The organism is Acinetobacter sp. CS-2, assembly GCF_016599715.1.
In the GTDB taxonomy this organism is placed as follows: Bacteria; Pseudomonadota; Gammaproteobacteria; order Pseudomonadales; family Moraxellaceae; genus Acinetobacter.
The window spans coordinates 2,642,049-3,103,421 of sequence record NZ_CP067019.1; the positions used below are offsets into that span (position 1 = coordinate 2,642,049).

432 protein-coding genes, 19 tRNA genes, 3 rRNA genes and 16 pseudogenes (2 of these 470 running past the window's edge) are annotated in these 461,373 nt (G+C 42.2%); 164 read left to right on the top strand and 306 right to left on the bottom strand.

Annotated elements, in window-relative coordinates; genetic code table 11:
* The 6 genes in view from JFY49_RS12945 to JFY49_RS12970 are tightly spaced (at most 35 nt apart) and all read right to left on the bottom strand, a layout consistent with a single transcriptional unit that may run on beyond the window.
* Positions 1 to 503, bottom strand: the 5' portion of a protein-coding gene (locus JFY49_RS12945; RefSeq protein WP_180042856.1) for a glycosyltransferase family 2 protein. 415 nt of this gene lie to the left of the window's left edge; 503 of the gene's 918 nt are visible here — the first part of the coding sequence; the start codon lies at positions 501 to 503; its stop codon lies off the left edge, out of view.
* Between the two features lies 1 nt (position 504).
* A complete protein-coding gene (locus tag JFY49_RS12950; RefSeq protein WP_200223150.1) occupies positions 505 to 1,074 on the bottom strand; it encodes an acyltransferase in 570 nt (189 codons plus the stop codon).
* 1 nt (position 1,075) lies between these two features.
* Positions 1,076 to 2,173 carry a DegT/DnrJ/EryC1/StrS family aminotransferase gene (locus JFY49_RS12955; RefSeq protein WP_200223151.1) on the bottom strand — a complete coding sequence of 366 codons (1,098 nt, stop codon included), beginning with the start codon at positions 2,171 to 2,173 and terminating at the stop codon, positions 1,076 to 1,078.
* 3 nt (positions 2,174 to 2,176) lie between these two features.
* Complete coding sequence (gene rfbA / locus JFY49_RS12960; RefSeq protein ID WP_200223152.1) at positions 2,177 to 3,055, bottom strand: glucose-1-phosphate thymidylyltransferase RfbA; 879 nt, start codon at positions 3,053 to 3,055, stop codon at positions 2,177 to 2,179.
* The gene (gene rfbB / locus JFY49_RS12965) at positions 3,055 to 4,113 is read right to left on the bottom strand and encodes a dTDP-glucose 4,6-dehydratase (RefSeq protein WP_200223153.1); all 1,059 of its coding nucleotides are present in this window, start codon (positions 4,111 to 4,113) and stop codon (positions 3,055 to 3,057) included. Before rfbB ends, rfbA begins: the two co-directional genes overlap by 1 nt.
* A gap of 35 nt (positions 4,114 to 4,148) precedes the next feature.
* Complete coding sequence (locus JFY49_RS12970) at positions 4,149 to 5,213, bottom strand: glycosyltransferase family 4 protein (protein ID WP_200223154.1); 1,065 nt, start codon at positions 5,211 to 5,213, stop codon at positions 4,149 to 4,151.
* A 185-nt stretch (positions 5,214 to 5,398) separates the two neighbouring features.
* On the opposite strand from JFY49_RS12970, the gene JFY49_RS12975 reads away from it, so the two are divergent.
* Both JFY49_RS12975 and JFY49_RS12980 read left to right on the top strand, forming a co-directional pair.
* Complete coding sequence (locus tag JFY49_RS12975) at positions 5,399 to 6,367, top strand: ELM1/GtrOC1 family putative glycosyltransferase (protein ID WP_200223155.1); 969 nt, start codon at positions 5,399 to 5,401, stop codon at positions 6,365 to 6,367.
* Between the two features lies 1 nt (position 6,368).
* Complete coding sequence (locus tag JFY49_RS12980) at positions 6,369 to 7,301, top strand: glycosyltransferase family 2 protein (RefSeq protein ID WP_200223156.1); 933 nt, start codon at positions 6,369 to 6,371, stop codon at positions 7,299 to 7,301.
* Here JFY49_RS12980 and JFY49_RS12985 read toward each other — a convergent pair whose 3' ends face one another.
* The 6 genes from JFY49_RS12985 to tnpA (JFY49_RS13010) form a co-directional block, all read right to left on the bottom strand.
* Complete coding sequence (locus JFY49_RS12985; RefSeq protein ID WP_200223157.1) at positions 7,302 to 8,108, bottom strand: polysaccharide deacetylase family protein; 807 nt, start codon at positions 8,106 to 8,108, stop codon at positions 7,302 to 7,304.
* A 13-nt stretch (positions 8,109 to 8,121) separates the two neighbouring features.
* Positions 8,122 to 9,012: an ELM1/GtrOC1 family putative glycosyltransferase gene (locus tag JFY49_RS12990; RefSeq protein ID WP_200223158.1), complete on the bottom strand. Its 891-nt coding sequence runs from the start codon at positions 9,010 to 9,012 to the stop codon at positions 8,122 to 8,124.
* A 39-nt stretch (positions 9,013 to 9,051) separates the two neighbouring features.
* Positions 9,052 to 10,119: an RNA-guided endonuclease InsQ/TnpB family protein gene (locus JFY49_RS12995; RefSeq protein ID WP_200223159.1), complete on the bottom strand. Its 1,068-nt coding sequence runs from the start codon at positions 10,117 to 10,119 to the stop codon at positions 9,052 to 9,054.
* A gap of 165 nt (positions 10,120 to 10,284) precedes the next feature.
* Positions 10,285 to 11,211, bottom strand: coding sequence for a branched-chain amino acid transaminase (locus tag JFY49_RS13000; protein WP_166171246.1), 927 nt, complete (start codon positions 11,209 to 11,211; stop codon positions 10,285 to 10,287).
* A gap of 18 nt (positions 11,212 to 11,229) precedes the next feature.
* A complete protein-coding gene (glnE, locus tag JFY49_RS13005) occupies positions 11,230 to 13,989 on the bottom strand; it encodes a bifunctional [glutamate--ammonia ligase]-adenylyl-L-tyrosine phosphorylase/[glutamate--ammonia-ligase] adenylyltransferase (protein ID WP_200223160.1) in 2,760 nt (919 codons plus the stop codon).
* A gap of 135 nt (positions 13,990 to 14,124) precedes the next feature.
* Positions 14,125 to 14,523: an IS200/IS605 family transposase gene (tnpA, locus tag JFY49_RS13010; protein WP_180082749.1), complete on the bottom strand. Its 399-nt coding sequence runs from the start codon at positions 14,521 to 14,523 to the stop codon at positions 14,125 to 14,127.
* Positions 14,524 to 14,582: 59 nt separating this feature from the next.
* On the opposite strand from tnpA (JFY49_RS13010), the gene JFY49_RS13015 reads away from it, so the two are divergent.
* Positions 14,583 to 15,887, top strand: a complete 1,305-nt coding sequence (locus JFY49_RS13015) for an RNA-guided endonuclease InsQ/TnpB family protein (RefSeq protein WP_200223161.1) — start codon at positions 14,583 to 14,585, stop codon at positions 15,885 to 15,887.
* A gap of 69 nt (positions 15,888 to 15,956) precedes the next feature.
* On the opposite strand, the gene JFY49_RS13020 is transcribed toward JFY49_RS13015, so the two are convergent.
* A complete protein-coding gene (locus JFY49_RS13020; protein ID WP_200223162.1) occupies positions 15,957 to 17,231 on the bottom strand; it encodes a sensor histidine kinase in 1,275 nt (424 codons plus the stop codon).
* Between the two features lie 196 nt (positions 17,232 to 17,427).
* Entirely contained in the window at positions 17,428 to 18,129 is a 702-nt protein-coding gene (locus tag JFY49_RS13025; RefSeq protein WP_001223318.1) for an IS1-like element ISPa14 family transposase, read from the bottom strand.
* A 1,065-nt stretch (positions 18,130 to 19,194) separates the two neighbouring features.
* Here JFY49_RS13025 and JFY49_RS13030 point away from each other — a divergent pair.
* On the top strand, positions 19,195 to 21,426 hold the full coding sequence (locus JFY49_RS13030) for an NADP-dependent isocitrate dehydrogenase (protein WP_180082751.1): 2,232 nt from the start codon (positions 19,195 to 19,197) through the stop codon (positions 21,424 to 21,426).
* Positions 21,427 to 21,632: 206 nt separating this feature from the next.
* On the opposite strand, the gene JFY49_RS13035 is transcribed toward JFY49_RS13030, so the two are convergent.
* The 3 genes from JFY49_RS13035 to JFY49_RS13045 form a co-directional block, all read right to left on the bottom strand.
* On the bottom strand, positions 21,633 to 22,028 hold the full coding sequence (locus JFY49_RS13035) for a putative phage abortive infection protein (protein ID WP_200223164.1): 396 nt from the start codon (positions 22,026 to 22,028) through the stop codon (positions 21,633 to 21,635).
* A 57-nt stretch (positions 22,029 to 22,085) separates the two neighbouring features.
* Positions 22,086 to 22,364: a hypothetical protein gene (locus JFY49_RS13040; RefSeq protein WP_180174413.1), complete on the bottom strand. Its 279-nt coding sequence runs from the start codon at positions 22,362 to 22,364 to the stop codon at positions 22,086 to 22,088.
* A 144-nt stretch (positions 22,365 to 22,508) separates the two neighbouring features.
* Positions 22,509 to 22,595, bottom strand: a tRNA-Leu gene (locus tag JFY49_RS13045).
* A 194-nt stretch (positions 22,596 to 22,789) separates the two neighbouring features.
* On the opposite strand from JFY49_RS13045, the gene queA reads away from it, so the two are divergent.
* From queA to secF, 7 genes are all read left to right on the top strand, one after another.
* Positions 22,790 to 23,827, top strand: coding sequence for a tRNA preQ1(34) S-adenosylmethionine ribosyltransferase-isomerase QueA (gene queA, locus JFY49_RS13050; protein WP_180174414.1), 1,038 nt, complete (start codon positions 22,790 to 22,792; stop codon positions 23,825 to 23,827).
* 26 nt (positions 23,828 to 23,853) lie between these two features.
* On the top strand, positions 23,854 to 24,882 hold the full coding sequence (locus JFY49_RS13055; protein ID WP_180174415.1) for a hypothetical protein: 1,029 nt from the start codon (positions 23,854 to 23,856) through the stop codon (positions 24,880 to 24,882).
* Between the two features lie 29 nt (positions 24,883 to 24,911).
* Positions 24,912 to 25,478, top strand: a complete 567-nt coding sequence (locus JFY49_RS13060) for a LemA family protein (RefSeq protein ID WP_086195835.1) — start codon at positions 24,912 to 24,914, stop codon at positions 25,476 to 25,478.
* Positions 25,479 to 25,726: 248 nt separating this feature from the next.
* Complete coding sequence (gene tgt, locus JFY49_RS13065) at positions 25,727 to 26,857, top strand: tRNA guanosine(34) transglycosylase Tgt (protein ID WP_180042750.1); 1,131 nt, start codon at positions 25,727 to 25,729, stop codon at positions 26,855 to 26,857.
* Between the two features lie 105 nt (positions 26,858 to 26,962).
* Entirely contained in the window at positions 26,963 to 27,292 is a 330-nt protein-coding gene (gene yajC / locus JFY49_RS13070) for a preprotein translocase subunit YajC (protein ID WP_086195837.1), read from the top strand.
* A 51-nt stretch (positions 27,293 to 27,343) separates the two neighbouring features.
* A complete protein-coding gene (gene secD / locus JFY49_RS13075) occupies positions 27,344 to 29,245 on the top strand; it encodes a protein translocase subunit SecD (RefSeq protein ID WP_200223165.1) in 1,902 nt (633 codons plus the stop codon).
* A 10-nt stretch (positions 29,246 to 29,255) separates the two neighbouring features.
* The gene (gene secF / locus JFY49_RS13080) at positions 29,256 to 30,224 is read left to right on the top strand and encodes a protein translocase subunit SecF (RefSeq protein ID WP_180174417.1); all 969 of its coding nucleotides are present in this window, start codon (positions 29,256 to 29,258) and stop codon (positions 30,222 to 30,224) included.
* 119 nt (positions 30,225 to 30,343) lie between these two features.
* On the opposite strand, the gene JFY49_RS13085 is transcribed toward secF, so the two are convergent.
* From JFY49_RS13085 to cysM, 23 genes are all read right to left on the bottom strand, one after another.
* On the bottom strand, positions 30,344 to 30,778 hold the full coding sequence (locus JFY49_RS13085; protein WP_180174418.1) for an excinuclease: 435 nt from the start codon (positions 30,776 to 30,778) through the stop codon (positions 30,344 to 30,346).
* Between the two features lie 20 nt (positions 30,779 to 30,798).
* On the bottom strand, positions 30,799 to 32,019 hold the full coding sequence (locus tag JFY49_RS13090) for a beta-ketoacyl-ACP synthase (RefSeq protein WP_180174419.1): 1,221 nt from the start codon (positions 32,017 to 32,019) through the stop codon (positions 30,799 to 30,801).
* Positions 32,019 to 32,744, bottom strand: a complete 726-nt coding sequence (locus JFY49_RS13095) for a 3-ketoacyl-ACP reductase FabG2 (RefSeq protein WP_086195841.1) — start codon at positions 32,742 to 32,744, stop codon at positions 32,019 to 32,021. The genes JFY49_RS13090 and JFY49_RS13095 overlap by 1 nt, the downstream gene beginning before the upstream one ends.
* On the bottom strand, positions 32,741 to 33,178 hold the full coding sequence (locus JFY49_RS13100) for a 3-hydroxylacyl-ACP dehydratase (protein WP_180174420.1): 438 nt from the start codon (positions 33,176 to 33,178) through the stop codon (positions 32,741 to 32,743). Before JFY49_RS13100 ends, JFY49_RS13095 begins: the two co-directional genes overlap by 4 nt.
* Entirely contained in the window at positions 33,175 to 34,371 is a 1,197-nt protein-coding gene (locus JFY49_RS13105; RefSeq protein ID WP_180174421.1) for a beta-ketoacyl-[acyl-carrier-protein] synthase family protein, read from the bottom strand. The genes JFY49_RS13100 and JFY49_RS13105 overlap by 4 nt, the downstream gene beginning before the upstream one ends.
* A gap of 11 nt (positions 34,372 to 34,382) precedes the next feature.
* Positions 34,383 to 34,946 carry a DUF3261 domain-containing protein gene (locus JFY49_RS13110; protein WP_180174422.1) on the bottom strand — a complete coding sequence of 188 codons (564 nt, stop codon included), beginning with the start codon at positions 34,944 to 34,946 and terminating at the stop codon, positions 34,383 to 34,385.
* Between the two features lies 1 nt (position 34,947).
* The gene (locus JFY49_RS13115) at positions 34,948 to 36,246 is read right to left on the bottom strand and encodes an NAD(P)/FAD-dependent oxidoreductase (RefSeq protein ID WP_200223166.1); all 1,299 of its coding nucleotides are present in this window, start codon (positions 36,244 to 36,246) and stop codon (positions 34,948 to 34,950) included.
* Between the two features lie 19 nt (positions 36,247 to 36,265).
* Entirely contained in the window at positions 36,266 to 38,590 is a 2,325-nt protein-coding gene (locus JFY49_RS13120; RefSeq protein ID WP_200223167.1) for an MMPL family transporter, read from the bottom strand.
* Positions 38,565 to 39,212, bottom strand: coding sequence for a LolA family protein (locus JFY49_RS13125; protein WP_086195847.1), 648 nt, complete (start codon positions 39,210 to 39,212; stop codon positions 38,565 to 38,567). Before JFY49_RS13125 ends, JFY49_RS13120 begins: the two co-directional genes overlap by 26 nt.
* A 6-nt stretch (positions 39,213 to 39,218) precedes the next feature.
* The gene (locus JFY49_RS13130) at positions 39,219 to 39,638 is read right to left on the bottom strand and encodes an acyl-CoA thioesterase (protein ID WP_086195848.1); all 420 of its coding nucleotides are present in this window, start codon (positions 39,636 to 39,638) and stop codon (positions 39,219 to 39,221) included.
* A 19-nt stretch (positions 39,639 to 39,657) separates the two neighbouring features.
* Positions 39,658 to 41,190 (bottom strand): HAL/PAL/TAL family ammonia-lyase, encoded by a 1,533-nt coding sequence (locus JFY49_RS13135; protein WP_200223168.1) that lies wholly within the window; start codon positions 41,188 to 41,190, stop codon positions 39,658 to 39,660.
* Entirely contained in the window at positions 41,190 to 42,068 is an 879-nt protein-coding gene (locus JFY49_RS13140; protein WP_227609617.1) for an acyltransferase, read from the bottom strand. The genes JFY49_RS13135 and JFY49_RS13140 overlap by 1 nt, the downstream gene beginning before the upstream one ends.
* 55 nt (positions 42,069 to 42,123) lie before the next feature.
* Positions 42,124 to 42,858 carry a glycosyltransferase family 2 protein gene (locus JFY49_RS13145; RefSeq protein ID WP_200223169.1) on the bottom strand — a complete coding sequence of 245 codons (735 nt, stop codon included), beginning with the start codon at positions 42,856 to 42,858 and terminating at the stop codon, positions 42,124 to 42,126.
* Positions 42,859 to 42,870: 12 nt separating this feature from the next.
* Complete coding sequence (locus JFY49_RS13150; RefSeq protein WP_200223170.1) at positions 42,871 to 44,541, bottom strand: AMP-binding protein; 1,671 nt, start codon at positions 44,539 to 44,541, stop codon at positions 42,871 to 42,873.
* 12 nt (positions 44,542 to 44,553) lie between these two features.
* Positions 44,554 to 45,108, bottom strand: a complete 555-nt coding sequence (locus tag JFY49_RS13155) for a septation protein IspZ (protein WP_180174428.1) — start codon at positions 45,106 to 45,108, stop codon at positions 44,554 to 44,556.
* Positions 45,105 to 45,353, bottom strand: coding sequence for an acyl carrier protein (locus tag JFY49_RS13160; protein WP_166171369.1), 249 nt, complete (start codon positions 45,351 to 45,353; stop codon positions 45,105 to 45,107). Before JFY49_RS13160 ends, JFY49_RS13155 begins: the two co-directional genes overlap by 4 nt.
* Before the next feature lie 9 nt (positions 45,354 to 45,362).
* A complete protein-coding gene (locus tag JFY49_RS13165) occupies positions 45,363 to 45,623 on the bottom strand; it encodes a phosphopantetheine-binding protein (RefSeq protein WP_086195854.1) in 261 nt (86 codons plus the stop codon).
* Entirely contained in the window at positions 45,620 to 46,429 is an 810-nt protein-coding gene (locus JFY49_RS13170) for a lysophospholipid acyltransferase family protein (protein WP_373423493.1), read from the bottom strand. Before JFY49_RS13170 ends, JFY49_RS13165 begins: the two co-directional genes overlap by 4 nt.
* Positions 46,414 to 47,052: a beta-ketoacyl synthase chain length factor gene (locus JFY49_RS13175; protein ID WP_200223171.1), complete on the bottom strand. Its 639-nt coding sequence runs from the start codon at positions 47,050 to 47,052 to the stop codon at positions 46,414 to 46,416. Before JFY49_RS13175 ends, JFY49_RS13170 begins: the two co-directional genes overlap by 16 nt.
* Before the next feature lie 233 nt (positions 47,053 to 47,285).
* Positions 47,286 to 49,592: a RelA/SpoT family protein gene (locus JFY49_RS13180; RefSeq protein WP_200223172.1), complete on the bottom strand. Its 2,307-nt coding sequence runs from the start codon at positions 49,590 to 49,592 to the stop codon at positions 47,286 to 47,288.
* 29 nt (positions 49,593 to 49,621) lie between these two features.
* The gene (rlmD, locus tag JFY49_RS13185) at positions 49,622 to 51,013 is read right to left on the bottom strand and encodes a 23S rRNA (uracil(1939)-C(5))-methyltransferase RlmD (RefSeq protein ID WP_200223174.1); all 1,392 of its coding nucleotides are present in this window, start codon (positions 51,011 to 51,013) and stop codon (positions 49,622 to 49,624) included.
* A gap of 6 nt (positions 51,014 to 51,019) precedes the next feature.
* Positions 51,020 to 51,841: a 3'-5' exonuclease gene (locus JFY49_RS13190; RefSeq protein WP_180042773.1), complete on the bottom strand. Its 822-nt coding sequence runs from the start codon at positions 51,839 to 51,841 to the stop codon at positions 51,020 to 51,022.
* A gap of 19 nt (positions 51,842 to 51,860) precedes the next feature.
* Complete coding sequence (gene cysM / locus JFY49_RS13195; RefSeq protein ID WP_086195860.1) at positions 51,861 to 52,781, bottom strand: cysteine synthase CysM; 921 nt, start codon at positions 52,779 to 52,781, stop codon at positions 51,861 to 51,863.
* A gap of 153 nt (positions 52,782 to 52,934) precedes the next feature.
* Between cysM and JFY49_RS13200 the strand changes: the two genes are divergently transcribed.
* The 7 genes from JFY49_RS13200 to JFY49_RS13230 all read left to right on the top strand — a co-directional run bounded on the left by JFY49_RS13200 (position 52,935) and on the right by JFY49_RS13230 (position 59,858).
* Positions 52,935 to 55,745 (top strand): ATP-binding protein, encoded by a 2,811-nt coding sequence (locus tag JFY49_RS13200; protein WP_200223175.1) that lies wholly within the window; start codon positions 52,935 to 52,937, stop codon positions 55,743 to 55,745.
* A gap of 128 nt (positions 55,746 to 55,873) precedes the next feature.
* A complete protein-coding gene (locus tag JFY49_RS13205; RefSeq protein WP_166171383.1) occupies positions 55,874 to 56,662 on the top strand; it encodes a crotonase/enoyl-CoA hydratase family protein in 789 nt (262 codons plus the stop codon).
* Positions 56,663 to 56,698: 36 nt separating this feature from the next.
* Entirely contained in the window at positions 56,699 to 57,565 is an 867-nt protein-coding gene (locus JFY49_RS13210) for an NAD(P)-dependent oxidoreductase (protein WP_200223176.1), read from the top strand.
* A 36-nt stretch (positions 57,566 to 57,601) separates the two neighbouring features.
* Entirely contained in the window at positions 57,602 to 58,396 is a 795-nt protein-coding gene (locus JFY49_RS13215) for a hydroxypyruvate isomerase family protein (protein ID WP_200223177.1), read from the top strand.
* 77 nt (positions 58,397 to 58,473) lie between these two features.
* Positions 58,474 to 58,875 (top strand): ribosome silencing factor, encoded by a 402-nt coding sequence (rsfS, locus tag JFY49_RS13220; protein ID WP_166171389.1) that lies wholly within the window; start codon positions 58,474 to 58,476, stop codon positions 58,873 to 58,875.
* Between the two features lie 144 nt (positions 58,876 to 59,019).
* Positions 59,020 to 59,325, top strand: a complete 306-nt coding sequence (locus tag JFY49_RS13225; protein WP_004779997.1) for an IS630 transposase-related protein — start codon at positions 59,020 to 59,022, stop codon at positions 59,323 to 59,325.
* A gap of 44 nt (positions 59,326 to 59,369) precedes the next feature.
* Positions 59,370 to 59,858, top strand: a complete 489-nt coding sequence (locus tag JFY49_RS13230; protein ID WP_004779999.1) for a transposase — start codon at positions 59,370 to 59,372, stop codon at positions 59,856 to 59,858.
* On the opposite strand, the gene JFY49_RS13235 is transcribed toward JFY49_RS13230, so the two are convergent.
* The 5 genes from JFY49_RS13235 to JFY49_RS13255 all read right to left on the bottom strand — a co-directional run bounded on the left by JFY49_RS13235 (position 59,855) and on the right by JFY49_RS13255 (position 65,113).
* Positions 59,855 to 60,469 (bottom strand): hypothetical protein, encoded by a 615-nt coding sequence (locus JFY49_RS13235; RefSeq protein ID WP_200223178.1) that lies wholly within the window; start codon positions 60,467 to 60,469, stop codon positions 59,855 to 59,857. The genes JFY49_RS13230 and JFY49_RS13235 overlap by 4 nt on opposite strands.
* Before the next feature lie 21 nt (positions 60,470 to 60,490).
* On the bottom strand, positions 60,491 to 61,825 hold the full coding sequence (locus JFY49_RS13240) for an ammonium transporter (RefSeq protein ID WP_166171393.1): 1,335 nt from the start codon (positions 61,823 to 61,825) through the stop codon (positions 60,491 to 60,493).
* A 370-nt stretch (positions 61,826 to 62,195) separates the two neighbouring features.
* Entirely contained in the window at positions 62,196 to 63,650 is a 1,455-nt protein-coding gene (locus JFY49_RS13245) for an NAD(P)(+) transhydrogenase (Re/Si-specific) subunit beta (RefSeq protein WP_086195868.1), read from the bottom strand.
* Positions 63,651 to 63,653: 3 nt separating this feature from the next.
* Complete coding sequence (locus JFY49_RS13250; RefSeq protein WP_086195869.1) at positions 63,654 to 63,974, bottom strand: proton-translocating transhydrogenase family protein; 321 nt, start codon at positions 63,972 to 63,974, stop codon at positions 63,654 to 63,656.
* An 11-nt stretch (positions 63,975 to 63,985) separates the two neighbouring features.
* Positions 63,986 to 65,113 carry a Re/Si-specific NAD(P)(+) transhydrogenase subunit alpha gene (locus JFY49_RS13255; RefSeq protein WP_166171395.1) on the bottom strand — a complete coding sequence of 376 codons (1,128 nt, stop codon included), beginning with the start codon at positions 65,111 to 65,113 and terminating at the stop codon, positions 63,986 to 63,988.
* 973 nt (positions 65,114 to 66,086) lie between these two features.
* Between JFY49_RS13255 and JFY49_RS13260 the strand changes: the two genes are divergently transcribed.
* Together JFY49_RS13260 and JFY49_RS13265 are read left to right on the top strand one after the other, a co-directional pair.
* Positions 66,087 to 67,013, top strand: coding sequence for a DMT family transporter (locus JFY49_RS13260; protein ID WP_200223179.1), 927 nt, complete (start codon positions 66,087 to 66,089; stop codon positions 67,011 to 67,013).
* A gap of 189 nt (positions 67,014 to 67,202) precedes the next feature.
* Positions 67,203 to 67,994: pseudogene (locus JFY49_RS13265) on the top strand (MFS transporter); the annotation flags it as partial.
* 40 nt (positions 67,995 to 68,034) lie between these two features.
* On the opposite strand, the gene tnpC (JFY49_RS13270) reads toward JFY49_RS13265, so the two are convergent.
* From tnpC (JFY49_RS13270) to tnpA (JFY49_RS13280), 3 genes are all read right to left on the bottom strand, one after another.
* A complete protein-coding gene (gene tnpC / locus JFY49_RS13270) occupies positions 68,035 to 69,702 on the bottom strand; it encodes an IS66 family transposase (protein ID WP_200223180.1) in 1,668 nt (555 codons plus the stop codon).
* Between the two features lie 74 nt (positions 69,703 to 69,776).
* The gene (gene tnpB / locus JFY49_RS13275) at positions 69,777 to 70,112 is read right to left on the bottom strand and encodes an IS66 family insertion sequence element accessory protein TnpB (protein WP_004828548.1); all 336 of its coding nucleotides are present in this window, start codon (positions 70,110 to 70,112) and stop codon (positions 69,777 to 69,779) included.
* Positions 70,109 to 70,492, bottom strand: coding sequence for an IS66-like element accessory protein TnpA (gene tnpA, locus JFY49_RS13280; RefSeq protein ID WP_200223181.1), 384 nt, complete (start codon positions 70,490 to 70,492; stop codon positions 70,109 to 70,111). The genes tnpB (JFY49_RS13275) and tnpA (JFY49_RS13280) overlap by 4 nt, the downstream gene beginning before the upstream one ends.
* Positions 70,493 to 70,583: 91 nt before the next feature.
* Here tnpA (JFY49_RS13280) and JFY49_RS13285 point away from each other — a divergent pair.
* A pseudogene (locus JFY49_RS13285) lies at positions 70,584 to 70,982 on the top strand (MFS transporter); the annotation flags it as partial.
* Positions 70,983 to 71,034: 52 nt separating this feature from the next.
* Here the strand turns inward: JFY49_RS13285 and JFY49_RS13290 are convergent.
* From JFY49_RS13290 to JFY49_RS13365, 15 genes and pseudogenes are all read right to left on the bottom strand, one after another.
* Positions 71,035 to 71,679 carry a HEPN domain-containing protein gene (locus JFY49_RS13290; RefSeq protein ID WP_166171401.1) on the bottom strand — a complete coding sequence of 215 codons (645 nt, stop codon included), beginning with the start codon at positions 71,677 to 71,679 and terminating at the stop codon, positions 71,035 to 71,037.
* A gap of 565 nt (positions 71,680 to 72,244) precedes the next feature.
* Positions 72,245 to 72,862 carry a DUF805 domain-containing protein gene (locus tag JFY49_RS13295; protein WP_200223182.1) on the bottom strand — a complete coding sequence of 206 codons (618 nt, stop codon included), beginning with the start codon at positions 72,860 to 72,862 and terminating at the stop codon, positions 72,245 to 72,247.
* A 214-nt stretch (positions 72,863 to 73,076) separates the two neighbouring features.
* Positions 73,077 to 76,181 (bottom strand): type I restriction endonuclease subunit R, encoded by a 3,105-nt coding sequence (locus tag JFY49_RS13300; protein WP_200223183.1) that lies wholly within the window; start codon positions 76,179 to 76,181, stop codon positions 73,077 to 73,079.
* A gap of 184 nt (positions 76,182 to 76,365) precedes the next feature.
* Positions 76,366 to 76,866, bottom strand: a complete 501-nt coding sequence (locus tag JFY49_RS13305; RefSeq protein ID WP_071210087.1) for a hypothetical protein — start codon at positions 76,864 to 76,866, stop codon at positions 76,366 to 76,368.
* Positions 76,863 to 77,573, bottom strand: a complete 711-nt coding sequence (locus JFY49_RS13310) for a DUF3800 domain-containing protein (RefSeq protein WP_071210086.1) — start codon at positions 77,571 to 77,573, stop codon at positions 76,863 to 76,865. Before JFY49_RS13310 ends, JFY49_RS13305 begins: the two co-directional genes overlap by 4 nt.
* Before the next feature lie 2 nt (positions 77,574 to 77,575).
* Positions 77,576 to 78,880 carry a restriction endonuclease subunit S gene (locus JFY49_RS13315; protein ID WP_071210085.1) on the bottom strand — a complete coding sequence of 435 codons (1,305 nt, stop codon included), beginning with the start codon at positions 78,878 to 78,880 and terminating at the stop codon, positions 77,576 to 77,578.
* Positions 78,877 to 80,280: a helix-turn-helix domain-containing protein gene (locus tag JFY49_RS13320; protein ID WP_200223184.1), complete on the bottom strand. Its 1,404-nt coding sequence runs from the start codon at positions 80,278 to 80,280 to the stop codon at positions 78,877 to 78,879. Before JFY49_RS13320 ends, JFY49_RS13315 begins: the two co-directional genes overlap by 4 nt.
* On the bottom strand, positions 80,270 to 82,000 hold the full coding sequence (locus JFY49_RS13325; protein WP_200223185.1) for a type I restriction-modification system subunit M: 1,731 nt from the start codon (positions 81,998 to 82,000) through the stop codon (positions 80,270 to 80,272). Before JFY49_RS13325 ends, JFY49_RS13320 begins: the two co-directional genes overlap by 11 nt.
* Before the next feature lie 353 nt (positions 82,001 to 82,353).
* Positions 82,354 to 83,137: pseudogene (locus tag JFY49_RS17575) on the bottom strand (hydrolase or metal-binding protein); the annotation flags it as partial.
* A 194-nt stretch (positions 83,138 to 83,331) separates the two neighbouring features.
* Positions 83,332 to 84,390, bottom strand: coding sequence for a YqaJ viral recombinase family protein (locus JFY49_RS13340; RefSeq protein ID WP_200223187.1), 1,059 nt, complete (start codon positions 84,388 to 84,390; stop codon positions 83,332 to 83,334).
* Positions 84,391 to 84,577: 187 nt separating this feature from the next.
* Positions 84,578 to 85,612 (bottom strand): DUF932 domain-containing protein, encoded by a 1,035-nt coding sequence (locus JFY49_RS13345; RefSeq protein WP_200223188.1) that lies wholly within the window; start codon positions 85,610 to 85,612, stop codon positions 84,578 to 84,580.
* Positions 85,613 to 85,634: 22 nt separating this feature from the next.
* Entirely contained in the window at positions 85,635 to 85,913 is a 279-nt protein-coding gene (locus tag JFY49_RS13350) for a hypothetical protein (protein WP_200223190.1), read from the bottom strand.
* Positions 85,914 to 86,016: 103 nt separating this feature from the next.
* Positions 86,017 to 86,991: an inovirus-type Gp2 protein gene (locus JFY49_RS13355; protein WP_200223191.1), complete on the bottom strand. Its 975-nt coding sequence runs from the start codon at positions 86,989 to 86,991 to the stop codon at positions 86,017 to 86,019.
* Positions 86,992 to 87,271: 280 nt separating this feature from the next.
* Positions 87,272 to 89,821, bottom strand: a complete 2,550-nt coding sequence (locus JFY49_RS13360; protein WP_200223192.1) for a hypothetical protein — start codon at positions 89,819 to 89,821, stop codon at positions 87,272 to 87,274.
* Between the two features lie 256 nt (positions 89,822 to 90,077).
* The gene (locus JFY49_RS13365; RefSeq protein ID WP_200223193.1) at positions 90,078 to 91,241 is read right to left on the bottom strand and encodes a hypothetical protein; all 1,164 of its coding nucleotides are present in this window, start codon (positions 91,239 to 91,241) and stop codon (positions 90,078 to 90,080) included.
* Positions 91,242 to 91,378: 137 nt separating this feature from the next.
* On the opposite strand from JFY49_RS13365, the gene JFY49_RS13370 reads away from it, so the two are divergent.
* Positions 91,379 to 91,675: a pyocin activator PrtN family protein gene (locus JFY49_RS13370; protein WP_200223194.1), complete on the top strand. Its 297-nt coding sequence runs from the start codon at positions 91,379 to 91,381 to the stop codon at positions 91,673 to 91,675.
* Here JFY49_RS13370 and xerC read toward each other — a convergent pair.
* Positions 91,644 to 92,777, bottom strand: a complete 1,134-nt coding sequence (gene xerC, locus JFY49_RS13375; RefSeq protein WP_200223195.1) for a tyrosine recombinase XerC — start codon at positions 92,775 to 92,777, stop codon at positions 91,644 to 91,646. The two genes, JFY49_RS13370 and xerC, sit on opposite strands and share 32 nt — an antisense overlap.
* A gap of 131 nt (positions 92,778 to 92,908) precedes the next feature.
* On the opposite strand from xerC, the gene dusA reads away from it, so the two are divergent.
* Positions 92,909 to 93,940: a tRNA dihydrouridine(20/20a) synthase DusA gene (dusA, locus tag JFY49_RS13380; RefSeq protein WP_200223196.1), complete on the top strand. Its 1,032-nt coding sequence runs from the start codon at positions 92,909 to 92,911 to the stop codon at positions 93,938 to 93,940.
* A gap of 184 nt (positions 93,941 to 94,124) precedes the next feature.
* Here dusA and JFY49_RS13385 read toward each other — a convergent pair whose 3' ends face one another.
* Positions 94,125 to 94,502: a cytochrome b562 gene (locus JFY49_RS13385; protein ID WP_200223198.1), complete on the bottom strand. Its 378-nt coding sequence runs from the start codon at positions 94,500 to 94,502 to the stop codon at positions 94,125 to 94,127.
* A gap of 155 nt (positions 94,503 to 94,657) precedes the next feature.
* The gene (gene coaBC, locus JFY49_RS13390; protein ID WP_200223199.1) at positions 94,658 to 95,923 is read right to left on the bottom strand and encodes a bifunctional phosphopantothenoylcysteine decarboxylase/phosphopantothenate--cysteine ligase CoaBC; all 1,266 of its coding nucleotides are present in this window, start codon (positions 95,921 to 95,923) and stop codon (positions 94,658 to 94,660) included.
* A gap of 112 nt (positions 95,924 to 96,035) precedes the next feature.
* Here coaBC and radC point away from each other — a divergent pair, with 112 nt between their 5' ends.
* Complete coding sequence (gene radC / locus JFY49_RS13395) at positions 96,036 to 96,719, top strand: RadC family protein (protein WP_180175011.1); 684 nt, start codon at positions 96,036 to 96,038, stop codon at positions 96,717 to 96,719.
* 82 nt (positions 96,720 to 96,801) lie between these two features.
* The gene (locus JFY49_RS13400; RefSeq protein WP_086195896.1) at positions 96,802 to 97,713 is read left to right on the top strand and encodes a bestrophin family protein; all 912 of its coding nucleotides are present in this window, start codon (positions 96,802 to 96,804) and stop codon (positions 97,711 to 97,713) included.
* 119 nt (positions 97,714 to 97,832) lie between these two features.
* Here JFY49_RS13400 and JFY49_RS13405 read toward each other — a convergent pair whose 3' ends face one another.
* Positions 97,833 to 98,684 carry a PHP domain-containing protein gene (locus JFY49_RS13405; RefSeq protein WP_180080787.1) on the bottom strand — a complete coding sequence of 284 codons (852 nt, stop codon included), beginning with the start codon at positions 98,682 to 98,684 and terminating at the stop codon, positions 97,833 to 97,835.
* Positions 98,685 to 98,729: 45 nt separating this feature from the next.
* Here JFY49_RS13405 and JFY49_RS13410 point away from each other — a divergent pair, with 45 nt between their 5' ends.
* The 4 genes from JFY49_RS13410 to mnmC are packed head-to-tail and all read left to right on the top strand — an operon-like array spanning position 98,730 to position 102,139.
* Positions 98,730 to 99,344: an inner membrane-spanning protein YciB gene (locus JFY49_RS13410; RefSeq protein ID WP_086195898.1), complete on the top strand. Its 615-nt coding sequence runs from the start codon at positions 98,730 to 98,732 to the stop codon at positions 99,342 to 99,344.
* A 26-nt stretch (positions 99,345 to 99,370) separates the two neighbouring features.
* Positions 99,371 to 99,673, top strand: coding sequence for a YciI family protein (locus JFY49_RS13415; RefSeq protein WP_180080765.1), 303 nt, complete (start codon positions 99,371 to 99,373; stop codon positions 99,671 to 99,673).
* Between the two features lie 4 nt (positions 99,674 to 99,677).
* Positions 99,678 to 100,184 (top strand): hypothetical protein, encoded by a 507-nt coding sequence (locus JFY49_RS13420; RefSeq protein WP_180044335.1) that lies wholly within the window; start codon positions 99,678 to 99,680, stop codon positions 100,182 to 100,184.
* Positions 100,185 to 100,240: 56 nt separating this feature from the next.
* Positions 100,241 to 102,139 carry an FAD-dependent 5-carboxymethylaminomethyl-2-thiouridine(34) oxidoreductase MnmC gene (mnmC, locus tag JFY49_RS13425; RefSeq protein WP_200223200.1) on the top strand — a complete coding sequence of 633 codons (1,899 nt, stop codon included), beginning with the start codon at positions 100,241 to 100,243 and terminating at the stop codon, positions 102,137 to 102,139.
* Between the two features lie 163 nt (positions 102,140 to 102,302).
* Here the strand turns inward: mnmC and JFY49_RS13430 are convergent, their stop codons facing one another.
* Positions 102,303 to 102,617, bottom strand: a complete 315-nt coding sequence (locus tag JFY49_RS13430; RefSeq protein WP_166171421.1) for a rhodanese-like domain-containing protein — start codon at positions 102,615 to 102,617, stop codon at positions 102,303 to 102,305.
* Positions 102,618 to 102,709: 92 nt separating this feature from the next.
* On the opposite strand from JFY49_RS13430, the gene JFY49_RS13435 reads away from it, so the two are divergent.
* Together JFY49_RS13435 and JFY49_RS13440 are read left to right on the top strand one after the other, a co-directional pair.
* Positions 102,710 to 103,198 (top strand): YajQ family cyclic di-GMP-binding protein, encoded by a 489-nt coding sequence (locus JFY49_RS13435; RefSeq protein ID WP_086195903.1) that lies wholly within the window; start codon positions 102,710 to 102,712, stop codon positions 103,196 to 103,198.
* A gap of 32 nt (positions 103,199 to 103,230) precedes the next feature.
* Entirely contained in the window at positions 103,231 to 103,731 is a 501-nt protein-coding gene (locus JFY49_RS13440; RefSeq protein WP_180080769.1) for a DUF4442 domain-containing protein, read from the top strand.
* Positions 103,732 to 103,851: 120 nt separating this feature from the next.
* Here the strand turns inward: JFY49_RS13440 and JFY49_RS13445 are convergent, their stop codons facing one another.
* Genes JFY49_RS13445 through JFY49_RS13455 form a run of 3 tightly spaced genes read right to left on the bottom strand, consistent with a single transcriptional unit; the run spans position 103,852 to position 105,613 of the window.
* Entirely contained in the window at positions 103,852 to 104,223 is a 372-nt protein-coding gene (locus JFY49_RS13445) for an acyl-CoA thioesterase (protein WP_240921688.1), read from the bottom strand.
* Between the two features lie 55 nt (positions 104,224 to 104,278).
* On the bottom strand, positions 104,279 to 104,716 hold the full coding sequence (gene trxC / locus JFY49_RS13450) for a thioredoxin TrxC (protein WP_180080771.1): 438 nt from the start codon (positions 104,714 to 104,716) through the stop codon (positions 104,279 to 104,281).
* On the bottom strand, positions 104,717 to 105,613 hold the full coding sequence (locus JFY49_RS13455; protein WP_180080773.1) for an alpha/beta hydrolase: 897 nt from the start codon (positions 105,611 to 105,613) through the stop codon (positions 104,717 to 104,719). It abuts the gene before it with no gap.
* Between the two features lie 125 nt (positions 105,614 to 105,738).
* On the opposite strand from JFY49_RS13455, the gene JFY49_RS13460 reads away from it, so the two are divergent.
* Positions 105,739 to 106,074: a TIGR01244 family sulfur transferase gene (locus JFY49_RS13460; protein WP_086195908.1), complete on the top strand. Its 336-nt coding sequence runs from the start codon at positions 105,739 to 105,741 to the stop codon at positions 106,072 to 106,074.
* A 573-nt stretch (positions 106,075 to 106,647) separates the two neighbouring features.
* Here the strand turns inward: JFY49_RS13460 and JFY49_RS13465 are convergent.
* A protein-coding gene (locus JFY49_RS13465; protein ID WP_180082508.1) for an IS5-like element ISAba37 family transposase occupies positions 106,648 to 107,449 on the bottom strand; the annotation gives its coding sequence in 2 pieces (ribosomal slippage) (positions 106,648 to 107,184 and positions 107,186 to 107,449; 801 coding nt in all).
* 114 nt (positions 107,450 to 107,563) lie between these two features.
* On the opposite strand from JFY49_RS13465, the gene JFY49_RS13470 reads away from it, so the two are divergent.
* The 5 genes from JFY49_RS13470 (at position 107,564) to JFY49_RS13490 (ending at position 112,854) form a co-directional block, all read left to right on the top strand.
* Entirely contained in the window at positions 107,564 to 108,754 is a 1,191-nt protein-coding gene (locus JFY49_RS13470; protein ID WP_200223201.1) for a hypothetical protein, read from the top strand.
* A gap of 80 nt (positions 108,755 to 108,834) precedes the next feature.
* Complete coding sequence (locus JFY49_RS13475) at positions 108,835 to 110,214, top strand: dihydrolipoyl dehydrogenase (protein ID WP_200223202.1); 1,380 nt, start codon at positions 108,835 to 108,837, stop codon at positions 110,212 to 110,214.
* A gap of 203 nt (positions 110,215 to 110,417) precedes the next feature.
* Entirely contained in the window at positions 110,418 to 110,801 is a 384-nt protein-coding gene (locus JFY49_RS13480; RefSeq protein ID WP_200223203.1) for a transposase, read from the top strand.
* Positions 110,798 to 111,133, top strand: a complete 336-nt coding sequence (tnpB, locus tag JFY49_RS13485) for an IS66 family insertion sequence element accessory protein TnpB (protein ID WP_000618091.1) — start codon at positions 110,798 to 110,800, stop codon at positions 111,131 to 111,133. Before JFY49_RS13480 ends, tnpB (JFY49_RS13485) begins: the two co-directional genes overlap by 4 nt.
* Positions 111,134 to 111,207: 74 nt before the next feature.
* On the top strand, positions 111,208 to 112,854 hold the full coding sequence (locus JFY49_RS13490; RefSeq protein WP_001094417.1) for an IS66-like element ISAba16 family transposase: 1,647 nt from the start codon (positions 111,208 to 111,210) through the stop codon (positions 112,852 to 112,854).
* Positions 112,855 to 112,944: 90 nt separating this feature from the next.
* On the opposite strand, the gene rrf is transcribed toward JFY49_RS13490, so the two are convergent.
* The 8 genes from rrf to JFY49_RS13530 form a co-directional block, all read right to left on the bottom strand.
* Positions 112,945 to 113,059 (bottom strand): 5S ribosomal RNA (gene rrf, locus JFY49_RS13495).
* 177 nt (positions 113,060 to 113,236) lie between these two features.
* Positions 113,237 to 116,129, bottom strand: a 23S ribosomal RNA gene (locus tag JFY49_RS13500).
* A gap of 399 nt (positions 116,130 to 116,528) precedes the next feature.
* Positions 116,529 to 116,604, bottom strand: a tRNA-Ala gene (locus JFY49_RS13505).
* 38 nt (positions 116,605 to 116,642) lie between these two features.
* Positions 116,643 to 116,719 (bottom strand) — tRNA-Ile (locus JFY49_RS13510).
* Positions 116,720 to 116,780: 61 nt separating this feature from the next.
* Positions 116,781 to 118,318, bottom strand: a 16S ribosomal RNA gene (locus JFY49_RS13515).
* Together the 16S, 23S and 5S rRNA genes with 2 tRNA genes alongside form the textbook arrangement of a ribosomal RNA operon.
* A 441-nt stretch (positions 118,319 to 118,759) precedes the next feature.
* Entirely contained in the window at positions 118,760 to 119,833 is a 1,074-nt protein-coding gene (locus tag JFY49_RS13520; protein ID WP_180082177.1) for a DUF6670 family protein, read from the bottom strand.
* 39 nt (positions 119,834 to 119,872) lie between these two features.
* Positions 119,873 to 120,700, bottom strand: a complete 828-nt coding sequence (gene pssA, locus JFY49_RS13525) for a CDP-diacylglycerol--serine O-phosphatidyltransferase (RefSeq protein ID WP_200223205.1) — start codon at positions 120,698 to 120,700, stop codon at positions 119,873 to 119,875.
* A 45-nt stretch (positions 120,701 to 120,745) separates the two neighbouring features.
* On the bottom strand, positions 120,746 to 121,603 hold the full coding sequence (locus JFY49_RS13530; RefSeq protein ID WP_166168771.1) for a 23S rRNA (adenine(2030)-N(6))-methyltransferase RlmJ: 858 nt from the start codon (positions 121,601 to 121,603) through the stop codon (positions 120,746 to 120,748).
* A gap of 116 nt (positions 121,604 to 121,719) precedes the next feature.
* Between JFY49_RS13530 and JFY49_RS13535 the strand changes: the two genes are divergently transcribed.
* Together JFY49_RS13535 and JFY49_RS13540 are read left to right on the top strand one after the other, a co-directional pair.
* Complete coding sequence (locus tag JFY49_RS13535; protein WP_180042047.1) at positions 121,720 to 122,322, top strand: 2OG-Fe(II) oxygenase; 603 nt, start codon at positions 121,720 to 121,722, stop codon at positions 122,320 to 122,322.
* A 74-nt stretch (positions 122,323 to 122,396) separates the two neighbouring features.
* A complete protein-coding gene (locus JFY49_RS13540) occupies positions 122,397 to 122,924 on the top strand; it encodes a hypothetical protein (RefSeq protein ID WP_180042049.1) in 528 nt (175 codons plus the stop codon).
* 111 nt (positions 122,925 to 123,035) lie between these two features.
* Here the strand turns inward: JFY49_RS13540 and JFY49_RS13545 are convergent, their stop codons facing one another.
* From JFY49_RS13545 to JFY49_RS13590, 10 genes and pseudogenes are all read right to left on the bottom strand, one after another.
* Positions 123,036 to 123,296: a DUF2789 family protein gene (locus JFY49_RS13545; RefSeq protein WP_180082180.1), complete on the bottom strand. Its 261-nt coding sequence runs from the start codon at positions 123,294 to 123,296 to the stop codon at positions 123,036 to 123,038.
* A gap of 105 nt (positions 123,297 to 123,401) precedes the next feature.
* Positions 123,402 to 123,662, bottom strand: a complete 261-nt coding sequence (locus tag JFY49_RS13550) for a DUF2789 family protein (protein ID WP_180175028.1) — start codon at positions 123,660 to 123,662, stop codon at positions 123,402 to 123,404.
* 165 nt (positions 123,663 to 123,827) lie between these two features.
* Positions 123,828 to 124,814 (bottom strand): malate dehydrogenase, encoded by a 987-nt coding sequence (locus tag JFY49_RS13555; protein ID WP_200223206.1) that lies wholly within the window; start codon positions 124,812 to 124,814, stop codon positions 123,828 to 123,830.
* A gap of 200 nt (positions 124,815 to 125,014) precedes the next feature.
* Positions 125,015 to 125,515 (bottom strand): annotated as a pseudogene (locus tag JFY49_RS13560) (IS982 family transposase); the annotation flags it as partial.
* 28 nt (positions 125,516 to 125,543) lie between these two features.
* Positions 125,544 to 127,148, bottom strand: a complete 1,605-nt coding sequence (tnpC, locus tag JFY49_RS13565) for an IS66 family transposase (RefSeq protein WP_200222996.1) — start codon at positions 127,146 to 127,148, stop codon at positions 125,544 to 125,546.
* A 74-nt stretch (positions 127,149 to 127,222) separates the two neighbouring features.
* The gene (tnpB, locus tag JFY49_RS13570) at positions 127,223 to 127,558 is read right to left on the bottom strand and encodes an IS66 family insertion sequence element accessory protein TnpB (RefSeq protein WP_162689812.1); all 336 of its coding nucleotides are present in this window, start codon (positions 127,556 to 127,558) and stop codon (positions 127,223 to 127,225) included.
* Entirely contained in the window at positions 127,555 to 127,938 is a 384-nt protein-coding gene (tnpA, locus tag JFY49_RS13575) for an IS66-like element accessory protein TnpA (RefSeq protein WP_200223207.1), read from the bottom strand. Before tnpA (JFY49_RS13575) ends, tnpB (JFY49_RS13570) begins: the two co-directional genes overlap by 4 nt.
* Positions 127,939 to 128,026: 88 nt before the next feature.
* Positions 128,027 to 128,416 (bottom strand): annotated as a pseudogene (locus JFY49_RS13580) (IS982 family transposase); the annotation flags it as partial.
* A 67-nt stretch (positions 128,417 to 128,483) separates the two neighbouring features.
* Positions 128,484 to 129,149 (bottom strand): ribonuclease I, encoded by a 666-nt coding sequence (locus JFY49_RS13585; protein WP_200224878.1) that lies wholly within the window; start codon positions 129,147 to 129,149, stop codon positions 128,484 to 128,486.
* A 32-nt stretch (positions 129,150 to 129,181) separates the two neighbouring features.
* Positions 129,182 to 131,155, bottom strand: a complete 1,974-nt coding sequence (locus JFY49_RS13590) for a lytic transglycosylase domain-containing protein (protein ID WP_200223208.1) — start codon at positions 131,153 to 131,155, stop codon at positions 129,182 to 129,184.
* A 354-nt stretch (positions 131,156 to 131,509) separates the two neighbouring features.
* On the opposite strand from JFY49_RS13590, the gene miaB reads away from it, so the two are divergent.
* The 4 genes from miaB to JFY49_RS13610 all read left to right on the top strand — a co-directional run bounded on the left by miaB (position 131,510) and on the right by JFY49_RS13610 (position 135,097).
* Positions 131,510 to 132,964, top strand: coding sequence for a tRNA (N6-isopentenyl adenosine(37)-C2)-methylthiotransferase MiaB (miaB, locus tag JFY49_RS13595; RefSeq protein WP_166168761.1), 1,455 nt, complete (start codon positions 131,510 to 131,512; stop codon positions 132,962 to 132,964).
* A 39-nt stretch (positions 132,965 to 133,003) separates the two neighbouring features.
* A complete protein-coding gene (locus JFY49_RS13600; protein WP_200223209.1) occupies positions 133,004 to 134,080 on the top strand; it encodes a PhoH family protein in 1,077 nt (358 codons plus the stop codon).
* A 19-nt stretch (positions 134,081 to 134,099) separates the two neighbouring features.
* Positions 134,100 to 134,582 (top strand): rRNA maturation RNase YbeY, encoded by a 483-nt coding sequence (gene ybeY / locus JFY49_RS13605; protein ID WP_200223210.1) that lies wholly within the window; start codon positions 134,100 to 134,102, stop codon positions 134,580 to 134,582.
* Positions 134,583 to 134,698: 116 nt separating this feature from the next.
* Positions 134,699 to 135,097, top strand: coding sequence for a hypothetical protein (locus tag JFY49_RS13610; protein WP_200223211.1), 399 nt, complete (start codon positions 134,699 to 134,701; stop codon positions 135,095 to 135,097).
* A 57-nt stretch (positions 135,098 to 135,154) separates the two neighbouring features.
* On the opposite strand, the gene JFY49_RS13615 is transcribed toward JFY49_RS13610, so the two are convergent.
* On the bottom strand, positions 135,155 to 136,033 hold the full coding sequence (locus JFY49_RS13615) for an energy transducer TonB (protein ID WP_200223213.1): 879 nt from the start codon (positions 136,031 to 136,033) through the stop codon (positions 135,155 to 135,157).
* A 239-nt stretch (positions 136,034 to 136,272) separates the two neighbouring features.
* On the opposite strand from JFY49_RS13615, the gene JFY49_RS13620 reads away from it, so the two are divergent.
* The 3 genes from JFY49_RS13620 (at position 136,273) to JFY49_RS13630 (ending at position 138,498) form a co-directional block, all read left to right on the top strand.
* Complete coding sequence (locus JFY49_RS13620; RefSeq protein WP_166168753.1) at positions 136,273 to 136,953, top strand: hypothetical protein; 681 nt, start codon at positions 136,273 to 136,275, stop codon at positions 136,951 to 136,953.
* A gap of 164 nt (positions 136,954 to 137,117) precedes the next feature.
* Positions 137,118 to 137,831 (top strand): DUF3108 domain-containing protein, encoded by a 714-nt coding sequence (locus tag JFY49_RS13625; protein ID WP_200223214.1) that lies wholly within the window; start codon positions 137,118 to 137,120, stop codon positions 137,829 to 137,831.
* Positions 137,832 to 137,922: 91 nt separating this feature from the next.
* A complete protein-coding gene (locus tag JFY49_RS13630) occupies positions 137,923 to 138,498 on the top strand; it encodes a xanthine phosphoribosyltransferase (RefSeq protein ID WP_086195739.1) in 576 nt (191 codons plus the stop codon).
* 397 nt (positions 138,499 to 138,895) lie between these two features.
* On the opposite strand, the gene JFY49_RS13635 is transcribed toward JFY49_RS13630, so the two are convergent.
* From JFY49_RS13635 to JFY49_RS13645, 3 genes are all read right to left on the bottom strand, one after another.
* On the bottom strand, positions 138,896 to 139,507 hold the full coding sequence (locus JFY49_RS13635) for a hypothetical protein (protein ID WP_200223215.1): 612 nt from the start codon (positions 139,505 to 139,507) through the stop codon (positions 138,896 to 138,898).
* A 116-nt stretch (positions 139,508 to 139,623) separates the two neighbouring features.
* Complete coding sequence (locus tag JFY49_RS13640; protein ID WP_200223216.1) at positions 139,624 to 140,769, bottom strand: CsgG/HfaB family protein; 1,146 nt, start codon at positions 140,767 to 140,769, stop codon at positions 139,624 to 139,626.
* Complete coding sequence (locus JFY49_RS13645; protein ID WP_086195913.1) at positions 140,763 to 141,143, bottom strand: hypothetical protein; 381 nt, start codon at positions 141,141 to 141,143, stop codon at positions 140,763 to 140,765. The genes JFY49_RS13640 and JFY49_RS13645 overlap by 7 nt, the downstream gene beginning before the upstream one ends.
* A gap of 1,067 nt (positions 141,144 to 142,210) precedes the next feature.
* Here JFY49_RS13645 and JFY49_RS13650 point away from each other — a divergent pair.
* Positions 142,211 to 142,570: a hypothetical protein gene (locus JFY49_RS13650; protein WP_086195743.1), complete on the top strand. Its 360-nt coding sequence runs from the start codon at positions 142,211 to 142,213 to the stop codon at positions 142,568 to 142,570.
* Between the two features lie 109 nt (positions 142,571 to 142,679).
* Here the strand turns inward: JFY49_RS13650 and wrbA are convergent, their stop codons facing one another.
* Complete coding sequence (gene wrbA / locus JFY49_RS13655) at positions 142,680 to 143,276, bottom strand: NAD(P)H:quinone oxidoreductase (protein WP_200223217.1); 597 nt, start codon at positions 143,274 to 143,276, stop codon at positions 142,680 to 142,682.
* 114 nt (positions 143,277 to 143,390) lie between these two features.
* Here wrbA and JFY49_RS13660 point away from each other — a divergent pair, with 114 nt between their 5' ends.
* Complete coding sequence (locus JFY49_RS13660; protein WP_200223218.1) at positions 143,391 to 144,638, top strand: YihY family inner membrane protein; 1,248 nt, start codon at positions 143,391 to 143,393, stop codon at positions 144,636 to 144,638.
* A gap of 459 nt (positions 144,639 to 145,097) precedes the next feature.
* Here the strand turns inward: JFY49_RS13660 and JFY49_RS13665 are convergent, their stop codons facing one another.
* From JFY49_RS13665 to JFY49_RS13690, 6 genes are all read right to left on the bottom strand, one after another.
* Positions 145,098 to 145,736: a fumarylacetoacetate hydrolase family protein gene (locus JFY49_RS13665; RefSeq protein ID WP_200223219.1), complete on the bottom strand. Its 639-nt coding sequence runs from the start codon at positions 145,734 to 145,736 to the stop codon at positions 145,098 to 145,100.
* A 38-nt stretch (positions 145,737 to 145,774) separates the two neighbouring features.
* The gene (locus tag JFY49_RS13670) at positions 145,775 to 146,272 is read right to left on the bottom strand and encodes a YcxB family protein (protein WP_200223221.1); all 498 of its coding nucleotides are present in this window, start codon (positions 146,270 to 146,272) and stop codon (positions 145,775 to 145,777) included.
* Between the two features lie 390 nt (positions 146,273 to 146,662).
* Positions 146,663 to 146,739: transfer RNA gene (locus JFY49_RS13675), tRNA-Arg, on the bottom strand.
* A 361-nt stretch (positions 146,740 to 147,100) separates the two neighbouring features.
* A tRNA-Arg gene (locus JFY49_RS13680) sits at positions 147,101 to 147,177 on the bottom strand.
* 49 nt (positions 147,178 to 147,226) lie between these two features.
* Positions 147,227 to 147,303: transfer RNA gene (locus tag JFY49_RS13685), tRNA-Arg, on the bottom strand.
* A 15-nt stretch (positions 147,304 to 147,318) separates the two neighbouring features.
* Positions 147,319 to 147,410: transfer RNA gene (locus tag JFY49_RS13690), tRNA-Ser, on the bottom strand.
* Between the two features lie 264 nt (positions 147,411 to 147,674).
* On the opposite strand from JFY49_RS13690, the gene rnr reads away from it, so the two are divergent.
* The 5 genes from rnr (at position 147,675) to JFY49_RS13715 (ending at position 153,884) form a co-directional block, all read left to right on the top strand.
* Positions 147,675 to 150,095 (top strand): ribonuclease R, encoded by a 2,421-nt coding sequence (rnr, locus tag JFY49_RS13695; RefSeq protein ID WP_200224880.1) that lies wholly within the window; start codon positions 147,675 to 147,677, stop codon positions 150,093 to 150,095.
* Between the two features lie 148 nt (positions 150,096 to 150,243).
* A complete protein-coding gene (locus tag JFY49_RS13700) occupies positions 150,244 to 152,283 on the top strand; it encodes a M3 family metallopeptidase (protein ID WP_200223222.1) in 2,040 nt (679 codons plus the stop codon).
* A gap of 41 nt (positions 152,284 to 152,324) precedes the next feature.
* Positions 152,325 to 152,534 carry a YheV family putative zinc ribbon protein gene (locus JFY49_RS13705; protein ID WP_171263178.1) on the top strand — a complete coding sequence of 70 codons (210 nt, stop codon included), beginning with the start codon at positions 152,325 to 152,327 and terminating at the stop codon, positions 152,532 to 152,534.
* 13 nt (positions 152,535 to 152,547) lie between these two features.
* Positions 152,548 to 152,955, top strand: coding sequence for a hypothetical protein (locus JFY49_RS13710; protein WP_180042089.1), 408 nt, complete (start codon positions 152,548 to 152,550; stop codon positions 152,953 to 152,955).
* 56 nt (positions 152,956 to 153,011) lie between these two features.
* Positions 153,012 to 153,884, top strand: coding sequence for a DMT family transporter (locus JFY49_RS13715; RefSeq protein ID WP_200223223.1), 873 nt, complete (start codon positions 153,012 to 153,014; stop codon positions 153,882 to 153,884).
* A 64-nt stretch (positions 153,885 to 153,948) separates the two neighbouring features.
* On the opposite strand, the gene JFY49_RS13720 is transcribed toward JFY49_RS13715, so the two are convergent.
* From JFY49_RS13720 to JFY49_RS13740, 5 genes are all read right to left on the bottom strand, one after another.
* On the bottom strand, positions 153,949 to 156,147 hold the full coding sequence (locus tag JFY49_RS13720; RefSeq protein WP_200223224.1) for a TRAP transporter large permease subunit: 2,199 nt from the start codon (positions 156,145 to 156,147) through the stop codon (positions 153,949 to 153,951).
* 184 nt (positions 156,148 to 156,331) lie between these two features.
* Positions 156,332 to 156,901 (bottom strand): rhombosortase, encoded by a 570-nt coding sequence (gene rrtA / locus JFY49_RS13725; RefSeq protein ID WP_086195754.1) that lies wholly within the window; start codon positions 156,899 to 156,901, stop codon positions 156,332 to 156,334.
* A 90-nt stretch (positions 156,902 to 156,991) separates the two neighbouring features.
* On the bottom strand, positions 156,992 to 158,047 hold the full coding sequence (locus JFY49_RS13730; protein WP_200223225.1) for a hypothetical protein: 1,056 nt from the start codon (positions 158,045 to 158,047) through the stop codon (positions 156,992 to 156,994).
* A gap of 516 nt (positions 158,048 to 158,563) precedes the next feature.
* Entirely contained in the window at positions 158,564 to 158,950 is a 387-nt protein-coding gene (locus tag JFY49_RS13735; RefSeq protein WP_200223226.1) for a hypothetical protein, read from the bottom strand.
* A complete protein-coding gene (locus JFY49_RS13740; RefSeq protein ID WP_086195757.1) occupies positions 158,943 to 159,200 on the bottom strand; it encodes a succinate dehydrogenase assembly factor 2 in 258 nt (85 codons plus the stop codon). Before JFY49_RS13740 ends, JFY49_RS13735 begins: the two co-directional genes overlap by 8 nt.
* A gap of 189 nt (positions 159,201 to 159,389) precedes the next feature.
* Here JFY49_RS13740 and JFY49_RS13745 point away from each other — a divergent pair, with 189 nt between their 5' ends.
* On the top strand, positions 159,390 to 160,562 hold the full coding sequence (locus JFY49_RS13745; protein WP_200223228.1) for an acyl-CoA dehydrogenase family protein: 1,173 nt from the start codon (positions 159,390 to 159,392) through the stop codon (positions 160,560 to 160,562).
* 149 nt (positions 160,563 to 160,711) lie between these two features.
* On the opposite strand, the gene JFY49_RS13750 is transcribed toward JFY49_RS13745, so the two are convergent.
* The gene (locus tag JFY49_RS13750) at positions 160,712 to 162,208 is read right to left on the bottom strand and encodes a flavin-containing monooxygenase (RefSeq protein ID WP_200223229.1); all 1,497 of its coding nucleotides are present in this window, start codon (positions 162,206 to 162,208) and stop codon (positions 160,712 to 160,714) included.
* Positions 162,209 to 162,406: 198 nt separating this feature from the next.
* Here JFY49_RS13750 and tnpA (JFY49_RS13755) point away from each other — a divergent pair, with 198 nt between their 5' ends.
* The 3 genes from tnpA (JFY49_RS13755) to tnpC (JFY49_RS13765) all read left to right on the top strand — a co-directional run bounded on the left by tnpA (JFY49_RS13755) (position 162,407) and on the right by tnpC (JFY49_RS13765) (position 164,864).
* A complete protein-coding gene (gene tnpA, locus JFY49_RS13755) occupies positions 162,407 to 162,790 on the top strand; it encodes an IS66-like element accessory protein TnpA (protein WP_200223181.1) in 384 nt (127 codons plus the stop codon).
* Positions 162,787 to 163,122, top strand: a complete 336-nt coding sequence (gene tnpB / locus JFY49_RS13760) for an IS66 family insertion sequence element accessory protein TnpB (protein WP_004828548.1) — start codon at positions 162,787 to 162,789, stop codon at positions 163,120 to 163,122. Before tnpA (JFY49_RS13755) ends, tnpB (JFY49_RS13760) begins: the two co-directional genes overlap by 4 nt.
* A gap of 74 nt (positions 163,123 to 163,196) precedes the next feature.
* Positions 163,197 to 164,864, top strand: a complete 1,668-nt coding sequence (gene tnpC, locus JFY49_RS13765) for an IS66 family transposase (RefSeq protein ID WP_200223180.1) — start codon at positions 163,197 to 163,199, stop codon at positions 164,862 to 164,864.
* A gap of 130 nt (positions 164,865 to 164,994) precedes the next feature.
* Here tnpC (JFY49_RS13765) and rplQ read toward each other — a convergent pair whose 3' ends face one another.
* From rplQ to JFY49_RS13910, 29 genes and pseudogenes are all read right to left on the bottom strand, one after another.
* A complete protein-coding gene (gene rplQ / locus JFY49_RS13770; RefSeq protein WP_004281488.1) occupies positions 164,995 to 165,360 on the bottom strand; it encodes a 50S ribosomal protein L17 in 366 nt (121 codons plus the stop codon).
* Positions 165,361 to 165,378: 18 nt separating this feature from the next.
* Positions 165,379 to 166,386, bottom strand: a complete 1,008-nt coding sequence (locus JFY49_RS13775) for a DNA-directed RNA polymerase subunit alpha (RefSeq protein ID WP_004869497.1) — start codon at positions 166,384 to 166,386, stop codon at positions 165,379 to 165,381.
* 17 nt (positions 166,387 to 166,403) lie between these two features.
* Positions 166,404 to 167,030, bottom strand: a complete 627-nt coding sequence (gene rpsD / locus JFY49_RS13780) for a 30S ribosomal protein S4 (protein ID WP_086195760.1) — start codon at positions 167,028 to 167,030, stop codon at positions 166,404 to 166,406.
* Between the two features lie 12 nt (positions 167,031 to 167,042).
* Positions 167,043 to 167,429 (bottom strand): 30S ribosomal protein S11, encoded by a 387-nt coding sequence (gene rpsK, locus JFY49_RS13785; protein ID WP_001040166.1) that lies wholly within the window; start codon positions 167,427 to 167,429, stop codon positions 167,043 to 167,045.
* Positions 167,430 to 167,448: 19 nt separating this feature from the next.
* On the bottom strand, positions 167,449 to 167,805 hold the full coding sequence (rpsM, locus tag JFY49_RS13790; protein ID WP_086174447.1) for a 30S ribosomal protein S13: 357 nt from the start codon (positions 167,803 to 167,805) through the stop codon (positions 167,449 to 167,451).
* A 106-nt stretch (positions 167,806 to 167,911) separates the two neighbouring features.
* The gene (gene rpmJ / locus JFY49_RS13795; protein WP_000867907.1) at positions 167,912 to 168,028 is read right to left on the bottom strand and encodes a 50S ribosomal protein L36; all 117 of its coding nucleotides are present in this window, start codon (positions 168,026 to 168,028) and stop codon (positions 167,912 to 167,914) included.
* A gap of 19 nt (positions 168,029 to 168,047) precedes the next feature.
* The gene (gene secY / locus JFY49_RS13800) at positions 168,048 to 169,367 is read right to left on the bottom strand and encodes a preprotein translocase subunit SecY (RefSeq protein ID WP_171263179.1); all 1,320 of its coding nucleotides are present in this window, start codon (positions 169,365 to 169,367) and stop codon (positions 168,048 to 168,050) included.
* 45 nt (positions 169,368 to 169,412) lie between these two features.
* A complete protein-coding gene (gene rplO, locus JFY49_RS13805; RefSeq protein WP_086195762.1) occupies positions 169,413 to 169,853 on the bottom strand; it encodes a 50S ribosomal protein L15 in 441 nt (146 codons plus the stop codon).
* Between the two features lie 3 nt (positions 169,854 to 169,856).
* On the bottom strand, positions 169,857 to 170,033 hold the full coding sequence (gene rpmD / locus JFY49_RS13810) for a 50S ribosomal protein L30 (protein ID WP_067762901.1): 177 nt from the start codon (positions 170,031 to 170,033) through the stop codon (positions 169,857 to 169,859).
* A gap of 6 nt (positions 170,034 to 170,039) precedes the next feature.
* Positions 170,040 to 170,537: a 30S ribosomal protein S5 gene (gene rpsE, locus JFY49_RS13815; protein ID WP_086195763.1), complete on the bottom strand. Its 498-nt coding sequence runs from the start codon at positions 170,535 to 170,537 to the stop codon at positions 170,040 to 170,042.
* Between the two features lie 2 nt (positions 170,538 to 170,539).
* The gene (gene rplR, locus JFY49_RS13820) at positions 170,540 to 170,890 is read right to left on the bottom strand and encodes a 50S ribosomal protein L18 (RefSeq protein WP_086195764.1); all 351 of its coding nucleotides are present in this window, start codon (positions 170,888 to 170,890) and stop codon (positions 170,540 to 170,542) included.
* A gap of 14 nt (positions 170,891 to 170,904) precedes the next feature.
* Complete coding sequence (gene rplF / locus JFY49_RS13825; protein WP_086195765.1) at positions 170,905 to 171,438, bottom strand: 50S ribosomal protein L6; 534 nt, start codon at positions 171,436 to 171,438, stop codon at positions 170,905 to 170,907.
* Positions 171,439 to 171,451: 13 nt separating this feature from the next.
* Positions 171,452 to 171,847, bottom strand: coding sequence for a 30S ribosomal protein S8 (rpsH, locus tag JFY49_RS13830; RefSeq protein ID WP_086195766.1), 396 nt, complete (start codon positions 171,845 to 171,847; stop codon positions 171,452 to 171,454).
* 12 nt (positions 171,848 to 171,859) lie between these two features.
* On the bottom strand, positions 171,860 to 172,165 hold the full coding sequence (rpsN, locus tag JFY49_RS13835; RefSeq protein ID WP_086174452.1) for a 30S ribosomal protein S14: 306 nt from the start codon (positions 172,163 to 172,165) through the stop codon (positions 171,860 to 171,862).
* A gap of 9 nt (positions 172,166 to 172,174) precedes the next feature.
* A complete protein-coding gene (gene rplE, locus JFY49_RS13840; protein ID WP_086195767.1) occupies positions 172,175 to 172,711 on the bottom strand; it encodes a 50S ribosomal protein L5 in 537 nt (178 codons plus the stop codon).
* 16 nt (positions 172,712 to 172,727) lie between these two features.
* A complete protein-coding gene (gene rplX / locus JFY49_RS13845; protein WP_086195768.1) occupies positions 172,728 to 173,045 on the bottom strand; it encodes a 50S ribosomal protein L24 in 318 nt (105 codons plus the stop codon).
* A 9-nt stretch (positions 173,046 to 173,054) separates the two neighbouring features.
* Positions 173,055 to 173,423, bottom strand: a complete 369-nt coding sequence (gene rplN / locus JFY49_RS13850) for a 50S ribosomal protein L14 (protein WP_004657680.1) — start codon at positions 173,421 to 173,423, stop codon at positions 173,055 to 173,057.
* Between the two features lie 91 nt (positions 173,424 to 173,514).
* Positions 173,515 to 173,772: a 30S ribosomal protein S17 gene (gene rpsQ / locus JFY49_RS13855; protein ID WP_086195769.1), complete on the bottom strand. Its 258-nt coding sequence runs from the start codon at positions 173,770 to 173,772 to the stop codon at positions 173,515 to 173,517.
* Positions 173,769 to 173,966: a 50S ribosomal protein L29 gene (gene rpmC / locus JFY49_RS13860; protein ID WP_004650482.1), complete on the bottom strand. Its 198-nt coding sequence runs from the start codon at positions 173,964 to 173,966 to the stop codon at positions 173,769 to 173,771. The genes rpsQ and rpmC overlap by 4 nt, the downstream gene beginning before the upstream one ends.
* Positions 173,966 to 174,379, bottom strand: a complete 414-nt coding sequence (rplP, locus tag JFY49_RS13865; protein WP_067669331.1) for a 50S ribosomal protein L16 — start codon at positions 174,377 to 174,379, stop codon at positions 173,966 to 173,968. Before rplP ends, rpmC begins: the two co-directional genes overlap by 1 nt.
* Positions 174,319 to 175,135, bottom strand: a pseudogene (gene rpsC, locus JFY49_RS13870) (30S ribosomal protein S3). The gene rplP and the pseudogene rpsC overlap by 61 nt, the downstream one beginning before the upstream one ends.
* A 1-nt stretch (position 175,136) precedes the next feature.
* Complete coding sequence (gene rplV / locus JFY49_RS13875) at positions 175,137 to 175,466, bottom strand: 50S ribosomal protein L22 (RefSeq protein ID WP_086195771.1); 330 nt, start codon at positions 175,464 to 175,466, stop codon at positions 175,137 to 175,139.
* Between the two features lie 9 nt (positions 175,467 to 175,475).
* Positions 175,476 to 175,751: a 30S ribosomal protein S19 gene (gene rpsS / locus JFY49_RS13880; RefSeq protein ID WP_004869548.1), complete on the bottom strand. Its 276-nt coding sequence runs from the start codon at positions 175,749 to 175,751 to the stop codon at positions 175,476 to 175,478.
* 19 nt (positions 175,752 to 175,770) lie between these two features.
* Positions 175,771 to 176,595: a 50S ribosomal protein L2 gene (rplB, locus tag JFY49_RS13885; protein ID WP_086195772.1), complete on the bottom strand. Its 825-nt coding sequence runs from the start codon at positions 176,593 to 176,595 to the stop codon at positions 175,771 to 175,773.
* A gap of 11 nt (positions 176,596 to 176,606) precedes the next feature.
* Positions 176,607 to 176,927, bottom strand: a complete 321-nt coding sequence (gene rplW / locus JFY49_RS13890) for a 50S ribosomal protein L23 (RefSeq protein WP_086195773.1) — start codon at positions 176,925 to 176,927, stop codon at positions 176,607 to 176,609.
* Positions 176,924 to 177,526, bottom strand: a complete 603-nt coding sequence (rplD, locus tag JFY49_RS13895; RefSeq protein ID WP_086195774.1) for a 50S ribosomal protein L4 — start codon at positions 177,524 to 177,526, stop codon at positions 176,924 to 176,926. Before rplD ends, rplW begins: the two co-directional genes overlap by 4 nt.
* A gap of 11 nt (positions 177,527 to 177,537) precedes the next feature.
* Entirely contained in the window at positions 177,538 to 178,176 is a 639-nt protein-coding gene (gene rplC, locus JFY49_RS13900; RefSeq protein WP_086195775.1) for a 50S ribosomal protein L3, read from the bottom strand.
* A 59-nt stretch (positions 178,177 to 178,235) separates the two neighbouring features.
* Positions 178,236 to 178,547, bottom strand: a complete 312-nt coding sequence (gene rpsJ / locus JFY49_RS13905) for a 30S ribosomal protein S10 (RefSeq protein ID WP_000070912.1) — start codon at positions 178,545 to 178,547, stop codon at positions 178,236 to 178,238.
* Positions 178,548 to 178,817: 270 nt separating this feature from the next.
* Positions 178,818 to 179,555: a type 1 glutamine amidotransferase gene (locus JFY49_RS13910; protein ID WP_180042108.1), complete on the bottom strand. Its 738-nt coding sequence runs from the start codon at positions 179,553 to 179,555 to the stop codon at positions 178,818 to 178,820.
* Between the two features lie 159 nt (positions 179,556 to 179,714).
* Here JFY49_RS13910 and JFY49_RS13915 point away from each other — a divergent pair, with 159 nt between their 5' ends.
* The 5 genes from JFY49_RS13915 (at position 179,715) to JFY49_RS13935 (ending at position 185,110) form a co-directional block, all read left to right on the top strand.
* Complete coding sequence (locus tag JFY49_RS13915) at positions 179,715 to 180,920, top strand: PLP-dependent transferase (protein WP_200223230.1); 1,206 nt, start codon at positions 179,715 to 179,717, stop codon at positions 180,918 to 180,920.
* A gap of 743 nt (positions 180,921 to 181,663) precedes the next feature.
* Positions 181,664 to 182,872 (top strand): NO-inducible flavohemoprotein, encoded by a 1,209-nt coding sequence (hmpA, locus tag JFY49_RS13920; RefSeq protein ID WP_200223231.1) that lies wholly within the window; start codon positions 181,664 to 181,666, stop codon positions 182,870 to 182,872.
* Positions 182,873 to 182,960: 88 nt separating this feature from the next.
* Entirely contained in the window at positions 182,961 to 183,404 is a 444-nt protein-coding gene (locus JFY49_RS13925) for an RrF2 family transcriptional regulator (protein ID WP_131273038.1), read from the top strand.
* Between the two features lie 80 nt (positions 183,405 to 183,484).
* Entirely contained in the window at positions 183,485 to 184,348 is an 864-nt protein-coding gene (yihA, locus tag JFY49_RS13930; RefSeq protein ID WP_200223232.1) for a ribosome biogenesis GTP-binding protein YihA/YsxC, read from the top strand.
* Between the two features lie 342 nt (positions 184,349 to 184,690).
* Positions 184,691 to 185,110, top strand: a complete 420-nt coding sequence (locus tag JFY49_RS13935) for a VOC family protein (protein ID WP_166168709.1) — start codon at positions 184,691 to 184,693, stop codon at positions 185,108 to 185,110.
* Here the strand turns inward: JFY49_RS13935 and JFY49_RS13940 are convergent.
* Both JFY49_RS13940 and JFY49_RS13945 read right to left on the bottom strand, forming a co-directional pair.
* Entirely contained in the window at positions 185,107 to 186,342 is a 1,236-nt protein-coding gene (locus tag JFY49_RS13940; RefSeq protein WP_200223233.1) for a dicarboxylate/amino acid:cation symporter, read from the bottom strand. The two genes, JFY49_RS13935 and JFY49_RS13940, sit on opposite strands and share 4 nt — an antisense overlap.
* A 389-nt stretch (positions 186,343 to 186,731) precedes the next feature.
* A complete protein-coding gene (locus tag JFY49_RS13945) occupies positions 186,732 to 187,604 on the bottom strand; it encodes an acyl-CoA thioesterase (RefSeq protein ID WP_086195783.1) in 873 nt (290 codons plus the stop codon).
* Between the two features lie 292 nt (positions 187,605 to 187,896).
* Here JFY49_RS13945 and plsB point away from each other — a divergent pair, with 292 nt between their 5' ends.
* Positions 187,897 to 190,473 carry a glycerol-3-phosphate 1-O-acyltransferase PlsB gene (gene plsB / locus JFY49_RS13950; RefSeq protein ID WP_166168703.1) on the top strand — a complete coding sequence of 859 codons (2,577 nt, stop codon included), beginning with the start codon at positions 187,897 to 187,899 and terminating at the stop codon, positions 190,471 to 190,473.
* A 49-nt stretch (positions 190,474 to 190,522) separates the two neighbouring features.
* On the opposite strand, the gene JFY49_RS13955 is transcribed toward plsB, so the two are convergent.
* Both JFY49_RS13955 and JFY49_RS13960 read right to left on the bottom strand, forming a co-directional pair.
* Positions 190,523 to 191,749: a transposase gene (locus JFY49_RS13955; protein WP_180174931.1), complete on the bottom strand. Its 1,227-nt coding sequence runs from the start codon at positions 191,747 to 191,749 to the stop codon at positions 190,523 to 190,525.
* A gap of 270 nt (positions 191,750 to 192,019) precedes the next feature.
* Positions 192,020 to 192,826, bottom strand: a complete 807-nt coding sequence (locus JFY49_RS13960; RefSeq protein WP_200223234.1) for an NAD-dependent epimerase/dehydratase family protein — start codon at positions 192,824 to 192,826, stop codon at positions 192,020 to 192,022.
* 35 nt (positions 192,827 to 192,861) lie between these two features.
* On the opposite strand from JFY49_RS13960, the gene recG reads away from it, so the two are divergent.
* Complete coding sequence (gene recG, locus JFY49_RS13965; protein ID WP_200223235.1) at positions 192,862 to 194,907, top strand: ATP-dependent DNA helicase RecG; 2,046 nt, start codon at positions 192,862 to 192,864, stop codon at positions 194,905 to 194,907.
* Between the two features lie 134 nt (positions 194,908 to 195,041).
* Positions 195,042 to 195,674, top strand: coding sequence for a ComF family protein (locus JFY49_RS13970; protein ID WP_166168697.1), 633 nt, complete (start codon positions 195,042 to 195,044; stop codon positions 195,672 to 195,674).
* Positions 195,675 to 195,756: 82 nt separating this feature from the next.
* Here JFY49_RS13970 and JFY49_RS13975 read toward each other — a convergent pair whose 3' ends face one another.
* Both JFY49_RS13975 and JFY49_RS13980 read right to left on the bottom strand, forming a co-directional pair.
* Positions 195,757 to 196,164 (bottom strand): NUDIX hydrolase, encoded by a 408-nt coding sequence (locus tag JFY49_RS13975; protein WP_180080504.1) that lies wholly within the window; start codon positions 196,162 to 196,164, stop codon positions 195,757 to 195,759.
* Positions 196,161 to 196,760 (bottom strand): TIGR00730 family Rossman fold protein, encoded by a 600-nt coding sequence (locus JFY49_RS13980; RefSeq protein ID WP_200223236.1) that lies wholly within the window; start codon positions 196,758 to 196,760, stop codon positions 196,161 to 196,163. The genes JFY49_RS13975 and JFY49_RS13980 overlap by 4 nt, the downstream gene beginning before the upstream one ends.
* A 149-nt stretch (positions 196,761 to 196,909) precedes the next feature.
* Between JFY49_RS13980 and JFY49_RS13985 the strand changes: the two genes are divergently transcribed.
* Positions 196,910 to 197,923, top strand: coding sequence for a CorA family divalent cation transporter (locus JFY49_RS13985; protein WP_086195789.1), 1,014 nt, complete (start codon positions 196,910 to 196,912; stop codon positions 197,921 to 197,923).
* Between the two features lie 243 nt (positions 197,924 to 198,166).
* Here the strand turns inward: JFY49_RS13985 and JFY49_RS13990 are convergent, their stop codons facing one another.
* From JFY49_RS13990 to dxs, 8 genes are all read right to left on the bottom strand, one after another.
* Positions 198,167 to 198,457: a lipid asymmetry maintenance protein MlaB gene (locus tag JFY49_RS13990; RefSeq protein WP_086195790.1), complete on the bottom strand. Its 291-nt coding sequence runs from the start codon at positions 198,455 to 198,457 to the stop codon at positions 198,167 to 198,169.
* Between the two features lie 16 nt (positions 198,458 to 198,473).
* Positions 198,474 to 199,100: a phospholipid-binding protein MlaC gene (locus JFY49_RS13995; RefSeq protein ID WP_200223237.1), complete on the bottom strand. Its 627-nt coding sequence runs from the start codon at positions 199,098 to 199,100 to the stop codon at positions 198,474 to 198,476.
* Positions 199,101 to 199,118: 18 nt separating this feature from the next.
* Positions 199,119 to 199,790 (bottom strand): outer membrane lipid asymmetry maintenance protein MlaD, encoded by a 672-nt coding sequence (locus tag JFY49_RS14000; protein WP_200223238.1) that lies wholly within the window; start codon positions 199,788 to 199,790, stop codon positions 199,119 to 199,121.
* Positions 199,790 to 200,569: a lipid asymmetry maintenance ABC transporter permease subunit MlaE gene (gene mlaE / locus JFY49_RS14005; RefSeq protein WP_166168689.1), complete on the bottom strand. Its 780-nt coding sequence runs from the start codon at positions 200,567 to 200,569 to the stop codon at positions 199,790 to 199,792. Before mlaE ends, JFY49_RS14000 begins: the two co-directional genes overlap by 1 nt.
* Positions 200,566 to 201,384, bottom strand: a complete 819-nt coding sequence (locus tag JFY49_RS14010; protein WP_086195794.1) for an ABC transporter ATP-binding protein — start codon at positions 201,382 to 201,384, stop codon at positions 200,566 to 200,568. The genes mlaE and JFY49_RS14010 overlap by 4 nt, the downstream gene beginning before the upstream one ends.
* Before the next feature lie 388 nt (positions 201,385 to 201,772).
* A complete protein-coding gene (locus tag JFY49_RS14015; RefSeq protein WP_180042132.1) occupies positions 201,773 to 203,635 on the bottom strand; it encodes a DEAD/DEAH box helicase in 1,863 nt (620 codons plus the stop codon).
* Positions 203,636 to 204,175: 540 nt separating this feature from the next.
* Positions 204,176 to 205,006 carry an inositol monophosphatase family protein gene (locus JFY49_RS14020; protein ID WP_166168685.1) on the bottom strand — a complete coding sequence of 277 codons (831 nt, stop codon included), beginning with the start codon at positions 205,004 to 205,006 and terminating at the stop codon, positions 204,176 to 204,178.
* 116 nt (positions 205,007 to 205,122) lie between these two features.
* Positions 205,123 to 207,030 (bottom strand): 1-deoxy-D-xylulose-5-phosphate synthase, encoded by a 1,908-nt coding sequence (gene dxs / locus JFY49_RS14025; protein WP_180080510.1) that lies wholly within the window; start codon positions 207,028 to 207,030, stop codon positions 205,123 to 205,125.
* 310 nt (positions 207,031 to 207,340) lie between these two features.
* On the opposite strand from dxs, the gene ribA reads away from it, so the two are divergent.
* Positions 207,341 to 207,943, top strand: a complete 603-nt coding sequence (gene ribA, locus JFY49_RS14030) for a GTP cyclohydrolase II (RefSeq protein ID WP_166168681.1) — start codon at positions 207,341 to 207,343, stop codon at positions 207,941 to 207,943.
* A 104-nt stretch (positions 207,944 to 208,047) separates the two neighbouring features.
* Here ribA and hemN read toward each other — a convergent pair whose 3' ends face one another.
* A complete protein-coding gene (hemN, locus tag JFY49_RS14035) occupies positions 208,048 to 209,412 on the bottom strand; it encodes an oxygen-independent coproporphyrinogen III oxidase (RefSeq protein WP_166168679.1) in 1,365 nt (454 codons plus the stop codon).
* 273 nt (positions 209,413 to 209,685) lie between these two features.
* Here hemN and hemF point away from each other — a divergent pair, with 273 nt between their 5' ends.
* From hemF to aroE, 3 genes are all read left to right on the top strand, one after another.
* Entirely contained in the window at positions 209,686 to 210,630 is a 945-nt protein-coding gene (gene hemF, locus JFY49_RS14040; RefSeq protein WP_086195800.1) for an oxygen-dependent coproporphyrinogen oxidase, read from the top strand.
* Positions 210,631 to 210,910: 280 nt separating this feature from the next.
* A complete protein-coding gene (locus JFY49_RS14045; protein ID WP_086195801.1) occupies positions 210,911 to 211,117 on the top strand; it encodes a hypothetical protein in 207 nt (68 codons plus the stop codon).
* Positions 211,118 to 211,250: 133 nt separating this feature from the next.
* Positions 211,251 to 212,039 carry a shikimate dehydrogenase gene (gene aroE / locus JFY49_RS14050; RefSeq protein WP_200223239.1) on the top strand — a complete coding sequence of 263 codons (789 nt, stop codon included), beginning with the start codon at positions 211,251 to 211,253 and terminating at the stop codon, positions 212,037 to 212,039.
* Between the two features lie 59 nt (positions 212,040 to 212,098).
* Here aroE and JFY49_RS14055 read toward each other — a convergent pair whose 3' ends face one another.
* Entirely contained in the window at positions 212,099 to 214,372 is a 2,274-nt protein-coding gene (locus JFY49_RS14055) for a hypothetical protein (RefSeq protein WP_200223240.1), read from the bottom strand.
* A gap of 97 nt (positions 214,373 to 214,469) precedes the next feature.
* On the bottom strand, positions 214,470 to 215,333 hold the full coding sequence (locus JFY49_RS14060; protein WP_200223145.1) for an IS982 family transposase: 864 nt from the start codon (positions 215,331 to 215,333) through the stop codon (positions 214,470 to 214,472).
* 343 nt (positions 215,334 to 215,676) lie between these two features.
* Here JFY49_RS14060 and JFY49_RS14065 point away from each other — a divergent pair, with 343 nt between their 5' ends.
* Both JFY49_RS14065 and JFY49_RS14070 read left to right on the top strand, forming a co-directional pair.
* Positions 215,677 to 217,500: an acyl-CoA dehydrogenase C-terminal domain-containing protein gene (locus JFY49_RS14065; protein ID WP_180080523.1), complete on the top strand. Its 1,824-nt coding sequence runs from the start codon at positions 215,677 to 215,679 to the stop codon at positions 217,498 to 217,500.
* Between the two features lie 1,023 nt (positions 217,501 to 218,523).
* Positions 218,524 to 218,733 carry a cold-shock protein gene (locus JFY49_RS14070; protein WP_086195804.1) on the top strand — a complete coding sequence of 70 codons (210 nt, stop codon included), beginning with the start codon at positions 218,524 to 218,526 and terminating at the stop codon, positions 218,731 to 218,733.
* A 180-nt stretch (positions 218,734 to 218,913) separates the two neighbouring features.
* On the opposite strand, the gene hemW is transcribed toward JFY49_RS14070, so the two are convergent.
* Positions 218,914 to 220,068 (bottom strand): radical SAM family heme chaperone HemW, encoded by a 1,155-nt coding sequence (gene hemW, locus JFY49_RS14075; protein WP_200223243.1) that lies wholly within the window; start codon positions 220,066 to 220,068, stop codon positions 218,914 to 218,916.
* Between the two features lie 127 nt (positions 220,069 to 220,195).
* Between hemW and JFY49_RS14080 the strand changes: the two genes are divergently transcribed.
* The 4 genes from JFY49_RS14080 to JFY49_RS14095 all read left to right on the top strand — a co-directional run bounded on the left by JFY49_RS14080 (position 220,196) and on the right by JFY49_RS14095 (position 223,934).
* Positions 220,196 to 220,657 (top strand): DMT family transporter, encoded by a 462-nt coding sequence (locus JFY49_RS14080; RefSeq protein WP_180080539.1) that lies wholly within the window; start codon positions 220,196 to 220,198, stop codon positions 220,655 to 220,657.
* Positions 220,658 to 220,693: 36 nt separating this feature from the next.
* Entirely contained in the window at positions 220,694 to 222,049 is a 1,356-nt protein-coding gene (locus JFY49_RS14085; RefSeq protein ID WP_320159616.1) for an MATE family efflux transporter, read from the top strand.
* A 224-nt stretch (positions 222,050 to 222,273) separates the two neighbouring features.
* Entirely contained in the window at positions 222,274 to 223,572 is a 1,299-nt protein-coding gene (locus tag JFY49_RS14090) for an ABC1 kinase family protein (RefSeq protein WP_200223244.1), read from the top strand.
* A 107-nt stretch (positions 223,573 to 223,679) separates the two neighbouring features.
* Entirely contained in the window at positions 223,680 to 223,934 is a 255-nt protein-coding gene (locus JFY49_RS14095) for a type B 50S ribosomal protein L31 (RefSeq protein ID WP_166168663.1), read from the top strand.
* A 108-nt stretch (positions 223,935 to 224,042) separates the two neighbouring features.
* Here the strand turns inward: JFY49_RS14095 and crcB are convergent, their stop codons facing one another.
* Positions 224,043 to 224,423 carry a fluoride efflux transporter CrcB gene (crcB, locus tag JFY49_RS14100; protein WP_200223245.1) on the bottom strand — a complete coding sequence of 127 codons (381 nt, stop codon included), beginning with the start codon at positions 224,421 to 224,423 and terminating at the stop codon, positions 224,043 to 224,045.
* A gap of 154 nt (positions 224,424 to 224,577) precedes the next feature.
* On the opposite strand from crcB, the gene JFY49_RS14105 reads away from it, so the two are divergent.
* Positions 224,578 to 224,910 carry a HopJ type III effector protein gene (locus JFY49_RS14105; RefSeq protein WP_200223246.1) on the top strand — a complete coding sequence of 111 codons (333 nt, stop codon included), beginning with the start codon at positions 224,578 to 224,580 and terminating at the stop codon, positions 224,908 to 224,910.
* Positions 224,911 to 224,940: 30 nt separating this feature from the next.
* On the opposite strand, the pseudogene JFY49_RS14110 reads toward JFY49_RS14105, so the two are convergent.
* The 4 genes and pseudogenes from JFY49_RS14110 to JFY49_RS14125 all read right to left on the bottom strand — a co-directional run.
* A pseudogene (locus tag JFY49_RS14110) lies at positions 224,941 to 225,639 on the bottom strand (IS982 family transposase); the annotation flags it as partial.
* 59 nt (positions 225,640 to 225,698) lie between these two features.
* A protein-coding gene (locus JFY49_RS14115; protein WP_223155595.1) for an IS3-like element ISAba14 family transposase occupies positions 225,699 to 226,831 on the bottom strand; the annotation gives its coding sequence in 2 pieces (ribosomal slippage) (positions 225,699 to 226,579 and positions 226,579 to 226,831; 1,134 coding nt in all).
* A gap of 87 nt (positions 226,832 to 226,918) precedes the next feature.
* Positions 226,919 to 227,089, bottom strand: a pseudogene (locus JFY49_RS14120) (IS982 family transposase); the annotation flags it as partial.
* 191 nt (positions 227,090 to 227,280) lie between these two features.
* Positions 227,281 to 227,625 carry a protease inhibitor I42 family protein gene (locus JFY49_RS14125; RefSeq protein ID WP_227609472.1) on the bottom strand — a complete coding sequence of 115 codons (345 nt, stop codon included), beginning with the start codon at positions 227,623 to 227,625 and terminating at the stop codon, positions 227,281 to 227,283.
* 132 nt (positions 227,626 to 227,757) lie between these two features.
* Here JFY49_RS14125 and JFY49_RS14130 point away from each other — a divergent pair.
* Positions 227,758 to 228,848, top strand: a protein-coding gene (locus JFY49_RS14130; RefSeq protein WP_107010211.1) for an IS4-like element ISAba33 family transposase whose coding sequence is annotated in 2 segments (ribosomal slippage) — positions 227,758 to 228,298 and positions 228,298 to 228,848 — 1,092 coding nt in all. Because the reading frame shifts where the segments join, the coding sequence is not laid out codon by codon here.
* A 67-nt stretch (positions 228,849 to 228,915) separates the two neighbouring features.
* On the opposite strand, the gene JFY49_RS14135 is transcribed toward JFY49_RS14130, so the two are convergent.
* A complete protein-coding gene (locus JFY49_RS14135; RefSeq protein WP_200223249.1) occupies positions 228,916 to 229,476 on the bottom strand; it encodes a hypothetical protein in 561 nt (186 codons plus the stop codon).
* Positions 229,477 to 229,630: 154 nt separating this feature from the next.
* The gene (locus JFY49_RS14140; RefSeq protein ID WP_200223250.1) at positions 229,631 to 230,935 is read right to left on the bottom strand and encodes an RNA-guided endonuclease InsQ/TnpB family protein; all 1,305 of its coding nucleotides are present in this window, start codon (positions 230,933 to 230,935) and stop codon (positions 229,631 to 229,633) included.
* Positions 230,936 to 230,994: 59 nt separating this feature from the next.
* On the opposite strand from JFY49_RS14140, the gene tnpA (JFY49_RS14145) reads away from it, so the two are divergent.
* Together tnpA (JFY49_RS14145) and JFY49_RS14150 are read left to right on the top strand one after the other, a co-directional pair.
* The gene (gene tnpA / locus JFY49_RS14145; protein ID WP_200223251.1) at positions 230,995 to 231,393 is read left to right on the top strand and encodes an IS200/IS605 family transposase; all 399 of its coding nucleotides are present in this window, start codon (positions 230,995 to 230,997) and stop codon (positions 231,391 to 231,393) included.
* Positions 231,394 to 231,541: 148 nt separating this feature from the next.
* A complete protein-coding gene (locus tag JFY49_RS14150) occupies positions 231,542 to 232,165 on the top strand; it encodes a class I SAM-dependent methyltransferase (protein ID WP_200223252.1) in 624 nt (207 codons plus the stop codon).
* A 37-nt stretch (positions 232,166 to 232,202) separates the two neighbouring features.
* On the opposite strand, the gene JFY49_RS14155 is transcribed toward JFY49_RS14150, so the two are convergent.
* On the bottom strand, positions 232,203 to 232,670 hold the full coding sequence (locus JFY49_RS14155; RefSeq protein ID WP_092820151.1) for a Holliday junction resolvase-like protein: 468 nt from the start codon (positions 232,668 to 232,670) through the stop codon (positions 232,203 to 232,205).
* 119 nt (positions 232,671 to 232,789) lie between these two features.
* Between JFY49_RS14155 and JFY49_RS14160 the strand changes: the two genes are divergently transcribed.
* From JFY49_RS14160 to JFY49_RS14175, 4 genes are all read left to right on the top strand, one after another.
* Positions 232,790 to 233,434, top strand: coding sequence for a ParA family protein (locus JFY49_RS14160; protein ID WP_086195815.1), 645 nt, complete (start codon positions 232,790 to 232,792; stop codon positions 233,432 to 233,434).
* 131 nt (positions 233,435 to 233,565) lie between these two features.
* Positions 233,566 to 234,693: an AI-2E family transporter gene (locus JFY49_RS14165; protein ID WP_227609474.1), complete on the top strand. Its 1,128-nt coding sequence runs from the start codon at positions 233,566 to 233,568 to the stop codon at positions 234,691 to 234,693.
* A gap of 116 nt (positions 234,694 to 234,809) precedes the next feature.
* Positions 234,810 to 235,358: a superoxide dismutase family protein gene (gene sodC / locus JFY49_RS14170; protein ID WP_200223253.1), complete on the top strand. Its 549-nt coding sequence runs from the start codon at positions 234,810 to 234,812 to the stop codon at positions 235,356 to 235,358.
* 297 nt (positions 235,359 to 235,655) lie between these two features.
* Positions 235,656 to 235,961: a DUF3817 domain-containing protein gene (locus tag JFY49_RS14175; protein ID WP_200224882.1), complete on the top strand. Its 306-nt coding sequence runs from the start codon at positions 235,656 to 235,658 to the stop codon at positions 235,959 to 235,961.
* Between the two features lie 148 nt (positions 235,962 to 236,109).
* Here JFY49_RS14175 and JFY49_RS14180 read toward each other — a convergent pair whose 3' ends face one another.
* From JFY49_RS14180 to JFY49_RS14195, 4 genes are all read right to left on the bottom strand, one after another.
* A complete protein-coding gene (locus JFY49_RS14180) occupies positions 236,110 to 237,339 on the bottom strand; it encodes an MFS transporter (protein WP_200223254.1) in 1,230 nt (409 codons plus the stop codon).
* A gap of 251 nt (positions 237,340 to 237,590) precedes the next feature.
* Complete coding sequence (locus JFY49_RS14185; RefSeq protein ID WP_200223255.1) at positions 237,591 to 238,970, bottom strand: AbiH family protein; 1,380 nt, start codon at positions 238,968 to 238,970, stop codon at positions 237,591 to 237,593.
* Positions 238,971 to 239,064: 94 nt separating this feature from the next.
* Positions 239,065 to 239,445 (bottom strand): hypothetical protein, encoded by a 381-nt coding sequence (locus JFY49_RS14190; RefSeq protein ID WP_200223257.1) that lies wholly within the window; start codon positions 239,443 to 239,445, stop codon positions 239,065 to 239,067.
* A 111-nt stretch (positions 239,446 to 239,556) separates the two neighbouring features.
* A complete protein-coding gene (locus JFY49_RS14195; RefSeq protein WP_086195822.1) occupies positions 239,557 to 240,966 on the bottom strand; it encodes an FAD-binding oxidoreductase in 1,410 nt (469 codons plus the stop codon).
* 355 nt (positions 240,967 to 241,321) lie between these two features.
* On the opposite strand from JFY49_RS14195, the gene serA reads away from it, so the two are divergent.
* Positions 241,322 to 242,554: a phosphoglycerate dehydrogenase gene (gene serA, locus JFY49_RS14200; RefSeq protein WP_086195823.1), complete on the top strand. Its 1,233-nt coding sequence runs from the start codon at positions 241,322 to 241,324 to the stop codon at positions 242,552 to 242,554.
* 387 nt (positions 242,555 to 242,941) lie between these two features.
* Positions 242,942 to 243,808, top strand: coding sequence for an EamA family transporter (locus JFY49_RS14205; RefSeq protein ID WP_166168782.1), 867 nt, complete (start codon positions 242,942 to 242,944; stop codon positions 243,806 to 243,808).
* A 351-nt stretch (positions 243,809 to 244,159) separates the two neighbouring features.
* Here JFY49_RS14205 and JFY49_RS14210 read toward each other — a convergent pair whose 3' ends face one another.
* The 3 genes from JFY49_RS14210 to truB all read right to left on the bottom strand — a co-directional run bounded on the left by JFY49_RS14210 (position 244,160) and on the right by truB (position 246,435).
* On the bottom strand, positions 244,160 to 244,627 hold the full coding sequence (locus tag JFY49_RS14210) for a hemerythrin domain-containing protein (RefSeq protein ID WP_200223259.1): 468 nt from the start codon (positions 244,625 to 244,627) through the stop codon (positions 244,160 to 244,162).
* A 115-nt stretch (positions 244,628 to 244,742) separates the two neighbouring features.
* Positions 244,743 to 245,510 carry a sulfite exporter TauE/SafE family protein gene (locus JFY49_RS14215; RefSeq protein WP_180174748.1) on the bottom strand — a complete coding sequence of 256 codons (768 nt, stop codon included), beginning with the start codon at positions 245,508 to 245,510 and terminating at the stop codon, positions 244,743 to 244,745.
* 16 nt (positions 245,511 to 245,526) lie between these two features.
* Positions 245,527 to 246,435: a tRNA pseudouridine(55) synthase TruB gene (gene truB / locus JFY49_RS14220; RefSeq protein WP_200223260.1), complete on the bottom strand. Its 909-nt coding sequence runs from the start codon at positions 246,433 to 246,435 to the stop codon at positions 245,527 to 245,529.
* A 149-nt stretch (positions 246,436 to 246,584) separates the two neighbouring features.
* Here truB and JFY49_RS14225 point away from each other — a divergent pair, with 149 nt between their 5' ends.
* The 3 genes from JFY49_RS14225 (at position 246,585) to JFY49_RS14235 (ending at position 249,826) form a co-directional block, all read left to right on the top strand.
* Entirely contained in the window at positions 246,585 to 247,616 is a 1,032-nt protein-coding gene (locus JFY49_RS14225) for a lipase secretion chaperone (RefSeq protein WP_200223261.1), read from the top strand.
* A gap of 89 nt (positions 247,617 to 247,705) precedes the next feature.
* On the top strand, positions 247,706 to 248,689 hold the full coding sequence (locus JFY49_RS14230) for an esterase/lipase family protein (RefSeq protein ID WP_200223262.1): 984 nt from the start codon (positions 247,706 to 247,708) through the stop codon (positions 248,687 to 248,689).
* A 171-nt stretch (positions 248,690 to 248,860) separates the two neighbouring features.
* A complete protein-coding gene (locus JFY49_RS14235) occupies positions 248,861 to 249,826 on the top strand; it encodes an esterase/lipase family protein (protein WP_200223263.1) in 966 nt (321 codons plus the stop codon).
* A gap of 67 nt (positions 249,827 to 249,893) precedes the next feature.
* Here JFY49_RS14235 and rplS read toward each other — a convergent pair whose 3' ends face one another.
* The 14 genes and pseudogenes from rplS to ispH form a co-directional block, all read right to left on the bottom strand.
* Entirely contained in the window at positions 249,894 to 250,268 is a 375-nt protein-coding gene (gene rplS, locus JFY49_RS14240) for a 50S ribosomal protein L19 (RefSeq protein ID WP_086197174.1), read from the bottom strand.
* Positions 250,269 to 250,437: 169 nt separating this feature from the next.
* Entirely contained in the window at positions 250,438 to 251,187 is a 750-nt protein-coding gene (gene trmD / locus JFY49_RS14245; RefSeq protein WP_200223264.1) for a tRNA (guanosine(37)-N1)-methyltransferase TrmD, read from the bottom strand.
* Between the two features lie 42 nt (positions 251,188 to 251,229).
* A complete protein-coding gene (gene rimM / locus JFY49_RS14250; RefSeq protein ID WP_166168629.1) occupies positions 251,230 to 251,778 on the bottom strand; it encodes a ribosome maturation factor RimM in 549 nt (182 codons plus the stop codon).
* Positions 251,779 to 251,803: 25 nt separating this feature from the next.
* The gene (rpsP, locus tag JFY49_RS14255; RefSeq protein WP_086197177.1) at positions 251,804 to 252,061 is read right to left on the bottom strand and encodes a 30S ribosomal protein S16; all 258 of its coding nucleotides are present in this window, start codon (positions 252,059 to 252,061) and stop codon (positions 251,804 to 251,806) included.
* A gap of 143 nt (positions 252,062 to 252,204) precedes the next feature.
* Positions 252,205 to 252,630, bottom strand: coding sequence for a type IV pilin protein (locus JFY49_RS14260; protein WP_166168628.1), 426 nt, complete (start codon positions 252,628 to 252,630; stop codon positions 252,205 to 252,207).
* Positions 252,630 to 253,223, bottom strand: a complete 594-nt coding sequence (locus JFY49_RS14265; protein WP_200223265.1) for a type IV pilin protein — start codon at positions 253,221 to 253,223, stop codon at positions 252,630 to 252,632. The genes JFY49_RS14260 and JFY49_RS14265 overlap by 1 nt, the downstream gene beginning before the upstream one ends.
* Positions 253,224 to 253,231: 8 nt before the next feature.
* Positions 253,232 to 257,293, bottom strand: a complete 4,062-nt coding sequence (locus JFY49_RS14270) for a pilus assembly protein (protein ID WP_200223266.1) — start codon at positions 257,291 to 257,293, stop codon at positions 253,232 to 253,234.
* 17 nt (positions 257,294 to 257,310) lie between these two features.
* Entirely contained in the window at positions 257,311 to 257,997 is a 687-nt protein-coding gene (locus JFY49_RS14275) for a pilus assembly protein PilX (RefSeq protein ID WP_166168626.1), read from the bottom strand.
* Positions 257,994 to 258,647 (bottom strand): annotated as a pseudogene (locus JFY49_RS14280) (PilW family protein); the annotation flags it as partial. The pseudogene JFY49_RS14280 and the gene JFY49_RS14275, both read right to left, overlap by 4 nt.
* Positions 258,648 to 258,663: 16 nt before the next feature.
* Entirely contained in the window at positions 258,664 to 259,692 is a 1,029-nt protein-coding gene (locus JFY49_RS14285; RefSeq protein WP_200223267.1) for a transposase, read from the bottom strand.
* A 55-nt stretch (positions 259,693 to 259,747) separates the two neighbouring features.
* Positions 259,748 to 260,092 (bottom strand): annotated as a pseudogene (locus tag JFY49_RS14290) (PilW family protein); the annotation flags it as partial.
* On the bottom strand, positions 260,082 to 260,567 hold the full coding sequence (gene pilV / locus JFY49_RS14295; RefSeq protein ID WP_200223268.1) for a type IV pilus modification protein PilV: 486 nt from the start codon (positions 260,565 to 260,567) through the stop codon (positions 260,082 to 260,084). The gene pilV and the pseudogene JFY49_RS14290, both read right to left, overlap by 11 nt.
* Before the next feature lie 19 nt (positions 260,568 to 260,586).
* Positions 260,587 to 261,018 (bottom strand): Tfp pilus assembly protein FimT/FimU, encoded by a 432-nt coding sequence (locus JFY49_RS14300; protein ID WP_166168623.1) that lies wholly within the window; start codon positions 261,016 to 261,018, stop codon positions 260,587 to 260,589.
* Positions 261,019 to 261,183: 165 nt separating this feature from the next.
* Complete coding sequence (gene ispH, locus JFY49_RS14305; protein ID WP_200223269.1) at positions 261,184 to 262,134, bottom strand: 4-hydroxy-3-methylbut-2-enyl diphosphate reductase; 951 nt, start codon at positions 262,132 to 262,134, stop codon at positions 261,184 to 261,186.
* A 134-nt stretch (positions 262,135 to 262,268) separates the two neighbouring features.
* On the opposite strand from ispH, the gene gmk reads away from it, so the two are divergent.
* The 6 genes from gmk (at position 262,269) to bfr (ending at position 267,163) form a co-directional block, all read left to right on the top strand.
* A complete protein-coding gene (gene gmk / locus JFY49_RS14310) occupies positions 262,269 to 262,892 on the top strand; it encodes a guanylate kinase (protein WP_086197186.1) in 624 nt (207 codons plus the stop codon).
* Between the two features lie 76 nt (positions 262,893 to 262,968).
* Complete coding sequence (rpoZ, locus tag JFY49_RS14315) at positions 262,969 to 263,250, top strand: DNA-directed RNA polymerase subunit omega (protein ID WP_004896248.1); 282 nt, start codon at positions 262,969 to 262,971, stop codon at positions 263,248 to 263,250.
* A 219-nt stretch (positions 263,251 to 263,469) separates the two neighbouring features.
* The gene (locus tag JFY49_RS14320) at positions 263,470 to 265,575 is read left to right on the top strand and encodes a RelA/SpoT family protein (protein ID WP_200223270.1); all 2,106 of its coding nucleotides are present in this window, start codon (positions 263,470 to 263,472) and stop codon (positions 265,573 to 265,575) included.
* Positions 265,576 to 265,644: 69 nt separating this feature from the next.
* On the top strand, positions 265,645 to 266,028 hold the full coding sequence (locus JFY49_RS14325) for a RidA family protein (protein WP_092820181.1): 384 nt from the start codon (positions 265,645 to 265,647) through the stop codon (positions 266,026 to 266,028).
* A 222-nt stretch (positions 266,029 to 266,250) separates the two neighbouring features.
* Positions 266,251 to 266,445: a bacterioferritin-associated ferredoxin gene (locus tag JFY49_RS14330; RefSeq protein ID WP_086174534.1), complete on the top strand. Its 195-nt coding sequence runs from the start codon at positions 266,251 to 266,253 to the stop codon at positions 266,443 to 266,445.
* A gap of 253 nt (positions 266,446 to 266,698) precedes the next feature.
* A complete protein-coding gene (bfr, locus tag JFY49_RS14335) occupies positions 266,699 to 267,163 on the top strand; it encodes a heteropolymeric bacterioferritin subunit Bfr (RefSeq protein WP_092820182.1) in 465 nt (154 codons plus the stop codon).
* Positions 267,164 to 267,224: 61 nt separating this feature from the next.
* Here the strand turns inward: bfr and JFY49_RS14340 are convergent, their stop codons facing one another.
* The 4 genes from JFY49_RS14340 to JFY49_RS14355 form a co-directional block, all read right to left on the bottom strand.
* Positions 267,225 to 268,859 carry a PglL family O-oligosaccharyltransferase gene (locus JFY49_RS14340; RefSeq protein WP_200223271.1) on the bottom strand — a complete coding sequence of 545 codons (1,635 nt, stop codon included), beginning with the start codon at positions 268,857 to 268,859 and terminating at the stop codon, positions 267,225 to 267,227.
* A 175-nt stretch (positions 268,860 to 269,034) separates the two neighbouring features.
* Positions 269,035 to 269,253 (bottom strand): hypothetical protein, encoded by a 219-nt coding sequence (locus tag JFY49_RS14345; protein ID WP_227609476.1) that lies wholly within the window; start codon positions 269,251 to 269,253, stop codon positions 269,035 to 269,037.
* A 72-nt stretch (positions 269,254 to 269,325) separates the two neighbouring features.
* Positions 269,326 to 270,148, bottom strand: a protein-coding gene (locus tag JFY49_RS14350; RefSeq protein ID WP_107010335.1) for an IS5 family transposase whose coding sequence is annotated in 2 segments (ribosomal slippage) — positions 269,326 to 269,766 and positions 269,768 to 270,148 — 822 coding nt in all. Because the reading frame shifts where the segments join, the coding sequence is not laid out codon by codon here.
* A gap of 39 nt (positions 270,149 to 270,187) precedes the next feature.
* Positions 270,188 to 271,498: an O-antigen ligase family protein gene (locus tag JFY49_RS14355; protein ID WP_200223274.1), complete on the bottom strand. Its 1,311-nt coding sequence runs from the start codon at positions 271,496 to 271,498 to the stop codon at positions 270,188 to 270,190.
* Here JFY49_RS14355 and JFY49_RS14360 point away from each other — a divergent pair.
* Complete coding sequence (locus JFY49_RS14360; protein ID WP_200223275.1) at positions 271,497 to 271,679, top strand: hypothetical protein; 183 nt, start codon at positions 271,497 to 271,499, stop codon at positions 271,677 to 271,679. The two genes, JFY49_RS14355 and JFY49_RS14360, sit on opposite strands and share 2 nt — an antisense overlap.
* A 112-nt stretch (positions 271,680 to 271,791) precedes the next feature.
* Here JFY49_RS14360 and JFY49_RS14365 read toward each other — a convergent pair whose 3' ends face one another.
* From JFY49_RS14365 to JFY49_RS14450, 18 genes are all read right to left on the bottom strand, one after another.
* Positions 271,792 to 272,238, bottom strand: coding sequence for a pilin (locus JFY49_RS14365; protein WP_200223276.1), 447 nt, complete (start codon positions 272,236 to 272,238; stop codon positions 271,792 to 271,794).
* A 50-nt stretch (positions 272,239 to 272,288) separates the two neighbouring features.
* Positions 272,289 to 273,379, bottom strand: a protein-coding gene (locus JFY49_RS14370; protein WP_107010211.1) for an IS4-like element ISAba33 family transposase whose coding sequence is annotated in 2 segments (ribosomal slippage) — positions 272,289 to 272,839 and positions 272,839 to 273,379 — 1,092 coding nt in all. Because the reading frame shifts where the segments join, the coding sequence is not laid out codon by codon here.
* Between the two features lie 246 nt (positions 273,380 to 273,625).
* Entirely contained in the window at positions 273,626 to 274,186 is a 561-nt protein-coding gene (locus tag JFY49_RS14375; RefSeq protein WP_200223277.1) for a TPM domain-containing protein, read from the bottom strand.
* A complete protein-coding gene (locus JFY49_RS14380) occupies positions 274,180 to 275,232 on the bottom strand; it encodes a TPM domain-containing protein (protein ID WP_200223278.1) in 1,053 nt (350 codons plus the stop codon). The genes JFY49_RS14375 and JFY49_RS14380 overlap by 7 nt, the downstream gene beginning before the upstream one ends.
* 30 nt (positions 275,233 to 275,262) lie before the next feature.
* On the bottom strand, positions 275,263 to 275,853 hold the full coding sequence (locus tag JFY49_RS14385) for a LemA family protein (protein ID WP_200223279.1): 591 nt from the start codon (positions 275,851 to 275,853) through the stop codon (positions 275,263 to 275,265).
* A 166-nt stretch (positions 275,854 to 276,019) separates the two neighbouring features.
* Positions 276,020 to 276,904 (bottom strand): metal-dependent hydrolase, encoded by an 885-nt coding sequence (locus JFY49_RS14390; protein ID WP_200223280.1) that lies wholly within the window; start codon positions 276,902 to 276,904, stop codon positions 276,020 to 276,022.
* A 227-nt stretch (positions 276,905 to 277,131) separates the two neighbouring features.
* Entirely contained in the window at positions 277,132 to 278,553 is a 1,422-nt protein-coding gene (locus JFY49_RS14395; protein WP_200223281.1) for an FAD-dependent oxidoreductase, read from the bottom strand.
* Positions 278,554 to 278,626: 73 nt separating this feature from the next.
* Positions 278,627 to 283,102: a glutamate synthase large subunit gene (gene gltB, locus JFY49_RS14400; protein WP_200224883.1), complete on the bottom strand. Its 4,476-nt coding sequence runs from the start codon at positions 283,100 to 283,102 to the stop codon at positions 278,627 to 278,629.
* Between the two features lie 453 nt (positions 283,103 to 283,555).
* On the bottom strand, positions 283,556 to 284,401 hold the full coding sequence (locus tag JFY49_RS14405; protein WP_200223282.1) for a hypothetical protein: 846 nt from the start codon (positions 284,399 to 284,401) through the stop codon (positions 283,556 to 283,558).
* Between the two features lie 3 nt (positions 284,402 to 284,404).
* Positions 284,405 to 285,490 carry a 3-dehydroquinate synthase gene (gene aroB, locus JFY49_RS14410; RefSeq protein WP_200223283.1) on the bottom strand — a complete coding sequence of 362 codons (1,086 nt, stop codon included), beginning with the start codon at positions 285,488 to 285,490 and terminating at the stop codon, positions 284,405 to 284,407.
* Between the two features lie 17 nt (positions 285,491 to 285,507).
* Positions 285,508 to 286,056 (bottom strand): shikimate kinase AroK, encoded by a 549-nt coding sequence (gene aroK / locus JFY49_RS14415; protein WP_166168596.1) that lies wholly within the window; start codon positions 286,054 to 286,056, stop codon positions 285,508 to 285,510.
* A gap of 36 nt (positions 286,057 to 286,092) precedes the next feature.
* Entirely contained in the window at positions 286,093 to 288,204 is a 2,112-nt protein-coding gene (gene pilQ, locus JFY49_RS14420) for a type IV pilus secretin PilQ family protein (RefSeq protein WP_200223284.1), read from the bottom strand.
* A gap of 62 nt (positions 288,205 to 288,266) precedes the next feature.
* Positions 288,267 to 288,794, bottom strand: a complete 528-nt coding sequence (locus JFY49_RS14425) for a pilus assembly protein PilP (RefSeq protein ID WP_086197205.1) — start codon at positions 288,792 to 288,794, stop codon at positions 288,267 to 288,269.
* A 2-nt stretch (positions 288,795 to 288,796) separates the two neighbouring features.
* Positions 288,797 to 289,531, bottom strand: a complete 735-nt coding sequence (locus JFY49_RS14430) for a type 4a pilus biogenesis protein PilO (protein ID WP_200223285.1) — start codon at positions 289,529 to 289,531, stop codon at positions 288,797 to 288,799.
* Positions 289,528 to 290,181, bottom strand: coding sequence for a PilN domain-containing protein (locus tag JFY49_RS14435; protein ID WP_166168585.1), 654 nt, complete (start codon positions 290,179 to 290,181; stop codon positions 289,528 to 289,530). Before JFY49_RS14435 ends, JFY49_RS14430 begins: the two co-directional genes overlap by 4 nt.
* On the bottom strand, positions 290,181 to 291,209 hold the full coding sequence (locus JFY49_RS14440; RefSeq protein ID WP_227609478.1) for a pilus assembly protein PilM: 1,029 nt from the start codon (positions 291,207 to 291,209) through the stop codon (positions 290,181 to 290,183). The genes JFY49_RS14435 and JFY49_RS14440 overlap by 1 nt, the downstream gene beginning before the upstream one ends.
* Positions 291,210 to 291,211: 2 nt before the next feature.
* The gene (locus tag JFY49_RS14445; RefSeq protein ID WP_200223286.1) at positions 291,212 to 292,240 is read right to left on the bottom strand and encodes a transposase; all 1,029 of its coding nucleotides are present in this window, start codon (positions 292,238 to 292,240) and stop codon (positions 291,212 to 291,214) included.
* 27 nt (positions 292,241 to 292,267) lie between these two features.
* Positions 292,268 to 293,296: a transposase gene (locus JFY49_RS14450; protein ID WP_200223267.1), complete on the bottom strand. Its 1,029-nt coding sequence runs from the start codon at positions 293,294 to 293,296 to the stop codon at positions 292,268 to 292,270.
* A gap of 323 nt (positions 293,297 to 293,619) precedes the next feature.
* Here JFY49_RS14450 and ponA point away from each other — a divergent pair, with 323 nt between their 5' ends.
* Positions 293,620 to 296,148, top strand: coding sequence for a penicillin-binding protein PBP1a (ponA, locus tag JFY49_RS14455; protein WP_200223288.1), 2,529 nt, complete (start codon positions 293,620 to 293,622; stop codon positions 296,146 to 296,148).
* 53 nt (positions 296,149 to 296,201) lie between these two features.
* Here ponA and JFY49_RS14460 read toward each other — a convergent pair whose 3' ends face one another.
* From JFY49_RS14460 to JFY49_RS14540, 17 genes and pseudogenes are all read right to left on the bottom strand, one after another.
* Positions 296,202 to 297,005 carry a putative RNA methyltransferase gene (locus JFY49_RS14460; protein WP_200223289.1) on the bottom strand — a complete coding sequence of 268 codons (804 nt, stop codon included), beginning with the start codon at positions 297,003 to 297,005 and terminating at the stop codon, positions 296,202 to 296,204.
* A gap of 81 nt (positions 297,006 to 297,086) precedes the next feature.
* A complete protein-coding gene (gene mraY, locus JFY49_RS14465) occupies positions 297,087 to 298,205 on the bottom strand; it encodes a phospho-N-acetylmuramoyl-pentapeptide-transferase (RefSeq protein WP_166168573.1) in 1,119 nt (372 codons plus the stop codon).
* Positions 298,206 to 299,615 (bottom strand): UDP-N-acetylmuramoyl-tripeptide--D-alanyl-D-alanine ligase, encoded by a 1,410-nt coding sequence (locus tag JFY49_RS14470; RefSeq protein ID WP_200223290.1) that lies wholly within the window; start codon positions 299,613 to 299,615, stop codon positions 298,206 to 298,208.
* Positions 299,616 to 299,627: 12 nt separating this feature from the next.
* Positions 299,628 to 301,121, bottom strand: coding sequence for a UDP-N-acetylmuramoyl-L-alanyl-D-glutamate--2,6-diaminopimelate ligase (locus JFY49_RS14475; RefSeq protein ID WP_200223291.1), 1,494 nt, complete (start codon positions 301,119 to 301,121; stop codon positions 299,628 to 299,630).
* A 10-nt stretch (positions 301,122 to 301,131) separates the two neighbouring features.
* Positions 301,132 to 302,958, bottom strand: a complete 1,827-nt coding sequence (ftsI, locus tag JFY49_RS14480; RefSeq protein WP_200223292.1) for a penicillin-binding protein PBP3 — start codon at positions 302,956 to 302,958, stop codon at positions 301,132 to 301,134.
* A 14-nt stretch (positions 302,959 to 302,972) separates the two neighbouring features.
* Positions 302,973 to 303,305 carry a cell division protein FtsL gene (gene ftsL / locus JFY49_RS14485; protein ID WP_166168561.1) on the bottom strand — a complete coding sequence of 111 codons (333 nt, stop codon included), beginning with the start codon at positions 303,303 to 303,305 and terminating at the stop codon, positions 302,973 to 302,975.
* Complete coding sequence (rsmH, locus tag JFY49_RS14490; RefSeq protein ID WP_200223293.1) at positions 303,305 to 304,228, bottom strand: 16S rRNA (cytosine(1402)-N(4))-methyltransferase RsmH; 924 nt, start codon at positions 304,226 to 304,228, stop codon at positions 303,305 to 303,307. Before rsmH ends, ftsL begins: the two co-directional genes overlap by 1 nt.
* Before the next feature lie 244 nt (positions 304,229 to 304,472).
* Complete coding sequence (tnpC, locus tag JFY49_RS14495) at positions 304,473 to 306,098, bottom strand: IS66 family transposase (protein ID WP_200223296.1); 1,626 nt, start codon at positions 306,096 to 306,098, stop codon at positions 304,473 to 304,475.
* Between the two features lie 74 nt (positions 306,099 to 306,172).
* Complete coding sequence (gene tnpB / locus JFY49_RS14500; RefSeq protein ID WP_000618091.1) at positions 306,173 to 306,508, bottom strand: IS66 family insertion sequence element accessory protein TnpB; 336 nt, start codon at positions 306,506 to 306,508, stop codon at positions 306,173 to 306,175.
* A pseudogene (locus tag JFY49_RS14505) lies at positions 306,505 to 306,747 on the bottom strand (IS66 family insertion sequence element accessory protein TnpB); the annotation flags it as partial. The gene tnpB (JFY49_RS14500) and the pseudogene JFY49_RS14505, both read right to left, overlap by 4 nt.
* 21 nt (positions 306,748 to 306,768) lie before the next feature.
* Positions 306,769 to 307,284, bottom strand: coding sequence for an IS630 family transposase (locus JFY49_RS14510; protein ID WP_227609481.1), 516 nt, complete (start codon positions 307,282 to 307,284; stop codon positions 306,769 to 306,771).
* A 26-nt stretch (positions 307,285 to 307,310) separates the two neighbouring features.
* A complete protein-coding gene (locus JFY49_RS14515) occupies positions 307,311 to 307,808 on the bottom strand; it encodes a helix-turn-helix domain-containing protein (RefSeq protein WP_200223297.1) in 498 nt (165 codons plus the stop codon).
* Positions 307,809 to 307,840: 32 nt separating this feature from the next.
* Positions 307,841 to 307,984 (bottom strand): annotated as a pseudogene (locus JFY49_RS14520) (transposase); the annotation flags it as partial.
* Between the two features lie 192 nt (positions 307,985 to 308,176).
* The gene (locus JFY49_RS14525) at positions 308,177 to 309,196 is read right to left on the bottom strand and encodes a sulfate ABC transporter substrate-binding protein (protein WP_200223298.1); all 1,020 of its coding nucleotides are present in this window, start codon (positions 309,194 to 309,196) and stop codon (positions 308,177 to 308,179) included.
* A 239-nt stretch (positions 309,197 to 309,435) separates the two neighbouring features.
* Positions 309,436 to 310,322, bottom strand: a pseudogene (locus JFY49_RS14530) (sulfate ABC transporter substrate-binding protein); the annotation flags it as partial.
* 18 nt (positions 310,323 to 310,340) lie between these two features.
* Positions 310,341 to 311,408 (bottom strand): RNA-guided endonuclease InsQ/TnpB family protein, encoded by a 1,068-nt coding sequence (locus JFY49_RS14535; protein ID WP_200223299.1) that lies wholly within the window; start codon positions 311,406 to 311,408, stop codon positions 310,341 to 310,343.
* 117 nt (positions 311,409 to 311,525) lie between these two features.
* A pseudogene (locus JFY49_RS14540) lies at positions 311,526 to 311,639 on the bottom strand (sulfate ABC transporter substrate-binding protein); the annotation flags it as partial.
* Positions 311,640 to 311,986: 347 nt separating this feature from the next.
* Between JFY49_RS14540 and JFY49_RS14545 the strand changes: the two are divergent.
* The 5 genes from JFY49_RS14545 (at position 311,987) to JFY49_RS14565 (ending at position 314,673) form a co-directional block, all read left to right on the top strand.
* Positions 311,987 to 312,289 (top strand): hypothetical protein, encoded by a 303-nt coding sequence (locus JFY49_RS14545; protein ID WP_200223300.1) that lies wholly within the window; start codon positions 311,987 to 311,989, stop codon positions 312,287 to 312,289.
* A 129-nt stretch (positions 312,290 to 312,418) separates the two neighbouring features.
* Positions 312,419 to 313,927: a glutamate--tRNA ligase gene (gltX, locus tag JFY49_RS14550; protein ID WP_200223301.1), complete on the top strand. Its 1,509-nt coding sequence runs from the start codon at positions 312,419 to 312,421 to the stop codon at positions 313,925 to 313,927.
* Between the two features lie 57 nt (positions 313,928 to 313,984).
* Positions 313,985 to 314,060, top strand: a tRNA-Ala gene (locus JFY49_RS14555).
* A gap of 29 nt (positions 314,061 to 314,089) precedes the next feature.
* Positions 314,090 to 314,165, top strand: a tRNA-Glu gene (locus JFY49_RS14560).
* A 166-nt stretch (positions 314,166 to 314,331) separates the two neighbouring features.
* Entirely contained in the window at positions 314,332 to 314,673 is a 342-nt protein-coding gene (locus JFY49_RS14565) for a hypothetical protein (protein WP_200223303.1), read from the top strand.
* A gap of 24 nt (positions 314,674 to 314,697) precedes the next feature.
* Here the strand turns inward: JFY49_RS14565 and JFY49_RS14570 are convergent, their stop codons facing one another.
* Complete coding sequence (locus tag JFY49_RS14570) at positions 314,698 to 315,654, bottom strand: cation diffusion facilitator family transporter (RefSeq protein ID WP_200223304.1); 957 nt, start codon at positions 315,652 to 315,654, stop codon at positions 314,698 to 314,700.
* Between the two features lie 398 nt (positions 315,655 to 316,052).
* Between JFY49_RS14570 and JFY49_RS14575 the strand changes: the two genes are divergently transcribed.
* Positions 316,053 to 316,472, top strand: coding sequence for a tetratricopeptide repeat protein (locus tag JFY49_RS14575; RefSeq protein WP_180174530.1), 420 nt, complete (start codon positions 316,053 to 316,055; stop codon positions 316,470 to 316,472).
* 48 nt (positions 316,473 to 316,520) lie between these two features.
* Here JFY49_RS14575 and ettA read toward each other — a convergent pair whose 3' ends face one another.
* Positions 316,521 to 318,182 (bottom strand): energy-dependent translational throttle protein EttA, encoded by a 1,662-nt coding sequence (gene ettA / locus JFY49_RS14580; protein ID WP_200223305.1) that lies wholly within the window; start codon positions 318,180 to 318,182, stop codon positions 316,521 to 316,523.
* Between the two features lie 324 nt (positions 318,183 to 318,506).
* Between ettA and JFY49_RS14585 the strand changes: the two genes are divergently transcribed.
* The 3 genes from JFY49_RS14585 to JFY49_RS14595 all read left to right on the top strand — a co-directional run bounded on the left by JFY49_RS14585 (position 318,507) and on the right by JFY49_RS14595 (position 321,379).
* On the top strand, positions 318,507 to 319,784 hold the full coding sequence (locus tag JFY49_RS14585; RefSeq protein WP_200223306.1) for an O-acetylhomoserine aminocarboxypropyltransferase/cysteine synthase family protein: 1,278 nt from the start codon (positions 318,507 to 318,509) through the stop codon (positions 319,782 to 319,784).
* A gap of 310 nt (positions 319,785 to 320,094) precedes the next feature.
* Entirely contained in the window at positions 320,095 to 320,982 is an 888-nt protein-coding gene (locus tag JFY49_RS14590; protein WP_086197226.1) for an SDR family NAD(P)-dependent oxidoreductase, read from the top strand.
* A gap of 79 nt (positions 320,983 to 321,061) precedes the next feature.
* The gene (locus JFY49_RS14595; protein WP_166168537.1) at positions 321,062 to 321,379 is read left to right on the top strand and encodes a hypothetical protein; all 318 of its coding nucleotides are present in this window, start codon (positions 321,062 to 321,064) and stop codon (positions 321,377 to 321,379) included.
* 52 nt (positions 321,380 to 321,431) lie between these two features.
* Here the strand turns inward: JFY49_RS14595 and JFY49_RS14600 are convergent, their stop codons facing one another.
* Positions 321,432 to 323,792, bottom strand: a complete 2,361-nt coding sequence (locus JFY49_RS14600) for a Tex family protein (protein WP_200223307.1) — start codon at positions 323,790 to 323,792, stop codon at positions 321,432 to 321,434.
* 335 nt (positions 323,793 to 324,127) lie between these two features.
* Between JFY49_RS14600 and ompR the strand changes: the two genes are divergently transcribed.
* The 3 genes from ompR to JFY49_RS14615 all read left to right on the top strand — a co-directional run bounded on the left by ompR (position 324,128) and on the right by JFY49_RS14615 (position 328,336).
* Positions 324,128 to 324,892 (top strand): two-component system response regulator OmpR, encoded by a 765-nt coding sequence (gene ompR, locus JFY49_RS14605; protein WP_180082271.1) that lies wholly within the window; start codon positions 324,128 to 324,130, stop codon positions 324,890 to 324,892.
* Positions 324,893 to 325,152: 260 nt separating this feature from the next.
* Positions 325,153 to 326,613, top strand: a complete 1,461-nt coding sequence (locus JFY49_RS14610; protein ID WP_086197230.1) for an ATP-binding protein — start codon at positions 325,153 to 325,155, stop codon at positions 326,611 to 326,613.
* A 205-nt stretch (positions 326,614 to 326,818) separates the two neighbouring features.
* Entirely contained in the window at positions 326,819 to 328,336 is a 1,518-nt protein-coding gene (locus JFY49_RS14615) for an acetyl-CoA hydrolase/transferase family protein (RefSeq protein ID WP_086197231.1), read from the top strand.
* A 95-nt stretch (positions 328,337 to 328,431) separates the two neighbouring features.
* Here the strand turns inward: JFY49_RS14615 and JFY49_RS14620 are convergent, their stop codons facing one another.
* Positions 328,432 to 329,181 carry a hypothetical protein gene (locus JFY49_RS14620; protein WP_200223308.1) on the bottom strand — a complete coding sequence of 250 codons (750 nt, stop codon included), beginning with the start codon at positions 329,179 to 329,181 and terminating at the stop codon, positions 328,432 to 328,434.
* 218 nt (positions 329,182 to 329,399) lie between these two features.
* Entirely contained in the window at positions 329,400 to 330,659 is a 1,260-nt protein-coding gene (locus JFY49_RS14625) for an OmpP1/FadL family transporter (RefSeq protein ID WP_200223310.1), read from the bottom strand.
* Positions 330,660 to 330,905: 246 nt separating this feature from the next.
* Here JFY49_RS14625 and JFY49_RS14630 point away from each other — a divergent pair, with 246 nt between their 5' ends.
* Entirely contained in the window at positions 330,906 to 331,607 is a 702-nt protein-coding gene (locus JFY49_RS14630) for a DsbA family oxidoreductase (RefSeq protein WP_180043474.1), read from the top strand.
* Positions 331,608 to 331,691: 84 nt separating this feature from the next.
* Here JFY49_RS14630 and JFY49_RS14635 read toward each other — a convergent pair whose 3' ends face one another.
* Positions 331,692 to 331,892 (bottom strand): dodecin family protein, encoded by a 201-nt coding sequence (locus JFY49_RS14635; RefSeq protein ID WP_086197235.1) that lies wholly within the window; start codon positions 331,890 to 331,892, stop codon positions 331,692 to 331,694.
* Between the two features lie 241 nt (positions 331,893 to 332,133).
* Between JFY49_RS14635 and JFY49_RS14640 the strand changes: the two genes are divergently transcribed.
* From JFY49_RS14640 to JFY49_RS14660, 5 genes are all read left to right on the top strand, one after another.
* On the top strand, positions 332,134 to 332,349 hold the full coding sequence (locus tag JFY49_RS14640; RefSeq protein WP_200223311.1) for a hypothetical protein: 216 nt from the start codon (positions 332,134 to 332,136) through the stop codon (positions 332,347 to 332,349).
* A gap of 242 nt (positions 332,350 to 332,591) precedes the next feature.
* On the top strand, positions 332,592 to 332,777 hold the full coding sequence (locus JFY49_RS14645; RefSeq protein ID WP_200223312.1) for a hypothetical protein: 186 nt from the start codon (positions 332,592 to 332,594) through the stop codon (positions 332,775 to 332,777).
* A 339-nt stretch (positions 332,778 to 333,116) separates the two neighbouring features.
* On the top strand, positions 333,117 to 333,296 hold the full coding sequence (locus JFY49_RS14650) for a hypothetical protein (RefSeq protein ID WP_200223313.1): 180 nt from the start codon (positions 333,117 to 333,119) through the stop codon (positions 333,294 to 333,296).
* Positions 333,297 to 333,311: 15 nt separating this feature from the next.
* Positions 333,312 to 334,799: a hypothetical protein gene (locus tag JFY49_RS14655; protein WP_200223314.1), complete on the top strand. Its 1,488-nt coding sequence runs from the start codon at positions 333,312 to 333,314 to the stop codon at positions 334,797 to 334,799.
* Positions 334,800 to 334,884: 85 nt separating this feature from the next.
* Positions 334,885 to 336,003: a hypothetical protein gene (locus JFY49_RS14660; RefSeq protein WP_180082280.1), complete on the top strand. Its 1,119-nt coding sequence runs from the start codon at positions 334,885 to 334,887 to the stop codon at positions 336,001 to 336,003.
* A gap of 93 nt (positions 336,004 to 336,096) precedes the next feature.
* On the opposite strand, the gene htpG is transcribed toward JFY49_RS14660, so the two are convergent.
* The 5 genes from htpG to JFY49_RS14685 form a co-directional block, all read right to left on the bottom strand.
* Entirely contained in the window at positions 336,097 to 338,016 is a 1,920-nt protein-coding gene (htpG, locus tag JFY49_RS14665; protein WP_200223315.1) for a molecular chaperone HtpG, read from the bottom strand.
* A gap of 93 nt (positions 338,017 to 338,109) precedes the next feature.
* The gene (locus tag JFY49_RS14670) at positions 338,110 to 338,454 is read right to left on the bottom strand and encodes a lysozyme inhibitor LprI family protein (protein ID WP_166168501.1); all 345 of its coding nucleotides are present in this window, start codon (positions 338,452 to 338,454) and stop codon (positions 338,110 to 338,112) included.
* 183 nt (positions 338,455 to 338,637) lie between these two features.
* Positions 338,638 to 339,252 (bottom strand): OmpW/AlkL family protein, encoded by a 615-nt coding sequence (locus JFY49_RS14675; protein ID WP_200223317.1) that lies wholly within the window; start codon positions 339,250 to 339,252, stop codon positions 338,638 to 338,640.
* Positions 339,253 to 339,552: 300 nt separating this feature from the next.
* The gene (locus JFY49_RS14680; RefSeq protein ID WP_180043488.1) at positions 339,553 to 340,965 is read right to left on the bottom strand and encodes a Na+/H+ antiporter family protein; all 1,413 of its coding nucleotides are present in this window, start codon (positions 340,963 to 340,965) and stop codon (positions 339,553 to 339,555) included.
* A gap of 129 nt (positions 340,966 to 341,094) precedes the next feature.
* Positions 341,095 to 341,964 (bottom strand): alpha/beta fold hydrolase, encoded by an 870-nt coding sequence (locus JFY49_RS14685; protein WP_180043490.1) that lies wholly within the window; start codon positions 341,962 to 341,964, stop codon positions 341,095 to 341,097.
* 119 nt (positions 341,965 to 342,083) lie between these two features.
* On the opposite strand from JFY49_RS14685, the gene JFY49_RS14690 reads away from it, so the two are divergent.
* Entirely contained in the window at positions 342,084 to 342,569 is a 486-nt protein-coding gene (locus JFY49_RS14690; RefSeq protein WP_180043493.1) for a PaaI family thioesterase, read from the top strand.
* Positions 342,570 to 342,619: 50 nt separating this feature from the next.
* On the opposite strand, the gene JFY49_RS14695 is transcribed toward JFY49_RS14690, so the two are convergent.
* Entirely contained in the window at positions 342,620 to 342,979 is a 360-nt protein-coding gene (locus JFY49_RS14695; RefSeq protein ID WP_086197247.1) for a DNA transfer protein p32, read from the bottom strand.
* A gap of 303 nt (positions 342,980 to 343,282) precedes the next feature.
* Between JFY49_RS14695 and JFY49_RS14700 the strand changes: the two genes are divergently transcribed.
* Positions 343,283 to 344,149 (top strand): alpha/beta hydrolase, encoded by an 867-nt coding sequence (locus tag JFY49_RS14700; RefSeq protein WP_166168486.1) that lies wholly within the window; start codon positions 343,283 to 343,285, stop codon positions 344,147 to 344,149.
* A 158-nt stretch (positions 344,150 to 344,307) separates the two neighbouring features.
* Here the strand turns inward: JFY49_RS14700 and rpoC are convergent, their stop codons facing one another.
* The 28 genes from rpoC to JFY49_RS14840 all read right to left on the bottom strand — a co-directional run bounded on the left by rpoC (position 344,308) and on the right by JFY49_RS14840 (position 372,482).
* A complete protein-coding gene (gene rpoC / locus JFY49_RS14705; protein WP_086197249.1) occupies positions 344,308 to 348,498 on the bottom strand; it encodes a DNA-directed RNA polymerase subunit beta' in 4,191 nt (1,396 codons plus the stop codon).
* Between the two features lie 147 nt (positions 348,499 to 348,645).
* Positions 348,646 to 352,734 carry a DNA-directed RNA polymerase subunit beta gene (gene rpoB / locus JFY49_RS14710; protein WP_086197250.1) on the bottom strand — a complete coding sequence of 1,363 codons (4,089 nt, stop codon included), beginning with the start codon at positions 352,732 to 352,734 and terminating at the stop codon, positions 348,646 to 348,648.
* A gap of 304 nt (positions 352,735 to 353,038) precedes the next feature.
* A complete protein-coding gene (gene rplL / locus JFY49_RS14715; protein ID WP_086197252.1) occupies positions 353,039 to 353,407 on the bottom strand; it encodes a 50S ribosomal protein L7/L12 in 369 nt (122 codons plus the stop codon).
* 48 nt (positions 353,408 to 353,455) lie between these two features.
* Positions 353,456 to 353,962 (bottom strand): 50S ribosomal protein L10, encoded by a 507-nt coding sequence (gene rplJ, locus JFY49_RS14720; protein ID WP_086197253.1) that lies wholly within the window; start codon positions 353,960 to 353,962, stop codon positions 353,456 to 353,458.
* A gap of 327 nt (positions 353,963 to 354,289) precedes the next feature.
* The gene (rplA, locus tag JFY49_RS14725) at positions 354,290 to 354,985 is read right to left on the bottom strand and encodes a 50S ribosomal protein L1 (protein WP_166168483.1); all 696 of its coding nucleotides are present in this window, start codon (positions 354,983 to 354,985) and stop codon (positions 354,290 to 354,292) included.
* Positions 354,986 to 354,988: 3 nt separating this feature from the next.
* Positions 354,989 to 355,417, bottom strand: a complete 429-nt coding sequence (rplK, locus tag JFY49_RS14730) for a 50S ribosomal protein L11 (protein WP_034587972.1) — start codon at positions 355,415 to 355,417, stop codon at positions 354,989 to 354,991.
* 118 nt (positions 355,418 to 355,535) lie between these two features.
* Positions 355,536 to 356,069 carry a transcription termination/antitermination protein NusG gene (nusG, locus tag JFY49_RS14735; protein WP_086197255.1) on the bottom strand — a complete coding sequence of 178 codons (534 nt, stop codon included), beginning with the start codon at positions 356,067 to 356,069 and terminating at the stop codon, positions 355,536 to 355,538.
* A 7-nt stretch (positions 356,070 to 356,076) separates the two neighbouring features.
* On the bottom strand, positions 356,077 to 356,517 hold the full coding sequence (gene secE, locus JFY49_RS14740; RefSeq protein WP_086197256.1) for a preprotein translocase subunit SecE: 441 nt from the start codon (positions 356,515 to 356,517) through the stop codon (positions 356,077 to 356,079).
* 73 nt (positions 356,518 to 356,590) lie between these two features.
* A tRNA-Trp gene (locus tag JFY49_RS14745) sits at positions 356,591 to 356,666 on the bottom strand.
* Positions 356,667 to 356,722: 56 nt separating this feature from the next.
* Positions 356,723 to 357,913 carry an elongation factor Tu gene (tuf, locus tag JFY49_RS14750; protein ID WP_086196440.1) on the bottom strand — a complete coding sequence of 397 codons (1,191 nt, stop codon included), beginning with the start codon at positions 357,911 to 357,913 and terminating at the stop codon, positions 356,723 to 356,725.
* Positions 357,914 to 358,060: 147 nt separating this feature from the next.
* Positions 358,061 to 358,135: transfer RNA gene (locus tag JFY49_RS14755), tRNA-Thr, on the bottom strand.
* A gap of 15 nt (positions 358,136 to 358,150) precedes the next feature.
* Positions 358,151 to 358,226 (bottom strand) — tRNA-Gly (locus JFY49_RS14760).
* 38 nt (positions 358,227 to 358,264) lie between these two features.
* Positions 358,265 to 358,348 (bottom strand) — tRNA-Tyr (locus tag JFY49_RS14765).
* 54 nt (positions 358,349 to 358,402) lie between these two features.
* Positions 358,403 to 358,478, bottom strand: a tRNA-Thr gene (locus JFY49_RS14770).
* 98 nt (positions 358,479 to 358,576) lie between these two features.
* Entirely contained in the window at positions 358,577 to 360,070 is a 1,494-nt protein-coding gene (gene trpE, locus JFY49_RS14775; RefSeq protein ID WP_166170661.1) for an anthranilate synthase component I, read from the bottom strand.
* Positions 360,071 to 360,184: 114 nt separating this feature from the next.
* Complete coding sequence (locus tag JFY49_RS14780; protein ID WP_180042022.1) at positions 360,185 to 360,856, bottom strand: phosphoglycolate phosphatase; 672 nt, start codon at positions 360,854 to 360,856, stop codon at positions 360,185 to 360,187.
* 85 nt (positions 360,857 to 360,941) lie between these two features.
* Positions 360,942 to 361,625: an FHA domain-containing protein gene (locus tag JFY49_RS14785; protein ID WP_180174538.1), complete on the bottom strand. Its 684-nt coding sequence runs from the start codon at positions 361,623 to 361,625 to the stop codon at positions 360,942 to 360,944.
* Between the two features lie 69 nt (positions 361,626 to 361,694).
* Complete coding sequence (gene gspD, locus JFY49_RS14790; protein WP_180174539.1) at positions 361,695 to 363,956, bottom strand: type II secretion system secretin GspD; 2,262 nt, start codon at positions 363,954 to 363,956, stop codon at positions 361,695 to 361,697.
* A 43-nt stretch (positions 363,957 to 363,999) separates the two neighbouring features.
* Positions 364,000 to 364,842 carry a type II secretion system protein N gene (locus JFY49_RS14795; protein WP_180042016.1) on the bottom strand — a complete coding sequence of 281 codons (843 nt, stop codon included), beginning with the start codon at positions 364,840 to 364,842 and terminating at the stop codon, positions 364,000 to 364,002.
* A 2-nt stretch (positions 364,843 to 364,844) separates the two neighbouring features.
* Positions 364,845 to 365,588 carry a type II secretion system protein N gene (gene gspN, locus JFY49_RS14800; RefSeq protein WP_180042014.1) on the bottom strand — a complete coding sequence of 248 codons (744 nt, stop codon included), beginning with the start codon at positions 365,586 to 365,588 and terminating at the stop codon, positions 364,845 to 364,847.
* A gap of 184 nt (positions 365,589 to 365,772) precedes the next feature.
* Positions 365,773 to 366,099: an H-NS family nucleoid-associated regulatory protein gene (locus JFY49_RS14805; protein WP_086196446.1), complete on the bottom strand. Its 327-nt coding sequence runs from the start codon at positions 366,097 to 366,099 to the stop codon at positions 365,773 to 365,775.
* 139 nt (positions 366,100 to 366,238) lie between these two features.
* Complete coding sequence (locus JFY49_RS14810; protein WP_086196447.1) at positions 366,239 to 366,673, bottom strand: acyl-CoA thioesterase; 435 nt, start codon at positions 366,671 to 366,673, stop codon at positions 366,239 to 366,241.
* An 11-nt stretch (positions 366,674 to 366,684) separates the two neighbouring features.
* The gene (locus JFY49_RS14815; protein WP_166170672.1) at positions 366,685 to 367,878 is read right to left on the bottom strand and encodes a heme biosynthesis protein HemY; all 1,194 of its coding nucleotides are present in this window, start codon (positions 367,876 to 367,878) and stop codon (positions 366,685 to 366,687) included.
* A 7-nt stretch (positions 367,879 to 367,885) separates the two neighbouring features.
* Positions 367,886 to 368,728 (bottom strand): hypothetical protein, encoded by an 843-nt coding sequence (locus JFY49_RS14820; RefSeq protein WP_166170674.1) that lies wholly within the window; start codon positions 368,726 to 368,728, stop codon positions 367,886 to 367,888.
* Positions 368,725 to 369,504, bottom strand: coding sequence for a uroporphyrinogen-III synthase (locus tag JFY49_RS14825; protein WP_166170675.1), 780 nt, complete (start codon positions 369,502 to 369,504; stop codon positions 368,725 to 368,727). The genes JFY49_RS14820 and JFY49_RS14825 overlap by 4 nt, the downstream gene beginning before the upstream one ends.
* A gap of 1 nt (position 369,505) precedes the next feature.
* Positions 369,506 to 370,423, bottom strand: a complete 918-nt coding sequence (hemC, locus tag JFY49_RS14830) for a hydroxymethylbilane synthase (protein WP_200223318.1) — start codon at positions 370,421 to 370,423, stop codon at positions 369,506 to 369,508.
* 107 nt (positions 370,424 to 370,530) lie between these two features.
* Positions 370,531 to 371,271 carry a LytR/AlgR family response regulator transcription factor gene (locus JFY49_RS14835; protein ID WP_200223319.1) on the bottom strand — a complete coding sequence of 247 codons (741 nt, stop codon included), beginning with the start codon at positions 371,269 to 371,271 and terminating at the stop codon, positions 370,531 to 370,533.
* 53 nt (positions 371,272 to 371,324) lie between these two features.
* Positions 371,325 to 372,482: a sensor histidine kinase gene (locus tag JFY49_RS14840; protein ID WP_200223320.1), complete on the bottom strand. Its 1,158-nt coding sequence runs from the start codon at positions 372,480 to 372,482 to the stop codon at positions 371,325 to 371,327.
* On the opposite strand from JFY49_RS14840, the gene argH reads away from it, so the two are divergent.
* Positions 372,473 to 373,903 carry an argininosuccinate lyase gene (gene argH / locus JFY49_RS14845; RefSeq protein ID WP_200223321.1) on the top strand — a complete coding sequence of 477 codons (1,431 nt, stop codon included), beginning with the start codon at positions 372,473 to 372,475 and terminating at the stop codon, positions 373,901 to 373,903. The two genes, JFY49_RS14840 and argH, sit on opposite strands and share 10 nt — an antisense overlap.
* Positions 373,904 to 373,914: 11 nt before the next feature.
* Positions 373,915 to 374,187, top strand: a complete 273-nt coding sequence (locus JFY49_RS14850) for an oxidative damage protection protein (RefSeq protein WP_086196454.1) — start codon at positions 373,915 to 373,917, stop codon at positions 374,185 to 374,187.
* Positions 374,188 to 374,827: 640 nt separating this feature from the next.
* On the opposite strand, the gene pgsA is transcribed toward JFY49_RS14850, so the two are convergent.
* From pgsA to uvrC, 3 genes are all read right to left on the bottom strand, one after another.
* The gene (pgsA, locus tag JFY49_RS14855) at positions 374,828 to 375,415 is read right to left on the bottom strand and encodes a CDP-diacylglycerol--glycerol-3-phosphate 3-phosphatidyltransferase (RefSeq protein WP_166170679.1); all 588 of its coding nucleotides are present in this window, start codon (positions 375,413 to 375,415) and stop codon (positions 374,828 to 374,830) included.
* A gap of 108 nt (positions 375,416 to 375,523) precedes the next feature.
* Positions 375,524 to 376,318 carry an acyl-CoA thioesterase gene (locus tag JFY49_RS14860; RefSeq protein ID WP_166170680.1) on the bottom strand — a complete coding sequence of 265 codons (795 nt, stop codon included), beginning with the start codon at positions 376,316 to 376,318 and terminating at the stop codon, positions 375,524 to 375,526.
* Between the two features lie 109 nt (positions 376,319 to 376,427).
* Positions 376,428 to 378,227, bottom strand: coding sequence for an excinuclease ABC subunit UvrC (uvrC, locus tag JFY49_RS14865; RefSeq protein WP_166170681.1), 1,800 nt, complete (start codon positions 378,225 to 378,227; stop codon positions 376,428 to 376,430).
* A gap of 189 nt (positions 378,228 to 378,416) precedes the next feature.
* Here uvrC and JFY49_RS14870 point away from each other — a divergent pair, with 189 nt between their 5' ends.
* The 4 genes from JFY49_RS14870 to JFY49_RS14885 all read left to right on the top strand — a co-directional run bounded on the left by JFY49_RS14870 (position 378,417) and on the right by JFY49_RS14885 (position 385,089).
* Entirely contained in the window at positions 378,417 to 379,466 is a 1,050-nt protein-coding gene (locus tag JFY49_RS14870) for an AAA family ATPase (RefSeq protein WP_166170682.1), read from the top strand.
* A 439-nt stretch (positions 379,467 to 379,905) separates the two neighbouring features.
* Complete coding sequence (fadB, locus tag JFY49_RS14875; RefSeq protein WP_166170683.1) at positions 379,906 to 382,059, top strand: fatty acid oxidation complex subunit alpha FadB; 2,154 nt, start codon at positions 379,906 to 379,908, stop codon at positions 382,057 to 382,059.
* A 12-nt stretch (positions 382,060 to 382,071) separates the two neighbouring features.
* Positions 382,072 to 383,244: an acetyl-CoA C-acyltransferase FadA gene (gene fadA / locus JFY49_RS14880; RefSeq protein ID WP_166170684.1), complete on the top strand. Its 1,173-nt coding sequence runs from the start codon at positions 382,072 to 382,074 to the stop codon at positions 383,242 to 383,244.
* Between the two features lie 126 nt (positions 383,245 to 383,370).
* Entirely contained in the window at positions 383,371 to 385,089 is a 1,719-nt protein-coding gene (locus JFY49_RS14885; protein ID WP_200223322.1) for an AIPR family protein, read from the top strand.
* A 135-nt stretch (positions 385,090 to 385,224) separates the two neighbouring features.
* Here the strand turns inward: JFY49_RS14885 and tehB are convergent, their stop codons facing one another.
* Together tehB and JFY49_RS14895 are read right to left on the bottom strand one after the other, a co-directional pair.
* Positions 385,225 to 386,100, bottom strand: coding sequence for an SAM-dependent methyltransferase TehB (gene tehB, locus JFY49_RS14890; protein WP_166170686.1), 876 nt, complete (start codon positions 386,098 to 386,100; stop codon positions 385,225 to 385,227).
* A gap of 203 nt (positions 386,101 to 386,303) precedes the next feature.
* Positions 386,304 to 386,576, bottom strand: coding sequence for a hypothetical protein (locus JFY49_RS14895; protein WP_086197715.1), 273 nt, complete (start codon positions 386,574 to 386,576; stop codon positions 386,304 to 386,306).
* Between the two features lie 397 nt (positions 386,577 to 386,973).
* Between JFY49_RS14895 and JFY49_RS14900 the strand changes: the two genes are divergently transcribed.
* Complete coding sequence (locus JFY49_RS14900; protein ID WP_166170687.1) at positions 386,974 to 387,582, top strand: hypothetical protein; 609 nt, start codon at positions 386,974 to 386,976, stop codon at positions 387,580 to 387,582.
* 94 nt (positions 387,583 to 387,676) lie between these two features.
* On the opposite strand, the gene JFY49_RS14905 is transcribed toward JFY49_RS14900, so the two are convergent.
* From JFY49_RS14905 to JFY49_RS14935, 7 genes are all read right to left on the bottom strand, one after another.
* Entirely contained in the window at positions 387,677 to 388,207 is a 531-nt protein-coding gene (locus JFY49_RS14905) for a hypothetical protein (protein WP_180041987.1), read from the bottom strand.
* Positions 388,208 to 388,478: 271 nt separating this feature from the next.
* The gene (locus tag JFY49_RS14910; protein WP_200223324.1) at positions 388,479 to 389,213 is read right to left on the bottom strand and encodes a class I SAM-dependent methyltransferase; all 735 of its coding nucleotides are present in this window, start codon (positions 389,211 to 389,213) and stop codon (positions 388,479 to 388,481) included.
* Positions 389,214 to 389,600: 387 nt separating this feature from the next.
* On the bottom strand, positions 389,601 to 390,629 hold the full coding sequence (locus JFY49_RS14915; RefSeq protein ID WP_200223267.1) for a transposase: 1,029 nt from the start codon (positions 390,627 to 390,629) through the stop codon (positions 389,601 to 389,603).
* A 39-nt stretch (positions 390,630 to 390,668) separates the two neighbouring features.
* Complete coding sequence (locus JFY49_RS14920; protein ID WP_227609483.1) at positions 390,669 to 391,145, bottom strand: hypothetical protein; 477 nt, start codon at positions 391,143 to 391,145, stop codon at positions 390,669 to 390,671.
* Positions 391,146 to 391,476: 331 nt separating this feature from the next.
* Positions 391,477 to 391,552 (bottom strand) — tRNA-Phe (locus tag JFY49_RS14925).
* Between the two features lie 135 nt (positions 391,553 to 391,687).
* Positions 391,688 to 391,763, bottom strand: a tRNA-Phe gene (locus JFY49_RS14930).
* A gap of 195 nt (positions 391,764 to 391,958) precedes the next feature.
* On the bottom strand, positions 391,959 to 392,336 hold the full coding sequence (locus JFY49_RS14935; protein ID WP_166170689.1) for a GNAT family N-acetyltransferase: 378 nt from the start codon (positions 392,334 to 392,336) through the stop codon (positions 391,959 to 391,961).
* 88 nt (positions 392,337 to 392,424) lie between these two features.
* Here JFY49_RS14935 and hisB point away from each other — a divergent pair, with 88 nt between their 5' ends.
* The 5 genes from hisB to JFY49_RS14960 all read left to right on the top strand — a co-directional run bounded on the left by hisB (position 392,425) and on the right by JFY49_RS14960 (position 396,198).
* The gene (hisB, locus tag JFY49_RS14940) at positions 392,425 to 393,018 is read left to right on the top strand and encodes an imidazoleglycerol-phosphate dehydratase HisB (protein ID WP_086197720.1); all 594 of its coding nucleotides are present in this window, start codon (positions 392,425 to 392,427) and stop codon (positions 393,016 to 393,018) included.
* Complete coding sequence (gene hisH / locus JFY49_RS14945) at positions 393,018 to 393,635, top strand: imidazole glycerol phosphate synthase subunit HisH (RefSeq protein ID WP_166170690.1); 618 nt, start codon at positions 393,018 to 393,020, stop codon at positions 393,633 to 393,635. The genes hisB and hisH overlap by 1 nt, the downstream gene beginning before the upstream one ends.
* A gap of 105 nt (positions 393,636 to 393,740) precedes the next feature.
* Complete coding sequence (locus tag JFY49_RS14950) at positions 393,741 to 394,418, top strand: 3'-5' exonuclease (RefSeq protein WP_166170691.1); 678 nt, start codon at positions 393,741 to 393,743, stop codon at positions 394,416 to 394,418.
* Between the two features lie 67 nt (positions 394,419 to 394,485).
* Entirely contained in the window at positions 394,486 to 395,217 is a 732-nt protein-coding gene (gene hisA / locus JFY49_RS14955; protein ID WP_086197722.1) for a 1-(5-phosphoribosyl)-5-[(5-phosphoribosylamino)methylideneamino]imidazole-4-carboxamide isomerase, read from the top strand.
* A 78-nt stretch (positions 395,218 to 395,295) separates the two neighbouring features.
* Positions 395,296 to 396,198: a DMT family transporter gene (locus JFY49_RS14960; RefSeq protein WP_166170692.1), complete on the top strand. Its 903-nt coding sequence runs from the start codon at positions 395,296 to 395,298 to the stop codon at positions 396,196 to 396,198.
* A 184-nt stretch (positions 396,199 to 396,382) separates the two neighbouring features.
* Here the strand turns inward: JFY49_RS14960 and JFY49_RS14965 are convergent, their stop codons facing one another.
* Both JFY49_RS14965 and JFY49_RS14970 read right to left on the bottom strand, forming a co-directional pair.
* On the bottom strand, positions 396,383 to 397,795 hold the full coding sequence (locus JFY49_RS14965; protein ID WP_166170694.1) for an NAD(P)/FAD-dependent oxidoreductase: 1,413 nt from the start codon (positions 397,793 to 397,795) through the stop codon (positions 396,383 to 396,385).
* A gap of 47 nt (positions 397,796 to 397,842) precedes the next feature.
* Positions 397,843 to 399,174, bottom strand: a complete 1,332-nt coding sequence (locus JFY49_RS14970) for an APC family permease (protein WP_180041985.1) — start codon at positions 399,172 to 399,174, stop codon at positions 397,843 to 397,845.
* A 96-nt stretch (positions 399,175 to 399,270) separates the two neighbouring features.
* On the opposite strand from JFY49_RS14970, the gene JFY49_RS14975 reads away from it, so the two are divergent.
* Positions 399,271 to 399,630, top strand: coding sequence for a helix-turn-helix domain-containing protein (locus JFY49_RS14975; RefSeq protein ID WP_166170698.1), 360 nt, complete (start codon positions 399,271 to 399,273; stop codon positions 399,628 to 399,630).
* Between the two features lie 309 nt (positions 399,631 to 399,939).
* Here JFY49_RS14975 and JFY49_RS14980 read toward each other — a convergent pair whose 3' ends face one another.
* The 3 genes from JFY49_RS14980 to JFY49_RS14990 are packed head-to-tail and all read right to left on the bottom strand — an operon-like array spanning position 399,940 to position 401,952.
* Entirely contained in the window at positions 399,940 to 400,332 is a 393-nt protein-coding gene (locus tag JFY49_RS14980) for a DUF4870 family protein (RefSeq protein WP_166170700.1), read from the bottom strand.
* 31 nt (positions 400,333 to 400,363) lie between these two features.
* Complete coding sequence (locus JFY49_RS14985; RefSeq protein WP_086197727.1) at positions 400,364 to 400,987, bottom strand: DUF1294 domain-containing protein; 624 nt, start codon at positions 400,985 to 400,987, stop codon at positions 400,364 to 400,366.
* A gap of 14 nt (positions 400,988 to 401,001) precedes the next feature.
* Positions 401,002 to 401,952, bottom strand: coding sequence for a homoserine kinase (locus JFY49_RS14990; protein ID WP_166170702.1), 951 nt, complete (start codon positions 401,950 to 401,952; stop codon positions 401,002 to 401,004).
* A 110-nt stretch (positions 401,953 to 402,062) separates the two neighbouring features.
* Here JFY49_RS14990 and hisF point away from each other — a divergent pair, with 110 nt between their 5' ends.
* On the top strand, positions 402,063 to 402,824 hold the full coding sequence (gene hisF / locus JFY49_RS14995; protein ID WP_320159621.1) for an imidazole glycerol phosphate synthase subunit HisF: 762 nt from the start codon (positions 402,063 to 402,065) through the stop codon (positions 402,822 to 402,824).
* Positions 402,825 to 403,200: 376 nt separating this feature from the next.
* Here the strand turns inward: hisF and JFY49_RS15000 are convergent, their stop codons facing one another.
* Positions 403,201 to 403,797 carry a sterol desaturase family protein gene (locus JFY49_RS15000; RefSeq protein ID WP_166170706.1) on the bottom strand — a complete coding sequence of 199 codons (597 nt, stop codon included), beginning with the start codon at positions 403,795 to 403,797 and terminating at the stop codon, positions 403,201 to 403,203.
* A gap of 105 nt (positions 403,798 to 403,902) precedes the next feature.
* Here JFY49_RS15000 and JFY49_RS15005 point away from each other — a divergent pair, with 105 nt between their 5' ends.
* Complete coding sequence (locus JFY49_RS15005; protein ID WP_200223327.1) at positions 403,903 to 404,904, top strand: AraC family transcriptional regulator; 1,002 nt, start codon at positions 403,903 to 403,905, stop codon at positions 404,902 to 404,904.
* A 154-nt stretch (positions 404,905 to 405,058) separates the two neighbouring features.
* Here JFY49_RS15005 and JFY49_RS15010 read toward each other — a convergent pair whose 3' ends face one another.
* Positions 405,059 to 405,304 (bottom strand): hypothetical protein, encoded by a 246-nt coding sequence (locus JFY49_RS15010; RefSeq protein ID WP_166170710.1) that lies wholly within the window; start codon positions 405,302 to 405,304, stop codon positions 405,059 to 405,061.
* 69 nt (positions 405,305 to 405,373) lie between these two features.
* The gene (locus tag JFY49_RS15015; protein ID WP_166170712.1) at positions 405,374 to 406,483 is read right to left on the bottom strand and encodes a DNA/RNA non-specific endonuclease; all 1,110 of its coding nucleotides are present in this window, start codon (positions 406,481 to 406,483) and stop codon (positions 405,374 to 405,376) included.
* Positions 406,484 to 406,738: 255 nt separating this feature from the next.
* Between JFY49_RS15015 and JFY49_RS15020 the strand changes: the two genes are divergently transcribed.
* Complete coding sequence (locus JFY49_RS15020) at positions 406,739 to 407,440, top strand: hypothetical protein (RefSeq protein ID WP_166170714.1); 702 nt, start codon at positions 406,739 to 406,741, stop codon at positions 407,438 to 407,440.
* Between the two features lie 86 nt (positions 407,441 to 407,526).
* Here the strand turns inward: JFY49_RS15020 and JFY49_RS15025 are convergent, their stop codons facing one another.
* On the bottom strand, positions 407,527 to 409,404 hold the full coding sequence (locus tag JFY49_RS15025) for a potassium transporter Kup (protein WP_166170716.1): 1,878 nt from the start codon (positions 409,402 to 409,404) through the stop codon (positions 407,527 to 407,529).
* Between the two features lie 121 nt (positions 409,405 to 409,525).
* On the opposite strand from JFY49_RS15025, the gene JFY49_RS15030 reads away from it, so the two are divergent.
* From JFY49_RS15030 to JFY49_RS15080, 11 genes and pseudogenes are all read left to right on the top strand, one after another.
* Positions 409,526 to 409,616: transfer RNA gene (locus JFY49_RS15030), tRNA-Ser, on the top strand.
* Between the two features lie 210 nt (positions 409,617 to 409,826).
* On the top strand, positions 409,827 to 411,116 hold the full coding sequence (locus JFY49_RS15035) for a tyrosine-type recombinase/integrase (RefSeq protein ID WP_200223328.1): 1,290 nt from the start codon (positions 409,827 to 409,829) through the stop codon (positions 411,114 to 411,116).
* 101 nt (positions 411,117 to 411,217) lie between these two features.
* Positions 411,218 to 412,105 carry a DUF6387 family protein gene (locus tag JFY49_RS15040; protein WP_200223329.1) on the top strand — a complete coding sequence of 296 codons (888 nt, stop codon included), beginning with the start codon at positions 411,218 to 411,220 and terminating at the stop codon, positions 412,103 to 412,105.
* An 81-nt stretch (positions 412,106 to 412,186) separates the two neighbouring features.
* Complete coding sequence (locus JFY49_RS15045; RefSeq protein WP_200223330.1) at positions 412,187 to 412,474, top strand: helix-turn-helix transcriptional regulator; 288 nt, start codon at positions 412,187 to 412,189, stop codon at positions 412,472 to 412,474.
* Positions 412,475 to 412,476: 2 nt separating this feature from the next.
* A complete protein-coding gene (locus tag JFY49_RS15050) occupies positions 412,477 to 412,746 on the top strand; it encodes a hypothetical protein (RefSeq protein WP_227609485.1) in 270 nt (89 codons plus the stop codon).
* Between the two features lie 112 nt (positions 412,747 to 412,858).
* Positions 412,859 to 413,074 (top strand): helix-turn-helix domain-containing protein, encoded by a 216-nt coding sequence (locus JFY49_RS15055; RefSeq protein ID WP_200223331.1) that lies wholly within the window; start codon positions 412,859 to 412,861, stop codon positions 413,072 to 413,074.
* The gene (locus JFY49_RS15060) at positions 413,071 to 413,421 is read left to right on the top strand and encodes a hypothetical protein (protein ID WP_200223332.1); all 351 of its coding nucleotides are present in this window, start codon (positions 413,071 to 413,073) and stop codon (positions 413,419 to 413,421) included. Before JFY49_RS15055 ends, JFY49_RS15060 begins: the two co-directional genes overlap by 4 nt.
* 76 nt (positions 413,422 to 413,497) lie before the next feature.
* The gene (locus JFY49_RS15065) at positions 413,498 to 415,609 is read left to right on the top strand and encodes a DUF3987 domain-containing protein (RefSeq protein ID WP_200223333.1); all 2,112 of its coding nucleotides are present in this window, start codon (positions 413,498 to 413,500) and stop codon (positions 415,607 to 415,609) included.
* Between the two features lie 252 nt (positions 415,610 to 415,861).
* A pseudogene (locus JFY49_RS15070) lies at positions 415,862 to 416,054 on the top strand (single-stranded DNA-binding protein); the annotation flags it as partial.
* A gap of 187 nt (positions 416,055 to 416,241) precedes the next feature.
* Complete coding sequence (locus JFY49_RS15075) at positions 416,242 to 416,571, top strand: hypothetical protein (protein WP_200223334.1); 330 nt, start codon at positions 416,242 to 416,244, stop codon at positions 416,569 to 416,571.
* 334 nt (positions 416,572 to 416,905) lie between these two features.
* On the top strand, positions 416,906 to 421,846 hold the full coding sequence (locus JFY49_RS15080) for a DEAD/DEAH box helicase (RefSeq protein WP_200223335.1): 4,941 nt from the start codon (positions 416,906 to 416,908) through the stop codon (positions 421,844 to 421,846).
* A gap of 97 nt (positions 421,847 to 421,943) precedes the next feature.
* On the opposite strand, the gene JFY49_RS15085 is transcribed toward JFY49_RS15080, so the two are convergent.
* Complete coding sequence (locus JFY49_RS15085) at positions 421,944 to 422,219, bottom strand: hypothetical protein (protein ID WP_200223336.1); 276 nt, start codon at positions 422,217 to 422,219, stop codon at positions 421,944 to 421,946.
* 1,144 nt (positions 422,220 to 423,363) lie between these two features.
* Here JFY49_RS15085 and JFY49_RS15095 point away from each other — a divergent pair.
* The 9 genes from JFY49_RS15095 to JFY49_RS15135 all read left to right on the top strand — a co-directional run bounded on the left by JFY49_RS15095 (position 423,364) and on the right by JFY49_RS15135 (position 431,745).
* Positions 423,364 to 424,569, top strand: a complete 1,206-nt coding sequence (locus JFY49_RS15095) for a tyrosine-type recombinase/integrase (RefSeq protein WP_200224887.1) — start codon at positions 423,364 to 423,366, stop codon at positions 424,567 to 424,569.
* Positions 424,570 to 424,719: 150 nt separating this feature from the next.
* Positions 424,720 to 425,790, top strand: coding sequence for a hypothetical protein (locus JFY49_RS17770; RefSeq protein WP_200223339.1), 1,071 nt, complete (start codon positions 424,720 to 424,722; stop codon positions 425,788 to 425,790).
* Between the two features lie 185 nt (positions 425,791 to 425,975).
* The gene (locus JFY49_RS15105) at positions 425,976 to 426,269 is read left to right on the top strand and encodes a helix-turn-helix transcriptional regulator (protein WP_200223340.1); all 294 of its coding nucleotides are present in this window, start codon (positions 425,976 to 425,978) and stop codon (positions 426,267 to 426,269) included.
* On the top strand, positions 426,266 to 426,820 hold the full coding sequence (locus JFY49_RS15110; RefSeq protein ID WP_200224888.1) for a Rha family transcriptional regulator: 555 nt from the start codon (positions 426,266 to 426,268) through the stop codon (positions 426,818 to 426,820). Before JFY49_RS15105 ends, JFY49_RS15110 begins: the two co-directional genes overlap by 4 nt.
* 301 nt (positions 426,821 to 427,121) lie before the next feature.
* The gene (locus JFY49_RS15115) at positions 427,122 to 427,676 is read left to right on the top strand and encodes a hypothetical protein (RefSeq protein WP_200223341.1); all 555 of its coding nucleotides are present in this window, start codon (positions 427,122 to 427,124) and stop codon (positions 427,674 to 427,676) included.
* Between the two features lie 149 nt (positions 427,677 to 427,825).
* Positions 427,826 to 428,650, top strand: a complete 825-nt coding sequence (locus tag JFY49_RS15120; protein ID WP_200223342.1) for a helix-turn-helix domain-containing protein — start codon at positions 427,826 to 427,828, stop codon at positions 428,648 to 428,650.
* Entirely contained in the window at positions 428,647 to 430,020 is a 1,374-nt protein-coding gene (gene dnaB / locus JFY49_RS15125; protein ID WP_200223343.1) for a replicative DNA helicase, read from the top strand. Before JFY49_RS15120 ends, dnaB begins: the two co-directional genes overlap by 4 nt.
* Before the next feature lie 2 nt (positions 430,021 to 430,022).
* On the top strand, positions 430,023 to 430,394 hold the full coding sequence (locus JFY49_RS15130; protein WP_200223344.1) for a hypothetical protein: 372 nt from the start codon (positions 430,023 to 430,025) through the stop codon (positions 430,392 to 430,394).
* Between the two features lie 322 nt (positions 430,395 to 430,716).
* The gene (locus JFY49_RS15135) at positions 430,717 to 431,745 is read left to right on the top strand and encodes a transposase (protein ID WP_200223124.1); all 1,029 of its coding nucleotides are present in this window, start codon (positions 430,717 to 430,719) and stop codon (positions 431,743 to 431,745) included.
* On the opposite strand, the gene JFY49_RS15140 is transcribed toward JFY49_RS15135, so the two are convergent.
* The 8 genes from JFY49_RS15140 to JFY49_RS15175 all read right to left on the bottom strand — a co-directional run bounded on the left by JFY49_RS15140 (position 431,736) and on the right by JFY49_RS15175 (position 438,579).
* A complete protein-coding gene (locus tag JFY49_RS15140) occupies positions 431,736 to 432,311 on the bottom strand; it encodes a hypothetical protein (RefSeq protein WP_227609490.1) in 576 nt (191 codons plus the stop codon). The two genes, JFY49_RS15135 and JFY49_RS15140, sit on opposite strands and share 10 nt — an antisense overlap.
* Before the next feature lie 27 nt (positions 432,312 to 432,338).
* Positions 432,339 to 432,719 (bottom strand): hypothetical protein, encoded by a 381-nt coding sequence (locus JFY49_RS15145; RefSeq protein ID WP_200224889.1) that lies wholly within the window; start codon positions 432,717 to 432,719, stop codon positions 432,339 to 432,341.
* Between the two features lie 80 nt (positions 432,720 to 432,799).
* Positions 432,800 to 433,375 carry a hypothetical protein gene (locus JFY49_RS15150; protein WP_180110425.1) on the bottom strand — a complete coding sequence of 192 codons (576 nt, stop codon included), beginning with the start codon at positions 433,373 to 433,375 and terminating at the stop codon, positions 432,800 to 432,802.
* A gap of 79 nt (positions 433,376 to 433,454) precedes the next feature.
* Positions 433,455 to 435,989 (bottom strand): hypothetical protein, encoded by a 2,535-nt coding sequence (locus JFY49_RS15155; RefSeq protein WP_200224891.1) that lies wholly within the window; start codon positions 435,987 to 435,989, stop codon positions 433,455 to 433,457.
* A 144-nt stretch (positions 435,990 to 436,133) separates the two neighbouring features.
* Entirely contained in the window at positions 436,134 to 436,628 is a 495-nt protein-coding gene (locus JFY49_RS15160; RefSeq protein WP_200223346.1) for a hypothetical protein, read from the bottom strand.
* A 3-nt stretch (positions 436,629 to 436,631) separates the two neighbouring features.
* Positions 436,632 to 436,934: a hypothetical protein gene (locus tag JFY49_RS15165; protein ID WP_200223347.1), complete on the bottom strand. Its 303-nt coding sequence runs from the start codon at positions 436,932 to 436,934 to the stop codon at positions 436,632 to 436,634.
* A gap of 1,265 nt (positions 436,935 to 438,199) precedes the next feature.
* The gene (locus JFY49_RS15170; RefSeq protein WP_227609492.1) at positions 438,200 to 438,394 is read right to left on the bottom strand and encodes a hypothetical protein; all 195 of its coding nucleotides are present in this window, start codon (positions 438,392 to 438,394) and stop codon (positions 438,200 to 438,202) included.
* Positions 438,395 to 438,502: 108 nt separating this feature from the next.
* Positions 438,503 to 438,579, bottom strand: a tRNA-Met gene (locus JFY49_RS15175).
* 345 nt (positions 438,580 to 438,924) lie between these two features.
* Here JFY49_RS15175 and JFY49_RS15180 point away from each other — a divergent pair.
* The 4 genes from JFY49_RS15180 (at position 438,925) to JFY49_RS15195 (ending at position 441,243) form a co-directional block, all read left to right on the top strand.
* Complete coding sequence (locus tag JFY49_RS15180; protein WP_200223349.1) at positions 438,925 to 439,269, top strand: hypothetical protein; 345 nt, start codon at positions 438,925 to 438,927, stop codon at positions 439,267 to 439,269.
* Between the two features lie 275 nt (positions 439,270 to 439,544).
* Positions 439,545 to 440,807, top strand: coding sequence for an exodeoxyribonuclease VII large subunit (gene xseA / locus JFY49_RS15185; RefSeq protein WP_200223350.1), 1,263 nt, complete (start codon positions 439,545 to 439,547; stop codon positions 440,805 to 440,807).
* Positions 440,800 to 440,994, top strand: coding sequence for an exodeoxyribonuclease VII small subunit (gene xseB, locus JFY49_RS15190; protein ID WP_200223351.1), 195 nt, complete (start codon positions 440,800 to 440,802; stop codon positions 440,992 to 440,994). Before xseA ends, xseB begins: the two co-directional genes overlap by 8 nt.
* A 21-nt stretch (positions 440,995 to 441,015) precedes the next feature.
* The gene (locus tag JFY49_RS15195; protein WP_200223352.1) at positions 441,016 to 441,243 is read left to right on the top strand and encodes a hypothetical protein; all 228 of its coding nucleotides are present in this window, start codon (positions 441,016 to 441,018) and stop codon (positions 441,241 to 441,243) included.
* Positions 441,244 to 441,563: 320 nt separating this feature from the next.
* On the opposite strand, the gene JFY49_RS15200 is transcribed toward JFY49_RS15195, so the two are convergent.
* The 3 genes from JFY49_RS15200 to JFY49_RS17670 form a co-directional block, all read right to left on the bottom strand.
* Positions 441,564 to 441,821, bottom strand: coding sequence for a hypothetical protein (locus tag JFY49_RS15200; protein WP_166170750.1), 258 nt, complete (start codon positions 441,819 to 441,821; stop codon positions 441,564 to 441,566).
* A gap of 129 nt (positions 441,822 to 441,950) precedes the next feature.
* Positions 441,951 to 442,103 carry a hypothetical protein gene (locus JFY49_RS15205; protein ID WP_166170752.1) on the bottom strand — a complete coding sequence of 51 codons (153 nt, stop codon included), beginning with the start codon at positions 442,101 to 442,103 and terminating at the stop codon, positions 441,951 to 441,953.
* A gap of 66 nt (positions 442,104 to 442,169) precedes the next feature.
* Positions 442,170 to 442,304 carry a hypothetical protein gene (locus JFY49_RS17670; RefSeq protein ID WP_257230586.1) on the bottom strand — a complete coding sequence of 45 codons (135 nt, stop codon included), beginning with the start codon at positions 442,302 to 442,304 and terminating at the stop codon, positions 442,170 to 442,172.
* Between the two features lie 183 nt (positions 442,305 to 442,487).
* Here JFY49_RS17670 and JFY49_RS15210 point away from each other — a divergent pair, with 183 nt between their 5' ends.
* Positions 442,488 to 442,715, top strand: a complete 228-nt coding sequence (locus tag JFY49_RS15210; RefSeq protein WP_166170754.1) for a hypothetical protein — start codon at positions 442,488 to 442,490, stop codon at positions 442,713 to 442,715.
* Positions 442,716 to 442,854: 139 nt separating this feature from the next.
* Positions 442,855 to 442,930: transfer RNA gene (locus tag JFY49_RS15215), tRNA-Thr, on the top strand.
* 79 nt (positions 442,931 to 443,009) lie between these two features.
* Here the strand turns inward: JFY49_RS15215 and JFY49_RS15220 are convergent.
* From JFY49_RS15220 to JFY49_RS15250, 7 genes are all read right to left on the bottom strand, one after another.
* Complete coding sequence (locus tag JFY49_RS15220) at positions 443,010 to 443,843, bottom strand: SAM-dependent methyltransferase (protein ID WP_166170756.1); 834 nt, start codon at positions 443,841 to 443,843, stop codon at positions 443,010 to 443,012.
* A 3-nt stretch (positions 443,844 to 443,846) separates the two neighbouring features.
* Entirely contained in the window at positions 443,847 to 445,145 is a 1,299-nt protein-coding gene (locus JFY49_RS15225) for an FAD-dependent oxidoreductase (RefSeq protein WP_166170758.1), read from the bottom strand.
* Positions 445,146 to 445,571: 426 nt separating this feature from the next.
* Positions 445,572 to 446,447 carry a pirin family protein gene (locus tag JFY49_RS15230; protein ID WP_166170759.1) on the bottom strand — a complete coding sequence of 292 codons (876 nt, stop codon included), beginning with the start codon at positions 446,445 to 446,447 and terminating at the stop codon, positions 445,572 to 445,574.
* 268 nt (positions 446,448 to 446,715) lie between these two features.
* Positions 446,716 to 447,279, bottom strand: a complete 564-nt coding sequence (gene ahpC / locus JFY49_RS15235; protein ID WP_166170761.1) for an alkyl hydroperoxide reductase subunit C — start codon at positions 447,277 to 447,279, stop codon at positions 446,716 to 446,718.
* A gap of 215 nt (positions 447,280 to 447,494) precedes the next feature.
* The gene (ssb, locus tag JFY49_RS15240; RefSeq protein WP_166170763.1) at positions 447,495 to 448,091 is read right to left on the bottom strand and encodes a single-stranded DNA-binding protein; all 597 of its coding nucleotides are present in this window, start codon (positions 448,089 to 448,091) and stop codon (positions 447,495 to 447,497) included.
* A gap of 51 nt (positions 448,092 to 448,142) precedes the next feature.
* Positions 448,143 to 449,507 (bottom strand): MFS transporter, encoded by a 1,365-nt coding sequence (locus JFY49_RS15245; RefSeq protein ID WP_166170765.1) that lies wholly within the window; start codon positions 449,505 to 449,507, stop codon positions 448,143 to 448,145.
* 147 nt (positions 449,508 to 449,654) lie between these two features.
* Positions 449,655 to 450,740 carry a DUF475 domain-containing protein gene (locus JFY49_RS15250; RefSeq protein ID WP_200224892.1) on the bottom strand — a complete coding sequence of 362 codons (1,086 nt, stop codon included), beginning with the start codon at positions 450,738 to 450,740 and terminating at the stop codon, positions 449,655 to 449,657.
* 240 nt (positions 450,741 to 450,980) lie between these two features.
* Between JFY49_RS15250 and tenA the strand changes: the two genes are divergently transcribed.
* A complete protein-coding gene (gene tenA, locus JFY49_RS15255; RefSeq protein ID WP_166170769.1) occupies positions 450,981 to 451,652 on the top strand; it encodes a thiaminase II in 672 nt (223 codons plus the stop codon).
* A 251-nt stretch (positions 451,653 to 451,903) separates the two neighbouring features.
* On the opposite strand, the pseudogene JFY49_RS15260 reads toward tenA, so the two are convergent.
* Positions 451,904 to 452,243: pseudogene (locus tag JFY49_RS15260) on the bottom strand (GlpM family protein).
* Between the two features lie 64 nt (positions 452,244 to 452,307).
* Positions 452,308 to 452,661 (bottom strand): DUF1304 domain-containing protein, encoded by a 354-nt coding sequence (locus tag JFY49_RS15265; protein ID WP_166170792.1) that lies wholly within the window; start codon positions 452,659 to 452,661, stop codon positions 452,308 to 452,310.
* A gap of 246 nt (positions 452,662 to 452,907) precedes the next feature.
* Here JFY49_RS15265 and uvrA point away from each other — a divergent pair, with 246 nt between their 5' ends.
* Genes uvrA through JFY49_RS15280 form a run of 3 tightly spaced genes read left to right on the top strand, consistent with a single transcriptional unit; the run spans position 452,908 to position 456,718 of the window.
* Positions 452,908 to 455,739, top strand: coding sequence for an excinuclease ABC subunit UvrA (gene uvrA / locus JFY49_RS15270; RefSeq protein WP_166170771.1), 2,832 nt, complete (start codon positions 452,908 to 452,910; stop codon positions 455,737 to 455,739).
* A gap of 54 nt (positions 455,740 to 455,793) precedes the next feature.
* Positions 455,794 to 456,294, top strand: coding sequence for a hypothetical protein (locus JFY49_RS15275; RefSeq protein WP_166170773.1), 501 nt, complete (start codon positions 455,794 to 455,796; stop codon positions 456,292 to 456,294).
* A complete protein-coding gene (locus tag JFY49_RS15280; RefSeq protein WP_166170774.1) occupies positions 456,284 to 456,718 on the top strand; it encodes a hypothetical protein in 435 nt (144 codons plus the stop codon). The genes JFY49_RS15275 and JFY49_RS15280 overlap by 11 nt, the downstream gene beginning before the upstream one ends.
* Before the next feature lie 31 nt (positions 456,719 to 456,749).
* Here the strand turns inward: JFY49_RS15280 and JFY49_RS15285 are convergent, their stop codons facing one another.
* Positions 456,750 to 458,453, bottom strand: coding sequence for a GGDEF domain-containing protein (locus JFY49_RS15285; protein ID WP_166170776.1), 1,704 nt, complete (start codon positions 458,451 to 458,453; stop codon positions 456,750 to 456,752).
* A 1,387-nt stretch (positions 458,454 to 459,840) separates the two neighbouring features.
* Here JFY49_RS15285 and omp33-36 point away from each other — a divergent pair.
* Positions 459,841 to 460,716, top strand: coding sequence for a porin Omp33-36 (gene omp33-36, locus JFY49_RS15290; RefSeq protein WP_086196505.1), 876 nt, complete (start codon positions 459,841 to 459,843; stop codon positions 460,714 to 460,716).
* A 48-nt stretch (positions 460,717 to 460,764) separates the two neighbouring features.
* Here omp33-36 and JFY49_RS15295 read toward each other — a convergent pair whose 3' ends face one another.
* Positions 460,765 to 461,373, bottom strand: partial view of an ion channel gene (locus JFY49_RS15295; protein ID WP_200223353.1) — the 3' portion only. The gene runs 87 nt beyond the window's last position; the window shows 609 of its 696 coding nt (coding positions 88–696); its start codon lies off the right edge, out of view — the gene reads right to left on this strand; it ends in the stop codon at positions 460,765 to 460,767.

Genomic DNA, 461,373 nt, shown 5'->3' on the forward strand with positions numbered 1-461,373 from the left:
AACATAAAATCATTTCGGAACATTTTTGATGAATGTGCAAAAAAAGGTAAATTTAGATATAAATAATCTAAATCGAATTTACCCTTTTGATGGGTCCATTCTCGCACCTTATTTCCTTCAGCATCAATATATCGCATATCATGAGTACAGATGACACAATCTGAATTGGATTCCATGACATCAAATTGCCGTTGCAATTTATTCGGAAGAGCCAAGTCATCCCCATCGAGATGATAAATGTATTTACCTTTCGCTTTTCTATATACCGCCTTAAGATTTTCTAAAGGGCCAATATTTTTTTCATGAAAAACTGGAACTATAATATCGGGATATTTTAGTAAAAAATCTTCTATTATTTTTCTAGTTGAATCAGTAGAGCAATCATCTCCAATAATAACTTCGTACTGAAAATTTGTATTTTGATTTAGAATACTTTGTAAAGTCTGCTCTACAAATCTTTCTTGATTATAGGTAACAATACAGACTGAAACCAATATATTCATACTAAATAGATTCCTCATTTTTTAGTTTTATTTCTAACTCAAGTAAATCTTTTTTTCTCTCTTTAATTCGTTTTACAGGAGTCCCAATATAAATACCAAACTCTGAACAATTTTTATTTACTAAACTTAATGCACCAACAGCGACACCTATTTCTAAAGTCACACCAGGCAAAATCACACTTCCAGATCCAACAATTACATGCTTTCCAATTATTACATCTGAACTCGTCACATTTGTGTATTGACTAGGCACCATAGGATTCGTCATAAACTGACCACTATAATCATCATTACTACTATAGACCGAAACCCGAGATGAAAGTCCTGCAAAATCTTGAACTGAAATTTTCCCAGCCCCAATGAGACTCACACCAATCGCAAGATGGACATACTCACCAATTTCTATACCACCATCCCCGGCAGATAGTACTGAAAAATCATCTATACGAGTATTGCTACCAATACTAATATTTTTACAATTATAATAAGAGGCCTTATCTGAAAGTAAGCAATTTTCACCTATGTAACGAAAGCCCATGGCTTTAATTTGATCTTCTGTTAAAAAAGCCATCTTAATTATCCTTAATTAAATCAATAATTTTTTGCACTGACTCCATGCAAAGATTTGGATATAGTGGTAAGCAAAGCACTTGCTCTGATAAGCGTTTCGCTTCAGGGGTGTCTGATTGATATTCTTTATAAACAGTCAAATCAGTCATTATCGGATAAAAATATTTTCTTGCAAAAATATTATGGCGCTTCAATTTTTCAAATAACGCATCACGACTGAGTGGATATGATTCAGAAATAACGATGGGGAAATAAGAGTAATTATCTTTTTCTAAATCTATACGTTCTATACAACGTATACCTTTTGTATCTATGAATGAACTACGATAAATATGGTCTACCTTTTGACGCGCTGCTAATGTGCCATCTATATTCTTTAATTGCAATAAACCAAGTGCAGCATGTACTTCGCTCAATTTCCCATTCAAAGAAATATCATCTATTGTACTTTCATTCACAATCCCGAAATTTTTTAAACGATCTATACGCTGTTTCATTTCAGCGCTATGGCAAACGATTGCTCCCCCCTCAAAAGTATTAAATACTTTTGTAGTATGAAAGCTCATTACACTTAAATCACCATATTTTAATAAGCTTTTACCCTGATGTATTACACCAAAGGCATGGGCTGCATCATAAATTAGTTTAAGATTATTCTGATTGGCAATATCTTGTAATTTCTCTACATCACAAGGAATCCCATAACAATGTACCGGTAAAATCGCGACTGTCTTATCTGTAATTGCCATTTCAACTTTTATCGGGTCAATATTAGATGTTTGCGGATCAATATCAACAAAGACTGGCGTAAGTTTATTCCAAACTATCGAATGAGCCGTAGCAACAAAAGTATATGGTGTCGTAATCACTTCACCTTGTTCAAGTCCAAGTGCCTGTAGTGCTGTTACTAATGCAATCGTTCCATTATTAAATAATGAAATATAATCAACACCAAGATATTCACAAAGTTCTTTTTCCAACTGCTGATGCAACGGCCCACAGTTGGTTAAAATTTTATTATTCCAAATCTGCTCTAAATAAGGAATCAATTCCTCAAGCTCAGGTAAAACAGGTTGCGTTACATAAATTGGCTGAGTCATTTTTTAGTTTTCCACTAAAGAAATCAAATATTGCCCATAGTCATTTTTACTCATGCTTTGACCAATTTCTAAAACTTGTCCTTTGCTCAGCCAACCATTATTCAAAGCAATTTCTTCTAGACAAGCCACTTTGTAACCTTGACGCTTTTCAATGGTTTCTACAAATTGAGCAGCCTCCAGTAAGCTAGAATGTGTCCCTGTATCCAACCATGCAAAACCACGTCCAAGCAACTCTACATTTAAATCACCACGCTCTAAATACATCTGGTTTACAGTTGTAATTTCTAACTCACCACGTTCAGAAGGTTTAACCTGTTTTGCAATTTGAATCACATCATTATCGTAAAAATATAATCCTGTTACAGCAAAGTGTGATTTTGGATCTTTCGGTTTTTCTTCTAAAGATACCGCACGTTTTTGCTCATCAAACTCAACTACCCCAAAACGTTCTGGATCTTTCACTTGATAGCCAAATACAGTCGTACCTTTTTGACGTGACACAGCCTGACGCAACATTGGGGTAAAACCTTGACCGTAAAAAATATTGTCGCCAAGCACTAAGCAAACATTACTATCCCCAATAAAGCTTTCACCAATTATAAATGCTTGTGCTAAACCGTCTGGACTAGGTTGGACTGCATATTCAATCTGAATACCAAACTGAGAACCATCACCTAATAATCGTTTAAATCCATCAATATCGTCAGGAGTACTAATGATTAATACTTCACGAATACCCGCAAGCATGAGTACCGAAAGTGGATAATACACCATCGGCTTATCATAAATTGGGAGTAACTGTTTAGATACACCTTTAGTAATAGGGTATAAACGTGTACCCGAACCGCCTGCTAAAATAATACCCTTTGTTGTATTTGACATTATAAAGTTACACCTAATCGTTCACGTTGGTAACTGCCATCTTGCACACGACGACACCATTCCAAATTATTTAAATACCATTCAACAGTTTTACGGATACCGGTTTCAAAAGTTTCAGTTGGCGACCAACCTAACTCATTCTTGATTTTCGCTGCATCAATGGCATAACGTAAGTCATGCCCAGGACGATCTTTAACAAAAGTAATCAATGATTCATACGATTGACCACTACTTTGTGGTTTCAATTCATCCAAGATTTTGCAAATGGTTTTCACCACTTCAATGTTCTGCTTTTCGTTATGCCCACCAATATTATAGGTTTCACCCACTACTCCCTCAGTCACCACTTTATACAAAGCACGAGCATGATCTTCTACAAATAACCAGTCCCGAATTTGCTGACCATTACCGTATACAGGTAATGGCTTTGCATCTAGCGCATTTAAAATGACTAATGGAATCAGCTTTTCTGGAAAGTGGTAAGGACCATAATTATTGGAACAATTGGTCACAAGCACAGGTAAGCCATAAGTTCGATACCAAGCACGAACCAAATGATCAGAACTGGCTTTAGATGCTGAATATGGAGAACTTGGGGCGTATGAAGTTGTTTCTGTAAATAGATCGGTTGTCCCTTCTAAATCACCATAAACTTCATCAGTTGAAATATGATGGAAACGAAAGTGCTGTTTAGCTTCTGGTCCAAGATTCACCCAGTACTTTCGAGCAGCCTCAAGTAAAGTATAAGTACCAACAATATTGGTTTGAATAAAAGCTGCCGGACCATCAATTGAACGGTCCACATGTGATTCAGCTGCCAGATGCATAATTGCATCCGGTTGAAATGCTTCAATTGCTTTCGTGATTTGATCGGTTTCGCAAATATCCATTTGTTTAAACTGATATTTTGGACTTTGATCAATTTCTTTTAATGATTCTAGGTTACCAGCATAAGTCAATTTATCTATATTTAAAACTTCATGATCTGTATGTTTTATCAGATGTCGAATTACAGCTGAACCTATAAACCCTGCACCACCTGTAACTAATATTTTCATAACAAACTCAATACACCCAGATCAGAAAGACATTATTAATTAAGTACGGAATAAAGAAAATTATTCAATTTATCCGCAACTCTGCAGAATTGATATTCATTTTCAGCATCTTGGTATCCTGATCGTGCAATTTTACAAATTTGCTCAGGATGTTCAATGAAAAAAGTAAGATTATCAACCAAGTCTGTTATATCTCCACACTTTGCCATCAAACCATTTTCACCTTGTCGAATAATCTGCTGAACACTAATATGATCACTCGCAACCACTGGTTTCCCCCAGGCAAAAGCATCTAATATGGCTAAAGGTTGGGTATCATTCATGGTAGGGACAAGTGCAATATTGATATCGTTGTAAAATTTTCGTTTATCTTCACCACCAATCCAGCCTAAAAACTTAACTTCATTTTCTAAATTTAAATCTTTAACTTGCTGAATTAAAGTAGCTTTCTGCTCACCTTCCCCGGCAATCAGCAGCTTCACTTTATATCCTTGTTGCTTGAGTTGCTGTACCGCAGAAATTGCTAAATGTGTACCTTTATATTCAACCAAACGCGTCATAATGCCTAAGACAACTGGTTCACTCAGCATTTCAGAAAAAGAGGGCTGACTCTCAGGTAAGTGAATTAAATTTGAAATAATAGCCTGTGGTTTTTTAGTTAAATCTATACTTTTCTTTTTTGCCGCTACTGCAACACATTGCCCCACATAAGGGGTAATATGAATAAATCCATCTGCTCTCAGCGTTCTTTTCACATTATGACTGTGATTCATTGCAATCACAGGGCATTTGATTCGTGCAAAAAATATTGCATTTTTAAACAAATAAACTGCACGTCCACTGTGGGCAATCACAACATCTGGACGATAAGTACGCAACCACAAAGCCAGCTTTACTGCTGCTAGCAAATCATAAAACCCTGAACTGTTCAGACAAAATTTTGGATAATTTTCAGATTTTAAATTCTTATTTTCCTCACCATATACCAAGACACCCTCATGCCCTTTACTGGCTAAGGCATCAAAAGTATTGAGCATCGCTTGCCAACGACCACCCGAAGCATCGCCATATACAGTATGAATAATTTTTAATTTTTTCAAGAACAAGAGCCTATAAAGTAAATTTTACCAATTGTTTATTGGATCAACATTCTAATATTTTCAGTCTGGAGAAACCATCGTCTCTTTAAAAATAATTCCTTGCATATTCGCTTTACTTCAAGTCTCTGACAAGATTATAGAATTTTGTTACCATACAAAGTAGATAGAGCAAACGTTCAAATATGATGAAAAGCAAACCTAGTCTCGCAGTTCTCCTTATTCACGACCAACGGGCTGGACACTTAAACCCCAGTCTTGGCGTATATGACTGCCTAGAAACAGCTTATACAACAACCTTAGATAAAGTCGAAACTCCAAGCATAAAAAAATGGCAAATAAGCATATTGAAAAAGCTCAGTTGGTATCCTCCTTTATTTGATTTTTGCTCAACCATTTTTTTCAAAAAATTTCAGTCAAAGCAAAATATTGACTGTATTATTTGTTCAGGCATGCCAAATTTGCTCTATAGCATTTTTGTCAGTCGCAGATTAAAAGTTCCATTGTTTTACGCAGGTGATTTACGCAAAGTAAATGGACAACTGGTGAACTGTACAATTACAGCACTAGAACAAAATACTGCGTCGGACCAAGTTGTGCTTGCCACCCCACCAGTTAAAAAAGACTTTATTAATCTGCAACAGGATCAACTTGATCAAACCACTGCCTTGCTGATTTTAGGTGGTCCGACAGATGAGCATCCTTTTACATATGACGATTTTGAAAAAATCATCGATAAATTTATTGCATTTTGTACTCAAAATCAGCTGAAGGGGCTCATCACCAATTCACGCCGCACACCGAATTTAGATCGCTATTTTCAAAAGACCAAAATCCCTGAAAATATTCAATTGCATTTAGTTCAAACAAAAAATGCTTTATCTTTAGTTCAGCTTATTAAACAGGCCACTTATATTTTTGTCACAGAAGATAGTACATCTATGCTGGCTGAAACTATTCAAAGTGGTCGCTTCATCTGCTCAATTTATAATTCCAAGTCTATTTTAGAACCTTTAAATCAGAAATATCTTCAACATAAACTGATGCAACGACAAAATTTAGCAGCGGACTTTCAACATCCTGATTGTAAAAACACCCAAGCCTTGGATTTAACTAGACCTATTGTTCAGGCTTTTAAACGTAATTTAGGATATTAAAATGATTTCAGTCGTCCTCACTCACTACAATAAGGGTTTATTACTCAATAGAACGATCGATTCATTGCAACCCGAAGATGAAAATTTACATGAAATTATCGTGGTAGATGACTGTTCTACAGACCCAGAATGGCCAACTAATTATCAATACTTATTAGCCAATTATCCCAAAGTTAAAATTATCCAGAATACGGACAATAAAGGTCCTGCGGTTCGCCTAAATCAAGGTGCATTTGCTGCAACTGGTGATTACCTATTTTTCATGGACTCTGACGATATCCTGGCCCCAAATCGCTTAAATATGTTTTTACATGAGATGCAAAAACAGCAGGCAGATTTATGCTATGCAGAAAAAGTAAAGATTCACGATTTAAATGAAATTCAAAAACATACTATTGGAACCTGGGAATCTAGCACGACTCCTCTAAGCTATGTACTCGAAAATAATATTATGCAAATGTGTGTCATGTGTACACGTGAATTATTTTTAAAGTCTAAAGGCTGTAATGAAAATATATTTATTCAAGATGAATCGCTCGCCCTAAATTTAGCCAAATATTCTCAAAAAATTATTTCTAGCAATTTACATAGTGTTTTTGTTCTTTTAGATGAAACGGAAACCAAATCGGTTCGTGGAGAAAATCGTTTATCGCGCCACTTAGAGCAACAACACCACGATATGTTCTTTACAATTGATGACTTTATTCAGGATTATCCTGACATAAATGAACAAGATAAAAAGCTATTAACCAAAAAAGCACTTTCAACATACTGGAAAAGTATTCGTCACACCCCAAAGAAAAACTTTTCTGATTTTCTGATTTATTTAGCTGCGCGGATTAATCCTATTCAAACCTGGAATAAACATCACCAAAAGCTTACTACATATTTTAATCAATTAGATCATGTGCGTAAGATTAACAAAAGAGCGTAATTACGCTCTTTTGCCTAATTTCATTCGCAATTTCACCGCAAACAATGAATCCTTACCGCTGATTTTAATTCGCTGCAACTGCATAAAATCGGGCTGCTCTAAATCTATACCTTCTTTTGTGGTCACTGCATTGTGATAGCCTGCCTTTCGGACTAGCGCCACATCACGTGTAGAATAAATTCCAAAGGGATAAGCAAAGCTCGTCACTTCCTGCTGGATTAAGTTTTCCAATACCTGCTTGGATTGGGTTAATTCTACCAAACACTCTTCATCACTTAGTTTCGCCAAATTGGCATGGGTCATGGTATGTGAACCAATTTCGACCACGCCTGAATCTGCTAACAACTTTACTTGCTCATCATTCAACTTAGGCTCACGCGCCAGTTCACCACTATTATGATGCGCTTTTTTATAGGTTGACCAATCTCGATCATGTCGGTCTACCACTACATAAATGGTCGCTTTAGCCTGATACTTTTCTAATATTGGATAAGCATTTTCCAGATTATCCAGATAACCATCATCAAAGGTAATTGCCACGGTTTTTTCAGGGTGTCTACCCCAATTTTGTTGTAATTCCTGCATAGTCACAAAATGAAAGCCTTCTGCTTTCATCCATGCTACCTGCTTTTCGAATTCCGCCGGTTTTACTCGTAATTTATTAAACTTGGCACCATCAATATGGTCCCTGACCATGTGATACATTAAAACCCGAGGGCGTTTCCAGTCTACCGCTGGTTTCCACCATGCATATTGATAACTAAACGCCATGAATAAGACCAACAGGAGAATAAAAATATAAATCACAAGAGCAACCTGATTATTGTGCTAAAAGATATGTTGCCACACGCTCTGCTTCTTTAAAAGCATGAGGTTCAGGTAATGCTTGAATTGAATTACTATCAGAAACCAAATGAGATTGAATGATGTGATCAATCGATTGGGTAATCCGATCTTCTTTTAATCGATCAATCCCAATCACTCCCACCTTACAACCGGCTGTTAAAGCCTCGAAAATCATGGAAACACTATCTTCCGTGACCCAAACTGCGGCTGCCTGCTGCATTTCCTCAAAGATCCAGCCTTGCGGCGTATCCTCAACCGGAAAAATCTGTAACTGGCGGGCATAGACCTGTACAGATAAATGTTGAAGAAATTCTTTGGGCGTACGACGTGAAGTAGTCAGAATAATTTTACCGTCACGATGATTTTCTACGATCTGCTGAATTGCTGACAAAACTTTTGCTTCATTCCATTGATGGCGTTTGGAAGAACCACCTAAAGCTATCAAGATCTGACTGGCTTGATGGCGCTGCTCATTGACAATCGGGTTTAAAGCCCCTTGGGTAGTGATAACATGTTTTGATTCAGGCACACCATCATGTTCAGGAATGATGGCATAATCAAACCAACTGAAAGGAAAATTCGGCTTCATTAAAATAACCGTTTTTGCCTGAGGATATACTTTACCCAGTAGCAGAACCCGTGACTGGGTATGGCTGCCCACTCCCAAAATATAATCCGGCTGCTTTTCAAACAGTGCCAATTGATGACTCAACATGCCTTTTAAAAGCGTGAAAATTGGCAATTGCTGAATGGCGATTTCCTGAAAAGTTACTTCGCTATTGCTTATACGCTGCATGGCTTTATACAAACCGACTGCTTGCGAACGGTGTCCAGCTTTAGCATCACTAACGTAGACAATATGCATGTTTATTGTTTCCTTTTACACCATTAAGCATTGACATCCTCACCCACCTAAAAGGAGGGTGATTCCTACTGCTAGACGCTTATGCCCAAGCGCAAGTATGTTCTTAGCGGAATTTAAATCACGATGATTTATACTTCCGCACTCACATTCCCATACTCTTATTCGCAAATCTGTTCTACCTTGTGGACTGCTAGAGGTGATCTCACCACAGCACGAACAAATTTGGGTTGTGAACCTCTCACTAACTTCCTCAAACAATACCCCTGCGTTCTCGCATTTATACTTGAGTATTGTTTTGAGTGCTGAAAATCCTGTGTCCAAAACAGATTTCGCCATCTTGGTTTTCACCAGCTTTTTCGCACTTAAGTCACCTACAACAATCAGTGCATTTTCTTTCACAAGCAGAGTGCTTGCCTTATGCAAATGATCTTTACGACAGTTTGCAATCTTGGCATGTAATGCACGAACACGTTTTTTATTCCTTGCTCGTTGAGCTATACCTAATTTCTTTTCATATTTTTGATAGAATTTAGGATTTGAAATCACAGTACCATCTGAGCAGGTGGCTATATCTTTTAAGCCCAAATCAATGCCAATTGCTTTGGTGGCTGTAGGTTTCTCAGCTTTAGTGCTATCCACAACAAGACACACATACCACCGCCCACGACTATCCTCAACAAATGAGCCTGTTCTAACGCTGTATTTGCGTATACCGTAGCTATCCCACAGTTTGAATTGATGCTTGCCATATTGCACATATCCATCAGCATATTTAATCGCTACTTTTTTAAAGGGTATCCAACCAAGTGAACGCCTTGCTGACTTTTTGTTACTCACACGCCATTTTAATTTTGCTTTTCTAAACTGTTCTCTTTTACCAGCATATTCTTCTCTGATTGCATCCACCGTTTGACTATGCAAACCACACAATTTTGAAGTCCCTTTTGTGTATTTAGCCATATCAAATGCTGAGAAAAAGTCACCTGTTCTTTTCAGGTGTTTGAAACTTAAATCATTCACATAATTCCAAACAAAGTTAACCTCAGATGCTAATTGGTCTAGCACCTTGCAATGTTTGTCTTTTATGCGTAATTTAAGTGTTTTCATGAGCTTATATTAGCTCATGTTAAATTAAAGGTGTTGAGTTTTAAAAAACTCAACGACATTTCATGTCGTGTCGCATATATTTCTGCCCTGAAGGACAGAGTTTTACGCTCCATTTGATAAAAAAGGCGAAACTTTCGTTCCGCCTCCTCATCTTAACCAATCAACTTATTTTACGTAAGTTAACCAGTGTGCATATTTAGGATCTTTACCCTGAACTGCATCAAAGAATGCTTTCTGGATTTTTGTTGTAATTGGACCACGACAGCCTTCGCCAATGATACGGTCATCATATTCACGGATTGGAGTCACTTCAGCTGCAGTACCAGTGAAGAATGCTTCATCACCGATATAGAATTCATCACGGGTAATACGACGTTCAAATACTTCAATGCCCAAGTCTTTGGCAATGGTAATGATAGTTTGACGGGTAATACCGTCTAAAGCACCGCCAGCGATATCCGGTGTATGCAATGCACCATCTTTTACCAGGAATACGTTTTCGCCAGAACCTTGGCATACATAACCTTGCGGGTCCATCAACATTGCTTCATCATAACCCGAATGTGCCACTTCTTGGTGTGCAAGAATAGACAAGGTATAGTTACCGGAAGCCTTTGCCTTACACATGGTCACGTTTGGATGGTGATGGGTAAATGATGAAGTTTTAACGCGAATACCTTTCGCCATCGCTTCTTCACCCAGATAAGCACCCCAACCCCATGCTGCCACAGTGGCATGAATAGTATTATCCGTTGCAGCAATACCGAGTTTTTCCGAACCGATAAAGATAATTGGACGCAAATAGCATGAAGCTAATTTATTTTCACGTACTACATCAATTTGAGCCTGCTCAAGTGCTGCATGATCAAATGGAACCTTCATTTGATAGATTTTTGCAGAGTTAAGCAAACGCTTGGTATGATCTTGGAGACGGAAAATCGCGGTACCATTTGGTGTTTCATAAGCACGGACACCCTCAAAGACACCCATACTGTAGTGTAATGTATGAGTTAGGACGTGGATTTTCGCCTCACGCCAGTCAACCATTTGTCCATCTTGCCAGATAAAACCATCACGATCAGCCAAATTCATGGCACACACTCCAAATTTTTATACACAGTCATTTCTATCCAACGCAAAAGTTGCAGTTGGATCAATTAATCTTTGCCATAACTTGCAAACGACCTCTCGGGTATCGTACCAGTCGTCAGCTGCAACTTGCATGGATTGATTTGCAAGGGCTAAACGGTGGCTCTCGGCTCGTTCACGGAGATAAGCTTGAATCAATGCTGTCGCATCGGCGCTGGATAAGCGATCCGTTTTTGCGGCATCCTCAAGGATTCGTACGTTGTCGGAGTAATGGGCGAGATCAGGATTCGACCCACTCCATGCTAATACCGCATACTGTGCCATAAATTCGATATCAACGATACCACCTGCATCCTGTTTTAAGTGAAAAATCCCATCTTTTTGCTGCTCTTTGGAAGAGCCCAAATGGTCTTTCATTTTTTGACGCATTTTCAGCACTTCTGCTCGAACATTCGCCTCATCCCGTGGCTGGGTCAAAATGCGGCAGCGTAAATCTTCAAACTTTTCTCGCAGGGAAGCTTCACCGGCAATGGATCGGGCACGAACCAGCGCCTGATGCTCCCACACCCAGGCACTTTTTAATTGATATTGTTCAAAGGCTTTGAGGCTGGTCACCAACAGTCCCGCCTCACCCGATGGACGTAAACGGGTATCAATTTCATAGACCCGCCCATCTAAGGTTTGTGTGGTCATCAGCGACATGAATTTCTGTGCCACGCGTATAGCAAACTCAAAACCGCTAATAGGTTTAATACCATCGGTATCACCCTGTTCACTCATATAATGAATAAATACCAGATCCAAATCCGAGCCATAACCCAGTTCAATGCCACCTAGTTTGCCATAGCCTGCGACCGCGAATGCCATATGATCGAGTGAACAGCGCTGCCCCTCTACATCTAAAGGATAGCCATGCTTTTTAGCAGTAATTTGATAAGCCAGATTTAATGTCGCATTAACGGATACTTCTGCGATATCGGTTAATGCATCGGAGACTTTCATCAATGGACTTTCCGCCAGCACATCACTGGCTGCCACAGCCAATACATTAGATTTCTTGAATAAACGCAGCACGCGCATCTGATCTTCAACCTGATCAATCTCAATGCGCAACAGTTGCTGGCGCAGTGAATCTTCCAGATCCTTGCGTTTCGGCAATTCAAAATCCATTGATAAAAATTCGTCCAGCAGTACCGGATAATGGGTCAGTTCCTCACAAATCCATGGACTCACCGTGGCCATTTTCACCAGACGCTGCAGCGCACCCTTACTTTCAATCAACATTACCAGATACACGGTACGGCGCAGGACCGATTCGACCAAAGGCATCAAACGTAACAGTGCCACTTGTGGTTTATCAGACTGCAAAATCGCTTCAATCAGGTGTGGCCAAAACGTCTTTAAACGCTGTACGGCTTTGGCTGGCAATTTTTTCAGCGCATGCCCATTCCAGAATTCATGCACCAGATTTTTGGCATCTTCATCCAGCACTTCATTCAGCTGTTTCTCTAATTGAGTAAAGCTTTCAATTAACGGATCAGGTTCTTTTTCTTTAATCAAATGCTCAAACTGGTAGATGACCTTGGCGCGTTTTTGATTCAGTATCTCTAAAAATTGCTCCCAACTGTCAAAACCCAGCGTTTCAATCATGCGATTTCTTAAATCAGGTTCATTGGGCAAGGACTGGGTCTGCTGGTCATTGAGTGCCTGAATGGCATGTTCAATCCGGCGCAGGAACAGATAGGCATCTTCCAGTTCAAGTACGGCATTGTGTTCAAGAAGCCCCACTTCACCCAAATGATGCAGGCTGACCAGACACTGGCGATCCTGCAATTCAAGTTTTGAGCCACCATAAATCAATTGAAACACTTGAACGATGAATTCGACTTCACGAATTCCCCCTGCTCCAAGCTTGATATCATCTTCGATATTACGGCGTTGTACTTCGCGTTCAATCATCGCCTTCATTTCACGCATGGCTTCAAAGGCGGTGTAATCGACATATTTACGAAACACAAAAGGACGGGTCATCTCCAATAATTCATCACCTTCTGTTCCACCGGTGACTATGCGGGCTTTAATCCAGGCATAGCGCTCCCACTCACGGCCATGCTGGCTTAAATATTTTTCCAGGGCCACATGGCTAATCGCCAAAGCTGAACCATCCCCCCAGGGACGTAGGCGCATATCGACACGGAACACAAAACCGTCTGCGCTAATATGATCAAGCAGATAAATCAGCTTTTGCCCCCACAAAATACAAAACTGCTGTACATCAATACATTTGCGACCATTAGTTTCGCCCTGTTCATCAAAAGCAAAAATAAGATCAATATCACTTGAAAGGTTAAGCTCTTGTGCCCCGAGCTTGCCCATGGCTACCACGATTAAATCCTGCACCTCACCACCGTAGCCGATAGGCTCACCATGCTTGGCCACCAATGGAGCACGGGCAAAATTTTTAGCCGCGCAAATAGCAGCATCGGCAAAATCGGAAAGCTCGCGTGTCAGGGTTATCACATCCGTCAACCGGTTGGCGTCCTGCCAAATCCAGCGGAACATCAAGCGCGCACGAAGCACACGAATGGCATGCATCCAAGTGCTTTCATCTGTAATCTGCTCTAGCGTGTCATGAACAATGTTCTGGATTTGAATGGTGGTTAAAGGAAGGAGAAATTGATCAATTGCATAATCTTGTTCTAATAGAGCACTGTGTTTTCCCAACACCTGTTCTGCATATTGGCTCGCACGCAATGTGTTGTGCAATTGTTCCGCATTCATCTTAAAACCTTCAGCCTGATTTTTTTCTAGTTATAGCAGCTGAAAAGAAATAGTGGAAAAGAAAAATTGATTTTCTATCTTAAAGTGAAATTCACCTCCACCCGACAGTCAGGGTAGAGGTGAATTTCACAGATTTTAACCTTGTTGGTTTTGAATGTACTTTTTAATAATATCCAAAGGCGCACCACCACACGACCCTGCAAAGTAAGATCGTGACCATAAAACAGGCTTGGCATAGCTACCACGTAAATCTAAAAATTCATTCCTCATTTTTCTGCTTGTTACGGATTTTAAATTATTAACTAATTTACTGAGTTGAACTGTCGGTGGGTACTGAATAAGCATGTGAACATGATCTGCTTCACCATTACACTCTTTTAATTCTGCATCAAATTCTTTACATATCTCAGATACACACTCAATAAAATATTTATGGTGTAACTCACCTAAAATTTTCTTCCTGTACTTTGTAATAAATACCAAGTGTACGTGTAAATTAAAGACTGAATTGCGGTTTTTATATATTTCTGTCATTGATCGGGTGTTTATTTGGTGATAGTGTTATACATATATTACTACATGCACACTCATTGATGAAAATCAACAAAGCATACAAATTTAGGCTTGAGCCTAATGCGGAACAGGAGCTTGTTTTAAACAAGTTGCTTGGCTCTGCACGTTTTGTTTGGAATCAGGTTTTAGCCATTTCATTTGAAATGCTTGCCAAGAATGAACGCATCACCAAGGATAACCTGGTTAAGAAAATACCCGATCTCAGAAAAAAACCTGAATATGCTTTTTTAGAACACAGCTCAAATGGCGTTTCACTTCAACAAAAAGTTCGTGATCTTGGTGATGCTTGGGCTAGGTTTTTCAACCAAAAAGAACAAGCCAAATTAAAGCAAAAACCATTTAAAGCCAAAAAACCAAGATTCTTTAAGTTGACCGATGGTACTGAGCTTCAACTTAGACCACTTATGCCGCGATTCAAAAAGAAATCTGATGGTTATGATTCAATTCGTATTGTTCAATTTGATAGATATTGTTGGGTCAAAGGTAATCAAGTTAAGTTACCCAATGATATTGGTGTTGTGAAATTCAGAAAATCACAAGATATTCTTGGCACAATCAAAAATGTCACAATCTCAAAGCATGTTGGTAAGTGGTACATATCTTTTGGTGTTGAAAGCACAGTAGAAGCACCAATCCATCCATCAAAATCAGCGATTGGCATTGATTTAGGCGTTAAAAAGTTACTTACAACATCCAATGGTGATGTATTTAAACCAATCAATAGTTTTAAAGCCAATCAAGTCAAGTTGGCTAGACTTCAACGCAAGTTGAGAAAGAAAACCAAATTTAGTCAAAATTGGAAAAAACTAAACTTAAAGATCAATAAATTACACCATCATATTGCCAATATTCGGCATGACTACTTGCATAAAGTCACGACAACGCTCAGCAAAAACCACGCAATGATCGTAGTTGAGGACTTAAAAGTAGCCAATATGTCGAAGTCAGCAAAAGGTACAATCGAGAACAAAGGAACGAATGTAAAAGTTAAGTCAGGCTTGAACAAGTCAATCCTGGATCAAGGTTGGTCGATGCTTGTCGATATGTTGGATTACAAGCAACAATGGCGAGGTGGTTTACTCGTTAAAGTTGATCCTAGATATACAAGTCAGACTTGTAGCTCATGTGGTCACGTTGCAAAAGAAAACAGGCTCACTCAGGCAAACTTTAATTGTGTCGAGTGTGGCTTTAGCGAGAATGCGGATATTAATGCTTCTCGTAACATTTTGGCGGTAGGACATACCGTTTTGTCTGTGGAGGGTGGATGCGGTAAAGGTCGCCCTGTGAAGCAGAAAGCAAGTGAAATCCGTAAGGAAGTCACCTAAGAGCTTTTGCTTTTAGAATCCCTGAGAAACGAGTTTCGCAAGGAGCTAGTCGAAAGTGGAGGGAGTATGTCAAACTTTTACTTTTTCAATTTTAGGCTGTTCCTGGGCTAAAGCCTGATGGGCACTGGTAGCTGCCGGTAAAATCACGTTAAATGTCGTGCCTTCACCTTCTGTAGAATCTACAAAAATTTGCCCATGGTTCAAATCAATAAAACGCTTACACAAGACCAGGCCCAGACCGGTACCTTTTTCTCCTGCAGTCCCTTTAATACTGACCGTAACCGACTGCTGGAACAGCTGATCCATTTGCGCCCGACTCATCCCCAGACCGGTATCCCGTACATAAATATGCACCCCTGTTTCGGACTCATTTGCATGAATGATGACGCGCCCCGTACCATCGGTCAGGGTGAATTTCAAAGCATTCGAAACTAGGTTCTGTATCACTGAAGTAATCATGTTGATATCGGCATAGACCTTGATGCCTTCCTCAATCTGGTCAATTAACTGAATATTTTTCTTTACCGCCAAACTATGTAATACGTCACAAACAATCTTGCTTGACTGTTTTAATTCAAAATTAATGGGATGATAAATGAAACGTCCGCCTTCAGCCATTGCCCAGTTCAGCAGGCTTTCCAGCAGGTTATAAGTCGATTGTGCCGTATCATACAAATATTCAGCAATATTCTGTATGCTGGATTCATCCAGTGTTTCACGCTCTTGCGCCAGCACTTCTGAAAAGCCGAGCAAACCATGAAATGGGGCTCTCAGGTCATGGGCAATAATCTGGAAAAACTTGGTTTTACTGAAATTGAGCGCCGCTTGCTGCTCATACATTTCCTTCAGTTCAGCATGATCTGCCTTCAGTTCAATCATATGGATCAGACTGTTGGTCAAGTCACTGACATTGGTAATACTTTCAGGATGAAACGGTTTTTTCTGCTGATCAAAAAAAAGCGCCTGACCAATTGAAGTACCGTTACTTAAACGCAAATCAAAAGCCAGATAACGCTTGGCCTCTACGCCGAATTGACTCATATGCTGCACCAGATTCGGATATTGGCTATGCTGATGATCAATGAAATTACGCCCTTCAAAATAATGGCTTAAACCGGTTTCATCAGGCGAGCAAAAGGCCTTAAAACCATGCTTGGAGGAATACCAGATATAAGGCTCATGATGAAAAGCCAGTACCGCCTGTTCAGCACCAAGCATGTTGCGGGAAAACCTTAAAAAACGCTCAAGCTGATTCGTTGCTGTAAAAACGCCTAACAATAGTGAGATTTTACATGCACTAAGCTGCTCAGTTTCCGAGCCTATTTCAAGCAACTGCATTTTCATATTTGATTCATCCAATCACTATTATTTGTTGTTTTAAAGAAATAATTATCATGTTTCATCTTATTAACAAAGTTTCATATTGAAGACAATGAATAAAGACAAACAGTGACAATTTATACCCAATATTGACTCTAGTTTTCACCTTGGCATCAAAAGCATACCGCAATTCGGTGGTGTTTCAAAAAGTATGCTGACATTAAATGAAGCCATTATTGATGTAAAAAAAGGTTAAGTCGAAAGCTTTAAAATGGTTTTCAATCTTTTTTGAAAAATTACAACTCCTTCTAAAACCGCGCCTAATTCGATGCCTTATTTTGCAATTATTACCTTCAATACCTACAGTAAAAAATTTACCAATACTTTGCTTGCAGTTTTTAAAAGCAGTTATGAAACTGTCCCAATGATCACTTGCAATTCGGGTGTAGTGAATACCTAATTGTTTAAGCTTTGTCTTCAATCGTTGAACTGTAGCTAAGTCTCTTTTACCCCAAACATAAGCAACAATCTCACCTGTTTCTCGATGGTAGGCGTAAATAAGCCATTGTTTATTATTTTTATTTCCCACAAAAGTCCAAAACTCATCAACTTCAAGAGACTCATAATGACTTTGTTTAGGCTGAATTTGGTAGGTCGATTCGGTTAAAGTACGTAAAACTTTACCGATACTGATTCGCTCAACTTCAGCGATATCTCGTATACCACTACCTCTGACCATCAACTGTAATATTTTTCGAGTAATGCCTGAATTACATCCTAGATAGCTCAGAGCATGGTCACCAATAAACTGACGTTTACAGTCTTTGCACTGATAGTTTTGTTTCCCATCTACTTTGATGCCATTTTTCTTTATACTGTCACTGAGGCAGGTTGGACATTTGATTTCTAGAGTTATTCGCATTTCTCTATTTTATCAAAATTCAACCTGCTTTGTTTCAGCATACTTTTTGAAACACCACCCGCAATTCTATTCAAACAATAAAAAACCAATCTATTATTAATCACTTATATTGTTTGAATATATATCCCGAGGGTCGGACTCGAAGCGAAAATCTAAAGCTATCCTTAATCAACATTTGACTACAATAGCATGGTTTCCAGTTTTCATCGGGACAGTCCGATGATTAAGTGTTTAGCTCATCATCCATTTGTTAAACACGGCACAATTGATCAGCTCATCATTCAATTGTTCAGGCATACTCTATGTTACAGAAATCATCGTAGAGCAAATTGCCATATTTCTTGCGCAAAAATTGAAAAATCATCTTTTTTAGCCTTGCTGTTTTTTTGAGTCTCCCTCTTAACGCATTTCCTGTTTCTCTAGGACTGTCCTGTTCAAATACTGCTGCTCAGAACAGCTATTCATTTATTTAACTTCTTCTTTTACATCAGATCTGCAACCCATTTTCGATGACAGTAATGATTATGATTGTTGCCAGCACACTTTTCAGCGCAGTCATGAATAACAATAATAAATGCTTATCTCCCCCAAATAATTGTCCAATCAATCTAAGAAAAATTTACCTCTTCTTCCCCGCTAGATAATTTATTTCCATGATACCCAACATGTCCTAAGTAATTAGTTTATAAATCGGCAAAAAATCGCTCGCCGGTTTTTTTTATGCAGGAGGCATTCATACAAATAAGTTATTGATAATAATAAATTATATAACTTATTAAGCAAGATTCTCTACTTATATGACCAAATACGGGGAGTTGCCACATGAGAGACCGGAAGCCTCACCCCGATTCGAAAAATAACTAAATTTCACGTAGAATAGGGGGATTGGTGAACAACACTGATGTATACAAATTTTCAGCCAAAGACCAATATGCAAGATATTGCTGTTCGGCTGAGGTGCAAATAAGCGCCAATACTTTTAATGTTTTATTTAAGCAAACCGGTTCGCAGAACTGAGCCAAAAGCTCGGTACTGACAAACTCAATCTAAAGCAAGGGGCTATATATGGCTGGTGGAAAGTCAAAAATCATTTACACATTGACCGACGAGGCGCCACTATTGGCGACCTACTCCCTGCTGCCGATCATTGAAACCTTTACCAAGCCAGCTGGTGTAGAGATTGTTAAAAAAGACATCTCTGTAGCCGTACGTGTGCTTGCAGAATTTACGGACTTCCTCAGCGATGAGCAAAAAGTACCGAATACCCTGGCAGAGCTTGGCAATCTCACACAAGACCCAGACACTAATATCATTAAACTCCCAAATATTAGTGCGTCAGTTGGCCAGTTGATAGCTTGTATCAAGGAACTTCAATCGAAAGGCTACGCTCTTCCTGACTATCCGGAAAACCCGGTGACTGAGGAAGAAAAAGCAATTAAAACACGTTACAGCAAATGCCTCGGTTCTGCTGTAAACCCGGTTCTGCGTGAAGGTAACTCTGACCGTCGCGCGCCGACTGCTGTAAAAAATTATGCGAAAAAACACCCGCACTCAATGAGCGAGTGGAAACAATGGTCACAAACTCACGTTTCACACATGGATGAAGGCGACTTCTACCACGGTGAAAAATCAATGACACTTGACCGTGCACGCAATGTAAAAATGGAACTCATCACCAAGTCTGGTGAAAGCATTGTTCTCAAGCCGAAACTTGCTTTGCTTGATGGTGAAATCATTGACTCAATGTTCATGAGCAAGAAAGCGCTTTGCGATTTCTATGAAAAAGAACTTGAAGATTGCCGTGAAGCAGGCATTTTGTTCTCTTTACACGTTAAAGCAACCATGATGAAAGTTTCACACCCGATTGTATTCGGTCACTGTGTGAAAATTTACTACAAAGATGCATTTGAAAAACACGGTAAACTGTTCGACGAATTAGGCATTAACGTAAACAACGGTATGGCTAATCTTTACGAAAAGATTGCAACCTTACCAGAGTCACAGCGTGACGAAATCATCCGTGACCTGCACGCGTGTCAAGAACACCGCCCAGCACTGGCGATGGTTGACTCAGCTAAAGGCATCACCAACTTCCATTCTCCTAACGACATCATTGTAGATGCTTCTATGCCTGCAATGATCCGTGCCGGTGGTAAAATGTGGGGTGCTGATGGTAAACAGTATGATGCTAAAGCAGTCATGCCTGAATCTACATTCGCACGTATTTACCAGGAAATGATCAATTTCTGTAAATGGAATGGTAACTTCGACCCACGTACCATGGGTACTGTGCCAAACGTTGGTTTGATGGCACAAAAAGCTGAAGAATACGGTTCACACGACAAGACATTCGAAATTCCTGAAGCAGGTATTGCGAACATCACTGACCTTGAAACAGGTGAAGTGTTGATGTCACAAAACGTGGAAGAAGGCGATATCTGGCGTATGTGTCAGGTGAAAGATGCTCCGATCCGTGACTGGGTGAAACTTGCAGTAACTCGTGCACGTAACTCTGGCATGCCTGCGATCTTCTGGCTTGACCCGTACCGTCCACATGAAAATGAACTGATCAAGAAAGTACAAAAATACTTGAAAGATCACGACACAACTGGTTTAGACATTCACATCATGTCTCAAGTTCGTGCAATGCGTTATACGCTTGAACGTGTTGCTCGCGGTCTGGATACCATTTCTGTAACAGGTAACATTCTTCGTGACTACCTCACAGACTTGTTCCCAATCATGGAACTGGGTACTTCTGCAAAAATGTTGTCTATCGTACCGTTAATGGCCGGTGGTGGCATGTACGAAACTGGTGCTGGTGGTTCTGCACCTAAACACGTACAACAACTTGTAGAAGAAAACCACTTGCGTTGGGATTCTTTAGGTGAGTTCTTGGCACTTGCAGTGTCATTAGAAGAAATGGGCATTAAAGAAGACAACGCTCGTGCGAAACTTCTTGCGAAGACACTTGATGCTGCGACTGGTAAATTGCTTGACAATGACAAGTCTCCATCACGTCGTACTGGCGAGCTAGATAACCGTGGTAGTCACTTCTACCTGGCTAAATTCTGGGCTGAAGAGCTTGCTACACAAGACGAAGATGCTGAGCTTAAAGCGAAGTTTGCTCCTCTTGCGAAAGCACTTGCCGAAAACGAAGAGAAAATCGTTGCTGAACTTGCAGAAGTACAAGGTAAGGCTGTAGATATCGGTGGTTACTTCGCTCTTGATCAAGAGAAAGTAAATGCAGTAATGCGTCCAAGTGCTACCTTTAATGCTGCACTTGCTTCAATCTAAGCTTTTCCAGAACTGACGAAAGTTAGTGATGTAAAAAACCGGCGTTTAGGCGCCGGTTTTTTATTGTCATCAAAAACTTTAAGACTCTAAATTAAAGTATGATGCATCATAAAACTGATCAATATACTGCGATACATTATTAATTTTAAAATTGTTAAATATTTCTCTCCCTCTAAAATCTTCTAAAAGATCGGGATACAATGGAGCTATAAAAAAAGTAGCATTTGCTCAGATGTTGATATCAATCCTTTCAAGACGTTCATGTATAAATTTTTTTCTTTATCTGTGAGACCCGCATTATCTACAAGGAGATAAATACTTTTATAAATTTTAAAATATGAATATATTGAAAGCACTGCTTTCTTATTATTAATTTTCACAAGATATTCATGATAGTGAGTTTTTAAAATATTAAGATCTATCTCTTTATCGAATTTTGATAATTCAGTTATAAAAAATGAACTTATGTCATCAAAAACTTGTAACCCCGATGTTTCAACACTTTGATGATCTTTGACTTTTATGGCATTTAACAAATCATTTTTATAATAAACTAATGAATAAAATCTAGAATCGAAATTAGATTTTTTTAACTCTTCCATCTGTTCTTTATGATTTGATTGAATCATCTCTAACTGTTGAATTAAAGAGAATTCACTCTATTCTAATTGCTTTCTAGTCAAATCTTTTGATTCTTTATTTGCTTTACGCTGCAAATAAGCTGAATACATAACAATAAGCAATGTAACTGACGTGAAAAGTGTATTTAAACTTCCATATATATCTCCTAAAGCTCCAAAATCCTTTAATTCAGTTTCTTTAGCCCCGATTTCCCCCATAACCCACTTGAATAACAAAGGAAAAATACACCAGGCAATAATTAATACGACAAGAGCAACAATAATAAATACAATTTTCTGAATACCGTTCAACCCCATAATATATCCTAAAGAATAGTTTTTAATTTAAGTTATAAAAAGAATACCAATAGATATTTCTAAAAATATATTATATTAATTTTTATTAATCATCAGGCAATAAAAAACCCCAAGACTTAATATGCTTGGGGTTCTTCAAAATCTTGGTCCCGAGGGTCGGACTCGAACCGACACGTCATCTCTGACAGCGGATTTTGAGTCCGCCGCGTCTACCAATTTCACCACCTCGGGAAAGGTGTTGCAAGCTGATCAGCTTGTGGTGGCTATATTACTCTCAAACTTGAAATTGTCAATTATCTAATTTATCCGATCGCTCAATTTTAAATCAAAATCAAAAACTTTGTTTTAAAAAACATCACATATCATCAGTTTTGTGCTTTTCCAGCCTATAATGCTGATGTTTTTCTTATTTCAATACATTGAAGATGCAACTTTCTGACTTTAACTTTGATCTCCCTGACGAGCTGATCGCCCGTTACCCGCTTGAAACCCGTAGTGCTTCACGCCTTTTGCATCTTGATGCTCAAGGTCAATATCATGACCATCAATTTACAGATATTCTAAATTTACTGAATGAAGGTGATTTGCTGGTTTTGAATGATACCAAGGTCATGAAAGCACGTCTGAAAGGTAAACGTGCCACTGGGGGTGCGGTTGAAGTTTTGGTGGAACGCATGTTGGACAAGTTCATTGCGCATTGCCATATTAAAGCCAGTAACTCGCCAAAAGAAGGCGCAGAATTGTTCATTGGTCCAGATGAAGTAAAAGTCACAGTCAAAGGTCGTCATGAAAACCTGTTTATTGTCGAGTTTTCTCAGCCCATTTTAAATGTTCTAGATTTATATGGTGCTTTGCCAATTCCGCCTTATTTCAACCGTGAAGCAGAATCAATTGATACCGAGCGTTATCAGACCGTTTTTAATGACCCAACTAAACTGGCCAGTGTTGCGGCCCCGACTGCCAGTCTGCATTTTGACGAAGCTTTGTTGAAAAAACTGGAAGAAAAAGGCATCCAGAAAACCTTTGTGACCTTGCATGTCGGTGCAGGAACCTTCCTTCCGGTACGCACTAACGATATTGAAAACCATATCATGCACAGTGAATGGTGTGATGTGTCTGATGAATCTATGGCACTGATCAAAGCCACCAAAGCGCGTGGCAATAAAGTCATTGCTGTCGGTACAACTGCAACCCGTGCCACTGAAAGCGCTGCACAGGCCAATGGCGGTGAGTTAAAAGGCTGGACGGGTGATACCCAAATCTTCATTTACCCGGGTTACCAGTTTAAAGTGGTTGATCGTCTGATTACCAACTTCCATCTTCCTGAATCAACGTTATTGATGCTGGTTTCGGCATTGTCGAATCGTGATAATATTTTAGCTGCCTATCATCATGCGGTAGAAGCCAAATACCGTTTCTTCAGTTATGGCGATGCCATGCTGGTTGATAAAATCATACCTTAATTATTGTTGATAATAAGAAGTACGCCATGCCGCTCGATGCTGTTAAATATTCGATTCATATTCGACGTAAAAAAAATGAACGGGTTTTTAATAATATTGCGCGGCTTTGGGAGATTGCCCGCCAGGCTCAGACGCATCAGGATATTTTAGATGCCCTGCATCCCTGGAATGCCCCGATCGTGCTCAAGTTTGAAAATGTCCTCCCGCTACTTCTGGCAGCAGCAGGACTGTTTTTTATCCTGCTGATTTTTATCCACCCCGGTAATATCTGGATTCAGATCAGTCTGATCAGCGGTTTTTTTATGATTTTCTGGGCTTATATTAGTTATGAAGAAAGCAAGCCCATTGATGAAGTCATCGAATATCTGGAACAGCAAAGTATTGCTAAAAAATACAATCTTGCCTTCCAGCAACAGCCGCAACATTTTTCTGTTCCCCTGCAACCGGTTTTATTTATTGCCCATTTAAAGCGTTTATTTCCGGTCTTTAATCAGGGCAGCATTGCCAATGACTTTCCTTATTACGCCAGCACCCAATGGACCGATGATGAAGGCAAACAGCATCAGGTGATGGTGTTTCAATACCATTATGTCAATGAAATCCGGATTCGTAATAAAGACGGCAATGAAGTACAGGTGAGTGAAGTACACAAAGATTTATGGGGTGTATTTGTTTTTGATGTGGAAGTACACGGTGTGGCAGTCACTACGGCCAACAAGGAGTTTTATTATCCTTACAGTTTTCCGTGGCATACCAGTGATATTCAAGTCAACCAGAAACTGAATATTTTTGGTAGCGATGAAATGCAGATGGCAAAACTGCTCACGCCTGCATTTGTGTTGAGGCTCGATGAATTTTTTGCCCAGCGTCAAGGCGATTTAATTTTCCATCCTGATAGCCATATCTTATGTTTTTTAGGACCGGCCGATTTATTTCATATTTCAAGCCGGGCAAAAAATATTCACGATATTTCTGCATTACGTGGACACTTGCGTACTTTTAAACTACCGTATCTGGAAAGTTTACAGCGTGATTTAACGCAGTTTTTAAAATAACAATCTTGTAAATATTTGGGGACAAATAAATGGGGTTATTGATTTTTTTATTGTTGATTATTGCCGTGATTGTAGCCTGTATCATGATTCGCAATAATATTGTGCGTCATCACAATGCTTCTATTCGTTCTTGGTCAGATGTGGCAACTTATGAGCGTCAGAAGATTAAAGTTCTGGATGGCTTGCAACCTTTGGTTGAACAATATTCCAATTTTGAACAAGGCACTTTGGAAAAAGTGACCGAACTGCGGCAGAATATTTTAAATCTCAATTTAAACAATGCCGATGTTGCCCAGTTGCAACGCGTTGAAAGCCTGAATAAGGAATTAATGCAGAGTCTCAATGTCGTGGTAGAGAACTATCCTGAGCTGAAAGCCAATGAAATTTATCTAAAAATGATGAATGAAATTGAAGAACAGAATGAAAATGTCGGGGCAGCGATTACCATTTTTAACCGCAATGTTGAACTGTTTAATAACAATATTCAGATTTTTCCCAATAACATCGTCAATACCCTGTCACTCGGTAAAAAAGCCATTCGCCCCTTCCGCGATCTGGCAGCTACACAGAGTTTTGACTATCGACCGAATTTTTAAGTCGTTAATATTAGAATAAATGAAAACATCGGCATGCAGAAAAGCATCATTTCTACATGCCCATCCGCAAGGCAAGCACAGCCTCACTTGTAGCTTATTTTCTTCAGCAAAAAAGAATCGCGTTAAAATTCGACAACACTGGCGTTTATGTGCGTAATCAAGGAAAATAGCGAACTTTTGGCGGCGAACTGTTTTTTCGCTCTTGCACTGCAACCAAAGCAGTGCTTTGCTCTCGTCCAGGATATTTTATGAAGTTTGAAAAATTAGGTCAGTCGGGCCGTGCCCGTCGTGGTCGTTTAACGCTGGAACACGGCGTGGTGGAAACCCCAGTGTTTATGCCTGTCGGTACCTACGGTACAGTCAAAGGCATGCTCCCACGTGATGTAGAAGATATTAAAGCCCAGATTATTTTAGGTAACACCTTCCATCTCTATTTACGTCCCGGCCTGGACGTGATTCGTGAACATGGCGGTTTGCACGAGTTCATGAAATGGAACAAACCGATTTTAACCGATTCAGGCGGCTTCCAGGTGTTCAGCCTGGGTGCGATGCGTAAGATTAAAGAAGAAGGTGTAACCTTCCGTTCACCAATTGATGGTTCAAAAGTCTTTTTATCACCTGAAATTTCAATGGATATTCAACATACCTTGAATTCAGACATCGTGATGATTTTTGACGAATGTACGCCTTATCCGGCGACGCGTGAAGAAGCACAAAAGTCGTTGCAGCTTTCACTGCGCTGGGCAAAACGCTGTAAAACCCATCACCATGATGTGTTAAAAAATAAAAATGCCCTGTTCGGTATTATTCAGGGCGGTATGTATGAAGACCTGCGTGATGAATCGCTGGCAGGCTTAAAAGAAATCGACTTTGATGGCTTTGCTATTGGCGGTCTTTCTGTCGGTGAACCGAAAGAAGAAATGATAAAGATTCTGGATCATCTTCCACCGAAAATGCCGGAAGACAAGCCACGTTACCTGATGGGTGTCGGCAAGCCTGAAGATATCGTGGAAGGCATCCGCCGTGGTGTGGATATGTTTGACTGTGTCATGCCAACCCGTAATGCACGTAATGGTCATTATTTTGTGACAGACGGTCTGGTGCGGATTCGTAATGCCAAATATCGTCATGACCAAAGTCCACTCGATCCAGACTGTGACTGCTATACCTGCCAAAACTTCACCCGTGCTTATCTGTTCCATCTAGAAAAATGCGGTGAAATGCTGGGTTCCATGCTGGGTACTATTCATAACCTGCGTTATTACCAAAGGTTTACACAAGACATCCGTGATGCATTAGATAATGGTACTTTTGATGAATATGTACAGGATTTTTATGCGCGTCGTGGTCTAGAAGTCCCACCTTGTCCTGAAGATTAATCTTTCAGTATTTGCGCTGAAGAAAAAGACAAGGTAAATTGCTGAACAAGTTATCTTATTTATCATCATATTGTTGATATACATTTTTTAGTTTAGGAAATTGAAATGAGCCTTTTTATTTCTACTGCTCACGCAGCAGGTGAAGCTGCACAACAACCAAGTTTGGTAACCAACCTTTTGATGATTGCGGTATTTGTCGCAATTTTCTATTTCCTGATCTGGCGTCCTCAAGCGAAACGCGCGAAAGAACACCGTACCCTGGTTGAAAGCCTGGGTGTAGGTAGCGAAGTAGTTTTTGCAGGTGGCCTGATGGGCAAAATCACTAAAATTGAAGGCGATTTTGCAGTGGTTGAACTCAGCCGTGGCGTAGAAGTAAAAATTCAGCGCGCAAGTGTGATTTCAGTTCTTCCTGAAGGCACATTAAATAATCTCTAATCAAAATTAGTCGTGCCCTAGCACGACTTTTTCATTTTAAGAAGAAAACAGATGCGTTACCCAGCATGGAAATATCTGCTGATCCTTGTGGTTTTGGTGATCAGCACATTATACGCGCTGCCTAGTTTGTACCCCGATGAACCTGCTGTTCAAATTTCCGGTGCCAAAGCCGGCACCCAAATTGACCAGAGCATCGTACAAAAAGCAGAGCAATTATTACAAAGTGAAAAAATTTCAAGCCATGACAACAGCTTTAGCAATAATGCTGCCCTTTTACGTCTCGACTCCTCTGAAGCACAGTTAAAAGCCAAAGAAGTATTGCGTCGCGGATTGGGTGATAATTATGTTGTTGCCTTGAACCTTGCCCCAACCACACCTGAATGGCTGCAAAAAATTGGTGCCAAACCAATGAAACTGGGTCTGGATTTACGTGGTGGTGTGCACTTCCTGCTTGAAGTGGATATGGACAAGGCCATCAGTCAGCGTATGGAAACATCGGCGACTGATCTGCGTCGTCAATTGCGTGACAACAAGCTAAAATTCAACAGCCTGTCATTGAATAACAATACCATTACCGTTCAGTTTGCCAATAACGGTGACCGTGAAGCTGTGATGGATTTCTTGCGTCGTAATGGCAATGAATTCAACCAGCAGGCAATTGCCTCTGAGTCCGGTTCAACTTTACGTCTGAACTATACCGACGTGCGCAAGCAGGAAATTCAGTCTTATGCCGTTAACCAGAACTTAACCACTTTACGTAACCGTATTAACGAGTTAGGTGTAGCGGAAGCATTGGTTCAAACTCAAGGCAGCAACCGTATTGTAGTTGAACTTCCGGGTGTTCAGGACACTGCTGAAGCGAAACGCGTCTTGGGCCGTACAGCCAACCTGGAATTCCGTCTGGTTTCCGATTTGAATGACCAGTACATCGATCCGTATACTGGAAAGTCTACAGCTCAGGCCCTACCTCCGGGTACTGAAGTTTTTGCTTATGAATCATTGGATAGCGGTCGTGAGTTATTGCTCAACCGTAACCGAATTCTGACCGGTGAACGTGTTCAGAATGCCTCTAGCGGCTTTAGCCAGGATACTGGCGGTGCTGAAGTAAATATTACTTTGGACAGCGCTGGCGGTAAGTTAATGGCAGATGCCACCCGTAATGCGGTTGGTAAACGTATGGCGGTATTGTTCATCGAGAACAAGCAAAAGATCAGCTATGTGCCTGATCCTGTGACGGGTGCGCAAACCGAAGTTCGTACTCCTTATGCTGAGTCAGTCATCATTAACGCTGCAACCATTCAGGCGGTATTAGGTTCCCAGTTCCGTATTACCGGTCTGGATTCACCACAGGAAGCGGCTGAACTTGCCTTGATGCTTCGTGCTGGTGCACTGGCTGCGCCGATGTATTTTGTTGAAGAACGTGTGGTTGGTCCGAGCCTGGGTCAGGAAAATATTGACAAAGGTGTGTTATCGACTCAAATCGGCTTCCTTCTGGTGGCGATCTGGATGGTGGTGTTCTTCCGTCTGTTCGGTGTAATTGCCAACTTTGCACTGGTATTTAACCTGGCTATGATCCTGACCGTCATGTCATGGATTGGCGCTTCCCTCACCCTTCCAGGTATTGCCGGTATCGTGATTACCATTGGTATGGCGGTCGATGCCAACGTACTGATCTGTGAGCGAATACGGGAAGAAATGAAATGGGGGGCCTCGCCCAAACAGGCGATTGTCGCCGGTTATGATCGGGCCTATAACACCATTTTTGACTCGAACTTAACTACCTTCCTGGTTGCGTTCATTCTGTTTGCCATTGGTACAGGTCCGATTAAGGGCTTCGCGGTGACATTAATGATCGGTATTGTCTGCTCGATGTTTACAGCCATTACGGTAACACGTGCCATCGTACAGCTTATTTATGGCAAAAAACGTAACTTGAAAAAGTTGAGCATTTAGGAGATCGAAGATGACTGATATGACTCAACCGAAAAAGAAATACGGTCGCCCGGATGATGAGCGCATCATTGACTTTATGAAGATTGCCAAACCTGCGGCAATCATCTCTATTCTTTTAACTTTGGCCAGTATTTTCTTTATTGCCACCAAAGGTCTAAACCTCGGTCTGGACTTTACTGGCGGTGTTTCTGCCGAGCTGAACTATAAACAACCGGCCAATCAGGTCGAAGTTATTCAAGCTTTGAACCAGGCCGGTTTTAAAGATGCTGTGGTACAAACCCTCGGCAGTAACAAAGACCTCTTGGTTCGTATGCCTGTTCAGGACATTGAAGTAGAAGATCTGAATAACGCCATCACCAAAGCGGCACAATTACCGAATAACCCTGCTGAGGTCCACAAAGTGGATTCTGTCGGTGGACAGGTCGGTAACGAGCTGTATATTCGTTCGGCAGGTGCCGTAGCCTTGGCGTTACTGCTCATGCTGGTTTACGTGACCATTCGTTTTGAATTCAAGCTGGCGGTAGGTGCGGTGCTTTCGTTATTCCATGACATCATTGTCACCATTGGTATTTTTGCCATGATGCAATGGCCGTTTGATTTAACCGTACTGGCAGCTATACTTGCGCTGTTAGGTTTCTCGTTAAACGATAACATTGTGGTATCCGACCGTATCCGTGAAAATTTCCGCAAGATTCGCGGTGCCTCGCCAGTTGAAATCGTCAATATCGCGTTGACTGAAACCTTACGTCGGACCATCCACACCTCCATGACCTTATTGCTGGTCGTTGTCGCGATGATGTTCCTGGGCGGTGAAGGTCTGCACTGGTTCTCGATTGCGATGTTTATTGGTGTATTTGTCGGTACCTATTCTTCAATTTATATTGGTACTGCATTTGCCTTATGGCGTGGCCTGAACCGTCAGGACTTTATTGTACAGGTGAAACCTGAATTTGATGAGGAACAGGAAATTCCAAAGTAATTTCTGTGCTTTCTTTAAATTCGATAAAAAAGCCCATCATCTGATGGGCTTTTTTATGCAGGTCAAAAATATAAAATGCTGTACGAGATCTGAAATTTTATCAGTGTAAATGCACAAGCTTATAGTTTTGCAAGATCACCTTTTAAGGCTACACCGGCAACCGCAGTTCCTTTGGCACATTGGTAAGTGGTGGTACTGCGGGTTTCGTTTGCTTTATAGTAGCTCACAATATTGGTGACAGCATTGGCACCCTTTGCCTTGGCAGTGTTCTGGAACTGGATTAAAGCGGAACGTAAAACATGATCGCATGAGCTTTCAGCAGACTTGGCAAAACCATTGGTTTTTTTATTGCTCACTAAACCTTTTTGAATGACTTTTCCACCTGCACGTGTACCCGCCAAGTAAAACTTAACCGAACCGTCCAGCGTACCGTCAGCAACGGCACGACTCACCGCTTCCTGAAAGTTGAAGTCATGCATTTGGTCTGCAGCTTGAGCTGAAACCACTCCACCCAAACACAATGCAGCTGTAAGTGTTAATTTCTTCATCAACATGATGTACCCTCTAGTTGTTGTTAGACACGTTTAAAAATCAGGGAGGTATTAATTCCTCCAAAAGCAAAATTGTTACTCATAACTATGTCGGCATGCATATTTCTTGACTGTTTAACAATGTAATCCAGATCGCCACAGGCCGCATCAATTTCATCCAGATTTAATGTCGGTATAAACTGGCTACGCTGCATCATTTCAATACTGAGCCAGGCTTCAATTGCTCCACAAGCTCCCAAAGTATGGCCAAAATAGCTTTTTAAAGAGCTGATCGGTTTTTTACCTAGTACACGTGCTGTAGCCTGAGTTTCCGCAATATCCCCTTGATCGGTGGATGTCCCATGCGCATTCACATAGTCAATCCGGTCTGCTGCAATTTGCGCATCTGACAGAGCCAGCTGGATACAGCGTCCCATCATTTCAGCATCTGGACGAGTGACATGCTGACCATCGGTGTTGCTGCCGTAACCGATGATTTCTGCATAAATTTTGGCACCGCGTGCTTGGGCATGTTGATATTCTTCCAGAATTAAACAGCCTGCGCCTTCACCCACCACCAGGCCATCACGTTTGCTATCGAATGGACGCGGTGTTTTTTCCGGATGTTCATTTTGGCTACTGGTCGCCATCAGCACATCAAACACCGCAGAACCTGCGGCACTGAGTTCCTCGGCACCCCCTGCCAGCATCACAGTCTGCTTGCCATATTTAATGGCTTCATAGGCCTGACCGATCGCCATAGAACCTGAAGTACAGGCACTGGATGTCGGTAAAGTTAAACCTTTCAAGCCAAAATAAACGGTCATGTTGACGGCACTGGTATGCGACATCATGCGGATATACGTGGTCGCATTCAGCTTGTTCATGTTGTTATCAATCAACATGCTGCCAAACTCGCCAATTGCATCGACACTGCCGGCAGATGAACCGAAGGCCACACCAGTTTGACCACTGTTTAAAATCGGGTCATTTAACAGACCGGCATCTTCCAAGGCTTTTTCAGCACAGACCGTTGACATCAGGGCCACCCGACCCATGCCGCGGGTCACTTTACGGTTAAAATGCTTGGGAATGGTATAGGATTCGACCGGACCACCCAGTTTGCTGCGCAAGTCGGTATACACTTCCCAGTCCGGCATGTAACGAATGCCACTTTTGCCCTGTTCAAATTGTGCAAATACCTGATCTGCCGTTTCACCTAAAGAGGTGATTCCGGCCATGCCCGTCACTACCACACGTTTCATCAAATCAAGCCCCCATTGACCGAAATCACCTGTCGGGTGATATAGCTGGCATCATCACTGCATAAAAATTTCACCACTTTGGCGACTTCATCAACCTGCCCCATACGTTGTAAGGGAATCATTTTCAGGGCATGTTCTTTCACTTCTTCAGTGACCATTTCGGTTTCAATCAAGCCCGGTGCTACACAGTTCACGGTAATTTTGCGTTTTGCCAGTTCCAGTGCCAAAGCTTTGGTGGCACCAATCAGTCCCGCTTTTGCTGCACTGTAATTGACCTGTCCCCGATTACCCATCAAACCTGAAACCGAAGATAAAGTCACAATGCGGCCGCCCTGTTTCAGCCGAATCATCGGCATCACCAAAGGTTTAAGTACATTGTAAAAACCGTCCAGTGAGGTCGAAACCACCTCATCCCAGTCGCTATCGGTTAAGGCCGGAAATGCCGCGTCACGGGTTAAGCCTGCGTTCAATACCACACCATAAAATGCGCCATGCTCGGCAACATCCTGTTCCAGCAATTGCAGCACTTTTTCACGTTCATTTACATCAAATAACAGTGCATGGCTGGCTTGACCTAAAGCACGGATTTCTTCAACCACCTGTTCGGCTTCTTGTTGTCTGGAGCGCGCATGGACGGTGACATCAAATCCAGCCTGTGCCAGTTGCAAGGCAATGGCTTTACCAATTCCACGGCTTGAGCCTGTTACTAAAATTCGTCTACTCACACTGTATCCTTAAGTTCTTCTTTCATTTCTGGCGGCTCAAATACACTCAACATGGCACTAAAGCGATGTTCCCGGTATTCAATTTCACATTGAAACTGCCCCAGCCCCTCATGTAAATAACCTTGTTCCGCTTTAATCCTGACGGTTTCACCTAAAGCAAAATAAGGCACAGGCAACTGCATTTTACGCGTACCCAATAAAAAACCAATTTTAGGCTGCAAACCTGACATTTTCCCTTTATGTCCTGCATAAACACTAATGGTCTGTGCCATCAGTTCAATACTGCTCCAGGTCGGCAAGCCTTCCGCTTCACAAAACATCAATTCGGGACGAATCACCAGTTCGGCAATGGCAAAATTGTCACTGGCTTCAATCAGATGATCGACAAACACCATCGGCTGTTCATGCGGGATAAACTGTATTGCATCCATCATTTCAATTTTGTTCCAAAAATTAGGCTGATATTGCTGCCGCCAAAGGCAAAAGAATTACTCATGACATATTCTATCGGTTGTTGCAACTGCGCATTCAGCACATAGTTGGCTTCATCCAGTTCCGGATCAATACTGCCTGAATGATGCAGCGGCAACCAGGACTGATCGGCTAACACCTGCTGGCAAATTACAGCTTCAATAGCTCCAGCGGCTCCCAGACAGTGCCCGGTTTTATGTTTGCTGCTGCTGATCGGTACTTCATATTGCTGGAATACCGTCTGCACGGCTTTGATTTCCATGGCATCATTTTGCGGCGTTGCCGTTCCGTGCATATTTAAATAGCCAATCTCACTGGCGCTAATACCCGCCATATCCAGCGCCTTTTGCATGGCTTCGGCAGCCCCTTTGCCTTCCGGATGCGGTGCAGAAATATGCCAGGCATCCATCGATTCCCCGGCTGACATCAGCATCACAGGGGCGGTTTCTTTGGACAATAAAAACAGTCCCGCCGCTTCGCCAATATTGATACCATCGCGCTGTGCACCACAGGGCTGACACAGACCATTGGACAGGCTTTCCAGACTGTGAAAACCATTCAGAGTCAACCGGCACAAGGTATCAACACCACCGACCAGCACCGCATCTGCCAGACCGGCATTAATCAATCGCTGTCCTGCCGCCATGGCTTTGGCACTGGAAGAACAGGCCGTGGAAATGGTGTATGCCGGACCTTCCCAGCCCAGATACATCTGTAGACCTTTGGCCAGACTACCCATTTCCTGTTTATAGTGATTAATTTCAATTTTTCTGTGATGGTTAAAATACTGTTTCAGCAATATTTCATTGTCAGCAATGCCGGAGGTCGATGTGCCCAGAATAATTGCCAGACGTTTGCGATCAAACTGCGCAGTATAATCTCGGATTTCGCTTTCGATTAAACTTAACGCCGTTAAGGCAAAACGTAGATTACGCGAATCGACATCCTGCAGAAATGCGGGAACAGTTTCGATTAAAGGCTGCTGATAGGCGCCTACCCAGACCTGTTTTTCTGGAATAAATCCTGAACGAAGGCTCAAGGTATTTTGCTGCGTGGTCAGCGCCTGTCTGATCTGTTCAGCGGTATTTCCGAGTGCAGATAGACCGGCACTCAACTGAATGCCGACTGCAGGATATTGTGTGATTTTATCGCCCATGCTCATCCCCCTTATTCAGTGCTTTGCACATCTGAGTTTTCCCCCTCTGTGCTGGTCAGGCCTTCGCTGATAGGACTGATGACCATCTGGTACGGCACCTGCAGATTGTTCAGCTCAATGGCCCCGTCCTGCTGTTGAATATTCAGCACATACTGCTGATTGATCCATACTTTCTGGGTCTGAGCCGAAGTTTCAATACGGACATTCTGCTGCAAGCGGGCAAAATCCGGATAGGTGGCATATAAAATATCGCGCACCACAAACTCAAATGGCAATAGCTTCATTGGTGCAATGCGCTGTTCGACATCAACCTTGCGGCCATCAAAACTGAGCTTGAATAACTGCTGCCCGGTCAGGGTCAAAGCCAGCATTTCCAGCTTTTGACCTTTTTGTTGCTGATACAGTAAAAAGCTGAAACTGTGTTCTTTCCATTGAATTTCTAACTGATCCTGACGCTGGTAGTTTTGTGCAGTCCAGGCAGCAGTTGTCAGACCTGGTGCTTGAGGCAGCATGGACTGGCAGCCACTACATAGCAGGACTGCAGCGAGCAAAATCCCCGTCCATTTCAGTTTCATTCTAGGCACCGTTCATCTCAACGTGTTGTAACTGCGGATCACGGCAATATTCTGCCAGCGTGCTTAAACGCTTTTTGGCATTTTTATAAATTGGATTGCTGCTGTCCCAGGCATAGCCGGCCAGTAAGGAAGAGACCATGCGGCGGATTTTATCATCCTGATTTTTCGAGAACACCACATCCTGAAATTCACTGCTATACCATGATTCCACATAGGCACGGAACACCTGAATGCCTGCACGTAGCGGTTTTTCATATTGCTCCGTCCAGTCGACCGGCTGTCCTTGCAGCTGCTGATCAACCAGTGGAATGGCCAGACTGGCAGATTTCAGGGCAATGGTCACACCAGAAGAAAATACCGGGTCGAGGAATTCACCGGCATTGCCCAATAAAGCATAGTTACGCTGGGCCAGATGTTTGACATCGGCAGAGTAGCCCACCAGGGTACGCACCGGCATATCAAATTTGACATTGCGCAGCACATGCGACAGGCTTTCTTCATCTGCCAGAATCTGCGGCAACAAGGCATTCAGATCATAATCGGCACTGCCATCAAAGCCATAGCGTTCAAAGAAATCCTGCTCAGCCACCACCCCGAAAGAACAACGGCCATCAGCAAATGGAATCAGCCAGTACCAGGCACGTGGATCTTTGGCATGTACCGTAATCAGAATTTTTTCCCGGTCAAATTCCGGGTCATCCAGAATGCCATCTTCAATATGGGTAAACACGGCACGACGTACTGGAAAATCGGACGGGCTTTCCAGATCGAGAAATTTTGGCAGGATGCGGCCAAAACCGCTGGCATCGAGTAAAAATTTGCCCTGAATCTGATAGACCTGCTGCTGTTCGTCTTTGACCGTTAAAATTGGATGTTCTGGAGCCACATCAACATCAATCACTTCATGACCGAAACGGATGTCGGCACCATAGTTTTCTGCCTGCTGTGCCAGCAAATGGTCAAAGTTGGCACGGCGAACCTGCCAGGTGGTGCCGGGACCATCGCTAAATTTCTCGCGGAAATCATAAAAACTGCGCTGCTGACCTTTTAAGAAGGCTGCGCCATTTTTAAACTGGAAAGCAAACTGTTCGACATGCTCACGCACGGTGTCTAGCAAGCCTGCTTCTTCCAAAAACACCATCGATTGCGGCAGTAATGATTCGCCAATGGAAAAGCGTGGAAAATGCTGTTTTTCGATGATCGTGACCTGATAGCCTTTCTGGCGCAGTAATGCTGCTGCCGAACTCCCCGATGGCCCTGCGCCAATAATCAATACATCTGTGTGTTGCATGGTGCTCATTGCACTGTACCTTATTTTTTCAGCTCTTTGGCTGATACTGTTGAAGCACAACATGTTTGGCATCGGATGATGTAAACAATGTTGCGTAGATAAATGAAAAAATAACCCCAAATAAAACCGTCAAACCAAAGCAGTGAATGGCATAAGTCTGGCTAAAGGATAATAACCCAAAACCTAATAAGGTCGACATCATACATAGGAATAAGGCCATGCCAACTACTTGTGGATGATCATGTCCATGTCGGTAAAAAATGGCATAGTCCACCCCAATCCCGATAATCAGGAAAGTGCCCATAATGCTGAACAGATTGATTTCCACTCCGAGCCAGGCCTGAATGGCGAAGGTGGTCATTAAAGCCAGACTGACCGGTAACACCAAAGGCAAAACCGACTTAAGCCCATACAGTATCCCCAAACCAATCATCAGGCAGACTAAGGCAGAAAGCAGCAACCACTGTGCCTGAATACGGTGTTGCTGGAACAGTTCAGACAACTGGTTTACCGGACGCAATAACTGTACCTGTGGACTATTCAGCTGTTGCAGGGCAGCCACATCATGTACATTTTGCAGCAGCACCAGACGCTCGGTTGGGCTCATTTGTAAAAAGGCCAAAGGATGCTGACTCATTTCAGCTGGACTGAGTAAAGGCTGCCGGGCCAACTGTTTTTGCCAGGCCAAGACCTCTGCCGGATTCAGCTGCAATGCTGCGGCATAGTCCTGCAAGGCACTAGTCGGAATGGCTTGCAACAATTGAATATTGTGTTGCTGCTGTGCTTTGGAGGGCAACCATTGACCGAGAGCCTGAAAACCTTCCAGCTTGTTTTGCGCCTGTAACAGTTGCAATTTTTGCAGCAATTGCTGTTCATTCTGTTCCAGCTGCTGCAGCGTATCACCATGCACCACAAAGTATTCGCTGCTTTGCTGCTGCATAAAGCGTTCACGCACATACTGGTCTTCCTGTTTCAGCTGTTGATCCATACTTTGCAGGTTACGGATATCATCATTGCTTTGCAGCAACATCAGGCTACTGCCGGTGACCACGGTAATGACGGCGATCAAGCCATAACGCAGCCCCTTTCTGGCCTGAATAAAGGTTCGGGCTTGGCCAATAAAACTCAAGCGGCGAATCGCCGGTTCAGCATTTAATGCCGGCAGTCTTGGCAACAATAAAATGCTGGTGATCCATGCCGCAGCCAGCCCCACCATTGAGAAAACAGCAATCTGCCTAAAGCCTGGAAATGGGGTAAAGCTGAGGAAAATATAAGCCACCAATGTCGTCATCAGACCCATAAACAGACTGGGCAACAGCGGTTTCAGTACGGCAAAACCGTTAATATGCCGATGCTGTGATTGCATCGCCATAAAGTAAAAGGAAAAGTCGACACAGACTCCGACCAGACTAGCACCAAACACTAAGGTCATCAGGTGAATTTCCCCAAACACTGCATGGGTGATGGCAAAGGCCACCAGACAGCCGGTGCCTACAGCAATCATTTCCGTGAGCATGGGACGAACCGAGCGGAAACCAAACAGCACCAGGAAGAAAATCCCGATGGTCGAACCGACCCCAATGGTGGAAATCTCTTTTTCCGCCGAGGTGGTACCGAACTGGGCAAACAATAACGTTCCGGTCCAGTGCGGCTCAACTCGCATCTGTTTCAATTTTAAATTTAACTGTGCAATCCATGCGGCAGTTTTTTCCTGATAATCAATATTGTAAGGGCTATTTTTGAGCTGCAAAACGATAAGGCGGGAAATGCCCTGCTCATCGCGAATGGTGGCAAAACCATCTTCCAGCGCAATATCCGGGTTCACCTGTAAACCGGATAAGCTGACAGCATAACGTGGAAATAATAAGAGCGGATCTTGTTGTAACAGCTCTGCTGTGACCGGCATACCCGGACTCATGATCTGCAACAGGCCCTGTTCGCTCAGCGCGGCATAATCCTGTTGCTCCAGCAGCTTTTGATCTGTGGATGACAGCAAACCGGCACGATGCTGATACAACACCTGGGCAAACTTGTCACTGTCCAGCTGTGCATGTAAGGGCTGCCATAAATCACTTTGTGCCACCTTTTGTTTAAAAGTCGCTGTGGCTTTGGTCAGGGTGGCATCATCCTGGGCATTCAGCACCACAAAGACTTTGTCATTCAGCTGCTGACTGACATATTGCTGCGCCCGTTCCAGCCGCGGGTCATGGTGGGCTTCCGGCAATAAAGCAAAGATATTGGTTTGAATATGAATGTCTTTTTTCAGCCATGCACTACCCAGCGCAATGGCAATCACGCAGAGTACAAGCAGCCACAGTGCGGTAAATTTATTTTGCCAGTTGGAAAAGTGCATTTTCCTCAGCCGTTAAGGTTTGGGGTTGGGTGGTTTGCTGGCTAAAGCGAATGCTGGTGCTGTTATTGGCTTTCTCGCGAATCACAATACGGTCCACATAACGCTGCCCTTGCGCATCGACCCGGACAAACAGTTTTTTAAATAAACTGCTTTTCGGGGTTAAGGCCACAGTCCACTGTGCCGGACTATAACTGGCCGAAACAATACTAAAGTTTTTGGCTAAAGCCGCTTCATTCCCCGACATCAGCTGCAAGAACATAGTCGCGACCGAACCATAAGGAGATTTATCAATTTCAATCTGGCTATAGGTCCGCTGGGTTTTTTGCACCAGTTTACGTGGGGTCACAATCAGGTCAGCCTTGACCGGATTCTGGATTTTCCAGATTACGCCATGCGATTTGGAAAATAACACCGTGCCTTTGGAGATGAAAGTTTTGTTCATACTCGCCAGTTTTTTTTGCTGTTCAAAATTGGCCCGCACCGTTGGTGTTTCGGAAAGTTGAGCAAAGATCTGTCTGAGCTGCGGATTTTGCGCATGTACTGCTTGTGACAGCAACGTGATCAGCGACAGCAGTCCAGCCAGGAATAATCCTGCTGCACGTGGTAGATTGAAAGATGTCATCTTGCTTTACTCCGGCTTAAATTCAGACCAGGCATTTAAACGCTGCAATAAAACTTGCGGCGACTGGAAACACATTTCCCGACTGGCAATATCTACCGCCACTTGCGTGGTATAGCCTTTGGTGAGCCTTTTTCCACTTTCGGCATCAAAAATCTGGTATTCAATTTTCAGGCGGTTTTCCCATTCTTTTAAAATGGCACGTACCCGAATTTTCTGCTCAAATAGGATGCCATGCGCATAACGCACATGACTTTCAATCACCGGCCATGCATAGCCAGAAGCGCGCATCTGCTTATAGTTATACTGAAACTGGTCCAGCAACTTGCAGCGGGCAATTTCAAAATACTTTAAATAATGCCCATGCCAAACCACGTCCATGGTATCCACATCATGAAAGGGCACTTCTATAATCACATCGGCATGCATCGTCTGTTTCCCATCACGTTTAGCGAACAAGTCCACTGTTCAATAATTGCAGATTTTCCAGTCGATCCACCAGTTGCTGCAACTCGTGCTGCAATGGCCGGTCTTCCACCACGTAATCAAAGGTTTGTAACACCCAGGCCTTAAATGTGGCGAGAACTTCAGACAATTTTCCATCCAGAGTTTTTAAATGAATGGCTTGTACACTGGCACAGCACAGGGCCGCAATGACCTGTTCGGTCAGTACGATCACACGGCTGGCGTCACGTGCCGCAATGGTACCCATACTGACCTTGTCCTGGTTATGACATTCAGTCGAGCGCGAGAAAATCGAAGCAGAAAGGGTCTGTTTCAAGGCTTCTGCCGTCCATGCCGACACGCCAATCTGCACCGCCTTAAAGCCATGATTCAATGGTAGGCGCTCGTCGGTTGCCCCAGTTAAATTACGCGGCAAACCATTATTCATTTTATAGTCCACCAGTTGCGCCAGCTGACGGTCCATGAGGTCGGCAATATTGGCAATCATGATTTTCAGGCTGTCCATGGCCTGGGCAATGTGACCGCCATAGAAATGCCCGCCGTGCAACACACGCAAGTTCACCGGATCAATCAGCGGATTGTCATTACTGGAATTCAGTTCATTTTCAATAAACTGGCGCAGCCATACTTTAGAATCTTCAAATACGCCAATAATATGCGGTGCGCAGCGTAGCGAATAACGGTCCTGCAGACGTGAACTTTGATGTTCAGTCTGTACTTCACTGTTCAGCCAGTCACGCAGCTGTGCGGCAATATTTTGCTGGCCCGGATGCGGTTTTTGCGCAAACAGCACTTCATCAAAATGGCTCGGATTACCTTCCAAAGCCAAGACATTCAGCGCGGTAATACAGGTACTGGCCAAGCTGATCTGTTCAGCTTTTTTATAGTTCAGGCAGGCAATCGCGGTCATCACCGCCGTACCGTTCATCAGTGCCAAGCCTTCTTTGGGACGCATCACTAGGGGTTCTAGGCCTTTTTCTGCATAAACCTGACTGACCGGAACAATCTGTCCCTGATCATACACATCGCGCTCACCGACCAATGCGCCGGCAATATAGGATAATGGGGTTAAATCGCCACTGGCCCCCACCGAACCTTCAGAGGGAATCACTGGAATCACGTTTTCATTTAACATCCAGACCAGACGTTCCAGCAGCGCATGCGAAACCCCGGAATAGCCACGTGCCAGCGAGCACAGGCGTGTCACCACCACCGCACGTGCGGTGATTAAATCCAGATTTTGTCCCAGACCACAGCCATGGAAACGCGATAAATGCAAAGGCAGTTCATTGACCTGATGCGCAGGAATTTCCACCAGACAGGAATCGCCATAACCGGTGGTCACGCCATAAATCACGCCTTCATCCTGCAACAGTTGATCCAGAAAATCAGCACCGCGCTGAATCAAATTGCGCCATTCATTCGAGTACGGTAAAGCCACGCGTTTTTCCTGACGTGCGACTGCCACCACATCTTCAATTGAAAGTGGACTTTCCCCAATAACTAAAACTTGCATTAATCTTTGTTCCAAAAATTATAAAAATTAAACCATTGATACGGCGCACGAATACAGTGCTGCTCAAGGAGTGATACATATTCACGGATGGTCGTTTGCATGGCTTGCAGACGGTTGTTACGCGGAAAATTCAGTTGTTCAGCAATCGAATGGATATGTACTTCAAAATGAGTACCGACCCGATAACAGAACACGGCCAGCACTGGCACTTTCAGCAAACTGGCCAAAATCCAGGCCCCTTGCGGCCAGTTCGCCTGTTCAGCTAAAAATGAAACGGATTGAACCCGGTCTGACTGCACCGGTACGCGGTCTGCTGCCACAATCACCCATTCACCCTGATCAAGTTTTTCCTGCAAAATCAGGGCAGTTTCAATACCCAGTTCATCCACCGAGATCAAATTGACATCGGCATGATGATTGAGTTTTTTCAGGAACTGGTTAAATTTGGTAGCATGTTTTTGATAGACCAGCACATTAATTTTTTGTGGATATTCCGACTTGATCGCCCGCAGCAACTCGATATTGCCAAAATGCGACACCACAATGACAGCCCCCTTTTGATAGCGGGCACGAAAATGCTCATGACCATGCAACTGTAATTGCTGCTCGGGAATATTGCCCAGCCAGCCTTCAATTTTATCCAGAATACATTCGCCAAACTGCATAAAATGCTGATAACTATGGGTCAGACTCGGCGTATGCGGAAATGGAGAGTTTTGACCGGCAAAATGGTGCAATCGGGTCAAATATTGCATTGAAGCCTGACGTGCTGCGATCGCAAACAGCCAATACCACAAAATAATAAAATACAGCAATATGCGACACAGCCATCGCCCGCCTACGCGATAGAAAGCCAACATCAAAGTCAAAGGTAACATACCACCACGTTCTTTGATGTCATTCCATTGGGTCGGGTTCAGATCAGCCACAGCATCAACCTTGCATTTTTTGTCGCAATAATTGCGGCAAACGAATGAGCATCCCACCCAGCAATTTGGCATGGGTCTGACTCATTCCCCAGTTGTCACGCCAGGCGTTGAAATGGGAAATGCCATCTTCCGGATAAATGACTTTGGTCGGCACATTGATAAAAGATACATTGGCCCATTTCAGACGCACCAGAATCTCGCTATCAAAGCCCATACGCGGCTGAAACTTTGCCGAATCCAGCACCTGAATGGTAGGTGCTAAGGGATAGACCCGGAAACCACACATGCTATCCTTGATATCCAAAGACAAGCTGTTAATCCAGACCCAGATATGCGTAGCATAACGGCCATAAAGGCGTTTTTTCGGCACCGATGCATCAAAAACTGGCTGACCGATAACCATCGCATCCGGGTGTTGCTGGGAAATTTGCAGGAATTTTGCCACATCCTGCCAGTCATGCTGACCGTCAGCATCGAGCTGCAAAGCATGACTGAAACCGAGCTTGTGGGCATGGCGCAAACCAGTGATGACAGCCTGTCCTTTGCCCTGATTATGCGTGTGTTCAACCAGATCAACCAATGAATGTTTTGCTGCAATATCATGTAACAGCTGGGTACATGCGGCATCACTGCCATCATTCACCAAGATGATCGGCATTTGAAACTGGTCCAGATGAGTCACTAACGCCTCAATATAATGAGGATGGTTATATACCGGAATGACAAAACAATGCTGCATAAATCGTCCTTTTTAAGCAGGTTCGGTAGGTATATGAAACAGCAATCGACCAGAGGCCAAGGTCTGCTCTGCATGGCAAAGCTCAAAACTGACTTTGTGCAATTTTCTGGTCAATTTCAGTTGCAACACCATATACGGTTGAATCAGGTCCTGAAATTTTAATTGCTCAAAACCGTTACACCATTCCAGCTCTGCCCAGCTCTGACGGGCAAAATGCTGGATAAAACCGATTTGTCCTACACCCGGAAAAATAGGTTTGCCGGGGAAATGCCCTTTAAAACATTCCAGCTCAGGTGAAAACTCCAAACGATAGCTGACCTGCTCTGACTCATGGTGCTGTTCCAGTACTATAGGCAACAACATCGGCTGAAATAAGGATTTCATGTAGTGTTTATTCAGCTTGGATTGGGCATTTTGCGGTAATTGTGTCAAAAAACGCCACTGTCTTGGAATGGCAATGCCTTCCAGCTTGGCCTTTAACTGTGCTTTGATGGCTGCCACATATTGTGCTTTGGAGCCTTGCTGTAACTGCAATCTGGCCTGCTCTGACAATACCGCAACACAGGCTAAAATCTGACGATGTTCCCGTTCAAGAATCAGCACATGACACTGTACGATGTCATCCAGCTCGATAATTTTCTGCTCGATGGCATCCAGACTTAAACGTTTTTCTTCCAGTTTGACAATCCGGTCCAAGCGACCCAACACATGAAATGGACTTTTCAAATTGCCCGGCTCAATAACTTCGACCTTATCGCCAGTGAAAATCCAGTCTGCGCTAAAAGCATGATTGGTTCTAACTTGGAGTTCCTGCTGCTCACTGGCCTGAATATCGACATTGGCAAAAGGCATCCACAAGGCATCATCCTGCTGGCGATGGGCAATTCCCCCGGTTTCCGAACTGCCAAACACTTCGCTAATCGGTCTGTTTAAATAAGGACGCACTCCAGATTCCAGTTTCCCACCGGATGAATAAACGGTCAGGCAATCTTGCAACAAGACATCATGGGTCCAGCGCTTTAACAGGGCCGGACTGGAAATCACATAATTATCAATCTTGAATGTACTGAGTTTTTTCTGGATGTCGGCCACATCTTCCGGAAAGGCCAACTGTGCCTGATAAAAACAGCGACCGCTTGCCAGTGGCCAGAGCAACTTAAACAGCAGGCCATAAATATGCTGATGGCTCACTGTGGCAATGGCAATCGCCTGCTCAGGCAACTGAAAACTGGCATCCAGCCCCTGTACTTCATTGAGCAACTGCCGCAAGCTGCGTGGAATTTTCTTCGGCTGCCCGGTGGAGCCTGAAGTGTAAAAATAAACCTGTGCCTGAGTCAGAAAGGCATCATCCAGATTGAGTTGAATCGGCTGGTTGTGGGAAGCAGCTACAGGCTGACGCTGTAAAAAATAAATGTTCTGTTCAGCCAGTTCTTTTTCTAAGTCACTGACCCGGTGCGGAGGTAGTAATACCTGTTTTTTGGCCAGCAGTGCCGCAAACAGCAGTACTAAAAACTGGTAACTGTCAGGTTCCCAAAGTGCCCAGCTGTTCTGTGCAAATAACTCAATGGCCTGGCTTTGTTGTATCACATCCTGCCAAAAATCCTGAAAGCGGATTTGGCTTAAATCAGGCTGAATGCACAGTGCTTTCTGTGAATGAAGATGACTTTGAAAATGACACAACATAATATTCTATTTTTATTCCTGAATTTGATTTAAGCGCTGTTGCCGCTTACGCAAGATAAATTCGCCCAGTAATAGTAGCCCCATCAACACATAGGAAATAAAGCCGTTATATAGCACCCAAGTCTGCATGGAAGCAAACAAGACTGTCGCCAAGGCAATCAAGGCATTCAATACAAAAAAACCGCACCACACCATGGTGACTTTACGGGTCCAGATCACGCCTGCTTCGGGTAAATCTGGTTCAGCCAACCGGGCAAAACGCTCAATCATGGACGGTGGACGGATTAAGGTCGAGGCAAAAATCATACATGCCCCGACACTCATCAACACCGGATACAGTTTCAGCCAGGCATGATCTTTTAAAATCAGGCTCAAGCTACCACACAAAATGGCAAAGCCAGTTAAAGGCCACAGCAAGGCATTGCCCTTACTGAACAGGCGCAAGAGTCCCAAAACAATCAGCAGGCTGCTGACCCAGACATATTGTCCATGGGCCAGGCTATAGCCCACTAAAAAGGGATAAAGAAGCAAGCCAATTGCCACTATCCCTTTCAAGAGCCATTTCATGCAGCAGACATGTTCTGAATTACGGTTACCACATCCTGCACAGTACGGACATTCTTAAAATCTTCAGGATTGACCTGCTTGCCGGTCAGTTCCTTGATTTTGACCACCAGATCAATCGCATCAATACTGTCGACATCCAGATCGGTGGCTAAATTTGCATCCAGCTGCACATCTTCAGGGCTAATTTCAAACAGATCTTCCATCCATTCTCTAAGTTTTTCCAGTACTTGTTCCTGAGTTAGCATGACTACCTCTTATACCTGTTGCTGTGCTTCAACCAAAGCAACCAAGCTCTGAATTGATTTAAAATGTTGTTTGGTTTCGGCCGATTCAGCATTCAAATGAATGTTGTAACGCTTTTTCAAAGCCAGGCCAAGTTCCAGGGCATCAATAGAATCCAGACCCAAACCATCGCCAAATAAAGGGGCATCGGTGTCAATATCTTCTATGCTGATGTCCTCAAGGGCTAGAACATCAATAATCATTTGCTTTAATTCATCAGCAAGATTGCTCATTTTTTAGATAACTCTTGGTTAAAAAATTGGTGTAATTGATGATTGAGCTGACGCACATTTTTGGGATTTACGCTGGCATCTTCCAAAAGATCATCGACTTGAATGGCATCTAGTACCTTCACCTGAATATGAAAGGGCTGTGAAGGAATGTGATACCACTTTTCATTCTTGGTTAAGGTTGAAGGGGTACAGCTAATCAGCACCGGACGAATCGGCACATTGGCGCGAATGGCAATATTGGCCGCCCCACGCTGAAACTCATTCAGCAACTCGCCTTTGGCGGTCCGTGTTCCTTCCGGAAAAATCAGCAGCGATGCCGCCTGATCCTGCCGGAGCTTTTCCACGCAGTCATGAATAAATTGCTCAGAACCGGCATTTAAAATATAACCGGCACTCTGTACCGGACCTTTGGTAAAGGGATTCGACCACAGTGCTTGCTTGACCACACAGTTGGCCTGCTCCATCAGCCCGATCAGCACCACCACATCCACCAGTGTCGGATGATTGGCAATCACCAGTTCCTGCTGACTGTGCTGTAATTTTTCCAACCCTTCGATGTCATAGGTCATAATTCCCAGTTTGACCATCATTTCGGTAAAGCCCTTGAAACTATGCTTAATCACCTTTTGCGCACGCTGCTGACGCAAGTCCGGATTGCGGGTCGATAAATTTACCAAAGGGGCAACCAGTCCGCCAATGGCCACACCGCCAATACCAAAACTGGCAAAACTAAACCCGGTTGCACCCACACGCCACAGGTAGTTGGCTTTTTGTTTAAGTTGATCTGGTTTTAACATGTTTGCCACGCCTGAGTATGCAGGGGAACTTGATTCTGTGCAGATTGCTGCCAGAAATCATGAAAATTTAGTGCGTCTTTATATTTATGGCAATGATTGCCTAGTGCTTGCATATCCAGTTGCAGGTTGGGTGCGTCAAGACCAACAATTGCCGACATGGCAAAGGCTGTAAAAGGCTCAGCTTCCTGATAAAGTGCCGGTAATGCCTCGTCGTAATACACCACCAGAACGCGTGGATTCGGTTGCGTTGTGGTTTTTAACCAGGCATAGGCTTCAATCAGCGCTTCACTCCACGAAGCCGCCAGACTGGTCGACGGGGTCGCATCCTGACACAAAATCGAATATAACCCGGCAATCGCATTATGCACCGAAGTGGAAAACTGGGTGGGTGATGGCGTCTGATCTTGCAGCACATCGGCCAGAATGTTTAAAGTTTTATGTTCATCGCCATATTGCGAAGCCCAAACAATATAATCTGCCCGTTCAGCATTCAGCGATTGAATGGCACTGCTTAAAGCGAGTTTGGCAATCCCTGACAAACGTCTGCGCTGCATGGCTGGAATTTGTTCTAAGGCGGCAACTGTTTCATCGGCACGACTTATGCACAGTTGTGACACATTGATTTGAAGCATTGCCCTAATTTTCCATACCCAAAAATATTTTAGCTCGAGGCTATTTTAATTGGCGGGATTATAGCATTTGTAATAAAAATTACACAAAACGTATCTTGTATAATATCAATTATTTAAATTTATATTTTTGATTTCATTGTTTATTTTATTTGAAAACCCTTAAAAAATTGATCAAACATAAAAAAACCAGCAACAGGTGTTGCTGGTTTTTATTGCATCAGTGCAATATTGAATTAATTTCCTTGTACCAAACGGCGCGCACTGATAATGCCCGGCTGTTGTTCCAAACGTGCCAAAAGACGTGATAACTGGGCCAAACCTTTAACCTCAATCAACAGTTTCATATTGGCAATACCGTCCGCTTCAGAAATGGTATTTACCTGACGAATATTGATCTGATCGGAGAAAATCACTTGCGTGAGGTCTTTGAGCAGACCGCGACGGTCATAGGCTTCCACCACAATCTGTACACTTTGGCCACGGGTAGGCTGCATTTCCCAATCCGCTTCGACAGCACGCTCAGGTTCCTGAGAAATCATGCGTACATAATCTGGACAGGCCACCTTGTGAATACTGACGCCACGATTCAGGGTTATATAACCGCCAATCGATTCGCCATGTACCGGCTGACAACATTGGGCAATATGCAGTTCCACATTGTCCAAACCATCAATTAAAATGCCATGTGCAGACAAGGTATGGCTAGCACGCGGATTCAAGGTCGGTTTGAGTACCAGTTCAGGCTCGTCCTGACCGATATGCATATGACGGTTGACCTGATTGATCAAGGAATGCAGGCTAATGTCGCCATTCACCAGTCCAATCAGAATGTCTTCACCCAACTTAACATTGAAGTGATTGCAATAGTCACTTAAATCAATACTTTTCGGGTGAATCGCCAGACGTGAAAGCTCTTTATTGAGAATTTCACGGCCTACTTCCAGATTTTTACTGCGGTCTTGCTGCCTGAACCAGTGACGTAACTTATCCCGTGCCCGGGCGGTTTTAATGTAGCCTAGTGAATTGACCAACCAGTCCCGGTTCGGCTCGCGATCTTTTTTGGTTAAGATTTCAACCTGCTCACCGGTTTTCAGAGTATAGGTCAGCGGCACATAGCGCTGGTTAACGCGTGCTGCATAACATTTGTTACCCACTTCAGTATGCACGTGATAGGCAAAATCCAAAACAGTCGAACCACGCGGTAACTCTTTGATATCGCCATCACGGCTAAACACATAAATTTTTTCAAAGCCTTCAAAATCTTGAATCTGTTCAAAATTCTCTGGTTCATCATCTACTTTATGCGCACTGGCATCATTACGTTCCTGATAATGTTCCAGTACAGCACGCAATGAATGCAAACGATGATTGAAGGAATGGTCGGTATTTTTAGCACCTTCTTTATAGTTGAAGTGCGAACATACCCCAAGCTCGGCTTCTTCATGCATATCCTTGGTCCGGATTTGCACTTCAAGCGACTTATTCTCGGCAATCACGGCAGTATGCAATGAACGGTAGCCATTGGCCTTCGGGTTGGTAATGTAATCATCAAACTGATGCGGAATATGACGCCAGATTTGATGCACAATACCCAAGGAGTGATAACATTCGGGTACAGTTTTAACTAAAACCCGCACTGCACGAATATCATAGAGCTGGTCAAAGCTTAAGTTCTTGCTTTTCATTTTTCGATAAATCGAATAAATGTGCTTCACCCGACCGCTAATCTCGGCTTCAATCCCATGGCTGGCCAGTTCAGTTTTCAGTTTATCAATCACAAACTGAATGTACTGCTCACGCTCCAAGCGCTTCTCATTCAGCAATGAGGCAATTTCTTTATAGCGCTCCGGGGCCAGATAACGGAAAGCGAGATCTTCCAGCTCCCATTTAAGCTGGGCAATTCCAAGACGGTGTGCCAAAGGCGAGTAAATGGTCAGAATCTCGCGTGCCACCCGCTCCTGACGTTCTCGAGAAGCCTGGGTCAGTTCACGCAAGGCATAGGTACGTTCGGCCAGCTTGATCAGCACCACACGAACATCTTCGGTCACGGCAATCAGCATTTTATAAATGCCACTTAAATGTTCGCGCTGGTTGTTATTAAAATGATCTTCCAGACGCTTGTTCTTTTCAATCAGCTCGGACAGCTTACCCATCGCCAGTGTCCCTTGCACCAGACTATAGACTTGCTCACCAAAATGTTGCTGTACTTCTTCCAGCGTCATCACGCCTTCACGAACGCTACGATACAGCATTGCGGCAGACAAGGTCGCTTCATCGACATGCAGATGCGCCAGAATATCGGCCATTTCAATGCCGGTATAAAAGGTATTGGAACGATGGTTGACCGTACTTTGCAGTTCTTTCTGCAAAGTTAAATGCGCTACATCTTCGAGTTGTTTTAGCGCCGTATCATCTAATATGCCACGAACCCGATTTAACCATTCAGCCAAATCTTGTCGAGCTTGTTCGGCATGTTCTACAGTCGCTTCCTCCGACAACTCATTGAGACGTCCAGGAAGCTGCTCACGTACTGTGACCATACCCTACTCCTACTTTTTTACACTTCATATTATAAATCGTTTATTTCGTTGTATTTTTCGAATAAGGCAATAGATTCAACATGTCCCGTATGGGTAAACATATCCATTACCCCAGCCTTTCTTAATCGATAACCATGTTTCACCAGCACACCCGCGTCTCGCGCCAATGTGGCAGGATTACATGATACATAAACGATTCTTTTCGCACCAAATTTGGGCACATAATACATTATTTCCTCCGCCCCTGAGCGTGGAGGATCAATCAATAATGCATCAAATCCCTGATTTGCCCAAGAATGATGCGAAAAATCTTTTGTTAAATCTTGTGAATAAAATTTTACGTGATGCATACCGTTTTTCTTGGCATTTTCTGCACCACGTCGAACCATGTCTTCACTTCCCTCCACAGCAACCACTTTTCCGGTTTCACCGACACAACGAGCCAAGGGTAAGGAAAAGTTTCCTAAACCACAAAACAGGTCGAGTACACGTTCACCTTGCTGTAATTGAAGCAAATCACATGCCAGCTTCACCATCTGAGGATTAATGGTGGAGTTAACCTGAGTAAAATCAAGCGGATTAAAGCCAAATTTCACATCAAATTCATCTAAAGCATAATGCAAACGCATGTCAGCTGTCGGATCATCGACACGATGCAAACTGTCGCTGCCCGCAGGCTGCAAATACAGTTGCCACTGTCTGTTTAACGCAAACTGTTTTAATCGGTTGACATCATCGGATGACAATTTTTCAGTATGGCGAACCAGCAGTGCAATATCCTCATCACCCATGTCCAATTCTACATGACCAATCGCTGCTTTGCCCTTTAGACTTTCGAGTAACTCTCTCAAAACCTGAATAGAACCGAACTCACGATCTAACACCATACAATGCTCAATCGGCGTCAGTTTATTGCTCTGACGTTCACGAAAACCCACCACCAACTGATCTTTAGCTGGAATATAACGCACGCCGATACGCGCTTTACGACGGTAGTCTTCACGTTGTGAACGTAACGGCGTGAGCCATTGTTCAGGCTGGATGCCGGCAAAATGTTCCAGATGCGACTTCAAGACTTCCTGCTTGAGCCGAATTTGTTCATCTTCTTTGATGTGCTGCATATTACAACCACCACAGACACCAAAATGCGGGCATTGCGGCTGAACACGCAAATGCGAAGGATCACTCAGAACCTCCACACAATCGGCTTCTTCTAAACGTTTCACCACATGGGTAATTTGCACTCTAACCGTCTCCCCCGGCAAGGCATAGGCAATAAAAACTTTTTTACCGCACTTGTCACTCGGATGATCGGGATGCGATCCATAGTGCGCGATTCCCCGTCCTTCATGTGAAAGAGACTCAACCTGAAACGTGTAAATCGGATGCTGAGCTGGACGTGGCTTGGTTCTATGTTTCATGTATACCTAGGGTGTGGGAGAGATAAAATCTGTGGCGGTAAACTCGGTATGTTGTGAAGTTTCACGCCATACCTGAAGAAAATCTGCATGTTGCGGTTGATGCTGTAAATACTGGATAGTGGTCTGAACCCAATAACGGTGATCGTCACTAAGTAACTGCCCCTTGAGCAATAACCAGCGCAAGTAGATCAGCCAGGTATTCAGCACATCCCCTTCACAGTAGCTGGTCAATTTTAACCACTGCTGTTCACGGACATATTCTGGAACATGGTAAGCACCATCACCGCGCTTGCCCGGGAAACCGAGTAAGTGGGCCACATCATCCAGCTTCTGGAAATGACGGCCATTGAACATAGCCATGACATCCATCAAATCGACATGGCGCTGATGGTAACGGTTCTGGTAATTATTATAACGCTTTTGCTGGTCAATTTCGCCCTGATCAAACAAACTCGGTGCCGATAGACCATGATACATGGCACGGAATAGAATCACCGGCAAATCAAATTGTGAACCGTTCCAGCTCACCAGGGTCGGATGGCGCTTGTCAAAAATGGACAGGAATTTTTTTAAAATCTCTGCTTCGCCGTATTGCTCACGGCTAAATGAAAACAGTTTCATGGCACCATTTTCGTCAATCCAGAGACCAGAAATACAGACAATTTCATGCAGCGGCAAACGCTGGAAATCCATGCCGGATTCCTGACGGCGCAGTTTCATTAACGCCTGCTCAAGATCTGCTTCGGGCAAATCCAGATGATATAAATGCGCACCTGACTTTAAATCAGTCAGCGTTTCGATATCAAAAATCAAGACAGGTAGGCGCATTTCATCTCACAGTTTTTAATTATTCAGGATCGACGACAGAAAATAAACCGGTAGACAGGTAGCGGTCACCACGGTCACAAACGATGCAGACAATTACAGCGCCCGGATTTTCTTCCGCCAGTTTAATGGAAGCCCACACGGCACCGCCTGATGAGGTTCCGGCACTGATGCCTTCTTTGCGCGCCAATTGACGTGCAGTTTTTTCTGCTTCAATTTGCGGAATATCGATAATGCGGTCAACACGTTTCGGATCAAAAATGGTAGGCAGATATTCTTGTGGCCAGCGACGGATACCGGCAATATTGGAACCTTCCGAAGGTTGCAAACCGACAATTTGAATATCCGGATTCTGTTCTTTTAAGTATTTTGAAATCCCCATAATCGTGCCTGTGGTTCCCATAGAACTGACGAAATGGGTAATTTTACCGCCAGTTTGTTGCCAGATTTCCGGACCAGTCGTCCGGTAATGGGCATCCACATTGTCCGGGTTGCCAAACTGGTTCAAGACCAGTCCTTTCCCTTCTTTTTGCATTTGCAGCGCCATATCACGCGCCTGTTCCATATTTTCAGACTCGATCAGCTCGGCGCCATAAGCACGCATGGCATCTTTGCGTTCCTGACTTGAACCTGCAGGCATAATGAGTTTCATTTTATAGCCACGCATGGCAGCCACCATCGCCAAGGCAATTCCCGTATTTCCACTGGTCGCTTCAATCAATGTATCGCCTGGCTTGATTTGACCACGTTTTTCAGCCTGCATAATCATATTATACGCTGGGCGGTCTTTTACCGAACCTGCAGGATTGTTTCCTTCAAGTTTAGCCAATACTGTTGCTTGAGTATGACTTGCCAAACGTTGTAAACGCACCAGAGGAGTTTTTCCTACATAGTGGTCCAGTAAAAATTCGTCAGCTTGGAAATCAGGGGTAGTATTACTCATTATTTGCACCTATATCGAGGTGCGCCTATTGTATGAAAAAATGCTTCCTCCTGCACCCATTTAGCAGGCTTTTTATTGAAAGTGATTAAAGCACAGCCAGTTTTAAATAAAGCGTGCTAATATGCAAAGCATAGGGAATCAACTGCTTTAACCATGTCAAATATCAATAAAAAGTTATTTAAGCGTCTACACTTAAATCATGCTTATGGACAACTCATCGCCATGATTTTTGTCCCCATTATGGTTTTGGCATGTGTGGGGGCATTGCTGGTTTTATCCGAAACATCCAATGCCTCACGTGCGCAGCAACGTCAGATGGCCATTGCGATTGTGACCCGCTATCAGCTTACCGCCGAAGCTGCATTCGATCTGCTCAACCGCTATCCCTGGCAATATGATCAGGCCCGTAATACCCTGCAGGTGATGCTGGATGAAAAACATCTCATTCGTGCCGCAATTATTGATCCCCAAGGCAGAAACCGTTTAAGTATTGGTTTTCAAGACCAGGAAGCCTGGCCCAAGATTGACGCTAAAGCCGATTTTGTTGGTCCTATCCTGCATAATCACAATCATATCTATGCCTTAAAAATTAATGAACATACCGATAACCCGGCCAGACTGGTGATTGAGCTGGATAACCAGCCCCTGGAAATTGCCCATTACCGGGTCATGATTGTACTGATTGCCACCGGCCTGCTGACTTTATTGCTACTGTTACTGTGCCTGAATTTCTATTCACGGCGCTGGATTGCGCCGATGTACGAAATCCGGATGCAGTTACAGCGCCTGAATGCTGACACCCTTGATCAGCACATGGTGATTAACAGTACTGGTGAATTGCGTTTATTGCAGCGTGATATTGCCAACGTGGTGAAACGCCTGCACTTCAGCTTCCTGGAACTCAAAGAACATACCGAACAGACTGAAGATGATTTGCGCCGTACCCTAGACACCCTGGAAGTGCAAAACATTACCTATCGTCAGGCACGCGACCAGGCGATTTCTGCCAACCAGTCCAAGTCGGTGTTTCTGGCCAATATCAGTCATGAACTGCGTACTCCCTTGAACAGTATTGATGGCTTTATTCATTTATTGCTGCGTCAAGGCAACCTGAGCAATGAACAAAACCTGTATTTGCAAACCATTCGTAAATCATCTGCCCATTTGTTGGCGCTGATTAATGATGTGTTGGATTTCTCCAAGATTGATGCCGGCAAACTGGAACTGGAAACAGCCCCCTTTGATCTGGAAGAAGCGATTTTTGACGTGATGGATATGCTCTCGCCATTAGCAGCACAGAAGCATATCGATATGGCCTTTTATTATGCTGATAATGTGCCGACACAAGTGATTGGCGATGCCTTACGCTTCAAGCAGATTCTGACCAACCTGATCTCCAATGCCATCAAGTTCACTCCCGATGGCGAAATTATTGTCCGTGCCCGCATGGAACATGATGATATCGGGCAATGTTTATTACACTTTAGCGTGCAGGACAGCGGCATTGGCCTCAGTGGTACGGACCGGAAAAAACTGTTTGAATCATTCTCGCAAGGTGATGCTTCGGTGACCCGTCAATTTGGCGGCACCGGACTTGGCCTGGCCATTTCCAAACAGCTGGTGCATTTGATGCAGGGGCAAATTGGCTTTGAAGACAACCAGGAACGCGCGCCGACTGAAAAAGGCTCAACCTTCTGGTTTACCGCCATGTTTGTGGTGGATGAAGAGATTGAAATTGTACATCCGCACTTTGAACAAATGCAGGTGGTTTCCTATTTATCCCATCCTGCAACCGCCAACATTTTGCGCCATTATCTGGAAAATTATGGTGTGCATCATGTCGAAACCGGCTCGATTCTGGACCTGTTCAGCCAGCTGAATAAATTCTCGAATAACGATGAAAATACCTGGCTGATTGTCGACCATAGCGGCGATGGCGAAGCCCTGCTGAAAGAAATCCGTCAACGCTACCATGGCAATATTGCCGTGTATGGCTACCAGATGGTGCTCGATCCAAGCATGCTGAATGAATACCGGGCCCGTCCACTGTATCAACCACTCAGCCGTAGTGCCTTGATTCAGCTGCTCAGCAATCAGCCTGTTTTCGAACAGGATGTACATGAAGAATTTAATGGACAGGGTCTGCATATATTGGCAGTGGATGACCATTTACCGAACCTGATTGTTCTGGAAGCACTACTTGCAGAATTAAATGTCACCACCACCAAGGCCTTAAGCGGCCAGGAAGCCATTGAAATTATTCAGCAGCGCATCGAACAGGAATTGCCTGCATTTGATGTGGTGTTTATGGATATTCAAATGCCGGTAATGTCCGGCATTGATACCACCCGTGCCATTCGCTCGCTAGAGTCGACCTTGGAAAATCATAAACGCCTGCCGATTATTGCCCTGACTGCACATGCCCTGGCTGATGAAAAACAAAAACTGTTGCAGGTCGGTATGGACGATTACGTCACCAAACCGATTCAGATGGAACAGATTATTCAGATTCTGACCCACTGGACTTCGGAAAGCTTTAAAAAGGCTAAAAGTATAGAGAAGTCCATTCTGATTGAAGCGCTCGACCCGCATATTCTGGATTGGCAACAAAGCCTGCAACTGGCAGCCAATAAAGAAGATCTGGCCATCGATTTACTAAAAATGCTGATCGACAGTTTCCCGATGGAACTGGATGAAATGCAACAGTTGATTGAAATGGAAGATTTCCCGCAACTGGAACATGTGCTGCACCGTTTATATGGGGCAACCCGTTATGTAGGTGTTCCTCGCCTTCAGGAAGTCACCGGTGGATTCGAACAGTTTGTTTCTGCTTTACGTAAAGAACGCCGCAAGGCGGATGAAGCCTTTATTCAGGAAACCCTGAAACGCTTTGATGAATTACAGTCGGTCATTCAGCAGGTTGAACAGGCCTCCCAGCAAATTTTAAACAGACCAGGGATCTGATCAGGAGTTATCTGAATGTTGAAAGTCACGTCTATCTTTAGATGTGACTCTGCTGTCATGTATCGCGGCATGTATCAGAGAAATACCCATGTTATGCTCAAAACAATAGAAAAATACAGGTCTCTACAATGGCGTTACTTCGCATAGAAAAAAATAATGGCATCGCAACCGTTTCCTTAAACCGTCCAGAAAAGCGTAATGCCATGAGCTTTGCTTTATTACGCGAACTGGTCAATGCTGCCAAACAAATTAAAAAAGACCGCTCCATCCGCTGTGTCATTTTAACTGGCGAAGCACATGTCTTTAGTGCCGGCATTGATCTGGCCGATTTAAACGCGCCGAAAAATACCGCTTACGCCGCTTGGGAACTGCTAAAACCGGGACAAAGCCTGTTTCAGAAAGCATTTCTGATCTGGCAGGAACTGCCTGTTCCCGTTATTGCTGCGATTGAAGGCTATTGTCTGGGTGCCGGTATGCAACTGGCTTTGGCTGCGGATATTCGTATTGCCCATCCGGACACCAAAATGTCGATTATGGAAAGTCGCTGGGGATTGGTGCCGGACATGGGACTCACCCGTTCCCTTAAAGGCATTATCGGTCTTGATCTGGCCAAAGAACTGACCTTGACCGGGCGTATTTTTGATGCCAATTATGCCAAACAGATTGGTTTGGTGACACATCTGGATGAATCCCCAATGAGCAAAGCACAAGCGATTGCAGAAGAAATGTTGCAACGCTCTCCAGATGCATTGGCGGCCGCTAAACGGGTTCTTGATGCCATGGAACACGAACCGAAAAAATCATTACGCCTGGAGAAAATCTGGCAACTGAAATTACTGTTGGGTAAAAACAGTAAATTGGCGCGTAAAAAAGACAAAAACCCGGAAGTTCAGTTTTTACCACGGCAATATAAGTAAAATAGCGCAATAACAGGATCGTTTAGAGAAAAACACATGAGTTTTGATCGTAATACAAAAATCGCATTCTTAGGCATGGGGCTGATGGGCAGCCGCATGGCGACCCGGCTGATTCAAGCCGGTTTTGAAGTGGCTGTATGGAACAGAACAGCATCCGCCTGTGACGTGCTGATTGATATGGGTGCTACTGGCCTAGACTTGCAAGAGATTGGGCAATATCCGGTGATTCTGACCTGTCTGGCCGATGATGCTGCCGTACAGGCAGTGTTTGATCAAATCCAGAATCAACTCACTGCTGGTCAAGTGATTGTGGATTTTTCCAGTTTATCTGTGGATAAAACCAAAGCGCTGGCACAGCAGGCACAAACCCATCAAGTGCAATGGATTGACTCGCCTGTTTCGGGTGGCACGGTAGGTGCCGAACAGGGCACCTTAGTGATTTTCGCCGGTGGCGATATCAACACCATTCAAAATTTATCGCTGATTTATAATGTGCTTTCACAACGCGTGACGCGTATGGGCGAAACAGGTACCGGACAAGCGACCAAAATTTGCAACCAACTTATTGTGGCCGCCAACAGCACCTTGATTGCCGAAGCAGTGGCCTTAGCTGGACAAGCCGGTGTAGATACCACCTTGCTTGCTCCTGCTCTTGCCGGTGGTTTTGCTGACTCGAAACCTTTCCAGATTTTAGCTCCGCGTATGGCAACGCATACTTTTGAGCCGGTGCAATGGAAAGTGCAAACCCTGTCCAAAGACTTAAATAATGCCGTGCAGCTGGCCAAGCAGTTCAATTTAGATATTCCTGTGGCAAAACAGGCGCTTTCGCAATTGAAAACCCATCAAGATAAAGGCTATGCTGAAACAGATCTGGCGACTGTCATTCAACTGGTTGAATCTTGAGCAGACCATTTTCTTTAACGAGCAAGGAGTAAAGGCATGATTAAGCTGGCGGTCAATTTATCCATGATTTTTACTGAAGTGCCTCTGATTGAGCGCTTTGCTCTGGCGCAGGCTCATGGTTTTCAGCATGTAGAAATCCAGTTTCCCTATGAACTCAGCATCGAACAGATTCAGACCCAACTCACTCTGCACGACCTGAGCTTATGCCTGATTAATGTCCCTGCAGGCGACCTGATGCAAGGCGGTAATGGTCTGGCTGGCGTACCGGGTCAAGAAATTGCATTCCATCGTGCCCTGGAAAAGGCAATTCAATACGCCACAGCACTGAATGTATCCAGTGTGAATATTTTGGCCGGTAAGCAACCGCTTGATTCCGATTTGTTGCCTTGCCTCAATACGCTGGCAAAAAATTTAAAACTGGCGTGTTCCATGTTTGCTGTACACAACATTCAGCCGGTGTTTGAAATGATTAATGGCACCGACATGCCCCGCTTTCTGGTACAAAATATTGCCCAAGCCCAAGAAATGCTGGAAGCAGTACGACACCCGGCGCTAAAAATGCAATATGACTGCTATCATATGGCGATGATGGGTGAAGATGTACTACAGGGCTTAAAGGAAAATATTCAGGATATTGGACACATCCAGTTTGCAGACTGTCCGGGACGTCATCAGCCTGATACTGCACAAATTCCCTATGCAGAAATTTTTCAGTGGTTAAACCAAAGTACCTATACAGGTTTCACTGCAGCAGAATACAAGCCACAAGCGCATTCCAGCCATTCTTTTGCCTGGAAAGATAAATATTTTGCAAAACATCCACAAAGTTAAATTATGAACAGATTTGAAATTCAGCCCCAAAACCGCTATATTACACAGTGAGATATTGTCCGGAAATTAAACCTTTTATGAATTTAGAACCATCGCCCAGCGCTTCTAATTCTCTCGAACACGCAATGAATGCTCATGCTAACGATGTACAAGCTTGCTTAAAAGTTGTACATGAAGCCCTATTAGATGTAAAAGCAAAAGATATTCTAGAACTTGATGTCAGCTCAATCAGCAATGTGGCAGATGCCATGGTCATTGCCAGCGGCACATCAACCCGTCATATTAAAGCCCTTGCAGACAATGTTGCTGAAGAAGCACGTAAAGCGGGTTTCCGCCCTCTCGGCGTTGAAGGTGAACGTGATGCCGAATGGATCCTGATCGATCTTGGGTTTGTTGTAGTTCATGTCATGCTTCCAACAGCACGTAAATTTTACGATCTGGAAAGCTTATGGCGCGCAACTCCAGAATCAGTAGCCTAAATAAACTAAAAAAGCGACCTTCAGGTCGCTTTTTTAGTGCTGCTGTTTTTAGGATGCCCAGCCTAAACTTAAGACTGAACATGCATTCAATCAAGATTGCTGCCAACTATAGCCAAATACTTAAAAATATAGAACAATAGAAACATGGGATATTCAAAAGATTTTAAAGACAAAGTCATAGAAATTATGACTAGAGATAAAATGTCTGTGCGAAAAGCAGCACAGCATTTTAACGTCTGTATACAGACGATTCAGAATTGGAAAAAGTCCACTGTAACTAAACCTATTCCTGGTCGCCCAGCTAAAATTAGCAAAGAGCAAATATTGAATGATGTTGAACAATATCCCGATGATTACATCAGTGAACGGGCAGAACGTTTTGGTGTCAGTACACATGCAGTATTTAATGCGCTACATGCTGCAGGAATATCGCGTAAAAAAAGACGTTAAAGCACCCTAAAGCAGATCAAAATCAACGTCGGCAATTTCAGAACTTGATTGAATGTTTAGAACAACAATTACCACTGGTTTATATCGATGAAAGTGGTTTTCAAAGCGAAAGTACGAGATCGCATAGTTATAGCCCTAAAGGAGCGCGAGCTGAAGCTGAATTTAACTGGCAGTTAAAAAATTGTAGCAATGCGATTGGCGCATTAATCGAAAATAGATTGCTTACAGTTGGAGTATTTGATTGTTCAGTGAATACCGAGGTATTTGAATGCTGGATTGAACAGGATTTATTGCCAAAGCTGAAAAAAACCAGTGTATTGATTATGGATAATGCCACCTTTCACAAAGGAACAAGGCTTCAGGAGTTGATACGTTGTGCAGGCCATTACATTGTGTGGCTTCCTAAATATAGCCCGGACTTAAATCCTATAGAAAAAATGTGGTCACGAGTAAAAATGATTCGCAATAAATTTAGAGTTAAAGATATTGATAAATTGTTTAAAGATTACTGTAATGATTTATTTAGTATTTAGCTATATAATAAATGATGTAAATCCACGGACGGATATTTGTTCTTGATATCCATTTTCACCCGCGCATAGACCTGATCGGCTTTACTTGGGCCATAAAATTCGCAATAGCATTCATATGATGCAGTAATCACCTGAGCATAACTGGTGAGCGGTAAACATTCTGCAAAAGCAGCGTCATTCAGATTTGCAGATTTCTCAATCGCAATGCCCAAGGCTTGGACATGATTTTTAACTTCCGCATTAAAATCATTCAGATCAGCTCTAGCTACTGTCTGTAGCACGCCATTAATCAAATCAAAAAAAGCATCGGCAAAATCGGCTGAAATCAGCACCTCCATTTGCACTTTCGGCTGGGTATCCAGTAGTACCTGTTTTTCAACCGCCGACATCTCACATAACACCTGTTTCAACATTTCTTTGCGATGAATACGCAATTCATCGGTATTGCAAATGTCATTCATAAAACGATTGAGTACAAATGAAGGTTTGTCGCCATACTCCTGTTCCCAGTAACTCAATACCCGTTCCAGTACAGTTCCTTGCAAATAATGACTTAAACCGCGTTCAATCGCCTGTTTCTTTTGCATCACAGTGAGTAATTCATTTGGCATAGCGAAACTCCCCTTCTTGGTTTAGTGGCGTTTGGTAATATCATCTGTTTCAAAAGTCACATCACGCTGAAATTCAGGATAGGACAGCTCGGCATGTTCGGTATAATCCAAACCGCGTTGTTCATGTTGCGTGCTGACACGCAAGCCACCCAATATTTTCTCCAGCAGCTTAAAAGTAATCAGCGCGATTCCGAATCCCCAAGCAAATGCTGCCAGCACACCTAAAACCTGAATAGACACAATTTGTGAGTTAAACATATCGGCTTCAAAAAACAGGCCTGCAGCCACGGTTCCCCACGCCCCACAAAAACCATGAACAGTAACGGCATCCACCACATCATCCAGTTTTAATTTTTCCATGACGCTTGGCATGACGCTGACAATGAGCCCGGCAATGAGTCCAGTAATCACGGCAAATAAAGGTGACATGGTGGCACAACCCGCCGTAATCCCCACTAAACCGCCCAATGAAGCATTAATTGTGGTCTGCATTAGAATTGCCTTACCACGAATTAAGGCATACAGCATATAAGCCACTGCAGCAGCACAGGCCGCCAGATGGGTATTTAAAGCAATACGACCGATACTGACACTGGCATTCACGGTGGATGCAGCATTAAAACCAAACCATGCCAGCCAGAGAATAAAACCACCCAAAGCCACCAAAGGCAGGTTATGCCCTGCCAGATGGTGAGTTTGTCCATTACGCCCGAAACGTCCCAAGCGCGGACCTAGTACAATAATACCGGCCAATGCCACCCAGCCACCGATTGAATGCACTACAGTTGAACCGGCAAAGTCGATAAAACCCATTGCTTTTAACCAGCCTGAGCCCTCAAAAATACTGCCCCACGCCCAACTGCCAAAGACAGGATAAATAAGGCCACTGACCACAGCCGCCCCTACAATATAAGCAACAAAGTGAATACGCTCTGCCATGGCACCACTGGCAATTGTAGTTGCAGTAGCGGCAAACATCATTTGAAAGAACAACAGATTCCAATGCCAGTCATCCAAGTCATTGGGCGCAAAATGACTGGTGCCCATCCAACCTGAAGCGTTGACCCCAAACATTAAACCAAAACCGACTAACCAGAAGACCAATCCCCCCAGACAAGCATCCATATAATTTTTCATGAGTACATTGACGGTATTTTTACTACGTACAGAACCACTTTCCACCAGTGCAAAACCGGCCTGCATAAAGAATACCAATATACCGCCCATCACCACCCAGACACTGTCGAGCGATAAGCGTATTTCCTGAATATTCGCTGCGTTTGTCGCAGCTTCACTTGCAAATGCAGGTAGTGAACATACACATAACAGCAATGCAAGATACTTTATTATTTTCATGAACAGTCCCCCTAAAACTGAATCACAAAAATGCAAAAGAAATGCCAGATTATCGAAATTTATCTTTTTATTTAAAAAGACAGGCAAATGCCAGTTTTAACACAACTTAATTTCTAAAAATATCCCTCATCGGCAATACCTATTTAGAAATAAACAGTTAATTGCCATTTTATAAAGCATTTTTGCAATATCGCTTGATCAGGCAGCACCAAATAAAACAAGAAACCATAGCCTGATAAAAGTGTGCTCTGCACTATTCTTCAATTTAATTGTTGAAAAGTCATATATTCTAGAATTAAAAAACCACCCGAAGGTGGTTTTAATCTCCCTAAATCCCTCTTTATGAAAGAGGGACTTTTGAAGCGTGGATTTAGTGACCGCCGCCGTTAATGGCTTTAGTCATGTCTTCTACGACTTTCTTGGCATCGCCGAAAATCATCATGGTTTTTTCATTATAGAACAAGTCGTTATCCAGACCCGCATAACCGGTTGCCATAGAACGCTTGATCACCATAATAGTACGTGCTTTATGTGCTTCCAGAATCGGCATGCCGTAAATTGGTGAACTTGGATCATCTTTCGCTGCAGGGTTAACGACGTCGTTTGCACCAATGACTAACACAACATCAGTTGCCGGGAAGTCCGAGTTGATTTCATCCATTTCCAGAATGTCTTCATACGCTACATCAGCTTCCGCAAGCAATACGTTCATGTGACCTGGCATACGACCTGCCACCGGGTGAATCGCAAAACGTACTTTCACGCCTTGTTCTTTCAGGATTTCACACAGTTCTTTCACGGCATTTTGCGCACGGCCTTGAGCCATACCATAACCTGGAACAATCACTACGCTATCTGCATTTGACATCAGGAAGCCTGCGTCATCTGCTGAACCAGAACGGTGGTTACGTTGAACTTGCTCACCTTTATCTGCTGATGCAACTGCTGCACCGCCCATCGCACCACCAAACAAGACATTGATGATTGAACGGTTCATGGCTTTACACATAATGTAAGACAGAATCGCACCTGAAGAACCCACCAGTGAACCCGCAACAATCAACATATTGTTTTCTAAAGTGAAACCAATACCTGCCGCAGCCCAGCCAGAGAATGAGTTCAACAGTGACACCACCACCGGCATATCGCCGCCACCGACCGGTGCAATCCATACCCAGCCAAATGCAAGTGCCAGAGCAGTCATTGCCCAGAAAGCCTGCATGTTACCTGTTGAGAAGAAGATGAAACCACAGCTTAACATCGCCAGGAAAATAATCGCCTGTAGCGGTTTAACCCAGCCACCCGAAATGGTTTTCGCCCATTTTTTCGCAGCCAGTTTACCGTAAGCAAATACTGAAGCGGTAAAGGTAATCGCACCAACGAAACAACCTACAAATAATTCAAAAAGATGAACTTTGCTCATGTGGGCATGTTCAACACCCGCAGCTGTTAACGCCGCTTCATTTTGTGCAAATAGTGCCGTTAACTGGTTGTTATGCAGAATCGCAGCAATAGCAATCAGCACTGCAGCCAAACCGACTAATGAGTGCATCAATGCAACGGTTTCCGGCATTTGCGTCATCGGAACGGTACGTGCACGAGCAATACCTACGATTGCACCTAACACCATTGCGCCGCCAATCATCCAGACCACAGGATGATCAGCAACAAAGAAGGTGGTGATCACGGCAATGGCCATTGCAATCATACCGTAACGGTTACCGGCAATTGCTGTTTTAGGACCAGACAAACCACGTAAAGTTAAGATAAAAAGAACGGCACCCACCAGGTAGAACCAATCCGCATAGTCTCGAATGAATTCCATGTTTTAGCCCTCTTTTTTCTTTTGCTTTGGCTTGAACATTTCAAGCATACGTGCAGTTACGGCGAAGCCACCAAAAATGTTGATACTTGCCAGAAATACTGCGACTGCACCCAAAATACTGACCACGTTGATGCTCTGGAATTGCACATTGGCTTCAACCAAACCCGGAATGCCAACCGTCTGCAACATCGCACCCACCACAATAATCGATGACAAGGCGTTGGTTACCGCCATCAATGGCGTATGTAATGCAGGTGTAACGCCCCAAACCACGTAGTAACCTACGAAAATGGCAAGGACGAAAATTGTAATCGTTTCAACCATGATGACTCTCCTTAACCACGCTTCAGCAGCACTTGACCGCCATGAGTTACTAGCAGGGCTTTTTGAATTTCTTCTTCCGGATTGATGGCAAATTTTTTCTCTGCATCAAAAAGGGTATCGAGGAAATTAAAGACATTACGTGCATACAGTGCTGAGGCTTCGGTCGCAACTGTAGATGGGATATTCGGAATACCCAAAATGGTCACGCCATTATCCGTCACGACATTTTCGCCGCACTTGGAACCTTCCACGTTACCGCCTGATTCAACCGCCATATCCAGAATGATTGAACCCGGTTTCATTTTGGCCACCGTTTCAGCACGAATTAAACGCGGTGCATCACGGCCGGGTAACAGTGCAGTGGTAATCACGATATCGGCATTAGAAACAGCTTTATCGACAATGGCCGCCTGGTCTTTGATATATTGCTCACCTGGCATCCAGCCATAACCATTTTTAGCAGCGTCCGCAGCTTTTTGCTTTTCTTCATCCGACATTGGTACGTCTAGCCATTTACCGCCAAGTGATTCGACCTGATCACGTGCAGTTGGACGTAAATCGGTGGCTTCAACCACAGCACCTAAACGTTTAGCAGTCGCAATGGCTTGCAGACCGGCAACCCCAACCCCCATGATGACCACACGGGCCGGTTTTACCGTACCCGCAGCCGTCATGAGCATTGGGAACATGCGTTGATATTCTGCTGCCGCCAAAAGTACCGATTTATAACCGGCCAAGTTGGCTTGAGAAGACAGCACGTCCATGTTTTGTGCACGGGACAACGTACGTGGTAAAAGTTCCAGTGCAAATGCAGAAACCTGCTTTGCTGCAAACTTATCAAGTTCAGTGTTGCGATACGGGTCAAACATTGCAATCACTGCGGTGTTTGCTGCAAGTTTTTGAATTTCATCACCTTGAGGGGCACGAACTTTCAAAATAATCTGACTGCCGGTATAGGCATCATCGGTAATTTTGGCGCCGACCTGTTCATAGGCACTGTCAATATAAGCAGCTTTTACCCCTGCTCTACGTTCAATGACTACAGTATGACCAGCACTGATCAACTTCTTTACTGTTTCTGGCGTTGCAGCCACACGATTTTCACCGACCACAGTTTCGGTTGGGATTCCAATCTGCATGAGCGTTCCTCAAGCTAATTTTTCTTCAGTAAACATCGCGGTGAGCAATGTTTCCCCCAGGATGCGTTTTTGTTGAATTTTTGGATTCTAATTGAACTTTTTTAAATTACTACCCAATATTTATTTAATAAATACCCATATTTTGAACTGATGATTCATAAAAATAATAGTTTCATATAGGATTCGTCGGTTTTACTTTAATTTTAGCTCGTCTTCATGACTTTAAATGCCAGCCTGAAAAAGCCATGAATCTTTATCTTGACCTTCCCGCTCACCATTTCCAGCCGGCTTGTCCCACAAAATTGATCTTTCTGACATTCTTCCTTTAATCAGAATTTAAATAAATACCCAGAAAGTTGCTTGATTTACTTATCGACTAATTAAATTTAAATAATTTTCTCCCCCTTTATTGGCCAGAATGACATCTTGGATGGACTTGTTCCCTTAAAAAATAAGTGATTGTCTATCTGGTTTTGCCTAAATCAAGTCTGGAGCTGCATATCAGAAAAAATGCTGATTTTGCTTATTTTTATGTTTTTTTGTTATTTAATGCTTATTCACCCTAAGTCTAAGGTAATTCAAAAAATTAATTAAAAAAAATTTTACAGCCATTTCGCTTGATGATGTTTTACGCTAAATTTGTCTCAATTCAACATTTTATGCACAAATTTAGTGCATAAATTTATTTTTGATACTCATCTTCTTGTTTTTATTACTTTTAAAAGAGTAGGCATAGCGATATAACGTTTCTAAACAAACGTGTTTGAATAAAATTTAGACAAAAACAAAACTCACTTTCCAGAGAAGCCAAGCCAGTTGTCATTAACCTCTAAAAAATAACTCTAAGCATCAATCATTCCTAATTGGAATTATAATTCGCATCTTTTTGCATTTAACCTCGGGGCTTAAAAACTTTATAATTCAACTTTGTCTCGATCTTTTTCGGATCAGAAGCCCTAATCAAGCAGGTAAAATGAAACCGACTCTAAGCCAAACACAATTAGGTTCATTATTTGCGATTGGTGCTGCTTTCCTGTTTAGTATCAAAGCCATTTTTATCAAGCAAACCTATGCCTTGTCGCCTTTGGTCGATGGCACGGTACTGATGGCTTTGCGTATGGCCAGTGCCTTACCGTTTTTTTTGCTGCTGTGCTGGTTCAACCGTCATCATAATAAAGAACTGGCAGCGAAAGACTGGGGTTTGTTGATTGTTGCAGGGCTCATGGGTTACTACTTTTCAAGCTGGCTGGATTTTGTTGGTCTGATGTATATCAGTGCCTCACTGGAACGGATTATTTTATTTCTCTATCCCACACTGACGGTTCTGGCTTCCAGTGCCATTTATAAGCAGAAACTTAGCCTGAAAAGCATGCTGGCCATCGCCTTAAGTTACGGCGGTACGGTCATTGTGATGCTACAGGAACAAAGCAACGTTGCACATGAAGGTCATTTCTGGCTTGGGGTCAGTCTGGTCTTTGCCAGTGCAGTATGTTTTGCCGGGTACTTATTGCTTACTCCACGACTGATTCAACGTTTTGGTTCCTGGAATTTTACCGGTTTGGCACTGAGTATTGCCTGTATCGGCACCCTAACCCATTACATGATTGCCATGCCGCAGCCTTTGCATTTATTCACCCAGCTACCTGTCAGTGTAATTGGGTACGGCATTGCCTTAGGCCTGCTGGTCACAGTTTTACCGACGGTACTGATGGCACAGAGTATTGTCCGCTTGGGTGCTGCACAGTCTGCCATGATTGCTTCAATTGGCCCGATTCTGACCATTATCTTGGCCACTATTTTTTTAGGTGAACATCTAAATGCCATTCAATGGCTAGGCTGTATGCTCAATATCATTGGCGTCATGATGATTACTCTTGCTAAAAAGAAATTCTCACATTAGTTTTTGCCTGGTCTGATTCAAGCCTGCCGCAAACTAAAAAAATACGGCTTTTAAAATAGCCACAGAACGCTGAATAGAGATTGCTTTCGCCCTATATTTGTACGTCCAGACTGATAGGGCTTGCTATACTCTGCATGTACATTGCAATACCGGCAAACTTTGCCTACCTGAAACAAAACAAGGATGGTTATGAAAACTTCTCTCGACATCAGCCAGGATAAATCTTTACTCTGGCTCATGGCCATAGCCTGTGGTCTGTGTGCGGGAGCCAACTATTATTGCCAGCCTTTAATCCATTCCATCCAGCAATATTTTCATGTTCCTGAATCACAAGTCGCCTTAACCGTGACGTTTGCCCAGGTATCCTATGCACTGGGTCTATTGTTTATTGTTCCAATGGGTGACATTGTCAATAAAACCAAATTTATTCCTTTACTGATGGTCATGACTGCCATTGGTTTATTTCTATGTGCTTTTGCCATCAACTTACCCATGCTTTGGCTGGGAACCATAATTACAGGGCTATTTTCAGTCGCAGCACAGGTCCTGATTCCCCTAGCCACCATGGCCGTCAAACCTGAAAAAACAGGTGAAGTGGTGGGCTTCCTGATGAGTGGACTTCTGGTCGGACTACTGCTATCCACTAGTCTTGCGGGTTTAATGTCCAACCTGTTCAACTGGAAACTGATCTATATGCTCAGTGCCATATTGATGCTGATGTTAGCCTTTCTCCTCAAAACCAAACTGCCCCACATCAGCATACTAAAAATGAGCTATACGCAAATTTTTAAATCCATGGCGATTTTACTGAAACAGGAACCGCGTTTAGGATTTCGTTCATTGATTGGTGGTTTTGTATTTGCTTCCATGAGTACCCTGTTTTCGACCATTGCCATTTTACTGACCTCATCCCCATTTCATCTTTCCGATGTATTGGTGGGTGTTGTAACGCTGGCGGGAGTGTTTGGTGCATTGTCTACAACGAAAATTGTAAGCGTCCGCTGAACCCCATACCTATTTTTTAATTTTGGTCGGGTTGCCACCGGTGTGGCAGTAATTCTTCTATTTGGGTCACTTTATGTGTCGGTAACCTTTTCAGCACATCACTTAAATAGGCATACGGATCCAAGCCATTCAGCTTTGCTGACTGGATTAAAGTCATGATATTCGCCGCTCGCTGACCACTGCGCAGCGAGCCAGCAAACAGCCAGTTCTTACGCCCCAACGCCCAGGGACGCATTTGGTTCTCAATCCAGTTATTGTCAATCGGTAGATTGCCATCATCCAGATAGCGGCTTAAGGCCTCCCAACGTTTTAGGCTGTAGTTGATCGCCCGAGCGGTGGGAGAACTCGATGGCACCGTCAGATGATGTTGGTTGAGCCATTCATATAGTTGTTGCATCACCGGTTGACTATGCTGTTGCCGGTATTCGCGGCGGTGTTCTGCTGTACCATCGGTCTTTTTCCTGAGTTCGGCTTCTATCGCATACAGTTTCTGAATCAGCACTAATGCCTGTTCAGCGACCTGACTTTTCCCAGTTACATGCAGTTCATGGAATTTACGACGTGCATGGGCCATGCAGCCCACCTCAATGACCTGGCCTGATTTAAAGCGTGCTTTATAACCACTGTAATCATCACAAACCAGATGACCCTGCCAGCCATTCAGGAACTCTTCAGCATGCTGACCTGAACGGCTATCCTGAAAGTCATAGATCACCGCTTGAACTGGATTGTACTGTGTGGTGGCATAGGCCCAGACATAACCTTTCTTCGGTTTTTTCTCATTCTCACCCATCCGCATGATGGTGACCGGTGTTTCATCTGCATGCAGCACCTGCTGTTGCAGTACCACCTCTTTTAAGGCATTAGCCAGAGGTTCCAGTTCCACACCGCAGCGACCTATCCAGTCAGATAACGTTGATCTGGATAAATCAATACCCGCCCGCTGATAGATCAGACGTTGACGGTACAGCGGTAAATGATCGGCATACTTCGATACCAACACATGGCTGAGCAGTTCAGGTGAAGCAATGCCTTTATCAATCACATAGGCGGGCATCGCTTGCTGAGTCAGGGTGTCACACTGATCACAGACCCATTTACCACGCACATGCTGTTCCTTATAGAACTGTGCCGGTCTGAAATGCAGTTTTTCACTGATATCTTCGCCGATACGACGTAACTGGCAGCCACAACTGCATTGGGTTGATGCAGGTTCATGCTCAATACGGATGGTGTGTAGATGATCTGGCAGCAGTCGACGTTTAGGTTTGTTGACTGTGGCTTTCTGTGTCGCTGCATGGGTTTTATCTGCATTTAATCGTTCTAATTCCAGATCAACGGCTGCGATATCTTCTTCGACCGCCTCATCCCACAGATGGATTTGTTTTGCGGTGAGATGTTCGTTTTTACTGCCGAATTTATGCTGTTTAAACAGCGCCAGTTCATGCTCGTATTTTTGATTGAGAATAGAAAGATGCTGAACTTTAGAATCTAATTGCTGATTGGTGACTTCAAGATGTTGAACTTTGGCATCTAATTGTTGATTTGATACTTCCAGATGTTGAACTTGAGCATCTAATTGTTGTTTATCTTCTGCGAGTTGTTGATGCTGCATCGCCAACTGCCGGGTGAATTCCAGCAGTTGTTCATGGGTCAGTTGGCTTAAATCTGGCAGCGTATTCATGACCGCAGTATGCCTGAGGTCATGAGAAGAATGAAATAGAACGTTTGGAGGATGGCAGAATAGCCGAGCTTGGTTTAGAGCATCGTGACCACCTGCTGTCGTCCAATGCGCTGCCAAGGCAAACCCTGGATTAATGCCTGTAACTGTTCCGGGTTGAGAGCTACGCTTTCACCCTGGTGAACTTTAGCCCAGTGGAATTTTCCCTGTTCCAGCCGCCGGGCACACAGCCAGATGCCCAGTCCATCATGTACCAGCACTTTCATGCGATGGCCACGTTTATTACAGAACAGGTAAGCACAATGCGGTTTAATGTAGCCAAAGGCTCTCACCACCTGAGCCATGACAGTATCCATCCCTGCTCGCATATCCAGAGGTTGGGTAGAAAGCCAGATTTCATCGATACGGATCATGTTGCCAGCACCTTGAGTAATTTTGCCAAGGCAGGTATTTCTGATACTTGCCATTTCAAGCCAATTTCTGCTTTTGAGTGGGGTAAAGTAATTTGAACTTTTAACATGTCAGTAGGAGTAGGATCTAATGGTGCAGAGCAAGATAAGGCAATAAATGCAGGTTTATTCGGTAGTGGTGAGCGATCACTCCCTGGCTTAGCATCAATTAAGCGAATCCATTTGGATACAAGATTTGTATTCAATCCATGTTGCAAAGCGACTGAAGCAATTGAAACGTCCGGTGCTTTACAAGCCTGAACGATCTGCTGTTTAAATTCAGCACTGTATGTTCTTCGTTTTTTCGCAAGAGATGCGATGGATGTCTGATGATTTGTAGTCATAAATTTTAGTCCCCACTTGTTTCTAAGTGGGGACTAAATTAAGGCTTATAGGATGAATTCAGAAGGTGTGTTCAGCGGACGCTTACCGAAAATTGGCAAAATTGCCGATCAGGGCCATACCCAGTCACTGACCTGGATCGGCCTGTTAACGCTGATTGTGAGCTGGTTTTTTCTTTATTTCGGTGGGCAGTCTTTGCTGAGTTATATGATTGGCTACGGCGTAATCAGTCTGGGGCTCACCATTGTGCACACCAGTAATCAAAATATTATTTTCCGTCTACGTCCAGATGCCAAATCGCGGATTAATTCTATTTATATGACTTCTTACTTTATTGGTGGAGCCTGTGGTTCTGCACTCGGAGTCTATGCATGGCATCATGGCGGCTGGAAGATGACCTGTATTGCAGGAGTGAGTCTGGTACTCTGCGCTGCTTTTTTTGCATTTCTGGATATGCGTTATCACGCTCGCAGCGTGCCTCTTTCAAAATAAAATTGCAAATGAAACAGTTTTTGATCTTGCTGTCTATTTCAAATCATTCACCTCAGGATACTTGCACCACGGGATAAAATGGCTGATTGAACTCTATATTTTCGACATTTTCCAATAAAATTTGGATAAAGCTCGGCACCAATACAGATAAAACACTCCAAGCATTGGCTAATTGTTTCCGGTTAATAGCACTATTGTAGGTCGCTCCGCCTCGACTTAACTGTTGATATAAAGTCGTCAAGCGACTAAACAGGGATACCAACAGGCTGACTGAATCATGGTTTTGCAAGATGTGCTGGAGCTGTTGCTGTTCTGTGGCAAAAGCTGAGCGCCATGTTGCCTCACTGATTTTCTGATTACGCCAGTCCCAAAAACTTTGATAAAGATATGGATTACTCAGGAGTAATCGAATGCTTGAATGCTTTTTTTCCCAGAGGATGTGAAATATTTTTTGATCAACATCTTTATGGCACATCGAGCTGAGGAAATGTCTTAAGGTGTACTGTTCCTGATCGGCAGCTTGCTCCTGTGTATACAATGCATTAAATGCCACCCATACCGTAATAAACTGTAGATCAAGATCATCATGAAGTATCAGGGCTTTTTTAAACCAGCTTAAACTGCGCTGGATACGTAAATTAAAAGGCTTAGAATGTTCATTTTTTTTACTCCTATATATTTCTTCTAGAACCAACATATTATTTTCCCTGTTGTGGTCATATCTCCAACATACTAAAAAGTTAAATTACATACAAATTCTAAGCTGACTGCACAGTTGATTTTAAGACTTTAATAAAGGCAATGATCGCTGCAAGCGACTGTCGATTTTTCATCAAACCCCGTATAATCCGCGCTTCGGTTTTTCATTATTTCAGGTTTATGCCATGACTGCTCTGCAATCTTTACAGCCTCGCATTTCGGTTGCGCCGATGATGGATTGGACGTACCAATAAATATTACCTTTTTATAACAATCACTTATAATATTTTTAAATTTTAAAGGCGTAAATTTGGTGTAAAATATCCGGTCATTATTATTTATTCTGATAATTTAATAGACAATCAAAGCTAAAAAAGTTAATAAAATATGCTTGAGATTAAAACCCAGCATCATCAAAGTCTATGAATACTAAAAAAGCAATGCTTATCTCAATTACGTGCCAAGGTGATAGTCATAATTTATGGTATAGCATTTACTTGATGCAGCGTAATTTGAACAGAAAATAAGGCTTCCCACAAACTAGCAGAAAGCCCTCAACTCAATTATTTTGCAGGTTGTCCCCATTGGTTTGTTTCTTGCTTTGTTTCTGAAACCATCCAAATAAATAGAGGAATAATACCAATAATTGTCAATGAAATAAGCATCCACCATCCAGAACGATTCACATCATGCAGTCGGCGTGCAAGAACAGATAAGTTTGGTAGTAAAAAGACTAAATACATCAACCCCATAATACCATTAAACCCATCTTCACTTAAGTCAAGTATGGCAGCAATTACCCCTAGTCCAAATCCGACAATAATCTGGAATAGATAGAAGTACCAATACTCTTTACGTCTTGCACGCCCCGAGAAATCGACATACTTCCGCATACATTTCATTGACCAGTCGAGAAGGTTATAATTTTCTTCATCTTTTAATTCTACAGCTGTGCCTGTTGATGCAGAAAGTTGTTTTTTTGCTGGAGCTTGAGCTGGATACTCAAGATAAATACCAACAGCCTGACCAGATTCACTGATATCAAAGTCGACTTGCTGTCCACGGCTTGGGGAAACATTTTCTTTCCACTCAGCACCTGCAAACTTATATCGATTATTATCTTGACCAGTAATAATCCCTTCATTTGTTTGAATACTAAAATCTAATAATGTACCCTTCATTATGGTGTTGCCCCTTAATTTAATTTAATATTTTAATTTTCATTAAAATTTCGATTTTACAAAAAAGTGTTATATTTCATTTAATCAAATTACTATTTTAGTATTATCTCCTCATTAAAGGCAATGAATTATAAGAATAATTTATTCTTATTTCATTTTTAAACATATATGGATTTTTTGATCATTTACAAGTCTAATATTGATTGAATATGACTTATCCACTCGTCCAAGAATTCGACAAAGTCTCCGCCTGCTTCATTACCAACTCAATCGCTTCAGCTGCTTTGTCAGGTGGATACTTCCAACGCTGCAAGGTTCGACGAACTAAAATTTTCAGCTGAGCACGCACACTATCCCGAACCTGCCAATCTACTGTCGTTGACTTCCTAAGCTTCTCGGTAATTTCGCGGGCGATCTGTTTCAGCGTATCGTCTCCAAGCTCTCTGACGGCACTTTCATTGTTTGCCAAAGCATCATAGAAAGCGATTTCATCAGGATTCAAACCAAGTGCAGCTTCACGCTGCATCTCTGCCTGAAATTCTTTTGCCATTTGAATGAGTTCTTCAATGACCTGAGAAGTTTCAATCGCTCGGTTATTGTATTTCCTCAAGGTTTCCTGCAAACGGTCAGAGAAGCGTTTTTCCTGTACCACATTGTTTCGCGTCTTTGCTTTAATGCCATCATTCAATAACTTTTCCAGTAGTTCAACTGCCAAGTTACGGTATGGCATCTGCCGTACATCTTCTAAGAACTCATCTGATAGCAGACCAATGTTCGGTTTATCCAAACCACACATTGCAAAGACATCTGTTACCCCATCAGCAATGACAGCATTATCCAGAATCTGTTTTAGCGTACTGTCTTTTTCCGCTTGCGACAGTTTACGATCTACAGAGGTATGCTTGCTAATGACTGCTTTAATGGCTGAGTAAAAGGCAATTTCTTTGTGCAGGTTCTTCGCTTCATCCAAGGTGCTGCATAAAGAGAAGGCTTTATTGATTGCCAGAACTAAATCAAGAAAACGCTTTTTACCATCCTTCAAGCTCAGCACATAGTTAGCTGCGGGGATAATCAGTCGGTGTGCCTGAGTTTCGTAAGCACTTAAATCCATGCCTACCTGTTCATTGGTTTTAGCAAACATTCCCCGTATCGCATCCATCTTTTCAGCAAGAACCGCATAGGCTTCTTCTGCACGTAAAGTCGGCTCACCCTTCCCTTTGGCATCAGTATAAGTTTTTAAAGCTTGCTTCAATTCATTGGCAATGCCGATATAATCGACAACAAGACCACCCTGCTTATCTTTAAATACCCGGTTCACGCGTGCAATTGCCTGCATGAGGTTATGGCCTTTCATTGGCTTATCGATATACATGGTGTGCGTACAAGGCGCATCAAAACCTGTAAGCCACATATCGCGCACGATCACTAACTGCAAAGGATCGTTTACATCCTTAAAGCGTTTCTCAAGACGTTTTTTGACTTGCTTGTTGTAAATGTGAGGCTGTAACAATGGTTTATCTGAAGCTGAACCCGTCATCACAATTTTGATTTTGCCTTTTTCAGGATCAGGGTCATGCCAATCTGGACGTAAGGCAATAATCTCATTGTAAAGGTGGACACAGATCTCGCGGCTCATGGTCACAATCATGCCTTTACCTGCCGTCGCTTCAGTACGTGCTTCAAAGTGTGCGACTAAATCCGCAGCAATCTGTTTCAGCCGTGCTGAGGCACCCACCAGCTTTTCTAGTCGGCTCCACTCACTTTTAGTCTTTTCTCTGTTACCAACATCTTCTTCATCTTCTACAACCTCATCGACTTGATCAGATAAATCTTCAATTTCAGTCTGATTGATGTCCAGCTTTGCCAAGCGTGATTCGTAGTAGATTGGGACGGTTGCACCATCATCGACGGCATCCTGAATGTCATAGATGGAAACATAGTCGCCAAAGACAGCTCTGGTGTCTTTATCCTCACTCGAAATAGGGGTTCCAGTAAAGCCAATAAAAGCAGCATTCTTTAAAGCATCACGCATATGCTTGGCATAGCCGAACTTGTACGTGCCATCATTGCTTAGCTTTGCTTTTAACCCATATTGGCTACGATGTGCTTCATCTGACATCACAACAATATTGTGGCGTCCATTCAATAATGGATGCTCACTCTCACCATCTAGCAATGCGAACTTTTGCACGGTGGTAAAGATGATCCCACCAGACTCACGCTCAGCTAAAAACCTTCTTAGCTCATCACGGTTATTGGCTTGTACTGGCGTTTGTTTTAATAAATCTTGAGCATTGCTAAAGGTTTCAAAAAGCTGTCCATCTAAGTCATTACGGTCAGTGACGATTAACAAGGTTGGGTTGTGCATGGCAGACTGCTGTAAAAGTTTACCTGCATAGCAACACATGGAGATACTTTTACCCGAGCCTTGGGTATGCCAAACAACGCCTGCTTTTTTGTCCCCTGTCGGATTGGCTGCCGCAATGGTCGCTTGTACGGCTTCTCTAACCGCATGGAATTGATGGTAGCCTGCAATTTTCTTAATGGTTTTTTCGCCATCTGTTTCAAATAACACAAAGAATCGGATGTAATCTAAAAACAATTCTCGATCAAAGAAGCCTCGAATAACTGTCTCTAACTCCCATTCTAAAACGGGTTTATCATCTTCATTCTTGATCGTACGCCACGGTAAAAAGCGTTCCTGATTCGCCGTCAGTGAACCGACACGTGCTGTTACACCATCACTGACTACCAAAGCTTCATTAAATACAAACAGATCCGAGATTTCTTCTTTGTAAGTTTGCAACTGGTTAAAGGCATCCCAGATATCTGCATTTTCATCGGTTGGGCTTTTTAGCTCCAACACGGCAAACGGAATACCATTGATAAAACAGATGATGTCAGGGCGTCGAGGTTGTTTAGTGCCTAGAATCGTAAATTGATTGACCGCAACAAAACGGTTTTGATGCACATGATTAAAGTCCACCAAAAAAGCATGGTCGTGTACCCAATCGTCCTGTTTCTTATACGTAACAGGTACACCCTCCAACAACATACGATGGAAGGCACGGTTATTGGTCACTAAGTCCAGACTCTCAGGTTTACTGAGCTTCAATAAAACTTGCTCAAAACAGCTTACAGGTAAATGCGGATTCAAGCGTTCAAAGGCGGCCTGAACGTCAGCTTCCAACAAAATCTGTTTATAATCTTTGCGTAGGGGATTACTGCTGTCAGGCGCAATATCAATACCATGAATGACTTCCCAACCATTTTCAGCGAACCAGTCTAAGCATAGGTTTTCGAGTTGTGTTTCGTTCATGGATTCCCCCCTATTCATTCAAATTTTAAATTCTGACTTTTAATAACCAAGATTGCTTATTCTATAAACATTATCTTTTGTAACTGCTATTGAGACCTCATATCAGTTTGCTTATAATATGCCTAGCTCATCTACCATGCGTAGAAGGAGTAACGAGACCGTCCTTTTTGGGCGGTTTCAGCTTTTAAGACTTCCAAAATTCTTGCCATTTCTTTTTGTACCTCCTTCTTTGATGTTCATATTCGATATAATAAGCAGTCCAAGGAAGTACATACTCTCCACGATCTGCCACAATAACCATATAGCTAAAATCAGATAAGGCTAAAACATAACGCCATTCATTTGCCCCTCTTTTTTCCTTCCACCAAATCACTTGACTGTCTAATTTATGTGGTACTTCAGAAAATCGATCTATCATGCAACGTACCCAAGCGATCCGTTCGCAACGTCTAAAATCTGGTAATCTTTCTACCTCATCATCGCCAGTAGAAATCATGTGCCAAAAAGTAGCACTTTTACCTTCATATTCAGGGTGTCGTTTGAGTGCAACTCGCTTATTTCCCCAAATCGGGACACTATGCACAAAATCATGGATAAATTGCTGGTGTAACCGCTCTAGGTAATCTGACCACACACCATTCGAATCTTTAAAAAGTAGCAACTCTGGCAACCAATCTTCACTCATCTAAAAGCTCCATGAGGACGACCATGCCAATGAAAAATATTAAACTTACTTTCTCTTAATAATGTTGAACGAGTTAATTCATAACCCGATCTTTTTTTAATTCTTTCAATGAGTTGTTGTTTTGCAGAGTTTTCAGACAACCCTCTATTAATATACCCAACTGCTCCAAGCAATAAGTCTGCAAGTTGCAATTGCTCTACCGCATGAGATTCTATAACCTGTACCCGCTCTACAATATTACGGTTGAAATCATACAAGTTATTGCAAAGCACATCATGCAATTTATGTACTTTATCTGAACTCCGTGTGTCTTTTTTATCTAAATAAATCCGAAAGCTTACATGGGGCTTCAATACAGGCTCAATTAAAGTGAACATCATTTTATAATACCATTCATCATGAGTCTGATTAAAAAGATCATGATTAATCTCAGATTTTTGAATCACCACACTTCGAAAATGTAAATCATCATCATCAAAAAAATAATCTATAATGTCTTGATAAAATAAAACCTTAGATGGTGAGACTTTTGTCCACTTAATTTCAAAATCACTTGCTAGATTATGTCTTGCCTTAATTTCTCTTAGTCTAATTGCGATTTCTCTAGTTTTATCTAAAGGACACCAAATTAAACCTAGTGTCATTATTGTTTGCCCATCATTAGGTAAATGACAGCTTTCATCACAATAAATATTAAAAACACTCACGTTCAAGCCACCTCACCCTGAAAACCCAATACACTAACCTTACCCGACAATAGTTTTGGTAATAGGGTATCTCTCAAATCAGATAAGTTACTGGATTGAATACACTGAGTTTTCATCATTTCTAATATCTTGCCAACTTGAAAATCAAATTTTTCAATAACCTCTTTAGTTGGTACTAAAACAACTTGATTACGCAAAATATCTGTTTTTAAGTTTGTAAAAACACTACCATTACCCTGAGCAACTAGTTGAGTTCTTAATTTTAAGAATAAGAAATATAAGTAATTATCTGAAAAATGTTTTTTTTGAGGAAAATATAACCATCCATCATGAATACATGCATCTAATTCTAAAAACTTAGGTAATCCGGGTGTTGCACTATTTGTTAATATTAATGAACCTTTTTTGAGATAAACAGTTTTTCTCAGCCCTTCTTTTATAATAAATTCTTTTGTTTTAAATAAAAAAGGCGAAGGATCAGCTGTTGCATCAGCAATCTTAACCCATGGATATCCTGTAGGTGCCATAAAGTTTTGAATTGGTCTAGGGGAGCCACCTCGTTTAATTTCAAGAAAATTTCCTAAAGTTATTGCATCCCACCCCTTCGGCACCTCCCCTAGCTCACTTTCTACCAACTCATCAGGAAACAGTGCAGCCGTCGCTTGTAACTCTGCAAAATCTTCCTTTGCCATTTGCTCAAGCTCAGCTTCGCTTTTACCGCTAATAGCACACATGGCAGCAAGCTCAGGATTTTTGCCCTCAAGTTTGGCTGCAATTTTGGCACGCACAGGGTCAAAGTCGATAAACCAACTTTTAAATATAGCTTGGGCGATAGACTCTAAGGTTTGGTTAATTTGGTTATTGAGATGGATTTTTTGGTCAAGCTTAATTAATGGCTCAACTAAGTTAATTCTTTTCTCAATACTATTTGGGATTTTAATTTCTAAACGATGCGCATTATCTCTATTTAATCCAGGCACAGCTGCATCTGTATTCATATTCTCAAGCCCTAGCGAGGACAATAAATAATATACAAAATACGACTCGTCCAAAGAATCCTTAATGACATAAAAAGCTGTATCACTAATCCAGCACTTTTCAGCACTTAAATGAACTTTCCCTACACTGCCTTTCCTGCCTATGATTACAGCATGTTGCTGTACTAGTGCTGAGTCAGAATAGGTATATATGCCATTAGAACCATAAACTGGAATACCCATAGTTCTCTGATCGTCTTTTTTAATAGCTTTCCCATAAACAAAGGGAGAATATTCACCAACCGTTGTTTTAAACCATCCATCACTCACACTTCACCCCCAAACTTTTTCTTAATTGCCCAATAGCCACGAGTCCCACCCACACGCTCAAGCCAACCAGCATCTTTTAAATGATTCAGATGCTTTTTCACTGCTGACTCATTAATACAGAGCTGCTCCGCCATAGCACGATAGGAAACTTTCGGGTTCTGTTGAATTAAATTTAAAATCTCTTTTTGACGATCTGTCAGCATAGTTTCTTTGATTGAGCCACCTATTGAGCCACCTATTGAGCCACCTAATTGCTCAATCGAAGGACGATAAAATTCCCAATCGACAAAATCACCTTGTGCTTTCAGTTGAGGTTCTGCATTACCTGCTTGTAAACAAAGATCTTTAATACGGGCAATACCACTGCCCCACTGCTCGATATAACCCAGCTCTTTAAACACACGCGCCAAAACACGGTTACGAATCTCAGAACGACCTTGCGCCAAATCCTCTTCAGTCAGTCCATTGGGCAAACCACCCGGCGATACAATATTCAGAATGTCATCATAAATGCCAACCTTAATATCACGCCCTGCATTGCTATAGTCACGATGCAACACTGCATTCACCAAGGCTTCACGAATAGCAGGGATTGGAATTTCATAACTTTCTGTACGCTGTAACCCTAGAATTTCAGCACGTAGATGCAGATGGTTTTTGATGAATTGCTCTGTTTGCGTTAACTGACTAAATAAGTCTCCACGGTATTCTTTTTTATCCAAAAACACCGTCATGGTCGTGCCTTTAAAGCGGCTGCATTTGATTTCAACCTGCTCATAAAGCCCCAACAAAATGAGTAACCCATGACTAGGATAATCCTGTCCATTCTGCTGAATGATCAATTTAAGATTCCGCATCTTTTGCAAAGACAGCTCTTTACCCACCTCAGCAAAGGCTTGCTTTAAAGGCTGTAAATCTATGTCATCTAAACTGTATTGCGGATTCGGCTGTTCATCAAAAGTTTGGTTCAGACGTTGCAATTCAAGTTGCTGGATATACTCAGGCGATGCCACACGATTACTTGCACCTAGACGGATATAGGTTCCCTGTGCCTTGCCTTGCGGCTTGAGATAATAAGGCAATAACGAACCACGGCTGACTTCAATCACTAGCAACTCTATGCCTTGGATATTCTCGATATAAATGTAAGGTAGAATATTGGGCGCACACAGCTCATTGATCATTGAAGTGATCTGATCTTGCAGCTCAAAAATATCATCTTGAATACCTACGAGTTGGCGATCATCACTTACACCCACTACCAATTTACCACCACTGGTATTGGCAAAAGCAATCAGGGTCTTTGCGACCTGTTGCCCTTTCGGTAACTGCTCTTTAAATTCAAGGGTTTGACTTTCACCCTTCTGAATTTCTTGCAATAAAGGATGATCAGAACTCATAACCCAAGCCTTTTAGATTCTTTTTAATCTCACTTTCCAAGACAGCACTTTCAGCAAATTGTTCTTTGAGCTGAGCAGTCAAACGCAGCATTTTCTCAGCGAATGGCTCGCCATCATCTTCCTGCTCGACTGCACCCACATAACGTCCTGGAGTCAATACATAGTCGTGCTTCTGAATATCTTTGAGCTCAGCAGAGAAACAGAAACCTTTTTCATCCTGATACTTTTCACCCTCAAAGTTCTCGCCCTGCTGCCATGCGTGCAAGGTCTGGGTGATTTTGGCAATATCGGCATCGGTAAAGTCACGCAGTACACGATCTTTCATATAGCCTAGATTACGGGCATCGATGAACAGGGTCTTGCCTTCACGGTTAGCTTTCTTTTTATCTAAAGACAAGCCATTCTTTTTATCTTTGGTCAAGAACCAAATACAAGCTGGAATTTGCGTGTTGGTGAACAGTTGTCCTGGTAATGCAACAATACATTCCACCAGATCGGCTTCGATCAAGTTTTTACGGATCTCACCTTCATTGTTGGTATTGGAACTCATTGAACCATTGGCAAGTAACAATGCCATACTGCCTGTAGGTGACAGATGGTGCAGCATGTGCTGCATCCAAGCAAAGTTAGCATTGCCTTGTGGCGGTGTGCCGTATTTCCAGCGCACATCACTTTCTAAAGAAGCATGCCACCAATCTTTGATGTTAAAAGGTGGGTTAGCCATGACAAAATCGGCACGCAAGTCTGGATGCTGATCATCTAGAAAGCTGTCAGCATTTTTCTTACCGAAATTAAAATCAATCCCGCGAATCGCCATGTTCATGGCGGCCAGTTTCCATGTGGTCGGGTTGCTTTCCTGCCCATAAATAGAAATATGCTTTTTCTGTTCGGAGGCTTTGTAATGCTTTTCCTGAGCATGTTGTTCAATAAACTTTTCACTGGATACAAAGAATCCGCCTGAACCCATTGCCGGGTCATACACTCGCCCTTTATAAGGCTGCAACATTTCAACAATTAAGGTGACGATACTTTTAGGTGTGTAGTACTGACCACCCTGCTTACCTTCAGCCAAAGCAAACTGCCCCAAAAAGTATTCGTAGACATGCCCGAGGATATCTTTACTGTGCAGACTAAGTTTCTCGCCATTATATTCAGGCTTGGTAAAACTGGTATCAGAGAAGGTATTAATCAGATCAAGTAACTTGTCATTGTCCAACTGGTACTGACCAATGCGATTTAGGATACCCTTAAGTTTTGGATTAGCTTTTTCAATTTCATCAAAGGCATTATCAATCAGCCATGATACTGAACGCAGTTTGACATCTGTACCTTGTTCATCCTGCCAAATAATTGAGCCAATTGGTAAAGCGGCTGCATCACGGATACTTAACCAACGTGCCGCTTTGGGCACCCAAAATACGTTTTTTTCTTGATAGTAATCCAGTATTTCTAGTTCATCAGCAATAGCCTGTTGATATTCTTCTTCGCTACCGTACTGATCACGCGGCATGTAATAGATATTGTGATCATCGTCCTGAGCAAATAAATCCTTGAGTTCAGACTGACGCTCATCGAAAGCATCTGAGACGTACTTTAAGAAAATCAATCCTAAAACAATATGCTTGTAGTTAGCGGCATCCAGACTGCTGCGTAATTTATCGGCGGCTTTCCAAAGCTTGTCATCTAAGTCATTTAGAAACTTTTGTTCCAATGAATGCATTTTATTTCCTCAATCCAAGATCAACCGCTTTGGTTTTATACTTAATGTTAAACAATGTTGCTAAGTTAGCATATCTACGACCTATTAAAAGTCATGCACTTAACAAAAAAAAATAGAGATTAATCAAGTCTTGTCATTTTAACGGGATAACCATAGCTAAAATAGTACTTTGACAACTCCCACGACTAATACTGTCGTAAAAAAGAGCAACCTAAAAAGCTGCTCTTTTCCAACTAATCGATTAGTTGACTGGTCTGACTGATCGCTGCAACCCCTGCTGAATATCCTGCACAAACACTTCATGCGAAGCTTGTTGCTCCACCGCTCGGTTCTGCTCTTGTTCAGGATAGTACTTCCAGTACATCTACCCCTTCCTCTATATCCGTTTCAAACCTTGCATTGGCAAAACCTCGTCTGGCGATATGATCTACAGCCTCTTGATAGAATCCGGCCTGCTTGCTCTGTTCATCAATTTGCTTGGCTTGAGTAATCGCATCATTCAGGCTAATACCCTCCCGCAAAGTTAGATCCACGTAGTACACCGGCTGGCGATAGCTTTGTGTGGTACTTTTCCCTCTTAAAGTGAGTTGCAATGGTAGACATGACAGTAAGCCTCCTGAAGCTGCACTGTAGTAACTTAATCGTGCTGCCAAAGTGCGAATACTGTTAAAGCCTGTGGTTCTAAAGATAAAGGTTCCAAATTCATCCGAGTCATCCAAATTCACATGCAAACGCCCATAAGGCTTGCAATGTCCACCTTGAGCCAAGGGACATAAATCAGGAGATGGGCACGGATGTTGTTCCACACCTTGGTTGGTTAAACGCTGACAGGTTTCCCCATTCCCTACACAGACAGGCCGACCGGTCTGACGGTCAAACAGTGTATCCCGCCCGTAGGTTTAAGTCAGGGTCATTGAAAATCATTCTGACTGGGATAGAACGAAGCTTTTGATTAGGTGCATTGGATCGAAGCTGTTCATCCAGTGGGTGTTTCACCCATCCATCTTTGCTTTGGATCTGACTGGTAATGGTGAATTGGTCATCCTTTTCAGGCAGACGCTTGCCATTCTTTTCGACAACGCGCCCGATACTGATACGCCCAAGTGTAGGCGGTGTGATCGCTAGACCTTTGATCATGTTGATACTCCATTATTTAATTCCTTACAGATCTGAGTGCTTATATGTAGGTCAGAACACGGACCAAATAAGTTACCCAAATGTTGAAAAGCTAGTTGCTAGCTGCAAAGATCGCGACCGATTTGCTCTCTACCGAGGGGTAGAGAGCGGGGAGCGATTTTTGTGCATTTTTGATTTGGTGTTGTAGATAGCACTTAGTCGGTATAGATGCTGAATCGACGACTGCCTTGCTTTTCAAGCGGATAAAGCTCAATAAGCTCAGGTTGGTGCTGAAGTAATGCTTTGGTATTTAAACTGATTGAGTCCTTAGCTTTCTTCCAGACCACAGAGCCGTGAGCAAAGGTGGCTCGTTCTGCATCTTTCATCAACATTTGGATTTGATGCTTCAGCTCATTGAAGCGTTCCTGCTTATGCTGAATCTCTTCCTTCATTTTGATGAGCTTATCGAACATCAAATTGGCATTTTCATTTTGCGAGAGATCTTCAACTGTCAACGGGATATGCGCTGGATAGAGTTGCAAGATGGCTTTAGCTGCGGATTCACTGGCATCCACAGATGGTGGAGTATCCATTTCTACACATTCCCAGAAGTAACGCTCTGCTTTAACGATATGTTCAATCACCGATTCAGAACGGGTGACTTTAAATATCTTGGTTTCATGACCACAGAGCAATACACAGACATGCGCTGCCTGTTTGCCGGTTACGGCCAGTTGGTGCTGTACCTGACACAGTACGTATAAAGGCACACCATCACGCCAAAGTTTTACCCCATGTTCCCCTGCGGTTTTGCATTCAAGGATCTGGACTTCACCACTGCCTACAACGGAGTAATCCAAATTTGCCAACATGAAATGCTTATCAGGATCTGGGTGCTGTAATACGGCATTCACTCGACGCACCTTATTATTGGTGTGCATGCTGTAATACTCAGCCACTAAAGGTTCAAGCTGTTTTCCCCAATATAAAGGTGCATGACCTTCACTTTCATCTTCAATAGACTGAGTTTGACGCCCCGTCTTGATCAGCCACAGTTCCAGCATCGACATATAGGGATTTAAGCCACATGCTGTAGCTGCATCACTGCTGCCAATCCCTTGTTTACGCACTTCAAGCCAATCTTGATATGCCATATCTTTGGTGCTGACTAAGCGTTTTGCAGGACTTGCTCGTTTGGTTGCGGTTAATGGGTGTAGAGCTGTTTGCACACCTACCTTTATAGGTTGATTGGAAATCTGTGCGATTTGATTCATGATTCTATCCTTATAAATTTCAGTTTTTGTAAAAAAGAAGCGCATAAAAAAGCCATACCCGACACGAGGTCGGGTATGGCGATATGCTTGCTGATAACGATTGTTGATTGCGAGTTGAAAGTAGAAAGTGTTACGTGTGTGCTGTATTCAGCAATTGTTGAGACTTGCAGGGGTAGTTTTCATGAGCTTAGGCGATTAAAGATAGAGCTTGTTCTAGCCCTCGTTGTTTAAGACCTGCTCCTGCACCAAACCAAGCAGAATCAAGACGATGATCCGTACTCATGGCACGACGTTCATGATCGACAAACTCCGTGATCGAACACAGTAAACCATAAGCCGTATCTTTGGCAGATGAAAGATCTGCCCCTCGTCCCTGTCCGTTAAACATATCGAGTGCTTTGGTCATTGCTCTTCCATTTGGTTCAGTTTTGTTTTGCTGTGGTGGATTGCTTGCCACCTGACGGTAGAACTGAATGATGTTCTCCTCAGGGTCAGAAATTGACATGCTGCTATTGTTGAACACGGCATCAAAGTAAGCCTTCGCTTCCTGTTGACTCACCTTTCGCTGTGAGAGCTGTTTCATTTCATACATATGGTCATCCCATGCACGAACTGAAATGCCCAATTGCTGTTTCACCTTCTCCGCATCGAACTTGGTGCTGTGCGGTACTTTGACTACACCTGAACTTGCAGTTGCTCCTTTCAGAGCTATCGCAAGCGTGTTGTTACAAACGACACGAATACTGGTGAATTGTGCTGTGGTTGCTAAAGTGCCATCACATGCAGAAGCAAGCAGAATATAGCCATTACTGACATCCTTACCCTTTAATGCTGTGCTTTGACCTGTACGTGCTAAAGCCCAAAACTTTTTACCACCTTTCAGCACGCCTGCTGTTTCAAGCTCAAAGCCTGATTGTTCAGTCAGATCACGGTAAAACTCCAAAATCTCTTTCGGTTGTACTTCCTGATAACGCTGACTGACCACAGATAACGGTGCATGGGTATCTGAGCGATACAACACACGCTGTTCTTCAAATGGCATGATGATGTTTTGACCACGTTCATTCTGAGCCATGTAACTGACATCAGATGATTCGATACGCCAATCCATTCCAGCTTGCTGTGCCCAAACTTCGAGTGGTTGATTTGGACTAAGTTGATTCCCTAAGCCATGCCAAGGGGTTTCACCGACATAGGCGATTTGTTCAATTTGATGTGCCATTGATTTGATCTCCTATGCTGAGTCAACGAAAGTTCTGCTGACATTGGTTGCAGTGGTAATAGGTCATGGTGACAGGCTTTTTCGGTTCATCAAACACACTACTAAACAGACCACCAATGACTGCACCTGCAAGTCCACCGAGTAACGGTGATACAGGCAAAGGTAAGCTTTTTGAGATGGATGCACCAATGGTTGCGAATGATGCAGATGCTGCTAAGCCTGATGACTCAGTTGCATTCACCTGCTGATTCACAACCTGGATGACTTGATCGGATAGGCAGTAAGGACAAATTAAACTCATAATATACATCTCCAAAATGACAAAGGCTTACCAATTGGCAAGCCCTGAAAGTTGAAATAACTTTGTTTTCACCTAGATAATGTATATCTGAGATTTGGTTCAATTAACGCGTAGGACGCTTGCGACCACCCTCTAATCGTCGTTCTTCCATTACTCGATTAATCGTATCAGCAGTAGCACGTCGCGAAGGTCTATTAAATTTACCATGACCAAAAGTCTGCATATTTTTGTCACGTACTCTTAGATATTGCTCTGTTTTATCAGGCGCTGTGAAATACCTAACAATCTTCAAAACATTCGCTCTCTTTGCATGGTCTCCCCGACTCACAGAACCTAGAGCATCATTACCTCGCTCTTGGTAACTTTTACGATTCTGCTTAGTATTGCAATTGTATCCTTGCCCAGCCTCTCCTGTTATTTCTTTCCAAGTATCGATAATACAATCTGCAATATGACGATCGAACTTAACACGGCTACCATCATAGAAAAATAGGAAATGAGCATGATATCCTTTTTGACTACCTTGCTCTAAGGCATAGGTATAGCCCTGTAAATCATTAAAGTGCCGATCTCCATCTTGTAATCGATCAAGCAATTTTCGAATGTCTTGTCTAAAGTCTACGATATCAATGAATCTACGCTGGCCTTCTCTATAAGAAAGATCAACACGAATGACAGCCAACTTAGAATAATGCTCTAGCAATAATTCTGTATATCGCATAGCCTTGCATCGATTTTTTAACTCATCCTCTTTAAAACGTTGAACCTCTCGTTCATGCTGTCTTTGGAACTTTTGAAATCTTGACTTCACATCACGAAATCTTAGTTTTTTTAAAGTTGAATTCTGAATATATTGAAATGCTTTTAAACCTTGTTCCAATTCAAACATCAGCTCAATCATGGCTTTGTTATAAGGAGAATAGATCAGATCTGAATTATACTGATCTTGTAACTCTCTGAGTAAATCAACCAACTCAGACCAATAATCATCCCATGGTCTTTGACGATTAATCGTATCTTCTACAAAGTTCTCAATTGATGTAATCAGTGGAGAATGGTTGATCTTAGTTTGTTCCATTGCTATGTACCTGTTGTTAATACATAGCTATAGGTCAGATCATTAAGAAAATACTTATAGAGTTAAATAAGCTTAGATTAGTAAGTCCCTATATAACAAGTAGATCTATAATATTGATTAATATTAGAATATATAACCTTATTTACCTATTAAGCTTTGAACTACTTCTTGTAAGTCAGCCTTATAGTCAAAACGCTTAATATCCAATAAAGTACGGGAAAAATTCTATACACGACAAAGCGACAACTTTTTTTGCAAAACTACAAAAGCATGATAATCATTACTCATGCTTTTTGGGTATCAACGGCTCAATGCTGGCAGCCATTTTTAGTGCTCTTTGATACAGACCCTTATTAACTATGCCTTGCGCTTGCTGTTCATGATCATCAACAACTACATTTGAACTATCATCATTTTGAAGCCTAACATCCTCAATCATTTCAGTATTAACTTGCTGCATGGTGTTATCAGTTATTAATACAGTTTCGTCAACTAAAGAGTCCACTTCAGATGACTGGACGATACTTATAGGCTGTTGTAATTTTTTAACTTCTTTATCTTTAAAAACAGGCTTTCGAATTCTGCCTCTTAAGAACAACTCAGGTCTTTTCCCCCCTTGATTCTGTGCAATTTTACATGCCCGTATGTATTCATATGCAGTATAAAAACTCACTAGATCTTTTTTAAGCTGAGGAATAAGTTTGTCAGTTTTGTTTACCACCAAAGGATCTGAATTACCACCTTCCGCCCAAAGAGTAGGTATAATCGATAAAATTAATTGATCAAACTCAGGCTGCGTGGTGTTAACATACTTGTCTATAAAGTCCTGCCAATAATCATCAAAGCTTTCTCGAACATCCTGAGTAGATACATTATCCCTAGGATAAAATATTGCCGTACAATCAATAGAGTAGCGTTTTCCTTCAGGAACAAAATAACCGATATAAGCATCTAGCTCAGCTCCTATCCGTTTAGGTGCCCGACCAATCGACTTCATAAACTGTGTAAATAAATTTTTCAGCGTACTCAATTCAAGATCACTCTCGAAATTATCAATCTTAAAGCGCAATAACACCGAATTTTGTTTAAAGCTGTATTTCAGATATGCCATAGCGGATTGACTATTTTTTTCGACCAATCTCGTTGATACTTTTAAACTGGCAACTTTTTCTTGTGTTAAAAGTGCTCTTTTAAGTCTGCTCAGAGCGTCAACTATCGCTTTCAATGATTTTTCTGATTCTAGATCCTCTTGTATATCTTTTATAGTTGGACTACCTCTAAACTCCCTATCTAGAGGCTCAAGCTGACAAACGGTTAGGTCACCCAATTCTAGATACGAACTATTCCAATCCTGAAGCAATAACAAGTAAATTTGAGCTACATCAGCCCATTTTTCAGGTTTTGTCTTTTTCGGCGTAGTTTGTAGACCATCCAAACGTGTCGTCCCTAAATAGGCTATGAACAGGTTCAACTTTTGAAGCTTCTCAATATCAACATTGGTCAATCCTCCAAAATTTTTCAATCCATCATAAAGGCTATGAATAGAATTAAAATGAGTGGGGACTTGTTTTAACAGTTTAGTTGGGTTCCAGCTTAGTTGACGTTTAACATTGCCTACCGTTCTAACTTTTGCTCTACGACCTTGCTCATGATTTATACGTTCTAATTTTTCTCGGTTAATTTTTAGAATGACAGGCCTATCAGCAAAGCCCGTCTCTGCTGCCAAATTGGAAGGTCGAATGATAGCGTCTACTTGATAAAAAACACCTAAATACCACTTCAACATCAAATCTACTTTTCTTTTACTAGGCAGTTTAATATTACGAATTAACCCACCACCAAGCTGATCGAATATCTGATCTAACTGTACAACATCAAAAACAATAAATGGCTCAAGCCAACTTCTTTCCAATTGCTGAGCAACATCATAAACTAACTGCTGCTCAATCCCTTTGGGCTCTAGTTCTTGATCAGTCGCATCCAATATCATCCCGATTGTAAATCGTACTTGCCTCCGGATATCTATCTCAGCCTTAGTCCATGTACATATCCAAGGTAATTTACCAACAATATGCTGCAAACTGAGCCATTCGATAAAATCTCTTAGCTTTTGTGAAGACGTTAGTCTGGCTAAGTATGGCTCAATTGAAAAATCTGAATCTAGGCTAGTAAGCTCATCTTCTGATAAATCAGCCACACTAAACTTTATGACATATAATGCCTGAGTAATCCTCTTAAATTTACTTATCGCTTTTTCAACTTCTTTGGCCTGTTCTTTCCATTCGGATGGTATAAGAGCAGGACGATAACTCTTTTTTCGCTCTTCAAAATACTGCTTAAATTGGTCTACAGTTTTAAAAATTTCATCATGTGGAAAATCCTCAGTCGTCCACGGGTTTGCTTGCACATCCGATCTAAATCTACAGTTTTCCACACTGTCAACAAAATGAATAAATGCTTTTACTTTAGGAGCAAAATCATAACCCTTCATCCCGACTTTCATCAGGTCTACATCAATGACTAAGTCATTATAAAAATCGATGATTTTTTTTATTTTATTTTTATTTTGTACTGTATCAGCATCCCTCCAATCAATTTTTGCATAACCTATAAAATCTGATACCTCAACCAAGCGATGATGCAACCGCTCTAATGTCTCAATAGCTTCGAAGTAAATACCCTCAGGTTGAGTTCGCACCCCCTCCTCAGAAAGCGGATAGGTATCGTTATAGTAGCGTTTCAAAAAACTGAAAATCTGATCACCACTTAGATCGTTAAAATGAAGATCAATGTTGCTAACTTTATCGGTGCTTGAGTGACTGTCTTGCATACTATTAGATTATCGATTATTTTTTTAATAATATATAGTATCCATATACTGCTGAATACCCTTAATTTAGTATGATTGACTTAAGTATAATTTTAAAAAAATTACTGTTATACCTAATTTTATTAACTATTAAACCTCAATAAATTAACTATTATCCCTTTATACAAAAATTAAAATTTTGCATAAAAAAACCACGCCATTTGGCGTGGTTAGATATTAAATTCTTACCTAAATTACATTATGAACCACCCTAAATCTAGATCATAGCCATTGCTTTTTTTAGTTTTTTCTTGAACAGTGGGCTAGAATTCGGATTGTAAAAAAAATCCTGGGTCAGCACTTTTTCACGAGGACCATACATTTTATTTTTGACTAGTACGTCTATGGTTACGCGTATTAACCTATATATTTCATAAACACGATCGTAGCTATCAAATAGTGTTTTTTCTGATATAACGAAACCATATTTTTTTAATTTTCGACGAGCTAATGCAGTGCATGATGAATCACTTTTATAATGGTTTTCAATAAACAATGGTCTATCATTATTGGTGTTTTTTTCGATCATCACATGCCAAGCACCAATCAACGAAATCCAGTTAGCCAAGCCATTTGAAAAAATGGGGTTATGCTCTAATCGCTCCCCAATATTTATCAGAAATTTTTTTAGCTCATTCTTCGTCTTTACTGTAGAAATACTGTCGTACTCAATTCCTTGCAATAACTGCGCTTTACCACGAGCTTCAATACACTCTAGGATTTTTTTATAATTTTCCAAATTATTTAAATCTACAAATTGTTCTTCACAATTTATCTGTTTTATTAATTGGTTTTTGCGAACTTCAAACTCAAGAAATAGCATAGCCCTAAAGAACAGCTTATTGAGAAATTGCTCATCTATCGTTTGATGTATTTTGTTGTATTTAGCCGCTGTAAAAATACCATCATCTAAAAGCTTACTAAACACGCCTATAGTAATATTATCGTATTCGAAATAGAGCATCTGACTAACTATCTTGAAAGCTGCGGCATCACTAATAGAACCAATAGGTGTTCTAGCTAATAGTTCCTCTAAATCTTGCTCATATTCATCTAAATTAAAACCTGCTTGTTCAATTTTTTGTGTCAGATAAATACGGTAATTCTCTTTCATCTGATCATATTCATTTCCTTTTACAATATCCCTATCCACTCTAAATGTCAGTTCAAAATCCAAACCCACAACCAATAAATGCTTGTAGTGCTCAATCCTTAAATCACCACTAGTACGCTTGTCTGATATCGATTCCAGTAAGCCATCCAATCTACCGTATATACTTAACTTTTCATCTGAAAAAGTCTCCATTGCCATAATGTCATGGAAATATAGGTAGTCTAATAAAGTAATCGTACTGTTTTGAAAATCATTTAGTTTTGGCATAAAACCTTATGCGTAAAAAAGTTCACCTTATTTCAGAATTATTACTTATTTGAACTTATTTACAATGATTTCAACAGCCCCGATGCTGTTTTTTTTGCAAAAACCCTGTTCAAATATATTGATTAGTAGGAAAAAAGATGAAAGCTGCCAAGATTAGTTTATCTGACTATTTATTTTTACAGTTTAGGACGACAACTCCAACACTTGAACAAGTTGGAGCTATCTATTATCCACACTTGAATAAAGCCAAGCTTTTAGAAAAAGCTAGAAAAATGGAATTCCCATTTCTTTGCTTTAAAGTAGATGAAAGTCAAAAATCTCCATATCTAGTTGATATTAATGACTTAGCTTTTGTGCTTAATGAAAGATATCAAGCCCAAGCAAAAGATTTTGAAAAATATACTAGAACTGCTCTAACATCTGCTCAAAATTAAGCACATCTTTTCTTCGTTTGACAGATACATATCGCTCCAAACTCCCCCATGAATCATGCAAACTTACTTGCTGTATCTGGGGGATAGTTAATCCTTGTTCAGCTAAACGAGTACATCCTTCATGTCTCAAATCATGAAATTTTAAATCTTCTATTCCAAGCAACTTACAAGCTTTTCTAAATTCACCACCTATTGTTTTTGGGCTAAGAGGTATCAGATATTCGTCCGAATAACCTCTCTTCAGCATTCTAGCCCTGACATTCTTCTCTGATAAAAGCTCAATAATTTTTTTACACTGAGGCAATACATTAAATTCTTTATGATTACCTTTAGAGCCCGTTGGGTTTTTCAAATCACGTATTTTCCATGAATTGTTATGCCTGTCAAAATCATTTAATTCCATTCGAGTTATTTCCGCTTCACGTCTACATGAGTAGATCGCAAACCAAATAATTAAATGCATTGGATAACTATAAGCAGGATTACGCCATTTTTGGACAAAATACTTCGTCAATGCCACCAACTCTTCATTCATTGGAAGCCTATCTCTTTTTTGACTTGAAGAAATTTGGCGTGTCTTTCTTAACTGTGCTGTTGCTTTATCGAAAGCATTTAGATCAATATCTATATCCCACATCACCGCTGCATGAGATAGTACACCTCTAATATGTAACAGCTCATGCTGGAGTGTACTAGATGCAACAGGTACAAGCCCTAGATCTTCAATACCCTTTTTGCGTAGGGCCACGTGTTCAGCAATATGAGTCGATTTAATTTTTGTGATAACATGCCGCGCGATTGGAAACTTCTGAATAAGTTTGAGTGAATATGTTTTAGTGCGTCCATACTCAGCTCCTACTTCCGCCAAATATTTCGAAATAGCGTTAGTAAGAGTTAAATCTATTACATCCTCTTGACCAAACAAAATTTCAGGATTTTCTTCTATTTCAGCTTCCCTTTTTGCTAACCAAATTGCTGCAACTTTCTTCGATCCAAATGTTTTACTCTCTTTATATATCGGTAAATCTTTGCGATTGATTCGAATTTCAGCACGATAGCGTATTGATCCATCGACTAACTTACGCTGCGTGATTGTACCCATTTTTACGCCTTATGATATTTTTACTTATTATGGCGCATTTATGGCGTAAATCAAATTTTAAAAAGAGCAAAATAAGATGAAATAGATGTAAATAAATTCAACACAACACTGATTCAAAAGGTTGATTTTCAATGAATATATTATCAAACCCCAGCAACACACAGAATCCACGAATCAGTGTTGCACCGATGATGGATTGGACCACACGTGACTACCGTTTTTTTGCCCGCCTGTTTAACCCAAATATTATTCTGTACACCGAAATGGTGACGACTGGTGCCATTCTATTTGGTGGTGCAGAACGTCATTTGGACTATAACAATGAAGAACATCCAATCGTGTTACAGCTTGGCGGTTCAAATCCAAAAGACTTGGCAACCTGTACTAAAATGGCTCAAGACTGGGGATATGATGAAGTCAACCTGAATGTGGGCTGCCCCAGTGACCGCGTACAAAACAACAAAATTGGCGCGTGCTTAATGGCAGAACCTGACCTGGTTGCTGAATGTATTGGCGAAATGCGTAATGCCGTGGATATTCCTGTCACTGTCAAACACCGTATTGGTATTGACGACATGCAGTCTTATGAAGAAATGCTGCATTTTGTCGATACTGTGGCAAAAACCGGTTGTGACAATTTCATCGTACATGCACGTATTGCCTTGCTTCAGGGCTTATCGCCGAAAGAAAACCGTGATGTTCCGCCTTTACGTTATGAAGATGTGTACCGTTTAAAACAAGACCGTCCAAATCTGCTGATTGAAATTAACGGTGGGGTCAAAACCTTTGCCGAAACCCAAGTGCATTTAAAACATGTCGATGGGGTGATGATTGGTCGTGAGGCTTATCACAATCCATATTTATTGGCTGAACTGGGACAATTATGGAACCTGGAAGCGCCTGACCGTTTTGATATTATGGCGCAAATGATGCCGTATATTGCTAAACGCATGCAGGAAGGTGCTCCACTTTCGATTATCACCCGTCATATTCTCGGGTTGTTCCAGAACTTGCCGGGTGCACGTAAATGGCGTCAGGCTTTAAGTGGCGGCAATGCCAAAACCCTAAAAGATGTAGAAACAGCCTTGATTAATATTCAGGAAGCCATGCAACGTACTGAAGAGTATGTCAGAGAAAATCAGGCACATCTAGCATCAAGTTGATTGCAACTATCCTCATAAAAAGTAATGCCAGCCTATTGCTGAATGGGCTGGCATTTTTTATTTAAATTATGCATAAGGCTTGCTGAAGCAAGATTTACACAGTTCATCTGACAATCACGAGATAAAACGATGTGCTTAATCTAACTTCACCCTTCCAAACCTTAAACGGTAAATGTACATTAAATTAGTGATGATTATAAACCGCATGTCCCTGATCTTTCACCAGAGCAATTTTTTTGCCTTCTACTTTGGCTTGGTCCAATTTACCACTTTGAACCAATAATCTGGTTTTTTCAATCTCCACCAGCAATTGACTGTATAAAGCATCTGAGCTTGGTGCGTTTGCATCATGAGCTTTTAACTTCACTTTTTTTGCATCTAAAGCAGCAGCCTTCATATTATCCAGTGCTTTCAGTGCATCCTTCTGATTATCAGCCTTGTTAAACATTTTAAAGTTTTTTCCAAGCGTCATCATATTTTGTTCAAGCGCACCGGCAAAACCCAGGCTACTGAACGACAAAGCGGCAGAAAAAATCACTGTGGCTACAGTTTTTTTGATCATGTTGATGTCCTTGTAAAGATACGTTTCAAAAAATAAGAAGCTTATTGTTACAGTTAAATTGTTCTGAACATTTGCACTTTAAGCGTTAAACATAGTGTAGATGCCATAAAAAATGCAACGGAAATGTTGCATTTTATTCTATGGTCTCGCTTTTTTTAAACAGGCTGCATTTTATGATGCAATGCATCATGAATCGCTTCCACCAGCTGCTGGGCGATTTCCTGTTTCAATGCTTTTTCCAGATCTCGCTGCTGCATTTGATACTGCTCAGCAAAGAACACAATCATGGCATTTTCATCAGAGGCAAAACCGATGTCAGGACGTGAAACATCATTACAGGCAATCATATCCAGTTTTTTCGCCACCAGCTTACCCGCTGCATATTCTTCAACATTGCGGGTTTCAGCAGCAAATCCCACCATAAATGGACGTTTTTGTTGCTGGGCAATGGTTGCCACAATATCCGGATTTTTAATTAAAGCCACATTCAGTTCATCGCCGGCTTTCTTGATTTTATGCTCGGCAATTTCTGCCACGCGGTAATCCGCCACCGCCGCCGTGGCAATAAAGATGTCACAGCCTTTATCCAACTGATCCATACTATGTTCCAGCATCTGCATTGCAGACTGTACATTAATACGGCGCACACCATTTGGGGTATCCAGACTGACCGGTCCTGCAATCAAAGTGACTTTTGCACCTGCTGCATAACAGGCCGCAGCCAGGGCAAAGCCCATCTTGCCGGTACTATGGTTAGAAATATAACGGACTGGATCAATCGCTTCACGTGTAGGTCCTGCTGTGATCACTACATGTTTACCGGCCAGCATGCCAAACTTTTCTGCAATCGCACGCTGAGCCTTGTGGAAGTACTCGGTGACTTGTCGCGCTAAATCTTCCGGTGCAGGCATACGTCCCAAACCGACATCGCCACAGGCCTGTGATCCGGCATCCGGCATAATCACATGCACGCCATCTTCCACCAGGGTATTTAAATTGCGCTGTGTGGCTTTGGCTGCCCACATTTGCTGGTTCATGGCCGGGGCTACCCAAACCGGTGCTTTGGTTGCCAGATATAAAGTACTGAGTAAATCATCAGCCAAACCTGTCGCAAACTTTGCCAACGTGTCACAAGTTGCCGGGGCAACCAGCAGTAAGTCAGCCCAACGCGCCAATTCGATATGGCCCATGCCGGCTTCGGCTTCAGGATTGAGTAATTCAGTATGTACCGGATTTCCAGACAAGGCCTGGAATGTTAGCGGGGTAATAAAAGCTTGTGCCCCCTGCGTCATCACCACACGGACATTAAAGCCCGCATCTTTTAAACGACGGACCAAAATGGCACTTTTATATGCCGCAATACCACCAGTTACCGCTAAAACAATGTTTTTATTTGGAATCACACTCAAATCGAAGCTCACGAACAGGCTACCTTTCTGTTGCAGTGGCGCTCACAATAGCATTAAATAAAGTCATCCCCAAGTCGGCAACTTGGTTAATAATCATTACTAATAACAAAAAAGTCTAAAAACAATGAATTTATCGATTAAACACTGGCCTGAACAGGAACGTCCACGTGAAAGGCTGATTCAACAAGGTGCTGCCAGTCTGTCAGATGCGGAACTGCTGGCCATCTTTTTACGCTCCGGTTCCAAGCAACATTCTGCCGTGGAACTATCCCGCCTGTTATTGCAGCATTTTGGTGGGCTGAACTCTATTTTGGATGCCGAGCTTCAGGATTTAAGCCAGTTTCATGGTATCGGGGTAAGCAAATATGCCCAACTGATTGCAGTGAAGGAATTGGGACGACGCTATATTTCCACCCATTTGCAGCAGGAAAAAATAGAATTAAGCAATTCAAAAATACTCCTGGATTTTTTGAAATTCGAATTACTGGGTGAAATGCAGGAAGTTTTTGCGGTACTTTGCCTTGATGCGCATTTAAGAAAAATTAGCTTTAAAAAAATGTTCTATGGTTCGCTTAATTCGTGTGAAATTTCTACAAATCAATTGCTGCGCTATGCGATCCATCAACATGCCAGTAGTATCGTGATTGCACACAATCATCCTTTGGGAATAGCTCAGCCTTCCCGTGCCGACATTGAGCTTACCCGGCGTATTCTAACAGCCTGTCAATTATTGGAAATCAAGCTGATTGACCATTGTATCGTGTCACCAGAAGGAACCTGCTCATTGGCTGAACTGGGGCTGATTTAAACGCAACAATTATGCTGGCAAATATTGACAAAAGACCTGCTAACACTGAAGATCAACAAAAAATTTTGCTGATACTAATAACATGATTGTTCGTGATCAACCTAGTGTATTCAAGCTGCTCTTTTCCTGGCGCGGAACCATCCTGCCCAAGGTTTTGCCGCCTTTAGGTGTAGTCATGCTGATCTCCTCAGTGATTGGCGGTCTGTCCTATATTGGTTACTTTCATTTTCCGGAACTTCCACTGGTAGGCTTTACCTTAATTGGGGTGGTGCTATCGATTTTTCTCGGCTTTAAAAACACCGCCTGTTATGACCGCTGGTGGGAGGCCCGTAAACTTTGGGGTATGTTGATTGCCAATGCCCGGCATTTTGACCGTGATTGTCGCATGCTCAGCCAAGGACGTCGTGAACGCATTATTCAGCACGTGATTGTGTTTGCCAATGTACTGCGTGACCGTTTGCGTCACCAGACAGCTAATCCTAAGGCACTAGTAGAAACCAGCGGCATGAGCCAACAGGCTATAACCCAGCTTTACCAGCAGGCCAATGCACCGCAATACACCTTGAGCCTGATTCAATGGGAATTGATGCAGGCGCTGAAAGAAGGTGAAATTTCCGACATTATTTATACTCAAATGAACCAGCATGTGGCTGAACTGAGTCGGGTTCAAACCGGTTGTGACCGTATTGCCACCACCCCTTTACCTTTTGCCTATTCGGTGCTGCTGAATCGTACCGTGTATTTTTTCTGTTTTATGCTACCGTTTAGCCTGGGTTCAACCTTGGGTTTGGCGACGCCTTTAATGGTCGGTATTTTGGCCTACACTTTTCTGGGTCTGGATGCTTTAAGTTCAGAAATCGAAGAACCGTTTGGTACCCAAAGCAATGACCTGCCCTTAGATTCATTGGTACGCACCATCGAAATTGAATTATTGAGCACCTTAGGTAAGCCAACCCCGCCACCTATTCAGGCACAAGATAATAATCTGCTTTAATTTATGACCTCTCCTTTACGAAGCTGTGCTTCTCATCTCCTTAAAGGAGAGGGAACTCCTTTTCCCTTTGGGATGAGGAACATTGTTCTGCAAGGGAATGAGGACATAACTAAACATAACTAAACAAAACTCTCCCAAACCCCTACCTGTCCTTCCTTAACGCGCGGAATATTGCCCAGCTTGATCCACGGCATATTGTCACCATGAAAATCACTGCCCACAGAGACCTTAAGCCCAAACTGTTCAATCATCCGATCGACCATCTGCCGGGTTGAAGCCGGCTCAATCGCAGGTGGAAGCTCCACGGCATCCCCACCAAACTTTGAAAAAATTTCAATCAGATAACGGATATTAGTTGCTGATAAATCATATTTTGTCGGATGCGCCAGCACAGCGAAACCTTGACTCTCATGAATCACCTGAATAGTTTCTTCTAAGCCCAAGCCATCAAATTTCACATAGGCCTTTTTGCCTTCTTTAATATATTTATCAAAGGCCTGTTGGGGTCGACTCACATAACCTTTTTCTACCAAAGTTTTCGCAATATGCGTTCGGGTAATCCGGTCTGCAACACCCTCCACTTTGGCAATCACCTCGGCATAAATATCCTCACCAATCAACGGAACCAGCAAATCACAAATCTGTTTGGCACGAATTGCACGAATCTGTTTTTGCTGCTCCAGTAAGGCAAGTAACGGTTCTGGGTTTTGCATATTCAATGCAACCACATGTACAGCATAGTTTTTTTTCGTTGCCGGACGCGACCATTGGCTGGAAATTTCCACACCGGAAATAATGTTCAATGGTAAATCCTGTGCAATATTTTCAGCTAATTTTAAGCCATCCATGCTATCGTGGTCCGTCAGCGCAAGGGTATGAATGCCTTTTTCCACGGCTGCATGCACAAGTTGTTCTGGAGACAAAGTTCCATCAGAAATATTACTATGTGTATGTAAATCTACGCCTTGCATCACTTATACTATGTCATTTATTTGATCAGATTTAGATACTCTAACATGAAAGCACTTTTAGACTTTGTGCCACTCATTATTTTCTTTTATTTATATAAAACTGTTGATCCAAAAGATACCGAGCATCCGCTATTACATTTGATCGGCTCAGCGGGAGGTATTGATAATAATAACATTTTGGTGGCTACCGCAGGTCTGATCATCTCAATGCTGGTGGTGTATGGCATCTTATTTGTCAGCCAGAAATTCCGCCTGGATAAACAGCAATGGATTGTGCTGTTTATGACGGTCATTTTTGGTGGTATCACCTTAATGCTGAGCGATGATTTTTATATCCGTTTGAAAGCAGCGCTTTTAAATATCGTTTTTGCGGGTGCCTTCCTGCTTTCACCTTATTTTACCAAAGATAAGAAACCTTTGATTCAGCGTTTATTTGGTCCCATCTTTAATTTAACCGCCCAAGGCTGGAAAAATTTAAACTTTGCCTGGGCCGGCATGTTCGCGTTCATGTCATTCCTGCATGTTTTTTTCGCTTTTCTATTTGCGGGCGGAAAATATTGGGGCGAATTTACCGCATTTGGTGACATGATTGTGATGTTTTCCTTTATCATTGTTCAGTTTATTGTCTTGCGCAAATATTTTAAGTCGCCTGAAGCATAATTCAGGTCAACTGATCGAGAAAGAATATGCCTTTATTCGTCGTAACGTGTACCGATAACGAGGGTACAGTCGAAAAACGTCTAGCTACACGTCCAAAACATTTGGAACGTCTGCAAAAATTAAATGATGAGGGTCGTTTAATTGTGGCAGGTGCCATGCCTAAAGATCCCGGCAATCCACAGGCAGGTTTTTATGGCAGCACGATTATTGTTGACTTTGAAAACCGCGAATCCCTGGATGCATGGCTACAAGATGAACCTTTCTTAAAAGAAGGCGTCTATGCTCATATTGATGTGAAACTTTTTAATAAAGCTTTCCCTCAAGGATAAAATCATGCGTGTTGTAGTTTCAAGCTTATTGGGTTTCTCTTTAATCTGTTCAACAGCTTGGGCGGTGGAATCTGCTCCTGCTCCGACACCTGCTGTAGCCCCTGCTGCTCAAGCAACGACTGCAACACCTCCACCACAAACTTTAGCTGCAAATAAGCCGGGTACTGTTCCTGCTACTAAGCTGGATGCCAATGGTTTACCTTTGGAGGCCAAACCTCTGACTGCAGAACAAATTGCCAAGAATAAAGCAGTGCAAGATGCCAAAGTGAAGGCACTGGTTAAAGATCAGGCCACTCGCTTACAGCAATTGGAAAAAGCCAATTTAGATGCCTTGTCACAAAACCAGGAACTGCAATTGAAAAACGATAGTTTGGGCGTTCAGGTGCAGGTGTTGCAAAGCGAACGTAGTGCCCAGATGTTTTTATATGGTGCAGCGACGATTGCCGTCGGCGTGTTGCTGGGCTTCCTGATTGCCAGTTATGTCTATACCAAACGTCGTCGTCAGTGGTAATGACGATGTTTACTGCTTCATTTAGTTTTACAGCTTGATTTAAAGGTTATTTAGGTTTGTCTCATCCTATTCAAACTGCCGATCTGGATTGGCAACACGTCGATGGAATTGATGTTCCCGTTTCCAAACAATTTGGCGATGTCTATTTCTCTAAAGATAATGGCCTGCTTGAAACACGGCATGTGTTTTTAAATGGCAATGATTTATCGACCCGCCTGGCCAAGCTGAATGACTTCGAATATTTCTGTGTCGGTGAAACCGGGTTTGGCACCGGTTTAAATATTCTGGCCTTATGGCAACTCTGGCAACAGGTTCGCCCGGATAATCAAAGCCATCTGCATGCCATATCTGTAGAAAAATTTCCACTCACCAAAGCTGACCTGATTCGTGCCTTAAATGCATGGCCGGAACTGAAACCTTTAGCTGATCAACTGATTGCACAGTACCCAATGCCGATAGCAGGCTGTCATCGTTTATCCTTTCCAGATGAGCGTTTTAGCCTAGATTTATGGCTAGGCGATGCCCATGATGTCTTTCCCGTGATGGAGAAAACAGCAACAGTCAACGCATGGTTTCTGGATGGCTTTGCCCCATCTTGCAATCCGGATATGTGGGAAGAAAATGTTCTCAACAACATCGTGCGTTTATCCGGTTTCGACAGCACTTTTGCTTCGTTCAGTGTGGCTGGTGTACTGAAACGTGGCTTAAAAAATCACGGTATTTCCATTACACGTCCGCGTGGTTTTGGACATAAACGTGAGATGCTCAAAGCCATCTGGAATGCACCTGAACAACAATCTGAATCTTGCAATGATTTAAATTCCACTGAAAAACAAACTGAACTAAGCACTGCGATTTTTAAACAGCGCCAGATTGCGATTATTGGCGCAGGAATCGCAGGTTTAAGCTGTGCCTGGGCATTTGCTCAGCGTGGCCATCAAGTTACGATTTACGATCAGACATCACCCCTTTCCGGTGGCTCTGGTAATCCACTGGCCTTGCTGAATCCCAAACTTTGTCCGATTGAACAAAGTGCAGATCATTTAATGACTCTGGCCTGGCAGCATGCCATAAATCATTATGCAAAATTTAAAGCATTTCGCCCGATTCAAGTCAGCCAGTTAGCACTGAAAAATCCTGAAGTCTTATTAGGTTTGGCCGATGAATATCCGATAGAGATTGTTGCGATACAAGCAGCCGATCAACAAGAGATTGAAACTGATTTTCCAAGCTTAAACTTACTCGAAGCAGGTGCTGTTTCACCGCATCAACTGCGTGCTGAAATTTTGACACATGCTCAGATTGATTATCAGCAAGCCAAAATCACGAGCATCCAACAACATGACAAAGTTAAACTCTTTGCCGAAGAAAATTTATTAGGTGAGTTTGATCATGTAATTGTGTGTACTGCACGTGAAACAGCACAATTCTTTGAAAATTTTCCAATGCTTAAACCGATTCGCGGACAAGTCAGTTGGGTAAACAATAAAAATCATCCCCTTAGCCAAGACACAGCATACAGCTACGGTGGTTACTGTATGCAGCTCGATGATGAGCATTTAATTCTCGGTGCATCCTTCTATCCAAACCGTGATGATGCTGAAATTCTGTTAGAAGATCATGTGCATAACTACGATCTTATCCACAGTGTTTTTCCAACTTATGCACAATCATTAAACGATGTGCATACTTGGCAAGGTCGTGCTTCAGTACGTGCTCAGAGCCAAGACTATTTTCCATTACTGGGAAAAATGAAAGCGAATGAGGAAATTTATAGCTTTGCCGGCCTAGGTTCGAAAGGCTTTTTATTTGCGCCACTGTGCAGTGAAATATTAGCAGCGCAAATCTTAGGGGAAGCCTGCCCTGTGCCTGCGAACTTGGTCAAAAAATTGAACGCGACACGTTTTCAGAAGAAAGTAAAATCCAAGAAACCATATTTTAAGCCTCAGGTCTAATCCTGCAGCCTTTTAAAAAGGGAGGCGTTTCCTTCTGCTGAGCAGATTGTAAAGCACTACTTTTAAAATTCTGTACAAATAAGGGTTAGGGAGAGCATTCTTTTATTCAATCATTACCAATAAAAAAGCGCCTTTCGGCGCTTCTTTTTTTGCAGCTGCAAATTTATGCACCCTGCTCCAGTGCTAAGCCAGCATCGCGTGCTGCACGCGTACCACCCATTAACACCACATATTCACGTGAGCTATCCAAGCTTTCCAACTTTTCAGCCGCACGTGGCGCTTTACTGCCACCACCGCATAAAATGTAAATAGGCTGATCCGACTCCACCTGAGTTAAGCTGTCTGCACTTAAGCCATTAATGGGCTGGTTAACAGCACCTTTCACATGACCTTCAGCAAAGGCTTTTGTATCACGAACATCCCAGATAATTGCATTTTCTGGGAACTCAAATGTTGTAATTTCTTGTTTACGGATCATTGCGCACTCCTTTGATGTAAAACAACACTTGGCAAATGAAGAAAACATCCCTAGCATCTCAGATATTCTTTCCCTTTGTAAAGGTCTAAACCATGCCTTCTTTCGATATTGTATCTGAATTAGAAATTTTTGAAGTAAATCATGCTGTTCAAAACACGCAAAAAGAGATTGCAACCCGTTTTGACTTCCGCGGACAAGACGTTTCTATTGAACTGAATGAAAAAAACAAGGAAATCAAGATTTCGACTGAAAGCGATTTCCAATGTGAACAAGTCTACAGCATGCTGGAAAATCATTTCTTCAAACGTAAAGTGGATATTCAGGCGCTTGATCCGCAAAAAATGACCGCTTCTGGCAAAAACGTGATTCAGGTAATCAAGCTTAAAGATGGACTTGACTCTGATACCGCAAAAAAAATTAATAAAGCCATTAAAGAAAGTGGCATCAAAGTGCAATCATCCATTCAAGGTGACAAAATTCGTGTAACGGATAAAAAACGCGATACTTTGCAACAAGTGATGGCATTTTTAAAAGAACAACAATTTGGTGTGCCTTTGCAGTTTAACAACTTTAAAGACTAAGGCATTGCTGCCATAACACGTCGAGGACTTCCATGACACCGACCAATCGCTTATCGAAACTGGTAAAAGCTACTGCTAAATTACCTAAAGCTATCCGCAATAGACTGTGGAGCAAAGTGTTTGGTCGGGTCGTGCCGATGGTGGGTAGTGCGCAAATCCACTACCTTGAAGTCAGCCACAGCAAAGTGGTGGTCAAGATTGAAAACCACCGTGCCATGCAAAACCATATTGGTCAGGTTCATGCCTGTGCCATGGCACTGATTGCGGAAACTGCCACAGGTTTTGTCACCGGGATGAATGTTCCGGACTCCTGCATTGTACTGATCAAAAGCTTAAAAATTGATTTTAAACGTCCAACCCAAGGTGCAATGATTGCCACCGCAACCTTGACGGATGAGCAGCAGAAATTAATGCAAGGCTCTGAAAAAGGCGAAACGCTAGTTAGTGTTCAGGTAACGGATGAATCCGGTGAAGAGCCGATTAAATGTGAAATGCTCTGGGCCTGGGTATCAAAGTCGCAGTTAAAGAACTAATGTCATTTCCATCCTGATCGCATATCTGAAAATGAATCATTTTAAATGCCATGAAAGGCTCTGATAAAAATTAAACTGATAAAAAAACCCAATCTTGATTGGGTTTTTTTACGGTTGGAATTATTTATCTTGCTGGGAAGCTAAATATTTTTGTTTGACCTCATCCGGAATCTGACGCTTGGCCCCTTTTACATCCACAGCGACAAAAGTAAATACGCCTTCGGTTACACGAGTAGGTTCACGGGAACTGTCATGACTGTCCCATACTTCAATTTGCATTTGAATTGAGGTATTACCCACTTTTAAAATTTTGGTATAACAGCTAATCACATCACCGACTTTGACTGGAACCAAAAAAGTCATCTGATTAATTGAAATGGTTGCACAGCGTCCTTTACTAAAACGCTCTGCATGAATTGCACCTGCCAAGTCCATTTGTGAAACGATCCACCCACCAAAGACATCACCACTCCAGTTGGTATCTGCCGGCATTGCAATTGTTTGAAGGGAAAGCGTTCCTTCCGGTTTTACATGAGTATCTGACACGTTAACTCCCAGTATTGGCATTTAAATGTTGATCCAGCCACTGTTGTAGCTCTGTAGATCGTAGCGCGCCGCTTATTCTACCAATTTCATTAGTTTTATTCATCAAAACCAATGTAGGAATACTACGCACATTAAATGCACCACTGAGTCGAGGTGATTCTTCAGTATTAATTTTAGCAAAAATCACTCGCGGATTTTGTTTTGCCACCTGTTCAAAATGAGGTGCCATCATCTTGCAAGGACCACACCATTCCGCCCACAAGTCAATCAGCACAGGTAGTTCACTATGGGTAATAAAGTTGCTGAAATTGTGCTCATTCAACTCTATTGGAGCCAGAGGAATAAGCGCATGTTGACACTGACCACAGATTGGATGTGCTTCCAGTTTATCTTCTGGTACTCGGTTTCTGGCACCACATGCAGGACATACAATAATCATTTAGCTCACTCCAATATGTTGGTGTAAAAATTCTAATTGAGTTGATATGGCTTTTTCAAACCATTGACCATGATAGATATCAAAGTGTTGCATATCCCATTCATGGTATTGTACATAAGGTGCGATATTGGTCGCTGTTTCACGGCTAGATTCAATTGGAATCAGGCTATCCTGTTTAGAGGCAATAAATAAAACGGGTACACTGATTTTACGCACATACTGAATAGGACGATAACGGATCAGGTTGAAAAAGACTCGGGCAGGAATCTCGCCACTCCAATAATAATCTGGATGAACAATAGATAGATATCCCTCATAACTATCTGCTGTAGGCATAAAGCATAAACCTTTTTTACTCACAACAGGCAATGTTTTCGGAGACATACCCACTTTCGCCCCCATATAGTCCTGGCTGGATATTTTCAGGGCTGTCGGCAATTGTTGTAACGGATAAAGCTTGGCACTTTCTGTACCATCGACAAATGGCACTTGCACCATTATTGCCTGAACATTTTTTAATTGTGCCGCCAAATCTAGAACATAACCACCACTTAAAGATGTTCCCCAAAGTACAATGCGCCTGGAATCAATCGATTTTCGCTCTATCACATGGGCAATCATGGTGCGCCAATCTTCTAACTGGGATTGAATCGAGACCAGCTCACGTGGACGGCCGGTGCTTCCGCCCCAATAACGATAATCAAACATTACTACGGCATAACCAGCTTCGGCAAAACGCTTGGCATATTGCACCAGTTTAAATTGACGTAAAGCAGCCAAACCATGCGCCATAATGATGACAGCAGGTTTATGTTCAGTTTTGGGACGATAAAAATCCGCAGCAATGACCTCGTGCCCACTATTTACATAGAGTGGTTCAACCGTATAGGAATGCATACGCGCTCCGGTGCGTTATTTTATGATTGTAATCGCTTATAAAAATTTCAACAGATTAAGCTCTAGTTTCAGCTTAATGCTATCATAATAGCATATATCTATTGAGCACATTATGGAGTGAAAAAATGAGCGAAAATGTCGGCTTTGCGGGTCAAATTAGCCCAGAACAGGTAACGCAAATTGTTGAAAAAGGGTTTAAATCAATTATCAACAATCGCCCAGATATGGAAGGTGGTCCAGAACAACCTACTAGCGCGCAAATTGAAGAAGCTGCACGCAATGCAGGTTTAGACTACGTGTTCCAACCCGTAGTTGCAGGTCAGATTACTGAAGTTGATGTGCGTACATTTGCCAATCACTTTAATGAGCTGCCAAAACCGGTATTGATGTTCTGCCGTACTGGCAATCGCTCAAATAACTTATACCAGCTGGCAAAACAGATGGATTTATTGGATGATTAAACACGTTGTCAGGCGTGCTTTTTTAGTTTCATTTTGACCTTTAATACCGAGTTGTTTGTATAACCTATTGATTCAATATGTAATTTAAGCTTTTCTGTCCGTATTAAAGGTCAAATGACAACCGATAAATTTAAATTATTTTAAAATTTTAAGTCTACCATCACTTACCTCGTTCTAATTAGTGACGAGGCTATTTGGCTTAATTCAATCCACTCAGACATATTGCTGAACAATTGCTTATATAAATTTTATTTCCCCACATTACCAATAGTAAAATTTTTAAAACACACATCGTTAAATTTGTAAAATATGATGATGAATTTATAAAACTTATATTAGTGACAGGTCGAAGTAGCTCTGCTCTTCCCTATTATTTAATAAAGTAAAAATTAGGATTATGTTTAATGAATAAAATTATTGTTCTACTGCTTATTTCCTGTGTCATTGTCGAATGTAGCTCAATGAATGTTAGACCGACTGCAGGTGTGAGTGTCGGAACTTCTCTATAACTCGACTCGTAAAAATCAATGGTGCTCTTTGCGCCATTTTTTATATGTGATAATCTCTAAGAACCTATCCAGAATATTTTCTATGCAAAAGTAGCCTTAAAAAGGCTAAATTAATGAACTGAAGGCTCGTATTTAGGTGCTTTTCACAGTTTTTCCAGAGCCTTCTGCATTTTTCTAACCAAGCAAATGATCTTTCCACAACCCAGCGTTGTGGAATGACTGCAAATTTATGTAATTCACTTCGTTTAGCAACTTCAACTCGGGCTCTGATTAAATTCTTAACAGCCAAATAAAAGGGTTCGCCTGTATAACCACCATCAACAAGTACAACCTCTACATTTTGTAAGGTATCTCTATGTATAGTTATGGCATCTAATGCACCTTGGCGATCCGTTTTATCTGCTGTCGTAACCAATATTCCATGCGGGAGACCTTGAGTATCAACAATAATATGTCTTTTAATGCCTGAAACTTTTTTACCAGCGTCATAGCCTTTATCACGTGCAGTATCTGTGTTTTTTACACTTTGTGAATCAATGATGATAAAGCTCGTTTGTTCTTTCCGTCCATTGCTGATACGGGCCTCGCCAACCACATTTTTTTAAAGCTTGCTCAAGTATGCTAGGTTCAGTTTCTGATGGTTTTTTATTCCAAATCGAGAAGTAATAATGCACAGTGCTTTTAGCTGGGAAGTCTCGAGGAAGCATACTCCATTGGCATCCACTTTTTAAAATATAGAGTAAGGCGCAAAATATTTCATAGACATCAACGACTCTTGGACGTGTTTGTTTTCTTCCGCTCAATAGTAACGGTTCAATTTCTTTAAAGGCTTCTCGACTAATGTCGCTGGGATATGGTTTTCTCATTGAATAATTTTAACAAATTCTTTTTTTAAGTGCTAAAAAAGAATGAAATTAATACTGGATAGGCTCTAAAAATTATAAATTTAGTTTTTTCATATAATTATTTTCGGGGTAAACATGAAATTCATTAAAACAACTTTAACAATAGCTTTGACAGGCCTATTAGTTGCTTGTGGTGGTGGCGGAAGTGAGGGTTATTATTCGAACAACTCTAACACCATAGAAAATAATCCAGGTGGTACTCCCTCGACAGATATAGAAGCAGCTCAAGCGCAGCTTGATATCTTAAAACGTGAAGGACAATTTTTATTTGGTAATTATGACCCCAATGATGCTACTACTGCAAAAGGTTATATAGATCATGCATTAGACACTTTTGCGCAAGGCCCTATTCAACTTAGCTTAGATATTCGTAAAATTGATTTAACTGCCTTTAAAGCAACAAACTATCGCGATAAATGTTTCCCTTTAAGCAAAACAGATTATCGCGCCTGCTATGTATTTGTTGGGGAAGACATTAAAAAAGTTCTTTCTGGTTATTCTGAATGGGATTTTGATATTACTGCTGAAGATTTAAAAAACATTAAACTTCAAAATGATCAAATAACCCCTAATTTAGAAGCATATCAATCAAATACACGAATTTATGTATTTGAAAATGAAAATGGTGATAAAAATTTTAATGATGTCACGATAACGGGTGCCTTTGCTTATCCATTCCAACAATCTTGGGGTATTCAACAAAGTCTGCAAAAACGTTTTGTACTTATTAATAGTGCCACCAGTGACTATAAAATTACCACTACAGCTACTGTAAAAGATCCAGAAACTGGGAATGATGTAGAACGTGAAATCACAACAGGTGCTATCAGCATTTATAAAGACCTTACATCTAGAGATGGTAGTCTTTATAATATTCAAGCTGGTTCGGGATTTAATGTACTGATTAATGACAACCCGAACATTCCATTTGCGGAGCCAATTTCATTTATTCTAAACTCCGTACCAGGGACATCTGCATCAGCAAGCTTTAGAATCAAAGCATCTGGTGAACAGGAACTATTTTTACCAAGTATTACAACTATTGATGGTACTCGTGTAGAAAATGAATCACCTGATCAAAATAATCAGACCTTTACGGGCAATGTTTCATTAAGTGGCAATAATATTTTTAAATTTAAGCAGCAATTAAGTGGAACTTTAAATTTTAAACATATAATTAATGGAATTACGTTTAAAGGCACATCAATAAATAATAATGGTACAGTGAATACCAGTTTAAGCCTCCCAACTGGTGTAACATTTTAAATGTAAATAATTGCAATAAAACCCTCTTTTTAGAGGGTTTTTTTATATAGTCAATTTACGCTATTTTAAAAGTTGATATTATGTACGACATTATTATTATCGGTGCAGGCACAGCCGGAATTGCTGCTTATAAAGAAGCCATTAAACACACCCAGAACATTCTTATTATTAATAATGGAGCATGGGATACAACCTGTGCACGTGTCGGCTGTATGCCAAGTAAAGTTCTTATTTCTGCTGCTAACCGTATGCATGATATCCAAACTGCGGAGAAAGTAGGTCTATCTATTACATCAAAAATTGATACATCTCAAGTCATGCAACATGTTCGAATGCTTAGAGATCATTTTACAAATGCGATACTCAAAGATGTAAATAGCTGGACAGCAAAACATAAAATATCAGGACAGGCACAGTTCATTAATCAAAATACAATTACTGTGAATGGTCAGAAATATCAGGCTAAAAGTTTTATTATCTCTGTAGGTTCTACTCCAACCTTTGATCCTCAATGGAAAGAACAGCTCGGTGAACGACTCATCACTTCGGATCAGATTTTTGAATTAGAAAAATTACCTCAGTCATTGGCCGTGATCGGTAGTGGAGTCATCGCTATCGAACTTGCACAAGCCATGCAAAGATTAGGGGTCAAGACCACTGTTTTTGCACGTAGCCGTAAAGTTGGCTCCCTAAGTAGCCCAGCTTTGCAGAAATTAGCACAAGATGAAATCAGTAAAAATTTAAATATTAAATTCGAAACATTACCGACTACAGTTCAGCTTAATACGCAAGGAGTTACAATTAACTTCAATGAAAATAATCAAGCTCAACAACTTGATGTGGAATATTTCCTTGTTGCAACAGGCCGAAGAAGTTATTTAGATACTCTCCTATTAAATAATATCGATCACTCATATACCGATCTTAGAAAACTTCCTGTCAACGATAAAACCAAACAGCTTGGTGATTATCCCATTTTCATTGTCGGTGATGCACATAGCAACACCCCTATTCAACATGAAGCAGCACATGAGGGACGTCAAGCTGTACATAACTGTTTAAACTATCCTGAAATTAGAAACTTAAAGACACTTACACCTTTAGCAATCGTATTTAGCGCTCCAGAAATGGCAACCGTAGGACAAAGTTTCAAACAACTCAGCGATGCAAAAATTGAATTTATTACAGGTATGGTTTCTTATGAAAAACAAGGCCGTGCTTTAGCACTCGCTAAAAACAGTGGTGCGATCGAAGTGTATATTCATCAATCTTCACGCAAGATATTAGGGGCAGAATTATTTGTAGAAGCTGCAGAACATATAGCTCATTTACTGGCATGGATGATTTCTGAGAATTTAACTGTGGATGAAATTTTAGATAAGCCATTCTATCATCCAACTATAGAAGAAGGACTAAGAAGCGCTTTAAAACATGCTCGAAGACGATTAAGGCGATTATAAAAGTTTAATATTCAGTAAATACCTTTAATAATTTTTTGATAAGACTATCAATCGATCCTGCTTACAATTCACTGCAAAAAGCTTTAGGCTTTTTGCAGCATTAATATTACCTAAATCGTAAGCATCCGGCTAACACAGCCTTACCAAGCGATCCTATAAGCCTTAATTTAGTTCCCACCTAAAAACAAGTGGGGACTTAATCCATGAACATGGATATATATTCAGCAACACCTCCTGTTGCTAAAAAACGCCGAAAATACAGCAAAGAATTCAAACTCAGTATTGTCAATGCCTGTAAAAATCCTAATACCTCGATCGCTTCGGTCGCACTGCAACATAGTATTAATGCCAACCTTGTCAGTCGTTGGATCAGGATCTTCAGCCATCATGAGGGTGCCGTGCAGGATCCTACTCATGTGAATCCAGCATTTATTGCTTTGCCTTACACTGCTGCAATCAGCCAACCTATGGATGAGAGGATCACGTTGTGTATCACCGTGCCTCATACGAATAATGATATTCAGCTAAAATGGCAGACATCAGAAATACCTGCCTTGGCAGAATTACTCAAGGCACTTGCAACATGATCCGCATTGATGAAATCTGGTTGTCTACTCAGCCCATGGACATGCGTGCAGGTATGGATACGACCATGGCTCAGGTGGTGAGAGCCTTTGGCTACATCAAACCGCATTGTGCTTACCTGTTCTGTAATAAACGTGGCCATCGCATGAAAGTACTGGTACATGATGGACTGGGCATCTGGCTGTGTGCCCGGCGGCTGGAACAGGGCAAATTTCACTGGGCTCAAGTTCACCAAGGTGAAACCGTGGCCCTCAGCCCGGAACAGTTACAGGCACTGATCCAAGGTTTGCCCTGGCAGCGCATTGGACGACAGCAGGTGGTGACGATGCTTTAAACCAGGCTGTTCCATTCTGCTATTCTCCAAACGTTCTATTTCATTCTTCTCATGACCTCAGGCATACTGCGGTCATGAATACGCTGCCTGACTTAAGCCAACTGACCCATGAACAACTGCTGGAATTCACCAGACAGTTGGCGATGCAGCATCAGTCTCTAGCACAATCAAATCAAGAATTAGAAAAATCAAACCAGCAATTGGATGCCAAAGTTCAACATCTTGAAGTCACCAATCAGCAATTAGATTCTAAAGTTCAACATCTTTCTATTCTCAATCAAAAATACGAGCATGAACTCGCACTATTTAAACAGCACAAATTCGGCAGTAAAAACGAACATCTCACTGCAAAACAAATCCACCTGTGGGATGAAGCGGTTGAAGAAGATATTGCTGCGGTTGATCTAGAACTGGAACGGCTAAATGCAGATAAAACCGATGCAGCGACACAGAAAGCCAAAACCAATAAACCTAAACGTCGACCACTGCCAGATCATCTACACACCATCCGTATTGAGCATGAACCTGCATCAACCCAATGCGCTTGTGGCTGCCAACTCCGTCGTATCGGCGAAGATGTCAGTGAAAAACTGCATTTCAGACCGGCACAGTTCTATAAGGAACAGCATGTGCGTGGTAAATGGGTCTGTGATCAGTGTGACACCCTGACTCAGCAAGCGATGCCCGCCTATGTGATTGATAAAGGCATTGCTTCACCTGAACTGCTCAGCCATGTTTTGGTATCGAAATATGCCGATCATTTGCCGCTGTACCGTCAACGTCTGATCTATCAGCGGGCGGGAATCGAACTTTCTAGATCAACTTTATCTGACTGGATAGGTCGCTGCGGTGTAGAACTGGAACCTCTAGCCAATGCCTTAAAAGAGGTGGTACTACAACAGCAGGTGCTGCATGCAGATGAAACACCGGTCACCATCATGCGGATGGGTGAGAATGATAAAAAACCGAAGAAAGGTTATGTCTGGGCCTATGCCACTACACAGTACAATCCAGTTCAGGCGGTGATCTATGACTTTCAGGATAGTCGTTCAGGCCAGCATGCTGCAGAGTTCTTGAAAGGCTGGCAGGGTTATCTAGTCTGTGATGATTACAGTGGTTATAAAGCACGCTTTAAATCAGGCCAGGTCATTGAGGTGGGCTGCATGGCCCATGCACGTCGTAAATTCCATGAACTGCATGTAACTGGGAAAAGTCAGGTCGCTGAACAGGCATTAGTGCTGATTCAGAAACTGTATGCGATAGAAGCAGAGCTCAGGAAAAAGACCGATGGTACAGCGGAAGACCGCCGCGAATACCGACAACAGCATAGTCAACCAGTGATGCAACAACTATATGAATGGCTCAACCAACATCATCTGACAGTGCCATCGAGTTCTCCCACCGCCAAGGCCATCAATTACACTCTGAAGCGTTGGCCAGCTTTAAGCCGCTATCTGGATGATGGCAATCTACCTATTTGCAATAATTGGGTCGAGAATCAGATGCGTCCCTGGGCGTTGGGGCGCAAGAACTGGCTGTTTGCAGGTTCGCTGCGCAGTGGTCAGCGAGCGGCAAACATCATGACGTTAATCCAGTCAGCAAAGCTGAATGGCTTGGATCCGTATGCCTATTTAAGTGATGTGCTGAAAAGGCTGCCGACACATAAAGTGACCCAGATTGAAGAGTTACTGCCACACTGCTGGAAACCTAAATCGAATTAAAATTGGTATGGGATTCAGCGGACGCTTACCCTAAATCTTTCCCAGCAAAAAAAAGCCCCCTCATTAGAGGGGGCTTTTTAAGGAATAATGAGCTGGCGATGACTTACTCTCACATGGGTAATCCCACACTACCATCAGCGCTAAGAGGTTTCACTTCTGAGTTCGGGAAGGGATCAGGTGGTTCACTCTTGCTATGGTCGCCAGCACAACTGTTTATGACTTTGCGTTTGGTCTTATTTATATGCCAATGCTTGGTCAAATAGAATTCATTAACAGGTATATCTGAGCTGTCGTATTTTGTTCTTTAGCGTTCACTAAATCAAGCTGTTTTGCTGAATATCGAATCAATTGATGCTTTATACAACAACTGTTTGGGTGTTGTATAGTCAAGCCTCACGAGCAATTAGTATTGGTCAGCTTCACATATCACTATGCTTCCACATCCAACCTATCAACGTCGTAGTCTTCAACGGCTCTTTAGGAGACATAAAGTCTCGGGGAAATCTTATCTTGAGGTAGGCTTCCCGCTTAGATGCTTTCAGCGGTTATCCCTTCCGAACATAGCTACCCGGCGATGCGACTGGCGTCACAACCGGTACACCAGAGGTTCGTCCACTCTGGTCCTCTCGTACTAGGAGCAGATCCTCTCAAATTTCCAACGCCCACGGTAGATAGGGACCGAACTGTCTCACGACGTTCTAAACCCAGCTCGCGTACCTCTTTAAATGGCGAACAGCCATACCCTTGGGACCTGCTTCAGCCCCAGGATGAGATGAGCCGACATCGAGGTGCCAAACACCGCCGTCGATATGAACTCTTGGGCGGTATCAGCCTGTTATCCCCAGAGTACCTTTTATCCGTTGAGCGATGGCCCTTCCATACAGAACCACCGGATCACTAAGACCTACTTTCGTACCTGCTCGACTTGTGGGTCTCGCAGTTAAGCGCGCTTTTGCCTTTATACTCTACGCGTGATTTCCGACCACGCTGAGCGCACCTTCGTACTCCTCCGTTACTCTTTAGGAGGAGACCGCCCCAGTCAAACTACCCACCAGACATGGTCCTCGTCCCGGATAACGGGACAGAGTTAGAACCTCAATATTACCAGGGTGGTATTTCAAGATTGGCTCCACTAGGACTAGCGTCCCAGCTTCAAAGCCTCCCACCTATCCTACACAAGTAAGATCAAAGTTCAATGTCAAGCTGCAGTAAAGGTTCACGGGGTCTTTCCGTCTAGCCGCGGGTACACCGCATCTTCACGGCGATTTCGATTTCACTGAGCCTCTGCTGGAGACAGCGCCCCCATCATTATGCCATTCGTGCAGGTCGGAACTTACCCGACAAGGAATTTCGCTACCTTAGGACCGTTATAGTTACGGCCGCCGTTTACTGGGGCTTCGATCAAGAGCTTCGCTTACGCTAACCCCATCAATTAACCTTCCAGCACCGGGCAGGCATCACACCCTATACGTCCACTTTCGTGTTTGCAGAGTGCTATGTTTTTAATAAACAGTTGCAGGGGCCTGGTTTCTGTGGCTGCTCTCAGCTCAGGAAGCAAGTTCCATCACCAAAAGCAGCGTACCTTCTCCCGAAGTTACGGTACCATTTTGCCTAGTTCCTTCAGCAGAGTTCTCTCAAGCGCTTTGGTCTACTCGACCTGACCACCTGTGTCGGTTTCGGGTACGATTCCAGTGTAACTGAAGCTTAGAGACTTTTCCTGGAAGTATGGTATCAGCCACTTCACTGTACAAGTACAGCTTGCTATCAGATCTCAGCATAGAGCACCCCGGATTTGCCTAAGATGCATGCCTACTTCCTTCCACCTGGACAACCAACGCCAGGCTGACTTAACCTTCTCCGTCCTCTCATCGCATTACACTGAAGTATTGGAATATTAACCAATTTCCCATCGACTACGCCTTTCGGCCTCGCCTTAGGGGTCGACTCACCCAGCCCCGATTAACGTTGGACTGGAACCCTTGGTCTTTCAGCGAGCGGGTTTTTCACCCGCTTTGTCGTTACTCACGTCAGCATTCGCACTTCTGATACCTCCAGCAGACTTCTCAATCCACCTTCATCGGCTTACAGAACGCTCCCCTACCACGTATACAAAGTATACATCCGCAGCTTCGGCACATAGTTTTAGCCCCGTTACATCTTCCGCGCAGGCCGACTCGACTAGTGAGCTATTACGCTTTCTTTAAAGGGTGGCTGCTTCTAAGCCAACCTCCTAGCTGTCTATGCCTTCCCACATCGTTTCCCACTTAACTATGATTTTGGGGCCTTAGCTGGCGGTCTGGATTGTTTTCCTCTTGACTACGGACGTTAGCACCCGCAGTCTGTCTCCCGGATAGTACTCATTGGTATTCGGAGTTTGCATCGGTTTGGTAAGTCGGGATGACCCCCTAGCCGAAACAGTGCTCTACCCCCAATGGTATTCGTCCGAGGCGCTACCTAAATAGCTTTCGGGGAGAACCAGCTATCACCGAGTTTGATTAGCCTTTCACCCCTATCCACAAGTCATCCCCTGGCTTTTCAACGACAGTGGGTTCGGTCCTCCAGTCAGTGTTACCTAACCTTCAACCTGCTCATGGATAGATCACCCGGTTTCGGGTCTATACCCAGCAACTAAACGCCCTATTAAGACTCGATTTCTCTACGGCTCCCCTATTCGGTTAACCTCGCTACTGAATATAAGTCGCTGACCCATTATACAAAAGGTACGCAGTCACCGAACAAGTCGGCTCCCACTGCTTGTATGCATGCGGTTTCAGGATCTATTTCACTCCCCTCACAGGGGTTCTTTTCGCCTTTCCCTCACGGTACTGGTTCACTATCGGTCAGTCAGGAGTATTTAGCCTTGGAGGATGGTCCCCCCATATTCAGACAAGGTTTCACGTGCCTCGCCCTACTCGACATCATCATATAAGCCCTTTCGTGTACAGGACTATCACCTACTATGGTTGCACTTCCCAGAGCATTCCACTAAAGCTTATATGACTTAATGGGCTTTTCCCCGTTCGCTCGCCGCTACTGAGGGAATCTCAATTGATTTCTTTTCCTAAGGGTACTGAGATGTTTCACTTCCCCTCGTTCGCCTCGTAACACTATGTATTCATGTTACGATACCTACCTTATGGTAAGTGGGTTTCCCCATTCAGAAATCTCCGGATCACAGGATATTTGCCGCCTCCCCGGAGCTTATCGCAGGCTATTACGTCTTTCATCGCCTCTGACTGCCAAGGCATCCACCACATGCACTTAATTACTTGACTATACAACCCCAAACAGTCGTCCATCCCTACAAGTAGGATGAGCAACAGATTATGATGATTTCTCATCACTCTCATACAGTTGGCGTTTGTGCACTTAAGCACTGTACAGCTTCAATTAGATTCATATACCAAAACGCTTGATTCAGTTTAATCGCTAGTAACTCATTTCTTAATCTTCATCAACCAGTCATAAATGACTGCTAATGTCGATTTTAAAACGAGTATGAACAATTTATTTCAACTCAAATATATTCTGTTAATGATTTTTCTCGTCTTCGTCAGATCGAGAAACTGTGATAAATCACAGAGGTTAATAACAATGCCGCGCATTATACGCCGCTTTCTTACTAAGCTCTATAAGCTATCTAACCGTTTGCTTATTATGCATCCGAAGATACATGGTGGAGACTAGGAGAGTCGAACTCCTGACCTCCTGCGTGCAAAGCAGGCGCTCTACCAACTAAGCTAAGTCCCCAGCTTATCAATAAGTCAATGTATCTATGAAGTATGTCATGGTGGGTCTGACAAGACTTGAACTTGTGACCCCACGCTTATCAAGCGTGTGCTCTAACCAACTGAGCTACAGACCCTCAGATACATCGTCATGAAGAACAACTTGTTGTGGATTCTTACCGATCGTCAATCTTTCGTTAAGGAGGTGATCCAGCCGCAGGTTCCCCTACGGCTACCTTGTTACGACTTCACCCCAGTCATCGGCCACACCGTGGTAAGCGTCCTCCTTACGGTTAGACTACCTACTTCTGGTGCAACAAACTCCCATGGTGTGACGGGCGGTGTGTACAAGGCCCGGGAACGTATTCACCGCGGCATTCTGATCCGCGATTACTAGCGATTCCGACTTCATGGAGTCGAGTTGCAGACTCCAATCCGGACTACGATCGGCTTTTTGAGATTAGCATCCTATCGCTAGGTAGCAACCCTTTGTACCGACCATTGTAGCACGTGTGTAGCCCTGGTCGTAAGGGCCATGATGACTTGACGTCGTCCCCGCCTTCCTCCAGTTTGTCACTGGCAGTATCCTTAAAGTTCCCGGCTTAACCCGCTGGCAAATAAGGAAAAGGGTTGCGCTCGTTGCGGGACTTAACCCAACATCTCACGACACGAGCTGACGACAGCCATGCAGCACCTGTATGTAAGTTCCCGAAGGCACCAATCCATCTCTGGAAAGTTCTTACTATGTCAAGACCAGGTAAGGTTCTTCGCGTTGCATCGAATTAAACCACATGCTCCACCGCTTGTGCGGGCCCCCGTCAATTCATTTGAGTTTTAGTCTTGCGACCGTACTCCCCAGGCGGTCTACTTATCGCGTTAGCTGCGCCACTAAAGCCTCAAAGGCCCCAACGGCTAGTAGACATCGTTTACGGCATGGACTACCAGGGTATCTAATCCTGTTTGCTCCCCATGCTTTCGTACCTCAGCGTCAGTATTAGGCCAGATGGCTGCCTTCGCCATCGGTATTCCTCCAGATCTCTACGCATTTCACCGCTACACCTGGAATTCTACCATCCTCTCCCATACTCTAGCTTCCCAGTATCGAATGCAATTCCTAAGTTAAGCTCAGGGATTTCACATCCGACTTAAAAAGCCGCCTACGCACGCTTTACGCCCAGTAAATCCGATTAACGCTCGCACCCTCTGTATTACCGCGGCTGCTGGCACAGAGTTAGCCGGTGCTTATTCTGCGAGTAACGTCCACTATCCCTAGGTATTAACTAGAGTAGCCTCCTCCTCGCTTAAAGTGCTTTACAACCAAAAGGCCTTCTTCACACACGCGGCATGGCTGGATCAGGGTTCCCCCCATTGTCCAATATTCCCCACTGCTGCCTCCCGTAGGAGTCTGGGCCGTGTCTCAGTCCCAGTGTGGCGGATCATCCTCTCAGACCCGCTACAGATCGTCGCCTTGGTAGGCCTTTACCCCACCAACTAGCTAATCCGACTTAGGCTCATCTATTAGCGCAAGGTCCGAAGATCCCCTGCTTTCCCCCGTAGGGCGTATGCGGTATTAGCATCCCTTTCGAGATGTTGTCCCCCACTAATAGGCAGATTCCTAAGCATTACTCACCCGTCCGCCGCTAAGTATTAGTGCAAGCACCAATACTCCGCTCGACTTGCATGTGTTAAGCCTGCCGCCAGCGTTCAATCTGAGCCATGATCAAACTCTTCAGTTTAAAATCAATAGTGCTTTATTCAAAACACCAAATCTGGCTCATCAATTTTCTGACAAATATTTCTCAAATAAACTTCGAGTAATTTCTACCATCAATCAATGAAAATAATTTCGATCAATCAACCAGTAAAAATCCACACAAGTTGTTCTTCATAATCTCTTAATGATCTTCTTACTGGTTCGTCACCAGCAAGCTAGGTCGGCTATATTACACTAAATATCCTTAGTGTCAATCAGCAATTCAAATTATTTTAAACTTTCTTTCTAAAACCTAATCTTAACACTTCGTGCTAAGTTGCTGTTTTATCAGAAGTTTTAATCTTCATCACCGCCGATGGATGTGCATTCTACAGCATTTTAATGTGCTTGCAACTCCTTTTTTTAAATAACTCAACAAAAATATCACGACTGTTTACTTATTGCACAAAATAGAAGGTTTTTATTATTTTTTGCACGCAAACGGGACAGGATTGGCTAGTTCATCACGCATTTTTTCCTGTTTATTTTTTTCTTGCCAGCTCAGTGATCGGCAATCGATATATTCACAATAGCCACTTTCACCTGTTTCTTCATGATGATTAATTCTGACTTGATATTTAAAACTACCCACATAACCTGCAGCTAAGCCAAATTTAAAATCTCCGCGGCTTTGTGCCTGTACGGAAATGCAGGTGCCATCTTTATCTTCATAACCCCATTCAAACTCACGTGGCAAATACATGCTTTGCCCATTCGGTGTTTTTACTTTGGGATAAACCCGATGGACTTTAAAGCGCACGTTCTGATCAAACATTTGCGAGATGCCTGTTTTCCCATCTCGCAAATATAGTCGTGACTGTAAAATGCCATTGAAAGAATCTCGAACTTGAGCCAAAAGCAGTTGACGCTGATTTTCCAGATTAATGACTTGGTAGGTAAAAAATGCCAAAGGCAAATAGGGGAAATTAATGGAACGAGCATATTCAAAACAGCCCATCTGCTGAATCTCAAATTTTTGTTCCTTGTATGTCACCTGCCCTTCACATTGACACAGTAAAGACCAGTGATCTGCCAGTCCCATACGCAACCGGGTAAAATAAGAAACAATATTGCTGGTGCAAATTGATAAATCAAAACTTAGTTCTTTATCTTTACGCTGTATATGGAAATGGGGGAAATTTCCGCTAATGATTTCCCTGTCTAAAAACTGAAAATGTTCTTTGCTAAAACGACAATCCTTACCCACCGAGTAAGCATTTAATTGCCCCACCATATGCGGGCTAATACTGGCAATGGTAGTGGCAGTATCTAAAGCTGTGGTTTGAATGGCACTTTCATTGCGCAGCATTGCTGCATTCGGCTGGCCGATCAGACTAATGAAATTGAGGTAATGTAAGGGTGCGGGTAGACCAGGAATCATCAAACCTTGATGAATGATTTTATAGCGACCTTTTTGCGCATGATAGGCCAAGCGCAACTGAAATGGAGCCTGATTGAGTTGTTTGGAGCGATCAAATAAATCTTGAAACAACTGCATATCGTGCTCCTTTTTATTTTCAGTATAGCGTTCTCATTTTTATATGGCGGTATTTTTTCTTGCCAGGAGAGTAGTCACAAAACCCGACAATGCATAGATAATGGAAATCACCAGAATCCCTACAGGAATATTATAAGTAATTGCGGCAAAGATAAACACTGCAATCGGTAACACAAAAAATGGTACACGTTTGCGATCAAATGTTTTAAATGAATAGTATTTGATATTGGAAATCATCAGTAATCCCACAGCAATGATCGCAATCGCATTAAAGATCTGAATACCCAATTCACGTATATCAAAAATTTGCGGAAAATCTTGTGCGACCCAGACCAGGGTAATAATGATCACCGCAGCCAACGGACTTGCCACACCAATAAAATAGCGTTTATCTACCACACCAATTTGCACGTTGAAGCGTGCCAGACGGAAAGCTGCACAAGCGGTATACACAAAACAGGCAGCAAGTCCAATGCGCCCCAAATCATGCAGACTCCAGCTATACATTAAAATAGCCGGCGCCACGCCGAAAGCAAGCAAGTCAGACAAGGAGTCGAACTGTTCACCAAACGGGCTTTGAGCACCAATCGCACGTGCTACCCGACCGTCCAATCCATCGAATAATGCCGCCAGAAAAATAGCATAAATGGCTTGAGTGAAATCTCCATTCATGCTGGCAATAATGGAATAAAAGCCCGATAGCAAAGCGGCTGTTGTAATCAGATTCGGCCACAGATAGATGCCACGACGTTTCACCTTTTGTCCCTCGTGGGTATGCTCTTCTTCTTCCACTTCAAAGGTGATGCCATCAAAACCATGCTCATCACGTGGAGAAGATTCACTTTCAGGTTTGTTTATACTTGTCATTCTTTGTCGATCCTAAATGTAACCGTATCTTTTTCAACGTATCTCTTATTCGCCAACCAACCAGCGAACCGCGGCATGTCCACCATTTTCACTCATACGTAAATGCGGGAATAACCATTGTAAAGCTTCATCCGCATCTTCAGAAAATTTCCATGGCGGATTAATCACCAGCAAACCGCAACCATTCAGCCCCACTGGCGTATCATCCGGCCATACACAAACTTCACATACCAATTGACGGCGAATACCAGTTTTGATCATTTTCTTTTCAAAACGTTCAATCATGGCGCGATCTTTAATCGGATACCACACCGCAAAAACGCCGGTAGGCCATTTTTTATACGCAGCAACCAACAATTCGACCAATTGTGGAAAATCTTTACGTTCCAATTCATAAGGTGGATCAATCATGACCAGACCGCGCTTTTCTTTAGGCGGAATCACCCCAAGTAAGCCTTCATAGGCATCACGTTCATGCAGGCCGGCACGGCGGTCACGAATATTAAAACGCAGTTGCTGGAAGACTTCAGGCTGCATTTCGAAAATAGTGGCTTTATCTATTTCACGCATGCCTTCCAGAGCAAACCAGGGTGAACCCGGATAGGCACCCTTACCTGAAACTTCACGCATATCTTGAACAACTTTAAGATATTGCTTTACGCCTTCAGGCGCATTGCGGGTGATTGAATCATCCAGCTTGATTAAACGGTGAATACCATTTAAAAACTCGCCTGATTTTTGCGCTGCAGACGTCGATAAATCGTATTTACCTGCCCCACCATGCGTATCGATATAGCGATAAGGTTTATCTTTGGCATTTAAACGTGTTAAAAGTTGCAGCAATAACACATGCTTCATGACATCGGCAAAGTTGCCTGCATGGAAATGGTGACGGTAATTCATGTTTCTTTAATTCCTGATATCAACCGCTATTTTAGCATGAAAAAATGTTTCGTTCCGCAGGATATCTTGCTCTAGAATACAACAGCATTTTTCTATCCTGTTGTGAGTATAGCTGTATGGATGCAATTCACCTTCCAAAGTCATGCAATGTTGATCAAATGATTGAAGATCTAGATCAGCAGGGCTTTAGCATTATTGATGATGTTTATCCTGAAGAATATATTCATGCCTTGGTTGAAGAATGTACTTCTCATTTAAATCAGTTTAGAGAAGCAGCTATTCAAAATGGGGTGATAAGCAAAATCCGTAGTGATCATATTTTATGGATTAATGAAGAGTTAGAAAAAGCCCAACAGCACATCAAAACCTTGCAAAATCTGGGAGAAGAACTGAACCGAGCCTTTTTTCTGGGCATTCGAGAAGTTGAAGCCCATTTTGCCTGTTATAACGCCGGTGAATTTTATGCCCTGCACCGTGACAACCCTCAAGGTAAAAATGGCCGTGTGATTTCTGCTGTGTATTATCTGCATGAAGACTGGCAAGCGGACTGGGGTGGTGAATTGCGTTTACAGGATAAAAATGATCAGTGGCACATTATCCCGCCAAAACCGAACCGCATTGCCCTATTCCAAAGTGATTTATTGCACGAAGTACTCAAAGCTAAGCATCAACGCCTGTCCATTACGGCATGGTTACGCAGCAGCAATTCCATTTGGTAATTCACACCGGAGGATGCTTTAAATCTGGAAAAACATCCTCATATAGCAATCATTGACAGATGAGGATGTAACCGATGCGGGAAAACACCAAACAGATTATTCAACGTATTGGCGAAACTGATCAGTTGTATTTACAAGGGAATACGCCAAAACTTGCCTTAGAACGTGCTGAGTTACGCATGCAATTGGTGCTGCTGAGTAATTCACGTCAGGAACAGATTCATTTTCTGCAAGAAGCCGTGGTTCTACTTGAACAGGGCCGTATTGAATTTGAAGAAATGCCGTTAAGTTTATATATGAACTTATCCATGCATTTGGCCAAAGCCTATATGCTGTATTTCGAAATTACCAAGGAACAAAGATTTGCCTTGATTACCCAGCAAATCTTAAAACCCATCACTCACGACCAGTATGGGGACGTTTATTTTTTCCTGGCCTATGCTTCTGCAGCCAAGAGTGAAACTGCCTTAGCACGACATTGGCTCACCAAATACAGTAAAACTGCCGATTTTGACTTGATTTTGGTACAAGAGCATCCAGCCTTTCACCCATTCCGTGAGCATGACTGGTTTGTGCATTTAGTCAAAAGCAAAGTTCATTAATTGCAGATTTAACGATAAAAAACGCCTGCAATGAGGCGTTTTTTTATGATCTGTTCTGCTTAAAAGTTCCTTCTTCTCAGCAGGTTTTAAAGCTCACCTGTCTACAAAAAATCAGGCAGGTTGCAGTCTGGTGGCATTCATATGTAATTGCTGGTTCAGTTCATCAATCAACATGACCCACTCATCTGCATCTTCCACTAAATAGCGAATTAAAAACTCACGCTGGGATTTATTCCAGAATGGAGCATCATGCAGATTTTGATGTGCAGGTAATTGATGAGTCCGTATAAAAAGCTCAATAGCTGCAGGGCTAGAAGCCAGCCCAAGTTGTTCAAATAACATTTTAAAGGATGGGTTATTATTCATAAGCATGGCACACTCCTTATCAACCAAACTGTCATTTATTATTTAATTAACTTATAAAATATTCATAAAAAAACCTAGTCATAAAACTAGGTTTGTTGTTTCAATTTGTGTTCACTGATGGGTTGGGGTTGAAAGCCGGTCTTCGGTATGCAATTGTTCATTTAAGATATCTACCACCATAGCCCATTCATCATCCTTTTTCCAATGGCTGATTAGAAAATCATGCTGTGCCTGTGTCCAGAATGGAGCGTGATGCAAAGGGATATCCATCGTCAATTGATGGCTTTCTATAAACCGGTCTATCGCCTCTTGGCTCGCGTCTAGTCCCAACTGCTCAAATAAAAGCTCCAATGTGGGTTGTTGATCAAACATCTCATTCTCCTTAAACCTTTATTGTTAGCTTTTAAATTAGACGCAAACCCTTATACATTCAGTTGTCACTGCATCACAGCATGTTATTTTTTGTTCAACACTAAATTTCAGGCATAAAAAAGCACCCCAAGTGGAGTGCTTTTCAATTTAATCTAAAAGATTAAATTATTTAACCATGTCAGCAATTGCTGCACGTTCTTCTTCTAACTCGTTAAGAGTGAAGTTGATACGCTCACGGCTGAATTCGTCGATTTCAAGACCTTGAACGATCTTGTATTCGCCATTTTCACAAGTTACAGGGAAACCGAACATTACGCCTTCAGGGATACCGTAAGAACCGTCAGAAGGAATACCCATAGTTACCCATTCGCCGTTTGTGCCAAGAGCCCAATCACGCATATGGTCGATTGCAGCGTTTGCAGCAGAAGCAGCAGAAGACAGACCACGTGCTTCGATGATTGCAGCACCACGTTTACCAACAGTTGGAAGGAACACATCTTTGTTCCAAGCAGCATCGTTGATTTTGTCTTTTAAGCTTTCGCCGTTTACAGTTGCAAAACGGTAGTCAGCATACATTGTTGGAGAGTGGTTACCCCAAACAGTCATAGTTTTGATGTCAGAAACTGCAACGCCAGCTTTTTGAGCAAGTTGAGTCAACGCACGGTTGTGGTCAAGACGCAACATTGCTGTGAAGTTTTTCGCTGGAAGATCTGGAGCAGATTTCATTGCGATGTAAGCATTGGTGTTCGCAGGGTTACCTACAACAAGTACTTTAACGTCACGGCTAGCAACTTCGTTTAATGCTTGACCTTGACCGATGAAGATTTCACCGTTCACTTTAAGAAGGTCAGCACGTTCCATACCTGGACCACGTGGACGTGAACCAACTAGAAGAGCGTAGTCAACATCTTTGAATGCAACTTTAGGATCATCAGTACCGATCATGCCAGCCAATAATGGGAAAGCACAGTCGTCAAGTTCCATCATTACGCCTTTAAGCGCAGCTTGAGCTTTCTCAAAAGGAACTTCTAATAATTGAAGAATAACTGGTTGGTCTTTACCCAACATCTCACCGCTAGCGATACGGAATAATAGGCTGTAACCAATTTGACCAGCAGCGCCAGTAACGGCAACGCGAACAGGTTGCTTCATGTAATTATCTCCAATTGAGAGGATCGTCATAATAATTAAATAGCTGTTCTATTTAATCTTAATAATCATAAACGGCAAAGATTGTACTCCAATACTTTGACAGATGCATTTAAAAGAGAATGGATTTCAACAAAAGTATGATAGGAAATATAAATAAAATATATAAAAAAGCTTAGTAAGAACCTTTTATGACCCCAATCTCAACTTTGAATAAGGCTTTCCAGCTGTAAAGGTGGATTTCCTAATCGTGTATTTAAAATTACTGCAATGGTATGTGAAAGAATCTTACGCGTAATTCTATGCGTTAAATGCCATAAATCTTTAGCTCTTACTTTTTGAATGTGAAATCGTTCAGTTAATTGACCTATAACAGTCTCAATTTTTCTACGAGCATTCATGAGCCTCGCCATAGCTTCCTTAGACCTGCTATCAGTCATGTTCTTTCTATAAGGTGTTTGTAAATCAATATCTTGGTACATAAAATAGTGTTTTAATTCAGGTCTTAAGTATCCTTTATCACCACCAAGTAATCCCTGAATATCTTGAGTAATTTCTGGTGCAACATCACGTTCATCACAATGAGCTGGAGCAAAAGTATAGCCTGTAATCATTCCTGAAAAGTTAATAACGATATGTCCTTTGAAACCATAATATTTTTCTTGTTTAGCCGCACAATAACTAAAACCTGCAGATTCTTTGTAAGCGTCCGCTGAATCCCATGCCTATTTTTTAATTTTGGTCGGATTTCCAGCGGTGTGGCAGTAATTCTTCTATTTGGGTCACTTTATGCGTCGGCAGCCTTTTCAGCACATCACTTAAATAGGCATACGGATCCAGTCCATTCAGCTTTGCTGACTGGATTAAAGTCATGATATTGGCAGCTCGTTGGCCGCTGCGCAGCGAACCTGCAAACAGCCAGTTCTTACGTCCCAACGCCCAGGGGCGCATCTGATTTTCAATCCAGTTATTGCAAATCGGTAGATTGCCATCATCCAAATAGCGGCTTAAAGCTGGCCAACGCTTCAGAGTGTAATTGATGGCCTTGGCGGTGGGAGAACTCGATGGCACCGTCAGATGATGTTGGTTGAGCCATTCATATAGTTGTTGCATCACCGGTTGGCTATGCTGTTGTCGGTATTCGCGGCGGTCTTCCGCTGTACCATCCGTCTTTTTCCTGAGTTCTGCTTCTATGGCATACAGTTTCTGAATCAGCACTAATGCCTGTTCAGCGACCTGACTTTTCCCGGTCACATGCAGTTCATGGAATTTACGACGTGCATGGGCCATGCAGCCCACCTCAATGACCTGGCCTGATTTAAAGCGTGCTTTATAACCACTGTAATCATCACAGACCAGATGACCCTGCCAGCCTTTCAGGAACTCTTCAGCATGCTGACCTGAACGACTATCCTGAAAGTCATAGATCACCGCTTGAACTGGATTGTACTGTGTGGTGGCATAGGCCCAGACATAACCTTTCTTCGGTTTTTTCTCATCATCACCCATCCGCATGATGGTGACCGGCGTTTCATCGGCATGGATCACCCGCTGTTGCAACACCACCTGTTTTAAGGCATTAGCCAGAGGTTCCAGTTCCACACCGCAGCGACCAATCCAGTCAGATAAAGTGGATCTGGACAGATCAATGCCAGCCCGCTGATAGATCAGGCGCTGACGGTACAGCGGTAAATGATCGGCATACTTCGATACCAGCACATGGCTGAGCAGTTCAGGTGAAGCAATGCCTTTATCAATCACATAGGCAGGCATCGCTTGCTGAGTCAGGGTGTCACACTGATCACAGACCCATTTGCCACGGACATGCTGTTCCTTGTAGAACTGTGCCGGTCTGAAATGCAGTTTTTCACTGATATCTTCGCCGATACGACGTAACTGGCAGCCACAACTGCATTGGGTTGATGCAGGTTCATGCTCAATACGGATGGTGTGTAGATGATCTGGCAGCAGTCGACGTTTAGGTTTGTTGACTGTGGCTTTCTGTGTCGCTGCATGGGTTTTATCTGCATTTAATCGTTCTAATTCCAGATCAACGGCTGCGATATCTTCTTCGACCGCCTCATCCCATAGATGGATTTGTTTTGCGGTGAGATGTTCGTTTTTACTGCCGAATTTATGCTTTTTAAACAGCGCCAGTTCATGCTCGTATTTTTGATTGAGAATAGAAAGATGCTGAACTTTGGCATCCAATTGCTGGTTTGATTTTTCTAATTCTTGATTTGATTGTGCCAGAGACTGATGCTGCATCGCCAACTGCCGGGTAAATTCCAGCAGTTGTTCATGGGTCAGTTGGCTTAAATCAGGCAGCGTATTCATGACCGCAGTATGCCTGAGGTCATGAAGAGAATGAAATAGAACGTTTGGAGGATGGCAGAATAGCCGAGCTTGGTTTAGAGCATCGTGACCACCTGCTGTCGTCCAATGCGCTGCCAAGGCAAACCCTGGATTAATGCCTGTAACTGTTCCGGGTTGAGAGCTACGTTTTCACCCTGGTGAACTTTAGCCCAGTGGAATTTTCCCTGTTCCAGCCGCCTGGCACACAGCCAGATGCCCAGTCCATCATGTACCAGCACTTTCATACGATGGCCACGTTTATTACAGAACAGGTAGGCGCAATGCGGTTTGATTGAGCCAAAGGCTTTCATAATCTGCGCCATGGCCGTATCCATTCCTGCACGCATATCCATGGGCTGAGTAGACAACCAGATTTCATCGATACGGATCATGTTGCCAGCACCTTGAGTAATTCTGCCAAGGCAGGTATTTCTGATACTTGCCATTTCAAGCCAATTTCTGCTTTTGAGTGGGGTAAAGTAATTTGAACTTTTAACATGTCAGTAGGAGTAGGATCTAATGGTGCAGAGCAAGATAAGGCAATAAATGCAGGTTTATTCGGTAGTGGTGAGCGATCACTCCCTGGCTTAGCATCAATTAAGCGAATCCATTTGGATACAAGATTTGTATTCAATCCATGTTGCAAAGCGACTGAAGCAATTGAAACGTCCGGTGCTTTACAAGCCTGAACGATCTGCTGTTTAAATTCAGCACTGTATGTTCTTCGTTTTTTCGCAAGAGGTGCGATGGATGTCTGATTATTTGTAGTCATAAATTTAAGTCCCCACTTGTTTCTAAGTGGGGACTAAATTAAGGCTTATAGGATGAATTCAGAAGGTGTGTTCAGCGGACGCTTACGATTCTTTGAAGTTTTTATGTTTTTTTGCTCTAGCATAACGACAAACAGGTATAGGAAAGCCATCGATAAAATGAATATTATCTAAACCGAAAAAAGATTTTAGTTGTGACATAATCTGTTGACTTACATGCCATAATTTTGCGCAATGTTTGCAAAAATTAGGATAGGAACCTAATTTTGGAAACCATTCAAACCAATTGTTTTTAAAGTAGAACCAGATATTTTTATCAGAATCTAAGCCAAGAAACTCTCCCACAATTTGTATAGTAAGAATTTCAATATCACTTAAAGCGGGTGGAAATCCTCTACTTCTTAAAGGTTGAATGACAATCGCTGAGTAAAATTGCTCTATGATTAAAAATACAGAAATGATAAATTCGTAAATGGACATAACTTGCTTTGCTTTGCTTTTCTTAGTCGAAAATTAAATTGGATTATGTCCTTTTTATTTCAAAGACTTAAAAAGTTGAGATTCGCGTTTTTATGGTAAATAAATTTGGACAGGTATTTTCTACTTCTGCGGAACAGCGCTTGTACTGTCCATTATTTTTGTAGCAAAGTTTCACTTCGGTCAGAATGGCATTTCCCTGGAAAGTCGAACAGCTAAATCTAATGGCATTGGCAGGTAAACTTGGATTCAAACGCAGAAACTGCAGCCGAAGATTGGTCTGATGCATGGCTCGCGTTTCAGGACTGGTTAATTCCTTCGGAATTTTGAGACGTTCAGCATAATTAATGATGGTACGGAAATATTGACTTGAGTTCATCTGTACACATCCGCCAATGCCCCGCCAAAGTTGCATGCGGGCATTTTCATCGGGCATGACTCGTGCCACGACTTTCGCCTGCAAGGGAGATAAAGCCGCAGAGGATGTGGTCCTGCACTCGGTTTCCGAAGTTTCCGGATACAAACCGGAAATATTCAGCGAATAGCCTTCCAGACATTTTCGCTGTTTTGATTTTTGGGCATCAAACATGCATACCGCAGGGGTCATTTGTACCACCATGACATAACCCTGCAAAGGGGCTGCAAAAGTTTGAGGTGCAAACAGCCCTAGTCCAGCACTGCTCACCGCGAACAGCACCCATCTTAGTAAAACTGAAGTTCGCCCAGAAAATATCATCAACAAGTCAGACCTATCAATAAAACTAAAAATTAAGGATTATTTCTTAATGGAATTATATTCATCCGTTTTTCAATCGACTGCGCTCCTTGTCCAAGCAATACTCCATAATGGGTGGCGTTAGTCATGACATGTTTTACATAATCACGTGTTTCGGTTAAGGGAATGGTTTCAGTATATTGATCAGCGGCTATCTGCTGGGCATCCGGTTGCCAACGACGTGCACGGTTTGGACCAGCATTATAGCCAGCCGTTGCCAGCACAGGATTATTGCTGAGCTGGCTCTGAATCATCGACAAATAAAAAGTGCCATAACGAATATTGGTATTCATGTCGGTTAAAGCTGCCGGATTATAAGTTTCGCCCATTTGCCGGGCCACCAGTTTCGCCGTATCCGGCATAATTTGCATCAACCCTCCTGCACCCACATGTGAACGTGCCTGTGAAACAAAACGGCTTTCCTGACGCATCAGACCATAGGCCCATGCAGGATCGATTCCGGCATTTCGACTATGGCTGACCACATAACTTTGATGTGGCATGGCATAACGATAGGAATAATTGTGTCTGGATTCAGTACGGTCAGCCGCGTAAATGGCACGGTCATACCAGCCTATATCCGTCGCACGTTTTGCAGCTGCCAGTAGTAAGCCATCATCATGTTTTAAATAGGCCTGACGCACTGCCCAGTTCCATTCACGATTCACATAACTATCCGGTGCGTTGACACGGCGTAAAGCAAAAGCACGGTTGAAATGAATATTTTGGCTTAAACGCTGCACATCACTATTTGAAGGTTGAACATTATTGGGAATATTATTGTAACTTTGCCCTAACTTATCTCTGGCCAGCAGATTATGGTAATCATCCCCCTGTGCCAATTTTTTGAAAATTTCTTGTGCCACACGTTTAGAGTGAGCATCGCCACGTTGCTCTGAAGCCCGTGCCAACCAGTACTGCCAACGATCTTCCTGCTTTTGGGTTACGCCCATCGCATCAATGGCCCGAATCAGGCTTTCCCATGCACTAAAACGAATGGCTTGACGAGCATAAATTTCCGCTTCTTCTGCACTAAAGGGCAAACCGTAACTGGCATCCAGATAATTCAGTACTTCACGGTTAAAATTGTTTTTCATCACCGTGGTTCCGCCAATATAGCCCACAGTACGATAGAGCGCTTTTTGTACTTGTAGCGGTGTCCCCTCTGCTGCATTTTTAACGGAAGCCATTGCAGTATTTAAGTCGCTATCGGCCAGACGTCCCAGGGCATAAATCAAATAAGCCTGATCTGCACTGGTGGCTTTAGGCACAGACCATAAATAATTTAAAGGATTGGCCTGAATTTGATTGAGCTGTGCAAGTGATAGGCTCAGCCCCAGCGTTTGTGCAGTAGCCAAGGCCAAGCCCGACTGCCCTGCACGAAGCTGTCCCCATAAACGTTGCTGCCTGTCCTGCTCGGTCATTAGGGGACTCGACAGCATCATACGTCCCAAACCGGTACAGGATTCAGGTTGTGAGTTGGTGGCAAGCCAGACATCTTTATATTCAGCAAAAACCAGGGGATCACCCGATTTGGCACGAACTTGGGCAACCGCACAGCTTTCCGCCTGATCCGGATTAGTCACATACTGCAAAATAGGCTGCGCAGTCGCAAAATCTGCCTGCTTGACTTTTTCTTCGACATAATCAGCAGCCAGTTTTTCCGCCATCGCTGATTGCGGATAACGCTGAGCAAAATTGATAATTTGGCTGGCAGGCTGATTAGCCAAATTACTATTCAATAACCAGTATTCCGGATAATAACCCAGCACATCGTTCTGCATCGATGCCTGATATTGTTGTAATAAATCTAAATTTGCAGAATTGGCAGCACGCAAAGCATCATTAAACTGTTCATCAGCCGCATAAGAAATCGAAATAAAACCGGTAGATGCCAAAGCCAAAGCAAGCACTTTATAATAATTTTTATTGATTACCCGATTAAACATATGCCCGCCTTCTGTCATTTAATATTGCCTTGGTCGCACCTAATCATTTTTGAATAGTTTAATTATTATTACACTACTCTACTGTTCTGTTATGTAACCTTATGATTAGACAATATTAATTTTCAATCATTTTTACTTCACAAATCAATATTTTTGCAGCTTTATTTAGAGCTATAAGTTTGGCTTCGATTCCTGCTAAAATATGCGCCTTTCTTGTATTCAAATTGCATTTTTTCAAGATGGCAGTCAGCCTCTTTCTTCCCCTTCAATACTATTAGGCATTGAAAGGAAAAAGAAATATCGCTCGCTGAGTGAGCTTGATACAGTCAGTCTTGAATTGCGATTTCACCGATTTATCCTTTAGGAGCCTACATGACGGTTCAAACCTTCATTCCAAATAGTGCCCAAGCTGCTTCAGAAAACACTGTTACCCAGCCACAGCACACCCCAGCCGACGGTTCAGTGAAAAAACTGTATATCGAAACGCAAGGGTGTCAGATGAATGAGTATGACAGTCATCGTATGGCAGATCTTTTAGGCGACTCGCACGGTTATGTATTGACCACTGACCCAAATGATGCCGATATTCTGCTGATGAATACCTGTTCCATTCGTGAAAAGGCCCAGGAAAAAGTGTTTTCCGAACTGGGTCGCTGGCGCAAGCTGAAAGAAAAAAATCCTGACTTAGTGATTGGGGTCGGCGGTTGTGTAGCTTCTCAGGAAGGTGACAATATTCAGAAACGTGCGCCATATGTCGATATGGTTTTTGGTCCACAAACCTTACACCGTTTACCGCAAATGCTGGATCAGCATTCTGAACAAATTGAAAAACCGAAGAAAGAAAAAATCAAGCTGGTGGATATTTCTTTCCCGGATATCGAAAAATTCGACTTTTTACCTGAACCGCGTGTTGAAGGCTATAAAGCCTTTGTTTCGATTATGGAAGGCTGTTCCAAATACTGTTCTTTCTGCGTAGTCCCTTATACCCGCGGTGAAGAGGTATCGCGTCCTTTAGATGACGTACTGGCGGAAATTGCCGGTCTGGCGGAAAAAGGGGTTCGTGAAATCAGCCTATTAGGTCAGAACGTGAATGGTTATCGCGGCGAAACTTTTGAAGGCAATATCTGCACCTTTGCCGACTTGCTGCGTCTCGTTGCCGAAATTCCGGGCATTGGCCGTTTACGTTATACCACTTCACATCCGCTTGAATTCAATGATGACCTGATTCAGTGCTACCGTGACTTGCCACAAATGGTTTCGCACCTGCACTTGCCGGTACAAAGCGGTTCCAACGATGTGCTGAAAGCGATGAAACGTAACCACACCATCGATGTCTATATCGAAAAAATTAAAAAGCTACGTACCGTCCGTCCGGATATGCATTTATCTTCAGACTTTATTATTGGTTTCCCGGGTGAAACCGATGAGAACTTTGAAGAAACTTATCAATTCATCCAGGATTTGGACTTTGACCATTCTTACAGCTTCATTTATTCAAAACGTCCAGGTACACCCGCTTCAGAACTTGAAGACAATACCCCTGAAGATGTCAAAAAAGAACGGCTGGCCAAAGTTCAGCAATGGATTAAACGCTCAAGCATTGATAAAACTGATGCCATGCTCGGCACCATCCAGCGTGTGCTGATTGAAAAGGTTTCTGACAAAGATCCGAACCTGTTGATTGGTACAGCGGACAATACCCGTCTGGTCTCTTTCATTGGTGATCCGGCCTGGGTTGGGCGTTTTGCAGAGATTGAAATTACCGAAATTAAAACTTTAAATTTTGTTTACGGTGAGCTCTTGAATCTTGAGCCTGACGTGGCGTAATGTAAGGTGATCAGTAAGATCATTTTATAAGGAATTCTCTTGACTGCAGCGATCCGACGTACAGTAACTTTTCCTGGTATTTCAATGGAACGTTTAAAAGGCATGCTGGGTGCTTATAACGGTCATTTGAAACAAATCGAACAGCGTTTAGAGGTCAAAATTTCCCATCGAGGTGATGCTTTTTACATCGATGGTGAGATTGATGCAGTAGAGAGAGCCGAAAGCCTCTTGATGCGTCTACATGAAGAAACTGAAACCAGCCAGCAAGTCAGCGCGGATACTTTGCATCTGATGATTCAGGGCAGTCAGACGGATCGTGAATTGCAGGAAGATCTTTCTGACAATGAACATACCGGTCTCGATGCCGTCTGGTTGCAAACCCGCAAAGGCCGGATTAATCCACGCGGCGCAAATCAAAAGCGTTATGTACAGCGTATTTTGCAAAGCGACATTTCCTTTGGTATAGGCCCTGCTGGTACCGGTAAAACCTATCTTGCCGTGGCTGCTGCGGTAGATATGCTGGAACGTAATGAAATCCAGCGCATCCTGCTGGTTCGTCCTGCGGTTGAAGCCGGGGAAAAACTCGGTTTCTTACCGGGGGATTTAAGCCAGAAAATCGATCCTTATTTGCGCCCGCTTTACGATGCCCTGTATGAAATGCTGGGCTTTGAAAAAGTCGCCAAACTGATTGAACGTCAGGTGATTGAAGTTGCGCCCCTCGCCTATATGCGTGGCCGTACCCTCAACCATTCTTTCGTGATTTTGGATGAAGCGCAAAACACGACGCCAGAACAGATGAAAATGTTCCTGACTCGTTTAGGCTTTGGTTCACGTGCGGTCATTACCGGCGACATCACTCAGGTCGATTTACCTCGCGGTCAGCAATCTGGTTTAGCCCATGCTTTACGTGTACTGGAACCTGTAACCGAAATTCATATCACCCGTTTCCATTCCCGTGACGTGGTTCGTCACCGGTTGGTACAGAAAATTGTCGAAGCCTATGAAGGATGGGACAGTAAACAACACCGTCTTAGTGCTGAAGCACGGGCAGAACGTAAAGCGCGTCAGGAAGCATTGATTGCTGAAAATGATGCTGCTGCCGATGCTCAGGACTAAGATACTTTAAGGATTCATTTTGAAACTTAACCTATCATTGCAACAAGACTACCAGTCACCTGAACTGGTATTAAAACGCGCTTATATTAAAAAAGTCATTGAAACTACACTTCGTTTTATCAATGTCGATCAGGACTGCGAAATCGGGATTGCCTGTGTAGACAATGACGAAAGCCATAAGCTGAATCTGGAGTATCGTCAAAAAGACAAGCCGACCAATGTGCTGTCTTTCCCGAGCGATGTGCCAGAAGAAGTGCTGGCAATGCTGGATGCCCTACCGATTGGTGACCTGGTGATTTGTATTCCTGTGGTTTTACAAGAGGCCATTGATCAGAATAAAACCCCAATTGAGCATTTTACTCATATGCTGGTGCACGGCACCTTACACTTGATGGGCTATGACCATGAAACCTCGAATGAAGAGGCAGAAGAAATGGAAGCATTGGAAATTGAGATTCTGGCGAAGTTAGGATTTAAAAATCCCTATACTGAACAGCAGTAGGTTCTAGCAGCCTTCCCATTTATTAAACCCGATTAATTTCGATTAGTCGGGTTTAATTTATGCCAAATAAGCATAAAATCTTAAAGTAACTCCCCTACTAAATGCCGGAAAAAATGATGAACAGAATTCTTTTCCGACTTTGCCTGATTTCAGCGTTATTTCCTGCATCCCAACTGTATGCCAATGTTGAATCTGTATGTAAGGAAGTAAAGTTCCAGCCAGCAGATAATGCCTGGGTAGGCCATTATTATCTGGAAGGCGTGATGGAAGTCGGCTCTGAGCTTTTACTGCAACCAGGCGGCAAGTTTAAATGGTATCTGGCAGTCGGTGCCTTAGACCAATATACAGAAGGAACCTGGTGGAAAAATGGGACATGTATTGGCTTGAAAGCGGCTCCCCAATACCGCCAATATTTACAAATCTTTCCGACTCGCCTAGACCTTTCAGAAAAAGACTTAAATGTGACATGGCCGGATGGGCGTCAAAAGGGGCACTATGTATTAGCCTCACCTTAAAAGCATAATCAAAATAAATACTTGTCAAACTTTAAAAAGCAGATCAATGCCATTCAATCAATGCACCTCAAATTCAGCTTCAGCCGGGTCAAACCGCCAGGTACGCACAATGCGAAGTTCTGAAATATCTTTCATCCCTTTATCAAAACCACCGAATGGAGCAGCTTTACGTACTGAAGTTTTGGCCGCTTCATCCAGTAAACCATGACCTGAACTTTCAATCAGGCGAATGGCACGAATTCCGCCACTTTTATTTAAGATGACCATTAAACGAACCTCTCCTGCGAGGCGTTGCACTTTGGCTGCATCGGGATAATAGCGGTTACCGTAAAATTCAACTTTTTCACGGAATTTTTCCAAATAGGCGGCTGAAATATCCTGCTTGGCCTGTATACCATCTACGGTTTTAATTTTTTGCTGACGGCTAAAGTTTTGCTGACGTTGCAAATATTGTGCTTCCAGACTTGCCACCATCGCGGCCTTGGCCTGAAACTGGCTATTCAGCTCCTGCATGGCTTTTTTGCGCTGGTTCTGTTCTGCTTCTTTCTTCCAGCTTAAGGTGGTCATCAGCACTTTTTCTTCAAAGCTGAGTTCGCGTTTCTGTTGTAAACGCTCCAGAGTTTCCTGTTGCTGCTCACCGGTCGTTTGCTCAGTCATCGCTGCCGGCATATCGCTCGACATACGGTGTGCTTCACGAAAAGTTCCAGAACCTTGTTGATCTGCCTGTGCCAAAAAATCCGCATGTTCCACCTTGTCATCACTCGGACGTAATGTAACGGCGATCTCTTTGACTGCGGCATCACTTTCTTGCGGCATGGCAAACTGCAAAGTCAAAATAATCAAATGCAAAGCAACAGCTACAATCACTGCGCTTGTGAAAATTGGATCTTTCCACCATGCATGCATTAAAGGTGCGAAACTGATTTTCTTAAGCATCACATTAAACCGACAAAATGTCTGGTCCCCAAACTGCATAAAAGCAGTATAAAATAAACACAGCGTCTAGTTTTGAATGAAGAAATGAGAACTCAGTCAATAAGCACGCTGTAGACAATTAAAATCATGAAAATGGTGCAATTAATTTTGTTAAACTGCAAGGTGGAATATCTGTATTTTTAATACTTTCGACAGAATCTATCGAAGTTTAAGAAGATTAACTCGCTGGGATGCCTTATATGCAAACGCTACTATCCAATATCTCTAAACGTATACGCCAGGTGTATGAAAAGGCTGAAGGGTTTATTGAAGATGAGCGTGAATTTCCCCTTTCTCAAGTTTTTTTAAATGCAACTTTTCAGCGTTTTGTTACTGACAATGTTGCCATGCTGAAAGATCTGCATGCCGACTTGCATGAAGACTGGCTACGCTTATATGCAACGCTTGATGTGAAGGGTTTATACATTACCCTTTCAGTCGATTTGAAACTGGTACAGATGGAACTGAATAAAGATACCCAACTGATTGTGTTTGAACAGATTAGTGACACCCAAGTCATTGAAGCCAAATTCAAAAATATCTTCCAAAAGCTTGCTGTAAAATTTGCTTTATTTTTCTATCAAAAAGTACTCAATCAAGACCCTCTGGGCATGATTCTTGAAAAGTTGAATGTCATTAAAGTAAAAGATGACTTATTGCATCTGGATTTAAACCGATGGTTAGGCAAAAAGCGTTCTATCATTGATACCTTAGCAAAAGTGCATGTCAACCATGCGGTTTTGCGTGAAGCTGAACTGGTGGTCATAGGCAATGTCAACCTGACTGCATTATTCAGAAAAATGTCCGAAGAGCCGATGGAGGTCTGGGAGATTGCGGAAGAATACCAGGACAGCAAAGTCAGTCCGGTTAAGCAAAAATAAATTAGATGATGATTACTGATTAAAAATCTATATTTTTTAGGGAAAAACTACATAAAGATACAGATCGAACAAAATTTCAGATTTTATCTTCATAATCAAAGCGCATAATACCGCTTAAAGACAAGTTTTACATTTTATTCCAAATTCAGAGGAACAATTTACTGATGGCTCACCTTGTATTGAAAACAATTGCGTTGACATCTGGATTAAGCACTACTCTGTTGTTTGCTGGTTTCTCAAGCCAAACCTTCGCCATGAGTCCATTCCAGGCAAGTTATCAATTTAGCTATAATGGCAAAAATCTGGGTTCTGCTACCCGTACATTAAGCAAGTCGGGAAATAACTGGACTTATGTTTTTGCTGCAAAAGCTGCTGGCTTGGCTTCTGCAACAGAAACCAGTTATTTTGGCTTTAATAATGGCCAAATTATTTCCCATACTTTCAGCCGTAGCAGTAAAGTACTCATTCACAATAATACAATGAGTATCAAGTTTAATCCCACAGCTAAAACCATTAATACCAAGAAGGATGACACAGCACGTTCATTTGCCTGGAAAGCTGGTACGCTGGATGAACTGAATGCTGAATTACAACTGCGTGAAGACTTAAAATCATCCGGGCTGAGATCAAGTTATGCGATTGTCGATGCCAAAGAAGTGGAATCACGTCGTTTTGTCAAACAGGGTATGGAAAAGGTAAAAACGTCTTATGGCACTTTCGACACCATTAAAGTAGTGCTCAAGCACAGCAAGCCAAATCGCGATACCATTTTTTGGTTAGCACCTAAACTGGACTACACACCCGTGAAAGTAACCCATCAAGATGGCAAAACTTCCTATGGTTTATTGTTAACAGGTTATAAAGGCCCAACGAGTTAATCGATTTGAGCAATTTCGCTTGCATTTTTTGAGAGCCTTTTTAAAATACGCTTTTGCTTGAAAAAGCATCTGCCCTTAGAGGAATTCTCCCGTGCACGCACTAGAACAGAAAATCTTAAGTGAAGGTATCGTTCTATCTGATCAAGTTCTGAAAGTTGATGCTTTCTTAAATCATCAAATCGACCCTGTATTAATGCAGCAAATTGGCAAAGAATTTGCTGCACGGTTTAAAGATGCAGGGATCACGAAAATTATCACCATTGAAGCTTCTGGTATTGCTCCAGCAGTCATGGCCGGTTTAGAACTTGGTGTGCCTGTGATCTTTGCACGTAAATATCAGTCTTTAACCTTAAAAGATGATTTATACCGTTCCAAAGTGTTCTCGTTCACTAAACAAATTGAAAGTACCATTGCCATTTCCAACAAGCACATCAACTCTAGCGATAAAGCTTTAGTGATTGATGACTTCCTGGCAAATGGTCAGGCTGCTTTAGGTCTTGCCGATTTAATTCATCAAGCAAATGCAGAAGTTGTGGGTATTGGCATTGTAATTGAAAAATCTTTCCAGCCAGGGCGCCAATTGTTACTTGATAAAGGTTACCGTGTTGAATCTTTGGCACGTGTTAAATCTTTAGAAAATGGTACTGTTGAATTTGTCCGTGACTAGAATTTCAACTGAATTTAAAAAGAACGCTCAGGCGTTCTTTTTTATAGGTGTTTGTTTTTAGAATGCATATTTTATGTGAAACAACTATCCAGAATAATGTTAACAAAATCGGTGCTTACTCACCTGCTCCAGGTGAATTCAGCTTGCTGGCCCCTGCTGCAAAATGAAATACAAGAAAAAAATAAATTCGTTGCACTTTTTTTGTCCAATAATTCGAATCAACTCTAGTCAATAGCGTGGTTTTACATCTCATAACAACCGAACTTTCACACCAAATAGGACTTGTTAAAGATTAATTTAACTACAAAGCAATATTCACTGAACATTTTTTGCTCTAAAATAAAAAAGTCTAACTATCCGCAAATAGTTAGACCCTGGATCATATTGAACGGTGGATTTACTTTACGGTCACAGTAATGCTACCGGTGTTCACAGCACCAATAGCTGAAGTTTTGATACCATCAATATGATTCACTTTTCCATCTACATTTACAGATGCATCAATAGCTGCTGAATTGAAAGCTAAATTCGCTGCAGTGTAATTACTCAGAGTTTCAGAGAATTGGTCATAAGTATCCGTATTTAACGATGTACTAATGGAACTTTCAAACTCTGATGACCGTTCAGTACGCCATTCTTCCAAATTACGCGCCGCACTTCTTTCAGCATCAAGAGTTGTCTCTAATGTTCCCGTATTCACTGCGCTCAAATTGCCTTGCTGCAAATTGATACTACCGGTGTTTACCGCACCAATTGCTGAAGTTTCTACTGCAATTTTGTCTCCCACATTATTCAGTGAGTTATACCGCCCATCTACATTGACCGTTGCATCAACAGTAGCGGTATTAATGGCAAGGTTAAGCGCAGTACCATTTGGCTGGGTATGTTGAGATAAAAGATTTAAGGCACCATTTAACCCAGTATCTACAGTGACCTCTTGAGCATTAGCCATGCCTGCACCGGACAAGAAGGCAACAGATAAGGCGATTGTTTTGATAGTCTTATTCATGGTTATTTTCCTTTTTTCTAATTTTGAAGTACTTCTCGCTAAGCACTTCTTTTTTATAATGGGAGCGAGCCCATTTTTATATATTTTTAATCACGCTGCGTGCTTGACCAGTAGTTTTAGACCACTTCCGGATTAACATCCCACAGCATCGAAGTCTTTTCATTGTCTTTTTCTTCATTCATTTTTTTAAAAAAAGATGAAGGCTTTTTCATACTGATATATTTAATCAAATCCTGTTTGCTCGGTTCAGACTCACCTTCAGGATTTTCAATCAACTCAGACTCTTTTTTCTTGGGTGGCTGTGTATCCTTGTTGGGTGAGTTGGTCGATTTATTTTTCTCATTCGGTGAACTTGTTTTATATGAGGATGATTCCAGAACAGTACTCGGTAAGTTTGCGGTACTTTGCTGCTGACTCTGCTTATACTTATACAGCGCAACCGAACTTCGGGTTAAACTCAATTGGCCAAATTCAGGTGGTATTTGCGCGCGGCAACTTTCAAAGGTTGCAGGCGGAATCACCTGACTGAGCAATTCAAAAGTGCCTAGATTCAGCATTTGGCGTAAAGCAAAATTAGTTGCTTCTCGTTCCCCTTTGCCAAGCTGAATATTCAATAAAGTATGTCCGGCAAACCTGCCTGCACTCAGACCATAATCCTGCGCAGCAATCTGTTTTTGCAGCGAAACATTAGCCACTACTTTACTGCTACGGGTATCAGTCAGGGATAAATCCAGCCCGACCATAATGCGGGTTTGACTATAATTCGGCCCGACTCCACCAATCTGCATATCCACACCGCCCCCTGGAATAAAATCCAGACTGTTGATGCTGCCAGTGACATAATAATCGGATGCCTGGATTTGCCGTGGGTCGCGAATGCCCCACTTGGCTTCGCTTTCGATAATCCTCGGATCACGCCGGTTCAATAAACTGACCCCAGCCTGAAACAGGGCGGACTGCACCATATCTCCCGCGCCTTGGGTCACCATTTTGCCACTACCGCCATTGGTCACTACATCTTTGCCGGTCTGGTCCAGAATCGCTCCAACGGAAAAGCTGACATCACTGCGCAGTTGCCCTTTCAGGCAGGATAAAGCCATATCAAAGGGGGTGAAAATATCGGTAATTGGGGGACCCTGTACCAGACTGACCGGTTTCTTGTTTGAGACCGCCATACCCGTGCACCCGCTCATCAGCTGGCTTAAAAGGATCAACACAGTCACAGAAGATATTTTTCTTCTATTTAACGGAAAATTCAGCATAGTGAGTCCCCCCCCGGTTGGGTGCTTAAGTTGGGGCATTGCTGATTGTTTTGAGTGGTCGTGGAATTTAAGGTGCCTTCATTCGAAGTATCATTCGAAATGTCCACGCCGTTATTTGAACCATTGATATTCACATTGCTCGTAGCTGAATTCACCGTACCGATAGAGCTGGTCGAGGTGCTATTTATAGTGGTCTTTCCCAAGCCAGAATAATAATCGGAATCCTTGAGCTCGATCAGATTGGCCTGCACCAGATTTTCACTGGAACGAGTACTTGACGATTTCCAGCGCTGGCTCCATTCATCCGATGTGGCATAAGCATTGCCCAAAATACAGCAACAAAATAAACTCACATTGATCACTGATATTTTCATAATCATTACCCGTCCTTCGTTCCAGGATGTTTATTTATTTTCTATTTATTAAGGTTTAATTTATATTAAAAATATTAAATCACATAAATAAAACAAAAGGCAAAATTTATCAGGTTTTACATATCTTAGGTTTAAGATAACAAACTATCTTGTTGTTATAATTATTGATTTGTTAATTGTTGTTTATTTTTTAATTGTAAGAAATCATTATGTAATAAATCTTTAAAATTAAAATTTACATAAAAAATTTAATAAAATTAATATTTTTTTTATATAAGAAATCATCCTGATTTCATAAGCGAATATTCACCTTGTCAAAACAGTTCAGCTTTAGGGAGTTGTAAAATTTGACTTTATTAGAATGCTCATTCAAATGTGATGAACATCTATTATTTATGAAAATACAATTAACCAATCACAGTTAAGCGTATTTATAAAGTAATTTCAGCAGTAAAGTTAATTTTTTAAAAGTATGAGTATCCGTTCAAAAAAAACACTCTAACTTTAGCGATAAGGCTATTTGCAGCCCTATATCTACGACCACTTCAGTGTTTTGAGCATTTGCCATACCGACACCGGTCAGGAAGGCGACAGATAAGAAGATTATTTTTAACAGTCTTCTTCATAATTGTTCTTCCTTTTACTGCATTGATAAATGCCCCCGAGATAAAGACAACTTTTGGCCATAGACCACCTAATAGACATTATTCTCCGTCGCAAAATCGCAGAATTAAACCAAAGACACATGGAATTGGACTTAAAAAGAGGAGCCGTACAGCCTCAGCCTAGCCTGTTTTAAGTTGCAGTATATGCAAGATACAGTCATTTTCATGGCTGTATGATTGATGATTATTAAAAAAGCAGCCATAACCAACACTCGATGAAGAATGGATTTACAACTCAGATAAACTGTTTCGACTTTATTTCAACTAAAATCAAGTTGGTATGAAATGCTCCTGACATCCAGTTGCAGAAACGACATACTGTAGCAACATGTCATAAATACCTGCTGACCTTGAAACCTTCTCTATTTCCTATAGTTCAAGATCGGTCAATATAAATTGTTGATGGAAAAACTTATGCAATGTCCTAAATGTGGATCGACCGAAGTTGAAAAACGCGATCACGAAAAGAACTTAAAGACCATTGGTGGAATTTTAATGACCTCCGCCGGGGCAACGGCAGGAACAGTCGGTGGTGCTGCAACAGGTGCATCGACAGGCGCAGCGATTGGTGCAGTAGCCGGACCATTAGGCGTGATTTTCGGTGGCACAGTAGGAACATTTGTAGGAGCCATTGCCGTAGGAGTGACAGGCGGGGTTTTAGGGAATATTTTCGGTAAAAAAGCCGGTGTCATTATCGATAAGAATGTGTTTCTGGATTATAAATGTTTGCAATGCAATCATAGATTTAAACAACCTGAATAAGCACTTAAACTTTAAATTGCAATAAAAAGACCCTTCTTTTTTAGAAGGGTTTTTTTATAGATACATACCTTACAAATAGAGTGAGTGAAACTCAAGTTCTTAATAAAAATCAGTTTGCCTGCAATTTTTTAACCACTTCGCCCAGGCGTTTCCCCTGCTCTTCACACAAGACTTTTTCGTCCTGGCTTAAACCCAGATCATGGCGCGGACCGCTGACATGACTGGCACCATAGGGCGTGCCACCCGACTTGGTATTGGATAATGCCGGGTTGGCATTCGGCAGGCCCATAATCATCATACCATGATGAAACAGAGGTGGAAGCATAGTCAGTAATGTACTTTCCTGTCCGCCATGCATCGAACCCGATGAAGTAAAGACACAGGCCGGTTTTTGATGTAAAGCCCCATTCAGCCAAAGACTGGTGGTCTGATCCCAGAAATACTTCATCTCGGAGGCCATATTGCCAAAGCGTGTAGGTGAACCCAAAGCCAGACCTGAACAATTGGCCAAATCATCCAGGGTACAATAAATATCCCCTTCCTCTGGAATACTTGGCTCAGCCTGTTTCACCACAGTGGATAGGTTGGGTACCGTACGAATTTTTACCGTCATACCTGCAGATTCAACACCATTGGCAATTAAATGTGCCATTTCTTTGGTTGAGCCATATTTGCTGTAATATAAAACCAAGACATAAGACTGCATATTTTTTATAAACGAAGCTAAAAGAGAAAACTATACGGTATTTTTCCCATTTTTTGGTTAAGCTTGGTATTGAAAATTCATAAAGATGACTAAAAAAATTGAGACTTCATCACGATGCTAGAAAAGTATTTAAAAAAACTTCCTTTTTATAATGAAACCTGGTTTCAGTTTGTTTTATTTGTCGTAAGACGTTTTGAAGCCGATCGCTGTAGAGATCAAGCTGCATCTCTGACCTATACCACGCTGTTTGCAGTGGTCCCCATGCTGACGGTTTTTCTGGTAATTATTTCTTCGATTAAAGCACTGGAACCTGCAAGGCAGCAATTACAACAACTGATTTACAGTCATTTTTTACCTCGAACCACAATCGCCTTTGATAAGGCCTTTACTGCCTTTACCGATAAATCCAGCAACCTGACAGTGATTGGTATTTTATTTCTGTTCGTGACTACAGTCATGATGCTTTCCAGTATCGAGACCGTATTTAACCGTATTTGGCGAGTAAAAGAAACGCGAGGCGGGATTATCGGCTTTATGCGTTACTGGACCATTATTTCACTCGGCCCTATTCTGCTAGGCAGTGCTTTTGCGATTTCATCCACTGTAGCCTCATTAAATGTACTGAGTAATAATTTCGCCGGTTATGAGGTCGACGGCGAATTTATCTTGTGGGGCATTTCCTTTGTCCTGACCATTTTAGGCTTCTTTATTTTAAACTGGACCATTCCCAATCGCAGTGTTCCGATTAAAGCTGCCTTGATTGCCGGTACATTTAGTACCGTCGTCTTTGAATTGCTGAAAAATTTGTTTGGCATCATCATGTCAAATTTCACCAGTTATGAAATTGTCTATGGCGCTTTTGCTGCCATTCCGATTTTCCTGTTATGGATTTTCCTGTCCTGGAACATTGTTTTGCTGGGGGTCGAAATCAGTTATGCCCTCACTGCGTTTAATTCAGGCAAAGAACCCAAACGCCATCCCGTGATTATGCTGCTGGATTTGATGGAGCTGTTTTATAAAAAACAGCAAAGTGGCGAAAGCGTTTCTGATGAAGAAGCACTGGAAGTCTTAGGCCGTGATGAAATCGGACGCTGGCCGACGTATGTAGTGATGCTGGAAAAACAAAATCTGGTAAAACGCACCGATAATGATGAATACATTCTCGCGCGCAATCTGGCTCAGGTCGATTTTTGGAGTTTTTATAAACAGTTGCCTTATCCACTTCCACGTAGCAAAGATGTCGCCAATATTCGTCCGGATGATGAATGGATACAAAGACTTGGTCCCGCTCTGGTTGAATCTGATGATTATCTGGCGGCAAAACTTTCCATTCCGCTGTCCGCTATTTTTGAAAAGAAATAGTTTTGACTGACTTTGATCAGGTTGTAAAAAGCCTTCTTTTTCGAAGGCTTTTTCAATGACTACACAGAGGTATTAGCAGACAAAAATGTCTGATCCAACCATGCAAACTGACCATCATGTAAAAATTCAGAACTAAAAAAAGGCTGTATCAAACACACTACTGTCCCATAATTTGAATTTTATTTCAGTATGGAATCAATATGATGATATTTTAAATTTAAGTATTTGATATTTAATTTTTCACAGCCTTATCTTTACTTTAAAAGTTGAAGCGACTTTGTGTAGGCTAAACCCTACTTTTGACAGACCAAAAGTAGGCAAAAGTCTTTATTCCCCATACACGACTTCCTGTCGTGATGGGGAATGTGTGGCATCCTTGCCACACTCACAAATCTAACACTGAGATTCAACTATGAGACAGCAGTAGTATCAAACAGCCTTTTTACTCAGCTTTTCCACTTATTGAACAAAGGTTTTCCAGACAAAATCCTGGCTTTGACCTTGCAACGTCATTTTCAGTTGATCGCCTGATTGTAATGCAGCCACACCTGCAGGTGTTCCGGTCATCACCACATCACCCGGCTCTAAAGTAAACACCTGACTGATATCAGCCAGCAAGGTTACAATATCAAAAATCAGCAAAGACGTATCGCCTTTTTGACGCAGCTCATCATTAACCTGAAAAGTATAATGTACCTCTTTCCAGTCTGTAATTTCAGCAACGTCTACCCAGTTTGCCAGGACACATGAACCGTCAAAAGCCTTAGCACGCTCCCAAGGCTGACCTTTCTTTTTCAAGTCATCCTGCAAGTCACGCAAGGTTAAATCCAGACCTAAAGTCACTGCACCGACAGCTTGCAAGGCTTTGGCAGGATCAGTTTCTGCTTTCAAAGTACGGTCAATCCGCAGGCTGAGTTCACATTCATAGTGACAATTTCCCCAAGCCGGGTTCCATGAAATACCCTGCTCTAAAGTTATCAAACTGCTTGGCGGCTTGATAAATAAAACCGGACGATCAGGAATGGCATTGCCTAATTCTTTGGCATGATCTGCATAGCTACGACCGACACAGACAATTTTAGATGGACGTGTACTCATGATCTTCCCTTTTATTGCACTTTTACTTTATTTCAAGCTTACTTTTTAAATGTGTTTTCAAATACGGTTTGATCGGCCGGTTGCTCGAAGGCACGTTTCGGTACAATCACCACGGTACGATTCTTCAACTCAATCATATAGGTCTGCTTGCCCATAGCAAAGTTTTGCACTTCACTATAGTTAAAAATCTGTTTACGACCATTAGCATAAATTTCGGCATGATCCTGAAACAACTCGATGCCTTGTTCACTTTTACCAAACTGGTATTTTACAAATTGACGCTTAAACATCATCGGTAAAAACCAGTAACGCATAATCAGCTGCAAAATCAAAAAGAAAGCGCCAAGCGCAACATAATAACGACCAACGCCATTAAAGCCGAGATAAAATCCCCAGATAATAATCCCGATACTGACCAATGGGGTAATAAAACGGGTAATCTGCTTTTTACCAAAAGTCGCCAGGGCAAAACCGTCTTGCGATTCTTCCAGGTTTAGGAAATAACGTACCGATACAGCAGGCTTGGTCTCTGACATAATTCATCATCAAATTATTCGAACAATTGTGCTAGATATTACACCAGATTCCGTCATTTCCTTATTGTTTTTACCCACCTAAATTACATCAGGCAGCAATGCAGAATATAAAGTTTTAGCCGGATTGGGAGTGATCAATCTTCCATTCTATTTTAAGCTGCGTTCCGATCATCTCAACAGCCTGGGAAATCTGTTTGATGCTGTTAGTGCAGAGCGACGCGAAATGTGCCTTATCACGACATGTTAGAACAATAGATGGCAATACCGTAATGGTATTAAAGATTAAACAGCAGATGAAATAATTTTTTAATACATTTAATTTATTCTAGGCACAAAAAAACCGCAATTAAGCGGTTTTTTTCAATTTCACATCTGTCGATGTGATCAATTTGGTGCGCTCAGAGAGATTCGAACTCCCGACCCCTTAGTTCGTAGCCAAGTGCTCTATCCAGCTGAGCTATGAGCGCGATGTCTTGATGTGGTGCATTATACGCGTTTTTAACATTCTGTTAAGTGCTTTTTCACAAATCTGCAATCAAATGAACAGTTATTGGGCAGAATTAGATTTTTCATCTATTTTTTAAACAAAATTTGTTTTTTGATGATTGCACAGATTGATTTGAAATAAGAAATCATCAATTTTATAAGCGTATTTTTATTTCAGGTTTACTTCAGATATCTGAAGTAAATATTGAAGATGAGATGCTTTTTAAAAACTTCCCAACTCATGGAAAAATTGACAAGATTAAGTTACACCAAATTTCAGAGACAAAAAAACCGCAACATATGCGGTTTCTTCCAGTTTTACATCTGTCGATGTGTTCAAGTTGGTGCGCTCAGAGAGATTCGAACTCCCGACCCCTTAGTTCGTAGCCAAGTGCTCTATCCAGCTGAGCTATGAGCGCGTACTTTGAGTTGCCTTGCAGCATTCGTTACATTTACGTTTAACTTGATTGGTGCGCCCAGAGAGATTCGAACTCCCGACCCCTTAGTTCGTAGCCAAGTGCTCTATCCAGCTGAGCTATGAGCGCATTTCAAGTTATTCGTGGCGGTGAGAGAGGGATTCGAACCCTCGGTGGGCTTTAAGACCCACGCTCCCTTAGCAGGGGAGTACCTTCAGCCACTCGGCCACCTCACCGTAACGAGCCGCCATAATACAAATTAAACTTCATTTCTTCAAGTCAGATTTCAAAAAATTCTGATATTTTTAATCAATCATCTATTTTTTAAACAATTTTCGGGCTTGACCTGCTCTTTTTGCTGTTTTTTATGGCTGGTGAAGCTGAAATATTCAACTTCACCCCAAAATTTGAACTGAAAAACACATTATTGCAATCATTTACGTGCAGTCTGTTGCAGCATGACTTATGCTAATCCTATCTTCTGACATGAAGCCAAAGACATTATGAAAAATTGGGTCGATCCTGAAGCTAAAGCTGAAGCTGAACGCTATGAAAATCCTATTCCTAGCCGTATTCTGATTTCTGAAACGATTGAAAAATTACAAGCACCACAATCTCATGCAGATTTAGTAGAACATTTTGAAATTGCAGATCAAAAAAGTATTGATGCACTCAGTCATCGCCTGATCGCCATGGTTCGCGATGGCCAGTTGATGAAAGATGGCTATAAGTTCCAGCTTGCCGCCAGCCAGCCGACGCATGAAGCCACGGTCTATATCAATTCCAAAGGTCTAGGCAGTGCCTCGATTGCCGATCATGAAGACCTTTTACTGCCTGAACGCGAGCTGCGTCTGGTCTTTAATGGCGACCGCGTCAAGGTTCGTCAAACCTCGGTCGACCGCAAAGGCAAGCCTTGGGGCTTTATTACCGAAGTGGTGCAACATCGGGTAAAACAGATTATTGGTAAAGTGGCCATTCACGATGGCGAATACTTTATTCAGCCGGCCAATCCGAATGCCCATCAGCCAATTACCCTGGAAAAAGAACTGATTGAGCATGCCCAGGTCAAAGTGGGTGATTCGGTTCGTGTGGCGATTGATGACTATCCAACGCGTGAAGAACTTGCGACCGGTCATATCGTGCAATCAATGGCAGACAAGGCCGATACCGAAATCATTATTCCGCAAACCATTCTGGAATTTGGCTTGCCTTATGAATTCCCGGAAGAAGTGCTTCGCGATGCCGAACACTTTAAGGAACCTTCTGCACAAGACCGTGAAGGTCGAATCGATTTACGTGATTTAGCGCTGGTGACGATTGACGGCGAAGACGCCCGCGACTTTGACGATGCCGTATATGCCGAAAAACGTCCAGGTGGCGGCTACCGTGTGGTCGTAGCCATCGCTGACGTAAGCCATTATGTCCGCAACGACAAACCGCTGGATGACGAAGCCAAAGAACGTGGCACTTCAGTCTATTTCCCGCATTTTGTGCTGCCGATGTTGCCGGAAGCCCTCTCCAATGGTCTGTGCTCGCTGAATCCGCATGTCGATCGTCTCTGTATGGTTTGTGATTTAAAACTGTCACGTGCCGGTCGCGTCACTGGTTTTGAATTCTACCCATCAGTCATGCATTCCAAAGCGCGTCTCACCTATACTCAGGTGGCACAGTATTTTGATGGCGACAGCAAAGCTGTTCCTGAAGATCGGGATGTACGCAAATCGCTGAATACCTTGTTCCAGCTGTATCAGATCCTGAAAGGTTTACGTGCAGAGCGTCATGCCATGGAATTCGAAACAGTCGAAACCTACATGACCTTTGATGAGTTAGGTGGCATTAATGAAATTCTGCCACGTACACGTAACGAAGCACATAAGCTGATTGAAGAATGTATGTTATTGGCAAACGTCGCAGCCGCAGAATATGCCTTGGAAAATGACATTCCGATGTTATACCGTGTGCATGAGCCACCTGAATTTTCACGTATCCAGAAAGTGCGTGAATATGTGAAATTGCTCGGCCTGCCTTTCCCGGAACAACCAACGCAAAAAGATTATCAGGCGGTGATTGAAGCCACCAAAGACCGTATTGATGCGCCAAGCATTCATGCGGTGCTGTTACGCTCGATGATGCAAGCCTATTACGGTGCAAATAATGCCGGGCATTTTGGTTTGGCGTATGAAGCCTATACGCACTTTACCTCCCCGATCCGCCGTTACCCGGACCTGTTATTGCACCGTGCCATCAAAGCCCATTTAAAACAAAAGCCGTTCCTGCTTTCCGGTGCAGCTCTGGATGATGCCGGTGAACATTTCTCGCAAACCGAACGCCGTGCCGATGAAGCTTCCCGTTCCGTCACCACCTGGTTGAAATGTCATTATATGAAGCAGCATTTAGGTGAAGAATTTGTCGGTGTGATCAGTGCCGTAGCTGAATTTGGCCTCTTTGTAACCTTAAAAGATCTCTATGTCGATGGCATGATCCACGTCAGCCAACTGGGCGATGACTATTTTGTCTATGACCAGCCAAGCCAAAGCTTAATCGGTCAGGCACGTGGTCAAACCTTTAGTCTGGGCGATGAAGTCAAAATTAAGGTGGCTGCGGTAAATCTGGACGATCGCAAAATTGACTTTGAACTGTTGCAACAAATAACCCATGCCGGCCGTGCTATTCGTAGCCGCGCGCCACGTGTGGCCAAGACAACAACAGAAGAAGTATTTAGCCCACGTGCGAAAGCCGTGGTCAGTGAAGATGGTGAACAACCGATTCGCAAGAAAAAGCCTAAAACCAAATCTGCTGCACCAGCTAAAAAGTCAGATAAAAAATCTTCAGCCAAATCGGATGCAAAAGCCAAAGACAAGCTGAAGAAAAAATCCAAACCGAAAAAGAAAAAGTCGAATGCGAAAACTAAGCTAGACTAATTTTCTGATAAAAGCCCTACTTTAGTAGGGCTTTTTATTGAGTCTCATCTAGAAAGTATTTACCGACTGAAAAATAATAGCCCTTGATTTAACCTTCTCTAAGCCTTACATCTACTATTAACTTTATAAATGATATGGCGTATTAGAAATGACTTTAGAAAAGGCGACCTTGCCCGTTCCACAATTTGACCAGATTCAACTGGCTGATTTAAAACAACAGATTGAACAAGCCATTCAACAAGGACAAAGTTTTTTAAAAGATTTAACTGCAGTTCCGGAGAACGCTCAGGCACAGCTCAATGTGTTAGAGCAGGTCGATACGTTGGAAAACAACATGAGCGAAGCTTGGGGTGTGCTGTCACATCTCAATGCCGTGATGAATAACACAGAAACGCGTGAACTTTATCAATCCCTGCTTCCAGCATTAAGTGAATACTACACACAGCTGGGTCAACACACGGTACTCTATCAAAGCTATCAACATGTACATGACTCGTCCATATTCAGTACCCTCCCTGCAGCCCATCAAAGTGCCATTAAACTGGCACTGCGCGATTTCAAACTGTCAGGCGTGGCTTTAGAAGGTGAAGCGAAAAAACGCTATGCAGAAATTTCTGCACGTTTGTCACAGCTGTCATCTGACTTTTCTAACCATGTCCTCGATGCCACACAAATCTACTTCAAGCCTCTAACTGAAGAACAACTCAAAGGCTTACCACAAAGCAGCGTAGATTTACTTAAACAATATGGTCAGCAACGTGAACTGGATCAGTCAGTCGCAACTTTAGATATTCCGGCTTATCTGGCCATCATGACCTATGCCGATGACCGTGGCTTACGTGAAGAGTTATACAAAGCCTATACCACGCGTGCTTCTGACCTGTCTGAGCATCCTGAATTTGACAATACCCAGGTGATGGAAGAAATCCTGAGTCTACGTCATGAAATGGCACAGTTATTAGGTTTCAACAACTATGCCGAGTTATCGCTGGCCAGCAAAATGGCGCCGGATGTCGAAACTGTAGACAAGTTCCTAGTTGATCTGGCTGAGCATGCACGAACCCCTGCAAGTAAAGAAATTGCAGAATTAAAAACCATCGCCATTCAGGATGGCATTCTCGAATTACAGCCGTGGGATACCGGTTATTATTCGGAAAAACTGAAACAGCAACAATTCAACTTATCGCAGGAATCACTAAAACCGTATTTTCCTGCACCCAAGATTTTGCAAGGTCTGTTTAGCATTGTGAATCGTCTTTACGGCATTAACATTGTGGAACGTGAAGCACCAGTCTGGCATCCAGATGCGCGCTATTTTGAACTGGAAGATCAAGGCAAGGTAGTCGGCGGTTTTTATTTCGATCTGTATGCACGTAGCGGCAAACGCGGTGGTGCCTGGATGAGTGGTTTCCGCTCGCGCATGCAAACCCGACAAGGCCTGCAAAAACCGATTTGCTACATGGTCTGCAACTTCACCCCTGCTGTAGGCGATCAACCTGCGCTGCTCACTCACGATGAAGTGAATACCCTGTTCCACGAATTTGGCCATGGGCTGCATCATCTATTGACCGAAGTCGACCATATTGCCGTGGCAGGTACACACGGCGTAGATTGGGATGCAGTCGAGCTACCAAGCCAGTTTATGGAGTTCTGGACCTGGGATACTGACAGCCTCGACCTGCTCAGCGAACACATCGAAACCCGGCAGCATTTGCCAGAAGATTTGCTTAAATCCTTGCTGGATGCCCGTTTCTTCCAGTCTGGTATGCAAACCTTGCGTCAAATCGAATTTGCCCTGTTTGACCTGTCGATTCACAAACACAGTTCTGCTTTAAATGCCGAACAGGTACAAGCGACGCTGGACGAAATTCGCCAAAAATATGCGGTCGCACCGACAGCCAGTTATAACCGTTTCCAGCATAGCTTTAGCCATATTTTTGCCGGAGGCTATGCTGCGGGTTATTACTCTTATAAGTGGGCCGAAGTTTTGGCCAGTGATGCCTTCGACCGTTTCGAAAAAGAAGGAATCTTTAATGTGCAGACCGGAAAAGAATTTCGTCAATTTATTCTAGCAGTTGGCGGAAAAGATACAGCACTTGACGCGTTTATCAATTTCCGCGGACGCGAGCCAAAAATAGATGCATTATTACGTCATCAAGGTTGGACGAAGCCCTCTAAAAACGCTTAAACTAACTGTCTAAGATTGTTCGGAAGGTTAGGATGATGACTATCAAACGTCGTTTCATTGCAGGTGCTAAATGTCCAAAATGTGAAGCACTGGATCGGGTTGTCATGCTAACTTCTGGCGACGATGAATGGATTGAATGTATTGACTGTGGCTATAGCGAAAACCGGCCAACACATGTCGAAGAACCACAAATGCCGGAACTTCCGGATGAGATTGGTGTCATTCAGTTCAAACCACGTCAGCCTAAATAAAAACAGGTTCAATATGACATTAGATCAAAGAAATAGCCCAAAACTTTTATTGGGCATTATGGGGGGATTGGTTGCAATCATTGCGCTTTTTTTAGCCTATCAATGGTTTTTTGCAACTTCAAACGAAACATTGCCTGAACATGAAGGAGCTAGTTTAACGGCTCCTGCAAAACCAGCTGAACCGCTTGCTCAAGCCGAGCAGAAAACCATTCAGCTGGTGGATGAAAAAATTCTGAAACAAGCTGTTCCAGAAAATGAATCACTCGCCAAAGAAGAAGTGGCTAAACTGGATGATATTCAAAGCCAGTTAAATGAACAGGAAACCATGCTAAAAGCCCAACACGCCGATGCAGATGAGCTGATTGCCCTGAAAGAAGAACAGATTAAATTACTCGAAGCTCAATTGGCTCAAAAACAATAATTTTATAGTTGAATATTCAGCTAAAATATCAGCACATGTTTTAGCTGATTTCTTTCATGTCCCTACCGACCAGCAATCGGAACCTGTTTACAGCACTTGCCTTACTGACCTGCTCTGCCTTTTTATTTTCTCTGATGGGCGTCTGTATTCGCTATGCCTCACACACGCTAGATAATCCCACTATTGTATTTTTTCGCAACTTTGTCGGCTTGTTTATTTTTCTGCCGTTTATTTACCGTAAAGGAATTGGATTTTTTAAAACCGAAAAAATCTGGATGCATAGCTGGCGTGCCGTGATCGGGCTGGTCGCCATGTATGGCTTCTTTTATGCGATTGCCCATTTAAAGCTGTCCAATGCCATGGTGTTTACCTATTCTTCCCCGATTTTTATTCCCCTGATTGCCTGGCTATTTCTGAAAGAAAAAATCACCAACGCCATGTTTCTTGCTGCAGCGATTGGTTTAATCGGTGTGATCTTTGTCGCCAAGCCGGATGCCGGCATGTTTAACCAGATGTCGATCATTGGACTAGGGGCAAGCTTCCTGGCTGCCATGGCATTTGTGACGGTTCGTGCGCTTACCAGTACCGAATCGCCAGAAAAAATCGTTTTTTATTTCTGTTTTATCGGCACCCTCATTTCCATGATTCCGATGTTCTGGCTATGGCGTCCTTATACCTGGACTGAACTAGGTTTCTTAATTGGCGCGGGACTGCTGGCCAATATCAGCCAGATTTTCATGTCCAATGCCTATAAACTAGCACCTGCCGGACAAATTGGCCCGGTAAATTATATTGCCATTATTTTTGCCGGAATCTGGGGCTTTATATTCTGGCAAGAAATACCGGATTATTATAGTTTAATGGGTTTCGGACTCATTTTAACTGCCATTATCCTGTGTAGTCCCTTGGTGAAAAAACGTTCAATCTAATCATTCAGCCAGTTTTTCCAATCATAAAAAAAGCACCCGAAGGTGCTTTTTTTAGCATGATCAATTAATGATACCAACCGAACAGTTTAAAAATATACGGCGCATAGGTCACAATCAGTAAAGACGGGAACAGCACCATAATCGGTAGCAACCAACGTTCATAACGGTAATAAAACTTGGTGTATTTGACCTTTGCTTCCGCATCGGCAGCACGAACCTCATCATCACCTACCGACATTCGGGTCAGCAGATGATTCAGCGCCACAGGCGGAGAGACATAGCCCAATTCAAATGCAACCAGTACAATCATCCAGAAATGGATGGGATGAATACCATTTTCATAAGCTACCGGTGCAATGGTGGCAGCCACCAGAATGACCGCGCCAAACGGATCTGTCGTCATACCGACAATTGCCAGCAACAGTGCAATAAAGGCCAGTGAAATATAGATATTGCCAAGATGCGTTGGCAATAATTCAACCACTTCACTACGTTCAATCAGACCGCCTACACTTGCAGACAAAGCCATCAGGATAATCAGTGCACCAATATGTCCAACGGTTTCTGCTGAAGCAAACCACATGGAATGGGCAAAGCCGCGTGATTTTTCTCCCCCATGCGGTGTATGTTCGCGCATAAAGGTCGACTGTTTTTCATGTTCCAGGGTTAAAGCTGCATGACGGTCTGGTGGTGTCACAAAACGGTCACCCCACCATTTATCAAACATAATGTAAGCAATCAGGATTATCGGCAGAATCACCGGAGCAGTGAATTCATCCATTTGAGTATCCAGACCCATCGTATACATTAAAATGACAACAACAGTAATCACGATATAAGGAATCACCGGCACAATGGCTTTTAACATGCCCGGTACCGCCACTTTAGGCGAGTTCACACGGAAACGTGTTTCCGCAAGATAAAGTGATACCCCCAGGAAAATCAAAGCGGTCAACCAGAAGACATAAATACCATGATCAAACAGCTCATCTGAAGTTACATGTCGGCTATCGAGCATGGAAATCAGAATCACCAGCAAGCAGGGACGAATCACCACCCCCAGCGAGCCAGACATGGCGGAAACAGCCAGGGCATATTGACGGCGTGAACCCGAATTCCATACTTCCTTATAAATGATCGCACCTGCTGCCACAACAAAAATCCCGGAAGCACCGGTATAGGCCGTTGGAATCGCAGCGGCAATCAAAATCAGCCAGGTCAGGGTTTCAGGGGCCAAATTCCACGGACGTAAAATACCGAGGAATAAATCCATCACCCGAGTTTGGGTCAATAGCATACCCGCCCAGATAAACAGTGCCAGGTTTAAGAAAATGCCAGAGAATTCCACCAGAATTCCGAGGTAAATCCCTTGCCCCATTGGATAATCCATGACAAAGGTAAAAACAATCCCGGTCACTAATGCCATGTAGGCATATAAAGGTACACTCAGTAAAGCCAGCCCCAGATTGCCCTTAGCTTCCTGTTTGGCCACGGGAGGTTTAAAGAGTTGTAACAGACTGATCAGAGTTAAGCTAATAAATAGGAAAATCCACAGCCAGTAAACCGTCAGTGTTTCATAAGTCGAAGTCACACCTGAGTTGATAATGGAATGGTATTGGCTGAGTACCGATGCTGTCAGCAGACCATTACCCAATGCCATAAACAGGGCATAAACACGATAATCCAGCTTGGTGGTTGGAGCACGTAAGCCAATATGATGAAACTTGACTGAAGCAGTGATTGCGGCAACCACAACCATCAGCAATAAAATAATGACACGATTTTCAGTACCAAATTTAAAAATACCAAAGAATGAGGTTTCTAGGGTACGGTAAGTTCTTATCGTTGGATGATCATCCATATATTGAATGGCTTTGTCATAGAACTGATACTTTTCCTGGCACTGTTGCTGCCCTGCCAGAACCGAAGCCCGTACATCTGCTTCCGATGTAGTCCCGAAAATATCGGCGAACTCATCATTGGCATTGGCTTTCATTTGTTTTTGTACTTGCGCATCAATATCCGGATGTAAGTCACAGCTTGGCTTGGCAGGTTCTGCACGTAAAAAAGAATATTGCATGCCAATGTCTTCATTGCCATACAAACGTTCACCCACACGTAATAGCTGACCATGAATCATCTCACCAGTACCGATGATGAGTGTGAGTAAAAGTAGTAATAGAATGACAAAAGTCGAGATCCACTCTGTCCATATATAACGTAACAGACCTAGTCCTGATCTGCTGTTTTCATCATTTTGCATGTGCATTCCTATTTTTTCTTTTAATCATTGCTACAACTTCAGCAATGCTACTTTCCTTTTCTGAATAGAAAACATCCTTTCTCTATTCAATCTATTTATTCTTATCAACAAATTTGCATTAACTCGATATCAATGAAAATGACAATATGTATTTTCTTTTCTGTTTTAAATGTCAATCTTGCCACTATTCAACAAAATATTCCCATAAAACATAAGCCAAAGCGATGACGACTCCTCCAATCACCCCCAATAAATGTGCTTCAACCAAGACTGGACTACCAATCAGTTCCGCTGTACCGACACTGCCTACCGTATTTTCCCAAAGCAATTTTCCCAGAATCAGGCACAACACCAAGGCAGCAAAATTGCGCTCTTTTCTATACAACAGATGTACACAGGCAACGGTGACATACGCCCCGTGCAAGACTCCAGACAGGCCGGCATAAGCTTCTATATCCGGAAAAAAATAATAAAAACACAGACTGATAAATGGCGGAAGTAATAAAAGTAAAGCAACGAAATGCCAGATTTTGACGCGTGGAAAGATGAAAGGTAAACAGGCAAAAGCCAGCATATTGAGCAGATAATGAATCCATCCCACATGTACCCAATGGGCAGTCCATAAACGCCAGAATTCTTTAAATAAATCAGCTTGCCAATAAATAAATGAGTCTGCAAAAACTTGAAGGCATGCCGAAAAAGACATTACAAATGCAATAAAAATAATCTTTTGCATCAGAAACGGGTTTTTCATTGGCATGCCCCCCAGTTTAGAAATAACGGATTAAAAATAAAACATCACTCCAACCCATCTTGTCTTATATTCTCTTTCATACCGTCCAATTTAAGAGGATGCAGCAGTCTCATTTTCAGTAAATAAATCATCCAGTTCTGCAGAACTATCCTGATCATCCCAGAAACGTTGCATACCATCATCACTGGAGCGGATGCCAGTATGTTCAGTCCAGTAACGGTCTGAAATCCCCTGCACCATATTTTGCGCCATACTGTCTACCAGTCTGAACTGTGGATTAACCGGTTTTTCTTCAGAGCGGGCTGTGGCAAATGCTTTCAGTGCATCACGAATCTTGGCATCATCGCCACTGGCTTGAGCTGCGACCGCATACAGGGCATGTGACAAGCGTACACCTTTTTGTTCACCCAGTTGCACCGACTGTTTTAAAGTCTGATAAGGATCGGGCTTACCATCTCCCGCACCTGGCAACAAGGTCCAAATGACTGCACGTGCAGCTTCTGGCGCACCCCAGAATTTTGCATTATCCAGGCACACCATGCCACGTTCTACAACGGCAGCAATATCTTTCGGCACATTGACGGCACCGCCAGAATTAATGTCATTGGTCATGGCCTGTAAGCCACTGATCATTCCCATTAAATATACCGTTTGATCGAGGTCACTTTTCATTCTTGGGCACCCATCACCTAGGGCCTTGTTATATTTTGTTGCCCAACGCTTTTCTAATAGCTGGTAGCCTGCATACTGACGCTGTGCGGCAATGGCAGCCCAGCGTTTTTGCTGGATACGGGCATCTTGTGCTTCTGAAACTTGCCCCGCTTTAGAGGCGCGTAAATAATGCAATTCTGCTTCCAATGCCTGATTTTCAGCACAAATTCCTGATGAAGCATATAAAAGAACCGCAATACGGGTTGGGTCTGCACCCATATCTTTGGTGGACATAATAGCAGGCGTTAAGGCATTGCCTGAATTGCACGCCATATCGGCATCATCCATGGCCAAGATAGGCGGTACAATATGTTTCTCACTAAAACCCAGGGCAATGTTTGCCCCTGATTTAACCACTTGAGAACAACCTGATAATAAAGAACCTGTAACGATAATGACTGCCATACCCTGGCATATTTTTTGGACTTGCGACATTTTCCTGTCCTCTATAATTGTGTTTATGTCCATAGCACCTAAACATAGCAGATGCAAAATTTGAATAAAAGAGTATTCACTCTAATTTGGTTTGCTACTGTGCCACGAAATGACGTACGGAAAATTGACTGTATTCCATCAAGTTAAAAATTTTGGGCAAAAAAAAGTAGCATTGCGACGGTTCGGCACATGCTACTTATCAAGGGGTCAAAGCCTAACGGCTTTCATGTTGTGCAAATCGATCCTTCAGCACTGTTCCTAGTCGTCCAATAACAATCGCCAAAACAATTGCTATCACCAGAAACATCCAAGTTGGAATCACCATGATGATTTCCTCAGTTGCTGTTGGTAGTTTTAATTTACATTTAGCTGAAATAATTCACTGGAAAAATTGTCTGACAATTGCAACATTTGTGATTTTTCTCATCCAACTGTCTTACAAAGAACAAAAAATATAACTATATATTTGATTATAAATAATTTAATTAAAATAAATTTTATACAACTGTCTAACAATTAGCTTAATTTAGCCAGTTTTTTCAGTGCTTTCCATTGCTTAAAAGGCAATTGATCAACCCAAATCAAGAGTGGCTTCTCCTGAAAATGCTGGAAATACACCACAATATAAAGCTGATGATCAATCAAATGACTAACCGACACACGTTTAACCTGTTGCGATTTTAAATGCGACAGTGACCATTCACGTGCATGCAAATGTTCCAGACAGATCGGTTGAGGGACTTTCAAGCCATAGGCATAGGTCAGCACACCCAACAAAATACACAGCAACCATAACCATGCTGGCAAGAGCTGCTGCAAAAGTACAATGAGTAAAGTAAAAACAGTCAGCTGAAATACAAATGCCAGACGGCTGCGTTTCAGCTGAAAACAACGGTTAGCCATGAACGTAATGTTTCAACTTGGCAATCAAGGCTCTCATTTCCGGACGTGGCGGTTCAGACACTTCCATAAACCAATCTAACAGATCTGGGTCCTCTTGCGCGACCAACTCAGCAAAAGTTTCTTTCTCTGCTGCATCTGCCTGTAGATAATAATTTTTTACATAAGGGTCAAAATAAACATCAATCTCTTTTAAACCGCGACGAGCACGATAAATGACTTTGCGTTCTTCCAAGCTGATTTCTTCGCTCATAGCTAGCTCCCCAACAGTGTGAAATTTTTTGCTAGTTTACCCTATCCATCCCCTCTATTTCGAGCCATTTGCCCGAATTGACCAAATTCATCATTTTATCTGTACATTTGAGCATTCATCTCATTGTCGCTTATGCCTCAATCTTTTAATTTTTATCAAACAACATATTTCTAGATGGACACAATAATAATGCAATCAGCTGCGATCCGACCTTTAGCCAATATGCTGCCCCGTCATTTGTTTAATGCAGAACATGAAGCTTTCCGTGAAACGGTACGCAAATTTTATGAAAAGGAAGTGGTTCCCAATACTGCCAGATATGAACAGCAACAGCATGTCGACCGGGATTTGTGGAACAAGGCCGGTGCACTGGGCTTACTTTGTGCCACCATGCCGGAACAATACGGAGGTTCGGGTGTAGACCGTCTTTACAGTATGATCCTGATTGAAGAACAGGCTTATGCCATGGATTCATCCACAGGCTTTTCGCTACATTCGGATATTGTGGCCAATTACATCTGCAATTTTGGCAATGAGAAGCAGAAGTCAAATTGGCTCCCCAAAATGGCTTCGGGTGAAACAGTGACTGCAATTGCCATGACCGAACCCGGAACTGGATCTAACCTGCAAGCAGTACGTACCTCTGCTATTTTAGATGGCAGTGATTATGTCATCAATGGTTCCAAAATTTTTATCACCAATGGTTACCTGTGTGACATGGTGATTGTGGTCTGCAAAACGGGCAGCAGTGATAAAGGTTCAGCCAACCTGTCCTTAATCATGGTTGAGGCAGATCGTGCCGGTTTCAGTAAAGGCGAACCTTTAAATAAAATCGGCATGAAAGGACAAGATACCTGTGAATTGTTCTTTGATAATGTCCGCGTGCCCAAAGAAAATTTACTCGGTATGGAAGGTATGGGATTTATAATGCTGATGAAAGAACTGGCATGGGAGCGCATGTTGGTCGCCATCATTTGTCAGGCGGGAGCCGAAGCAGCATTCGCGCATACCGTGCAATACACCAAACAGCGACAAGCTTTCGGCAAGCCGATCAGTGCTTTTCAAAATACCCGCTTTAAACTGGCAGAATTACGCACTGAAATTGATTTCTGTCGTGCTTATTTAGACCGTTGTATGGAATTACAGCTTGAAGAAAAATTGGGTATTGATGCAGCTGCTGCTGCGAAGTACAAAATTTCCGAAATGTTTTCTAAAGTCGTGGATGAATGCCTACAGCTGCATGGCGGTTATGGCTACATGATGGAATACCCGATTGCACGCGCCTATATTGATAACCGTGCCAATCGCATTTACGCTGGTACCAATGAAATCATGAAAGAATTGATTTCACGTTCGCTATAATCAACATTTATTTCTATGCCGGTTCAATGCTTGGTGCTCTATCTGTAGCAGCTTGCAGCAGAATAAAAGCTGACAACTTGAACCCATAATTCAATAGGTATAAAAGAGGGAGCATTACTGCTCCCTCTTCAAAAAATAATGAAATTCAATTATGAGACTAAACGCGGTGTCGCACTTTTCTTATCTTGTTGCTCACGTTTATGAAATTTAAGCACACCATCATCAAAGCGTGCATGCTTTAATTGTTTACGGTCAGCCAGATAATTATTGGATACACTCCAAGGTACATGCTTGCCCTGCTTCGGCATCACATCAGCAGCACGGGCAATATAACCTGAAGTCAGACTACCCATCACCGTATCTTCCATCAGCTCGGTCGCATCGCCTTTTGGGATCACTTCATCATAGCCATTTTTGTCCATATAATTGATCATACGACAGATATAATCTGCTGCAATATCGACTTTCAGCGTCCAGGATGCATTGATATAGCCAATAATCATCGCCATGTTCGGCACATCACTGACCATGATGCCCTGATACAGCATATGTTGAGAGGTATTCATCGGCTTGCCATCAATCGTGGCCTGAATCCCACCTAAAATTTGAATATTCAAACCTGTTGCAGAAACAATAATTTCCGCATCCAAATGTTTACCAGACTTTAACTGAATACCCATTTCAGTAAATTTTTCAATTTGATCCGTTTCAACTGAAGCACGGCCTTCACGCAGAATTTTAAACAGATCACCATCCGGTACCACACATAAACGCTGATCCCAAGGTTCATAGTTCGGGGTAAAGTGTTTCATATCCACCTTACCTTTAAGCTGAAACTGCACTGACTTCAGCAACAGTGTTTTCAGCAGTTTCGGCTGTTTCTGTGCCAGAGCATAAATACCGCGTTGCATACCAATATTACGTGCACGCGTTAATTTATAGGCCAGATCTTCCGGTAAGATCTTACGCATTTTGTCATAGACCAGATCAATTGACGGCACAGAGGCAATATAGGTTGGGGAGCGTTGCAGCATGGTGACATGCGCTGCACCACCTTTCGCCATGGCTGGCACTAAGGTAATCGCTGTGGCTCCACTACCAATAATTACGACCTTTTTACCAGAATAATCTAGCTGCTCAGGCCAATGTTGCGGATGAATAAACTCGCCTTTAAATTCAGACTGATTTGGAAATTCAGGTTGGAACCCCTGATCGTAATTATAATAACCTGTGCAACCTAAAACAAAATTGGTCACCCAGGTTTGCTTTTTTTGAGCTGCATCTTCAATTTCAACCACCCACTTTTTAGTAGCCGAATTATAATTCGCCGCCAAAACCCGATGCTGAAAATGGATTTTATTTTTAAGCTGATACTCGTCAATCACTTCAGATAAATAATTTTTGATGGATGGACCATCCGCCAAGACGCTGTCTTTTTGCCACGGCTTAAAATTAAAACCAAAGGTCGACATATCTGAATCGGAGCGGATTCCCGGATATTTGAATAAATCCCAAGTTCCGCCAAAACTTTCACGACGCTCAATAATTTCAAACTGGCGTTGTGGGCAATTTTTCGAAAGATGAACAGCTAGACCAATACCCGAAATACCGGCACCGACAATCAACACATCAATATGTTTTTCCATGTTCTTTTTATAACCTGTTTAAGCTTTATTTTATTAAACCATAAAATTGACAATACTCAATGTCAAGTTTGTATGAAAGTCATAAAAAATATGTCAGTTCAGGACAAAAGTTGTAAGCGTCCGCTGAACACACCTTCTGAATTCATCCTATAAGCCTTAATTTAGTCCCCACTTAGAAACAAGTGGGGACTAAAATTTATGACTACAAATCATCAGACATCCATCGCATCTCTTGCGAAAAAACGAAGAACATACAGTGCTGAATTTAAACAGCAGATCGTTCAGGCTTGTAAAGCACCGGACGTTTCAATTGCTTCAGTCGCTTTGCAACATGGATTGAATACAAATCTTGTATCCAAATGGATTCGCTTAATTGATGCTAAGCCAGGGAGTGATCGCTCACCACTACCGAATAAACCTGCATTTATTGCCTTATCTTGCTCTGCACCATTAGATCCTACTCCTACTGACATGTTAAAAGTTCAAATTACTTTACCCCACTCAAAAGCAGAAATTGGCTTGAAATGGCAAGTATCAGAAATACCTGCCTTGGCAAAATTACTCAAGGTGCTGGCAACATGATCCGTATCGATGAAATCTGGCTTTCTACCCAACCTCTGGATATGCGAGCAGGGATGGATACTGTCATGGCTCAGGTGGTGAGAGCCTTTGGCTACATTAAACCGCATTGTGCTTACCTGTTCTGTAATAAACGTGGCCATCGCATGAAAGTGCTGGTACATGATGGACTGGGCATCTGGCTGTGTGCCCGGCGGCTGGAACAGGGAAAATTCCACTGGGCTAAAGTTCACCAGGGTGAAAGCGTAGCTCTCAACCCGGAACAGTTACAGGCATTAATCCAGGGTTTGCCTTGGCAGCGCATTGGACGACAGCAGGTGGTCACGATGCTCTAAACCAAGCTCGGCTATTCTGCCATCCTCCAAACGTTCTATTTCATTCTTCTCATGACCTCAGGCATACTGCGGTCATGAATACGCTGCCAGATTTAAGCCAACTGACCCATGAACAACTGCTGGAATTCACCCGGCAGTTGGCGATGCAGCATCAACAACTCGCAGAAGATAAACAACAATTAGATGCTCAAGTTCAACATCTGGAAGTATCAAATCAACAATTAGATGCCAAAGTTCAACATCTTGAAGTCACCAATCAGCAATTAGATTCTAAAGTTCAGCATCTTTCTATTCTCAATCAAAAATACGAGCATGAACTGGCGCTGTTTAAACAGCATAAATTCGGCAGTAAAAACGAACATCTCACCGCAAAACAAATCCATCTGTGGGATGAGGCGGTCGAAGAAGATATCGCAGCCGTTGATCTGGAATTAGAACGATTAAATGCAGATAAAACCCATGCAGCGACACAGAAAGCCACAGTCAACAAACCTAAACGTCGACTGCTGCCAGATCATCTACACACCATCCGTATTGAGCATGAACCTGCATCAACCCAATGCAGTTGTGGCTGCCAGTTACGTCGTATCGGCGAAGATATCAGTGAAAAACTGCATTTCAGACCGGCACAGTTCTATAAGGAACAGCATGTGCGTGGTAAATGGGTCTGTGATCAGTGTGACACCCTGACTCAGCAAGCGATGCCCGCCTATGTGATTGATAAAGGCATTGCTTCACCTGAACTGCTCAGCCATGTGTTGGTATCGAAGTATGCCGATCATTTACCGCTGTACCGTCAACGTCTGATCTATCAGCGGGCGGGTATTGATTTATCCAGATCAACGTTATCTGACTGGATAGGTCGCTGCGGTGTGGAACTGGAACCTCTGGCTAATGCCTTAAAAGAGGTGGTACTGCAACAGCAGGTGCTGCATGCAGATGAAACACCGGTCACCATCATGCGGATGGGTGAGAATGAGAAAAAACCGAAGAAAGGTTATGTCTGGGCCTATGCCACCACACAGTACAATCCAGTTCAAGCGGTGATCTATGACTTTCAGGATAGCCGTTCAGGTCAGCATGCTGAAGAGTTCCTGAATGGCTGGCAGGGTCATCTGGTTTGTGATGATTACAGTGGTTATAAAGCACGCTTTAAATCAGGCCAGGTCATTGAGGTGGGCTGCATGGCCCATGCACGTCGTAAATTCCATGAACTGCATGTAACTGGGAAAAGTCAGGTCGCTGAACAGGCATTAGTGCTGATTCAGAAACTGTATGCGATAGAAGCCGAACTCAGGAAAAAGACCGATGGTACAGCAGAACACCGCCGCGAATACCGGCAACAGCATAGTCAACCGGTGATGCAACAACTATATGAATGGCTCAACCAACATCATCTGACGGTGCCATCGAGTTCTCCCACCGCTCGGGCGATCAACTACAGCCTAAAACGTTGGGAGGCCTTAAGCCGCTATCTGGATGATGGCAATCTACCGATTGACAATAACTGGATTGAGAACCAAATGCGTCCCTGGGCGTTGGGGCGTAAGAACTGGCTGTTTGCTGGCTCGCTGCGCAGTGGTCAGCGAGCGGCGAATATCATGACTTTAATCCAGTCAGCAAAGCTGAATGGCTTGGATCCGTATGCCTATTTAAGTGATGTGCTGAAAAGGTTACCGACACATAAAGTGACCCAAATAGAAGAATTACTGCCACACCGGTGGCAACCCGACCAAAATTAAAAAATAGGTATGGGGTTCAGCGGACGCTTACCAAAAGTTTAAATTATCAGAGAATTAAAAATCATCAGGCATAAAAAAGACCGGTGAAACACCGGTCTTTTTTAAAACAACTGAAGCTCTTCTTGCGAAATTAGTTAACTTCGCGATCTACTAGCTCAACGTAAGCCATCGGTGCAGCATCACCTGCACGGAAGCCCGCTTTAAGAACACGTAGATAACCGCCGTTACGTTCTTTGTAACGAGGGCCAAGAACGGTAAATAATTTACCAACAGTTGCTGCTGAACGAGTACGAGCAAACGCCAAACGACGGTTTGCAACAGTATCGTTTTTAGCTAAAGTGATTAAAGGCTCAGCTACACGACGTAACTCTTTAGCTTTAGGCACAGTTGTTTTAATCAACTCGTGCTCGAACAAAGAGTTAGCCATGTTTTGGAACATCGCTTTACGATGACTGCTTGTACGGCCTAATTTCACACCACTATTACGATGACGCATGGTGATAGTCCTACTTAATTAACGGCTACGATAGGCAAAACGGTCGTCCATACGGAGACTAGCTGGTGGCCAGTTCTCTAAACGCATGCCGAGTTGTAAGCCTTTAGAAGCCAGAACATCTTTGATTTCAGTTAACGATTTTTTACCGAGGTTAGGAGTTTTTAACAACTCCACTTCAGTACGTTGAACCAAATCACCGATGTAGTAAATATTTTCTGCTTTCAAACAGTTAGCAGAACGAACAGTAAGCTCTAGATCATCTACTGGACGAAGCAAGATTGGATCCACTTCTTCGCGAGGCTCTTGAGCAACAGGAGCTTGATCTTTCTGAAGATCAACAAAAATTGCAATTTGTTGTTGCAAGATTGTTGCCGCTTTACGGATTGCTTCTTCAGGATCAACTGTACCGTTTGTTTCAAGATCAATGATCAGTTTATCAAGGTCAGTACGTTGTTCTACACGTGCATTTTCTACTGTATAAGACACACGTTTGATTGGGCTATAAGAAGCATCTAACTGTAAGCGACCCACAGGGCGAGTCTCGCCTTCTGGGAAACGTGAGTCAGAAGTTTCATAACCACGACCTTGAGAAACTTTCAGGCGCATTTTTAAATTGCCTGAAGCACTTAAAGTGCCGATCAAATGCTCAGGGTTTACCACTTCAACATTATGAGGTAAACGAAGATCAGCGGCTGTTACATCGCCTGGACCTTGTTTTTCTAATGTCAAATATGCTTCGTTTTGATCGAACAGCTTAATCGACAATCCTTTTAGGTTCAGCAAGAGCTCGACGATGTCCTGCTGCAAGCCTTCCAAGGTACTGTACTCGTGCTCAACCCCTTCTATTTCAACTTCAACCACAGCAGCGCCAGGTAAAGAAGAAAGAAGGATACGACGTAAAGCATTACCAAGAGTATGACCAAAGCCACGCTCTAATGGTTCCAGAATCACTTTTGCCGAGGTCCCGCTAGCCGCTTCGACCTTGATCGCTTGCGGAGTTAGAAACTCATTTGCAGTACGCGTCATTATTGCTACCTCAAGGATTATTTAGAATACAATTCTACAATCAAGCTTTCGTTGATTTCAGCAGGTAAATCAGAACGATCCGGTGCAGCTTTAAACGTACCTTCTAGTTTTGAATGGTCAACTTCCATCCAAGAAGGAATACCACGTTGAGCAGCCAATTCAATTGCGCCTTTAATACGCAATTGTTGTTTAGCACCTTCGTGAACTGCGATTACATCGCCAGCTTTAACTTGGATAGACGCGATGTTAACACGACGACCATTCAAAGTAATGCTACGGTGAGATACAAGCTGACGAGCTTCTGCACGTGTAGAACCAAAACCCATGCGATAAACTACGTTATCAAGGCGGCTTTCAAGCAGTTTCAACAAGTTTTCACCTGTTGCGCCTTTAACACGAGCAGCTTCTTTATAGTAGTTACTAAATTGACGTTCTAACACACCGTACATACGACGTACTTTTTGTTTTTCACGTAATTGTAGTGAGTACTCAGATTGTTTGCTGCCACGAGCCCCGCCATGTTGGCCAGGTGCTTTAGCATGTTTTTTTGTCTTAACGTCAAATGGTTTAACGCCAGATTTTAATTGCAGGTCTGTCCCTTCGCGGCGAGAGAGTTTGCATTTTGGACCAATATAACGAGCCATGAATGATTCTCCTTACACACGACGTTTTTTAGGTGGACGACAACCGTTGTGCGGGATTGGCGTCACATCGGTAATGCTGTTAATTTTATAACCCACTGCACCTAAAGCACGAACCGCAGACTCACGACCAGGACCAGGACCTTTTACAAGGACATCCAAGTTTTTCAAACCGTAATCCAAAGCTGCTTTACCAGCAACTTCAGCAGCTACCTGAGCAGCAAACGGAGTTGATTTACGTGATCCACGGAAGCCTTGTCCACCTGAAGTGGCCCAAGCCAGTGCATTACCTTGACGATCGGTAATAGTCACAATGGTGTTATTAAAAGAAGCGTGAATGTGTGCAACACCTTCAGAGACGGTACGAGTGACCTTCTTGCGTGTGCGAGTATCTTTAGCCATCTTTTAGCTTCCAGAAATCTTATTTCTTAATAGGTTTGCGCGGACCTTTACGGGTACGTGCGTTAGTTTTGGTGCGTTGTCCACGGACAGGCAAGCTGCGACGATGACGAAGACCGCGGTAGCAGCCTAAATCCATTAAACGTTTAATGTTCATGGAAATTTCGCGACGTAAATCACCTTCGGTTGGAACCTTGGTAATTTCTGCACGAATCGCATCAAGCTGAGCATCATCCAATTCACGGATCTTAGTAGTTGGTGCAATACCAGCAGCAGCTAAGATGTTCTTAGCAGTGTGGCGACCGATACCAAAAATATACGTGAGGGAGATAACAGCATGCTTGTTATCCGGAATGTTTACACCGGCAATACGAGCCATTCACTTTCTCCAAAAAGGCAGTAGAGATAATCAACCGCCCCACAAATATCTTGAGGGGCGGATAATAACCTAATTAGCCTACTGAAATCAACAGGTCTTGATCAGATTAACCTTGACGCTGCTTATGACGAGGTTCAGCGCTACAAATCACGCGGATAACCCCATTACGACGGATAACTTTACAGCTACCACAAATTTTTTTAACAGAAGCTTGTACTTTCATGATGAAACCTCAAGTGCGCTTATCCTTTAGGATGAGCAGTCGTTTTTCTCATTAACGTTTGATTGTCATATTGGTGCGAAGTGAGATGGGCTTGTAGCTGAGCCATAAAGTCCATCACAACAACCACTACGATCAGCAAAGATGTACCACCCAAATGGAATGGAATACCAAAAGAACTTTGCAGAATCATTGGCATCAAACAGATGACCGTAATATAAATTGCACCAATGAATGTCAAACGATTAAGAATATGATCTAAGTAACGAGCAGTTTGCTCACCTGGGCGAATACCAGGTACATAAGCTCCGCTGCGTTTCAAGTTCTCTGATACTTCTTTAGGACTGAACACAAGTGCAGTATAGAAATAACAGAAAAAGATAATTAACGCACCGAAGAGCACCAAATACAAAGGTTGTCCAGGCGATAATACCAATGCCAAATCTTGTAGGCTACGCTTTACGATTCCTGCATTTGGATCAGAACTACCCAACCATTGACCTAAACTTGCAGGGAACAGCAATAATGAACTCGCAAAAATTGCTGGAATAACCCCCGCCATATTCAATTTCAATGGCAAATGTGTCTGCTGTGCAGTAAATACGCGACGCCCTTGTTGCTTTTGAGCATAGTTAACCGGTATACGACGTTGTGCCTTTTCAATAAATACAATCGCAGCAAGAACCGCAACTGAAAGTAATGCAAATACAGCCAGACCAATTAAGCTCGATTGACCATTATCCACCGAAGTGAATGCTTGAATTACAATATTTGGCAAACCAGCAACGATACCTGCAAAAATGATCATAGAGATCCCATTACCAACACCACGTTCGGTAATTTGCTCTCCCAACCACATTAAGAACATAGTGCCTGCAACCAATGAAGTTACAGCAGGAATGTAAAAAGCCAGTCCTGAGGTCAAGGTAATTCCTTGGCTAATCAGACCAGCACACATACCCACACCTTGTACCAATGCAAGTAATAACGTGCCGTAACGCGTATACTGATTAATCTTACGCTTACCCTGCTCGCCTTCTTTCTTTAACGCTTCCAGCGAAGGAACGACTGTTGACATCAACTGCACGATAATCGATGCAGAGATATATGGCATGATTCCCAACGCAAGAATTGACATTCGCTCTAATGCTCCACCAGAGAACATATTAAACAAACCTAAGAAAGTACCTTCATTAGCTTTGAAAAAACGTTCTAAAGCGACATTATCAATACCCGGCAGCGGAATATGTGCTCCTAGTCGAAAGACCAGTAATGCGCCAATCAAAAACATTAATCGACGAATAATTTCACGATATTTCACATGAAATGGCTGGCCTTTCATCATGTTGACATGACCTGAAGAACTAGGAGACATAGACACTAGCGATTACTCCTCGACTTTACCGCCAGCAGCTTCAACAGCAGCTTTAGCGCCTTTAGTCAAAGCAACACCTTGTACAGTGAATGCACGAGTAATATCACCAGAAAGTACGATACGAGCACGAGTCATATCTTTACGTACAACATTGGCAGCTTTTAAAGTTTCAAGTGAAATGATATCACCTTCAACTTTAGCAAGCTCTGATAAACGTACTTCAGCAGTTTTTAAAGCAAGTTGGCTAGTGAAGCCGAATTTAGGTAAACGACGATATAACGCAGTTTGACCACCTTCGAAACCTGGACGTACGCCACCGCTCTTACGTGATTTTTGACCTTTGACACCACGGCCACCAGTCTTACCAACGCCAGAACCGATACCACGGCCTAAACGAAGGTTTTCACGTTTAGCACCTTCTGCAGGTGCAATAGTATTTAAACGCAGAGTCATGGCTTATTCCTCTACACTAACCATATAGTAGACTTGGTTGATCATACCGCGGTTAGAAGGCGTATCTTGCACTTCTACAGTATGACCAATACGACGCAGACCTAAACCTTTAAGGCTAAGCTTGTGATTTTTCAAGCGGTGCGCAGAAGATTTAGTCTGGGTAACTTTAATCGTTTTCATGATTGATTACCCTTGAATTTGTTCTACTGAAAGACCACGTTTCGCAGCGACTTTCTCAGGAGAAGTCATGTCACGCAAACCTTTAAAAGTTGCGTTCACTACGTTAGCAGCGTTTGTAGAACCATAGCATTTTGTCAATACGTTATGTACGCCAACAGCTTCTAGAACTGCACGCATAGCACCACCAGCAATTACACCAGTACCTTCAGAAGCAGGTTGCATGTAAACGCGGCTTGCACCATGACGAGCATTAATAGGGTGTTGTACAGTACCGTTAACAAGCTCAACAGTAATCATGTTACGACGTGCAGCTTCAAGTGCTTTAGAAATAGCAGCTGGAACTTCACGTGCTTTACCACGACCAAAACCTACGCGACCATTACCATCACCCACAACAGTTAGTGCTGTGAAAGAGAAGATACGACCACCCTTAACAACTTTGGCTACACGATCAACGGCAACCAGCTTTTCAACAAGACCTTCGTTTTGTTCAACTTTAGCCATGATTAGAACTCCAAGCCGTTTTCACGAGCAGCATCAGCCAAGGCTTTGATACGACCATGATATTTGAAACCAGAACGGTCAAATGCAACTTTAGTTACGCCAGCTGCTTTCGCACGTTCTGCAATTAAAGCACCCACTTTTTGAGCCGCATCAACGTTACCAGTTGTACCAGCACGTAAAGTAGCATCTAAAGTTGAAGCTTGAGCTAAAACTTTGCCACCATCTGCTGAGATAACTTGAGCATAGATGTGACGCGGTGTGCGGTTTACACACAAGCGAGTCGCACCCAATGCACGAATGTGCAAGCGTGTGCTTTTCGCACGACGCAAACGGGATTGTTTCTTTTCGTTCATAAGAACCTCGCGCCTTATTTCTTCTTAGCTTCTTTACGAAGTACAACTTCGTCAGAATAACGAACACCTTTACCTTTATAAGGCTCTGGTGGACGGTAACCACGGATATCTGCAGCAACTTGACCTAAAGCTGCTTTATCAGCAGATTTAAGAATGATTTCAGTCGCTGTAGGAGTTTCAGCAGTTACACCTTCTGGAAGGTTGTAATCAATCGGGTGAGAGAAACCAAGGTTAAGGTTAACAACGTTACCTTTAACCGCAGCTTTATAACCAACACCGATAAGTTGTAACTTGCGTTCGAAACCTTCGCTAACACCTTTTACAAGGTTGTTTAACACAGCGCGAGCAGTACCAGCTTGCATCCAAGCGTCTTTCGACTCAGCTTTAGGAGCAATTTGAAGTTGACCTTCTTCCTGTTTTAGCTCGACCAGCGCATGCAGGTTGAAAGACAATGTACCTTTGCTGCCTTTCACTTCGACCTGCCGGCCGTTCTGAGTAACTGTTACACCGTTAGGTACAGTTACTGGGGCTTTAGCCACACGAGACATGAGGAATCACCTATTAAGAAACAAAAGCAATAACTTCACCACCGATGCCCGCAGCACGTGCAGCGCGATCAGTCATGATGCCTTTGCTTGTAGAAACAATTGCAATACCCAAACCTTGCTTAACGCTAGGAAGTGCATCTTTACCGCGATACTGACGTAGACCTGGACGGCTTACACGTTTCACAGTTTCGATAACTGGTTTGCCTTCAAAATATTTTAACGTAAGTGTTAAAGTTGGTTTGCCTTCAGCATCTGCAACTTCTACGTTTGAAATATAACCTTCTTGTTGAAGTACGTTTGCAATTGCAACCTTCAACTTAGAATTTGGCATAGAAACAGTTTGTTTCTTTGCCATTTGTGCGTTACGAACACGGGTTAACATGTCGGCAACGGTATCTTGCATACTCATTTATAGTGCTCCTTACCAGCTTGCCTTAACAACGCCCGGTACATCACCTTGCATTACTGTATCGCGTAATTTGTTACGGCTTAAACCGAACTTACGGAAGTAACCATGAGGACGACCAGTTAAACCACAACGGTTACGTAGACGTACTGGAGACGCATTACGTGGTAATGCCTGTAACTTCATCATCGCATCGAAACGTTCTTCGTCGCTCGCATTTACATTTGCAATCGTAGCCTTTAATTCAGCACGTTTTGCAGCAAATTTAGCAACTGTTTTTTCGCGTTTCAATTCGCGATTAATCATACCTTTCTTAGCCATATCGACCTCTTATTTGAACGGGAAGCCGAATGCACGCATAAGCGCACGGCCTTCGTCATCGGTGCGAGCAGTCGTAGTAATGGTAATATCCATACCACGAATACGATCAATCTTATCGAAATCGATTTCAGGGAACATGATTTGTTCCTTCAAACCCATCGAATAGTTACCACGACCATCAAATGATTTCGCAGAAAAACCGCGGAAGTCACGAATACGAGGGATCGCGATAGAGATCAAACGGTCTAAGAATTCGTACATTTGTTCGCCGCGTAAAGTAACTTTACAACCAATCGGCCAACCATCACGGATTTTGAAACCAGCGATTGATTTGCGAGCTAGAGTAAGAACTGGTTTTTGACCAGCAATCGCTTGCATATCAGAAAGAGCGCCATCTAACAATTTCTTGTCAGCTGATGCTGCACCAACACCCATATTAATGGTGATTTTAGTGATGCGAGGAATCTCCATCACATTTTTAACGCCCAATTGCTCTTGTAACTGAGCTTTAAGTACGTCGTTGTAACGTGTTTTAAGTCTGGCCATTGCCTATTTCAACCTATTACTTCGCTACCGCCACTGATTCACCGTTAGATTTATAAACGCGAGTTTTCACGCCTTCAATCGTTTGGTAACCAACACGGTCAGCCTTTTGGGTTGTAGCATTAAAAATTGCCACGTTTGAGATATGAAGCTCAGCTTCTTGAGTTACGATGCCGCCTTCAGCGCCAGTAGCTCGGTTAGGCTTTTGATGCTTCTTCACCAAGTTAAGGCCTTCAACCTTAACGCGGTCATTAGAAACTGACAACACAGTACCCTGTTTGCCTTTTTCTTTACCTGCGATCACAATTACTTGATCGCCTTTTTTAATCTTAGCCATGAGTGCCTCTTATAGAACTTCAGGAGCCAATGAAATGATTTTCATGAACTGTTCAGTACGAAGTTCACGAGTCACTGGTCCGAAAATACGAGTTGCAATCGGCGCTTTGTTGTTGTTCAAAATTACAGCAGCGTTATCGTCGAAACGAATCACTGAACCGTCTGGACGACGGATACCAAATTTTGTACGTACAACTACAGCATTCATCACGTCACCTTTTTTAACACGTGCGCGTGGAATAGCTTCTTTTACAGTAACTTTAATAATGTCGCCAACAGAAGCATAACGACGATGTGAACCACCAAGTACTTTAATACATTGTACGCGGCGAGCACCACTGTTGTCTGCTACGTCGAGCATACTTTCGGTTTGAATCATTGCCCTACTCCAAAACCGAGCATCACCGGTCACATTTCGAAAGGCTCAAAGAGTACTCGAAATTAACCGATGATGCAACAAGAACGTCTAATTACTCAGCAGCTGCTTCAATCACTTCAACTAAAGTCCAAGACTTAGTTTTAGAAATTGGGCGGCTTTCTTTAATGGTCACTACGTCGCCAGTTTTAGCAACATTGTTCTCATCATGAGCGTGTAATTTAGTTGAACGGCGGATTGATTTGCCATACAACGGGTGTTGAACGCGGCGTTCAATAAGCACAACAATAGACTTGTCCATTTTGTCGCTTACAACTTTACCGGTTAACGTGCGAACTGTTTGTTCACTCATTGTCCGTTCCCCTGTTTTTCGGTAAGGAGTGTCTTGATACGAGCAATAGTCTTACGAGTAAGCGCAACTTCATGCGATTTACCCAATTGACCAGTTGCCTTAGCCATACGAAGACGGAATTGGTTAAGCTGTTGCTCATCAAGCAAAGCTGTCAACTCTTCTACCGATTTTTCACGTAGATCTTTAGTTTTCATTACATTACCGTCCGAGTCACGATAGTGGTTTTAAACGGAAGTTTAGCAGCTGCAAGCGTAAATGCTTCACGAGCCAATTCTTCGTTAACACCATCAATTTCGTACAAGACTTTACCTGGTTTGATTTGGCAAACCCAGTATTCCACAGAACCTTTACCTTTACCCATACGAACTTCTAATGGTTTTTCAGTAATTGGCTTGTCCGGGAAAACACGGATAAAGATCTTACCACCACGTTTAATACGACGGCTAATTGTACGACGCGCAGCTTCAATTTGACGCGCAGTCATTTGACCACGTTCAATAGATTTAAGTGCGATAGTACCGAAAGATACTGTGCTACCACGGTGTGCTAGACCAGTGTTACGGCCTTTTTGCACTTTGCGGAATTTAGTACGTTTAGGTTGCAACATGGATTATTCTCCTTTTTCAGCAGAACGATCATTGCGACGACCACGACGCTCTTGACCTTCACCACGACCGCGACCGCGTTTAGCTGGACGTTCTTCAGCAGGAGCAGGGTTCATGACTTGTTTCATGCCACCTAAAATCTCACCACGGAAAATCCAAACTTTAACACCAATCGTACCGTAAGTCGTTTCAGCACGCATAGTAGCGTAGTCGATGTCTGCACGAAGCGTATGCAAAGGTACACGACCTTCACGATACCACTCAGTACGAGCAATCTCAGCACCACCTAAACGACCAGAAACTTCAACTTTGATACCTTTAGCACCAGCACGCATCGTGTTCTGAACCGCACGCTTCATAGCACGACGGAACATTACACGTTTCTCTAATTGAGAAGCGATCGCTTCAGCAACTAAACGAGCGTCTAAGTCTGGGCGATCGATTTCGTTGATGCTTACTTGCGCAGGAACACCCATAATAGATGTTAATTCGCGTTGTAATTTTTCAATGTCTTCGCCTTTTTTACCGATAACGATACCAGGACGAGCAGTGCTAATAGTAATTTTAGCAGCGCCTGTAGGACGTTCGATAAGAATATTGCTGATCATTGCATTCTTAAGTTTTTTAATTAAAAACTCACGAACTTGCAAATCTTTAAGCAAGTATTCAGCGTATTGTTTCGGATTCGCATACCAGTTAGCGTTATGACGTTTCACAACACCTAGGCGGATACCGATTGGATGAACCTTCTGACCCATATCAAACCCCTACCTTAACGGTGATGTGACAAGTACGCTTAGTAATACGATCTGCACGGCCTTTAGCACGTGGCATAATACGTTTAAGGCTGATGCCTTCGTCAACGTAAATCGTAGATACTGTAAGGTCGTCTACATCTAAACTGTTATTATGTTCAGCGTTTGCAATCGCAGATTCCAACGCTTTTTTAACTAAAACTGCAGCTTTTTTGTTGCTGAAGTTCAAGATATTTAAAGCGTGAGCAACAGATTTGCCACGGATCAGATCTGCAACCAAACGTGCTTTTTGTGCCGAGATAGCGGCACCGCGTAATTTAGCAGTAACTTCCATCATCGCACCTTAACGTTTAGATTTCTTGTCAACACCGTGACCACGATAGGTACGAGTTGGCGCGAATTCACCGAGTTTATGACCAACCATGTGTTCAGATACAATCACTGGAACATGGTTACGACCATTATGAACAGAAATTGTTAGACCAACAAAATCTGGGAGAATCATCGAACGACGCGACCAAGTTTTGATCGGCTTGCGAGAGTTACTCGCTACAGCCGCTTCAACCTTAGCGAACAAGTGCGCATCGACGAATGGGCCTTTTTTCAGAGAACGAGGCATTGTCAGATTCCTTTACTTGTTACTTAACGCGACGGTCGCGAATAATCATCTTAGTCGTACGCTTGTTGGTACGTGTCTTGTACCCTTTAGCTTTTTGACCCCATGGGCTTACAGGTTGAATACCTTTGTTACGCCCTTCACCACCACCGTGTGGATGGTCAACTGGGTTCATCGCCATACCACGAACGGTAGGACGAACACCACGCCAGCGTGATGCACCAGCTTTACCTAGTGAACGAAGGTTGCTTTCTGAGTTAGAAACTTCACCCAAAACAGCACGGCATTCAACGTGAATTTTACGCATTTCACCAGAACGTAAACGAACGATAGCGTAAGAACCGTCACGACCCAACAACTGAACAGAAGTACCAGCTGAACGAGCTAATTGCGCGCCTTTACCGATTTTAAGTTCGATGTTGTGAAGAGTAGAACCGATAGGCATGTTGCGAAGTGGCAAGCAGTTACCTGGACGAATTGGAGCATCGTTACCAGATTGTACTTTATCACCAGCACGCAAACCTTTAGGCGCAATGATGTAACGACGTTCACCGTCAGCATATTTTAATAAAGCAATATGAGCTGTACGGTTAGGATCGTATTCAATACGTTCAACTACAGCTGGAATGCCGTCTTTGTTACGTTTGAAGTCAACGATACGGTAGTGTTGTTTATGACCACCACCAACGTGACGAGTTGTAATGTGACCGTTGTTATTACGACCACCAGTACGTTTTTTAGCTTCAACCAACGGAGCATAAGGCGCGCCTTTGTGAAGATGGTCGTGAACGACTTTCTCTACAAAGCGACGTCCTGGTGACGTTGGCTTACATTTTTGAATAGGCATAATTCTCGTCCTTATTCCGCTGCGCTTTCAGCGGTATCGCCCAAGTCAGCCATTTCAACATCTTGGCCAGCTTTCAGGGTGACGTATGCTTTTTTAACATCAGAACGACGTCCTAATGTTTTACCAAAGCGTTTAGTCTTACCTTTAGTGATCGTTGTGTTAACTTTAACAACTTGAACACCAAAGAGTTGTTCCACTGCTTTTTTGATTTCAAGTTTGTTTGCATTTAATGCAACTTTAAAAACTTGAACACCAGCAGTTTCACCTAAAACTTGTGCTTTTTCTGAGAATACAGGTCCTTGCAGGACTTGATAGATACGTTCGTTGTTCATCCGAGTTCTACCTCAATTTTCTTAGCAGCAGCTACAGACATAACAACTTTGTCGAACGCGATCAAGCTAACAGGATCAATTGCAGCAGCATCAACCACATCAACGTGTGGAATGTTACGTGCAGCAAGATACAAGTTCTCATCAACAGCATCAGTAACGATTAATGCACGAGTAGCATTCAAGTCGTTAAGTTTTGCAAGCAACTCTTTAGTTTTTGGAGCAGCAACAGCAAACTCTTCAACTAAAACCAAGCGATCTTGACGAACAAGTTCAGCCAGGATGCATTGCATAGCACCGCGGTACATTTTACGGTTAACTTTTTGAGACCAATCTTGTGGACGAGCAGCAAAAGTTTTACCACCACCTACCCAGATCGGGCTACGAATAGAACCAGCACGCGCACGGCCAGTACCTTTTTGACGGAATGGCTTTTTACCACCGCCAGATACGTCAGCACGTGATTTCTGAGCTTTCGAACCTTGACGACCACCAGCTAAGTAAGCTGTAACAACTTGGTGTACAAGAGCTTCGTTAAATTCACGACCGAAAGCAACTTCAGATAATTCAACAGCAGAGCCGGAAACAGTATTTAAATTCACGTTATTTCCCCTCAGGCCTTGATCGTAGGACGAACAGTTACGTCGCCACCAGTAGCACCAGGAACCGCGCCTTTAACAACCAGAACTGAACGTTCAGCGTCGATAGCAACGATTTCAAGACCCTGTGTAGTTACGCGTTCAGCACCTAAATGGCCAGCCATTTTTTTGCCTTTGAACACGCGACCAGGAGTCTGGTTTTGACCTGTAGAACCCAGAACACGGTGAGAAACAGAGTTACCGTGAGTAGCGTCTTGAGTACGGAAGTTCCAACGCTTAACACCACCTTGGAAGCCTTTACCTTTAGACTGGCCAGTTACGTCAACAATTTGACCTACTGTGAACAGATCTACACCGATAGTAGCGCCAACTTCACGACCTTCAAGCTCAGCTTCTGATACGCGGAATTCTTGAACCAGACGACCAGCAGCAACACCCGCTTTAGCGAAGTGACCTTTCTGAGCGTTAGTTACGCGAGATTCGCGACGTTCACCAGTAGTGATTTGAATCGCTTGATAACCATCAGTTTCAAGCGTTTTGATTTGAGTGATGCGGTTAGGATCAACCTCAATCACTGTTACAGGTACAGAAACACCAGCATCTGTAAAGATACGAGTCATACCGCACTTGCGACCGACTAAACCAATAGCCATGTGCATAAACCTCTAAAAAAGCGGCCTAATTAACTTAGAGCGTTAATTAACCGAAAGCCTTAACCCAAAGCGATCTGAACATCAACACCAGCTGCAAGATCCAACTTCATCAATGCATCAACAGTTTTATCTGTAGGTTGAACGATGTCGATCAAACGTTTGTAAGTGCGGATCTCGTATTGGTCACGCGCATCTTTGTTAACGTGTGGTGATGTTAAAACGTTGAAACGTTCGATGCGAGTAGGCATCGGGATTGGACCACACACTTGTGCGCCAGTACGTTTTGCTGTTTCTACGATCTCTTGAGCTGATTGATCAATTAAACGGTGATCAAAAGACTTAAGACGGATACGAATTCTCTGGTTAGACATACCAGTTAACTCCAAGCCAAATATATATAAAGAATCACTCTTGACGCATCTCACCCCACTTTATGTGGGCAAGTGTCAAGAGCAGTGAATTATCACTAAGGTCATGATCGATGCCACGACTGTCACGATGTTAACTACTTTATTCGTAGCCAACCCCCTTTCATCAAAGGGTCGCCCATTATAGCGATTGTTTAACGCTTAAGCAAATCCCTTTTTAACTTTTTCCTCTTTTTTTCTGTTTATCCTTTTAGTATTTTGTTTAAAAATAACTCAGCATGCTGTTTTTTGTAAAACGTACTCTATTGCCTGGTTTAGTATTTGATTTCCTTTAATAAAGTCACTTTTTGACATACTTTTTAATTGACGTTCCGTTTGCACATATTGACCGGAAAAGCTCTCTAACTCTTCATCATTTTCTAAAAACAGTTGCAGTACCTCCGGGGTTATTTCAGGATGAAATTGAAATCCCAAGACATTTTTTCCAATTTGATACATTTGATTGCGGCAGGCATCATTTTCCGCCAGATGAATAGCGCCTTTCGGGATTTCAAAGGTTTCACTGTGCCATTGCATGACCTTAAACTGTTCTGGCAACTCAAAACACTCTTCAGACACATGCTTCACCCTACGTACCTCTGTCAAACCTAACTCCTGCTGTTCATTGCGCCTGACCGCCGCCCCCAAAGCATTGGCAATCAATTGCCCGCCCAGACACAAACCAATGGCCGGTTTACCCATAGATAAATAACGCCTGATCCAGCGCTTTTCTACTTTTAACCAGGGATAATTTGCTTCATCATTAACACTCATTGCTCCACCCATAATGATGAGCAAATCTACATCTTCCACTTGCGGCAAAGCCTCGATATCAAGTGGTCGATCTACAGGTAAGGCAAAAAATTCCGTTGCGGTAATTTTAGCGTGATGCTGTTTTAAGAATTGATAACAACTGCCGAACCCTTCACCAGCAATATGCTGAAAATAATGTACTCTTAAATGCGACTTCATGCGCCTCCGCCTATTGTTTTAGCTCTGCCATAGTTTTAGCAAGAATGAAGCCAACTTTAGGCGTAAATTAAGGTTTCTATACATTTCGGCATTTATATAGCCTAATCCGCGTGTTTCTCTTAAGCTAAGACTAATTTTGGTACGACTTAGAGCATCACCTTGAAAAAAAACTCACAAACAGCCCTCATTCACGCACCACGAAAAGCCCCACAATATATTTCTACCGTTCAACCTCCCGTGTTTCGTGCATCGACGATTATTTTTGAGAACACCGATGCACTGTTTAATCGCCACTGGAGCGATGATTATGATTATAGTTATGGCACCCACGGCACACCTACAACCTTTACTTTAGGTGACAATATTGCCCAGATCGAAGGCGGAAAATATTGCCTGCTGGCACCAAGTGGCTTGTCGGCTATTAATTTAGTGAATTCATGTTTTCTTGCCCAGGGGGATGAAGTCTGGGTGGCAGACAACATTTATGGTCCAAATATGGAACACCTGCATAACCTGCAAACGCGTTATGGTATTAGCATTAAAGTGTATAACCCGATTGATGCAGAGACTTTCCAGCCTACCGATAAAGCCAAACTCATCTGGTTGGAAGCAGCAGGTTCCGTGACCCTGGAATTTCCCGACCTGATCAATCTGGTGAAAAAAGCCAAAGCGCATAACATACTGACAGCACTGGATAATACCTGGGGTGCAGGGCTGGCTTTTAATGCCTTCGATTTTGGCGATGAGCATTTAAGTGTAGATGTGACTGTACATGCATTAACCAAATATCCAAGTGGTGGCGGTGACATCTTGATGGGTTCAGTAGTGACCTGTGACCAGAAACTGCATCATCAATTATTCCGGATGCATGCCATTCAGGGGATTAGTGTGTCGGGTGATGATGTGGCACAGGTACAACGTAGTTTGGCTTCAATGCAGGTGCGCTATCTACACCAGTCTGAAAGCTGTCTAACACTGCTGGACTGGCTCAAACAGCAATCAGAATTTGTCCAAGTGCTACATCCTGCCGATACTGAATCAGCCGGACATCAATACTGGAAAGAAATTTGTAAGGAAGAACACAGTGCCGGTCTGGTCAGTGTGATTTTTAAGCCCGAATATACCCTGGAAGATATCCGTCGCTTCTGCGATGCACTGGAACTGTTTAAACTGGGCTTTAGCTGGGGCGGACCGATCAGTCTGGTCATGCTGTACAACCTGAAAGATATGCGTGTACTGGAACATTCCCACTTAAAAGAAGGACTTTTAGTCCGTTTTTGTATCGGACTCGAACATTCTCAAGATTTAATCCAGGATATCAAACAGGCATTACAGCAGTTAAACCAGCAAAAAATTAAAGAATAAAAAGGATCTACCTATCATCAGCGTCAGGAAAATGCTACCAGTACACACCCAAAAATTGTTTTACATTCACAATTTTTTCCGGCACCACGGTTTGATTGCCGGGGCAGTCGGAACTGGTAAAAAGATGATCCTCGTGTTTGACAGAAAAATTTACCTATGGGGAGGCTGGTATTTTTGGCTGCGGCCGAATACCCGCTTACTCTTCCTTTAATCCAATTAATTCAATGCAGCCTGAAAAATGTAACCTACTGATCAGCCATAGCGTAATTACCAGCATGGATAAACAAAGTCTGGATTTTGAATGTCTATTGAAAAGTTACAAAACCAAGTAGCAGCAAGTGCATCAAACAAAAAAGAAAAACCGCTTTAGAAAACAGTAACCCAGCGAAGCAGAAGTTCTGTCCACACAACAGCTACGCCAACAGCACCTAACACTAGAGCTGAAAAAACATGCTGAACGTACCGCCCAACAGTATAAAAAGCTGATTCAAGATACTGCCTATACTTTTGCCACCCGTGCTACAAGCAACTTAGGAGACTCGACCGGGCAAAATAGTCCGCTATTTAGAAGATTTACTAATGGCAGAAAATAATCTGGTTTACAAATCAAAAGCAATCAAACCATCGGATATTCTTATATTCCATAATTTTTTTATGGTTTAACCAAAAATAGGTGTTGTAAAAAGATTTTATAACATGTATTTTTAATACATCTTATAAATAACAGCCATGAGAGATCAAACATGACTCCGCAGCAAATTGACCTAGTAAAAGCCACTGTTCCTGTACTCCGTGAAAATGGCGTAGCATTAACTGGTTATTTTTATAACCGTATGTTGGGCAATAATCCAGATCTAAAAGAAACATTTAATATGGGGCACCAGCGCAGTGGTGCACAGGCACAAGCTCTTGCAGGCGCCGTGTTGGCTTATGCTGAAAACATTGAAGATCCTTCTGTGCTTTTGCCTGTAGTTGAGTTAATCGCACACAAACACGTTAGCCTGAACATTCAAGCCCCTGACTATAATATTGTTGGTGAAAACCTGCTTCATTCCATCAGTGAAGTTCTAAGCATTTCAATGGACGATCCACTCATTGGCGCTTGGGCAGCAGCTTATGGTCAACTGGCAGACCTGTTCATCAGCACCGAAAAAGCCATTTACGATCAGCATCAACAAACCAAAGGCAGCTGGTTAGGCTGGCGCAATTTTAAAATTGCCAAAAAAGTAGTTGAAAGCGATGAAATCACGTCTTTCTATCTGCAACCTGTCGATGGCGGTGCATTGCCAAAATACGAAGCGGGCCAATATATTTCCGTGCGTGTTTTCGTTGAAGAACTTGGCTTGAAACAACCTCGTCAATATACGCTTTCAACTAGCCCGCAAGCGGACTATTTACGCATCTCGGTAAAACGTGAAGACCAAAAAGGCGACATGGTTCCAGGTTGGGTATCGAATACTTTACATAGCCTGCCAGAGGGTTCAGAAATTGAAGTTTCTGCACCAACAGGTAACTTTTACCTGATTGACCCAAATAAGCGTAATGTGTTTATCAGTGGCGGTGTAGGCCTGACTCCAATGATTGCCATGCTGAATCAGCTGGTGACGCTGGATATGCCACAACCTGTGACATTCATCCATGCCTGCCGTAGCAAACAAGTGCATGCAATGCATCAGCACATTCAGGACTTAAAAGCAAAATATCCGCGCCTCAGCACATTTACCGCTTATGAATTCCCGCATCCAGGCGATAAATTAGGTGAGGATTATGATGTTGCCGGTCGCCTGGACTTAAGCAACATGGATAGCGCATTGTTACCTGTCAATGCCGACTACTATCTCTGCGGCCCAATGCCATTTATGGCTGAACAGCAAAAGGCGCTGGTTGCTCGCGGCATTCCTGCTGAAAATATTCACAGTGAAGCGTTTGGCACAGGTGGCGTTAAGCACTAACCCGCTGGGTCAGCATAAAATAAAGAGAGGGTTAGTCTGGTTATGCTAGACTAACCCTAATTTTTTACTTAAAAACATCAGTATTATCATGCAACTGAATAAATTCACTGACTATGCCTTGCGTATTTTAATCTATATCGCCCAACCGCGAGATATGCCTTATACCATTGCAGAAATTGCTCAGGACCTGCATGTGTCCAAAAACCATTTGGTGAAAATTGTGCACTTTATGGGCAAACAGAACTGGCTGATTACCACACGTGGCAAAGGCGGCGGTATTGCGCTCAACCCCGAAGCGCTTGAAATGCCCCTCGGTCAAATCGTGCGGATCCTGCAAGGTGAAAACCAGATTGTCGAATGCAATACCCCTCCTTGCGTCCTGCGTCCTCAATGCGGTCTAAAAGGCATTCTTGATCTGGCACTGGAACAGTTTTATCTTAGTCTGGATCAATACACCCTGGCTCAGGTTTTAAATAACTCTCCTGCGGCCAAGTACACCACCCAATCCCCGATCCAGATGATCAATCTTTAATTCCTGCGCTTGCAAAGTTCGCTTGACCGAACGACTTCCTTTATAATGTTCGCTTGTAGATCATTTATTGAAGTTGAGTTATGCATCACAGCAGAGGAAAATCCAAAAACAGTAAGACAGCCCATGCGCCTAAGCAAAAGATCAGCTATGAGAAAAAAGTTGATCCTGCCATTACTGAGTACTCTGTTCGCGCGTTGAACTGGTTGCGTAAAGCCGAATTCTTGATGAGTGCGCCAAAGCTGAGCCTGTGTGTTGAAGATACCGGTTATGAAGTTGCTTTTGCCGGACGTTCCAATGCCGGTAAATCTAGCGCCATTAATGCCTTAACCAACCAAAAGCAGCTGGCACGTGCCTCTAAAAAGCCGGGCCGTACCCAAATGATCAACTTTTTCAGCCTGGGTAATCCAGAACAGCGTCTGGTCGATTTGCCAGGTTATGGTTATGCAGCCGTACCGGAAGCGATGAAAATTGTCTGGCAAAAAGAACTGGAAAATTACCTGATTCACCGTAAAAGCCTGCAGGGCTTGGTATTGCTGATGGATATTCGCCATCCACTGCAACATTTTGACGTGATGATGCTGGAATGGGCCTATTCACGTAAATTGTTCGTGCATGTTTTGCTGACCAAATCAGACAAACTGAATCGTGGACCGGCATCGAAAGCCTTGCAGGAAGTGAAAGCGGCATTGAAAAAGATGAAGCTGGATTTCTCCATTCAGTTGTTTTCATCCCTCAACAAGCAGGGCCTCGAAGAGCTGGCCAGTGTGATGGGTGGCCGATTGAACTTTACCCTGGAGCAATCCACACAATTTGATCTGGACAGCATTCCTGAAGCGAGCCTTGGTGATCTGGATGAACCACTCGAATCTTTAGATGTTGCAGAGGAAGAATGCGAGACTGAAATTGCCGAAGATGCCACCGATCAGAGCCGACAAGCGGATTGATCGGGTCTGTCTGACAAAAATCCTCATCCATTGATATTGCAGTGTCCTGTATTGCTCATCACAATGCGGGACATTTTTTTCATACTGACCTTAAGCTCAAGTACAGTACTGCACAGAAAAATAATAAAGACAGTATGATGAAACTTCTCTCCCGTTTAAGGAACATCAAACTCAGCTGATTCATGAGCAATCCTATTTATCTGCCCAAAGTGACCTAGTCCTTTTTATCATCCATATAACACTAAAATTTCTGTATACAATTTCCACACAGTCGGGCTTTATGTCCTGCTTTTGATTTGTTCTAAGATAAAAGTCTAGGAAAACAACAATAAGGACAACCCTATGCAAGCACGGATTTCAGTCATTACTCTTGGGGTACGCGATCTGGAAAAATCATTACAGTTTTATCGTGAAGGTTTGGGCCTACACTGTGAAGGAATCACGGGGCAGGAATTTGAACATGGCGCTGTGGCCTTTATTGAACTACAGTCAGGCCTGAAACTCGCTTTATGGCCGCAAAGCAGCATTCAACAGGATACCGGACTGGAACTGACGCCAATGTGTGCCACTCAAATGACCTTGGGACAAAATGTCTATAGTCCACTGGAAGTCGATCAGGTCATGGCTCAGGCAGCACATGCTGGTGCCAGAATTATTAAACCCGCACAAGCCACCTTTTACGGCGGCTATGCAGGTTATTTCCAAGATCCCGATGATCATGTCTGGGAAATTGTATTTAATCCTAGCTTGGAACTAGACTAATCAACTTGCGCTTCACGGCTATAACGATCGACCACTACACTGATCATCATGTCGCCCTGAACATTGACCACGGTACGCACGGTATCGAGCAAACGGTCGATCGGCAGTAAGATGGCAATGGCTTCTGCCGGTAAACCGACTGATTGCAGCACCATAATCATGGTCACCATACCGGCACTTGGAATACCCGGCGCACCCAGCGAGGCAATCATAGCGGTTGCACAGACCACCAGTTGCTGACCCAAACTTAAGTCCAGCCCCATCAGGTTGGCAATAAAAAGTGCTGCTGCAGCTTCATACAGCGCCGTGCCATCCATGTTCAGCTGAGTGCCCAAAGGAATGACAAAGCCTGCGGTTTGTGGACGTACCTTTAAATTTTCCTGCGCGCATTTCATCGACAGTGGCATGGTAGCCGAACTGGAACTGGTGGCAAATGCGGTAATCAGCGCAGCCCGTGTCCCTTTAAAGAAAGTGATCGGACTCATCTTGCCAAAAATCCAGAGCAACAAAGGCAATACTACTGCACCATGGAAAATGGTGGTTCCTGTCACCACGGCAGCGAACTCGGCCAGACGGCTTAATACAGAAACATCTTCGGTTGAAATCAGTTTTGCCAGTAAGGCAAAAATACCCAGCGGTGCCAGCTTCATCATCCAGCTAATCATCAACATCATGATGTCAAAAAATTGCAGGCTTAACTTGCGTACACTGCGGAAATTCTCTCCGCCTTTAACCAGCGCCACCCCAATAAACAGCGCAAATACTACTACCGCCAGCACATTGCCTTCGGCAAAGGCTTTAAAGGGGTTAATTAAAGTATTTTGAATGAAATTGGTAAAAAAGGACGATGGCGTTAAGGTATCAGGCGTTTGATGACTGTTCATGGCATCCTGAAACATCACGATATCCACACCCTTGCCCACATTAAACAAATGGGCACAGCTTAAGCCTAAAATGAGTGCGAAGGTGGTGGTGGTGACACAGCACAGTAGAGTGATTTTCCAGACTCGCCCCAACTGTCCACCGGCCTGCAAGTTCGAAACGCCGACCACAATCGAACTGAAAATCAGGGGAATCAGCAGCATTTTTAATAAACCAATAAAAATGCTGCTGGCCAGACCCAAACCATAGAGACTGATATCGAAAAACTGGGTATTTGGAAACAGGTTTAACAGAAACCCGAATGCCACCCCTAAAATCGCAGCAATCAATATTTGTGTATTTAAGCTCATCACGACATGCTTTTTATCATTAAGTCCTGTCAGGCACTATGCCATGGCCTATTTTTAGAATCGAGGAATTTTTTGTCACAAGCTCAGCATAAATGAATAAAAGCCAGCGGCTCACTTAGTCTGAATCATCAACACTTCGTTAAACTGATGGCATAAAATCTGCTTATGAATAAATACGCATTCAGCCAATAATTAAAAGAGAATCAATATGAAAAAAATCATGCTTATGACCGTGCTACTTCTGCATATTCCCTTGGCATTTGCCCATCCAAACCATGGCTGCCATAAAGACATCTCCGAGGATATCCCTCGCTGCCACTAAATCACAATGATCAAGACAAGCATAAAAAACCGGACAGCAGCTCCGGTTTTTTATGCCATTTTGAGCCTTATTGGGTTTCAATTTCACGCAAGCGGATCAAACCTTCCTGAGTGGTGCTGCACACTAGCTCGCCATTTTGCCACATACGGCCAAAATTCAGTCCGCGCGAACTGGCACTAATGGTGGCCTCCATATCATAGAGCATCCACTCATCAACACGAAATGGCTTATGGAAGTACATGGCATGGTCAATGCTGGCACATTGCAGACTCGGAGAAATATAACTTAAACCATGTGGACGTAAAGCCGTAGTCATTAAGGTAAAGTCCGAGTAGAAAGCCGCAATAGCCTGATGCAATGAAATTTCATCGACCTTCTGGGAAATCTGACCATGGGTGCGGATATAGTGAGCGTATGATGGGGCTTCAGGCTGTGGCTGGAATGGATTTTGTGGATTGACCGGACGAATGTCCACATGACGGTCACGCATAAAACTGGCACGCACATTTTCCGGCACAAATTCGACCAGCTGTGCTTTGAGCTCTGCTTCACTTTTCAGGTCTTCAACCGCAGGATATTCCGGCTCGGAGATTTGATAATTCAAGCCTTCTTCCGGGCTGGCAAATGAAATCATGGCGGTAAAAATCGTCCGCCCATGCTGAATGGCACGCACCTGACGACTGACAAAACTCTTGCCATCACGCAATCGGTCCACTTCATAAATAATCGGTGCGTTGACATCTCCGCCATATAAAAAATAGGCATGTAATGAATGTGCCGGACGATCTGCGGTATAGGATGCCGCGCGTAAGGCCTGCCCCAACACCTGCCCACCAAAGACCCGCTTACCGACCAGATTACGGCTTTGCCCCCGGTAAATATTTTCTTCAATTTTTTCAAGACTTAGTAATTCAACCAGCTCTTGGGTTAAGGCATTCATAAGCAACCTGCTTTAATGTGGGATACCTAAAATCTAGGCGAAAAATTTCAATCAATCAGCTAAGCTATAATTGCTATTCTGCCACAAATCCCGACTAAAGCCCTACAGTTCAACTGACTGGCCTGTCACGCGATTTGTGCTGAATATTCGCTAAAAATACGATTTTTAACGATAAAATTTAACACTCAATATGCATTTTGTCAGAAAATGACATATTGTTTTCAATTACAATACTACAAAACTATTTCCCCTCAGAAAATCTGTGGTTTCGGTCATTTAAGTAGGAGTATGTATGTCCAAGAGTGGCTTTGGTCAAATCTATCGTCAGCTTTCCAGTAAGCTGCTTGACCTGGTGGTAACCCCACATGTTCTTGGTGAGGTTCCTACTGAACCGACAACTACAGAAGTAAATTCCCGGACAGAGCAAACTGTTCAGCAAAAAGTGGTGTGCTATGTATTACAAAATTATTCACGTAGCAATGCGTTGATTGTCGATGGCGAAACCCGCCGTCTGAAACTGTCACCGGCATTAGATCCGCTAGTGGTGGGTGATCATAAAGAAAAAGCATCAGTGCTGTTCTTGCAGCATCATGATGAAAACAATTTACTCAACCCGCCACTGCATGCCTTTCCGCCACGCTTATTGCGCCTGATCGACATTCTGGAACATCATCCTCAGGTTGATATTGAACTGATTCCGGTTACCGTATTATGGGGACGTTCACCAGACAAAGAAGATTCCTGGCTGAAACTACTATTTACCGACACCTGGGCAACACCAGGTACCGTTAAACAGCTGGTGAATATTGGCCTGCATGGTCGCCAATCCTATCTGGAATTCCATCAAGGGCAGTCTTTACGCCAGCTGATCGAATTTGCCAAACAAACCCATCCGAACCTGTCACCTGCGACGTATATTCTTAACAAACTAAACAACTATTTAGATGGTCAGCGTGAAGTCGTACTCGGACCGGATCTTTCAGACCGTCGCAATGTGATGCATTCTCTGATCAAATCCACTGATGTACAGGATGCCATCCGTCGTGAAAGCATCCGTGGCAAAATCAGCATGATTGAAGCTGAACGTCGTGCCATTGGCTATTTAAACGAGATTGTATCGGACTATTCGCATTCAGCCGTGCGTTTTGCCGATATGGCGCTGACCCGTTTATGGACCCAGCTCTATGATGGCGTAGAAGTGCATAATTTCAGTACTGTGCGGGAACTGGCCAAAGACTACGAGATTATTTATACCCCTTGTCACCGCAGTCATATTGACTATTTATTACTGTCTTATGTGATTTATAAACGTGGCATGATGGTGCCGTACATTGCTGCCGGCGATAACTTGAACATGCCTTTTGTCGGACAATTATTGCGTGGTGGCGGTGCCTTCTTTATTCGCCGTACTTTCCGTGGTAATGGTCTGTACACCACAGTATTTAAAGAATATCTATTCAACATTCTTTCCCGTAACACCCCACTGGAATACTTTATTGAAGGCGGTCGTTCACGCACGGGACGTTTGCTGCCAGCAAAAACCGGTATGCTGGCCATGACGGTTCACGGGCATTTGCGTGGCCGTTCCAAACCGATCGTGTTTGTACCGACCTATATTGGCTACGAACGCCTGATGGAAGGTGCCACCTATGTCGGCGAAATGAACGGTAAAGACAAAGAATCCGAGTCGATCATGGGGATTGTAAAAACCCTGCGCAAAATCGAACGTATCTTTGGCCAAGTGCATGTGAACTTTGGTGAGCCGGTATTCCTTGATGACATGCTGAAACAGCATGGTGCGGAAAATATTAAAATTGCCAAGAATGATGATCCGATTCCGCAAGAAGTGTCTGATACAGTAAACAGTGCTGCGCATGCGATTCTGGAAAACATTAACCGTGCTGTGGTGATCAATCCGGTATCGCTGCTTTCACTGATTCTTTTAGCTACGCCTAAGCATACGCTGGATGAAGAAATCTGCATCAAGCAACTGGATGCCTACCGTAAGCTATTGACTGCATTACCTTATGATGCACGTACTCAGGTAACACCGCTTTCAGGCAAGGAAATTATTGCCTACGGTTTGAAACTGAAACTGATTAAACGTGTGAAGCATGTCCTGGGTGATATCATTGCCATTGAAGACAATCAGGCAGTATTGCTGACTTATTTCCGTAACAACATTCTGCATGCCTTCGTGTTGCCGTCACTGATTGCTGCACTGGTAGAACATAATGGTTCGATTCGCCGTGGTGATTTGATCAATGTCATTCGCACCCTTTATCCATTCCTGAAAGCGGAATTGTTCCTAAAATGGAAAGATGAAGAGCTGAAAGATCAGATCTGTGCTTATGCAGAAGCGCTGATTCAGGCCAAACTGATTTCTGAAGATAGCGAGGGCAACCTGCTTTCCCCTGCACCAAATTCAGAAGATCACAATCAGCTGGTAGTGCTTGCTGCCCCTGTGATGCAAAGTCTGGAGCGTTACTACATGACCCTGACTTTAATCACCCAGCGTGGTTCAGGCAACATCTCTACCCGTCAGGTGGAAGAGCTCAGTCATCTGGTTGGTCAACGTCTGTCGGTATTGTATGAATTCAACTCACCGGAGTTCTTTGATAAATCGCTGTTCCAGAGTTTCATTAAAGTGCTGACTCAGCAGGGCTATATCCGTAACAATGAAGATAACGCCATTGTGTTTGACGAGAACTTCCAGAACGTTGCACAGTACGCCAATCTGGTACTGGATGATGTGACCTTGCAGATGCTTCAGCACATTACCGCCTTCAGCGATGAAGAGTTAAAAGAAGCTTTGGATGCCGTTGCAGCGCAACAGGCGAAACGCCGTTTAAAACGCAAGAAGAAATAATCTTCCTTCTCCGTTCCCTCTCCTTTTAGGCATAGGTATCTACACATCTTTAGGTACCTAATGCAATTGTTGCGATTTCATTCAGTTCATCTATTGAATATTCCGAGAGCAGTTGAAGAGTGTTCAGTAAAATCGAAAGTCCTGCCAATATTGCAGGTGCACTTTCCAACTTACCTCTCTTCTGCTGTCGGCCTGAAAGACGGGCCAGAAATATACGAATTTTCTGATTTTGTTCATCTTCAGAACGCTGTATTCGCCAAGTCAGCACACACGCCATACTGCTGATCAGGAGCCGTCTTAAAATCGCTGCAGGTGTGGTCTGAAGCCATGATTCAACGTCATGGCCTGCCTGCTTGAGAAGCTTGAAATAGCACTCAATTGTCCAGCGCCAGTAATACCAGGTGGTTAGTTCTACCGCATCAATCTCTGAAGAAACATTGCTGATCAGCGACCATCTCGCGACTGTTTTACCTTGAGCATCTTTCACCACAGCAACAATTAATCTGGCTGCAACCGCCTTGCCTGGCTGGGGAGTAACCCGTTGGCCTGAATCGTCTTTTCTCTTCGGCTTTGCTGCACGCGTTATCCGAATATCGGTTTCTCCAACATGCAGCATATGCCGGTTTCCTTTATAAGCAATCGGCTTAACCTGCTGAGTTACTACTTTTTCTGCGGCTTCTGCAACTTTGTAGGTTTCCCCTTGATGCTCAATCCGATGGCTTTCTTTGGCCCGGATCAACCATTTAAAACCATGGCTGCTGATTTCCCTCAAGTGGGCAATCGAGTCTCCTTCACGGTCAATGATATGGACTTTTGTTTTCTCAATCGGATACTGTTCAATCGTTTTAATTTGTTCTGCGAGTGAGTCCAAATGGGACTTGCGCTCGCTGTATTGTTCACTGAATGTAGAGTAACAGCCGGATGCATCTGTTAGCGTCTGAGCTAATGGCGCAATCGGGAGCCCTGATGATGCATCGACAAGTAAACTGCTTTGCAATTCATAGCCTGAATTCACCTGTGTTCTTTGAAGACGCTGAACCTTATGATTGTGCTTCACATACTGCAGCTGAGACCAGTCATGAACGATTAATGCATACTGATGCGGTGATGTCTTGATCTGTTCGCATGCAAGAAGCTTAATCGGCTGGTTTAATTGACTAAAAGAGATTTTATCATTATTCAGGAATCGCCAAACTGCCTGTGTAGTTGAGAAACTCGACTTTTGGGTAGAGGCTAGGTCTTTGATTGCGGGAGCAAGTGAAGCAAGAGGATTCATATTGAGTTTTACAAGGCTGTTATAGCGTTTGACAAGACGCTGATCCAGACCAGAGATGTGAAATTGAAGAGCATGCTCTTCAATTTAACGCAAAGCTCGGAAATTGTGTAGATACCTATGCCTTTTAGGAGAGGGCTAGGGAGAGGTCTGTTAAATACTCTACTTGAGCTATTATAAAGCGCAAGTGAGGGCTAGGGAGAGGTTAATTAAAGAACCCTCCTCCTAACCTCCTCCCATAGGGAGGAGGGACTTCAAATACCAAGGTGACATTCACTCCGTCTTTAATAATTCCGCATAATCACTAAAACAATCCTCATGCTCTAGCTGAAATCCACTTTCCCTCATCCGTGTAGCAAAAATCCGTTTACCTGTTTCCTTCGGACTTGCTACAACCAGTTCAGGCAAATTGAGTTGCCGCTGAAACCACTGAATCACTTCGTGTAAAGGTAGAGGCTGGTTATTGGTGACAATATAGGACGTTTCTGGATGTTCCACGTGAATCAACTGCACTAAAAACTGGGCCAAATCATCAATATGAATCCGGTTAGACCAGTGAATTTGAGGATAGTTTTGGGTCGTTGCAGCCAGCTTGATCATTCTTGCCACGGACGTGCCATAAATTCCTGTAGGACGGATCACCACACAGCGTTCAGTGAATGCCTGTTGATAGAGTTGCTCCATTTTCCAGAGTAATCGCCCCTGCTCATCTACAGGTTGAATAACAGATTCATCATCAATACGCTCGCCCGCATTTTCACCATAGACCCGGGTTGATGACACCACCACAATTTTTTGCACTGGATGGGACTTTAAGGCTTGAACAATCGGAGCCACTGAATCGACATAAGTCTGTTGATAGCCTTCCACAGAACTTTGTGACGGCGACAATAAAACATAGACCCAATCCACAGGTTCAAGATGAGTCAAATCAAGCTGATGCACATCCTGAATTAGATGATTTGCATAAACATCAGTTTTCGGACTTTGGCTGATTGTGGTAATTTGGTGCCCTTGCTGAAATAATTGTTTAGCAACCCGGGTAGAGGTTTGACCATAACCTATAAATAATATATGCATTAAGCACCTGATGATTTAACTCAAGTTGAGGGGACATGGCTGCAGTCCATCAATTGCAAGGGGTAGGAACTGCCTCTGCTGCACTACTGGAAAAACTGAATATTTTTACGACAGATGATTTGCTGTTTCATCTACCGCGTGATTATGAAGATCGTAGCACGATCATCTCCATGAACCAATTATCCGTGGGGCGTAGCTATTTGCTGGAAGGTATTGTGAAAGGGGTTGATTTTCCACCAGGTAAGCGTAAATCCATGGCCATACAGCTCCAGGATGATTTTGGCAAAGTCACCTTGCGTTTTTACCATGTCTATAAAGCCCTGACCGATCGAGCTAAAGTCGGCAACCGCTTGCGCATTTTTGGTGAAGTTCGTGTCGGTGCACGTGGTCTGGAACTGTATCATCCTGAAATTCAACTGATTACCGAACATACCCCCCTACCGAAAACCCAGCTTACTGCCATTTATCCAGCAACAGAAGGCTTAACTCAGCCCAAGCTGCGTGAATATGTTAAACAGGCACTAAAACAGCATAGTGATGAGCTGCCTGAATTATTGCCAGAAAAATTCACCAATGGTTATGCGCTAAAACAGGCACTGCAATATATTCATGAACCGCCACTGAATGCCAATATGCTACAGCTGGCGCAAGGTTCTCATCCGGCCCAGCAGCGGCTGATTTTTGAAGAGCTGGTGGCCCATCAGATCAGTCTGCTCTCACGGCGTGCCTATATCCAGCAGATTGCCGCCCCCTCTTTTAGCCCAAGTAAAAATTTTGCCAAGCAGTTATTGGCTGGCTTGCCTTTTGAAATGACCGGTGCACAGAAACGGGTCTCCAAAGAAATTGTGCAGGACTTAAAACAGAACAAGCCGATGCTGCGTCTGGTTCAGGGCGATGTCGGTGCTGGTAAAACACTGGTGGCTGGCGTTGCTGCCTGTCATGCACTGGAAGAAGGCTGGCAAGTGGCATTGATGGCACCGACGGAAATCCTGGCGGAACAGCATTATCTGAACTTTAAAAAATGGTTTGAGCCTTTAGGTCTGAATGTATCCTGGCTTTCAGGTAAACAGAAAGGCAAAGCTCGTGCAGCAGCTGAGCAAACCATTAAACAAGGCACGGCCAATCTGGTGGTAGGTACTCATGCCCTGTTTCAGGAAAATGTCGAATTTGCCAAACTCGGCCTGGTGATTATTGATGAGCAGCATCGCTTTGGGGTCGATCAGCGACTGGCTCTTCGTAATAAAGGCGTCAACAATACAACCCCGCATCAACTGGTGATGACCGCCACCCCGATTCCCCGCACACTCGCCATGTCTGCTTATGGTGACCTGGATACCTCGGTGATTGACGAACTGCCGCCCGGCCGTACCCCGATTCAGACCGTCACCATTCCTTTAGACCGCCGTGAAGAAGTGCTACAGCGTATTGCTAGCAATTGTGCTGAAGGCAAACAGGCTTACTGGGTCTGCACGTTGGTAGAACAGTCGGAAACGCTGGATGCACAGGCTGCTGAAGCGACTTATCAGGAAATTAAGGAACGTTTTCCTCAGCTCAACATTGGTCTGGTGCATGGCAAAATGAAAGCCGATGAAAAGCAGGCTGTAATGCATCAGTTTAAAGACAATCAGCTGCAACTCTTGATTGCCACTACGGTCATTGAGGTTGGCGTGGATGTACCAAACGCCTCCATCATGGTAATTGAAAATGCCGAACGTTTGGGACTTTCACAGTTACATCAGTTACGCGGTCGGGTCGGTCGTGGTGCGACTGCCAGTTTCTGTGCCTTGCTATATAAAAATCCGCTTTCGCAAAATGGACAGGAACGGCTGCGCATTATGCGTGAAACCAATGACGGTTTTATCATTGCCGAAAAGGATCTGGAAATTCGCGGGCCGGGTGAATTGCTCGGCACAAAACAAACCGGGGACATGGGCTTTCGGGTCGCCAAGTTAGAACGTGATGATCATTTGCTGAATCAGGCACATTATGTCGCGCAGCAAATCTTAAAAGACTATCCAGACAATGCAGAAGCCCTGTTAAAACGCTGGTTACCTGAAGCCCCTCGCTATGCCTATGTATAAAAATAATGTAAGACACCTATAAAATAACAGGCTGAATCGGTTATTTATTATCGTATAAGTGGCATGGATGCTGCCGATCTTGAAACCACCAATAAACTGTGCAAAATAAAGTTAAATAAAAAGAAGAAGAAAACATGCTGCAATTGATTCACCCCTTACTGCACAAAGCCATGCAGAGCCTTTTCCCCTGTGTACTTTGTGGCATAGACCAGCAACGTCATCATTCAGTCTGTACAGATTGCTGGCAACAATTGCCCTGGTTGAAACAGACCATCCGACGACAGGAAATGGAGATTCAGGTGGCCTGTCATTATGCCTATCCGATGGACCGTATTATTCAAAAATTCAAATATGAACAACAGCTGCACTTTCAAAATCTGCTTGCTGGCTCACTTATCGGTCTCAAACTTCCCAAAATCCAAGCCATTGTCCCGATGCCCATTTCCCATCAGCGTTTGGCAGAACGGGGGTATAACCAGTCTTTGGTGCTTGCGAAACTCCTGGCAAAACAGCTGAATATTCCAGTCTGGCAACCGGTTGCACGACTGGCCCAACATTCGCAAAAAGGCTTGAGCCGGATCGAACGGCTGGATCAGATTGACCAGCAGTTTGTGATTGCCACAAAGACCCGTGTGCGTTACCGCAAAGTGCTGATGCTGGATGATGTAGTCACGACCGGCAGTTCGCTACATGCTTTAAAACAGAAACTTGAAGCATTAGGCTGTCAAAAAGTTTATGCAGCCTGTATTGCCAGTGCAGAGATTTAATCTTTGGAAAGGACATACTGATTTCCCCCTTATCTCCTTGAGAAGTGTCGGCTCATCCTTGAGGGAAGAATCCTTTTACCAGTCAGGACATCATGCTTTCTGTTAAAAACCGCTTCACCCACGGCATGACAATTTCACGGGTTAAAGGTGCTAATGGGGTAGTTTGAGCCTCCAGATCGACCCACTTCATTTCGGCAATTTCTGCGGCAATTTTCGGTGCGTGATCTAAAGTCACATAATACAAATAACTCACCAGCTGATGATCCGGCTCGTTGGCAGTGGCAGTTTCAAAACGACCGATGAATTGCTCAATCGAGGCCCGACAGCCTATTTCTTCCTGAATTTCACGCAGCATTGTGATTTCGGGTGGCTCATGGGGTTCAAGCTTGCCACCCACCTGCATAAAGCAGGACGTGTTACGTTTACGCACCACTAACAGTTGCTGTTGATCATTTAAAATAATGGCCGCCGCCACAGTAATGATATTCATGCATGTTTCACCAAAATTTCTTGATCAGCCATACCCCATTTCGGTTGTGGCGCTCGAAAAGCATCAAATTGTTGCAAAATCTCTTCAATGGAATCCGAAGCAATCATACTGTCTGCAAAACGTGGCTGGGTAAAACCTTTTACTGTGGTTAACTGAATAAATTTCAGCAAATCATCGTAAAATCCGGCCACATTTAAAAATGCACAGGGCTTTAAATGAATACCGAGCTGTGACCAGGTCCATTGCTCAAAAATCTCTTCCAGTGTACCTGCACCACCTGGCAAGGCAATAAAGGCATCAGAAAGTTCCGACATCCTGGTTTTACGTTCATGCATATTGGCCACCACATGCAATTCGGTTAAATGCGGATGAGCCAGCTCATGATCCACCAACACCCTTGGGATTACCCCAATGACTTTGCCGCCTGCCTGTAAAGCACTATCAGCTACCATACCCATCAAGCCAGAACGGCCACCGCCATAGACCAGCGTTTTACCTTGCCGGGCAAGGGTTTGTCCCACTTTTTGTGCGGTATCTAAAAAAATCGAATCGGTACCTAAAGCTGAGCCACAAAAAATTGCGATCGATTTCGTCATTGTTTCAGCCTGTTTTGCAGATGTCATATTAATAAAGTAAATTTTCAGGAGATTTTTTAATAAAAAAGCGATTGAATCAGTGTTTTTATTCAATTCCTTGTCTAAAATACACCCATCAATTCACCTATACTGCGCAGGGAAAAGACAGCATGCTTGAAGCCTTTTACGCCACAGAGCGCGGTAGTTTGGAAGATGCCACCATCAATGGTGGTTTTGATCTCCACCCGGATTTAGTGTGGATCGATCTCATTGCCCCATCACAAGAAGAACAACAATGGGTCTTAGATGCTTATGAGCAAAATTTACCGACGCTAAAATCCTTGGAGGATATTTCTTCATCAGCACGATTTTACCGTGATGATGATGGTATTTTACATATCAGCACCTACTTTTTGACGAAAAATAAAAATTTTCAGGTCGATGGCGAAACCGATGACAACTCGAGCATTTTGGCAACCGTGCAAACGGTAGCCTTTATTTTGCATAAACAACACCTGTTTACCCTGCGCGGTGAAAAACTGGTAGCCTTTCGCGCTTTCCGTGCCCGTGCCCGCCGCAATGACTATGAGATTGACTATAAAGACCCGACCTGGGTCTTGCTTGGTTTGCTGGAAGCCAAACTGGATGAACTTGCGGATATCCTGGAAGATATCCACAAGGATCTGGAAAAGTACTCTACCGAAGTGCTCAACAACCGCCATCGTGAACAGATTCTCGATCTGGATGACATGATTACCCGTCTGGCACAATTGGAAGACATACTTGGAAAAGCACAATTGTGTTTAATCGATTTGCGCCGTGTCCTGACTTTCCTGTCCCGTCCACGTGCGTTGGGCAGTCATATTTATGATGCCGATATTCGGGAACTGAGCGAAGATGTTCGATCTCTGGTCGAACATGATGCCTTCCTGTTCCAGAAGGTTCGGTTCTTGCTGGATACCACCTCGGGATTCATTAACACCGAACAGAACGATACCATCCGTCGCTTCTCGATCTTGCCAAGTATGCTTGCGCCGCCAATGCTGGTTGCCAGTGTTTATGGCATGAATACCGATGTACTGCCCTTTGCACGAGGAACCACCAGCTTCATTATGGTCAGCATTATTTTAGCGGCTTTCTTTATTGGACCGCTGGCCTATTTCCGCTGGAAGAAATGGATTTGATGGGTTTATATTCTCCCTCCTTTTAGGAGGGAGTTAGAGGGAGGTCTTCTTGTAAAGTCCATTGAATTTGATCGCTCACCAATACTGCTTTACTCGTCATCATCTAGCTACAGGAAGAAATCTAGAATTCTAATTTTATCCCCTCTCTCTAACTCTCTCCCTGAGGGAGAGAGGACTGCTCAATATTCATCTCTTACAAGCTCAGCTCAATAAAAAAGCACCTTCCGGTGCTTTTTTATTGGTTTAGCCAATCAGCTGCAGATCATCTTGCAAATGACAGGCCTGAATGATTTTCATCATTTTCTCAGGGACTGCTTTAAATTGCAGACCCTGAGCTTTCGGGGTCTGACGCAACCAGCGCACCAGTACTGCCAGTGCCAGCGTACTGCCCTGTTCCAGCTCTGCCAGATTGACCACCACCGGAAACTGATGCTGCGATTGAATCAGTTTCAAACCTTGCTGGTAATAGTCCTCTGCATTGGCGTAATCTATTTTGCCGGAAACCTGCAATTCCTGATGAATGAATTGAATCACTGAACACCCTTCCCGGTTATTTTTTATTTACAGATGCATCTGGTTGGAAGTTCGCAATAGCTTTATCGATATTGCCACCATTACGTTTTACCGTTGCAGCAAACTGATTACGGAACTGTAAACCTAAATCAATACCAGCCACATTGATATTACGCACTTTCCATTGATTGCCTTTATCCACCAACTGGAAAGATACCGGAGTTTTTTCACCTTTGTTGTTGAAATCAATCGTGACCACAGGATTTTTGCTATTGGTTTCTTTATATGGACGCAGGCTATAAGTCTGGTTGGTATATTTAGCAAACGCTGTACCATAATTTTCGATTAAAGTTTCACGAAAATTGTGTTCAAACTTGGCACGCTGAGCAGCCGTACTATACTGATTGGTCGCATAAGTTCCCATCACCAGACGGGTAAAGGCTTGTGAATCAATATAAGGGTCAAGGTTTTGACGCACAATTGCTTTCACTGCAGCAGGATTGTTTTGCAATTTTGCCTGATCCGCTTTTAAACGGCTAATCAGACCATCCGCCACTTTTTTTACAAAAGCTGGTGGCGTTTCAGCTGGTTGTGCAAAAGCAGTACTCGCCATCATTGTTGATAAAACACTGGCTGTAAGCGTGTGTTTAACTAAAGTATTCACTAAAATCTCCTCTCCAAATTATTCAACAAATGAAGTTTGCGCATCTTCTGTTGATTCAGTTGATGTTTTTTCTTCCGCCGCTTTCGCTGATGACTTGTCCGCACCGCCAGTAATGAACTTGCTGATCAGATCTTCAAGATCCATGGTGCCTTGGGTATTGGCAATGCTTTCACCACGTTTGATATAGTTCAGGCCACCACCTGGTACCACTTTCAAATATTTTTCACCCAATAAGCCATTGGTGGCCACCATAATATAAGCATCTTCATCAATACTGGTGATGGAGTTCATGTTAACAACAAGTTGCTTTTCCATTTCTTTTTGTTTCGCAGGATCCGCTTCGCTGTATTCTGTGCTATAGCGCAATTCTTCCAAAGCATTGGCTTGAACCTTTTTCAGCTGTTCTTTGTTGAAAGACGTTAACTTGCCATCCAGCTCGAAATACACCGTTGCCAAACGCGATACCGGATCAAGGGTAATATCGGTAACACGACCAATGGTGACACCACTCATGGTCACTTTGGCACGCGGTTTCAGACCGTTCACATTGTCAAAACTCGCAGTCATGTTATAGCTGTCACGCAGGTTGGTTCCCATCAGGCCACTGACTTTCATGGCCAGGAAAAATAACGCAATACCGGTAAGAATGACAAAAATACCTACGGCCAGCTCACTTGCACGTGATTTCATTAAACACCTCCAAACATGACCGCAGTCAACACAAAATCAGAACCCAAAACACACAATGAGGAATACACTACTGTTCGCGTAGTTGATGTTGCAATCCCTTCTGAAGTTGGCACACAGGCATAACCCTGATAGACCGCAATCCAGGTACAAAGCAATGCAAAAACCAGGCTTTTAATAATGGTGCCATTGAAAATATCTTTATAGAACTGCACGCTATTTTGCATGCCACTCCAGAAAGAACCTTCATCTACCCCTAAAAAATCGACGCCGACCATTTTACCGCCCATGATGCCGATGGCACCAAAAATAATCGATAACATCGGCAGACTGACAATACCGGCCCATAAACGCGGGGAAACAATACGCTTTAGCGGATCGACCCCAATCATTTCCATACTGGCCAGCTGCTCTGTAGCTTTCATCAGGCCAATTTCAGCCGTTAAAGCTGAACCGGCACGCCCTGCAAACAGCAATGCCGCCACTACAGGAGCCAGCTCTCTTAATAAGGTTAAAGACACCATGGTGCCCAGCATGGCTTCTGAGCCGATATTGACCAAAATGGAATAGCCTTGTAAGCCCAGTACCAAACCAATAAATAAACCCGATACGGCAATAATCAATAAAGACATCACACCAATACGGTACATTTGGTAAATAAACAGCTTAACCCCGAGCCAGGTCGGCATGGAAAACAGGATTTGCAGCAACATCTGGGTTGCCACCCCTATCCCCTGAACGCGTTCAATAACGCGTCTACCTAATGAGGCAATAGCATTCATGAACGCACCTCATCACTTAAATAAGCCGTATGGCTAAACTGATAATCGACAGGACCTTCAGCAGCACCGGTTAAGAACTGACGAACAAATGCCGATTCATGCTGCATTAATTCAGCCGGCGTGCCTTCACCCTGAATAATCCCTTCCGCGATAATATAGATGTAATCGGCAATAGATAGGGTTTCTCCCACATCGTGCGACACAATAATCGTGGTTAAATCCAGTGCTTCACGCAAGGTACGAATTAAACGGGCGAGGACCCCTTTTACAATCGGATCTTGGCCGGCAAAAGGTTCATCGTACATGATCAGCTCCGGATCCAGTGCAATGGCGCGAGCCAAGGCCACACGACGGTTCATCCCGCCTGACAGCTCTGAAGGCATCAGCTTTTCAGTACCCCGCAAGCCTACCGCTTCCAGTTTGAGTGCCACCAGCTCGGCAATCAGATGTTCCGAAAGTTGCGTATGTGCACGTAACGGAAAAGCCACGTTTTCATAGACGCTCATATCGGTAAACAGTGCACCGCTTTGGAATAGCATACCCATACGTGCACGTGCAGCAAATAATTCCTGACGTGACATATCTGCAATACTTTTGCCGTCCAAGAGAATTTCACCGTGCTCAGGCGTCAACTGACCACCAATCAGACGCAGCAAAGTGGTTTTTCCCGTACCTGAAGGCCCCATAATCGCGGTAATCTGGCCACGCCGAATTTTTAAACTGACATTATCGAAAATGACACGTTTCCCTCGTTTAAAACTCAAATCATGGACTTCAATCCAAGATTGAGCTTGCTGAGGTATTTGATTATTCATAGCTGAGGGTTTTCCTGCATTTTTTCAGCATGCATACTATAAAGGATTCGGGTTTAAAATGTTACCTTTAGGTAAAAAGCAACCGATTTACCATAATTTTTTAATTATTTAATTGTGGTGCAATTATTTTAACAAACAGGATACTGTGTTACAGAAAGCTATTATAGATATAGTATGCAATATTGATGAGTAATAAAATTAAACCAATATAAGGCATAATCACCTCTTGATTAAAATTCCAAACATAATAATTAGATTCATTATTCATATTTAACAGAATCAAGACAAACTATGATCCAGTATACATTTCTACTCAACAAGATCAAAGATTAATCCCATAAAAAAACCGGTGTTTCCACCGGTTTTTTACTACCCAAATCTAACGTTATTAGTCGTTAAATTTGCGACGTGGGCGATCTTCACCAAAACTGCGTTTAGGACGATCTTCACTGAAAGAACGCTTAGGACGATCATCAGCAAACGAACGTTGTGGACGATCACCAAAGCTACGTTGTGGACGGTCACCATTGAATTCGCGACGTGGACGATCACCTGCTGGTTTATAGTCTACGCGGTTACCACGGTTGTCATCGTTAGAACGAGGACGGTCGCCAAAACCACCTTCACGACGTGGAGCTGGACGATCACCGAAATCACGCTTCGGACGGTCATCAAAAGAACGTTGTGGACGGTCGCCAAAACCACCTTCACGACGTGGACGATCTTCACCGCCAAAGCTACGTTGTGGACGGTCGCCATTATATTCGCGACGTGGACGATCTTCACCGCCAAAGCTGCGTTGTGGACGATCACCAAAACCACCTTCACGGCGTGGACGGTCGCTATTGAATTCACGACGTGGACGATCTTCTCCACCGAATGCTGGACGTTCGCCACGTGGTTTGTCATCGTAGCTGCGACGTGGACGATCATCACCGCCTTCACGACGTTTGAAGTTACTTTCGCCTTCAAAACGTGCACGACCACCGCCATCACGACCGCCAAAACCGCCACGACCACGACCACCGCCATCACGACCGCTACGACCACGACCGCCGCCATCACGACTACCGCGTGCAGGAGGTGGAGATGGCTCAAGACCTTCAATTTCAGAAACGTTTAAACGCGCTTCCAGGAAGTCTTCTAAAGCACGGATCTTGCCGCGTTCACGGTAAGTTGCAAGTGTAATTGCTTTACCAGTACGACCGGCACGACCAGTACGACCAATACGGTGTACATAGTCTTCGTTCTTCATTGGAAGACCGAAGTTAATTACGTGAGAAATGGTTGGTACATCAAGACCACGCGCAGCAACGTCAGTTGCAACCAGGATCTTAGCACGGCCTTCACGGATGCTGCGTAAACGACGGTTACGAACAGTTTGTGGCATAGCACCATGAAGTGCTACAACTGATAAACCTGCTTCAGCAAGTTCTTCAGCCAACATATCTGTGTCTTCTTGAGTAGAAGCAAATACTACTGCTTGATCAACGTCTTCTTCGTTCAACCAGTGAGTAAGCAGTTTTTTCTTATGTTCGAAACCGTCAGTCCAATGCAAAGTCTGAGTAATATCAGTATTTGTAGAGTGACCAGTTTCAATCGAAATACGCATCGGATCATTCATCATGCGTTCTGCAAGTGTAATGATACGTGGTGCAAAAGTCGCAGAGAACATAAGTGTTTGCTTACGGTTTGCAGCCAAATCACCAATGGCTTCTAGATCTTCAGAGAACCCAAGATCCAGCATACGGTCAGCTTCATCAACAATTAATGAATCAACTTTGTCGAGTTTAATTTGACGACGGTTAACCAAGTCAAGTAAACGACCTGGAGTCGCTACAACAACCTGTGCGCCTTTTAACTGCTGGATTTGTTTACCAAAAGGCATACCACCCATGATTGCAGCTACACGTACGCCTTTCATATGGCGAACCAAGGCAATCGCATCCTGACATACTTGCTGTGCAAGCTCACGAGTCGGAGAAATTACCAAAATAGATGGTTGAGTAATTGCTTTCATACGTTCTTTAAACGGTACGAAAGTATCTTGATTTGCAAGTGCATTCAAAGTTGGAAGCAAGAATGCAGCTGTTTTACCAGAACCGGTTTGGCTTGATACTAAAAGGTCTTTACCTTCAAGCGCAGCAGGAATCGCTTGTTCTTGTACAGGAGTTGGCGTAGTAAAGCCTAAACCTTCAAGAGCCTGTGTTAATGACTCATCGAGGGAAAAATCAGCAAAAGTTTTGCTCATAGAGAGTATTCACCCTGAAATGGGTGCTCCATTTAATAAATTACAATATGGACATCGGCAAAAAGCGGCACAGCAATTAGAGCTGAAAAAATAAGGATTCAGCAGCGATCCGAATAACGACGATGTGGATATAACGCACGCATGATTACGGCCGCAAACCTGAAGGAATCGCTTAAGCGATTGGGGCGCGAAGGATATGTCCTCTCTATGGACAGCACGCGCATACAATGATTAGAAGATAATGTTCAGGTAAAGAACGGAAATTTAAGTGCGTGGCGGCATAATAACAGAACCATTTAAAAAAGTAATCATTTTTTTCGATCAAATGATGCATACATACTGTTTTTTTCAGTAACAGTCTATTTTACAACTTAATTTTGTTTAATTTTTAAACAGGTAATATTGTAACGCTTTATCTGGATAAAAATGCGGGCAAATAGACGCTATCCGGCATTTTCATTGAATCAGGAATTTAATCCAGAAATAAAAAAAGCCCTCGCAAGGAGAGCTTTTTTGTCATGTCACTCGATTCAATCGATCTTACTTCGCTGCGTCACCCCAAGCCGGAACAACAGCTTGCATTAAAGGCTTAAGCATTTTCATAGAGCAAGCAAGTACTTGACCATTTTCCATAGAATCGGCACCACCACGTGCATCCACTACAGTACCACCCGCTTCTTTCACGATGAGCTCGCCTGCAGCGATATCCCACGGTTTCAGACCCAGTTCAAAATAACCATCCAAACGGCCTGCAGCAACATAAGCCAAATCTAATGCAGCAGAACCTGCACGACGGTATTGTGCACCCGCTTCAGTCACGTTCAATAATGACTCAAAATGGTTTTTTGCATAAGAGATCACTTCACCGTTACGTTTAGCACGGTAAGCATGACCTACGGCAAGGAAAGTATTTTGCAGGCTGTCTTTGACATTTACGCGAATACGGCGTTGATTCAACATGGCACCGCGACCACGACTGGCAGAGAATAACTCATCTTTTACAGGGTCATAAATCACGCCGTGTTGAGTCACACCTTTGTGCTGAACAGCAATAGAAATACAGAAATGCGGGAAACCGTTAATGAAGTTTAAAGTTCCATCAAGCGGGTCGATCACCCAGCACCATTCGGCGTCGTGACCTTTACCTTCTTGCAGACCAAACTCTTCACCAAGGAAGCTGTGGTTTTTATAGCTTTTACGTAGCGTATCGATAGTCAATTGTTCCAAATAACGGTCTACACGCGTTACCGGACCATCAATCCCTTTTTCTTCGACTTGTAGATCGAGTTTATGACGATTTTGATGCGCTTTTAAAAGCTCTTGACCAACTAATTGAGCCGCACGCGCAGCCATCACCACCATAGGTTCCATTGAACACCCACTACAAATTTGAAGATATTGATAAAGAATAATGCATAAAAGCCCTCACATTTTAACAAATACGAGGGCTTTTAGGGAAAAAATGTTTCTAAAATTTTTTAAATTGATCAGGACACCGACTGCACAAGCTTTGACCAGGCCAATTCAACTGATTTTTCAATTCCTTTGGCATCCAGCCCGGCTTGTTGCAACATCTGTGCATGTGAAGCCTGGTGCATGAAGATGTCTGCCAGCCCCAAATTCAAGATTGGTTTTACAATTTGTGCCTGCGCCAAATACTCGTTTACCGCACTGCCTGCGCCTGCCATCACGGCATGTTCTTCAACAGTGACAAATAGACTGGTTGTCGCAGCAAGCTGTTCAATAATCTGCTCATCCAGCGGTTTAACGAAGCGCATATTCACCACACGCACCCCCACCTCATGACTAGCGGCGAGTGTTTGTGCTGCTTCTACCGCGACACTGACACGGCTACCGAATGCCAGAATGCTGATCTGCTCTTCTTGAAATTCATTAAAACTGGCCACAATTTCTGCTTTACCAATCTCCAAAGCCGTCATTTGTTGCTGAATTTCAACCCCTACACCATTGCCACGCGGGTAACGTACCGCCGCTGGACCATTGTATAAATAAGCGGTATGCAGCATCTGACGACATTCATTTTCATCTTTAGGCGCCATAATGACCATATTAGGTACAGTACGCATAAAGGCATAGTCATAAGCACCGGCATGGGTTGGGCCATCTTCACCCACCAGCCCGGCACGGTCGATGCCAAAAGTGACATCCAGATTTTGCAAGGCCACATCATGAATCAGCTGATCATAACCGCGTTGCAGAAAAGTCGAATAAATCGCTACCACCGGTTTTAAGCCCTCACAGGCCATCCCTGCCGCCAAGGTCACGGCATGCTGTTCGGCAATCGCCACATCAAAAAAGCGTTCCGGGAACTGTTTGGCAAACTGCACCATGCCCGAACCTTCACACATAGCCGGCGTAATCGCCAGCAAACGCTGATCTTGGGTAGCTTCATCACAGAGCCATTGTCCAAACACATCGGAATATTTCGGTGCTGCATTGCTTGAAGATACAGTATTTAATTTACTGATGGCATGGTATTTAATCTGATCGGCTTCCGCAGGCGCAAATCCTTTACCCTTTTTGGTATAGACATGAATTAAACGCGGACCTTTACGTTTTTTTAGGGCATTAAATACCTGTACCAATTGATTGACATCATGGCCGTCAAATGGGCCAAAATAGTCAAAACCAATGGCTTTAAACAGATTATCTGCAGCTTCAGTGGCAGCACAGTGCAAACGAGAATTGTAAGTCCATTCCGGATGCGGCTGGATATATGCATCACCCTCATCAGTAACATTCACCGATTCGCCACGTTCCCAGATAGCTGCCAAATGTTTGGCAAATCCACCGGTACTGCACGAAATAGACATGTCATTGTCATTCAGTACCACGATTAAATCTGCATCATGTGCAACGGCATCATTCATGGCTTCAAAGGCCATACCGGCCGTCATGGCACCATCTCCAATGATCGACACCACTTCACACGGATCGTTCTGATAACGGCGTGCCAGTGCCATGCCCAATCCCGCAGAAATAGCTGTTGAAGAATGTCCCACGCCAAAAGTATCGAATATCGATTCTTCACGTGCAGGAAAAGCAGCCAAACCGTCTTTGGCACGAATGGTGGTCAACTGTTCACGGCGACCAGTCAAAGCTTTATGCGGATAGGCCTGATGACCCACATCCCAGATCAGACGGTCATGCGGCGTATTAAAACAATAGTGCAAAGCCACAGTGAGTTCGATCACTCCCAGGTTAGCACCAAAGTGTCCACCGCTTTGTCCTGCTGCATACAAAATGTACTGACGTAACTCATCTGCCACTTGTTCTAGTTGGCTGCGCTCGAGCAATCGTAATTGTTGCGGATGATCAATCGCATTCAGCAACGGAGTTACAGGTCGGTGAGTCGGTATTTCTGTATACAACATAAATGGCGAAGCCTTCTAAAGCCTGGCAAATCCTAAGCTAGGTCAATGGGTTTATTCGAGCATAATGATCGAATTGTATCACCTTTAAATCAGCCACATTTCTAGCGATGCAGTTTAGAGGCAAATCTCTACACTGGGTGTTTGTTCATGAGCGAGATTATCCTGAATAATCTTACTATTTATCAACCATTATCGTTCGCTTTATACAAAAAAGAAAATCTTCTGCATAAATTCATCTTTACAATTCAACTAATGTCCAATCATTCAGCTATACTTTAGCTAATTAATAAACTATTTAACGAGTTAAGCAGTGCCCATAGAATTTGTCGCGACTTCAAGATTACCAACCGCTTTTGGTGAATTTAAAATCACGGTATTTCAAGATCCTAAAACGGGTGAAGAACATGTAGCACTGTCTAAAGGTCTGGATATGCCGCCTGTCGGACCGGTATTGGTGAGAATACATTCTGAGTGTTTAACCGGTGATGCCTTTGCTTCACTGAAATGCGATTGCGGCCCGCAACTGCAAGCCACCCAGAAACTGATTAATGAAGTCGGTCAAGGCGTGATTCTGTATTTACGTCAGGAAGGTCGCGGTATTGGACTAACCAACAAGATTCGTGCCTATGCCCTGCAAGATCAGGGACACGATACGGTTGATGCCAACTTGATGCTGAACTTGCCCGCGGATGCACGACACTATGACATGTGTACCATCATGCTGGACCATTTACAGGTCAAGCAGGTTAAACTGATTACCAATAACCCTTCAAAGATTCAGGCACTACAAGAACTGGGCATTGATGTGGTTGACCGTGTGCCGCTCACTGTCGGTTTAAATCCTTTTAATGCCGAGTATTTAAAAACCAAACATGAACGCATGGCGCATATGTATAAGAAAGGCGATTTTTAAATCCCACTTATTTTATAAATCTCCCCGACTTTATACAAATCCACCCCAACCCTCCTTTGCTAAAGGAGGGAGTTGTCTTTTTTAAAAGGGAAGTTTGTAGGGATTTAAATCGTCATCGAAAAAATTCGATTCTCCGGAACGCGGCGTTTTAGGCGTAAATCAAAGGCCATACAGATATTACGCACAAAAGGCTTGCCTTGCTCAGTCACAGTAATGCCCTGCTCATCAATCTGTAACAACTGATCCTGCTGCATTTCTGCAAGTTGCCGCAAAACCTCGGGCAATTCAGGAAATTGCATCTCTTTTGATGCCCAAGATGTAGTAAAAGTACACATCAAGTTCAAGATATGTTTACGGATCATCAGGTCTTCTGTACTCAGCACATGGCCTTTGACCACCGGAATTTCATTTTGCTCCAGACGTGCATAGTAGTCTTCCAGTTTTTTTTCATTTTGCGCAAAGCTGTACCAGCTGTCGCTAATCGAAGAAATCCCCAAGCCAATCATCACTTGGGTTTTGGATGCGGTATAGCCCATAAAATTACGATGTAAAGTCCCCTGTTTAAAGGACTGGCACATACTGTCTTTTTCTAGAGCAAAATGATCCATACCAATTTCATGATAACCTTGCGCCAGTAGCTTATTTTTTCCTTCTTCATAGCACTGGCGTTTTATTTCATCTTTCGGTACATCAGCATCTTTAAAGCCACGCTGACCATTGCCCTTAATCCAGGGCACATGGGCATAGCTATAAAACGCCAAACGGTCCGGCCTTAACCGATTGGTTTGATCAATGGTATTCAGCACATCTTGCAAACTCTGAAAAGGTAGACCAAAAACCAGATCATGTGAAATGGACGTATAACCAATTTCACGTGCCCACTCCGTTACACGCTGTACATGTTCAAAAGGCTGCATCCGGTGGATGGCTTTTTGCACCGTTTCATTGTAGTCCTGAACTCCGTAACTGACCCGACGAAAGCCCAGATCATATAAGGCTTGCAGATGTTCACGGGTGGTATTGTTAGGATGCCCTTCAAAACTGAATTCATGCTCGGCAGCCACCTCTGCCTTTGCCAAGATGCCCTGAATTAACTGTTGTAAATGCTCAACCGAAAAGAAGGTCGGTGTGCCGCCGCCCAAATGAATTTCTTTAATTTTCGGCTTTGTTACCAGCAACTGGCAATACAAGTCCCATTCTTTCAGCACGGCCTGAATATAAGGCTGTTCCATCTCATGCTTTTTCGTGACACGTTTATGGCAGCCGCAAAAGGTACACAGGCTTTCACAAAATGGCAGATGGATATACAGACTGATGCCTTCACTTGAGTTGGATTCATCAAAGGAACGTTTTAAGCTCTGCTTCCACAGATCAAGCGAAAATGGCTCGGCTTCCCAATACGGCACCGTTGGATAACTGGTATAACGGGGTCCGGGTACATTATATTTTTGAATTAAAGAACGCGTCATCGTTGCTATCCACTCTCTACTGCAACAGCCGGTTATACTTATAACCGAACCCATATTTTGCATCACATATTCAACTCATTTTGCTGGGCTTGCTTATAGAATTCAACCTAGTGATCTAGTCGGGATATTTTTCAGCGATCACTTTGAATCAAAGTCTCAATAAAATGGATGGTATCTATTTCAATAAAAAACATGCTGCATAAAAATCCTTACTCTTTTATACAATTTATGCTTTGATGTATCTCAGTTTTCTTTTCCGCTATGAGGGCTTTGATGCAGCATCCTACATCTGCCGATATTCAACGCGTTCGCGAATTCCTGCTTGATCTGCAAAGCCGTATTTGCTCGGCACTTGAACAACAAGAACAACAAGGAGGCGGCACAGCTCAATTCGAAATTGATGACTGGCAGCGCCCTGAAGGCGGTGGCGGCCGTTCACGGGTCTTGCAAAAGGGCAGCGTCATTGAAAAAGGCGGAGTCATGTTCTCTCACATCAACATTGCTAAACTCCCCGCTTCTGCCACAGAACGCCATCCCCAAATTGCCGGTGCTAAAGCCCAGGCTATGGGTGTGTCTTTAGTGATTCATCCGAAGAATCCCAATGTGCCAACTTCACATGCCAACGTGCGCCTGTTTGTGGCCGAAAAAGAAGGTCAGGATCCAGTGTGGTGGTTTGGTGGCGGTTTCGACTTAACACCATTTTATCCAAATAATGAAGATGTCTTGGCGTGGCATCAAACTGCGCATGAGCTATGTGCACCATTTGGTGATACGGTGTATGCGGAACACAAAAAATGGTGTGATGATTATTTCTATTTAAAACATCGCGACGAACAGCGTGGTATTGGCGGCTTATTTTTTGATGATTTAAATCAGTGGGATTTTGAAACCTGCTTTCAATACATTCAAGCCGTCGGCAATGGTTATCTGGAAGCGATTGTTCCCATCTTTCAACGCAATCAGGATAAACCGTATAGCGAAGCACAGCGCGATTTCCAGCTTTACCGTCGTGGCCGTTATGTCGAATATAACCTGGTCTATGACCGGGGGACTTTGTTTGGTCTGCAAACCGGTGGTCGAATTGAATCGATTTTGGTCAGTATGCCCCCATTGGCAGCCTGGTCGTATCGTCCAGAATGGGAGGAAAATTCGCCTGAAAAATGCTTAACCGACTATTATCTCAAACCGCATGACTGGTTGACCGAACTTAAAAAATAATAAAGTTTTTATCCCTTTTTCACTACAGAAAAAGGGATTTTTCACTGAAATAACTTTTGAAAAAATCGACACTTAAAATATTTAAATAATTAAAATCAATATTTTAATTTAATTAAGATAATTAACCAGGCTATTAATGCAAGAAAAACCGACATATTTCCTTACAGCACTAGACACGAGTGTGTCACAAAAATCGTTTAGACTGGATCATGATATTCATGACCTATACTGATTTAATCAGCATGGATAAATACAAAAAAGTAGGCTTGAAGGAGAAACGATGCTCAACACAATGTTAAATAATAAGGTGATTTTATTTTGGTGTATTTTAACCCTGATCGTGTGTTCTATCACCATTACCTTGCTTTCACATAACACCCTTGCAGACAGCGTGTCGATTAGCTTTACCGTATTTGCAGGTTTTGCCCTATTTTTTACTGCAGCCATGTGGCTGGAAGATACCATTCGCGAAATTTGTAATCCTTAACAGGATTTAACTTTACCGCTTTAACGATTTCCCCCATTCTTCCTTCTTTGTCATTTTTCCTTTCCGTAGTGGCTTTAGCCTGCGGGAAAAATCACGTATATTGAATGCCATTTCCGCACACGGACCTTGTGAAATGAGCAAACAATTTGCCGTGATTGGCAATCCAATCGAACAATCACGTTCTCCAGAACTGCATCATGCTTTTGCTAAAAAAACTGGCATTAACCTGAGCTATAGCAAACGCCTTGCCCCACTGGATGGCTTTGCAGCCAATATCGAGGAGTTTTTTGCTCAGGGCGGTATGGGCATGAATGTGACCGTGCCCTTCAAAGAGCAAGCTTTTGCAGCCTGTGCCGTATTAACCGAACGTGCCAAAATTGCCAAGGCAGTCAATACCCTATGGATGCAGGATGGCAAGCTGTATGGCGACAATACTGATGGTCAAGGTCTGGTCGATGCCATCAAGGCCCTAGAGTGGAATTTAACCGATGCCGAAATTCTGATTATAGGTGCGGGCGGTGCAACCCGTGGTGTCATCTACCCCTTGGTACAGGCGGGTGCGAAAAAAATTGTCATCGCTAACCGGACTTTAGCCCGTGCAGAACAACTGGTTACCGATTTAAGACCTGCTGTGCCGCAAGCCACCCTTGAAGCCACTTCTTTAAATGATCTGGCTGGTCATTTTGAGATTGTCATTAATGCAACTTCGGCAAGTTTAACCGGTGATGCCTTGGTTTTACCTGAAGCTTTACAATTTGAGTATGCCTACGAAATGGCCTATGGCAAGCCATCCAGCTTTTTAGATCAAGCCAAAACCCGCGGTGTTCCGACCTCGGAAGGTTATGGCATGCTGGTTGGACAGGCGATTGAAGCTTTTTATATCTGGAACGGCATTAAACCTGAATTAAAAGACTTTCTTTAACTAACATTCATCAAAAGAACCTCAGGATGATCTGAGGTTCTTTTGAACCATCTTCCTGTTTATTTTACATATTTCTGCATATTTTCATACACTTCCATATATATTTCATAATTAATAACTTCAGCATGTTGAAGGGTCAGGTCTTGAATCGTTTTCTGACTTAATTTTCCATGCTTGCTGTCGATATAGCTTTGCCCCAAAATCTGCGCAGTTTCTTTGAGCACACGCGAGTCGGCGGCATTGTCCGGATATTCCTCCCGATATGCTTTCAGGTATTGCTGGGCAAAAATATGCTGTGGCTGCTTATACTGCTTCGCGGCTTGGTGCCAAGCTGCAGCGACCTTACCTTCGCCTACAGCACGCTCAGTTAAGGTATTAACATGGCTGCCTATAGCCCGGTTGAATTGGCTGTCATCCTCAAGATGATGTTTTTTCTGTAAGGCCTTAATGCGCTCAAGTTCTTTGCCTTTAGGATCATAATACTGTTCATCGCTAAACCAGTAGGCATACACCTCTGCCATTTCTTGCAAGGTTTGCGGACTAAGGTTTTTCACCCACTCACTTTGCTCTGCAGCCATATCGAGCAAAAATAAGGTTTGGTAGGTTTGACTGAACGACTGGGCTTGCTGATAGGTTTTATCGGCCAACAGATTCAACTCATCCTCATAGCTTAAGGTGGGTGCTTCGGCTTTAGTTCCTTCCATCACAGCAGCTGGCTGCTCCAGAGTTCGCCCTACATCTTTCACCCATTTTTCTAAAATTGAACCTTTGCTCACCTCTTGAATCGACTTGGCATCGCGCAATGCAGCACGGTCAATTTTGCTGGCTTGCCCATAATTAAATACACGCATATCGGCCTGTACATCAATTTTACCGTACTTTTCAGTAAGGAATTGCACAGCATAATCGACCTGTGCCGCACGTCCCTGAGCATCTAAACCGACATCTATTTGTATCGGGGTCTTTTTAGCTGGCGAACTTGCCGCCAGAACCTGACGAATTTCAGGCTGGTGCGTTGCCCACAGCTCAGCAAAATGCGCTGCATCTATAAACTGTTCAGAAACATACGGTGCAAAGACCAAGGCTAATTTTTCGTGTACCGAACGGTCCTTCGCTTCAACCGAAGCCGTGATCTGTACCGGTTCAACACGCTTAAAAGCATCTAATTCATAGGCAGAAACGCAGTAGGTTAAATCACCGACTTGGGCTGTTTTTGGCGTAGCAATTATACGCTGGCAGTCGTCTACTGTAAGAGTAATAGTTTCATCAGCAGTGTCTTGTTCTGTCGGGCTTTCATCATCCGTTTCTGTTTCTAGCGCTACATCCTCTTCGTCTACCAGTGAATCGGCTGAACCATAAAGTTTGTCGCTGACCAGTTCACGCAAAGCAAGTGTTGCACTGTAGGCTGTGCCGTCTTGAGCCACAGCATCAGCTTTACCTGCTTGCACAGGTGAAGCAGTATCTTCTACAGCCTGGGTTACAGCCTCTCCCTCCTGCTTTTCACTCCCGGCATCGCTCACTTTAGTAGCTGTGGTATAGCCCAGCACGGAGCGCTTTAAATACGGCTCATTCACCTGTTCAAATAGGGCCATTTGCAACATCAGTTCTTCCAAGGTGCTGCTAAAACGTATTTTTTCAATCAACTGACCGTTCTTCTCTGCAACGCTCAGTGGCAGGCTTTTGATTTGTCTAGCATCAGCCAAAATATATGGCAAGGCATTTACCGCTTTTAAATAATCAGCCAACTTCGCTACATTTACCCGTTCAAAATCAGCTTTATATTTCGAGAAATCAATATAGGCAAAGCTGTTTTGACTGTCTTTATTCACCAAATACGGCATCAAAGAAAAATAATTGGTATAAAATTTATATTCTTTAAAATTGACCACCATCGGTACTTTCATTTGCACCAGCAAGGTCGGCTTTTCATAACGGGCTGCCAAGTTTAAAGCAGCGGTCTTTTCTCGATAATGCACAGAACCATCATATTCAAATTGCGTATTATTGAGTAAATTCAATGCAAAAATATTGAATGAACTCAGCTTGTCCTCTGAAGCAAAACTGTCCGCATGCCCTTGCTGCTGTTTCGCCATAGCGGCATACAGGTTTTGTTTTTCAGTGCTGTTTAAACGGATATTTTGCGCTTTTAAATATTGATCTAAACGTTTTTTCAATGCCGGTTCAAATGCTATCGCCGGATTGACTTGTTGCTGTGCTTTTTGACGTCCTATGTCCGGACTAGACTGTACACTGAGCTTGCCCCGAAAATCATAACTGGATGTTTCAAACATCGCATTTAGACCATGAATCGCTCTTTGCTCTACAGTTGCCACCTGATTCGGATTGGTCTTTATGACATGCTGTGAACAGCCTGCGAAACTGAAACTACAAAGACAAAAAGTTAAATAACCTGAGTTCGACGAAATCTGCTTAGCCTTTTAGCATATTTTGGAAAGTTGGCTTATTGGGATTCAAACAATAAGCCACTACAGCAGCCATGATATTCACCATGAAGTTATTTACCGAACGATGACGTGAATGTTCAAGTTGATGTAAATTTTTTAATTGATCATTCACGGTTTCGATCAATCCTCTTCTGCAAAGTAATTGTTTTTCTTCTTCAGTTTGGATGGGTTTATTTTTCATATTCCGACGTGATGGGGTCAATATTTTCAGTCCTCTTGCTGCTAAAGTTTCGGCTTTTGCTTTGCTCAAATAGCCTTTGTCTCCGAGTAGGATTCCTTTTAATTCTTGAGTTAAAGATTCTAATATAGCAACATCATGAACATTTCCCGATGTCAGTTTGAGATTAATAATTTCACCTAAATTATTGATAACGATATGTAATTTAAAACCATAAAACCAACCCGTACTACTTTTTCCACGGCCGGCCAAGCCTTTAAATACACGATGCCTTTTAATCCGAAGATTATGGCAAACTACCAATTTAGTGGAGTCAATGATACTGATTCCCGTATCTTTTCCTTTCACCTGGTGGAAGAAACTACTCAGAGCTTGCAAACAACGGGGCATGATTTCAATAAATCGGTTGTAGCTAAGCAGTTTAGGAAAAGCAGATTTCCAGAATGGAACGATCATTTGGCAATAAAAATATTTGAAGAATCTAAAACCGGATTGATGAAATAAAATGACAATGGTCATTGCTTCAGACAAGCTCAAGGCTGACTTTTTCAGCTTGGATTTTTGATCAGAAATTAAAGCTTTTTCTAAAGATTCATTAAATGTTTTGCAGAAATCGTCCAAAATACAAAATAATTCGGTAATATGATCCATCGAGAAGCCTTGTTTTATAACATTTTGTATTGAGAACCAATATGTTATAAATTCAGGGCTTTTTTTCTACTCTTTTTTATATCGAACTCAGGTTAAATATTTTAGTTGTGCCTTCACATGTAAACGCCTTATATTCATTATACTTTATTCTGTTCTAAGCTACAGAATTACAACCCAATATAACATAATAGGATGTTGATACTATTGGGTCGAGCATATTTTATAATTCGCATTTCTGACATTTTTAATCGCTATCCTTATCAATGTTTTTTGATGATAAATGTGAATAATCAAGGTATCGATACAGATAATCCAGAACTATTTCTAAATTAGGATTAAGACTATGCCAGCATATAAAGCCCCTTTGCATGATATTCGTTTTTTAATGAACGAAGTGCTTGATTACCCAGCACACTACAAAACGCTTTCAAATGGTGAAGCAGCGGATGCTGACACTGTAGACATGATTCTTGAAGGTGCGGCAGATTTCTGTGAAAACGTACTTTCTCCACTCAACCAATCGGGTGATGAAGAAGGCTGTCACTTTGAAAATGGTGAAGTCAAAACCCCAAAAGGCTTTAAAGAAGCCTATGACCAGTTCGTGCAAGGCGGCTGGCAAGGTTTGTCTTTCCCTGAAGAATTTGGCGGTCAAAATCTGCCGCAATCTTTAAACCTGATCAAATCAGAAATGATGGGTACTGCAAACTGGGCCTTCCAGATGTATCCGGGTTTAAGTGTCGGCTGTATGAACACCATTCTTCAGTTTGGTACTGAAGCACAAAAAAACACCTATATGCCTAACCTGGTGACAGGAGAATGGTCAGGTACGATGTGTCTTACCGAACCACAATGTGGTACGGACTTAGGCCAGGTCAAAACCAAGGCGGAACCCAAGGCAGATGGTACCTATGCCATTTCGGGCACGAAAATCTTTATCTCTGCCGGTGAACACGATTTAACAGAAAACATCGTTCATATCGTGCTTGCCCGCCTTCCAGATGCGCCTGCCGGGACCAAAGGTATTTCGCTATTCATTGTGCCCAAATTCCTGGTCAATGCAGATGGTACAGTGGGTGAGCGCAACCCTGTCAGCTGTGGTTCAATCGAACATAAAATGGGGATTCGCGCTTCTGCAACCGCAGTATTAAACTTTGACAATGCAACGGGTTACCTGATTGGCGAGCCACACAAAGGCTTGCATGCCATGTTCACTTTCATGAACACTGCGCGTATCGGTACCGCGATCCAGGGCATTGCCCATGCTGAACTGTCATTCCAGGGCGCACTTCCTTATGCCAAGGAGCGTATGTCCATGCGTGCCCTTTCAGGTAAGAAAGACCCTGAAAAAGTGGCTGATGCGATCATTCACCATGCTGACGTTCGTCGTATGCTACTCACTCAAAAAGCGATTGCTGAAGGCGGTCGTGCAATGATTTATTACGCCGCACAAATTGCCGACAAAATGGCTGATGCCTTAATACAGGGTGATACTGCAGCATATGAAGCACATGATGATCACCTGGGTTTCTACACCCCTATCCTGAAAGGTTTTTTGACTGAATTGGGTTTTGAAGCTGCCAACCACGGTATGCAAGTCTACGGCGGTCATGGCTACATCAAAGAATGGGGCATGGAACAGATTGTTCGTGACTCACGTATCTCTACCCTGTACGAAGGGACTACCGGTGTACAGGCACTTGACCTGATTGGCCGTAAAGTCCTGTTAACCTCTAGAGGTAAAGTGATTCGCGATTACACGGCTGAAATCCTGAAATTCTGTGGTCAGCATGCGCGTAACAAATACATGCGCCGTTTTGCTTGGGACTTGACCAAGCTTTGCGCACAATGGAATGCTCTCACCGTTCGTATTATGCTGGCGGCACGTAAAGACCGCGACATCGTGTCATCTGCATCTGTCGATTTCTTGATGTTCTCTGGCTATGTAATGATGGCTTATTTCTGGGCGCAACAAGCCGCTGTAGCTTCTGCAAAACTGGCTGCTGGTGAAGGTCAGGAAGTGCCTGAATTCTACAAAGCAAAAATCAAAACAGCAGATTTCTACTTTGAACGCCTGCTGCCACGTACCCAAGGTCATGCCGAAGCAATGGTCAATCCGTCAAAAACCATGACTTCACTGGCACCTGAACACTTTAGCTTTGACTACTAAGCTGTAAAGTTTAAGTCAAAATAAAAGAGCACTTCGGTGCTCTTTTATTTTCAAGCCATATTCCATAAAAGCACTTATATCAAATAATGCCATTGCGGAGGATTTACTGATTGTATGCATATTGCGGTAGCCAGTCCCAAAAATGGGATAGTGCTCATCAGCACAGCTAATGAGCATGACGCAATGGCAAAGAAAAACCCCGGCAGGATGCCGGGGTTTTCGTATGGGTTGATTAAGCATGACTCCTGTCTTGCCTCACAGCCCTGGTGTTTGAACGTATTATTGTTGTTTTCTGTTCCGGAATATCCTGTTCCTGTATGACTTGATCTAAAGAAAAAAGAACGGCTGTTCCAATCCGCAAAATCCCTAAATCAATGTACGTCAGAGCGTACAAAGCTAAGCGTTTTCCCTATCGAGTAAACTTGATGCCGGTGTTTATTTCCTCCCTGAGTATTCTCCTCGGCTCTTCGATTTAAATATTGTTTCATCGGCGGGCAAGTAGCCGTATGCCCGCAGTTCAACGAAGGTAAATATATCTTTTCTGCCCCCATTCAGTTAATTACCCTTCGCCTACAGAAAATCGCCCCTGTTTAAATCGCTTTTGAGATGTGGATATGGTTGCACAATATGTAGCAAACGTTTCTTTTCACTTGCCTATTGGCATAACTTACTGCAGAACAGGAAACAATGCTGAGCCAAAACCAGCAATCAATAGAAAAACAAGCATCTTGGTTTTAAAAATAAGTAATTGAATAAATTTAATTTATTTAATATCTGGCTTATTTAACGCTCATTTTTATAAGAAAAAATTATAATACATATAAAAAACTTGAATGTTTATTTATTTCATGTATGATTAACTCAACTAGAAAAAATCTTGTTTAGTAAATCTTCTTTAAGTATCGCAGTTTTAGTCATAATCCTTCGTTTTTTCAGATCTTAAGCTCAATTCATTATTATTTTCAAAGTTATTATCAGTCATTTAAGATGGCTAAAAATTATTAAAATTCGATAGGTTATATTATGTCTAATACAGTTAACGGTACAGTAAAATGGTTTAACGAAACTAAAGGTTTCGGTTTCATTCAACAAGAATCTGGTCCAGATGTGTTTGCTCACTTCAGTGAAATTGCAAATTCTGGCTTTAAAACATTGTTTGAAGGTCAGCATGTGTCATTCAGTATTGCGCAAGGTCAAAAAGGCCCGAATGCTGTGAATATTGTTGCTTTATAATAAGTAACATCGATAAAAAAGCACTTTGATAGTGCTTTTTTTGTTTTTAGCGTTCAGACAACGCTGCATAGAAAACTGAAAACTTCACTCTGCCTCCTATGCAGTTGAATGGAAATTCAATCGCCCATATCTACGGCTTCTATATTGCATCAGGACATCAATCGAGGGATTAATTGCAAGTCACAGAAACTCTTCCAGCACCGAATTTAAAAACACATGCCCCTGCTCTGTACAAGACAAACGGTTTTGATCTTCAATCATCAACTGACGTGAACGTAATGAAGTTAAAAGCTCATGCAAATTTTCTAAATTCAAACCTGTACGCTCGGCATACAGTTTGGCATCAACACCCTGATTTAACCGTAGCGCATTCATCATAAATTCAAACGGCATGTCTTCATCTTCTATGCGTTTAAACTGCAAATGCTCAGCCGGTACTTTGGCCAGATAATCCTTGGGCAAGCGGGTTTTCTGGAAACGGTACACACCATCGGGTCGAGTCACTTTGCCATGCGCCCCTGCCCCAATCGCCAGATAATCGCCAAACTGCCAGTAATTTAAATTATGCGCAGAGGGTTTTTCCTTACGCCAGGCTGAAACTTCATAGTTCACAAAACCATTGGCCTTTAGGTAGGCTTCACCCTGTTCCTGAATATCTTCCAGCACATCCTCAACGGGTAAAACCGGCTGGGTACGGAAAAATACTGTATTCGGTTCAATGGTCAATTGATACCACGACACATGCGTGGCACCATTTTCCACAGCCAGTTTTAAATCAAGCAACGCCTGTTCTAGCGTTTGTTCTGGCAAGCCATGCATCAAGTCGACATTGATACGTTCAAAGCCTGCTTCACGGGCCAAATGAATGGCATTAATCGCATCATCATTGCTGTGAATACGCCCTAATTTTTTCAGCTGATCGCTATTAAAACTCTGCACACCAATGGAAAGACGGTTGATTCCTGCTGCCAAATAACCTGCAAAGGGGTCATGCTCCACTGTTCCCGGATTGGCTTCCAGAGTAATTTCACAGCCATCTTCAAAAGGAATTAAGCTTTTTAACTGGCTAAATAGCCATTGATAACCCTTTGCAGAAATCAGTGACGGCGTGCCTCCACCAATAAACACGCTATGAATCTGACGCCCCTGGGCAAAGTCGACCTGGGTTTTAAAGTCTTCGACCAAAGCCTGTAAATATTGCTGTTCCAGATCCAAGGACAGTTTTCCATCCGGTACGGCATGCGAGTTAAAGTCACAGTACGGACACTTACGCACACACCACGGCATATGAATGTATAAAGATAAAGGAACCAGTGCAGGATTTAATTCGGCCAAGGAACAAGCTCAAAATATATAAGACAGGAAGATAAATATATTAACATGACTGCATCAGGACACTGATAAAATCTCACAAGGAATATCAGTACACTAGGAAAAACTATTGAAGAATTAAATTGTTAGAATGATGAAAATATCTGCTCAGTTATTGTTATTCATTCCCATGACCCTGGGGATTGGTATCGCGCTTACTTTTCAAACGGCTATCAACAGCCAGTTGAGAGAATATTTAAATTCACCTTTACAAGCCGCCCTTTTATCTTTTCTGGTTGGTACAATACTGCTGGCCATATTGGTGTTTTTTCAGCCGGTAGGAAAACCGGGTTTTGCCACGTTTGTGCAACTGCCATGGTATTTATGGTTGGGTGGATTTCTTGGGGTATATGCCATTAGCCTCAGTATTTATGCTGCGCCCAAACTTGGTTTTCTCACTCTGTCCGGTTTGATTATTTTTGGTCAACTGGTCACTTCAATGATTCTGGATCATTTTGGTTTACTGGGCACAGAAAAAACACCGGTGAACTGGCAACGTCTGTTAGGTGGCGTAGTGATTTTTATTGGTGTGCTTCTCACTTTACAACGCTAACCCCTCATTATTCTAAGCACATGATGAGTAATTTTTGTGTCAAATGTCTCGTCGATTACAACGACCCGTTATGAATTAAAACAGCTCTTTCATTTGATGATTCCGATTCTGGTCACTCAATTTTCCCAGGCCGGTTTGGGACTGATTGATACCATTATGGCCGGACATCTTTCTCCGGTAGATCTTGCCGCGATTGCTGTCGGGGTAGGCTTATGGATTCCAGTCATGCTGCTGTTTAGCGGCATCATGATTGCCACCACTCCTTTGGTTGCAGAAGCCAACGGCGCACGTACGCCGGAAAAAATTGCCAGTATTGCACGGCAATCGCTGTGGATCGCGCTGATTCTGGGCATCATCGCTGCACTGATTTTACAGATCATGCCATTTTTATTGCCTGTTTTAGGCGTACCAGAAGTCTTGCTGCCCAAAGCCAGTTTGTTCCTGCATGCTATTGGTCTAGGTATGCCCGCTGTGACCATGTATGCAGCGCTGCGTGGCTATTCGGAAGCGCTGGGGCATCCACGTCCCGTGACGGCGATTAGCCTGATTGCATTAATGGTTCTGGTTCCGCTTAACTTTATTTTTATGCATGGCTGGGGACCAATTCCGGAGTTAGGTTCAGCCGGTTGTGGTTTTGCCACGGCGATTTTGCAATGGCTGATGTTTATTGCACTCGCAACCTATGTATTAAAAGCTTCGGCCTATAAAAAAACACAGCCCTTTGCCACATTTGAAAAAATCAATCCGGACTGGATCAAGCGTATTTTAAGACTCGGTTTCCCGATTGGCCTGGCCATCTTTTTTGAAGTGAGCCTGTTCAGCACGGCTGCGATTGTGCTCAGCCCCTTGGGCGAAACCTTGGTGGCCGCGCATCAGATTGCCATGTCCGTGACCTCACAATTATTTATGATTCCAATGTCACTGGCCATTGCGCTGACCATTCGTGTGGGCACCTATTATGGGGAAAAAAACTGGCAGGCAATGCATAAAGTGCAATATCTGGGTCTGGCCACCGGCACTGTTTTTGCCTTCGCTACCATGGCACTGATCTGGTTTTTCCGGCCAGAAATTGTGTCAATTTACACCTCAGATTACGAGGTCACTCAGGTCGCGCTATATCTGCTGCTGTTTGCCATGGCCTATCAGCTGATGGATGCCTGGCAAGTCAGTGCGGCAGGTTGCCTGCGAGGCATGCAGGACACCAAAGGTCCGATGTGGATCACCATGATTGCCTATTGGGTCATTGCCTTCCCGGTCGGGATTTATCTAGCGCGTTTTACCCAAATGCAGGCAGCGGGTGTCTGGGTCGGCTTGATTGTCGGTTTAAGTGTAGCCTGTATCTTGTTATTAACCCGTTTATACAAAATCAACCATCGCCTGAAAATGCCTTAAAAATTACATAGACCCATCCCTTTTCATGGGAAAAGGGATGAGATCAATACAGCATAAATAGAAAAATAATCCACAATATTTCAGTTATTTAGCCACTCAAAAACGTTCTGTTTTTTGATAATCTCACTGTAAAAGTGCAGCTTTTAACAATTTCAAGTAGGCAATATCCTGTTTAACGCCTATGATCATTAAAAACCATCTATGATGATGCTGAGGAATATCGCATGGCAAAAACGGCTAGGACCCCCGGTCGTCGCTTTATGAAACTTGCCAGTATGACGGCGAGTATTGCAACTAAAACCGTATCAAACTCGATTAAAAACTTTAATGCCGATGAAGAACAAAAAAATGCTTCGCGCACTAAACTTTTTCAGGATATCGGCATTCAGATTGCGGACACCCTGGGCGAAATGAAAGGTGCGGTGATGAAAGTAGGGCAAATTGCTTCACAATACAAAGACATCTTCCCACCAGAAGTGGCCCGTGCCATTAGCAAGTTACAGCGCCAAGCCCCAGCCATGCCTTTTGCTGAAATTAAAGCGCAAGTTGAAAAAGAACTGGGTAAACCGCTCCAGAAAATCTTTAAAAGTTTTGATGAACAGCCTTTTGCTGCTGCGTCTATTGGGCAGGTGCATAAAGCCATCTTGCCGAACGGTCAGCAGGTCGTGGTCAAAGTGCAATATCCGGGCGTGGATGAAGCCTGTGAAAGTGACCTGAAACAGGTGCGTCTGGCCTTGCGCTTAATGGGTGTACTGAAAATTGACCGCAAGTTGCAAGATCAGCTGTTTAAGGAAATTCAGGACAGTCTGGATAATGAGCTGAACTATGAGATTGAGGCGCAAAACTTAGAAGTCGCACGTACATTTCATCAAACATTAGACAATAAAATTATTATTCCTCAAGTCTATAGCGACTATTCTTCGCGTCATATTCTGACTTTAAGCCTGGAACAGGGCGAAAGCATCGAAACGGCCAGTACCTGGTCTCAAGATACCCGTAATGAACTGGGTCGCCGCCTACTCCGTGCCATTGGTCAGGAAATTTTCTATCTGAAACGTTTCCACTGTGACCCGCATCCGGGCAACTTTGCCTTTCGTGAAGATGGGACGGTGATTATTTACGACTATGGCGGTGTCAAAACCCTGTCTACTGAAATTGTCTCGAATTTCAAGACCCTGATTAATGCCGCCCGTGAAGGCAATATTACCGAAATGGAACAGAAGCTGGATGACCTGCATTCCATCACCACGCAAGGCAAGTTTCCTGAAGATCTATATCGCCAGTGGCTGGAAGTGTTGATGCGTCCGCTGATCACCCATTACGATTTTGCTGAAAACTCTGCCCATCATGATGGCGTCGAACTGCTGAAACCGTCATTAAAATATTGGGATGTGTTTAAGCCTTCACCGGATACCTTAATGGTTAACCGCACGGTTTCCGGACATTACTGGAATTTAATTCATTTAAAAGTGAATGATAACCTGAATGATTTATTTGAGGAGCTGGTGCCTCCTCGAGTCTGATCAAGCCACACCCACCCGGTTCACCCATAGTACCCGGGTTTTATTTGACTCGATAATTGTTATGTTATAACATTTCTTTAAATTTAAAATATACGATGGAGAAATGTATGCGTCCAGATATCCACCCAGACTATCAACAGGTACTGTTCCACGATACCAATGCAGATGTCTATTTTGTTATTGGCAGCACGTTAAAACCGACCCAGACCCGTGAATATGAAGGCCAGACTTATCCTTATGTCACTCTGGATATTTCCAGTGCCTCACATCCGTTTTATACAGGTGAACAACGTCAAACCAGCAATGAAGGCCGTGTAGCAAGCTTTAATAAACGTTTCGCACGTTTCAAACGCTCACATTAAATTCATACTGTTTTAAGATTTAAAGGTTAATCTTAAGACTTGAAAAGCCCAAGCCATATCCTCCAGCTTGGGCTTCTTTTTTTCTGATATGACAAAAATTTTGAGCTGTTATCGACTCTGCAATAAAACCTGAAACAGGTAAAAACCGAGCGCCAACACAATAATTCCTGTAATCACGCTGGAAATGGCATAGCCTAAAGCCAGTGCAATCTGTCCATGCTTGAGCAGTTGAAAAGTTTCTAAACCAAAACTGGAAAAAGTGGTAAAGCCACCTAAAATACCGACCATCAAAAACAGGCGTGCTTCATTTTGCAAAACAGGAAATTTCTGGCTATAAGCAAAGAAAATACCGGCAAGCAGACAACCGCAGATATTCACCCACCAGGTGGTCCACGGAAATCCGCTGCTCGGTTTAAATAAAAATACCCCTGCACCATAACGCAAACTTGCGCCGACTGCTCCCCCTAAAGCTACCAGTAGCCAATTCATATCTGTTCCATTTTTATCAAATCAAAGATCAGGACTGTGTAAATTCTTGATCCACTATACTCTACAAATGAACTGAAATAGTAATGAAATACTGCCCTAAAAATTGTTATAGTCGCGATGTTTTTAAACTTTTTTTCTATGAATTGAGGAAATTATGGCTCAGGATTTATTGGCACAGCTTCAGGCAGGTGAAATCAAATTTGCAGACGTGATTGCATATATTGATGCACGTTATCAGCATAGCCCTACAGCGTTTCAAAATGGCAAACAGACCAATGCTGCAACGGAAAACCAAGGCAGTGCCAAAGTATTTTCTTTTGCCCAACTCAATGGTCTAGATCAGGCACAAACCCTAAGCCTGTTTGCTGAACACTATGCAGCCGTGTTAGCGACTCCTGAAGCCACAGACCACCAGAACATTCGCCAGTTTATGCAAAATGGCTGGGATGGCATTCAGTTTGACGGTCAGGCTTTAACAGCAAAATAAGTTACTTAACCTGAGTTCGACGAAATCTGCTTAGCCTTTTAGCATATTTTGGAAAGTTGGCTTATTGGGATTCAAACAATAAGCCACTACAGCAGCCATGATATTCACCATGAAGTTATTTACCGAACGATGACGTGAATGTTCAAGTTGATGTAAATTTTTTAATTGATCATTCACGGTTTCGATCAATCCTCTTCTGCAAAGTAATTGTTTTTCTTCTTCAGTTTGGATGGGTTTATTTTTCATATTCCGACGTGATGGGGTCAATATTTTCAGTCCTCTTGCTGCTAAAGTTTCGGCTTTTGCTTTGCTCAAATAGCCTTTGTCTCCGAGTAGGATTCCTTTTAATTCTTGAGTTAAAGATTCTAATATAGCAACATCATGAACATTTCCCGATGTCAGTTTGAGATTAATAATTTCACCTAAATTATTGATAACGATATGTAATTTAAAACCATAAAACCAACCCGTACTACTTTTTCCACGGCCGGCCAAGCCTTTAAATACACGATGCCTTTTAATCCGAAGATTATGGCAAACTACCAATTTAGTGGAGTCAATGATACTGATTCCCGTATCTTTTCCTTTCACCTGGTGGAAGAAACTACTCAGAGCTTGCAAACAACGGGGCATGATTTCAATAAATCGGTTGTAGCTAAGCAGTTTAGGAAAAGCAGATTTCCAGAATGGAACGATCATTTGGCAATAAAAATATTTGAAGAATCTAAGAGGTGGTCCCACTTGTTTGAACAACTAAAAGCGTATTTATAAGTGATATTCCGCTCTAGTTAAGCCACCTTGTTTTGTTGGGGTAGCTGATCATAGTAAAACTCATTTGGTGTCATTTTGTCTAGACTCGAATGAGGTCGTTTCAAATTATAAAACTCAAAATATGCACTTAATTGCTTTTTCGCATCTGTGACACTGCTATAAGCTTTGAGATACACCTCTTCATATTTAACGCTCCGCCATAATCGTTCAACCATCACATTATCTACCCATCGACCTTTACCATCCATACTGATTTGAATGCCATTTGATTTCAATACATCAATAAATGCATCACTGGTAAACTGGCTGCCTTGGTCTGTATTAAATATTTCAGGTCGACCATATTTTTCAATCGCTTCATTTAAAGCCGAAATACAAAAATCCACCTCCATACTAATCGATACCCTATGCGCAAGTACCTTGCGGCTATGCCAATCAATCACAGCACATAAATAAACAAAGCCTTTTGCCATAGGGATATACGTTATATCCGTAGACCACACTTGATTACTGCGCTGAATAGCCAACCCTTTGAGCAGATATGGATATTTACGGTGAGCTTGATTAGCCTGGCTTAAATTTGGTTTGCAATATAACGCCTGAATACCCATTTTCTTCATTAAAGTACGTGTATGACGTCGTCCTATATGATGTCCTTGACGATTCAACAAATCACGCATCATACGACTGCCTGCAAAAGGATATTGCATATGTAATTCATCAATACATCGCATCAGCTTCAGATCTGATGCACTCACAGGTTTTGGGCGATAGTAATAACAACCACGGGAGACTTTCAGTAGCTTAGCTTGCTTAGATACTGAAATCTGAAGTGAGTCGTCGATTAACTTTTGTGGTTGAAGCGGCCCAGTTTCTTCAACACACCTTCTAAAAAATCAATTTCTAATGCCTGCTCACCGATTTTTGCATGTAGTTTTTTTAGATCGATGGGTGGTTCTGTTGGAGCTTTTGATTGATCGAAAGCTTGCGAGGAAGCTGAGATCAATTGATTTTTCCAGTCAATAATTTGGTTTTGATGAACATCAAACTCAGCACTCAATTCAGCAAGTGTTTTTTCTGCTTTAATCGCAGCAAGTGCTACCTTAGCTTTAAAATCATTTGAATGATTTCTTCTTGGTCTACGTGCCATAAAATACTCCATATATTGATGTTTATAACATCATTTGAGGAGCAGAATATCACTTATAGGAGTTGTTCAAATTTCCGGATCCATCTCTCTAAAACCGGATTGATGAAATAAAATGACAATGGTCATTGCTTCAGACAAGCTCAAGGCTGACTTTTTCAGCTTGGATTTTTGATCAGAAATTAAAGCTTTTTCTAAAGATTCATTAAATGTTTTGCAGAAATCGTCCAAAATACAAAATAATTCGGTAATATGATCCATCGAGAAGCCTTGTTTTATAACATTTTGTATTGAGAACCAATATGTTATAAATTCAGGGCTTTTTTTCTACTCTTTTTTATATCGAACTCAGGTTTACTTATATACGTCTTAGAACATAAAAAGCCCGCTTTATTAGAGCGAGCTTTTTACTCCTCCCTTTCAAAAAGGGAAGTCGGGAGGGATTTAGAAAATCAGGAAATTCTGACCCGACAACGCCACTCATCTACCGGATTTTGTTCCCATGCACGGCTATGTTTCACGTGAATCCATGCTTCACCCGGTTGCAGTGCAATAAATATAAACTGTTTTTGTCCACCTACACCCACCATCGGTTGCTGGCCTTTCACTTGATCTTGCCGATAAATTTCTTCAACTTTTAAGATATTCTGCGGCTGTGCCACTTGCCAGATATAACCTGTGGTCGGATTCTCGGGCAGGGTAAGTTTCAGGATCTGCCCCACGTTCATTTCCAGCAAAGCCGGGCATTGACTGTCTAATGAGTAACTATGGGTTTTTCCATCTACCATTGGACTCATACTGCTACACCCTACCATGCTGAACCCCAGTATTACAGCAAAACTAAGTACTAAAGATTTCCTTTGTACACGACAAAAAAAGATAACTCATTGAAATAATGGCATAATACTTGTTTTCTGACGACGAATATGATGACACATTTCAATGAGTTACATCTCATCTTAAACAAATATCTAAAGTGGAACAAGTCACATGCAAAATGTTTTACACTGATTATGCTTGCATTAATTGTAAAACAGACATGTAATCTTTCTTCTGCATCTAAAGCCTTACCCATCAAGTGCTTACCACAATCATTTTATCGACGTATACAACGCTTCTTTGCAGATCAGTATTTCGATTATCGTCAAATTTCTCAGTTAATTTTCAATATATTTTCATTCGATAAAGTCCAATTAACTTTGGATAGAACTAATTGGAAATGGGGAAAACGAGATATTAATATCTTGATGTTAGCCATCGTCTATCGTGGAATAGCGATACCTATTGTTTGGACATTGCTCAATAAACGTGGAAATTCAGATACAAAAGAGCGTATTGCTTTGATTCAACGCTTTATCTCCATTTTTGGTAAAGATCGTATTGTGAATGTGTTTGCAGACAGAGAATTTATCGGTGAGAAATGGTTTACATGGTTAATTGAAAATGACATTAACTTCTGTATACGTGTTAAAAAAACTTTATTGTGACCAATCACTTAGCCAAGAATCATAAAATTAGTGATTTATTTCGTCATCTTCAAGTTGGTCAAACTGAATGTCGTAAACGACGTATTTGGGTTGGTCGAGTGAAACTGTATATTAGTGCGCTACGATTAGAAGATGGAGAGCTTTTACTTGTTGTTTCTCCTATGTTTAATGCTTCTGCTATTCGTGATTATGCATTACGCTGGGAAATCGAAACGTTATTTAGTTGTCTCAAAGGACGTGGATTCAATCTTGAAAATACTCGTTTAACAGACCCTAGACGAGTCAAGAAATTGATAGCAGTGCTAGCTATCGGTTTCTGTTGGTGCTATTTAACAGGTGAATGGCAACATGATCGGAAAAAAGCGATAAAAATAAAGAAGCATGGACGACTTTCAGTAAGTTTATTTCGCTACGGTTTGGACTATGTTCAAATGGCTATTCTACGTTTGATTGGTTTTGGAAAAAAAGAAGAATTTAAGAAAGTGCTAGCAATTTTAAGAAAGAAAAAGCCTGATAGGACAAGGATCCTATGAAATTTGTCGTGTACAGAGAAAGATTTCATAAATTTAATCTTTTCATCATCTTGTTATAAAAAAACGGTTAGCCTTCCACCCGTTCAATCCATTCAATTGAACTGACACGGAATAACTCACAGGCACCATCTCCAGTATCTGTCGGGGTCAAGGATGACGTCCAGACCAGATTTCTGTCTTTAATTTCAACCAGCTCGCCTTTTAGCCGCACCAAATCACCGCGTTTCACATGTTTAATCTGTTTGGCAATTTGAGGGTTAGCAGGAATGATGTGCATATTCGAAACCATTTGCATGGCTTGTTCGGCAGGCACTGGCAGGCGATCAATCTTCCAGTTTAAATAACGGTCATACTGATTAACTGAAATATGACGTGCAATTTCAGGCTCGGCAAACAGCCCCCAGCTCACGGCATAATCAATCGGTGAAAACTTCGCCTGTTCATCACTAGTATAAATTTTCGAACCTAGAATGCGAAAATCACCTTTAAACGATTGCAGTTTTTTGATTGACTGGTCTTTTGCCAGCGGAGCCAAGCCCTTCGCAATATTATAATCGACAGAAGCACTGGCACTCATTTGCAACATGCTGGTAGCAAGTAAAGTACTGAATAATATTGACCTAACCATTTTTATGCCCCTAACGTATTCCTTGATTTCTAACTTAATTTTAAATGAGTAAACTTAAAAAAATATATGGACTTGGTAACATTGACATACTCCCACCACTTTCACTTTGTTCCTTGCGAAACTCGTTTCTCAGGGATTCTAAAAGCAAAAGCTCTTAGGTGACTTCCTCACGGATTTCACTTGCTTTCTGCTTCACAGGGCGACCTTTACCGCATCCACCCTCCACAGACAAAACGGTATGTCCTACCGCCAAAATGTTACGAGAAGCATTAATATCCGCATTCTCGCTAAAGCCACACTCGACACAATTAAAGTTTGCCTGAGTGAGCCTGTTTTCTTTTGCAACGTGACCACATGAGCTACAAGTCTGACTTGTATATCTAGGATCAACTTTAACGAGTAAACCACCTCGCCATTGTTGCTTGTAATCCAACATATCGACAAGCATCGACCAACCTTGATCCAGGATTGACTTGTTCAAGCGTGACTTGGCTTTTACATGCTTTCCTTTGTTCTCGATTGAGCCTCTGGCTGACTTCGACATATTGGCTACTTTTAAGTCCTCAACGACGATCATTGCGTGGTTTTTGCTGAGCATTGTCGTGACTTTATGCAAGTAGTCATGCCGAATATTGGCAATATGATGGTGTAATTTATTGATCTTTAGATTAAGTTTTTTCCAATTTTGACTAAATTTGGTTTTCTTTCTCAACTTGCGTTGAAGTCTAGCCAACTTGACTTGATTGGCTTTAAAACTATTGATTGGTTTAAATACATCACCATTGGATGTTGTAAGTAACTTTTTAACGCCTAAATCAATGCCAATCGCTGATTTTGATGGATGGATTGGTACTTCTACTGTGCTTTCAACACCAAAAGATATGTACCACTTACCAACATGCTTTGAGATTGTGACATTTTTGATTGTGCCAAGAATATCTTGTGATTTTCTGAATTTCACAACACCAATATCATTGGGTAACTTAACTTGATTACCTTTGACCCAACAATATCTATCAAATTGAACAATACGAATTGAATCATAACCATCAGATTTCTTTTTGAATCGCGGCATAAGCGGTCTAAGTTGAAGCTCAGTATCATCGGTCAACTTAAAGAATCTTGGTTTTTTGGCTTTAAATGGTTTTTGCTTTAATTTGGCTTGTTCTTTTGGGTTGAAAAACCTAGCCCAAGCATCACCAAGATCACGAACTTTTTGTTGAAGTGAAACGCCATTTGAGCTGTGTTCTAAAAAAGCACATTCAGGTTTTTTTCTGAGATCGGGTATTTTCTTAACCAGGTTATCCTTGGTGATGCGTTCATTCTTGGTAAGCATTTCAAATGAAATGGCTAAAACCTGATTCCAAACAAAACGTGCAGAGCCAAGCAACTTGTTTAAAACAAGCTCCTGTTCCGCATTAGGCTCAAGCCTAAATTTGTACGCTTTGTTGATTTTCATCAATGAGTGTGCATGTGTTAATATATGTATAACACTATCACCAAATAAACACCCAATCAATGACAGAAATATATAAAAACCGCAATTCAGCCTTTAATTTACACGTACACTTGGTATTTATTACAAAGTACAGGAAGAAAATTTTAGGTGAGTTACACCATAAATATTTTATTGAGTGTGTATCTGAGATATGTAAAGAATTTGATGCAGAATTAAAAGAGTGTAATGGTGAAGCAGATCATGTTCACATGCTTATTCAGTACCCACCGACAGTTCAACTCAGTAAATTAGTTAATAATTTAAAATCTGTAACAAGCAGAAGAATGAGGAATGAATTTTTAGATTTACGTGGTAGCTATGCCAAGCCTGTTTTATGGTCACGATCTTACTTTGCAGGGTCGTGTGGTGGTGCGCCTTTGGATATTATTAAAAAGTACATTCAAAACCAACAAGGTTAAAATCTGTGAAATTCACCTCCACCCTGACTGTCGGGTAGAGTCCTCTTTCACTTTAAGATAGAGATATATTCAGTCACTTTTTGTCTTATTTTCTGAGCTGAAGATTGGTTAAACTAAAATGATATAAAGAAAGAAAAATTAAGTGACAATGATTTATAAATTTTACCAGCAACACATTTTTCCGCATTTGCTCAATCAGGTGATGCAAACACCCAGCCTGATGGATCAGCGTCGCGAACTGCTACTCCCCATTACAGGCGAAGTGCTGGAAATTGGCTTTGGTACTGGGGTTAATCTGCCTTTTTATCAAAATGTCGATACCCTCTACGCCCTTGAACCGAATGCGGATATTTATCAGCTGGCGATTAAACGCGTACATGAAAGTGCCATTCACGTGCAGCATGTTCAGGCCAGTGCAGAAAAGCTGCCTTTTGCCGATCATAGTATCGATAATATTGTCAGTACCTGGACACTGTGCAGTATTGAACATCTGGATCAGGCTTTGGCAGAATTACATAGCGTACTCAAGCCTGGCGGAACCTTGCATCTGGTCGAACATGTACTATCTTCTGACCGCCCGACACTGCAACATCTGCAAAACCTGCTGACACCCGTTCAAAAATGCCTTGCCGATGGCTGTCATCTGAACCGCAATATTGAACAGGCCTTGCTGGATGCAGATTTCAGCTTTAAAGAAAAATATTATCTGGATGCAGCCGGTATTCCTAAAATTGCACAGCGCATGCTGTTTGCGCGTGCGCAAAAACAGTAAGTCCTGAATTTAACGGCGTTTTATAAGCATCGCCGTTTTAATCATCAAAATCGATACGGACTGTTTCAAAACGTACCCGCCCTTCGCGTATGGCCTGGGCAATCGCCTGTTGACCTTTAGTCAGGCGTGCACCGCCGCTTTTAATATCAATCAGTACCACTTCGATATCATCGGGACTTCCTTCGCCATCACGCAGGTCGGTATAACCATCAAACACTACATAATCGACCGGATCGCCCAGAAATTTGGCATCACTGGGTAAATACTGAAACTGGGGCATAATCGGTGCCAGCTGCTCTGCCATCTTGCCTTTTAATACTGCACGGCTGGTATTGACACTGCGTTTTTGCGCATGCGCCAAAGCCTGCTGATGCTCCAGCTCCAGTTCCGCAATGTACTGTTCATACTCTGCTTTAATGCGTCCATTTCGGGTATTGCTTAAAATCATGGTGGTGAGCACCACACCTATACACGCCCCAATCAGCATTGCCATCCAAATGGACATTATTATTCCTTAATTTCAAAAATTACCGCTACTTATACCTTAAGACTTTTGTCCCGAGTCATATTCACTGCATCAAACAATGATATGCTAGGACTGAGCAGAATAAAATCATCAGGGTTATGAAAACTATCTTAATTGCCAATCAAAAAGGTGGATGCGGTAAAACCGTTACTGCAATTAATCTGGCTGCCGCTTTGGCACAAAAGGGGTATAAAGTCGCACTTGCCGATGCCGATAATCAAAAATCAGCCTTGCAATGGTTAAAACAACGACCGCCAGAGGCGGCTCCTATTCAAAGTCTGGACTGGCGTCAGGAAAAATCAATTGGCGATGTACCTAAAAATATCGAATATCTGATTATTGATGCACCAGGAGCCTTATCTGGCGAGCATGCCGAACAATTAATCAGTGAAGCACATGCCATTATTACCCCATTGCAGCCGTCTTTCTTTGATATTGATAGTACGCGCCGTTTCCTGAAACATTTACAGGATATTAAACGCATCCGCAAAGGGAAGGTACAGATTTTACTGTTGGCTAACCGCATGAAAGCAAACACTGCCAGTTCCAAAGATATTCAGGATTTTTTCCAGAAAATTGAACAACAGCCGGTGGCCTGGATTTCCGAGCGTGCTGCCTATGCCCAGCTTGCCATGCAGGGACTGAGTATTTTTGATAAAACACAAAAAAACTATCGGGCTATGCAAGATCAATGGCAACCGCTGTTAAATGCGATTGTTGATGATCCCAGCGCCTGGTTTTAATCGCATTAAATAGACACAGCGCAAACTTTTGCCTAGAAATGTGCAATAAATATTCATCACAACTTACCCAGCTCTCGTTCTCGGGAGCTTTTTTTTCGGTTAAGATGAACTCCGAACTTAGGAAGTAGTCAGTGAATTCAGTGCAACGTTACGCGCCCACATTACAAAAGGTTTTATTATTTGGACTATTTTTTGTCCTGATGTATTTGAGTTTTCATGTGCTCAAGTATTTTATTGTACCTGTGGTTTGGGCGGCAATTATTGCCTATGTCACCTGGCCGCTGTATCAGTCGGTATTACGCATGTGTGGACAGCGCCCTACGCTAAGTGCCACAGTGATGATTCTTTCTGTGGTTCTGGTTCTGGGTTTACCGATTATTTTTGCCATTTTCATGTTACAGCATGAAGGGCGAAATCTGTATTACGAATTACAGAAACAGGTATTTTCCGGTCACCTGAATGTTCCTGACTTTATCCGGCAGTTACCTTTTATTGGCAAAGAAATTTCACGGACGTTAAGAGAGATTAATCAGGACCCGAACAGCATTATCCAGTCCGTCTCGATCTGGATTCAGGGTCATTTAAATTACGGGAAAGCGGTACTGAACGAAGTCAGCAAAAATCTGATCAAGCTCTGCTTTGCCGTGATGTCGTTATTTTTCTTTTACCGTGATGGTCACACCATTTTACATCAGGTCAGCAAAGCCCTGGAAATGGTGATTGGTCCGCGTATCCATCATTATATTGCCACCATTTCCGATACTACCCGTGCCGTGGTCTATGGCGTTGGATTGACTGCCATTGCCCAGTCGATACTGGCGGGCATCAGCTATTTTGTGGCCGATGTACCTAACCCGATGGTGCTGACCATTATTACCTTCCTGCTGGCACTGATTCCTTTTGGACCTCCGGTTGCCTATACCTCTGTTTCACTGTGGTTATTTTCTCAGGGACATACCATTGAAGCGATTGGAGTGATGGTATGGGGCGTGTGTATTGTCAGTACCGCAGATAACGTGATCCGTCCTCTGGTGATTTCCGGTGCCACTCAAATTCCGTTCTTGCTGATCATGTTTGGTGTGCTGGGTGGACTGGCCAGCTTTGGTATGGTGGGATTATTTGTCGGTCCGGTCATTCTGGCGGTATTACTGGCAATCTGGCGGGAATGGCTGCATGAAACCAATGAAACCGAAGGTTTAATGATGCCTAAAGCCACCCTTGCCCATGATATTGATGATGAAACGCATAACACTGATTAAGCTGGCAGATAAAAGTTAAGAAACTTATACATTGCACTACTTAAATCACCTGGTCTTGCATCCACGACTTTGTTTCAATGGTGCCAATTATAAGAAAAATCGGGATGCTTCGAGTCATGAAAACATTATTTAAACCAGGTGCAATGGCAACACTTGGTGCCATATTTTTAGCGGGTTGTGCCGGCACCATGCCCATAAACGAACATAAAGCGCAACGTGTCACGGTCAATGCCGTCACTGCGCAAGGTGTGGGCAATAAAATCGGGACTGTAGAATTACGCGATAGCCCGGCTGGTCTGGTCATCAATACCGATTTAAGTGATCTGCCACCCGGCCCTCACGGGTTCCATATTCATGAAAAAGGCTTCTGTGGCCCGGCAGAAAAAGATGGCAAAATGGGCGCTGCCCTTGCCGCAGGCGGTCATTTCAATCCAAACCAGGCGCCACATCACGGTACGCCACTCACTGGCCATCTAGGCGATTTACCCCTCATTACAGTGGATGCTTCAGGAAAATCCCAGGAAAAACTGGTGGCCCCACGTTTAAAACTGGCTGATATTCAAGGCCTGGCGATTATGATCCATGCCGGTGGCGATAACTATGCCGATGAGCCCAAACCCTTAGGTGGTGGTGGAGAACGGATCGCCTGTGGTGTGATTCAATAATGTATCCCTAAAACCATAAAATCCAAAAGCAGGCAGAGTGTCTGCTTTTTTATGATGACCTGACAATCAGAAATCATACTGAGCCATATTGGGGTTGATAAATTTACAGCACTACGGAAAAAGTAGGCTATATCTATAACAATTGAACTTTAGAAAAACCCTGAATTGCCTGAAAGACCGATTTCAATACGCGATTATAAGTATTTGATAATTTTTTAAAATACATTCTATTTTCATTCACCACTACGACAATATTCGGTACACTCAGGGTTCATTCTCATAGATTTAAACATGACCATGAATATTCAAACTTTACGTGTTGTCGGTCTTTTAGAAGGACTTTCCTTTCTGTTGCTTCTTTTCATCGCTATGCCGATGAAATATATGTTCGATAATCCAATCTTGGTGAAATATGTCGGCATGGGACACGGCGTACTGTTTATCCTGTTTTTAATTGTTTTGTTTATCGTGTGCGAAAAACAGAAATGGTCGATTCAGATGTTTATTCTGGGTTTAATCGCATCTATTTTACCGTTTGGCACTTTTGTTTTCGATCGTAAGTTGAAGGCTGTTGAGCAGCCGATTGCTGAATCCAAGTTATAATTTCTGATTAAAAGGCTATTTTCTTTTTCAGGAAATAATAAGGATACACCCTCATTTCCTACTGGAAGAAAATACTGATTTGAAATCAGTATATTCCCCTCCTTTCAGGAGATGAGCAGCGCTGCTACGCAAGGGAGAGGTCTGAATATCAAAATACCCCCTGCTCCACCCGTTCTTTTAAAATTTGTTTGAGTATAGTGCGCGGAAAACTAAACCACAGCGCAATCAAAATAAAACAGGCCACGCTATAGGCCAAATAATGGTAGTGTTCATACATCATCCGAACCAGTTCAATAATGATAAAGAAGCTGAACATCAACAGCATCGAAACCGCAGCTGCAACAGTCCCTTTGGAAACTTCCGATGACATCAGCGCAAAACGATACAGCACGGAAAAACTGATGCCTTCACCAAAGCTAATCAAGGTCATGCCCGCAATTAAGCACCAGATCAGATAATCCTGCCAGATCACTCCAGCCAGTAAAACCACAGTTCCGAGCAGCATAATCGGCAAGCCCATCAGTACCGATTTACCCAAAGCCAGTTTGTCGATAATTTTAATCAGCACCACATTCCCGACAATCAATCCACCCAATACAGGAAACTGTGCCAAGCCGTATTGCATGCTGCTAAAACCCAGTTCTTCCACCAGCATGATCGGTGATAGTGCAATCCACAGCATCAACGGCATACTGACCATTGGCAAGGCCAAAGTCATGATTAAAAATCGTTTGTTTTTATAGACCTGTTTAAAGTCATCCAGAATGTAACTGAATGGTTGTTTTGGAATGCTCAGCTTTGTATCCGGCATTTTGGCTTTCAGTCCAAACCAGCTTAAAAAGGCTAAAAATGCGATACCAATAAAACCCCAATGCCATGACACGTGATCAATCAGGAATGCACCAATCACGGGACCGAGTAAGGGTGCAAGCAGGGAAATATTCGCCATCAGCGCCATAACTTTAATGGCATCGCGTTCTGCAAAAGTTTCCTGAATAGCGGCATAACCGACTGCGGAAATAACGGTTAAGCCTATACCCTGTAAAAAGCGTAGTGCTAAAAAGCTTTCAATATTTTTCGTCAGTAAAATTAGCAAGCAGCACAGTACAAAGAACAGTACCCCTGCGAGCAGCACTTTTTTTCGTCCCAAACGGTCGGACAATGGTCCGAGCAACCATGCCACACATGCCCCACCGAGCAGATAAAACGACATGGAAGATGGTGCCCATGAACTGCTTACGCCAAAGTCTTTGGTAATGGCGAGCATGGCAGGCTGAACCAGGTCATTGCCGATATAGACGGAAAACTCAAACAGCACCAATGCCAATGGAAACATTAGCGTGGCACGGTTTAAGGTGGTAGTTTGAACGTTTTGCATTGTTTTTCTACATATATTTTAGGCTTGTAGAGCTACGCACTATTTTTAGGGAGAGAAGCGTCAGCCCAATGGCAAGCATTGAGTGTTTAAATTAAAGTTTGGGAAATGCACTGGTTATAAGTGATTTAAAACACCGTATTCACAAGGTGTCTAAGAAGATAAAAGTGTTTCATGAAATATATCTGGCTCAAACAAAAACACCTACTTGCTTGAGTAGGTGTAGTTTAGCAGATAGAAAGTTGGGTACAAAATTAGGCTTCGGCTAATTTGGGTAGCTCCACAGGTTCTATATTATTTAATTTAGCTATATCAGGATTTGGTTCAAATTTAAGCCAACCTTTTTTCATCCATAACTCTACTTTATCTTTCTTCAAAATATGGATTAGGTTCGCCAAAAGATCAAAATTAGCTTGAGTATCAAAGTAATAAACAATTACTCTAACCTGCTCATCAACTTCAGTATTAAATGAAAAAATTTCGTTAATATAAGTTTCATCAGAAGTATCTAACGAATGCCCCCAAATATAAATATTCATTTGATGAATTTCTTTATCTTCCAAAGTAATAGCTTTTCCATTTTTTACAGATTGCCAAAAAGACTTTAGATTTATCGCATGCCAATTTTCACTTAAAAATTGATAATCTGTATCTTTTAAAAGTTTTTGGTGATATTTAGTAAATCCATAAGCTTTTAATTTTTTTAAGGATTCATTGTGTAAATCTGAAACACCTAAAACAATATTTTGCTTTTCACCAAAACGTCCATGTAAATAATCTGTTTCAGTCAGTTGATCATAAAACTTTTGATAAGTATTCGTATAATTAAAAGAAAAAATCTGATCAGGACTAATCCATTCATTACTTTCAATAGAAAATTTATGTGCTGGAATTAATTGATTAATGACTAATTCAATATATAAATTAAATATTTCAATAAACTCTTCTAAGTGTTGATGAATGCTAGTTACAAAATAAGATGGGTTAAATCCATTTTCAATCTTTTCTCCATGACAAAAAATTTTATTCAAAGAAATTGGCTGCTGTATTGCAGCTTGATTAACAACCGTAAAATTAAAAAAATTTAGAACAACTAAATCCTTTTTTCTTACATTTAAATTGTCTTGATTCACATTATTTAAATAACGCTTAACTTTTGATTCATCATGAAATGAACTAATTTCAACAATACAGCGGGCTAAAACAATTAAAACTTCTTCAATTTTTTGTTCAAAATCAATCCATGTTTTTATTTCTTCGACATGATTTTTGAAATATTGATACCAACAATTATTTTTCAGCTTATATTGGAGTTCTACTATTCTTTCTATAGAAAGAATAATGGACGTTGTGTCATATATTTCTTTAGTTTTACTAACAAATTTTTTATCTCGGCATATAGCAAATAAATCATCAAAATTCATCTGATACGTTTTTTCATCTACTGCTCTTTTTATTTCTAAAACTTTCAATATTAATTCAGGCAAAGTATTCACAGGATTACTAAAAACATTCTGAATTGGCTTACCTAAATTCTTTTTTTCTATTGCACCCATTACATCCATAAAATGATCATACTTTGTCGGCAAATAGTGCGACAAATCAAAACCGTTTCCGACAATCAAAATATTCATTGTTCTTGTATCCCCAAACGCAAAAAAGCGCATCAATCGATACGCTTTTTATGCGGCATAATGGCCGAAATAGCAATCCTGAATTAAAAATTCATCAAGGACATTTTGCCGTCTGAAATGCTTTGCTATTTTTACTGCGTTGGCATTGATACTCGGTCTGTGTTCCCGTTTTTTTCCAATTGCCATTTATATTTTTAAAGCTATAAGTCGTACGGATTGAACGGACTGAATCATCCATTAATCCAGTTTCAGTCACTTTCACCTGTGCTGCTGTAGGTGACTCGGCGCGGTTAAAATATTGTCGTACATCGACTGTAGTCAGATTTTTATGTAGTTCCGGACGCTCTTTTAATACCTGAGCCATTGGGGTATCAGACGAACCAATATTCACTTTAGAGGCCAATTTCTTGGTCGTTGCACAACCCGTCGTGATTAAGCCCAAACAAATGATACAGGTAGAGAGTAAACGTAACATTGGGAAATATCCCCCATAAAAAAAAGACATAGCATCTATGATGCCATGCCTTTTTTTCATACTCGATAACAGTTATGTAGTCATCGGCGCTCAGAACTTACAGGTTAAATATTAAAGATCGAATAATTTACCCGGGTTCATAATACCGTTTGGATCGAATACCTGTTTCAAGGCTTTCATGTAGCCAATTTCTTCTTCAGAACGGGTGTAATTGAGGTAAGGTTTTTTGGTCATACCAACACCATGTTCCGCAGAAATCGAACCGTCATATTTTTTCACGGTTTCGAATACGTATTTGTTCACTACTTGACATTTGGCAAAGAATTCATCTTTAGACAGGTTCTCTGGTTTCAAGATGTTCAAGTGCAAGTTACCATCACCAATATGGCCGAACCAGCAAATTTCAAAGTCAGGATAATTATCCGCAACAATGGCATCAATTTCTTTAATAAATGCAGGAACATGCGTAATTAATACGGAAATGTCATTTTTGTATGGTGTAAACGGTGCAATCGATTCAGAAATATCTTCACGTAAACGCCATAAGCTGTGTACCTGTTCCAGGCTTTGGCTCATTACTCCATCGAGCACCCAACCCTGTTCCATGCAATGCTCAAAAATTTCCATCGCCTTGTCCATAATTGGCTCAAATGGCGCTTCAAATTCAAGCAGTACATAGAATGGACATTCCGTTTCAAACGGACGTTGTACATGACCATGATCCAGCACTTTTTGCATCGCAAGTTCACCAAAGAACTCAAATGCAGTTAAATCAATTTTCGCCTGGAATGCGTGAAGTACAGGCATCACTGCTTCAAAGTCAGGTACACCCAGTACCATCACTTGCAGGTCTTGCGGTTGACGTTCCAGCTTGATTTCAGCTTCAGTCACCAGACCTAAAGTGCCTTCACCACCAATGAACAAATGTTGTAAGGCATAACCGGTCGCGTTCTTGATCATACCTTTGTTCAGACGCAGGATATCACCCTTACCGGTCACAACGGTCAGACCCAGCACCCAGTTACGGGTCATGCCGTATTTAATCACTTTAATACCGCCGGCATTGGTGCCGATGTTACCGCCAATTTGTGATGAACCTGAAGACGCGAAATCTACCGGATAATACATGCCCTGTTCTTCAGCATAGTTTTGTAACTGTTCAGTCACCACACCCGCTTGTACACGCACCATACGGTCTGCCGGGAAGAATTCCAGAATCTGGTTCATCTTGTCCATGCTGACCACAATTTCACCATTGGCTGCTACTGCACCGGCAGATAAACCGGTACGGCCGCCAGATGGTGTGATGGCAATATTGTGTTCATTGGCAAATTTAACAATCGCCTGCACCTGTTCCGTACTTGATGGAAAAACAATGACTGATGGGTTTGGATCGAAATGCTTGGTGTAGTCTTTGCCCCAGGCATCGAGACTAGCAGCATCAGTTTTAATGCGGTTTTCACCCACAATGGCTGTCAATTGGGTTAATAACTCAGGTGTTAAAGCGACTGGAGCATTCATCGTTTGCAGACCTAGCAAGAAATATACAAGTGGTGGATGGTCTATAGAGCATTCTTTGCAAAGAGATTTACAAAAAAATAATGTCTTAGACTGGGTGTGAGCATAAAATCAACACTATAACTGTGATCGATTTCACTACTCGACATTATAAGACATTTTTTACTAAAACCCGGTGAAAATAAGCATTTTGACAATCTAGGCTTAAAAATTACAGTTTTAGTTAGACCAAAATCTGTAGTTCCTGACATATGTATGGCAAAAATACCTATAGTCTCGGTCATAAAGGAAATGTATATAGACCCTTCTCGTATGTTATCATATCGCGACTAAATTTGGCCTTTGTAGCGGAGCCGTAATGAGCCAACATCTTTCACTGCCTAAAGATAAAATTCGTTTCTTGTTGTTAGAAGGCGTTCATCAAAACGCAATCGACACTTTAAATGCTGCTGGATACACCAACATCGACTATCGTAAAACTGCGCTTGAGGGTGAAGCGTTGAAAGAAGCGATCAAAGATGCCCACTTCATTGGTATTCGTTCACGTACTCAACTGACTGAAGAAGTATTTGAAGCAGCCAACAAGCTGATTGCTGTTGGCTGTTTTTGTATCGGTACCAATCAGGTAAATCTTGATGCTGCGATGGTTCGTGGTATTCCAGTATTTAACGCACCATATTCAAATACCCGTTCAGTAGCTGAACTGGTACTTGCTGAAGCCATTTTATTGCTTCGTGGCGTACCTGCTAAATCTGCTTCTACTCACCGTGGTGGCTGGAACAAATCTGCAGTCGGTTCGTTTGAAACTCGTGGTAAAACTTTAGGTATCGTCGGTTACGGTTCAATCGGTTCTCAACTTTCAGTGCTTGCTGAAAGCATGGGTATGAATGTCATTTATTATGATGTGGTAACTAAACTTCCTATGGGTAATGCACGCCAAGTCGGTAGCATGGGCGAATTGCTTGCAAATGCAGACGTGGTATCTCTACACGTTCCGGACGTTCCGTCTACACGTAACTTCTTTGGCAAAGACCAATTTGCACAAATGAAAGAAGGTTCGATCTTCATCAATGCTGCACGTGGTACATGTGTGATCATTGAAGACCTTGCTGATGCGATCAAATCTGGTCACATTGCCGGTGCTGCAGTGGACGTATTCCCTAAAGAACCTAAAGCCAACGGTGAAGAATTCGTTTCTCCACTTCGTGGCCTGGACAACGTGATCTTGACCCCTCACGTGGGTGGTTCAACCATGGAAGCGCAAGCGAACATCGGTCTTGAAGTTGCAGAGAAATTTGTTGCTTACTCAGATAAAGGTATGACGCTTTCTGCTGTGAACTTCCCAGAAATCGCATTGCCATTGACTGAAGGTAAACACCGTTTACTGCACATTCACAAAAACATTCCTGGCGTGCTTTCTAAAATCAACAACCTGTTTGCTGAACACGGCATCAACATCTCTGGTCAGTCATTGATGACTAAAGGTGATGTCGGTTACCTGGTGATGGACGTAGATGCAACTGCATCTAAAGAAGCACTCGATACACTTCACGAAGTTGAAGGCACAATCCGCGTTCGCGTATTGTTCTAATTTAAAATTTTCTAAAAAACCACAGCATTCATGCTGTGGTTTTTTTATTTTTCAAAATTTTTAAAATCTGGCGTTTTATCTATCTCATGCTGTTTGAACAAGCCAATTTAGTTTATACCCAGTTTTAAAATCACTCCTGCTGTACAAGCATCGCTGCTCTTGCTGATTACCCTGATCCACTTGCAAAGAACAAAATTGCAGACAAATTAAAAAATGGATCATTTAAATTCAAATCGATAAAGCAATCCTGCATCCACCAATTATTTTAAATTCAAAGTTATGAATTTAAATTTTCCTCCAGTAAAAACTTAAAAATTCAGCATGAACCGCTATACTGTGCGCACCTGAAACATGGTCTATTCGACGGACCATCCAACTGCGTGTCTCATGCCAAACTCTCAACTTCTTGCCGTAGTGTTCATGGTTCTGTCCATGATCTCTTATCAAATCAGTGCATCATTTGCCAAACAATTGTTCTTGGTGCTTGACCCATTGACCGTGACGATTTTAAGGCTGTGTTTTGCTGCGATCATTATTGGGGTCATGTTCCGTTCCTGGAAAATTTTGTCGCGGCTGTCTTTTTTAAAATGGCGCGATTTGCTGTGTTATAGCGCAGCACTTGGATTCATGAATATCCTGTTCTATATGTCTTTGGGGAAACTGCCTCAAGGCATTGCGGTGGGTCTGGAATTCATCGGCCCTTTAGGACTGGCTTTACTGTCGATTAAGCAGCGCAGTGACTATATCTGGGTGGGAATGGCCATTTTAGGCATTGCCTTGATGGTGCCATGGGGACAGACACAGAGTGCGAATTTTTCGATTTTCGCTGCAGCTTGTGCTCTCGGTGCCGGGCTATGCTGGGCATTTTATATTTATTTTGGTCAAAAGGTGGTGCATCAGAATATTGGCATGCACGCTTTAACCATTGCTATCAGTTTGTCTGCATTGACGCTATTACCGATTGGACTCTACCACAATGCAGCTGCATTGGTTGAGACCCAGTACTGGGGCAAAGCGTTGGCAATCGCAGTACTGGCCACTGCCATTCCCTATGCCCTCGACCTGCAAGCGTTGAAGCATTTAAGCAAACTGAGTTATGGCACCTTATCCAGCCTTTCTCCTGCTTTGGCAGCACTCACGGGGCTGCTTTTGCTTGGAGAAAAAATAGGATGGTTACAGTGGATTGCCCTGCTGTGTGTCATGCTGGCATCGGTTGGCGTGACATTCCGAGCCAGCCAGAAAGTCGAGTCTTGAAATAATTAATTCCAAAAAAAGATGGCACTAACGCCACTGCTGTCCCATAGTTGAATTCTAGGTGTTAGATTTGTGAGTGTGGCAAGGATGCCACACATTCCCCATCACGACAGGAAGTCGTGTATGGGGAATAAAGACTTTTGCCTACTTTTGGTCTGTCAAAAGTAGGGTTAAGCCTACACAAAGTGACTTAAACTTTTAGAGAAAAGACAAGGCTGTGAAAAAAATAAATACCAAATGCTTAAATGCCAAATATCATCCTATTGATTTGGTGCGGAAATAAAATTCAAATTATGGGACAGCAATGACACTAACGCCATCTTTTTTATCCTGCAATTTTGAATTTAAATTTTAGTTTTTTACCAGCATATCTTTTTTCATTTCTTTATAACGCCGATATTCATTCTTGTACTGCACTGCTAAAGCTGTTTTCTGTTCCTCTTCCAGAATTTTTCCGGCCTGTTGAAAAAAGCCGTGTTCTTCCTCTTTCAAATGATGATGGACCTTTTCAGAAAGCTTTTTGGCTAACGCAATCCAGCCGGGATTGCTGAAATCTATTTCACTCAGCTCTTCAATCATCTCATCCATTTCATGATGTTCGGCCAAAGCATGACGGGTAATATTCAGTCCAGAATCTGTCATCATGAGTGGAATATAAAAATAACGGTCTTCAGCCGTTTCATGTGCAAATAATTCATTCTTTAGTTGTTGGAATAATTCATAGCGTTCTGGTGAATCTCCAGAAGTTTGCAGTAATCTTTCTGAAAGATCACGCTGGATTTCATGACTTTCCCTTAATGCTTCAAAAATGGTCATCATGTAATTTTTCTCCTGTTTTTATCATGCCTTTAATCCAGCATAGAGTGGAATGGGCAAATATTCAGGAACTTTTATAAGGAGAATTTGTATGAAAAATTTTAATGTCGAGAATGATTTATGGAAAAAAGGTCTGATATCCCAAACGAACAATCAGGATACTGACCAAAATTAAAAACAGAATCCGAATAAAGCCGCTGCCATATTTCAATGCCGCCCGCACGCCGACTATTGAACCGACTACATTGGCAGCAGCCATCATCAGCCCCAAACCAAACAGGACATGACCAGTCGGGGCAAAAAAGCTCAGTGCCGCCAGGTTAGTGGTTAAATTGGCAACCTTGGACAAAGCAGAAGCATGCAGAAAGTCCGCTTGCAGGTAACGTATAAAAAAGAAGATAAAGAAGCTACCGGTACCCGGACCAAAAATACCGTCATAAAAACCAATCGCGAGGCTACCAACAGCGGCCAGCAGCAGGATTTTCGGTGTCAGTTCCTGCCGTACATGCACTTGCCCAAACTGCTTTTTCATAAAGGTATAAATGGCAATCACAATCAGCATCACCAGTACAAAAGGACGCAGCACCTCTTTGGGAATCATGCTGACACAGGCAGCCCCGGCAAAAGAGCTGACAAATGCACAGCTGGCAATTACCGCCAGCAGCTTCCAGCGCAATTTGACTTGACGCACAAATGAATAGGCTGCCGATGCGGTACCGCAGATGGATGACAGTTTGTTGGTCCCAAATACCGTCGCAGGACTGAGCTGTGGCATCGCATTCATAATGGCCGGAATTTGAATCAATCCGCCACCTCCTACTGCTGCATCAATCGCACCGGCAAAAAATGCAAAAAACAGAAGGCTTAAGATAATTTCAATTTCCATACATTTATTTCAACAATTATTCGAGATTTAACACACGTTTTGGAACCAGACGTTTACGCTCGGTAATTTCAGCCAGACCTAAACATTTTTCACCATCAAACACCAGCACCTGAGCTTCAGCTGCATATTCAATATTACTTTCCATGCCACGGCTAAAATATTCTGCACGTCCTTCAGGCGCCTGAACTTTAGGAAAATGATCGACCGGTGCATAAGCCGGCAACAACAAAGCCTCACGCTCTTGCTCAGTCAAACTTTCCAGATACTCGATCGTGTATTCAGGAATCAGGTCGAAATGACCGGTTTTAATCCGGTGCAGATAAGTCAGATGACCATATGTACCCAAGGCTTGGGCAATATCTTCGCCCAGTACACGAATGTAGGTACCTTTAGAACAGGTCACATCCAGGCTAATACTATTTTCAGTAAAAGAAAGTAATTCGATGGCATAAATATGAATCGGACGTGCTTCCCGTTCAATTTCTATCCCTTTACGCGCCAGCTCATACAGCGGACGGCCTTCCTTTTTTAAAGCGGAATACATCGGCGGCACTTGCTGAATATCGCCGACAAATTTTTCCAGAACCTGGGTAATTTTCTCTTCAGACAATACAGGCACAGCCTGTTCCAGTAACACTTCACCTTCGACATCACCAGTGGTGGTACTGTGCCCCAAATGAATGGTGGTCTGGTAACGCTTGGTCGAATCAAGTAAATAGTGGGAAAATTTGGTTGCCTCACCCAAACAGATGGGCAGTAAACCTGAGGCCAGTGGATCTAGCGCTCCGGTATGTCCGGCCTTTTGTGCCCGATAGAGCCAGCGTACTTTTTGCAAGGCCGCATTTGAACTGATACCCAAAGGCTTATTCAGTAAAAATACGCCGCTAATATGACGGCGTTGAATTTTAGGTGACGTTTTTTTCATAGTGAAAATCAAACAAGTTCAAACGGCTGCTATGTTAACAACCGCTTGTCATTTTTTACAACTTTTCTACGTTTTATTCACTTTCTTTATGGCAAATTGAATTCAATTTTAGAACCTTAAAAAACACAATAAAGAAGGTTGCATAGGACATGCATAAACATCATAAATTATGGATTATTTTGCTTGTTATTATAGTGTGCTTGGCTGTGCTGTTATTTTGGCTCGCACCTTCCCAATCCACAGCAGAACAAACGGAAACCGCTCAAAGGGCTGAGGTGCAGAATCATCTCTTAACATCGTCTATGCCAGCCCCTACAGATCAGAGTCGAGCTTTCGTCAGTCCTAGCCAGCAAGACACTGAGGTGAACTGTCAGTTACGCCTGGACAATGCCAATCGTTTAATCGTAAATGAGCAGACCCGCAACTGTTTTGAATATTTCATTACCCAGTATGGCGAAAAAGATCTGAAGCAGATCCAACATGATTTTAAAACTTATATACAGCAAAACTATAAGCAACCCGCTCTAGGGCAAATTATTGATTTGTGGAGTCGCTATATCAATTACCGGGAAAAACTGGGCGATTTGCAGCCCCCCAATATCGACAAGGAAGATCCTCAATATTATCAAAGTATTTTTGCCAATATGAAAAATCTGCGTAAACAGTTGTTCTCTGATTACGAAATTGAAGGCCTATTTGGCACTGAAGATACCTATCATGAATACACCCTCAATCGCATGACCGTTCTGGCAGACAAGAGCTTGACCGAAGCACAAAAAGCACAAAAACTAAAAGATCTTTTTAACCAGTTACCTGAAGACTGGAAAGCAAACCTCGAACAACTCAATAAACTGGAAGACCTGCGCAAACTTACGGCAGACATTAAGGCGCGTGGCGGATCAGCGCAAGATATTCATCAGATGCGCATGAATCTGGTTGGTCCTGAAGCCACTCAACGTTTAGAGGCTTTAGATGAGCAACGCAATGACTGGAAAGTTAAGGTCAATCAGTATCTGGATGAACGGGACAGCATCATGAAAAGCGGCATGAGTGACAAAGCCAAGCAGCAAGCCGTGCAAAAATTACGTACCCAGCATTTTAATAAACCACAACAACAACTTCGAGTCGGGACTTTTGAAACCATCCATGATCAGGGAGGAAAATTACCGTATGGCGATTAATCGCAATGTAGGCCAATAAGAAGATGAGATTAATCAACTTATGGCTATACTGATATGAATAAAAACAAAAATATTTAAGGAAAAAGTTGATGAAAACTTTAAAAAGTAAAAAAACGACCCTGCTTGCTGTCATGATGACCCTGACACTGGGGCTGGCAGCTGAAACACAGGCAGCAAAAGGAATTTTGCAAATTCAAGAAACGGTCAAATCTGACTATGCAAAGACCCGGTATCCGATTGTCATGACCCATGGCTGGTTAGGCTGGTCACGCATTGGCGATGACAGTTTCAATATTGATTACTGGTACCAGATTTTGCCTGATATGGCACGCAATGGTTCAACTGTTTTTGCCGCGCAGCTATCCCCTGCCAATACCACTGAGTTCCGTGGTGAACAACTGATTGCTCAAGTCGAAGAAGTGCTCGCGATTACGGGAAAGGATAAAGTGAACCTGATTGGCCACAGTCATGGCGGCCCAACCGTACAATATGTAGCAGCGGTGGAACCACGATATGTGGCATCAGTCACCGGCGTGGGCGGAACCTATCGCGGCTCCAAGGTCGCCGATGATATTCAAAACAATAGCATCAGCCGAACGGCATTCAATATTCTGGGCCAATACATTATTGGGCCACTGATGACTTGGGCTCAAGCCAATCCGGACATTCCCGTGAACTTTGATGCTTCGATGAAGTCTTTGACGGAAGTGGAATCTGCAAACTTTAATAAACGCTTCCCCACTGCTGCTTTGGCTTCAGACTGTAACCAGAGCGGTGCAAAAGTCGATAAGGATATTTACTACTATTCTTGGGGCGGTACAGCTCAAACCACCAAGCTTCTGGACATTGATAGCATTCTGATGCAACTCGGTCCACTGTCTTATGGCAACAAAGACAATGATGGCATGGTGGCCCGTTGCAGTTCGCATATTGGTCAGGTCATTCGTGACAATTACAATCTGAACCATACCGATCTGGCGAATATGATGTTTGGCCTGAAAGGGCTATTTGCTCCTGATCCGGTTGCCCTGTTCAGACAACACGCCAACCATCTCAAACTGCAAGGTTTATAACAACTAAAAGCATCAGAAATCATATTCTTATGTATTTTCTTTATCGTTCAGGACCTTACTTAACGATTGGGTCAGAGCTGCAACTTTTAAATCATGCGCTGAGTCTGGTATTTAGCACCCCAGATTTAGCATATGCAGGGATACATAAAACAAAAAAAATGAGGATTTTTTATGAAATACGGACTATTACTCGCTGGTTTACTCACCAGCACACTATTGGGTACTGTTCAGGCATCCAATACCTCACAAGTGACAGCTAAAGCGGTCTCAACTTATGCAAAAACCAAATATCCGATTGTTTTTAGTCACGGTATGGCAGGTTTCATTACCGTAGGTACAGACCAGTTTGGTCTTGATTACTGGTATCAGATTTTGCCCGACTTGGCACGAAACGGCGCCAATGTCTGGGCCACCCGTGTATCGCCATTTAACTCGTCTGAAATTCGTGGCGAACAACTGGTACAACAAGTCGAAGAGATTCTGGCATTAACCGGGGCAGAGAAAGTCAATCTGATAGGCCATTCGCATGGCGGTCCAACTATTCGCTATGTGGGCGGCGCAATGCCAGACAAAGTTGCCTCCATGACAGGTGTTGGTGCTCCAAATACAGGCTCGCCTGTGGCAGACTTAATTTTATCTGCTGAAGGTACAGCTATAGAAGGTCCACTGGTAGGTATCATCAATTTTGTTTCCAAAGCAATTACCTGGGCACAAGGGCTTGACCCAAAGAGTTTTCCGCATGATTCACTTGCAGGAGGAACAAGTTTAACCCGTGCAGGCGCTGCACAGTTTAATGCCAAGTTCCCTATCGGTCTGCCCACCACACCATGTGGGGAAGGTAAACTTCTTGACAACGGTATATATAACTATTCCTTTACAGGTACCAGCACTGTGACCAATGTACTTGATCCGGATTCAGCCTTAGAAGTAACCAGCTGGCTGATTGATGGCGGTAAAGAAAATGATGGCCTGGTGTCACGTTGCAGTGCCAAGTTTGGTAAAACCATCCGCGATAACTATAACTGGAACCATTTAGATGAAGTCAATCAAGTATTTGGTCTGAAATCTTTATTTGCACCGGATCCGGTAGATGTTTACCGTCAGCATGCCAACCGTTTAAAACAGCAAGGCTTATAACCACTCAAATTTCAGACATAAAAAATGCGCCAACAGGCGCATTTTTTTACTCGTATAAAACTTACAATTAAGCTTTAGTTTTACGAGCTGGTAATTTTTCACGAATACGTGCAGCTTTACCAGACAATTCACGTAGGTAGTAAAGTTTAGCACGACGAACGTCACCACGACGTTTCACTTCGATACCAGCAACGATTGGTGAGTGAGTTTGGAATACACGCTCAACACCAACACCGCTAGAAATTTTACGTACTGTGAACGCAGAGTTCAAGCCACGGTTTTTCTTAGCGATTACAACGCCTTCGAACGCTTGTAGACGTTCACGGTCGCCTTCTTTTACTTTTACTTGAACAACTACTGTGTCACCTGGTGCAAAAGCTGGGATGTCTTGTTTAAGCTGAGCATTTTCAACAGCTTGTACTAAAGGATGCTTACCACTCATGGGGTATCTCCAATAATGTGGGTCAGAAGAGGTCTGATATCCACTGGGACTAGAGGCTAAAGCGCATAGGCCCGATTGACTTTCCCTTCATGCTTGACCGCTTCAATGCATAAAGAGCCTATTAAATACTTCAAGCGACATGCTTGTCGTATGTTTGCGTAAACTGAGCTTATTTACTCTGTTCTTGCGAATCTTTGAGCCATTTTTTTTGCTGCTTGGTCAACTCTACCTTTTCAACCAGCTCAGGCCGGCGTTCCAAGGTGCGTTGATAGCGCTGCAAAAACCGCCATTTTTCAATATTTGCATGATGCCCGGATTTAAGTACTTCAGGCACATCCAAACCTTCAAAATGGTCTGGCTTAGTATATTGTGGGCAATCTAAAAGACCATCCACAAATGAATCTTGCACGTGAGATTGTTCATCTGACATGGCACCCGGAAGTCTCCGGATAATACTGTCCAATAAAACCATCGCAGGCAGTTCACCGCCCGACAAGACGTAATCTCCAATTGACCATTCCTGATCAACATAATGCTGGATCAAACGTTCATCAACGCCTTCATAACGTCCACACAACACAATCAATCCGTCATATTCGACAAATTGCTGTACTGCAGGTTCGTTTAAGGTTTTTCCTTGTGGCGACATATACACCACGGGAACCTGAACACATCCTGCTTGCATTGCAAGCTCTTTGGCATGGCTGATTGCTTTAGCCAAAGGCTCTGCCATCATCACCATACCGGGACCACCACCAAATGGACGTTCATCCACTCTTTTGTAGTTGCCCTCAGCATAATCGCGAGGATTAATACAAGTGACTTGTACTATTTCACGTTTTGCCGCACGCCCGCTGATACCGTAGGCTGTAATCGCTTCAAACATTTCAGGAAAAAGCGTAATGACTGCAAAAAACATCGCAGACTCCTCTATTTTCCTGCTGCGTTCATCCTTAAAGGATTAATAATCTACGCCCCAATTCACGTAGATACGACCAGCTTCAAGATCAACTCGCTGTACCACATCTTTATGCCACGGAATCATACGCTCTTCAGCATCAATACTGTCTGGTGTTGCGTGAACCACCATGACATCATTGGCACCCGTCTCAAACATTTCATGGATTTTACCGAGATTGACTTCCTGTTCAGCGTCATCCAAACCTAACACTGTTAAGCCTTTCAAATCTGTCCAGTAATACTCATCCATACCTGCTTGTGGAAGCTGCGATTTTGAAATCCAGACATTGGAGCCAACCAGTTCGTCTGCGCCAGTGCGATCACTCACACCTTTTAGCGACACAACCAGGCCTTTGCCATGTGGTTTCCAACGTTTTACATCGACAATTTGCCAACCCGCCTTGGTCTCAATGTACCAGGGCAGATAGTCAAAGATGTTGCTCATGGGTTCTGTATTGGAATAGACCCAGAGCCACCCATTTAATCCATATGCTGAACGTAACTGTCCAATCTGAATACGATCTTCGGGAACATTCTGTGTTGGTGTCATGGGCAACTACCTAATTTATAAAAAATTATGCAGCAACTGCAGCTTTCTTAGCTTGAGCAGCTAAAGAAGCAACACGTTCAGAAGGTTGAGCACCTTGTGCTACCCAGTGAGCAAAACGGTCAGCATCTAAACGAAGTTTTTCTGCTTTACCTTGAGCTGTAGGGTTGAAGAAACCGATACGTTCGATGAAACGACCGTCACGTGCATTACGGCTATCAGTCACAATGATTTGATAGAACGGACGTTTTTTAGCACCACCGCGTGCAAGACGAATAACAACCATGATAGAACCTTATAGTTTTTACGGATTATCCCTGCACCGACCACCGATACATTTCAAACCCCTTTCATAGAGGGCAGTATTTTACGTGAAGTTTGCCCCGAATGAAAGCTCAAAAATTATTTATCCACAATTTTGAATTTGGATTAGTGACCATCCCAAGTAGAAGTTGCTGAAATTACACAAGCTGTTGCACCTTTGGCCCAGAATTTTTGTCCTTGATTATTTAAACAAATAATACCATCTCCTGCTTGTGATGAAGTGGATATGGGGGTTGCAGTTAATGTATAGCTTTGACCATTCGGAACAAGGTTAATTCTATACACAGGATTAGATATTGGATAGTCCTTGCTGGTCGTTCCATTATCTAAGCTTGCGCTCGTATAATTATGATTGATCACGTAATAACTTTGTAAGCGCTGTGCAATATTCATCATTTCACTTTGTACATCAGCACGGTTAGTACGAATTTTATATTGAGTATAAGATGGGTAAGCAATCGCTGCCAAAACAGCAATTATTGCTACGACAATCATTAACTCGATTAGGGTAAATCCTTTATTTTTATTCATTACCATACCTCGCCATACCCGCCACAGCCCCTATAACTTGTAACAACATCTTTCACTTTTGTCATACAGCGCACCCCAGCACTATTCAACAATAAATCATAGTTTCGTGGCTGTTTTGGCTCGCCTGAAGTATCTTTAGCCCGCTGTAACGACATCACCCAACTCAGACCATTAACACTGGCAGAAGCCGCTGTTTCATTACCATCTGAATCTTTGGCAAAAGTCAAAGGTTTATATCCCGTGCCATTATTGGCTAGCGTTAAGGTATATTTCGCTGTTGAAGCAGTTGAACCTATTGGCAACAATAATTGTCCTGTTTCAGCGTCATAATAACTTGCTGTTGTCGGATTTCCCTCAGCATCAGTTCCTGTATAACTATACAAATAACTGGCATCAAAACCTTTATAACTAAAATTTTTTGCTTTAAACCTCTCCAGTTCAGCAGCAATGCGTAATGCTTCCTGCCGTGCAATTGCCAGGTCCTGTCGTTCCATATATTGTTGATATGAAGGAAATGCAATTGCTGCAAAAATTGCAATAATCGCGACCACAATCATCAGCTCAATCAGGGTAAATGCACGTATTTTATTCATGATTCCCCCTATCGACTTTCATACCAACGCAACTGTCTAAGTTTTACAGTTGTGTTAAATTGTTGACATTCTGGCTTATTTTTATTTGCCGTAGTTGTACAATCCTGTGTCGTAGGTCGATTGACTGTTAGACGTTGCAGATCACTGTTACCACTACCTTGCCCCAAACCTGTTCCTAAAATTCCACCGCCGATTTTCACTCGATTAGGTGCAGTTTGTCCGGTTGCATAGAAGTTATCAGTGCATTTTCCAGTAGGTAAACAGAACTGATACACATAGGAGTCACCATTCACACCGCCAGTACATGTACTACCAATGCCTGTGCCATCTCGATCGTACACGTTGACATAAAGTATGCCATCTACTGCAAAAATTTCATTCATTCCTTTATAACGACCGGGTGTTGTTGCATATTGGTATTTCCAGCCACGGTTGTAAGTCGCTTCTGTTTTTTGTGCTACACCACTTGCAAGTATCATTGTATCTAAAGCATCACCTGCATCTGCCGAGGTGGGGGTTCTCAATGTTATATCACTATATAAATCGTTACGCGCGACATCATTATCATAAATCACATACACTGCATCGTTAGCACTATTAGTTTCACTTGCCAATGGTGAACTACGATTGCCTGAACTTAAAGCAACCGCACCAAATATACCATCTACGCCCTCATGCACAGAGAAACTTGGCATCTCGTAGAAGCGTGGACTTAAACCTCCACTGACATGAGCGTTATATAAACGCACAACTCGTTTAACAAAATTGCCTTTTTTAGCGCTCACATCAATACCCGTGGCAGCATTATTTATATCGACCCGAAAGGCCTGGCCACCTAAATCACCAAAATATAAGTTATCAATAAGTCCATCATTATCACGATCAATCGCATTAATCTGACTGACCACACTATATTTCATGTTAATCGCAGATGCGCTGGCATCAGTATATGCTTCAGCACCTTTAGCTGCCGTAGCATTGGCACTGCTCCACCAAAGCAAATTACCGGTATTGGCATCAAACATATAGACACCCGCCCCGCTACCTGTCGTGGTACTTTGATTATAATTTGTGCTTTCATAACCTGAATCATATCCGCCACCCACAAACATGACTAGTTTTTTAACACCACCAAATTTAACATAAGCAATCGTTGGTTTAGACCAACTTTGCCCCATATAGCTTAGTGCATTATTAGTATCTGCTGCTCCAGTAGCAGTCACTGCTGCATCGGGATTAATATGAAATTTTAAACTTGGTTTATCTAGATCTGATAAATCTAATGCGTAGTAGCTACGCCCCCCCATACGCAGACCACCATATACCCATTGCAAACCTTTGAGAGCAAGATCAGTATTAGTACTACCATCACTGGTACGATCAGAACTCTTAACAGTTAATGTCCCATCTGCTTTTGACACATATTGGGTATATGCTGTCCATGGTGCATCTATACCATAAAACAAATTTGATGAGCCTTGTGTACTACTGGTCTCAGACAAGAATGCTGCTTTCTGATTTTGCATCATTTCATGGGGTGCAAAAGCAAATTTCTCTACTCCTGTGGCAGCATCAACTACATGCAGTAAACCCTGAGTACTACCAAAGAGTAAATAGTCATCACGGTTTGTTGTATCTAATACTCCTGTTGAGCTAACAGTAATTTCACCACTCTGTGTCAATAAAATTGGAGTCGAATGCATCACGGCACCAACCTGACGAAGTTCAGGATTCGTAGCAAGACTTTCTAAAGTAATATCTGTTTCAGTTGCACCTACATTGTAACCCAGTAAATTGAGCCAATAATTTTTGTCTGGGTCATTGGCAAATAGAGCTGTTGTACCCGTGCCAAATAAACTTTCCACATTCACTTTTTTTAGTGAATTAAGCTCACTAACCCCAAATGGGGCAGCGGTGCCTGTAATTTGTCGATTGGTATAAATAGTACGGTTTGCAACTGTTTCACTTTTTGCATTAGTACTCAAACCTAAAGGTAATTGCCCTCGCATACCATTAGTCCAAATACCATGAGCATTTGTATTCAGTGAGCCATCAGTGTTAATTAAACGGGTGTTTTTGGCAATATTGTAGAGTTCTCCACTCACGACATGGTATTTATTCAGATTACCTGCCCAAAGCTGACTAGAATCCTGTGGTCTAGGGGTAAATGCAGCATAATAACCATAAGGCTGAACACGTAACGGATTTAATGAGTCTTGTGGTAAAGTTGGTGATCCTGTCACAACCTGTTCTGGAATATCAGTATTAAAAATATCATCTAGAAAAGCACTAATACTATTCACAATACCTTGTTTTGCACCACCTGAACCACTCGAATTTACTGCTGTATATTGACCACCACCTGCCGCTGCCCAACTTGATAATGAAGACCCCGAATAGTTAAATCCAACAGTAGAGGTTTTAATTTTAAGACTTCTATTATTCGCTGTATATCCTGAGGCTTTTAACAGCCCTCTCGCCATCGTTTGTGCACACGTATCAAAACTATTACAAGAAATTGAACTCCACCCCATGGACGAAGCAAATAAGTTATCATTGGTATTAGTAGCACCTCTTACATTAAATTCCGCCTCACCATCTGTTAAAAAATAAATTCCATGCTGACCACATTGCTGTTCTTTTAGGTAGGCAGCAGCATTGTTTATATTCGTAGAATTTGCTAAATAATCACTTACACTTTTAATTGGACTAATATATTTAATAGTACTATTAAAACCTGTAGTTAACCCACTAAGAGCAGCATCAATAGAGGTGTTCGCCGGACTTGAATTGGTTAATGGCTTGGTACTATTGCCCAGCATATAAGCCACAGTTTCAGCATAAAGTGCGTTAGATGGAGTAGCTGTATCTGTTAGAAGCCTTTGCACCTGTAAATTCATAGATTGCCGAGCTAGCATTGTACCAACTGCGCCAACATCTCCTAAATTTGTTATTCTTTGTGCCATTGAACGCTTGGTATCGGTGAACATACAGTTATTATTACGTATTGTGTTATCACTCAATGTCCAGTCAATATATAAATGCGGATTCATTCGATCTTCTCGATCAGCATAAAATTTATAATTTTTACTATTGTCCCGAGACAATTCAAAAATGATATCGCCCATGCCACACCAATTCGTATTATCCCTAATTAAGTTTTCCATCTCGCTTTTAACACTCATGGAATAAACATACATAGGATTACCAATATTGTCATTCTTATATGAATTCTTATATATATCAATTGCTCTTTGTGTAGTAGCATTTGTAAAAATTTTAGTTAAATAATCGTTACTCACACTACTTACTACAGCTTTACTGGTTGCCCCAGGGGCAAAAGTCTGCAAAGAAGTAATCTGTGGATTCGCTGCATACAAATCATTATGTTTTGCAACACGAACCTTTAATTTATTTGAACCATAATCAGTAGAATTTCGTAGCTCTAAATAAGCAGAATTAATTGTCGCACCTCGAGGTACATCTACTTGAAAGCGAATGTAGACTTTTTTATTATCCGCATCAATCGTAACTTCACCATTTGTTTTTACAGGTTGATTGTTACCCTCTTTAAAAATAACATCACCATTAGATGGAAATAAGTCCTTACGAGTAAAAGGATAAACAATTCGGTCATCAAGCATTTGTGCTGGACTAGCAATATAACCTGCATCACGACGAGGTACCCGAATTGTTGTATCTGAGTCTACTTCAGCAGTCGCAGGATGAACTGTAGTCTTATAGAGTTCTATAGAACCATTTTTTATTGGATACCATGGTGGACTTTCAAAAGTAGATAATCCTGCCTTGATATTCCGTGCGGGCTGAATACTCCCCTCACCTAACAATACTGCCTGCATAGAATCTTTTAAATCAAAAGCACTACGACGACCATTTACAGACATTGACCCTGAGTTATCTAGTGCAAACATTACTACTGGATTTGGAGTAAAACCTGTTTTATAAATTTCAATATCACTGGCTTGTACAGATACACTATGACAAATAGCCAAGGTCATCATCATTGATACCGATGCTGAAAGCATATTTCTTTGATTTATTTTTTTCATCTTTAAATTCTCTTTCTTTACGATGTCAACTTCGGCTGACCGCCAACGGTATAGTCTGAATGCTGCATGTTATAGGGAATACCTAACCCCTCAAAACACGCCCCTACTGCCGAAGCACGCTGCTTGAAACAGGATTCTATTTCGCCAGCAGTTGCACCCGAAAAACTTGGTAAGACTGAAATGACAGTTGCCCCGAGATTATTTGTTGTTACAGGTACATTGCTTTGCCCAAGACTTGTTCCTTTGGGCGCGCCACCGAATGGTGTGGATGTTGTAATATTTTTGGTTAAATATACTTGTGAGAGCACTGCAGAACGCCCCATTGCGAATTGATTGGCTTTACAAAAGCCATCAACACCAATCTTGGTCGTTAATCCATCCGCTGTAATCGCGCTAGCTTTAGATAATTTAAAAAAAGAATTTTCCGATGCACGATAACAAAATACCAATTCATCATTAGCGTTTGCTGAAGAGTTGAAATAAGCAAACATGCCATCTAATGCCAACTGCCTTGCCACTTGATCGGGGTTCTCGATATTAAATAAAGCAGAGTCAGAATTCCCCATCAATAAAGCATTCACCTGACTATTAGTTGCAATTTTCAGTCCTAAAATTCCAGATTTCACAGCAATTGTGCCCAGTAATGTCACAAGCACCAATACAATCAAAACCGTAATAAGCGTTGCACCTTGTTGTTGTTTCATTGTGATGCCCCCAATGTATTCCGAATTGCTACAACCTGATTCACGGCTTGACGTAAATATTTTTTATTAATGATGTCTTTTCCAAAGCTACCATCCAAAGCTACATTCGCACCTGCAAGATTAAAAGTAGTTTGGGTATTTAAACTTGCATCAGCTCCAATCGTCCCTGTCGAACGAGATAAAATACCAACTTCCATTGACGTTACTTGTAGATAATTTTTTGCACAGGTATCTTCAACAATTGGTGTCGCACATGCATTACGAATGCCATCCATTTCATCGATGTACTCATCGATAGTCATATAACGGAATTGACCAGAAGGATTTTTCACTCCTAAACGTATTTTAAATGCATCTACGCGCTGCATCATTTGCTGAGCATTATTGGAACCATGGACACCTAAGCCAGAAATTACGGTTGCCGCACTTTTAGGATATGAACCAGCATCACAATATAATGAGTAAACCGTTGGTTCACCTGTAATTTGCTGTGGACTAGCAGCCAAATAATAACGCTGCATAATTACCAAATTTGAAGCAGGTACAGCAGCACTTCCTACTGTTGCTCCCTCACAGTTAATAATGCTTTCGGTTTCAGGGCTATATTGAATAGTTAAACGGTCACTTTTACCTGTAGTATTATCAGTATCTAGGACTTACGCAGTATTATTTATAGATTCTCTGTGGTAGCAGATGATTTTTATCGAGAATAAAGTCATCAATGAAGTTTTTGATCATTGGTCTAAATAATTTCTTCTGCCAACGATATACATTTTCAAAGATCCGCTCAAACTGGTTCTTTTGTATCTCGACGTAGGCCATCAAGGCTGAAAAAATATGATTCAAAATCAGTTTAGATCGTCTTACTTGAAACTTTTCAATATGACAAACCTGTTTAATCACCCGGTGATATTGTTCTATTTTCCAATGACTTGAATGTAATTCATGAAAACTCTCAAAGGACAATAAATCATCTTCATCTTGATGCACAATATAAAACCTCTGCTGTTCTTTTAACTGAGTCTTAAATAATTGTACAAAGCCAAAATCTTTGAGCCAGACCACTTGACCCTGATGGAAATTTGGCAATAAACGCAGTTGAAACCATTGTCCTTTTTCTGGGGAAACCTTACGGTTACAGTCGATACCAAACATAAATCGAATACCATATTTTCTTATGGTTTTTAGATTTCCAGTCGATGAATACCAACTATCACCTGTAATAAATTGAATCTTTGCACCCCAACTGAGTACTTCACTTAACATATCCATAAAGTAATCATTCTTGGTTTTACTTTCAGATTTGTCATAAATTCGGAAATTAATTGGAATATTTTGACCATTTTGATCTGTCGCATACAAGGTAATGAGATTAATACCCTTGACGGATCGGTGGTGTTTGCCTGACCAAAAATAGCTAACTAAGTCCATATGCTGACTATACGGTTTATCTAAAACAGTATCATCAATACTGACTATAAGTTTATTATTATCAATATGTTGAATTGCTTCTTGATATAGGTCGTGAGGTGTGTAGTCTTCACGCTCTAGAAAGCGATTTACACTATCATGCGAGATGTTATAAGTCTCGGCAAGTTGTGTGCAGCTAATAGAGTTCGGTTCTGTCATGAGAAAGCCCATATAAATGGGTAGAGTACAAGTTGCTGTAGAAGCATTTTTAATTCGTCTGATCACAGATACTTTATAAAGTATTTTAATACTTTTTTGAATCCGTCAATGCGTAAGTCCTAGTATCTTTGTCTTGTAAACTGACCAATTCAGTTTCCAAATTGGTGATTGTTTGTAATGCTGCAGGCAAATTTTCCTTTTTAAAAATAATCCCTGAACCATTTACAATATTATTTATTTTTTGTGCAGATACAGTATTCAAATTGGTATGACGCAAATCATGTGCGACCAAAGATAAACCAAAATTAGCATTTTGTTGTAATTCGCTCATTCCTGACTGTAATCCCAAAGAACGCGAACTACTTAAAAATACAGCCAAACCCGCTGCAACGATAAGCAAACCTAAAGTTAAAGCAACCATTAATTCAATCAGAGTAAAGCCCGAGGTATAGTGCTTATGAGCCATAGTTATATACTTCCATAATGATACATTTGGCATTTGGGACATAAGCAGTGCCATTGGTACAGTTTGGACTTCCCGTACCATTTGTTGCCGTTGTACCCTCCCAGGCAACATAGATGCATTTGCGAACCAGAGTAGAACCCTGGCAATTTAGGACATTTATACTCATGCCCAAATTAGTTGCTCTTGTTTTCACTTGTCTAAAATCGTAGTTCGCCATTTTTGTAGAATCACAAAAACTTGTCGCACAGTTATCAGCTTCATTATTGTCAACATAACCGACCAACCCACTCCGATTCACACGCATCCTTTCTGCTAAATCTCTAGCAATATTAGAAGCTTGAACATTCATTCCAGCCTCTGCACTAGCCCCCATAGCCCTTATTTGCAATGCTACAAAACCTAACACAGCAATGCTTAAAAGCACCAGTGCAACCAGCACCTCTACGAGCCCAACCCCTTTTTGAGTATTTTTCATTTGTAATTATTCCTTATTCTCAGGTTGGGCAACTTGTTGCCACTTTGTTATAAACTACCGTTCCACCTTTTTGCACATAGACATACGCTTTCAAAGCTGCATCATGATTATGTTTAAATACAAAACACTGACCATTGGTTGTTATTTTGGATTGCCCTAAACGATTGAAAGTGACGCTGGCATCACCACTGTCTTTCGTCACATGATTTGGTACCCACCTTTTATAGAATGTTGAAACACTGTTATCCACGGCCAAAACCCGTTCACCTTGTTTAAAAATTGCCTCAGACCTTGTTTCTGCCAACAAATCTACAAAATCACGTGTATCTCTTATCAGTTGGTTTTTTCGAATTGTTTGGGTAAAAGAAGGCACAGCCATCGTTGCAATAATTGCGAGTATGGCTATCGTTATCATTAACTCAATTAAAGTGAATCCTTTATTTTTATTCATACTTTCCCCAAGGCAACAAAAATTCACCTTAGAAAAAATAATATCGGACTAAATTACAAAACTTACACAAATAAAGATAAAAGGCATAAAAAAGCAGATGACTGTTACATGCCAGTCATCTGCTTTTTTTTTAAAAGAGAAATAGATTGTTATCTATTTCGCACTTTAGGCTTGAGTTACAGGAATACGTAACTCTTTCGGCAAACTAAAGGTAATGTTCTCTTCACGCCCTGCCAGTTCTTCTGGTGCTTTGGCGCCCCAGTCCTGTAAACGCTGAATCACTTGTTTGATTAAAATCTCGGGCGCCGATGCACCAGCAGTTACCCCAATTTTGGTACTTTCATCAAACCAGGCCTGATCAAGCTGATCGGCATTATCCACCAAATAAGCATGTTTCCCCATACGCTCCGCCAACTCACGCAAACGGTTTGAATTTGATGAATTAGGAGATCCGACGACCAAAACCACATCACATTGAGTTGCCAAATCACGTACTGCATCTTGACGGTTTTGCGTGGCATAACAGATATCATCCTTACGCGGTCCCTGAATATGAGGGAATTTTGTACGTAAAGCATCAATGACTTTGGCAGTATCGTCAATTGACAATGTGGTCTGAGTGACAAAAGCCACTTTTTCAGGATGCTGTATTTTTAAAGCAGCTACATCCTGCTCATCTTCCACCAAATAAATGTCGCCACCATTTTTTTTGTCATATTGCCCCATGGTGCCTTCCACTTCCGGATGACCTTCATGACCAATTAAAATAGCTTCCGTCCCCTCACGCGCATATTTGGTCACTTCTATATGCACCTTGGTGACAAGCGGACAGGTGGCATCAAAGACTTTTAACCCGCGACGCTCCGCCTCAATTTGTACTGCTTTCGACACACCATGTGCACTAAAGATCACAATATTGTCATCGGGAACTTCATCCAGTTCATCAACAAAAATTGCACCGCGCTGACGTAAATCATCCACCACAAATTTATTATGCACCACTTCATGACGCACATAAATAGGCGGATTAAAGCATTCCAGTGCCCGGTTGACGATCGCAATTGCTCGGTCGACACCTGCACAAAAACCACGTGGATTGGCCAATACAATTTCCATAAGATCCTCAATGTTCACCCGAAGTTGAGCGGAATAATTTGAAATAAATGCAAACAAACTACGATCAGCTATTTAGTTTGACCTTAGTCTGCTCTAAAATAGAGAAGATATTTTATCATATCAGGAAAAATATCATGTCGGGTCTCTTGTTTGTCGTTTCTGCTGCATCTGGAACAGGCAAAACATCCCTCGTTAAAGCCCTTCTCGACCGTGTGACCAATCTGCACGTTTCTGTCTCTCACACCACGCGTGGCCAACGTCCCGGTGAGCTTGACGGTATCCATTATCATTTTTCAACAAAAGAAGATTTTATTGCCTTGGTTGAGCAAGGCGGTTTTATTGAATATGCAGAAGTGTTTGGCAATTATTACGGTACGGCTCAAGCGACTGTAAAACAGCAGCTGGCCAAAGGACATGATGTTTTACTTGAAATTGACTGGCAAGGTGCAGATCAAGTCCGCAAACTTTTTCCTGAATCCAAACAAATTTTTATTTTACCGCCGAGCCAGTTTGATTTGCGCCAGCGTCTATCTAACCGTGGCACTGACTCCGTTGAAGTAATTGAGCGTCGCTTGGGCTGTGCAGTTGAAGATATGCAGCAGTATACAAACTTTGATTATGTCATTATTAATGATGACTTTAATAAGGCACTGCATGATCTTGAATGTGTGATTATTGCCAATCGTTTAGTGATTTCACAGCAGGCAACCCGTCATCAGGAATTGATTGAAAAATTAATTACTCCTGTTGAACCGTGATTAAAACTTGAGTCTGCAGGCAAAGCATTTTATACTGCCGAGTCTGTTCAAATTTAATATTCAAACGAGAATTCTTATGGCACGCGTAACCGTTGAAGATTGTTTAGACCATGTAGACAACCGCTTTGAGCTTGTACTAGTGGCAAGCAAACGCGCGCGTCAATTGGCACGTCAAGGCATTGAACCAACTGTAGAGTGGGATAACGACAAACCAACTGTGGTTGCTTTACGTGAAATTGCAGTAGGTCATGTTTCTAAAGATATCCTGAAACAACGTGATCAAGACTATCAAACCTCTAGCCTTGACCTTGCACTGTCTGCAAACAATTTGAATTTAGATGGCTTTTCTTTCCAATAAGAAAAAATATCGTAAAAAAGCCTAGTTTTAACTAGGCTTTTTTTTATTGCACAACTTTAATATTGGCTGAATAACCGTTATAACATAAGATTAAAGATAACTGATTTAGGATTTATCTTTTTGCTTTTTTAGACGAAAAAATTGACAAGTCATGCAATATGCTTTTCATTAGAGCTCTAGCGATTTAAATTGTAAAAACTGAAGTAGTAAAGGTGTTATATGCCAGGCCCACAGGTCAGCCAAGCCAAACAACAGCTCAAAATTATTATCGATGCTTACTTAAGTGCAAGTGATGTCGAGCGCGTGCTTGTGGCCTGCGATTATGCCGATATTGCCCATGACGGCATCACCCGTAAAAGTGGCGAACCCTATATCCTGCATCCAATTGCAGTCAGCAGCATTCTTTCGCATATGCGTCTAGATGCGGAAACCCTGATGGCTGCCTTGCTACATGACGTGATTGAAGATACCGATTTCAACAAAGAAGATATTACTGAAAAATTTGGCCGCACGGTGGCCGAGCTGGTTGATGGCGTGACCAAACTCAGTCATTCCAGCGATAAAGAATATAATAAAGCTGCATCTTTCCGTAAAATTCTGCAAGCTACTCTACAAGACCCGCGTGTCATTATTATCAAACTGGCTGACCGTTATCACAACATGACCACTTTAGGTTCGTTGCGCCCCGATAAACGGGCACGTATTGCCCAGGAAACCTTTGATATTTTTGTGCCGATGGCGCGTATCGTCGGCATGAACGAGATGGCCGACAACCTGGAACATCTGTGCTATCAAAATCTTGACCTGGATATGTTTAACAATGTTCAGGATGCCCTGCTACAAACCAAACCGAAACGCTGTGAATATCAGAGTATCTGGGAAAAAAACCTGACTGAACTGCTGCAACAGCACCAGATTACTGGCCGTATTAAAAAGAAAAATAACAATATTGAATTGCTGCGCCACTTCGTCAAAAACGATATTGACCTGCAAGAGCTCACCCACAGCCATGCTTTTGAGATTATCCTGCAAAGTATTGCCGACTGTGACCGCCTAGCAGAAATTCTGCGCGAAAATTTCCAGATTCTACATTATGAAGATCATATCCGCCGTCCATTGCCAGGTGGCAACCAGTCTTTAATGATGCGCTTAAAAGGCGAGAAAACCACGCTCTCTCTGACTATTCAGACCGAGCTGATGCGTAAGGCTGCCCGTTTTGGCGTGGTCCTGGGTGAAAATGCACCGCAGGCCTGCCGCTCAGCCATTCAGGCGTCTATGCAGAACCTGAATGTACTGGTGGATGGTGAATGTGCCAAAACCACTTTTAGTGATCTGTTGGATTATCTGCATCAGGAAAAAATCTGGGTGTATACCCCGCATGGCCATTTGCACGAACTTCCACAAGGGGCTACAGCCGTCGATTTTGCTTATTCAGCCAGCCTGTTTTTAGGCAACCATGCTGTCGGAGCAAAAATAAACGGCGAAACCCGTCCCCTTTCCACACCACTGGTCAGTGGGCAAGTGATCGAGATTATTACCGACGTCCTGGCAACTCCAAATCCGGACTGGCTCAGCTTCATCAATACCCAAAAAGCGCGTCGTGCCATCCAGAATATTTTGCGTGATCAGGATATTGAAGAACAGCAACTGGTCGGCCAGCAAGCCCTGAACCGTGCGCTGAAACTGTTTAATCGCTCCATCAAAGATTTAACCGAAGCAGACTGGATCGATATATTGCAATGGCGACATATCGAATCTAAGGAACACTTATTTGAACAGATTGCCGTGGGCGACCTGTTACCGCAATTAGTGGCCAACCACCTGTTTGCACAAGGACAAAGCCTGGATAACCAGTCTTCTACCCGTCTTATTCAAGGCACTGAAGGCGTAGATGTCAAATACGCCCATTGTTGCAATCCAGTGCTTGGTGATCCAATTCAGGGACATCTCTCACGTCGTGGCTTGATTGTACATCGTGCGCGTTGTCATAACCTGTTGCATGAACAGCATCTGCATCCAGAAAATATTATGCCCTTGCACTGGACATCTGAAGATTTCGATGACATCAGTTTCACTGCCTATTTAAGCATTGATATGCTGATGAATGATGAACAGATTTCTGACCTGATTTATCAGTGCCGGAAAGAAAAAACCGGTGTAGAAATGGTTCATGCCCATGAAGGCAAAACCTATGTGCATATTGTGGTGCATAACCGCAAGCAAATTGCCCAGATTATTCGGGATTTACGTATGCACTTTGGTTTTCCACGCATTACCCGTTTAGCCCAGCCCATTAACATTGCTGAAGCATCCAAAGCCAGTTAGTTCAAACATAAGTCACTCTTATTGAATAATTTAGGCTATGATGCATAGAGATGATATAAGGAGAAATCGATGTCCCGCCAAGTAATCCATACTGAAAATGCACCTGCAGCCATTGGTACATATTCTCAAGCGATTTTAGTTGAAAATACCCTGTACCTTTCAGGCCAAATTGGTTTAGATCCTTACAGTATGGAGTTGGTTGAAGGCATTGAGGCACAAATTCGCCGTGTATTTGATAACTTGAAAGCCGTTTGTGAAGCAGCCGGTGGCTCATTGGCAGATATCGCCAAACTGAATATCTTCCTGACCGATCTTTCCCACTTCCAGCTGGTCAACCAGATTATGGGTGAATATTTTGCCCAGCCTTACCCTGCACGTGCAGCATTAGGTGTCGCCAGCTTGCCTAAAGGGGCTTTGGTTGAAATGGATGGTATTGTAATTATTAATCAATAATTTATAAAATTCATTAAATACCCACGTTTCAAAACTCATTTCCAAATGATTAATTCATCTTGAGCGGAAATCCGAGCAGCACTCGGATTTCCGCTCAGGTGCTATTTTTTTATTCAAAAACTCAATCAAAATAAATGATATTTCAAATGAATTTCATTGACAAACGATAATAATTATCAATAATATCACTTATCCCATTTCACTTTTATGTGGCCAGTTCAAATGTACGTATGCTTATGTCGTGGTATTACCGATCAAGATATTAAAGATGCTGTTGCAAATGGTGCGGAAAGCTATCGTGAAATTCGTGACCTGCTTGATTTAGGTACCTGTTGTGGCCGTTGCGCCCCTGAAGCACGCGCCATTATTAGCGAAGAACTTTCAGAAATTGCAGCCCGCATCTCTGTGGCAGCTTAAAACCCGATTATTTCAATGAGAAACAGAATGATCAAAAGATCATTTTCTCCTCTCCCGCTTATGACTCTAGGCGGGTTTTTTATACATGCCCGTGTAGCATAGCGCCTATTATCGTTCTTGATTGCGATTTTCATTTGCTGTTCAATAAACTACTCGCCATTGTTTTGCTTGTTGTTTAAGATATTTGCAATAATCATTTTTTTGATTGCCTGACCCCTTGTGAAGGCAAAAAATTGTTGATGGAGAACTTACAATGAAAGGCAATCGTGACGTCATTAATCAGTTAAATCAGGTGCTTTATCACCAGTTGACTGCCATTAACCAGTATTTCCTGCACTCACGCATGTTTAACGATTGGGGAATTGAGAAGCTGGGTTCGGCAGAATACAAAGAATCGATTCAGCAAATGAAAGATGCAGATAAAATTATTGAACGCATCCTATTTCTTGAAGGCCTGCCTAACTTACAGAATTTAGGCAAGTTGTACATCGGTCAGCATACTGTTGAAGTACTGAATTGCGATGTACGTAAAGTCAACGAAAATATTGAAGCCCTGCAAAAAGCGGTCAGCTTGGCCGAGCAGGAAATGGATTATGTCACCCGTGATCTTGTTCAGGAAATTCTAGAAGAAGAAGAGGAATATCTGGATTGGGCCACCACCCAGCTTGATCTGGTCGAGAAAGTCGGTATCGAAAACTACATTCAAAGCCAAATTTAAGTTTAAAAACAGCCAGTCGATTGACTGGCTGTTTGAGTTGGTCCATTCACTTTTTAAAATTTTACTTTTTGGCCGCAGGCTGGGCCAATGACGCATAGTCCCAATCGACTTTACGTAATTTTTTCAACAACCAGAGCTGATGTCTGGCTTCCTGTTCATAGCCATTGAAAGCCAGTATTTTGGCATACTTGAGCAGATCATAGGAGGTCGGATAATTAAGCACCATCTCCCTAATTTCTTCAAGTTGCTGTGCACTCACCTTGCTATAGGGATTCATACGAATCCAGTCTATACGCCGGTTAAATTCTTCCAGCAAGTAAACCTGATCCTGATTGGTGATCTTTTCCGGTACTTTTTCATAGCGTAGCGTTTGGTTGAGTTTAGGAACCATCACTGAATAATCCCGAACGATCAGAATCAGCAACAAGAAAAATAAACCGTAAGCAACCCGCATATAATTGGGTGAAAGGGTCACAACTTTGGTATCTGCCTGTTGTGACTGAACCAGACCAATAATAAAACCGACCGGGAGCAGGAAATAGGCATAGTACTGCGGGAATTCCAGCATGGCGTGAATCAATACTGCACCCACCATTAAAATTCCGATTACAGATTCAACAGAATTGACGCGCTTATTTAGCTGATAACCCCAATAGCCAAAATAAGCCAGAAACGGCAAGCCTATAATTACGCCATTCCACAAAATAAAATCGAGAATAAAATTATGTGCGCTACGAATCCACACCGGTCCCTGGAAATGATCACTGACCAGGGTATATGCAACACTGGTTTGGTTCCAGCCATAACCAAACCATGGACGATCCATAATGGCATGCAGCATTTGATTCCAGATGGCTAAACGCGACATATCCCCTGTAGCGCGTCTTGCCACATCGACAGCTTTAATCTGTATATCCAATAATTGGGTTAAATAGCTCCCAATGACAGGCAATACCAGGACTAATCCTATAAAGACACCCAACCATGCCGCCAGAGAATACCATTTAATATGGATATAACCTTTAAATTGCTGATAAGCCAAATAAACCAGAATAAAGACACAAGCCACCCATGAGGTTCTGGATTGGCTTAATGCCACGCTCACCAACATAATGAATGCCGCTGGAACCAGCCATTTGGTCTGAACTTTTTTGGTTTCATATAAATATAAACAGGCCAAAAGGGACATAAGCAAAAAAGTAGCCATATTATTTGGCTGGGCAAAATTGGCATAGGGACGAACAGCACGTGGCATATCCACCATCCCGGGGATATAAGCATCCAGGGTGAGCCACTGACAAATGGCAATCACACCTGTCGCTGTTCCCGCCATGAGAAACACATAGCTGAGTCCGGTAAAAATGTTTGCCCGGTCTGCTTTCTCGCTCGACAAGTTATAGCCAACCACCACGCTCAGCCAGAACCCTAGGACAAATAAGCTACATATCAAGGCTTTATCAAAGAAAAAGAGCTCACCTGCCCCATACTGAACCAGCGGGATAGTCGCGAGAAATAATAGCAGCAGACTGATCACTGGCAATTTAATTTTGTCTTTTAAATAAATGGCAGCCAAAGTAAATAGCGATAAAAAAGCAAACAGTTCACCTGTGTAGGTAACCCAAGGGCGGTAATGGATAGGCAGAAGCCAAGCCAGTGAGATAAAGACACTGGCTAAGAGAAGAAGGAGGAATTTCATGCTGTGATACAGTTATAGTACTGTGCAATATGATAATTCAAAAGGCTATCGTTTGTTGAAATTTTAAATTATTTCTATCAACATAAAAAATAACATTAATAATATAAAAACTATCAATATTATATTTAAAAATATAATAAAAAAATATTTCATAGAAATTAAATCAAAAGTTATTTCAGTCTTTTCTTACAAAACCAGCATCATTATCATCTAATAATTTTTCATATGAAATATTTATTCCATACATAATCTTAAGTATTTTTAGTTGTCTAATTGCTTCATTTTCATAGTTATTAAAAGCTAACAATTGTGCAGATTTATGCAAATCATAAGGTTTTAGATATGACTTAACCATATATTGAGAATATATTAATTCATTATGATCAACTGTCATTCTTGGATAAAGTGCCACCCATCTAGCTCTAGTATTAAAATTATCAAAAAAATAGATCTCTTGCGAAAGTCATTATTGAAAATTTATCCGGTTTACCAGTGCAGCGATTAAGTTAATGCGTAAACCGAATCTTTTCCGTCTATTTCGATAGCGTTCACTTAATATTCTAAATGTCTTCAATTGACTATTGATGTGTTCGATCACAACTCGTATTTTTCCAATCATTTTATTGTACTTTTTCTCAACATCAAATAAGGGTATATTCTTCTTTTTCTTTATTGGCATCAATAATTTAAAGCCATCTTGCTCTAATCCGTAGTACCCTAAATCGGTCATAACATATTCACAATGTTTGAATTTCTTAACCGTTTTTCTTGCCAGTTTAATGTCATGCTGACTGCCATTCGATATATCTAGCCCTATGATTTGTTTGCTCTTCGGATGATAGATCACTTGTGCTTTTAGCGTATGTTTCTTCTTTTTACCACTGTAGAACTTACTCTGATTTTTTTTTCGGGCGTTCTATTGAACATTCTGTCGCATCGATAATGACCCAGTTAAAGTGTTCGTCTGCTGTGGTAATGCTTCGTTTTGGCAGAGTAAAACATCTTGATTTCATCAATGCATCTTCAACCTTTTTAATGGTTCGATTCACATTACTTTCAGCGATATGGTAGTGTGCCGCCAATTCCAGTTGAGTACTGTAGTTGCGTAAGTAATTGAGCGTTAATAACAACTGATCCTCTATAGCTAAAGTATGAGGACGACCTGATTTCTTTTTGAGTGATTCTGCTTTTTCTAAAACCTCTACCATTTCGGTAAAAACTGGTCGAGGTACGCCAACCAAGCGTTTAAATTCAGAATCTGAAAAACGGTTTAAGTTCTGATATCTCATGAAACTTAGATTGAGGTGGTTTTTACTTTCGCAAGAGATCTAATATAAATTATAGGGTAAATCTACAGACTTTCTAATATTTCCCATAGCATGTAGTCGTGCTGCAAATAAATTATCCTCTACTTTTACGTATTCTTTAAATAAATAAATAGCACTCGCAGAACTCATTATAAAAGTAAAAACGACAAACCATCTATTAATAACAATATTATTATTTTTAATATTTATTAAAGTACCCAAAAGCAATCCAAATGGTAAAAGAAAATAAGAATAATATAGAGGGTATTCTAACAAACTATGTATAGAAAAAGCTGAAATTGTTAAAAAAGCAAAAGCCCCATTAACATCTGAAATATTAATTAGCAATTTAAAATAAAAATAAATTAAAAATATACTAATAATTAAACCTAAAGGTAATCCACACCATATTAAAATATCAAACATTAAATTATGTGCACTTGTAGTCCACTCCACACCTTGAAGGCTATCAATCACTTCAAATTGTGCTGCTGTAGTTTGATTCCAACCATAACCAAACCACGGTTTCTCCATTAAAGCGTAATACATTTGATTCCATATATCTAAACGGCCAAATCCTGAAGCTACTCTTTCATGGCTGTTACTAGATATTGCAACATTGAAACGGTTGCTCGACATTTGAATATTTAAATTTTTATTTAAAAATGTTTTCGATATATAAAGACTTAAACTACACATCAAAAAATAGAAAATTAGAAAAAATAAGTTTTTCACCCTCAGTCGAGTACAATTATTTTTTAAAAAATATATAACAAATATTACTACAAATATAGTAATTAACCACGCAGTTCTAGATTGAGTTAATAATATTGAAAAAATTAGAAAGACACTCACTACAATAGCATAATTTCTTTTTATTTTATATTTTTCAAATAAGAACCAACTAGAAAAGAGACCTGCATATAAAATAGTTGCTAAATGATTTGGTTGTGCCATGTTTGCATAGGGTCTATCGCCCACATAATTCATTATGAAGAGCGATCCTTGAGATAAGCCTAACCATTGACCTAATGCAAAAAAGCTTGAAACACAACCACTTAACAAAAAGAAATAAGCTAAAAAAATATGTAAATCAAAATATTTTTTATTACTAGGATAATTTAATGATAGATTAAACCCAACAATTAAAGTTAACCAAAAATAAAATAAATATACAGAAGATAATATAGCATTTGAATAAAAGAAAATTTGACCAAAACAATATTGTATCAAAGGAATAACTGAAATAAATAAAAATGGTAATGATATTTTAGGAACAATAATTTTTTCTTTAAATAAAAAAGGAAGCAATAAGAAAATACCAATAAACATGGAAAATTCAGAAAAAAAACTCGACCAAGGTGGAGTATGGATAGGATTTAAAACTGATAAACAAAAAAATAAAAATGAAATTATTAATAAAGGATTGTATAACATTTTTCACTCAATTATTTCAATCAAACTCTTCTTTCACATCATTGTTATGGAGTTTTCTAACACACCATTTCTATAATTGTTCGTTAGGCTGAAAATAATCCTTGTATTAAGGAATTTGATATTTAACTCAAACTAATAAAAAAACCAAGTCACTTTTACAAGCAACTTGGTTTTCCAATCATACTAAATTATGAACGGCAATTTGCTGGAACATATTTATTTTTGTTTGTAGCATCATCTACTGTGCAAACCCAAGTGATTTGATTAGCTGGAACTGTACCCGCTGTAAGATTAGAACCTCCTTCAGACCCATCTTTTGGAGTTAGTGTTAACTTAACACTTTTTGCTTTAGGAGTGTATTGAATTACAATTGCGCCAGTAGTTTCGTTAGGTGTAATAGATGTTACATTCTCAGTTGAAGCAGTGGTTGGGACACCCAATATTAAACTAGAAGCACCTGCAGCAGCATTTTCAGCAATGACTGTTTTATAAGACGACGCAAGGTTTAAACCTTCAGTCACTTTAGAACGAACGATATAATCTTGATAAGCTGGAATCGCAATTGCAGCCAAAATACCGATAATCGCGACTACGATCATTAATTCAATAAGAGTAAAACCCTTTTGTGCATTCATAACATTCTCCACAAATGTTTTGTTAATTTTTTCTCTGTACACGACAAATTTCATAGGATCCTTGTCCTATCAGGCTTTTTCTTTCTTAAAATTGCTAGCACTTTCTTAAATTCTTCTTTTTTTCCAAAACCAATCAAACGTAGAATAGCCATTTGAACATAGTCCAAACCGTAGCGAAATAAACTTACTGAAAGTCGTCCATGCTTCTTTATTTTTATCGCTTTTTTCCGATCATGTTGCCATTCACCTGTTAAATAGCACCAACAGAAACCGATAGCTAGCACTGCTATCAATTTCTTGACTCGTCTAGGGTCTGTTAAACGAGTATTTTCAAGATTGAATCCACGTCCTTTGAGACAACTAAATAACGTTTCGATTTCCCAGCGTAATGCATAATCACGAATAGCAGAAGCATTAAACATAGGAGAAACAACAAGTAAAAGCTCTCCATCTTCTAATCGTAGCGCACTAATATACAGTTTCACTCGACCAACCCAAATACGTCGTTTACGACATTCAGTTTGACCAACTTGAAGATGACGAAATAAATCACTAATTTTATGATTCTTGGCTAAGTGATTGGTCACAATAAAGTTTTTTTAACACGTATACAGAAGTTAATGTCATTTTCAATTAACCATGTAAACCATTTCTCACCGATAAATTCTCTGTCTGCAAACACATTCACAATACGATCTTTACCAAAAATGGAGATAAAGCGTTGAATCAAAGCAATACGCTCTTTTGTATCTGAATTTCCACGTTTATTGAGCAATGTCCAAACAATAGGTATCGCTATTCCACGATAGACGATGGCTAACATCAAGATATTGATATCTCGTTTTCCCCATTTCCAATTAGTTCTATCCAAAGTTAATTGGACTTTATCGAATGAAAATATATTGAAAATTAACTGAGAAATTTGACGATAATCGAAATACTGATCTGCAAAGAAGCGTTGTATACGTCGATAAAATGATTGTGGTAAGCACTTGATGGGTAAGGCTTTAGATGCAGAAGAAAGATTACATGTCTGTTTTACAATTAATGCAAGCATAATCAGTGTAAAACATTTTGCATGTGACTTGTTCCACTTTAGATATTTGTTTAAGATGAGATGTAACTCATTGAAATGTGTCATCATATTCGTCGTCAGAAAACAAGTATTATGCCATTATTTCAATGAGTTATCTTTTTTTGTCGTGTACAAAGTAATTTTTTATAAGCTTTGTAAGCTAATTTATAGTTAGCACTAATTGTGCCAAGACTGATTATAATAAAATTAACAGAAAAAACAGCACTTTGTGAAAATAAAATTGTTACAACGTAGTTTTAATGTTTTTTTTAGTAAAAAAGTGACACTTTGTGTCACTAATCCACCTATTTTCTAGCCCAAAATAATGGGATTATTCCCCAATTCATTATTTTGCTCTTGAATAGATTGAGCATAAAATTGATTAAGCACTTCACCGATATTCATCACCCCTGTTATGACAGCCAACTTAAACTGTTCCTGAGCCAACTGAGCAATCATATTTTTACAGATTTCATCCCAGATTATTTGTTGAGTGGCGGTTTTTAGCCCCCGATCAATTACAATTTCAACTTTTCTTTCACATAAATTGATGTAAAGAAGTACACCACTATTATATTCCGTATCCCACACCCCAAGTTCAGCAAACAACTGACGAGCACGCATGCGGGTATTTTGAAAATAAGCCTGATTTACAGGAAGATGACCTTCTATCACGACCTGGATTTCGCCCACATGATCATGCTCAGCCTCAGCGACCGCCTGAGCGATCGCTGCCTGATCCTGTTTGGAAAAGTAGCGTTTGGTTGCAGGCATATATAAAAAATGCTTTAACCAGCGCTTAAAACTGGGTTGATTTACTTCTTCTGTTTTAGGTTGGGTGACAATCTCTGTCGTATCTGTTGTTGTTACCATGATCCTGATGCTCCTCCTCCACCAAAGCCGCCACCGCCGCCACTAAACCCACCGCCACCGAAACCGCCTCCTCCTCTGCCCCCTCCACGACCGGCAGATGAAAGTACAAGCTGAAAAATGGTTTGTGCAATTGCAGTGATGAGTAAAAAGAAGATACCTACTCCAATCAATAAACTGGTAATTAAGCCAGCCCCATTGACCAGTCCAGCCACCGTACCTGCGACAGCTGCTGTAGAAGCACTTAAAGGTTTACCGACAATAAATGAACCAATAATCCCTGCAATTAAAATAAATAAGGCGGTACTCAAGGTTTTCTGTTTTGCTTGCTGTTCATGCAAGGCTTTTTCTTGCCGTTCTTTCAACTCCTGGGCTGCATTTGCTGCAACTTCAGGGTCCATATTTAAGATCCGTTCAATCTCTGCAAGTCCAGCATCAATGCCTTGGGCATATTGGGCCTGTTTAAAATAAGGGGTGATTTGATTACGAATAATTTGGCTTACTACAATATCAGGCAGCACGCCTTCCAGACCATAGCCAGTTAAAATCTGGATACGCTGGTCATTCACCGCAATCGCCATGAGCAGACCATTATCCTGTTTTGCAGAGCCAAGTTGCCATTTTTCAGCCACCCGCATGGCAAAATCAAAAATATCTTCCTGACCTGTGGTCGGGACAATCACTACACCAATTTGCGCCTTACCCTGTTCATGCAGCTTGAAAATCCGTTGGCTGATCTCCTGCTTTTCACCCGCACTAAGTAAATTGGCCTGATCCACAACCGGCTCATTTAAAGTCGGCAGTCCACGGATAGACTCGCCTTCTGCCATATCATTGGCAATTTGCGGCTGTTTTACTTCTGGCTGTGCTGACGGCTGTTGCTGGGTTTGTTGTTGCTCCTGAATGATCTTCCCTGCAATGACGGCATCTTCATTCTCCGTGGCTGCTGCCTCTGCACTTAAAGCGAATGAACTGGACAATATTGCACACCACAAAACCAGCAGTTGCAAAACAATCGCAAGAGAGCTTTTCTTTTCTGGAGCAGACATAAGCGCATCCTTTTCTATATAGCCACTCGATTAATCAAATGTCACCTTCGGCGCTGTTTGTGCACCCTGTTCAGCACTGAAATTCGGTTTTGGATTCATGCCAATCACTTTAGCCGTCATGACTTGCGGGAACTGGCGTGAATAGGCATTGAAGTCTTGAACTGAGGCAATATAACGGTTACGTGCCACTGCAATGCGGTTTTCAGTCCCTTCCAACTGTACTTGTAAATCACGGAACTGCTCATTCGCCTTCAAGTCCGGATAATTTTCAGATACCGCAATTAAACGCGACAATGCACTAGTCATCTGTGCCTGTGCTTCCTGATATTTCTGGAATAAAGCCGGATCTTCCAGCACTTGTTTATCCACTTTTAGCCCTGCAACATTGGCACGTGCCTGAGTGACTTCTGTTAAGACCTGTTCTTCATGTTTGGCATAACCTTTTACCACATTCACCAGATTGGGTACCAAATCTGCACGACGTTGATACTGGTTCTGCACTTCAGCCCAGGAAGCCGTTACCGCCTCATCCTTCACCTGTAAAGTATTATAGCCACAGCCGGTTAAGCTTAGCGTGCTTGCCAGCACCACTGTCACTGCGGTTTTTCTGATAAAATTCATTGTGCTATTCCTCTATTATTTATTTGTATTTGTTTAAATATTTTTATTGTAAACATATTTGGCTGTAGTTTTGTTTAATTTATTTATTCAAGATAAATTTCAATTTTTCTTGAATAAAATAAAAAAAGCCCGATCATGCGTCGGGCTGAATCAGGCATCATTTCAATCAGCTATAAGCACCTGTTGATCGCTCCTTTTGAAATTCCGGATGGAGATATTCAGTCGCCAATCGCTGCTTCCACATATTGACGATCTCGCTATAGTCAATTTCAGAAGGATGAAAATCGGCTTTAAAATAGGATAGATATTCAGGCAATAACTGGACAAACATTTTCCCGATTAAATAAATTCCCAAAAAATTACCCGTGACTTTAGGCAAACTTTTCTTCTTATCCTGCCAAAACAACCGCGTGGCCGAATAGAAAGTCAAGCTGGCAAAGCCTGTGGTCACACTGCGCATAATCATACGTCGCACTTTATCATCGCCATACACATGCTGATAAACATCAAAGGCGACAGCACGATGTTCAATTTCTTCAATGGCATGCCAGACCCAGAGTTTGACGGTATTTTCATCTGAACTTGCCAGAATTTCAGGATGTCGCAAAATATATCCGCCCAGCAAAGCGGTAAAATGCTCAAAGGCACAGGTAATTGCCAGCTGGATTTTAGGATGCATCCCTTTGATATAACTATCTTTACGTGTAAGCCAAGCCTGAAAACGATCCAGATTATAATCATCCCGACGCCAGGCATCATTAAACGCTGTATGCGCTTTGGAATGCATGGCCTCCTGTCCAATAAAGGCAGCGATTTGGGCTTGAAGTTTTTCATCTTTTACGCGATCGCGGACATTACGCACGCTATGCACAAAAAACTGCTCCCCGATGGGAAATGTAGAAGATAACGCTGTCAGCAAATGTGACATGATGGGAGAATTGGCAAAATAATACCTGCGAATGGCTTGCGGATTAAATTGCGGTTTACACACTGTAATCCCGACAGCCTTTGGACGATTTTGATATGATTTTTCTGCCGTCACTTGAGTCATCTGAATATCTCTTCGCTGAAATACAGACACTCAGTATGTGCAGGAATTGCTGCTTCATATATGGCATAAATGCTTGGCTCATTTGCAAAATCAGCCATTTTTCCAGCTCATTTACCCTTAAAATCCTTTATTTATCAGCAAGTACACAAAACTTATCATTTCAGGCAATACGTCATGACAATAAAAAACCCACCTAAGCGGGTTTTTTATCAATGTTTAATGAGAGATTAAACATCCAGATAATCAAGGATACCTTCAGCCGCCTGACGACCTTCCCAGATTGCAGTCACCACCAGGTCAGAACCACGCACCATATCGCCACCGGCAAATATTTTCGGATTTGAAGTCTGGAATTTAAACTCTTGCTGTTCCGGTGCAACCACACGGCCTGAACCATCCAGGTTAATTTTCACATCATTAAACCAATCAGCAGGGCTGGTACGGAAACCGAATGCTAGAAGAACTGCGTCAGCAGGCAAGATTTCTTCAGAACCCGGCACAGGTTCAGGGCTACGACGACCACGGCTATCAGGCTCACCCAATTGTGTAGTCACAAATTTCACGCCTGTCACTTTGCCGTTTTCACCGACAATTTCGATTGGCTGACGGTTAAACTGGAATTCCACACCTTCTTCGCGTGCATTTTTCACTTCACGGCGAGAACCCGGCATGTTTTCTTCATCACGGCGGTAAGCACAAATCACTGATTCAGCACCTTGACGGATAGAAGTACGGTTACAGTCCATCGCTGTATCACCACCACCAAGTACAATCACTTTTTGGCCTTCAACGCTGATGTACTCGCTTGGATCTTTTTCCCAGCCTTGGCAACGGTTAACGTTGGCAATCAGGAAATCCAGTGCATCATAGACACCATCCAGATCTTCACCGGCAAAACCGCCTTTCATATACGTGTATGTCCCCATACCCATAAACACGGCATCGTAGTCTGCAAGCAGCTGATCAATCGTAACATCAGTACCAATTTCAGTATTGAGACGGAATTCAACGCCCATGCCTGTGAAAATTTCACGGCGACGTTTCATCACGTCTTTTTCCATCTTGAACTCTGGAATACCGAACGTCAGCAAACCGCCAATTTCAGGACGTTTGTCGAATACCACCGGTTTAACACCGTTACGTACCAGAATGTCCGCACAGCCCAGACCCGCAGGGCCCGCACCGATGATGGCCACTTTTTTGTCTGTCCACTTCACGTGTGACATATCTGGACGCCAGCCCAGAGCAAAAGCAGTATCGTTAATGTATTTTTCTGCATTACCAATGGTCACTGCACCAAAACCGTCGTTCAAGGTACAAGCCCCTTCACACAAACGGTCTTGCGGACAAACACGACCACACACTTCAGGCAGTGTATTGGTTTGATGGCACAATTCAGCTGCCTGGAAAATACGACCTTCAGCAATTAACTTTAACCAGTTTGGAATGTAGTTATGTACTGGACATTTCCATTCACAATAAGGGTTACCACAACCTAAACAGCGATGCGTCTGGTTGGCCGCAATTTCCGCTGTAAACGGTTTATAAATTTCCACAAACTCTGCTTTGCGGACAGTTAGATCTTTTTTCTCTGGCTCTTGGCGTGGGACATCCAGGAATTGAAAGTCATTGTTTAGGCGCTCTGCCATGTCTCTCTCCGTGGGTAGGTGTAGCCGGTTTTATTAGCTGCTACACCTGCCTATATATCTGCAAGTAGTGGAATTATTGTGGATCAGCTTTGGTTGTTTTCAAAAGCGTTTGCAAATTAGCAGCTTTTGGTTTTACAAGCCAGAATTTACGGCTGTAATAATCAAACTCATTGCGGATCTTGTACGCCCAAGCACTACCTGTCTCAGCAATATGTTCATCCAGAATGCGAAGCAAGAATTCTTGATGTTCTTCCATCACCTCTGTAGAAATACGGTTGAGTTCAATTAACTCATGGTTGTAATGGTCAACGAAGTCGTTATCCAAATCAAGTACATAAGCAAAACCACCGGTCATACCTGCACCGAAGTTGTGACCCACTTTACCCAGTACAGTCACAATACCGCCAGTCATATATTCACAGCAGTGGTCGCCAGCACCTTCGATCACAGCAAACGCACCTGAGTTACGTACTGCGAAACGTTCACCCGCTGTACCTGCAGCAAACAGTTTACCGCCAGTCGCGCCATATAAGCAGGTGTTACCAATGATCGCTGTTTCCTGAGTCTGGAACGGTGAACCTTTAGGTGGGAAGATGGACACGCGACCGCCCGCCATACCTTTACCCACATAATCGTTGGCATCACCTTCAAGTTTAATATGTAAACCGCCAGCATTCCATACACCTAAAGACTGACCCGCAGTACCGGTCAGATTGACTTTAACAGGATGCGCTTCCATGCTGAGGTTGCCATAGCGGCGTGCAATTTCACCAGAGATACGCGCACCGATTGAACGGTCACAGTTACCAATCGTGAAGCTATATTCACCGCTGACACCTGCTTCAATCGCTGGCAACATTTCTGCCACCATCTTCTCAGCCAGAACACCTTTGTCAAATGGTGCATTGCCTTGAACCTGGCAATATTGCGCCTTGCCTTCCGCTGCAGGATGGGATTCAAGCAATGCACTTAAGTCCAGATGAGCATGTTTTTCAGTTTCACCCGGCAACATTTCCAGTAAGTCAGTACGGCCAATCAAGTCTTTCAAGCTTGCAACACCTAGCGCTGCCAGCCATTCACGGGTTTCTTCCGCAATGAAGTGGAAGAAGTTGATCAACATTTCAGGCTCACCAATGTAGTGTTCCTGACGTAAATGATCCTGCTGAGTTGCCACACCGGTCGCACAGTTATTCAGGTGACAGATACGCAGGTATTTACAACCAAGCGCGATCATTGGCGTTGAACCGAAGCCGAAGCTTTCCGCACCGAGAATCGCTGCTTTCACCACATCCAGACCTGTTTTCAAACCACCATCGGTTTGTACACGGACTTTGCCACGCAGATCATTCACACGGAGTGCTTGATGTGCCTCGCTTAGACCCAATTCCCATGGCGAACCGGCATGGTGAATTGAAGATAATGGAGAAGCTGCTGTACCGCCGTCATAGCCGGAAATGGTAATGAAATCGGCATAAGCTTTTGCAACACCGGCAGCAATGGTTCCTACACCCGGTTCAGATACCAGTTTCACAGACACCATCGCTTGAGGGTTGACCTGTTTCAAGTCAAAGATCAACTGTGACAAATCTTCAATCGAGTAGATGTCATGGTGCGGTGGAGGTGAAATCAGGGTTACACCCGGTACAGAGTAACGTAAACGTGCAATCAAGCCATTCACTTTACCACCCGGTAACTGACCGCCTTCACCCGGTTTTGCACCTTGCGCCACTTTAATTTGCAAGACTTCTGCAGAAGTCAGATAAGCAGGTGTTACACCAAAACGGCCTGAAGCAATCTGTTTGATTTTCGAGTTACGGATGGTGCCATAACGCGCTGGATCTTCACCGCCCTCACCAGAGTTGGAACGACCACCAATGGTATTCATGGCAATCGCAATCGCTTCGTGCGCTTCAGGAGACAAGGCACCTAAAGACATCCCAGCAGAGTCGAAACGCGGCAGAATATCTTCTACAGATTCCACTTGATCCAGTGGAATTGAATTATCAGTTTTAAGTTTCAACAAGTCACGAATGGTTGCAACCGGACGGTTGTTCACCAATTCAGCATATTCTTTAAAATCAGCATATTCACCTGAACGAACCGATTTATGCAAAGCATTGATCACATCCGGGTTAAAGGCATGATATTCCTTATCGAATACGAATTTCAGCATGCCACCCTGATCGATTGGCTCACGCGATTTCCACGCAGTATCAGCCAGTTTTTTCAGGTCATTTTCAAGGTCAGCAAAGGTTGCACCCTTAATACGGCTTGGTACACCTGTGAAGCATTTATTAACCACTTCTTCAGATAGACCAACGGCTTCAAATAACTGACCACCACGGTAAGAGGCAACAGTCGAAATACCCATTTTAGACAGGACTTTCAACAATCCTTTCTCAATCCCTTTACGGAAGTTCGCCTGTGCATGAATCGGGTCACCCAACAATTCACCTTTGGCAATCAGGTCATTGATGACGTCATAAGCCAGGTAAGGGTAGATTGCAGTTGCACCAAAGCCCAAGATAACTGCAAATTGATGCGGATCACGCGCCAGACCGGTTTCAACGATAATATTGGCATCGGTACGCAGGCCGACATTGATCAGGTGGTGATGTACCGCACCTGTTGCCATGAGTGCATTGGCTGGTAAGAAACCTTGACGGATTTTCTTGTCTGAAAGCACCAATAAAGTTTTACCATCACGAATGGCTTGAGCAGCCTCTTCACAAATACGTGTGATGGCAGCTTCCAAACCTTCAGTTTCTGCATAGTTCAAATCGATATCAGCAATTTCATAACCTGGACGCCCAAGGGTACGAATTTGATGCATTTTGGAATTTGACAGCACAGGACTTGAGACAATCAGACGATCAGCATGCTCAGGGCTTTGCTCGAATACATTTTGTTCACGACCAAAACAGGTCTCCAGCGACATCACAATCGATTCACGCAGTGGATCGATTGGTGGGTTGGTCACCTGCGCAAATTGCTGACGGAAGTAATCTGATACATGGCGCACCTGGCGAGATAACACCGCCATTGGCGTATCATCACCCATTGAACCCACAGCTTCCTGACCGCTTTCTGCGATTGGACGAAGCAACTGGTCACGCTCTTCAAAAGTCACCAGGAACATTTTTTGTGAAGCTTTTAGCTCGTCGCCTTTTAAACCTTGATCACATAAATATTCTTCAAGTTCTGGACTACCTTGTACACGCACAGAATTTTCACGCAACCATTCACGGTAAGGACGCATTTTTTTCAAATGATTGCTGACATCTTTGGTGTCCAGCATTTTGCCAGTGAAGGTATCAATCACCAGAATCTGGCCCGGTCCTACACGACCTTTAGAAATCACATCTTCAGGTTCATAGCCCCACACACCAATTTCTGATGCAAGAGTAATGTAACCATTTTTAGTAATGACCCAACGTGCCGGACGTAAACCATTACGATCCAGCATACAGATAGCATGACGACCATCCTGGATAACTAAGCCAGCAGGACCATCCCAAGCTTCCATATGCTTAGAGTTGAATTCATAGAATGCACGCAGGTCAGCATCTAAAGTTTCAACATTTTGCCAAGCTGGTGGAACCAGCATACGCAATGCACGGAACAAGTCCATGCCACCACCGACAAGAATCTCAAGCATGTTATCCAGACTTGAAGAGTCTGAACCGGTACGGTTCACAATCGGATTAAGATCGGTTAAACCTGGCAATAATGGGTTTTCGAATTTTGGTGTACGTGCCATAGCCCAGTTACGGTTTGCGGTAATGGTGTTGATTTCGCCATTATGCGCAAGATAACGGAACGGCTGTGCCAGAGGCCAACGCGGTAATGTGTTGGTCGAGAAACGTTGATGGAACACCACAATATGAGATTCCAGGCGTTCATCTGCTAAATCAGTGTAAAAATCAGCAATCGCTTCAGGCATCATCAAGCCTTTATAGCTAATCACTGTAGAACACAAAGTCGTTACGTAGAATGATGGATCATTGCTTAACTGCTGTTCTGCACGACGGCGTGCCAAGAACAATTTGCGGTTAAACTCAACCTCAGTCACACCCATCGGGCAATTGACAATAATCTGTTCGAATGCAGGTAAAGACTGCATTGCAATTTCACCAAGCGCATCATTATTGGTTGGGATAACACGCCAGGCTAAAACTGTAAGGCCTTCAGATTCAATCTCTTTAGCCAGTACTTGTTTAGAATGTGCAGCAATCGCCGGATCTAGATTTAAAAATACCGTACCGACAGCAAAAATTTCACTTAGAGTGATATCACTGAGTTTTTTGGCTTCTTCACGGAAGAATTTTTTCGGCATTGCCAAAAGCAGGCCACAACCATCCCCTGTCTTACCATCTGCGGCAATACCACCACGGTGGGTCATGCAGCTAAGGCTGTGCATAGCGGTTTTAACGAGATCATGGCTTGCATCACCCTGCATATGGGCGATTAAACCGAAACCACAGTTATCTTTAAACTCATCCGGTTGGTATAAACCTTGAGCGGGAGCTACAGTATTAGGCGATGGCATGTGCATAGCGTACCCTTCTTTCAACATGGCCCATAAAGCGGGCATCTAACAATCAAATAACTTCTTTGCGATTTAGTCCAATTCACTCACATCAAGATCAATGTTGAGCAAAACTTCTTCATCCTGTCTAAGATAGTCTGATTTTGATCTTTGTACATGGATGAATTGCAAAAAATGTTTTGCTTCGTTTACGCACTCTTTTAAAGCAGGTAAATTTGACAATTTCGCACACTCATTGAATCTTTTCGCGCCAAAACAGGGACATTAACTCAATTCATGCACCAATAAAGCAAAAAATATGCCAATTTAAAAATTAGAGTGCTAAATGTTTTAAATATAGAAATATTAAAATTTCATTAACTTTAGATTAATTTTCAAGAAACATATTTCGCACTATATTTGTGCATATAAATAATTTTATAACTCAAATTGCTCTATTTTAGAACTATATTTTTAATTAAATGGGTCATTAATTTCTTTTTCCGGAATCTTGTTTCCGCTTTGTTTCGGTGCAATATCCGCACCTGAATGTGACTGCTGGATATCCACAACATTACCCTGTTCATCACGCCGGGTTACGGTGGTGGTCGTGGTTGCATTTTTAGGATCAGTCTCAGCTGCAGCCGGCTTAGGCTTCGGCAAAACCAGCAAACTTTCATCCACTTTTGGCAAAGGGACTGATTTGAGATTGACTGCATACACCTTATGATTGCTGCCCATTTCCTCTGCGCCCATGTCATTGACTAAAGAAACATAATTTTCAATATCTTGTACTTTGGGCTGAACAGTCTTGGGAAATTGTAGCGCTAATTGTTCTAATACACGTTGAGCTTCGTCTTTATTTCGATAGATACCATAAAGAAGTACATATTGTTCAATCTGGTTCTCACCACTCAAACGAATATAAAAAAAGTTATTGCGATTCGCCTGTTTTTTCAGAAAGCTTCGAATCACATCATCTTTAGTTGTGCGAAACAATTCGATGGTACTTGCATTTTTATTATCATTAATAAATTTGCTGCCACGAAATTCTGGCTCATAACTTCCTGTGGTCACCACCCGTGTAGTCATTTGTAAAGGGCGCACCTCTTCCTGAAGCGCACCCAGCAGGCTGGTCGCAGCAACCTTTTCCGGTTGAATTTGCAGTTCAGATTCAGTTTCCGCAGACTTTTCCACCTCAACCAAAGCATCACTGTCGGTAATCGCCCAAAAGATCAGTGCTGCAAACAGGCACACCATCCCACACACCAGCCAGATATAGTTTTGAATACGTTGCCATTGTGTCCGGAAGGTTGCCATGATTTATGCCTTTTCTTGATTCGCTAAAATCGCCTGTTTCATCAATTCCACATCAAATTCTTTGCTGATCACAGCCTGCCCGAGCGATTTCATCAGGACCAGACGCAATTGTCCATTCAGCACTTTTTTATCATGTGCCATATAGCCAAGAAATTCTTGCAGTGGAATCACTGGGCATTTTACTGGCAAATGTGCACGTTGAATGATTTTTTTTGTACGTTCCAGATCTTCCAGTGAAATCCAGCCCATACGTTGTGACAAATCAGCCGCCATCACCATACCGGTAGCCACAGCTTCGCCATGCAGCCAGACCCCATAACCCAGATAGGATTCAATTGCATGACCAAAAGTATGACCTAAATTCAATAAGGCACGTTCGCCCTGTTCTTTTTCATCATTCGCCACAATACGTGCTTTATGGGCACAGGAACGATAAACAGCTTCAGCCAGCAATTGTGCATCTCGCGCGACCAGACCATCCATATTTTGTTCAAGCCAGACCAGGAAATCACGGTCTCCCAGCAAGGCATATTTAATTACTTCTGCCAGACCCGCAGATAATTCACGGTCGGGTAAGGTCGACAGCTGCGACATATCAGCAAGCACAACCTGAGGTTGCTGAAAAGCGCCGATCATGTTTTTACCGAGTGGATGATTAATCCCGGTTTTCCCGCCTACACTGGAATCCACTTGCGACAGCAGAGTTGTCGGCACCTGAATAAAATAAACGCCGCGCTGGAAACAGGCAGATGCAAAGCCTGCCATATCCCCAATCACTCCACCGCCCAGAGCAAGCACTGTGGCATCACGGTTAAAACCCGCTTCCAACAAGGCATCAAAAATCAGGTTCAGGTGTTCAATATTTTTATATTGCTCGCCATCCGGCAAAATACATGTTGCGACTGTTTTCCCCAAATGCTCGATTGCAGTCACATAATGTTCCAGATACAAAGGCGCAACCGTGGTATTGGTGACCAGCATGACCTGTTTTCCGCGAATATACGGCTCAAGCAATGATTGAGGATCCAAATCACTGCCAATAAAGATAGGATAACGGCGATCACCGAGTTCAACATGTAAAGTTTGCATGAAATTAAAACCGTTAATTAGACTAGTTTTGTTTCTTCAGAAACAATCATTTGTAAGATTTTTTGCGCCAAATCTCGAGCAGCACCCTGATTTGTCTCAATAATATAATCTGCAATTTCACGATATAAAGGATCACGAACTGCCAATAAATCACGTAACTTTTGTTCAGGATTTTCAACTTGCAGTAAAGGACGGTTTTTATCCCGGTAAGTGCGCTGTAACTGGATTTCGACAGGAGTATAGAGGTAAACAACAATTCCGCGTTGTTTTAAAAATTCGCGATTAAGTGGCTGGGTTACTGCTCCGCCACCGGTTGCAACAACCAAGTGTGAACGGGCTGTGAGTTCATCAATCACCATTGTTTCACGGTTACGAAATCCCTTTTCACCTTCTTTTTCAAAGATCCAAGGGATTGTCGCACCTGTTTTACGCTCAATTTCCTGATCACTATCAAGAAACTCTCGCCCCAACAGTTCCGCTAAATGACGACCAACAGTTGTTTTCCCAGCCCCCATTGGCCCTACCAAATAGACATTTGGCAGGGTTTCAAACTCATTGCTTGGCAAGGAGTCACCTATTTATTTTGCTAAATTTAAAATATATTAATGATTTCTTGAAACACTGTCATTAACAATTCGTGGTGTAACAAAAATCAATAGCTCTCGCTTGTTATCCGACTTCACATCTTTACGGAATAAACGGCCTACGTAAGGAATATCACCCAAGAATGGTACTTTGGTTTGAGCATTACGCGTCTCTTGTTCAAAAATACCACCAAGTACCACAGTTTCTCCATTATCAACCAAGACATTGGTATTGATTTGATTTTTATTAATCGTCAATTGACCGGTAGGTGTTGGGTTTCCTGGAGTATCGCTAGTAATGTTGAGTAGCATTTGAACTTTACCGTCAGGTGTTATACTTGGGGTCACATCCAAACTTAAAGTCGCATCAATAAATTCAGTTGTTGAAACTGCATTTGCACCGCCACCTTGCGATGATTGATATGGAATTTGTGTACCAGATGAAACTTTAGCCATCTGCTTGTCTGCGGTTAAAACTTTCGGCGTTGAAATTACCTCACCATAACCATCCGCCTGCAATGCAGAGAGTTCTAAATCCAGCATGAAATCAGACAAACTGATTAAACCAAAAGCAATACGACTCGCACCTTGACTGGTGACACCTAAATCCACATTTAAGTTCTGTGGACGTTGAATCGTATATTTACCGTCATCACTAGGTGTTTTTAAATCCCATAAGGTTGTATCGCTACCACCGACCAACAAATCATTATTCTGGTTAATCCCTTGCGACAATATACCCCACTTCACGCCCATTTCTTTACTAAACTCTGTGGAAGCACGAACAATACGCGCTTCAACCATGACTTGCTTGACCGGAATATCGAGCAAATCAACCATTTTTCGTATTTTATCAATATGTTGAGCCGTATCATTAACAATTAGGGTATTGGTACGTACATCAGCCGAAACTGAACCACGTGAACTTAATAGGGTTTCACTAGAATTATTATTGTCACTAGCAGAATTACTATTGTTCGATGATTTTGTTTGGGTAATCAACTTTTGAATATCAGCAACTTTTGCATAGCTGAGTTGCATATACTCTGTTTGTATGGGTGCCAGTTTTACACTTTGGGCCAGTGCTTTAGCTTCTTCTTCTTCCGCCTTAATTAATTCCGATACTGGCGCAATCCAGATGACATTTCCGTTACGGCGCTTATCCAGATTTTTAGTTTTTAAAATAATATCTAAGGCCTGATCCCATGGTACATCTTTTAAACGCAGGGTAATATTGCCTTGTACACTATCCGCAGCCACCATATTAATACCGGTGAAATCTGCCAGCAATTGCAGTACACGACGTACTTCAATATCCTGAAAATCTAATGAAATCTTTTTACCTGTATAAGCATTGGCTGCCTTAGGTTTTAATGGGTTTTTATCTTCAGGACGTTTTAAGCTGATAGTCAGTTTGTTATCCGTCTGATAAGCCATATATTCATAACTGCCAGAAGTTTGAATCGTAATCACGCCATTGCCACCATTATTGGTAGCATCGACCGTAGATACTGGAGTTGCGAAATCATTGACATTTAAACGACGCGCCAAGTGTGCAGGAACTTTATTACCCAGAGTTCGCACTACGACTTTACTACCTTGTTGTTGTACATCTACCGGAGTATTGCTCCCCAATAAATCCACAACAATTTGACCTTCACCCTGACTACCGCGCTGGAAACCAATATTAGAAATACCTTGCGCAGCTTTTTGGGCAACCACTTGCTGAGAGGCAAATGCATTCGCAGTCGCAGAATTAATTTTTAAAATAAAAGTATTGCCTTCGACACGCGTGGTAAAGGCACCCGCTTCAGCCAAATTCACGGTTAAACGTGAGCGTTGGGCATCAGAACTCACATCGATGGAAGTTGCTTCTTTCGTTGCAACGGGAATGCTATTTTGTTTTAAATTTTGTTGGGCTTTATCAAAATCAAGAATTAGACGTGAAGGCTGCTCTAGCTGGTAAGCCTGAGGTTGTGGCGGCAAACCATTAAACATGACACGAATTTCTGTACCTTGGCCTACAATCTGCATAGGTACAATATTGGTCATACTCACCTGTGCATTTGCAACCTGCATGATCGCAATCGCAACAGCACCCATAGAAAATTGACGAAACAAATGGTTCATTGTATTGCCATCCCCAAATATAAAATCTTTAAACCTATTATTCATTTTTATTCCTTTTAAACTTAAGGCGCCGGTCCAATTAATACTAGACTTCTTGGACGCTCCACGTATCCTTCTCGCCCATCCGGAACAATTTCCACGAGATCAATCTGTGTAGGCGTGATATTGACCACACGACCATGATTCATGCCCATATAACTGCCGCGCTGTATCCGCTCAATTTCACCATCCGGGGTTTGAATCAATGCCAAGATCTGTCCAGACTGGCTACGCATACTTCCCTTCATATTCAAGGATTCAATTGCATAGCTTTCTAAAGGTTGCAGTTGACGTGATAAATTAGGATAGACACGTTTTCCTGACATAATTTTTAATTCAGCAGCCAGTGAACTCGGTAAAAAAGGACTTTTAAGCTGGTGTGCAGCATAATCAAATGTCGGTACAGGTGGAAAAACCGGTGCAGGTTCAATCGGCAATGGCGGCTGGTTGCGAATATTGGCCATTTCCTCATTCACGGCATCAATACGTGAATCACAGCCCACCAACAATAAACCCAACATGAAGCTTAGAGAGAATTTTTGCATTTTCATTACTATTTCCCTCCAGCTGTAGCAGTTGAATTTGCATTCGCAGCTTGCGTTTCTGTCGCTTGAGCATCCGCAGCACCGATATAACGGTATGTTTTTGCTTTAACGTTATAATTCACTTGAGGAATATCAGATTTTTTCTCTTTATTTTCCGAGGCGGTAATCTCAAAATCATGCAAAGTCACAATACGTGGCAGTGCAGCAATCCCGCTTACAAAAGAACCAAAAGCATGATAATCACCGGTTGCCTCAATCGCAATTGGCTGTTCAATAAAGAACTCTTGTTTTATTTCATTTTCTAAACGGATATTTTTGAATTTCAGACCAGAATTTACACCAGTGACGTTGATATCCTCGACCAGTCCAGGAATCTCGGTTTCTTTAGGCAATTGTTCCAATTGCTGATTAAAATTCGCTTCCATTTCCTGTAACTGTGCTTGCAACAACTGCAAATTGCGAAGTTTAGAATCTTTTTCACGAAACTCGTTAAGCAGGTTTTGCTCTTGAGCAGCAGCATTGGAAATATCTTCCAATTTACCTTTAATTGTTAAAAAATAACCCAGAATCCCAATCGCCAGCACAATTGCAATCCAGCAGGTGATTTTGACGGATAAAGGCCAACTGCCATAATTATTTGGATCTAAGGTATTGAACTGCTGAAGAAACTTATCCAGCGTCATTTTCTTTTTACGTACTACAGCTTCATTTGGATTTAATTCATCAAATTCATCGAGACTCATTTGGCTGCCTCCACGGTTGAATTAGCTGTATTGGATGGTGCTTGTTGTTGTGTTTCTGGTGCAGCAGGCTGGGCGATTTCATCCAGGTCGGCAGTCACCACAAATGAACCATAGCCTTCTTCAATACGCGGAATCACGGAACTTGGCGCTTTATCTTTTTGTTCTTCAACTGCTAAAAAAGAATTCATGAAAGCGTTGCGATACCAGGCAGATGCTTCTAAATTACGCAAAAACTCTGCCACGGTATTTGGACTTTCAGCTCTGCCTTCAATGGTGAATTTATCGCCTGTACGCACAAATTTGGTAATGTACAAATTAGCTGGCGTAACACGAACCAGTTCGTCAATCAGACGCACCGCAATCGGACGTTGCCCTTGCAAGCCTTGAATCAGTTTCATACGCTCAATAATAGCATTACGCTGCGCTTCCAAACCTTCCAGAGATTTTAATTGCACATCAAGATTTTGATTGGTGCTGGTAATCAGCTGATTGGCCTGTTCCTGGTCTTCAAGTTTATGGTCATAATAAAACCATGAGGACGTAACCGCTAAAGCGCCAACGAATGCCGCCCCAATACAAATTGCTATAAATTCTTTTTTCCGTTTCTCTCTCAGCTCATCACGCCAAGGGAGCAAGTTAATTCTTGCCATTAATCAAAACTCCTCAATGCCAGACCACATGCCACCATGAGCGAGGAAGCATCATTCTCTATTTTTTTAATATCGATTTGTGGAGAAAACCCCATTTGCAAAAATGGGTTGGCAATCGTGACGCGATAACCCAGTTTTTGTTGTAGTAATTTCGCGAGTCCTGGAATATTCGCATTCCCCCCTGCCAATAAAATGTGGTCAATCTCATTGAACTGTGAAGACGAGAAGAAGAACTGCAGTGATCTTGCTGCTTGCTGAACTACAGCTTCCAAGAATGGCTCTAAGACTTCAACATCATAGTCATCGGGCAATGAACGGGTTTTCTTGGCACGGCCCGCTTCTTCAAAAGACAGACCATAACGATTTTGAATTTCTTGAGTCAGCTGTTTACCGCCAAACACCTGTTCTCTGGTATAAATCACTTTATTATTTTGCATGACAGATAAGGTCGTCATGGTATGACCAATATCTAAAATACCCACCGTGTTCACACCTATTGGTAAAGTATCGGAAAATACTTTATAGGCATTTTCTAGGGCAAAACTTTCAACATCGGCAATTTTTGGCGTCAGGTTAGCCAGTTCCAGCACTTCAGCACGTGCTTCTACATTTTCAAGACGCGTTGCAACTAAAAGCACATTCACCCGATTCGGATTGGCTAAACGATCCGGTAATACTTCAAAATCCAGACTGGCTTCGTCCAGAGGAAAGGGAATATATTGCTCGGCATCCATGCGAATCTGGACTTCACGTTCGTCATCCGTCATATCCGCATCCATTTCAATGGTTTTGGTAATGACCAGTGAAGTTGGGACTGCGAGCGCTGCAGCTGTACATTGAGTATTGGCAAGATTGAGTGCTCGCTCTAGCGCATCACCCACTGCTTCTGGATTTAAAATATTTTTTTCAACAACACTACCTTCAGGCAAAGGAATCAGCGCATAGCTTTCTACCCAATACCTGTTACCGCTCTTAACAGAAAGTTCTAACAATTTAACAGAAGTAGAACTAATATAGGACTTACGCACTATTACTTATAGATTCTCTGTGGTAGCAGATGATTTTTATCGAGAATAAAGTCATCAATGAAGTTTTTGATAATTGGTCTAAATAATTTCTTCTGCCAACGATATATATTTTCAAAGATCCGCTCAAACTGGTTCTTTTGTATCTCAACGTAGGCCATCAAGGCTGAAAAAATATGATTCAAAATCAGTTTAGATCGTCTTACTTGAAACTTTTCAATATGACAAACCTGTTTAATCACCCGGTGATATTGCTCTATTTTCCAATGACTTGAATGTAATTCATGAAAACCTTCAAAGGACAATAAATCATCTTCATCTTGATGCACAATATAAAACCTCTGCTGTTCTTTTAACTGAGTCTTAAATAATTGTACAAAGCCAAAATCTTTGAGCCAGATCACTTGACCCTGATGGAAATCTGGCAATAAGCGCAGTTGAAACCATTGTCCTTTTTCTGGGGAAACCTTACGGTTACAGTCGATACCAAACATAAATCGAATACCATATTTTCTTATGGTTTTTAGATTTCCAGTCGATGAATACCAACTATCACCTGTAATAAATTGAATCTTTGCACCCCAACTGAGTACTTCACTTAACATATCCATAAAGTAATCATTCTTGGTTTTACTTTCAGATTTGTCATAAATTCGGAAATTAATTGGAATATTTTGACCATTTTGATCTGTCGCATACAAGGTAATGAGATTAATACCCTTGACGGATCGGTGGTGTTTGCCTGACCAAAAATAGCTAACTAAGTCCATATGCTGACTATACGGTTTATCTAAAACAGTATCATCAATACTGACTATAAGTTTATTATTATCAATATGTTGAATTGCTTCTTGATATAGGTCGTGAGGTGTGTAGTCTTCACGCTCTAGAAAGCGATTTACACTATCATGCGAGATGTTATAAGTCTCGGCAAGTTGTGTGCAGCTAATAGAGTTCGGTTCTGTCATGAGAAAGCCCATATAAATGGGTAATGTACAAGTTGCTGTAGAAGCATGTTTAATTCGTCTGATCACAGATACTTTATTAGGACTTACGCAGTATTATTTATAGATTCTCTGTGGTAGCAGATGATTTTTATCGAGAATAAAGTCATCAATGAAGTTTTTGATCATTGGTCTAAATAATTTCTTCTGCCAACGATATACATTTTCAAAGATCCGCTCAAACTGGTTCTTTTGTATCTCGACGTAGGCCATCAAGGCTGAAAAAATATGATTCAAAATCAGTTTAGATCGTCTTACTTGAAACTTTTCAATATGACAAACCTGTTTAATCACCCGGTGATATTGTTCTATTTTCCAATGACTTGAATGTAATTCATGAAAACTCTCAAAGGACAATAAATCATCTTCATCTTGATGCACAATATAAAACCTCTGCTGTTCTTTTAACTGAGTCTTAAATAATTGTACAAAGCCAAAATCTTTGAGCCAGACCACTTGACCCTGATGGAAATTTGGCAATAAACGCAGTTGAAACCATTGTCCTTTTTCTGGGGAAACCTTACGGTTACAGTCGATACCAAACATAAATCGAATACCATATTTTCTTATGGTTTTTAGATTTCCAGTCGATGAATACCAACTATCACCTGTAATAAATTGAATCTTTGCACCCCAACTGAGTACTTCACTTAACATATCCATAAAGTAATCATTCTTGGTTTTACTTTCAGATTTGTCATAAATTCGGAAATTAATTGGAATATTTTGACCATTTTGATCTGTCGCATACAAGGTAATGAGATTAATACCCTTGACGGATCGGTGGTGTTTGCCTGACCAAAAATAGCTAACTAAGTCCATATGCTGACTATACGGTTTATCTAAAACAGTATCATCAATACTGACTATAAGTTTATTATTATCAATATGTTGAATTGCTTCTTGATATAGGTCGTGAGGTGTGTAGTCTTCACGCTCTAGAAAACGATTTACACTATCATGCGAGATGTTATAAGTCTCGGCAAGTTGTGTGCAGCTAATAGAGTTCGGTTCTGTCATGAGAAAGCCCATATAAATGGGTAGAGTACAAGTTGCTGTAGAAGCATTTTTAATTCGTCTGATCACAGATACTTTATAAAGTATTTTAATACTTTTTTGAATCCGTCAATGCGTAAGTCCTATTTATAAAGTATTTTAATACTTTTTTGAATCCGTCAATGCGTAAGTCCTATAATATCTACTCCTATTAATCCCTTATTCGGCTTACGATATAACCTGAGCACAATATAATTCCTATTATTTTTTTATCCCCAATAAAAGTAACTTACTAATCAGTGATGGTCTATAATTTTATACAGATACAATAACTCATCTAACAATCTGTATGTGTAAAGGCTATACTGACCGCCAATTAGTTTGCCATTAGCTCTTATTAAAACTTACTTGTTATGAAAAAGCTATCTTGTTCGGGCCATGTTCATCCATTTTTTTTGATCATAATTATAGTTTTGGTCTCAATTCCGATGGGATTTTATGGTATGTATCTCTATATTGCCCCATCCCTGCCTAAAATGACCACCTTAAAAAAGGCGCCATTATTAAAACCTTTACAAGTATATAGTGCAGATAATGAGCTGATTGCCGAGTATGGCGGAAAGTTATCTGTCCCGGTGGAATACAAACAGATTCCTAAACCTTTTATCTCTGCTTTTCTTGCTGCAGAAGATTCATCGTTCTTTGAACATAGCGGTATCAGTTTTAAAGGTTTAGGTCGTGCGGTGAGTGAAACCATCACCGGTTCCAATGTGCAAACTGGTGGTTCCACCATTACCATGCAAGTGGCAAAAAACTATTATTTAACCCCTGAACGTACATTAAAACGCAAACTGACTGAAATTTTTCTGGCACGCAAAATTGAACAGAACCTGACCAAAGAAGAAATTCTTACCTTATACGTAAATAAAATCTTCTTGGGTAAAAATGCCTACGGGATTGCTGCAGCTGCAAAAATTTACTACAACAAAAATCTGGATCAGCTCAGTATTGCTCAAATGGCCATGATTGCCGGCCTACCCAAAGCACCCTCAAAATACAATCCTGTCGTCAATCCTACCCGTGCCTTAGAACGCCGCAACTGGATTCTGGGTCGTATGCTGCAGTTGGGTTATATCAATCAAACTCAGTATAAACAGGCCATTGCTGAACCGGTTAACCTCGATATGCCAGAACGTGGCATCAATAACAAATATCCCTATGTCGGTGAAATGGTCCGTTCAGAATTGGTGGAAAAGTTTGGTGAACAAGCAATTGATTCTGGTTATAAAGTTTATACCACGATCAATAGCCAGCGTCAGGCCTTCGCAGAACAGTCTGTACAGGAAGGTCTCGAAGCCTATGACCGCCGACACGGCTGGAGAGGTGCCGAGGCACATGACAAGCCACTTAGCGATTTCATGCCTTATGCCAATACCTATCCTGCCAAGGTGGTTAAAGTCGAGAAAAACTCTTTTGAAGCTTTGATGCAAGATGGCTCTACAGTGACTGTGCCCTGGTCAGGCATGTCTTGGGCTGCTCCCTATCGAAATGCCAATAGCATTGGTCCTGCTCCGCGTACAGCTACACAAATCGTGAAAATAAACGATATTATCCGCTTACGTCCAAATGACAATAAAACCTCTTGGGCACTGGTACAAATTCCTAAAGCACAAGGCCAGCTGATTGCATTAAACCCGAACAATGGCGCAATTGAAGCAATTGTTGGTGGATACAATTTTTATCAGTCCAAATTCAACCGTGCCTTACAGGGCTGGCGTCAACCAGGTTCGACCATCAAACCCTTTGTTTATGCATTGGCACTTGAACGTGGTATGACCCCCTATAGCATGGTCAATGACAGTCCGATCACTATTGGCAAATGGTCACCAAAAAATTCCGATGGTCGTTATCTTGGCATGATTCCATTACGTCGTGCCCTGTATTTATCGCGAAATACGGTATCGGTTCGCCTGCTGCAAACGGTGGGCATCGAGCGTACCCGACAATTACTGATGGATTTTGGTTTACATGAAAATCAGATTCCGCGAAATTACACGATTGCCTTAGGTACACCACAAGTTCTTCCTATTCAAATGGCTACAGGCTATGCCACTTTCGCCAATGGCGGTTACCGCATTCAGCCACATTTTATTGACCGTATTGAAGATGCCTATGGCAAAGTGATTTATCAAAGCAATCCGGAATATGCGTGTATTTCCTGCATCAATCAAAATGATGAAGAAACTGCATCTGCAGAACCCGTGACCCCTGATGATGAAGTGATTAATGTCACCAATCAGACGCTGCCAGAAGAAAAACAGCTGGCCCAACTTGAGCTGGATGAAACAAAGAGCCAGTACCGTCAGGCACAGCGTATCTTGAAATCAAGCTCGGCATATGACATGGCCAATATTCTGCGTGATGTGATTCAGCATGGTACCGGACGTGCCGCACTCAGAATTGGCCGTGATGATATTGGCGGTAAAACAGGAACCACCAATGATGCCAAAGATGCTTGGTTTGCAGGGTTTAATGGCAAACTGGTGACTGTAGCATGGGTTGGTTTTGACCAACCAACTACACTAGGCCGTCGTGAATACGGTGGTGTTGCTGCCTTGCCAATCTGGACCAACTTTATGGGCAATGCCTTAAAAGGTACACCAGCAGCCTGGGTACATTTTGACAAAAATGCCAAAGCACCAGCTAATCGTAACCAGACGATTACTATAGGTGAACCCGTCCAGACAGATCGCTCCTCTCCACCTTTGGCTCGTCCATTGTACCGTCCGGCACCTGCTGCCCCAGTGCGGGCACCGGAAAGCGACTTTGACGACTTGCCCGGAGAAGAAATCCTGGTTCCAAATAATGCAAATCCTCCAGATATGCAAAAACAAAACAGCAAACCGGATGCGCTGGATAATCTGATTGATGTATTTCAATAAAATTTTAGACAGATAAAAAAACTCCCTCATTTGAGGGAGTTTTTTTATGCAGCTTATTTCTTTTTAAATAAATAAATCTGAAATTGGGCCTTTAACTCAAACTGATCTTTCTGCTCTAACACCTGACGTCGCTCTGGCTTGGCTTTATAAGCATAAGGCGTCATCGCAACCAGATGCTTTAAATCTGTTTGTGACAAAGTAAGGGGAGCATCGACCACACTTTCCTCCACCAGCTCAAAAGCATCTTGCAGCTGAGTGACAAATTTATGCGGTTCATGCGGATTCACTTCTTCAAAAAGTGCCTCACGCATGGCATATAAATGCTCTTTCGCCGGGGTCACCACCATCAAATAAGCATGCGGTTTCAGTACCCGTAATATTTCCTGTTTAGGAATCGGACTAAACAAGCTGGTGCACAAATCAATTGAAGCATCCAGTACCGGCAAGGTCGCTCCGGTTCCTACCACCCAAGTCATATTTTTATTGAGCTTTGCAGCCACCTGAACCGCATTTTTAGCAATATCCACACCGACACATTGCAGCACTTCCGCCTGCATGGCACTGGTGTAATAACCTTCACCACAACCAATATCTAGCAGATTTTCAATTCGTAACGCGCGAATTTTTTCAACCACTGTCTGCTGTAAAGGCGCATAAAAACCGGCACTTAAAAATGCACGACGCGCCTGTACCGACTCAAGTGTATCACCCGGATTCTTACTGTGCTTATGCTGCACTACATGCAGGTTCACATAGCCCTGTTTAGCCACGTCATAACTGTGATTATTCACACAGTGCCATGTTTTTCCAGTCAGTTTCAATACTTCATGACAGACAGGACACATCAGCAGATTCATATTTTTCTCCAATGCCTGAAATCAGGCGATAAAAAAGCCGACAGATGTGGGAGCAAATGCCAGCTTTTTTCGAATATTTGCTTAACGCAATTTTAAGGTCATTAAGCCTAAAACTACCAGCATAATCGTAATAATCCAGAAACGAATCACCACCTGGGTTTCACGCCAGCCTTTTTTCTCATAATGATGATGCAACGGCGCCATCAGGAAGACACGCTTGTTACGCATCCGTAGAGAGCCAATTTGCAGGAACACCGAAATAGCTTCTACCACAAATACCCCGCCCATAATCGCAAATACGATTTCCTGACGAACCATGACTGCAATCGTACCCAGCATTGCACCTAAGGATAAAGCTCCGACATCACCCATAAATACTTGTGCAGGATGTGCGTTATACCAAAGAAAGGCCAAACCGGCACCAATCATAGCTGCACAAATCACCACCAGTTCAGAAGAATATTTTACATAAGGGATATGCAGATAATTGGCAAAACGGACATCCCCGGCCAGATAGGCAAATACCCCCAAACCGGCAGCAACCAGAACAATTGGCATAATCGCCAGACCATCCAGACCATCAGTCAGGTTCACCGCATTAGATGCACCGTTAATCACCAGATAGGTAAAGATAATGAAACCAATCCCTAAAGGAATAGCGGATAATGGAATGGTCAGATTTTTAAAGAAAGGAATCAACAGATCCAGCATATTGCTGGTATGTACAGGATTGGCCTGCTGGGTCGCAATCACATACAGGGCAATACCGGCACCCAAAGAAGCCACTGAAGTCCAGAAGAATTTTTTTCGTGCAGGCAGACCGGCATTGTCTTTATAACGTACCTTGATCCAGTCATCTGCCCAGCCGACAGCACCAAAAATCACCATCACGCCCAGTACAATCCAGACATAAGGATTAGATAAATCTGCCCATAACAGGGTTGAAATACCAATCGACAGCAGGACCAGAATCCCGCCCATGGTTGGGGTTCCCATTTTTTTGGCATGATTTTCAGGAGCAAAAGAACTTACTGCCTGCCCGTATTTTAAAGCCTGGAGCTTACGGATCATCACTGGACCCAGAACCAGTCCAATGGTCAATGCAGTTAAGACACTGAGCAAAGCACGTAAAGTTAAATAACGAACCACCTGAAACGTGCTGTCAAAGCCCGCCAAATGTTCAAATAGCCATAACAGCATTTAGAGTTTCTCCATCAAATCAGCCATCAATGTTTCCATGTGGGTATAGCGAGAACCTTTAAACAGGAAACTCATGGATTGAGGTTGATGTGTTTCAATTAAACTAAGTAAGAAAGGAAGGGCTTGCGCCTGGGTCAAGAAGGCCTGCAGTTTTTTGCCATACTGGGTACTGCGTGCCCCTTCCTGGGTAGCCGGAGCAAATTCACCCACAGCGACCACGAAGTGAACCCCCGGTACAGAAACCAGGTCACACCCCAGCATATAGTGTTGCTGTGCAGCACTTGCACCTAATTCGCCAATATCACCAATCACCATTACTTTGACGCCTTCCTGCTGCGCCAGCACTTCGGCTGCAGCGCGCATGGACGTCGGGTTGGCATTGTACGTATCATCAATAAACAGATGTTTTGCGGTATGAATAAAGTTCAAACGGCCTTTCGCGCCTTTCGCCTGCTCCAAACCGGTCACAATATCATCCAGCGTAACACCAATCGCCAAGGCAAAAGCAGCGGCGGCAGTGGCATTCTGCACATTGTGTTCACCAGCAAATGGCAGATTAATCTGACGCACACCTTGCGGGGTATTTAACGTAAAGCGGGAAGATTGTGCTTGCAATTCGATGTCTGTTTCATATACATCACCACCTTGACCAAAACTCAATACCTTCTCAGTTTGCACCGCCTGGCGAATCATATCGGCAAAATCATCTGCCGCAGGAACAATTGAGGTGCCTGCTTTATCAATATGACGATAAATTTCCGATTTTGCCCGACAGATACCATCGCGTCCGCCAAACTCACCTAAATGTGCAGTACCAATATTGATAATTCCGGCCACATGCGGTTGTACCAGATTTGAGGTGTAATCAATTTCACCCTGATGGCTGGCACCCAATTCCATCACGGCATACTGATGTTCAGCACGTAGCTCAAGCAGCATCATCGGTACGCCCAAATCGTTATTCAGGTTGCCACGGGTAATTAAGGTCGGTGCCAGACGCGACAAGATACTGCCGAGCATTTCCTTAGTGGTGGTTTTACCACTACTGCCGGTTAGGGCAATCACTTTCAACTGTGAATTTTGCGCACGGCGATAAGCCCCTAGATGCCCCAATGCCAGACGGGTATCAGCAACCACAAGCTGACAGATATCGGCATCCACCGGATGGCTAACAATTGCGATTTCACAGCCCTTAGCCGCCACTTGGGCAACAAAATCATGCGCATCAAAACGTTCGCCTTGCAAGGCTAGAAAAACATCGCCCTTTTCCGCAAAGCGTGAATCGGTCAAAATCCGTTTGATTGCGCCTTGAGGCACTTTCTCATTCAACCAGTAACCTTGGGTAGCTTCAGCAAGCTGTACGGCTGTCCACGGTTCTAAAGGTACTGTACTGGTAGTTGATGTATGCATGATGGTTTCCTATTACGCAGGATAAGCTGAATCTGATGAGTGATGCTGTGCATCAATGGCCGCCTGCACTTCAACCACATCATCAAACCAATGACGTACGCCATCAATTTCCTGATAGTTTTCATGCCCCTTACCGGCAATAATTACAATATCACCCGCCTGAGCCTGTTTCACTGCAAATTTAATCGCTTCACGGCGGTCATGAATTTCATGTACTAGATGCTTTGAAAAATCAATACCTGCTTTCATGTCGGCAAAAATCTGTTCCGGGTCTTCGGTGCGCGGATTATCTGAAGTAATCAGCGCGACATTGGCATGGTCCAGGGCAGCTTGTGTCATTAGCGGGCGCTTGCCCCGGTCACGGTCGCCACCACAGCCAAAGACTGCCCATAAATTTTTCGCTACATGGCGTTTTAAGGTGGTCAGCACCTGAATCAGGGCATCTGGCGTATGGGCATAATCCACTACAAACAGACGCTCGCCATCACGAATCACCTGCATACGACCCGGCGCACCTTTCAGTTGTGCTGCAACTGCAATCAAATCAGTCAGCTTAAAGCCAGCCTGCTGTGCAGCAATCAGACTCGCCACAAGATTTTCTACGTTAAAACGGCCAAGCAACGGGCTATTGACTTCAAATTCACCATCCGCAGTGATCAGTTTAAAGCATGCACCGTTTAAACTATATTGAATATTTTCAACCTGATAATCAGCTGTCTGAGTGGCCGAGTAAGTAAGGATTTGCGGTTGGGTCGGATTTGATTGGGCAGCGTCAATCATGACCTGTGCATGTTCATCATCAATGTTGATAATGGCTACTTTCAAAGTCAAAAATTTGAATAATCGCGACTTGGCTTCAGCATAAGCTTCAAGCGTTCCGTGATAATCCAGATGATCGCGACTCAAGTTACTATATGCCGCAATTTCGATATCGCAGCCATTTAAACGCCCCTGTTCCAGACCATGCGAGCTGGCTTCAATCGCTGCAAATTCAGCACCGGCCTGTGCATATTCATGTAAGGCATTTTGCAGCTGCAAGGCATCCAGCGTAGTATGCGTAGAAGCTTCCAGATTCGGTAAAATACCGTTACCGGTGGTTCCCATCACGGCGCATTTCTTGCCTTGTAACATCAGCAGTTCAGCAATTAAACGCGAGATGGTGGTTTTACCGTTGGTTCCTGTCACTGCAATAATGCGCGCGGCATTTACAGGTTGCGTCACTTGTAAATATTGCTTTTGCCACTGTCCCATCAAATGACGGACATTCGCTACCACTATACTATTTTCCAGACCTAAATCTGTTTCGCTGACCACAGCCAGAGCCCCCCTTGCCAAAGCCGATTGGGCAAACTGCAAGGTTTTTTCAGGCTGAGAAAAACTAGTCAGGGCAATAAAAATTTGCCCTGCGTCAACTTTACGACTATCTAAACTAAAGCCAGTGAATGGCTTGCTCATCCATCCAGCGGTTTTCTCAGTATGGTAGATATCTTGAAATGTAATCGACATTTATCACCTGTTACTGGATTTTGGGAGTATCTAAAGGTTTATCTAAAGGCACGTTCATCAAACGTAAGGATTCCTGCATCACACGTGCAAACACCGGCGCGGCCACCAGACCGCCATAATATTGCCCTTTCGGGTTTTCCACCACAATGACCATCGCTAAACGCGGATCACTGACCGGCGCCATACCAGCAAACAGCGCACGGTACTCACTATCTGAATACCCCTTACGGTCTGCACGTAATTTATGCGCAGTACCGGTCTTACCCGCCACCCGATAACCTGGAATATTCGCCTGTTGTGCTGTACCACCCGGCAAGGTCACGGCTTCCATCATCAACAGCACCTGATCGGCAATTTTTGCATCAATAATCTGTTCGCCTTTCGGTGGCTGTTCTAATTTATATAAGCTTAAAGGGACTTTGACCCCTTTATTGGCAATCATGGCATAAGCATCGGCAATTTGCAGTACCGTCGCATTCAGGCCATAGCCATAGGCCATGGTACCCACTTCTGAAACATTCCATTTGCTTGGCGGCAAAATCAGACCCGCACTTTCACCCGGGAATTTCACCGCAGAACGCTGTCCCAAACCTACTCGTTTATAGAAAGTCGGTAAGGTTGCATAAGGCAGTGACAAGGCAATTTTTGCCACCCCAACGTTGGATGATTTCTGGATAATGCCCCCCAGAGTCAGTGCACCATAGTTATGCGTATCACGGATGGTATGGTTACCAATACGCATACTGCCCGGCGAAGTATTGACGATAGAGTTCGCGGTATATTTGCCACTTTCCAGCGCCATCGCCACCGTCAGCGGTTTCATGGTAGAACCCGGCTCAAACGAGTCGACTGCACCGCGGTTACGCATGGCATCTTTATTGGCCAGACTTTTTTTGTCGTTGGGGTTATACGAAGGCCAGCTGGTCATGGCCAGAATTTCACCGGTTTTGACATCTACCGCAATCGCGGTTGCAGAGCGGGCATTATTGGCCACACCGGCAGCAGTCAACTCACGGTACATAATATATTGCAGCCGTGAATCGATACTTAGGGTGATGTTTTCCCCGGCTTCGACTTCCTTGATAATTTCAGGATCTTTAAAACGGTTGCCTTTTTTATCACGCACAATCTGCTGTTCGCCATCATGACCAGACAAAACCTTATTTAGCTGCATCTCCAGGCCTTCAATCCCCACGCCTTCACTATTGGTTAAACCAATAATCTGGGCATTGGGCTGCGGCTGCGGATAGTAACGTTTATAGTTTTTCTCGGTATAAACCCCCTGGAACTCACGTTTCGCGATCAGTTCCGCCTGCTGCGGTGGAATTTCTTTTTGCAGCACCAGATAACGTGAACGAGGTTTGTCATTCATTTTCTTTTTCAGCTCAGCACGGTCGATGCCCACTGCATCGGCAAGCTCATCCAGATTAAGATTTTTATCAGGTAACTGGCGTTTCAGTTTGCGATTATTGGGATCTTTGGCCAGTTCAGCAGTAATCTCGTCAAACTGTTTTTTGGTTTCAAAATAGTCACGCGGATCAATCACCACCTTCATCACTGGCGTACTGATAGCCAGAGGTACACCATGACGGTCATAGATGACGCCACGCATCGCCTTGATTTTTTCAGTTCTTAAAATATTGGCATTAGCCTTGTTTTGCAAAAAGTCCTTATTGATCACCTGCACATAAAATGCACGACTCACTAAGGCCAAAAAGCATAGCAATACCACGCTCCACATCAAATAAAAACGCCACATGTCTACACTGAGGGCATTTTTCTCACTAATCGGCTGCTGCTTTTTACGTGTTGCCTGTGTTGTTCTTTTGTCCACCATAATTACAGCTAGCCCTATTTTTTATCTTCTGAAGTCATTGGTAAAGCAATTACAACCGTCTGTGCTGCAGGAGGCGAATACATGCGCAATTGCGTTACCGCACGCGTGCCGATTTGCGCCGTCGCACCAAAAGTTTGTTGTTCAATCAGCAAACGGCCCCACTCTGCATTTAGATCATCCCTTTCCCGCATAAAAGAACTGAGTTCGCGGTAGTCATGACGATATTCAAACACTTGAAATACCACCATGATTGCACTGACAAAGACCAACAGCAGCAAAACGATATAACTGATGAATTTTTTCATCGGTTTTTTGTCAGTTTTCTTTTCAACAACTTCAGTTTTCATTATTCGCCTTTTGAAGCTAAGCGCTCTGCAACTCTAAGCCATGCACTACGAGAACGAGGGTTGGCCTTCACCTCTTCTTCACTGGCACGGACTCGGGAAATTTTCTTTAAACGACGGGTATCTTCCCGCTTTTGTGGTAATCCCCAACTGGTATCTTCCGCTAAAGTCGATTCTTTTTGAATAAATTGTTTAATTAAACGGTCTTCCAGTGAATGGAAACTGATCACCGCCAAACGTCCCTCAGGTTTTAAAACTTCCACAGCCTGTGGCAAGAAAGCCTCAATATCATCTAATTCTTTATTAATGGCAATACGGATAGCCTGAAAAGTTCGGGTTGCCGCATGTTTATTTTTTTCCCATTTCGGGTGGGCAACTTTGACAATTTCTGCCAGTTGAGCCGTAGTTTCAATATAACCAGCAGCTTTAATGGCTTTGGCAATACGGCGACTATAACGTTCTTCACCATACTGGAAAATGATATTCGCCAGGGCTTCTTCTTCAATAGCCACCAGCCACTCGGCCGCCGTTGGACCTTGCGAATTATCCATACGCATATCCAATGGCCCATCTTTCATAAAACTAAAGCCACGTTCCGCCTGATCGAGTTGTGGAGATGACACGCCTAAATCCGCCATCACCCCATCCACCTGGTCGATACCTAATGCTTCCAGCTCCTGCTTTAAATCGGCAAAGCTGGCATGAATAATCTTAAAACGTGAATCTTCCAGTTCCAAAAGTGCCGCTGTTTGCAAAGCCTGCGGATCTTTATCAAAAGCATAAACACGTGCATTTTCATCTAACTTAGACAGCAATAAACGGGTATGACCGCCGCGACCGAAAGTCCCATCGACATAAATTCCTGTATTGCGATCTGCCAACAAGGCATCAACAGTTTCGTGAAGTAATACAGAAATATGCGACATAAGGGTTCAATCAATACTAGGAAAAATGTAACTGCACATTATTACCTTGTTTTAACAAAGCTCCAAACGACTTTTTGTAGGGAAATATTACTTTTCATAGAGAAAACCGTTTTTGGGGATATTGAAGCAAATTTTGCTGTGAGTGCATATTATTTTAAAAAACCCGATTCTTCTCTTTATTGTTTGTTAAAATCTGCCAAACTTTGCTGAACCGTAAGCGTCCGCTGAACCCCATACCTATTTTTTAATTTTGGTCGGGTTGCCACCGGTGTGGCAGTAATTCTTCTATTTGGGTCACTTTATGTGTCGGTAACCTTTTCAGCACATCACTTAAATAGGCATACGGATCCAAGCCATTCAGCTTTGCTGACTGGATTAAAGTCATGATATTCGCCGCTCGCTGACCACTGCGCAGCGAGCCAGCAAACAGCCAGTTCTTACGCCCCAACGCCCAGGGACGCATTTGGTTCTCAATCCAGTTATTGTCAATCGGTAGATTGCCATCATCCAGATAGCGGCTTAAGGCCTCCCAACGTTTTAGGCTGTAGTTGATCGCCCGAGCGGTGGGAGAACTCGATGGTACCGTCAGTTGATGTTGGTTGAGCCATTCATATAGTTGTTGCATCACTGGTTGACTATGCTGTTGTCGGTATTCGCGGCGGTCTTCCGCTGTACCATCGGTCTTTTTCCTGAGTTCTGCTTCTATCGCATACAGTTTCTGAATCAGCACTAAGGCCTGTTCAGCGACCTGACTTTTCCCAGTTACATGCAGTTCATGGAATTTACGACGTGCATGGGCCATGCAGCCCACCTCAATGACATCGCCTGATTTAAAGCGTGCTTTATAACCACTGTAATCATCACAGACTAGATAACCCTGCCAGTCTTTCAGGAACGCTTCAGCATGCTGACCTGAACGACTATCCTGAAAGTCATAGATCACGGCTTGAACTGGATTGTACTGTGTAGTGGCATAGGCCCAGACATAACCTTTCTTCGGTTTTTTATCATTCTCACCCATCCGCATGATGGTGACCGGCGTTTCATCGGCATGGATCACCCGCTGTTGCAGCACCACCTGTTTTAAGGCATTGGCCAGAGGTTCCAGTTCCACACCGCAGCGACCAATCCAGTCAGATAACGTGGATCTGGACAGATCAATGCCAGCCCGCTGATAGATCAGGCGCTGACGGTACAGCGGCAAATGATCGGCATACTTCGATACCAGCACATGGCTGAGCAGTTCAGGACTGGCAATACCTTTATCAATCACATAGGCGGGCATCGCTTGCTGAGTCAGGGTGTCGCACTGATCACAGACCCATTTGCCACGCACATGCTGTTCCTTATAGAACTGTGCCGGTCTGAAATGCAGTTTTTCACTGATATCTTCGCCGATACGACGTAACTGGCAGCCACAACTGCATTGGGTTGATGCAGGTTCATGCTCAATACGGATGGTGTGTAGATGATCTGGCAGTGGTCGACGTTTAGGTTTATTGGTTTTGGCTTTCTGTGTCACTGCATCGGTTTTATCTGCATTTAGCCGTTCCAGTTCTAGATCAACAGCAGCAATATCTTCTTCAACCGCTTCATCCCACAGGTGGATTTGTTTTGCAGTGAGATGTTCGTTTTTACTGCCGAATTTGTGCTGTTTAAATAGTGCGAGTTCATGCTCGTATTTTTGATTGAGAATAGAAAGATGTTGAACTTTAGAATCTAATTGCTGATTGGTGACTTCAAGATGTTGAACTCTGGCATCTAATTGCTGGTTTGATTGTGCTAGAGACTGATGCTGCATCGCCAACTGTCTGGTGAATTCCAGCAGTTGTTCATGGGTCAGTTGGCTTAAGTCAGGCAGCGTATTCATGACCGCAGTATGCCTGAGGTCATGAGAAGAATGAAATAGAACGTTTGGAGAATAGCAGAATGGAACAGCCTGGTTTAAAGCATCGTCACCACCTGCTGTCGTCCAATGCGCTGCCAGGGCAAACCTTGGATCAGTGCCTGTAACTGTTCCGGGCTGAGGGCCACGGTTTCACCTTGGTGAACTTGAGCCCAGTGAAATTTGCCCTGTTCCAGCCGCCGGGCACACAGCCAGATGCCCAGTCCATCATGTACCAGCACTTTCATGCGATGGCCACGTTTATTACAGAACAGGTAAGCACAATGCGGTTTGATGTAGCCAAAGGCTCTCACCACCTGAGCCATGGTCGTATCCATACCTGCACGCATGTCCATGGGCTGAGTAGACAACCAGATTTCATCAATGCGGATCATGTTGCAAGTGCCTTGAGTAATTCTGCCAAGGCAGGTATTTCTGATGTCTGCCATTTTAGCTGAATATCATTATTCGTATGAGGCACGGTGATACACAACGTGATCCTCTCATCCATAGGTTGGCTGATTGCAGCAGTGTAAGGCAAAGCAATAAATGCTGGATTCACATGAGTAGGATCCTGCACGGCACCCTCATGATGGCTGAAGATCCTGATCCAACGACTGACAAGGTTGGCATTATACTAATCCATCGAAATAAGCTAGCAAGTTGCCCATTTTCGAGTTCCAATCGATTGGATGAGCTGGGTTCGTTTGGCAAACTGGTTCCAAGCCATGCAGCAAGCATCAACAATCTCGGTATAATCTTTAAAGCATCGGTTTGATAAATAATGTTGTTTCAACCATTGCCACACCTGCTCCATCGGATTTAGTTCAGGTGAATATGGCGGTAATTTCAATAAACTGACATTCGGCAAGTTGAGACTTGTTTGATGCCAGCCAGCACCATCAACAATCACAACAGCATGATGCCCCTCAGGAACCTGTGCTGAAATCTCCCGCAAATGCAGACGCATTCCTTCGCTATTTGCTCTCGGGAGAACCAATCCACAACAGGCTCTTCGGGCAGGGCAAATGGCACCATAAATATAACTGTACTCAAATTGCTGCTGACGAACCAGACGTGGTCGTTCACCCCGGTAATGCCACACACGGCTGATCGAACCTTGCTGTCCTACCCTGGACTCATCCTGAAACCATAAATCAACCTTCGCCAAATCTACAGATGCTGGAAGGATATCTTTCAGTTTGCTGGCAAAGTTTTTTTAAATTCAGCTTGAGCAGCGTCATTCTTTTGTGGGTGGGCAGAACGACCTGATACCCAGCTCATGCCAATTTGCTTTAACAGTTTGTACAAGCTATTGGGGTTGTAAACCACGTTGAATTTCTGCTGAATGAGTTCAGCAATATTTACCGCAGTGACCCGACCACCACCACGCTGTTGCTGGAGAGCTACGATCTCGGTTTTGAGTTGTTCTTTTTGCTCGATGGACAAAGGACTATGGCGACCTCGACCTTCCCGATCATACAGGCCATTGATGCCTTGAGTCTGAAAGGTGCGACGCAACTTGCGTATGGTAACGGGATTAAAACCAAACTGTTTAGCAACCTGTTGAGGAGAAATGCCTTTTGCCATTTGGGCGAGCATTAATAGTCGAACTCGCGTGCGCGGATTCGACTCTGTTTTGGACAGTGCGATAAAATCAACATCTGTTAGTTGGTGAGGGTATGTCGTAATCATTCCTCTATAGTATCTTATTTCGAATGAATGGTATTAATACTATGTTGCAGTGCGACCGAAGCGATCGAGGTATTAGGATTTTTACAGGCATTGACAATACTGAGTTTGAATTCTTTGCTGTATGTTCTGCGTTTTTTAGCAACAGGAGGTGTTGCTGAATATATATCCATGTTCATGGATTAAGTCCCCACTTGTTTTTAGGTGGGAACTAAATTAAGGCTTATAGGATGAATTCATAAGGTGTGTTCAGCGGACGCTTACGCTGAACCAATAAAAATAGAGAACTATTACTCATCTTTTTTAAATTGATGCTTCATTCAAAATAAAAAAGCCAATCACAAAGGATTGGCTTTTTAGATCACGCAGAATTAACGTTTGCTATTATAAATTTGGTCAAAAATCGCACCATTCACAAAATGGGTCTGTTGTGCTTTAGCCCAACCCCCAAATACCTCATCAATGGTAAAGGTTTTTAGTTTAGGGAATTGCGCAGAATATTTAGCCAACACGTCAGGATTACGCGGACGGTAGTAGTATTTTGCTGCCATTTCTTGACCCAATGGTGAGTACAAGTAATTAATATAACCTTTAGCTAACCACTTGTTGCCATCTTTCTCTACATTTTTATCTACGATTGCAACTGATGGTTCAGTTAAAATAGACATGGATGGATAGACAATTTCAAACTTGTTTTTGCCCAAAGTTTTTTGCGTCACCAGGGCTTCATTTTCCCAAGTCAATAACACATCGCCAATACCACGTTCCGCGAAAGTCGTCATTGAAGCACGCGCAGCCGAGTCCATCACTTTAACGTTGTGGTACATTTTACCGACGAAGTCTTTGGCTTTGGCCTCATTACCACCCGGTTGTTTCAGCGCATAGCCCCAAGCCGACAAATATACCCAGCGTGGTAAACCGCCTGTTTTCGGGTTCGGAGTAATAATCTGTACGCCTGGTTTGGTTAAGTCAGACCAGTCTTTAATATGCTTTGGATTACCTTTACGCACCATAAATACGATGGTGGAAGTATAAGGCGCAGAGTTATGCGGGAACTCTTTTTGCCAACCCGGTTGAATCTGGCCGGACTTGACGATTTCTTCAATATCATTGGCCAGAGCCAGAGTCACCACATCGCCTTTTAGACCATCCACTACGGAACGTGCCTGTTTACCTGAACCACCATGCGACTGTTTAAAATTGACAGTACGGCCGGTACGTTCTTTCCAGTAAGCACCAAAAGACTTGTTAAATTCTTCATAAAATTCACGCGTTGCATCATAAGATACATTTAAAAATTCACGTTCTGCCGCCTGAGCAGAAGTTGCAGTAAAAGCCATGCCGGTAGCAAGCAATGCTGCACTGAATAAGGCTTTAAATTGAGTTTTCATGACATACAGATCAATTATCTTCATTAATGCTAACTATATGAAATAAAGTCATAATCCGCAATTCATCAAACTTAGGCATAACCAATTAAGATGAAAGGTCTCTCTACTTAATTTACTGTTTTAGATAGAAAAATGACGATAACATTATACTTATTCAAGATATATAGATTTTTATGGATTGGATATGAAAAAAACGGATAATAATTTATCCGTTTTGACTTTTTTATCGAAAATCTGGCTTAATTCTTTTCACTATAAATTTGATCAAAAATGGGCCAATTCACAAAATGGGTTTTCTGTGCCTTGGCCCATCCGCCAAACACATCACCAATGGTAAATAGTTTGATTTTGGGAAATTGTGCCGCATATTTCGCTGCCGCTTGGGAATTGCGCGGACGGAAGAAATGCTGGGCTGCCAGTTCCTGACCTTTTGGCGAATATAAATAGTTGAGATAACCTTTAGCCAAATTACGGTTGCCATCCTTATCGACATTTTTATCGACAATCGCCACCGATGGCTCAGCCAGAATTGAAATGGAGGGATAAACAATCTGATACTTGTCTTTGCCTAAGCCTTGAGTCGCCAGCAGGGCCTCATTTTCCCAAGACAGCAGCACATCGCCAATACCACGTTCTGCAAAAGTGGTTAAAGAGCCACGTGCGCCAGAATCCAGCACTTTGACATTGCCATACAGTTTTTTCACCAGTTCCCGTGCTTTAACATTATTTCCACCCGGCTGTTTTAATGCATAACCCCAGGCAGACAGGTAAATCCAGCGTGGTGCACCGCCGGTTTTTGGATTTGGCGTAATAATTTCCACACCCGGCTTGGTTAAATCGTTCCAGTCTTTAATATTTTGGGATTACCCTTGCGAACCAGAAAAACCACAGTCGAGGTATACGGTGCAGAATTGTTCGGAAACTGCTTTTGCCAGTTTTTATGGATCAGGCCTGCCTTTACAATTTCATCAATATCGTTGGCTAGAGCCAGGGTCACGACATCAGCCTGCAAACCATCAATCACGGAACGTGTCTGTTTACCTGAACCGACATGAGATTGCTTGAAATTAATGTCCTGTCCGGTATGTTGTTTCCAATACGCGCCAAAGGCCTGATTATATTCCTGTTGACATCCTCCCGCCACCTACGCTTTCGCTAGGTGGGGGATTCCTACTGCTAGACGCTCATGCCCGAGCGCAAGAATGACTTTGGAACTATTAATGTCCCGTTGATGAGTGATACCGCACTCACATTGCCACTCTCTTATTCGCAAATCTGCTCTACCTTTCGGACTGTTACTTGAGATTTTCATACAACTCGAACAGATTTGGGTGGTATAGGCTTCATTGACTTCTTCAAACAATACACTTGCGTTCTCGCATTTATACTTGAGCATTGTTTTGAGTGCTGAAAACCCTGTATCTAAAACAGACTTTGCCATTTTGGTTTTTACAAGTTTTTTGGCACTCAGATCGCCAACAACAATCAGTGCATTTCCCTTGACAAGCATGGTGCTTGCCTTGTGCAAATGGTCTTTACGACAATTCGCAATCTTGGCGTGTAATGCACGAACACGTTTTTTGTTCTTGGCTCTTTGAGCTATCCCTAATTTCTGCTCATACTTTCGATAGAATTTCGGATTACTGATGACAGTGCCATCAGAACAGGTCGCAATATCTTTTAAGCCTAAATCAATGCCTATGGCTTTGGTCGCTGTCGGTTTGACTTGCTTTGGTGCATCCACCACCAGACACACATACCAACGGCCACGACTATCCTCAACGAATAAACCTGTCTTAACGCTGTACTGACTTAAACCGTAACTGTCCCAAACCTTGAACTGATGCTTGCCGTACTGAACGTATCCATCAGCATACTTGATGGCAACTTTCTTGAACGGTATCCATCCGAGTGATCGTCTTGCTGATTTCTTATTGCTGACACGCCATCTAAGTTTTGCTTTTTTGAACTGTTTTCTACGCGTGACCAATTCTTCGGTGACAGCCTGAATAGTTTGGCTATGTAAATCACACTCTTTTGAGGTGCCTTTGGTATATTTAGCAATATCGTAAGCACTGAGAAATTCACCTTTTCTCTTGAGGTGTTTAAACCCTAAATCATTCACATAATTCCAGACAAAATTAACCTCAGATGCCAATTGGTCTAGCACCTTGCAATGTTTGTCTTTAATACGCAATTTAAGGGTTTTCATGTGCTTATATTAATATTTTGATGGATTTTAAAAAACCATTAATCAAACTTGAACGACATTTCATGTCGTGTCGCTTATATCCCCCACCTCCCTCGGGGGGCTTTACGCTTCATTTAGATAAAACTCACGGGTCGGATCATAAGACACATTCAGGAAATCTTTCGTGGCAAAACTCTGTGTCCATATTCCCCCAAGCAATACCAAAAGAGCAGAGGCGATTATTTTTTTCATGTGTAACACTCTTATTTAACAATGAGAACACTATATAAATCATAAACTTATAATATTTTATTGATTAAAAATCAATTTTAAAGATATCCATAAAAATGCTTTAAAATGCACTTTTAGTACTAAAAAATATCAGCATAAATCTACAGCTTGTTGTTTTTCCTGATTCTTCATGGTGTCTCCATATTTTTTTGATACAAAGAGCACAATATTTACAGGTATTTATTATTTTGTAAAAAAGTGTGAGCTAGTTCTACTTTTGTATTTTTTTGTATGGTTAAATGGTACTCGCTCATCGGATTAAAACAATATATAAAATTCCAGCACCGGAAAAAAAGGGGGATATGGAAATGAGATATACAGCAATTATACAAGCGCTTAGCTTAAGTTTAACTTTATGGTTTATGGCTCAGCTGGGACATGCAGCGGCAATCAAAAGTAGCGAAGCCAAAGTAACTTTAGGTCCTGAAAAATCTTCATTGATTGAAAAAGCCCTGCAACAGCAAAAGCAGGGTGGAAATACGTTACGTGCCGATAACGATTTAAAAATGTTGACCGAAATTAAAGTTGCACCAACTCAAAGCTTCTTTGCTGCTCAAAACCAGAAATTCAGCCGTTTTGTGCAAGCACTTTTCCCTCAAAGCAGCTCTTAACTCAACAGCGAACTTATTCCCCTTTAGAAATTCCTATCCAGCCTAATCATTTCAATGTTGAATTTAACATTAAGTGATTAGGCTTTTTCGTTATAATAGCCTCCATTCACATTCTGAAAAATATTGGTTATGACTGTTCGTACTCGTATTGCGCCTTCTCCTACTGGCTTTCCACACGTAGGCACTGCTTATATTGCCTTGTTTAACTTATGTTTTGCTAAACAGCATGGCGGTGAATTTATTCTTCGTATTGAAGATACCGACCAACTGCGCTCAACCCCTGAATCCGAAAAAATGATTTTAGATTCATTACGCTGGTTAGGCTTAAATTGGTCAGAGGGGCCAGATGTGGGCGGTCCACATGCACCGTACCGTCAATCCGAACGTATGGGCATCTATAAACAATATGCCTTGGAACTGGTAGAAAAAGGTCATGCTTTCTACTGCTTCGCAACACCAGAAGAACTGGATCAAATGCGTGCCGAACAGCAGGCGCGTGGTGAAACGCCACGTTATGATGGTCGTGGTTTAAAGCTGTCGGCAGAGGAAGTGCAGCGTCGCCTTACCGCAGGTGAGCCCCACGTGATTCGTATGAAAGTACCTGAAGAAGGCATTTGTAAAGTCAACGACTTACTGCGTGGGGAAGTTGAAATTCCTTGGGCTCAAGTCGACATGCAAGTTTTGCTCAAAACCGATGGTTTACCGACTTACCATCTTGCCAATGTGGTTGATGACCATCTGATGCAAATCACTCACGTTTTCCGTGGTGAGGAATGGTTACCATCGGCACCAAAACATCAGTTGCTCTACCAATACTTTGGCTGGGAAATGCCAGTACTGGGTCATATGCCATTACTTCGCAACCCGGACAAATCAAAACTGTCTAAGCGTAAAAACCCGACCTCTATCAATTACTACAAAAACATTGGTGTGTTACCTGAAGCCTTGTTGAACTATTTAGGTCGTATGGGCTGGTCAATGCCAGATGAACGTGAAAAGTTTACTTTGGCAGAAATGATTGAGCATTTCGACATTAAGCGTGTATCCCTCGGCGGTCCGATCTTTGATGTGGAAAAACTCAACTGGCTCAACGGTCAATGGATTAAAGCGCTCTCGCCTGCCGAGCTGTTAAATACTTTATTGGCATGGAAATCTGACCGCAATACCCTTGAAGACATTGCTGCTGCCATTCAGCCGCGTATCAACCTGCTTTCTGAAGCAGTGAACTGGGCTGGTTTCTATTTCAACCAGTTCCCAAGCATTAGCAAAGAACAATTTGAAAGCAAGAAATTGTCTGAAGAACAGGTTCGTCAAAGCTTGCAGTTTGCCATTTGGCGTCTAGAAAGCCTGTTCACCTGGAATAACGACACGGTGAGTCAAACCTTAATGGACTTGGCCAACCAGATGGAAATTAAGCTGCGTGACTTTATGCCCACCTTCTTTATTGCGATTGCCGGTTCAACCAGTTCAACCCCAGTCATGCAATCGATGGTGACGATTGGGCCTGACCTAACTTTCGCGCGTTTACGTCATGCGCTGGAAATTGTTGGCGGACCGAGTAAAAAAGAAGCAAAAATCTGGGAAAAACTCAATGAAAGCTTAAAATTGCCGAAAAATAATGCAGTTGATGAAGCATAATTGATTTTATAGTTGACGTGTGAGCGCAATACCCCTAATATTGCGCTCACACAAACTGGGGTCATAGCTCAGTTGGTAGAGCGCTACAATGGCATTGTAGAGGTCAGGAGTTCGATCCTCCTTGACTCCACCAAGTTCCACCTTTTTTGTGTTGCCTCAATTGTCCCTATCGTCTAGAGGCCTAGGACATCGCCCTTTCACGGCGGTAACCGGGGTTCGAATCCCCGTAGGGACGCCATATTCAAGATCATCATAATATCGTTATGCTGATCTGATAAAAAACCCAAGCATTGCGACTTGGGTTTTTTATTGTCTCAATCTTTTATCAACTTTTATTTGCGCTGTTTTTGCTTTCTGTGTCATTCCGATTAAAATAAGCGATAAATTAAAATGATGGAGTTGTAATGCAATACCGTTGCCCAAAATGCCAAAGCCCTAAAATTATGCCTGTCGCTCAAGCCGGTAGCCCTGCAGTACGACCTGTAGTTCCTAAAAGCCTGGTCTTTCTTATTCCCGCAGTATTTATCTTATTACTGCTGGTTTTAATTAGTATTGCGATGTGGATTTTTGGTGATGGTGCAGGCTCTACCCTACAAGTTGCAACCGTAGTGGCCTTTATAATCTGCGTCATCACCGGTTTCCTGTTTTACCGCGACCTGCCAGATTTTAAAATTTCCATGCAAGGCTTTATGCAATCGCAAAAGAAATGGAAATGCCGTGAATGTAATCACGAATGGGAAATCTAAAATAGATTTGATTTCACATCAGTTTCAGTGCTGATGTGAATCCTCCTGAGCATGTACAGGTTTTTCATAATTATCATGGCGATGACAGGATGAATGCAGCCCGCATTCATAATCTTCAATCTGTAGCGTGATTTCCCGAATACCATGCTGATGCTGCAACATCTCCAAAGCTTGTTGATATAATAGCGTGCGATCTGCCTGAGGCGCATAAAGATGTACCGTCAGATGGACATTTCTGGAACTAATGGCCCACACCTTCAATTGATGGATATTTTCCACATCCTTTAACGCCAAAAGGTCATTACGTAACTGCTCAATATCAATTTCTTCCGGAACTCCTTCCAGCAGAATGTTGATACTTTGTTTGAGTAAAATCCAGGTTCTTGGCAATACCCAGAGACCAATCAACATCGCAATTAGGGTATCTACCCACATCCAGCCAGTGAAATAGATGATTGCTGCGCCCATAATCACACCGATCGAACCCACAGCATCACTTAAAACTTCCAGATAAGCCCCTTTAACATTCAGGCTTTCTGTGGCGCTGGAAAATAAAATCCGCATAGAAATCAGGTTGATCATTAAGCCAATCACCGCAACCACCAGCATGCCCAGACTTTGAATTTCAGGTGGATGGCTAAAACGCTGATAAGCTTCAAACAGAATGTACATCGCTACAACAAACAGCATTAAGGCATTAAACAGGGCTGCCAGGATTTCAAAACGCTGATAGCCAAAAGTTCTTTTATCATCTGCCGGCATTTTGCCGATTTTGATCGCCACCAAGGCAATCGCCAGGGCTGCCGCATCGGTAAACATGTGTGCTGCATCAGAAAGCAGGGCTAAACTTTGAGTGATAAAACCTGCAATGACTTCAATAATAAGAAAAATGCTGGTGAGCGCCAGGGCAAAGGTCAGCTTTTTGGCATTCGCTTCCGTCACCACTGCATGACTATGATTATGCCCATGCTGTTCAGCCATACCTACTCCTCTATTACTCTATTTTTTCTGGTTTTTGTGATAGCGATTCAATTTAATAATCATACGACCATGAGGTAATAGTATGGCATTCTTACCCTAATACCATGAGCAATAAAATTAAACCTCAACACAAGAGATTTCTTTCATAAGTCCTGTCTCTCTTGATTTTACCCTCATCGTCAGAACAAAGGCACTGATAAAAGAAGTTCAATAATGGCTTTTCCACAATCCAACTTTAATAAAAAATCATTTAAAAACATAAAATTAAAATAAAAAGCACATCATTGTTTTCAAATAAAAATTAACTTACAAATAAAAGAGATTTAATTTCTTAAAAACCTATATATATTAAGAATATTGGATAAAAATCATTTAATCCAGATGATAAGGAGCTGAATATGATCCTGCATAAAATAGAACAGATCGTTTACGCTTGGTTACCTTTATTCGACTCAACAAGACAAGGAAGACAAAACGCCCTTTCCGAAGTGCAGGCAGAATATACACAAGGCCAATATTACGAAAAATTAGCGCTTGAACATCATCAGACCTTTGAACGCCTGCATGCCTATCAACACACATCAGAAAACAATCCTGCCATTCAGGATAAACGCAATGCAGTCTGGAACTTTTTAAGTGCGGCACTCAAAGGTCATCGTGATTCTCAGTATAAACTGGGCCTGTGTTATTTGAATGGTGAATTGGGTCTAGATAAAAATTATACCCATGCTCAGGAATGGCTCGAAAAAGCCGCCAAACAAGGTCACCCGGAAGCAATAAAGACTTTAATGTATAGTTATTCGCAAATTGCATTTTAATCAAAAAACCAGCCCGAAGGCTGGTTTTTTTCACATCAAAATCGGGAATTAAGCACCGATTTTACGATATTTTTGACGACGCGTTGCCAGATCATCACCATCGCGCTTACGGCGATATTCTTCAAACTCGGTATAGTTACCGGTGAAGAATTCTGGTGTTTCATTTTCAAATGACAAGATGTGCGTTGCAATACGGTCGAGGAACCAACGGTCATGCGATACCACCATCACAGTACCTGGGAATACCAGAATTGCATCTTCCAGTGCACGTAAGGTTTCGATATCCAAGTCATTCGATGGCTCATCCAGCAGGATCACGTTTGCGCCCATTTGCAGGATTTTCGCCAGTTGTAAACGGTTACGCTCACCACCCGATAAACTGCCTACACGTTTTTGCTGATCTTGACCTTTGAAGTTGAAGCGACCGATATACGCACGTGATGCGATTTCGTAATCACCAATCTTCAAGATATCCAGGCCACCCGACACTTCTTCCCAAACGGTTTTGTTATCGTCCAAGGTGTCACGGATCTGACCCACGTAAGCGACTTTAACTGACCCGCCCAGGGTTACCGTACCGGTATCGGGTTGCTGTTCACCAGTCATCATACGGAATAAAGTCGTTTTACCCGCACCGTTAGGACCAACAATACCTACAATCGCAGCTGGTGGTACTGTGAAAGACAAGTCTTTATACAGTAATTTATCGCCAAACGATTTACTGATCCCTTCAACTTCTACCACCTTGTTACCTAGACGTGGACCAGGTGGAATGTAGATTTCAGAGGTTTCATTACGCTGTTGGAATTCGCGTGAGTTAAGCTCTTCAAAACGCTCCATACGCGCTTTGTTTTTCTTTTGCTGCCCTTTAGCATTTGAACGAACCCATTCAAGTTCTTTTTTCAATGCTTTGGCAAAAGATTCTTCTTGTTTATTTTCCTGCTCTAAACGGGCATTCTTTTGTTCCAACCAAGAAGAATAGTTACCTTGATAAGGAATACCATGTCCACGGTCAAGCTCCAGAATCCACTCTGCAACGTTATCCAGGAAATAACGGTCATGCGTAATCGCCACGATTGTGCCAGGGAAATCTTTCAAGAAACGCTCTAACCAAGATACAGATTCTGCATCCAAATGGTTGGTCGGTTCATCAAGAAGTAACATGTCCGGCTTAGAAAGCAATAAACGGCACAGTGCAACACGACGACGTTCACCACCTGAAAGCAAGGTGACATCTGCATCCCAAGCTGGAAGGTTTAATGCAGCAGCAGCTTGATCCATTTGGTTGGTCAGGTTATGCGCATCCCAAGCATGAATGATGGCTTCTAACTTTTCTTGCTCTTTTGCAAGTTTGTCGAAGTCAGCATCTTCCGCTGCATATTCAGCAAATACTTCATCCAGACGAGCCAAAGCATCCAATGGTTCACGTAAACCATCTTCAACGTTACCACGAACGTCTTTGTTAGGATCAAGTGGTGGTTCTTGCTCAAGGTAGCCGATTTTAATACCCGGTTGAGCACGGGCTTCACCTGAGAAATCTTTATCTACGCCAGCCATAATCCGGAGCAAGGTCGATTTACCTGCACCGTTTAAACCAAGCACACCAATTTTTGCGCCTGGAAAGAATGATAAAGAGATGTCTTTTAAGATTTCGCGCTTAGGCGGAACCATCTTCGACACACGGTTCATCGTGTAAATATATTGGGCCACGTAGGACTCCTCTATAGAAAAAGCAACATTCGCACTCTACCCACAGCAGTATGCGAACAAATATTTGGCGGGCATTATACGATGAAAGTACAAAAAAAATAAGGCATAGCCTTCATCTTCAATAGAATGTTACAACTAATGGCATGTTGGTTTTTTAAACATAATCGTAGATACTCAGTTTTATTGAATTGTGACTGAATAAAACCCATAGATATAAGAAAATTAGATATTCTTTTCTAGAATACGCACTTTTATTCATATCCACAGGTGATAGACTGATGGCATAACCCACCGAAACAATTAACTCACTTAGATGATGTAAACATGACTTATAAAGATGAAACTTTAGCGATTCACGCAGGGTACAGCCCAGAACCGACCACAAAAGCGGTCGCCGTACCCATTTATCAAACCACTTCTTATGCCTTTGACAATACTCAACATGGGGCTGATCTGTTCGATTTAAAGGTTCAAGGCAATATCTATACCCGGATTATGAACCCGACGACCGCTGTCTTAGAGCAACGTCTGGCTGCACTGGAAGGCGGGATTGGCGCTTTGGCTCTGGCCTCAGGGATGTCAGCGATTACCTATGCCATTCAGACCATTGCGGAAGCCGGTGACAATATTGCGTCGGTTTCAACGCTATATGGCGGTACATACAACCTGTTTGCCCATACTTTGCCTAAACAGGGTATTGAAGTTCGATTCTTTGATTACCAAAACCCTGAAGCCTTGCGTGGTTTAATTGACGAGAAAACCAAACTGGTGTTTGTCGAATCGATCGGCAACCCACTCGGTAATATCATCGATCTGGAAGCCATCTCTAAAATTGCCCATGAATATGGTGTACCGGTGATTGTGGACAATACCGTTGCCACGCCTGCCCTGCTTAAACCTTTTGAATATGGTGCCGACATTGTCGTGCATTCACTGACCAAATATATTGGTGGTCACGGCAATTCAATCGGCGGTGCCATTGTTGATAGCGGTAAATTCCCTTGGGGCAAATATCCTGAACGTTTCAAAGTATTAAATACACCTGACCCAAGTTATCATGGGGTTAATTATGTTGAAGCCTTAGGTGCGGCTGCCTATATTGCCCGTGCGCGTGTGGTCCCTCTACGCAATACCGGTGCTGCAATTAGCCCCCTCAGTGTATTCCTGATCTTGCAAGGTCTGGAAACACTGAACCTTCGTATGGAGCGTCATACTGAAAATGCACAAAAGGTCGCGGAATATTTACAGCAGCATCCGAAAGTCAAATGGGTCAATTATGCCGGCCTTCAAGATCATCCTCAGCATGCGCTGGCACAAAAATACGTGAAAGGTAAACCTTCAGCAATTCTGTCTTTTGGTGTACAAGATGGCCGTGAAGGTGGAACACGTTTTATTGATGCCCTGCAACTCTTTACCCGCCTGGTCAATATTGGCGATGCCAAAAGCCTGGCCTGCCATCCCGCCACTACCACCCATCGTCAGCTCAACGAAGAAGAACTGAAGTCTGCAGGGGTGAGTATTGATATGGTCCGTTTATCTGTCGGTATTGAACATATTGATGATTTAATTGCAGATTTGGAACAGGCATTGGCGCAAGTTTAAAGCTTTTGATTAGAGTACAATTTAGCCTTCTTTCTAAACGAAAGAAGGCTACTTTTATTTGAGTATAATTTTTTGATTATTTCTCTTTGCTTTGGTTTTAATTCATGGTAAAAATTAAATAACAGTTAAAACAATAATAGAGCAATTACTCTAATTATATTTGTAAATTCAATTACTTATTTGTAGATTTTTTCCCAACATTCGCTATTATAAATGGCTCGAGAATAGCTTAAATTCCCCAAATTTTGAGCGCTAGAATCAACTAAAAAAATAATCTAAATTTTTATTCTATTGAAACCAGGAAAATATTGTGAATTCTAAACTAGAGAAACTTTTTCAGAATCGAGTCAACGGCAAAGTTGTTTTAATTACTGGTGCATCTAGTGGTATTGGTTTAACCGCTGCACATAAACTCGCCGATGCCGGTGCACATGTTCTGTTGGTGGCTCGTACCAAAGAAACATTAGATCAAGTCAAACAAGAAATAGAAGCCAAGGGTGGCAAAGCCTCTGTTTTCCCATGTGATTTAAATAACATGGAATCTATTGATGAGGTATCAAAAGAGATTTTAGCCTCTGTAGACCATATTGATATCCTGATCAACAATGCAGGACGCTCAATTCGTCGTGCAGTTCATGAATCGACCGACCGATTCCATGATTTTGAACGCACCATGCAGCTGAATTACTTTGGTGCAGTACGTTTAGTAATGAATATTCTGCCACAAATGATGATTCGCCGGGATGGCCATATCATCAACATCAGCTCGATTGGTGTCTTGGCCAATGCGACACGTTTTTCCGCTTATGTGGCTTCTAAAGCTGCACTGGATGCATTCAGCCGCTGTCTGTCTGCCGAAGTCCATTCGCATAAAATTGCCATTACTTCAGTTTATATGCCATTGGTTCGTACCCCAATGATTGCACCAACCAAAATTTATAAATACGTACCCACCCTGTCTCCGGAACAGGCAGCCGATTTAATTGCCTATGCGATCGTGAAACGCCCGAAAAAAGTAGCAACTCACTTAGGCCGTTTGGCTTCAATCACCTACTCTATTGCACCAGATATCAATAACAAATTGATGTCAATTGGTTATAACCTGTTCCCAAGCTCTTCTGCTTCGGTAGGTCAACCACAGAAGCTGAATTGGGTTCAAAAAGCGTATGCACGTTTGTTCCCGGGTGAACATTGGTAAAATTGTACAATATGAAAGCCAGTCAATAGACTGGCTTTTTTATGTTATAAACACCCATCATTTTTGCTTTTAGATTTTTATGCGGACTGCTGCTCTTATTTTCCAATATGGCTGTTTTGCCTTTGCTCTTTTTCTTTGCTATCAAGTCGGTACTTCTATATACCTGCAAGATTATAAATTGATGGATATCGTCAGCGATATCGGTACTATTTTAATTTGTATCGATTTAGGCGTGTTCCTGCATTTCAATAAGTCTCTGGCATCGCTAAAAATGAAAAACGCTTCTCAGCAGCCTGCTATTCGGGTTTCAACGATAGAAAAAATCACGCGTAAGTTGGGTCATTTGGGTATTATTCTGATTATCTGTAGCTGGATTGTGCCAATCATTAATTCATAAAGATCAAATAAAAAACCTCCCAATTGGGAGGTTTTCTTTGAACCATCAAAGATTATTTCGAACCTTTAATCCCGGCTTGAAGTAATAATGCACCCAAACCACCAATTTTATTTTCTTGTGGTTTAGCCGCTTGAGGTTTCTTGCCTTGTGGGCGGTCGCCTTGCGGACGTGTATGCTGTGGACGTTTAGCTTGAGGCTTACGTTCAGCACGTTGTTCATTTTGAGCATTGTCACGACGTGGCTGACGTGGTGCTTTAGCCGGAGCTTCTGAACCTTCAGGACGCATCGACAGATTCACACGGTTACGTTCAGCATCGACAGTGAGCACACGAACTTGCACAATCTGACCCGGTTTCACCACTTTGTGCGGATCAGAGACAAACTCGTTCGCCAGTTCAGAAATATGCACTAAACCGTCTTGATGTACACCTACATCTACAAATGCACCGAAGTTGGTGACATTGGTGATTACGCCTTCCAGCTGCATGCCTTCAGTCAATTGTGACACTTCAGTAATGTCATCACGGAACTTGGCAGTACGGAATTCCGGACGTGGATCACGGCCCGGTTTTTCCAGTTCAGCCAATACATCTTGAATGGTTGGCAAACCAAACTGCTCATCGGCAAATTCTTCGGCATTCACCTGGCGAATGATTTCAGAATTACCAATAATGTCTTTTACCGTAGTGGCTTTTGCTGCAACAATTTTTTCTACCAAGCCATAAGACTCAGGGTGAACGGCAGACGCATCCAATGGTTCAGAGCCATCTTGAATACGCAAGAAACCAGCTGCCTGTTCAAAAGTGCGCTCACCTAAACGAGGTACATTTTTCAAGGCTTGACGGTTGTCAAAACGACCATTTTCTTTACGGTAGTCAAAAATCTGTTGTGCAATCGATTTGTTCAAACCTGCGATATACGACAGGATTGCAGGAGACGCGGTATTTACATCAACACCGACCGAGTTCACACAGTCTTCAACCACAGCTTCCAGCGTTTTTGCCAAACCAGCTTGATTTACGTCGTGCTGGTACTGGCCCACACCAATCGCTTTCGGATCAATCTTCACCAGTTCCGCGAGTGGATCTTGTAAACGACGTGCAATAGATACTGCGCCACGAATTGAAACATCCAATTCTGGAAGTTCTTGCGAAGCCAATTCAGATGCTGAATACACCGATGCCCCAGCTTCACTCACTGAAACACGCGTCAAATTCAAATCAGCATTTTGAGCCATCATTTCAGCTACAACTGCTTCAGTTTCACGGCTTGCAGTACCATTGCCAATCGCGATCAAATCGACATTGAATTCACGGCATAGACGGGCAAGTTCTGCAATTGAACCTGCTTTATCTTCTTTTGGTGCAAACGGATAAATGGTGCTATGGGCAACCACATCACCTGACTGGTTCACCACAGCCAACTTCACACCAGTACGGATGCCAGGGTCTACACCTAAGGTACAACGTGCACCCGCAGGAGCAGAAAGCAATAAATGACGCAGATTTTCAGCAAAGACTTCCATTGCCTCTGCTTCAGCAGCTAAGCGCTTTTCAGTCAGTAATGAATGTTCGATTTGTGGACGAACCTTACCTAACCAGAACAGTTTTGCAGTTTGCTTCAAGTAATCTTGACGTGCTTGTGGTTGCACGGTGTCCAGGTTGTATTCCGTTTCAATGCGAGCAAGTGGAGCATCATCTTCACCATCCACTTTTAAGCCCAGGACATTTTCCTGACGGCCACGCAGCATGGCCAATAAACGATGTGAAGGTACTTTGTTTAAGTTTTCAGAAAAATCGAAGTAATCGCGGAATTTTTTACCGACTTCTTTTTTCTCTTCACTGGCGACCAGACTTTTCAATACAGCTGTTTTGGCAAATGTCGCTTTAAGTTCAGTGGTTAAAGCAATATTTTGTGCCCAGTCATCAATCAGAATGTGCTGGATCGCATCCAACTGGCTTTCCACATCCGGATAATCTTCATGGCTAAAGCCAGCGAGTGCTTCCGCAGGATCAACTTGCTCGCTGAAGATTTTTTCAGCAATTGGCCCGAGGCCCGCTTCTTTGGCTTTAAATGATTTGCTGGTACGTTTTGGACGGTACGGTGCATAAAGTTCTTCTAAAGCATTCTTGGTTTCAGCAGCATTTACACGTGCCAACAAATCGTCTGACAATTTATTTTGTTCTTTCAACGATTCAATTACTTTTTCACGGCGTTCAAATAAATCACGTAAATACGATAAACGGGTGTCGAGTTGGCGTAACTGGGTATCGTCCAAGCCTTGGGTTACTTCTTTACGGTAACGTGCGATAAATGGAACGCTTGCACCTTCATCAATCAGCTTGATGGCAGCTTCTACTTGATTTGGACGTACGGCAATTTCTTTTGCCAACTGCTGAACTAAGTCAGTCATCGTGTTTGATCCCACAAGGATAAGTACTAAATGGCATGATTATAAAGACCAAGACCATAAAATCCACAACTGTTTTGATTAAATTTATCAGTGGTCAGTATTGCCAATTCACAGTTTTTTTAGAATTTGCGACAAAATTAGGTGATAAGTAGATTTTAACTCTACATATTCAGCAGGATAAGCGATAATTTAGATGTATATATTTGGTATCTATGTCTTGATTTTATCTGCAATATTTGTTGCTTTAGAGCATAGTAAACAGATACAAATGAATCGTATACTCAAGACCATCCGAACTTTTGTTTACGATGACAATAAAGATAAAGGAGCACATCATGAGTTTAGTGGTACCTGCTGAAAAAACAGATCCAGTACAAAACGACCCTGATCGCGTCGAGCGCATTCTCGTTGTGGATGATGATGTGCGTTTACGTACGTTGTTACAACGTTTTCTAGAAGATAAAGGCTTCGTGGTCAAAACTGCTCACGATGCAACGCAAATGGATCGTTTATTGCAGCGCGAACTTTTCTCCCTGATCGTGCTCGATTTTATGCTTCCTGTTGAAGATGGTTTAAGTATTTGTCGCCGTTTACGCCAATCCAATATCGATACGCCGATTATCATGCTGACTGCCCGTGGCAGTGATTCTGACCGTATTGCCGGCCTGGAAGCAGGTGCTGATGATTACCTGCCTAAACCGTTTAACCCGAATGAGCTGCTCGCACGTATTCGTGCCGTATTACGCCGCCAAGTTCGTGAAGTCCCGGGTGCACCAAGCCAGCAAATGGAAGTCGTGAGCTTCGGCCCTTGGTCACTGGATTTGTCGACCCGCACCCTGACCCGTGAAGGCCAGGTGGTCACGCTGACCACGGGCGAATTTGCGGTACTGAAAGCACTGGTACAACATCCACGTGAACCCTTAACCCGTGACAAGTTGATGAATTTGGCACGTGGCCGTGAATGGGGTGCGATGGAACGTTCGATTGATGTTCAGGTATCACGTTTACGTCGTCTGGTGGAAGAAAACCCTGCCCGTGCGCGTTATATTCAAACGGTTTGGGGCGTAGGCTATGTGTTTGTTCCAGATGGTGCTGAATAAGCCAATTTTTATCGGATAAGACAAACTCAAACACTTGTCCGGAAAAGCCATTCGCTGCTGTTTGAGCCATCCTTCAACAGAATTTATAGATGAATGATGGCGAGTTCAGCGAATGGCAAAAGTTTTCTTGCGTAAGAGTGTTACTCATTTTTTAAAAAAGTGACTTAAGCAAATCCTTCAATTGAATGTCAAAGCAGTAAGACTCAGCCAAGAACATCACTGCAGATTTTCAAAAATAAAAATGCCCACAGGAAGCTGGCGTGAAACTTGAACCCATCGACCCGCAAAAATTTACGGATTACGAAGCTTATTCAGAAAAGAAGCGAACCCGCTGGGAACGCTTTCTGGATAAGATTAAGCCGCGTTCTGCTGCAATGCGTACCACCGTGCTGGTGTTATTCGTTGTATTTTTCAGTTTATTTATGTCGTTGTGGTTCTTCTGGCGTACGCTTTACCTGCCTGAAATTCAGCAGCATGCCCGCTATTTAGGGGTCGAGCTGGAAATTCTGAACAATCCTGACTTACGTATTTTTCATAATAATGCCGAAGTTGATGCCGATTTATGGCTCAAAAATCGGGTCGGCATTGAATATATTACCAATCCCGCAGAATATCCCCGTGTAAGAGACAAGGTGATTGCCGAGTTTTTTACCAATCAAATAGAAAAAAAGCTGGCAAAAGAACTGAAAGTTGAAAATGTAACGGTTTATTTCCAGTTTAAACCCAGTCCCAGTATCTGGATTCAGACTCCAGAAATGAACGGAAATTGGGTCCGTGAACCTTTAAAAACCTATGCCAACTATAGTCCCGAACTGATCTATGGCTGGTTAGTTGGTATTCCACTGATTGCTGCTGCCATCATTTTGACTCTAGTTCGCCAGTTGAACCGCCCGCTTCGCCGTTTGCAGGATGCAGCGAACAACTATAGCAAAACCGGCTCAGCACCCTATCTGGAAACCAATCATGGGCCACAAGAGATTCGTGAAGTCAATCAGGCCTTCAATCATATGATTTATACGCTGGAGCAGACTGAACGTGACCGCCGTATTATGCTGGCGGGGATTTCACACGACTTGCGTACTCCGCTAACCCGTATCCGCTTAAGTGCAGAAATGATGCCCGATGATGACTTTTTGAAAGAAGGCTTCATTTATGATGTCGAAGATATGGATGCCATCCTGAACCAGTTCATCTCCTACATGCGTGATGGCTCTGATGAAGAACTTCAGGACACCGATATTAATATGCTGTTACAGGAACTGGTCATTCAGTTCAAGCCGCTGGACGTGCGTTTTGAAGCTGAGGAAGTTCCAATTATTCAGGCACGTAGCCAGTCTTTAAAGCGCCTGATTGGTAATCTGATTAACAATTCCAAACGCTATGGCGCCGAACCGATCGAGTTATCTGCCAAAGTGGAAAACAATCACCTGCTGATTCGTGTCGCCGACCATGGCGAAGGTATTCCTGAAGACCAGATTGAAGATTTGATGCAACCTTTCGTGCGCGGCAATGAAGCCCGGACCATTCAGGGCAGTGGTTTAGGTTTGGCCATCGTAAAACGTATTGTTGATCTTCATCAAGGGCAGCTTACCATTCAAAATCGCCCGCAAGGCGGTTTGGAAGCACTGATTTCTTTACCTCTACTGCATGATGAAGTTGAGGAAAATATCCCGCAAGGCACTTTAGAAAAAATTAAACAAACGATTACGGGACACTTTTAAGCTTTGATCAATTAATCAACAAACAGTTTTGTTTAATGATTACCCCCCTGGTTTTTACACTATTAAAATCAAGGCATTAAAAACCATAAAAATTCGTTATACCCACATTTTTTCAAAAAATTAGACCTTAGCCTAACAGGCATGCACAATTTGTTTTTTGGACGGTACAATCCGTCTAGTTTTGAACAAGAATTGAGCGTAGACCATGTCTTTAGATCGTATTCGTTTAGCGTCACTTCATGACAAAGTCATGAGCGCAGAACAAGCTGCTACTTTTATCCAAGATGGTATGACTGTAGGTATGAGTGGATTTACTCGTGCAGGTGAAGCAAAAGCTGTTCCCCTGGCACTGGTAAAACAGGCTCAAACAAATCCTTTGAAAATTACTTTAATTACAGGCGCAAGTCTTGGTAACGATTTAGATAAACAGTTAACTGAAGCTGGTGTACTTGCTCGCCGTTTACCGTTCCAGGTGGATAATACGTTACGTAAAGCCATTAACAAAGGCGAAGTGATGTTCATCGATCAGCATTTGTCTGAAACTGTTGAACAAATGCGTAACCAGCAACTTAAAAAGCCAGATGTGGCAGTGATTGAAGCTGTTGCCATTACTGAAGATGGCGGCATCATTCCAACTACATCTGTGGGTAACTCTGCTAGCTTTGCTATTTTCGCTGAAAAAGTGATTGTAGAAATCAACACCAACTTAAGCCCTGCTTTTGAAGGTTTACACGACATCTACATCCCAACATATCGTCCAACACGTCAACCTATTCCGTTGACTAAAGTGGATGAGCGTATTGGTACAACAGCCATCAATATCGATCCTGCAAAAATTGTCGGTATCGTATTCAACAGCGAATACCACGATTCTCCATCTACCGTGACTGCACCGGATGATGAAACTCAAGGCATTGCGAACCACTTGATCGCATTCTTTGAAAAAGAAGTGGCTGAAGGCCGTCTTCCTTCTAATCTTGGTCCATTACAGGCAGGTATCGGTTCGATTGCCAACGCAGTATTGACCGGTTTGAAAGATTCGAACTTCGAAGACTTGATCATGTACTCAGAAGTACTTCAAGACTGTACCTTCGAATTGATTGATGCTGGCAAAATGAAATTTGCTTCAGGTTCTTCAATTACGCTTTCTGCTAAATATGGCGAAAAAGTATTTAACAACCTTGAGCAATACAAAGACAAACTTGTGCTTCGTCCACAAGAAATTTCGAACCACCCTGAACTGGTTCGTCGTCTCGGTATTATCGGTATCAACACTGCATTAGAGTTCGATATTTACGGTAACGTAAACTCAACTCACGTATGCGGTACCAAAATGATGAACGGTATTGGTGGTTCTGGTGACTTCGCACGTAATGCCCACTTGGCAATTTTCGTGACTAAGTCTATCGCTAAAGGCGGTGACATTTCTTCTGTGGTGCCATTTGCTTCTCACGTTGACCATGCTGAACACGACGTAGACATTCTGGTAACTGAACAGGGTCTTGCTGACTTACGTGGTTTAGCACCTCGTGAACGTGCGCGTGTGATTATCGACAACTGTGCTCACCCGATGTACCGTGATGCTCTAAACAATTACTTTGATCGTGCATGTGCTAAAGGTGGTCAAACTCCACACATTCTTCGTGAAGCGCTGTCTTGGCATTCAAACTTCGAAGAAACCGGCCATATGCTTGCTGCTCAGGCTGAAGAGAAAAGTGCTTAATCGCCTCACTCAATAGTATCAAAAAGCGTACTTCGGTACGCTTTTTTATTTTAAACTGCTGCTTTAGCTGACATCCCCCAATCGAAACTCAAAATCTATAAACGCTGCTCAACCGCCTGACGGTTTTGCTTTTTAATTTTTTCTATTTCTGCATTTAACTGCAGAATCTGCTTATACAAATCATTAAACTGCTTGAGGGGCTGATCCTGATAAAACATAAAGGTCTTGTTCTTTTTCTCCCATTGATTATTTTTAAGAATCTGGAATAAGGCATCCGCCTTATCTAGAACCTGTAGCTCCAGAGCGAATAGCGCATGGGTCTGATCACTATCCCGGCTTTCACGCAAGCTATCGGTGAGCTGATGCCTGAGATGTGATTTAATCGATAATTGTTTAGCTCGGGCTAAGGTATTTTGTTCACGCTGTAGGGTTTGTTGCTGATAGCGCTTCGCGAGCAGATGTGCTTGCTGCAACATCTGCTCGGTTTCTACATATTTCTGCTCGCGGTCTTGGTCTAAACGGTCGATATTTAAAAACTGATCCCAGTGAATCGCTTTCAGCTCGCGCAAATACTGATTTCTTGCTTCGGCATTTTGAATCATTTCACTCAACACAAAATCCGCCATCACTTTATAATCGCCCTGCAGACGATTATCCGAGACATTGATCTGGATCGGCTTAGACCAGTCTTGAGCCTGCTGATAAATGAGTTCGGCTTTTTCATACAATACCGTTTGGTAGCTGTGCAGTTGGCTGAGTTCCTTTTGCTGGACCGAATATTGATACAACATCCAGCCAAATATGCTGCATGTTGCCAATGCCAAGATGAGAAAAATTCTGGGCATACCAGACTCCTCTATACCGCCTTTTTAACATCATAACTTGATTCAGCCTTAAATCGTTCATTTATTAAACAATAAGTACACAAAGTATGCAGGACAGCAAATGAGTTAAAATCAAGTCCATATGTCTTGTTTAAGAAAATGGCTCATTGAAGATTAAACTACATAGCTAAAAAAGCCCGATGAAAAAGGCTTTTATCGCAACTTTTGAAAGCCTCAGGTTAGAACTTATAACCATAAGCCAAGCCTAAAATGTTCTGACTCATTGTCAAATTCGCTTCACCACCACCAAAGTTTGCAGGAATGGACTCACTGCCCTTTACTTCTTTTTCTAAAGCATGGGTATATGCAATGCTGAGCTCTTGATGAGCATCTACATTCCAGGTTGCACCTACGCTCAAATGATCTTGCACGACCCCGGGTGCCAAGATATTCAAGAAGGTTTGATCCGCCGAAATGGGCTGGTCGTTATGACTATACCCGGCACGTAAAGTTAATTTTGGATGAGCCTGATAGCTTGCTGCAACTTTATACACGTTAATGTCATTCCAGCCAAAGCCTGGACCTTGATCCGACCCAAAGGCATGCCCCTGGAATAACGGGTTAATCGCATGTCCAACCGAACCGACATCTGAATAGTTAATACGTTCCACATCTGCAGCCACGTTCAACTTTGCTGTCAGCTGATAGGCTGCACCAATACCGTAACTTTCAGGTACATCAAAATCACCTTGTTGTGCAAATAAGCCACTGTATTGATCAAAACGGTCTGCATCAATTTTAGAACTATAATTTGCACCTAGAGTTAAACGCTCATCAAAGAACTTCCCAGCCCAACCGACACGTACGCCAACGCCAGTAGCGGAGTCTTTACCCTTATTACTGAGCTTATCGCCATCAACAGAAAAACCCGTAAAACCACTAATACCTTTGGCTTCAAAACGTTGATACAAGATATTGGTCGCAACCCCAATCGATTGATTTTTCGCATATTGCCAAGAGACAGCAGGAGAAATAAACACCTGTGACAAATCCACACCCGCACTGCCTTGATTTCCAAATGCAGCAAATGGATTTTGCTTATAGCCGGTATTCATACCGCCATTGCCATAAATAGCGATCCCCAAATTAACTTGATTATTCACTTGATGGTTATAAGCAAGTTCAGGAAGCACAAAATACTTTCGACCATTGCCATCATAATGACCATTGGCACCAGGTACAGCATTCCCCACTATTTCTGCTGAGCGATCAGGAGCAAAAAGTGTAGCGCCAATATCGATTCTTGAGCCCACCCAACTCAACCCTGCCGGGTTATTTGCAATGGTCAATGCATCTTGAAAATGTGCAACAGAGGCTCCAGCATTCCCTTGAGCCTTAATGCCATAACCATGCATAAAATATCCAGTTGTTGCAAATACAGGAGTACTGATCAATGGTAATAAAGCAGCTAAAAAACGGGGAGAAGTGTGAATATTCATGCTAACAATTGATTAAATAATAATATATTTTTTAATAATATTATTTGTTGTAAGGCTTGTAATCTAATTAAAATGGAATTGCTTATTCGATTTTTTCATAAGACCCCCGCTTCTTTAAGTTTCAATCTATCCTTAAACCTATATATTTTATACCATTTGATAAATTCCTGATTTTTCATTTTTAGATGCTTTAAATTTTGATCCGAATCCCCATCAATAGAAGCAAGAAAAGATAAGAGAACTCTCATGCGCGTAGATATCTGGTCAGATGTAGTTTGCCCATTTTGTTATATTGGTAAAAAACGTCTGGAAGCTGCTGCTGAACAGGCAGGTTTAGAACTTGAAGTTCATTGGCATAGTTATGAACTTGACCCGGAAGCACCTGTTCGCCAGGAAGTATCCAACTCTGAACGTCTGGCGCAAAAATACGGCCGTACTCTGACTGAAGTTGAAGAAATGCAGCGCAATATTGCCGCAATGGCTGCAGAAGAAGGTATTCAGTTCAATTGGGAAAATGCCAATTCAGGCAACACCTTCAATGCTCACCGTATTATTCATTTGGCACAAAGCAAAGGCTTGGGTTCCGAAGCCAAAGAAGCCTTTTTCTATAGTTATATGACCCAAGGTTTAGCCATTGGTGAACGTGAAACCCTGGAAGATGTTGCAGCCCGTATTGGCTTAAATCCGGTTGAAGTAGATGATGTGCTCAATTCAGACGAATTTGCAGATTTTGTCAAATTTGATGAAGAAGTAGCACGTGATCAGCTCAAAGTGACCGGGGTACCCTTCTTTGTCTTTGATCAACGGATCGCACTCGCGGGTGCACAGCCACGTGAAGTATTTTTACAGGTGATGAAAAAAGCCCTTGAAGCACCTCAACAAGACAACATAGTTGCTGAAGATAGCGCAATCTGTAAAGAAGATCAGTGTGATGTTCCGGAAAAATAAGCTGAAGTCTTAACTACAGCAAGTCAATAAAAAATCCCCAGTCCTTGGGGATTTTTTATTTTAAGATTCATTGATCTATTCAATTCAGTCAACCAAGAAGCTAATTTTTAAATTCACCCGATATTCTGTAATTTTATTATCCTTAATCACCACTTTTTGTTCATTTATCCATGCACCCTGCACATTTTTCACTGTTTCGGTCACTTTATCTATGCCACTTTGAATAGCATCTTCAAAACTTTTATTACTGCTTGAATTCACTTCAACCACTTTTGCGATAGCCATTGTTTTTACCTCAGGTTTTATTATTTTGAGTCCAGATCATAGGACATTTTCTAAACAAAAAAGTGAGTTTTAACATTACAGCGCAAAAACTTACAGCCGGGTCACAATACCCTTATTTGCTTTGAACCTCTTACAAAAGACAACTTATCTATACAAGGTTTGGACACAATTAAAAGCACAATTCGCTAGGCTAATATGCGGAATATCTGAGTTCCTAATCATGAAATTTATAGAGGTAAATATGAACACTGAAATACAAGATCCGATGATTGATACCAGTCCAGAACAAAGCACATCTGAAAAATCTCCTTTTTCACCCACGCTCAAAGGTGTACTGATTGGCGCAGTGGCTGGTAGTGTATTACCCGTTTTCGGTACGTTTAGTGGTGCCATTATTGGAGGTGTGGCGGGAAAGGTTTACGAAAAAAAATACCAAAATAAATGCCATGCAAAATAATTTTTATATATTTTCAAAGCAGTTAAGACAGATTGTTAACAGACAGTCTGTCTTAGAGCAAAAACTCTAAATACATGATTTATATAATATTTTAAACTCACCGTTCATCTTTTTTTGCTCTCACCTCCTTACTTGATTCAATCACTTCTTGATATCATTCACATGAAATTTATTTTTATTTCTCTCCTTACCTGCTTCATTTCTGAATGAACCAGACATCCTTTCACTAAAGGAAAATGATGATGAACCTGATTAAATCTCTTATCGCTGTTGCTATTGTGGCTTGCTCTGCTAACCTTTCTGCTCAAATTGTTTATACCCCAGATTTTCCTGTCAACAAAGCAACAGAAATCGTGAATGCTGAACAAAAAGCACCAGTTGCTAAAGCTGAGACACAGAGTGTGACTGCATCTAAAACAGCTGCCTAATCTAAAAATCCATAAAAAAACCAGACAAAACAAATGTGGTCTGGTTTTTTTATCAGCATAAATTGGCATTTTGTTCACCAGCTTATGTTTGATCAGAACATCGTTTTAATCTGTCATTTCATCACTTTCTTTGCAAAATAACAGGACAGCTAAAGCCTGATCAGCAGATTTCTGCTCTCTCCTGCCAAAAAATTGCTTATTTTTTATTTAAAATTTACATTTTTTGCAAATTATGTCTATAAATACTCAAAAACTGACATTTTTTTTCATGCTTTTTTTTACTAAATACATATAATCAAAACAATTAAATAAATAATTCACTCAAGAAGAAGTGTGTATATGCAAGAACTTCAAGCACTGATTCAAGGCAAGATTACTCCGCAAACGATCAACACCGATCAGTTGATCATGCTTGCTGAGCATTACTCCCAGCCCACGTCTGCAGAATATAAGTTACTTGAACTCGCGATTAATATCGTATTGGCAAGTTATCTAGAAAAAGCGCAAAAGCATCTCTAGAGGTGAGATCAGCACATGAATGTCTTAGAAAAAGCCAAGCTGATTCAAGAATTAAATCAACTCATCGATGGCTTGGAACAACGTTCCTTATCTTTCTTTGAAATTGCCCGCTCAAAAGCCAGGATAAAAGACATTTTTGCTTTATGTGATGAACCGATTTTTAAAAAACAGATTTTACAATTTAAATCCCATAGCCAGCCCGAAAAAGCAGCTACAGATTTCGCCGCTCAAACCCTGTTTCAGCTCTCTTTTCGTGGCGTATTTCAGCAAGGTAAAGCGCTAGAGCAAGCCCTTTATCAACATCCTGATTTTGGCTGGGCTATTTTGCATGATCCTCAACTCGGTTGGCAAATCTGGTTAATTCCGGCAGCAAATCGTACAGCCCTGATCAGCGAATGGGAAAATCTGGATGATGCCTATCACTGGATGCTGCAACAACAACAGAACTATGGTTGCCTAAAAACAGACTACGAACTCAAACAGATTCAAAATTTGATTGTACCAAAGCTAACGAGTGTTTTAACTGAGACTGAGACCAATCTAACTGTAGCTGCTGATGAGCTTCAAACCATTGCTGAACATGAACAATCCAATTTAATGGATTTATCCATAACTGAGCTGTATTCAGATCAAGAGCCGATAGCCACTGAAACATCTGCGCAGCAAAGCCAGCAGCCTGCCGAGATTCAGCAACCGTCTTCAGCTGTAGAACCTGATCTACCGATGGCGGCTTCTACGCTCGCCCACACCGATATAGAGAATACAGCGGCTCCGTCATCTATCATCAAAGATGTTGCAGAAACCCTGCAACTCAATCAATATGTCGCCCGTATTCATTCGCTACCTGGCGAAGAAGCCTCATTACAGCAGCTATATCGTTTAGACATTCCCAGCCTGCCAGAAATTGCCCCGTATCTAGATTTACTGTTACATGGTGCAGACCTGGAAAAATGGCAGCATTACCCAATTTATCTGGCAGAGCAGATCAATCAGCAAGGTTGTTTTGTTCGATATTTGGCATTACTGGGTGCAGAAAACCAGACGCAGGCCATGCAGTTCATGCCATTATTGAATAATGCTGAGCAATATGCCCTGGCTGCAATCAAGACAATTCCCTGGATAGACTTGGCCGATCATTTTAACTCTATTGAAGCCCTGTTTGATGTCTATACGCATAAAGCCATTTGCATCTGGCATGATGAAAACTATATGCCATTTATTCCTGCACAACTGATTCAAACCCAAAAAATTATTCAGCTGGATGAAAGTGCCGCCGATATTAAAACACCGCTACTTTTACTCAAAGAACGGCAAAAAATACGGCTTATTCATGGGCACAAACGTTTAGCCCTGTCACAGAATGAATCGGCCTATCCTTATTTTTTATTGGAACGCCATCATGGCATTAGCTGGCAAATGATTCAGATGATTACTGCTCAATTCAGTTCCCCGATTAATTGCCGGGAATTATATAAAGAGATTCAAAAGCATATTTCAAATTAAGTTTTTATTTTTTGTAGCAAGAGCTTGCTTTTTAGTGTGATTTTTTACCAGACTAGTCATCATCAGACAATATAAGAGCAAGGATATGCGGAAAAAAAAATTATCTCTATTAAGCCCCCTCTTATGTGTGTTGATCTCTGGACTCATGTCTACTGTCAGCTGGTCAAACTCAGCTGAAACCGGGGTTGATCAACAAAAGCTTAACGCAACAGAAACAGATTTTAATTTGCTCAGTCAGATTCCAAGCCTGATTGATGCGATGCCGACAGTTTTACCGCAACAGTCAGATGCAGTGATTGTCCCTCCGATCCAGGCCACTGAAAAACAAAGCTGGCTAGACCGTAAACAACATGAAATCCGCAACTGGACAGACCGTAGCTCCCATAAAATAGATCAATGGTTTGGGCAACCCGATCCAAATGATCCAGCTTCAGCAACCCTACGCCTGATTATCGATAACAGCTGGAATAAACATGATGGTTATGAAGTTAGCCCACGTCTGCGCGGAAAAATTAAACTTCCAACCTTGGAACGTAAAATCAGTTTGGTATTCGGTGATGACTCTTTAGATAACGAACTGAACAATAATGTTGCTATTACCGATGAAAATCCAGGTAGCACCAGTAGTAAAGCTTTAGACCGTGAACGAACACAAGAAAGTAACAGTTCCTTGGCCTTGCGTTGGTCGGATTTTTCCAAACGGCTGCCTTTTGAAACCGATCTGGATTTGGGGATTCGTTCAGGGGATGATATTTATGTAAGACTTAAAGCGTCCAGAGACTGGCAACTGGAAAATGATTTCAGATTTCATGCCGAACAGATTTACCGCTATGGCATAGATAGTGAAAACTACTTGCGAACCAATCTGGAACTTACCCATGCACGGCCGAATCAGCCGTTTTTATCCAATCAGCTCAGCCTGACCTATGCCGACAAGCAAGATGACGATGTCACTTGGGATAATTATCTATTCAGACAACATCAATTTTTCCAGAATAACCGTTTTGCTTATGGCTTATATACCGGCGGTTTTTATAATAATAACGACCTTCGCCTGAACAGTTGGGGACCCTATATTTCATGGCGGCAACCTTTTGTGCGTGAATGGTTTTTTCTACAGGGCGATTTAAACTATCTCAATGACCATCGTGAAGATCGCAGCCATTTCCTCGGTGTATTAGTGCGTATGGAAGCATTGTTCTAGTGCGGAGCAATAAACAAATTGGGCCATCAATACACCTATTTTCTGCAATAAAAAACCTCCCGAAGGAGGTTTTTTGCTTAACGCGAAAAGGACTTATTTCAGCAATAAACTGTTAATACGTTTTACATAGGCTGCAGGGTCATCAGGCAAACCGCCTTCAGCAATCACTGCCTGGTCAAAAATCACATTGGCCAGGTCATCAAACTGGTTCGATCCTTCCAGCTTTTTCACCAGCGGATGTTCAGGGTTAATTTCCAGGATTGGTTTTGATTCAGGAACCGCCTGACCAGCCTGTTTCAGCATGCGAATCAATTGTGGAGACAGCTCACCTTCGCCTGTCACCAAACATGCCGGTGAATCGACCAAACGAGTCGTCACACGCACTTGTTGGGCTTTGGCTTTGAGAGAATCCGAAAGCTTGTCCACCACAGGCTTAAACTGTTCAGCTGCTACTTCCAGTGCTTTCTTCTCTTCAGCATCCTGCAAATCACCCAAGTCTACTGCACCCTTGGACACGTTTTGCATTGGCGTTCCATCGAATTCATGAATGAACTCCATCGCCCATTCATCTACACGGTCCGCCATTAACAGCACTTCAATACCTTTTTTCTTGAACAGCTCCAGCTGTGGCGAATTCTTCGCAGCACTGAGGCTTTCCGCAGTCACGTAATAAATGGCTTTTTGCCCTTCTTTCATGCGTGCTTTGTAATCTGCCAATGACGTTGAAATTTCATCATTGCTGGAAGTCGAGAAGCGCAATAATTTTAAGATCCGTTCACGGTTACCAAAGTCTTCACCCAAACCTTCCTTAATCACCGAACCAAATTCAGCATAGAACGTTTTGAATTTCTCCTGGTCTTTTTCATCTTCAGACTTCGCCAAAGCATCCAGCATGGTCAGCACACGGCGTGCATTCCCTTCGCGAATGGTTTTCACGTCACGGCTTTCTTGCAGCAATTCACGGCTAACATTGAGTGGAAGATCGGCACTATCCACCACCCCTTGCACAAAACGCAAATAGTTTGGAATCAGGTTATCTGCTTCATCCATAATAAACACGCGTTTGACATATAGCTTGATGCCGGCTTTGGCTTCACGGGTAAAGAGGTTACTTGCAGCCTTGCTTGGAATATAAAGCAATTGTGTGTATTCCGTGCTGCCTTCTACACGGTTATGGGTCCAGGCCAAAGGTGCATCAAAGTCATGACTGAGATTCTTGTAGAATTCGGTATATTGCTCGTCAGTGATCTCGTTTTTATTGCGGGTCCAAAGTGCGCTGGCAGAGTTAATGGCTTCCCATTCATCTGTTTTTACCATCTGACCTGGCTTAGCTTCTTCCCCCTCAGCCACTTCTTCTTGCTGCCAGATTTCTTTTTGCATTTCAATTGGCAGGCTAATATGGTCAGAATATTTATTGATGATTTGCTTAACTTTATAAGATTCTAAATACTCCAGTACATTGTCACGCAAATGCAAAATAATGTCTGTTCCACGTGAAGCCTTGTTAATCTGTTCAACTTCAAAATCACCTGTGCCAGTGCTAATCCAGCGTACACCGTCAGCGACATCAGCAGCGGCATGGCGCGATTCCACGGTAATCTTTTCAGCCACAATAAAGCCTGAATAGAAACCGACACCAAACTGGCCAATCAACTGCGCATCCGCTTTTTGATCTCCTGACAATTTAGACATGAAGTCCTTGGTGCCTGATTTGGCAATGGTGCCCAGATTATCAATCGCTTCCTGTTGAGTCAGACCAATACCGTTGTCGGAAATAGTGAGGGTTTTATTTTCTTTATCCAGACTGACACGTACATGCAAGTCAGGGTCATTTTCATAATATTCAGGATGGTTAATCCCTTCAAAACGCAACTTGTCACAGGCATCTGAAGCGTTCGAGATCAGTTCTCGCAGAAAAATTTCAGGGTTTGAATAGAGAGAATGCGTCACCAAATGCAATAGCTGCGCTACTTCCGCCTGGAAACTATGTTTTTGTGCGCTTTGTTCGCTCATAAATCACTCCTTAAATTCATTACATGGTTTTTATTGGATGCTTAATGAATGGAGTAAGTTAAAGAATTTTCAATAGGGTCAAATAAATTTTTCTTAAAAAGGCCCTTGTTGATACACACGCTCCATATACAAATTCAGCTTTTGCTGGCGCATTTTATACACTTCAGTTAAACAGCGGCTTGAATTGCCACATTGGTCACGCAACTGTAACCATTTGACCTGCTCATCCTGAATGACACCACGTGTTCCCATCGGTACCAGACGCTTAATAATATTGTAGGTGGTGGCCATTTTGACATCGGCATCATTAATGGCACGGTGCTCGCAAATGGCATGTTCAGTTGACGTTTCTGCTTTGTCACAATTAAAACTGGCTGCATAAACCGAGCCACTTAAAAAACTAAAAAAGACCACACCATACAGAGTGAATAATTTCATGATTCTTCCTGCTTTTTTAGCTTATTGTAGACTCTCAACTTAAACGCATTTTTAATGATTAAACAGGATAAAAGTGCTCAATTTATGTACTTTATTGTGACTGAATGATGAAATAAAAAATCCCCATCAGAGATGGGGATTTTGGCGCTGATTTATTGTTTTTATTTTATATCTATTTTTATTTTAGAATTTGTAGCTATAGCCAATAGTGTACACAAGTGGATCAATATCCAAATCAAATTTAGTAGGAGTAGTACCGCCTGCTTTAACTGTTACTTCAGGGCTAATTTTCGCATAACGTACGTCAGCAAATACACCCCAGTTTTTCGCATCTGCTGGTTTAAAGTTCAATCCAACTTGACCTGCAAAACCAAAGTCTTCTTTAACTTTAACATCAGTACCAGTTAAAGGACCACGTTCGCTTTCATCCCAAGCAATGAATGCTGTACCACCCACACCAATGTATGGTGTGAAGCCAGTTGAGTTTTTAAAATTATATTTCACTGTCAAGGTAGGTGGTAACTGTTTAATTTTTACAGCGTTATCTCCATTCAACAACACATCATGACTAATTGGTGTTGCAAGAAGTAATTCAGTTGAAATATTGTCATTGAAGAAATATTCCACGGAAGGCGTGAATGCATATTCATCATCAGCTTCTACTTTAGCTGCGCCACCTAAAATACTTGTGTCTCCAGTTGGAGCAACTACAGAACCACCCACTTTAACCTGCCATTGACCTGCCATTGCAGAAGCAGACATCCCCATTAACGCGATAAGAGCAACTTGTTTTAACATTTTAAATCACCTCTAGAAGGATAATTACTACAAAATTTAAACATTAATTAATAATAAACATGCCTATTATTAATATGCAATAGCCATTAATTATTTTAAATTTATTTATTTTTAAACTATTGAAAATATTAGTTATTTATTTTAATCAGATCAACATAGTTGGTTTTTAATACCAACCATGTTAATCAGATTAATGATTATATTCCAAGTATATTGCTTGGTTTTATTATATTAATTATTTAATAACATTTATTTTAAATACATGTTTTAAAATAAGCAATAAAATGAATTAAAAATTCATTAAAGTACCATTGCAGCAATCCAGCCAAATACCAATAATGGAATATTAAAATGGATAAATGTTGGAACAACCGTATCCCAAATATGATCATGCTGACCATCTACACCCAGACCTGCAGTTGGACCTAAAGTTGAGTCTGAAGCTGGAGAGCCGGCATCACCCAATGCTGCTGCGGTACCAATCAAGGCCACAGTAGCCAATGGAGAAAAGCCAAATTGTATGCACAGCGGTACATAAATCACTGCCAATACCGGTACACTGGAGAATGATGAACCAATCCCGATGGTTACGAACAAACCAATAAACAGCATCAGGAATGCAGCCAAGGCTTTGTTGTCACCAATCAGATGCACTACCCCATTCACCAGACTATTGATGTCACCAGTATGCGTCATCACCGAAGCAAAACCAGCCGCAGAAATCATAATGAAGCCGACCAATGCCATCATGCGCATGCCTTGAACGAAGACATCATCGGCCTCTTGCCATTTGAAGATACCCGCAGCAGACAGTACCGCAAAACCGACCAGTCCACCCAAGATCATCGAGCCTGAATACAGCTGGGCAACCAAAGTCAAGGAAATCGCGAGTAGTGCCATAAAGATGGTTTTTTTCGCGATGACTGGCGCTTGTTCTGCTTCATGTTTGAGTTCTTCGGCATCCGCTTGCAGACTCACTTCGCCCGCACGAATTGGCTTGTCCAGATCGATGGTGGTCACACGAGCAACCGCACGATCAATATAATGACGTGGTTTGCGATAGCTGAAAAATACAGCAGTCAACGTACCGATCAGCATGCCAATGACCGGAATAGCCATCCCCATCGGCATCATCCAGCGCTCTACATGCAAGCCATAGGCTGCACCAATTTTATTGATGTTGCCCATCAAAATTTGTTCAAGGAAAATGGAACCAAAACCGACTGGCAGGAAAATGTAGGTTCCGACCAACCCCATGGTCAGTACACATGCTGCCGCACGACGGTCTAAATTCATGTGATTCATAACCTTAAGTAAAGGAGGAACCAAGACCGGAATAAAGGCGATATGCACAGGAATCAGGTTTTGAGAAAAAATGGCTGCAACCAGTAAAATGCTTAACAGTAAATATTTTACTTTTCTGGTTTTTTGATGCGTGGCTTCCGCACCCAGCAAACCAATTAATTTATGTGCCAAAAGATCAGGCAAGCCTGATTTTGACAAGGCCAAAGCAAAAGCACCCAATACCGCATAAGCCAGGGCAACTTCTGCCCCATCACCCAGACCCGCATTAAATGCAGTTACAGTATCCGACAAACTTAGACCTGCAACCAAGCCACCAATAATCGCTGAAATGACCAAAGTCAAGACAACAGAAACTCGTGCCAGTGAGAGTATAAACATCACGGCAATCGCAATTACTACTGCATTCATGAAAATTTTAAGGAAGATAAAAAGCCGTTATTTTAACAGATGCACCCTTTTGAAACTGTAAATAAATCGGCTCAGTCAAAAAACAACAAGAAATTGATTTTAATTAAAATTTATATCAAAAAGAATTGTTCAATTATTTTTTAGCGCAAATTTTTTGATATATTCTGCGACCAACTCTGCTTGGCTCAATATTGCCCAATGGTTAGCATCTATTTCTACATGCTGAAAATTTTCTGCCCATTTCGGCATTTCATCAATCAGTTCCGGACTGACAAAATTGTCTCTTTTCAGCACAATCGCCTGCACCGGACAAACAGCAAAACGCTGACGTGGTTGGGTTAAACGTGGGATGAAGTTGGCACGATACAGTCCAATACCATGTTTTCCATCTGCAGCAATATGGCTGTTTAAAGGTAAATCTTTTTGCTGCTCTAACTGTTGCAAAACTTTGTCCCATTTTTCAGGCGTAAATAAAGTCCAGATGACTGGCGCCAACAAGGGCAATTGAAACACCGCGATATACCAGGATTTAGTCAGCTGTTTAAAAAACCTGGGCTTATTTTGTTTAAATTGCTGACGCATCCAGAAAGCGGTATGATCCAGACAGGGCCCGGAAATAGTACTATAAGATAAAATTCGCCCCCGAAACTTCGGCTCAGTCACCGATTCCCAAGACTGGATTGAACCCCAGTCATGTGCTGCCAAGTGAAAAGGATGGTCTTCCAATACGGTATTGACCACACTTTCCAGATCTAAAGATAACTGTTCCAGCCGATAGTCACGAATCCGTTTCGGAATGGAGGATTTCCCTGCACCGCGTACATCATAGCTCAACACATAAAAATCTTGAATCAGCTGCTGAATGACCAGCTCCCAAACTTCCTGATTATCCGGATAGCCATGAACCAGGACTAAAGCAGGGTTTGCCTCATTGCCCCATGTTTTCACATAAAGCCGCTGCTGATCTGAAGTAGTCACCCATTGTGTTTGTGCTTGCATATATTTTTATCCTATTCTTTTATTGCCTATTTATTGCAGAATCTGGGCAATCCGATCAATGCCAGCCTGATCATTGTGTTTTAGTATGTTCTGAAGCCGAAAAATAATAATTGACCCAAATGAGCCTTTTCAAAAAACTACAGACAATTCCTGCTATCTCTAAATTTTTATTAAATCGCTATGCACCTTACCGCGGTGCAGGGATTGAAATCGATAAGGTGGATCTGGCGAATTACCATATTCGCATCAAAATGCCTTTAACCCGTAAAAATCAAAATGTTGTCGGTGTACATTTTGGCGGCAGTTTATATGCAATGGTCGATCCTTTATATATGCTGATTTTGATGCATCATTTGGGTTCAAAATACATTGTGTGGGATAAATCTGCATCCATACAATTTCTCTCACCTGGTCGTGGTACGGTGTATGCCGATATTCGTCTCGATCCAACAGAAATTGACCAGATTAAGCGACTTGCTGAAAATCACGCCCCGGTATACCGAAACTATCATGTAAATATTTTTGATGAATCGGGCGTACGGATTGCCGAGGTAGAAAAAACCATCTATATCCGCCGAAAAAAACCAAAGGCCAGCCATAATTGACAAAAAAGCGCCTGATTAACAAGCGCTTTTTATCAAATTTTTAAACTTCATTAACGTTTTTTCTCTTCAATGGCTGCACCTGCTCCACCACCAATGGCACCACCAATGGCAGCTCCGGCATTACCCCCAAAGATACTTTTACCCACCGCAGAACCAATAGCACCACCGACACCACTATAGGTCGCATTACGGTTAGAACCACCCTGGGTTTTACTGCCTACTGCTGCACCGGCACCACCACCGACAGCTGCACCGATACCGCCACCAACCTGATTCCCTACACCACCACCAACCGCACCACCAAGTGCAGCTGCGCCAATACGTTGCTCTCTTGGAGACATAGAATCACACCCTGCCAGCATAAAAGTCGACAGGGTTGCCATTGCCATCACGCTCATTAACTTTTTCATGAGATATGTCCTTTTGGCTATTTGTTACAGCATACGTCATGAGTGTGAAGTTAATATCCGCGTAATGTTACTTTTCCAAGTTTTAATGTTGAATGTTGTAATTTAATTTTAATTAAAATACCAAAAAATCGATTCGGCATGTGGAAGATCGATTGTTCGAAATCAGAAATCAGAAATCAGAAATCAGAAATCAGAAATCAGAAATCAGTTAAAGTATTCCCATCGATACATAACTTTATAAGAAAAATTTTAAATAACACAGCGGCTTTATTTAATATTATTTAAATGGGAAGGATCACGAGAATGAAAAAACGCCTTTGCTTGATATTTACATTGTTCTGTTACAATTCATCGGCCTATCCGGATTCTTCTGATACAAGCTTAATGAATAAAACCAAAGTCCTGAAAAATATTGCTTATGGGCCTCATGCTCAACAGGTCATGGATATCTATTTCCCCACCAAAGCTTTCCCAGATAAAACGCTGACACCGTTAATTGTGATGGTACATGGAGGAGCCTGGACCACTGGAGATAAAAATAATGCGGCTGTAGTCAAAAACAAAGTGGCATATTGGACCAAACAAAACTGGGTATTTATTTCCCTCAATTATCGATTGGTTCCTGAGGTCAGCGTACAACAACAAACCCAAGATATTGCAGAAGCACTTATTTATATCCAGAAACAGGCTGCAAATTGGCATGCTGATCCTAAACGTTTGGTTCTGATGGGACATTCAGCAGGTGCACACTTAGTCAGCCTACTCACTACACGCCCCCTCTGGCTGACATCGCAGCCTCAGCCCTGGCGTGCTACAGTGGCTTTAGACAGTGCTGCCTATAATGTCGAAATTATTATGCAAACTCGACATGCACGGTTTTATGATCAAGCCTTTGGTAATCAGCCATCAAACTGGAAAGCACTTTCTCCTATATCTCAAGTACACCAAACTTTACCGGCATTTCTCGCTGTTTGTTCCACAATTCGGCCAGACCAACCATGTATACAGGCACAGCAATTTATTCAGCAAGCACAAAAATCAGGAACCAAAACCCAGCTATTGCCTATTCCACTTTCACACAGAGAAATCAACCAGTCACTTGGGCAAAATAATACATATACCCAAGCGGTGAATTTATTTATACAAAGCCATTCCGCTACGGAGAAATGAGCTTATTTCAATCTCATTTAACCTAAAAATGATTTGAGCATACAAGATCTTATTTTTAAAAAACTTATTCCCTCTCTAAAATCCCCAATATGCTCTCAAAAACAGAGGCATAAAAAAAGACGCCCGAAGGCGTCTTTTTTGAGTCATTTAACGTCGAATTAGAATTCTTGGTTAAATGCTTGGCTTAATGCTTGGTCTACATCAGAGAAGTCATTAACCAGCGCATGTTCTGCAGCTTCTGCTTCTTGACGACGACGTTCCAAGTGGTACGCAAGACCAGTACCCGCTGGAATCAAGCGACCCACAACAACGTTTTCTTTCAAGCCACGTAGGTCATCTTCTTTACCTGTTACAGCCGCTTCAGTTAACACGCGTGTTGTTTCCTGGAACGATGCAGCAGAGATGAACGAGTCAGTAGAAAGCGATGCTTTGGTAATACCCATCAATTGACGTTCAAACTTCGCCGGGAACTTGTTCTGTGCAAGAACAGCTTGGTTCTCACTCATAACACGGATGTAATCCACTTGTTCGCCTTTGATGAAGCTTGTATCGCCACCGTCAGTAATGTCGACTTTACGCAACATTTGACGCACGATCACTTCGATGTGTTTATCGTTGATTTTTACACCTTGCAGACGGTATACGTCCTGAACTTCGTTCACGATGTAGTTGGTCAATGCCACTTCGCCTTTCAAGCGCAAGATGTCGTGTGGATTTTGCGGACCATCAGAAATGGTTTCACCACGGTTCACATGCTCGCCTTCGAACACGTTAATCGTACGCCACTTCGGAATAAGCTCTTCGTAAATCTCAGAGCCATCATCCGGAGTAATCACAAGACGGTTCTTGCCTTTAGTCTCTTTACCGAAGCTTACAACACCAGAAATTTCAGCAAGAATTGCATGCTCTTTCGGTTTACGTGCTTCGAACAAGTCAGCTACGCGTGGAAGACCACCGGTAATATCACGGGTACGTGAAGTTTCTTGTGGTACACGACCAATAACGTCACCGACACCAATCGTTTCGCCATCACGGACAGAAAGAATGGTATTTTGTGGCAAGAAGTAGAACTGTTCGCCACCATCAGTGGTATCCAATACAACCGCTGGACGCAAATCTTTACCTGACGCAGGACGTGAAGTCACTGGCAAGATTTCGATTGTAGTCATACCTGTTGCATCATCAGTTTTCGATGTCACAGTTACGCCATCAGCAATTTGGCTGAAACGTACTTTACCGGCAACTTCTGTAACCAATGGATGTGTATGTGGATCCCAAGTCGCTACGATACCGCCTGCTTCTACAGCTTCACCATCTTTCAACAAGATAGATGCACCGTAAGGAAGTTTATAGCGTTCGCGTTCACGACCTAAATCATCCGCAATACCGATCTCACCTGAACGTGAAGTCGATACCAAATGACCTTTGGCATGTTGTACTGTTTTCACGTTGTGGAAACGTACTGTACCTTTGTTACGAACTTGTACGCTGTTTGCAGCAGAAGTTCGGCTCGCAGCACCACCCACGTGGAACGTACGCATGGTTAACTGTGTACCTGGCTCACCAATTGATTGAGCAGCCATTACACCCACAGATTCACCTGGATTCACCAAGTGACCGCGAGCAAGGTCACGACCATAACACTTCGCACATACGCCAAATGTAGATTCACAGTTTACAACTGAACGTACTTTAACTTCATCGACACCTGCTTCTTCAAGGAAGGCAGCAATTTTTTCGTCAATCAACGTGTTACGTGGAAGAATGACTTCGTCAGAACCAGCACGTTTCACATCTTCAGCAACAACACGACCCAATACTCGAGCACCCAGATTCTCGATGACATCGCCACCTTGAATGAATGGCGTCATGACCAGACCGCCATAAGTACCGCAATCCGGCTCGGTAATAACCAAATCCTGCGCTACGTCTACCAGACGACGAGTCAAGTAACCAGAGTTTGCTGTTTTAAGTGCTGTATCGGCCAAACCTTTACGCGCACCATGTGTTGAAATGAAGTACTGAAGTACTGTCAAACCTTCACGGAAGTTTGCTTTAATCGGGGTTTCAATGATCGAACCATCTGGTTTCGCCATCAAACCACGCATACCCGCCAACTGACGAATCTGAGCTGCCGAACCACGGGCACCCGAGTCAGACATCATGTAGATACTGTTGAATGATTTCTGTTTCTCATCTTCACCCTGTTTGTTCTTAACAGTCGTGAAAGACAAGTTATCCATCATCGCTTTCGCTACCTGGTCATTGGTACGTGCCCAGATATCGACTACCTTGTTATAACGTTCACCGGCAGTTACGAAACCTTGTTCGAATTGTTGTTCGATTTCACGAACTTCAACTTCTGCTTTTTCGATGATCGAGTATTTCGCTGGTGGAATGAGCATGTCTTCCATACCAACAGATACACCAGAACGAGTCGCTTGACGGAAGCCCAGGTACATCAATTGGTCAGCAAAGATAACGGTATCTTTCAGACCCAATTTACGGTAGCAAGAGTTAATTAACTTGGAGATGTTCTTTTTCGTCATCTCAACGTTGATTTGCTGGAAGTCCATACCTTCAGGAACAACTTCCCAAAGCAGACAGCGGCCTGGAGTCGTGTCAACAATAATGGTTTGCTGTTCACGGTTTCCATCTTCGTCAATCACAGTCTGGTGTACACGTGCTTTAACGCGAGCGTGTAAATCTACCTGACCTGTTGCAAGTGCACGGTTTACTTCGTCAGTATCCGCGAACACCATACCTTCACCTTTGGCATTGATCGCATCACGCGTGATGTAATACAAGCCCAAGACCACGTCCTGAGAAGGTACGATGATTGGCTCACCGTTGGCTGGTGACAAGATGTTGTTGGTCGACATCATTAACGCACGAGCTTCTAACTGAGCTTCAAGTGTTAATGGTACGTGTACCGCCATTTGGTCACCGTCGAAGTCGGCGTTGAACGCAGCACATACGAGTGGGTGTAGACGGATCGCTTTACCTTCAATCAGGGTTGGTTCAAATGCTTGAAGACCCAAACGGTGAAGTGTAGGCGCACGGTTCAACATCACTGGATGTTGACGGATCACGTGAGCAAGAACGTCCCAAACTTCTGGAGTTTCGCGCTCAACCATTTTCTTCGCAGCTTTAATGGTTGTTGCTTGGCCAGAAGCTTGCAGTTTTGCGAAAATGAATGGCTTGAATAATTCAAGTGCCATTTTCTTCGGAAGACCACATTGGTGCAAACGTAAAGTTGGACCTACAGTAATAACCGAACGACCAGAGTAATCGACACGCTTACCAAGTAAGTTTTGACGGAAACGACCTTGCTTACCTTTGATCATATCAGCCAAAGATTTAAGCGGACGTTTGTTCGAACCGGTAATTGCACGACCACGACGACCGTTATCAAGCAATGCATCTACAGACTCTTGCAGCATACGTTTTTCGTTACGTACGATAATGTCTGGAGCAGCAAGGTCAAGAAGACGTTTTAAACGGTTGTTACGGTTAATCACACGACGGTAAAGATCGTTCAAATCAGAAGTCGCGAAACGTCCACCTTCAAGCGGAACCAACGGACGAAGGTCTGGTGGAAGAACTGGCAATACAGTTAATACCATCCATTCTGGCTTGTTGTTTGACTCTTTGAACGCTTCCATCAACTTCAAGCGTTTAGACGCTTTTTTCAGCTTGGTTTCTGAAGTTGTGTTAGGAATTTCTTCGCGAAGACGTGAAATTTCAGCTTCAAGATCGATGTCTTTCAACAGGTCCTGAACAGCTTCTGCACCCATTTTTGCAGTGAATTCATCACCGTGCTCTTCTAACGCCGTGAAGTATTCTTCATCGTTCAGAAGTTGGTATTTCTCCATTGGAGTCATACCTGGGTCAGTGACCACGTAAGATTCGAAATACAATACGCGTTCGATGTCACGTAAAGTCATGTCTAGAAGAAGACCGATACGAGACGGTAATGATTTCAAGAACCAGATGTGCGCAACTGGAGAAGCCAATTCGATGTGACCCATACGCTCACGACGAACTTTCGCAGTTGTTACTTCAACGCCACATTTTTCACAAATGACGCCTTTGTATTTCATACGCTTGTATTTACCACACAAGCATTCGTAATCTTTTACCGGACCAAAGATTTTGGCACAGAACAAACCGTCACGTTCAGGTTTGAAGGTACGGTAGTTAATTGTCTCTGGCTTTTTAACTTCACCATGAGACCATGACTTAATCATTTCTGGTGACGCAAGACCAATACGGATGCGATCAAACTCTACTGGAGCATGACCATCAGAATCCGTCTTTTTGCGCATGATATCGAGCAAGTCTTTCAATTTTTTTCTCCGTGTGTTGTGGAGATTTTCACTTCACAACTGGGTCACAAATATTGTTTTTTAACTGAAATTTGGAATCTCCCCTAGCCCCTCTTTGATAAAGAGGGGAACTTTCCCCCTTTGAAAAAGGGGGTCAGGGGGATTTAATTAGTCACCATTTTTCAGTTCAATGTTGATACCTAAAGAACGGATCTCTTTGGTCAATACGTTGAACGATTCAGGCATACCTGGGTCCATGTAATGGTTACCATCTACAATGTTCTTATAGATACGAGTACGACCTTCAACGTCATCCGATTTCACAGTAAGCATTTCTTGGAGCGTATAAGCTGCACCGTATGCTTCCAGTGCCCAGACTTCCATCTCACCGAAACGCTGACCACCGAACTGGGCTTTACCACCCAATGGTTGTTGCGTTACTAGAGAGTAAGAACCTGTAGAACGCGCATGCATCTTGTCATCAACCAAGTGGTTCAGTTTCAGCATGTACATGTAACCTACAGTTACTGGACGGTCAAAACGTTCACCGGTACGGCCATCATACAATACCGTTTGACCCGTACGTGAAATGCCACCAAGTTCAAGCAATTCTTTGATTTGCGATTCTTCAGCACCATCGAATACAGGTGTTGCTAAAGGAACACCAGCACGCAAATTACCAGATAATGCCAAGATTTCATCATCAGTCAAGCTGTCAAGATCTTCTTGCTGACCGCCAACTTTGTTGTAAATCTTGTCTAAGAAGTCACGAAGCTCAAGTACAGTGCGTTGCTCTTTCAACATCTTGTCGATTTGATCACCAAGACCTTTCGCTGCCATACCCAAGTGAGTTTCCAGAATCTGCCCCACGTTCATACGTGATGGTACACCCAGCGGGTTAAGTACCACATCCACAGGAACACCGTTGGCATCGTGCGGCATGTCTTCTACAGGCAAGATGTTCGATACAACACCCTTGTTACCGTGACGACCGGCCATCTTATCACCCGGCTGGATGCGACGTTTAACTGCGAGGTAAACCTTAACCACTTTCAATACGCCAGTAGTCAGTTCATCACCCGTAGAAAGTTTGCGTTTTTTCTCTGCAAATTTCTCGTCAATCTCTTGGCTCTTCTCTTTCAAGAACACTTGGATTTGAGTTAAACGCTCAGCAATTGCTTCATCACTTGGCTGGATATCCAGTAAGTCAACAAGCTCTAAACCAGATAACAATTCTTCAGTAAGCTTGTCACCGCGTTTAGTGGTACCACCACCATTCGATTCTTGACCTTTCAACAGGCGAACAATACGTTCACGTGCTGCTTCTTCGAAGATTTTGAATTCTTCTTTCAAGTCTTTACGGTAAGCATCCAATTGAGCTTTTTCAATGGCTTGAGCACGTTCGTCTTTTTCAAGACCGTCACGTGTAAACACTTGAACGTCAATCACTGTACCTTTCACACCTGAAGACACACGTAAAGAAGAGTCTTTAACGTCAGCTGCTTTTTCACCGAAGATTGCACGAAGCAATTTTTCTTCAGGCGTCAACTGCGTTTCACCTTTCGGTGTTACTTTACCAACCAGGATGTCACCCGCTGTTACTTCAGCACCGATGTAAACAATACCTGACTCGTCCAGTTTAGACAGTGCAGCTTCGCCAACGTTAGGAATATCAGCAGTAATTTCTTCTGCACCTAACTTGGTATCACGTGCAACACATGACAATTCTTGAATATGAATCGACGTTAAACGGTCTTCTTGAAGAACACGCTCAGATAACAAGATCGAGTCTTCGTAGTTGTAACCGTTCCAGGTCATGAACGCTACGCGCATGTTTTGACCAAGCGCCAATTCACCGCCATCCGTAGATGGACCATCCGCAAGAACGTCACCACGACCAACTTTATCACCAAGTTTCACAAGAACTTTCTGGTTGATACAAGTGTTCTGGTTCGAACGTGTATATTTGATCAGGTTGTAAATATCTACACCTGCTTCACCTGCGATCATCTCTTCTTCGTTGACACGAATTACCACACGAGACGCGTCTACAAATTCAATACGACCACCACGTTTCGCAAGTACACATACACCTGAGTCGTGCGCTACGTTTGCTTCCATACCAGTACCAACAAGCGGCTTGTCGGCGATCAACGTAGGTACTGCCTGACGTTGCATGTTTGAACCCATCAATGCACGGTTCGCATCATCGTGTTCAAGGAATGGAATAAGTGATGCAGCAACAGATACAACCTGTTGAGCAGATACATCCATATGCGTCACTTTTTCAGGAGGCATACGTACGAAATCACCTTGGTGACGTACAGAAACGAATTCTTCAGTCAGGTTACCTTCTTTATCAATTGCAGAATCGGCCTGTGCAATGACAGTACCTACTTCTTCAATTGCAGAAAGATATTCAACGTCATCTGTTACACGACCATCTACAACTTTACGGTATGGAGTTTCCAGGAAACCGAAGTTATTACATTTCGCATAAACAGAAAGTGAGTTAATCAAACCAATGTTTGGACCCTCAGGAGTCTCAATTGGACACACACGACCATAGTGAGTTTGATGTACGTCACGTACTTCGAAGCCCGCACGTTCACGTGTCAAACCACCAGGCCCAAGCGCTGATACACGACGTTTGTGTGTAATTTCAGACAACGGGTTGTTTTGGTCCATGAACTGAGACAACTGACTTGAACCAAAGAATTCTTTGATTGCAGCAGCAACTGGTTTCGCATTGATTAAATCTTGCGGAGACAAGTTGTCAGTTTCAGCTTGGCTTAAACGTTCTTTAACAGCACGTTCAACACGAACAAGACCAACACGGAACTGGTTTTCTGTCATTTCACCAACAGAACGAACACGACGGTTACCTAAATGGTCAATATCGTCGACTTCACCTTTACCGTTACGAATTTCAACCAATGTTTTTAATACATCAGTGATGTCTTCGTTTGAAAGAATACCTTCAACTTCACGAGACTTCTGATCAGTACCGACTTCGTAAGGACGACCCAAACGACGGTTGAACTTCATACGACCGACCGGAGACAAGTCATAACGTTCAGAAGAGAAGAACAGGTTGTTGAACAGGTTCTCAGCAGCTTCTTTTGTTGGTGGCTCGCCTGGACGCATCACTTTGTAGATTTCTACCAGTGCTTCTTCACGACCAGTAGTTGTATCAGCACGTAAAGAGTCAGCAATGAATGAACCGCGATCGATATCATTCGTGAACAATACGTTAAATTGTTTTACGCCACCTTCAGCCAATTTCACCATGATCTCATGGCTCAATACCGTATTGGCTGCAATCACTTCACCGTCACGTAAAGCAACATCTTCAGCAACAATACGTTCGTACAAGTATTCATCCGGAACAGAAAGTTTTTCTAAACCAGCAGCTTCCATCTGACGTACGTGACGCGCATTGATACGTTTACCTTGCTCTACAATCACTTTACCGTCATTGTCAGCAATGTCGAATTGCGCCATTTCGCCACGAAGACGTTCTGGAACCAGGTCAATCTGGTAGCTACCCATGTCAAGATACACAGGTACTTTTTCGTAGAACATATCCAGGATTTGTTCGTTGCTATAACCCAAAGCACGAAGAACCACAGTCGCAAGCAATTTACGACGACGGTCAATACGAACATATACAAGGTCTTTAGCATCGAATTCGAAATCCAGCCATGAACCACGGTAAGGAATGATACGTGCAGAATAAAGAACTTTACCGCTAGAATGTGTTTTGCCTTTATCGTGGTCAAAGAACACGCCTGGTGAACGGTGTAATTGAGATACGATTACACGCTCAGTACCATTGATGACAAAAGTACCGTTTTCTGTCATGAGTGGCATTTCACCCATGTACACTTCTTGTTCACGTACGTCTTTAATTGATTTGGTTTCGCGATCTTTTAAGATCAAACGAATTTTTACACGCATTGGTGCTGCATAAGTTGAACCACGTAAAATACATTCACGCACGTCAAACTCAGGCTTACCAAGACTATACTCAACAAATTCTAAAGCAGCATTGCCAGAATAACTTTCAATAGGAAAAACTGAACGAAATGCGGCTTGGAGACCGATATCTTCGCGGTTTTTTGGTGTTTTGCCATCTTGTAAGAATGTTCGGTACGAATCGACCTGAATCGCGAGCAAGTACGGAGCATCCATGACGCTAGGCAATTTACCAAAATTCTTACGGATCCGTTTCTTTTCGGTATATGAGTATGCCATCTGGAGTCCTCGGAAAGTAAACTAAGTCCGCCTGCAGAACGGACCTAGAAGGAATTACACAGGCCGATATGGCCACCACTTTTTACAAATGCTGCAATTTTTAGTGGTATTAAAACGCTTAGCAATATTTTCAAATATAAAAAATATTGGTAAACGTTTGATATTATTGATTATTATAATAATTGATGCTTTTTTACACCAATCAAACAAAAATCGAGCCGATAATTGTAACGCAAAAAGGCTGATGACCCAAGAGCCATCAGCCAATTTTTGGGGTCAATTTAAAATTAGACCCCGATCGAAATTACTTAACAGTAACTGTAGCACCAGTTTCTTCAAGTTTTTTCTTAAGTTCTTCAGCTTCTTCTTTAGAAACGCCTTCTTTAAGAACTGAAGGAGCGCCTTCAACCATGTCTTTAGCTTCTTTCAAGCCAAGACCAGTGATTTCACGAACTGCTTTAATTACAGCTACTTTGTTAGCACCGAAAGAAGTCAACTCAACGTTGAATTCAGTTTGTTCTTCAACAGCAGCACCAGCAGCAGGACCAGCAGCAACAGCTACAGCAGCAGCAGATACGTTGAATTTTTCTTCAAAAGCAGAGATAAGTTCAACAAGTTCAAGAACAGTTTTTTCAGCAACTGCGTTTAAGATTTCTTCGTTAGTTAAAGCCATGAGAATAACTCCAAATGGGGATTGAATGGTGTGAAAGTAAATTTAAGCTTATGCAGCTTCTGACTCGTTTTTCTCTTTGAGCGCAGTAATAAGGCGACCCAATTTCGAAATAGGAGCTTGAAGAACGTTTGCAAGCATAGTAAGCGCTTTTTCTTGGTTTGGAAGGTTTGCGATAACGCTAACTTCAGCACCTTGATAAACCTTGCCGTCAAATGCAGCAGCTTTAAGTTCAAATGCTTTGTTAGTTTTAGCAAATTCTTCAAACAAGCGAGCAGCTGCGCCCATGTCGTCTTCAGAAGTTGAGAAAGCTAAGATTGTTGGGCCAACAAGGTTGTCATTCAAGATATTGAATTGAGTATCTTGAAGAGCACGTTTAGCTAAAGTATTACGCACAACACGTGTAGCAACACCTAGTTTACGAGCTTCAACACGAAGAGCAGTTAATTGCTCAACAGTTAAACCTTGGTAGTCAGCAACAACAGCAGCAAATGCAGTAGAAGCAACTTCAGCTACTTCAGCTACGATCTGTTTTTTGCCTTCGATAAGAAGAGCCATTGTAAAACCTCCTAACGGTGATTTATGCACTTACAAAGAAGTACACTCCCAATTCGTAAGGCCATCACTGGACTTACACGCGGAGGATGAACAAATCACACCACCGCGTCTACTCGGACTGGACTTTTAAGAAGTGAGTTCCAAAGAACTCCCCTCGCCCGAGGTCTTTGACGCTGACAAATTTACATTTATCAATTCAAAGTTTGCCTAAATTATCCCCTCTCCTTATAGGAGAGGACTAGGGAGAGGTTTAACCCTCTTCCCGACCTTCTCCCAGAGGGAGAAGGAGACATCTTCAGGGCTTTAAAATTCTTTTCTAAGTCAAACTTAGTTAGATACGTTTGCTACATCAATAGTAAGACCAGGACCCATAGTTGAGCTTAAAGTGATCTTTTTGATGTAAACACCTTTAGAAGTCGCAGGTTTTGCTTTCTTAAGGTCAGCTACAAGAGCTTCAACGTTTTGACGAACAGCAGCAGCTTCAAAGCCAACTTGACCGATCGCAGCGTGGATGATACCCGCTTTGTCTACACGGTAACGTGCTTGACCAGCTTTAGCGTTTTTAACAGCGCCAGCTACGTCAGGAGTTACTGTACCCACTTTAGGGTTTGGCATTAAGCCACGTGGACCAAGAATCGTACCAAGTTTACCTACAACGCGCATTGCATCTGGAGCAGCAATTACTACGTCGAAATCAAGGTTACCCGCTTGAATGCTTTCAGCAAGATCATCAAAACCAACGATGTCTGCGCCTTCAGCTTTAGCAGCTTCAGCAGCAGCACCTTGAGCAAACACAGCAACACGTACAGTTTTACCAGTACCTGCAGGAAGTGTAGTCGCGCCACGAACAACCTGGTCAGATTTACGTGGGTCAACACCTAGATTTACTGATACATCCAAAGATTCTTTGAATTTAGCAGCAGGAAGGCTAGTTAAAACTTGTACTGCTTCTTCCAAAGTGTAAACTTTGTTTGCTTCTACAGCAGCAGCAATGGCTTTTTGACGTTTAGTTAATTTAGCCATGTCTTATAGCTCCACTTCCAAGCCCATAGAACGCGCAGAACCAGCAATGGTACGTACACGTGCGTCTAAATCAGCACCAGTTAAATCTGGTTCTTTAGTAGTCGCAATTTCTTCTAACTGAGCACGAGTCAACTTACCAACTTTAGTTTTGTTAGGTACAGCTGAACCCTTTTGAATACCAGCAGCTTTCTTAAGAAGAATAGCAGCAGGTGGAGTTTTCATGATAAATGTGAACGACTTGTCGTTGTACACAGTAATCACTACAGGAATTGGAAGACCTGGTTCAACTTTTTGTGTAGCAGCATTGAATTCTTTACAGAATGCCATGATGTTAACACCACGTTGACCTAGTGCAGGACCAATCGGTGGAGATGGATTCGCTTTACCAGCTGGAACTTGCAGCTTGATATAGCCGTCAATCTTCTTAGCCATTTCAAATTACCTCTGGGTACAAACGCCGCTAGGCTCCCCAACGCTATTTATGTAACAATACTGTTACAACAACAATGCCCGATCCATAACAAATCGGGCGTTTTCAATCCAACTTAAATCAGTTCGCTTTTTCGACTTGACGAAATTCGAGCTCAACCTGAGTTGGACGATTGAATACATTGATTGTCAACGTCAAACGTGACTTCTCGTAAAGAACTTCTTCCACCACACCTTTAAAGTCGGTAAATGGACCATCAATAACGAGTAATTCTTCGCCTGGCTCAAACATCGTCTTAGGACGAGGTGCTTCACCAGTATTGCGTACACGCGCAAGAATCGCATCAGCTTCTTTTTGCGTAATTGGTGCAGGTTTCTCTGCTGTACCACCAATGAAACCCAATACTTTTGGACATTCTTTAACGATGTGCCAGGTATCATCATTCATTTCCATTTCGACTAATACGTAGCCAGGAAAGAATTTACGCTCTGATTTACGCTTCTTACCATCCTTCATCTCTACCACTTCTTCGGTAGGAACCAGGACTTCACCAAAGCTATCGGCTACAGCGCTACGCTGGATTCGATCATTAAGTGAACGCATCACTTGTTTTTCATAACCTGAATAGGCATGAATAATGTACCAACGTTTCATAGCTCTTTTACCCGATAAAAAACTTCATTAACCAGCCCAAGATGTAATCAAAACACCATAAAACAATGGCAGCGATTACAACAACAGCAAGAACATGCCAAGATGTGGATACCGTTTCCTGCTTAGTCGGCCAAGTCACACGACGCAGCTCAATTCGAGCGTCTTTCAACAAACGAACAAAGCCTTTGCCTTGATGGGTGGCGTATAATAAACCTAAAGCCACTACGATACAAGCCAAAATTATTCCAACGCGCACCCAAACACTATTGGCTGGTGCCCAATACGCTGGCAAATACTGCCCCCCTATGGCTGCACCGATTAACAAAATCAATGCGATAACCCATAGAACAATATCTAAAGGGGAACCAGAATTAACAACTTCAGCAGAATTATTTCTTTGTGGAATTGGCGCTTCGCTTAATGCGTCACGCGATTTATCATTCGACATTTTTGTACTCGTCGTAGGCTTCGCGACTTATTATATGACAATTTAACCAGCATCAAGCTTTTTTTTAAAAAAATGGCAGGCCAGGAGGGACTCGAACCCCCAACATTCGGTTTTGGAGACCGACGCTCTACCAATTGAACTACTGACCTACAGTACAAATCGGGAACTAAAGTCCCCGATCTGTAATTTCAACTTATGGTTGCTATTATGCAGTTACTTTAGCAACAACACCAGCACCAACTGTACGACCACCTTCACGGATCGCAAAACGTAGACCTGGGTCCATTGCGATTGGGTGAATCAATTCTACTGACATTTCTACGTTGTCACCAGGCATAACCATTTCAACGCCTTCTTTCAAAGAAATCGCGCCAGTTACGTCAGTTGTACGGAAATAGAACTGTGGACGGTAACCGTTAAGGAATGGAGTGTGACGACCACCTTCTTCTTTAGAAAGTACGTATACTTCTGCATCGAATTTAGTGTGCGGCTTGATTGTACCTGGTTTAGCAAGTACTTGACCACGTTGAACGTCTTCACGTTTAGTACCACGTAGAAGAACACCACAGTTCTCGCCTGCACGACCTTCGTCAAGCAATTTACGGAACATTTCTACGCCAGTTACAGTTGTCTTAACTGTATCTTTGATACCTACGATTTCAACTTCTTCACCTACTTTCACGATACCTGATTCAACACGGCCAGTTACTACTGTACCACGACCAGAAATTGAGAATACGTCTTCGATTGGCATCAAGAATGCTTTGTCGATTGCACGTTCTGGTTCTGGGATATAAGTGTCAAGCGCTTCAACAAGAGCAAGAACTGAAGATTCGCCATATTGACCAGCGTCACCGTTAAGCGCAGCCAAAGCTGAACCACGGATAACAGGAGTGTCATCACCAGGGAAGTCATAAGTAGAAAGAAGTTCACGAACTTCCATTTCAACCAGTTCAAGCAACTCTTCGTCGTCTACAAGGTCACATTTGTTCAGGAACACAAGGATGTAAGGTACACCTACTTGGCGAGACAAAAGGATGTGTTCACGAGTTTGTGGCATAGGACCGTCAGTCGCAGCACATACAAGGATTGCACCGTCCATCTGAGCAGCACCAGTGATCATGTTTTTAACATAATCGGCGTGTCCTGGGCAGTCTACGTGAGCGTAGTGACGAGATGGAGAATCGTATTCTACGTGTGAAGTATTAATGGTAATACCACGTGCTTTTTCTTCTGGTGCAGAGTCAATTGCTGCGTAATCTTTCGCTTCACCGCCGTAAGTTTTTGCACAAATAGTTGCAATCGCAGCAGTTAAAGTAGTTTTACCATGGTCGACGTGACCAATTGTGCCCACGTTTACGTGTGGCTTGTTACGTTCAAACTTAGCCTTAGCCATGTTCATCTTCCTCGTTTACGTCGAACACAATCCTGAGTAAAACCCAGCTCCGACATGTCGTTTAAAAAATCAAACACCCAATACTTGAAAAGCAGACTAATAAGCCTGCTTTTTAAAATCTTTGCAACAAAGTTGCCAAACTGTATCTGGAGCTCTTATCGAGATTTGAACTCGAGACCTCTCCCTTACCAAGGGAGTGCTCTACCACTGAGCTATAAGAGCAAATAAAAACTTCAATGGAGCGGGAGACGAGGGTCGAACTCGCGACATGTAGCTTGGAAGGCTACCGCTCTACCAACTGAGCTACTCCCGCACGATGTTGGTATAAACCACTTATCGAAGTCTTAAAATTGGTGGTGAGAGAAGGATTCGAACCTTCGAAGCTTACGCGACAGAGTTACAGTCTGTTCCCTTTGACCGCTCGGGAATCTCACCATTTTACACTTACTTCAGTGTTGTTCTTTTACCCCACTACTCAAACTTCTAAGATGGTGCCGGCACACGGATTCGAACTGTGGACCTACTGATTACAAGTCAGTTGCTCTACCAACTGAGCTATGCCGGCGTTTCTTAGTGTTTTGTACGTTTCGTATCGGAACGGTGTGCAGTTTAGCAAAACTTAGAATCCGTGCAAGTGTTTTTTTCAAAAAAACCGTCAAAAACTCATAAAATCAATCCGTTTGATGATAATTCAACCGCTTTGATCACTGCGCGAGCTTTTATTTGGGTTTCATTCCACTCAGATTCAGGATTTGAGTCATAAACCAGACCTGCGCCAGCCTGAACATAGACCTTATTTTCACGAATCACACAGGTTCGAATGGCAATCGACATGTCCATTTCACCATGCCAGCCTAAATAACCCACAGCCCCTCCAAAAATTCCGCGTTTGACCGGCTCGACTTCGTCAATAATTTCCATGGCACGGATTTTTGGTGCACCCGAAAGCGTACCTGCCGGGAAAGTGGCTTTAAACACATCCAGCGCATCGACATCATCGCGAACTTCACCCTGCACATTCGAGACAATATGCATGACATGCGAATAACGTTCGATCACCATTTTATCCGTGACCTGCACTTTACCGATTTTTGACACACGCCCAACATCGTTACGCCCCAGGTCAATCAGCATCAAATGTTCAGCAATCTCTTTTTCATCAGAAAGCAGATCTTGCTCAAGCGCCAAATCTTCTTCTTTGGTTTTACCACGTGGACGCGTCCCGGCCAAAGGACGCACAGTCGCAATGCCATTTTCCAGACGCGATAAAATCTCAGGTGAAGATCCTACGATATGAAATGGCTTTTGATTATCTAAAGTCCGCCCTTGAACCAGAAACAGATACGGTGATGGATTCAGATGACGCAAGGCACGATAGACCTGTAAAGGCTCGCCATCGAAGTCCGAGACCATACGATGCCCCGGCACTACCTGCATGACATCGCCCGCTTTAATATATTCCTTCACCTTGGCAATCGACTCGATAAACTTGTCATGCCCGGTTAAAGACTCAAAATGGGGAGCGGTATGTTTTTTGGCTTGCAGGCTGATCGGGGTTGCCAGCGTATTTTCCAGTTCATCCAATTGAGCCAGGGCTTTGGCATAGGCCTCGGGATCATTTGCATCTGCATGTACAATCAGGAACAAGGTGTCTTTTAAGTTATCAAACACAATGACGGTTTTAGACAGCATCATCCAGATATCCGGCAAACCGACCGGATCGGCTTCAGGCACATTTTTTAGGCGCGGTTCAATATAGCGTACCGAATCATAGCCAAAATAGCCCACCAGCCCACCGGTGAAACTCGGTAAATCAGGCAAATCTTTTTGCGTCGGCACATGGAACTGCGCCTGAAAATCACGGATATACTGAAATGGGTCGCTACATGACTGAGTATCAACAGAACCATCCACCTGCTGAACGGTTAATACACCGCGGTTGCATGAAAAAACAGTGGACTCACCCAAACCGATAATGGAATAACGTGCCCAGTTCTCTCCTCCCTCGACCGATTCAAACAGATAGGCCTGACTGTGGTCTTTCAGACGTGCAAATACGGATAATGGAGTTTCGGTATCGGCCAAACGCTGACGATAAACCGGAATCAGGTTATAACCCTCAGATTTTAACTGTTCGAATTGAGCTTGAGTTGTCATGAGTATTCTCTATGTTTTCGATATGGCTGGTTTAAGTTTGTTTTCCTGTAATCTGACTTAGTTTCGCCATCGAAAAACCATACAATTTCTCATTCCACTATCCTTAATTTTCACTTATTGCGCAAGTAATTCTGTTAAATCATCAACCACTTGTTGCGGCTGGCAATCATGAATATCTTCACCATGATTATAGCCATAGCTCACCACAATACAATCAACTCCCGCACGTCTTGCTGCTTCCACATCATTACTGGAGTCCCCAATCATGAGCGTTTCTGCCGCAGTGGCATTATATTCACCAACACAAAACAGCAACTGCCGTGGATGAGGTTTACGTTCTTCAAAACGGTCCCCGCCAATCACATCGACAAAATAATGATTCAGCCCCAAGGCTTCAACAATCGCACGTGCCGGCTGTTCGGGTTTATTGGTGACACAAATCATTTGCTTATTGCAGCTTAAACCCCAGTCAAGAAATTCAACTACCCCTTTAAAAGGCTGGGTATCCACACAGGGATCTGCATTATAAATACTTAAAAAAGTCGCCAATAATTGCTGATGCTGTGCAGGATCGACCTTTCCGGTAAGATATTGCAAAGTGCTATGGCAAAAAACAGAGGTGCCCTTACCGATCCAGGTACGCACCTGTTGCTCAGTCACGGTCGGCAATTGCAAGACATTGAGACTCATGTTCATGGCCCGGTATAAATCTGATGCCGAGTCAACCAAGGTACCATCCAAGTCAAATAAAATCAGTTTACGGCTTGCAAGTTTTGCTACAGACATCATTTCCCTCTTATGATTGATTTCGACCATACAGATACAATAAAGGCATGCGATTGCATGCCTTTATTGTATGTCGCGTGCAGGCTTATTTAAAGAACAACCAGGCAATGATTGCAAGGATAATCAATACAACAATGGAGATTAGGCCCACCGATGCATTTTTCTGCTCTTCCTTGACTTGCTCTACACGTGATACCGGTGTTTCAACCGCGATAGGTATTTGCTTCTCGGGAATTGTACTCAAGTCTACACCTTCAGGAATAGGTGCAGGTTTCGGGATGGCAACCCCTTGTGGCATACCATCACGACTCAGCTGAACGCTGGCATCGCGCTCGGTCAGTTCAGGCATGCCCTGATCATTCATTTGCTGTGCTGCGGTCTTTAGCACTTCAGTTTCTACAGGCTGTTTAACTGCTGGCCCTTCCTGATTTAATGCAGCGACAGTCTGTTCAATCTCAAGCGGCACGTCTATTGCTTGAGCAGGTTCTAGAACTGAAAATTTCAGGCTTGCGAACTGAATGATATCCCCTTCTTTTAACAAGGTTTCATGTTCAATACGTACATCATTGACAAAGGTGCCATTGGATGAGTTTAAATCTTGCAGCCATAAGGCTTGGTCTTTGAGCAAGAAAGCCGCATGTTTACGGGAAATTTCCCCGGCCTGCAATACGATATCTGCACTCTGATGGCGCCCGACCAACATATCACGGTCGATGCTGATTTCCTGTCCCGTTAATTCACCAGTAATTGCTTGTATTTTCCAAGTCATGAAATGCACTTCTCTTTGTGATTTTGAATCATCATATCACGGCAAATATTCAATTCTTTAGCCACGCTGTCAAGAACCAGAACGAATCGTGGTTGTGGTCACGGTATTTTTGGTTTTTTTAACCTCGGTCACCGGCATAGCAACACTTTGTTTCTGCACTACCGGTTCTATCGCAATCGGTGTGCTAAATGTGGCTGTATTGGGCTGATTTTGGGTTGCTGATGGCAATGTTTGATAAGGAGAGGCTTTCGGTGCCGATGAGGTAACCGGAATGCGCTGCTGATAAATATCTTCTACATTTTCAGGTAATTTGGCAAAAGTACCATCCTGATCCATGGCCAACTGCAAGCTGTACAATTGGCTATAACGCTGCTGCGACAAACGGCGCACATCATTCTTATCTCCAACAATCGTGGGATGGATAAAGACCAGCAAATTGCGCTTCTCATTGGATTTGGCATCGGCACGGAAGAGACGCCCCAAACCAGGTATTGCACCCAAACCCGGTACCGACTGACGGCTATGAATCGAGTTGTCGGAAATCAAGCCACCCAAAACAATAGTCTGTCCATGTTCTGCCAGAATCGAGGTTTTAATGGCACGCTTGCTGGTCACCAGATCCTGGGCCTGACCTTTGTCCTGTACCGCAGAAACTTCCTGCTCGACTTCAAGACGCACCGAACCACCCTCCCCAATATGCGGCACCACTTTTAACGTGACGCCAACATCCTTGCGTTCTACCGTGGTATAAGGATTCAACCCTGCTGAAGTCGTTGTTGCAGAACCGGTCACAAACGGCACGTTCTGTCCCACTACAATATAGGCCTCTTCATTATCCATGGTGACAATGGAAGGTGTCGAGAGCAGATTGGACTTGGTTTTGCTTTTTAGCGCCTGAATCAATGCGCCATAAAGTTTGCGTGAACCGTTATCGCTTTCCCTGTAATCACCAAGTAACAACGAGGTACCGGTTCCCAAATTGGCCGCAGCACCTGCCGCACCACCGGCTACATATCCGGCGGCAAGCTCGGCAATACTTGCACCGACATTGCTAAAATTAATTAAGCCGACGCCGTTGGTCAGATCACCCAAAGCCCACTGCACACCCAGCTGATCGGCATCATTGCCTTCCACTTCAATAATGGCGGCTTCAATCAGGACCTGTTGACGACGGATATCCAGCTGCTGAATGGCCGATTCAATTTCACGCATCAGTTGTGGATCAGCTTTCACCACCAATGAATTTTGGCTGTCATCAGCAATAATACTGACGCCATTAGCATTAAAACTGGTGATGCTATTCTGATTACTAGTATTTGATCCTGCACCCAGATTAATACTTGGGGTCGAAATACTGGAAGAACTGCTACCAGATGAACTACTGCCCGAATTGTTATTGTTTGAATTGTTCATCACATTATTGTTTGATGAACTATTTGAATTGGATGAACCGGATAACGACTGACCAGACACCAAGCCCTGTAAGATTTCCGCCAGATTTTTGGCACTGGCATATTTTAAGCGAAACACTTTTAAACCACCCAAACGATCTGCTGCTGGCACATCCAGCATTTCAATCATCTGGCGGATGCGTTTGCGTGTTGCGGTGTCACCTTTCAATACAATGCGGTTGGTCCGGGTATCTGCAATGATACGGATACGGGAACCTTTTAAATCTCTGGCTGCGCCGGTAGAGCTCATAGATTCCAGCAAACCAATCATTTCTTCAGCCTGACTGGATTGCAGGCTCACCGCTTCAATGTCATTTTGTCCGGTACCATCCAGATTACGGATAATGGTTTCCAGCTGATAAATGTTACTGGCACGGTCTGACACAATCAGTGCATTGGTTCCAGCCACTGCCGATAAATGGGCAAATTGCGGCATCAATGGACGGATGGCAGGAATCAGGTCATTCGGGTTGGTATTTTCCAGCCAGATCACCCGTGTGACAATTTGATCACCAGTCGCACGGTGCTTGCTGTCAAAAGGCACACCGGAACTTTTGACATTGCTATCTGGAACCAGTTTGATGGTATTGCCTGAAGGAATGGCGACCACACCATTCACGTTCAATACGCCCAGAAACAGATCGTAGACTTCGGCTTTATTTAAAGGCTTATTGGAAATGACCGTGACATTGCCGCGCACACGCGGATCAACAGCAAAATTCTTCCCGGTAATATCGGCCACTTCATTAATAAATGCAGTTAAATCAGCATCTCGTAAGTTGATTTTCCATGTTTGCGCTTGAGTAGAGGTACTCACCATAGCAATCAGGGGTGCAGCCGCGAATAAAGCCCACACTGGACGATGATTAAATAAAGCCATAAAGTTCCGTGCTTCCTAATCCTGTAAGGTGACGATGCATCACTTAAAAATTTTGTTGTATGGTCATCACTTGATCACCACGCTTTATTTCTATTTTGACCTGACCTTCACGTCGAGCCTGTTCCAGCAGCTGGGCATCACTTTGCCCCTGCCCCACAGCCTGTCCATTTAAAGACATGATGCGGTCACCTGGTTGCAGTCCCAGCTTACTGCGCAATGCCGCTGGCGTTCTTGCCGTAACTTCATAGCCCCCACTCGCTGCATTGACCCCCATATCTTTTAAATACTGATCACGGTCTTCCTGTATCTTCTGCACCGCCTGCCCTAAAGCATTTTGTTCCTGACTGGGCATAGGCGGTGTGGTCTGATTATTCATCGGTAAGCTGTTTGTTGCTACAGGCGGAATAATGCTCTGATCCAGACCATTTTCCATACCTTTGAATTGTAGTTCTCGCGTAGTCCCATTACTTTGACGCAACACTACCCGATCCCAGTACACTTCAGCCAACTGATAAGAGGTCGGGGCAATATTTTCACCCACCTGATAGCGATCGGCCTGATCATTGACTTTAATGACTGCGGAGGAAAACTGATTGGGATGACCAACCACCACACCTTGCAAAATCAAATTAGCCGTGTCTTCTGCCGCAGCTGTTCTACCTGCTTCCTGAAACAGGGCAAATGAAGAAATATTGGGTACCTGTGGCTGGTGTGAACCCAGCTCAACACGGTCCAGCTGCATGACCTGAGGCGGCGCCACCAGCAGCCAAAAAATGTTTGCCAACTTCCAGCATAAATATAAAATCAGCAGGACCAAAAATAAGGGAGCAATCCGGTCTGTCTGCTTCCAGTTGAGTTGTTGAATTTTTTCTAACCACTGATTCATTATTAGAGGCCACCTTTAAACAAAGGTTGGCGCGAACTCACCACATAGGTATCCAAACCAGCTTTACCATTATAGGAAGAGATATTCAGCAGCAGACGTTGAGTCAACCGCAGATCGAGCATCACGTTTTGATCCAGTTCCAATGCCATCAGCTTTTGATCACGCTGATCCCGGATATCAAAAACCAGCTTATTATTTTCATCCGACAATTTTCCTTTCAAGGAAGGAATATTCATTCGGTCCTGACGCTGGGCATAATTATAAACCAGCTCGCCGCCCGCCCATTGCAACTGACCTTCAGCCCCGGCAAAACCCTGTTCTTTTTTAAAAGAAAAATTGATATCCTGCAATTGGATGGCATTGGCCGGCCACTGCCATTCTACCAGATGTTTCAGCGTTTCCGGCGCAACCTGGCCATTCAAGTCATGGACCATTATTTTTTTGCCAAAACCATAGCCAACAACAGCATCCAGCTGGGTATTCCCACTATGTAACTCTATGTTTGCCCCCAAACGCAGCAAAAAAATATCCAGAGGACGTGTTTTCCAACTCAACGACCCGGTTAAATTACCCTTCTGCCAATCTGCTTGCCCCTGCCAAATATTACCGCTGACGTTTTGTAAAATCTGGTTGTTTTTATAAAATTTTGAAATCAGCCAAGCCGCTGGAATTTGGAGTAATATGAACATTAAAAAGATGCTGACGGAGAAAATCCACCAGGTGATATATTTGGGTTTTTTAATCATCCCACCACGACCCACATGTCAATTATTCTTCCCTTAACACGAATATTATATTTCTACCCCATTATGCACACTTTTTTCTCAACGCCAATTCCAAGTGATAAAAAATAGATATAAAAAAACCACGCTTAAAAGCCTGGTTTTTTTAATTTAATTCGATTAGATGACTATCTGATGAATATTTCCATCAAATGAGAAAATCTTCTAATTTTGCACCACTTTCAAGTTCTGCAACCAACCAGCGCGGTTGTTTACCACGACCAGTCCAAGTATCTGCTGAATTCTTTTTGCTGCGATAACGTGGTTCTACAGATTTGCGTGTACTTTTCTTACGTTTGGTGGCACCAAACTCTAAAATTTGTTCAATGCTTAAACCAACGTTATCAGCAATGTCCAAAATTTGCTGATAGGCATCTTCAACTGCCTGATCATTTTTAGAAGCAATTAATGCTTCAGCTTCAACTTGTAAACGCTTTAACTCTTCAACAGATAAATTACTAATGTCAGGCATCATATTAACTCCAAAAAAGGCTTTATATTTTTTAATTAAAACTAGCTCATAATATTTTTATTATTTAAAACATTCAATAGAATTTTTTAAATAAATAAAAATTAGCTAAATAGATTTTACAGCCCACTATATTGGAAAAACCTTAATTTAAAATTAAATGTTTTACGCTTAACTCAATTTCTGTAATTTTATGGCGAATAATTTCTGGTATTTCCGTTTTAAGCATGTTGTGCTTATTTACACAAACAATCACTGCTTCTGCCACGGCAACAGTTTTTTGTTGCGACTCGCTCCATAATAAATAGCTCATACGAAAGGCACTATTACGAATTTCCTCAACACGCACACCAATTTTAAGCTGGTCTGGATAAAATAGCGGACTAATATATTTGCATTGGTTAGAAGCAACCACTGTATAAACATCCTGTGCAAAAATATTCAAGACATCCATATAAAAAATGCGGGCACTTTCGATATAACGATAATACATCACGTTATTTACATGCCCAAATGCATCCATATCGCCCCAAGCAACAGACTGATCATAAATCACCGGATAATCGGACAGAGTGAGCATATTTCTTACCTTTATATTTTTATTTCAACAAAATTTGCATTATTTTCAAAAATTAAATTTAACTGCTTAATCAAATCATCCTGACCTTTTAAAGTAGATTTAATTCTTAAATAATTCATCATCACATTATCTGGGTATAACTCCAGCAATTGGTCAGCTTCAGCCGCTCTTGCAGTAGCGGTATATACATGCCACTTCACAAAGGCAAATACAGGTAAAGAAGGATATTTACTTTCCCAATAGTCAATTCGTTGCTCAACCATTAAATAATCCGGACTTTGCTTTAATAATTGCTGCTGGAACCATAAATAAAAAACGTCTTGATTAAACTGTTGATCCAGTAAATGTAAGACCAAGGCTTCATGCTGCTGGCTCATTTCCGGCATACGTGATAACAGCTTTAACCATAACACTTTAATCTCATAATCACGGCTATAAATCTGGTCCTGCAAGTCTAAATAGCGCTGTTGCAAATTTTGCAAACTTTCGATATTAGCCTGATCAAAATTAACCAATAATTGCTGTAACCATTCCCGTTTTTTTTCTGTGCCCAGATGTCCATATTTAGTCGAGCGTAAATACATCCAGGGAAACTGAATGGCAAACTTTTCCCATAAACTGGTTAATCTTAAATCATATGCACTTTTTACATCTTTTAACCAGGGTGAAAGCTCATGTTGATTTAAGAATTCAAGATGGGTTAATGCTTGCTCACCATCATTTTGCGACAGGTAAATTTCTATGCGCTGTATTTCGGCCAATTCAAATGCCATGGCATTACTTTGGTTTAAGATGGCAAGCGCTTGGGGATATTGCTGCTGCATCCAATACAAACGTGAACCAATAATCCCCTTTAATAAACCCGATTGAGAAAAGACGTTTTGAATAAATTGATGTTGATCTTGTGCCGCCTCTAATAACCAAATTACTGCCAACTGTTCATAAGGGTGCAAGTTTTTAAAATTAAAAACCGTTTCCAGCTTTCGTTGTTCCCGGGTTAAATAACGTTTAATGAGCAACCACAATAATTGGATCAACAGGCTTAAACTGGCCAGAATAATAAACATAATCCAGATATTGGTTTGAATTTGCCATTCACGCCAGTATAAATAAACATAACCTGCGCCATACCCATAACTTAAAACACTTAAACCTGCGATAATAAGTAGGCTGATAAAAGCATAGGCCAGTAAAATCTGCTTCATGAATTTATCATCCCAATAATGCACGTGTATTTAAACTAGGCGTAGGCAAAGCCGTAAATCCTTTGATCTTCTGGATATTCTGAATCAGCTGTCGCGACTTCTCATCGGGGATTTGATTTAATAGCTGAATAATTTCAGTCAGGGATTTTTGATACTCTAAATATTGCCCCTGTTTTAAGGCTTGTTGCGCAATGAGCAGTCGGAGCTGCGCTTCTTTTAAAATTAACGGACGCTGCATAAGCGCCGTAGCAGGTTGTTTCGCAGGTTCAATCACTAGCCAACGTTGCCAGAAAGATTTACCCGATGCCTGACTCGCGTTTAATTGGGGTGCATGTAACTCTTGGGCCAGCGCAGCATCAAGTTGCTGAATAAGCGCATCCACTTTGATTTGCTGAGCTATCCGCTCACTGACAAAATGCTGAATAAGCTGATGGTCTTTGGCAATAACCTGATGCAAGCTTTGCTTCAATGGTGCCGCGAGGGCATATTGCTCAAGATTTTGATCCAAACGGGTTAATTTATCCAGAGCTGCAGTAAACTGTTGTTGTTGCAGCATAAATTCAATTAATTCTAGTTGCTGTTTAATCACCACAACAGGATCAATACTTGCCGCCTGAATGGTTTTTAAATTCTCTGCAGCCTGTGAACTTGCCGGTGCAGACTCTCCTGTCAGCATGACTTTGCGCTGTAAAGCGACAAATTGATCATTTAAATTTGCATTATTCTGTTCAATTCGATGCAGACTGGTATTTAATTCTGTTTGTTGTGCAGTAAGATTAAATAAGTCATAACTTAATTTAGCAATCCAGAGTAGACTTAAAATAAATAATAAAATGAGTATTTTCTTCATGTGTTCCCTTGCACAACAACAAGCTTCTGCAGAATTGAATCTGTTTTTAAATCAGGTAGTCGCGTGATATTAAAACATGTTGCCTGATTTTTTTTATAATTCGAAACAACTTGATACAGGCGCTCCCCTAAAACCAGATAATGCCCTCTTGCAATAAGGTGCTTCTGATGTTGCATGAGCTGAATCCAGTTTAACCAACCCGCTTCGCTACTGACCACCATAGCATACTGTTTTTGTTTTTCTAATAAAGATAATACATTAGCTAAATCTTGCTGAGTAAATACAGGACAACGGCGCGCATATAAAACAAAATTTAGAATTCGCATGCCTTGCAGTTTTAACTGATCCATCATAAACATCCGCCCCCCTTCACCACGCCAAAAAGCCAGACACTGACCTGAATTGAGGGTTTGTAAAACAGGAAGCTGTAACATTCCTTCCGATGTTTCAACTTTGGGGACTTCGGCAGAAATACCATATTGCGCCAGAGCCTGAGCAGTGCGATCCCCGACCGCAATCCACTGAATATGTTTAAGCTGATCCAGCGTTATGCATGATTGTTTTAAATAATCCATGCCGATTTGCACGGCCGTGGGACTCACCACCACAATCACCTGAGCAGCAGGCAATTGCTGATAAAGTTCAGACAAGTCAGCTGACCAGGGTCGAGGCAGCAATTGCAATAAAGGTAAATCCAACACCTCAATTTGAGCCATACCTAAGGCATGACTCAAATTTTCTGCACGGTCTTGCGGACGTGTATTGATAAACAGCATATTAATACAGGGCTTTCAATAAATCGCCAGCGCCTTGTTCAACTAATTTTTGCGCTAGCATTTCACCCAGCTCTACAGCCTGTTCAGGTGTTCCGCTCAGTTCAGCTTTTAATAAAGTCGCACCATCTACACTACCAACACGACCTTCAATGTGTAATTGACCTTCAATTAAAGTTGCATGCCCTGCAATCGGGACCTGACAGCCCCCTTCCAAATAGGCATTAAATGCGCGTTCTGCACGTACACACACATCAGTTTCGCGATGTAACAGCGGTAAAATAAGCTCCAGCACAGCCTGATCTGCCGCACGACATTCCAAACCAAGCGCCCCCTGTCCAACTGCCGGCAAGCTCACTTCCGCTGGCAGTGTATGACGAATACGTTCAGCCAACCCCAAACGCTTTAAACCCGCACTTGCCAGAATAATGGCATCATAAAGACCTGCATCCAGTTTGGATAAACGCGTCCCCACGTTGCCCCGTAAATCGATAATTTCCAAATCGGGACGGGCTTTTAAAATCTGGCTTTTACGACGCAGGCTCGATGTACCCACTTTGGCGCCTTGTGGCAAATCATCAAAACTTGCGTAAGTATTAGATACAAAGGCATCCAGCGGATCTTCACGCTCACAGATCACCGCAAGGCTCAGTCCTTCAGGCAAAGCCATCGGCACATCTTTCATTGAATGCACCGCCAAGTCTGCACGACCATCCAGCAGGGCTGCTTCCAATTCTTTAACAAAAAGTCCTTTTCCGCCAATCTTGGCTAAAGGCGTATCCAGAATTTTGTCACCTTGGGTGACGAAGGTCACTAACTCAACTTTAAGATCCGCATGTAATGCTTCCAAACGGGCACGAATATGTTCCGCCTGCCATAAAGCAAGCGGGCTTTGTCGAGTTGCAATCTTCAAAATCTTCATAAATCCGAGAAACAGTCAATAAGTGCGTTAGTGTAAACTTAACGCGCTGACTGGAAAATGCAAGTAAATTTGCATTCTCCTTGTCACCTAAATTTATGAAAACAGATTTAGATCTTTTGGATGCGTTCTCTTAAATTGGGCAGATGACGTCGGCTGACCGCCAGGCGTTCTTCAAGTTCACGACAACGCACCTGATACTGCCCCGAACTGATCACTTCAAGACCATCCAGGAAATGTACTGAAACCAAAGCATTGCGATGAATTCGAATAAACTGGTCGCCAAATTCGTTTTCCAAATCTTTTAAGGTTTCATCGATCAGTACACTGCCATTTTTATGCCGTACCGTGACATATTTTTGATCTGCCAAAAAATAATAAATATTTTCTACAGGAATCAATTCCACACCACGATAGGTTTTCGCCACAATCTGATGGCGTTTTATATTGAGTTCGTCCATATCTTCTTTTTGTTTTAAGTTGCTCATTTGTGCTTGAGTCAGTTTTGTTAAATGATCTAATACCTGTTGCAATTCCTGCTGCATCACCGGTTTTAGCAAATAGCCTTCCGCATGCGACTTAAATGCCTCCAAAGCATGTTCATCATAAGCCGTACAAAAAACAATGGCGGGCATAGGATCAAGCTGGCGCAAATATTCAGCACAGCTCAAGCCGTCCATTTCAGGCATTTGAATATCTAACAGTACTACATCTGGCTCATAGAATTGAGTCATTTCAATTGCTTGCTGCCCATAACTTGCAGTGGCAACCACCTGATGTCCCAATTGCGTAACTAGACGTGACAAACGCTCCACAGCGAAAGGTTCATCATCGCAAATCAGGATGTCCATTTCTCCTCCTTCACAGTCAACATCATTTTTTTTATAGGTTAACCATGACTTTTTTATTTATATCGATATTGCACAACTGTGGTAAATATTCCCTTTCCCTCGTATGTCTGAAAAGTTGCAGAGCGACCATAATAAGCTTTAAGCCGCTGCTTCACATTTTCAACTGCAATACCATGCCCCTGTCGTAAATTTATTTTATCCTGTGCATAAGGGTTAGTAATGACTATATTGACTTGTTTTTGCAATATTTCAATCAATATGCTTATCGTACTCTTTGTTAGAATTTTTTCAACTCCATGAAAAATACTATTTTCCACTAAAGGTTGTAAAGTTAATAAAGGAATTTGTATCTGAGAAAATAAAACTTCATCGTCATATTTCCACTCTACCTGTAAGCGATCCCCCAAGCGAATCTGTTCAATGGCCAGATAACGCTGGCACAGTTCAATTTCATCTTTTAAGCGCACCAGTTTAAGTTCTTTAAAACTGGCCCGAAATAGCTGTGATAAATTCAGTAACATTTGTTCCGCTTTATCCGGATCAATGGTAATCAAACTGATGACTGTATTTAAGCTATTAAATAAAAAATGCGGATGAATCCGCGCCTGCATGGCCTGAATACGTGCGTTTAATTCACTGTTTTGCTGACGCGACCATTGCTCACGCATATAAAGATAGCGAAAACAAAAACTTCCAATCAGCACCCCATAACTGAGATGTAATCCAGCGCCATCGAATAAAACCTGTAACTTCAAATGTTGGAATTGGAAATTTTGCCCAAAGAAAATAACACCGTTCAGCACCACCGTGGTCAATAACACAATAATCTGCAGCAAAACAAAGCCCGCAACTAGGGTCTGCCCAAAACTGAAGTGCTGAATTTTGCTCTGCAGGCGCTCAATCAACGCCACAAATGCCAGTAAAACCCAATCAATGAACAATATATATTCCAGCAGACGACCCACACTTAAAGCCGTCCAGGATTGTACTTCTGCCAACGCCAAGATAACCGCCAGAATATTGCTGGCAATAAATAATTCAATTAGATGTTGCCAATGCCCTATTTTCGTAAAAAAATAGGCGTCATTGTTTTTCCGATCATCTGTATAGGTCGAAGCTGGATCGCTTTGTTTTTCAGCAAGTGATTCTGAATTTGCTATACTCTTGTTCAAATTACTGCTTTTTATTTTATTGAGCCGACATGACCACATCTTCTAATTCCTCAAATCCGTCACAAGCCCAAACTTCGGGTATGTGGGGCGGTCGTTTCTCTGAAGCTACTGACGCATTTGTTGCTGAATTTACAGCATCTGTTCAATTTGACCAACGCTTTTATAAACAAGATATTGCAGGTTCTATTGCGCATGCAACCATGCTTGCCAAAGTAGGCGTTTTAACCGAACAGGAACGCGATGACATCATTAACGGCCTAAACACCATTAAAGCTGAAATTGAAGCAGGTGAATTCGAATGGCGCATTGACCTAGAAGATGTGCACATGAATATCGAGTCACGCTTGACCAGTCATATTGGCATCACCGGTAAAAAACTGCATACCGGTCGTAGCCGTAACGACCAGGTGGCGACAGACATCCGTTTATATGTACGTGATGAAATTGATGCAATTTTAGAGTTATTGCAAAAATTACAAAAAGGCATTTTGGGTTTGGCAGCAAAAAATACCAATACCATTATGCCGGGCTTTACCCATCTGCAAACTGCTCAGCCAGTGACTTTTGGTCACCATTTGATGGCGTGGTTTGAAATGCTGGTACGTGATTCTGAGCGTTTGATTGACTGCCGTAAACGTGTGAATCGCTTGCCGCTTGGTTCTGCTGCACTTGCAGGTACCACCTATCCGATCGAGCGTGAATACACCGCACAGCTTTTAGGCTTTGAAGCCGTGTGTGAAAACTCGCTGGATGCCGTGTCTGACCGTGATTTCGGTATTGAATTCAATGCTGCTGCATCTTTAATTATGATGCACCTGTCGCGTATGTCGGAAGAAATGATCCTGTGGACCTCTGCACAGTTCAAATTTGTGAACATTCCAGACCGTTTCTGTACCGGCTCTTCAATCATGCCGCAAAAGAAAAACCCGGATGTGCCTGAATTGATCCGTGGTAAGACTGGTCGCGTATACGGTGACTTGATGAGTCTATTGACCTTGATGAAAGGTCAACCATTGGCGTATAACAAAGACAACCAGGAAGACAAAGAACCATTATTCGATGCGATCGATACTGTTCGTGGTTCATTGATGGCATTTGCTGACATGATTCCTGCCTTGGTTCCAAATGTTGAAATCATGCGTGAAGCTGCGTTACGTGGTTTCTCAACTGCAACTGACCTTGCAGACTATCTGGTGAAAAATGGCGTGGCATTCCGTGATGCACATGAAATTGTCGGTAAAGCAGTTGCGCTAGGTGTGCAAGAAGGTAAAGATCTGTCTGAATTGACACTTGAACAGCTGCAACAGTTCTCTGGCCTGATTCAAGCTGACGTGTTTGAAAAAGCCTTGACTCTTGAAGCTTCTGTGAATGCGCGTAACCACATTGGTGGTACGGCACCTGCACAGGTTGAAGCAGCGATTGCTCGTGCTTACGCTCGTTTAGAAAAACTTTACGCTTAAGGAAAACGGATATGTCTCGACAAGTATTTTGCCGTAAATATCAAACAGAAATGGAAGGTTTAGACTTTGCCCCCTTCCCGGGTGCAAAGGGTCAGGAACTGTTTGACACCGTGTCTAAACAAGCATGGCAAGAATGGCTCAAACACCAAACCACGCTCATTAACGAGAAGCGTTTAAACGTGTTTGAACCGGACGCGAAAAAATTTCTTGAAGAACAGCGTGAGAAATTCTTTAACAATGATGAGTCACTGGAAAAAGCTGAGGGCCTAAAGCCTGAGGCGTGATTAAGCGGAGCACTGCTCCGCCACGCCGCAAGGCAAGAGCTTTGCTCGCGCAGGCTTTAATCTAAAAAGAAATCCCCTTTTATTGGGGATTTCTTTTTTTAAGCTGATCTGAATTTTACGCAAGACAAGAGAAACGCATAGTTTTGATTATCAAAAGGGAATCTGAAAAGATTCCCTTTTTAGCTGAGGAAGCTATTCACTTAAATCCATGCTAACGATATTCGTTTCCGGGTAATGTAATTGTCAAAAACATTTCTTATAGGGCCTTTTTATTTTTTCTGAAAAATCCAAATTAGGCATTCATTTTCTATTTATTTGGTAATTTTAAAAATTCTACTTATTCCATAAACCTTTTAAACATTTAGAAATAACTGTAATTCAAAACTACATTTCTCAATAAAACGATACATTACAATACAATAACCTACATGATTTGGCAGTTGTCCTCCCCTATACTTGGTTTCAAGTAGATGGTTAAACATCTTATAACAACTATAAATATCCCCGATTTCAATCCTAGGTTTCCCCCAAAATCTAGGATTTTTTTTATTTGCTATTTTTAATCCTTATCTTTCCCCGAAAGGCTTATAGAAATAAAAAAACGCCCCCTTTAGGACGTTTTTTATTTTTAAAGCTGAACCTAGGGCTGTTTTAAATAGGGCCATGCAGCCTTTAAATAAATAAACATCGACCATAACGTCAGCACTACAGCAGTGTAAAGCAATGCATAAGCCAGCATTTCAAATGGTTGCCAATTCAGTAAAAATACTGAAATCGCAATCATCTGGAAAGCGGTTTTATATTTACCTACAGTCGAGACAGCCACGCTGGTACGTGCCCCTAGCTCTGCCATCCACTCGCGTAAGGCAGAAACCGTAATTTCACGCGAAATAATCACGATTGCTGCAAAGGCCATAGAAATGCTCGGTTGCCATTGCACCAGAACAATTAATGCAGCTGCAACCATCAGCTTATCTGCGACAGGATCTAAAAAACGGCCAAATGCGGAGGTTTGATTGAGTGAGCGGGCCAAATAGCCATCAAACCAGTCGGTTACAGCAGCAATGACAAAAATGGCTGTTAAAATAACGTGACGAGTCATATTTGCATCATGACCTGAAACACCAACTGCAGGGGGCCAATAGGCCACCAGCAAGAAAACAGGTATTAAAGCGATACGCGCCAAAGTCAAGATATTTGGAATATTCAGGATGCGACCTGTAGTCATAGACACCGCCAATTTTTCCCCTTTATGTACAATGAAAAACCACACATATTTTGAGGATTGATTCATCGTTAGTGAGAGTCACTTTATACGAATTGCTATAAAGTGTCACTAGGCAAACACGGTAACTGTCTGTCTTGAAATCGCAATCAATCTGTTTGCTGCATCCCAAAGATGAGCATACTCGGTCGAATAACCTTCAGCTGCATAATCGGTAAATACTTTATATTTAAACCAATCATGCAGATGACTGTTTAAAGGGTGCACATAGGTCACATGCCAGGTCAGCGAACTGGCCGGTGCGAATGTTTTAAACATCGGCAAAACGCCAGGAGGCCACATATCGAAGGCCACCATCAAGTCGGCGATGCTCATTTCCCGATTGTCATGCCGATCCGGATTAAAACGCATCCAGCCACTAAAATCAGGTTTCACACTGCCAGTGCATGGATACTGTCCATCTACCCAGACCAGATCCATCTGTCCAAAACATTCCGGGGCTAAAGGATGATGCTCCGCAATGTTTAATTGCTCAGGCATAGGAAATTCAGGTGCAAGTCGTTCCTGTTGTACGGAAATAGTCGACTGGCGATGCATGCCAAAACTGGCAATCAAAATACTTTGCACAGCATCGTCCTGCCAGAGCCGTACTTCAACCGTGGTCACGGACTTACCTTGACGTAAAATTTCAGCACTCAACTGGACCGCTGCCATTTGCACTGGACCAACAAAGGTCACACTGGTACTTAACAACTGTTTTTCTGCATCTGCAACCGCCAGCAAGGCTTTGTGCATCATCATCCCGGCCACCAGTCCACCATAAATGGTGCGCCCCTGTAACCAGCCTTGCGGAATATCGACCCATTCGTCCTGTTCGATCGCAGTGAATAATTGGCGCAGTGACATCCTTCGTCCCTTGGATTTTTTTATTGGCTCTATCTTTCACTTATTTTGGACTGTTGTGAATGATCAATGACTGCTGCGTCAGTGAGCACTTTGGCCAATCTGTCCGAATTTATTCATGCAATACCTTATAAATGGTACGAGCCATCACATCGCCCAGCCCGGGCACCAGCTTCAAGTCATTTTCCGATGCTTTCAGTACCCCCTGTATACCGCCAAAATGGGTCAGCAAGTCACGGCGGCGTTTCGGCCCCAGTCCGGGAATCACTTCCAGTACCGACGAGCCACGTTTCTTGTCGCGTTTGGCCCGATGTTTGGTAATGGCAAAACGGTGTGCTTCATCGCGTACTTGCTGAATCAGGTGCAGGGCTTTATGGTCTTCTGGCAACTGGATTTTTGTACCATCAGTAAAATGCAAGGTTTCCAGACCAGGTTTACGCCCCTCGCCCTTGGAAACTCCGACCATAAAAGCATCCAGTCCCAACTCCTGCATCACTTCCATCGCCATATGCAACTGGCCTTTACCGCCATCAATCAGCAGTAAATCCGGCAACATGGCTTTTTTATAACGGCGGGTCAGTGCCTGACGCATGGCCGCATAGTCATCACCGCCGGTAATATCATCAATGGCAAACTGACGGTAATCGCGTTTTCGTGCACCGCCCGAATCAAACACCACACAGGAAGCAATTGTGGCTTCACCCATGGTGTGCGAGATATCAAAACATTCAATCCGGTCAATCGGACGTCCCACCACCTGTTCCAGCTGATGGAAACGTTCATTCAGTTCAAAATGATTGGCCAGCTGGCCTTTAATAGCGTGCTGCACATTCATATTGGCCAATTCCAGCCATTCGGCCCGGGTTTCCCGAACATTGTGCTTGATCTGCACCTTCTTGCCGAATTCCTGTTGCAAGGCCTGTTCCAGCTCTTTGCGGTCCGGAAGCTCGACATTGACAATCAGCTCGGCAGGAACTTCATCGGCCACCTGAAAATAGAAGTTCGCCATGAAGTCCGAGAGCATTTGGCCCAGATCATCACCAAGCATATCCGGGAAATAGCTTTTACCCCCCAGCATTTTGCCATTACGTACATGCATGATCTGCACGCAGGTCACCCCGGCATGATAGGCAATCGCCAGAATATCGGCTTCACCTTTGAGTTTATAAATCGCCTGTTGCGATTGCACATCGCGCAGCAGTGCCATACGATCACGATAAAATACAGCTTTTTCAAATTCGAGCTTTTCAGCGGCTTCTTCCATTTTCTGAATCAATTCTTGATTCAATTCTTTGGTATCACCCTGTAAAAAGCGAATCGAGTTGTCTACATCATTCTTATATTCTTCAGGGCTAATTAAACCGACGCAGGGCGCGCTACAGCGTTTAATCTGGTACTGCAAACACGGACGTTTACGCTGGGCAAAATAGCTGTTTTCACACTGCCGTACATTAAACAGTTTTTGCAGCACCACGAGGGTATCCCGGGCATTATAGGCACTCGGATACGGTCCAAAAAACTTGCCGACCTGATGTTTGCCCTTGCCACGACCGGCCGCAATACGCGGGTATGGCTTGTCACTGGAAACAAAAATATAGACATAGGATTTGTCGTCACGCAGCATGATGTTGTAAGGCGGACGATGCAGCTTGATCAGGTTCTGTTCCAGCAATAAGGCTTCGGTTTCCGAGCGCACGACCAACGTTTCAATATCATAAATCCGCGCCACCAGCGCCTGGGTTTTCGGATGTTCGATGGTTTTGACAAAGTAGCTGGACACACGGTTTTTCAGATTTTTGGCCTTGCCGACATACAGCAATTCGCCATCCTGATCCAACATACGGTACACGCCCGGTAAAGTAGTCATATGGGCTAGAATCTTTTCAATATGTTCTCGTGCGTTTTCGTTCACATTCAGCCTGATTTAAATTGCATAAACTTTGCTACATGATGTGATGGTTTTCATGCCATTTTCAAGCGAATCGCCTGTTTTTATCGCGATCATACAAAGTTCCAGCAATCACCTGATTGCTAAAAGCTATAAGTAAATCGTACTTATTTTGCTATGCTCAAGCCATCTGAACAATTTGGATCAAACTGAATGACGACTCCCAATCACGCCATGCATATCGTCAAACTAGACACTGCACCGCATAGCACATCTGAGAAAGATAAACTGATTGGCAAGCCGCGTTTTCATTTTGAACCGCTTGAAGTCATGCAGCTGTTGAAACAGCGCATTATTAGTCAGGATGCTGCCCTGCAAGAAATCGAAAAAATGCTGCACGTGGTCAAAGCCGATTTTTCCAGTCCTGAACGCCCTCTTTCCGTCACCTTAATGCTCGGCCCGACCGGTGTGGGTAAAACTGAAACCGTGCGTTTAATTGCCGAGGCGATTTATGGTCGCCCGGATGCCTTCTGTCGCATCGATATGAACACTCTGGCACAAGAACACTATGCGGCAGCCATTACTGGTGCACCTCCGGGCTATGTCGGCTCCAAAGAAGGTCATAGCCTGTTTGATGAAACCGCCATTGCAGGCAGTCATACCCGCCCGGGGATTGTGCTGTTTGATGAGCTGGAGAAAGCCTCCACAGAAGTCATTCGCGGTTTAATGAATGTGCTGGATACTGGCAAGCTGAACCTCACTTCCGGCACCAAAACCATCGACTTTCGTAACTGTATGATTTTTATGACCAGTAATGTCGGGGCACAGGCGGCGCAGCAATATCTGGATAAACTGAATTTCTTGCCCAAGAAAATGCAGGGTCTGTGTCTGAAAAAAATGCCGACCAAGACCATTATTGAAAAAGTCATGTTTAAAAAATTCGATCCGGAATTTATCAACCGCATTGATCGTACTTTACATTACCAAGCGGTACAGGCAGATGCCCTGCCGAAACTGGTGGAAATTGAACTGCAAAAACTGAATCAGCGCCTGCAGCATCAAAAACGTCAGGTGGTTTTGACCGATGCGGCCAAAGCACACTTTTATAAAGATCATGACATCCGTTTTGGTGCACGCCATTTGGCCCGCAAAATGCGCACTGAACTGGAACCAATTCTGGCAGTATATTTTTTAAATTATCCGGAAAAAGCACAGCTCACTTTAAGCTATGCAAATGGGCAATTAATCATTCAGCCCGAATAATCTTTGTTATCCTCCTACTTGCAGTCAAATGCTCAAACAGGTATTTGACTGCAAATATGTCACTTTTACTTCAGTTTCAACCTCCCTCCGCTGCGCTGAAAATTGGGATCGATTGACTATTTTGACCAAAACAAGGCCATAAAAAACTTGAAATAGCACACTTGTACCCGCTATAAATAAGCACGACATTATTAGAAAACCTTAATCTAAACAAAAAGTTCATTACATTTTTAACAGCTACAGTAAAAATAGGGTTGCCAAGCCTCAGGATTTGTTGAAAAAAATTGATGACCCTAGCGTCACGGCTTGATACAACTTGTTATGTTCTTTTTGGATATAGTTATCGTAAGATTGGCGAAGCATAAATGTACGCAGGAAAAAAGGCGTACATGCTTCACAACATCAACTTAGAAGTCCTCCAAAATAAAGGAGATCAGGCATGATCCACGCTGGCAATGCCATTACCGTCCAAATGCTTTCGGACGGAATTGCAGAATTCCGCTTTGACTTACAAGGTGAGTCGGTCAACAAATTTAACCGTGCAACAATTGAAGATTTTAAAGCTGCCATTGAAGCTGTAAAAGCAGATAGCACGATTAAAGGTTTAGTTGTTACTTCAGGTAAATCAACATTTATCGTTGGCGCAGACATCACTGAATTTGGTGAAAACTTCGCTCAAGGCGAACAAGCGATTGTGGATTGGGCTTTGCCTGTTCACGACATCTTCAATGCATTTGAAGATCTAGAGATTCCTAAAGTTGCTGCAATCAATGGTATGGCATTGGGCGGCGGCTTTGAAATGTGCTTGGTCTGTGACTACCGTGTGATGTCAGAAGCTGCTCAAGTCGGCCTTCCAGAAATCAAACTGGGCATCTACCCTGGTTTCGGTGGTACTGTTCGTTTAAGCCGTGTTATTGGTATCGACAATGCGGTTGAATGGATGGCAATGGCTGTGCCTAAAAAACCTGCTGCTGCACTTAAAGACGGTGCTGTTGATGCGGTTGTGGCTGCTGACAAACTTACTGACGCTGCGATTGACCTGGTTAAACAAGCACTTGCTGGCCGTGTAGACTGGAAAGCAAAACGCCAAGAAAAATTAGACCCTATTAAATTGAACCCGCTTGAACAAATGATGGCGTTCAATACGGCGAAAGGTGCGGTACTTGCGAAAGCAAACCCTGCTCAATACCCTGCGCCTAAACTTCTGCTTGATTCATTACAGGCAGGTGCAAGCCTTCCACGTAACGAAGCATTAAAAGTAGAAGCTGAAGGTTTTGCTAAAGCTGCGGTAACTCCACAAGCTGGCGCGTTGATCGGTCTATTCATCAACGACCAAGTGGTGAAGAAAACTTCTAAGAAATATGAAAAAGGTGCTCATCCTGTAAACCAGGCCGCTGTACTTGGCGCGGGTATCATGGGTGGTGGTATTGCTTACCAAGCGGCAAGCAAAGGCACACCAATCATCATGAAAGACATTGGTAACCCGCAACTTGCACTGGGTATGAAAGAAGCGAATGGCTTGTTAACAAAACAAGTTGAACGCAAGAAAATGAAACCTGCGCAAATGGGTGAAACCCTTGCTCGCATCCGCCCGACTTTAAGCTACGAAGAGTTTAAAGAAGTGGATATCGTGATTGAAGCGGTAACTGAAAACCCTAAAGTGAAAGGCATTGTATTGGCTGAAACTGAGAAAAATGTTCGTGAAAACACGATCATTGCATCAAATACCTCTACGATTTCAATCACCCGTCTGGCTGAAAACCTGCAACGTCCTGAAAACTTCGTCGGTATGCACTTCTTTAACCCGGTACACATGATGCCACTGGTTGAAGTCATTCGTGGTGAAAAAACTTCTGCTGAAGCGATTGCAACCACTGTGGTTCTTGCTCAGAAAATGGGTAAAACCCCAATCGTGGTGAATGACTGCCCGGGCTTCCTGGTGAACCGTGTATTGTTCCCTTACTTCGGTGCGTTCGACCTTCTTCTTAAAGATGGTGCTGACTTCCAGCAAATCGATAAAGTAATGGAAAAATTCGGCTGGCCAATGGGCCCTGCTTACCTGATGGACGTTGTGGGTATCGACACAGGCGTTCACGGTGCAGAAGTGATGGCCGAAGGCTTCCCTGACCGCATGAAACCGGACTTCAAAGGTTCGATTCAAACCATGTACGAAGCAAAACGTTTGGGTCAAAAGAACGACGTTGGTTTCTACAAATATGAATTAGACCGTAAAGGCAAAAAAGCCAAAGTGGTTGATCCAACTGCTTATGAGCTGGTTGCTTCTGTGGCAACTGCGGAAAAACGCGAATTCGATGCTCAGGAAATCATTGACCGCATGATGCTGACTTTCTGTAACGAAACGGTTCGTTGCCTGGAAGACAACATTGTAGCAACTGCTTCTGAAGCAGATATGGCGATGATCATGGGTGTCGGTTTCCCACCATTCCGCGGTGGTCCATGCCGTTACATCGACCAAACAGGTGTTGCTGAATACGTTGCACTTTGCGACAAATACGCTCACTTAGGTAAGGCTTATGAAGCGCCACAAATGTTGCGTGACATGGCTGCTAACAACAAAAAATTCTACGGTTAAGGAGCAACGTGAATGGCTACTTTAAATCCGCGTGACGTTGTCATCGTTGATGGTGTACGTTCAGCAATGGGTAAATCCAAAAACGGTATGTTCCGCAATGTACGTGCTGACAGCTTGTCTGCTGAATTGGTTCGTGCTTTGGTTGCCCGTAACCAGTTTGATGTCAACGAAGTTGAAGACCTGATTTGGGGCTGTGTCAACCAGACACTTGAACAAGGCATGAACATTGCCCGTAACATTGGTTTATTGGCTGACTTGCCTAAAACTGTTGCAGGTCAAACGATTAACCGTCTTTGTGGTTCTTCAATGCAGGCAATCCATGCTGCGGCGGCACAAATTGCAACCAACCAGGGTGATATCTTCATCATCGGTGGTGTTGAGCACATGGGCCACGTTGGCATGATGCACGGCATCGACATCAACCCAGAAGCATCTAAACATTATGCAAAAGCGTCTAACATGATGGGCTTAACCGCTGAAATGTTAGGTCGCATGAACGGCATTACTCGTGAAGAACAAGATGCGTTTGGTGTTGAATCTCACCGCCGCGCTTGGGCTGCAACGCAAGAAGGTCGTTTCAAAAACGAAATTATTGGTGTTGAAGGTCACGACCAGAACGGTTTCAAAATCCTGTGCGACATCGACGAAGTGATTCGTCCAGATGCCAACCTTGAAGCATTCCAGGCTTTACGTCCAGCATTTGACCCGAAAGGCGGTACAGTGACTGCTGCAACATCTTCAGCATTGTCTGACGGTGCATCTGCAATGTTGTTGATGTCTGCTGAACGTGCGCAAGCGCTTGGTCTTAAGCCACGTGCTGTGATTCGCTCTATGGCGGTTGCAGGTTGTGACGCTGCGATCATGGGTTATGGTCCAGTTCCAGCAACTCAGAAAGCGCTAAAACGTGCGGGCTTGTCGATTGCTGACATTCAAACTATTGAATTAAACGAAGCGTTTGCTGCTCAAGGTTTGTCAGTTCTTAAAGGCTTAGGCATTTATGACCAGCAAGACCGTGTGAACTTGAACGGTGGTGCGATTGCACTGGGTCACCCATTGGGTTGTTCTGGTGCGCGTATCACAACCACGTTGCTGAACGTGATGGAACAGCAAGATACACAAATCGGTCTTGCGACCATGTGTATTGGCCTTGGTCAAGGTATCGCGACTATTATCGAACGTGTTTAATGCTTAATTAAATACTGAGATATAAAAAACCCCGCTTATTGCGGGGTTTTTTTTTGAATATTTAAATATAATTCAATCACTTGAAATTAATAAATAACAGTAATAACTGATTAACAGGGTAATAAAGTGCATATTGTGTTGAAAGGAATAGTTGAAGACTATGCAAAAAGCTTCGATTTGGATTCAAGTGATATTAGTAAGAATTTTGAATATTTTGTTAATTACCTGTTAGCTCATAAAGAATTAGGCCACATAGTACAGCCCAATGAATTAACAACATCTGAAGATGATGCATCGCTTGATGGGATCGCTATATTTCTAGATGGTAATCTAATCACTTCATTAGAAATGGCAGAAGAAATACTGTCTGATAAAAAAAGAAAAGTAGATGCAAAAATTATTTTAACGCAAGTAAAAAGTGGTGAAAGCTTTGAAAAGGATGATATTGCTAATTTTCTATCCGGTATATTGAATTTTCTTACTCAAGATAACTTTTACCCACAAGGTACATTTAACCAAATTAGGCATGAAATTCTTTTTCAAATTTTAAAAAACGTAAAAAATATACGTAATGGCTTACCCGATATAGCTGTTTACTTTGCAACAAGTGGCATTTATCAAAAATCAGATGAACATGAAGCAATTTTCAAACAAATAAAATATGAAATTGAACAAAAAACTTTTTTCCATCAGGTGAAAGCTGAACCACTAGATAGAGCTAAATTAATTAGTTTATATGATGATACGAACAAAGATATTCAAGCTAAATTAAAATTTCAAGAGTTTTTTGCTATCCCATCAATGCCAAATATTCCTCAGTCATATTTAGCTTTAGTTAATGCTAAAGATTTCATTGATTCAATATTATTCGATGAAGACAAAAATATAAAAAATAATATTTTTGAAGAAAATATACGTGCTTATTTAGGTGAAGAAGTTTATGTAAACTCAAATATAAAAAAATCACTTGAAGAAGAAAAGTCACAAAAAATATTTTCTGTATTAAATAATGGAATTACCATTATTTCGCCTGATTTAGCATTTTCCCCAAGTGATAAAACTATTGACCTAACAAATTATCAAATTATCAATGGATGTCAAACTAGTAATGTATTATTTGAAAATCGGGACATTATTAATGATGATACAAAAATTATCGTTAAGTTTATCTCGACTACTCATGAAGAAACTATTACAAAAATTATATCATCTACTAATAATCAGTCTAATATCGACAACAATGCATTTCTTGGTCTAAAAGAAAAAACTCGTATGGTTCAAAGATATTTTGAAACCATGAACAATACGGTAGGTGATGAAAACAGAGTATATTTTGAAAGAAGGCAGAATGAATACTCTCAATCAGATTATCAAAAATCACGTATATTTGATCTAAGAACTGTAGTACAGGCATATAATGCAATGATACTTGAAGAACCATTTAACTCATCTCGTTACGTGAAAAAAATATTTGAATCTAATGAGTTATTTAAAGATGATGATGAAGAAAGCTTATACTATATCTGTTCATTAGCTCTGTATAAAATTCATGTAGCTATTAACAGTAAAAAACTTAAATACTCAAATTTAAAATGGCATGTCTTATTCATTATGAAATATGTGGCCACAAAATCTAATAAAAATTGGACACGTAATAGTAAAAAATCAAATCAAAATGTGAAAAAAATTATTGAAACCTTAACTGATAAAGAAAAGTTTGAAAATGCGCTAAATGAATGCTTAGCTATTATTGAATCATTACCTATTCCAACTTCTGATGAAATAAAGAGACAAAAATATACAGCTGATTTAAGAAGTAAAACTTTTGAATACTTAAATTTTTAAGAAAAATTACCTTTTAACGATATTTGACATAAGCTAAAAAAGATGTCCTGGTGACATCTTTTTTTGATTTTGGAGTGTTTAAAAAATTAGGTACTATTTTCCTTACTGCTCTAAATTCAAGAACCTTAAAGCCTCTTAAATATCCTCAGCAACTTTCTGCGCCAACAATGTCGCAAAATGCTGTTTAATCCTATTTCCCTGTGCATCTACCCGATGCAACTCACCGACATTTTCATTATATTTCACAATGTTCCAGCCCTCATAAAGCGCACTTAACTCCCCTGCTTTAAAGGCAAAAGGAAAGTCAGGCTGTGCCGGAAGGTCGTCCGTATTCATCGCACAGACAATCAGGTTATAGCCTCCCGGAACAGTCGCTTGTTGCATCTGCTTAATCAGAGGTTTCACCGTTTGGGCTTGCAAGAACATCATCACCACAGTACAGCAAATAAAATCATAACGGCCGGTAATACTTGGGTCTGCATTTAAATCACGCTGTTGCACCTGAATATTATCAATCTGCTCACTCTGAATAATCTGCCTCAACTTTTGCAGGCTGTTTTCATTGACATCCCAGGCATCCACCTCAAAACCATGCTGACTTAAATACAGCGTATTACGCCCCTGCCCGCAGCCAACATCGAGGGCACGGCCACCTTGCAAATATGGCGTAGCAGCCAGAATTTCAGAGTGCGTGGGTGAAAGCTGATATTTTTTATAAAAATAATCCTGTGGCAGACAGTAAAACTGTAGCTGACATTCAATGTCATCACTGGCAGAAACAATTTTATGCCATGCTTGCGGTTCAATAAACGGAGGTTGCTGCTCTAGGCTAAAAACATGCTCAGACTTTACGGCTCCCGATTCCTCCAGCATGGCAAAATGCAGCTCACCCTTGAATACGGTTAATTTTGCCCAGGTACCGGCTTTGGTATTGTGCTGGTTTTTAAACCCTTGCGGGATACTCTGCTGTGTCCAGACAGGAAGTTCTTTATAACAAATAAGCTGTTGCATAAAAGGCTGTACTCCAAAGCATCGGTCGGTGGTCGGGCTGACTCAATCAGTTGATGATCTATGTTTTAGCATAGCCCGTTCCACAGCAGAATGAAATAAGCCAATGAGATGCCATTCAGGCAAACTAAAAACCCTATAGAAAAACAAAAACTGCCCGATACGGACAGTTTTTGGGGAAACTTTAAAAGCGAGATAAATATTTTTTAATGCAGCAGTTGTTCGCGCAACCATTCCATATATTTTTCTTGGTCCATAAAGTCAGGGGCGCTACCGGTATCCAGACTGTAATACTGCTGATTGAACTGAATCACAATCTGCTCGGTATGATGCCAATCTTCAATCATTTTAAAGTATTGATTAAAGAAAAAACGGTTTTTACCCCAATTGTTCAGGCTTTCCAGTTTTGGGTATTTTTTATTTTCAACAAATTCACTGTATACATGCTGAATATCATCAAAAACGTGTAGGGTTTTCATGACTCACCTGCCTAGATTTTATAATGTGACCTTTGCAACGGTTTTAATCTAGCAACCGAATTTGAATAACAAATGACAGTCTTATTGCAAAACTGTCATGTTTAAAAAGATGAAACGCAGATATTCAACGGCATGATCGCTTTGCCGGGAAAAACGCAAGAAAAACAAATCATGTGCTCATCAAAAATATCCATTTCTCTTTAATTTAACCCGGACCCAACTAAAAACTTAAAAGCAATGTAACTCACCTGCAACATCATGTTATCCATCTGTAATTTTAGTTGAATATTCACACAATTAGGCCCAACTAACGTGTTCCCTTTTAAAAAATGAATCGCCCTAGCGTTAATATAACCAGTACAAAAAACCTCTTAATTCTCACGATTGAGTAATTCCCATGAATATGATTAAAACTGCTATCACTATCGCTGTAGTTGCAGGTACAACCTCTGCTATGGCTGCTACTGCTGTAGAAACCACGCCAGCTGCCAAGGTTGCCGCATTAAAAGCACAAGTAAAAGCAGACACCATTCAAACCGCAAGCACTGTTAAAGCAGCAGCTGCTACAACAAAAGAAAATGTTGAGCTTAAAAGCAAAACTGCTGCACATAAAACTGTCGCTGCCAAAAATGCAACTGTAGCCAAAACAGCTAAGCTAAAAGATGCCACTGTTGCTAAAACCGTAGTAGCAAAAGAAAAAGCTGTCGTTGCCACTCAAACTGCCGCTCACAAAACAGAAGCCGCTAAAGATGCCGCTGTAGCTAAAACTGTAGCAACTAAAGACGCAGCTGTAGCAAAAGCGGTGGAAGCGAAAGACGCAACTGTTGCTAAAACTGTTCAAGTAACAGATGCCACTGCTGCTAAAACTGTCGCTGCAAAAGATGCAACTGTAGCCAAAACAGCTGAAGTAAAAGAAAGCGTTGCTGAAAAAGCAGATGCTGCTAAAACTGAAGTCAAAGCTGAGAAAAAAGGCTTCTTCTCTTGGTTTAAAAAATCTGCGGCTTAATCTGCATCGCGCATTTTAACCGTAAAAAGGATGCCATTCATGAGCATCCTTTTTTAGTTAGCGTGAAAAAGATGGTGATCCACATACTGCCCAACTAGCGAATAGCATTATTCGGTGTATTGGTTCGCTGTTGTTGCAACTGTCTGATGATGTCATTTTGTGAGGTATTTTCCAGAATACCCAAGGAAAGTTGCTCTCTAGCGATTTGTACATTGACTGCTCTACGGTCTATCCCAAAAGGTGCAAGAATAATATACAGACCTTCTCGTGGATCAGGTGACTGCAAACCGCGGGCAATCGCCAGAACATATTGCTGCAATACCCATGGCAAGCTGTTGATGTCTGGCATAGGTGCTTCAGGAACTAGATCGATGGTCATCAACATAGTGGGGTCAACCACAAAATTTTGTGTATCTAGCTGGATCTGCATAATTCTATGTTGCAAAACTCGCTCTCTTTGAGGATCTTCACGATATTCAATAACTCGCGTGGTTTCAGCGCTTAACTTGGAGTCTGTTAAGGGGATTAATCCGGTAGTATCCGTTATATCGGCAAAAGCAGAGGAAATAGAAAAGCTTGCGGTAATCATGACAATTGCGCAGGATAAATTTTTTAGCAGCTTCATGGCAGTTCTACTCAACAATGAATTGAAGTAAATAAACAACCGTCGACAGCTATAATTGTATAGTTTATGCGCTTTTCAGCCACTTGCCCCGGACCAGTGGTCTTGCAAGACATTCTAACTTTCGTTAAAAAACCGGTTCATTTCACCTACTGAAAAAACATCAAATCTGCGTCTATAAAAAAGTGCTGTGCTGAACCATGTTTCTATAAATCAGATTTTTATCTTCTCCTGCTTAGGCTGCCCTGCTGACATAAAAATTCCGTCATAATCTTTATTTTTCTCGCATTCCGACGCGCAAAAGTACAGGAAATGTTACATCTAAGTATTCTGGTCCTGCTTGCAAAACCTCTGAAATCGGCTGCAGCGGGTCATCCGTGTTGTGGTCGTGATAATGCTTGAGCGCCGACCAGGTGTTTAAATAACTGATCAGCTGCTGCGGAGTCCATCGATATTCCAGGCGCAGCTCTGGAACTGCCTGCTCATAAAAAAGAAACGGAATGGTTTGATACAGCTCATCAATATAACGGCGTTCACGATCCCAATACTCTTTTAAGGTTTCAGCATACAGCTGCTGAACCAAGGCATTGATTGCCGCATCCTGAACCTGAATGAGACCATAGCCAATAACCGCCAGCACCCCTTGAGGTTTAAGCACCCGTTTGACTTCTTTATAGAATGCATCGAAATCAAACCAGTGAATCGCTTGTGCCACCGTCACCAAATCGACGGAGTGCTCCGGAATCGTGGTCTGCTCTGCCACCTGTAGCTGATAGCTGACATTTTCAAAATAAGGGGCCTGCTGTAATTGCGCTGCGCTAATATCAGTCGCCACCACATGCTCGAAATACGGTGCCAGAAGCTGGGTAAACTGCCCCGAACCGGCACCACAATCCCAGGCAAAAGTTCGTTCAGGTACATGCTTTAAAATTTCCTGGACAATTTCTGCAGAATAAGCCGGACGGGCCTGTTTATAGCGCAAGCTGTCATCAGAAAACAGATCTTTCATTTAACGATGCTCATAATATTTATAAATTTAATCAATGACCTGATCAATCCTAAAACTGGTCTGGGCAATGAGCACCCGCTGATTATTCAATTGATAATATTTAACATCGTATGGAACCAATTTCCAGCTCTGGGCAGGATTAAAACTGACACGGCGATTCCCGACTGGCTGAGCATGTAACGGAGTAATGATCTCTGAAGAACATGACTAGCTCACAGGCTGAAAACAGCCCCAATTTTCAACTGCGCAGGCATTTGCCACTTTCTCGCGGCGGCAAATATAGGCTTCGCTGGCAAAGCTAAGGATTTTTTCAAAAGAAAAATGATTACTTTTTCGGTGTCGGTAGCTCAGGTACAGAAAAATTATTTATATAGGACTTACGCAGTATTATTTATAGATTCTCTGTGGTAGCAGATGATTTTTATCGAGAATAAAGTCATCAATGAAGTTTTTGATCATTGGTCTAAATAATTTCTTCTGCCAACGATATACATTTTCAAAGATCCGCTCAAACTGGTTCTTTTGTATCTCGACGTAGGCCATCAAGGCTGAAAAAATATGATTCAAAATCAGTTTAGATCGTCTTACTTGAAACTTTTCAATATGACAAACCTGTTTAATCACCCGGTGATATTGTTCTATTTTCCAATGACTTGAATGTAATTCATGAAAACTCTCAAAGGACAATAAATCATCTTCATCTTGATGCACAATATAAAACCTCTGCTGTTCTTTTAACTGAGTCTTAAATAATTGTACAAAGCCAAAATCTTTGAGCCAGACCACTTGACCCTGATGGAAATTTGGCAATAAACGCAGTTGAAACCATTGTCCTTTTTCTGGGGAAACCTTACGGTTACAGTCGATACCAAACATAAATCGAATACCATATTTTCTTATGGTTTTTAGATTTCCAGTCGATGAATACCAACTATCACCTGTAATAAATTGAATCTTTGCACCCCAACTGAGTACTTCACTTAACATATCCATAAAGTAATCATTCTTGGTTTTACTTTCAGATTTGTCATAAATTCGGAAATTAATTGGAATATTTTGACCATTTTGATCTGTCGCATACAAGGTAATGAGATTAATACCCTTGACGGATCGGTGGTGTTTGCCTGACCAAAAATAGCTAACTAAGTCCATATGCTGACTATACGGTTTATCTAAAACAGTATCATCAATACTGACTATAAGTTTATTATTATCAATATGTTGAATTGCTTCTTGATATAGGTCGTGAGGTGTGTAGTCTTCACGCTCTAGAAAGCGATTTACACTATCATGCGAGATGTTATAAGTCTCGGCAAGTTGTGTGCAGCTAATAGAGTTCGGTTCTGTCATGAGAAAGCCCATATAAATGGGTAGAGTACAAGTTGCTGTAGAAGCATTTTTAATTCGTCTGATCACAGATACTTTATAAAGTATTTTAATACTTTTTTGAATCCGTCAATGCGTAAGTCCTATTATAGAATGTTCAATCGTACCAATGCTGACATTTTTCAGGTCGAGCTGTATATGCATATCACGATCGATGGGCTGCATACTGTTGCTATTGCTACGATCAATATGCTGCATACTGTTGCTACGGTTTATACCAAAGGGTTGCAACATAATATACAAGCCTTGTGTAGGATCACTCGACTGTAAACCCTGAGCAATACTCAATACATACTGTTGTAGAAAGGGCGATAACGAATTTAGGTCGGGTTGTGCTTGTAAGGGCTGAATTTCCAGATTGGCAACCACATGGCTGTCGATCATAAAGTTTTGTGCTTCACGTGAATTACGAATAACTTGATGCTGTAAAGCACGGAGATTTTTTTCATCATTCTGATACGGCACAATCCCGGTTTCTGTACGTAACTCTGGCTCGGCCAGTACGTGCAGGGTGGGTAAGGTCACCGCGTCATCCGCGTGGACCATCATGCTCCATGGACAGCCCAATATCAGCAGCAAAGGATATATTTTTATAAATTTCATAAACTTGCCTCGCAACGTAATTTCAGGACAATGCAGTTTTACACCATGCAAGAAAAAAATTTTTCACTGCAACCGTATACGTTTTATAGCCTACCTGAAAATCAATTTTGGCTCACCTTGACTCGGATAAACGGTCTTTTTCACTTTCTTAAATCTATTATGGGTATGCAATTTTTCTTGGAATTTTAATGCGCTTTGCATGTAATTATAATTCTCTATGACCAACCTAGAGGCGAAAAAAAACCTCAAACAGTGTTTGAGGTTTTTTTGAATATGGTGGCGAGACCCAGGATCGAACTGGGGACACACGGATTTTCAATCCGTTGCTCTACCTACTGAGCTATCACGCCGATGCGGTGTATTAAGCCGTATCTGTTCTCAATAGTCAATATAATTCATGACATTTTTATTTAATCGAATATTTTTTACCCAAAAAAAATCCCTGATGGGATCAGGGATTGAAATCTTGAAATAGATTTTAAATATGGTGGCGAGACCCAGGATCGAACTGGGGACACACGGATTTTCAATCCGTTGCTCTACCTACTGAGCTATCACGCCGATGTCGCGTATTAAACAGTTTAAGTGTTTTTCAGTCAAGCAGGTTTTTAGCTTTTTCAAGCAAGTGCTTACTTTTAAGGCAAATTGATGTTTATTTGCTTATTTTTTATTTAAAATTCAATGGATCATCTAAGCCAGCATTATTTTCAGGCATAAAAAAACAGCACCATGGCTGCTTTTTTATTTTTATCAGGCTTAAATTTTTTCCAGATGTGCCAGACAGCGATGAATGGCTCCACAGCCCGGTTCAAACCTCTTCACGCCTTTTTCTTCTTCCATTCGGCACACTTCACTGACCAGTCGTTCTGCGACTCCACGTCCACGGTTAGCTGGATGGACCACAATATTTTCCAGCGTCCGGCTTTCCCCCTGCCCGGTACACCAAATTGCCCCAATCAGTTTAGTATTAAATTCTGCTGTGTAAACTAAGGTATACTGAGCCAAGTTTTGCTCTAGTTGTTCAATGGCATCCTGCCCATCCCCAAATTCCGGGCTGGTGTCATACAGTCGCTCAAGCTGGCTGCGCACTTCGTCATTTTCTAGTGAAGTATAAGCATGTACGGTAATAGGCATTGATTAACCCTCCTGAGCAATCTAATATGCGATAATTTCGTCATCGCGAAAAAAACATTTTACATCATCGTTTTTGAGGAACGTGTCTATGACGCAACGTATCAGTGAAGTGGTAAGAAACACTAACGAAACCAAAATCCGAGTTCGTGTGAATCTTGATGGTACAGGTCAAGGCACTCTCAATACAGGTGTTCCATTTTTAGATCATATGATTGATCAAATCAAGCGACACGGCTTATTTGACATTGATATTCATTGTGATGGTGACCTGGAAATTGATGACCATCACACCGTAGAAGACTGTGGTATCACTCTAGGTCAGGCATTTGCCCAAGCCCTGGGTGATAAAAAAGGCCTACGTCGTTATGGTCACTTCTATGCCCCACTGGATGAATCTTTAAGCCGTGTTGTGGTTGATTTATCTGGTCGTCCGGGCTTGTGGATGGATATTCCATTCACTCGCGCACGTATTGGCAGCTTTGATGTTGATCTATTCTCTGAATTTTTTCAAGGTTTTGTGAATCACGCCTTAATGACCCTGCACATTGATAACCTGAAAGGCAAAAACAGCCATCACCAGATCGAAAGCGTATTTAAAGCATTTGCCCGCGCACTCCGTATGGCCTGTGAAGTCGATCCACGTGCAGAAAATACTGTTGCTTCAACCAAAGGTACTTTGTAATGACCCGTATTGCCCTTCTTGACTATGGTATGGGAAATTTACACTCCGCAGCCAAAGCCCTGGAACATGTCGGCGCAACTGTAGATGTTACCAATGATCCCAAACTGATTGCCCAAGCCGATAAAATCGTCTTTCCGGGTGTCGGTGCCATGCGTGACTGTATGCAAGGCATGCATGAAGCAGGTATTGATGAAGTGGTACGCCATGCCGTATTCAATAAGCCTGTGCTGGCGATCTGTGTCGGCATGCAAGCCTTAATGCAACACTCGGAAGAAAATGGCGGTTCAGATGCGCTAGGTATTTTTGCCGGTGAAGTAAAGCGTTTCCCGGATATGGCCGGTTTAAAAGTGCCACACATGGGCTGGAACCAGGTGCATCAGGCAGACCCAAGCCATCCAATGTGGAAAGACATTGAACAGGATGCGCGTTTCTATTTCGTGCATAGTTTCTATGTTGAACCTGAAGACAAGAGCATTGTGGCAGCCACCTGTGACTATGGTTTAGAGTTCTGTACGGCGCTGCATAAAGAAAACCTGTTCGCTACCCAGTTCCATCCGGAAAAGAGTCATACTGCCGGTTTGCAGTTACTGAAAAACTTTGTGGAATGGGATATCTAAGGCTCTTCCAACTTATTTTAAAAAGCTCACTTCGGTGGGCTTTTATTTTGCCTAAACTCGGAAAAACCATTAAGCTGATTTCAGACCAGTTAGCTATTGATGATTATGGAAGAGCCGCTACTTCAAACCCTGCCCAGCAAAGAACAGATTCAGGCCTTCCCTCCATTTAAAAACCTTCCGATGCAACAGATTCAGGTGATTAACAACCTGGAACAATGTCATGCTTTGGAAGCAGAATTAACACACTGCGCAGTACTTGGTTTCGATTCTGAATCCAAGCCCACATTTAGAGTCGGTGAAGTTTCCACGGGGCCACATCTGATTCAATTGGCGACCTTAGACAAAGCCTATCTGTTCCAAATGAATGATGAGATTTGGGAATTTTTAAAGCCGATTTTTGCCAGCCGTGACCAGATTAAAGTTGGCTTTGGCTTAAAAAATGATGCCCATCTATTCCGTAAAAAAGGTATTGAACTAAACAGTGTGATTGAACTGTCGAAATGCTTTTCTGCTTTTGGCTTTACCAATCCAATGGGACTGAAAAATGCCATGGCACTTCTATTTCAGGTGAACTTTCCCAAAAGTAAAAAAACCAGCACCTCGAACTGGGCACGTAAAACGCTGACTCCTCAGCAGATTGACTATGCGGCTGCCGATGCCTATGCCCCGGTTTTAGTGTTTGAAGAATTACTGCGCTTAGGCTTGCTGCCCAAACATATTCCCAATACCACATTAAAGTTACGCATTCGCCCCAACAAAATAAAAGCTGCAACTCATGCTTAGAGATTTGCCAATACTTTGCTAAGATGGAACACAATGAATTCAATAAGATTGGGCAAGGAGCGAAAGCATGCTGATCATCCCTGCAATTGACCTGAAAGATGGCAAATGTGTCCGTTTAAAACAAGGCCGTATGGAAGACGATACCGTATTCTCTGACGATCCGGTTGCAACTGCACAGCATTGGGTCAATGAAGGCGCACGTCGCTTGCATTTGGTGGATTTAAACGGCGCTTTCGCAGGTACACCGATTCATAAACCTGTGGTTGAAGCCATTGCCAAAGCACAACCAGAGCTGCCAATTCAAATTGGTGGTGGTATCCGTTCACTGGAAACCATTGAACATTATCTGGATGCCGGTGTGTCTTTTGTGATTATCGGGACCAAAGCAGTTCAAAATCCTGAGTTTGTGGAAGAAGCATGCAAGAAATTTGCCGGCCACATCATTGTCGGTATCGATGCCATGAATGGCATGGTGGCAACCGATGGCTGGGCCAATGTCACAGATGTAAAAGCGACTGACCTTGCAAAACGTTTTGCTGATGCTGGCGTATCAAGCATTGTCTATACCGACATTGCACGTGACGGTATGATGCAGGGTGTAAACATCGAGCAAACTGTTAACTTGGCGACTTATTCAGGTCTTCCTGTGATTGCCTCTGGTGGTGTGACCAATCTGGATGATGTCCGTAACTTGAAAGGCCAGCCGGGCATTTTAGGTGCCATTACCGGTCGCGCCATTTACGAAGGCACACTGAACCTTCGTGAAGCGCAATTACTGTTAGATGAACAATCACTTTAATTCCGTGATGTATCTCCAAGAGGTCTTCGGACCTCTTTTTTATTTCTGATATTTTTAAAAATCACTTCCTGTGTAAGCATGTCCTATTTTCCCTCTTGCCTGAAAGCCAAAGCACCGCAACTTGCCTTAATTTTAATTACCCTGGTTTGGGGTGGCTCGTTTATCACCGTGCAATATGGCTTAAACTTTGCCAGCCCGATGTTTTTCGTCGGTTGCCGTTTTGCTGCTGCCATGTTGTTTGTCAGCCTGTTTTCCTGGAAGGATTTAACCGCAATCCAACTGAAAGAAATTGCCGCAGGAGCTGTCATTGGTCTGGTGATTGCGCTGGGTTATGGCACGCAAACCATTGGACTACAAAGCATCAGCAGCAGTGAATCGGCTTTTTTAACCGCGCTGTATGTACCTCTGGTGCCGATTCTTTTATGGCTATTGTTCCGTAAAACCCCGCAATTCATGACCTGGTGTGGCACAGTGCTGGCCTTTTTAGGTCTGGTCTTTTTAACCGGAAATGGGTTTGGTGCAATCCAGCTGAGCTTTGGTCAGATCATTACCCTCTTGGGTTCAGTCGCTATTGCGATGGAAATTATTCTGATCGGATTTTTTGCCGGTAAAGTCAATGTCCGCCGTGTCACCGTGATTCAACTCGGCTTTGCCTCGATTTTTGCTTTTTGCATGATGCCTTTGGCTGGTGAAAGCTGGAATCCAGTTTTTTCCTGGCCTCTGGTGATCATTTTAACTGGCTTAGGTTTTGCTAGTGCCGCCATTCAACTGGTGATGAACTGGGCACAACGTGCAGTCGACCCTGCGCAAGCTGCCATCATCTATTCCGGTGAGCCAGTTTGGGCAGCTTTAATTGGTCGTATTGCGGGGGAGCGTTTGCCCTTACTGGCCATCCTTGGTGGGGTGTTGGTGGTTTTAGGGGTCATTGTCAGTGAATGGAAACCGAAGTTTTTGAAGAAAAATAAAGAAGTGAATCCTTAAAAGATCTCTTTCTGCTGAATATTTCTCTAAAGAAAATTCCTCATCTTCCAGGAGCGGTTAGGAAAGGTTAATTTCAAGAGCACGAGAAATTCGAATTTTTCACTGAAAATATTGCCCTCTCCCCAATCCTCTCCCACAGGGAGAGGAAGAATCATTATCGGTTTTTGTGGAAGGAAAGAGATATTTAAAACGACACCATCTTCCCCGGATTAATCAACGCACCCAATCCATAGGCGCTTTTTGCTACCGGAATGACCACGGGTGCCAGTGCACGACCAAACAGAATATCCTGATGATGAATACGGGTCAGCATATTAAAGTCATCCGCTTTGCCACAGAAATCATCAGCAATCGCCTTACCGATACGTACCGTTTGCGCCACGCCATGACCGCTCCAGCCCTGTACGGCATAGATGGGGAATTTGTTACCAAACTTACGGCTATCTGCCGCGCCATTCATGGTCAGGTCAGTGGTTCCACTCCAGACAAAATCCAGCTCGACACTTTTTAACTGCGGAAATACATGTTGAATCCGGCCCAATAAATACTGATGGGTTTTTTCAGGATTCCAGCATGAACCTGTCCCCTCCCCACCAAACAGCAAGCGGTTTTGCGATACACCACGATAATAGTCGATCTGGAATTGCGTATCATAGACAGGTGCATCTGTTGGTAATAATTCTTTTAAATCAAATTCTAATGGAGCTGTGGTACAGACATAGGTATAGAACGGAATCGTGGTCTGATTATTCTTTTGCAGCAACTTAAAGGAGGCATGATGCACCCCCATCACCACACTTTTACGGGCTTTGATCACGCCACTGGTGGTGGTCACATAAATACCATCTTCCCGTTCTTCTACTACAGTGACTTCAGTTTGCTCATAGACTTTGCCGCCATTTTTACAGAAACCATAAATGAGACCGCGGTTTAAAGCCAGGGGATGAATATGTCCACCCAGAGCATCCAGCAAACCACCACAATAATTGTCAGAGGCAATGTGTTCTTTCAGCTCATGCTTGCCCACTACTTGAGTATGGGCCTCACCCAAAAACTTGCGTGCATCGGCACCTTGAGTTAAACCAACCAGATGCCCTTCATGTACGGCAGCGGTGATATGGCCACGTTTACGCTGCAAGTCCAGATTGTATTGGTCTGCAATCGAATCAATTAAGGACATCGCTTCGGTTGAGGTAAAGTGCCAGAGTTTTTTGGCATCTGCATAACTGAAATGTTCAATCATTTCTGCCGCTTCCCAACGTGCCAAGCCTGGGGTCAATTGCCCGCCATTTCTTCCAGAAGCCGCACTGCCAATCCGGTTTTTCTCGACCAGAACCGTCTCCACCCCCTGCTCAGACAGATGTAAGGCCGTCGAAGCACCCAGCAAGCCGCCACCAATCACCACCACATCACATTCAATATCGGCACTCAAGGCATCAAACTGGTGCCATTGTTCCAGTGAACTTTCATAGTAATTCGCAGGATGCCCAAATGCACCATGCTTTGGATTAATCCAGTTCCATTCCTTGCCACTTTGCTGGTTTATGCTGGCTTTAAATTCTACGTCATTTAAAAATACTGGCTTTTGTATATTCATGTTCACTCTTCCCATCTTCAATTCATTTCAAAATTTGCGGCAATCTTTTAGTAGGCATTGCCAATCACAATGTTTTGCTTTTTCAGTTTTTTGTACAGGAAGATCACAATCCCGACAGACAGCCAGCCACAACCAAACAACAGTGCGGAACGCTCCAGGTTGAACCATAAACACATGATCACGCCGACCGAAATAAACGGTAAAATCAGGTTTAAAAAGATATTTTTCATCCCGTGGCGTTGCTGCTCACGGACATAGAATTTGACGAAAACTGAAAAATTGACTGCGGTAAAGGCAATCAAGGCCCCGAAACTAATCATGCTCACCACAGTTGCCAGGTCAAGGGCGATGGCCGTCAGAGAAATCAAACCAACCAACAGTACTGCATAAAGCGGTGTACCTAATTTGCTGTGAACTTGCCCAAAAGTTTCTTTATGAAAAATACCATCTTTACCCATAATATGAATCAGACGGGATGCACTGGCATGGGTTGCCAGACCTGAAGCAAAGGTATTCATAATTTGTGCACACAAAAATACCGACTGGAACAATGCTCCACCGACATACAGCACAATTTCAGGCAAGGCTTCATCCGGGTTGTTAAAACGGACATTGCTTGGAAAATAGAGTTGAATAAACCAGGATGCCGTCAGGAAAATGATACCGCCTGACAGTGTAGTGAGCATCACCGCACGTGGAATGGTTCGTTTCGGATCTTGAGTTTCATGCGACATGGTGGTCACCGCATCAAAGCCCAGAAATGAAAAGCACAGGATGGATGCCCCTGCAATCAAGGGTAGGATGGAGCTGTCACCATTAAATAACGGCGCAAGAGTCAACACATGCTCATAACCTTGTCCCTCACCTACACCGCGAATCACCAGATAGATGAATAGCACCATCAGTAATAAAGGTGCGATCACAAAGACTAGACTGAGATTGGCAAGGAAATTAATGCGGAAACAGTTAATGAGTGTGACCAGGCCTGCAAACAGCGTGACCCACATCCAGTAAGGTACGCTGGGAATAACCGCTTCCAGATAAATCCCGGCCAACAAGGCATTCACTAAAGGCAGCAAGATGTAGTCGAGCAAGGAACACCAGCCCACAAAGAAGCCAGCTTTGGCTCCACAAGATTCTGCGGTGTAGGTATAGGCAGAACCGGGTTTTTCAGTTTGCCGGCTAAAGCGTGCATAGCTAAATGCAGTCAGCAGCATCGCCACCAAAGCAAAAATATAAGCCAAGGGTACCCGGCCATCGGTGATTCCGGACACAATACCAAAAGTATCAAACACCACCATTGGGGTCATATAGGCCACACCAAGGATGACGACTTGCCATAACGACATTTTTTTGAAAGAGACTTGTGTTTTCTCCATAGCTGTCACCTGAACATTATTTATTTGAGTTATTTGTTCATTTGCAACGACTATGCCATATAATAAAAAATAAATATTTAATCCTGGTACGAGTAAATGCCAAAGTACAGTTTAGAAACTCGAAAAGCAGCCATTCAAATGTATAAAAAAACTGATTACAAAGTTGCAGTATGCAAAGAATTCAACATTTCTCGTGTGACACTGGATGCATGGATCAAGCTGGAAGAAGAAACCGGAGACTTAGTGCCAAAACCGGCAAAAAACCGCGGTGCACCGAGTCATATTAAAGACTGGGATGAATTTCAAGTATTTGTAAAAAATACAAAATTTAAGAATATTAGCGACCTTGTAATATTATTTGAGCAACGTTTTGGCTACGCAGTTTCGTATGCGGTTTTGGTGCGCGCAATTCATGTTTTAGGACTACGCCGCCGTCGCGGTCGATTTTATTCTTAAGCCTAAAACCCGTCTAAATTAAAATAAAAAAAGAAATTAAATTTATATAAATAAATGTACATTAATGTAAAGTTATTTTATTAAAAATGTAAACTATAAATATTAAAAAAGTAAAACTATTAAAATAAAAAAGTAAATTTTAAATATTAAAAAAGTAAAGTAAATTAACTAAAAAAGTATGCTATAAAAGTTAAAAAGGTAAACTGATTTTTTACAAAAGAATTAAATTAATGCATCTGTTTAAACAGATGATTCATTATAGCGCATAAAAAAGGTGGCTATTGCCACCTTCATTTTTTAGATCTGTTGTTATTGATACATAGGCTGATTGTCATTCAAACAAATAATACCGCGAATAGCACGATAGACAATCCAGATCCAGGAAATGCCAATCACCAGCAAACAAAATACACTTGCGCCTAAGGCAACCCCAGTAAATACATCCATGTTTTCACCGGTAAAAAACAGGAAAATAAAAGGAATAAAGGCAATCAGGTTCCAAAACAGATACCACCAGAAGGTCCGGATTTGCCAGCTAAAATGGCTTTCAAAAATGGAACCCCGTACATCATTGCGCTTTATATAGTTAATGATCAGGGCAACAACGGCCAATAAGCCTCCCGTAAAAATGGCAATAATGTACAGGATATAAAGAATTAAAGTCAGGGTACGGTTGGGATCTTGATCGATAGAATAATTCATTATTATACCTTTTAAGTAATCGTTCCCCCTTTTAAAATTTCAGCACATTAAAAGGAGAAATCAGCCATAAAATCAAAAGTATGTTTAAGGCTATAGTACAAAAATAAATCTTTCTAAAGGGTTGTTTTTGTGTTTTATGACGCAGCTTTTCCTGAGCCAGCCATGCCGTAGGCCAGCCGCCCAGAAAAGATAGCAGATGCAGGGTTTGCTCGGGTACGCGGCGATTACCTTGCAAGGCAGCTTCTTTATCTTGAGCGTACATCCAGTAAGTGATGGCATTAATGATGCTAATAAATAACAGCACCATGCCACTTAATAAACCCGCTATGGTAAACACGGCCAGAGCCAAAATATAACCGATACAGGCAATTTGCATCGGTTTTAATTTTTGTGCCGGTTGCTTGGAGAGCTTTGGCTTGCTCACATTTTTTTTGGTTTGTGACGCTTTAAGATAAGTCACCTGCTGGGCACGATAACGTCCATCTCCATCCAGCAAGACCGTATATTCAAGCGCACAACCCACAATCGGACGGGGCCCTTGACGGGCAAAATCCTTAATGTGTAGAAACACGCGATCTTTCGAGGCATCATTGGGCTGAATAAAACCATAGCCTTTTTCATCAAACCATTCGACCAATCGCCCCTGATCACGCATTTTTATATCCTATATCAAGCCGTCACAAATTTTAGTCGTTCTACCAGCATATTACGCATTTCCAAAGGATTTTTCTGAAGAATATCATCTCCTGTACGTCCTTGTTGTGCATTTTTTTGTGCGACTTGTAAACGCATCAGCCAAAACCGTGCTGCCGCCATGGCCAGATAAATTTCCAGACAGGATTTTTCATCCTGAGTCAGAGGACGCACCGTTTCATAAGCTTCTAAAAAAGCGTGGGCTTTCGCTTCATTTAAATGCACCTCGGGATATTCGGTGCAGAAGTCATTTAAGGTAATGGCAATATCAAACAGAAATTCATCTTTGTTCAATTCGTAAAAATCCAGGATTCCTTTCAATTCGTTGCCTTCAAACAAGGTATTGTCACGGAACAAATCGGAATGAATAAAGCCTTTGGGACGGTTTGGATAGACGGCAGTGAGTGCGTCATAAAGCCCCAGCACTTCACTGAGCAGAATAGAATCGGCAGGATTTAGAGTCGGTTTTAATTCTTTCGCCACTTGCAGCCAGTAATTGTGGTTACGATATGCAGCTCGTTCCAGCGGAAAATCCTGTAGAGCCACATGGATTTTCGCCTGAGCCACAGCAATGGCCTGTGCCTGTTCCAAAGTTGCTGGCATGGGATGCTTGCCCATCATGCGTGGTGCAATCTGCGCAGGCTTACTTTTTAAAGGATGAATAGCCTGCCCTGCATAATTTAACGGTACAGGCACGGCTAAACCTTGCTGACCTAAATGCTCCAGTACCGGAACCAGTTCTGCTGCACCCTGCTCATCCATCTCTTCAAATACGGTCAGCACATACTGCTTTGCATTTTCACAGACTAAAAAATAGTTGGTATTCTGAATCCCGCCTTGAATCGGAATCAGCTCCAGCACCTCTAATCCATAAGGTGCTGCAAACGCCTGAACTTCCTGTAAAGTCAAAGGGGTATAAACCGACATAGAAAACCTGCAAAAAAACTTACATAATTTTGATAGAATACCTGCTACAACTACCAAGGTGTAGCACCTTCGTGGCGAAGTTTCATAATCGGCTGTTATTTTTGGAAAAAATTATGCTTGCTAAACGTATTATTCCTTGCCTTGACGTAGATAATGGTCGAGTGGTGAAAGGCGTACAGTTCCTTGATATTCGTGATGCAGGCGATCCGGTCGAAGTAGCACGCCGTTATAATGAACAAGGTGCCGATGAAATTACCTTCCTGGACATTACTGCAACCTCAAGCGGTCGCGATACCACTTACCGTACCGTTGAACGCATGGCAGAAAGCGTCTTTGTTCCCTTAACTGTAGGTGGCGGTGTGCGTAAGGTGGAAGATATCCGCCTGTTGCTGAATGCCGGTGCCGATAAAGTCAGCATTAACTCGGCTGCGGTATTTAACCCGGAATTTGTTCAGGAAGCGTCGCAACGCTTTGGTGCCCAATGTATTGTAGTGGCGATTGATGCCAAAAAAACCGGCGACAATAAATGGGAAATTTTCACCCATGGTGGCCGTAAACCGACCGGCATTGATGCCATTGAATGGGCAGTCAAAATGGCTGATTATGGCGCAGGTGAACTGTTAATTACCTCTATGGATGCCGATGGTACCAAAGCCGGTTATGACTTGGCCTTAATGCGTAACATCAATGACCGTGTCACCATTCCAACTATTGCTTCTGGTGGCGTGGGTAACTTGCAGCATTTGGCTGATGGTATTCTCAAGGGTGGTGCAGATGCAGTACTTGCAGCTTCTATTTTCCACTTTGGTCAATACACCATTCAGGAAGCCAAACAGTATCTGGCTGCACAAGGGATTGAAATGCGTCTCTAAGAAGTGACACAAGTTAATCTAAAAAGAGTGGTCCTTTCCACTCTTTTTTATTTATAGACCAGCTCTGAAATCAGACCCGCATAAAAAGTGCAGATAAAAAAAGGGAGTCTTGAAGACTCCCTATAAACCAAGAAAACTACAGCGCGGTTTCTTGAAAAGAAAAACAGTAAAATGACATATACAGTGACTCGTCAACTTAACTGGGCCAGCCTGATTGCGAAAACAAATATATAACAAATAATAATAAAAACATTGACTATTAATACCGAAAATATTGACAAATTACGACAAGATCTCGGCAGTCGTGACTTCTAGCTATTTTATCGCGCAATATCTTCCTGATCGATAAAACTTACACTTCATTCTAAAAAAATAACTAATTACCCTGTTTTTCCACCCATTTCGCCGGAAAATAACGCTCGGTTATACCGTTCAACAGATTTGAAACTATGTCGGGCAGCAAAATTCCTAAGGGATTTTCCTCCTGCAATTCTGGGGCTGAAATCACCCGAGTTCCCAAAATGTAATCAAACCAGGGTTTGGTCACGCACCAGTTGGCATCCTGATTGGAATTCATATGATGATCATAATGCCAAGGAATTTTTTTCATGGCCCACTCTGGCTCTAAATGGGCGCGGCGGTGAATATAATAATAATTACAGGCACTATATACCGTAGACAGTGCCATGCCTTTGGAGACCGGATAAAATAGCGTGCCAAAAACGCCCGCAACCACAGTCAGTGAAATAATTTCATTTTTAGTGCGCCAATTGGCAAGACCTTCGACATAGCCATGGTCATGAAATGCCGTTTTTCTGACTTCACGATGATGCTCCCAATGTGATTTCATGCTGTCTGGCACCGGACTATAACGCGGCTTTCCACTGCGATGTGTGCCATGCAAAATATATTTGTGTGCGATCCATTCAAAGCCATTGGCCACCACCAAACCCAACAAGAAACCTTTCCACATTATCGCTTTCTCCCTATTCTGTATTGAATATAGGCAATGAAATGTGCTAAATATTGACCTTAAAATAAAACTTCATTGACAAATTACGACAATAAAAAGATCAATATGCATCAGTTTAAAGATTACACAGGCTCTGTATATGGCGGACTTGGGCATTTACTTTATGCCTATAGTCAGGCCAAAGGCTTAGCCATTTCTGAAAAACTTGAACAAGTTCAGAACTTGGAACGCTTTGACTTTTGTCTTTGGCGCGAATTACTGACCGATGTAGATCAGCATTTAAAAATTCCTGCACTCGGCTTAGAGATTGCCGAATATGTACAACCCAAACATCTCGGCATCATTGCCTATATTGCCCTGTCCTGTAATACCTTAGGTGAAGCTTTGTATCGTTATCATGACCTGCATCGTTTGATCTATGATGGCAGCCCCTTACAAGCCGACATGCTGGGGGATTATTTGACCATTGGCTGGGGAAGTGTTCCTTTTCATCTGACCACTCAAGTCAGCAATGAAATCGCAATTGCCGTGATGTTTCAGTTCCTGAAACATTCTATGGAATTTGAAGATATTCATATTCATGAGGTTCACTTTACCCATCCGGCACCCAAGAATGTCGCGTTATACGAACAGTATTTCCATTGCAAAGTCCGTTTTTCTCAGCCTGTGGCGCAAATTATTTTACCAGTTGCCGAGCTCGCCAAGCCTTTTCGTCAAGGAGACCAAACCCTGCAACATTTGCTGATGCAGCAAGCTCAGGCACTCCTGGATAAACTTCCGAATTCCACCCAATTAGATGAACGTCTGCAACAAGCTATTCTCACCGGACTGCAAAAAAACCTGTATCAAATCGAACCGATTGCCAAGCAGCTCAGTATGTCGGTACGGCAATTGCAACGCCATTTACAACAACAAGGCACCACCTATCAGCAGCGTATGCAGGAAGTACGACATTTATTGGCGGAGCAATATTTAAAAGATCGGCATCTCAGCCTGCAAGAAATTGCCTTATTGCTGAGTTATTCCGAACAAAGTGCCTTCCAGCGTGCTTTTAAAAAGTGGACAGGCATGACACCGCAGCAATGGCGACAACAACAATATGCATAAATTTACCTTCAAATCATCAGGGGAATGTCATATCTATTCAGTATGTTATGATTAATCAACCAGCAATTTCCCGATTAATATCAAATATCCTGAAGAATAAAAAAGCTCACGTCGGTGAGCTTTTTTTATGTTCCATGTGAAACATAAGCACTGCTTATAAAAATGGATTTTCAATTTCCTGTTCATTCTGACGGTCAATTTTTTCCGGAAGATGAGCTTCATTTTCCAAAGCACTGACCACAGCATTAACAAAAGCCTGCAAGGCTTTCGCTGCCTGAAGCCCGGCCTGATCTTTGGTCAGCTGTAAATTGCCATAAATACTGACACAGTCTTCTTGATTTTCTAAGGTGAGGTCATGAATGGCATGCGATTCGGTACCATTTTCAAAAGGCTTGAACATTGTATTCTCACTGATCTTTGTTGTTATTAAAAAAGTAGGATGACGACTTTCATCCTACCTAAAAAAGACTTATTTCAACAACTGTAAAATGTACTGCAAAAGCCCTTCTATCAACTGTTTAATAATCGCATCTTGAGTATTTGGACCGTTCGTTACTGCACTACCGTTATTCTCTTGTGCAGGGGTTAAATTTGCTGAACTTGCAGAGGAAGATTTAAACTTTTTCTGCAAAGCGTTAAGCTCATCTGCACTGACTTCTTCGGCACATTGGCTTTCTGCATCCCAATGTGAATAGGCAATTTTCTGAGTTGCTTTCACTGCACTTGCTTTTAGTGGCAAATTGTAAGTATTGCGCTTCTGGTCTTCGGTTAACTGGGGAAAAATATTAATTCCTGTCAGATCTTCCAGAGCACAGATACTGATCACCTGCACTTTCGGTGCAGTATTTTTCAGGGTATTGTCGGCATAGTACACCCCTGCTGCCCCTGTTTTTGGGATATAGATGGCTTTATAGGTCGCTGTTGGAACAATCACCCCATTACCAATTGTCTTCAGTTTTTTAGCTGAATACACCGGTCCCGTTACAATATAGACATCCTGCTTCTGCTTGGTCACGATCGCGCGAGTCGCTTCTTCCAGCTCTCGCCAAACCTGCTGATTATTCTTCGGAGCTTGCGGCACCATATTGGCCAATGAGAAGCTGTCAAACTGCGCATCTTTATTCGGCATATCGGCATTGGGTGCCATGTGTCCGCGGTCATAGCCCGAAGCTTTATAGTCTGCCAAGGTCGCTCGATATTCTGTCTTTAGACGTGTTTCTTCATGGAAGTTGTCTTCACGTGGAATTTTATGGCTCAAGCGTTGTGGCGTCAGGGCTTCTGCCACCCATAAAGGTGTTTTCGACACCCCCGAATACATCACGTTAAAGCCATTAAAGCACAGAGGAAAGACATTTTTAGTCAGGCTTTTTTTGGCCAGATACGGCGGAATATCGCGGTAAAACTGATCCAGACAGGCCGAGTTGGAGGCTGATGGCAATGAAATCAGCTGTTGAATTCTTTCTTGTCCAAAGGCAATTGCAAAACTACTGGTTGCAACTACTCCCAAGATAATTTTTAAACTATTCCGCTTTAAAATTTGCATTACAGATTGACCCGTTTTACCTTTCTTGACTGCCATTTTGAGACCAACCCTCATTTTTCACGAGCTTAACAAGCAGTGAAAATGAAGTATATGTAGCAAATTTTATTTGCTTAACAATTAGCCTAAAACTGTTCAACAAAAGCACAGTTGTTGTAACAGTCTGTCTCATTTTCTAAAGCTTTTCTAACCAGTCTTAAGAGCTTTACGTATGTTTGATTGAAAAACCGATGCTGCTTATGACAAGGTAAAAATACGCAAAAAATCTGAATAATGATTGCTACGGAGTATTTTATGCATTTTAAGCTTTTAGGTTTAAGTCTGGTTACAGGAATGATGAGTGCAACGGCATTCGCAGAACCAGCCATTCAACCGGGCGATACCTTAGAAAGTCTATCTAAAGTCAAAGTAAGCACTGCAGTAAATGGTCAGGCAGGTTCGATTGAAGAATTAGTGGCTAGTGGTCAAATCCGCATTGTGGATGCAGGTCAAGTTGCCACCAAGTCGAATGCAGCGGGTTCTGAAACCGCAGTACAAACCAGCTCAGCTTCAGATGCAACTGCGGCACAAAGCTCAGAGCTAAATACAGCAGCACAAGTTGATTCATCTAGCACACAAGCAAATGAATCTGCTATTGAGCAAACAGCTCAGGCTGTATCTGACCATGTAGATCAGATACAACCGAATAGCGAATTAGCTGCGCAACAGGCGAAACAAGGTTCAGATCAACAGATTGCAACTGCGCCGGTCAATCAATCTGCTGCTGATGCACAAGTCAATCCAGCAAATATGCCTCAAGCAGAACTAAGCAATGAATCTGCGGCTGCCGCACCAGCAAATCATGTTGCGACCACTGCAACCCAGGAAGCCTTTGCAGCCACCCCTGAAGCAACACAGCCAGATGATGCAGTACAAGCAGCACCAGAAGCTGCTGTAAGCGATGCTCCGGTAAAGGTCTCTCCTGAAGTACCAATGACAGAGGCAACAGAGAACTAATCACGCTCTTTTTCAGGCTTTCATCCTCCAAATAAAAAACCAAGGATTTTCCACCTTGGTTTTTTATTGTCTGCACGATCTGAAACTTAGATTTCGATTTGACTACCTAATTCAACCACACGATTGGGAGGAATCCGATAAAAGTCACTCACCGGACTGGTATTGCGCTGCATCGAAATAAACAGCTTTTCACGCCAAGAGGCCATACCGTCACCCACTGTACTAATAATTCGTTCACGCGAAACAAAGAAGCTGATTTGCATCAAATTATATTCGAGTTCAATCGATTGGTAGACTGCTTCGAGTGCCTGCGGAATATTCATCTCATCTTTAAAACCGTAAAACAGTTCAACCCGATAAAAATGCCGATTCATCATTTCTACTTGGAAGCGATCCTGATCAGCGACGTAAGGGACATCTTGAATTTTAACCGTCAAAATAATATTTTTCTGATGCAAGACCTTATTGTGCTTCATATTATGCAACATGGCGTGCGGTACCACTGTGGGAGTACCCGTGAGAAATATAGCTTCCCCTTCTACCCAATTGGCTTGCTCATCGATACTTTGCACGAATATATCTAGAGGTAAGGTATCTTGCTGGAGCTTGGCGAAGGTCAGTTCACGCCCTTCTTTCCATGTCATTAATAGAAGGAAAGCAATTCCACCAATCAACAGTGGAACCCATCCCCCAGAGAATACTTTGAGTGAGGTTGCGCTTACCAATACCAAGTCCAATACCAAGAATGGAGTAATCAGCAGCACCAGTTTCGGTAGATTCCATTTCCATGTGTAACGAATAAACACAGCAATCAGTAAGGTGTCACATAACATGGTCATGGTCACAGCCAGACCATAAGCATGAGATAAGCGTGAACTGGTTTGGAAAATCAAGATCAGTACAATAATAGAGGCCAGTAAAACCCAGTTCAGTAAAGGCACATAGATTTGTCCCTGTTCTGAGTCTGAGGTGTGTTTAATGGTCAGTCGTGGTAAATAACCCAATTGAATGGCTTGACGTGCTAAAGAGAACACCCCTGAAATAACAGCTTGAGAGGCAATGACTGCGGCCATCGTTGCCAAGAAAATCATGGGGTATAGAGCCCATTCAGGCACCAATAAATAGAATGGATTTTGAATCGCACTTGGATCGCGAAGTAATAATGCCCCCTGACCTGCATAGTTAATTAACAAACAAGGTAACACCACAAAAAACCAGGCCAAACGAATAGGAACAGGACCAAAATGGCCCATATCGGCATACAAGGCTTCCCCGCCTGTCACGGTCAGTACGACCGCGCCCATAATAAAGAAGGTCATTAAGGGATGAGTGACAATAAACTGGAAAGCCCAATGTGGACTAAACATCCCCAAAACTACAGGAGTCTGAATAATGCTAGAGATTCCCAAGAATCCCAGTGCTAAAAACCATAATAAAGTTATTGGACCAAAAAACTTCCCCACAAAGGCTGTTCCATACTTTTGCATGATGAACAATATGGTCACAATCGTCATGGCGATTGGTATAATATAAGGGTCTAAAACATTTGTAGCGATAGACAGCCCTTCAACTGCAGATAACACTGAAATTGCGGGGGTAATGATGCCATCCCCAAAAAACAGGGAAGCACCAATAAAGCCAATCGCAATTAACAGTAACTTTTTTTGATCACTAAAATTTGTATTACGCAAATTTAGGGCCAACAGCGCCATAATTCCGCCTTCACCATTGTTATCTGCACGCATAACAATGGCGACATATTTAATGGTAATGACCAGTGTCATGGTCCAAAAAATAATCGACAAAATACCCAATACATTTTCAGGGTTAATCCCCAAGCCATGTACTGTATGGAATGATTCTTTCAGCGCATAGAGTGGACTGGTTCCAATATCTCCAAACACAACCCCTAATGCTGCCAGAGTAATCGCGGGCAATGCGGCTTTTTGTGCAGTACTTTGCATATTTCGTCTTCGTTTTGAACACTATTTTTTCGCAATCATATCATTGAGCAAAAACTTTTGCTCTAAATCAATTGTTTCAACTTGGCAGAAGGGCTTTTTTTCGCTATCATCGCGGCGCAATGGTGAAGTGTCCGAGTGGCTGAAGGAGCACGCCTGGAAAGTGTGTATACGTTAATAGCGTATCGAGGGTTCGAATCCCTCTTTCACCGCCAAATTCGATATTTATAGTAGTTTACCGTAGTGCAAAAGGCTTGATTCTAAAGGGATTGAGCCTTTTTTTATGTCCGATACAATACGATGGATAACGGTAGTATACCGACAACTTTGTCGGTATATTTGTCGGTATAAATCCAAATCAGCTAAATTTTAACCACCAATCCCAAAAGTGCTGATTTTATACCGACAACTAGGAGAAATCAGAAATGGCAAAACAGTCTAACAAGCTGACTGCTAAAGGCGTGAAGAACCTTAACTTTGATGTGAATGGCGCAAAGAAGCAAAGACACCCTGACGGCGGTGGCCTGTATTTATTGATTGATGATACCGAAGCGAAGTATTGGCGCATGGATTACCGCCGACCAGTGACGCAAAAATACAACACCCTTGCAATTGGTACTTATCCAACCATTAGCCTTGAACAGGCGCGAGCAAAGAGAGAAGAATTTAAAAAGATGCTGGCAGACGGTATCGACCCAGCCGAGCAGCGCAATAATAAAAAACGTGAGCAGATCGAAACCCTAGAAAATACTTTTAGTAAATTTGCTGCGGAATGGTTAGAGCTTCGCAGACATGAGGGAAAGGTGGACAGTGAAACAATACGCAAACTTGATAAAGATATACTGCCGTTTATTGGCAAGCTACCAGTAGTACAACTGACCACTGAGCAACTAGAACGTGATGTGACCGATGCACTTGTCGAACGTGGTGCGCTTGAATCGGCTAGACGTGTTAAGTCAATTATAAATATGGTTCTTAAACTTCCGTTAAAGCGAAGAATCATCACCTATAACCCTGCTCCAGACATTAGCCTACCTCAACCAATCAAGGGCAATCACAATGCTGTGACGGATGAGAGAGAGTTAGCCGATCTACTCCGTAAAACGTGGCACTTAACCAAAGACTTTCCACGTACACGGATCCGAACTGAGTTAGCAATAAAGTTATCAGCATATATCTATCAGCGCCCTGGGGAAGTCAGAACCTTACTATGGGAATCAGTAGATTTTGAAAATAGATGCTTGTCATTTGCTGCAAGTAAAACGAATCAAGACCACATAGTGCCGTTATCAATTCAGGCTTATGACATTCTCAAAGAACTTGAGGAGCTGCGGACAACTTCAAAATATGTATTTCCAAGCGTCAAAACTTCATCTGAGTGCATGAGTGACGGCACTCTAACCCAAGTATTAAAACGAGTAGGTTTTAAAGGACAGCACACAGTACATGGATTCAGAGCAACGGCGAGAACGCTGCTCGATGAAGAAATTGAATACAGAACCGATATTGTGGAACACCAGCTTGCACACAAGGTTAAAGACCCAAACGGTACAGCTTACAACCGAACTAAGTTTTTACGCCGTAGACGCGAAATGATGCAGCTATGGGCGGATTACCTAGATACCTTACGTCAAGGTGGAGATGTATCGAAGTTTAAGCCGAATGATGAAAGTGAAAATTTGATCCAATTCAAACAGCACACCAGAACCGCATAAGTTTTAAAGAAGCATAGCCTCATTCTCTAGTTAAGTATTTCTAACAAAAAAACAAAGTTAGTGCTTTTACTTAACTATTTGAATGAAGATAGGATTATTAAATGAAGAAAGTTAAGCGTATTTCCAATAAGTATATTGGCCTAATTCCTACATATTTAAAAAGTCTTTCTTATGATGAATATCAAGCTAAGTATAGTGCTAGACGGCTTTCTTTTGAGATTTATAACCGACAAATGCTTTATCGAGAAATAAAAGAATTTAAGAAATTTTGTCGACATCCGGAAACATATAATAGAGCGTTATTCCCAGGTATTACACTATCAATTTTGTTTAGCAAATATGAACAAAACCTTCCTGATGGTAGATTAGAACTTACCACTATTGAACAAATAGAAATCGAGAAAAATCATTATGATAATAAACTTCAAGAATTATCTAAAAATTCCACTAAGCCAATACCTACAGAAGACTCGCAATTTATAAATCAGATAAGCTGGGATAATAGGCCCTATATAAGACCAATATTCAATACAGATCAAAGACTACAAAAACGATATGACCTTAGCTATAACGAATTTAGAAAATTGCTTGTATCTAAAAGTAATAACTATTCATTTTCAACTAATTTGAATTTTTCAGATAACGCTATAATTGAAGAGTTTAAGCAACATCTGAAATTTTTAAGACAGATAACAAGGCGTAAATCTATATTTAATAAACCCAAAGAATTTATAAAAAAGATTAAACAATACAAAATTATTCAATTAATGGACCTAATTTTATGGGCTAAGTTAAATGACTACACACTTGAAAAAAACATGCTAGATCAACTGCTTTATCGAAATGGTAGTTTCGAAAATGATCGGCTCACTGACACAATTCTTCCACTTTCCAAATCATTATTAGATTCTAAAAGTACAGATAGTGAATATTTAATTTATCTTGCGGATCAGGAATTTCAACAAAAAGTTGGGAAAGTGATTACCTAACCTGTTCCACAACTTTTTATTCAATCAAATTAGATACTACCTCTAGCGCCGTTGCACTACGACACATTGTTAGAGGTTTTTATGTCTACTGAAAAATTAAATCATTCCCCGAAAGGTTTTTACCGTATGTCGCACCTTGCGACTACCGCACCACGCAAGGAACGCAAGTACACCGCTAAAGATGGTACGACTCGGATTATCAACGCACGTCCTGAGCGTCAAGGCTTACTCCCAATGGGTGAAACAACTATCTGGGACAAAGTACGTACTGGCGAGTTCCCTGCCCCGATCAAGCTAACCGAACGCATCACCGCATGGCGCATTGAAGATATTGAAGCATGGATGGCTTCAAAAGGATTGGAGGCTTGAGCGTGAACAATCAGCAACCAGTGAACCCTAAGTTTTTCAAGGCATTGAAGTACTACGAACTGATGGTGAAGCTACACGGTGAAGAACACCCCATCACCATGCAGGCTTTTATGCTTGCTTTTGAATACTCTCCACAATACTTGAAAGATGAAGCGTTCAAGATGGCTGAACAGCACCTCCCGAAGCCAAGCGGATGCTTAGACAGTGGACAGCCAGTCTATAACTTGCAAGACATTGCAGACCATTGCAGACCATTGCAGCGTGACGTTTGAAGAAGCTGAAATGAATCTTTTAAGCATGATGCAGCAGCGCAAAGAACTTGGACTTTCTACCGATGGCGTTTTGATTAATGCCAACGTGAACCCGATCCAGTGAGGCCAGAACATGAATAACAACCAGTTAGACCAGATTTTAGAACACCTCAAACAAGGTAAAAGCATCACACCGATTGAGGCATTGGAGCTTTTTAGCTGCTTTCGTTTAAGCGCCGTCATTCTAAAGTTACGCAATGCGGGTTATGACATTGTGACCCATCGTGAGCGCAATAATAAGCGCACTGGCACATATGCTCGCTATGAATACAGAGGGGTAGAGCGGTGAAGGATTTATTTTTAGACCTTATTAAAGGTTCATTAATGGGCATTTGTTTTGTTGTATTTTGCTTAATTCTTGCAACCGCAAGCCGTTCCATTTATTCTAATGACGTTCATCCACATGATGAATCAGTTTTGACAGACTGCAAATTCTCACTAGGCGCACATAGTCCGCATCGGGCTTTTTTTGTGCGTAATATCTCTATGCGTTCGCATGTTATGGCGGAGCTGGAGAGGGACACATTTATGTGTGCAGGTAACCTAGTGAGCCTGTCTGTCAACCCTTTTCAGCTTTGCCACCCTTATTTGACAGTAATCGGCAGAGCTTCTATTAATTCACTAGGAGCGCATTAATCATGTCTAAATCTATCCCAACTAAAACAGCTCAAGACCATTTGGAAGATGCTGTGATAAATGCAGGGGGTACAGCATGAATGCAAAACTCCCTTGTGATAAAACTGCAATCGTTTTGGCAGTCAATACCGATCCAGTGATAAGTACCAAAACTGAATATCATTTGCTTGAAGATTTTGCAAAAGACTGTATTGATGAACAGAATTTTAAAGTTAAGCCTGAGAGCTATATTTATTCTGAATTGCCAGAATATAACTGTGAAGAATGCACAGCACTCCCTTATGTGAATCCTCAGCAATTGGATGAAATTGTAGGCTACGCAATCAAAGGTATTGCAAAAAAATACGATACAGATCAGACACCACACAAAGAAATCGATTCTCAAAAAGTATCTTTTTTGATTGGTAAAGCTGGAGTGTTTGCGAGCAATACAAATAAAAAATATATGTCTTATATATTGGGTACTGACGATATAAATTTATTTGTAAAACTTGCGAAGGCTGGAGAGGCCATTGTGTTTCATGAGGATATTGATGCAGCGTATCAGATTATAAACAATGGTATGCCTGAAACAATATTTAGAATGTTAATAGGGAAAAAACATCCTATCAATAATACTGATTTATTTATCCATACGGATCAGGATTTTAAAAAATTAAGTCCGAAATCTATCAATAAATTCTTATCTGAGAAAAAGCAGCAGCTAATAAAATCAATTGACCCTGATTTTTTTAAACAGCATTCAATAGAGCAACCACAAGACCTTAACCAGTGGGGTGAATTAATCCCATTAGTGCAGGCGAATACGTCCACAGCAACCACCTACCCGATTCATGCAATACCTACACTGGCAAGGGGAGCTATACAGGCTATTGCTGAGCATGTGCAAGCACCTATCGCAATGACGGCGCAATGTGTCATCGGTGCAATGTCACACATAGCACAGGCACACGTTAATGCCCCAGACCCATTCAACACCCAAGGTGAGCCATGCGGATTATTTTTACTCACTGAGGGTCAAAGCGGTAGCCGTAAAACCACAAGCAGAAATCTTGCAGATAGAGCCATCATTAAGCATGAGAAAAAACAGTATGAGCAATACCGCAGCGACCTTGAGCAATGGAAATGTTTACTGGCAGGGTGTGACAAAAAGGATAAAAGTGTTTTCTTAGCTGAAACACCGCCACCACACGACCCCATCACACGGTACAGCGATATAACACTCGAATCATTAGCAGGGTTATACGTTGATGGAGCTATTAAAAACGCCTCTATCTCAAGTGATGAAGCCGCTCAATTCTTTGGTGGTCATACGATGAAATCAGATACACGTAACCAAGCGTTAGGCGGTTATGCAAAGTTATTTGATGATGGCTCAGTGGAGCGTACACGGTCAAAGTCCAATTTAAACGGAAGTGGTCGGGCTTATGACGTTAGATTGACGTTCAACCTACAGGGACAGCATGAGGTTTTATCTGATGCACTTAAAGACCCAGTGTTAAGAGGTCAAGGATTTTTACCTAGATTCATTTTTACCGCTCCTGAGAATCTCGCAGGCACACGGCTACAAGATGAATCCAATCAAGCCAATAATGCCAATCTTGACCATAGATTAATAGCGTACTGGAATCGGTGCGAGTTCCTATTAGATGAATGCCCTCTACCAGTGGCAGCAGATCAGCCTACAGGTGAACGCCGTGTCATTCCAATTGCTAAGGAAGCCGAGAGTTTAGAGCTTGAGTTCTACAATGAGATAGAGCGATTACAGGCGAAAGGACAGCGTTATGAATACCTACAAGCCTTCGCCAGTCGTGCCAGTCAATTAGCACGGCGGTTAGCTACTGTATTCGCTTACTTTGAAGGTTTGGACGTGATAGACCGCAAGACGTTATCAGGTGCATGTGATGTTATCCGTCACTCATTGGGAGAGTGGTCAAGATATGCTGAGATTGAAACGGTCAAAGAGAATGAAGCCGAAAAACTCATTAAGAACATTTTAGCTAAATGCACTAAAGATAAGACAAACCGAATCTTAAAAACTTTGGCCTTAAACGGTGCGCCGTCGAGTTTGAGAAAGGCTAAGGAATTTGCCCCATGTTTAAATGAGCTAATTGAATTTAATTATGTTCGATTAGTGACTATAAACCGCTCAACATACATTGAGTTAAACCCTTTACTGCTTAAATAGTTGCGATTTTGCGATTTATGGCTATAACCCTTATATAGCAAGGTTTTTTATATCGCAAAGTGATTGCGATACGATTGCGATATTGCGATATTGCGATATTGCGATATTGCGATATATCATAGGAATCGCAATAAATCGCAGCACATCGCATTTATATTTGGATGTGAAAAGCTATATGTATCAAGGCATACAAGGGGAAATCGCAGAATCGCAAGAAAATATAGGAAAAATAGAAATTAATAGGTGTGAAGAATGGCAAACGTAAACAAAGTAATTGTGATGGGCGTATTGGGTTGTGACCCTGAAACCAAACAATTTCCGAACGGTAGCAGTACTACATGTAGCAAACACCACAGGCCAGCGCAAACAGGCTACAGAGTGGCACAGAATCGCCACCAGTAACCGATTAGCCATACAGTACCTTAAAAAAGGGGGAAAGGTTTATGAGGGTTTTTATTGGCAAAAAGTTACATATTTTTCATAGATCAAAAAATATTTTTTAAATTCTGAGTTATATCTTTGTCTTCGTTCATAATGTCTTATCCTATTCAAAAAAAGTAGATGAAATTTGTTTAGGTGAGGGGCCAAGTGGTTATTCACTAGTCTACTTTGTATATATTTAAGGGGGAACTATGAGGCTTTTAATAACACTAGGATTAATTTCTTTATCAACTTTTGCTATCGCTTACCCAACAACTTATAACCAAGTTGGTAATACAGGTTATCAGCGAGATTCTTACGGCAATACGACCACTTATAATCAAGTGGGTAATACAACCTATGCTAGAAACTCTTCTGGTAGTACAGGTACTTATAATCAGGTTGGCAATACAGGCTATTACCGTGATTCCAGTGGTGATACTTCTACAATTAATCAAATAGGAAATTCTACATATATCCGTGATTCTAGCGGGAATACCACAACATGTAATACCGTTGGTAATACTAGATATTGTCGTTAATTAGCTATCATTCAAGAGTAATTCTAAGAATGCTGCTGTTTATATAGAATGGCAGTAATTCATCGGGTCCTATGACAAGCTTAAAGTTATTGAGTCACCTTACCAGCATTAAGTTATAGAGAATTAGAGTGAATAATTAGAATTAAATTTACTTAATGCGTATTTATTAAAGCTTATACAACAATAAGTTCAGGGTACTTAATATTTAAATTCTGATAAAAATTGCTTAAAATTTACAGAAAATTAAAGAAATGTCATAAGCCATAGTTTTTAGAAGGTACATTCAGTAGAATCCATTGCATTCAATTAAAATATTATTTGGGGTTTTTGGGCCATGTCATCATTCTTTAACTTAATAACAACTTACAGAACAAGTGCCAAATCAGAACGTGAAAAAGGTACTTATTTTGAGTTGCTTTGTATTAAGTATTTTGAGAATGAACCTGCCTATGCTGACTTGTTTACTAAAGTTCAACCCTATACTGAGTGGGCAAAGGAACAAGGTTTAACAGGTAAAGATACCGGTATTGATTTAGTCGCAACAGACAAAGACGGCGGCTTTTGTGCTATTCAATGCAAACTCTATGATGCCGCTCGTAAAGTATCAAAATCTGAAATAGACAGTTTCTTATCAGCAGCATCTAAAACCTATTTTAAAAGTCGTATCATTGTCAGCACCACGTATGAATGGTCACAAAATGCTTTAGATACTTTAGAAAACCAAGACCCACCGGTTACTAAAATTGATCTTGCAACTTTAGCCAATAGCGTGATTGATTGGGCTAAATTCGCAGAAAAGAAAGAAGTCGTTTTTAAACCTAAAAAACAATTACGCCCACATCAAAGTGCAGCACTGACTAATGTCAAAATTGGTCTGTATGACCAAAAACTAGATCGCGGCAAGCTCATTATGGCTTGTGGTACAGGTAAGACTTTCACCAGTCTAAAAATTGCTGAAGAATGTGCAGGTAAAGGCAAGCGAGTATTGTTCCTTGTACCAAGTTTGTCTCTGCTTTCACAAACCCTCACAGAATGGACTCAGGAGTCCACTACGCCACTTCATAGCTATGCGGTATGTTCTGATACCGAAGTGGGCAAAAAGAAGAATAAGACTGCTATAGACGCCGTGACCACCCTTGCTCATGAGTTGCAGTATCCAGCGACCACCGATGCAGAAAAGCTTGCTGGAAATGTAGAGAAACATCACGATTCAGACCATATGACTGTGGTGTTCTCAACCTATCATTCAATTAATACGGTAAGTGACGCTCAGAATAACGAAGGCATGGCTGAATTTGATTTAATTATCTGTGATGAGGCCCATCGTACTACGGGTTCTACCCATGATAGTGAAGATGATTCTAACTTTGTCAAAATCCATGATGCCGGTTTTATCTTAGGTAAGAAACGTCTATACATGACGGCGACGCCTCGTATCTTTTCAGATGATGTGAAATCTAACTCGAGTGAGTTCACTTTATTCTCTATGGATGATGAGAAACTTTTTGGTCAAACGCTCTATACCATTAATTTCTCTGAAGCTGTAAAGCTTGGCCTACTGGTCGATTACAAAGTGATTGTACTGAGCGTAGACTCCGATACGATTATTGATAAGCTCGGTGGTTTCTTATCTGAAACTGATGAAATTGTGGTGGATGATGCAGCGCGTATTGTTGGCTGTTGGAAGGCATTATCTAAACAAGGTATTCATGCTGATGTCGACGAAGATACGGCGCCAATGCAACGTGCATTAGCATTTTGTCAGGTGATTGAGAAAACTGAAAAAGCCCGTACTCACCAAGTCAGTTCTACCCATATTGCCGGTATTTTTGAGAAAGTCGTCGAAGCCTATCAAACTGCTGAGCAGAATGATGGCAATGAAATCTCTCACCATCTTGTTTGTGAAGCAAAACACGTTGATGGTGGTATGGGGGCTGGACTTAAAGAAGAAAAATTAAACTGGTTGAAAGCCACTCCTGAACCGGTCTTTGATGAACATGGTGAAGCGCGTCCCATCTGTCGTATTTTAAGCAATGTCCGCTGTTTGTCTGAAGGTGTAGACGTCCCTTCCCTTGACTCCGTACTCTTTTTAACGCCGCGAAGTTCTCAAGTCGATGTTGTACAGTCGGTAGGACGGGTAATGCGTCTGGCCCCGAATAAAAAACGTGGTTATGTGATTTTACCTGTGGTCATTCCACCAGGCATGGAGCCACATAAAGCACTGGATGATAACAAGACCTATAAAGTCGTGTGGCAAGTACTCAATGCCCTACGTTCACACGATGACCGTTTCGATGCCATGATTAACAAAATGGACTTAACCGGTATAGATAAGTCTAAGATGGAAGTGATTGCCATCACCAATAAAGTCGCAGCAAAAGCCAAAAAGAAAGCTGCCGGTCAAGGCGGCACAACGATTGGTACTGCTACGAAAAAAACTAAAAAAGAAGAAGTGGAAGATGTTCAGCAAACATTTAGTTTTGAGTCAGGTGAAATTGAACGGGCCATTGTCGCTAAAGTGGTTCAAAAGGTGGGGAATCGTCACCACTGGGAAGATTGGGCAAATGATATTTCCAAGATTGCTCAAACCCATATCAAGCTCATCACCGAAATTTTGCAACGTCCTGAGTGTGATAAAGAACGTGCAGTGTTTGAAGAGTTTGCGATTGAAATTCGAGATGACTTGAACAATGCTGTATCTGATGCTGAAATTATTGAAATGTTGGCACAGCATTTAATTACCAAGCCGGTATTTGATGCCTTATTTGATGAATACAGCTTTGCTAAGCACAACCCGATGGCTGTGGCAATGCAAAAGGTGTTGGATGTACTTGATCAACATCAAATTGATAGTGAAACTCAGGCATTAAAACGTTTCTATGAAAGTGTAAAAATGCGTGCAGCAGGCATTGATAGTGCTGAAGGTAAACAAAAAATTATTGTTGAACTTTACGACAAGTTCTTCCGTAATGCTTTCCCACGTATGACTGAGCGTTTAGGGATTGTTTATACACCGGTAGAAGTGGTCGATTTTATTCTGCATAGTGTTAATGATGTACTAAAGCAAGAGTTCGGTAAGACTATTGCCGACAAAGGTGTGCATGTAATTGACCCGTTTACTGGGACTGGGACATTCATTACTCGATTAATCCAGAGTGGTTTAATTCCTCAAGATCAATTGGTGTATAAATACAAAAATGAGCTACATGCCAATGAGCTGGTATTACTCGCTTACTACATTGCCGCGATTAACATTGAAGCGGTTTATCATAGTTACATTATTGATGACTACACGCCGTTTGAAGGGATTTGTTTAACCGATACTTTCCAAATGTACGAAAAAGAAGATTTAGTTGATGAAGTTTTAATAGATAACAGCGCACGCCGTAAACGCCAAAAGAAACTTGATATTCAGGTGATTATTGGTAACCCACCTTATTCAATAGGTCAAGGTTCTCAAAATGATGATAATCAAAATGTGAAATATGATTTGCTAGACCAAAGAATATATGAAACTTACACTTTAAGTTCTTCAAGTTTATTTGGTAAAAGAAGTTCTCTTGATTCTTATATTCGGGCTATACGTTGGGCTAGCGATCGGATTAAAAGTCAAGGCATCATAGGGTTTGTAACCAATGGAAGTTTTATTGACGCTAACACTTCTGATGGTTTGCGTAAATGTTTGGTTGAAGAGTTTAGTTCTTTATATATTTTACATTTACGAGGTAATCAAAGAACATCAGGTGAACGTTCACGTAAAGAAGGTGGCAAGATTTTCGGAAGTGGTAGTCGTGCTCCGATTGCGATTTCAATTTTAGTAAAGAACCCCAAAGCTGAAGAACAAGGAAAAATCTACTTCCATGACATCGGTGATTACCTTAGTCGTGAAGAAAAATTAGATAGGATTGCTGAGTTTAAGAGCTTGAACGGCATTTCTGAAGTTAAAGGTTGGTTGAAAGTTATACCTAATGAACATAACGATTGGTTGAATCAAAGAGATGAAGGGTTCTCAAGTTTTATAAGTACTTATGAAAAGAGTGATAAAGATAAAGCTCAAATATTTCTTAATTACTCATTTGGTGTAGTTACTGCAAGAGATGCTTGGAATTATAATTCTTCAATTCATAAATTGAAGAATATTACTAAAGATGGTTTAGACTTTTTTAATAATGAGATTATAAGATATAAAGAAGCGTGTGTTGGACTGGATTCAAGTCAATATCCAGCTATTACTGAATTTGTAAAAAAAGATTTAAGTATCTTTAGTTGGGGAGGTAGATCATGGAAATCTCCATTCAAAAATCACAAAATACAAAGTTATGATGATAGCGAATTCGTCCTGAATATGTATCGGCCTTACTCAAAGCAATATCATTATAATTCAAGAGTCTTTAATCATAGTTTCAACTCTATAAAAGACTTTTTCGCTAGTGATAATTTGGTTATAGCTGTAACTGGTCTTGGTGGTAAAAAAGGTTTTTCTAGTATTATATCTGACAAGATAGTTGATTATAATTTTCTTGAAGCAGGCGCTCAGTGCTTACCACGTTACCTTTATGAAGAAGTTACTCAAGCAAAAAATGTTGGGTCAGGTGATTTATTCGATAACTCGCTTGATTTGACTGTGAGCGAAACCAAGTACCAACGTAAAGACGGTATCAGTGATGAAGGTTTAGTGCACTTCCAAACAGCGTATCCGAATGAGCAGATTAGCAAGGAAGATATTTTCTATTACACCTACGGTTTACTCCACAGTGAAGAATACCGCGACCGTTATGCGGACAATCTGACCAAAGAGCTGCCACGTATCCCATGCATGAAAAAAGCCGAAGATTTTTGGGCATTCTCTAAAGCAGGCCGTGACTTAGCGCATTGGCACCTCAACTACGAAACCGTAGAGCCTTACAAAGCGACTTTAGACACTGGTACGAAAGCGTATAAAGAGCTTTTAGCAGAAGACTTCTATGTTGAAAAAATGAAGTTTGTTAAGAAAGGCGAAAAAGGTACTGTCATTTACAATAAGCGCGTAACGATCAAGGGCATCCCGTTAGAGGCTTATGAATACGTTGTGAATGGTAAGCCTGCACTTGAGTGGGTAATGGAGCGTCAGGGCGTTTCTACGCATAAAGACAGCGGTATTGTGAATGATGCAAACGACTGGGCAATTGAAACGATGGGTAATCCAGCCTACCCGCTTGAATTGTTCTTACGTGTGATTACGGTCAGCCTGGAAACAATGAAGATTGTTAAAAGTTTGCCGAAGTTGGATATTTAAATTTTGGGCACTAGAGTTATCTAGTGCTTTTCTCTTAATTATGATGAAAAATAACAATATTAAATCTAAAAGCCAGTGTAATACTGGCTTTTGGTTTCTAGGCTGTTTGTTTTTTAGGTGCTAAAGCCATATGGAAAATCATACCCATAATGATTGAGGTACCAATGCTGCTAAAAAGATGGTGCTCAATAGCGAAGTCTGGCTGCATGGCTTTAATCCCTAACCATATCAGTACGCTTATAAAAAACCAACCTAGTGTTACCGCTTGTTTTTTGTTTACCGACCAATTAGCAATCTCTGGTTTTGAATTAACAACAGCTTTACCAACAACAAAAGAAATAATTGCATGAAGCAGTAGAAAAATAAGACCCATATAACCCACTATTTTTATGATTAAAGTTATAGATCATCATATATGAAAAAGTCTGCATGAAATCGGTGTTTTTTAGGGGCTAAACCTACCTTCAATTTACCTTGAGGAAATAGCGAAAAGCACAGCATAAAAATTAATGGAAACTTCATTAAACAAAGCATAAATACTTTATTTTTATTGGCATAAACTACCAAAAAAAACCACATAAAATAGGTCCATACCGGATATCTTTATTATAAATTAACCCTAAACCAAAATTTAAATATATAAAACAAATACTTATATGGGTTTTTTCTATTTTTTTATAGTTGTTTTAGGGTTGTTTTAGCTGTTTCGCAAATTAACCCCATGAAGCTTTTTGTCAAGCATAATTTTTTAGTATGTTTGAACCGATAATGATTGGCAAAATATTACATTTTCAGCACATAAGATTAGTGATTTATCAATGTAAAAATAACGAATAAATTTGTGTATTGTGGAATTGAAAAAGCCCCCATGCTTATGATTAGGCATGGGGGCTTTTCTGCGAAGATAGAGTTTTAAAACTTGAGTAACCTTACCATAGTTTTTATATGGTTAAATCAATAAAGAAAAGTGCTGAGTGCGTATTTTAAATCGCGCTATTTTCGTTTGTGCCGACTGGCACCTGAATTACTAATAGCAGTAGTCGATCTATCAAGCTGGAATGTCTGGACACCCCCTCTACTATTCGACTTACTCGACCAGTAAAAAACAGGTCGGAAGAAAACAGTAAAACCACTTATATTTTTTTAAGCTAAAAAAGCAGTTTTATATTCAAAAACACACGAATCGAGAAATAAGGAATCAAATTGACGATACGTGTACTGATACTCCAACTCTGAACACTTGTCGGTATATTTGTCGGTATATTTGAATTTATCATAATTTATATTTATATTTTTCAGTAAGTTATATCGTTATTGCGACTTCCTCTTTCACCGCCATATTGAAAAGAACTGCAATCCAAAGCAGTAAAGAAAGGCTTAATTCTAAAGGGATTGAGCCTTTTTTATTGTCTACCGCAAAGAAGTGCAATACTTCCGAATCGTTGGTATAGTGTTGGTATAAAGGTTGGTATGGCATGAATACCAACATATTTATACCAACAATGGGGTATACCAACATGCTCACCGACACAAAGATTAAGCGCCTAAAGCCTACTCCTGATAAGAAAACCCCAGATAAATACAGTGATGGTAATGGACTACAACTCCATGTATTTCCCACTGGCCGTATGACTTGGATCTATGCTTATCGTTTTAATGGCAAACAAAAAAATCTAACTTTAGGCTCTTACGAATTTATGAGTCTTGCTCAGGCTAGAGCGAAACACTTAGCAGCCAGAGAACTATTAGCCAATGGAATTGACCCGGCTGAAAAGAAGAAAGAACGTAAAGCCGAAGCAGATGAAAGTACTTTGTTTCAGAGTTTAGCTCTTGAATGGTTAGATAGTAGAAAGGCTGTAATTAAAGAGCCCACCTATTTAAGGGATTTATCAGTATTTGAAAAAGACTTATTCCCCTATATTGGCAATATGCCAATTGATCAAATTAAAGGTAAAGACGTTTTAGCCTGCGCTCAACGTATTGAGGATCGAGGGGCGCAAGAAATGGCAAAACGCTCTATTCCCCTTGCTGGTCGTGTATTCAGATATGCAATCCGAAAAGGCTTAATAGAAAACGATCCTACCCCGCACTTGCAAGAAGCTTTAAAGCCAAGAAAAGTAAAAAACATGGCTCGTTTGGATATATCCGAATTTCCTGCATTCCTACATCGTATGGATCGGTACCACGGCAATATCTTAGTCAAAACAGCATTACAGCTTATGACATTAACCTTTGTACGCACGGCGGAACTTAGGATGATGGAATGGGACGAGATTAATTTTGAATCTAAAGAGTGGCGCATACCACCGCATAAAATGAAAATGGAGTTAATGCATATTGTGCCTCTATCCAGTCAATCAATTGAACTACTGGAGAGTCTTAAGCCATTAACAAGTCATAAACAATATGTTTTTTACAATCACAGCACAGCGAAGCCATTAAGCAGCAATGCCCTTTTATGTGCCATCAGAACACTTGGTTATGCTGGGAAAATGACAGGTCACGGCTTTAGGGGATTGGCATCTACCACCTTGCATGAGCAAGGTTATGAACATGATGCTATCGAGGTTCAATTAGCACATAAGACCGGTAACGCCGTGTCTCAAGCCTATAACCATGCCCAGCATTTACAGTACAGAACCAAGATGATGCAAGAATGGTCAGACTTTATAGATAGTCTGAGAAATAACGTCGTTCCATTCCCTAAAGGGAAACGTGCCTAAATCAAGAAATTAATGAAGACATTCAGATGCTAACAATGAACTAATTATTTGATATATTGAACACGCCAGGTATAGGAGGCATCCGACAAGTAAGTACCCAACTTATTTACCTGGTCACTTTTGGGAATGCTGTGGGAGGCATTAATCAAAATGAAGAAATATTATTCTATAGATAAAATTATCCAGAAATCTGACTATCAATTAGATCATCATGATTTAAAAGATCTTTGTATTCGCGGTCAACTCACACCCTGTATCTATTTCGTAGGTAATATTGTTTGTATTCATGAAGAACGTCATCAAAATGAGATAGATGCCCGTGAATTAGGTCCGCATATACGATCCATAAGTTGGACTAATACTTTTAAAGGCTACATTAATTCTGATGAATTTTTAAATTTTATCGATTCATCTACGGCTCCAACTGACCAAACCAATGTATTTTTTCATGTTCAAAAAATTATTGAATATATAGATCCACTCAATAAGTTCCAGTCTTTAGCTCAGGATGAATATTTAAAAGCATTTCCGCGAATGACTGATGATGACATTAGAAATATCCGCTGGCTCGTTGAAGACAAGCACTTTGAAGGTAACCCATTTAGCTCAACAGAAATCGTTTTCCATTATTCTGAAGTAGATGCATTATTTTCAGCTCAAATCCAGAGAGAAGAAGACATCAAGTTCTTTAACGAATATGAAACTTCAAGCCAGTCAGATCAGTTAGAAAGAATGCGCGCCCAGGTTAAAGACCTGGAAAAAGAGAAAGAAGAATATTTAAAAAAAATTGAAAGACTCGAGTTGGAATTAGATATCAAGCATGATGATCTGATAAAGGCCAGTGTTAATAATGGCCTACTATCTGCAATAGTAAAAAAGCTCGAGGATAAGCAAAGTATCTCTGTCGATGAGCTAACTCATCTTCAGGAAAATGGTCTATGTGAATCTATAAACATCAATAAGAAACTTTATACAACACCAGCTCTCGAAGCTGTATACGGCGTCATTCAAGAACATTGGATCGACTATGACCCGGATAGCAATCAACCACCGCCAAAACAAACCACTGTGACAAACTGGATCAAAAAACATTATCCAGCGGTTCAGGCTGAGGATATCCGCAGATATATCGATAAAATTTGCCGTCACCCCAAAGCCAAAAAAGGTGGCAATACCAAAACAATAGACAATAGAAAAACCCCAAAGGTATCACCCCAATAATTCAATAAATATCATTAACTTATTTTGGTTTGGTGAAAGCTTTTTAGGGTTGCTACTACCCCTTTAACTATTCACCACCCCATTATTAATTTGCTCTGATGCTCTCATCAAGCCAACGCAAGCTACAGCAGTGAACTGCAAGTAATGCGACGGCAGCTATCTATTTCGACTAAATAGGATGAGTTATGGCATCTCTCACGCAAGAGCGATTTTTACGCATTAAGGATTTAGCGAATATTCCAGCTAAACAGGCGTCTACTCACATTTACAAAAGCGGCATTAACAAAGGTAAAGCTAAGGTAGTTAATGCTCGCCCAGCATCCGCAGGCTTACTTGGCGTCTCAGATAAAACGATTTGGAACTGGGTAAAGCGTGGTGAATTTCCAGATCCTATTAAGTTAAGTCCAAGTGTCACAGTGTGGCGCCTTTCTGAAGTCCAGGCATGGATGGACGAAAAAGGTATGGAGGCTTCTCAATGAATAAGCCTCTTAACTTTTCAACTGAAGCCCAAAACCAGTTAATTGAAATCAGTAATCGCTTTCATAATAGTGATAATCAAGCTGAAGCAACGACGACATCATTGAAAGTGGCGAAATACTTCCAGCGCAATCATCGTGATGTTCTTCGTGCATTGAGAGAGTTAGAGTGTTCTGCTGAGTTTAGCGTGCGCAATTTTGCGCTCACAGAATACATTGATACTCAGGGCAAACCCCGCCCAATGTATGAAATGACAAAAAATGGTTTTGTTTTTCTAGTCATGGGCTTCACTGGTAAGCAAGCAGCTCTTTTTAAAGAAAGCTATATCGCAGCTTTTGATGAGATGTCTGACTTCATCAAATCTCAGAATTTAACTCTTATTTCTGAATTCAACAAAGCTGTTCTGCAATATGAACGTGCTTCAGATGCTGCCAGTGAGGCAGGCCGTAATCTGGTTTTATTCGGTCGCAAGATTAAGCCACATGCTGCTGAAAAAGTCGCAGAGCTTGAACGACAACTTCAGCCTCTATTATTTGAGGAGGAAGACCAATGAAAATTATTTTTTGGCAATGTCTTCTCAAACTGAAAATATTCGGCTATATTAAATTTGTTCGGTGCAAAATCACTGAATTAGCTTTAGCAGGCTACAATGTAAAAGGCGCATACAGTCCGCTTCGGGCTTTTTTTATGCGTAAAATCTCTATGCATCCGCATCGCTATGTGGAGCTCGGGAGGGACACCTTTAGGTGTGCCGGGTACCTTTTACACCGGTCTGCTAACCCTTCTGAGCTTCACACCAATCTTTTAGCAGAGATTTGTGAAGCTCCTAAACTTGTAAAAGGAGCGCATTCATCATGAACGCTAAAGTACAAATTCAATTATCAGAACAATTAATTCCTTTCTACAGTGTCGCAGATATTATCAGTGCTTACTCACTTGCATCTGAATCTGCCATACAGCTTCGAACTCTGACTAATCAGATCAGCAAAGCAACGGTGTTTGTTAAAGCGTATGCAGAAGAAAATAAAGTCGACTCCACTATTTTTGCTGAACTCGAAAATCTAATCGTAATCTCCCACCAGCTTGCTAACAGTCAAGCGGATACCTATGGCCTTGAGCTTAAAAGACATAAACAAGAACCCGATGACCAATACAACGCGGGTGATCTGCACGATGCTTACTCATTAGCTTATGAAAATACATCTTGGCTTCAAACTATGTTTTATCAAATTAAAGATGAAGCTGAGATAGTTAAAGACGCCGTGAAGCAGAATATTCATAGCGCTGTATTTGGTGGTCTTGATAACTTAATCCATATTGCTGCGTATTTGGCTGATAACCATAGCAACACTTTCGATGTTGAACGCGAAAAATATGAAGCGGCATGGGAGGTATCTAAAAATGACTAAGCTTCCTGCTTCTTCTGAAAAAAATACAATTCAGCCTAGTTCTGAGTCTAAGCTTCCACCATCATCATCTGCCTATGCTGAGTCAGTCCGCATAACACCAGATCGCCTCTTTAATGCCGTGATCAAAAATAGCCGGCAAGGAGGGTCTAGTGAGCATTGATGCAACACGGTGGGCGTGGACTGCCCCAGTATGCAACTCTTCACAACGGCTCGTTCTGCTTTCATTAGCAGATCGAGCAAGTGAACATCATACAGCATGGCCGAGTATAGAACGCCTTGCAAAAGATACCGTCCTGGACAAAAAGACAGTTCAGAAAGTCCTTAGTGATCTTATTAAATCAGGTCTGGTTGTAGATACAGGTGAGCGTGCTGGACCGACCAAACGGGTTAAAGTTCTCAAACTAAACGGCGTCAAAGGACGTGAAGAATATACCCATAATTGGGATGATTCAGGTTCAAAAAAGGATGCTAAATCCAGAACAAATACACCCAAAAACGGGAATATTAAACAAACCCAAAAACGGAATGATTCCAATAATTGGAACAATCCCGAAAGCGGTACTTTAAATGATCCCGAAAACGGGATTTTGAACAATCCCAAAAACGGGATGCAGAACCAACCATTGAATCTATCAATGAATCTCTCTCAAGAACACGATTGGATTCCAGATAAAAATCAATTAATCAATGTGCTAAATACTGCGGGTCAACAACGGAATCTGGAATTAATTTTTGGATTGCCGGATTTCGAATTTCAATTGGGTGCATTCAATGCTCACTACGCTGGCCAAGTAATGCCCAACGCAAGAAAATTGTATTCATTCGTTCGCTGGATCATCGATAAATTTGAACGCTACCAAAAAGCTAATCCAAATTATGTGAACCAGTCTGGACTCAATACCGCTGCAGTCGAGCAACCGCTTATTAATTTGACCGATAGCAAACCTAAAAGTTTACTTGGGAGCATCGAATGAATACCAATACTCCCCCAATTCACAATCTACAAATTGAACAAGCAGTTCTTGCAGCCCTAATGACTGTTGCTGGTTCTTATGCTCAGGTTGAAAGTCTACTGACAGAACAAGATTTTCACGCAACACGCCACAAACTGATTTTTAATGCAATTGTTGATCTTGATGCTAAAAACTCACCATATGACGCTGTACTCGTCAATGAATGGCTTGAAATGCGCAATCATGGCGAAGCATCAGGTGGTGAGAAATATCTCATGCAGTTAATGAGTGATGCTCCTTCCAGTTTCTACAATCTGCAATCGTACGTAGAAAAATTGAAGGATTTTACCGCATGCCGCCAGGTTGAAGCTGAAGCACTGAAAGTAATCCAACAGGCCCGGCATTTAACTATCAGCCGTGGGGAGTTGGTCCAGAATGCTCAAGCTGCTTTTGCTGATCTGAATACTGAATCAGGAAGTGAATCTTTATTTCACATCCATGATGCAGCAGCAAATACTTTTCAAGAAATGCATCGAAAGATTGAGGCGGCTCTTGCGGGGGAAACGTCAATTAAAGGTATTCAAACTGGTATCTATGACCTGGACAAAAAGTTAGGGGATATTGAACCAGGCTGCCTGATGGTAGTGGCTGCCCGTCCTGCCATGGGTAAAACCACTATGCTTCAGCTCATTGCCAATAACGTAGCCGTTGTTCAGAAAAAGCCTGCTTTGATCATGTCTGGTGAAATGCCAAAAGAACAAATCGCCATGCGTCTCTGCTGTGCTATTGCACCGGCAAATATTGGAGTAGTACGTAATTCCCCACACATGCTTCCTAAGGAAGAATTTACAGCGTATACAAACGCCGTCGTGATGCTTAAAAGTGTGCCAATGCACATCAATGATACTTCACGGCCTTCTATTGCAAATATCCGTGAATCCATTCGCAAGGTAAAGCACCAATATGGTTCTGTAGGTGTCGTACTGGTTGATTATCTACAGATCATGAAAACTACAAAGCAATTTGCCCGGGAAGATTTAAAGATCGCCTACTTTACTGGTGAATTAAAAGCTATGGCCAAGGAGTTTGAGTGTGTCATTGTCCTTTTGTCACAACTCAATCGCGAGTTAGAGAAACGTCCAAACAAACGTCCAGTAATGTCAGATCTACGTGAGTCTGGTGCAATTGAACAAGATGCTGACCAAATTGTTTTCTTGTACCGGGACGAAGTTTATAACAAAGATTCCCAATACCGGGGTATTGCCGAGGCCATCGTGGGAAAAAACCGCCACGGCGAAGCTGGTACCGCCTATATGCACTCTCAATTGAAATACTGTCAATTTACTAACTTAGACCATGAAGCTTTGAATCAGATCCAAGGAGTTCAATAGTAATGTTTATAAATGATTGTGGCATTGATAGCACAGTTTTAAAAAAAGCTAAGGCCGAACGTTTTATCAACCTAAGGCAGCAAAAGAAGGTTAAAGAATTTCTCGTTAAACGTCGTGGATATAAGCGTCCAGACTTCAATCGTATGATTCTGGATTTGAGTCGGCTTAAATGGACACATGAAAAAATCGCGTTTGTTCTGCCTGTGGCGAATGCATCTACTGTGTCCGAATGGGCACGTGGTGGAAACCCAAACTTTGAACATGGTGAAGCTTTTATCGAATTGTGGAAAGCTGAAACTGGTCTTGAGCGCGTCCCACGCGAAGGTGAATGGCAGACATATAAATATGAAGTTGGGCAATTGGACTTACTTTAATATCAATAGTCCGCCATTTCTATGCTCTAAATGGTGGACTATATTTGATCGATAATATAATTAACTTGGAGATATATTAACTTTTCTTATGTGACATTTGTAATAAGCCATACCATCATCATTTTCAAATCGATCATTAAGCACAATATGATAGAGTTCTGAGTGTTCTAATCCCAGCATATCAAAATAAGATAATATAAACTGAAGTTCAAAATTAGAATTCTTATGCAAATTATCTTGTTCTTCGTCTGTTAAATAAATAACTATAGGACTTACGCATTGACGGATTCAAAAAAGTATTAAAATACTTTATAAAGTATCTGTGATCAGACGAATTAAACATGCTTCTACAGCAACTTGTACATTACCCATTTATATGGGCTTTCTCATGACAGAACCGAACTCTATTAGCTGCACACAACTTGCCGAGACTTATAATATCTCGCATGATAGTGTAAATCGCTTTCTAGAGCGTGAAGACTACACACCTCACGACCTATATCAAGAATCAATTCAACATATTGATAATAATAAACTTATAGTCAGTATTGATGATACTGTTTTAGATAAACCATATAGTCAACATATGGACTTGGTTAGCTATTTTTGGTCAGGCAAACACCACCGATCCGTCAAGGGTATTAATCTCATTACCTTGTATGCGACAGATCGAAATGGTCAAAATATTCCAATTAATTTCCGAATTTATGACAAATCTGAAAGTAAAACCAAGAATGATTACTTTATGGATATGTTAAGTGAAGTACTCAGTTGGGGTGCAAAGATTCAATTTATTACAGGTGATAGTTGGTATTCATCGACTGGAAATCTAAAAACCATAAGAAAATATGGTATTCGATTTATGTTTGGTATCGACTGTAACCGTAAGGTTTCCCCAGAAAAAGGACAATGGTTTCAACTGCGCTTATTGCCAGATTTCCATCAGGGTCAAGTGATCTGGCTCAAAGATTTTGGCTTTGTACAATTATTTAAGACTCAGTTAAAAGAACAGCAGAGGTTTTATATTGTGCATCAAGATGAAGATGATTTATTGTCCTTTGAAGGTTTTCATGAATTACATTCAAGTCATTGGAAAATAGAGCAATATCACCGGGTGATTAAACAGGTTTGTCATATTGAAAAGTTTCAAGTAAGACGATCTAAACTGATTTTGAATCATATTTTTTCAGCCTTGATGGCCTACGTTGAGATACAAAAGAACCAGTTTGAGCGGATCTTTGAAAATATATATCGTTGGCAGAAGAAATTATTTAGACCAATGATCAAAAACTTCATTGATGACTTTATTCTCGATAAAAATCATCTGCTACCACAGAGAATCTATAAGTAATAGTGCGTAAGTCCTATAACTATAAATTTTTTTATGCCTTTTTCCAGTAAAGTAATACTTTCAATTAAGCTTTCATTCCTAAAAATTCTTATTTTCTTAATAGGTGATCCTAAATTTTTTAAATGAAAGCTTATATCCTGCTGTTTATGCTCGTAACTTGGCTCCCCAGTAAAAGGATTATCCTCTACCATCACTACTTGTTCAGGATCAAAACATAACCCTTCAAATTCTAATATTGGTTTAGCTTGTTCATGCTGAACTTTTTGATCATCCTCATGAATTTTTATTAATTTTTTCTGTTCCTCAACACTATTTCTCAATTCAATGGCTTGAAGACGTAATGATTCGGTATTTTGCTTTAATTCACGCCCTTGTTGGAGATACCCATACACTAACCATAAAAAAGCTAAAGGAGAAAAAACACCAGCTAAAAAATCTCCTTTCTCATTTAACTTCAATGAATTAAATTCATCTAAATTAATTATAAAATTACAGCTTAAATATAAATATGAAATAGAGATGATAGTGATCAGAACCATCCCCAAATTATCTTTTATTATTTGCATAAACATACCAATAAATTATTAATATTATTAATTAATTTTGATTTTCATTGGTTGAAAATCATCAATATGTACCTGCTTGGTTTTCAATAAATCCTGACGCTTACCATCAGCAACCAATACGGCGCGCTTAACCTGAACTGTCCAGGTGCGATCCGCTCCGCACATCGTTTCGGACTCAAGAAAAATATTCCCAAATGCTTTACCTTGAAGGTTTTGTATATCGCCGTAGGTTATTACATTCTCAGAAGTGCCCTGCACTCTACCTGCTTTGTCCTTTGCTACCAGGTCTAAATACAACTTATCATTCTCCCCTAGAAAATCATGGATCGTTACATCCACTACGGCGGAACATATTCCAGAATTTACATAGCTTGTTCTGGAATGCTGCAAGGTGATTGGGGTGGCCATTACTGCTGAACTGAATAAATGGGTGGCTAAAATTAAAAGTAATTTTTTCAATTTTTAATTCCTATATCTATTTTTAATAATCATTTATTTTCTATCTTCAAAGCATCTACGAACTCTAGAGATTCTTTAAGACCATACAGATCAATCTTAACCTTCTCGAATTGCCCCTTAGTTGTCTTCCAAGTGTAGATTAATTCTCTACCACCCTTGAGCTTCTCTAAAATTATATCTGCCTGCTTATTTGCTAATAGATCCGCAGGTATATCCCTAATGACATTGCCGCCGTCTATCTTAAGATTAACTTTGGTTTTAAATCGGTCAGCACCTTGGAATACGTCCATAAATACAACTGACTTTTTGAAATCTCCATGCGTCAGGATCATTAGATTGTTTTGTCTGGTATCACAGATAATTTCATCAAAGCCAGTAGTATGGCTAGTCTCATAACCGCATTTTGTATGCCAGTTTTCGCTCTTTTCGTTGCCACCCGGATTGTATGCCATCTCTACAATAAAGGGATTTTCTTGTGATAAGCGTTGGGCTATCTGCTTGATATCATATCCATTGGCAGGGTCCAAGTATTTTGCTGGAACAACCATTTCAGCATGGATACTGGCAGCAAAAAGAACTAATGATAGGGCGACTATTCTTTTCATAATGAGTGCTTCAACTTTATATTTTTAATCTTTTATCATATATTTAAAATGATAAAAGGAGCCGAAGCCCCTTTTTTTGTTATTGTCCTATTGCTTTGCCAAAATCCGGGGATTCGATCTCATCCCATTCTCCCCACCACTGTGTCCGGTCCTGCTCACGCTCAGCCTTTCTAATAAGCTTTTCGCGATAACCTGGTGCAATGGCATCTTGAAGGCCATCAAAGATTAGTTTGTTAGTAGCAGCCTTAGTATACCAAAGATTTTGAGCAGGGATTTTGCTTTTAAGCAATCGGTAAGCTTCATTCCCAGCATTAGTATCCTTGCCCTCATACCATTGATTCAGGTTACCAAAGGTTAGAGATAGGATAGCTTTTGCATCACTACCTACTGGACCAACTAAAAAGTCAGTAGTATCACGCCCACTTGGGTCCATACCTGCCACCATAATGTCACCTACGATTGGCATACCGCCGCCAGCAACAAAAGCACGAGTGAAAAACTTTGCTTCTGTCTCTAGGTTGTCGTCATCATCAAACATAGCAGCCGGATCATTACCTAATGCAAGCTCTTTAAGTTGAACAACTAGTCCACCAAGTAATGTAGTCATGCCAAGTAATGAACCAGCATACCAAGCCCTACTAGCCCAACCGTTTTTAGATAGAGTACGGCTGCCATGCCGCATAAGGAAGGCTAGAGGGAACGATTTAAACTGAGTTACACAGCGCCAAAACTCCCCCATTTCTGTACCGGCTCTGCCTACTTGGAACTTGGTACGCTCTCGAATGCCTGCCTCAATAATTGCCATACCTTGCTCATCAAGAATATGAGTATGCAGTCTGGTCGATACTTCATCCTTAATTCGTTTTGGGTCGCCAAACTCAGCGAGCTTCTCATCTGGAATACGTTGGATAGCTTGGGCATGCATTAATGGGTTGCCCTTTGGATCTATTATTGGCTCAGCTAATTGCATCACCTTCCAATCCATTTCTGAGAGGCCACCCCCTTGGATTAACTCACGGTCTATGGCGCTAAGATCGTTCCAGTTTTTAGAGCGTGTTAAATCTGCAAATTTGTTCATCATCATAGTGGAATAGCCCATCTTAGATGCAGCAGTAAGAGCGTTTAATCCAGATACACGTAGCACCTGAGTAGCTAGAGAACTTGAAGCCTTAGCAATCTGTTCAGCACGGCCATGCACAGACGTTAGGCCATCGTCCGACCAGCGATTAAGAGAACCTAGCATCTCCTCAGTGGCAAGCCCTAGACTATGGGCGAAACGCCTGTCTTCTGCATTTGCTGGATTCAACATCCGAAGCATCTCACCAAATACTTTCCGGTATGCAATGCCATTTACTTGGGCTGTTTTCAGTATCATAGCCTGATCAGTGGCAGAGGATAGGACAGTACCGCCCAGCATTGAGGCCACATTCATGGAGCGATATGTAACTCCAGCATTGGCAAGCACCTTACTCTCTGGTGGATTCTGCCCGGTGAACTCATCAAACATAGTCTCAGCACGTACAAGGGACTTGTTTACTTTGTCCGGCTTAATACCATTCTGTACAGTGTCGATATGCCTAGCACTCTGCATAAGAATCTGCATGGCTGGGCGTGGATTACTTCCGAAGGTTTCCACTAAGGCAATATCTTTCGACATGCTTGTAATGTGACTTTCTAGGATGTCTACAAACTGCATACCACCATATTGGGATTGATAGTCCATCCATGCGTCTGCATTCTTGAAGTTAAGTACACGACCTTCCTGATGCTTACTAGTGACCTTTGCACCGCCCCCAACATAGCCTTTCCCTACTTCGATCTTGTTAGCGCCGTCAGTCACAATAGACGTGTAGATATTCCCTAGTACGCCTCTCAATTCATCATCAGGCATCAGATTGCCTTGAGCATCTACGAAGTCCTCACGTTTGATTAGGCCAATAATGTCATTAGTCCACTGTTCTTGGCCTGCCTCAGCTACCTTTTGTGGGCTGTGATGTTGTGGTAATGCATAATCACGGCGTTTTTTAATGTCGCCACCTGCACGATTGAAACGCTCTAGGATGTCATCAAAGGTCTTGCTAATGCCTTGAGCTGCTTTAAGCGCCGTAGCATCTCCAGTGCTTTCCCTATGCAATTCTTTGATGATGTTCTGTACTAAAGCCTTATCAGTGTATATGCCTAGGCTACCTTTGATATTTAAATAAGTATCTACCAATTTCCCTCGGTAAAGATCTGCTATCGCTCTGGTCTTAGAGTCTGCAGACTGAATGCCTGACATATCGCCATACGCTGCAACCATCCGGTCTATACGCTCTGACGCACTTATCTTTAGTGCTGGATCTTGAAGGATGGCAAGGTTTTTATTTTGGATAAGAATATCTTGTACGGCTATTCGCTTTTTACGAGCAAAGTCGGCTTGAATATCTTCTGCTACTTGCTTACTGGCAGCAGACAGCTTTTCCAGATCGGTTAAGCCTCTCCAGTGATCAATGTCTTTACGCGCTAGATTCACCATAGCCTGATTGATTCGGGCTTCAATATTTTGCACTTCCTGAGCATTCAAAGAGGCTTTACCCAGAGCCTTGGCTACGGCCTGCTTACATTGTTCTTTCATCTTCATATTCTAATTCCTGTAATTCAGAACAATGCCAGCATTGCCCATTTAATACAGTTAATTTAGAACAGTGCTCACACTCAAAAAATGGGTGTATCAGACATTAAAAAAGGAGCCTAAATAGCTCCCATCTCTGAATCTGACTTAGGCTGTACGCTTTGTTTGATTAAAGCAATGATTGATATTTCTCACACCAGACTTACGACCAATAGAAAGTGATCCCAGCACATTTTTTATAAACTGGATCTTCTTAACAATCTGGCCCAACTCAAACTCGAATGTATTCCTGTTAAGGAGGCGTTTAAATTCTTGATCAGGATCTAAATAATGCGCCGTAATGATCAAGGCATTTGGGCAACTATTCAGGCTAATTAGAATCGTATAGAGATGCTCATAATAGAATTCTTTATTGTTCTTAGCCGTTAAGTAAGTAAGGCGATGAATAAGTTCTTCCAGGTGAGAAACAACTTTTAGCAAGTGTCCTTTATAATTACTGTTAAACAATTGCACGGCTTCTTTCCCATTAATTTCTCTTTGAAATTCATCAATAAGGTATTCAATCCCATTACATAACTGGATTGATCTTTCCATATCATCACAGTCTAAAGGCTTAAAAGCCGGGTTTTTTGGTTTGTTCATAACCTATAGGCTCCAGTGATTATTTCTCGGAATATCTTTATCGTCTTTATCTGTAAATAATTTCCAAAGCTCAATCAATGCCTCACCTACTTCATAGTTAGGCCTACCACCACGTGCCCACTGGCTAACCGTACTGGCATTCGCTACAGGCAGAACAAATGCGATTTTTTCAGCCGTCATTTCATGATGTTCTTTTAGCTCTTCAATCATTTCCTTATAATTTGGTGCACCATAATGGATGGTATTTTTAACGAATATCAGCCTTTTCGATACTTCAAAATTATTGAGCTCAACAAAAATCCCCATATATCCCTCCATAAGTTTCAACTTATTAAGGAGTAATCTAAGCGCCTAAAAAATGGGTATATTTGCAACAAAACGCGCGCGCGCGCGAGGCAGGGAGCAAAACACTATATTTGAGGCATTCCAACCCATAGCAATTTGTTATAGCAACCCTATTATCTTCGCTAACCAACAACGAACATGAGTAAACAAATAAGATTTATAACAGGCACTCTCATATCGTTCTAATTTGCCCTATAAGCTACCTAAAAATATTGATGTACCATTTATCATTTTTTTAATTCAAATCGCTCACAGCTCAAGCCAGTGCAAAATTGATGCATATATCAAGTTAGTTTTAAAGTTTACTCTTGAATATGGAATGAAGAATTACCTTTGAATTAGTACGGCGCTTTCTCAAAAGAGAGATGATTGATTCAATGGTAGATTCATTGATAGGTTCTGCATCCCAAAAACGGGTACATTCAAAATCCCAAAATTGGGATCGTTCAAAATACCGTTTTTGGGAATATTACCGTTTTCGGAATGATACCAATATTGGGTATATTCTAAATTTAAACTGTCTTGACTGATGACAACTTCCCATTATTTTCTAGTCTTATTTATTTGGACAAAATGTTAGACAAATCATCTCCATAAAATTTAATAAGACTTTTATTTAGAAAATCATTCCATAGACAAAACTAAGACATTTTTTATATCAGGTTTTGGTAATCACTACAGGGGGAAATAAACAGGAGAAGTGACTAGTAGGGAATCTACTATGTCCTGATCTATATCTATATGTTTTATTTTGAGTAGACATTATTTCCAATCTCCACACATATAGAAAACAACTCCACACATATAAGACCTATCCAAAAAAACATCAAAAAATATGGTTTCAAATAAGGTTTTTTATACTGGGGAAAATGTCAGGTTTTAACAGGTTTATATTTCTATTTTTATTGATCGGCCCCAGGGTTATGACTGTATACCCCCTTGTCCGTACTTTTGATCATTTTATATACGTGGATTATGTTACTACATCAAAAAAAGTCTGTTACCACATCAAAACATGCACATCTGATTTCCTGTTACCACATCAAAACTTCATACCTGGTGCCATGTTTCGACCAAATAAAAAAATAATTTAATGTCGATATTCTTAGTGAGTTATCTCAGTCGGATTGATCCGGTTTAAATAATTATTAAGAGCGTAAAGCATGGCATAAGACCATGTATATTTCAGGCATTAAAAAAGCCCACCATTTGGAGAGCCCTTAAATTTAATTCTTTGGCTTTCGTATATAAACTTCAGCCTGATCTGTGGCATCGCACAACTTCACATCATTGGATATCCAAAATCTATACTCAGCATCACCAACAATATATCTCTGCTTATAGTATTCCGAGGTCTTATTTTCTTCGACTTCTTTCGCATTAAAGAATCGCTTATCAAATTCCACCACTTGACCGGCCAAGTCCCCACCAATACATATATTCAATTAAATTGCCTTATGAATAAATAAATCCGCAATAAAAAAACCCAATCTGGGTAGACTGGGCTATAAACTTTGAATCTTTTTCGTTGGTAGCGGGAGCTGGATTTGAACCAACGACCTTCGGGTTATGAGCCCGACGAGCTACCAGACTGCTCCATCCCGCATCAACGAGGTGACTTTATACGTCATAAGCAGCATCAAAGCAAACTTTATTAGAAATAATATAGTCATTTACAGAAGCAATTAGATTAATTAAATATTTTAACCAATACTCGACTCAGTCTTAAACAACGGATGAGAATTTTGCTGCATTTCCTTCATGTTAGTCGTGACGATCCAGAGCCAAATATTCCAAACTTATACTGTACTCAAGGCCAGTTATGGAGTGACATGTAATGAAAACGAAGTAATGCAATTAAAACGACAGAAAATCTACCCGGCTATAAGTCGGGTTTTCTTTTACTGATTTCCGCTTATAATTCACTAACTGATACTAATAACACGAAATCATGAAAACAAAAATATTCACCACCCTACTTATAACTCTTTCAATCACCGGCTGCCAAAAGGAACCAGAGAAGGCTACTGCTTCTCAGAAAACAGATCCTGTGGCACAAGCGCAATTTGATAAATCAGATAAAAAAATTGCTAAATATTTGGATCAACTTGAGAACCCCAATACTCCCCAGGAGGTGCGTAAGCAAATCCTGTGTGTGGACTACCCTGCTGAATACAAAAATAACTACATGCCAGCATTGATGAAGCTTTCACACGATTACATCAGGATAAAACTACTAGCCGACTTAGATTACACCCTGAATTACTACAAGAAAAAAGACAATATCCGGTGCTGAAAGATTCGCATGTGATTTGTAGGAGATCATTATGGAAAGAGCTATTATTGCGGTAATTTTAATTGTTATCCTTATATTGCTAATCATTTTTTATAAGACGAAAAGATAGCTTGTGTGGTCACATATCAAGCCTATCTTCACCCTTTGATACCACGGATAATATTCGATCGCACAGACCCACTTCGGTGGGTTTCTTAATATTTTTCTTCAAATTAACATTGCCCAAATGCTGTCACGACTTTAGTATTTTCTTAATTGTATAAATTAAATACCTTATGTCTGACTTTCAGCTATCTTTAAGCGAATACCTTGCAACAGTCCAGGAAGTTATACGTATAACTTTTGATGAGCCGGTATGGGTCAAAGCTGAAATCCGAAACCTCAGTATTAAAGGTGGTCACTATTATTTAGAGCTGGCTGAGAAAGATGAAAATACAGATAAGGTTATTGCCAGTTGTAAAGCAACGATCTGGAAATTTTCAGCAGCTAAGATGGTTTTAAAGTTTGAACGTGAAAGCGGCATCGAGCTATCAAAGGACCTAAATGTCCTTATCAAAGTTAAAGCTACTTTCAGCCCCCAGTATGGCTTTTCAGTCAATGTAGAAGATATCGATTCAAGCTATACCTTAGGTGATATTGCACGGCGTTATCAGCAAATATTAGAACGCTTAACCACTGAAGGGTTGGTTGATAAAAATAAGTTACTCCCCACTCCTTTTGATATTCAAAATGTCCTGGTCATTGCACCTGAAAATGCAGCTGGTCTTGGTGACTTTAAAAAAGATGCTGATGCCCTGGATCAGGCAGGTGTTTGCCATTTCGTTTATCACAACGCGACCTTTCAGGGAAATACAGCTGCAGTCTCAATTATCAATTCATTGGGCGATGGTTTACGCCAGTGGGCTAAAGCTTTCGATGCAGCTCCGGATCTGATCGTAATTATCCGCGGTGGTGGCGCCGTGAATGACCTGGCTTATTTGAATGATTATGATTTGGCAGCACTACTCTGTAAGCGTTCAGTGCCTATCTGGGTCGGTATTGGCCATGAAAAGGACCGGACGATTCTGGATGAAGTCGCTCACCGCTCTTTTGATACCCCAAGTAAAGTGATTGGTGGTATTCGTAATTTGATTGTGGAGCGAACTCAGGAAGTATTGGAAGCACTACAGACCATTAAGCTCTTATCTCAACACCAGATCACGGCGTATCAGAGCCAGAATGACCACTTAATCAAAGTGATCAAGACTCATGCCCAAAACCAGATTAATGAAGCCAACCGGTCTCTAGATTTAATGAAAGACACCACACGATATTTGGCTCATCAGCAAATTAAACTGGCCTCTACCCAAGTTGAATCTTTATTGCGAGAAACTCTACTGCAGAATCCTCGAAATGTAATGGCCAAAGGTTACGGTATAGTCCGCAGCCAAGATAAAGCCATCCGATCCATTCACCAGGTATCAGATAATTCAATTCAAGTGGAATTACAAGACGGCACCATTGAAGCAACAGTAACTCAGGTAAATCAAAATGACTGAACAAGAATTAACGTTTAAAGAAGGTTATGAAATCTTAAAAAAGAATGCTGAATTACTGGAGTCACAGGAAGAACCAGATATTGATAATTTGATGAAAATCGTTGAAGAATCTATGAGTGCATATAAAGCCTGTAAGTCACGCGTAGATGCTGTGCAACAGGCTTTGAATGATACTTTTAGGGAATAAATAATATATAGAGCGAAGCTTATGAAAGTAAAAGACTTAATAGATAGATTATCAAAATTAGATCCCCAATTAGATTTATATGTAGTTCATGATGATATTGACCATGGACCCAAAGTTTTTTATGTAGATGGGGTAGATACCCATCATGTTGAAACTAGCAGATCGGATGATGGATTGCATCAGGTTAAGTTTGTGACACCCTCAGAAGGTCGTAAAATGGCTTTCATAGATGTTGTTGATCAATTCTAATATCAGAGCGGAGAAAGAAGGATTTCGCAAAAGATTAATAGCATTTAAAATTTTGTTGGTATTTTTGTGGGTATATTGAAAATATGTCTAGATAATAAACATTAATATTCAATAACTTAAATCAATTAGTTTATTCCCTCTTTCGCCAAATTCGAAAGAACTGCAATCCAAAGCAGTGATGAAAGGCTTAAACTATAATGGTTTAGGCCTTTTTTTATCGTATACTATTCAGCAAAAATACCCAGCAGTTCTAAAACCATAAAAATAAACTGGGAAAAATCGTCAAGATTGAGGTTTTTATATTCTCTGCTTTTGAAACATTATTTATCTTCAAAATATTTCTGGCATCCCTGAAAAAATTCCTCGTTGAAATTCATGGACGGATCATCTTTATCATCATCACATTGATCTACAGATTTAAGATTGTCTTGTGCATAGCGATAGCCATAGTATTGCTCTGTCCCCTCCTCAAAGCCACCAAATTCCTGTTCCTTGTTGGACTGAAAATACAGCAATGCAGCAATGGCGATAAACATAAGTACCACGACAGTACTGATCATTTTGGTCCATTTTGTCATCTTATATATTTTCCTTGAGCCTATTGATAAACAATCCTCATCAGAGCACTTTGCCAGAAAAAAGTTACTTATCCCTACCGATGAAATGATAAGAACGAAATGCCTCATTCAAGACCCACAGAAAATCCTTTATTTTTGTTGTCTGATTGGATTTTCAGGCTGTTCGTCCGGATTTTTTTGCGGATTGGCTGTCCCGATATGCTGGTCGGGTTGGTCCGGTTGTGGGTTGGGTGGATTAGGGTGTTTCTGCTGATCTGGTTGTGAATTATCTTGTTCAGTCATGGTTATCTATCCTGTGCATTACCATTAATCAGTTGCGCTACATCAGCATTAATCTACGCCTTAAATTTAATCTTCCAACTCCAGCCATGTTTCAATTTCCATCATTGTAAATGTAATATCTCTAGATGATTGATCTGCAACAACCGCGATGAAATCAGCTTCACATTGATTACCAAAAGCCTGCAAAGTCCGATCTTTCATTAACATGTCACCTAAATGGCACAATTACTGCACGTTATTATTTCAAGCTCAGAAAGTAAAAAACCTGTTGAGATATGATCATATAAATGCAATATTTCCATGATAACAATCATATAACAGAGCCTTAAGTCGACCTGTAACAGCACATTAAACACATAGAAAAACTGCTATTCGGGAGTAGATATGAATACCAGCAATAATTATGTCAAACAAATTAAGAATGCTAAACGTGGTGGTTATACTCCAACGATTGCCAAGGATATGAATAAACATAAAATTCAAAAAGCCCTCCGACTGATCGAACAATGGCGCAAACTGGCCAGCGAACTTAACCCTCAAATGCAAATCGATATGGCTTTAACCCTGGAAGAATGTGCACAAGATCTGGACCAGATTTTAAGGAGTAAATAATCTTTTAAATTGAGAACCAATTATTCAATTGACGAGATGACCGGGAAAAATTGAACAGATCAAGACCAAGTCATCTCTTTCAACCGCTCATTTTTTGGCTTGCGTTTTCAACAAAATTCGCTATTATTCTCTGCACGTTGCCGGCATAGCTCAGTTGGTAGAGCAACTGACTTGTAATCAGTAGGTCCACAGTTCGAATCCGTGTGCCGGCACCATTTTATACTTAGCCTCGCTTTTTAGTGAGGCTTTGTTGTTTTTGCACTTAGCTTTTAAAAATTAAAAATTGCACCATGCTCAGGCATTCTTTGTTGCACTAATCTGTACATAATTGACCAACCCATCCTGATACAGCTGCTGACAAAGCTTTGCGGTCATGCGAATTTTAAAGGCATCCACACCTGTGCCCTGCTTTGGCGATTGCCGCAAATGTTGAAAGTAGTTTGCAAATCCGTATAAAACGGCTTTGGACAAATCACGAATTTCAATGTTGCTAAAATCATGCTGCTGCAAGGTCTGCTCTAATCCCGATGCGGTCATCAAATACTCCAGATTCACATCTGCAGCCTTGAGTAGCCACTTGTATTTCTGCTTTTGTAATGCATTTAAATTCAACCATTGCCCGGACAAGATTAAATAATGAAAACCCAGTCGTCCTTTTGAATTTAAAACACTGTCCACTGAATCGAGAAATGAATTTAAATTGGAATGGTAAGCAGCATCAATGCACAGCACCACATCAAAGCGCTGTTGAAAAGGAATCTGTTTGAAATTTAAAAAGGATTGCGGGTAAATGGCCGTAATGTGCGGAAAATGTTTTTGAATTTGCATGACACAACTGGCTTGCAGTTCCACGGCTTCAATATGCTTAACCCGATAGTGCTGTTGCCAGTACAGTAAACTTGCCCCCTGCCCGCAGCCTAGGTCCAGCAGTCGATCTTTGGCATTTAAAGATACAGCTTGCGCCAATTGATCTGCCAACTGACGGCAAGCTTCTGGATAGGATGACGTTGCATCATCCCAATAGCCCAGATTGCTCCAGGCGAGTACGGCATCATCTCCTAACTGTTTCGCATTGATTGCGTATTTATGTTGAGGAAGTTTCTGCCGAATCGCTTGAAGCCATTTCATATCTTAGTAGCCGAGTTGTGGAGCAACCTCAACTTTAGGTTTTAATCCGGCAAACGGCAATGGTGCACCTAAAATCTCTGCAATATGCATGGCTGAAGTTACGGCAGATTCCAGTACAGGCAATCCATCACAAGACCATGAACCGCAATAGAACACTTTGCGGTTTAAATCATGATGACGGGCTTGCAGTTCTTTATTTAAAGCTACTGTTTGTGAATCTACTACAGCACGGGTTAAGCTCACTGAGGAGATGATTTTTTTCGGATCAATCTCTGTCACCGGCTGCCAGGTTTGGAATACTGGCGATTTACCGACCAAGGTTGGCTCAACCGAATTCAGCCAGACGGTAAATTGCTGACGGGTAAATTTACGGTCCATCATGTAGCTGAGTACGGCCCAATCTTTGCGTTTTGGTGGCATTACCGATTGATCGGTATGAATCACCAGCTGGCCCTGCTCAAATTTAAATTTCTTTAACAGCGCAATATCATCAGCGAATTGTTGGTTATCCAGGAATGTTTCAATTTTATTGGTCGGTGTGGCGACAATCACACGATCAAACAGCTGCTGTTCGCCTTGCTCATTTTCAATCAATACCCTTTCTTGTTGCTGTTGAATATGGGTAATGGCAGAACCGCCACGAATTTCAATGCCTTCAATCAGCTTGTCGACCAGGGCTGGTGTACCGCCCTGCAGACGCAGCAAGGCATCGCCATCGGTCAATTGACGCAAGAAAACCAGCAAGGGTTTGGCAGGCCATTCGCCAATGGTTTTCGGGTTACAAGTACAAATGGTATACAGCACCGGCATTACGGCACCATGCCAGAACACTTCTTCGATATCATTATGATTAATGAATTCAGCCAAGGTGATGTCCTGGTGCTTCGATCTGAAGAATTTCGCAATCGCCGTCTTCAACTGCAGCATGCCTTTCACCATGCGCCAGCCATATTGCTGAATGCCTTTACGGTTATTAATAATCGGAAAATTACCAATACGGCTGCGTGAGGTGGTCAGCCAGGTTTCGGTGCGATCTTCAAATAACCAGCTGCATGCCATATAGGTACGTACAGGAAAGGTCTGGATACCCAGATAGGCCGCCAGACTGAGGGTGTTTTTCCACAAATGCGGGTTCATGACACGCAGGGGGGCATCAATCAGGCCGCCCTCGAATTCAATGCTATGGCTATCCATACCACGACCTGCCAAGGCTTCAAAAATAGTAACGCTATGTCCTGCATCTTTAAGAATTCTTGCGGTAGCTAGCCCAGCCATGCCACTGCCAATAACTGCAATATCCAAAATTATTATCCGTCAGTTACACATAAGATTATTGAAATTATGAACCAAGCCAGCTTAAAAGGCGGTATTAAAATATTCCAGAATGTATGTTTTTAACAAAACTCATCATGATGCACATAAAGTCAAAAATTACATTTATTTATATAGAAAAAACCTTGAAATAAATTTAATAAATTATTTTATTTTTAAAGCATAAAAAACAAAAAACCTTTAAAAAAAGTAATATATATTAACCATTTTTTTAACTAACGTTTTACAAAACCCTTCAATATTATTATGATAGAAAAAGTTAAAACCTGATAACTCCATCACGTTTTCATCAGCCACAACTATACAAATATACCGACAACAAAAAATTCAGTTCGCAAAAAAGCCCCTCAATTTTTAGGGGCTGTTTCTTTTTGAATCAATCCAGTGAATACCGACTTAATCTGTAACCGGAATTTCACCAAACTTACCGCTATTAAAATCATTAAATGCTTGAATAATTTCATCTTTGCTATTCATCACAAAGGGTCCATAGCCTTGAATTGGCTCATTGAGCGGTTGGCCAGTCAGTAGCAGGAATTTGCTGTCTTGCAGTGCCTCAAGTCGAATATCAATTTCGCCATCTTGAGCAAACATCACAATCGAGCTGTCCTGTACCTGCTGCGTTCCATTCAGCTGCATTTCACCCGACAGCAACACCAGCAGCACATTATGATCGACAGGTACATGCAGATGCTGAATCTGCTCGGCTTTTAATTCACCATCCCAGACATTGACCGGACTATGGGTTGAAGCAGGACCTGTATGCCCGGCATAGTTTCCGGCGATCACCCGGATATACCCTGCATTCTGTTCAAACTTAATGACTGGAATGTCTTTTGCTGTAATGGCCTGATATTTCGGTGCGGTCATTTTGTCTGCTGCAGGCAGGTTGACCCAAAGCTGCACCATTTCAAACAGGCCACCCTTTTGGGCAAATTCGGCTGAATGAAATTCTTCATGTACCAGACCTGCTCCTGCCGTCATCCATTGCACATCACCGCTTTGAATGGTTCCACCACCACCTGCCGAGTCTTTATGTGTCACTTCACCCTGATAGGCGATGGTCACGGTTTCAAAGCCGCGATGTGGATGTGAGCCGACCCCATGCTGCTGCGTCGTTGGGCTAAAATGGTAGGGTGCTGCATAATCCAAAAGTAAAAATGGACTGATTGCCTGCCCTAGGCGATCATAGGAAAACAGGTTTTTTACTGGAAAACCGTCACCCACCCAATGCATGTTCTGGTTGCGGTAAACGCCAATTATTTTTTTCATTTCAAACTCCTATCTCTAGGAAACAATATGCACTTATCTTAGATTTTTTAAAGATTCCAGCCTAGCCACAGCGCAATATACAGCGTCGCAAGAATGGAATAATGGATTTTTTCCCCTCAAATTTAATACAAAAAATTATTTCATTCAGATCAATATCATCATTGTCATATAGTCAGAATGATCTATCTTGCTCTTTTACCCAGAACCTGCATAAAAAAATCCAGAATCGAAGTCCTGGATTTTTTTAAGAGAGTATTTTAACTTAAGATTAGATTTTACCGATCAGGTCGATTGAAGGTGCAAGGGTTGCATCGCCTTCTTTCCATTTTGCCGGGCAAACTTCACCGGGGTGAGCATGGACATATTGTGCAGCCTTGACCTTACGTAAAAGTTCTTGCGCATCACGGCCAATACCACCAGCATTGATTTCGATAATCTGGATTTTGCCTTCCGGATCAATGATGAAAGTCCCACGGTCTGCCAGGCCTTCCGCTTCAATTAACACTTCGAAGTTTTTCGCCAAGGTCCAGGTTGGGTCACCCAGCATGGTGTACTGGATTTTCTTGATCTCATCAGAAGAATCGTGCCAGGCTTTGTGAGTGAAATGGGTATCTGTCGATACTGAATAAATTTCTACGCCCATTTTCTGGAATTCAGCATAGTTATCTGCCAAATCACCGAGTTCTGTTGGACAAACGAAAGTGAAATCTGCAGGATAGAAAAATACTACTGACCATTTTCCGATCATGTCCTGTTCAGACACTTCAATGAATTCACCATTTTTATATGCTGTTGCATTGAATGGCTTCACTTCAGTATTAATTAAACTCATGAGATATTCCTCTAGCTCGTTTTCGGGATTGCTTATTTGGTGAAGCTAGAATAAGAAAGATTCTAAAATAGGTAAAACCGTACTTTTTTATAAAAATTATCGGATTTTTAGATTTATAATTTCTATCCTGTTTTTAAAGTGGATTGTTTTAGCCGATAAAAAACCCTTTGCTGTTACAAAGGGTTTGGATGATGACTTGCCGTTCTAATTACAACTTAAAACGGTAAATCATCATCTAAATCTGCCGGTGCAGCTGCTGCTGGTACAGGCTGTTGTTTTGGTGCAAAACCACCCGGGTTGTTATTGCCATAACTATTGCCCTGATTGTTCTGGTTGTTGTTATAACCACCCTGATTGCCATAACCGCCTTGGTTGTTATTATTGTTATTATTGTTGTTATAGCCGCCTTGATTATTGTTGAAACGTGGCTGGTTATAACCCGAGTTATCGCCACTCGCAGCTTGTTCACCTTGCTGACGGTTACTGTCCAGCATTTGCATCTGTTCACCACGAATTTCTGTGGTGTAGCGTTCCTGACCACTTTGGTCTGTCCACTGACGCGTACGCAGTGAACCTTCAATATAAACTTTTGAACCCTTACGTAGATATTGCTGTGCAATTTCACCTAAGCGGTTATGCAACACAATACGATGCCATTCGGTTTGCTCTTTACGCTCACCGGTATTTTTATCAGTCCACGAATCGCTGGTTGCAATCGAGAACTGAGTCAGAGACCCACCATTTGGAAAAGTTTTGGTTTCAGGATCTTTACCTAAAGTTCCAACTAAAATAACTTTATTAACACCACGCATCAGACGTACACTTCCTATTCATTTCTATATTTTACTTTATAAGAGTTATGCTTAAATGGCTACCTCTTTACCCAACAACTGCGTTAAATCTTGTCGCGCAGCTTCATCTATCAGCTGTTTATCAATTTTAACATAAGCAAATTGCTGGTCGGACATCACCACAACCTCTTCAATACCACGAATTGCCAAAAGTTGAGAAGTCCACTCATCCGTTTGTTTTGTCTCGGGCAAGGCCAATACCAATGAAGAAAGATAACGCGGCTGGGCCAAACCAAAGCTGATCAATAACCAGACCACCGCGATCCCCGCCAAAATGCTCCAGCCCAATGAGGTATTATTGAGTAACAAGAGTTGACCGCCAATCATGCCACCGAAAAATGCCCCTAAAAACTGGCTACTGGAATTTACACCCATGGCTGTCGCCTTGGACTGGATTGGTGCAGATTTGGATAACCATGAAGGTAACAATGCTTCCATGACGTTAAAGGCAATAAAGAATAATCCTAAGCCTGCCAATAAAACATATTTGGATTCATAACCAAAAATCAGTACCAGCAAACCCAATACGATTCCAGCAATGGCCGTCAGGAAAATGCCGCGCATTTTGCGATATTTTTCAGCCAGAATAATGCTCGGAAAAGCAAAAAACAGGCTAATAACGAGCAGGGGCAGATAAACCAGACCATGACTGGATAAAGGAATACCAGCAAACTGAATCAGTTGCGATGGCATATATACAAACATTGCAGTCAGCAACAGGTGCAGGGCAAAAATTGAAACATGCAGACGGTTTAAATCGCCCATTTTCAATACCTGTTTCAACTGTGCAGCATAACCTTGCTGGTAATTTTTATGATGACGAGTCACTTTAGGAACAAATAACAGCATCGATATGGCAGCCACACCCATAATAGTCGTCACCCAGAACAGGCCAGAAATTCCCACCAGGCTGGTCAGCCAAGGCCCCAAACTGAAGGCCACCATAAAGGATACGCCAATACTCATGCCCATGACTGCCATGGCTTTACTGCGCTGTTCTTCACGGGTCACATCGGCCAAAAGTGCCATCACCACCGCAGAAACAGCACCACCACCGGCAATGGCACGGCCAATGATTACGCCATAAATGGTCTCGGACATCGCCGCAACCGCACCACCAAGGGCAAACAGCAACAGACCAATAATGATCAAAGGCTTACGACTAAAGCGGTCGGCCAGCAAACTAAATGGTATTTGTAAAATGGCCTGAGTTAAACCATAGACCCCAACAGCTAAACCAATCAGTGCAGGGGTTGCCCCTTGATATGACTGCCCTGCCACCGAAAACACAGGAATAATCATGAACAAGCCCAACATACGCAGTGCAAAAATACTGCTTAAGGCAAAGGTTGAACGGCGTTCTAAAGCATTCATCATATTAATTGGCTTGGGTCTATAAATTTCATTTCGATGGATTATCCTACAACATTCATATTATAAATGCTGATTTTTCAGGAATGAACCACCATAAAAAAGGACGCATTTTCATGCATCCCTATTGTACTCGGTTTTCTTAAAAAACCATTAATGGATTCGTTCTTGACGTTTGCTATATTGAATGGAAGCAATGACTGCCCACACAATAAACGCTACACCAATTAAACCGGTGACTACTTCCGGCACATGCACACCGGTACCACTGGCCAGCATAATGAAGGCTAAAGCCCCAATAGCATAATGCGCGCCGTGTTCAAGATAGATATAAGCATCCAAGGTGCCTTTTTCTACCAGATAAATGGTCATTGAACGCACAAACATGGCACCAATCGCCAGACCGAGCATAATGATCACTACATCTGAAGTAATGGCAAAAGCACCGATTACACCATCAAAACTGAACGATGCATCCAGCACTTCCAGGTAAATAAAACCACCTAAACCGGCTTTAATAACACCTGTAGATGCACCACTGGCATCATGTGCCACTGCATTGCCATCTTCATCAATTTCAGGTTCACCGCCTAACAAGTGGCTCAATACTTGAACCCCAATGTAAATCACAATTCCCCAAATCCCGGCCATGGTCACCACTAAACGTGTGGCTTCTTCTACATTGGCTGCCATAATCAGCAAGCCAATTAAAGCCAGAAAAACTGACATTGCCGGTACATTCGCCAGATTGGATAAACGTGCTTCCAGCCATTTGAACCAGTGGGTATCTTTTTCGCTGTCCAGAAAGAAATTCAGGAATACCAGCAATAGGAATGAGCCACCAAAGGCTGCAATTTCGGCATGATGGGCCATCAGCTTTTCGGAATAACTGATCGGATCATTCAGGGCCATTTTCACAACTTCGAACATACCCATGTCAGCAGTCACGGCCACAATGACAATCGGGAACACCAAACGCATACCAAATACGGCAATGATGATACCAACCGTCAAGAAGATCATTTTCCAGAAATGATCCCAGCCACGCAGTACCGAGGCATTCACCACCGCATTATCGAAAGAAAGTGACACTTCCATGACTGCGAGAATGGCAGTAATGGTCAATGCCGTGAACATGGTCTTTAAACCTGCTTCCGGGCCATGGGTAAAACCCCAGTATGCAGATATAGCCAGACACACGATGGTAAAAATAATGGAGAAACCAAAATGTTTCATTATGATAAATCGACCTATAGACAAATAATTTATATCAAGTGCATTGGACAGAACCTAAAAGAGAGCACTTGAAATTTGATCGCTTCAATTATGACGGCTTTTTTTACTTTAATCCAAAGTTCTTGGTATGATTTTTTTTGAGTACAAATACACTATTTTTTCTACTGCATATCTTGAGCTGAAAACTCTTGTTATAGTCCCGCCTTCTGTAAATTCTTCTTTTAACATCGACAGGATGATGACATGAGCTTTTCTCAAGATGTATGGCAACGCAACTTGGCTTTATACGAAAAAACTTTAGCCCTGCCATTTAACCAAGAACTTGCACAAGGGACTTTGAGCAAAGATATTTTTAGTCATTATGTCATTCAGGATGCGCATTATTTACTGGCTTATGGCCGTGCATTGGCGGTCTGTGCTGCCAAAGCATTTACAGCAGAGGATGTCATGCAGTTTTCAGATGCTGCCAGGATTGCCATTGTGGTAGAACGCAGCCTGCATGCTGACTTTATGCAGGAATTTGACATTAGCCAAGAAGAATTTAGAACCACGCCACTGACTCTGGCTTGTCATCATTACACTTCATTTTTAACCGCCACAGCCTGGTCAGAAAGCTATCCGGTGGTTCTGGCTTCTTTACTGCCCTGTTTTTGGATTTATGCTGAAGTCGGTAAAGCGATTGTTCAACATTCCATTCCGAATAATCCTTATCAGGCCTGGATTGATACCTATGCCGGTGAAGAGTTTAATCAGGCAGTTCGTAACGTAATTGCGACGGTTGATAGCGTAGCTGCTCGTTGTGATGCAGATACTTTAGAGAAAATGCATCATGCCTATACCACGGCTGCCAAACTGGAATGGCTGTTCTGGGATAGTGCTTATGATCAACGTCAGTGGTTAGGTGTGGATGATTAATCCAAAATACCTATTTCTTTTCGGCGGAGTCTTACAGCTATAACATAAATTGAAACAGCTCATTCGTTACTTTGGTTTCGCCCAAAGTAACCAAAGGCATTTGCCATTCGCAAAACTCGCCGATTACCGAAAAATATAAAATTTTTCGCAGAAACATTACTTTAAAAAAGTAGTTCTGCCTCGAACAGTTGCGAATGGCTCTTCCGCGATAGCAAATATTTTTGATGCTTTAATTTTTGTTTATTAAATCATTACTGCTGAAACATCTGCCAGCCATAAATCAGCCCTGCCGCAGCCACAATCCAGCAAAGGGTTGCTATGCTTAAACAGGACCACATCAACATTTTGCTTGCCAGCATATAAATCATCAGCAAATAAATGGCATAGGGAATTAAAGACCATAAACCCAATATGCCATTTTACGCAAAGCTTCTGCACCCTACTGTTGCGACACAATCACATGGGCAATCAGGGCAAAAGTCGGAAAGAGTGACACCAGACCGGCGATATAAAACGCTTTACTCTTGGACAGAAGGAAAATAATAAGTACAACCGCTACCCTAAAATACATTTCAAAAATAAAGCCAGCATCCCGACCCATCCGAACTGATCAATTTATTAAACCGCATAGTCTAAGCTGAAAAATATCGTTTACTTAAACTAAGTTCAGCACAATCAAAGCCAGCAGTGCAGGCAATGCCTGAATATAAATAATTTTTTTACTTGCGGTAATACCGCCATAAATCCCAGCAACCAGCACACAAGCCAAAAAGAAATTTGCCAGTGCAAGTGCATAGCTTGCAGGCGCAAGTAGCGACCAGATCAGGCCTGCGGCTAAAAAACCATTATACAGACCCTGATTTTGTGCCAGCACCTTGGTGAGTTTTGCCTTTTCTGCAGTATTGCCAAAGGCTTTCATACCCAGAGGTTTATCCCACAAAAACATTTCCAAAATTAAAATATAAAGATGCAACACCGCAATCAGGGCGATCAGAACTTTTGTAATAATCATGAGATTTCCGTTTTTTATTTTTCAGACGATATTTTGCATTTTAACGGTGAATCGGTCGAAATACTGAATTTCAATATCTAAATCTATGACTTGCAGGTACAGAGAAAGACCATTTCCATGCATTGAGTTTCAATCCTTGACCAGTCCGACACAAAATGTCGTTTAAATTCTTTTTAATACAGCTTGAACATTTTTCATGCGCTATCATATATAGGTTTTTGATGAATTTTCTAGGATCATTGCATGAGCCAAAGTCACATCCGTATTCGAGGTGCACGTACCCATAACCTGAAAAATGTGTCTCTCGATATTCCACGCGACAAGTTTGTGGTGATTACGGGACTTTCGGGTTCAGGTAAATCATCCCTCGCCTTCGATACCTTATATGCCGAAGGTCAGCGCCGTTATGTGGAATCACTGTCTGCTTATGCACGCCAGTTCCTTTCGCAAATGGAAAAACCGGAAGTCGACTCGATTGAAGGTTTAAGTCCGGCCATTGCTATCGAGCAGAAATCGACCAGCCATAACCCGCGTTCAACTGTGGGAACAATCACGGAAATTTACGACTATTTACGTCTGCTATATGCTCGTGTCGGCACACCCTATTGCCCTGAACATGACTTGCCGATGGTGGCACAAACCGTATCAGAAATGGTCGATGCGGTAAAAAGTCTGGAAGAAGGTACAGCCTTGATGCTGCTGGCCCCTGTGGTGCGTGAGCGTAAAGGTGAATACAGCAACCTGTTTGAACAGCTGCAAAGTCAGGGCTTTGTCCGTGCGCGTGTGGATGGTGAAATTGTTGAAATTGATACTCCACCGGAATTGGACAAAAAGAAAAAGCATACCATTGAAGTGGTGGTTGACCGTTTTAAAGTACGTGATGACTTGGGTAACCGGATTGCCGAATCCTTTGAAACTGCGCTGCGCCTGGGCGGTGATATTGCCATTTTGGCCTGGATGAAAGGCGAGCAACCTGAGCGCGTATTCTCTGCCAAACACTCCTGTCCGGAATGTGACCGTGCGGTTGCCGAACTGGAACCACGCCTGTTCTCGTTCAACAATCCCTTTGGGGCCTGCCCGGTCTGTGATGGTTTAGGTACGCGTAGCCATTTCAGTGCAGAAAAGCTGATTCCCAATACTGAAATTTCGATTAGCCAAGGCGCGATTCGTGGCTGGGACAGACAGCGTCCTTATTACTACAGCATGATTGAAAAAGTCGCCGCCCATTTTGGCTTTTCGCTGGATACGCCGTGGAATGAGCTGGATGCTGAGACCAAAAAGAAATTCCTGTATGGGACCGGCAAAGAAAAAGTCGATTTAAGTTATGTTGATGAACGCGGTCGTAAACATAACCGGGTGCAACCTTTTGAAGGTATTTTGCCGCATCTGGAACGCCGTTACCGTGAAACAGAATCGAACTATGTCCGTGATGATTTAGCACAATATTTGTCTAATGCAGCCTGTGATGCCTGTGGCGGTTCACGTCTGAATGAAATTTCCCGCAATGTCCGGGTCAAAGACAAGACCATTGCCCAGATCACCAAAATGTCGATTGGTGATGCCGAAAGCTATTATCAGGATTTAAATCTTGAAGGGGCTAAAGGCGAAATTGCCGACAAGATTTTCAAGGAAATCCGTGAACGTCTGCACTTCCTGGTCTCTGTCGGTTTGAATTACCTAAGTTTGTCCCGTTCTGCCGAAACCTTGTCTGGCGGTGAAGCACAGCGTATCCGTCTGGCTTCTCAAATTGGTGCCGGCCTGATGGGCGTGATGTATGTGCTGGATGAACCATCCATCGGCTTGCATCAACGCGATAATGACCGTCTGCTGGAAACCCTGGTGCGCTTACGCGACTTAGGCAATACTGTCCTGGTGGTTGAACATGATGAAGATGCGATTCGTGCCGCCGACCATATTATTGATATTGGTCCGGGTGCGGGTGTGCATGGCGGCCATATCATTGCCGAAGGCACCTATGAAGAATTGGCAGCCAATGAAAATTCGCTAACGGGTCAGTACCTGTCCGGCAAGTTAAAAATTGAAGTACCGAAAGTCAGAACTCAGCCGCCAAAACCGGAACAGCAAATCAAGCTGATGGGCGCGGCCGGTCATAACTTGCAAAATGTCGATTTAACCATTCCTTTAGGCGTGATGACTTGTGTCACCGGTGTATCGGGTTCGGGTAAATCAACCTTGATTAACCGTACCCTGTTACCACTGGCCGCAACACAATTGAACGGTGCAACCACGTTAACCGCAGAAAAATTTGACTCGATTGATGGTCTGCAATTCCTTGATAAAGTCGTGGACATTGACCAAAGCCCGATTGGACGTACCCCACGTTCTAACCCGGCAACCTATACGGGTCTGTTCACCCCGATTCGTGAACTGTTTGCCCAAACCCCTGAAGCCAAAGCTCGCGGTTATGCCGCAGGACGTTTCTCGTTTAACGTGAAAGGCGGCCGCTGTGAAGCCTGTGAAGGTGATGGCATGATTAAAGTAGCTATGCATTTCTTACCGGATATGTATGTGCCTTGCGATGCCTGTCATGGCAAGCGTTATAACCGTGAAACGTTAGAAGTCGGCTATAAAGGCAAAAACATTTCCGACGTACTGGAAATGACCGTTGAAGATGCCATGCATTTCTTTGAGGCCATCCCGGTGATTCACCGCCGTCTGGAAACCTTGAATCAGGTGGGTTTAGGTTATATTCGCTTAGGTCAGTCTGCAACCACCCTTTCCGGTGGTGAAGCACAGCGGGTCAAACTCGCGCGTGAACTGGCAAAACGTGATACCGGTAAAACCTTGTATGTACTGGATGAGCCGACTACGGGTCTGCATTTCCACGATATTGCCAAGCTGCTCGACATTCTGCATGAGCTACGCAACAAGGGGAATACCATTGTGGTGATTGAGCATAATCTGGATGTAATTAAAACTGCGGATTGGGTGATTGACCTGGGTCCTGAAGGTGGTGCTGGTGGCGGGATGATTATTGCTGAAGGTACACCTGAAGAAGTGGTGAAATCTAAAGTTTCACATACAGCTAAGTTCTTGAAGCCGTTGTTGAAATAACAATAAAAATCGAGTACAAAGAATTAACCAATATAACTATTCTTTGTACTCGATATGCCTGAAAATTTTTTTAATTGGATAGCCTTTATTGGGGTTGTTGCTACTTGTATTGCAACTGGAATTAGCATATATCAAGCTCACAAATCATATAAAGCTTCACAAAACTCTAAGAATTCAGCTTTGGATGCAGAAAAACATGCGAAAAATATAAAACAAGAACTTAAGAATGTTATTAATCGTAGAGAATTAGATAGAGATGCTCAGAGACTAAAAGAAATTAGAAGTATACTTTCAGAAAAATATACCCGAAATTACAACAATAGAGGCTCAAAATTAAATACACATCTAAGTCAGCTTAACCACCTTCTAAATGAAATTTCTAGTCAAGTGATTTTCCACCCTTACGAACATAAAATCAAAAAAATTCAATCGGATATTCAGACTATCGATATTAATGCTGATGTCCAAACTATCCAATTAGCTATTCAAAGCATAGTTAGTCAAATCAATGAAATTTTAAGAAATATAGATGGAGTCGTAAAAGATGGTGACTAATGAGCAACTAATCCAAGCTTTGTACGAAAATAGAAAACTAAGTATTACTATGAATTATAGAATTTATGGAGAAAAAATTGGCTTTTCACAATCCTATATTTATGCGATAGCAAATGATTTATTCCCTTTTTTTCAACATGAAGGAGACAAAGATCCTTTTATATCTTGTTATAAAATTACATCAGAGCAAATAAATAAAATTGTTAACTATATTGATGAAGAATGGCTCAAGGGAAACCTATACTCGTTTTATGATCTAGAAAATAAGTTTGGAGGTAAAGGATATCGTTCAGAGCTGATCAGAATATTAAGATATACATATTTGGATGATAGATTCGATACTAAACTATGGGAAAAGTTAGTTTCTTGGGCACCTGTAGAAGCTAATAACTTAAATCGACCATTAGATGATTGGGAGATTTAAAATAGTGAGGGTGGTTTTTATTTGTACTAGATCACCCCGCCACTTTATTTTTACCATTTGCCTTAGCCTGAAATAATGATTTGTCGGCTTTTTCCAGTAGTGACATCCACGATGCTCCCCCTACCACTACTCCAGCACTAACAGAAATACGAATATTCTGGTTTAATTCAGCAATATACAGTTCAGATCTGCCAATCTCCTGAAGAATTTTATTGGCAATAGCCCAAGCCTCCGGAAAATTAATGTGCTCGATTAAAACCAAAAATTCATCACCACCATAACGAACAATTAAATCCGAAGCTCTTACATTCAATTGCAATTTTTCTGCAATCAGTTTAATGACTTCATCACCGACAATATGCCCAAAAGTATCATTCACATGCTTAAAGTCATCGATATCAATAATGATTAAGCCAGTGTGCTTGAACTGATTCGGCTTATTCTCCAGATAACGGATATATTCCTCTAAAGCCAAACGGTTAGATACACCCGTCAAATTATCCGTATTGGCAATATTTCTGAGCTGAAATTCCAGTGCGTCACGCTGCTGTAGTACCCGCTTTAATTCTTTAAGGGCGTCTAATAAGGTGATTGGCTTAGCAGATAATGGTGTCTGTTTACTCTCTATAACCTGATGCTGTGCCAGTCGAAGAATGGTATTTCTGGCTTTAAGTAACGGTATAAAAACATGATTGCGCGCATAGATCATGGTAAAAGAAACCGCAACCAAACAGATCAGTGCCACCAGTAAAGTTAAAATCAGTTTTTGCTGGGCTTGTTTCTTCTGGGTTTGAGCGACCGTAACACTGTAATCCAGAATATAGCTTTGCAAATTGACTACTGTCAGGAATTTATCAACCATTGCTTCTGTGAGTTGCGTACCGGTCAATGAATAGGCCTGATTACGGATACTTTCATTCATCAGGCGAGTAACTATTGGAATACCTTGATCTAAAAACTGTGCTTTTACCTGCTGATGTAAAGCTAGATATTCTGGGGTTTTATCCTGCGCAGGCTGTATGGTATTCACTAAAGCCCATAAATAATGGGCCTGATGTTGCGTCTGCAATGACCGCGCCAAGTTATCTTCGGGGATTTTTTCATTAAAAGTCACCGCTGCCATAATATTAGAGGCAGTTCGACCAGCCTGATCACGTAAATCAGCCAAAATTAAAATCAGCGTATAGTAGTCTGAGACTGAAGTTCCTTCAGCTTCAGAATGTACCAATACATTTTCTATAATTGCTTTACAACTATCCCATGCCTTAAACATTTGCTGAATCGCCTGATCCAGCTGTCTTGCACTCCGTTCAGATCGCGGCAAGGCACTATAAACATCGACCGCATGACGACCTTGAGCCAAAGCCCCTTTTACATGAGAAGATAAGGCTTGAGCCTGAACAGAAAAACCTGCCGTAGCTAAAATTACACTTGTCTGCTCAATCTGCAGATCTACTTCTTTCCGGTAAGCTTCTAATTCTTTTATATTTTCTTCGAGTTCATCGGCACTACTCGACATCACCTTATTAGCAGGTGCCCGTTCACGGGAAATTTTATTGGCTAAATCAGCTACAGCACGAAGCGCAGAAATTTCAGTTAAGGCACGATCTGCTTTCTGATAGCTCTGATAACTACTGACAATTAAGGGAACAGATAAAAACAAAAGAGACAGTGCGATAATGATCATCGACCAAAACAGTCGCCGGCTGATATGTTCCGAGCGTAATTTATACATAAATTAATTACTCACCATACACACCAAATGACCTGTGATCATACTCAAATTATATATAAATATATTACACGATTTTGATCTAAAAAGAGTTAAAAATTAATCAATATTTTTAAATATCTGCATTCTATCAATCACTTATAATATTTTTTAAAATAAAAGTTAAAAAAAATCTAAATTCTTTAATAAAGCTTTAAGATCCAGTGCATATCTGTAGGGTTTCAACTCAATTTTTATTCTTTCCTTCAGATAGTAGCAACCTGCTTTTCATTGAGTGCAATTAAAAATTTTGCATATCTATAAATTACAGTTAAGCAAGCCGCTTAAATAGAAAATCCTGTTTCCCTTAAAGATCTCGACAAAATAATGCAGGACTATTTCTAGGAAGCCCCCAATTTATATTGTTTAAATTACCTGCTTATCTAAATATTGCTACTTGCATGATAAGAAAATATTTACACATGCCACAAATAAGTGCATAATGCACTGCATTAGGGCAAATTAAATATATTCTCAGCAGATTTTTTAATTTTTCCGAAGATTTTGGCGAAAAACCCCAGTTTTCTTTGAAAATTGGGGTTTTTTATACTTAAATTTCAAGAAAAATCTAATCCCCTACTACAAATCAAGCACCATATTAGTGCAATAAAAGTTAATTCTAGGGTTTCTACTTAAGGATTCAATCTCTAATGACTAAAAATAAGTTTTGCTATTAATATGATTATGCTTCCATTTTTATTGCCTGTTCTTACTTCGCAGCCAACTGCAATATTTTTCTGACATAAAAAAAACCCAACCTTGGGGAAAGTTGGGCATATAAAACAAAAACTTGTTTATGGAGAATCAGATCATTATCACATTATTGCAATGTAGTATGAATTGATAGATATATTATCGTAAAAACCGTTATAAAAGTAAAGCCTATCAAAACAGTAAGATTTAAAATTCATCTTAACAGCACGATATTTGTACTAAATAAATTACAATTTGTGTATTTTTCAATCAACACCATCCCGTTTTAGGTGAATTTTATTATTAGAATCAAATGAATAGCCTTAAAATGCTATACAGATCGTGCAATAAAGTATATTTCAATTGAATTTTACAATTAATTTTTAAATTTAATCCAATTTAACATTATACAAAGCCCCTAGTTTTTGCATATTTCTGAAAAAATAAGTTTTAAAAATGTTCATATTCATTTGTTCTAAAAACAAATTTTTCAAGTTGACCTGACACAGTTTAATCGTACTTTTTTTAACCAATAACATTATGTATAACAAAAAAACAACAAAATAATGTTCTTTTAGTTCATTGACTTAATGTTTTGTTACAATACAATGAAAGTAGTTTAATTCACCTGCAATAGAAAATAGAATTGGAAATTAATATGAAAAAACTCGGTTTAGCCACTGCTTTATTATTAGCCATGACCGGTGCTCAAGCATATCAAGTAGAAGTACAAGGTCAGTCTGAATACATCGACACCACAGCAAATGACAAAGATTTCACCGGTGGTTTGCAAGGTACTTATTACCTTAAAGATGTTGACTCTTCTAAAGGCCCATTGGCTGAAGCAGCTTTCTTAAACCAAGCATCTAACGTATCTGTTGCTTATAATTACGGCGAGTTAGGTTCAGACGATATCGACGTTATCGCTCATAACTATGGCGTTAAAGCTGAAGCTTATGTGCCAACTCAAGTTGTACCTGTATATGCTAGCGCTTCTTATAGCCACACAATTTTAGACAGCAAAAATAACAACGCCACTGATGATCAAGGCGACCGTTATGCCTTAGAACTTGGTGCATTTGCTGCGCCTAATTTCTTGGTTGCAGTAGGTTATACGAGCGTTGCTGATCAAACTGCTCTTGATGCATTCAATGTTATGGCTAATGGCGTTGTTAAATCAGTTGGTGAAACTGCTACGATCGGTGAAGATCAAGATGCAATTACTGCACGTACCAAATATGTTGGTGCTATTGACGGAACCAACATGGCAATCGGTTTTGAATCTGGTTTAGTTTACGGTGACGACACTGCTTATAACCTAGGTACAACTCTTTTCGTTACGCCTAAGTTAAGCGTTGGTGCTTCTTATGCTGAATCTAGCTTTGCTGGTACACCAGACTCAGCTTGGGGTGCAAACGTAAATTACTTCATCACTCCTGCAGTTGCAGTGGGCGCTTCTTACGTAAATGCGAATGCTGAACAGCTTGCGCTTGATACGCAAACTGTAGGCGTTAACGCTAAATTCCGTTTCTAATTTTTAATTAGATAAAGAATTTAAAAAGGACGCTTGATGCGTCCTTTTTTATGGCTCTTTGTCTTTAGAATGCTTGGGTAAATGGGCAATATATTGCAAGGCAATCAAGCGTGAAACAATGAGGGCCAGATACATAACCCCGGAAAACATTTGCAGTAGTGCCAGTACCCGTGCAGGGGCACTTAGGGGCATTAAATCCGATAAGCCGGTTGCAGACTGCAAACTAAAACTCAAAAACAATAAATCAAGCCAGTTTTGTAAACCTGTAACATTGGGGTTCTGAAAGCTGCCCGGCACCAACAGCTGGCAAACGTTATATAAAAAAGCAAATGCCCACGCCAGCAACGTAAATACCGCACCTGCAGCAAACAGTTCATCTCGGGTTAAATAGCGGTCTTCAAACATATAACGCAACAAACCATAGGCCGCGCTAAAGTAAGCTGCTGCTTCAAAACCATGGGCAATGACTTGCAGCCATGGATTTTTTATACCTAATATAATCAGGGAAGAAAAAATCACGGCGCCACTGACAAAACTTAAGCCCAAAATGGTAAACATCGGTGTTTGCCGAATGACTTTGGCAATCACCAGTAAAACCAGCACCCCCAGTAACCAGCTGAGCGTACGGTAAGGCGTGCTGTAATTGACGGCAACCGA

Bases quoted from the DNA above. Each gene is read 5' to 3' on its own strand.
- JFY49_RS12950 (WP_200223150.1), bottom strand. From the start codon at position 1,074: ATGGCTTTTTTAACAGAAGATCAAATTAAAGCCATGGGCTTTCGTTAC.
- JFY49_RS12955 (WP_200223151.1), bottom strand. From the start codon at position 2,173: ATGACTCAGCCAATTTATGTAACGCAACCTGTTTTACCTGAGCTTGAG.
- rfbA (WP_200223152.1), bottom strand. From the start codon at position 3,055: ATGTCAAATACAACAAAGGGTATTATTTTAGCAGGCGGTTCGGGTACA.
- rfbB (WP_200223153.1), bottom strand. From the start codon at position 4,113: ATGAAAATATTAGTTACAGGTGGTGCAGGGTTTATAGGTTCAGCTGTA.
- JFY49_RS12975 (WP_200223155.1), top strand. From the start codon at position 5,399: ATGAAAAGCAAACCTAGTCTCGCAGTTCTCCTTATTCACGACCAACGG.
- JFY49_RS12980 (WP_200223156.1), top strand. From the start codon at position 6,369: ATGATTTCAGTCGTCCTCACTCACTACAATAAGGGTTTATTACTCAAT.
- JFY49_RS12990 (WP_200223158.1), bottom strand. From the start codon at position 9,012: ATGCATATTGTCTACGTTAGTGATGCTAAAGCTGGACACCGTTCGCAA.
- JFY49_RS12995 (WP_200223159.1), bottom strand. From the start codon at position 10,119: ATGAAAACACTTAAATTACGCATAAAAGACAAACATTGCAAGGTGCTA.
- JFY49_RS13000 (WP_166171246.1), bottom strand. From the start codon at position 11,211: ATGAATTTGGCTGATCGTGATGGTTTTATCTGGCAAGATGGACAAATG.
- glnE (WP_200223160.1), bottom strand. From the start codon at position 13,989: ATGAATGCGGAACAATTGCACAACACATTGCGTGCGAGCCAATATGCA.
- tnpA (WP_180082749.1), bottom strand. From the start codon at position 14,523: ATGACAGAAATATATAAAAACCGCAATTCAGTCTTTAATTTACACGTA.
- JFY49_RS13015 (WP_200223161.1), top strand. From the start codon at position 14,583: ATGAAAATCAACAAAGCATACAAATTTAGGCTTGAGCCTAATGCGGAA.
- JFY49_RS13020 (WP_200223162.1), bottom strand. From the start codon at position 17,231: ATGAAAATGCAGTTGCTTGAAATAGGCTCGGAAACTGAGCAGCTTAGT.
- JFY49_RS13025 (WP_001223318.1), bottom strand. From the start codon at position 18,129: ATGCGAATAACTCTAGAAATCAAATGTCCAACCTGCCTCAGTGACAGT.
- JFY49_RS13030 (WP_180082751.1), top strand. From the start codon at position 19,195: ATGGCTGGTGGAAAGTCAAAAATCATTTACACATTGACCGACGAGGCG.
- JFY49_RS13035 (WP_200223164.1), bottom strand. From the start codon at position 22,028: ATGGAAGAGTTAAAAAAATCTAATTTCGATTCTAGATTTTATTCATTA.
- JFY49_RS13040 (WP_180174413.1), bottom strand. From the start codon at position 22,364: ATGGGGTTGAACGGTATTCAGAAAATTGTATTTATTATTGTTGCTCTT.
- queA (WP_180174414.1), top strand. From the start codon at position 22,790: ATGCAACTTTCTGACTTTAACTTTGATCTCCCTGACGAGCTGATCGCC.
- JFY49_RS13055 (WP_180174415.1), top strand. From the start codon at position 23,854: ATGCCGCTCGATGCTGTTAAATATTCGATTCATATTCGACGTAAAAAA.
- JFY49_RS13060 (WP_086195835.1), top strand. From the start codon at position 24,912: ATGGGGTTATTGATTTTTTTATTGTTGATTATTGCCGTGATTGTAGCC.
- tgt (WP_180042750.1), top strand. From the start codon at position 25,727: ATGAAGTTTGAAAAATTAGGTCAGTCGGGCCGTGCCCGTCGTGGTCGT.
- yajC (WP_086195837.1), top strand. From the start codon at position 26,963: ATGAGCCTTTTTATTTCTACTGCTCACGCAGCAGGTGAAGCTGCACAA.
- secD (WP_200223165.1), top strand. From the start codon at position 27,344: ATGCGTTACCCAGCATGGAAATATCTGCTGATCCTTGTGGTTTTGGTG.
- secF (WP_180174417.1), top strand. From the start codon at position 29,256: ATGACTGATATGACTCAACCGAAAAAGAAATACGGTCGCCCGGATGAT.
- JFY49_RS13085 (WP_180174418.1), bottom strand. From the start codon at position 30,778: ATGTTGATGAAGAAATTAACACTTACAGCTGCATTGTGTTTGGGTGGA.
- JFY49_RS13090 (WP_180174419.1), bottom strand. From the start codon at position 32,019: ATGAAACGTGTGGTAGTGACGGGCATGGCCGGAATCACCTCTTTAGGT.
- JFY49_RS13100 (WP_180174420.1), bottom strand. From the start codon at position 33,178: ATGATGGATGCAATACAGTTTATCCCGCATGAACAGCCGATGGTGTTT.
- JFY49_RS13105 (WP_180174421.1), bottom strand. From the start codon at position 34,371: ATGGGCGATAAAATCACACAATATCCTGCAGTCGGCATTCAGTTGAGT.
- JFY49_RS13110 (WP_180174422.1), bottom strand. From the start codon at position 34,946: ATGAAACTGAAATGGACGGGGATTTTGCTCGCTGCAGTCCTGCTATGT.
- JFY49_RS13115 (WP_200223166.1), bottom strand. From the start codon at position 36,246: ATGAGCACCATGCAACACACAGATGTATTGATTATTGGCGCAGGGCCA.
- JFY49_RS13120 (WP_200223167.1), bottom strand. From the start codon at position 38,590: ATGCACTTTTCCAACTGGCAAAATAAATTTACCGCACTGTGGCTGCTT.
- JFY49_RS13125 (WP_086195847.1), bottom strand. From the start codon at position 39,212: ATGACATCTTTCAATCTACCACGTGCAGCAGGATTATTCCTGGCTGGA.
- JFY49_RS13130 (WP_086195848.1), bottom strand. From the start codon at position 39,638: ATGCATGCCGATGTGATTATAGAAGTGCCCTTTCATGATGTGGATACC.
- JFY49_RS13135 (WP_200223168.1), bottom strand. From the start codon at position 41,190: ATGCAAGTTTTAGTTATTGGGGAAAGTCCACTTTCAATTGAAGATGTG.
- JFY49_RS13140 (WP_227609617.1), bottom strand. From the start codon at position 42,068: ATGTTACCTTTGACTTTGATGTTGGCTTTCTATCGCGTAGGCGGGCGA.
- JFY49_RS13145 (WP_200223169.1), bottom strand. From the start codon at position 42,858: ATGCAGCATTGTTTTGTCATTCCGGTATATAACCATCCTCATTATATT.
- JFY49_RS13150 (WP_200223170.1), bottom strand. From the start codon at position 44,541: ATGTTGTGTCATTTTCAAAGTCATCTTCATTCACAGAAAGCACTGTGC.
- JFY49_RS13155 (WP_180174428.1), bottom strand. From the start codon at position 45,108: ATGAAATGGCTCTTGAAAGGGATAGTGGCAATTGGCTTGCTTCTTTAT.
- JFY49_RS13160 (WP_166171369.1), bottom strand. From the start codon at position 45,353: ATGCTAACTCAGGAACAAGTACTGGAAAAACTTAGAGAATGGATGGAA.
- JFY49_RS13165 (WP_086195854.1), bottom strand. From the start codon at position 45,623: ATGAGCAATCTTGCTGATGAATTAAAGCAAATGATTATTGATGTTCTA.
- JFY49_RS13175 (WP_200223171.1), bottom strand. From the start codon at position 47,052: ATGCTTCAAATCAATGTGTCACAACTGTGCATAAGTCGTGCCGATGAA.
- JFY49_RS13180 (WP_200223172.1), bottom strand. From the start codon at position 49,592: ATGGTCACAGTACGTGAGCAGCTTCCTGGACGTCTCAATGAGTTGTCG.
- rlmD (WP_200223174.1), bottom strand. From the start codon at position 51,013: ATGAAACATAGAACCAAGCCACGTCCAGCTCAGCATCCGATTTACACG.
- JFY49_RS13190 (WP_180042773.1), bottom strand. From the start codon at position 51,841: ATGCGCCTACCTGTCTTGATTTTTGATATCGAAACGCTGACTGATTTA.
- cysM (WP_086195860.1), bottom strand. From the start codon at position 52,781: ATGAGTAATACTACCCCTGATTTCCAAGCTGACGAATTTTTACTGGAC.
- JFY49_RS13200 (WP_200223175.1), top strand. From the start codon at position 52,935: ATGTCAAATATCAATAAAAAGTTATTTAAGCGTCTACACTTAAATCAT.
- JFY49_RS13205 (WP_166171383.1), top strand. From the start codon at position 55,874: ATGGCGTTACTTCGCATAGAAAAAAATAATGGCATCGCAACCGTTTCC.
- JFY49_RS13210 (WP_200223176.1), top strand. From the start codon at position 56,699: ATGAGTTTTGATCGTAATACAAAAATCGCATTCTTAGGCATGGGGCTG.
- JFY49_RS13215 (WP_200223177.1), top strand. From the start codon at position 57,602: ATGATTAAGCTGGCGGTCAATTTATCCATGATTTTTACTGAAGTGCCT.
- rsfS (WP_166171389.1), top strand. From the start codon at position 58,474: ATGAATTTAGAACCATCGCCCAGCGCTTCTAATTCTCTCGAACACGCA.
- JFY49_RS13225 (WP_004779997.1), top strand. From the start codon at position 59,020: ATGGGATATTCAAAAGATTTTAAAGACAAAGTCATAGAAATTATGACT.
- JFY49_RS13235 (WP_200223178.1), bottom strand. From the start codon at position 60,469: ATGCCAAATGAATTACTCACTGTGATGCAAAAGAAACAGGCGATTGAA.
- JFY49_RS13240 (WP_166171393.1), bottom strand. From the start codon at position 61,825: ATGAAAATAATAAAGTATCTTGCATTGCTGTTATGTGTATGTTCACTA.
- JFY49_RS13245 (WP_086195868.1), bottom strand. From the start codon at position 63,650: ATGGAATTCATTCGAGACTATGCGGATTGGTTCTACCTGGTGGGTGCC.
- JFY49_RS13250 (WP_086195869.1), bottom strand. From the start codon at position 63,974: ATGGTTGAAACGATTACAATTTTCGTCCTTGCCATTTTCGTAGGTTAC.
- JFY49_RS13255 (WP_166171395.1), bottom strand. From the start codon at position 65,113: ATGCAGATTGGAATCCCAACCGAAACTGTGGTCGGTGAAAATCGTGTG.
- JFY49_RS13260 (WP_200223179.1), top strand. From the start codon at position 66,087: ATGAAACCGACTCTAAGCCAAACACAATTAGGTTCATTATTTGCGATT.
- tnpC (WP_200223180.1), bottom strand. From the start codon at position 69,702: ATGAATACGCTGCCAGATTTAAGCCAACTGACCCATGAACAACTGCTG.
- tnpB (WP_004828548.1), bottom strand. From the start codon at position 70,112: ATGATCCGTATCGATGAAATCTGGCTTTCTACCCAACCTCTGGATATG.
- tnpA (WP_200223181.1), bottom strand. From the start codon at position 70,492: ATGACTACAAATCATCAGACATCCATCGCATCTCTTGCGAAAAAACGA.
- JFY49_RS13290 (WP_166171401.1), bottom strand. From the start codon at position 71,679: ATGTTGGTTCTAGAAGAAATATATAGGAGTAAAAAAAATGAACATTCT.
- JFY49_RS13295 (WP_200223182.1), bottom strand. From the start codon at position 72,862: ATGAAGGGTACATTATTAGATTTTAGTATTCAAACAAATGAAGGGATT.
- JFY49_RS13300 (WP_200223183.1), bottom strand. From the start codon at position 76,181: ATGAACGAAACACAACTCGAAAACCTATGCTTAGACTGGTTCGCTGAA.
- JFY49_RS13305 (WP_071210087.1), bottom strand. From the start codon at position 76,866: ATGAGTGAAGATTGGTTGCCAGAGTTGCTACTTTTTAAAGATTCGAAT.
- JFY49_RS13320 (WP_200223184.1), bottom strand. From the start codon at position 80,280: ATGAGTTCTGATCATCCTTTATTGCAAGAAATTCAGAAGGGTGAAAGT.
- JFY49_RS13325 (WP_200223185.1), bottom strand. From the start codon at position 82,000: ATGCATTCATTGGAACAAAAGTTTCTAAATGACTTAGATGACAAGCTT.
- JFY49_RS13340 (WP_200223187.1), bottom strand. From the start codon at position 84,390: ATGAATCAAATCGCACAGATTTCCAATCAACCTATAAAGGTAGGTGTG.
- JFY49_RS13345 (WP_200223188.1), bottom strand. From the start codon at position 85,612: ATGGCACATCAAATTGAACAAATCGCCTATGTCGGTGAAACCCCTTGG.
- JFY49_RS13350 (WP_200223190.1), bottom strand. From the start codon at position 85,913: ATGAGTTTAATTTGTCCTTACTGCCTATCCGATCAAGTCATCCAGGTT.
- JFY49_RS13355 (WP_200223191.1), bottom strand. From the start codon at position 86,991: ATGGAACAAACTAAGATCAACCATTCTCCACTGATTACATCAATTGAG.
- JFY49_RS13360 (WP_200223192.1), bottom strand. From the start codon at position 89,821: ATGCAAGACAGTCACTCAAGCACCGATAAAGTTAGCAACATTGATCTT.
- JFY49_RS13365 (WP_200223193.1), bottom strand. From the start codon at position 91,241: ATGCCAAAACTAAATGATTTTCAAAACAGTACGATTACTTTATTAGAC.
- JFY49_RS13370 (WP_200223194.1), top strand. From the start codon at position 91,379: ATGAAAGCTGCCAAGATTAGTTTATCTGACTATTTATTTTTACAGTTT.
- xerC (WP_200223195.1), bottom strand. From the start codon at position 92,777: ATGGGTACAATCACGCAGCGTAAGTTAGTCGATGGATCAATACGCTAT.
- dusA (WP_200223196.1), top strand. From the start codon at position 92,909: ATGAATATATTATCAAACCCCAGCAACACACAGAATCCACGAATCAGT.
- JFY49_RS13385 (WP_200223198.1), bottom strand. From the start codon at position 94,502: ATGATCAAAAAAACTGTAGCCACAGTGATTTTTTCTGCCGCTTTGTCG.
- radC (WP_180175011.1), top strand. From the start codon at position 96,036: ATGAATTTATCGATTAAACACTGGCCTGAACAGGAACGTCCACGTGAA.
- JFY49_RS13400 (WP_086195896.1), top strand. From the start codon at position 96,802: ATGATTGTTCGTGATCAACCTAGTGTATTCAAGCTGCTCTTTTCCTGG.
- JFY49_RS13405 (WP_180080787.1), bottom strand. From the start codon at position 98,684: ATGCAAGGCGTAGATTTACATACACATAGTAATATTTCTGATGGAACT.
- JFY49_RS13410 (WP_086195898.1), top strand. From the start codon at position 98,730: ATGAAAGCACTTTTAGACTTTGTGCCACTCATTATTTTCTTTTATTTA.
- JFY49_RS13415 (WP_180080765.1), top strand. From the start codon at position 99,371: ATGCCTTTATTCGTCGTAACGTGTACCGATAACGAGGGTACAGTCGAA.
- JFY49_RS13420 (WP_180044335.1), top strand. From the start codon at position 99,678: ATGCGTGTTGTAGTTTCAAGCTTATTGGGTTTCTCTTTAATCTGTTCA.
- JFY49_RS13430 (WP_166171421.1), bottom strand. From the start codon at position 102,617: ATGATCCGTAAACAAGAAATTACAACATTTGAGTTCCCAGAAAATGCA.
- JFY49_RS13435 (WP_086195903.1), top strand. From the start codon at position 102,710: ATGCCTTCTTTCGATATTGTATCTGAATTAGAAATTTTTGAAGTAAAT.
- JFY49_RS13440 (WP_180080769.1), top strand. From the start codon at position 103,231: ATGACACCGACCAATCGCTTATCGAAACTGGTAAAAGCTACTGCTAAA.
- JFY49_RS13445 (WP_240921688.1), bottom strand. From the start codon at position 104,223: ATGCCGGCAGATACCAACTGGAGTGGTGATGTCTTTGGTGGGTGGATC.
- trxC (WP_180080771.1), bottom strand. From the start codon at position 104,716: ATGATTATTGTATGTCCTGCATGTGGTGCCAGAAACCGAGTACCAGAA.
- JFY49_RS13455 (WP_180080773.1), bottom strand. From the start codon at position 105,613: ATGCATTCCTATACGGTTGAACCACTCTATGTAAATAGTGGGCACGAG.
- JFY49_RS13460 (WP_086195908.1), top strand. From the start codon at position 105,739: ATGAGCGAAAATGTCGGCTTTGCGGGTCAAATTAGCCCAGAACAGGTA.
- JFY49_RS13470 (WP_200223201.1), top strand. From the start codon at position 107,564: ATGAAATTCATTAAAACAACTTTAACAATAGCTTTGACAGGCCTATTA.
- JFY49_RS13475 (WP_200223202.1), top strand. From the start codon at position 108,835: ATGTACGACATTATTATTATCGGTGCAGGCACAGCCGGAATTGCTGCT.
- JFY49_RS13480 (WP_200223203.1), top strand. From the start codon at position 110,418: ATGAACATGGATATATATTCAGCAACACCTCCTGTTGCTAAAAAACGC.
- tnpB (WP_000618091.1), top strand. From the start codon at position 110,798: ATGATCCGCATTGATGAAATCTGGTTGTCTACTCAGCCCATGGACATG.
- JFY49_RS13490 (WP_001094417.1), top strand. From the start codon at position 111,208: ATGAATACGCTGCCTGACTTAAGCCAACTGACCCATGAACAACTGCTG.
- JFY49_RS13520 (WP_180082177.1), bottom strand. From the start codon at position 119,833: ATGCAGTTGTTTCAAGATTTATTTGATCGCTCCAAACAACTCAATCAG.
- pssA (WP_200223205.1), bottom strand. From the start codon at position 120,700: ATGACAAGTATAAACAAACCTGAAAGTGAATCTTCTCCACGTGATGAG.
- JFY49_RS13530 (WP_166168771.1), bottom strand. From the start codon at position 121,603: ATGAATTACCGTCACCATTTCCATGCAGGCAACTTTGCCGATGTCATG.
- JFY49_RS13535 (WP_180042047.1), top strand. From the start codon at position 121,720: ATGGATGCAATTCACCTTCCAAAGTCATGCAATGTTGATCAAATGATT.
- JFY49_RS13540 (WP_180042049.1), top strand. From the start codon at position 122,397: ATGCGGGAAAACACCAAACAGATTATTCAACGTATTGGCGAAACTGAT.
- JFY49_RS13545 (WP_180082180.1), bottom strand. From the start codon at position 123,296: ATGCTTATGAATAATAACCCATCCTTTAAAATGTTATTTGAACAACTT.
- JFY49_RS13550 (WP_180175028.1), bottom strand. From the start codon at position 123,662: ATGTTTGATCAACAACCCACATTGGAGCTTTTATTTGAGCAGTTGGGA.
- JFY49_RS13555 (WP_200223206.1), bottom strand. From the start codon at position 124,814: ATGAAGCAACCTGTTCGCGTTGCCGTTACTGGCGCTGCTGGTCAAATT.
- tnpC (WP_200222996.1), bottom strand. From the start codon at position 127,148: ATGAATACGCTGCCTGATTTAAGCCAACTGACCCATGAACAACTGCTG.
- tnpB (WP_162689812.1), bottom strand. From the start codon at position 127,558: ATGATCCGTATCGATGAAATCTGGTTGTCTACTCAGCCCATGGATATG.
- tnpA (WP_200223207.1), bottom strand. From the start codon at position 127,938: ATGACTACAAATAATCAGACATCCATCGCACCTCTTGCGAAAAAACGA.
- JFY49_RS13585 (WP_200224878.1), bottom strand. From the start codon at position 129,149: ATGATATTTTCTGGGCGAACTTCAGTTTTACTAAGATGGGTGCTGTTC.
- JFY49_RS13590 (WP_200223208.1), bottom strand. From the start codon at position 131,155: ATGACAGAAGGCGGGCATATGTTTAATCGGGTAATCAATAAAAATTAT.
- miaB (WP_166168761.1), top strand. From the start codon at position 131,510: ATGACGGTTCAAACCTTCATTCCAAATAGTGCCCAAGCTGCTTCAGAA.
- JFY49_RS13610 (WP_200223211.1), top strand. From the start codon at position 134,699: ATGAACAGAATTCTTTTCCGACTTTGCCTGATTTCAGCGTTATTTCCT.
- JFY49_RS13615 (WP_200223213.1), bottom strand. From the start codon at position 136,033: ATGCTTAAGAAAATCAGTTTCGCACCTTTAATGCATGCATGGTGGAAA.
- JFY49_RS13620 (WP_166168753.1), top strand. From the start codon at position 136,273: ATGCAAACGCTACTATCCAATATCTCTAAACGTATACGCCAGGTGTAT.
- JFY49_RS13625 (WP_200223214.1), top strand. From the start codon at position 137,118: ATGGCTCACCTTGTATTGAAAACAATTGCGTTGACATCTGGATTAAGC.
- JFY49_RS13635 (WP_200223215.1), bottom strand. From the start codon at position 139,507: ATGAATAAGACTATCAAAACAATCGCCTTATCTGTTGCCTTCTTGTCC.
- JFY49_RS13640 (WP_200223216.1), bottom strand. From the start codon at position 140,769: ATGCTGAATTTTCCGTTAAATAGAAGAAAAATATCTTCTGTGACTGTG.
- JFY49_RS13645 (WP_086195913.1), bottom strand. From the start codon at position 141,143: ATGAAAATATCAGTGATCAATGTGAGTTTATTTTGTTGCTGTATTTTG.
- JFY49_RS13650 (WP_086195743.1), top strand. From the start codon at position 142,211: ATGGAAAAACTTATGCAATGTCCTAAATGTGGATCGACCGAAGTTGAA.
- wrbA (WP_200223217.1), bottom strand. From the start codon at position 143,276: ATGCAGTCTTATGTCTTGGTTTTATATTACAGCAAATATGGCTCAACC.
- JFY49_RS13660 (WP_200223218.1), top strand. From the start codon at position 143,391: ATGCTAGAAAAGTATTTAAAAAAACTTCCTTTTTATAATGAAACCTGG.
- JFY49_RS13665 (WP_200223219.1), bottom strand. From the start codon at position 145,736: ATGAGTACACGTCCATCTAAAATTGTCTGTGTCGGTCGTAGCTATGCA.
- JFY49_RS13670 (WP_200223221.1), bottom strand. From the start codon at position 146,272: ATGTCAGAGACCAAGCCTGCTGTATCGGTACGTTATTTCCTAAACCTG.
- JFY49_RS13700 (WP_200223222.1), top strand. From the start codon at position 150,244: ATGACTTTAGAAAAGGCGACCTTGCCCGTTCCACAATTTGACCAGATT.
- JFY49_RS13710 (WP_180042089.1), top strand. From the start codon at position 152,548: ATGACATTAGATCAAAGAAATAGCCCAAAACTTTTATTGGGCATTATG.
- JFY49_RS13715 (WP_200223223.1), top strand. From the start codon at position 153,012: ATGTCCCTACCGACCAGCAATCGGAACCTGTTTACAGCACTTGCCTTA.
- JFY49_RS13720 (WP_200223224.1), bottom strand. From the start codon at position 156,147: ATGCAAAATGATGAAAACAGCAGATCAGGACTAGGTCTGTTACGTTAT.
- rrtA (WP_086195754.1), bottom strand. From the start codon at position 156,901: ATGAAAAACCCGTTTCTGATGCAAAAGATTATTTTTATTGCATTTGTA.
- JFY49_RS13730 (WP_200223225.1), bottom strand. From the start codon at position 158,047: ATGTCGCAAGTCCAAAAAATATGCCAGGGTATGGCAGTCATTATCGTT.
- JFY49_RS13735 (WP_200223226.1), bottom strand. From the start codon at position 158,950: ATGGCTAACCGTTGTTTTCAGCTGAAACGCAGCCGTCTGGCATTTGTA.
- JFY49_RS13740 (WP_086195757.1), bottom strand. From the start codon at position 159,200: ATGAGCGAAGAAATCAGCTTGGAAGAACGCAAAGTCATTTATCGTGCT.
- JFY49_RS13745 (WP_200223228.1), top strand. From the start codon at position 159,390: ATGCAATCAGCTGCGATCCGACCTTTAGCCAATATGCTGCCCCGTCAT.
- JFY49_RS13750 (WP_200223229.1), bottom strand. From the start codon at position 162,208: ATGGAAAAACATATTGATGTGTTGATTGTCGGTGCCGGTATTTCGGGT.
- tnpA (WP_200223181.1), top strand. From the start codon at position 162,407: ATGACTACAAATCATCAGACATCCATCGCATCTCTTGCGAAAAAACGA.
- tnpB (WP_004828548.1), top strand. From the start codon at position 162,787: ATGATCCGTATCGATGAAATCTGGCTTTCTACCCAACCTCTGGATATG.
- tnpC (WP_200223180.1), top strand. From the start codon at position 163,197: ATGAATACGCTGCCAGATTTAAGCCAACTGACCCATGAACAACTGCTG.
- rplQ (WP_004281488.1), bottom strand. From the start codon at position 165,360: ATGCGTCATCGTAATAGTGGTGTGAAATTAGGCCGTACAAGCAGTCAT.
- JFY49_RS13775 (WP_004869497.1), bottom strand. From the start codon at position 166,386: ATGACGCGTACTGCAAATGAGTTTCTAACTCCGCAAGCGATCAAGGTC.
- rpsD (WP_086195760.1), bottom strand. From the start codon at position 167,030: ATGGCTCGTTATATTGGTCCAAAATGCAAACTCTCTCGCCGCGAAGGG.
- rpsK (WP_001040166.1), bottom strand. From the start codon at position 167,429: ATGGCTAAAGATACTCGCACACGCAAGAAGGTCACTCGTACCGTCTCT.
- rpsM (WP_086174447.1), bottom strand. From the start codon at position 167,805: ATGGCTCGTATTGCCGGTGTAAACATTCCGGATAACAAGCATGCTGTT.
- rpmJ (WP_000867907.1), bottom strand. From the start codon at position 168,028: ATGAAAGTACAAGCTTCTGTTAAAAAAATTTGTGGTAGCTGTAAAGTT.
- secY (WP_171263179.1), bottom strand. From the start codon at position 169,367: ATGAAAGGCCAGCCATTTCATGTGAAATATCGTGAAATTATTCGTCGA.
- rplO (WP_086195762.1), bottom strand. From the start codon at position 169,853: ATGACTCTGCGTTTAAATACTATTGCACCTGCAGAAGGTGCTAAACGT.
- rpmD (WP_067762901.1), bottom strand. From the start codon at position 170,033: ATGAAAACGATTAAAGTTACCCAGACTAAATCTTCTGCGCACCGCTTG.
- rpsE (WP_086195763.1), bottom strand. From the start codon at position 170,537: ATGGCTAAAGTTGAACAAAACGAAGGTCTTGTTGAAAAGCTGGTTGCC.
- rplR (WP_086195764.1), bottom strand. From the start codon at position 170,890: ATGAACGAAAAGAAACAATCCCGTTTGCGTCGTGCGAAAAGCACACGC.
- rplF (WP_086195765.1), bottom strand. From the start codon at position 171,438: ATGTCTCGTGTGGCTAAAGCCCCAGTAACTGTACCTAACGGTGTAACA.
- rpsH (WP_086195766.1), bottom strand. From the start codon at position 171,847: ATGAGTATGCAAGATACCGTTGCCGACATGTTAACCCGTGTTCGTAAC.
- rpsN (WP_086174452.1), bottom strand. From the start codon at position 172,165: ATGGCTAAGAAAGGTATGATTAATCGCGAATTGAAACGCGAAAAAACA.
- rplE (WP_086195767.1), bottom strand. From the start codon at position 172,711: ATGGCCAGACTTAAAACACGTTACAACGACGTACTTAAAGCTCAGTTA.
- rplX (WP_086195768.1), bottom strand. From the start codon at position 173,045: ATGGCTAAGATTAAAAAAGGCGATCAAGTAATTGTGATCGCAGGTAAA.
- rplN (WP_004657680.1), bottom strand. From the start codon at position 173,423: ATGATTCAAACCGAAAGTATGCTCGACGTAGCAGACAACAGTGGTGCT.
- rpsQ (WP_086195769.1), bottom strand. From the start codon at position 173,772: ATGAGTGAACAAACAGTTCGCACGTTAACCGGTAAAGTTGTAAGCGAC.
- rpmC (WP_004650482.1), bottom strand. From the start codon at position 173,966: ATGAAAACTAAAGATCTACGTGAAAAATCGGTAGAAGAGTTGACAGCT.
- rplP (WP_067669331.1), bottom strand. From the start codon at position 174,379: ATGTTGCAACCTAAACGTACTAAATTCCGCAAAGTGCAAAAAGGCCGT.
- rplV (WP_086195771.1), bottom strand. From the start codon at position 175,466: ATGGAAGTTACTGCTAAATTACGCGGTGCCGCTATCTCGGCACAAAAA.
- rpsS (WP_004869548.1), bottom strand. From the start codon at position 175,751: ATGCCTCGTTCTCTGAAAAAAGGCCCATTCGTCGATGCGCACTTGTTC.
- rplB (WP_086195772.1), bottom strand. From the start codon at position 176,595: ATGCCTATTCAAAAATGTAAGCCAACGTCACCAGGACGTCGCTTTGTA.
- rplW (WP_086195773.1), bottom strand. From the start codon at position 176,927: ATGAACAACGAACGTATCTATCAAGTCCTGCAAGGACCTGTATTCTCA.
- rplC (WP_086195775.1), bottom strand. From the start codon at position 178,176: ATGGCTATTGGTTTAGTCGGTCGCAAGTGCGGTATGACTCGTATCTTT.
- rpsJ (WP_000070912.1), bottom strand. From the start codon at position 178,547: ATGTCTAACCAGAGAATTCGTATCCGTCTTAAGTCTTTTGATCACCGT.
- JFY49_RS13910 (WP_180042108.1), bottom strand. From the start codon at position 179,555: ATGAAGTCGCATTTAAGAGTACATTATTTTCAGCATATTGCTGGTGAA.
- hmpA (WP_200223231.1), top strand. From the start codon at position 181,664: ATGACTCCGCAGCAAATTGACCTAGTAAAAGCCACTGTTCCTGTACTC.
- JFY49_RS13925 (WP_131273038.1), top strand. From the start codon at position 182,961: ATGCAACTGAATAAATTCACTGACTATGCCTTGCGTATTTTAATCTAT.
- yihA (WP_200223232.1), top strand. From the start codon at position 183,485: ATGCATCACAGCAGAGGAAAATCCAAAAACAGTAAGACAGCCCATGCG.
- JFY49_RS13935 (WP_166168709.1), top strand. From the start codon at position 184,691: ATGCAAGCACGGATTTCAGTCATTACTCTTGGGGTACGCGATCTGGAA.
- JFY49_RS13940 (WP_200223233.1), bottom strand. From the start codon at position 186,342: ATGAGCTTAAATACACAAATATTGATTGCTGCGATTTTAGGGGTGGCA.
- JFY49_RS13945 (WP_086195783.1), bottom strand. From the start codon at position 187,604: ATGAATGCCTTAACCCAAGAGCTGGTTGAATTACTAAGTCTTGAAAAA.
- plsB (WP_166168703.1), top strand. From the start codon at position 187,897: ATGTCCAAGAGTGGCTTTGGTCAAATCTATCGTCAGCTTTCCAGTAAG.
- JFY49_RS13955 (WP_180174931.1), bottom strand. From the start codon at position 191,749: ATGAATCCTCTTGCTTCACTTGCTCCCGCAATCAAAGACCTAGCCTCT.
- JFY49_RS13960 (WP_200223234.1), bottom strand. From the start codon at position 192,826: ATGCATATATTATTTATAGGTTATGGTCAAACCTCTACCCGGGTTGCT.
- recG (WP_200223235.1), top strand. From the start codon at position 192,862: ATGGCTGCAGTCCATCAATTGCAAGGGGTAGGAACTGCCTCTGCTGCA.
- JFY49_RS13970 (WP_166168697.1), top strand. From the start codon at position 195,042: ATGCTGCAATTGATTCACCCCTTACTGCACAAAGCCATGCAGAGCCTT.
- JFY49_RS13975 (WP_180080504.1), bottom strand. From the start codon at position 196,164: ATGAATATCATTACTGTGGCGGCGGCCATTATTTTAAATGATCAACAG.
- JFY49_RS13980 (WP_200223236.1), bottom strand. From the start codon at position 196,760: ATGACGAAATCGATCGCAATTTTTTGTGGCTCAGCTTTAGGTACCGAT.
- JFY49_RS13985 (WP_086195789.1), top strand. From the start codon at position 196,910: ATGCTTGAAGCCTTTTACGCCACAGAGCGCGGTAGTTTGGAAGATGCC.
- JFY49_RS14000 (WP_200223238.1), bottom strand. From the start codon at position 199,790: ATGAAATCACGTGCAAGTGAGCTGGCCGTAGGTATTTTTGTCATTCTT.
- mlaE (WP_166168689.1), bottom strand. From the start codon at position 200,569: ATGAATGCTATTGCCTCATTAGGTAGACGCGTTATTGAACGCGTTCAG.
- JFY49_RS14010 (WP_086195794.1), bottom strand. From the start codon at position 201,384: ATGAATAATCAAATACCTCAGCAAGCTCAATCTTGGATTGAAGTCCAT.
- JFY49_RS14015 (WP_180042132.1), bottom strand. From the start codon at position 203,635: ATGAGCAAAACTTTTGCTGATTTTTCCCTCGATGAGTCATTAACACAG.
- JFY49_RS14020 (WP_166168685.1), bottom strand. From the start codon at position 205,006: ATGGAACCTATGGTGGTGATGGCTGCGCGTGCGGCTCAATTAGTTGGT.
- dxs (WP_180080510.1), bottom strand. From the start codon at position 207,030: ATGTTGTATACAGAAATACCGACTCACCGACCTGTAACTCCGTTGCTG.
- hemN (WP_166168679.1), bottom strand. From the start codon at position 209,412: ATGACGCGTTCTTTAATTCAAAAATATAATGTACCCGGACCCCGTTAT.
- hemF (WP_086195800.1), top strand. From the start codon at position 209,686: ATGCAGCATCCTACATCTGCCGATATTCAACGCGTTCGCGAATTCCTG.
- JFY49_RS14045 (WP_086195801.1), top strand. From the start codon at position 210,911: ATGCTCAACACAATGTTAAATAATAAGGTGATTTTATTTTGGTGTATT.
- aroE (WP_200223239.1), top strand. From the start codon at position 211,251: ATGAGCAAACAATTTGCCGTGATTGGCAATCCAATCGAACAATCACGT.
- JFY49_RS14060 (WP_200223145.1), bottom strand. From the start codon at position 215,333: ATGGATCATATTACCGAATTATTTTGTATTTTGGACGATTTCTGCAAA.
- JFY49_RS14065 (WP_180080523.1), top strand. From the start codon at position 215,677: ATGCCAGCATATAAAGCCCCTTTGCATGATATTCGTTTTTTAATGAAC.
- JFY49_RS14070 (WP_086195804.1), top strand. From the start codon at position 218,524: ATGTCTAATACAGTTAACGGTACAGTAAAATGGTTTAACGAAACTAAA.
- JFY49_RS14080 (WP_180080539.1), top strand. From the start codon at position 220,196: ATGATGAAAATATCTGCTCAGTTATTGTTATTCATTCCCATGACCCTG.
- JFY49_RS14090 (WP_200223244.1), top strand. From the start codon at position 222,274: ATGGCAAAAACGGCTAGGACCCCCGGTCGTCGCTTTATGAAACTTGCC.
- JFY49_RS14095 (WP_166168663.1), top strand. From the start codon at position 223,680: ATGCGTCCAGATATCCACCCAGACTATCAACAGGTACTGTTCCACGAT.
- crcB (WP_200223245.1), bottom strand. From the start codon at position 224,423: ATGAATTGGCTACTGGTAGCTTTAGGGGGAGCAGTCGGCGCAAGTTTG.
- JFY49_RS14105 (WP_200223246.1), top strand. From the start codon at position 224,578: ATGGCTCAGGATTTATTGGCACAGCTTCAGGCAGGTGAAATCAAATTT.
- JFY49_RS14125 (WP_227609472.1), bottom strand. From the start codon at position 227,625: ATGAGTCCAATGGTAGATGGAAAAACCCATAGTTACTCATTAGACAGT.
- JFY49_RS14135 (WP_200223249.1), bottom strand. From the start codon at position 229,476: ATGGTTAGGTCAATATTATTCAGTACTTTACTTGCTACCAGCATGTTG.
- JFY49_RS14140 (WP_200223250.1), bottom strand. From the start codon at position 230,935: ATGAAAATCAACAAAGCGTACAAATTTAGGCTTGAGCCTAATGCGGAA.
- tnpA (WP_200223251.1), top strand. From the start codon at position 230,995: ATGACAGAAATATATAAAAACCGCAATTCAGCCTTTAATTTACACGTA.
- JFY49_RS14150 (WP_200223252.1), top strand. From the start codon at position 231,542: ATGATTTATAAATTTTACCAGCAACACATTTTTCCGCATTTGCTCAAT.
- JFY49_RS14155 (WP_092820151.1), bottom strand. From the start codon at position 232,670: ATGTCCATTTGGATGGCAATGCTGATTGGGGCGTGTATAGGTGTGGTG.
- JFY49_RS14160 (WP_086195815.1), top strand. From the start codon at position 232,790: ATGAAAACTATCTTAATTGCCAATCAAAAAGGTGGATGCGGTAAAACC.
- sodC (WP_200223253.1), top strand. From the start codon at position 234,810: ATGAAAACATTATTTAAACCAGGTGCAATGGCAACACTTGGTGCCATA.
- JFY49_RS14175 (WP_200224882.1), top strand. From the start codon at position 235,656: ATGAATATTCAAACTTTACGTGTTGTCGGTCTTTTAGAAGGACTTTCC.
- JFY49_RS14180 (WP_200223254.1), bottom strand. From the start codon at position 237,339: ATGCAAAACGTTCAAACTACCACCTTAAACCGTGCCACGCTAATGTTT.
- JFY49_RS14185 (WP_200223255.1), bottom strand. From the start codon at position 238,970: ATGAATATTTTGATTGTCGGAAACGGTTTTGATTTGTCGCACTATTTG.
- JFY49_RS14190 (WP_200223257.1), bottom strand. From the start codon at position 239,445: ATGTTACGTTTACTCTCTACCTGTATCATTTGTTTGGGCTTAATCACG.
- JFY49_RS14195 (WP_086195822.1), bottom strand. From the start codon at position 240,966: ATGAATGCTCCAGTCGCTTTAACACCTGAGTTATTAACCCAATTGACA.
- serA (WP_086195823.1), top strand. From the start codon at position 241,322: ATGAGCCAACATCTTTCACTGCCTAAAGATAAAATTCGTTTCTTGTTG.
- JFY49_RS14205 (WP_166168782.1), top strand. From the start codon at position 242,942: ATGCCAAACTCTCAACTTCTTGCCGTAGTGTTCATGGTTCTGTCCATG.
- JFY49_RS14210 (WP_200223259.1), bottom strand. From the start codon at position 244,627: ATGATGACCATTTTTGAAGCATTAAGGGAAAGTCATGAAATCCAGCGT.
- JFY49_RS14215 (WP_180174748.1), bottom strand. From the start codon at position 245,510: ATGGAAATTGAAATTATCTTAAGCCTTCTGTTTTTTGCATTTTTTGCC.
- truB (WP_200223260.1), bottom strand. From the start codon at position 246,435: ATGAAAAAAACGTCACCTAAAATTCAACGCCGTCATATTAGCGGCGTA.
- JFY49_RS14225 (WP_200223261.1), top strand. From the start codon at position 246,585: ATGCATAAACATCATAAATTATGGATTATTTTGCTTGTTATTATAGTG.
- JFY49_RS14230 (WP_200223262.1), top strand. From the start codon at position 247,706: ATGAAAACTTTAAAAAGTAAAAAAACGACCCTGCTTGCTGTCATGATG.
- JFY49_RS14235 (WP_200223263.1), top strand. From the start codon at position 248,861: ATGAAATACGGACTATTACTCGCTGGTTTACTCACCAGCACACTATTG.
- rplS (WP_086197174.1), bottom strand. From the start codon at position 250,268: ATGAGTGGTAAGCATCCTTTAGTACAAGCTGTTGAAAATGCTCAGCTT.
- trmD (WP_200223264.1), bottom strand. From the start codon at position 251,187: ATGTTTTTTGCAGTCATTACGCTTTTTCCTGAAATGTTTGAAGCGATT.
- rimM (WP_166168629.1), bottom strand. From the start codon at position 251,778: ATGACACCAACACAGAATGTTCCCGAAGATCGTATTCAGATTGGACAG.
- rpsP (WP_086197177.1), bottom strand. From the start codon at position 252,061: ATGGTTGTTATTCGTCTTGCACGCGGTGGTGCTAAAAAACGTCCGTTC.
- JFY49_RS14260 (WP_166168628.1), bottom strand. From the start codon at position 252,630: ATGAATAAAAATAAAGGATTTACCCTAATCGAGTTAATGATTGTCGTA.
- JFY49_RS14265 (WP_200223265.1), bottom strand. From the start codon at position 253,223: ATGAATAAAATACGTGCATTTACCCTGATTGAGCTGATGATTGTGGTC.
- JFY49_RS14270 (WP_200223266.1), bottom strand. From the start codon at position 257,293: ATGAAAAAAATAAATCAAAGAAATATGCTTTCAGCATCGGTATCAATG.
- JFY49_RS14275 (WP_166168626.1), bottom strand. From the start codon at position 257,997: ATGAAACAACAACAAGGTGCAACGCTTATTACGGTTTTGATTGTATTG.
- pilV (WP_200223268.1), bottom strand. From the start codon at position 260,567: ATGAAAAATACTCAAAAAGGGGTTGGGCTCGTAGAGGTGCTGGTTGCA.
- JFY49_RS14300 (WP_166168623.1), bottom strand. From the start codon at position 261,018: ATGAATAAAAATAAAGGATTCACTTTAATTGAGTTAATGATAACGATA.
- ispH (WP_200223269.1), bottom strand. From the start codon at position 262,134: ATGGAAATTGTATTGGCCAATCCACGTGGTTTTTGTGCAGGTGTCGAC.
- gmk (WP_086197186.1), top strand. From the start codon at position 262,269: ATGTCGGGTCTCTTGTTTGTCGTTTCTGCTGCATCTGGAACAGGCAAA.
- rpoZ (WP_004896248.1), top strand. From the start codon at position 262,969: ATGGCACGCGTAACCGTTGAAGATTGTTTAGACCATGTAGACAACCGC.
- JFY49_RS14320 (WP_200223270.1), top strand. From the start codon at position 263,470: ATGCCAGGCCCACAGGTCAGCCAAGCCAAACAACAGCTCAAAATTATT.
- JFY49_RS14325 (WP_092820181.1), top strand. From the start codon at position 265,645: ATGTCCCGCCAAGTAATCCATACTGAAAATGCACCTGCAGCCATTGGT.
- JFY49_RS14330 (WP_086174534.1), top strand. From the start codon at position 266,251: ATGTACGTATGCTTATGTCGTGGTATTACCGATCAAGATATTAAAGAT.
- bfr (WP_092820182.1), top strand. From the start codon at position 266,699: ATGAAAGGCAATCGTGACGTCATTAATCAGTTAAATCAGGTGCTTTAT.
- JFY49_RS14340 (WP_200223271.1), bottom strand. From the start codon at position 268,859: ATGAAATTCCTCCTTCTTCTCTTAGCCAGTGTCTTTATCTCACTGGCT.
- JFY49_RS14345 (WP_227609476.1), bottom strand. From the start codon at position 269,253: ATGACAGTTGATCATAATGAATTAATATATTCTCAATATATGGTTAAG.
- JFY49_RS14360 (WP_200223275.1), top strand. From the start codon at position 271,497: ATGGAAAATTCAGAAAAAAAACTCGACCAAGGTGGAGTATGGATAGGA.
- JFY49_RS14355 (WP_200223274.1), bottom strand. From the start codon at position 271,498: ATGTTTATTGGTATTTTCTTATTGCTTCCTTTTTTATTTAAAGAAAAA.
- JFY49_RS14365 (WP_200223276.1), bottom strand. From the start codon at position 272,238: ATGAATGCACAAAAGGGTTTTACTCTTATTGAATTAATGATCGTAGTC.
- JFY49_RS14375 (WP_200223277.1), bottom strand. From the start codon at position 274,186: ATGGTAACAACAACAGATACGACAGAGATTGTCACCCAACCTAAAACA.
- JFY49_RS14380 (WP_200223278.1), bottom strand. From the start codon at position 275,232: ATGTCTGCTCCAGAAAAGAAAAGCTCTCTTGCGATTGTTTTGCAACTG.
- JFY49_RS14385 (WP_200223279.1), bottom strand. From the start codon at position 275,853: ATGAATTTTATCAGAAAAACCGCAGTGACAGTGGTGCTGGCAAGCACG.
- JFY49_RS14390 (WP_200223280.1), bottom strand. From the start codon at position 276,904: ATGACTCAAGTGACGGCAGAAAAATCATATCAAAATCGTCCAAAGGCT.
- JFY49_RS14395 (WP_200223281.1), bottom strand. From the start codon at position 278,553: ATGGCAGAGCGCCTAAACAATGACTTTCAATTCCTGGATGTCCCACGC.
- gltB (WP_200224883.1), bottom strand. From the start codon at position 283,102: ATGCCATCGCCTAATACTGTAGCTCCCGCTCAAGGTTTATACCAACCG.
- JFY49_RS14405 (WP_200223282.1), bottom strand. From the start codon at position 284,401: ATGGCAACCTTCCGGACACAATGGCAACGTATTCAAAACTATATCTGG.
- aroB (WP_200223283.1), bottom strand. From the start codon at position 285,490: ATGCAAACTTTACATGTTGAACTCGGTGATCGCCGTTATCCTATCTTT.
- pilQ (WP_200223284.1), bottom strand. From the start codon at position 288,204: ATGAACCATTTGTTTCGTCAATTTTCTATGGGTGCTGTTGCGATTGCG.
- JFY49_RS14425 (WP_086197205.1), bottom strand. From the start codon at position 288,794: ATGAAAATGCAAAAATTCTCTCTAAGCTTCATGTTGGGTTTATTGTTG.
- JFY49_RS14430 (WP_200223285.1), bottom strand. From the start codon at position 289,531: ATGAGTCTCGATGAATTTGATGAATTAAATCCAAATGAAGCTGTAGTA.
- JFY49_RS14435 (WP_166168585.1), bottom strand. From the start codon at position 290,181: ATGGCAAGAATTAACTTGCTCCCTTGGCGTGATGAGCTGAGAGAGAAA.
- ponA (WP_200223288.1), top strand. From the start codon at position 293,620: ATGAAAAAGCTATCTTGTTCGGGCCATGTTCATCCATTTTTTTTGATC.
- JFY49_RS14460 (WP_200223289.1), bottom strand. From the start codon at position 297,005: ATGAATCTGCTGATGTGTCCTGTCTGTCATGAAGTATTGAAACTGACT.
- mraY (WP_166168573.1), bottom strand. From the start codon at position 298,205: ATGCTGTTATGGCTATTTGAACATTTGGCGGGCTTTGACAGCACGTTT.
- JFY49_RS14470 (WP_200223290.1), bottom strand. From the start codon at position 299,615: ATGCATACATCAACTACCAGTACAGTACCTTTAGAACCGTGGACAGCC.
- JFY49_RS14475 (WP_200223291.1), bottom strand. From the start codon at position 301,121: ATGTCGATTACATTTCAAGATATCTACCATACTGAGAAAACCGCTGGA.
- ftsI (WP_200223292.1), bottom strand. From the start codon at position 302,958: ATGGTGGACAAAAGAACAACACAGGCAACACGTAAAAAGCAGCAGCCG.
- ftsL (WP_166168561.1), bottom strand. From the start codon at position 303,305: ATGAAAACTGAAGTTGTTGAAAAGAAAACTGACAAAAAACCGATGAAA.
- rsmH (WP_200223293.1), bottom strand. From the start codon at position 304,228: ATGTCGCATATTTCTGTATTACTTCACGAAACTGTTGATGCCTTGTTG.
- tnpC (WP_200223296.1), bottom strand. From the start codon at position 306,098: ATGAATACGCTGCCTGACTTAAGCCAACTGACCCATGAACAACTGCTG.
- tnpB (WP_000618091.1), bottom strand. From the start codon at position 306,508: ATGATCCGCATTGATGAAATCTGGTTGTCTACTCAGCCCATGGACATG.
- JFY49_RS14515 (WP_200223297.1), bottom strand. From the start codon at position 307,808: ATGATTACGACATACCCTCACCAACTAACAGATGTTGATTTTATCGCA.
- JFY49_RS14525 (WP_200223298.1), bottom strand. From the start codon at position 309,196: ATGAAAACTCAATTTAAAGCCTTATTCAGTGCAGCATTGCTTGCTACC.
- JFY49_RS14535 (WP_200223299.1), bottom strand. From the start codon at position 311,408: ATGAAAACCCTTAAATTGCGTATTAAAGACAAACATTGCAAGGTGCTA.
- JFY49_RS14545 (WP_200223300.1), top strand. From the start codon at position 311,987: ATGAGATATACAGCAATTATACAAGCGCTTAGCTTAAGTTTAACTTTA.
- gltX (WP_200223301.1), top strand. From the start codon at position 312,419: ATGACTGTTCGTACTCGTATTGCGCCTTCTCCTACTGGCTTTCCACAC.
- JFY49_RS14565 (WP_200223303.1), top strand. From the start codon at position 314,332: ATGCAATACCGTTGCCCAAAATGCCAAAGCCCTAAAATTATGCCTGTC.
- JFY49_RS14570 (WP_200223304.1), bottom strand. From the start codon at position 315,654: ATGGCTGAACAGCATGGGCATAATCATAGTCATGCAGTGGTGACGGAA.
- JFY49_RS14575 (WP_180174530.1), top strand. From the start codon at position 316,053: ATGATCCTGCATAAAATAGAACAGATCGTTTACGCTTGGTTACCTTTA.
- JFY49_RS14585 (WP_200223306.1), top strand. From the start codon at position 318,507: ATGACTTATAAAGATGAAACTTTAGCGATTCACGCAGGGTACAGCCCA.
- JFY49_RS14595 (WP_166168537.1), top strand. From the start codon at position 321,062: ATGCGGACTGCTGCTCTTATTTTCCAATATGGCTGTTTTGCCTTTGCT.
- JFY49_RS14600 (WP_200223307.1), bottom strand. From the start codon at position 323,792: ATGACTGACTTAGTTCAGCAGTTGGCAAAAGAAATTGCCGTACGTCCA.
- ompR (WP_180082271.1), top strand. From the start codon at position 324,128: ATGAGTTTAGTGGTACCTGCTGAAAAAACAGATCCAGTACAAAACGAC.
- JFY49_RS14615 (WP_086197231.1), top strand. From the start codon at position 326,819: ATGTCTTTAGATCGTATTCGTTTAGCGTCACTTCATGACAAAGTCATG.
- JFY49_RS14620 (WP_200223308.1), bottom strand. From the start codon at position 329,181: ATGCCCAGAATTTTTCTCATCTTGGCATTGGCAACATGCAGCATATTT.
- JFY49_RS14625 (WP_200223310.1), bottom strand. From the start codon at position 330,659: ATGAATATTCACACTTCTCCCCGTTTTTTAGCTGCTTTATTACCATTG.
- JFY49_RS14630 (WP_180043474.1), top strand. From the start codon at position 330,906: ATGCGCGTAGATATCTGGTCAGATGTAGTTTGCCCATTTTGTTATATT.
- JFY49_RS14635 (WP_086197235.1), bottom strand. From the start codon at position 331,892: ATGGCTATCGCAAAAGTGGTTGAAGTGAATTCAAGCAGTAATAAAAGT.
- JFY49_RS14640 (WP_200223311.1), top strand. From the start codon at position 332,134: ATGAACACTGAAATACAAGATCCGATGATTGATACCAGTCCAGAACAA.
- JFY49_RS14645 (WP_200223312.1), top strand. From the start codon at position 332,592: ATGAACCTGATTAAATCTCTTATCGCTGTTGCTATTGTGGCTTGCTCT.
- JFY49_RS14650 (WP_200223313.1), top strand. From the start codon at position 333,117: ATGCAAGAACTTCAAGCACTGATTCAAGGCAAGATTACTCCGCAAACG.
- JFY49_RS14655 (WP_200223314.1), top strand. From the start codon at position 333,312: ATGAATGTCTTAGAAAAAGCCAAGCTGATTCAAGAATTAAATCAACTC.
- JFY49_RS14660 (WP_180082280.1), top strand. From the start codon at position 334,885: ATGCGGAAAAAAAAATTATCTCTATTAAGCCCCCTCTTATGTGTGTTG.
- htpG (WP_200223315.1), bottom strand. From the start codon at position 338,016: ATGAGCGAACAAAGCGCACAAAAACATAGTTTCCAGGCGGAAGTAGCG.
- JFY49_RS14670 (WP_166168501.1), bottom strand. From the start codon at position 338,454: ATGAAATTATTCACTCTGTATGGTGTGGTCTTTTTTAGTTTTTTAAGT.
- JFY49_RS14675 (WP_200223317.1), bottom strand. From the start codon at position 339,252: ATGTTAAAACAAGTTGCTCTTATCGCGTTAATGGGGATGTCTGCTTCT.
- JFY49_RS14680 (WP_180043488.1), bottom strand. From the start codon at position 340,965: ATGAATGCAGTAGTAATTGCGATTGCCGTGATGTTTATACTCTCACTG.
- JFY49_RS14685 (WP_180043490.1), bottom strand. From the start codon at position 341,964: ATGCAAGCACAAACACAATGGGTGACTACTTCAGATCAGCAGCGGCTT.
- JFY49_RS14690 (WP_180043493.1), top strand. From the start codon at position 342,084: ATGAGCCTTTTCAAAAAACTACAGACAATTCCTGCTATCTCTAAATTT.
- JFY49_RS14695 (WP_086197247.1), bottom strand. From the start codon at position 342,979: ATGAAAAAGTTAATGAGCGTGATGGCAATGGCAACCCTGTCGACTTTT.
- JFY49_RS14700 (WP_166168486.1), top strand. From the start codon at position 343,283: ATGAAAAAACGCCTTTGCTTGATATTTACATTGTTCTGTTACAATTCA.
- rpoB (WP_086197250.1), bottom strand. From the start codon at position 352,734: ATGGCATACTCATATACCGAAAAGAAACGGATCCGTAAGAATTTTGGT.
- rplL (WP_086197252.1), bottom strand. From the start codon at position 353,407: ATGGCTTTAACTAACGAAGAAATCTTAAACGCAGTTGCTGAAAAAACT.
- rplJ (WP_086197253.1), bottom strand. From the start codon at position 353,962: ATGGCTCTTCTTATCGAAGGCAAAAAACAGATCGTAGCTGAAGTAGCT.
- rplA (WP_166168483.1), bottom strand. From the start codon at position 354,985: ATGGCTAAATTAACTAAACGTCAAAAAGCCATTGCTGCTGCTGTAGAA.
- rplK (WP_034587972.1), bottom strand. From the start codon at position 355,417: ATGGCTAAGAAGATTGACGGCTATATCAAGCTGCAAGTTCCAGCTGGT.
- nusG (WP_086197255.1), bottom strand. From the start codon at position 356,069: ATGAAACGTTGGTACATTATTCATGCCTATTCAGGTTATGAAAAACAA.
- secE (WP_086197256.1), bottom strand. From the start codon at position 356,517: ATGTCGAATGATAAATCGCGTGACGCATTAAGCGAAGCGCCAATTCCA.
- tuf (WP_086196440.1), bottom strand. From the start codon at position 357,913: ATGGCTAAGGCTAAGTTTGAACGTAACAAGCCACACGTAAACGTGGGC.
- trpE (WP_166170661.1), bottom strand. From the start codon at position 360,070: ATGACAACTCAAGCTCAATTCGAACAGTTAAAATCTGAGGGTTATAAC.
- JFY49_RS14780 (WP_180042022.1), bottom strand. From the start codon at position 360,856: ATGTCTGTAGCAAAACTTGCAAGCCGTAAACTGATTTTATTTGACTTG.
- JFY49_RS14785 (WP_180174538.1), bottom strand. From the start codon at position 361,625: ATGACTTGGAAAATACAAGCAATTACTGGTGAATTAACGGGACAGGAA.
- gspD (WP_180174539.1), bottom strand. From the start codon at position 363,956: ATGGCTTTATTTAATCATCGTCCAGTGTGGGCTTTATTCGCGGCTGCA.
- JFY49_RS14795 (WP_180042016.1), bottom strand. From the start codon at position 364,842: ATGAATCAGTGGTTAGAAAAAATTCAACAACTCAACTGGAAGCAGACA.
- gspN (WP_180042014.1), bottom strand. From the start codon at position 365,588: ATGATTAAAAAACCCAAATATATCACCTGGTGGATTTTCTCCGTCAGC.
- JFY49_RS14805 (WP_086196446.1), bottom strand. From the start codon at position 366,099: ATGATGCCTGACATTAGTAATTTATCTGTTGAAGAGTTAAAGCGTTTA.
- JFY49_RS14810 (WP_086196447.1), bottom strand. From the start codon at position 366,673: ATGCTCACTCTGTCCGATTATCCGGTGATTTATGATCAGTCTGTTGCT.
- JFY49_RS14815 (WP_166170672.1), bottom strand. From the start codon at position 367,878: ATGAAGCAGATTTTACTGGCCTATGCTTTTATCAGCCTACTTATTATC.
- JFY49_RS14820 (WP_166170674.1), bottom strand. From the start codon at position 368,728: ATGAAGAAAATACTCATTTTATTATTTATTTTAAGTCTACTCTGGATT.
- JFY49_RS14825 (WP_166170675.1), bottom strand. From the start codon at position 369,504: ATGCTGTTTATCAATACACGTCCGCAAGACCGTGCAGAAAATTTGAGT.
- hemC (WP_200223318.1), bottom strand. From the start codon at position 370,423: ATGAAGATTTTGAAGATTGCAACTCGACAAAGCCCGCTTGCTTTATGG.
- JFY49_RS14835 (WP_200223319.1), bottom strand. From the start codon at position 371,271: ATGGACATCCTGATTTGCGATGATGAACCTTTCGCTGTGGAGCGTTTG.
- argH (WP_200223321.1), top strand. From the start codon at position 372,473: ATGACCACATCTTCTAATTCCTCAAATCCGTCACAAGCCCAAACTTCG.
- JFY49_RS14840 (WP_200223320.1), bottom strand. From the start codon at position 372,482: ATGTGGTCATGTCGGCTCAATAAAATAAAAAGCAGTAATTTGAACAAG.
- JFY49_RS14850 (WP_086196454.1), top strand. From the start codon at position 373,915: ATGTCTCGACAAGTATTTTGCCGTAAATATCAAACAGAAATGGAAGGT.
- pgsA (WP_166170679.1), bottom strand. From the start codon at position 375,415: ATGACTACAGGTCGCATCCTGAATATTCCAAATATCTTGACTTTGGCG.
- JFY49_RS14860 (WP_166170680.1), bottom strand. From the start codon at position 376,318: ATGTCACTGCGCCAATTATTCACTGCGATCGAACAGGACGAATGGGTC.
- JFY49_RS14870 (WP_166170682.1), top strand. From the start codon at position 378,417: ATGACGACTCCCAATCACGCCATGCATATCGTCAAACTAGACACTGCA.
- fadB (WP_166170683.1), top strand. From the start codon at position 379,906: ATGATCCACGCTGGCAATGCCATTACCGTCCAAATGCTTTCGGACGGA.
- fadA (WP_166170684.1), top strand. From the start codon at position 382,072: ATGGCTACTTTAAATCCGCGTGACGTTGTCATCGTTGATGGTGTACGT.
- tehB (WP_166170686.1), bottom strand. From the start codon at position 386,100: ATGCAACAGCTTATTTGTTATAAAGAACTTCCTGTCTGGACACAGCAG.
- JFY49_RS14895 (WP_086197715.1), bottom strand. From the start codon at position 386,576: ATGAAAACCCTACACGTTTTTGATGATATTCAGCATGTATACAGTGAA.
- JFY49_RS14900 (WP_166170687.1), top strand. From the start codon at position 386,974: ATGAATATGATTAAAACTGCTATCACTATCGCTGTAGTTGCAGGTACA.
- JFY49_RS14905 (WP_180041987.1), bottom strand. From the start codon at position 388,207: ATGAAGCTGCTAAAAAATTTATCCTGCGCAATTGTCATGATTACCGCA.
- JFY49_RS14910 (WP_200223324.1), bottom strand. From the start codon at position 389,213: ATGAAAGATCTGTTTTCTGATGACAGCTTGCGCTATAAACAGGCCCGT.
- JFY49_RS14920 (WP_227609483.1), bottom strand. From the start codon at position 391,145: ATGGTCCACGCGGATGACGCGGTGACCTTACCCACCCTGCACGTACTG.
- JFY49_RS14935 (WP_166170689.1), bottom strand. From the start codon at position 392,336: ATGCCTATTACCGTACATGCTTATACTTCACTAGAAAATGACGAAGTG.
- hisB (WP_086197720.1), top strand. From the start codon at position 392,425: ATGACGCAACGTATCAGTGAAGTGGTAAGAAACACTAACGAAACCAAA.
- hisH (WP_166170690.1), top strand. From the start codon at position 393,018: ATGACCCGTATTGCCCTTCTTGACTATGGTATGGGAAATTTACACTCC.
- JFY49_RS14950 (WP_166170691.1), top strand. From the start codon at position 393,741: ATGGAAGAGCCGCTACTTCAAACCCTGCCCAGCAAAGAACAGATTCAG.
- hisA (WP_086197722.1), top strand. From the start codon at position 394,486: ATGCTGATCATCCCTGCAATTGACCTGAAAGATGGCAAATGTGTCCGT.
- JFY49_RS14960 (WP_166170692.1), top strand. From the start codon at position 395,296: ATGTCCTATTTTCCCTCTTGCCTGAAAGCCAAAGCACCGCAACTTGCC.
- JFY49_RS14965 (WP_166170694.1), bottom strand. From the start codon at position 397,795: ATGAATATACAAAAGCCAGTATTTTTAAATGACGTAGAATTTAAAGCC.
- JFY49_RS14970 (WP_180041985.1), bottom strand. From the start codon at position 399,174: ATGGAGAAAACACAAGTCTCTTTCAAAAAAATGTCGTTATGGCAAGTC.
- JFY49_RS14975 (WP_166170698.1), top strand. From the start codon at position 399,271: ATGCCAAAGTACAGTTTAGAAACTCGAAAAGCAGCCATTCAAATGTAT.
- JFY49_RS14980 (WP_166170700.1), bottom strand. From the start codon at position 400,332: ATGAATTATTCTATCGATCAAGATCCCAACCGTACCCTGACTTTAATT.
- JFY49_RS14985 (WP_086197727.1), bottom strand. From the start codon at position 400,987: ATGCGTGATCAGGGGCGATTGGTCGAATGGTTTGATGAAAAAGGCTAT.
- JFY49_RS14990 (WP_166170702.1), bottom strand. From the start codon at position 401,952: ATGTCGGTTTATACCCCTTTGACTTTACAGGAAGTTCAGGCGTTTGCA.
- JFY49_RS15000 (WP_166170706.1), bottom strand. From the start codon at position 403,797: ATGTGGAAAGGTTTCTTGTTGGGTTTGGTGGTGGCCAATGGCTTTGAA.
- JFY49_RS15005 (WP_200223327.1), top strand. From the start codon at position 403,903: ATGCATCAGTTTAAAGATTACACAGGCTCTGTATATGGCGGACTTGGG.
- JFY49_RS15010 (WP_166170710.1), bottom strand. From the start codon at position 405,304: ATGTTCAAGCCTTTTGAAAATGGTACCGAATCGCATGCCATTCATGAC.
- JFY49_RS15015 (WP_166170712.1), bottom strand. From the start codon at position 406,483: ATGGCAGTCAAGAAAGGTAAAACGGGTCAATCTGTAATGCAAATTTTA.
- JFY49_RS15020 (WP_166170714.1), top strand. From the start codon at position 406,739: ATGCATTTTAAGCTTTTAGGTTTAAGTCTGGTTACAGGAATGATGAGT.
- JFY49_RS15025 (WP_166170716.1), bottom strand. From the start codon at position 409,404: ATGCAAAGTACTGCACAAAAAGCCGCATTGCCCGCGATTACTCTGGCA.
- JFY49_RS15035 (WP_200223328.1), top strand. From the start codon at position 409,827: ATGGCAAAACAGTCTAACAAGCTGACTGCTAAAGGCGTGAAGAACCTT.
- JFY49_RS15040 (WP_200223329.1), top strand. From the start codon at position 411,218: ATGAAGAAAGTTAAGCGTATTTCCAATAAGTATATTGGCCTAATTCCT.
- JFY49_RS15045 (WP_200223330.1), top strand. From the start codon at position 412,187: ATGTCTACTGAAAAATTAAATCATTCCCCGAAAGGTTTTTACCGTATG.
- JFY49_RS15055 (WP_200223331.1), top strand. From the start codon at position 412,859: ATGAATAACAACCAGTTAGACCAGATTTTAGAACACCTCAAACAAGGT.
- JFY49_RS15065 (WP_200223333.1), top strand. From the start codon at position 413,498: ATGAATGCAAAACTCCCTTGTGATAAAACTGCAATCGTTTTGGCAGTC.
- JFY49_RS15075 (WP_200223334.1), top strand. From the start codon at position 416,242: ATGAGGCTTTTAATAACACTAGGATTAATTTCTTTATCAACTTTTGCT.
- JFY49_RS15080 (WP_200223335.1), top strand. From the start codon at position 416,906: ATGTCATCATTCTTTAACTTAATAACAACTTACAGAACAAGTGCCAAA.
- JFY49_RS15085 (WP_200223336.1), bottom strand. From the start codon at position 422,219: ATGGGTCTTATTTTTCTACTGCTTCATGCAATTATTTCTTTTGTTGTT.
- JFY49_RS15095 (WP_200224887.1), top strand. From the start codon at position 423,364: ATGCTCACCGACACAAAGATTAAGCGCCTAAAGCCTACTCCTGATAAG.
- JFY49_RS17770 (WP_200223339.1), top strand. From the start codon at position 424,720: ATGAAGAAATATTATTCTATAGATAAAATTATCCAGAAATCTGACTAT.
- JFY49_RS15105 (WP_200223340.1), top strand. From the start codon at position 425,976: ATGGCATCTCTCACGCAAGAGCGATTTTTACGCATTAAGGATTTAGCG.
- JFY49_RS15110 (WP_200224888.1), top strand. From the start codon at position 426,266: ATGAATAAGCCTCTTAACTTTTCAACTGAAGCCCAAAACCAGTTAATT.
- JFY49_RS15115 (WP_200223341.1), top strand. From the start codon at position 427,122: ATGAACGCTAAAGTACAAATTCAATTATCAGAACAATTAATTCCTTTC.
- dnaB (WP_200223343.1), top strand. From the start codon at position 428,647: ATGAATACCAATACTCCCCCAATTCACAATCTACAAATTGAACAAGCA.
- JFY49_RS15130 (WP_200223344.1), top strand. From the start codon at position 430,023: ATGTTTATAAATGATTGTGGCATTGATAGCACAGTTTTAAAAAAAGCT.
- JFY49_RS15140 (WP_227609490.1), bottom strand. From the start codon at position 432,311: ATGCAAATAATAAAAGATAATTTGGGGATGGTTCTGATCACTATCATC.
- JFY49_RS15145 (WP_200224889.1), bottom strand. From the start codon at position 432,719: ATGGCCACCCCAATCACCTTGCAGCATTCCAGAACAAGCTATGTAAAT.
- JFY49_RS15150 (WP_180110425.1), bottom strand. From the start codon at position 433,375: ATGAAAAGAATAGTCGCCCTATCATTAGTTCTTTTTGCTGCCAGTATC.
- JFY49_RS15155 (WP_200224891.1), bottom strand. From the start codon at position 435,989: ATGAAAGAACAATGTAAGCAGGCCGTAGCCAAGGCTCTGGGTAAAGCC.
- JFY49_RS15160 (WP_200223346.1), bottom strand. From the start codon at position 436,628: ATGAACAAACCAAAAAACCCGGCTTTTAAGCCTTTAGACTGTGATGAT.
- JFY49_RS15165 (WP_200223347.1), bottom strand. From the start codon at position 436,934: ATGGGGATTTTTGTTGAGCTCAATAATTTTGAAGTATCGAAAAGGCTG.
- JFY49_RS15180 (WP_200223349.1), top strand. From the start codon at position 438,925: ATGAAAACAAAAATATTCACCACCCTACTTATAACTCTTTCAATCACC.
- xseA (WP_200223350.1), top strand. From the start codon at position 439,545: ATGTCTGACTTTCAGCTATCTTTAAGCGAATACCTTGCAACAGTCCAG.
- xseB (WP_200223351.1), top strand. From the start codon at position 440,800: ATGACTGAACAAGAATTAACGTTTAAAGAAGGTTATGAAATCTTAAAA.
- JFY49_RS15195 (WP_200223352.1), top strand. From the start codon at position 441,016: ATGAAAGTAAAAGACTTAATAGATAGATTATCAAAATTAGATCCCCAA.
- JFY49_RS15200 (WP_166170750.1), bottom strand. From the start codon at position 441,821: ATGACAAAATGGACCAAAATGATCAGTACTGTCGTGGTACTTATGTTT.
- JFY49_RS15205 (WP_166170752.1), bottom strand. From the start codon at position 442,103: ATGACTGAACAAGATAATTCACAACCAGATCAGCAGAAACACCCTAAT.
- JFY49_RS17670 (WP_257230586.1), bottom strand. From the start codon at position 442,304: ATGAAAGATCGGACTTTGCAGGCTTTTGGTAATCAATGTGAAGCTGAT.
- JFY49_RS15210 (WP_166170754.1), top strand. From the start codon at position 442,488: ATGAATACCAGCAATAATTATGTCAAACAAATTAAGAATGCTAAACGT.
- JFY49_RS15220 (WP_166170756.1), bottom strand. From the start codon at position 443,843: ATGAAATGGCTTCAAGCGATTCGGCAGAAACTTCCTCAACATAAATAC.
- JFY49_RS15230 (WP_166170759.1), bottom strand. From the start codon at position 446,447: ATGAAAAAAATAATTGGCGTTTACCGCAACCAGAACATGCATTGGGTG.
- ahpC (WP_166170761.1), bottom strand. From the start codon at position 447,279: ATGAGTTTAATTAATACTGAAGTGAAGCCATTCAATGCAACAGCATAT.
- ssb (WP_166170763.1), bottom strand. From the start codon at position 448,091: ATGCGTGGTGTTAATAAAGTTATTTTAGTTGGAACTTTAGGTAAAGAT.
- JFY49_RS15245 (WP_166170765.1), bottom strand. From the start codon at position 449,507: ATGATGAATGCTTTAGAACGCCGTTCAACCTTTGCCTTAAGCAGTATT.
- tenA (WP_166170769.1), top strand. From the start codon at position 450,981: ATGAGCTTTTCTCAAGATGTATGGCAACGCAACTTGGCTTTATACGAA.
- uvrA (WP_166170771.1), top strand. From the start codon at position 452,908: ATGAGCCAAAGTCACATCCGTATTCGAGGTGCACGTACCCATAACCTG.
- JFY49_RS15275 (WP_166170773.1), top strand. From the start codon at position 455,794: ATGCCTGAAAATTTTTTTAATTGGATAGCCTTTATTGGGGTTGTTGCT.
- JFY49_RS15280 (WP_166170774.1), top strand. From the start codon at position 456,284: ATGGTGACTAATGAGCAACTAATCCAAGCTTTGTACGAAAATAGAAAA.
- JFY49_RS15285 (WP_166170776.1), bottom strand. From the start codon at position 458,453: ATGTATAAATTACGCTCGGAACATATCAGCCGGCGACTGTTTTGGTCG.
- omp33-36 (WP_086196505.1), top strand. From the start codon at position 459,841: ATGAAAAAACTCGGTTTAGCCACTGCTTTATTATTAGCCATGACCGGT.